Origin of the sequence: Pseudomonas sp. Marseille-Q5115, from assembly GCF_916618905.1 — a bacterium.
Lineage (GTDB): Bacteria > Pseudomonadota > Gammaproteobacteria > Pseudomonadales > Pseudomonadaceae > Aquipseudomonas > Aquipseudomonas japonica_A.
Genome location: NZ_CAKAKI010000001.1, coordinates 4,843,748 through 5,174,221 on the forward strand (window position 1 = coordinate 4,843,748; position 330,474 = coordinate 5,174,221).

301 protein-coding genes, 8 tRNA genes, 3 rRNA genes and 3 pseudogenes (1 of these 315 running past the window's edge) are annotated in these 330,474 nt (G+C 61.2%); 183 read left to right on the forward strand and 132 right to left on the reverse strand.

Annotated features, from left to right (window positions below):
* Both hisA and hisF read left to right on the forward strand, forming a co-directional pair.
* Positions 1–409, forward strand: the 3' portion of a protein-coding gene (hisA, locus tag LG385_RS22245; RefSeq protein ID WP_225775944.1) for a 1-(5-phosphoribosyl)-5-[(5-phosphoribosylamino)methylideneamino]imidazole-4-carboxamide isomerase. Its footprint begins 338 nt before the window's first position; 409 of the gene's 747 nt are visible here — the last part of the coding sequence; its start codon lies beyond the left edge, outside the window; the stop codon is at positions 407–409.
* A 106-nt stretch (positions 410–515) separates the two neighbouring features.
* Positions 516–1,286 (forward strand): imidazole glycerol phosphate synthase subunit HisF, encoded by a 771-nt coding sequence (gene hisF, locus LG385_RS22250; protein ID WP_181110954.1) that lies wholly within the window; start codon positions 516–518, stop codon positions 1,284–1,286.
* A gap of 28 nt (positions 1,287–1,314) precedes the next feature.
* On the opposite strand, the gene LG385_RS22255 is transcribed toward hisF, so the two are convergent.
* The 4 genes from LG385_RS22255 to gpmI form a co-directional block, all read right to left on the reverse strand.
* Positions 1,315–2,055, reverse strand: coding sequence for a divergent polysaccharide deacetylase family protein (locus LG385_RS22255; protein ID WP_225775945.1), 741 nt, complete (start codon positions 2,053–2,055; stop codon positions 1,315–1,317).
* 4 nt (positions 2,056–2,059) lie between these two features.
* A complete protein-coding gene (locus LG385_RS22260; RefSeq protein WP_181110952.1) occupies positions 2,060–3,382 on the reverse strand; it encodes a S41 family peptidase in 1,323 nt (440 codons plus the stop codon).
* Between the two features lie 37 nt (positions 3,383–3,419).
* Complete coding sequence (locus LG385_RS22265; protein ID WP_225775946.1) at positions 3,420–4,688, reverse strand: murein hydrolase activator EnvC family protein; 1,269 nt, start codon at positions 4,686–4,688, stop codon at positions 3,420–3,422.
* A gap of 94 nt (positions 4,689–4,782) precedes the next feature.
* Positions 4,783–6,318, reverse strand: coding sequence for a 2,3-bisphosphoglycerate-independent phosphoglycerate mutase (gene gpmI / locus LG385_RS22270; protein ID WP_225775947.1), 1,536 nt, complete (start codon positions 6,316–6,318; stop codon positions 4,783–4,785).
* Between the two features lie 192 nt (positions 6,319–6,510).
* Here gpmI and LG385_RS22275 point away from each other — a divergent pair, with 192 nt between their 5' ends.
* From LG385_RS22275 to secB, 3 genes are read left to right on the forward strand one after another with little or no spacing between them, the layout of a single operon-like run.
* A complete protein-coding gene (locus LG385_RS22275) occupies positions 6,511–6,924 on the forward strand; it encodes a rhodanese-like domain-containing protein (protein ID WP_225775948.1) in 414 nt (137 codons plus the stop codon).
* A 1-nt stretch (position 6,925) separates the two neighbouring features.
* The gene (gene grxC / locus LG385_RS22280; protein ID WP_181121664.1) at positions 6,926–7,177 is read left to right on the forward strand and encodes a glutaredoxin 3; all 252 of its coding nucleotides are present in this window, start codon (positions 6,926–6,928) and stop codon (positions 7,175–7,177) included.
* A 36-nt stretch (positions 7,178–7,213) separates the two neighbouring features.
* Entirely contained in the window at positions 7,214–7,699 is a 486-nt protein-coding gene (secB, locus tag LG385_RS22285; protein WP_181110947.1) for a protein-export chaperone SecB, read from the forward strand.
* A 132-nt stretch (positions 7,700–7,831) separates the two neighbouring features.
* Here secB and LG385_RS22290 read toward each other — a convergent pair whose 3' ends face one another.
* Complete coding sequence (locus LG385_RS22290; RefSeq protein WP_225775949.1) at positions 7,832–8,293, reverse strand: tRNA (cytidine(34)-2'-O)-methyltransferase; 462 nt, start codon at positions 8,291–8,293, stop codon at positions 7,832–7,834.
* Between LG385_RS22290 and LG385_RS22295 the strand changes: the two genes are divergently transcribed.
* Positions 8,292–8,738: a hypothetical protein gene (locus LG385_RS22295; RefSeq protein WP_181110945.1), complete on the forward strand. Its 447-nt coding sequence runs from the start codon at positions 8,292–8,294 to the stop codon at positions 8,736–8,738. The two genes, LG385_RS22290 and LG385_RS22295, sit on opposite strands and share 2 nt — an antisense overlap.
* A 451-nt stretch (positions 8,739–9,189) precedes the next feature.
* On the opposite strand, the gene ntrC is transcribed toward LG385_RS22295, so the two are convergent.
* The 6 genes from ntrC to glnA all read right to left on the reverse strand — a co-directional run bounded on the left by ntrC (position 9,190) and on the right by glnA (position 15,302).
* The gene (gene ntrC / locus LG385_RS22300) at positions 9,190–10,626 is read right to left on the reverse strand and encodes a nitrogen regulation protein NR(I) (RefSeq protein ID WP_181110944.1); all 1,437 of its coding nucleotides are present in this window, start codon (positions 10,624–10,626) and stop codon (positions 9,190–9,192) included.
* Positions 10,623–11,708 carry a nitrogen regulation protein NR(II) gene (gene glnL, locus LG385_RS22305; RefSeq protein WP_225775950.1) on the reverse strand — a complete coding sequence of 362 codons (1,086 nt, stop codon included), beginning with the start codon at positions 11,706–11,708 and terminating at the stop codon, positions 10,623–10,625. The genes ntrC and glnL overlap by 4 nt, the downstream gene beginning before the upstream one ends.
* A gap of 263 nt (positions 11,709–11,971) precedes the next feature.
* Positions 11,972–12,589 carry a DUF4124 domain-containing protein gene (locus LG385_RS22310; RefSeq protein WP_225775951.1) on the reverse strand — a complete coding sequence of 206 codons (618 nt, stop codon included), beginning with the start codon at positions 12,587–12,589 and terminating at the stop codon, positions 11,972–11,974.
* A gap of 8 nt (positions 12,590–12,597) precedes the next feature.
* Positions 12,598–13,113: a DUF4124 domain-containing protein gene (locus LG385_RS22315; RefSeq protein ID WP_225775952.1), complete on the reverse strand. Its 516-nt coding sequence runs from the start codon at positions 13,111–13,113 to the stop codon at positions 12,598–12,600.
* 66 nt (positions 13,114–13,179) lie between these two features.
* Positions 13,180–13,737 (reverse strand): chorismate mutase, encoded by a 558-nt coding sequence (locus tag LG385_RS22320; protein ID WP_225775953.1) that lies wholly within the window; start codon positions 13,735–13,737, stop codon positions 13,180–13,182.
* Between the two features lie 158 nt (positions 13,738–13,895).
* Positions 13,896–15,302 carry a glutamate--ammonia ligase gene (glnA, locus tag LG385_RS22325; RefSeq protein ID WP_181110939.1) on the reverse strand — a complete coding sequence of 469 codons (1,407 nt, stop codon included), beginning with the start codon at positions 15,300–15,302 and terminating at the stop codon, positions 13,896–13,898.
* 322 nt (positions 15,303–15,624) lie between these two features.
* On the opposite strand from glnA, the gene thiI reads away from it, so the two are divergent.
* Positions 15,625–17,079, forward strand: a complete 1,455-nt coding sequence (gene thiI, locus LG385_RS22330) for a tRNA uracil 4-sulfurtransferase ThiI (protein ID WP_225775954.1) — start codon at positions 15,625–15,627, stop codon at positions 17,077–17,079.
* A 117-nt stretch (positions 17,080–17,196) separates the two neighbouring features.
* The gene (gene typA, locus LG385_RS22335; RefSeq protein WP_225775955.1) at positions 17,197–19,005 is read left to right on the forward strand and encodes a translational GTPase TypA; all 1,809 of its coding nucleotides are present in this window, start codon (positions 17,197–17,199) and stop codon (positions 19,003–19,005) included.
* Positions 19,006–19,194: 189 nt separating this feature from the next.
* Here the strand turns inward: typA and LG385_RS22340 are convergent, their stop codons facing one another.
* From LG385_RS22340 to LG385_RS22350, 3 genes are all read right to left on the reverse strand, one after another.
* Complete coding sequence (locus tag LG385_RS22340; RefSeq protein WP_225775956.1) at positions 19,195–20,052, reverse strand: SPFH domain-containing protein; 858 nt, start codon at positions 20,050–20,052, stop codon at positions 19,195–19,197.
* Positions 20,053–20,080: 28 nt separating this feature from the next.
* The gene (locus LG385_RS22345) at positions 20,081–20,530 is read right to left on the reverse strand and encodes an NfeD family protein (protein WP_225775957.1); all 450 of its coding nucleotides are present in this window, start codon (positions 20,528–20,530) and stop codon (positions 20,081–20,083) included.
* Between the two features lie 91 nt (positions 20,531–20,621).
* Positions 20,622–21,026 carry a YkgJ family cysteine cluster protein gene (locus tag LG385_RS22350; RefSeq protein WP_225775958.1) on the reverse strand — a complete coding sequence of 135 codons (405 nt, stop codon included), beginning with the start codon at positions 21,024–21,026 and terminating at the stop codon, positions 20,622–20,624.
* 172 nt (positions 21,027–21,198) lie between these two features.
* Between LG385_RS22350 and LG385_RS22355 the strand changes: the two genes are divergently transcribed.
* Together LG385_RS22355 and LG385_RS22360 are read left to right on the forward strand one after the other, a co-directional pair.
* Positions 21,199–23,652, forward strand: a complete 2,454-nt coding sequence (locus LG385_RS22355; protein WP_225775959.1) for a glycogen/starch/alpha-glucan phosphorylase — start codon at positions 21,199–21,201, stop codon at positions 23,650–23,652.
* 236 nt (positions 23,653–23,888) lie between these two features.
* Positions 23,889–24,896, forward strand: a complete 1,008-nt coding sequence (locus LG385_RS22360; RefSeq protein WP_225775960.1) for a class 1 fructose-bisphosphatase — start codon at positions 23,889–23,891, stop codon at positions 24,894–24,896.
* 42 nt (positions 24,897–24,938) lie between these two features.
* On the opposite strand, the gene LG385_RS25815 is transcribed toward LG385_RS22360, so the two are convergent.
* Positions 24,939–25,703 (reverse strand): methyl-accepting chemotaxis protein, encoded by a 765-nt coding sequence (locus LG385_RS25815; protein WP_413247389.1) that lies wholly within the window; start codon positions 25,701–25,703, stop codon positions 24,939–24,941.
* A 90-nt stretch (positions 25,704–25,793) separates the two neighbouring features.
* Positions 25,794–26,831: pseudogene (locus tag LG385_RS25820) on the reverse strand (cache domain-containing protein); the annotation flags it as partial.
* A 215-nt stretch (positions 26,832–27,046) separates the two neighbouring features.
* Between LG385_RS25820 and LG385_RS22370 the strand changes: the two are divergent.
* Positions 27,047–27,271 (forward strand): hypothetical protein, encoded by a 225-nt coding sequence (locus LG385_RS22370; protein WP_225775962.1) that lies wholly within the window; start codon positions 27,047–27,049, stop codon positions 27,269–27,271.
* Between the two features lie 26 nt (positions 27,272–27,297).
* Positions 27,298–27,879, forward strand: coding sequence for a lipocalin family protein (locus tag LG385_RS22375; RefSeq protein ID WP_225775963.1), 582 nt, complete (start codon positions 27,298–27,300; stop codon positions 27,877–27,879).
* A gap of 4 nt (positions 27,880–27,883) precedes the next feature.
* Here the strand turns inward: LG385_RS22375 and LG385_RS22380 are convergent, their stop codons facing one another.
* The gene (locus tag LG385_RS22380) at positions 27,884–29,248 is read right to left on the reverse strand and encodes a formimidoylglutamate deiminase (protein ID WP_225775964.1); all 1,365 of its coding nucleotides are present in this window, start codon (positions 29,246–29,248) and stop codon (positions 27,884–27,886) included.
* 107 nt (positions 29,249–29,355) lie between these two features.
* On the opposite strand from LG385_RS22380, the gene hutC reads away from it, so the two are divergent.
* The 12 genes from hutC (at position 29,356) to mdoH (ending at position 43,872) form a co-directional block, all read left to right on the forward strand.
* The gene (gene hutC, locus LG385_RS22385; protein ID WP_181111282.1) at positions 29,356–30,099 is read left to right on the forward strand and encodes a histidine utilization repressor; all 744 of its coding nucleotides are present in this window, start codon (positions 29,356–29,358) and stop codon (positions 30,097–30,099) included.
* Positions 30,096–30,653 carry a HutD family protein gene (locus LG385_RS22390; RefSeq protein ID WP_225775965.1) on the forward strand — a complete coding sequence of 186 codons (558 nt, stop codon included), beginning with the start codon at positions 30,096–30,098 and terminating at the stop codon, positions 30,651–30,653. The genes hutC and LG385_RS22390 overlap by 4 nt, the downstream gene beginning before the upstream one ends.
* A 199-nt stretch (positions 30,654–30,852) precedes the next feature.
* Positions 30,853–32,520, forward strand: a complete 1,668-nt coding sequence (gene hutU, locus LG385_RS22395) for a urocanate hydratase (protein WP_225775966.1) — start codon at positions 30,853–30,855, stop codon at positions 32,518–32,520.
* A 38-nt stretch (positions 32,521–32,558) separates the two neighbouring features.
* Positions 32,559–34,019 (forward strand): purine-cytosine permease family protein, encoded by a 1,461-nt coding sequence (locus LG385_RS22400; protein WP_181110925.1) that lies wholly within the window; start codon positions 32,559–32,561, stop codon positions 34,017–34,019.
* A gap of 58 nt (positions 34,020–34,077) precedes the next feature.
* On the forward strand, positions 34,078–34,929 hold the full coding sequence (locus tag LG385_RS22405) for an ABC transporter permease (RefSeq protein WP_225775967.1): 852 nt from the start codon (positions 34,078–34,080) through the stop codon (positions 34,927–34,929).
* Positions 34,926–35,747, forward strand: a complete 822-nt coding sequence (locus LG385_RS22410; protein ID WP_225775968.1) for a quaternary amine ABC transporter ATP-binding protein — start codon at positions 34,926–34,928, stop codon at positions 35,745–35,747. Before LG385_RS22405 ends, LG385_RS22410 begins: the two co-directional genes overlap by 4 nt.
* Position 35,748: 1 nt before the next feature.
* Positions 35,749–36,969: an imidazolonepropionase gene (gene hutI, locus LG385_RS22415; RefSeq protein ID WP_225775969.1), complete on the forward strand. Its 1,221-nt coding sequence runs from the start codon at positions 35,749–35,751 to the stop codon at positions 36,967–36,969.
* The gene (hutG, locus tag LG385_RS22420; RefSeq protein WP_225775970.1) at positions 36,966–37,784 is read left to right on the forward strand and encodes an N-formylglutamate deformylase; all 819 of its coding nucleotides are present in this window, start codon (positions 36,966–36,968) and stop codon (positions 37,782–37,784) included. The genes hutI and hutG overlap by 4 nt, the downstream gene beginning before the upstream one ends.
* A 107-nt stretch (positions 37,785–37,891) precedes the next feature.
* Positions 37,892–38,863 carry a prolyl aminopeptidase gene (gene pip / locus LG385_RS22425; RefSeq protein WP_181110920.1) on the forward strand — a complete coding sequence of 324 codons (972 nt, stop codon included), beginning with the start codon at positions 37,892–37,894 and terminating at the stop codon, positions 38,861–38,863.
* A complete protein-coding gene (gene dtd / locus LG385_RS22430) occupies positions 38,860–39,297 on the forward strand; it encodes a D-aminoacyl-tRNA deacylase (protein ID WP_225775971.1) in 438 nt (145 codons plus the stop codon). The genes pip and dtd overlap by 4 nt, the downstream gene beginning before the upstream one ends.
* Positions 39,298–39,572: 275 nt before the next feature.
* A complete protein-coding gene (locus tag LG385_RS22435) occupies positions 39,573–41,312 on the forward strand; it encodes a glucan biosynthesis protein G (RefSeq protein ID WP_318781416.1) in 1,740 nt (579 codons plus the stop codon).
* Entirely contained in the window at positions 41,305–43,872 is a 2,568-nt protein-coding gene (gene mdoH / locus LG385_RS22440) for a glucans biosynthesis glucosyltransferase MdoH (RefSeq protein WP_181110918.1), read from the forward strand. The genes LG385_RS22435 and mdoH overlap by 8 nt, the downstream gene beginning before the upstream one ends.
* 137 nt (positions 43,873–44,009) lie before the next feature.
* Here the strand turns inward: mdoH and LG385_RS22445 are convergent, their stop codons facing one another.
* From LG385_RS22445 to ubiE, 9 genes are read right to left on the reverse strand one after another with little or no spacing between them, the layout of a single operon-like run.
* The gene (locus LG385_RS22445) at positions 44,010–44,717 is read right to left on the reverse strand and encodes a 16S rRNA (uracil(1498)-N(3))-methyltransferase (RefSeq protein WP_225775972.1); all 708 of its coding nucleotides are present in this window, start codon (positions 44,715–44,717) and stop codon (positions 44,010–44,012) included.
* Positions 44,714–45,502, reverse strand: a complete 789-nt coding sequence (gene tatC / locus LG385_RS22450) for a twin-arginine translocase subunit TatC (RefSeq protein ID WP_181110916.1) — start codon at positions 45,500–45,502, stop codon at positions 44,714–44,716. The genes LG385_RS22445 and tatC overlap by 4 nt, the downstream gene beginning before the upstream one ends.
* Positions 45,499–45,945 (reverse strand): Sec-independent protein translocase protein TatB, encoded by a 447-nt coding sequence (tatB, locus tag LG385_RS22455; RefSeq protein WP_225775973.1) that lies wholly within the window; start codon positions 45,943–45,945, stop codon positions 45,499–45,501. The genes tatC and tatB overlap by 4 nt, the downstream gene beginning before the upstream one ends.
* A gap of 3 nt (positions 45,946–45,948) precedes the next feature.
* Positions 45,949–46,218 carry a twin-arginine translocase TatA/TatE family subunit gene (locus tag LG385_RS22460; RefSeq protein ID WP_181110914.1) on the reverse strand — a complete coding sequence of 90 codons (270 nt, stop codon included), beginning with the start codon at positions 46,216–46,218 and terminating at the stop codon, positions 45,949–45,951.
* A 25-nt stretch (positions 46,219–46,243) separates the two neighbouring features.
* The gene (locus LG385_RS22465; RefSeq protein WP_225775974.1) at positions 46,244–46,579 is read right to left on the reverse strand and encodes a phosphoribosyl-ATP diphosphatase; all 336 of its coding nucleotides are present in this window, start codon (positions 46,577–46,579) and stop codon (positions 46,244–46,246) included.
* The gene (gene hisI / locus LG385_RS22470) at positions 46,572–46,970 is read right to left on the reverse strand and encodes a phosphoribosyl-AMP cyclohydrolase (protein WP_181110913.1); all 399 of its coding nucleotides are present in this window, start codon (positions 46,968–46,970) and stop codon (positions 46,572–46,574) included. The genes LG385_RS22465 and hisI overlap by 8 nt, the downstream gene beginning before the upstream one ends.
* A 51-nt stretch (positions 46,971–47,021) precedes the next feature.
* On the reverse strand, positions 47,022–48,632 hold the full coding sequence (gene ubiB, locus LG385_RS22475; protein WP_225775975.1) for a ubiquinone biosynthesis regulatory protein kinase UbiB: 1,611 nt from the start codon (positions 48,630–48,632) through the stop codon (positions 47,022–47,024).
* Positions 48,629–49,252 (reverse strand): SCP2 domain-containing protein, encoded by a 624-nt coding sequence (locus LG385_RS22480; RefSeq protein ID WP_225775976.1) that lies wholly within the window; start codon positions 49,250–49,252, stop codon positions 48,629–48,631. Before LG385_RS22480 ends, ubiB begins: the two co-directional genes overlap by 4 nt.
* Positions 49,252–50,022, reverse strand: a complete 771-nt coding sequence (gene ubiE, locus LG385_RS22485) for a bifunctional demethylmenaquinone methyltransferase/2-methoxy-6-polyprenyl-1,4-benzoquinol methylase UbiE (RefSeq protein WP_181110910.1) — start codon at positions 50,020–50,022, stop codon at positions 49,252–49,254. The genes LG385_RS22480 and ubiE overlap by 1 nt, the downstream gene beginning before the upstream one ends.
* Positions 50,023–50,145: 123 nt before the next feature.
* Here ubiE and LG385_RS22490 point away from each other — a divergent pair, with 123 nt between their 5' ends.
* The 3 genes from LG385_RS22490 to LG385_RS22500 all read left to right on the forward strand — a co-directional run bounded on the left by LG385_RS22490 (position 50,146) and on the right by LG385_RS22500 (position 51,765).
* Positions 50,146–50,421 (forward strand): polyhydroxyalkanoic acid system family protein, encoded by a 276-nt coding sequence (locus LG385_RS22490; protein ID WP_181110909.1) that lies wholly within the window; start codon positions 50,146–50,148, stop codon positions 50,419–50,421.
* 138 nt (positions 50,422–50,559) lie between these two features.
* Positions 50,560–50,994 carry a phasin family protein gene (locus LG385_RS22495; RefSeq protein ID WP_225775977.1) on the forward strand — a complete coding sequence of 145 codons (435 nt, stop codon included), beginning with the start codon at positions 50,560–50,562 and terminating at the stop codon, positions 50,992–50,994.
* A 9-nt stretch (positions 50,995–51,003) separates the two neighbouring features.
* The gene (locus tag LG385_RS22500; protein ID WP_225775978.1) at positions 51,004–51,765 is read left to right on the forward strand and encodes a phasin family protein; all 762 of its coding nucleotides are present in this window, start codon (positions 51,004–51,006) and stop codon (positions 51,763–51,765) included.
* A 9-nt stretch (positions 51,766–51,774) separates the two neighbouring features.
* Here LG385_RS22500 and LG385_RS22505 read toward each other — a convergent pair whose 3' ends face one another.
* The 10 genes from LG385_RS22505 to LG385_RS22550 all read right to left on the reverse strand — a co-directional run bounded on the left by LG385_RS22505 (position 51,775) and on the right by LG385_RS22550 (position 64,138).
* A complete protein-coding gene (locus LG385_RS22505) occupies positions 51,775–52,404 on the reverse strand; it encodes a TetR/AcrR family transcriptional regulator (protein ID WP_225775979.1) in 630 nt (209 codons plus the stop codon).
* A 3-nt stretch (positions 52,405–52,407) separates the two neighbouring features.
* Positions 52,408–54,093 carry a class II poly(R)-hydroxyalkanoic acid synthase gene (gene phaC, locus LG385_RS22510; RefSeq protein ID WP_225775980.1) on the reverse strand — a complete coding sequence of 562 codons (1,686 nt, stop codon included), beginning with the start codon at positions 54,091–54,093 and terminating at the stop codon, positions 52,408–52,410.
* 12 nt (positions 54,094–54,105) lie between these two features.
* Positions 54,106–54,969, reverse strand: a complete 864-nt coding sequence (phaZ, locus tag LG385_RS22515; protein WP_181110904.1) for a poly(3-hydroxyalkanoate) depolymerase — start codon at positions 54,967–54,969, stop codon at positions 54,106–54,108.
* Between the two features lie 33 nt (positions 54,970–55,002).
* Positions 55,003–56,682, reverse strand: coding sequence for a class II poly(R)-hydroxyalkanoic acid synthase (phaC, locus tag LG385_RS22520; protein ID WP_225775981.1), 1,680 nt, complete (start codon positions 56,680–56,682; stop codon positions 55,003–55,005).
* Positions 56,683–56,882: 200 nt separating this feature from the next.
* Positions 56,883–57,260, reverse strand: a complete 378-nt coding sequence (locus LG385_RS22525; protein ID WP_225775982.1) for a gamma-butyrobetaine hydroxylase-like domain-containing protein — start codon at positions 57,258–57,260, stop codon at positions 56,883–56,885.
* Positions 57,261–57,328: 68 nt separating this feature from the next.
* Complete coding sequence (gene hslU / locus LG385_RS22530; RefSeq protein WP_225776302.1) at positions 57,329–58,666, reverse strand: ATP-dependent protease ATPase subunit HslU; 1,338 nt, start codon at positions 58,664–58,666, stop codon at positions 57,329–57,331.
* Positions 58,667–58,688: 22 nt separating this feature from the next.
* The gene (gene hslV, locus LG385_RS22535) at positions 58,689–59,219 is read right to left on the reverse strand and encodes an ATP-dependent protease subunit HslV (RefSeq protein WP_181110901.1); all 531 of its coding nucleotides are present in this window, start codon (positions 59,217–59,219) and stop codon (positions 58,689–58,691) included.
* A gap of 184 nt (positions 59,220–59,403) precedes the next feature.
* Positions 59,404–60,081, reverse strand: a complete 678-nt coding sequence (locus LG385_RS22540; protein ID WP_225775983.1) for an SPOR domain-containing protein — start codon at positions 60,079–60,081, stop codon at positions 59,404–59,406.
* A gap of 1 nt (position 60,082) precedes the next feature.
* Positions 60,083–61,819, reverse strand: coding sequence for an arginine--tRNA ligase (gene argS, locus LG385_RS22545; RefSeq protein WP_225775984.1), 1,737 nt, complete (start codon positions 61,817–61,819; stop codon positions 60,083–60,085).
* Positions 61,820–61,918: 99 nt separating this feature from the next.
* Positions 61,919–64,138: a primosomal protein N' gene (locus tag LG385_RS22550; RefSeq protein WP_225775985.1), complete on the reverse strand. Its 2,220-nt coding sequence runs from the start codon at positions 64,136–64,138 to the stop codon at positions 61,919–61,921.
* A gap of 170 nt (positions 64,139–64,308) precedes the next feature.
* On the opposite strand from LG385_RS22550, the gene rpmE reads away from it, so the two are divergent.
* The 3 genes from rpmE to LG385_RS22565 all read left to right on the forward strand — a co-directional run bounded on the left by rpmE (position 64,309) and on the right by LG385_RS22565 (position 66,741).
* Positions 64,309–64,530 carry a 50S ribosomal protein L31 gene (gene rpmE, locus LG385_RS22555; protein ID WP_181110897.1) on the forward strand — a complete coding sequence of 74 codons (222 nt, stop codon included), beginning with the start codon at positions 64,309–64,311 and terminating at the stop codon, positions 64,528–64,530.
* 11 nt (positions 64,531–64,541) lie between these two features.
* Positions 64,542–65,384, forward strand: coding sequence for a thermonuclease family protein (locus tag LG385_RS22560; RefSeq protein ID WP_225775986.1), 843 nt, complete (start codon positions 64,542–64,544; stop codon positions 65,382–65,384).
* Positions 65,385–65,472: 88 nt separating this feature from the next.
* Positions 65,473–66,741, forward strand: coding sequence for a malic enzyme-like NAD(P)-binding protein (locus tag LG385_RS22565; RefSeq protein ID WP_181110895.1), 1,269 nt, complete (start codon positions 65,473–65,475; stop codon positions 66,739–66,741).
* Positions 66,742–66,870: 129 nt separating this feature from the next.
* Here LG385_RS22565 and LG385_RS22570 read toward each other — a convergent pair whose 3' ends face one another.
* Positions 66,871–69,306, reverse strand: coding sequence for a penicillin-binding protein 1A (locus LG385_RS22570; RefSeq protein ID WP_413247390.1), 2,436 nt, complete (start codon positions 69,304–69,306; stop codon positions 66,871–66,873).
* Between the two features lie 182 nt (positions 69,307–69,488).
* Here LG385_RS22570 and LG385_RS22575 point away from each other — a divergent pair, with 182 nt between their 5' ends.
* From LG385_RS22575 to LG385_RS22695, 25 genes are all read left to right on the forward strand, one after another.
* Complete coding sequence (locus tag LG385_RS22575; RefSeq protein ID WP_225775988.1) at positions 69,489–70,553, forward strand: pilus assembly protein PilM; 1,065 nt, start codon at positions 69,489–69,491, stop codon at positions 70,551–70,553.
* Entirely contained in the window at positions 70,553–71,110 is a 558-nt protein-coding gene (locus tag LG385_RS22580) for a PilN domain-containing protein (RefSeq protein ID WP_181110892.1), read from the forward strand. The genes LG385_RS22575 and LG385_RS22580 overlap by 1 nt, the downstream gene beginning before the upstream one ends.
* Positions 71,107–71,730, forward strand: coding sequence for a type 4a pilus biogenesis protein PilO (pilO, locus tag LG385_RS22585; RefSeq protein ID WP_181110891.1), 624 nt, complete (start codon positions 71,107–71,109; stop codon positions 71,728–71,730). The genes LG385_RS22580 and pilO overlap by 4 nt, the downstream gene beginning before the upstream one ends.
* A complete protein-coding gene (locus tag LG385_RS22590; RefSeq protein ID WP_181110890.1) occupies positions 71,727–72,254 on the forward strand; it encodes a pilus assembly protein PilP in 528 nt (175 codons plus the stop codon). Before pilO ends, LG385_RS22590 begins: the two co-directional genes overlap by 4 nt.
* 34 nt (positions 72,255–72,288) lie before the next feature.
* Complete coding sequence (locus LG385_RS22595; protein ID WP_225775989.1) at positions 72,289–74,406, forward strand: type IV pilus secretin PilQ; 2,118 nt, start codon at positions 72,289–72,291, stop codon at positions 74,404–74,406.
* Positions 74,407–74,410: 4 nt separating this feature from the next.
* The gene (aroK, locus tag LG385_RS22600; protein WP_181110888.1) at positions 74,411–74,929 is read left to right on the forward strand and encodes a shikimate kinase AroK; all 519 of its coding nucleotides are present in this window, start codon (positions 74,411–74,413) and stop codon (positions 74,927–74,929) included.
* Positions 74,930–74,979: 50 nt separating this feature from the next.
* Positions 74,980–76,083 (forward strand): 3-dehydroquinate synthase, encoded by a 1,104-nt coding sequence (aroB, locus tag LG385_RS22605; protein ID WP_225775990.1) that lies wholly within the window; start codon positions 74,980–74,982, stop codon positions 76,081–76,083.
* A 10-nt stretch (positions 76,084–76,093) separates the two neighbouring features.
* A complete protein-coding gene (locus tag LG385_RS22610) occupies positions 76,094–77,695 on the forward strand; it encodes an AAA family ATPase (protein WP_225775991.1) in 1,602 nt (533 codons plus the stop codon).
* 361 nt (positions 77,696–78,056) lie between these two features.
* Positions 78,057–82,505 (forward strand): glutamate synthase large subunit, encoded by a 4,449-nt coding sequence (gltB, locus tag LG385_RS22615; protein WP_225775992.1) that lies wholly within the window; start codon positions 78,057–78,059, stop codon positions 82,503–82,505.
* Positions 82,506–82,618: 113 nt separating this feature from the next.
* A complete protein-coding gene (locus LG385_RS22620) occupies positions 82,619–84,040 on the forward strand; it encodes an FAD-dependent oxidoreductase (RefSeq protein WP_181110884.1) in 1,422 nt (473 codons plus the stop codon).
* Positions 84,041–84,136: 96 nt separating this feature from the next.
* Entirely contained in the window at positions 84,137–85,201 is a 1,065-nt protein-coding gene (gene hemE, locus LG385_RS22625; protein WP_225775993.1) for a uroporphyrinogen decarboxylase, read from the forward strand.
* 135 nt (positions 85,202–85,336) lie between these two features.
* Positions 85,337–86,791 (forward strand): N-acetylglucosamine-binding protein GbpA, encoded by a 1,455-nt coding sequence (gene gbpA, locus LG385_RS22630; protein WP_225775994.1) that lies wholly within the window; start codon positions 85,337–85,339, stop codon positions 86,789–86,791.
* 58 nt (positions 86,792–86,849) lie between these two features.
* Entirely contained in the window at positions 86,850–87,359 is a 510-nt protein-coding gene (locus tag LG385_RS22635; protein ID WP_225775995.1) for a cytochrome b, read from the forward strand.
* 8 nt (positions 87,360–87,367) lie between these two features.
* The gene (locus tag LG385_RS22640) at positions 87,368–87,865 is read left to right on the forward strand and encodes a hypothetical protein (protein WP_225775996.1); all 498 of its coding nucleotides are present in this window, start codon (positions 87,368–87,370) and stop codon (positions 87,863–87,865) included.
* Complete coding sequence (gene gspD, locus LG385_RS22645; protein WP_225775997.1) at positions 87,862–89,706, forward strand: type II secretion system secretin GspD; 1,845 nt, start codon at positions 87,862–87,864, stop codon at positions 89,704–89,706. Before LG385_RS22640 ends, gspD begins: the two co-directional genes overlap by 4 nt.
* Positions 89,699–91,129, forward strand: a complete 1,431-nt coding sequence (locus LG385_RS22650; protein ID WP_225775998.1) for a GspE/PulE family protein — start codon at positions 89,699–89,701, stop codon at positions 91,127–91,129. The genes gspD and LG385_RS22650 overlap by 8 nt, the downstream gene beginning before the upstream one ends.
* The gene (locus LG385_RS22655) at positions 91,126–92,322 is read left to right on the forward strand and encodes a type II secretion system F family protein (RefSeq protein ID WP_225775999.1); all 1,197 of its coding nucleotides are present in this window, start codon (positions 91,126–91,128) and stop codon (positions 92,320–92,322) included. Before LG385_RS22650 ends, LG385_RS22655 begins: the two co-directional genes overlap by 4 nt.
* Positions 92,323–92,760: a type II secretion system major pseudopilin GspG gene (gene gspG, locus LG385_RS22660; protein WP_181110877.1), complete on the forward strand. Its 438-nt coding sequence runs from the start codon at positions 92,323–92,325 to the stop codon at positions 92,758–92,760.
* A complete protein-coding gene (locus LG385_RS22665) occupies positions 92,757–93,230 on the forward strand; it encodes a type II secretion system protein (RefSeq protein ID WP_225776000.1) in 474 nt (157 codons plus the stop codon). Before gspG ends, LG385_RS22665 begins: the two co-directional genes overlap by 4 nt.
* Positions 93,227–93,562 carry a type II secretion system minor pseudopilin GspI gene (gspI, locus tag LG385_RS22670; RefSeq protein WP_225776001.1) on the forward strand — a complete coding sequence of 112 codons (336 nt, stop codon included), beginning with the start codon at positions 93,227–93,229 and terminating at the stop codon, positions 93,560–93,562. The genes LG385_RS22665 and gspI overlap by 4 nt, the downstream gene beginning before the upstream one ends.
* A complete protein-coding gene (locus LG385_RS22675) occupies positions 93,559–94,098 on the forward strand; it encodes a type II secretion system protein GspJ (protein ID WP_225776002.1) in 540 nt (179 codons plus the stop codon). The genes gspI and LG385_RS22675 overlap by 4 nt, the downstream gene beginning before the upstream one ends.
* Before the next feature lie 14 nt (positions 94,099–94,112).
* Positions 94,113–94,931: a general secretion pathway protein GspK gene (locus LG385_RS22680; RefSeq protein ID WP_225776003.1), complete on the forward strand. Its 819-nt coding sequence runs from the start codon at positions 94,113–94,115 to the stop codon at positions 94,929–94,931.
* Complete coding sequence (locus LG385_RS22685) at positions 94,928–95,977, forward strand: hypothetical protein (protein ID WP_225776004.1); 1,050 nt, start codon at positions 94,928–94,930, stop codon at positions 95,975–95,977. Before LG385_RS22680 ends, LG385_RS22685 begins: the two co-directional genes overlap by 4 nt.
* A complete protein-coding gene (gene gspM, locus LG385_RS22690) occupies positions 95,974–96,420 on the forward strand; it encodes a type II secretion system protein GspM (RefSeq protein WP_225776005.1) in 447 nt (148 codons plus the stop codon). The genes LG385_RS22685 and gspM overlap by 4 nt, the downstream gene beginning before the upstream one ends.
* 60 nt (positions 96,421–96,480) lie before the next feature.
* Entirely contained in the window at positions 96,481–96,852 is a 372-nt protein-coding gene (locus tag LG385_RS22695; protein WP_225776006.1) for a NirD/YgiW/YdeI family stress tolerance protein, read from the forward strand.
* 27 nt (positions 96,853–96,879) lie between these two features.
* Here the strand turns inward: LG385_RS22695 and LG385_RS22700 are convergent, their stop codons facing one another.
* Positions 96,880–98,145, reverse strand: coding sequence for an MFS transporter (locus LG385_RS22700; RefSeq protein ID WP_413247343.1), 1,266 nt, complete (start codon positions 98,143–98,145; stop codon positions 96,880–96,882).
* Between the two features lie 103 nt (positions 98,146–98,248).
* Between LG385_RS22700 and LG385_RS22705 the strand changes: the two genes are divergently transcribed.
* From LG385_RS22705 to LG385_RS22715, 3 genes are all read left to right on the forward strand, one after another.
* Positions 98,249–99,136 (forward strand): LysR family transcriptional regulator, encoded by an 888-nt coding sequence (locus LG385_RS22705; protein ID WP_225776007.1) that lies wholly within the window; start codon positions 98,249–98,251, stop codon positions 99,134–99,136.
* An 87-nt stretch (positions 99,137–99,223) separates the two neighbouring features.
* The gene (locus LG385_RS22710) at positions 99,224–99,994 is read left to right on the forward strand and encodes a ParA family protein (RefSeq protein WP_181110867.1); all 771 of its coding nucleotides are present in this window, start codon (positions 99,224–99,226) and stop codon (positions 99,992–99,994) included.
* 18 nt (positions 99,995–100,012) lie between these two features.
* The gene (locus tag LG385_RS22715; RefSeq protein WP_225776008.1) at positions 100,013–100,717 is read left to right on the forward strand and encodes an aspartate/glutamate racemase family protein; all 705 of its coding nucleotides are present in this window, start codon (positions 100,013–100,015) and stop codon (positions 100,715–100,717) included.
* A 59-nt stretch (positions 100,718–100,776) separates the two neighbouring features.
* Here the strand turns inward: LG385_RS22715 and LG385_RS22720 are convergent, their stop codons facing one another.
* The 13 genes from LG385_RS22720 to LG385_RS22780 form a co-directional block, all read right to left on the reverse strand.
* Positions 100,777–101,952: an NAD(P)/FAD-dependent oxidoreductase gene (locus tag LG385_RS22720; protein ID WP_263974731.1), complete on the reverse strand. Its 1,176-nt coding sequence runs from the start codon at positions 101,950–101,952 to the stop codon at positions 100,777–100,779.
* On the reverse strand, positions 101,949–103,328 hold the full coding sequence (gene dbpA / locus LG385_RS22725; RefSeq protein WP_225776009.1) for an ATP-dependent RNA helicase DbpA: 1,380 nt from the start codon (positions 103,326–103,328) through the stop codon (positions 101,949–101,951). The genes LG385_RS22720 and dbpA overlap by 4 nt, the downstream gene beginning before the upstream one ends.
* 56 nt (positions 103,329–103,384) lie before the next feature.
* Positions 103,385–104,812 (reverse strand): multidrug transporter subunit MdtD, encoded by a 1,428-nt coding sequence (gene mdtD / locus LG385_RS22730; protein ID WP_181110864.1) that lies wholly within the window; start codon positions 104,810–104,812, stop codon positions 103,385–103,387.
* Between the two features lie 39 nt (positions 104,813–104,851).
* Entirely contained in the window at positions 104,852–106,177 is a 1,326-nt protein-coding gene (locus tag LG385_RS22735) for a metallopeptidase TldD-related protein (RefSeq protein WP_225776010.1), read from the reverse strand.
* Complete coding sequence (locus LG385_RS22740; RefSeq protein ID WP_225776305.1) at positions 106,174–107,628, reverse strand: TldD/PmbA family protein; 1,455 nt, start codon at positions 107,626–107,628, stop codon at positions 106,174–106,176. Before LG385_RS22740 ends, LG385_RS22735 begins: the two co-directional genes overlap by 4 nt.
* On the reverse strand, positions 107,625–108,320 hold the full coding sequence (locus LG385_RS22745; RefSeq protein WP_181110862.1) for an RraA family protein: 696 nt from the start codon (positions 108,318–108,320) through the stop codon (positions 107,625–107,627). The genes LG385_RS22740 and LG385_RS22745 overlap by 4 nt, the downstream gene beginning before the upstream one ends.
* 250 nt (positions 108,321–108,570) lie before the next feature.
* Positions 108,571–110,406 (reverse strand): type VI secretion system Vgr family protein, encoded by a 1,836-nt coding sequence (locus tag LG385_RS22750; protein ID WP_225776011.1) that lies wholly within the window; start codon positions 110,404–110,406, stop codon positions 108,571–108,573.
* 70 nt (positions 110,407–110,476) lie between these two features.
* On the reverse strand, positions 110,477–111,196 hold the full coding sequence (locus LG385_RS22755) for a hypothetical protein (protein ID WP_225776012.1): 720 nt from the start codon (positions 111,194–111,196) through the stop codon (positions 110,477–110,479).
* A gap of 6 nt (positions 111,197–111,202) precedes the next feature.
* Positions 111,203–112,222: a hypothetical protein gene (locus LG385_RS22760; protein WP_225776013.1), complete on the reverse strand. Its 1,020-nt coding sequence runs from the start codon at positions 112,220–112,222 to the stop codon at positions 111,203–111,205.
* Positions 112,223–112,667: 445 nt separating this feature from the next.
* Positions 112,668–114,419 (reverse strand): molecular chaperone, encoded by a 1,752-nt coding sequence (locus LG385_RS22765; RefSeq protein WP_225776014.1) that lies wholly within the window; start codon positions 114,417–114,419, stop codon positions 112,668–112,670.
* A gap of 126 nt (positions 114,420–114,545) precedes the next feature.
* Positions 114,546–115,412 (reverse strand): archaetidylserine decarboxylase, encoded by an 867-nt coding sequence (gene asd, locus LG385_RS22770; protein WP_225776015.1) that lies wholly within the window; start codon positions 115,410–115,412, stop codon positions 114,546–114,548.
* 9 nt (positions 115,413–115,421) lie between these two features.
* A complete protein-coding gene (locus LG385_RS22775; RefSeq protein ID WP_225776016.1) occupies positions 115,422–116,237 on the reverse strand; it encodes a rhodanese-like domain-containing protein in 816 nt (271 codons plus the stop codon).
* A 48-nt stretch (positions 116,238–116,285) separates the two neighbouring features.
* Positions 116,286–117,803, reverse strand: coding sequence for an HDOD domain-containing protein (locus tag LG385_RS22780; protein ID WP_225776017.1), 1,518 nt, complete (start codon positions 117,801–117,803; stop codon positions 116,286–116,288).
* 273 nt (positions 117,804–118,076) lie between these two features.
* Between LG385_RS22780 and motA the strand changes: the two genes are divergently transcribed.
* On the forward strand, positions 118,077–118,928 hold the full coding sequence (gene motA / locus LG385_RS22785) for a flagellar motor stator protein MotA (RefSeq protein ID WP_225776018.1): 852 nt from the start codon (positions 118,077–118,079) through the stop codon (positions 118,926–118,928).
* Positions 118,929–118,931: 3 nt separating this feature from the next.
* The gene (motB, locus tag LG385_RS22790) at positions 118,932–119,996 is read left to right on the forward strand and encodes a flagellar motor protein MotB (protein ID WP_225776019.1); all 1,065 of its coding nucleotides are present in this window, start codon (positions 118,932–118,934) and stop codon (positions 119,994–119,996) included.
* 55 nt (positions 119,997–120,051) lie between these two features.
* Here motB and rsgA read toward each other — a convergent pair whose 3' ends face one another.
* Positions 120,052–121,083 carry a small ribosomal subunit biogenesis GTPase RsgA gene (rsgA, locus tag LG385_RS22795; protein WP_225776020.1) on the reverse strand — a complete coding sequence of 344 codons (1,032 nt, stop codon included), beginning with the start codon at positions 121,081–121,083 and terminating at the stop codon, positions 120,052–120,054.
* Positions 121,084–121,198: 115 nt separating this feature from the next.
* On the opposite strand from rsgA, the gene orn reads away from it, so the two are divergent.
* The gene (gene orn / locus LG385_RS22800; protein WP_181110850.1) at positions 121,199–121,741 is read left to right on the forward strand and encodes an oligoribonuclease; all 543 of its coding nucleotides are present in this window, start codon (positions 121,199–121,201) and stop codon (positions 121,739–121,741) included.
* Here the strand turns inward: orn and queG are convergent.
* Positions 121,731–122,810 carry a tRNA epoxyqueuosine(34) reductase QueG gene (gene queG, locus LG385_RS22805; RefSeq protein WP_225776021.1) on the reverse strand — a complete coding sequence of 360 codons (1,080 nt, stop codon included), beginning with the start codon at positions 122,808–122,810 and terminating at the stop codon, positions 121,731–121,733. The genes orn and queG overlap by 11 nt on opposite strands.
* 65 nt (positions 122,811–122,875) lie before the next feature.
* Here queG and LG385_RS22810 point away from each other — a divergent pair, with 65 nt between their 5' ends.
* The 13 genes and pseudogenes from LG385_RS22810 (at position 122,876) to LG385_RS25830 (ending at position 137,810) form a co-directional block, all read left to right on the forward strand.
* Positions 122,876–124,375, forward strand: coding sequence for an NAD(P)H-hydrate dehydratase (locus LG385_RS22810; protein ID WP_225776022.1), 1,500 nt, complete (start codon positions 122,876–122,878; stop codon positions 124,373–124,375).
* Positions 124,363–124,827: a tRNA (adenosine(37)-N6)-threonylcarbamoyltransferase complex ATPase subunit type 1 TsaE gene (tsaE, locus tag LG385_RS22815; protein ID WP_181121561.1), complete on the forward strand. Its 465-nt coding sequence runs from the start codon at positions 124,363–124,365 to the stop codon at positions 124,825–124,827. Before LG385_RS22810 ends, tsaE begins: the two co-directional genes overlap by 13 nt.
* Before the next feature lie 22 nt (positions 124,828–124,849).
* Positions 124,850–126,262 (forward strand): N-acetylmuramoyl-L-alanine amidase, encoded by a 1,413-nt coding sequence (locus LG385_RS22820; RefSeq protein ID WP_225776023.1) that lies wholly within the window; start codon positions 124,850–124,852, stop codon positions 126,260–126,262.
* Positions 126,259–128,181 carry a DNA mismatch repair endonuclease MutL gene (mutL, locus tag LG385_RS22825; protein ID WP_225776024.1) on the forward strand — a complete coding sequence of 641 codons (1,923 nt, stop codon included), beginning with the start codon at positions 126,259–126,261 and terminating at the stop codon, positions 128,179–128,181. The genes LG385_RS22820 and mutL overlap by 4 nt, the downstream gene beginning before the upstream one ends.
* Before the next feature lies 1 nt (position 128,182).
* Positions 128,183–129,154: a tRNA (adenosine(37)-N6)-dimethylallyltransferase MiaA gene (miaA, locus tag LG385_RS22830; protein WP_225776025.1), complete on the forward strand. Its 972-nt coding sequence runs from the start codon at positions 128,183–128,185 to the stop codon at positions 129,152–129,154.
* A gap of 87 nt (positions 129,155–129,241) precedes the next feature.
* On the forward strand, positions 129,242–129,502 hold the full coding sequence (hfq, locus tag LG385_RS22835) for an RNA chaperone Hfq (RefSeq protein ID WP_181110844.1): 261 nt from the start codon (positions 129,242–129,244) through the stop codon (positions 129,500–129,502).
* A 14-nt stretch (positions 129,503–129,516) separates the two neighbouring features.
* Positions 129,517–130,818, forward strand: a complete 1,302-nt coding sequence (hflX, locus tag LG385_RS22840) for a ribosome rescue GTPase HflX (RefSeq protein WP_225776026.1) — start codon at positions 129,517–129,519, stop codon at positions 130,816–130,818.
* A 96-nt stretch (positions 130,819–130,914) separates the two neighbouring features.
* The gene (hflK, locus tag LG385_RS22845; protein ID WP_181110842.1) at positions 130,915–132,075 is read left to right on the forward strand and encodes an FtsH protease activity modulator HflK; all 1,161 of its coding nucleotides are present in this window, start codon (positions 130,915–130,917) and stop codon (positions 132,073–132,075) included.
* Entirely contained in the window at positions 132,075–132,944 is an 870-nt protein-coding gene (hflC, locus tag LG385_RS22850; RefSeq protein ID WP_181110841.1) for a protease modulator HflC, read from the forward strand. Before hflK ends, hflC begins: the two co-directional genes overlap by 1 nt.
* Before the next feature lie 261 nt (positions 132,945–133,205).
* Positions 133,206–134,393: an ATP phosphoribosyltransferase regulatory subunit gene (locus tag LG385_RS22855; RefSeq protein WP_225776027.1), complete on the forward strand. Its 1,188-nt coding sequence runs from the start codon at positions 133,206–133,208 to the stop codon at positions 134,391–134,393.
* Positions 134,394–134,445: 52 nt separating this feature from the next.
* A complete protein-coding gene (locus LG385_RS22860; RefSeq protein ID WP_181110839.1) occupies positions 134,446–135,738 on the forward strand; it encodes an adenylosuccinate synthase in 1,293 nt (430 codons plus the stop codon).
* Between the two features lie 953 nt (positions 135,739–136,691).
* Positions 136,692–136,904: pseudogene (locus LG385_RS25825) on the forward strand (methyl-accepting chemotaxis protein); the annotation flags it as partial.
* A 201-nt stretch (positions 136,905–137,105) separates the two neighbouring features.
* On the forward strand, positions 137,106–137,810 hold the full coding sequence (locus tag LG385_RS25830) for a methyl-accepting chemotaxis protein (protein WP_413247391.1): 705 nt from the start codon (positions 137,106–137,108) through the stop codon (positions 137,808–137,810).
* Between the two features lie 9 nt (positions 137,811–137,819).
* Here LG385_RS25830 and LG385_RS22870 read toward each other — a convergent pair whose 3' ends face one another.
* The 4 genes from LG385_RS22870 to LG385_RS22885 form a co-directional block, all read right to left on the reverse strand.
* Positions 137,820–139,394, reverse strand: coding sequence for an ABC transporter permease (locus tag LG385_RS22870; protein WP_225776029.1), 1,575 nt, complete (start codon positions 139,392–139,394; stop codon positions 137,820–137,822).
* Positions 139,394–140,404, reverse strand: coding sequence for an iron ABC transporter substrate-binding protein (locus LG385_RS22875; protein ID WP_225776030.1), 1,011 nt, complete (start codon positions 140,402–140,404; stop codon positions 139,394–139,396). Before LG385_RS22875 ends, LG385_RS22870 begins: the two co-directional genes overlap by 1 nt.
* 146 nt (positions 140,405–140,550) lie before the next feature.
* Positions 140,551–140,637, reverse strand: a tRNA-Leu gene (locus tag LG385_RS22880).
* Between the two features lie 182 nt (positions 140,638–140,819).
* Positions 140,820–140,906: transfer RNA gene (locus LG385_RS22885), tRNA-Leu, on the reverse strand.
* 209 nt (positions 140,907–141,115) lie between these two features.
* On the opposite strand from LG385_RS22885, the gene rnr reads away from it, so the two are divergent.
* The 12 genes from rnr (at position 141,116) to azu (ending at position 158,427) form a co-directional block, all read left to right on the forward strand.
* Positions 141,116–143,734, forward strand: coding sequence for a ribonuclease R (rnr, locus tag LG385_RS22890; protein WP_225776031.1), 2,619 nt, complete (start codon positions 141,116–141,118; stop codon positions 143,732–143,734).
* Entirely contained in the window at positions 143,731–144,474 is a 744-nt protein-coding gene (gene rlmB, locus LG385_RS22895; protein WP_225776032.1) for a 23S rRNA (guanosine(2251)-2'-O)-methyltransferase RlmB, read from the forward strand. Before rnr ends, rlmB begins: the two co-directional genes overlap by 4 nt.
* 205 nt (positions 144,475–144,679) lie before the next feature.
* On the forward strand, positions 144,680–145,105 hold the full coding sequence (gene rpsF / locus LG385_RS22900) for a 30S ribosomal protein S6 (protein ID WP_181110833.1): 426 nt from the start codon (positions 144,680–144,682) through the stop codon (positions 145,103–145,105).
* Positions 145,106–145,133: 28 nt separating this feature from the next.
* Positions 145,134–145,364: a 30S ribosomal protein S18 gene (rpsR, locus tag LG385_RS22905; RefSeq protein ID WP_040260021.1), complete on the forward strand. Its 231-nt coding sequence runs from the start codon at positions 145,134–145,136 to the stop codon at positions 145,362–145,364.
* A gap of 37 nt (positions 145,365–145,401) precedes the next feature.
* Positions 145,402–146,301, forward strand: a complete 900-nt coding sequence (locus LG385_RS22910; RefSeq protein WP_225776033.1) for a hypothetical protein — start codon at positions 145,402–145,404, stop codon at positions 146,299–146,301.
* Between the two features lie 20 nt (positions 146,302–146,321).
* Positions 146,322–146,768 carry a 50S ribosomal protein L9 gene (gene rplI, locus LG385_RS22915; RefSeq protein ID WP_181110831.1) on the forward strand — a complete coding sequence of 149 codons (447 nt, stop codon included), beginning with the start codon at positions 146,322–146,324 and terminating at the stop codon, positions 146,766–146,768.
* Between the two features lie 107 nt (positions 146,769–146,875).
* A complete protein-coding gene (dnaB, locus tag LG385_RS22920) occupies positions 146,876–148,270 on the forward strand; it encodes a replicative DNA helicase (protein ID WP_181110830.1) in 1,395 nt (464 codons plus the stop codon).
* 257 nt (positions 148,271–148,527) lie between these two features.
* The gene (locus tag LG385_RS22925; protein WP_181110829.1) at positions 148,528–150,828 is read left to right on the forward strand and encodes a YgiQ family radical SAM protein; all 2,301 of its coding nucleotides are present in this window, start codon (positions 148,528–148,530) and stop codon (positions 150,826–150,828) included.
* 242 nt (positions 150,829–151,070) lie between these two features.
* Positions 151,071–154,343 (forward strand): DUF2126 domain-containing protein, encoded by a 3,273-nt coding sequence (locus LG385_RS22930; protein WP_225776034.1) that lies wholly within the window; start codon positions 151,071–151,073, stop codon positions 154,341–154,343.
* 31 nt (positions 154,344–154,374) lie between these two features.
* Entirely contained in the window at positions 154,375–156,861 is a 2,487-nt protein-coding gene (locus LG385_RS22935; protein WP_225776035.1) for a circularly permuted type 2 ATP-grasp protein, read from the forward strand.
* Positions 156,858–157,769, forward strand: coding sequence for a transglutaminase family protein (locus tag LG385_RS22940; RefSeq protein ID WP_225776036.1), 912 nt, complete (start codon positions 156,858–156,860; stop codon positions 157,767–157,769). The genes LG385_RS22935 and LG385_RS22940 overlap by 4 nt, the downstream gene beginning before the upstream one ends.
* 208 nt (positions 157,770–157,977) lie before the next feature.
* Positions 157,978–158,427, forward strand: a complete 450-nt coding sequence (gene azu / locus LG385_RS22945; protein WP_225776037.1) for an azurin — start codon at positions 157,978–157,980, stop codon at positions 158,425–158,427.
* Positions 158,428–158,448: 21 nt separating this feature from the next.
* Here the strand turns inward: azu and pncB are convergent, their stop codons facing one another.
* Positions 158,449–159,645 (reverse strand): nicotinate phosphoribosyltransferase, encoded by a 1,197-nt coding sequence (pncB, locus tag LG385_RS22950; RefSeq protein WP_225776038.1) that lies wholly within the window; start codon positions 159,643–159,645, stop codon positions 158,449–158,451.
* 464 nt (positions 159,646–160,109) lie between these two features.
* Here pncB and LG385_RS22955 point away from each other — a divergent pair, with 464 nt between their 5' ends.
* The 6 genes from LG385_RS22955 to LG385_RS22980 all read left to right on the forward strand — a co-directional run bounded on the left by LG385_RS22955 (position 160,110) and on the right by LG385_RS22980 (position 166,436).
* Positions 160,110–161,246, forward strand: coding sequence for a branched-chain amino acid ABC transporter substrate-binding protein (locus tag LG385_RS22955; RefSeq protein ID WP_225776039.1), 1,137 nt, complete (start codon positions 160,110–160,112; stop codon positions 161,244–161,246).
* Between the two features lie 144 nt (positions 161,247–161,390).
* Positions 161,391–162,305: an ABC transporter permease subunit gene (locus LG385_RS22960; protein ID WP_181111275.1), complete on the forward strand. Its 915-nt coding sequence runs from the start codon at positions 161,391–161,393 to the stop codon at positions 162,303–162,305.
* Positions 162,306–162,307: 2 nt separating this feature from the next.
* Complete coding sequence (livM, locus tag LG385_RS22965) at positions 162,308–163,591, forward strand: high-affinity branched-chain amino acid ABC transporter permease LivM (RefSeq protein ID WP_225776040.1); 1,284 nt, start codon at positions 162,308–162,310, stop codon at positions 163,589–163,591.
* A complete protein-coding gene (locus LG385_RS22970; protein WP_181121548.1) occupies positions 163,588–164,463 on the forward strand; it encodes an ABC transporter ATP-binding protein in 876 nt (291 codons plus the stop codon). The genes livM and LG385_RS22970 overlap by 4 nt, the downstream gene beginning before the upstream one ends.
* Positions 164,460–165,176, forward strand: coding sequence for an ABC transporter ATP-binding protein (locus tag LG385_RS22975; RefSeq protein WP_225776041.1), 717 nt, complete (start codon positions 164,460–164,462; stop codon positions 165,174–165,176). The genes LG385_RS22970 and LG385_RS22975 overlap by 4 nt, the downstream gene beginning before the upstream one ends.
* 501 nt (positions 165,177–165,677) lie before the next feature.
* Positions 165,678–166,436: an SDR family oxidoreductase gene (locus LG385_RS22980; RefSeq protein WP_225776042.1), complete on the forward strand. Its 759-nt coding sequence runs from the start codon at positions 165,678–165,680 to the stop codon at positions 166,434–166,436.
* Here LG385_RS22980 and LG385_RS22985 read toward each other — a convergent pair.
* The 6 genes from LG385_RS22985 to LG385_RS23010 form a co-directional block, all read right to left on the reverse strand.
* Entirely contained in the window at positions 166,396–167,538 is a 1,143-nt protein-coding gene (locus LG385_RS22985) for an AGE family epimerase/isomerase (RefSeq protein WP_225776043.1), read from the reverse strand. The genes LG385_RS22980 and LG385_RS22985 overlap by 41 nt on opposite strands.
* Before the next feature lie 197 nt (positions 167,539–167,735).
* The gene (locus LG385_RS22990; RefSeq protein ID WP_225776044.1) at positions 167,736–168,305 is read right to left on the reverse strand and encodes a HupE/UreJ family protein; all 570 of its coding nucleotides are present in this window, start codon (positions 168,303–168,305) and stop codon (positions 167,736–167,738) included.
* Positions 168,306–168,324: 19 nt separating this feature from the next.
* Positions 168,325–168,939, reverse strand: a complete 615-nt coding sequence (ureG, locus tag LG385_RS22995) for an urease accessory protein UreG (protein ID WP_181110816.1) — start codon at positions 168,937–168,939, stop codon at positions 168,325–168,327.
* Between the two features lie 8 nt (positions 168,940–168,947).
* Entirely contained in the window at positions 168,948–169,622 is a 675-nt protein-coding gene (locus LG385_RS23000; RefSeq protein WP_225776045.1) for an urease accessory protein UreF, read from the reverse strand.
* On the reverse strand, positions 169,619–170,119 hold the full coding sequence (gene ureE, locus LG385_RS23005; protein ID WP_225776046.1) for an urease accessory protein UreE: 501 nt from the start codon (positions 170,117–170,119) through the stop codon (positions 169,619–169,621). Before ureE ends, LG385_RS23000 begins: the two co-directional genes overlap by 4 nt.
* A 230-nt stretch (positions 170,120–170,349) precedes the next feature.
* Entirely contained in the window at positions 170,350–170,778 is a 429-nt protein-coding gene (locus LG385_RS23010; protein ID WP_225776047.1) for a phage infection protein, read from the reverse strand.
* A 277-nt stretch (positions 170,779–171,055) separates the two neighbouring features.
* On the opposite strand from LG385_RS23010, the gene LG385_RS23015 reads away from it, so the two are divergent.
* Positions 171,056–173,125, forward strand: coding sequence for an AsmA family protein (locus tag LG385_RS23015; RefSeq protein ID WP_225776048.1), 2,070 nt, complete (start codon positions 171,056–171,058; stop codon positions 173,123–173,125).
* A gap of 98 nt (positions 173,126–173,223) precedes the next feature.
* Here LG385_RS23015 and LG385_RS23020 read toward each other — a convergent pair whose 3' ends face one another.
* Positions 173,224–173,757: a ferritin-like domain-containing protein gene (locus LG385_RS23020; protein WP_181110811.1), complete on the reverse strand. Its 534-nt coding sequence runs from the start codon at positions 173,755–173,757 to the stop codon at positions 173,224–173,226.
* Positions 173,758–173,886: 129 nt separating this feature from the next.
* Positions 173,887–174,228 carry an osmotically-inducible lipoprotein OsmE gene (gene osmE, locus LG385_RS23025; RefSeq protein ID WP_225776049.1) on the reverse strand — a complete coding sequence of 114 codons (342 nt, stop codon included), beginning with the start codon at positions 174,226–174,228 and terminating at the stop codon, positions 173,887–173,889.
* 177 nt (positions 174,229–174,405) lie between these two features.
* Between osmE and LG385_RS23030 the strand changes: the two genes are divergently transcribed.
* On the forward strand, positions 174,406–175,416 hold the full coding sequence (locus LG385_RS23030) for an AI-2E family transporter (protein ID WP_225776050.1): 1,011 nt from the start codon (positions 174,406–174,408) through the stop codon (positions 175,414–175,416).
* Here the strand turns inward: LG385_RS23030 and LG385_RS23035 are convergent.
* Positions 175,413–176,678 carry an Hsp70 family protein gene (locus LG385_RS23035; protein ID WP_225776051.1) on the reverse strand — a complete coding sequence of 422 codons (1,266 nt, stop codon included), beginning with the start codon at positions 176,676–176,678 and terminating at the stop codon, positions 175,413–175,415. The genes LG385_RS23030 and LG385_RS23035 overlap by 4 nt on opposite strands.
* Positions 176,679–176,887: 209 nt before the next feature.
* On the opposite strand from LG385_RS23035, the gene LG385_RS23040 reads away from it, so the two are divergent.
* On the forward strand, positions 176,888–177,826 hold the full coding sequence (locus LG385_RS23040; protein ID WP_225776052.1) for a DnaJ C-terminal domain-containing protein: 939 nt from the start codon (positions 176,888–176,890) through the stop codon (positions 177,824–177,826).
* Positions 177,827–177,958: 132 nt separating this feature from the next.
* Here the strand turns inward: LG385_RS23040 and ureC are convergent, their stop codons facing one another.
* The 18 genes and pseudogenes from ureC to cbiE form a co-directional block, all read right to left on the reverse strand.
* Positions 177,959–179,659 (reverse strand): urease subunit alpha, encoded by a 1,701-nt coding sequence (gene ureC / locus LG385_RS23045; RefSeq protein ID WP_225776053.1) that lies wholly within the window; start codon positions 179,657–179,659, stop codon positions 177,959–177,961.
* A gap of 133 nt (positions 179,660–179,792) precedes the next feature.
* Complete coding sequence (locus LG385_RS23050) at positions 179,793–180,107, reverse strand: urease subunit beta (RefSeq protein WP_181110805.1); 315 nt, start codon at positions 180,105–180,107, stop codon at positions 179,793–179,795.
* On the reverse strand, positions 180,104–180,640 hold the full coding sequence (locus LG385_RS23055) for a GNAT family N-acetyltransferase (protein WP_225776054.1): 537 nt from the start codon (positions 180,638–180,640) through the stop codon (positions 180,104–180,106). Before LG385_RS23055 ends, LG385_RS23050 begins: the two co-directional genes overlap by 4 nt.
* Positions 180,641–180,643: 3 nt before the next feature.
* Positions 180,644–181,174 carry a GNAT family N-acetyltransferase gene (locus LG385_RS23060; RefSeq protein ID WP_225776055.1) on the reverse strand — a complete coding sequence of 177 codons (531 nt, stop codon included), beginning with the start codon at positions 181,172–181,174 and terminating at the stop codon, positions 180,644–180,646.
* A gap of 8 nt (positions 181,175–181,182) precedes the next feature.
* Complete coding sequence (gene ureA / locus LG385_RS23065; RefSeq protein ID WP_181110802.1) at positions 181,183–181,485, reverse strand: urease subunit gamma; 303 nt, start codon at positions 181,483–181,485, stop codon at positions 181,183–181,185.
* 19 nt (positions 181,486–181,504) lie between these two features.
* Positions 181,505–182,344: an urease accessory protein UreD gene (locus LG385_RS23070; protein ID WP_225776056.1), complete on the reverse strand. Its 840-nt coding sequence runs from the start codon at positions 182,342–182,344 to the stop codon at positions 181,505–181,507.
* Between the two features lie 11 nt (positions 182,345–182,355).
* Positions 182,356–183,054 (reverse strand): urea ABC transporter ATP-binding subunit UrtE, encoded by a 699-nt coding sequence (gene urtE, locus LG385_RS23075; RefSeq protein ID WP_181110800.1) that lies wholly within the window; start codon positions 183,052–183,054, stop codon positions 182,356–182,358.
* A 107-nt stretch (positions 183,055–183,161) separates the two neighbouring features.
* Positions 183,162–184,022, reverse strand: a complete 861-nt coding sequence (gene urtD / locus LG385_RS23080; protein ID WP_219854608.1) for an urea ABC transporter ATP-binding protein UrtD — start codon at positions 184,020–184,022, stop codon at positions 183,162–183,164.
* The gene (urtC, locus tag LG385_RS23085; protein WP_225776057.1) at positions 184,019–185,098 is read right to left on the reverse strand and encodes an urea ABC transporter permease subunit UrtC; all 1,080 of its coding nucleotides are present in this window, start codon (positions 185,096–185,098) and stop codon (positions 184,019–184,021) included. The genes urtD and urtC overlap by 4 nt, the downstream gene beginning before the upstream one ends.
* Positions 185,098–186,660, reverse strand: coding sequence for an urea ABC transporter permease subunit UrtB (urtB, locus tag LG385_RS23090; protein WP_225776058.1), 1,563 nt, complete (start codon positions 186,658–186,660; stop codon positions 185,098–185,100). The genes urtC and urtB overlap by 1 nt, the downstream gene beginning before the upstream one ends.
* A gap of 89 nt (positions 186,661–186,749) precedes the next feature.
* The gene (gene urtA / locus LG385_RS23095) at positions 186,750–188,015 is read right to left on the reverse strand and encodes an urea ABC transporter substrate-binding protein (protein ID WP_225776059.1); all 1,266 of its coding nucleotides are present in this window, start codon (positions 188,013–188,015) and stop codon (positions 186,750–186,752) included.
* A 212-nt stretch (positions 188,016–188,227) separates the two neighbouring features.
* The gene (locus tag LG385_RS23100; RefSeq protein WP_225776060.1) at positions 188,228–189,592 is read right to left on the reverse strand and encodes a PepSY-associated TM helix domain-containing protein; all 1,365 of its coding nucleotides are present in this window, start codon (positions 189,590–189,592) and stop codon (positions 188,228–188,230) included.
* Positions 189,593–189,608: 16 nt separating this feature from the next.
* Positions 189,609–191,679, reverse strand: a pseudogene (locus LG385_RS23105) (TonB-dependent copper receptor).
* An 81-nt stretch (positions 191,680–191,760) separates the two neighbouring features.
* On the reverse strand, positions 191,761–192,174 hold the full coding sequence (locus LG385_RS23110; RefSeq protein ID WP_225776061.1) for a DUF2946 domain-containing protein: 414 nt from the start codon (positions 192,172–192,174) through the stop codon (positions 191,761–191,763).
* On the reverse strand, positions 192,174–192,668 hold the full coding sequence (locus LG385_RS23115; RefSeq protein WP_225776062.1) for a copper chaperone PCu(A)C: 495 nt from the start codon (positions 192,666–192,668) through the stop codon (positions 192,174–192,176). Before LG385_RS23115 ends, LG385_RS23110 begins: the two co-directional genes overlap by 1 nt.
* A 75-nt stretch (positions 192,669–192,743) precedes the next feature.
* Positions 192,744–193,457: a cobalt-precorrin-6A reductase gene (locus LG385_RS23120; protein ID WP_225776063.1), complete on the reverse strand. Its 714-nt coding sequence runs from the start codon at positions 193,455–193,457 to the stop codon at positions 192,744–192,746.
* Positions 193,454–194,554: a cobalt-precorrin-5B (C(1))-methyltransferase gene (locus LG385_RS23125; protein ID WP_225776064.1), complete on the reverse strand. Its 1,101-nt coding sequence runs from the start codon at positions 194,552–194,554 to the stop codon at positions 193,454–193,456. The genes LG385_RS23120 and LG385_RS23125 overlap by 4 nt, the downstream gene beginning before the upstream one ends.
* Positions 194,547–195,758 carry a precorrin-6y C5,15-methyltransferase (decarboxylating) subunit CbiE gene (cbiE, locus tag LG385_RS23130; RefSeq protein WP_225776065.1) on the reverse strand — a complete coding sequence of 404 codons (1,212 nt, stop codon included), beginning with the start codon at positions 195,756–195,758 and terminating at the stop codon, positions 194,547–194,549. Before cbiE ends, LG385_RS23125 begins: the two co-directional genes overlap by 8 nt.
* A 114-nt stretch (positions 195,759–195,872) precedes the next feature.
* Between cbiE and cobG the strand changes: the two genes are divergently transcribed.
* The 6 genes from cobG to LG385_RS23160 all read left to right on the forward strand — a co-directional run bounded on the left by cobG (position 195,873) and on the right by LG385_RS23160 (position 201,748).
* Positions 195,873–197,198, forward strand: a complete 1,326-nt coding sequence (cobG, locus tag LG385_RS23135) for a precorrin-3B synthase (protein ID WP_225776066.1) — start codon at positions 195,873–195,875, stop codon at positions 197,196–197,198.
* Positions 197,191–197,817: a precorrin-8X methylmutase gene (locus LG385_RS23140; protein ID WP_225776067.1), complete on the forward strand. Its 627-nt coding sequence runs from the start codon at positions 197,191–197,193 to the stop codon at positions 197,815–197,817. Before cobG ends, LG385_RS23140 begins: the two co-directional genes overlap by 8 nt.
* The gene (locus LG385_RS23145) at positions 197,817–198,545 is read left to right on the forward strand and encodes a precorrin-2 C(20)-methyltransferase (protein ID WP_413247344.1); all 729 of its coding nucleotides are present in this window, start codon (positions 197,817–197,819) and stop codon (positions 198,543–198,545) included. Before LG385_RS23140 ends, LG385_RS23145 begins: the two co-directional genes overlap by 1 nt.
* Complete coding sequence (cobJ, locus tag LG385_RS23150; protein WP_225776069.1) at positions 198,542–200,251, forward strand: precorrin-3B C(17)-methyltransferase; 1,710 nt, start codon at positions 198,542–198,544, stop codon at positions 200,249–200,251. The genes LG385_RS23145 and cobJ overlap by 4 nt, the downstream gene beginning before the upstream one ends.
* Before the next feature lie 78 nt (positions 200,252–200,329).
* Positions 200,330–201,034: a hypothetical protein gene (locus LG385_RS23155; RefSeq protein WP_225776070.1), complete on the forward strand. Its 705-nt coding sequence runs from the start codon at positions 200,330–200,332 to the stop codon at positions 201,032–201,034.
* A 51-nt stretch (positions 201,035–201,085) separates the two neighbouring features.
* The gene (locus LG385_RS23160) at positions 201,086–201,748 is read left to right on the forward strand and encodes a hypothetical protein (protein WP_225776071.1); all 663 of its coding nucleotides are present in this window, start codon (positions 201,086–201,088) and stop codon (positions 201,746–201,748) included.
* Here LG385_RS23160 and LG385_RS23165 read toward each other — a convergent pair.
* The 8 genes from LG385_RS23165 to prmA form a co-directional block, all read right to left on the reverse strand.
* Complete coding sequence (locus LG385_RS23165; protein WP_181118107.1) at positions 201,730–202,326, reverse strand: MarC family protein; 597 nt, start codon at positions 202,324–202,326, stop codon at positions 201,730–201,732. The genes LG385_RS23160 and LG385_RS23165 overlap by 19 nt on opposite strands.
* A gap of 49 nt (positions 202,327–202,375) precedes the next feature.
* Positions 202,376–205,183: a response regulator gene (locus tag LG385_RS23170; protein WP_318781417.1), complete on the reverse strand. Its 2,808-nt coding sequence runs from the start codon at positions 205,181–205,183 to the stop codon at positions 202,376–202,378.
* Positions 205,184–205,290: 107 nt separating this feature from the next.
* The gene (purD, locus tag LG385_RS23175) at positions 205,291–206,580 is read right to left on the reverse strand and encodes a phosphoribosylamine--glycine ligase (protein WP_225776073.1); all 1,290 of its coding nucleotides are present in this window, start codon (positions 206,578–206,580) and stop codon (positions 205,291–205,293) included.
* A 159-nt stretch (positions 206,581–206,739) separates the two neighbouring features.
* Complete coding sequence (gene purH, locus LG385_RS23180; RefSeq protein ID WP_225776074.1) at positions 206,740–208,347, reverse strand: bifunctional phosphoribosylaminoimidazolecarboxamide formyltransferase/IMP cyclohydrolase; 1,608 nt, start codon at positions 208,345–208,347, stop codon at positions 206,740–206,742.
* A gap of 72 nt (positions 208,348–208,419) precedes the next feature.
* Positions 208,420–208,740 (reverse strand): DNA-binding transcriptional regulator Fis, encoded by a 321-nt coding sequence (gene fis, locus LG385_RS23185; RefSeq protein ID WP_181118032.1) that lies wholly within the window; start codon positions 208,738–208,740, stop codon positions 208,420–208,422.
* Positions 208,737–209,750 (reverse strand): tRNA dihydrouridine synthase DusB, encoded by a 1,014-nt coding sequence (gene dusB / locus LG385_RS23190; RefSeq protein ID WP_181118035.1) that lies wholly within the window; start codon positions 209,748–209,750, stop codon positions 208,737–208,739. Before dusB ends, fis begins: the two co-directional genes overlap by 4 nt.
* A 153-nt stretch (positions 209,751–209,903) precedes the next feature.
* Positions 209,904–211,154: a DUF3426 domain-containing protein gene (locus LG385_RS23195; RefSeq protein ID WP_225776075.1), complete on the reverse strand. Its 1,251-nt coding sequence runs from the start codon at positions 211,152–211,154 to the stop codon at positions 209,904–209,906.
* Between the two features lie 53 nt (positions 211,155–211,207).
* Positions 211,208–212,089 carry a 50S ribosomal protein L11 methyltransferase gene (gene prmA / locus LG385_RS23200; RefSeq protein WP_225776076.1) on the reverse strand — a complete coding sequence of 294 codons (882 nt, stop codon included), beginning with the start codon at positions 212,087–212,089 and terminating at the stop codon, positions 211,208–211,210.
* Between the two features lie 169 nt (positions 212,090–212,258).
* On the opposite strand from prmA, the gene LG385_RS23205 reads away from it, so the two are divergent.
* Positions 212,259–216,209, forward strand: coding sequence for a dermonecrotic toxin domain-containing protein (locus tag LG385_RS23205; protein ID WP_225776077.1), 3,951 nt, complete (start codon positions 212,259–212,261; stop codon positions 216,207–216,209).
* A 45-nt stretch (positions 216,210–216,254) separates the two neighbouring features.
* On the opposite strand, the gene accC is transcribed toward LG385_RS23205, so the two are convergent.
* The 4 genes from accC to LG385_RS23225 all read right to left on the reverse strand — a co-directional run bounded on the left by accC (position 216,255) and on the right by LG385_RS23225 (position 221,988).
* A complete protein-coding gene (gene accC / locus LG385_RS23210) occupies positions 216,255–217,607 on the reverse strand; it encodes an acetyl-CoA carboxylase biotin carboxylase subunit (RefSeq protein ID WP_181118043.1) in 1,353 nt (450 codons plus the stop codon).
* A gap of 17 nt (positions 217,608–217,624) precedes the next feature.
* A complete protein-coding gene (gene accB / locus LG385_RS23215) occupies positions 217,625–218,083 on the reverse strand; it encodes an acetyl-CoA carboxylase biotin carboxyl carrier protein (RefSeq protein ID WP_181118045.1) in 459 nt (152 codons plus the stop codon).
* A 445-nt stretch (positions 218,084–218,528) separates the two neighbouring features.
* The gene (locus tag LG385_RS23220; protein ID WP_225776078.1) at positions 218,529–220,280 is read right to left on the reverse strand and encodes a protein-disulfide reductase DsbD; all 1,752 of its coding nucleotides are present in this window, start codon (positions 220,278–220,280) and stop codon (positions 218,529–218,531) included.
* Positions 220,281–220,356: 76 nt separating this feature from the next.
* Positions 220,357–221,988 carry a diguanylate cyclase gene (locus LG385_RS23225; protein ID WP_225776079.1) on the reverse strand — a complete coding sequence of 544 codons (1,632 nt, stop codon included), beginning with the start codon at positions 221,986–221,988 and terminating at the stop codon, positions 220,357–220,359.
* A 238-nt stretch (positions 221,989–222,226) separates the two neighbouring features.
* Between LG385_RS23225 and LG385_RS23230 the strand changes: the two genes are divergently transcribed.
* From LG385_RS23230 to speA, 4 genes are all read left to right on the forward strand, one after another.
* On the forward strand, positions 222,227–223,306 hold the full coding sequence (locus tag LG385_RS23230) for a DUF2333 family protein (RefSeq protein WP_225776080.1): 1,080 nt from the start codon (positions 222,227–222,229) through the stop codon (positions 223,304–223,306).
* Positions 223,303–223,854 carry an NUDIX hydrolase YfcD gene (gene yfcD / locus LG385_RS23235; protein ID WP_225776081.1) on the forward strand — a complete coding sequence of 184 codons (552 nt, stop codon included), beginning with the start codon at positions 223,303–223,305 and terminating at the stop codon, positions 223,852–223,854. Before LG385_RS23230 ends, yfcD begins: the two co-directional genes overlap by 4 nt.
* 141 nt (positions 223,855–223,995) lie before the next feature.
* On the forward strand, positions 223,996–224,367 hold the full coding sequence (locus LG385_RS23240) for a translation initiation factor Sui1 (RefSeq protein ID WP_225776082.1): 372 nt from the start codon (positions 223,996–223,998) through the stop codon (positions 224,365–224,367).
* A gap of 124 nt (positions 224,368–224,491) precedes the next feature.
* Complete coding sequence (speA, locus tag LG385_RS23245; protein ID WP_181118055.1) at positions 224,492–226,405, forward strand: arginine decarboxylase; 1,914 nt, start codon at positions 224,492–224,494, stop codon at positions 226,403–226,405.
* Here speA and LG385_RS23250 read toward each other — a convergent pair.
* From LG385_RS23250 to LG385_RS23305, 12 genes are all read right to left on the reverse strand, one after another.
* On the reverse strand, positions 226,390–227,739 hold the full coding sequence (locus LG385_RS23250) for an MATE family efflux transporter (RefSeq protein WP_225776083.1): 1,350 nt from the start codon (positions 227,737–227,739) through the stop codon (positions 226,390–226,392). The two genes, speA and LG385_RS23250, sit on opposite strands and share 16 nt — an antisense overlap.
* A gap of 72 nt (positions 227,740–227,811) precedes the next feature.
* Positions 227,812–228,105 (reverse strand): hypothetical protein, encoded by a 294-nt coding sequence (locus LG385_RS23255; RefSeq protein ID WP_181118058.1) that lies wholly within the window; start codon positions 228,103–228,105, stop codon positions 227,812–227,814.
* Between the two features lie 115 nt (positions 228,106–228,220).
* Positions 228,221–228,724 carry a prepilin peptidase gene (locus LG385_RS23260; protein WP_308812207.1) on the reverse strand — a complete coding sequence of 168 codons (504 nt, stop codon included), beginning with the start codon at positions 228,722–228,724 and terminating at the stop codon, positions 228,221–228,223.
* Between the two features lie 109 nt (positions 228,725–228,833).
* Positions 228,834–229,394 carry a DUF4136 domain-containing protein gene (locus LG385_RS23265; protein WP_225776084.1) on the reverse strand — a complete coding sequence of 187 codons (561 nt, stop codon included), beginning with the start codon at positions 229,392–229,394 and terminating at the stop codon, positions 228,834–228,836.
* 17 nt (positions 229,395–229,411) lie between these two features.
* Positions 229,412–230,032 carry a DUF4136 domain-containing protein gene (locus tag LG385_RS23270; protein WP_181118061.1) on the reverse strand — a complete coding sequence of 207 codons (621 nt, stop codon included), beginning with the start codon at positions 230,030–230,032 and terminating at the stop codon, positions 229,412–229,414.
* Positions 230,033–230,059: 27 nt separating this feature from the next.
* Positions 230,060–230,809 (reverse strand): methyltransferase domain-containing protein, encoded by a 750-nt coding sequence (locus LG385_RS23275; protein WP_225776085.1) that lies wholly within the window; start codon positions 230,807–230,809, stop codon positions 230,060–230,062.
* Positions 230,806–231,111 carry a MazG-like family protein gene (locus LG385_RS23280; RefSeq protein WP_225776086.1) on the reverse strand — a complete coding sequence of 102 codons (306 nt, stop codon included), beginning with the start codon at positions 231,109–231,111 and terminating at the stop codon, positions 230,806–230,808. Before LG385_RS23280 ends, LG385_RS23275 begins: the two co-directional genes overlap by 4 nt.
* A gap of 46 nt (positions 231,112–231,157) precedes the next feature.
* Positions 231,158–231,742: a LysE family translocator gene (locus LG385_RS23285; protein WP_225776087.1), complete on the reverse strand. Its 585-nt coding sequence runs from the start codon at positions 231,740–231,742 to the stop codon at positions 231,158–231,160.
* A gap of 76 nt (positions 231,743–231,818) precedes the next feature.
* Complete coding sequence (locus tag LG385_RS23290; protein ID WP_225776088.1) at positions 231,819–232,655, reverse strand: AraC family transcriptional regulator; 837 nt, start codon at positions 232,653–232,655, stop codon at positions 231,819–231,821.
* Between the two features lie 55 nt (positions 232,656–232,710).
* The gene (locus tag LG385_RS23295; RefSeq protein ID WP_225776089.1) at positions 232,711–233,586 is read right to left on the reverse strand and encodes a MaoC family dehydratase; all 876 of its coding nucleotides are present in this window, start codon (positions 233,584–233,586) and stop codon (positions 232,711–232,713) included.
* Positions 233,587–233,588: 2 nt separating this feature from the next.
* The gene (locus LG385_RS23300) at positions 233,589–234,941 is read right to left on the reverse strand and encodes a 3-oxoacyl-ACP reductase (protein ID WP_225776090.1); all 1,353 of its coding nucleotides are present in this window, start codon (positions 234,939–234,941) and stop codon (positions 233,589–233,591) included.
* 94 nt (positions 234,942–235,035) lie between these two features.
* The gene (locus LG385_RS23305; protein ID WP_225776091.1) at positions 235,036–236,055 is read right to left on the reverse strand and encodes a bile acid:sodium symporter family protein; all 1,020 of its coding nucleotides are present in this window, start codon (positions 236,053–236,055) and stop codon (positions 235,036–235,038) included.
* An 82-nt stretch (positions 236,056–236,137) separates the two neighbouring features.
* On the opposite strand from LG385_RS23305, the gene LG385_RS23310 reads away from it, so the two are divergent.
* Positions 236,138–236,929 carry an AraC family transcriptional regulator gene (locus LG385_RS23310; protein ID WP_225776092.1) on the forward strand — a complete coding sequence of 264 codons (792 nt, stop codon included), beginning with the start codon at positions 236,138–236,140 and terminating at the stop codon, positions 236,927–236,929.
* Positions 236,930–237,079: 150 nt separating this feature from the next.
* A complete protein-coding gene (locus LG385_RS23315; RefSeq protein WP_181118076.1) occupies positions 237,080–237,973 on the forward strand; it encodes a PA4780 family RIO1-like protein kinase in 894 nt (297 codons plus the stop codon).
* Here LG385_RS23315 and cueR read toward each other — a convergent pair.
* The 3 genes from cueR to LG385_RS23330 are packed head-to-tail and all read right to left on the reverse strand — an operon-like array spanning position 237,970 to position 241,016.
* Positions 237,970–238,374 carry a Cu(I)-responsive transcriptional regulator gene (gene cueR / locus LG385_RS23320; RefSeq protein ID WP_225776093.1) on the reverse strand — a complete coding sequence of 135 codons (405 nt, stop codon included), beginning with the start codon at positions 238,372–238,374 and terminating at the stop codon, positions 237,970–237,972. The two genes, LG385_RS23315 and cueR, sit on opposite strands and share 4 nt — an antisense overlap.
* A 1-nt stretch (position 238,375) precedes the next feature.
* On the reverse strand, positions 238,376–240,571 hold the full coding sequence (locus tag LG385_RS23325; protein WP_225776094.1) for a heavy metal translocating P-type ATPase: 2,196 nt from the start codon (positions 240,569–240,571) through the stop codon (positions 238,376–238,378).
* Positions 240,572–240,623: 52 nt separating this feature from the next.
* Positions 240,624–241,016, reverse strand: coding sequence for a hypothetical protein (locus tag LG385_RS23330; RefSeq protein WP_181118082.1), 393 nt, complete (start codon positions 241,014–241,016; stop codon positions 240,624–240,626).
* Between the two features lie 138 nt (positions 241,017–241,154).
* Here LG385_RS23330 and LG385_RS23335 point away from each other — a divergent pair, with 138 nt between their 5' ends.
* From LG385_RS23335 to LG385_RS23345, 3 genes are all read left to right on the forward strand, one after another.
* Entirely contained in the window at positions 241,155–241,364 is a 210-nt protein-coding gene (locus LG385_RS23335; RefSeq protein ID WP_225776095.1) for a heavy-metal-associated domain-containing protein, read from the forward strand.
* Between the two features lie 76 nt (positions 241,365–241,440).
* A complete protein-coding gene (locus LG385_RS23340; protein ID WP_225776096.1) occupies positions 241,441–242,625 on the forward strand; it encodes a multidrug effflux MFS transporter in 1,185 nt (394 codons plus the stop codon).
* A gap of 313 nt (positions 242,626–242,938) precedes the next feature.
* Positions 242,939–243,670 carry an ArsR/SmtB family transcription factor gene (locus LG385_RS23345; RefSeq protein WP_225776097.1) on the forward strand — a complete coding sequence of 244 codons (732 nt, stop codon included), beginning with the start codon at positions 242,939–242,941 and terminating at the stop codon, positions 243,668–243,670.
* A 2-nt stretch (positions 243,671–243,672) separates the two neighbouring features.
* Here LG385_RS23345 and LG385_RS23350 read toward each other — a convergent pair whose 3' ends face one another.
* Positions 243,673–244,623 carry an adenosine deaminase gene (locus LG385_RS23350; RefSeq protein WP_225776098.1) on the reverse strand — a complete coding sequence of 317 codons (951 nt, stop codon included), beginning with the start codon at positions 244,621–244,623 and terminating at the stop codon, positions 243,673–243,675.
* Between the two features lie 137 nt (positions 244,624–244,760).
* Between LG385_RS23350 and LG385_RS23355 the strand changes: the two genes are divergently transcribed.
* Positions 244,761–245,852 carry a calcium:proton antiporter gene (locus LG385_RS23355; RefSeq protein ID WP_225776099.1) on the forward strand — a complete coding sequence of 364 codons (1,092 nt, stop codon included), beginning with the start codon at positions 244,761–244,763 and terminating at the stop codon, positions 245,850–245,852.
* Positions 245,853–245,854: 2 nt separating this feature from the next.
* Here LG385_RS23355 and LG385_RS23360 read toward each other — a convergent pair whose 3' ends face one another.
* The 5 genes from LG385_RS23360 to LG385_RS23380 all read right to left on the reverse strand — a co-directional run bounded on the left by LG385_RS23360 (position 245,855) and on the right by LG385_RS23380 (position 250,478).
* Entirely contained in the window at positions 245,855–246,529 is a 675-nt protein-coding gene (locus LG385_RS23360) for an SDR family oxidoreductase (RefSeq protein ID WP_225776100.1), read from the reverse strand.
* A 160-nt stretch (positions 246,530–246,689) separates the two neighbouring features.
* Entirely contained in the window at positions 246,690–247,274 is a 585-nt protein-coding gene (locus LG385_RS23365) for an IMPACT family protein (RefSeq protein ID WP_225776101.1), read from the reverse strand.
* Positions 247,274–247,954: a TetR/AcrR family transcriptional regulator gene (locus LG385_RS23370; protein WP_181118098.1), complete on the reverse strand. Its 681-nt coding sequence runs from the start codon at positions 247,952–247,954 to the stop codon at positions 247,274–247,276. The genes LG385_RS23365 and LG385_RS23370 overlap by 1 nt, the downstream gene beginning before the upstream one ends.
* 69 nt (positions 247,955–248,023) lie before the next feature.
* Positions 248,024–249,421, reverse strand: a complete 1,398-nt coding sequence (locus LG385_RS23375) for a uracil-xanthine permease family protein (protein WP_225776102.1) — start codon at positions 249,419–249,421, stop codon at positions 248,024–248,026.
* Positions 249,422–249,563: 142 nt separating this feature from the next.
* The gene (locus LG385_RS23380; RefSeq protein WP_225776103.1) at positions 249,564–250,478 is read right to left on the reverse strand and encodes a LysR family transcriptional regulator; all 915 of its coding nucleotides are present in this window, start codon (positions 250,476–250,478) and stop codon (positions 249,564–249,566) included.
* A 113-nt stretch (positions 250,479–250,591) separates the two neighbouring features.
* Between LG385_RS23380 and LG385_RS23385 the strand changes: the two genes are divergently transcribed.
* From LG385_RS23385 to bfr, 57 genes are all read left to right on the forward strand, one after another.
* Positions 250,592–251,938: an aspartate aminotransferase family protein gene (locus tag LG385_RS23385; RefSeq protein ID WP_225776104.1), complete on the forward strand. Its 1,347-nt coding sequence runs from the start codon at positions 250,592–250,594 to the stop codon at positions 251,936–251,938.
* Between the two features lie 14 nt (positions 251,939–251,952).
* Positions 251,953–253,446: a CoA-acylating methylmalonate-semialdehyde dehydrogenase gene (locus LG385_RS23390; RefSeq protein WP_225776105.1), complete on the forward strand. Its 1,494-nt coding sequence runs from the start codon at positions 251,953–251,955 to the stop codon at positions 253,444–253,446.
* Between the two features lie 538 nt (positions 253,447–253,984).
* Positions 253,985–255,521: ribosomal RNA gene (locus tag LG385_RS23395) — 16S ribosomal RNA — on the forward strand.
* Between the two features lie 79 nt (positions 255,522–255,600).
* Positions 255,601–255,677: transfer RNA gene (locus tag LG385_RS23400), tRNA-Ile, on the forward strand.
* Positions 255,678–255,684: 7 nt separating this feature from the next.
* A tRNA-Ala gene (locus tag LG385_RS23405) sits at positions 255,685–255,760 on the forward strand.
* A 236-nt stretch (positions 255,761–255,996) separates the two neighbouring features.
* Positions 255,997–258,884 (forward strand): 23S ribosomal RNA (locus LG385_RS23410).
* Between the two features lie 125 nt (positions 258,885–259,009).
* Positions 259,010–259,125 (forward strand): 5S ribosomal RNA (gene rrf, locus LG385_RS23415).
* The 16S, 23S and 5S rRNA genes sit together here with 2 tRNA genes alongside, the layout of an rRNA operon.
* 177 nt (positions 259,126–259,302) lie before the next feature.
* Entirely contained in the window at positions 259,303–260,262 is a 960-nt protein-coding gene (gene birA / locus LG385_RS23420; protein WP_225776106.1) for a bifunctional biotin--[acetyl-CoA-carboxylase] ligase/biotin operon repressor BirA, read from the forward strand.
* Positions 260,252–261,001, forward strand: a complete 750-nt coding sequence (locus tag LG385_RS23425) for a pantothenate kinase (RefSeq protein WP_225776107.1) — start codon at positions 260,252–260,254, stop codon at positions 260,999–261,001. Before birA ends, LG385_RS23425 begins: the two co-directional genes overlap by 11 nt.
* A gap of 9 nt (positions 261,002–261,010) precedes the next feature.
* Positions 261,011–261,439 (forward strand): hypothetical protein, encoded by a 429-nt coding sequence (locus tag LG385_RS23430; RefSeq protein WP_225776108.1) that lies wholly within the window; start codon positions 261,011–261,013, stop codon positions 261,437–261,439.
* A 132-nt stretch (positions 261,440–261,571) separates the two neighbouring features.
* A tRNA-Tyr gene (locus tag LG385_RS23435) sits at positions 261,572–261,656 on the forward strand.
* A gap of 23 nt (positions 261,657–261,679) precedes the next feature.
* Positions 261,680–261,753, forward strand: a tRNA-Gly gene (locus LG385_RS23440).
* Between the two features lie 26 nt (positions 261,754–261,779).
* Positions 261,780–261,855: transfer RNA gene (locus LG385_RS23445), tRNA-Thr, on the forward strand.
* Positions 261,856–261,937: 82 nt separating this feature from the next.
* Entirely contained in the window at positions 261,938–263,131 is a 1,194-nt protein-coding gene (tuf, locus tag LG385_RS23450; protein ID WP_225776109.1) for an elongation factor Tu, read from the forward strand.
* Positions 263,132–263,184: 53 nt separating this feature from the next.
* Positions 263,185–263,260, forward strand: a tRNA-Trp gene (locus tag LG385_RS23455).
* A gap of 44 nt (positions 263,261–263,304) precedes the next feature.
* Positions 263,305–263,673, forward strand: coding sequence for a preprotein translocase subunit SecE (gene secE, locus LG385_RS23460; protein WP_181117551.1), 369 nt, complete (start codon positions 263,305–263,307; stop codon positions 263,671–263,673).
* A 9-nt stretch (positions 263,674–263,682) separates the two neighbouring features.
* Positions 263,683–264,216: a transcription termination/antitermination protein NusG gene (nusG, locus tag LG385_RS23465; RefSeq protein ID WP_181117550.1), complete on the forward strand. Its 534-nt coding sequence runs from the start codon at positions 263,683–263,685 to the stop codon at positions 264,214–264,216.
* Between the two features lie 115 nt (positions 264,217–264,331).
* Positions 264,332–264,763 (forward strand): 50S ribosomal protein L11, encoded by a 432-nt coding sequence (rplK, locus tag LG385_RS23470; RefSeq protein ID WP_225776110.1) that lies wholly within the window; start codon positions 264,332–264,334, stop codon positions 264,761–264,763.
* Positions 264,763–265,458, forward strand: coding sequence for a 50S ribosomal protein L1 (gene rplA / locus LG385_RS23475; RefSeq protein ID WP_181117549.1), 696 nt, complete (start codon positions 264,763–264,765; stop codon positions 265,456–265,458). Before rplK ends, rplA begins: the two co-directional genes overlap by 1 nt.
* A gap of 198 nt (positions 265,459–265,656) precedes the next feature.
* On the forward strand, positions 265,657–266,157 hold the full coding sequence (gene rplJ / locus LG385_RS23480) for a 50S ribosomal protein L10 (RefSeq protein WP_225776111.1): 501 nt from the start codon (positions 265,657–265,659) through the stop codon (positions 266,155–266,157).
* Positions 266,158–266,235: 78 nt separating this feature from the next.
* Entirely contained in the window at positions 266,236–266,598 is a 363-nt protein-coding gene (gene rplL / locus LG385_RS23485) for a 50S ribosomal protein L7/L12 (protein ID WP_181117547.1), read from the forward strand.
* 219 nt (positions 266,599–266,817) lie between these two features.
* The gene (gene rpoB, locus LG385_RS23490) at positions 266,818–270,891 is read left to right on the forward strand and encodes a DNA-directed RNA polymerase subunit beta (RefSeq protein WP_225776112.1); all 4,074 of its coding nucleotides are present in this window, start codon (positions 266,818–266,820) and stop codon (positions 270,889–270,891) included.
* Between the two features lie 63 nt (positions 270,892–270,954).
* A complete protein-coding gene (rpoC, locus tag LG385_RS23495; protein WP_181117545.1) occupies positions 270,955–275,154 on the forward strand; it encodes a DNA-directed RNA polymerase subunit beta' in 4,200 nt (1,399 codons plus the stop codon).
* A gap of 179 nt (positions 275,155–275,333) precedes the next feature.
* Positions 275,334–275,705, forward strand: coding sequence for a 30S ribosomal protein S12 (gene rpsL / locus LG385_RS23500; RefSeq protein WP_003186084.1), 372 nt, complete (start codon positions 275,334–275,336; stop codon positions 275,703–275,705).
* A 102-nt stretch (positions 275,706–275,807) separates the two neighbouring features.
* Positions 275,808–276,278, forward strand: a complete 471-nt coding sequence (gene rpsG / locus LG385_RS23505) for a 30S ribosomal protein S7 (RefSeq protein WP_040261491.1) — start codon at positions 275,808–275,810, stop codon at positions 276,276–276,278.
* A 30-nt stretch (positions 276,279–276,308) separates the two neighbouring features.
* On the forward strand, positions 276,309–278,429 hold the full coding sequence (fusA, locus tag LG385_RS23510) for an elongation factor G (RefSeq protein WP_225776113.1): 2,121 nt from the start codon (positions 276,309–276,311) through the stop codon (positions 278,427–278,429).
* 29 nt (positions 278,430–278,458) lie between these two features.
* Positions 278,459–279,652, forward strand: coding sequence for an elongation factor Tu (gene tuf / locus LG385_RS23515; protein WP_225776109.1), 1,194 nt, complete (start codon positions 278,459–278,461; stop codon positions 279,650–279,652).
* Between the two features lie 140 nt (positions 279,653–279,792).
* Entirely contained in the window at positions 279,793–280,104 is a 312-nt protein-coding gene (gene rpsJ / locus LG385_RS23520; protein WP_003186070.1) for a 30S ribosomal protein S10, read from the forward strand.
* Between the two features lie 81 nt (positions 280,105–280,185).
* A complete protein-coding gene (gene rplC / locus LG385_RS23525; protein ID WP_181122422.1) occupies positions 280,186–280,821 on the forward strand; it encodes a 50S ribosomal protein L3 in 636 nt (211 codons plus the stop codon).
* 12 nt (positions 280,822–280,833) lie between these two features.
* Complete coding sequence (rplD, locus tag LG385_RS23530; protein ID WP_181117541.1) at positions 280,834–281,436, forward strand: 50S ribosomal protein L4; 603 nt, start codon at positions 280,834–280,836, stop codon at positions 281,434–281,436.
* Positions 281,433–281,732, forward strand: coding sequence for a 50S ribosomal protein L23 (gene rplW / locus LG385_RS23535; RefSeq protein ID WP_168085197.1), 300 nt, complete (start codon positions 281,433–281,435; stop codon positions 281,730–281,732). The genes rplD and rplW overlap by 4 nt, the downstream gene beginning before the upstream one ends.
* A 14-nt stretch (positions 281,733–281,746) precedes the next feature.
* Positions 281,747–282,571: a 50S ribosomal protein L2 gene (gene rplB, locus LG385_RS23540; RefSeq protein ID WP_181117540.1), complete on the forward strand. Its 825-nt coding sequence runs from the start codon at positions 281,747–281,749 to the stop codon at positions 282,569–282,571.
* 15 nt (positions 282,572–282,586) lie between these two features.
* Positions 282,587–282,862 carry a 30S ribosomal protein S19 gene (gene rpsS, locus LG385_RS23545; protein WP_040261498.1) on the forward strand — a complete coding sequence of 92 codons (276 nt, stop codon included), beginning with the start codon at positions 282,587–282,589 and terminating at the stop codon, positions 282,860–282,862.
* An 11-nt stretch (positions 282,863–282,873) separates the two neighbouring features.
* On the forward strand, positions 282,874–283,206 hold the full coding sequence (gene rplV, locus LG385_RS23550) for a 50S ribosomal protein L22 (protein WP_168085195.1): 333 nt from the start codon (positions 282,874–282,876) through the stop codon (positions 283,204–283,206).
* 13 nt (positions 283,207–283,219) lie between these two features.
* Positions 283,220–283,906 carry a 30S ribosomal protein S3 gene (rpsC, locus tag LG385_RS23555; protein WP_168085194.1) on the forward strand — a complete coding sequence of 229 codons (687 nt, stop codon included), beginning with the start codon at positions 283,220–283,222 and terminating at the stop codon, positions 283,904–283,906.
* 12 nt (positions 283,907–283,918) lie between these two features.
* A complete protein-coding gene (gene rplP / locus LG385_RS23560) occupies positions 283,919–284,332 on the forward strand; it encodes a 50S ribosomal protein L16 (RefSeq protein WP_009397508.1) in 414 nt (137 codons plus the stop codon).
* Positions 284,332–284,523 carry a 50S ribosomal protein L29 gene (rpmC, locus tag LG385_RS23565; RefSeq protein ID WP_181117539.1) on the forward strand — a complete coding sequence of 64 codons (192 nt, stop codon included), beginning with the start codon at positions 284,332–284,334 and terminating at the stop codon, positions 284,521–284,523. The genes rplP and rpmC overlap by 1 nt, the downstream gene beginning before the upstream one ends.
* 2 nt (positions 284,524–284,525) lie before the next feature.
* A complete protein-coding gene (gene rpsQ / locus LG385_RS23570; RefSeq protein ID WP_181117538.1) occupies positions 284,526–284,792 on the forward strand; it encodes a 30S ribosomal protein S17 in 267 nt (88 codons plus the stop codon).
* A gap of 23 nt (positions 284,793–284,815) precedes the next feature.
* On the forward strand, positions 284,816–285,184 hold the full coding sequence (gene rplN, locus LG385_RS23575; RefSeq protein WP_003243907.1) for a 50S ribosomal protein L14: 369 nt from the start codon (positions 284,816–284,818) through the stop codon (positions 285,182–285,184).
* An 11-nt stretch (positions 285,185–285,195) separates the two neighbouring features.
* A complete protein-coding gene (gene rplX / locus LG385_RS23580) occupies positions 285,196–285,510 on the forward strand; it encodes a 50S ribosomal protein L24 (RefSeq protein ID WP_040261506.1) in 315 nt (104 codons plus the stop codon).
* Between the two features lie 20 nt (positions 285,511–285,530).
* On the forward strand, positions 285,531–286,070 hold the full coding sequence (gene rplE / locus LG385_RS23585) for a 50S ribosomal protein L5 (protein WP_181117537.1): 540 nt from the start codon (positions 285,531–285,533) through the stop codon (positions 286,068–286,070).
* A 13-nt stretch (positions 286,071–286,083) separates the two neighbouring features.
* A complete protein-coding gene (gene rpsN / locus LG385_RS23590) occupies positions 286,084–286,389 on the forward strand; it encodes a 30S ribosomal protein S14 (protein ID WP_181117536.1) in 306 nt (101 codons plus the stop codon).
* Between the two features lie 190 nt (positions 286,390–286,579).
* Positions 286,580–286,972 carry a 30S ribosomal protein S8 gene (rpsH, locus tag LG385_RS23595; protein ID WP_181117535.1) on the forward strand — a complete coding sequence of 131 codons (393 nt, stop codon included), beginning with the start codon at positions 286,580–286,582 and terminating at the stop codon, positions 286,970–286,972.
* Positions 286,973–286,984: 12 nt separating this feature from the next.
* Positions 286,985–287,518, forward strand: a complete 534-nt coding sequence (rplF, locus tag LG385_RS23600; RefSeq protein ID WP_181117534.1) for a 50S ribosomal protein L6 — start codon at positions 286,985–286,987, stop codon at positions 287,516–287,518.
* Between the two features lie 10 nt (positions 287,519–287,528).
* Positions 287,529–287,879: a 50S ribosomal protein L18 gene (rplR, locus tag LG385_RS23605; protein ID WP_040261511.1), complete on the forward strand. Its 351-nt coding sequence runs from the start codon at positions 287,529–287,531 to the stop codon at positions 287,877–287,879.
* A gap of 3 nt (positions 287,880–287,882) precedes the next feature.
* Complete coding sequence (gene rpsE / locus LG385_RS23610) at positions 287,883–288,383, forward strand: 30S ribosomal protein S5 (RefSeq protein ID WP_225776114.1); 501 nt, start codon at positions 287,883–287,885, stop codon at positions 288,381–288,383.
* On the forward strand, positions 288,383–288,562 hold the full coding sequence (gene rpmD, locus LG385_RS23615) for a 50S ribosomal protein L30 (RefSeq protein WP_181117532.1): 180 nt from the start codon (positions 288,383–288,385) through the stop codon (positions 288,560–288,562). The genes rpsE and rpmD overlap by 1 nt, the downstream gene beginning before the upstream one ends.
* Positions 288,563–288,565: 3 nt before the next feature.
* A complete protein-coding gene (rplO, locus tag LG385_RS23620) occupies positions 288,566–289,000 on the forward strand; it encodes a 50S ribosomal protein L15 (protein WP_040261513.1) in 435 nt (144 codons plus the stop codon).
* The gene (gene secY / locus LG385_RS23625; protein WP_181117531.1) at positions 289,001–290,335 is read left to right on the forward strand and encodes a preprotein translocase subunit SecY; all 1,335 of its coding nucleotides are present in this window, start codon (positions 289,001–289,003) and stop codon (positions 290,333–290,335) included.
* Positions 290,336–290,363: 28 nt separating this feature from the next.
* Positions 290,364–290,480 (forward strand): 50S ribosomal protein L36, encoded by a 117-nt coding sequence (rpmJ, locus tag LG385_RS23630; RefSeq protein WP_002555468.1) that lies wholly within the window; start codon positions 290,364–290,366, stop codon positions 290,478–290,480.
* A gap of 130 nt (positions 290,481–290,610) precedes the next feature.
* The gene (gene rpsM, locus LG385_RS23635) at positions 290,611–290,967 is read left to right on the forward strand and encodes a 30S ribosomal protein S13 (protein ID WP_181117530.1); all 357 of its coding nucleotides are present in this window, start codon (positions 290,611–290,613) and stop codon (positions 290,965–290,967) included.
* Between the two features lie 30 nt (positions 290,968–290,997).
* Positions 290,998–291,387: a 30S ribosomal protein S11 gene (gene rpsK / locus LG385_RS23640; RefSeq protein ID WP_002555466.1), complete on the forward strand. Its 390-nt coding sequence runs from the start codon at positions 290,998–291,000 to the stop codon at positions 291,385–291,387.
* Between the two features lie 18 nt (positions 291,388–291,405).
* Positions 291,406–292,026, forward strand: a complete 621-nt coding sequence (gene rpsD, locus LG385_RS23645; RefSeq protein WP_225776115.1) for a 30S ribosomal protein S4 — start codon at positions 291,406–291,408, stop codon at positions 292,024–292,026.
* A gap of 22 nt (positions 292,027–292,048) precedes the next feature.
* Positions 292,049–293,050, forward strand: a complete 1,002-nt coding sequence (locus LG385_RS23650; RefSeq protein WP_040261517.1) for a DNA-directed RNA polymerase subunit alpha — start codon at positions 292,049–292,051, stop codon at positions 293,048–293,050.
* Positions 293,051–293,093: 43 nt separating this feature from the next.
* On the forward strand, positions 293,094–293,480 hold the full coding sequence (gene rplQ / locus LG385_RS23655) for a 50S ribosomal protein L17 (RefSeq protein ID WP_181117528.1): 387 nt from the start codon (positions 293,094–293,096) through the stop codon (positions 293,478–293,480).
* Between the two features lie 172 nt (positions 293,481–293,652).
* Positions 293,653–295,101, forward strand: coding sequence for a catalase (locus LG385_RS23660; protein WP_225776116.1), 1,449 nt, complete (start codon positions 293,653–293,655; stop codon positions 295,099–295,101).
* A 156-nt stretch (positions 295,102–295,257) separates the two neighbouring features.
* Positions 295,258–295,728, forward strand: coding sequence for a bacterioferritin (gene bfr / locus LG385_RS23665; RefSeq protein WP_181117526.1), 471 nt, complete (start codon positions 295,258–295,260; stop codon positions 295,726–295,728).
* A gap of 60 nt (positions 295,729–295,788) precedes the next feature.
* Here the strand turns inward: bfr and uvrA are convergent, their stop codons facing one another.
* Positions 295,789–298,626, reverse strand: coding sequence for an excinuclease ABC subunit UvrA (gene uvrA / locus LG385_RS23670; protein WP_225776117.1), 2,838 nt, complete (start codon positions 298,624–298,626; stop codon positions 295,789–295,791).
* Between the two features lie 200 nt (positions 298,627–298,826).
* Between uvrA and LG385_RS23675 the strand changes: the two genes are divergently transcribed.
* Entirely contained in the window at positions 298,827–300,221 is a 1,395-nt protein-coding gene (locus LG385_RS23675) for an MFS transporter (protein ID WP_225776118.1), read from the forward strand.
* A 9-nt stretch (positions 300,222–300,230) separates the two neighbouring features.
* Positions 300,231–300,743 carry a single-stranded DNA-binding protein gene (locus tag LG385_RS23680; protein ID WP_225776119.1) on the forward strand — a complete coding sequence of 171 codons (513 nt, stop codon included), beginning with the start codon at positions 300,231–300,233 and terminating at the stop codon, positions 300,741–300,743.
* 78 nt (positions 300,744–300,821) lie between these two features.
* Here the strand turns inward: LG385_RS23680 and tssA are convergent, their stop codons facing one another.
* The 13 genes from tssA to tssB form a co-directional block, all read right to left on the reverse strand.
* A complete protein-coding gene (gene tssA / locus LG385_RS23685) occupies positions 300,822–301,895 on the reverse strand; it encodes a type VI secretion system protein TssA (protein WP_225776120.1) in 1,074 nt (357 codons plus the stop codon).
* Between the two features lie 163 nt (positions 301,896–302,058).
* Positions 302,059–302,577: a type VI secretion system tube protein Hcp gene (locus LG385_RS23690; protein ID WP_318781418.1), complete on the reverse strand. Its 519-nt coding sequence runs from the start codon at positions 302,575–302,577 to the stop codon at positions 302,059–302,061.
* A gap of 117 nt (positions 302,578–302,694) precedes the next feature.
* Complete coding sequence (locus tag LG385_RS23695) at positions 302,695–305,169, reverse strand: type VI secretion protein IcmF/TssM N-terminal domain-containing protein (protein WP_225776121.1); 2,475 nt, start codon at positions 305,167–305,169, stop codon at positions 302,695–302,697.
* A gap of 70 nt (positions 305,170–305,239) precedes the next feature.
* Positions 305,240–308,887, reverse strand: a complete 3,648-nt coding sequence (gene tssM / locus LG385_RS23700) for a type VI secretion system membrane subunit TssM (protein WP_225776122.1) — start codon at positions 308,885–308,887, stop codon at positions 305,240–305,242.
* Positions 308,888–308,906: 19 nt separating this feature from the next.
* Positions 308,907–309,620 carry a type IVB secretion system protein IcmH/DotU gene (icmH, locus tag LG385_RS23705; RefSeq protein WP_225776123.1) on the reverse strand — a complete coding sequence of 238 codons (714 nt, stop codon included), beginning with the start codon at positions 309,618–309,620 and terminating at the stop codon, positions 308,907–308,909.
* Positions 309,617–310,960, reverse strand: coding sequence for a type VI secretion system baseplate subunit TssK (tssK, locus tag LG385_RS23710; RefSeq protein WP_225776124.1), 1,344 nt, complete (start codon positions 310,958–310,960; stop codon positions 309,617–309,619). Before tssK ends, icmH begins: the two co-directional genes overlap by 4 nt.
* Positions 310,957–311,574 carry a type VI secretion system lipoprotein TssJ gene (gene tssJ, locus LG385_RS23715; RefSeq protein ID WP_413247392.1) on the reverse strand — a complete coding sequence of 206 codons (618 nt, stop codon included), beginning with the start codon at positions 311,572–311,574 and terminating at the stop codon, positions 310,957–310,959. Before tssJ ends, tssK begins: the two co-directional genes overlap by 4 nt.
* Positions 311,575–311,684: 110 nt before the next feature.
* Positions 311,685–314,258, reverse strand: coding sequence for a type VI secretion system ATPase TssH (tssH, locus tag LG385_RS23720; RefSeq protein ID WP_225776126.1), 2,574 nt, complete (start codon positions 314,256–314,258; stop codon positions 311,685–311,687).
* Entirely contained in the window at positions 314,255–315,325 is a 1,071-nt protein-coding gene (tssG, locus tag LG385_RS23725) for a type VI secretion system baseplate subunit TssG (protein WP_225776127.1), read from the reverse strand. Before tssG ends, tssH begins: the two co-directional genes overlap by 4 nt.
* Positions 315,289–317,118, reverse strand: a complete 1,830-nt coding sequence (gene tssF / locus LG385_RS23730; RefSeq protein WP_225776128.1) for a type VI secretion system baseplate subunit TssF — start codon at positions 317,116–317,118, stop codon at positions 315,289–315,291. Before tssF ends, tssG begins: the two co-directional genes overlap by 37 nt.
* Positions 317,118–317,600 carry a type VI secretion system baseplate subunit TssE gene (gene tssE / locus LG385_RS23735; protein ID WP_225776129.1) on the reverse strand — a complete coding sequence of 161 codons (483 nt, stop codon included), beginning with the start codon at positions 317,598–317,600 and terminating at the stop codon, positions 317,118–317,120. The genes tssF and tssE overlap by 1 nt, the downstream gene beginning before the upstream one ends.
* A 25-nt stretch (positions 317,601–317,625) precedes the next feature.
* Complete coding sequence (gene tssC / locus LG385_RS23740) at positions 317,626–319,110, reverse strand: type VI secretion system contractile sheath large subunit (protein WP_225776306.1); 1,485 nt, start codon at positions 319,108–319,110, stop codon at positions 317,626–317,628.
* Positions 319,111–319,130: 20 nt separating this feature from the next.
* Entirely contained in the window at positions 319,131–319,661 is a 531-nt protein-coding gene (gene tssB, locus LG385_RS23745) for a type VI secretion system contractile sheath small subunit (RefSeq protein WP_225776307.1), read from the reverse strand.
* 738 nt (positions 319,662–320,399) lie between these two features.
* Between tssB and LG385_RS23750 the strand changes: the two genes are divergently transcribed.
* From LG385_RS23750 to LG385_RS25480, 12 genes are all read left to right on the forward strand, one after another.
* A complete protein-coding gene (locus LG385_RS23750) occupies positions 320,400–320,678 on the forward strand; it encodes a hypothetical protein (RefSeq protein WP_225776130.1) in 279 nt (92 codons plus the stop codon).
* A gap of 195 nt (positions 320,679–320,873) precedes the next feature.
* Complete coding sequence (locus LG385_RS23755) at positions 320,874–321,260, forward strand: hypothetical protein (protein WP_225776131.1); 387 nt, start codon at positions 320,874–320,876, stop codon at positions 321,258–321,260.
* 35 nt (positions 321,261–321,295) lie between these two features.
* Positions 321,296–321,766 (forward strand): DcrB-related protein, encoded by a 471-nt coding sequence (locus tag LG385_RS23760; protein ID WP_225776132.1) that lies wholly within the window; start codon positions 321,296–321,298, stop codon positions 321,764–321,766.
* A gap of 4 nt (positions 321,767–321,770) precedes the next feature.
* Complete coding sequence (locus LG385_RS23765) at positions 321,771–325,961, forward strand: RHS repeat-associated core domain-containing protein (RefSeq protein ID WP_225776133.1); 4,191 nt, start codon at positions 321,771–321,773, stop codon at positions 325,959–325,961.
* A complete protein-coding gene (locus tag LG385_RS23770; protein ID WP_225776134.1) occupies positions 325,958–326,347 on the forward strand; it encodes a hypothetical protein in 390 nt (129 codons plus the stop codon). Before LG385_RS23765 ends, LG385_RS23770 begins: the two co-directional genes overlap by 4 nt.
* Positions 326,348–326,653: 306 nt before the next feature.
* Positions 326,654–326,971, forward strand: coding sequence for a hypothetical protein (locus tag LG385_RS23775; protein WP_225776135.1), 318 nt, complete (start codon positions 326,654–326,656; stop codon positions 326,969–326,971).
* 339 nt (positions 326,972–327,310) lie between these two features.
* Positions 327,311–327,571: a hypothetical protein gene (locus LG385_RS23780; protein ID WP_225776136.1), complete on the forward strand. Its 261-nt coding sequence runs from the start codon at positions 327,311–327,313 to the stop codon at positions 327,569–327,571.
* A gap of 8 nt (positions 327,572–327,579) precedes the next feature.
* Entirely contained in the window at positions 327,580–327,894 is a 315-nt protein-coding gene (locus LG385_RS23785) for a hypothetical protein (RefSeq protein ID WP_225776137.1), read from the forward strand.
* A gap of 1,001 nt (positions 327,895–328,895) precedes the next feature.
* Positions 328,896–329,291 carry an immunity 50 family protein gene (locus LG385_RS23790; protein WP_225776138.1) on the forward strand — a complete coding sequence of 132 codons (396 nt, stop codon included), beginning with the start codon at positions 328,896–328,898 and terminating at the stop codon, positions 329,289–329,291.
* A 90-nt stretch (positions 329,292–329,381) separates the two neighbouring features.
* Positions 329,382–329,783, forward strand: coding sequence for an HNH/endonuclease VII fold putative polymorphic toxin (locus LG385_RS25835; RefSeq protein ID WP_225776139.1), 402 nt, complete (start codon positions 329,382–329,384; stop codon positions 329,781–329,783).
* Positions 329,784–329,794: 11 nt separating this feature from the next.
* A complete protein-coding gene (locus LG385_RS23800) occupies positions 329,795–330,094 on the forward strand; it encodes a hypothetical protein (protein ID WP_225776140.1) in 300 nt (99 codons plus the stop codon).
* Positions 330,095–330,386: 292 nt separating this feature from the next.
* The coding region (locus tag LG385_RS25480) for an RHS domain-containing protein (protein ID WP_263974748.1) at positions 330,387–330,474 on the forward strand (88 nt) is incomplete at its 3' end.

The window sequence follows — 330,474 nt, forward strand, 5'->3', positions numbered from 1 at the left end:
CGTGGCTGAAGCCTGCAAGGCCTTCCCGGGCAAGGTGATCGTGGGCCTGGACGCAAAAGACGGTTTCGTCGCTACCGACGGTTGGGCTGAAGTGAGCACGGTGCAGGTGATCGACCTGGCCAAGCGCTTCGAAGCCGACGGCGTGTCGGCCATTGTGTACACCGACATCGCCAAGGACGGGATGATGCAGGGCTGCAACGTGCCCTTCACCGCCGCGCTGGCCGAAGCCACGCGTATCCCGGTAATCGCTTCTGGCGGCATTCATAACCTGGGCGACATCAAGGCCCTGCTGAATGCCAAGGCCCCCGGGATCATCGGCGCTATCACCGGCCGTGCCATCTATGAAGGCACGCTGGATGTGGCCGAAGCTCAAGCCTTCTGCGACCAGTTCGTGAGTGGCAAGCTGTAAGCGGCAAGCTACGAGAAAAAAAGCAGGACGCGATCCGCTGTTACTTACCGCTTGGAGCTTGAGGCTTGAAGCTCCAAGCGTGAAGCTGCCGACGAAGGAGGCCCTGATGGCCCTGGCAAAACGCATCATCCCCTGCCTGGACGTGGACAACGGCCGCGTGGTCAAGGGCGTGAAATTCGAGAACATCCGCGATGCCGGGGACCCGGTGGAAATCGCTCGCCGCTACGATGAGCAAGGCGCGGACGAGATCACTTTCCTGGACATCACCGCCAGCGTAGACGGCCGCGATACCACATTGCACACCGTCGAGCGGATGGCGAGTCAGGTGTTTATCCCGTTGACAGTGGGCGGCGGCGTTCGCACGGTGCAGGATATTCGTAACCTGCTCAATGCCGGGGCGGACAAAGTCTCCATCAACACCGCCGCGGTGTTCAATCCCGAGTTCGTGGGCGAAGCCGCTGCGCGGTTCGGGTCACAGTGCATTGTGGTGGCAATCGACGCCAAGAAGGTTTCCGGCCCTGGCGAAGAGCCTCGCTGGGAGATCTTCACCCATGGCGGCCGCAAACCTACCGGGCTCGATGCGGTTGAATGGGCGCAGAAGATGGAAGGGCTGGGCGCGGGCGAAATTCTGCTCACCAGCATGGACCAGGACGGCATGAAAAACGGCTTCGACCTGGGCGTTACCCGGGCGATCAGCGATGCGCTGGGAATCCCTGTGATTGCCAGTGGTGGCGTGGGTAACCTGCAGCACCTGGCCGATGGCATCACCCAAGGCCACGCCAGCGCTGTGCTGGCGGCGAGTATTTTCCACTTCGGCGAATACACCGTGCCCGAGGCCAAGGCGTTCATGGCAGCGCAGGGTATCTGCGTTCGTTAACCGTTTACGCCATGTTGGAAGCGGGCACCTACAGATGACGCGGTTGATTGCCCCTATGGGCAATCATCTGGCGGATGCTGATCATCTCTACCCCCCGCGCTTTCAGGCCCGGTAACGCTTGCTCCAGCAGGGTAAGCGTTTCGGGGTAGGGGTGGCCGATCACCACGGCTGAGCCTTGCTTGCGAGCCATTGCCACCGCTTTGTCCAGCTGCGCCGCGATGGCTTGCGGCGTACGCTCATCATCCAGAAATACATCCCGGGATACGCTCGCCAGCCCAATGGCCTGTGCCTGTGCGGCTGCCTGGGTTGCGACGCTGGTGCGGCTGTCTAGCAGAAACAAACGCCGTTGCTGCAGCTCGCTGGCCAACAAAGCCATGGCGCCTGGTTGCGCCGTCATTCGGCTGCCTTCGTGATTGTTCAGGCCGGCGGCGAAGGGTACGGCCTTGAATGCCGCCACAAGGCGCTCGCGCAGCTCATCGTCCGGCATGCCGGGTTGCCAGGCGAACGGGCCGCCCGCCGGGTCCATGGGCATATGCACGATTACCGTCTTGCCTGCCTTGTAAGCTTCGCGGGCGAACGTTGCGGCATGCGGGGTATCAGGCATCACAGCCAGGGTTATCGGGCCGGGAAGCGCCAGGGCCCGGGCATCCCGGGCCACATTCTGCCCAAGGTCATCGATGATCAGGCTGAGGTAGGCAGGCGCTTCACTCGCCGTGGCCACGCCTGCCCCCAAAAAAGTGAGCAGGCAGGCCAGCAACCACGTTCGCATGGCTTCAGTTGCCGCGGGTAACCTTCAGGCCCTTGAGCAGGTTCAGCGCCTGGCTGAGCTGGAAGTCGTCATCCTGCGGGCGCGCCTTCTTGTCCGCCGCGCTGCTGCCCGTAGGCCGGTCGGCGCCACCATTGCCATTACCCAGGTGGCCTTGCAGGTCCGCTTCCTTGAAGGTTTCCTGATCCTGTTCGCGGGTGATCTTCGCCCGGCGTACTTCCACGTCGGGGATGATCCCCTGGGCTTGAATGGAGCGCCCGTTGGGCGTGAAGTACAGGGCAGTGGTCAGCTTCAACGCCCGGTCGTTGTTCAGCGGCAGCACGGTTTGCACCGAGCCCTTACCGAAGCTGTCGGTGCCCATGAGCACGCCGCGCTTCTGGTCTTGCAAGGCGCCGGCCACGATCTCGGAAGCTGACGCGCTGCCGCCGTTGATCAGCACTACCAGCGGCGCGCCTTCGCTGGCGTCTGCAGGGTCGGCATTGAAGCGCAGCTCGGAGTTGGCGATGCGGCCCTTGGTGTACACGATCAGGCCGTGGGTAAGGAAGTGGTCTGCCACTTCCACCGCTGCCTGCAACACGCCACCAGGGTTATTTCGCAGGTCGAGGATCAGGCCATTGAGCTTCTTGCCGTTGTCCTTGCGCAGCTTGGCGAGCGCCTTGCCTACTTCTTCGCCCGTCTTCACCTGGAACTGGGTAATACGGATGTAACCGTAGCCGTCTTCCAACAGCTGCGCCTTCACGCTCTTCACCTGGATGATGGCGCGGGCGAGGGTTACGTCGAACGGGTTGCCGCCGTCACGCACCAGGGTAAGCGTGATTTTCTCACCCACCTTGCCACGCATCTTGTCCACGGCTTCGGTCATGGTCTGGCCACGAGTGGGTTGGCCGTTGATCTTCACGATCAGGTCGCCCGCTTCGATGCCGGCGCGGCTGGCAGGGGTGTCGTCGATGGGCGACACCACCTTGATGAAGTTGTCTTCCACACCCACTTCGATGCCCAGGCCGCCGAATTCACCGCTGGTGCTTTCCTGCAGCTCGGCGAAATCCTCGGGGCCCAGGTAGGCGGAGTGTGGGTCCAGGTTGCTCAACATGCCCTTGATCGCATTTTCCAGCAGGGTTTTGTCGTCCACCGGCTCCACATACGCGGCCTTGATACGGTCCATCACCTCAGCAAAAGTGCGTAGTTCGTCCAGCGGCAGCGGCGCCTTGCCCGGTGCGGGCGCGGTAACCGGAGACGCCGCGGGTGCCGGCGTGGGATCAGCGGCGTTCGCCAGGGGCGCGGCCATCATCAGAGCGAGGGCCAGCATGGAAAGGCGGGAGGAATGCAGCATGTCGAACAACTCCTGATCCTGTTTGACCGGTACCGCGTCAGCCGCGGCACCACTGTGCGGGGTCGGTTGCCCGGCCCTGCTGTCGAATGGCGAAATACAATGCTGGTGTGTCCTGCCCACCGCTGGTGCCGACCGTTGAAATCGCCTCACCAGCCTTGACTACATCTCCCGCACTTTTGAGTAGCGTCTGGTTATGGCCATACAGGCTGAGATAACCGTCTCCGTGGTCCAGAATGACCAGAAGCCCCGCGCCGCGCAACCAGTCGGCGAATACCACCCGGCCCCCATGCACCGCGCGTACGGCGGTACCGGCGGCTGCGCCGATCATTACACCGTCCCAGCGCGTGCGCTCATCCCCGCGTGTGTCACCAAAGCGCGCCAATAGTCGACCATCGACCGGCCATGGAAGTTTTCCCCGGGCTGCGCCGAAAGCGCCTCCGAAGGTTTCGCCGGTACTTACACGCACTTCTGGGGCCGCCTTTCGCGGCGGGGGTGGCGTGTTGCTCGCGGCCGCCGCTTCGCGTTGCCGGCGTTCTTCTTCCTGCTGAGCCAGCAGCGCCTTGCGCCGGGCCTCTTCGGCCTCACGCGCCTGGCGTGCCAGGGTTTCCTCGATGGTTGCCAGTACCTTTTGCAGGTCGGCCTGGTCCTGCTGCCGCCGTTGCAGCTTCTGGTCCCGAGCCTGGTAAACGTCGTTCAGTTTGGCCAGGGCCACCTGACGCTCCTTGCGCACCTGCTCCAGCTGGGTGCGCTGTTCATCCAGCGTGCCCTGCTGCACCAACAACTGCGCCTGTTGCATCTGGATATTCTTTTCAACGTCCGCAAGCTGGCGCAGGGTTTCGTTGAACGCCTTCAGCTGGTCCAGCCGCGCCTTGCTCAGGTAATCGTAATAGGTGAGGGTACGGGCAAACTTCTCGGGGTTCTGCTGGTTGAGCAACAGCTTGAGGTATTCCTGCCGGCCGCTTTGGTAAGCAGCCCGCGCCTGAATGCCGATCAACTTTTGTTGTTCAGTGCGCGAACTTTGAAGTTTTTTTTTCTCTGTCTCGAGCCGCTGCAGCTCGGTTTCGGTCTTCTTCAGCTGTTCCTGCAGGGCATCGACCTGCTTTTGCAGCGTGCCCATCTGTGTTTCGGTACCCCGCAGGTCCTTCTGCACGTCGGCCCTTTCCTGCTGCAACTGGCCGAGTACCTTCTTCAGCTCATTGATATCTTGCCGGGTGGCTTCAATTTGCTGCTGGGTTTGAGCGCGATCATCGGCGAAAACCGGAAGCGTCATGGCCGCAAGGGCGAGGAAGGCGAGGGCGCGAAGCATCGAGTGGGTCGTTACCGGAATAGAAAGTGGGCCTAGTATGCCCGGCGGCATCGGCAATCAAAAGGGCGCGCCATGCACGCCCTGTCCTTGATGATCAGGCGTCGACCAGAATGGAGTGGCCCGTCATTTCTTCGGGCTTTTCCATGCCCAGCAGTTGCAGCATGGTGGGCGCCACATCGGCAAGCACTCCGCCTTCGCGCACTTTCAATGGGCGCTTGCCCACGTAGATGAACGGCACCGGCTCGGTGGTATGCGCGGTGTGCGCCTGGCCGGTGGATTCGTCTTCCATCTGCTCCACGTTACCGTGGTCGGCGGTGATCAGCGCTTCCCCGCCCACTTTCTCCAGCGCGACGGCGATGCGGCCCACGCAGGTATCCAGGCACTCGACCGCTTTCACGGCCGCGTCGAAGATGCCGCTGTGGCCCACCATGTCGCCGTTGGCGTAGTTCACCACGATCACGTCGTAGCGCTGGTTCTCGATGGCGTCGACGATCTTGTCGGTCACTTCCGGCGCGCTCATTTCCGGCTGCAGGTCGTAGGTGGCGACCTTGGGCGACGGGATCAGGATGCGTTCCTCGCCTGGGAAGGGCTCTTCGCGGCCACCAGAGAAGAAGAAGGTAACGTGGGCGTACTTTTCGGTCTCGGCGATGCGCAGCTGGGTTTTGCCGTTGTTAGCCAGGTATTCGCCCAGTACGTTCTTCAGGCTGCTGGCGCCGAAGGCCGCCGGCGCGGGGATCTTCGCCGAATATTGGGTGAGGCCCACATAGCCGGCGAGCTTGGGCTGGCGCTTGCGTTCGAAGTCGGCGAAGTTGTCTTCAACGAATACCCGTGACAGCTCGCGGGCACGGTCGGCGCGGAAGTTCATGAACACAACCGCGTCGCCGTCTTCGACCTTCACCGGTTCGCCCACGGTGGTGGCCTTCACGAATTCATCGCTCTCGCCACGGGCATAAGCGGCGTCCAGCCCTTCGGAAGCGGTAGCGGCGTGATATTCGGCGGTCGCGTCCACGATCAGGTTGTAGGCAGCGCTTACGCGGTCCCAGCGGTTGTCGCGGTCCATGGCGAAGTAGCGGCCGATCAGGCTGGCGAAGCGGCCCTTGCCCAAGCGGGCGAAGGTGCTTTCCATCAGCAGCAGCGAGCTTTGCGCGCTTTTGGGTGGCGTGTCGCGGCCATCGAGGAAGGCGTGCAGGTAGATACGCTCGGCGCCACGGCGGGCGGCCAGTTCAACCATTGCCACGATGTGGTCCTGATGGCTGTGCACGCCGCCGTCGGACAGCAGGCCCATCACATGCACGGCCTTGCCTGCGCCTACCGCCTTGTCGACGGCCGCGCAAATGGTGGGGTTCTCGAAGAACTCACCATCGCGGATAGCCTTGGTTACGCGAGTGAAGTCCTGATACACCACCCGGCCGGCGCCGAGGTTCATGTGGCCTACTTCGGAGTTGCCCATCTGGCCGTCGGGCAAACCCACGTCCATGCCAGAGCCGGAAATCAGGCCATGGGCATGGTTTTGCAACAACTTGTCGAGATTCGGCTTTTTAGCGGACCAGACGGCGTTGTATTCATGGGTATCGCTATGCCCGAATCCGTCCAGGATGATCAAGACCAGAGGTTTCGGCGTGGCTGTCATGGTTCCCACTCGCGGCTGTCAGAGGATAAGGAAAGCTATCTTAGGGCAATTCACCCCGGCTTGCGTACCAGAGCGTGATCCACAGACCCCCAAGCCCCGCTCCGGTTCCGTGAAACAGGCGCCCGGTGGGCTTTGGCCGTGCCCGGCCGCTGTGTATACTGGCCGCCATTTTTCATGCTCTGGAAGCTGTCGATGGTCGCTCACTTGCTGGAATTCGCCACCAATCACTACCTGCTCGTCGGTCTTTTCCTGATTCTTCTCGCATTGCTGCTGGTACTTGAAACCAGCCGTGGCGGCCGTAGCCTCAGCCCGCGCGAGTTGACCGCCCTGGTAAACGCCGACAAGGGCGTGGTGATCGACATCCGCGCCAAGAAGGATTTTGCCGCCGGCCATATCGTCGACGCGCTGAACATTCCCCAGGACAAGCTCGTAGCGCGTGCCGCCGAGCTAGACAAGCACAAGGGCAAAACCCTGATCATCGTGGACGCCATGGGCCAGCACGCTGGCTCGGTATGCCGGGATCTTCTGAAGAGCGGCCATACCGCCGCGAAGCTGTCGGGCGGCATTTCAAGCTGGCGCGCCGACAACCTGCCACTGGTGAAGTGATATGGCTCAGATAGTCGTTTATTCCAGCGATTGGTGCCCGTACTGCACTCGGGCCAAGGCCTTGCTTGCAAAGAAGGGCGTGGCGTTCGAGGAAATCCGCGTGGACGGCCAACCTCAGCTGCGCGCCGAGATGACCAAAAAGGCCGGGCGTACGTCCGTGCCGCAAATCTGGATCGGCGACTATCACGTGGGCGGTTGCGATGACCTGTACGCCTTGGAGCGAGCGGGCAAGCTGGACCCGCTGTTGCGCTGAAAACAACCCTACCGAACGTTACAAGAAGGATCTGTCATGACTGATCAAGCTACCAACGGCGCCGCCAACGAAGAAGCTGAAGGCCCTCAATTCTCGCTGCAGCGCATTTACGTTCGCGACCTCTCCTTCGAGGCCCCGAAAAGCCCGGCGATCTTCCGTCAGCAGTGGGAACCGAGCGTTGCGCTGGACCTGAACACCCGTCAGAAGCAGCTGGACGGCGACTTCCACGAAGTTGTGCTCACCCTCTCAGTAACCGTGAAAAACGGTGAAGAAGTAGCCTTCATCGCTGAAGTTCAACAAGCCGGTATCTTCATGATCAAGGGCCTGGACGCAGGCGCCATGAGCCACACCCTCGGCGCGTTCTGCCCGAACATTCTGTTCCCGTACGCTCGGGAAACCCTGGACAGCCTGGTCACCCGCGGCTCGTTCCCTGCGCTGATGCTGGCCCCGGTCAATTTCGACGCCCTGTATGCGCAAGAGCTGCAGCGCATGCAGGAAGCCGGCGAAGCGCCTCAGGCCTGATCCCCCGGCTTGCTACGCCAAAAACGCCCTTCGGGGCGTTTTTTTTCGATTGTTCGCGGGCTTCGCCCACTCCCACTGTTGTAAGTGCAGGCTTGGATCTTGTAGCGAAGCAGGCACCGCGTAACTCAGTGGTTACCCCTCGCAAAACCCATGCTGCCGCCACGCCTCGTACACGGCAATGGCCACGGTATTGGAAAGGTTCAGGCTGCGGCTGTTGGGGCGCATGGGCAGGCGCAGGCGGCGGTCTGCGGGGAAGGTGTCGAGCACCTCAGGCGGCAGGCCTCGGCTTTCAGGGCCGAACAGGAAGGCGTCTCCGGGCTCGAACTGCACGTCGTGAAACGGCTGCGAGCCCTTGGTGGTGAAGGCGAACAGGCGCGGGTGGCCCAGGCTTTCAAGGCAGGAGGGCAGGTCCGGATAGCGCTTGAGTGGCGCATACTCGTGGTAATCCAGGCCAGCCCGGCGCAGGCGTTTGTCATCCAGCTCGAAACCCAAGGGTTCAATCAGGTGAAGGTGGCAGCCGCTGTTGGCGCAAAGCCTGATAACGTTGCCCGTATTGGGTGGTATTTCCGGTTGAAACAGGATGACGTGAAACATGCGCGGCTCCGATACGAACGACGGGCAGCATTCTAACGCCGAAGTGCTGCCGCCACGATCCTCCCTGTGGCCTCGCTTCCTGTGCTCGCTGGCACTGATCGGGCTGCTGGTAGGCTTGATGATCGGCAAATTGATGGACCCTGGGCGTCCCGCCTTCGACAAGGTAGAGCTGTTGCCCGAGGGTGAGATGAACGTATGGTTCGATCACGCCCCTCAGGTGCATGGAGAGTTGGTCGACGGCACGGTTGCCATCCTGTTCGACGCCAGTGGGCCACAGCTGCAAGGCCAGTTGGAACTGGACGGTCGCCAGGCGAAGTGGACGCTGCGCCACACCGACAAGGGCCTGCTGCTCAATATCATCGCGGCCCGACAACTGCGGGCTCAATGGGAAGGTGAGGAAGTGTCCGGTCGCTGGAGGCTGCATATCAGCCTCCGTGACGAATAAAAGAGGGAAGCCCCGGCCTGCCTGTACCAAGGTCCCCAAAAGGGGTGAGCGCTGCCGCAAGGGCCTGGCTCAGGTGTAAAGAAGGAACTCCGGCCTGCCTGTACCGAAGCCCCTGAAAGGGGCGGGGCCGCGCTATGCGTAAGCCCCGTGGTGTAAAGAGGGGAACCTTGGCCTGCCTGTACCAAAATCCCCGAAACCGTTCATATCAGTGTTATTGCAGGGCGCGTGCCAGAGTGTGTAACCCAGCGGGTTGTGAGGCCGATTCAGGCTTAACCATTTGAAATGGCTTGGTTTTTTAATCGGCTGTACGAGTGGGCCTGGATGAGCCTCCCTCGTGAACAGGTTTGCAACACTCTGCAACCGCGCCTTCGTCCGGTGCAGGCAGCACCACCGTGCACAAAACTAGGCCCAAAAAAAGCCCCGCCGAAGCGGGGCTCTTGGTCAGCGGGCATCAGGCGTCGTCGTTGTCGTCCTCTTCGCCGCCATCCACTTTCATTCCCAGTTCCTTGATCTTGCGGGTGAGGGTATTACGGCCCCAACCCAGCAGTACCGCGGCATCGCGACGTCGCCCAGCGGTGTGCTTGAGCGCCGTTTCGATCATGATCCGTTCAAAGCTCGGCACTGCACTGTCCAGCAGGTTCGACTGCCCACGCGCCAAGGCCTGGTCTGCCCATTGCCGCAGGGCTTGCTCCCAGTTGGTCACTGGCGCTGCGTCCTGGGGCAGGCTGAGCAGTTCAGGCGGCAGGTCGGAAATGTGTACCTCGCGCCCGGAAGCCATCACCGTGATCCAGCGGCAGGTGTTCTCCAGCTGGCGCACGTTACCCGGCCACGGCAGGTTTTTCAGGTACTCCTCGGTTTCCGGCTTGAGCAGCTTGGGCTCTACCGCCAGCTCTTGCGCGGCACGGCTGAGGAAGTGCCGGGCGAGGGTAGGGATGTCCTCGCGACGGTCCGACATGCGTGGGATGTGAATGCGGATAACGTTCAAGCGGTGGAACAGGTCTTCCCGGAACTTGCCCGCATGCACCAGGTTTTCCAGGTTCTGGTGAGTCGCTGCGATGATGCGCACGTCGACCTTGACCGGCGTATGGCCGCCCACGCGGTAGAACTCACCATCGGCCAACACCCTTAGCAAGCGGGTTTGGGTATCGGCAGGCATATCGCCAATTTCGTCGAGGAACAGCGTGCCGCCGTCGGCCTGTTCGAATCGGCCTCGGCGCAAGTTCGCAGCGCCGGTGAACGCACCTTTTTCGTGGCCAAACAGCTCGGATTCCATCAGGTCTTTCGGAATTGCCGCCATGTTCAAGGCAATGAAGGGGGCTGCCGCGCGGGGGCTGTGCCGATGCAGGGCATGGGCTACCAACTCCTTGCCGGTCCCGGACTCGCCGTTGATCAGCACGGTGATATTGGAGTGGCTCAAGCGCCCGATCGCCCGGAACACCTCCTGCATGGCCGGGGCTTCACCGATGATCTCCGGCGTGCGGGTAAGCGCAGGCGGCGTGTCCATCCCTTGCTGTTCTTGCGCATGCTGGTTGGCGCGCTTCACCAGCGATACCGCCTCATCCACGTCGAACGGCTTGGGCAGGTATTCGAATGCACCGCCCTGATAAGACGCCACCGCGCTGTCCAGGTCGGAATGGGCGGTCATGATGATTACCGGCAGGCGAGGGTGCTGCTCGCGAATGCGCGCGAGCAGGTCCAGGCCGCTGGCGCCCGGCATGCGGATATCGGAAATGATCACGTCGGGCTGCTGGCGGGCGAGGCGGCTCATCACGCCGTCGGCACTGTCGAAGCTCTGGGTCGTCATGCCTTCCTGTTGCAGCGCTTTTTCCAAAACCCAGCGGATGGAACGGTCGTCATCGACGATCCAGACGGTTTCACTACGGCTCATGACGAAGCAGCTCCTTGTTCCAGCGGCAGGAAGATCGAAAAAGTGGTGTGGCCAGGGTGGCTTTCACATTCGATCAGCCCCTGATGCTGGCTGATGATGTTCTGAGTAATGGCCAGCCCAAGGCCGGTGCCGTCGGGGCGCCCGCTGACCATTGGATAAAAGATCGTTTCCTGCAGTTCGTGGGGTATGCCCGGCCCGTTGTCGATGATCTCGATCTTGGCTACCAGCCTGTGACGGGTATGGCCAATGGTGAACTGGCGCATGGTGCGGGTACGCAGGGTAATGCGGCCAAGGCGCAGCTCTTTCTCCTCGCTGATGGCCTGCATGGCGTTGCGCACAATGTTCAGCACAGCCTGGATCATCTGCTCACGGTCGATCAGCACATCGGGAATGCTGGGGTCGTAGTCCCGCAGCAAGGAAATGCCGCCCTGGCTCTCGGCATCCACCAGGCTGCATACGCGCTCCAGCACTTCGTGAATATTGGTCATCGCCAGGGAAGGCAACTTGTTGGAGCCCAACATGCGGTCCACCAGGTTACGCAGCCGATCGGCCTCTTCGATGATCACATTGGTGTAGTCACGCAAGCCGTCCTCGGGAAGCTCCCGAGCCAGCAGCTGCGCCGCGCCGCGGATACCGCCGAGGGGGTTCTTGATCTCGTGTGCGAGGCCACGCACCAGCATCTTGGTGGTTTCCTGTTTCGAGAGCTGCGCTTCTTCCTTGGTAATGCGCAACAGGCGGTCCCGGGGGTGTACCTCAAGCAGCAACAACGTCTCGCCCATGCTCAGTATCGGCGTAACGGCGTAGTCCACCGTGAGGGTCTGGCCGGTCATCGCGGTAAGCATGGCCTCGCGTTTGGTAAACGGATGGGCCTGCTCCACGGCCTGGCGAAGCGAATTGAGTGCTTCTGCAGACTCTGTAAACAATTCGCTGATGAACTGGCCATGGCTGCGTTGGCCACTGATAGCCAACAACATCTCCGCCGCCGGGTTCATGTATTCGAGCCGCAGTTCAGCATTGAGAAGAATGGTGGCGGTGGTGAGGTTGTCCAGTAACAGTCGGTGCAGCGCATCGCTGATGGTCATGCGTATCCTTGACCTCTCTTGGCACGTCGCGACCCAAGGGCGCGGTCTCGGTGCGGGGCCAGGCCGTGCCTGCGCCCCACTGATGCATGCAAAATGCAAAATCCAAACCAAGCTCCGAAAAGAAGCGCACAGGCCCGGGCAGGCAGGGTTTCCCAAGGGAATCCAGATAAGGCTAGCTGGCTTTTGCGCTATTTCGGCTCACGTCATCGTGCAACGTGCATTGGATGCACTATAAGCGTGCGCGGGCCTTGGCGCGATAACAGCTAGCTTTCATCGTCATCATCATCGGCGGGCTTGTCGCTGAGCGGGCACTCCGGGCGCACACCATAGTCGGCTTCTTTGCAGGGACGCACCCGGCGTTTTTGCGAAAGGGACGTACGCAGCATATGCACCGGCTGCGCGGGGGTGCGTTCTATCACGATGCCTTGGCTGTCGAGGATTTCGCCCACCAGTTGATGAGTGCCTCGGTCTACGTTCTGCAAGGCGATAACGGGGCTGGCGCCAGGCTCGCCCGCGGGCTTGCCGTCCAGAAGCAGCCGATAGCGGTCGCCGTTCTCCAACGCCGGTTCGCTGGTGAGGGTGACGATCATTTCTCCGCTAGCGTGAGTCACGGCTGCGTCGGGAAGGGGTACAAGGATGCGGAACATTTCATAGTGGGTTACCCGCAATACCGGCACTGCCTTGGGCCGCGCCTGCTGCTGAGTGCGATTGGCGCTCGCCGGCGTGGCGGGAGACTGGTTCATGCGGTTTCCCTCGGGTACCCGCACCGCTGTGGCGCCTTTGCGAGGTTGGTCGGTATACACCCGGTTGCCTTGCGCGTCGATGTACGTATACACCTGCGCCTGGCATACCCCGGCCACGGCGAGCAATGTCCAAAACATCAGCGCTCTCATCGCGCGTTGACCCGCAGAACCGAGATGGTGACCGGTTCGCTGACTTGCACCACGTTCGCACCGTCCAGTACCTGAACCGCTAGCCGATGCTGGCCACGGTCAACGTTCACAAGCTGCAGCAGTGGAACGTTGCTGGGTGTGCCATAGGCAACCCCATCCAGCACCAGCTGGAGTAACTGCCCACCGGCCAGCCGTGGCTGAATGCTGACCCCCACGTCAAAGGTGCCGTCGTTGGCGCGTATTGCGCCGTCCGCCGGGATGCCCGTTAGCTCAAGCAGGGTATAGGCGGCGACAGGGGCGGAGGGCGGAGCGGCGGGAGCGGGGGCTTCGGTCGGTTTGGCCTTCGGGATCTGCACGCTATTGAGCGGCGGAAGGTTCATCTTCTCTGAAGGCCGGCCAGCGGGAGCGTGTTCCGAATACACCGTATTGCCATTGGCGTCGGTGGACTTGTAGATCTCGCCGAAGGCCGGAGCGCACAGGAAGGGGATCAGCAGCATAAGGGCATGGCGCATGGGGACTACTCGGCAAGGCGTCGGCGGCCTGACCAGCATAGATCAGGCCTGTTCGCCAATCACGGGTTAATGCGCGGAAGAGCACATCTCGCCGGTAGCGCGAGTGAGGGCCAGGCGGTGCAAGGCATCCCTGTTGCCGCGATCGATAGCGCTAGCGATCCACTGCGGGCAGTCCGGGCTGCTGCGGTAGGGTGTGAAGGCTGCCAGTTGTAGCAAGAGGGCTTTCTGCAGGCCGTCGAGTTGCGGACGGATCTGCCCGACCAGGTCGGGCCGCGGGCTGTTCGGGGCCTCGCCTCTCAGGCGCCAGTCCACCAGCAGGCCATACTGCACCAGCTTGTTGGCTTCGATCTGGGCTGCGAAGAACTGCTCCACGAATGCCGGCTCGAGCTTGTATTCGGGCGCCAGCACTACCGCGCCTGCGATCACCTCGCGCTCGCGGGCGCGATCTTCCACAGGCTTCTTGCTATCCCATTTGCTCAAGGCCACCTGGTCAGCAATGTTCAGGCGCTGCTCGATGCTGCTCAACAGCGAAGGCAATTCGGCGGGGGCGGGCGTGGCGGCGGCTGCAAGGCTGGCAAAGGCACAGCCGACCAGGGCCAGGCAAAATGCAGAAAGCTTAGGCATGCGAGGTTCCGTTGTTATTGATTTGGCGCTCCGTTATGCCAGTAAATCCATAGCTTCGCCAGCCGCGATCAAAGGACTGCTCCCCGGTTTTGCTTCCTGTCATTTCCGCCCATGAAAAAGGCCTCCCGAAGGAGGCCTTTTCGTTCAACCAGGCGGGATCAGACGCTGTAGTACAGGTCGTATTCCAGCGGGTGCACGAAGGTGCGAACCTTGATTTCTTCTTCGGACTTCAGCTCGATGTAGGCATCGATGAAGTCGTCAGAGAACACGCCGCCCTTGGTCAGGAAGGCGCGGCCCTTGTCCAGCTCTTCCAGGGCTTCTTTCAGGCTGCCACATACCTGTGGGATTTCCTTGGCCTCTTCAGGCGGCAGGTCGTACAGGTTTTTGTCCGCGGCATCGCCAGGGTGGATCTTGTTCTGGATACCGTCCAGGCCGGCCATCAGCAGCGCGGCGAAGGCCAGGTACGGGTTGGCAGCCGGATCCGGGAAGCGTGCTTCGATACGGCGGCCTTTCGGGCTGTTCACGTAAGGAATGCGGATGGACGCGGAGCGGTTGCGAGCCGAGTAGGCCAGCATCACCGGTGCTTCGAAACCAGGGACCAGACGCTTGTACGAGTTGGTCGACGGGTTGGTGAAGCCGTTCAGTGCCTTGCCGTGTTTGATGATGCCGCCGATGAAGTACAGGGCGGTATCGGACAGGCCGGCATAGCCTTCGCCAGCGAAGGTGTTCTTGCCATCCTTGGAGATGGACATGTGCACGTGCATACCCGAGCCGTTATCGCCATACAGCGGCTTTGGCATGAAGGTCGCGGTGCGGCCGTAGGCGTCGGCAACGTTGTGAACAACGTACTTCAGCGTTTGGGTTTCGTCGGCCTTCTTCACCAGGGTGTTGAACTTGACGCCGATTTCGTTCTGGCCGGCAGTTGCCACTTCGTGGTGGTGAACTTCAACGGTCAGGCCCATTTCTTCCAGGGCGTTGCACATTGCAGTGCGGATTTCGTGGTCGTGATCGACCGGTGGAACCGGGAAGTAGCCGCCTTTCACGCCTGGGCGGTGGCCCTTGTTGCCGCCGTCCACGTCCTGATCGGTCATCCAGGAAGCTTGTTCGGAGAAGATCTTGAACATCGAGCCGGAGATGTCGGATTTGAACTTCACTTCGTCGAAGATGAAGAATTCTGGCTCCGGGCCTACGAATACGGTGTCACCGATGCCGGTGGACTTGAGGTATTCCTCGGCGCGGTGGGCGATGGCGCGCGGGTCGCGATCGTAACCTTGCATGGTGGAAGGTTCGATGATGTCGCAGACCAGGATCAGCGTCGGCTCTTCGGTGAACGGGTCCAGCACGGCGGTTTCGTCGTCTGGCAGCAGGATCATGTCGGACGCTTCGATGCCTTTCCAGCCAGCGATGGAGGAGCCGTCGAACATCTTGCCGACTTCGAAGAAGTCATCATCCAGAGCGTCGCGAGCCGGCATGGTGACGTGCTGCTGCTTGCCTTTGGTATCAGTGAAGCGCAGATCAATCCATTTAACGTCATGATCTTTGATGAGTTGAACCGACTTCGACATGTTGTCCTCCGGGTGGATGGGGACGGACTGTGTGCGCCCCTGGATTCAGTGCTGCCGCCGCATACTCGGCCAAGGCAACCTGCCTCACAAGGGAGCAATTTGCATGCCAGTGCCCCGAGATGGGCATGGCTCGAAAAAAGCCCGTTTTTGCGGGACTTACAGGCGGCAGCCAGAAAAGCTTCGCACCTTAACGGGGCGAGGCTCGCTCAAGGCGTCCCAAAATGGTGCTTTCCGAGCTTTCGACAGATAGTTGGTCAAAGCTTGAACAATTTCCGCTATAATGCTGCCCCTTTTTTCAGCTGGGCCATTGCGCGCGCTGTTCATGAAATTGATCGTTAAAGTTTTCCCCGAGATCACCATCAAAAGCCGGCCGGTGCGCAAGCAGTTCATCCGCCAGCTGGCGAAGAACATTCGCGCGGTGGTGCGTGACCTGGACCCCGATATTGCGGTAACGGGCGTGTGGGACAACCTCGAGGTTCAAACGAAAGTCACCGACGCCAAGGTGCTCAAGGAGCTGATCGAGCGCCTGAGTTGCACACCGGGCATTACCCACTTCCTGCAGGTGGATGAATACCCCCTGGGTGACTTTGACGACATCGTGGCCAAGTGCAAGGCCCACTTCGGTCACCTGCTGCCCGGCAAGCGCTTTTCCGTGCGCTGCAAGCGCGGGGGCCGGCACGATTTCACTTCCATGGACGTTGACCGCTACGTTGGTAGCCAGTTGCGCCAGCAATGCGGCGCGGCCGGTATCGACCTCAAGCACCCTGAGGTTGTGGTGCGGATGGAAATCCGCGACAAGCGCCTGTTCGTGATCCACAACCAGCACAAGGGCATCGGCGGCTATCCATTGGGCGCGCTGGAGCAAACCCTCGTGTTGATGTCCGGCGGGTTCGATTCCACCGTGGCGGCCTATCAAATGATGCGCCGCGGGCTGATGACCCACTTCTGCTTCTTCAACCTCGGTGGCCGCGCCCACGAACTGGGTGTGATGGAAGTCGCCCATTACCTGTGGAAGAAGTACGGCAGCTCTCATCGGGTGCTGTTCATCAGCGTGCCCTTCGAAGAGGTGGTAGGCGAAATCCTTGCCAAGGTAGACGACAGCCAGATGGGCGTTATCCTCAAGCGGATGATGCTGCGTACCGCCAGCCGCATGGCCGAGCGCCTCGAAATCGACGCGCTGGTCACCGGCGAGGCGATTTCCCAGGTGTCCAGCCAAACGCTCACCAACCTGGCAGTGATCGACTCGGTTACCCCTACGCTTGTCCTGCGGCCGTTGCTTGCTACTCACAAGCAGGACATCATCGACACCGCGGTCGAGATCGGCACCGCCGATTTCGCCAAGCACATGCCAGAATACTGCGGCGTGATCTCGGTGAACCCGACTACCAGCGCGCGCGGTTATCGCATCGAGCGCGAAGAGCAGCGCTTTGACATGGCCGTGCTGGAAAGCGCCCTGGAGCGTGCGCGCCTCGTCTCGATCGATAATGTGATCGACGAGCTGGGTAAGCAGGTGGAGATCGAAGAAGTCGCCGAAGCCCTGGCCAGCCATGTAGTGCTCGACATTCGTCACCCCGATGCCCAGGAAGACGACCCATTGGCCCTGGAAGGGGTCGAAGTTCGTACGTTGCCTTTCTATGCGTTGAACAGCCGGTTCAAGGATCTCGATCCTGCCCGGCAATACCTGTTGTATTGCGACAAAGGTGTCATGAGCAGGCTGCATGCTCATCACCTGCTCAGCGAGGGGCACGCCAATGTGCGCGTTTATCGCCCGGCCTAGGAGGGGCATCGGCGGCTGGAGCCGCCACCGCCCACCCGACCGCGCGCAGTGATTGCGCGTTTTGATCGGCCGCTGCCTTGAGCCGGCCCCACCGTATTCATCATCGAGATATACCCTGTGAGAGATAAGCTTCGTAACATCGCCATCATCGCCCACGTTGACCATGGTAAAACCACCCTGGTCGACAAGCTCTTGAAGCTGTCCGGCACCCTGGACCGCAAGGAGCTGAACGACGAGCGCGTGATGGACAGCAACGACCAGGAAAAAGAGCGCGGCATTACCATTCTGGCCAAGAACACCGCCGTCAAGTGGAACGACTACGACATCAACATCGTGGACACCCCCGGCCACGCCGACTTCGGCGGTGAGGTCGAGCGCGTGATGTCCATGGTGGACTCGGTGCTGCTGCTGGTCGATGCCCAGGACGGCCCGATGCCCCAAACCCGTTTCGTGACCCAGAAGGCGTTCGCCGCTGGCCTGCGTCCGATCGTGGTCATCAACAAGGTCGACCGCCCGGGTGCAGATCCGGACAAGGTCGCCAGCCTGATGTTCGACCTGTTCGACAACCTGGGTGCCACCGAAGAGCAACTGGACTTCCCGATCGTCTACGCCAGTGCCCTGAACGGTATCGCTGGTCTGGACTACAACAACATGTCCGACAACATGGACCCGCTGTTCGAGGCCATCGTGAAACACGTGCCGGCCCCTAAGGTCGACCTCGAAGGCCCGTTCCAGATGCAGATCTCTGCACTGGACTACAACAGCTTCCTGGGCGTGATCGGCATCGGCCGCATCGCTCGCGGCCGCGTCAAGGCCAACAGCCCGGTAGTCGCCATCGACGCCGAAGGCAAGAAGCGCAACGGCCGTATCCTCAAGCTGATGGGCCACCATGGCCTGCATCGTGTTGACGTGGATACCGCTGAAGCGGGCGACATCGTGTGCATCAGCGGCATGGACCAGCTGTTCATCTCCGACACCCTGTGCGATCCACAGAACGTCGAGGCCATGAAGCCGCTGAGCGTGGACGAGCCGACCGTGAGCATGACCTTCCAGGTCAACGACTCGCCGTTCTGCGGCAAGGAAGGCAAGTTCGTTACCAGCCGCAACATCAAGGAGCGCCTGGAAAAAGAACTGCTGCACAACGTTGCCCTGCGCGTTGAAGAAACCGACAGCGCCGACAAGTTCAAGGTCTCCGGCCGTGGCGAACTGCACCTCTCGGTACTGATCGAAACCATGCGTCGCGAAGGTTTCGAACTGGCCATCTCCCGTCCGGAAGTAGTTATCAAGGAAGTGAACGGCGAGAAACAGGAACCCTACGAAAACGTCACCATCGACATCGAAGAACAGCACCAGGGTGCTGTGATGGAACAGATGGGCCTGCGTAAGGGCGACCTGACCAACATGATCCCGGACGGCAAAGGGCGTATCCGCCTGGAGTACACCATCCCGGCTCGTGGCCTGATCGGCTTCCGTAACAGCTTCCTGACCATGACCTCCGGCAGCGGTATCCTCACCGGTACTTTCGCCCACTACGGCCCGATCAAGGCCGGCGAAGTCACCAACCGCCAGAACGGCGTGCTGGTGTCCATGGCTACCGGCAAGGCGCTGACCTACTCGCTGGAAACCTTGCAGGACCGCGGCAAGCTGTTCCTCGAGCCTGGCCAGGAAATCTACGAAGGCCAACTGGCGGGCATCAACAGCCGTGACAACGACCTGGTGATCAACCCCACCAAAGGCAAGAAGCTCGACAACATGCGTGCTTCCGGCAAGGACGAAACCATCGCCCTGGTTCCGCCAATCAAGTTCACCCTTGAACAGGCTCTGGAATTCATCGCTGATGATGAGCTGGTTGAAGTGACGCCGAAGTCGATTCGCCTGCGTAAGAAAGTACTGAACGAGAACGAGCGCAAGCGCGCCTCGAAGTAAGTTCTTTGCAATGAAAAAGCCCGGCGAATGCCGGGCTTTTTCATTGGCGTATTCATTCGCGAGCTCCGCCTTCGGCTCTGCCCGCTTCCTACGAGGGCTGGGCAAGGGCACGCATAACCTGTGGGAGCCGGGCGTGCCGAAGGCGGAGCTCGCGAAGCAGGCACCGCGTATTCGGGACGATCCTGTTCGCTAGCGCTTCACCCGCCCCATCAACCCACCGATGGTGTCCTGAATATCGGCCGGCAGCACAATCGTTTTGGCATTGTTGCTGGTCGCCAGTTTTTCCATGGCACTGATGTACTTCTCGCCCAGCAGGTAAATCATCGGCCCGGTATCGCTGCCGATAGCGGCTTTCACCCGTTCGATGGCCTGGGCCGAGGCGTTGGCCAGGGTGACCTGCGCATCGCCATCGCGCTTGGCTGATTCCAGGCGGGCTTCTGCTTCCAGGATGGCTGCTGTCTTCGCGCCTTCAGCGCGGGTGACGGTTGCCTTGCGCTCCCGTTCGGCCGCGGCTTGCAGTTCCATCGCCCGCTGCATCGACTCGGACGGTTTGATGTCCTGGATTTCCACCGACCGAATGGTAATGCCCCAGTCGATGGTTTGCTCGGACATGGCCTCGCGCAGCAATGCCTTGATCTTGTCCCGGGAGGACAGGGCTTCGTCCAGGTCCATCCCGCCGATGATCGAGCGCAGGCTGGTCATGGTAAGGCTGCGCACAGCCTGGTCGTAGTCCTCGATGCCGTAGGCAGCCTTGGTAGGGTCGGTGATCTTGGCAAAGCACAGCGCATTGGCAAGCAGCACGGCATTGTCCAAGGTGATCACCTCTTGCTGCTGGATGTCGAGGATCAGGTCCTTCGTGCTCATCTTGTAGCTGACCGTATCCATATACGGGATCAGGAAGTTCAGGCCGGGCTTGAGGGTAACGCGGTAGCGGCCCAGGCGCTCGACGATCCACTCCTGCCCCTGCGGTACCAGGCGCACACCCTTGGCGATGGTGACGACAATGAACACGAGAAGAATGAAGGGAATGATAAATGCGGCGTTCATGGAACCTCCTTGCTCAAAATAAAAACGTTCAACCAGCGCTGCTCGGGCCCACGCGTACGAGGTTGCCTTCAACGGCGATTACGCGCACACGTTCCCCCGCGAGGATCTCGGTGTCGGCGACACAAGGCCATTCCTCGGCACCCATCAACGGCTTTTGAAAGCGGACCTTGCCGCGTTGAAAGGGCGTGACGGAAAAGGTAAGCAGGCCTACTTCACCCAGCGCGTCTTCGGCGGACCATTGCGGCCCCCGCTGAACCCCGGCCCGGAATACCTTGAACCAAAGCAAGGCCAGCGCTACCGAGGCGGCGCTCCACACCAGTACCTGCACCCCGACGCTGGTGGCCGGGGCCAGCCAGAGTACGAGCGCAACCAGCAGCGCGCCCAGACCGAACCAGACGATGAAGAACGACGTGACCACCAGCTCCAGCAACACGAGGGCCACGCCGGCAACCGCCCAATACCACCATTGGATATCCATAACATTCTGCCTGTGTGAACGGGGCGAAATGGTGACGCCTGCTCCGCCGTTTAGGAAGCGCTGCGTTGGGTGGATTTATTCGGGATGTTTCTCAGCGTGCAAGCGGCTTGGGTTTGTAGGCGCAATAGCCCGGGCGCGGGCCGATCTTGGGATGGTTGCGGCATGTATCAGGGCGCTTTTCGTAGATGGTGCACAAACGGCTTTTACGATCCAGGTACAGGCAATCGTCGTTGCTCATTCGCGCCAGGGTGAAGATGCCGCTCTTCTGATTGAAGCGATCGACGATGCCTTCCTTCTGCAAACGCTTGGCAACGTTCTTCGGGGGTTCGTCCTTCTCGAACTCATCCACCACGCCAATACGGATCAGGTCCTTGATACGTACCTCCACTGGGAGGGTGCAGCAGGTCGACATGCAGCCGCCACACATGTGGCTGGCGTACTTCTGCCAGGTTTCGAGGCGGTCGAGCTCGGCGGCGGCAATCAGGGCGGGTTTCATGGCGGCGTATCTACAAGAGCGGGCGCGCGATGATACCTGCACTGGCCAAAGGTTCAATCGCCGTTCGTGCCATTTCTGCCAAGAGTTTTCTCGAACCCGGCCTACCACCCCCTGTCGAACGGTCTAGGCTGATTGCACCAGCGAAGGTTTTTTTACGCATTGAGGGCTTCAAATGTCTCAGGAACCGCTTACCCGAAAAGTCAAAGTCGATGTGGACGAATTTCGTGCCGCTGTACTCGCCAAACTGACCTACGCGGTTGGCAAGGACCCGGAACATGCATTCGATCACGACTGGTTCGAGGCTATTGCGCTTGCCGCCCGGGACCATATGGTCGATCACTGGATGGACCACACCCGTCAGATTTATCGCAGTCAGCAGAAGCGCGTGTATTACCTCTCGCTCGAGTTTTTGATCGGCCGTTTGCTGGTCGACAGCTTGAGCAACATGGGCATCCTGGACGTGGCGCGCGAGGCGTTGGACGGCTTGGGCGTGGACCTCGACAAGATCCGCTTGCTCGAGCCTGACGCAGCATTGGGCAACGGCGGCCTCGGGCGCCTGGCAGCCTGCTTCATGGAGAGTATGTCTACCTTGGGCGTGGCTGCTCACGGCTATGGCATTCGTTATGAGCACGGGCTGTTCCGCCAGGCAATCATCGACGGCTGGCAACAGGAACAGACCGAGAACTGGCTGGATTTCGGTAACCCCTGGGAGTTCGAGCGGCCTGAAGTGATTTACCCGATCAGCTTTGGCGGCCATGTAGAGGCGACGGTAGAAAGCGATGGTACCGCGCGGCAGGTATGGCGCCCGGGCGAAACCGTACGGGCCGTGGCGTACGACACTCCAGTGGTCGGCTGGAAAGGTGCGAGCGTGAACACCTTGAGGCTGTGGCGTGCCCGCGCCATGGAAGAACTGCACCTGGAACGTTTCAACGCCGGCGACCACCTCGGCGCCGTAGCGGACGTGGCCCGCGCCGAAAGTATCTCTCGCGTGCTGTACCCCGCCGACAGTACAGAGGCAGGGCAGGAGCTTCGGCTGCGTCAGGAATACTTCTTCGTGTCTGCCTCGCTGCAGGACCTGATGCGTCGCCATGTGAACATGCACGGGACGGTGAATTCGCTGGGCGAGCATGCCTCCATCCAGATGAACGATACCCACCCTTCGATCGCAGTGGCCGAACTGATGCGGCTGCTGGTGGACATCCATCAGCTGAGCTGGGACGAAGCCTGGAAAGTCACCGTCGATACGCTGTCCTACACCAACCACACCTTGCTGCCAGAGGCGCTCGAAACCTGGCCTGTGGGGCTGATGGAACGCATGCTGCCCCGGCACATGCAGATCATTTACCTGATCAACGCTCAGCACATCGACGGCCTGCGCGCAAAGGGCAACGACGATGTGAACCTGCTGCGAACGGTTTCGCTCATCGAGGAAGAACACGGCCGCCGCGTGCGCATGGGCAACCTGGCCTTCCTGGGCTCGCATAGCGTGAATGGCGTGTCGGCGCTGCATACCGACCTGATGCGCAGCACGGTCTTTTCCGATCTCAACAAGCTCTACCCAGAGCGCATCAACAACAAGACCAATGGCATTACCTTCCGCCGCTGGTTGTACCAGAGCAACCCCAAGCTGACGTCGATGCTGGTAGACAAGCTCGGCGAAGCCGTACTCGACGATCCTGAAGGCAACCTCAAGCGTTTGGAGCCTTTCGCTAACGATGCACTGTTCCAGCGCCGCTTCGCCGAACAGCGGCTGCACAGCAAAGAGGCGCTGGCGCGGATCATTCAGGACCGGCTGGGCGTAGCGGTAGACCCCAAAGCGCTGTTCGACGTGCAGGTCAAGCGTATACACGAGTACAAGCGCCAGTTGCTCAACCTGCTGCATACCGTTGCGCTATACCAGGCCATTCGCGCTACCCCGGAAAAACCCTGGGTGCCACGGGTCAAGATCTTTGCCGGCAAGGCCGCAGCCAGTTATCACCAGGCCAAACTGATCATCAAGCTCGCCAACGACATTGCCCGTACCATCAACAACGACCCCACGGTACGTGGCCTGTTGAAGGTAGCGTTCCTGCCTAACTACAACGTGAGCCTGGCCGAAAGCATCATTCCGGCGGCGGACCTGTCCGAGCAGATCTCTACCGCGGGGTATGAAGCCTCCGGGACCAGCAACATGAAGTTCGGGCTCAACGGGGCGCTGACCATCGGCACCATGGACGGAGCGAACGTGGAGATGTGTGATCATGTGGGCGCAGAGCACATGTTCATCTTCGGCCTCAAGGCAGACGAAGTGGAAGCCCGCAAACACAGCGGCGATCACAGTGCCCATCAGGAAGTGGCCAATTCGCACCGGCTCAATGATGTGCTCCAGGCGATCCGCGGCGGGGTGTTCTCTCCGGATGATCCGTCACGCTACGCTGGCCTGGTGGATAGCCTGCTCAGCTACGACAACTTCCTCGTCTGCGCGGATTTCGAATCCTACTGGGCGGCGCAAATGAAAGTGGAAGAGTTGTGGCGGCACCCGAAACAATGGTGGCGCTCGGCGATCCTCAATACGTCCCGCATGGGCTGGTTCTCCTCGGACCGTACAATCCGCGAGTACGCCAAGGAAATCTGGAAGGCGTTGTAATCGACGGGCCCTTGTTCCCGGGCTGCGCCGGATGGCCGGCCTCCGAGGCCTACAGCTGATCAGCAGGAACAAGGGCCCGATGAACTCAGCCGGTTCGTCGGGGTCTGAGGGCAGTCGCGCCGATGGCGTATCAGGCTATGCACGGGACGTAGTTATATTCCGTACATAGCCCTGGTTTGCTTTCGCCCTGTAAACTGCGCGGGTTTTATCCCCCTCCCCGGAACCGGAGCTTGTCCATGTCGCCCGTTACCCTGAGTCGCTACCTGATCGAGCAGACGCGAAGCAACAACACCCCTGCCGATCTGCGCTTCCTCATCGAGGTCGTCGCCCGCGCGTGCAAGGCCATTGCCCATCAGGTACAGAAAGGCGCCCTTGGCGGGGTGCTGGGTAGCATGGGTACTGAAAACGTACAGGGCGAAGTGCAGAAGAAGCTGGACGTGCTGTCCAACGAAATCCTGCTCGAAGCCAACGAATGGGGCGGCCACCTGGCCGGCATGGCGTCCGAGGAAATGGACAATGCCTACCAGATCCCCGGCAAATACCCCAAGGGCGCCTACCTGCTGGTCTTCGACCCGCTCGACGGCTCTTCCAACATCGACGTTAACGTCTCGGTTGGCACCATCTTCTCCGTTCTGCGTTGCCCGGATCAGTACCTGAGCCAGAACGACGCTCTCAACGAGCAAGCGTTCCTGCAGCCCGGTACCCAGCAAGTTGCCGCCGGCTACGCGATCTACGGCCCGCAAACCATGCTGGTGCTCACCTTGGGTAACGGTGTGATCGGCTTTACGCTGGACCGCGAACTGGGCAGCTTCGTGCTTACCCATGAAGACATCCAGGTGCCGCAGACCACCGCGGAATTCGCCATCAACATGTCCAACCAGCGCCACTGGGAAGAGCCCGTGAAACGCTACGTGGACGAGTTGTTGACCGGCCAGGACGGCCCGCTGGGCAAGAACTACAACATGCGCTGGATCGCCTCGATGGTGGCGGACGTGCACCGTATCCTCACCCGCGGTGGCATCTTCATGTACCCGCGCGATGCGCGTGAGCCTTCCAAGCCGGGCAAGCTGCGCCTGATGTACGAAGCCAATCCCATGTCCTTCCTGATTGAACAGGCGGGTGGCGCCTCCACCGATGGCCGCCAGCGCATTCTCGATATTCAGCCAGAAGGCTTGCACCAGCGCGTGGCGGTGTTCCTCGGCTCGAAGGAAGAAGTCGAGCGCGTGACCGGTTACCACCAGTAAGCAATACGCCCGCTCCGTTCGGGGCGGGCGTTCTATCGCAGGTCAGATCCTGAAGCTGCCTACCAGTTGCTTCAGGCGGCTGACCTGGCTTTCCAGATCGCCGCAGGCGTTCAGGGTGGATTGCAAGTTCTCTACCCCCTCCTGGTTCAACAGGTTGATCTCGGTAATGTCCCGGTTGATGGCCTCCACTACAGCAGTCTGCTCTTCGGTGGCGGTCGCGACTGACTGGTTCATGCCGTCGATTTCGCCGATGCGCTGGGTCACGCTGTTCAGCCGGTCCCCGGCCTGGTTAGCCACCTCTACGCTCGCTTCGCTCTGCCGCTGGCTCTCGGTCATGATGTCTACGGCCTGCCGTGCGCCTTGCTGCAATTCCTCGATGATGGCCTGTACTTGCTGTGCGGACTCCTGAGTGCGATGCGCCAGGTTGCGTACTTCATCGGCTACCACCGCGAAGCCCCGGCCGGCTTCCCCCGCTCGGGCGGCTTCGATGGCTGCGTTCAACGCCAGCAGGTTGGTTTGCTGGGAAATGCCGCTGATCACCTCAAGGATTTGCCCGATGTTGACGGTGTTGGCATTGAGGGTTTCGATGTTCCCGCAGGAATTGCTGATGTTTGCCGACAACTGGCCAAGCGCGCCGATGGTTTTGTGCACCACTTGCTGGCCCTGATCCGCCAGGCCACGGGCTTCGCTGGAATGCTGCGAGGCGAGGGCGGCGTTCTGGGCGATTTCCTGAGCGGCAGCACCCAGTTCGTTGATGGCGGCAGCAACGCTGCCGGTTCGCCCGGCTTGCTGGTCGGAGTTCAGCATCGACGCGTTCGAGGTTTCCACCACCCGCAGCGCCACCTGGTTCACCTGAGCGGTGGCCGATGCCACTTCGCGGATGGACTCATGGATACGCTCGACGAAGCGGTTGAACGACTCGCCCAAGGTGCCGAACTCATCGCGGCCATGGATGGTAAGGCGGCGGGTAAGGTCGCCTTCGCCGGCGGCGATGTCTTGCAGCGCACGGTTCATCACATGCAACGGCGCCATCAGCACGCGGATCAGCAGGCCCAGCAAAGCAATGATGGCCACCACAGCGATAACCATGGCTACCAGGGCCGAAGCGCGGAACTCACCCAACATGGCAAGCGCCGCCGATTTGTCCAGCACCGTTGCGATGTACCAATCTGCTGAAGGCACGCCCTTGAGCCGGGTGAACGTGATGTATTGCTCTTCGTCGTCCGCCTGCACTTCTTTCAAGCCACCGCTGATGGCGGGCGCGCCCTGTGGATAAGCGTCGGCCAAGGTTTTGAGCGCAAGGCTGGCATTGGGGTGAATCAGGATCTTGCCTTGCCCACTCACAATGAATGCCAAGCCATGGCCACCGAAATTCAGCGAGTTGATGATGTCGCTTACCTGGCCCAGGTCGATATCGGCACCGGCCACGCCAAGGCGCTCGCTGCCACGCTGGACAGGGGAGGCGACAGTGACCACCAGCTTGCCCGAGGAGGCCGCGATGTAGGGCTCGGTGACGACGGTTTGCCCGGCATTGTCGGCAGCCTTGTACCAGCCTCGCGCCCGTGGGTCGTAATCTGCCGCGCGGTTGCCGGCAGGCACTGAGAACATCAAGCCGTCACGCCCACCGAAGTAGCTGAGCTGGAAGTTGGCCGGGTACACCGGCAGGCCAACGATCGCTGGCAGGCTTTGCGGGTTGCCGTCAGCCACCGAGACTTGTTGCGCCATGGACTCGACCAGCTGCATGCGGCCGGTGAGCCACGTTTGCACGTTGCTGGCGGTGAGCGCCCCCAGCTGTGCCAAGGATGTTTCGGTTTGCGCTCGCAACGTCTGGCGCTGACGGTAATCGTTGAACAGGGTGAAGCAGGCAAACGCCAGCGCCACGATCAACCCTGCAACCAGCAGGATCTTGTGGCTGAATTTCATGTTATTGCTCATTGCGAAGAGTGCTCGAAGCAGGTGCGAGGGGAGTTCGGGCGCGGATTGTACGGTGTAACCGGGTGCAAACTCAGCCCCGCACAGCGGAAATAAACTGCTTGGCGGATGAGCCCGATTGCTGGCCGCTACGCCCTGCAATACGTGCGCAGGCACCTGGCGCCCGGAACCTCTCTCCAGCCGAACCGTCCAACCCCGATCGAGTGATCAGGAACCCCATGGCAATGACTGAACAGGACTTGCCCGAGAAGATCGGGCGCGCCATCGACCGGCGTATCGCGGCCATTACCCGCGCGGCGAAGGGGCCGGAGACGGTGCTGATGACCGGCATGGCGCTAGGCTATATGGCAGCGCTGTCGGACGCTGGCGTAATCGACCCGCCGCTGCGCCTGGCGCTGGAACGCAGGGTGCAAGCGCTGGAACCGTCAGAGCTGGCAGAATAAGCCTCTATAGATCAGGAGCACTGAACATGGCTACCCCTCGGCGAAGCACCTTCTGGCCCCGCGCGGCCGGGCTATTGGCGTTGTGTGTCGGCATCGGGTTGCTGGCCGCTTGTAGCAATGCGGGAACTGGCGACGTTGCGCCAAAAACTGTCGGCAAGGTAGACCTCAAGCGTTACCAGGGTACTTGGTATGAACTGGCCCGCCTGCCCATGTTCTTCCAGCGCAAGTGCGTGCAATCCGAAGCGCACTATGCCCTCAAGCCTGACGGCAATGTGGATGTGCTCAACCGCTGCAAGGTCGCCGACGGTAGCTGGCAAGAGGCCCATGGCACCGCTACGCCACAGGTGCCGGGCGAGACCGACAAGCTGTGGGTAGTGTTCGACAACTGGTTCTCGAAACTGGCGCCAGGCCTGGCCAAGGGCGATTACTGGATCGTCGATCTGGATAATGCCTATAGCCACGTGATCGTGGGCACGCCTGACCGTAAATTCCTTTGGCTGCTGTCTCGCACGCCAACGGTGAGCGAAGACGTGAAGCAGCAACTGCTGACCCGGGCGCGCCAGCAGGGCTACGACACTTCCAGGCTTATCTGGCGCGCGGCGGACTAAGACGTCAGGCCAGCACGGCCCGTAGCGTTCGGGTAAACGCGGGCAGGCTTTGCGCCTCGCCCGGGTGCTGGCCAGCGCGCACTCGCCATTTTCCTCCCACCATCACGTCGCGCACCTGGCGGTCGCCACCGGCAAACAGCCAGCGGCCAAGCAGGGCGTCGTCGGTGGCAGTGGCGAGGTAAGGGTCTTGCGGGTCCAGCATTAGCCAGTCCGCGCGCGCGCCGGGCTCCAATCTGCCCACCGGCTGCCCCAACGCCTGGGCGCCGCCAGCGAGCGCACCCTGATACAGCGCCTGGCCGACTTGCGGCGAGCGCGGGCCGTGCAGGCGATTACGGCGTTGGTCGCGCAGGCGCTGGCCGTATTCCAGCCAGCGGAGTTCTTCCACCACACTCAGCGATACGTGGCTGTCCGAGCCAATACCCCAGTGGCCGCCGGCGGCGAAGTAGTCCACTGCCGGGAACAGGCCATCCCCCAGGTTCGCTTCGGTGGTAAGGCACAAACCTGCTACCGCGCCGCTCGCTGCCATGCGCTGAACCTCATCGGGGTTGGCATGGGTGGCGTGCACCAGGCACCAGCGCGGGTCAACAGGCACATGGTCGAACAGCCACTGCAGAGGCCGGCTGCCACTCCATGCCAGGCAATCGTCCACTTCCTTTTGCTGTTCTGCGATGTGTATGTGCACAGGCGCCGCAGTCAGGCCAGCCGCAAGCACCTGCTCGATCTGCCCGGGCGTAACGGCTCGCAACGAATGGAAACAGATGCCCAACTGCTGCTCGGGTTGCTCTGCCAATGCGGCGGCAAGCCGCTGCTGCAAGGCGAGGTAGGCTTCGGTGCTGTGGATAAAGCGGCGCTGGCCTGCGTTGGGTGCCTGGCCACCAAACCCACTATGGCTGTACAGCACCGGCAGCAGGGTAAGGCCGATACCCGCGGTGGCAGCGGCACGGCTGATGCGAAGGGCCATTTCCGCGGGGTCGCTATAAGCCGTGCCATCAGGGTTATGGTGCAGGTAATGGAACTCGGCCACCGAGGTGTAGCCGGCCTTGAGCATTTCGATGTACAGCTGCGTAGCGATGGTTTCCAGGTCGTCCGGGCTGATTTTTCCTACCAGCCGGTACATCAATTCCCGCCACGTCCAGAAGCTGTCGTTCGGGTTGCCGGCAACCTCGGCCAGCCCAGCCATCGCCCGCTGGAACGCATGGGAATGGAGGTTCGGCATGCCCGGCAGCAAGGCACCCGCAAGGCGTTCGGCGCCCTCGGCCGAGGCGTTGGCTTGCACTGCCGTGATTGTGCCCAGGGCGTTCACCTCCAGGCGTACCGCCTGTGCCCAACCGTCGGGGAGCAGGGCGCGGTGGGCGAAATAGGCAGGCATGGGAATCTCTCCGGGCTTTGGTTGTATATACATATACAGCTGTTTGCGTGCCGGGTAAACTCCGGCAAGCTATGCCCGTTTACCCTTTACAGGTGCCCCTCGTGCCCATGCCGCCCGTTGTTTCCTCTTTGGCCGACCAGCTGGGCGAAAGCCCCGCGCCCCTTTACGCGCGGGTCAAGCAGATGATCACCCAGCAGATCCAGAACGGCACCTGGCCGCCCCATTACCGTGTGCCTTCCGAAAGCGAACTGGTGAGCCAGCTCGGCTTCAGCCGCATGACTATCAACCGTGCCCTGCGTGAACTCACCGCCGAAGGCTTGCTGGTGCGTATGCAGGGCGTGGGTACCTTTGTGGCAGAGCCCAAGACCCAGTCGGCACTGTTCGAAGTGCATAACATTGCCGATGAAATCGCCGCCCGCGGGCATCGTCACCGCTGCCTGGTAGTAAAACTGGTAGAGGAAATTGCAGGTGCCACCCGGGCCGTGGCACTGGATGTACGAGAAGGGCAGCGGGTATTTCATTCCATCATCGTGCATTACGAGAACGACGTACCGGTGCAGATCGAAGACCGCTACGTGAATGCCCAGGTGGCGCCGGACTATCTTGAGCAGGACTTCACCCGCGAAACCCCCTACGCCTACCTTAACCGCGTTGCCCCGCTGACCGAAGGCGAGCACGTGGTGGAGGCGATCCTTGCCGACGAGCAATCCTGCCAGCTGTTGCAGATCGATCCGAGCGAGCCCTGCCTGTTGATCCGCCGCCGTACCTGGTCAGGCCGCGAGGCTGTGACGGCGGCCCGTTTGATCCATCCTGGCTCCCGCCATCGCCTTGAAGGGCGCTTCACCAAATGAGGCTGCTGCGCGCCGCTGACTACGTTCGAACGCCGTGGAAGAACGGCGGCGGCAGCACGCGGGAAATCTGCCGCGATCATGGCGAGGGCCTGGACGGCTTCGGCTGGCGCCTGTCCATCGCCGATATCGAGCAAGGCGGCCCGTTCTCGACCTTCGCTGGCTACGAACGTATCATCACGGTGCTGGAAGGCGAGGGCATGCGGCTGCAAGTGGATGGCGTAAGCTCGGGTGCGCTGCGGGCGTTTGAGCCGTTCGCGTTTTCCGGTGACAGCGCGGTGAGCTGCGAGCTTATCGCTGGACCGATCCGGGATTTCAACCTGATCTATTCACCGGTGCGTTTCTCTGCCCGGTTGCAATGGTTGGACAGCAACGCACCGTTGCAGCTGAATGAACCGGGCAAGACTCTTATCGTTTTTGCCGCCGGGCCACGGGCTCAGGTTGAGGTGGCGGGTAACACCGCTGTTCTCCAGCGCCACGACACGCTCGTGCTGCCTTCTTCGGCTGCTGTTCAGGTAACGGGCTACTGCTGCGTTATCGCCCTTTCGGCTCGCTGATTACCGCTGCGTTTATGTTCGCTTGAGGTGCGCGTCGCGTTGGCGCTGCGCCCTTTCGGCGCGTCTTCGATCTGCTGAAAATTATCAAACCCTTTACTAACGGGCGTTGAATAACTTGGCCTCCTGATTGCATATGCTTGTACATACAAGTAAATATGTGTGCGGACGAAACAACCGTTCCCATTCAGAGGACCACCCGATGACCACCTTCCGTGACGTAAACATCCGCGCGCCCCGTGGCACCCAACTCACCGCCAAGAGCTGGCTGACCGAAGCCCCGCTGCGCATGCTGATGAACAACCTCGACCCCGAAGTGGCCGAGAACCCCAAGGAACTGGTGGTGTACGGCGGCATTGGCCGTGCCGCGCGTAACTGGGAGTGCTACGACCGCATCGTGGAAAGCCTGACCAACCTCGAAGCCGACGAAACGCTGCTGGTGCAATCGGGCAAGCCGGTAGGGGTGTTCAAGACCCACGCCAACGCCCCGCGCGTGCTGATTGCGAACTCCAACCTGGTGCCGCATTGGGCGAATTGGGAGCACTTCAACGAACTGGATGCAAAGGGCCTGGCCATGTATGGCCAGATGACCGCAGGCAGCTGGATCTACATCGGTAGCCAAGGCATCGTGCAGGGCACCTACGAAACCTTCGTGGAAGCTGGGCGCCAGCACTATGGGGGCAACCTCACTGGCAAATGGGTGCTTACCGCAGGCCTTGGCGGCATGGGTGGCGCGCAGCCACTGGCGGCTACCCTGGCCGGCGCCTGCTCGCTGAATATCGAATGCCAGCAGAGCCGGATCGACTTCCGCCTCAAAACCCGCTACGTGGACGAGCAGGCTGATGACCTGGACGACGCGCTGGCCCGCCTCCAGCGTTACACCGGTGAAGGCCGTGCCGTGTCCATCGCGCTGTGCGGCAATGCCGCCGACATTCTGCCAGAGCTGGTACGTCGCGGTGTGCGCCCCGACATGGTCACCGACCAGACCAGCGCTCACGACCCGCTCAACGGCTACCTGCCTAAAGGCTGGACCTGGGAAACCTACCGCAGCCGCGCCCTGCAAGAGCCTGCCGTGGTGGTGAAAGCCGCGCGCCAGTCCATGGCCGAGCACGTACGCGCCATGCTGGCGTTCCAGCAGATGGGCGTTCCCACGTTCGACTATGGCAACAACATCCGCCAGATGGCCAAGGAAGAGGGCGTGGAAAATGCCTTCGACTTCCCGGGGTTCGTGCCGGCGTATATCCGCCCGCTGTTCTGCCGCGGCGTTGGCCCCTTCCGCTGGGTTGCGCTCTCGGGTGACCCGCAAGACATCTACAAGACCGACGCCAAGGTGAAGGAGCTTATCCCGGACGATGCCCACCTGCATAACTGGTTGGACATGGCCCGCGAGCGCATCAGTTTCCAAGGCCTGCCGGCGCGCATTTGCTGGGTAGGCCTGGGGCAGCGGGCGAAGCTGGGCTTGGCCTTCAACGAAATGGTGCGCAGCGGTGAGCTGTCCGCACCTGTGGTGATTGGCCGGGATCATCTGGATTCCGGCTCCGTAGCCAGCCCCAACCGGGAGACCGAAGCCATGCGCGATGGCTCCGACGCCGTTTCCGACTGGCCATTGCTCAACGCCCTGTTGAATACCGCGAGCGGCGCTACCTGGGTATCGCTGCACCACGGCGGCGGCGTAGGCATGGGCTTCTCGCAGCATTCGGGGATGGTGATCGTGTGCGACGGCACTGACGAAGCCGCCGAGCGCATCGCCCGCGTGCTGCATAACGACCCGGCCACCGGGGTAATGCGCCATGCCGACGCCGGTTACCCGATCGCCATCGAGTGCGCCCGTGAACAGGGCCTGAACCTGCCGATGATCGACCACAACTGACCACCCTCTGGAACATCCCCCAACGCTTGGAGATCTGTATGCCGGTAGATACGCGAGACCTTGCAAACACCCCGTTGATCGAACGGCGCTCCATCGACTACATACCAGACGCCGAGCGCCATGGCCGGCTGGGTAGCCAGTTCAGCCTGTGGCTGAGCGCCAACCTGCAGATCACCGCGATTGTGACCGGGGCGCTGGCAGTGGTGTTGGGGGGCGATGTGTTCTGGTCGCTGGTGGGCCTGCTGCTGGGGCAACTGCTCGGCGGCGCGGTAATGGCGTTGCACGCCGCCCAAGGCCCGCGCCTCGGGTTGCCGCAGATGATCTCCAGCCGCGTACAGTTCGGGGTATACGGGGCGGTGATCCCGTTGGTGCTGGTGTGCCTGATGTACATCGGCTTCTCGGCCAGCGGTTCGGTGCTGGCCGGGCAGGCCGTGGCGCAACTGGCGGGCCTGGCAGACTGGCAAGGTATCTGTGTGTTCGCGGTGATCATCGTGCTGTTCACGGTATTCGGCTACAGGGTGATTCACCTGGTGGGCCGAGTGGCCAGTGTGTTGGGTGTGCTGGCGTTCGCTTACCTGTTCTACGCCTTGCTGGCAGGCAACGACATCTCGGCGCTGCTGGCCAACAAACACTTTTCCCTGAGCAGCTTTTTGCTGGCGGTGTCGCTGTCGGCCTCGTGGCAGATCGCGTTCGGCCCCTATGTAGCGGACTATTCACGCTACTTGCCGCGGTCCACTTCCATGAGCGGAACGTTCTGGGCCGTGGGCCTGGGTTCGGTAATCGGCGCTCAAGCCGCCATGGTGTTCGGGGTGTTCGCCGCCGCGCTGGCCGGCAAGGGCTTCGCCCATCATGAGGTTGCCTTCATCGTCGGCCTGGGTGGCACCGGCGCGGTGGCGGCAGCGCTGTACTTCAGCATCGCGTTCGGCAAGCTCACCATCACCATCCTCAATGCCTACGGCAGCTTCATGTCGATGGCGACCATTTTTACCGGCGTGTCCGGCCAGCGGCGCATCGGCGCAACTACCCGCCTCTTGTGCATCGTGGCGATGGTGGTGATCTCTACCAGCCTGGCGCTGCTGGGCAAGGACTCCTTCCTCAAGGACTTCTCGGCCTTCATTCTCTTCCTGCTGGCGTTCTTTACTCCCTGGAGCGCCATCAACCTGGTGGACTACTACTGCATCAGCAAAGAGCGCTATGACCTGCCCGCGCTGAACGATCCGGCGGGGCGTTATGGCGCGTGGAACATTGTTGGCATCGCCGTGTACGTCCTTGGCGTGGCGGTCCAGATGCCTTTCATTTCCACACACTTCTATACCGGGCCGTTGGTGGAGCCGTTGGGAGACACCGATATTTCCTGGATCATCGGCCTGGTGCTGCCGGCGGTGGTGTACTACTGGGCGGCCCGTCGCTGGCCTCGGCCGGTGCCGGCGCAACTGGTGCTGCCGGCCGATAGCGAACCCGGCACGGGTCAAGGTTTCAGCCAGGCACGTGCGGTTTGAGCCGCTGCGCTACGTTGGGTGTCCTAGGCTGGTGATAACACCAAGATGAGCACTGCCTATGTTCCCCGACAGCCTTACGTTTTCCATCGCCGATGGGGTGAATGCCTGGGTCGACCAATTGGTCGGCCGTTATGGCGACACCCTTCGGCAGGTGTCCGATTCCTTGCTGGCCGTGTTGGTAGGGCTCGAAAGCCTGCTGCGTGCCACACCCTGGTGGTTGTTGCTGATCATCGTAGGTACGTTGGCCTGGCATGCGAGCCGCCGCTGGTACGTGGCCGGTCTCATGGTGGGGCTGCTGTTTCTGGTGGGCGCGGTGGGGCTGTGGGACAAACTGCTGCAAACCCTTGCCCTGGTGCTGGTCGCCACCGTTCTGGCTGTTCTCGCCGGGGTTCCGCTAGGGATGTTTGCCGCCCGTTCACGCCGTTTGCGCGCGGTATTGCTGCCCTTGCTCGACGTGATGCAAACGCTGCCGAGCTTCGTGTACCTGATCCCCGTGCTCATGCTGTTCGGCTTGGGCAAGGTGCCGGCAATCTTCGCCACGGTGGTGTATGCAATTGCGCCGGTGATCCGCCTCACCGACCTCGGTATACGGCAAGTGGATCGGGAGATCATGGAGGCGGCCAACGCTTTCGGTGCCAGCCCCTGGCAGCAGTTGATCGGGGTGCAATTGCCGCTGGCACTGCCCAGCATCATGGCGGGTATCAACCAGACCACCATGATGGCGCTGTCGATGGTGGTGATTGCTTCCATGATCGGCGCACGCGGGCTGGGCGAGGATGTGCTGGCGGGCATCCAGACGCTGAACGTAGGCAAGGGGCTGGAAGCCGGCCTTGCCATCGTCGCACTGGCGATCGTCATCGACCGCATCACCCAGGCGTATGGGCAGCCCCGGCGGAGGGTCGGGAAATGAGCGCGATCGAGTTGCGTCACGTGACCAAGGTGTTCGGGCGGCACTCCGAGCGCGCCCTCGCATTGCTGGATCAAGGCGCGGAAAAAAGCCGGATACTCAGCGAAACCGGCTGCGTGGTAGGCGTGGCGGATGTCTCTCTGAGCATCGAGGCCGGCGAAGTGTTCGTGATCATGGGCCTGTCCGGCTCGGGCAAGTCTACGCTGGTGCGGCACCTGAACCGATTGATCGATCCGTCCCGCGGGGAAGTGATCGTCAAGGGGGAAAACGTGCTGGGCTATGGGCCCGGCCGCTTGCGTGAGTTCCGCCGTCGCGACATCAGTATGGTGTTCCAGAGCTTCGGCCTGTTCCCCCACAAGAACGTGCTCGACAACGTGGCCTACGGGCTTCGTTTACGGGGCGATTCGCCAGGCGAAAGCCGTGAACGTGCGCGGCACTGGATCGGCCAGGTTGGGTTGGACGGCTACGCCGAACACTGGCCCGAGCAGCTGTCTGGCGGCATGCGCCAGCGCGTAGGCCTGGCCAGGGCGCTGGCCACCGATACGCCCATCCTGCTGCTGGACGAGGCCTTCAGCGCGCTGGACCCGCTGATTCGCAGCGACCTGCAGGAGCAACTGCGGGACCTTCAGGCGCGCCTGCGTAAAACCATCGTGTTCATCACCCATGACCTGGACGAAGCGCTGCGCCTGGGCGATCGGATTGCCATCCTGCGGGATGGACGGTTGGTTCAAGTCGGCGCGCCACAACACATTCTGCAGCACCCTGCCGACGAGTACGTCAGCCGATTTGTTCAGCGCCGCGTGCGCGAGATTGGAGATTGATATGCCAACCCTTTGGCACAACTGCCATGTAGCGACCCTTGCCGAGGGCCGCTATTCGATTGTCGAAGATGCCGCCATCCTCACCGACGGCGGGCTGATCCAGTGGATCGGGCCCCACACCGATGCGCCGCGTGAGGCTGCCGCCGAACTGGTCGACCTGCAAGGGCGCTGGGTAACGCCGGGCTTTGTGGATTGCCATACCCACCTCGTATACGGCGGCAATCGCAGCGGTGAGTTCGAGCAGCGCTTGCAGGGCGTGAGCTACGCCGAGATTGCCGCCAGCGGTGGCGGGATCGCCAACACCGTGCGGGCTACCAGGGCGGCCAGCGAAGAAGCGTTGTTCGACGGCGCCCGCCGCCGTCTGGCCTGCCTTCAACGGGAAGGCGTGACCACGGTGGAGATCAAGTCTGGCTACGGCCTGGACCTGGCCAGCGAGCGCAAGATGCTGCGTGTGATTCGACGCCTGGGCGCTGAGTTGCCCGTCACCACACGCGCCACTTGCCTTGCCGCCCATGCGGTGCCGGAGGAGTACAAAGGCAACGCCGAAGGCTACATCGGCTACGTGTGTAATGAGTTGCTGCCTGCGCTGGCGAGCGAGGGCCTGGTGGACGCCGTGGATGCGTTCTGCGAGTACCTGGCGTTTTCCCCGGCGCAGGTCGAGCAGGTGTTCCAGACGGCCGCGCGGCTGGGCTTGCCGGTGAAACTGCATGCCGAACAACTGTCCTCGCTGGGAGGCTCAAGCCTGGCGGCGCGATACCAGGCCCTGTCGGCGGACCACCTGGAGTTCATGACCGAGGCGGATGCCGCGGCCATGGCTGCGGCAGGCACAGTGGCTGTGTTGTTGCCGGGCGCTTTCTACTTTCTTCGGGAAACTCAATTGCCACCGATGCAGGCATTGCACGATCACGGAGTGGCGATCGCCATTTCCACCGACAGCAACCCCGGCACATCGCCCACGCTTTCGTTGCGCCTGATGATGAACATGGCCTGCACGTTGTTCCGCCTCACACCCGAGCAGGCGCTGGCCGGCGTAACCCTGCACGCCGCGCGGGCGCTGGGCCTGGGTGGCAGCCATGGCTCTCTGGAACCTGGCAAGGTCGCCGACTTCGTGGCCTGGAACATCGAGCGCCCGGCGGACCTGGCCTATTGGCTGGGCGGGGACCTGGATAAACGCATCATCCGCCATGGCGCGGAACTGACCTTCACGCAGGAGCGCAGATGAACGACACCTACACCTTCACACAGGGCAGCGTGCCGCTGCTGATCAGCGTGCCTCATGCCGGCCTACGCCTTGCGCCGGCGGTGGACCAGGGCCTGGCAGAGCCCGCGCGCAGCTTGCCGGATACCGACTGGCATATTCCGCGGCTGTACGATTTTGCCGGTGAGCTAGGGGCAAGCGTGCTGGTAGCCGAATACTCCAGGTTTGTGATCGACCTGAACCGCCCGGACGACGACAAGCCGCTCTATGCCGGTGCGACTACCGGGCTTTACCCCGACACCTTGTTCGATGGCACACCGTTGTTCCAGCCGGGCCGGGCGCCCTCTGCCGAAGAACGTGCACGTTATCTGGAGGAGGTGTGGCGCCCTTACCATCAGCGGATCGCCCAGGAGCTGGCCCGCTTGCGGGAGGTTCATGGCTATGCGTTATTGTGGGATGCGCATTCCATCTGCTCCCATGTGCCCCGGTTGTTCGACGGCAAATTGCCGGACTTCAACCTTGGCACTTTCAACAACGCCAGCTGCGCCCCGGAGCTGGCCTCGCGGCTTGAGCAGGCATGTGCCCAAGCGGCGGGCTATACACATGTGCTCAATGGCCGTTTCAAAGGAGGGCACATCACCCGCCACTATGGTGGGCCGGCGAACGACATCCACGCTGTCCAGCTGGAGCTGGGGCAGGCGACCTATATGAATGAGCAGCCGCCATTCGATTACCGCCCTGACCTGGCCGAGCCCACCCGCGCTGTGCTGCGCCGGCTGCTGGAAACCGCGCTGGCCTGGGGGCGGGAAACCTACCCGCGCACGCAGGAGCCGGCATAGCCGGCGAACCAAGGGCCAGAACAACCGCCGAAGCGTTTAGACGAGCACATACAGCCGTTTCAGGTTTATGATGGCCCACGGCTGATCAAACCCTTACGGAGCGCCAGATGCTGACCCTGTATCCGCAGATCAAACCCTATGCACGGCACGATCTCGCCGTGGATGAACCGCATGTGCTGTACGTCGACGAGAGCGGTTCCCCTGAGGGTCTGCCGGTACTGTTCATCCATGGTGGCCCGGGCGCCGGCTGTGATGCGGCAAGCCGCTGCTATTTCGATCCCAACCTGTACCGTATCGTCACCTTCGACCAGCGTGGGTGTGGCCGCTCCACGCCGCACGCCAGCCTCGAAAACAACACAACCTGGGACCTGGTGCGTGACATCGAGCGCATCCGTGAGCACCTGGGCATCGACAAGTGGGTGCTGTTCGGTGGTTCCTGGGGGTCTACCCTGGCGCTGGCCTACGCTCAAGCCCATCCGGAGCGTGTGCACGGGCTGATCCTGCGCGGCATTTTCCTGTGCCGCCCTCAGGAGTTCCAGTGGTTCTACCAGAACGGCGCCAACCGCATGTTCCCGGATTACTGGCAGGATTACCTTGCGCCTATCCCGCACGAAGAGCGCGGCGACTTGCTCAAGGCCTTCCACAAGCGCCTCACCGGCAGCGACCAGATCGCCCAGATGCATGCCGCCAAGGCCTGGTCCATCTGGGAAGGGCGCACGGCTACCCTGCGGCCCAATCCGCTGGTGGTCGACCGCTTTTCCGAGCCGCAGCGCGCGCTATCGATCGCCCGTATCGAAACCCACTATTTCATCAATAATGCCTTCCTGGAGCCGGACCAGCTCATCCGTGACGTGCACAAGATCGCTCACCTTCCGGCGGTGATCATTCACGGTCGCTATGACGTGATCTGCCCCTTGGATAACGCCTGGGAGCTGCATCAGGCCTGGCCCAACAGTGAGCTGAAGGTCATTCGGGACGCCGGCCATGCGGGCTCCGAGCCCGGCATCATCGATGCCCTCGTGCGCGCGGCCGATCAGATGGCCCGGCGCCTGCTGGACCTGCCCCTCGAAGAAGCATGAAGGGGCTGCTTCAGCGCGTGGCCAGCGCGCGGGTCGAGGTGGAGGGCGAAGTTGTCGGTGCAATCGAGCAGGGGCTGCTGGTGCTGGTCGCCGTGGAGCCGGGCGATACCACGGCGAATGCGGAAAAACTGCTGCACCGGCTGCTCAACTACCGAGTGTTCTGTGACGCAGTAGGCCGCATGAACCGCTCGCTCGCTGACGTAAGCGGCGGCCTGCTGCTGGTTTCGCAATTCACCCTGGCGGCGGACACCCGCAGCGGCCTGCGCCCGAGCTTTTCCACCGCGGCTCCGCCAGCGCTTGCACGGGAACTGTTCGACTACCTGTTGGAGCAGGCTCGGCACGCTCACCCTGAAACGCAAAGCGGCCGTTTTGGCGCCGATATGCAGGTTCATCTGGTAAATGACGGCCCGGTAACCTTCCTGCTGCAGGCTTGAAACATCTCTGCCGTATGAAATTCCCCGCCGGGGCGTGAAAAATCCAATTTTGTAGCAGAATTTCTTCCCTGCCCCTGATGCGTTGTTACGCGGCGTGCTAGATAATCGCGCGCCGGGGGGGCAGAGGTTGCATCCCCGGTTTTGTTCTAAGTTGAGTGCTGGGCCGCCGCCGTTTAGGGAATCATTAAGCCCTTTTGGAGTCGGAACAATGCTCGCCAACCCGGCAACCGCAGCTGGTCGTTGGTTCAATATCTGTTTTTCGGCGAGGGTAGCTCGTGATTGCAAGTCCGTGTAACAAACCAAGAACAACCGGCAAACGCTTGCGCCACGCCTTCATGGCAGGCTCCGCGCTGTTCTGCCTGTTTGGCGCTGGGCAGCTGTGGGCGTTCAGCCTCGACGACGTTGCCGCCAGGGCGAAGGACCTTGCCGGACAGAAATACGAAGCCCCCAAAAGCAACCTGCCTCCGCTGTTCCGCGACATGAAGTTCGCGGACTACCAGAAAATCCAGTTCCGCACCGACAAGGTGGAATGGGCTGACGAGAAGTCGCCGTTCAAGCTGTCGTTCTATCACCAGGGCATGCATTTCGACACACCGGTGAAAATCAACGAAGTGACCGCCACCACCGTCGACGAGATCAAGTACGACCCGCAGCGTTTCGACTTCGGCGACCTTCAGTTCGACCCCAAAAGCACCGAAAACCTGGGCTGGGCCGGCTTCCGGGTTCTGTACCCGCTGAACAAGTCGGACAAGCAGGACGAGGTGATGACCCTGCTGGGTGCCAGTTACTTCCGGGTGATCGGCAAAGGCCAGAATTACGGCCTCTCCGCCCGTGGCCTGGCGATCGACACCGCCTTGCCGTCGGGTGAGGAATTCCCGCGCTTCACCGAGTTCTGGGTCGAGAAGCCAAACCCCGAAGACAAGCAGCTGATCATTTATGCGCTGCTCGACTCGCCGCGCTCCACCGGCGCTTATCGCCTGGTGCTGCGCCCGGGTACCGACAGCGTGGTAGACGTGCAATCGCGCGTGTACCTGCGTGACCACGTAAGCCGCCTGGGTGTGGCTCCGCTGACCAGCATGTACCTGTTCGGCTCCAATCAGCCCTCCCGCGTGCTGAACTATCGTCGCGAGCTTCACGACTCCAATGGCCTGTCGATCCATGCCGGTAACGGCGAGTGGATCTGGCGCCCGCTGAACAACCCCAAACATCTGGGAATCAGCAGCTTCACCGTGGAAAACCCGCAAGGTTTCGGTTTGCTGCAGCGCGGGCGTGAATTCAGCCGCTACGAAGATCTGGACGACCGCTATGACCGTCGCCCAAGCGCATGGATCGAACCCCGTGGCGATTGGGGCAAGGGCACCGTGGAACTGGTAGAAATCCCTACCGCCGACGAAACCAACGACAACATCGTTGCGTTCTGGAGCCCGGAAAAGATGCCAGAGCCAGGTCAGCCGCTCGAGCATAACTACCGCATCCACTGGACTACCGACGAGTCCGAGCTGCATTCCAACGATATCGCCTGGGTCAAGCAGACCCTGCGCTCCACCGGTGATGTGAAGCAGTCCAACCTGGTTCGCCAACCCGACGGCAGCCTGGCCTTCCTGATCGATTTCGAAGGGCCGAAGCTCAAATCGTTGCTGGACGACGCTGGCGTGCGCAGCCAGGTCAGCGTAAGCGACAACGCCGACCTCGTGGAAAACAGCGTGCGCTACAACCCGGAAACCCAGGGCTGGCGCCTGACCTTGCGGATCAAGGTGAAAGACGGCAGCAAGCCGGTCGAAATGCGCGCGGCACTGGTGCAGGACATCGTGCCGGTCGATCCGCCGAAACCGGTTGCCGAAGTGAAGGCCGAAGAGCCTTCCCATGGGCACAAGAAAGGTGGCAAGCACGACAAGGCTGGCGCGCCTGCCGAGACCACGGCCGCAGCGGAGCCCGCGCCGCAACCTGCTGAACCGGTCAAGACTGAAGAAGTGTTGACTGAAACCTGGAGCTACCAGTTGCCTGCCGATGAGTAAGCCAACAGAACGACCCGAAACGCTCCCCGAGTACCTGGCGCACCTGCCATTGAGCGAGGAGCAGCGCAGTGAACTGGCGCAGAGCGGCTCCTTTGCCGAACTGCACCAGCGTCTTTCCCGGCCCGATGGGGCCGAGACGGGCGCGCATGCCTCCGTGGGGCCTCGCCTCACAATCGGCTCCGCCGCTGAACTTGAACAGCATGAGATGCTGGACGTGGATGCCGCCGGCCGGGTTCGGCTCAAGGCTACTCCGCCGATCCATCGCACTCGCATGGTGCCCGAGCCTTGGAAAACCAACATCGTGGCCCGTGGCTGGCGTCGGCTGCTGGGCAAGGGCACCCCGCCCCAGCCCACCGATGACCGCCGCGAATTGCCCAAGGCGCGTTGGCGCATGGTGGGTTCGATCCGCCGCTACATCCTGCTGGTGTTGATGCTGGGGCAAACCCTTGTCGCCGGCTATTACATGAAGGGCATCCTGCCGTATCAGGGCTGGGCCTTGGTCGATCTCGACGAAGTGGCTCATCAGCCCTTGCTGCAAACCGCGCAGCAGGTACTGCCGTATGTACTGCAAACGACCATCCTGATCCTGTTCGGCATCCTGTTCTGCTGGGTGTCGGCCGGGTTTTGGACCGCGCTCATGGGCTTCCTCGAGCTGCTGACCGGCCGGGACAAGTACCGGATCTCCGGCGCCAGCGCGGGTAACGAACCCATCGAGCCTGGGGCGCGCACCGCGCTGGTGATGCCTATCTGCAACGAAGACGTGCCCCGGGTGTTCGCCGGCCTGCGCGCTACCTTCGAATCCGTGGCCGCGACCGGCGACCTGGATCGCTTCGACTTCTTCATCCTCAGCGACACCTACAGCGGTGATATCGCGGTGGCTGAGCAGCAAGCCTGGCTGGACGTGTGCCGCGAAACCAAGGGCTTCGGCAAGATCTTCTATCGCCGGCGTCGCCGCCGCGTCAAACGCAAAAGCGGGAACCTGGACGACTTCTGCCGCCGGTGGGGCAGCGACTACCGCTATATGGTGGTCCTGGACGCCGACAGCGTAATGAGCGGCGAATGCCTGACGTCCCTGGTACGGCTGATGGAAGCTACACCGGACGCCGGTATCATCCAGACCGCGCCCAAGGCATCGGGCATGGATACCCTCTATGCGCGCCTGCAGCAGTTCGCTACCCGCGTGTATGGCCCATTGTTCACCGCCGGCCTTCACTTCTGGCAGCTGGGTGAGTCCCACTATTGGGGCCACAACGCGATCATTCGAATGAAGCCCTTCATCGAGCACTGCGCGTTGGCGCCACTGCCCGGCAAGGGTGCGTTCTCGGGCTCCATCCTGTCTCACGACTTTGTGGAAGCCGCGTTGATGCGTCGTGCTGGCTGGGGCGTATGGATCGCATACGACCTTCCAGGCAGCTATGAGGAACTGCCGCCCAACCTGCTCGACGAGCTCAAGCGCGACCGACGCTGGTGCCACGGTAACCTGATGAACTTCCGGCTGTTCCTGGTCAAGGGCATGCACCCGGTACACCGGGCGGTATTCCTCACCGGGGTCATGTCGTACCTGTCTGCGCCGCTGTGGTTCTTCTTCCTGGTGCTATCCACCGCGTTGCTGGCGGTGAACACCCTGATGGAGCCGACGTACTTCCTGGAGCCTCGGCAGCTGTACCCGCTATGGCCGCAGTGGCACCCGGACAAGGCAATTGCCCTGTTCTCGACCACTATCGTGCTGTTGTTCCTGCCCAAGCTGCTCAGCATCATCCTGATCTGGGCCAAGGGTGCGAAAGAGTACGGCGGGCGAATCAAGGTCACCTTGTCCATGCTGCTGGAAATGCTGTTCTCCATGCTGCTGGCGCCGGTGCGGATGATCTTCCACACCCGTTTCGTACTGGCCGCGTTCCTTGGCTGGGCGGCAACCTGGAACTCGCCGCAGCGCGATGACGACTCCACTCCATGGGGCGAGGCGGTCCGCCGTCATGGCCCGCAAACCTTGCTGGGCCTGGTATGGGCGTTGCTGGTCGCGGCGCTGAACCCGAGCTTCCTGTGGTGGCTGGCGCCGATTGTGGTGTCGCTGATGCTGTCGATTCCGGTGTCGGTGATTTCCAGCCGAACCAACCTCGGCTTGCGTGCCAAGGACGAGAAGATGTTCCTGATTCCGGAGGAGTACAACCCGCCGCAGGAGCTCGTGTCCACCGACGCCTATACCCATGAAAACCGCTGGCATGCGCTGCACCAGGGCTTTGTGCGGGCAGTGGTCGATCCACGTCAGAACGCGCTCGCTTGCGCGCTGGCCACGGCGCGCCATGGGCATGCCCGGCCGGTTGAGGCCATGCGTGAAACCATGGTCGGCAAGGCGCTTCAAGGCGGCCCCGATTCACTGGATGGTAATGCCCGGTTGTACCTGCTGAGCGATCCGGTTGCATTGAGCCGGCTGCACCAGCAGGTCTGGGAAACCCGTAACGAAGCGTGGCTGGCCACCTGGCGCGCTTCTGTCGCGGCAGACCCTCACGCACCCGCGCTACCGCTTCAGCCGGTATTGAACGGTACGCTGGCCAACGCCTGATCCAGTGCAACGCGAGCCCGGGAAGTTGAAATACTTCCGGGCTCCGTTGGCTGGTTCCCCGCCGATCCCATTATCGAATGTAGCAGCCCGCCTTGGCGGCGACCGGCCCGGCAGGGCCGTGGGTTGGGCACAGTGTTCTAGAACAACCTGGCCAGCAGCGCCGTTACCGCCGTTTCCACCCGCAGTATGCGCTCGCCCATCTGCACGGGCTTCAGCCCGGCCAATTTGAGCAACTCCACTTCATAGGGAATCCAGCCGCCTTCCGGGCCAATGGCCAGGGTGACAGGGCCTTCGACCGCGCGCGGGCAGGGTGGAAATTCTCCGGGGTGGGCGATCAATCCTTGGGTGCCGGTGACGATCGCGCCAAGCCGGTCCTCCACAAAGGGTTTGAAGCGCTTCTCGATGATCACTTCCGGCAGCACCGTATCCCGACCTTGCTCCAGGCCGAGCAGCAATTGCTCGCGAATAGCCTCAGGTTGCAGGAAGGGCGTTTGCCAGAAGCTTTTCTCTACCCGGTAACTGTTCACCAGGATCACCCGAGGCACGCCCAGCGTAGCAACCGTCTGGAATACACGGCGCAGCATCTTGGGCCGTGGAAGCGCCAATACCAGTGTAACGGGTAGCTTGGCGGGCGGCGGGTGGTCGAACGCTACGCGAAGTTCGGCGCAGTTCGTGTCCAGCACGTCGATATGCCCCCCGCCCATGAGGCCATCCAGGCAACCGACTCTCAACGTGTCGCCAACCTCGGCCCGATGCACTTCACGCATGTGCGTAAGGCGGCGGCCGGTCAGCCGTACGCGGCCTTCGTCGATAAAGTCCGACGGCTCCAGAAGCAACAGGTTCATGAGCGGGTAGCGGGTGGCTGATCGTTGCGATCCTGGGCCTCGGCGGCCTCTTCGCTACGTTTGCGGATCAAGGCGCCAAACAGTACGCCCACTTCAAATAGCAGCCACATCGGTACTGCCAGCAGCGTCTGGGAGAAGATATCAGGCGGTGTAAGCACCATGCCCACCACGAAGCAGGCGATGATCACGTAGGGGCGCGCCTTTTTCAGCGCTTTTACGTCCACTACACCGATCCACACCAGTAGTATCACCGCGACGGGAATTTCGAAGGCTACCCCGAACGCAAAGAACAGGGTCATCACGAAGTCGAGGTAGCTGGTGATGTCCGTCATCATGGCAACGCCGTCTGGCGTGGCCGCGGCGAAGAACTTGAACATCAGCGGGAACACCACGAAGTACGCGAAGGCCATGCCCGCATAGAACAGCAGAATGCTCGAGACCAACAGCGGGATGGCGATGCGTTTCTCGTGGCGGTAAAGCCCCGGTGCCACAAATCCCCATACCTGGTGGAGAATCAACGGTATCGCCAGGAACAGAGACACCGTCATGGTGAGCTTGAACGGCGTGAGGAACGGCGAGGCCACATCCGTGGCGATCATGGTCGCCCCCGGCGGGAGATACGCCCGCAGTGGCGCCGATACCAAGGTGTAGATCTGCTGGGCAAAGGAAAACAGCCCGGCAAACACCACGAACACAACGGCAACGCAACGAAGCAGGCGGCTGCGCAACTCGGTCAGGTGGGACACCAGCGGCATGGGCTGGTCGTCTTCGGGTATTTCGCTCATGGTGCTGGGGTTGAATCCTGTGGCGGGCGCGGAGCCGGCTGTGGCTCGGTTTTCAGCGGCTCGGCGGGCGTGGTAGCAACGTCGCTGGTGGCAGGCCCGCTACTGATCCCGGTGCGCTCTACGCTAGCTGAGGCCGGCGCCGCCGGAGGTTCGGCTTGCGCGGGCGGGTGGATCGAAGGCGAGGCCTGACTGGCCCCCTGCGGGTCGATCAGTTTGCGGGCTTCCTGCTCCAGCGAGAGGATGTGCTCGTTGTGCAACTGGCGGCGAATTTCATCCGCGCCCAATTCCCGCTCGATCTCGGTCTTGATGGAATTGAAGCTGCGCTTGAGCCGGCCAATCCACAGCCCCGCCGTACGCGCGGCGCCGGGCAGGCGCTCTGGCCCAAGCACCAGCAGGGCTACAAGCCCTACCAGCAACAGCTCGCTGAAACTGATCCCGAACATGGCTCAGTCCCTGGTTGCGTCTTTCCGCACGGGTTCGTCCACACGCGTGTGCTGGCCATCGAGCGTGGTTGGCGGCGGCGTGATCGGGGAAGTGGCCTGCGGGTGCACGGGTTGCTGCGGCTCGCTGGGCTTTTCTTCATCGTTCATGGCCTTGCGGAAGCCTTTGATAGACTCGCCCACATCGGTGCCCAGGTTTTTCAGCTTTTTGGTGCCAAATACCAGTACAACCACGATCAGAATGACGATCCAGTGTTTCCAGTCAAAGATACCCATGGGCAACTCCGTAAAAGAATGAGGTTCAGGCCGACGGCGTGCGGGCTGCTTTTTCCGCGTGGCCAGAGAGGCCGAAGCGGCGTTCGAGTTCATCCAGCACGGTTTGGGGGTGCTGGCCCAGCGCCGCGAGCATTACCAGGCTATGGAACCATAGATCCGCGGTCTCGTAGATGACATCGCTGCAGTCGCCACTGCGCTCGGCGTCCTTGGCGGCGAGGATCGTTTCCACGGACTCTTCGCCCACCTTCTCCAGAATCTTGTTCAAACCCTTGTGGTAGAGGCTGGCAACGTAGGAGCTGTCTGCCGAAGCGCCCTTGCGGGACTCCAGCACCTCGGCCACGCGAGCGAGGGTGTCATTCATGGTTGTGCCCTTGATAAATGGCGGCGGGGTCTTTGAGAACAGGTTCGACGGTATTCCACGCGCCGTTCTCGAACACCCGGTAAAAGCAGCTTTCGCGGCCGGTGTGGCAGGCGATACCGCCAAGCTGTTCGACCGCCATGACGATCACGTCGGCATCGCAGTCCAGACGAAGCTCATGCACCTTTTGTACATGGCCCGACTCCTCACCCTTGCGCCACAGGCGATTGCGCGAGCGCGACCAGTAGATGGCGCGGTTTTCCTGCGCGGTAAGGGCCAAGGCCTCGCGGTTCATCCAGGCCATCATCAACACGCGCCCGGTTCGGTGATCCTGGGCGATGGCCGGTACCAGGCCGTCGCTGTTCCAGTTGATCTCGTCCAGCCAGTCTTTCATCGTTCGCTCCACCACGTGTTTCGCTAGTGTGCCAGCCTCGCCTGCCACTGGCTATCCACGCGCTATCAGATACACCCCACAAGCCAGCATTACCCACGCCGGCCAGCCTTCGAGGCTGTTCAAGGTGCCGGCGGTGGAAGCCATCACCGCACCAGCTGCTACCAGAACGCCACCCATTACCCGGAGTGCCATCTCCTCGCGGCGCCGCCGCCAGGGTGGGGGAGGGTCCTTGCGGTGCGGCTGGGACATGCGCTCCAACAGGTCGCGGGTCATGTTGGCCAGGTGCGGCAGTTGCTCGATCTGGGCCTGCACGTTGCCGAGCACGGTCCGCGGGCTCATCCGCTCACGCATCCAGCGCTCCAGGAATGGCTGTGCGGTCGCCCACAGGTCCAGGTCCGGATACAGCTGACGGCCCAGGCCCTCGATGTTCAAGAGGGTTTTCTGCAGCAGCACCAGTTGCGGCTGCACTTCCATGTTGAAGCGGCGCGCGGTCTGGAACAGCCGCATCAAGACCTGCCCGAAGGAAATGTCTTTCAGCGGTTTTTCGAAGATAGGTTCGCACACGGTACGAATTGCGGCTTCGAACTCATTGAGCTTGGTTTCGGCCGGCACCCAGCCTGAGTCGATGTGCAGCTGGGCTACACGGCGATAATCACGCTTGAAGAAGGCAAACAGGTTGCGGGCGAGGTAGTCCTGGTCTTCCGGCGTGAGGCTGCCGACGATACCGCAGTCGATAGCGATGTAGCGCGGGTCCCACGGTGCCACCGTGCTGACGAAAATGTTGCCCGGGTGCATGTCTGCATGGAAAAAGCTGTCCCGGAACACTTGGGTGAAGAAAATCTCTACACCGCGTTCCGCCAGCAGTTTCATGTCTGTGCGCTGGTCGGCCAGGGTCGCCAGGTCGTTGACCTGAATGCCGTAGATGCGCTCCATCACCAACACTTTCGGCCGGCACCAGTCCCAGTAGATCTGGGGCACGTACAACAGGTCGGAATCTTCGAAGTTGCGCCGCAGCTGGCTGGCGTTGGCGGCCTCGCGTAGCAGGTCCAGTTCGTCGTAGATGGTTTTTTCGTAGTCGGCCACCACGTCGATCGGGTGCAGCAGGCGGGCGTCGGCGGACACGCGCTCGGCCAGGCGCGCCAGAATGAATAGCCAGGCGATGTCTTGGCTGATGATCGGGCGCAAGCCTGGCCGCACCACCTTGACCACCACTTCTTCACCGGTTTTCAGCCGCGCCGCATGCACCTGCGCCACAGAGGCCGAGGCCATGGGTTCGACGTCGAAGCGGCTGAACACGCTGGTAATCTTCATGCCCAACTGGGCTTCGATCAATTGCATCGACTGCTGCGGATCGAATGGCGGCACCCGGTCCTGGAGCAGCATCAGCTCGTCGGCGATGTCTTCGGGCAGCAGGTCACGGCGAGTGGAAAGGATTTGCCCGAACTTGATGAAGATCGGGCCCAGGTCCTGGAGCGCCAGGCGCAGGCAGGCACCCCGGCTGAGCTGGCGGTTGCTGCGCGGGAACCAGCGCCACGGCATGCCGAAACGCAGGATGCGCAGCCACCAGGGCAACGGCAGCGCGAGCAGAAGGTCATCGAGGCGGAAACGGATGGCAACGCGCAGGATGCGGAACAAACGAAGTACGGCGGCGAGCAGCTTCATGCGTTATCGCTGGCTTCAAGGGTTCGGAGCAGGCGGTCGAAACGCGCTTGCAGGCGGTCGGTGTCGAGCTTGAGTTGGTCGAGCTCGCGCAGGCGCGCCTCGGCTTCTCGCTTTCCGACCAGGGTTCGGGTTTCTTCGTTCAAGTAATCGGAGAGCGTGGCCAACATCCGGGCGCTGCCCCGTTGCGCCCATTGGGCGCGCAAACGCACATGCCCGCCCAGCAAGGCTGCCGGTACCGGGCCCAACCAGCGGGAAATCTCGTATTCCCAGTCCAGTTCCAGGCCTTGCAGTATGGCCGCCAGTTCGGTCAGCGCGGCGCTGTCGCCGCTGAGCGAAACCTCGGGTGCATGCAGTACGCGGGTTTTGTCCTTGCGCAGGGCCAATTGCATCAGCGTGCCCAGCGGGGCCTGAAGCGTGCAGTCAGGTGGCGCCTCCCAATGGCGGGCAAGGGTAAGCCCCGCAGGGCCAGGTATCAGATAGAGGCGCTGCCGCGGCTGGGCGCAGTCCACCAGGATGACCTGGCCGGCCAGGCGCCCCAGCCGTGGCAGCGCAGTGCTGTCCAGCCGCAAGGTGGCATTGAGCCCAGCCTCGATCGCAGCCAGCAGGCCATCGGTCAACATCAGGGTTTGATACCCCGGTGCAGGGCAACGATACCGGAGGTCATGTTGTGGTAAGTCACACGGTCGAAGCCGGCATCCACCATCATGGCCTTGAGGGTTTCTTGGTCGGGGTGCATGCGGATCGACTCTGCCAGGTAGCGATAGCTCTCGGCGTCGTTGGCGATCAGCTTGCCCATCAGCGGCATGAAGGCAAACGAATAGGCATCGTAGGCCTTGGACATGACCTTGCTGGTGGGCTTGGAGAACTCCAGCACCAGCAGCCGCCCACCCGGCTTGAGCACGCGCAGCATCGAGCGCAGGGCGTCTTCCTTGTGGGTCACGTTGCGCAGGCCGAAGGCGATGGTCACGCAATCGAAGTGATTGTCGGGGAAGGGCAGCTTTTCAGCGTCGGCCTGCACGAACTGCACATTGCCCGCCACGCCCAGGTCCAGCAGGCGGTCCCGCCCTACCTTGAGCATCGAGGCGTTGATGTCGGCCAATACCACTTCGCCGGTAGGGCCAACCAGCTGGGAGAACTTGCGAGTGAGGTCGCCCGTGCCGCCGGCGATGTCCAGCACCCGGTTGCCCATGCGCACGCCCGACAACTCGATGGTAAAGCGCTTCCACAGGCGGTGCATGCCACCGGAAAGCAGGTCGTTCATCACATCGTATTTGGCCGCCACCGAGTGGAACACTTCCGCGACCTTTTTCGCCTTCTGGCTTTCGGGAACGTTCTGATAGCCGAAGTGAGTGGTGGGTTCGGCATCGCTGCCTTTGCGCTGATCGTTCATATCGCTGTCACCGGAAAAATTACCGGCCATTCTAATAGGCCGGGGCTGCATTTGTCTTGGCGTATGGAACATGTCGACAACCGCGTTAATATATCGGCCATTTTTCTGCGATCGAGGTCTTTCATGAGCCATATCCGGGTAGAACGCAAGCATCAGCTGGGCAAGGAAGTCGCGAAGGAAAAAGCCGAGCGCCTTGTGGAGAAGCTGGTTTCCAAATACGACATGAGCGCCGAATGGAACGGCGACGTGGTGGAGCTCAAGCGCAGTGGCATCACGGGGCAGGTAGCGGTAGGGGACGATAACGTGGTGGTGGACCTGAAGCTGGGCATGATGTTGTCGATGATGAGCGGGATGATCGAATCCGAGATCGACCGGGCACTGGACAAGGCCCTCGCCTGAGCCCCTCCCGTTTCGCTTCTAGGAAGACCTTTCTAATTTTTGCTTCTACCCTCGGACGTGACATGCCGCCTTCCGGCGGCGTGTGTCGCGCGGCTGTGCGGTGCGCGTTTCTCCATCTTCGGAAAACGAGGGCAACTGATGGCTACCCTGACGCTGAGAAAGAAAGTGCACATTCCCACCGAGCCCGTGGAGCATGCCGGCAAAGAGGCGCAGTCCTACATGCGCAAGGTGTGGTTGGCAGGCCTGGGCGCTTATAGCCGCCTCGGCCGTGAGGGCCTGGATTATCTGCGCGAGCTGATCCGTGCCGGCGAAGACGTTGAAGCCGAAGGCAAGCAGCTGTTCGACCGCAAGTTGCGCGCCGCCAATACCCAGATCGACGAAGTGACTGATGAATTGTTCGACGCCGGCAATCGGCTGGAACATCAGGCAAGCCGTCTGGAACGGGCCTTCGACGCACGCGTGGCCGGTGCGCTTCACCGCATCGGCATTCCGTCGCGTCAGGACGTGGAACGATTGTCCGCCAAACTCGACCAATTGCAGGTGCTGGTGGAATACGCCGCCCGCAAGCAATAAGGAGCGCTCATGGCTAGCAAGAAGAAAGTAGAGAAGGAAGCCGCTTCGTGGGTTGGCGGCATCGAGAAATACTCCCGGCAAATCTGGCTGGCAGGGCTGGGGGCATACGCCAAGATCAGCACGGACGGCAACAAGCTGTTCGACAGCCTGGTGAAGGAAGGCGAAAGCGCCGAGAAGCAGGCACGTGGCGAAATGGACAAGCAGGTGGACACGGTCAAGGCCACGACCCGCTCGAAGGTGGGCGGGGTCAAAGACAAGGCCTTGGGTAAATGGGGCGAGCTCGAAGAGGCGTTCGACAAGCGGCTGAACAGCGCAATTTCCCGCCTTGGCGTGCCCAGCCGGAACGAGGTGGCCGCGCTCAACGAGAAAGTGGACCTGTTGATGCGTGAGCTGGAGCGTCTGACCGGCGCCACGGTACCGCAGGCCCAGGCGGCGCTTCAGGCGCCGGATGACCTTGCCACCAAGCCATTGGCCAGCGCCACACGCCGGGCCAACGCCAGCAAGCCATCGACAGCGAAGGCGAGCAAGCCTGCCGGCTCGGCTACCTCTACCAAAGCCGCAGCCAAAACCACGCTGAACAAGGCGAGCAAGGCGGGCGCCAAGGCAGTGGGCGAAGCGGCATCCACGGCCAAGGCAGCGACTACCGCAGAGAAAAAGCCCCGTACCCGCAAGCCCGCAGCCAAGGCGAGCGCGGCCAGCACCGCCAACTCGGCAACCCCGGCTTCGGCGCCCGCTACTGCTCCGGCGGCCGAACCCGCAACGCCTGCCTGAGCGCTTCGGTCAAGGCAGGTAGCGCCTGGCCAATGCTTCGACGTCCTCACGGGCGTCGGAGTGCAGGTGTGGGGCAATGATCATCATCGCTTGATACACCATCACGCCTACTTCCGGCTCCTGGCCCAGGATGCGCTGGTAGTCCAGGCTGCACACCAGCGTCATCGCCGTTTGATCGCTCAGGGCAGTGAGCGCGCCATTGCCTCCCGCCAGGCGGGGGTTCTCTTCAAGGCTGGCCAGCAGCGCCACAAGCGTTCGGCGCAATGCCTGGATGATCTCGCGCATGCCACGGCCCAGGCGCGGCATGCGGCGGGCCATGTTGGACAAGTCCATGAACAGGAAGCGGTACCGCGCCATGCGCTCGGCCACCAGGTGCAGAAACAGCCAATAATCTTCAGCCCCCAGCTGCGCCGCCGCGGGTGGGCGCAATAATGGCCGCAACTCCTGCTGGAACACTTCGAACAAGCCCAGGATCAACGGCTCCTTGCCGTGATAGTGGTAGTACAGGTTGCCAGGGCTGATGCCCAGCTGGCTGGCGACTTCCACGGGGGTCACGTTGGGTTCGCCGTGCTCGTTGAACAGCCCAAGCGCGCATTCGAGGATGCGCTCACGGGTTTTCGCTCCGGCTGATGGCGGCATGCCTTACTCACCCAATACGTACGTTCCAGGGGCCGCGCCCAGCGCCGGGAACTTCTCGCTGCCCACCTGGGTGATTGGCGCGCGTAGCGGGCCGCTGCGCTCTTGTACCCAGGCCAGCCAGGGTGCCCACCAGCTACCTTCGTGGCGCGTGGCGTCGTAATACCAGGCGCGCGGGTCTCCGCTGAGCTTTGGGTTTTCCAGATACCAGGCTTCGCTGGCTCGCCCCGGAGGCGCCAGCATGCCCCGCACGTGCCCACCGCTGGAAAGTACCAGCCGGTGCGTTCCGCCCAGCAGCTGGCTGGAGCGATAGATCGAATCCCAAGGGGTGATCTGGTCGTTCAGTGCGGCAACCGTGAACGTGTCCACGCCTACCAGGGATAGATCCACAGGTGTACCACACACCTCGAGTGCGCCGGGGCGCGGCAGCGGGTTGTGCTTGAACAGGTCGAGGAGGTCCCCATGCAGGGCGGCGGGCAGGCGAGTGGTGTCGTTGGCCCAGTACAGCACGTCGCTGGCCTCCGGCTCGCGGCCCAGCAGGTAGTTGTTTACCCAGTATCGCCAGATCAACTCGTTGGGGCGCGCCAGGGCAGCCCATCTGGCCAGCTCGCGGCCGTCCAGCACGCCCAGCTGATAGGAGCGGCGCTTCGCCGATTCCAGGGCTTCTTCCCCAAGGAACAAGCTGGCCGGGCCTTCCAGGTGCGCGTCCAGCAGGCTTACGAAGTAGCTGGCGCTCTGTACTCGCCCCAGTTGCCGCTTGCGCTGCAGCACGCTTTGCAGCGCGGCATTGATAAGGCCCCCGGTGCATCCGCCTACCAGGTTCACCTCGCGGCTGGCGCTTATCGTCCGGCAGGCATCCAGTGCTTCCTCCAGCGCCTGTACGTAGCGTGACAGGCCCCACTCGCGGTGGCGCGGGGTAGGGTTGCGCCAACTCACCATGAACACCTGCAGGTTATGCTTGAGCGCGTATTGCACAAAGCTGTTGGCGGGCGACAGGTCAAAGATATAAAAACGGTTGATCGGGGAGGGCACCACCAGCAGCGGGCGCTTGTGCTGCTTCTCGCTGAGCGCGCCGTACTGGATGAGTTCGAGCACCTCGTTGCGGAACACCACCGCGCCGGGTGTGGTTGCCACTTGCTTGCCCACCTCGAAGGCCTGCGGAGGCACTTGCCGAGGCAGGCCCTGGTGGTGCCTCAGGTCTGCCAGCAGGTGCCGGGCGCCCCGCAGCAGGCTCAGGCCACCGGAGTTGAACACCTCCTTGATCGCCAGGGGGTTGAGCAGGGTGTTGCTGGGCGCGATCGCGTCATCGAGCAGTGCGAAGAGAAAGCCGGCGCGGATTCTGGATTGCTCATCGAGCTGACTGTCCTGCAGCCATTCCTGCAGCCCTTGCTGGCAACTGAGGTACGCCTGCAGCCCCCGCTTGTACAAAGGGTTCAGTGCCCAGGTAGGGTCGTTGAAGCGGGTGTCGGAAGGGTCCGGCGCGAACAGCGTGTCCCCTAGCATCACACGGCCCAGCCGGCCCCCAAGCGCCAGTGCGTGGCGGCTGGCATGAAGTGGGTGTCGCAGCCCGTGGGTGGCCACGTTGCGCACGGTGTCGATCAGGTCCTTTCGCTGCAGGCCGGTGATCACACTCTGCGCGTTGATGTAGTCGGCAGACGTGGCCGGGCTGCTTTTGGCGACCTTGGTTTTCATGAGGCGCTCCGATTAGTGATCGCTGCTCGCGGTCGGCGCCGGCCGTGGATGTACCACCGCCCGCTGCCGTTCCTCTTCGAGAAACTTCATGATGATCGGGGCCACAGCACCAGCCCGGGTTACCAGGAACAAATGCCCGTCATCGATAATGTGTAGCTGTGCATTGGGAATCCGCCAGGCCAGCAGGCGCATGTTGATCAGGGGGATCAGCGGGTCGTCGTCTCCGGCCAGTACCAGGGTTGGCTGGTGAATGCGATGCAGCCAGTGGATGCTCGTCCAGCCCAGCCCGGCGAACAGTTGCCAGTAGTAGCCCAGCTTGCCGGACGAGCGCACCTTTCGCGCATGGGCCATGGCCAGGTCCGGCTCCCGGCGGAAGCTGCCTCCGTAGATTTCCGGGGCAATCCGCACGCCGTGCGAGGGCTGAATGTAGCGCCGGGGGCTTGCCATCAACCACAGCACCCGCGGCTTGCCTGGCACCATGAACGCTCCCGCCGATGTTGCCGCCAATACCAGCTTTTTGCAGCGCTCGGGAAAGTCATGGGCGAACTGCTGCGCCAGCGCGCCACCCCAGGAGACGCCGATCGCATTCACCTGCCCGTAATCCAGGTAATCGAGCATCCGCACGGCAAGCTTCGCCAGGCCGGGAAAGCGATAGGGCAGGTTAGGGGTCGAGGAGCCACCCACGCCCGGCACGTCGAAGGCGATCACTTCCAGGTCGGGGTCCAGCGCGGCCACGAAGGGAAATACCAACTCCAGGTTGGCGCCGATACCGTTGAAGATCAGCAACGGAGTAAGGTGCGGTTTGCCCGGTCGCACGGCCGTGCGGATCGCCTGGCCATTGATGTCGATGGTGCGAAATACATAAGAAAGCGGCATGCGCGCATCCTGTGTGGCGGGCGGGTGTCGGCCTCAGCGCTCGTGCACGTACGTGCCGGGCGAGGGGTGCGCGGGTGGGTACCGCTTGTTGCCGAGCTGAGCGGGCGCCTCGCGCATGTCGCCCGAGCGATTCACCAGCCACAGGCCCCAGTGCAGCCACCACGAGTCCAGGTGCTTGGTGGCGTCGTTCTGCCATGCCTTGGGCGCGGTGGGCATGTCCGGGTTGGTCATGAAACGTGCCTTCGGGTTGCCCGGCGGGTTGAGGATGCTCTGGATATGCCCGCTGCTGGAGAGCACGAATTCCACGTTTCCACCAAACAACTGCGCTGACTTGTAGCAGCTGGTCCACGGGGTAATGTGGTCATTGCTGCCCGCTACGCAGAAGAGGTCGCTGGTGACCTGCTTGAGGTCGATGGCGGTACCGCACACCTCCAATGCGCCTGGATGAATGAGCGGGTTATTGCGAAAGAGCTCGATCAGGTCGGCATGAAAAGCGGCTGGCAGGCGGGTGGTATCGTTGTTCCAGAACAGGATGTCGAATACCGGCGGCTCATTGCCCAGCAGGTAGTTGTTCACCCAGTAATTCCAGATCAGGTCGTTGGGGCGCATCCAGGCAAATACCCGCGAAAGGTCCCGCCCTTCCAGCACGCCACTCTGGTAGGAATGTCGCTTGGCGGCCTCCAGCGTCTGGTCATCTACAAACAGCGCCACGTCCGTGTCCAGGTTGGTATCCAGCACGCTCACCACCAGTGTAAGGCTGTGGACCTTGCGCTGGCCAAGCGCGGCGTAATGGCCCAGTAGCGCGGCGCAGGTGATGCCGCCCGAGCAGGCGCCCAACAGGTTCACATCTTCGCTCGCGGTTATGTCACACACCGCGTCGATGGCTTCCTTCAGTGCCTCGATGTAGGTAGACAGCCCCCATTCCCGCTGCGCCTTGGTGGGGTTGCGCCAGCTGATGATGAACGCTGGCACCTGGCTGCGGACCACAAAGCGCACCAGGCTTTTTTCAGGGCTGAGGTCGAACACGTAGAACTTGTTGATCTGCGGCGGAACGATCAGCAAAGGTCGCTGATAGACCTCACCGTCGGCCGGCTTGTAGTGGATAAGCTCTAGCACATCGTTGCTGAACACCACCGAGCCTTCGCTGGTGCCCAGGTTGCGCCCCACCTCGAACGCCCCCATGTCGACCTGGCTCGGCATACCGCCGTTTTTCACCAGGTCCTTGGCCAGGTGCCCAGCCCCGTCGAGCAAGCTTTTACCGCCGGTTTCGAACAGTCGCTTGATGGCTGCGGGGTTGGCCAACGTGTTGCTGGGCGCCATCGCCTCGGTCATCAGGTTAAGTACAAAATGTGCGCGATTGACGTCCTTTGGCTCAAGGTTGCTGGTGTCGATCCAGGCATGCAGTTCCTTGCGCCAGGCCAGGTACCCCTGCAGGTAGCGTCGGTACAGGAAGTTCTCGTTCCAGGCCGGATCAGCGAAGCGCCGGTCTCCGGGTTCCGGCGCGAGGCGGGATTTGCCCAGCATCACGTCCCGCAGCTCTGCGCCGAATTTCAGGGTGTGGGTAAGGCTGTGCAAGGGCTGGCGAGCCACCTGGCGCAGCACCATGCGTGCCGAGGAGAAGAGGTCCTTTCGGCGCAGCCCGAGTATGGGGTTTAGGCCCATGCCGGTGTCGTTGGCCTGGGCCGTAATGTCTTCGGGGTTTCTGTCGCCCATGCCCGAGGCTCCGTGTTTGCGCTGTTGCCAATGCAACCGTCGAAAGTAGCCCACAGCAATCAGAGCATCCGGTAGGCGCGATGCACGCGGCCCTGTCCACAGGGCGCACACACACTTTCGCGCCTGCAATCAGTGGTTACCTTAGTTGGGCATACAGCACAAGCAAGCCCATGACGGGCACTAGCGCAAGGTGGATTCGCTCAAGGAACGAATTTCACCACGGATTCGACCGGATCACGGGACCTGCCGGCCGAGTGCAGCGCGGCAAGGTAGTCCTCCCAGAGACTGTCGCGGCGGGTAGCCAGCTCATAGAGGTAATCCCAGGTATACAAGCCGCTGTCATGCCCGTCATCGAAGATCAGCTTGAGCGCGTACTGGCCGGCAGGCTCCACGCCGGTCAGCGCAACCGCAAGCTTGCCGTATTGAAGGATCGGCTTGCCGTGGCCTTGTACTTCGGCCGATGGAGAGTGCACCCGCAGGAATTCCGCCGGCAGGTCATAGGATTCATCCGGGCCGTACGTGAGGCTAAGAATTTTCGAAGCCTTGTGCAGCTTGATGGCGGTGGGGCGTCGGGTCATGGTGCGCGCTTCCAGAGTAACGAAAAGGGCCCCGAAGGGCACCATGAGGAGAACCGGCGACCGGTGCGTTACAGAATATAGCGCGACAGATCTTCGTTTTCCGCCAGCTCGCCAAGGTGGCTGTTTACGTACTCGGCGTTGATCCGGATAGGCTCGCCGTTCTGTGCGCCCGCAAGGTCACCCGCGCTGAAGGAAACCTCTTCCAGCAGCCGCTCGAGCAGTGTGTGCAAGCGGCGAGCACCGATGTTTTCGGTTTTCTCGTTCACCTGCCAGGCGATTTCAGCCAGGCGCTTGATGCCGTCTGCCTGGAATTCCACGCCAAGGCCTTCGGTCTTGAGCAGTTCGCGGTACTGCTCAGTCAGAGAGGCGTGGGGCTCGCTGAGGATGCGTTCGAAATCACCAGGCGTGAGGGCTTTGAGCTCCACGCGGATCGGCAAGCGGCCTTGTAACTCGGGCACCAGGTCGCTGGGCTTGCTCAGGTGGAACGCGCCCGAGGCAATGAACAGAATGTGGTCGGTTTTTACCATCCCCAGCTTGGTGTTCACCGTGCAGCCTTCGATCAACGGCAGCAGGTCGCGCTGTACGCCTTCACGGGACACGTCAGCGCCGCCGACATTGCCGCGCTTGGCAACCTTGTCGATCTCGTCGATGAACACGATACCGTTCTGCTCGACCGCCTCCAAGGCTTGGGCCTTGAGCTCTTCTTCGTTCACCAGGCGACCGGCTTCTTCGTCGCGCACCAGCTTCAGCGCCTCCTTCACCTTGAGCTTGCGCGCCTTGCGGCGGCCCTTGCCCATATTGGCGAAGAGGTTCTGCAGCTGGCTGGTCATTTCTTCCATGCCGGGTGGCGCCGAGATGTCCACGCCAACGCTTTCAGCGACTTCGATCTCGATTTCTTTGTCGTCCAGCTGGCCTTCACGCAAGCGCTTGCGGAACAACTGGCGGGTGTTGGAATCGCTGCTCGGAGCCGGATCTTCGTTGAAACCCACCCGCGCTGGCGGCAACAGGGCGTCAAGGATACGATCTTCGGCGGCGTCTTCGGCGCGGTGCTGCACCTTGATCATTTCCTGCTCGCGCAGCAGCTTCATGGCGGCGTCGGCAAGGTCACGAATGATCGACTCTACATCGCGGCCCACATAGCCCACTTCCGTGAACTTGGTGGCCTCGACCTTGATGAACGGGGCGTTGGCGAGCTTGGCCAGGCGCCGGGCGATCTCGGTTTTACCTACACCGGTAGGGCCGATCATCAGGATGTTCTTGGGGGTGACTTCAGCGCGCAGCTCGGCAGGAAGCTGCATGCGCCGCCAGCGGTTGCGCAGGGCGATGGCGACGGCGCGCTTGGCATCGTCCTGGCCGATGATATGGCGGTTGAGTTCGTGGACGATTTCGCGGGGGGTCATGGACATGGCGTTGATGGCCTCGGGCATGTCACTGCGCGAGGTCCTGCTCCTCGATGGTCAGGTGATGGTTGGTGAAAACGCAGATGTCCGCGGCGATATTGAGCGCGGATTCGGCGATTTCCCGAGCCGACAGATCGGTCTTGTTCAGCAGCGCGCGAGCGGCTGCCTGAGCGAAGGCGCCACCGGAGCCCATGGCGATCAGGCCGTCCTCGGGTTCCACCACGTCGCCGTTGCCGGTGATGATCAAGGATGCGTCCTTGTTGGCTACGGCCAGCATGGCTTCCAGGCGGCTGAGGGAGCGGTCGGTACGCCAGTCCTTCGCCAGTTCCACAGCGGCGCGCACCAGATGGCCCTGGTGTTTTTCCAGCTGTGCTTCAAAGCGTTCGAAGAGGGTGAATGCGTCGGCGGTGGCCCCGGCGAAACCCGCGATGACCTGACCGTGGTACAGGCGGCGGACCTTCTTGGCGTTGCCTTTCATCACGGTATTGCCGAGGGAAACCTGGCCATCCCCGCCCATGACGACTTTGCCATGGCGGCGGACTGAAACGATGGTGGTCAAGGGAACGTCCTCACGCTGCGGGGCGAAAATGCCCAATGCAGACAGATGTGGGGATGCCGGGGAAGGATTTCAACCGGTGCAAGCCCCAATCCCTGAATGGGGCCCTCCCGTACCTCTGTAGCAGCCGGCCTGGGCCGCGACAGGGCAGACATCGATATGCGCCCTTTCGCGGCAAACGCGCCTGTTACCGGTTTTGCCGCTGTTGCAGCAGCAGGTTATTGAAGCCACTGCCGGCGAGCATCTTTTGCGCCGCGGTGAGCTGCTCGCGGTTGCTGAACGGGCCCACCAGCACCCGGTACCAGGTTTCCTCTTTCACCGTACCCGATTCCACCTGCACGGCCTGGCCCAGCAGAATGATCTGGGCGCGAACCTTGTCGGCATCCGTTTGCTTGCGGAACGAGCCCGCCTGTAGGTAGTACTGGGTCGTCGCCGCTGGCTTGATCACGGGCGGCGCCGGTGGAGGCACCTGGCCGGAGAGCGCTGCCTGGGCCCGCGCGGTATCGATCTTCGCCGCCTCGGCCGGTGTTACCGGTTGGGCCGGTACCGGTGGCGTTTTCTCCGGCACCGCTTCCGGTGGCACGATCACCTCGGATTCGGGGAGCAGTGTGTAGAAGTCGTACTTGGGTTTGATCTTCTCCGGGCTGGGCGGAGTTTTTTCCATCTCGGCCTTTGCCGCTGCCTTTTGCTCCTCGGGCTTGACCCGTTTGACGTCGCTACGCCCCGGTTCGAGCTTCATCAGGAACACAATGAAGGCTCCCACGGACAGCCCGATGGCCAGCCACAGCCAGCCCGGTACGGGTTTTTTCGCAGGGGCCTGGTTGCGGCTGGCGCCACGCTTGGGTGCAGGTTTTTTCGCCGCCAACTTACATACGCTCCAGAGTTTCCAGGCCCAGCAGTTCCAGGCCCTGCTTGAGGGTCAGGCCAGTGAGCGCCGCCAGGCGCAGCCGGCTTTGCTGCTGTTCCGGCGTTTCGGCCGCCAGGATCGGGCAGTTTTCGTAAAAGCTGGAGAACAGGCCCGCTACATCGTAGAGGTAGCTGCACAGCACGTGAGGCGTGCCTTTTTCCGCCACGTTGTTCAACACTTCGCCGAATTGCGCCAACTTGGCGGCAAGGTCCTGCTCGTGCGGGGCCTGCAGCACAATTCGGCCTTGCGCTTCGTTGTACCCCTTGCCCAGCTTGCGGAACACACCGGCAACGCGGGTGTAGGCGTACAGCAGGTAAGGCGCGGTGTTGCCTTCGAAGTTGAGCATCAGCTCGAAGTTGAAGCTGTAGTCGCTGGTGCGGTGCTTGGAGAGGTCGGCGTATTTCACTGCGCCAATGCCTACCACCCGGGCGATGTCACGCAGGCGGCTTTCTTCCAGCTCCGGGTTCTTTTCCTTCACCAGGGCGTAGGCGCGCTGTTCGGCTTCGTCGAGCAGGTCGATCAGCTTGACGGTGCCACCGTCACGGGTTTTGAACGGGCGGCCGTCAGCGCCATTCATGGTGCCGAAGCCCATGTGCTCGGGCACCATGCCATTGGTGATGAAACCTGCGCGCCGGGCTACCTCGAACACTTGCTGGAAGTGCAGTGCCTGACGTTGATCCACGAAATAGAGGGCGCGGTCTGCCTTGAGCACGTTGCTGCGATAGCGAACGGCCGCCAGGTCGGTGGTGGCATAGAGATAGCCGCCGCCGGCCTTTTGCACGATCACCGGCAGCGGGTTGCCTTCGGCGTTCTTGAACTCGTCGAGGAACACGCACTGGGCGCCCTCGCTTTCTACCAGCAGGCCCTTGGCGCGAAGGTCTGCGACCACGCTCGGAAGGTCATCGTTGTAGGCGCTTTCACCCATCACGTCATTGGGGGTGAGGTGAACGTTCAGGCGCTCGTAGGTTTTCTGGCAATGGGACAGCGAGATCGTGTTGAAACGCTTCCACAGCTTCAGGCAATCGGGGTCGCCGGCTTGCAGCTTTACCACCAGGCTGCGCGCACGTTCGGCAAAGGCTTCGGATTCGTCGAAGCGCTTCTTCGCCGCGCGGTAGAAATTCTCCAGATCGGACAACTGGTCGCTGTCCGCCGGGTTCTCTTCGAGGTAGGCCAGCAGCATGCCGAACTGGGTGCCCCAGTCGCCCACATGGTTCTGCCGGATCACCGTGTCGCCGAGGAACTCCAGCACATTGGCCACGGCGTCGCCGATGATGGTCGATCGCAGGTGGCCAACGTGCATTTCCTTGGCCAGGTTGGGCGCCGAAAGGTCCACTACTACGCGCTGGTTGGCGCTGGCCTTGCGGATGCCCAGGCGACGATCGGCCAGGGCACTGTCGAGCCGAGCGGCCAGTGCTTCGGTGTTCTGGAAGAAGTTGATGAAACCGGGGCCGGCGATTTCAGCCTTGCTCAGCTGAGGGTCGGCAGGCAGGGCAGCGATGATCTTCTCTGCCAGGTCCCGTGGCTTCATGCCGGCAGGCTTGGCCAGCATCATCGCGATATTGCTGGCGAAGTCCCCGTGGGTCTTGTCCCGGGTGTTTTCGACCTGGATCGCGGGCGAGAGCCCGGCGGGCAGCACACCGTCCTCGACGAGGCGGGTGAGGGCGTGTTGGATCAGCAGGCGAATAGTGTCTTTCATGATCGTCTCTTGTGCCGCGAGGCGGCGGCGCAGGATGCGCGGGTGGAAAAACGGAGCATTATCCGTTCATGGGGCGGGCTTGCCAACCTTCGCGGCCATTCAATAAAGGTCGATAGGGTCTATATCAAGCGCCCAGCGCACTTGCCGGCCGCCCGGAAGCTGCTCCAGCTGCAACACCCAAAGGCTGAGCAAGCGATGCAGCGGTGCCCGAGCGCTGGCTTGCAGCAACAACTGCGAGCGATAACGCCCGGCGCGCCGCTCCATGGGAGCCGGTACCGGGCCCAGCAGCTCTACGCCGGGCACGTTCAAGGTGTCGCGCAAGCGCTCGGCCTCTACGCACGCCTGCTCAAGGAAGGCCTCAGCCTGCCCGGGTTTGTGCGCTTCGGCGCGTAGCAAGGCCAGGTGGCAAAAGGGCGGAAGCCCGGCGGCGCGGCGCTCGCTCAGGGCCTGGGTGGCAAAGGCGGCGTAGCCCTCCTCGGTAAGCTGTACCAGCAGCGGATGATCGGCCATGTGGCTCTGGATAATGGTGCGCCCCGGTTGCTCCGCCCGGCCCGCGCGGCCCGCTACTTGTACGATCAGCTGAGCCATGCGTTCGGCGGCGCGGAAATCCGCGGAAAACAGGCCGCCATCGGCATCCAGAATGGCCACCAGTGTGACGCGCGGAAAGTGGTGCCCCTTGGCGAGCATCTGGGTGCCTACGAGGATGCACGGCTCGCCGCTTTGAACCTTGCTGTACAGCTGCGCCATTGCCTCCTTGCGCGAGGTGCTGTCGCGGTCTACACGCAGCACTGGCACGTTGGGGAACAGCGTGTTGAGGCGGTCCTCGGCGCGCTCGGTGCCGGCCCCTACGGGGCGCAGGTCTACCGACTGGCACGCCGGGCACTGGCGCGGGCGCGGCGCGGCATGACCACAGTGATGGCAGCGCAGTTCGCCGGAACGCAGGTGGACGGTCATGCGCGCGTCACACAATGGGCATTCGGAGAGCCAGCTACAATCGTGGCACAACAAGGTAGGGGCGAAGCCGCGGCGGTTGAGGAACACCAATACTTGCTGGCCCTGCGCTAGCGTCTGCCCGATGGCCTGTTGCAGCGGAGGGCTCATGCCGCTGTCCAGCGGACGGCTCTTTACATCCAGGCGCAGATACCGCGGCGGCAACGCGCCGCCGGCACGTTGCTCCATGCGCAGCAGCCCGTAGCGGCCGCTGTGTGCATTGTGCAGGCTTTCCAGTGAAGGGGTGGCCGAGCCCAGCAATACCGGGATGTTGTCCTGCCGGGCGCGGACCACGGCCAGGTCGCGTGCGTGATAGCGCAGGCCTTCCTGCTGTTTATAGGAGCTGTCGTGCTCCTCGTCGACGATAATGATGCCGGGGTTGAGCATGGGCGTGAACAGGGCCGAACGGGTGCCGATGATGATATCGGCGTCGCCATCCCTGGCGGCGAGCCAGGCGTCCAGCCGCTCACGATCGTTGACCGCCGAATGCACCAGTGCGATCCGGGCATTGAAACGTTGTTCGAAGCGCTGCAGCGTTTGGGGCCCCAGGTTGATTTCAGGGATCAACACCAGTGCCTGCTTGCCGGCCCGCAGCGTTTCATGGATCAGCTGCAGGTAAACCTCGGTTTTGCCGCTGCCGGTTACACCAGCGAGCAAGAAAGCATGGAAATGCCCGAACCCCGCTTTCACCGCTTCGAAGGCGCTGCGTTGTTCGGGGTTCAGCGGTAGCTCCGGCTGGGCCAGCCAGTGCGCCTGGCGCCGGGCAGGCGCGTGGCTGCGTACTTCCACCTGAGCCAGCCCCTTGGCCAGCAGTGCGTCTAGCGCGTCCTTGGCCAGCCCCAGGCGGGGCAACAGGGAGTGAGCGACACCGTGGGGATGTTGCGCCAGCACGGTGAACGCGTCGCGCTGCCGTGGTGCCCGGCCCATTCGGGGGTCATCGCTGCGGGCTGCGGGGGTTACGCTCCAGAAACGCTCCTGCCGGGCCTCGGCAGGCTCGCCCTGGCGCAGCAGGCTCGGCAAGGCCCAGGCCAGGGTGTCCCCCAGGCTGTGCTGGTAATACTGAGCGGTCCACAGGCACAGGTTGAACATCCCGGGCGGTATAGGGGTGGTTTCGTCCAGCAGTGTGATGGCGGCCTTGAGCTTGTCCCGGGGTACATCGGTGCGGTCGCTCACTTCTACCAGAACGCCGATCATCTCGCGCCGGCCAAAGGGCACGCGCAGGCGCATGCCAGGCTGCAGGGCGGTCACGCGCAGGTTCGCCGGCGCCCGGTAATCGAACAGGCGGCGCAGCGGCGAAGGCAGGGCAAGGCGCAGGATGACGTCGGGCACGGAAGTTTCCACGGCGAATAGCGAGCAAGCGCGCAAGCCTACCACCTCGAAGTGACCATCGGTATCCGCTGCGCTTGCGTCACCGCGCGGCTCTGTTAATATGCCGCCCCCAGTACGTGCGGTATCCGGCAATGGTGCCGGGTGGCGGCGCGACAACAGAGGAATTACCCATGAAGCCTGAAATCCATCCGAAATACGAAGCTATCGAAGCTACCTGCAGCTGCGGTAACGTCATCCACACCCGTTCCACCTTGGCCAAGCCGCTGAGCCTGGACGTGTGCAACGAGTGCCACCCGTTCTACACCGGCAAGCAGAAAATGCTGGATACCGGCGGCCGTGTCGATCGCTTCAAGCAGCGCTTCGGCGTGTTCGGCGCCGCGAAAACCAACTAAGGTTCTTCGCGTTGGAAAGCCGTTTCGGCTTGTCCAGGCTGATCGAAAAGGCGTCCCTCGTGGGCGCCTTTTTATTGCCTGCGTTTTTGCCTCTGCCCGCATGGGCCGATTGCCCGGCGCCACCCGCCACGCCCTTGGCGAAGGTGGTGAACGTCGTGGATGGAGATACCCTGCGGCTCGTGGATGGCCGAAGCGTTCGCCTCATCGGCCTCAATACGCCCGAGCTCGCGGGCAAGGGACGCACCGACGAGCCCGGTGCGGTTGTGGCGCGTCGCCGGTTGCAAGCGCTGGTGGATCAGGCAGGTGGGGCGGTCGCCGTGGTGCCCGGCCGTCAGCCGCGCGATCACTACGGGCGCACGTTGGCGCATGTATACACCCCTGACGGGCGCAGTCTGGAAGCCCGCCTGCTCGAAGAAGGCCTGGGCTACCAGGTAGTGGTATTGCCCAATGACGCCTTGAGCGACTGCCATGCACGTGCCGAGCAACGCGCGCGGCAGGCCGGGATCGGCGTATGGCGGGCCTTTTCGCCACGCCCGGCGGCGTCCGTCGACCGCGGTGGGTTCGCTGTAGTCGCTGGCACAGTGCTGTCTGTCCAGCGCAACCGGGGCGGCGTGTGGATGAACCTCGATGGCGGGTTGGTCTTGCATGTCGCAAAGGCCAATGAGGAGTCGTTCGACCTGGGTGCGCTACAGGCAATGCGCGGCCAACCTGTGGAGGCACGAGGCTGGGTTACCGATCGAGGCCGCCGGTCGGGCGAAGCGGCTAACCGCGCTCGCTGGGTATTGCGGTTGACGGCTCCGGCGATGCTTCAAGCGCTGTCTTCTGCACCGAAAGTCGTAGGCGTGAACCCTTGACAGGGGTGACTGGGTAGTCTTGTCGCGACTTTCCTTTGTGCGTATCCTCGGCGATCCGAAAAGTTCAACAGTCAAGCGGAACGCCAACATGTCAGACCTGAAAACTGCCGCTCTCGAATACCATGCCCACCCCCGCCCCGGGAAACTGAGCGTCGAACTCACCAAGGCGACCGCCACCGCGCGCGACCTGTCGCTGGCCTACAGCCCAGGCGTCGCTGAGCCTGTACGTGAAATCGCCCGCGACCCGGAGCTCGCCTACAAGTACACCGGCAAGGGCAACCTGGTAGCAGTGATCTCTGACGGTACCGCCATTCTCGGCCTGGGTAACCTGGGGCCTCTGGCCTCCAAGCCGGTGATGGAAGGCAAGGGCGTTCTGTTCAAGCGCTTCGCTGGTGTGGACGTGTTCGACATCGAAGTGGACGCTGAAAGCCCGCAAGCCTTCATCGACACCGTCAAGCGTATCTCCATCACCTTCGGCGGCATCAACCTTGAAGACATCAAGGCGCCCGAGTGCTTCGAGATCGAGCGTGCACTGATCGAACAGTGCGACATTCCGGTATTCCATGATGACCAGCACGGCACCGCGATCGTGACCGCCGCTGGCATGCTGAACGCGCTGGAAATCGCCGGCAAGCAGCTCGAAGCCGCGAAAATCGTGTGCCTGGGCGCTGGCGCCGCCGCTATCTCCTGCATGAAGCTCCTGGTGAGCATGGGCGCCAAGGTCGAAAACATCTTCATGATCGACCGCGTGGGTGTGATCCATGCTGGCCGTGATGACCTGAACCAGTACAAGGCTGTGTTCGCCCACGAAACCGACAAGCGCACCCTGGCCGATGCCCTGGACGGTGCCGACGTATTCGTCGGGTTGTCCGGCCCGAACCTGCTCAGCCCTGAGGGCCTGAAGAGCATGGCGCCAAACCCGATCGTGTTCGCGTGCTCCAACCCAGATCCGGAGATTTCCCCGGAACTGGCCCACGCTACCCGCGACGACGTGATCATGGCCACTGGCCGTTCGGACTACCCGAACCAGGTAAACAATGTGCTGGGCTTCCCGTTCATCTTCCGTGGTGCACTGGACGTCCGCGCCAAGCGTATCAACGAGGAAATGAAGATCGCCGCTGCCTACGCCCTGCGCGACCTGGCCAAGCTGCCGGTGCCTCAGGACGTGTGCGATGCCTACAACGTTCCAAGCCTGAGCTTCGGCCGTGAGTACATCATTCCCAAGCCTCTGGACGTACGCTTAATCGACGTGGTGTCCGATGCCGTGGCCAAGGCCGCCATCGAAAGCGGCGTGGCTACCCTGCCGTACCCCTCGAACTACCCGCTCAAGAGCGTGGACGACGTGTTCAAGGGCTGAGCCCCGCGGTAACAAAAAACCGGCCTTGATGGCCGGTTTTTTATAGTCACGAATCCAGTGCTGAACCCTTGCAGGAGGGGGCGCAAGCACCCGAATTCAGCCTGATAAAGCTACGCGCCCGCCCAAGCGTCAGAACAGGTCCATCGGCGCTGCTTCGTCCGCTGGCAGCGGGCTGCCAGGGGCTGTGCCGTTGCCGATTTCATTGACCGACGGCGGCGTGTCTTCGCTCTTGAACAGCTCGAAGTACGCGTTCGGCGTGGAAGGCGTTGCCGCGCGGCCGCTGACGGGGTCTACCCTCAGGCTTACGATCCCTTCAGGTTCCGGCTGGGTGTGTGGAGGCTTGTCCTTGAGTGCCGCGCCCATGTATTGCATCCAGATCGGCAGCGAAACAGTGCCCCCGAACTCCTTGTGGCCAAGCGTTTCGGGTTGGTCGAAGCCCGTCCATACGGTGGTCATGTAGTCGGCGTTGTACCCCGAGAACCAGGCGTCCTTGGAATCGTTGGTGGTACCGGTCTTGCCGGCGATATCCGGGCGGTTCAACGCCAGGGCCCGTCGGCCGGTGCCTTTCTTGATCACGTCCTGCAGCATGCTGGTCAGGATATAGGTCGTGCGCCCGTCGATGATCCTTGGGGCGAATGCCGGTGCAGCGGCCGCGGGAGGCGTGGTTGCGCCTTGTACATCGTTGCCGGTCGCCGTGGTCACCGGTTCGGCGGGTGGCGCGCTGGCCTCCTGCTCGTCGGTAGGCACTACAGGCGGAGCAGCAGTGAACAGCACGTCGCCGTTACGGCTTTCGATCTTCTGGATAAGGTACGGCGTTACCTTGAAGCCACCATTGGCAAAGGCGCTCCAGCCCGTGGCGATTTCCATCGGCGTGAGCGTGGCGGTACCCAAGGCCAGCGACAGGTTGCGAGGGAGATCCTGGCGATTGAAGCCGAAGCGGGTGATGTAGTCGATGGTATGGTCCACGCCCAGGCTTTGCAGCACGCGGATAGACACCAGGTTGCGCGACTTGTACAGCGCTTCGCGCAGGCGAATCGGCCCGAGGAAGGTGTTGGTGTCGTTCTTTGGCCGCCAAACCTTGTCCACCGCCTCGTCCACGAACACGATCGGCGCGTCGTTCACCAGGCTGGCTGGGGTGTAGCCGTTGTCCAGCGCTGCGCTATAGATGAATGGCTTGAAGCTCGAACCCGGTTGCCGCTTGGCCTGCATGGCGCGGTTGTAGTTGCTTTGCTCGAAGGCAAAGCCCCCCACCAGTGCCTTGATTGCGCCGTCATGCGGGTCGAGAGAGACCAGTGCGCTCTGTGCCGTGGGTACCTGGCTGAATTTCAGGCTGCCATCCGGCAGGCGCTGTACGCGGATCAGGTCACCGATCTGCGCCACGTCCGCCGGCTGGCTGGGCGCGCGGCCCTGGCTGTTGGTGTTGATGAACGGCCGCGCCCATTTCATGGTTTCCCAGGCGACATGCTCTTCCTTGTCGTCCCGGTTCAGTACGGTAAGGCCGGCCTTGTCCACGTGGGTAACGATCACAGGCTCCAGCGTATTGAGCGTGCGCTGGCGCGCCAGCTCGGCCAGCCAGGCTTCGCGGGTCTTGCCTGGAAGCCGCGATTCAGGCCCACGGTAACCATGCCGCTGGTCATAGGTAGCCAGCCCGTCCAGCACGGCCTTGTTGGCAATTTCCTGAAGGGTGCTTGGCACCGTCGTGGTTACACGGAAGCCTTCGGTATAGGCGTCGCTGCCATAGCGGCCGACCATTTCGGCCCGTGCCATCTCGGCGATATAGGGGGCGTTCACTTCCGGCGTGGGCACGTGATAACTGGCGTTGATCGGTTCAGCCAGTGCTGCCTGGTAGCTGGCTTCGTCGATCTTGCCCAGCTTGTACATCCGCCCGAGGATCCAGTCACGCCGCTCCTTCGCCCGCGCGGCGTTAGCCAGCGGATTGAAGCGCGACGGGGCCTTGGGCAGGCCGGCGATCATCGCCATCTGCGCCAGGCTGCAGTCGCGGATGGACTTGCCGTAGTACACCTGCGCCGCCGCTTCGATGCCGTACGCGCGGTTGCCCAGGTAAATCTTGTTTACATAGAGCTCGAGGATCTCGTCCTTGGTCAGCTGACGCTCGATCTGCAACGCCAGGAGAATCTCGTTCGTCTTGCGCGAGAAACTGCGCTCGCTGCTCAGGAAGTAGTTCTTGGCCACCTGCATGGTGATCGTACTGCCGCCGGTCTGGATGTGCCCGCTACGTAGCAGCTGGCTGGCGGCGCGCACCAGGCTGGAAGGGTCTACCCCATAGTGGTTTTCGAAGTTGTCATCTTCGGCCGAAAGCAGCGCCTGGATGAAGTGAGGCGGGATGTCAGAAAACCGGATCGGCGAGCGGCGCATTTCGCCGAATTCTGCTATCAATTTGCCGTCGCTGCTGTATACCCGTAAGGGAATTTGCAACTGAACGCTTTTGAGAGCCTCCACAGAGGGCAGGCCGGGGCTAAGATACAGGTAGGCGCCGCTCAGCCCGAGCAGAAGCCCGCAGACCACAGCGAGGATGGACCAGCAGAAAAACTTGAGCAGGCGGATCAAGGCTTTCGGATTTCCAGTAAGAATAAGGGCTTGGCCGTACGGCGGGCCAAGGCAGAAAAAGCGCTCGGCATTATAAGCATTTTGTTGTGGAGCGTCATTTGCGCTTCTGTCAAGACTGCTATTAAATGCCGTTTACCATAAACGGTCCGTAAGTCTCGGATAGTGCTAGGGAATCAGTAGTGCTAGGACTCTTCAGCAAGAAAGCGAACTCGCTTCTGGGGATCGACATCAGCTCTACCTCGGTCAAGCTGCTGGAGCTTAGCCGCGTCGGCGACCGCTTCAAGGTAGAGTCGTATGCCGTCGAGCCATTGCCTGCCAACGCCGTGGTCGAGAAGAACATCGCCGAGCTCGAAGGCGTCGGCAATGCCTTGCTTCGCGTGGTGACCAAGGCGCGTACCGCTACCCGCGGAGTCGCCCTGGCCGTTTCCGGTTCCGCGGTCATCACCAAGTCCATCGAGATGGACGCGGGCATGACCGACGACGAGATGGAAAACCAGCTCAAGCTCGAAGCCGACCAATACATCCCTTATCCGCTGGAAGAAGTCGCTATCGACTTCGAAGTGCAGGGCCCCTCGGCGCGCAACCCCGAGCGGGTAGAAGTGCTTCTCGCCGCGTGCCGCAAGGAAAACGTCGAGGTACGCGAGGCCGCGCTCGCGGTGGCAGGCCTGAATGCCCGTGTGGTGGATGTCGAAGCCTATGCCCTGGAGCGCGCGTTCGGGCTGCTGTCCCCGCAGCTGCGCAATGGCGACCAGCCACTTACCGTGGCGGTGGTGGACGTGGGCGCGACCATGACCACCCTGAGCGTTATCCACAATGGGCGGATCATCTACACCCGCGAACAGTTGTTCGGTGGCCGCCAGCTCACCGAGGAAATTCAGCGTCGTTACGGGTTGAGCGTCGAGGAAGCGGGCCTTGCCAAGAAGCAGGGCGGCTTGCCGGACGACTACGTCGCCGAAGTGCTGCAGCCGTTTCGCGAGGCGGTGGTTCAGCAGGTATCGCGCTCGTTACAGTTCTTTTTTGCAGCGGGGCAGTTCAATCAGGTTGACTATATCGTGCTTGCCGGCGGCACGGCCTCCCTGGCAGGCCTGGATCAACTGATCCAGCAACGGATCGGCACGCCTACGCTGGTCGCCAACCCCTTCGCGGACATGGCGCTCAACAGCAAGGTGAATGCCGGCGCGCTGGCCAGCGATGCCCCCGCGCTGATGATCGCTTGCGGGCTGGCGCTCAGGAGCTTCGACTGATGGCACGCATCAACCTGTTGCCCTGGCGCGACCAGCAGCGCGAGGAGCGCAAGAAGCATTTCCTGATCCTGCTGGCGGCGGTGGTAGTGTTCTGCGGTGGGGTGATCTTTCTGGCAGACCAGTTCATCAAGGGCCAGATCGAGCGCCAGACAGCCCGCAATACTTACCTGCAAACCCAGAATGCCAATCTCGACCAGCGGATCAAAGCCATCAGCGACTTGAAAGCCCGGCGCAAGCAACTGCTTGCCCGGATGCGCATCATCCAGGACCTGCAAGGCAACCGACCGATCATCGGGCGGATTTTCGATCAGCTGGTACGCACTCTTCCCGATGGTGTGTATTTCTCTGACGTGAAGATGACCGGCAAGCAGATCGACATCGCTGGCGCGGCTGAATCCAACAATCGGGTATCGGACCTGATGCGCAACCTGGACGCCTCGCCCTGGCTTGAAGCGCCCACCTTGACCGAAGTAAAGGCCAAGACCGATGCCGAGACCAACCTGTTCCAGCTGTCCGTACGGCAAACCGCGCCTACGGTGGAGGAGGATGACAAATGAACATGGCAGGGTGGCTTGAAAGCCTGCGCAAGGTCGAGCTGAGCGAGCTCGATATCAACAACGTTGGCTCGTGGCCAGCGCCGGTGAAAGGCATTGCCGCTGTGTTGCTCGGGCTGCTTTTGCTGGGGCTGGGCTATTACTTTCATATCCAGGACCTGGAAGCAGACCTCGACACCCAGGTGGTGCAGGAACAGGCCCTGAGGGATCAGTACACGGCCAAGGCCTTCCAGGCGGCGAACCTGGAAGCCTACACCGCCCAGATGAAGGAAATGGAAACCTCCTTCGGCGCGATGCTCCGCCAGCTGCCCAGTGATACCGAAGTGCCCGGCCTGCTTGAGGACATAACCCGCGCTGGTTTGGGTGCCGGGCTCGAGTTCGAGGAAATCAAACTCTTGCCTGAAACGGCCCAGCAGTTCTATATCGAGCTGCCTATCCAGATCACCGTGACGGGCAACTACCATGACCTTGCCACCTTCGTCAGCGGCGTGGCCAGCCTGCCACGGATCGTTACCCTGCACGACTTCGACGTAAAGCCGGCTAGCGAAGACAACGCGTCCCAGCTGCGGATGCAGATCCTCGCCAAGACCTACCGGTATAACGACAAGGGGCTGACGCAATGAGGGCGTGGGTCAATGCAGGGATGCTTTTTGTAGTACTGGCGCTCTCCGGGTGCGGCGGTTCGGACGATTTTTCCGATATCGACGCCTTTCTCAAGGAGGTCAACGAAAAGCCCAAGGGAACAATCGAACCGATTCCCCGTTTTCAGGCATATCAGGCGTTCACGTACCAGGCGTCCGACATGCGCAGCCCGTTCCAGCCGCCCATTCGGGTGGAGCAGGCGAACCGGCAAAAAGGGTCTCGCGACATACACCCGGATCCGAACCGGGTGAAGCAGTTCCTCGAAGGCTTCAATATCGAAGACTTCGAAATGGTCGGCACCCTCGCCAACGGTTCGGGGAAATTTGCCCTCATGAAAGGCGGGGGCGGGGTGCATCGGGTGAAGGTAGGCGACTACATTGGCGAGAACGACGGAAAGATCGTTGCCATCAGCGACACAGAAGTCGATGTCGTGGAACTCGTTCCGGACGGCGAAGGCGGATGGCTGGAACGGCCACGCGCCATTCTGCTCAAGGAACCGTCCTGACGGGTTGGTCAAGCATGCTCAGTGGAACCATACAATGAACAGGATTTTCTCCGCCCTTGGCGTCGCGCTGGTCGCGTTGCTGGCGTCACCAGCCCTGCTGGCGGCCACCCTCAAGACCCTCGACGTGGCTGCGTTGCCCGGCGACCGTATCGAACTGAAGCTGTCGTTCGACAGCCCGGTTACCGCGCCGCGCGGCTATACAACCGAAGATCCGGCCCGCATCGCACTGGATTTCCCAGGGGTGGTTACCGCCGTCGCCACGCGAAGCCGTGACCTGGGTGTGGGGAATGCGCGCACCCTGGCCCTGATCGAAGCGAAGGACCGTACGCGGCTGATCGTCAACCTCGCTACCCTCGTGCCCTACAGCACCCGGGTAGAAGGCAATAATGTATTTGTGCTGATCGGCCAGGGCGCCAATGCGGTTCAGTCTTCCGCGCCCGCCGCAGGAGGCGCTGTGGCTTCGGCTCCTGCCGCTCCGGCCAATCGGGCCGCGCCGGCCGTTGCCACGCCCAGGCCCGCCGTATCTGCCCCTGCGGGCAGGGCCATCCGTAGCGTGGACTTCCAGCGGGGCCCGCTAGGTGAAGGCAATGTGGTTATCGACCTGAGCGACCCGACCATCAGCCCCGACGTAAAGGAGCAGGGCGGCCAGATCATCGTCAGCTTCGCCAGAACCGCGCTTCCCGATCCGCTGCGCTTGCGGCTGGATGTGAAAGACTTCGCCACGCCGGTGCAGTTCGTGAGCTCGACCGTTGCCGGTGACAACGCCACGGTGACCATCGAACCCTCGGGCGCTTTCGACTACTCCGCCTACCAGACCGAGAACAAGCTCACGCTGAGTGTGCGGCCGCTCACCAACGAAGACCTGCAGCGCCGCAACGCCGACCGCAACGTGTACACCGGTGAGAAGCTGTCGCTGAATTTCCAGGACATCGATGTACGGTCGGTGCTGCAGTTGATCGCCGACTTCACCAACCTCAACCTGGTTGCCAGTGACACCGTACAGGGTGGTATTACCCTGCGCCTGCAGAATGTACCGTGGGACCAGGCGCTGGATCTGGTGCTCAAGACCAAGGGCCTGGACAAGCGCAAGGTTGGCAACGTATTGCTCGTGGCACCTGCTGATGAGATCGCCGCGCGCGAACGGCAAGAACTCGAGTCCCAGAAACAGCTTCAGGAGCTGGCGCCACTGCGTCGCGACCTGATCCAGGTGAATTACGCCAAGGCCGCCGACATCGCCAAGCTGTTCCAGTCCGTTACCGGCTCGAAAGATAACGCCGATGCGCGCGGCTCCATTACCGTGGATGACCGCACCAACAGCATCATTGCCTACCAGACCCAGGACAGCCTGGACGAGCTGCGGCGCATCGTTGCCCAGCTGGACATCCCGGTGCGCCAGGTGATGATCGAGGCGCGTATCGTCGAAGCCAACGTGGGTTACGACAAGGCCTTGGGCGTGCGTTGGGGTGGTACCTCCACGGGCCATGGCAACACCACGGTGTACGGCCTGGACGACAACGGAGACGAAGCCGGTAATACCGGTAGCGATGTAGGCACCAATACGCCCTTTGTGGACATGGGTGTCGCCGATGCAACCTCCGGTATTGGCCTGGGCTTTGTGACCAATAACACCTTGATCGACCTGGAACTCAGCGCCATGGAAAGCACAGGTAATGGCGAGGTGGTCTCCCAGCCCAAGGTGGTAACGTCCGATAAAGAAACCGCCAAGATCCTCAAGGGCCAGGAAATTCCGTATCAGGAATCCAGCTCCAGCGGTGCCACCACGGTCTCCTTCAAGGAGGCGTCGCTGTCCCTCGAGGTTACGCCGCAGATCACGCCAGACAACCGCATCATCATGGAAGTGAAGGTGACCAAGGATGCCCCCGACTACCTCAACGAGGTACTGGGGGTGCCGCCGATCGACAAGAACGAGGTGAACGCCAAGGTACTGGTCAATGACGGGGAAACCATCGTTATCGGTGGTGTGTTCTCCAACAACCAGACCAAAACGACGGACAAGGTGCCATTTCTCGGCGATGTACCGTATGTTGGGCGCCTATTCCGCCGGGACGTGGTCTCGGAATCCAAATCCGAACTGCTGGTGTTCCTGACTCCCCGTATCATGAACAATCAGGCGATTGCTGTGAGTCATTGATTCTGTGCGAAATCTGATACTCGTTGGGCCGATGGGCGCGGGCAAAAGCACCATCGGCCGCTTGCTTGCCAAAGAGTTGCGTCTTCCCTTCCGGGACTCGGACAAGGAAATCGAAACACGCTGTGGCGCGAACATTCCCTGGATCTTCGATCAGGAAGGCGAAGCGGGCTTTCGTGAACGCGAACATGCCATGCTGGCCGAGCTTTGCGCCTACGACGGCGTGGTGCTGGCCACCGGAGGCGGTGCAGTGATGCGCGATGCCAATCGCGAAATCCTGCGGGCCGGAGGCCGGGTGGTGTATCTTCATGCGTCGGTGGAACAGCAGGTTGGGCGCACCGCACGGGACCGCAACCGGCCGTTGCTACGTACCGCCAACCCCGAGGCTACCCTGCGCGCCCTGCTGGCGCTGCGCGATCCGTTGTACCGGGAAATCGCCGACCTGGTTGTGGAAACGGATGAGCGCCCTCCACGGATGGTAGTGCTCGATATCCTCGAACGCCTGCGGCACCTCGCTCCACGGTGACGCGGCGGCAAACCTGACCAACGGCCCTTGGGGCCCGGATCCGCTTGACTATGCACACACTCAAGGTCGAATTGGCCGAACGTACCTACCCGATTCACATCGGTGAGAACCTGCTTGGCAATCCCGAGCTGTTGCAGCCGTACCTGGCAGGCCGTCAGGTAGCCGTGGTCACCAACGAAACCGTGGGGCCGCTGTACCTGGAGCAGCTGAGCAAGGCTCTTGAGGGGCGCTCCGTGCTCCCGGTGGTGCTGCCTGATGGTGAAGCCTATAAAAACTGGGAAACCCTGCAGACCATCTTCGACGCACTGCTGGGTGCCCGCCATGACCGACGCACCACGGTGATTGCCTTGGGTGGCGGCGTGGTAGGGGACATGGCCGGCTTTGCCGCCGCCTGTTATCAGCGGGGTGTGGACTTCATCCAAGTGCCGACCACGCTGCTGTCCCAGGTCGATTCCTCTGTGGGCGGCAAGACCGGGATCAACCACCCGCTGGGCAAGAACATGATCGGGGCGTTCTATCAGCCCAAGGCTGTGCTGATCGACACCGCCACCCTGCGCTCGCTGCCCGCTCGCGAGCTTTCCGCGGGGCTTGCGGAGGTGATCAAGTATGGGCTGATCCATGATGAGCCGTTCCTCAGCTGGCTCGAGGAGCACATGAGCGCCTTGGTGGCGGTCGATCAGGCTGCGCTGACAGAGGCGATCAGCCGCTCTTGCGCGGCCAAGGCGCTGGTAGTGAATGCGGATGAACGGGAAGCAGGCGTACGCGCCACGTTGAACCTGGGCCATACCTTCGGCCACGCCATCGAGACCCAGATGGGGTATGGTGTGTGGCTACACGGCGAGGCGGTGGCCGCAGGTACCGCCATGGCGCTGGAAATGTCCATGCGCCTGGGCTGGATCGATCAGGCCGCGCGCGACCGCGGTATCCGTCTGTTGCTTCGTGCCGGGTTACCGGTAGTGCCGCCGGCCGAAATGAGCGCGGACGATTTTCTTCGGCACATGGCCGTGGACAAGAAAGTGGTCGATGGTCGCATGCGCCTGGTGCTATTGCGCCAGCTGGGCGAAGCGGTGGTTACCGACGACTACGCACCCGAGATACTACAGGCCACGCTGACAGCGGATTACCGCGCTATCGTGGATCAGCTTCGAGGTTAACGAGAGTTCGATGACAAGTTTGCATGCCGATGAGGCCTTCCTCGGCCACTATCAACTGGAACACGATCCCTTCGCTGCTCGGGTGCCGGGATTCAAGTTCTTCCCTGCCCAGCGCAAGCCGGTACTGGGCCAACTGCATCACCTTGCGCGTTACAGCCAATTGATGCTCGTGGTTACAGGGCCCCATGGCAGTGGCAAGACCTTGCTGCGCCAGGCCCTGGTAGCCAGCACCAACAAGCAATCGGTGGTAAGCGTGGTGGTGTCCGCACGGGGCGCCGGCGATGCGGCCGGCGTGCTGGGCCAGATTGCCCAAGGCGTAGGTTGCGCCGAGGCCGGTATCGATGCGCTTCTGCACCGGGTGGTTCAGCTCGGGCTCACCGGGCAGGAAGTGTACCTGCTGGTGGACGATGCGGAACAACTTGACGAATCGGGGCTCGAAGCCCTGCTGGAATTGGCAGGCGGCGTGCCCGAAGGGCGGCCGCATGTGTTCCTCTTCGGTGAGCCTTCACTGGTATCGCTGCTGGAACAACAGGAAAGCGGGCCCGAGCGCTATCACATCATCGAGCTGCAGCCCTACACACTTGAAGAAACACGCGAATATCTGGCGCAGCGCCTGGAAGGCGCCGGCAAAGGTATCGCATTGTTCAGCAACGAGCAGATCGCGGACATTCACGAGTCATCCGGCGGCTGGCCTGGGCCTATCAACCAGGTTGCACGGGACTCGATGATCGAGGCAATGATCGCCAGTCGCTCCGCGGGTAAGCGACCATCCATAGGACTTAAAATGCCTAAGAAATACCTGTTGGCCCTCTCCGCCGTGGTAGTGATCATTGTCGCTGCCGCTGGCCTGCTGTCGGGCCACAACAAGGCGCCAGCTCCGGCGGGCGAGCAAGCGCAACTCCCCTTGGGCGAGGGGCAGCCTGGGGGCGCCCAGCCGAACCAGGACGGTAATCCCGCCATCGAGTTCGCCGGTAACTCCAAGCCGTTGCCCCTCAACGGCCAGCCTGTGATGCGTGAACCCCTGGCTTCCGCCGCGGGCGCCGAGGATGACGACGGCGCGCCTGCCGTCGACGGTAGCGCAAGCAACCAACCGCCGATGGTCACCACCAGCGCACCACCTGTGGGTGTACCGGCCGGCCCTGCGACCACTCCAGTTCCAGTGCCTTCCACTCCGGCGCCGCAGCCGGTTGAGCCGATCGCCACCAGCAAGCCTGCCCCCGCGACCAAGCCAGCGCCAGCGCCTGCGCAGCAGTTGGCCATGGCCAAACCCGCGCCGGTCAAGCCCGTTGAAAAACCAGCGGACAAACCTACCGCCAAGGCGTTGGGCTCCAGCTGGTATACCGCTCAATCCCCGGGCAGCTATGTGGTGCAAATCTTCGGCACCAGCTCGGAGAGCGCGGCGCAGTCCTATGTACGCGAGCAGGGCGGCGAGTACCGCTACTTCAAGAAAACGCTGCAGGGCAAGCCTCTATACGTAGTCACTTACGGTAGCTTTGCAAACCGTGCCGCAGCGGTTGCCGCCATCAAGAACTTGCCAGCGAAGGTCCAGGCTGGTAAACCATGGCCTAGAACTGTCGCAAGCGTCCAACAAGAGCTCGCCTCAGCCCACTGATGGCCCGGTGGCGTATCCTCGCCACCGCCTGACGTCCCCCGAGTCATCGCATAGCCCGCTGCGTATCACGCCGCGGGCTTTTGTGCCCTCCCAAAGTGCCCGCAGGCCACAAGCCCCCACCGCGCGCCAATAATTCATTGACTCAGGCAGCCCCGCTACATCATAAAGGCAGCCAAATTCGTTCGCTTTTGCGACATGTAAATACATTGGTTCGACATCAAATTTGTGGCACACGGCCCTGCTGTGTACAATGACTGCCCTTTTGCCCCCGCAAAGCTGGCGTTCGTTCGGCGTGGATGGTAAGTGGTTGAATTAAAGAGCATTTGCCTCCAAGAGAGGCAAGCCTGGTGAGAAAGTGTCTATGAAAACAGGTCTGTACCATCCCGAGGAATTCAAGGACAACTGCGGCTTCGGCCTCATTGCCCATATGACGGGCGAGCCTAGCCACAACCTGTTGCAGACGGCCATCGAGGCCTTGACCTGCATGACCCACCGCGGCGGTATCAACGCCGACGGCAAGACGGGTGACGGTTGCGGCCTGCTGATGCAGAAGCCAGACCTGTTCCTGCGAGCCATCGCCAAGGAGCATTTTGGCGCCGAATTGCCACGCCAGTACGCAGTGGGCATGGTCTTCCTGAACCAGGACGACGCCCGTGCCGAAGCCGCGCGTGAAAACATGAACCGCGAGATCCTCGCAGCTGGCCTGCAGCTGATCGGCTGGCGTCAGGTGCCCATCAATACCAGCGTACTAGGGCGCCTTGCCCTGGAGCGCCTGCCCAAGATCGAACAGGTGTTCGTGGGCGGTGAGGGCTTCACCGACCAGGAGTTCGCGATCAAGCTGTTCAGTGCCCGGCGCCGCTCGTCGGTCGCCAATGCCGAGGACACGGATCACTACATCTGTAGCTTTTCGCAGAAGACCATCATTTATAAAGGCCTGATGATGCCCGCCGACCTGGCGGCGTTTTTCCCGGACCTCAGCGATGAGCGCCTGCAAACCGCTATCTGCGTGTTCCACCAGCGCTTCTCCACCAACACCTTGCCCAAATGGCCTCTGGCGCAGCCGTTCCGGTTCCTGGCCCATAACGGTGAAATCAATACCATCACTGGTAACCGCAACTGGGCACTCGCACGGCGCACCAAGTTCGCCAACGAACTGATTCCTGACCTCGAAGAGCTCGGCCCGCTGGTAAACCGCGTTGGTTCGGACTCCTCCAGCATGGACAACATGCTCGAGTTGATGGTCACCGGCGGCATCGACCTGTTCCGTGGCGTGCGGATGCTGATTCCGCCAGCCTGGCAGAACGTCGAAACCATGGACCCCGACCTGCGGGCGTTCTATGAATACAACTCCATGCACATGGAGCCATGGGACGGCCCGGCTGGCGTGGTAATGACCGAAGGTCGCCACGCGGTGTGCCTGCTGGACCGTAACGGTCTGCGCCCGGCGCGCTGGGTGACCACGCGCAATGGCTACATCACGCTGGCTTCCGAGATCGGCGTGTGGAACTACAAGCCTGAGGACGTGATCGCCAAAGGCCGCGTTGGCCCGGGCCAGATCTTCGCCGTGGACACCGAGACCGGCCAGATCCTGGACACCAACGCCATCGACGACCGCCTCAAGTCGCGCCACCCTTACAAGCAGTGGCTGCGCCGACATGCGCTGCGTATCCAGGCGAAGATGGACGACCACGACCATGGCTCGGACTTCTACGACGCGGATCGCCTCAAGCAGTACATGAAGATGTACCAGGTCACCTTCGAAGAGCGTGATCAGGTGCTGCGCCCGCTGGGTGAGCAAGGCTACGAAGCCGTAGGTTCGATGGGCGACGATACCCCGATGGCGGTGCTGTCCCAGCGTGTGCGCACGCCTTACGACTACTTCCGCCAGCAGTTCGCGCAGGTCACCAACCCGCCGATCGACCCGCTGCGTGAAGCGATCGTGATGTCGCTGGAGATCTGCCTCGGTGCCGAGCGCAATATCTTCCAGGAATCCCCGGAGCATGCTTCGCGGGTCATTCTGAGCTCGCCGGTCATTTCGCCCGCCAAGTGGCGCGCGCTGATGAACCTGGAGCGAGATGGCTTCGGGCGCCAGTTGATCGACCTCAACTACGACGAAAGCCTTGGCCTGGAAGCGGCAATCTGCAACATCGCCGATCAGGCTGAGGAAGCCGTACGCGCGGGCAAAACCCAGATCGTGCTCAGCGACCGCGCCATCGCCCAAGGCAAGCTGCCTGCTCATGCGGCAATGGCCGTGGGCGCCGTGCATCACCGCCTGGTCGAAAAGGGCCTGCGGTGCGACAGCAACATCCTGGTTGAAACGGCTACCGCGCGTGACCCGCACCACTTCGCCGTGCTGATCGGCTTTGGCGCTTCCGCCGTGTACCCGTTCCTGGCCTACGAAGTGCTGGGCGATCTGATCCGCACCGGCGAGGTGCTGGGCGACCTGTACGAAGTTTTCAAGAACTACCGCAAAGGCATTACCAAGGGCCTGCTGAAAATCCTGTCCAAGATGGGCATTTCCACCATTGCTTCCTACCGCGGTGCGCAGTTGTTCGAAGCCATCGGCCTGGCCGATGAGGTCACCGGAATGTGCTTCCGTGGTGTGGCCAGCCGTATCAAGGGCGCGCGCTTCAGCGACCTGGAAGCGGAGCAGAAAGCGCTGGCCGGCGAAGCCTGGAGCCCGCGCAAGCCAATCCAGCAAGGCGGCCTGTTGAAATTCGTGTACGGCGGTGAATACCACGCCTACAACCCGGACGTGGTGAGCTCGCTGCAAGCTGCCGTGCAACAGGGCGACTACGCGAAATTCAAGGAATACACCGCGCTTGTCGACCAGCGCCCGGTGTCGATGCTGCGCGACCTGCTCAAGGTTCGCGAGGCCGAGCAGCCTTTGGCACTGGCTGACATCGAGCCGCTGGAAGCGATCCTCAAGCGGTTCGACTCGGCAGGCATTTCCCTCGGCGCGCTGTCGCCGGAAGCCCACGAAGCTCTGGCTGAGGCCATGAACCGCCTGGGCGCCCGCTCCAATTCCGGCGAGGGCGGCGAAGACCCGTCCCGCTACCGGACTGTTCGCAGCTCCAAGATCAAGCAAGTGGCCACTGGCCGCTTCGGTGTTACGCCGGAATACCTGGTAAACGCCGAAGTGCTGCAGATCAAGGTTGCCCAAGGCGCCAAGCCAGGCGAGGGCGGTCAGTTGCCGGGTGGCAAGGTCAACGGCCTGATCGCCAAGCTGCGCTATGCCGTACCTGGCGTGACCCTGATTTCGCCGCCGCCGCACCACGACATTTATTCGATCGAAGACCTGTCGCAGCTCATCTTCGACCTCAAGCAGGTGAACCCTGCCGCGCTGGTGTCGGTCAAGCTGGTATCGGAAGCGGGTGTGGGCACCATCGCCGCGGGTGTAGCCAAGGCCTACGCGGACCTGATCACGATCTCCGGCTACGACGGTGGCACGGGTGCATCGCCGCTCACCTCCATCAAGTACGCGGGCAGCCCGTGGGAGCTTGGCCTGGCGGAAACTCACCAGACCCTGCGCGGGAACGATCTGCGCGGCAAGGTACGGGTACAGACCGACGGTGGCCTGAAAACCGGCCTGGACGTGATCAAGGCAGCCATTCTCGGCGCCGAGAGCTTCGGCTTCGGCACCGCGCCGATGATCGCGCTGGGCTGCAAGTATCTGCGCATCTGCCACCTGAACAACTGCGCCACTGGTGTAGCCACGCAGAACGAAAAGCTGCGCAAGGACCACTACATCGGCACCGTGGACATGGTGATCAACTTCTTCACCTTCGTGGCCGAAGAAACCCGCGAGTGGTTGGCCCGCCTGGGCGTTCGCAGCCTGGGTGAGCTGATCGGGCGTACCGACCTGCTTGAAATGCTGACGGGTGAAACCGCAAAACAGGCGAACCTGGACCTCACTCCGCTGTTGGGCAGCGATCATATCCCCGCGGACAAACCGCAGTTCTGCGAGGCTGAGCGCAACCCACCGTTCGACAAGGGCCTGGTTGCCGAGAAAATGGTCGAGCTGTCGCTGGCCGGGATCGAAGCACGCACCGGTGGCGAGTACGCCATGGACCTGTGCAACTGCGACCGCTCCATTGGTGCCCGCGTCTCTGGCGAGATCGCCAAGCGTTATGGCAACCAGGGCATGGCAGACGCACCGGTGACCTTCCGCTTCAAGGGCACGGCGGGGCAAAGCTTCGGTGTATGGAACGCTGGTGGCTTGAACATGTACCTCGAAGGCGACGCCAACGACTACGTGGGCAAGGGCATGACCGGCGGCAAGCTGGTGATCGTGCCGCCAAAAGGCAGCCCGTTCAAAACCCAGGACAGCGCCATCATCGGCAATACCTGCCTGTACGGCGCCACTGGCGGCAAGCTGTTCGCCACCGGCACCGCAGGTGAGCGTTTTGCGGTGCGTAACTCCGGCGCCTACACGGTGGTGGAGGGTACCGGCGACCATTGCTGCGAATACATGACCGGTGGTTTCGTGTGCGTACTGGGCCGAACCGGCTACAACTTCGGTTCCGGCATGACCGGTGGCTTCGCTTATGTGCTCGACCAGGACAACACCTTCGTCGACCGGGTGAACCATGAACTGGTGGAAATCCAGCGTATCAGCGGTGAAGCGATGGAAGCCTATCGCAGCCATCTGGAAGGGGTGCTGGCCGAATACGTGGCTGAAACCGACAGTGAATGGGGCCGTAACCTCTGGGAAAACCTGGACGACTACCTGCGCCGCTTCTGGCTGGTCAAGCCCAAGGCCGCCAGCCTCAAGTCGCTGTTGTCCAGCACCATTGCCAACCCCCAATAACGCAGCGGCAAGCCCCAAGCATCAAGCCGCAAGCTTGGGGCGCGCCAAGGCGGAACACCGAATTTTGCTTGCAGCTTGGAGCTTATAGCTTGGAGCTGCGCCGAGAGGCGCTTATGTCAGAACGCTTGAGTAACGACTTCCAGTTCATCGATGTCGGCCGAAAGGACCCTAAAAAGGTGCTGTTGCGCCAGCGCAAGAAGGAATTCGTGGAAATCTACGAACCCCTCAAGCCGCAGCAGGCTGGCGAGCAGTCCCACCGCTGCCTGGGGTGTGGCAACCCGTATTGTGAATGGAAGTGCCCTGTGCACAACTTCATTCCCAACTGGCTGAAACTGGTGTCGGAAGGAAATATCCTCGCCGCTGCCGAACTGGCACATCAAACCAACACCCTGCCTGAAGTGTGTGGGCGTGTGTGCCCACAGGATCGCCTCTGCGAAGGTGCCTGCACTCTGAACGATGGCTTCGGCGCCGTCACCATCGGCTCGGTAGAAAAGTACATCGCCGACACAGCCTTCGCCATGGGCTGGCGCCCCGACATGTCCAAGGTGAAGCCAACCGGCAAGCGCGTGGCTATCATCGGCGCTGGCCCTGCCGGGCTGGGCTGCGCCGACGTGCTGGTACGTGGTGGCGTAACGCCGGTTGTGTTTGACCGCAACCCTGAAATCGGTGGCCTGCTGACCTTCGGCATCCCTGAGTTCAAGTTGGAAAAAACCGTGCTGAGCAATCGGCGTGAAATTTTCACCGGCATGGGGATCGAGTTCCGTCTGAACACGGAAGTGGGCAAGGACATCACCATGGAGCAGTTGCTCGCCGAGTACGATGCTGTATTCATGGGCATGGGCACCTACACCTACATGAAGGGCGGCTTCCCTGGTGAAGACCTGCCCGGCGTGCACGACGCGCTGGACTTCCTGATCGCCAACGTGAACCGCAACCTGGGCTTCGAGAAAACCCCGGAAGACTTCATCGACATGAAGGGCAAGCGGGTAGTGGTGCTGGGCGGGGGCGACACCGCCATGGACTGCAACCGCACCTCGATCCGCCAAGGCGCGAAGACCGTGACCTGCGCTTATCGCCGTGATGAAGCGAACATGCCAGGGTCGCGCCGCGAAGTGAAGAACGCCAAGGAAGAGGGTGTGAAGTTCCTCTACAACCGCCAGCCTATCGCTATTGTGGGTGAGGATCGGGTTGAAGGCGTAAAGGTTGTGGAAACCCGCTTGGGTGAGCCTGACGCACGTGGCCGGCGCAGCCCGGAGCCGATTCCAGGCTCCGAGGAAGTACTGCCGGCCGATGCCGTGGTGATCGCGTTCGGGTTCCGCCCCAGCCCCGCGTCGTGGTTCGACCAGCACGAAATCCAGCTCGACAGCCAGGGCCGGGTCATCGCCCCAGCGACCGGCGGTCAGTTCCGACACCAGACCAGCAACCCGAAGATCTTCGCTGGCGGGGACATGGTGCGGGGCTCGGACCTGGTGGTAACCGCCATTTACGAGGGTCGTACCGCCGCCGAAGGCATCATGGATTACCTCCAGCTGTAAGCGCTATCGAGGCGATTGATAAAAGGCACGGTGCAACGCCGTGCCTTTTGCCGTGGTGTCTGAGAAAATGCCCGCACTTTTTTTGCGGATGCCCTCATGACTGCCTTGAAAAACGACCGATTCCTGCGCGCCCTGCTCAAGCAACCGGTAGACGTTACCCCGGTGTGGATGATGCGCCAGGCTGGCCGCTACCTGCCGGAATACCGTGCCAGCCGCGCCAAGGCCGGCGACTTCATGAGCCTGTGCATGAACCCCGCGTTCGCCTGCGAAGTCACCCTTCAGCCGCTGGAACGCTACCCGCTGGACGCCGCCATCCTGTTCTCGGACATCCTTACCATTCCGGATGCCATGGGGCAGGGGCTGTATTTCGAAACGGGCGAAGGGCCGCGTTTTCGCAAGGTGATCGATACGGTCGCCGATATCGAAGCCCTGCCAATTCCCGATCCGCAAAAAGACCTGGGTTATGTGATGGATGCGGTGAGCACGATCCGTCGTGAACTCAACGGCCGGGTGCCGCTCATTGGCTTCTCGGGAAGCCCGTGGACCCTGGCGACCTACATGGTCGAAGGCGGCTCTTCCAAGGACTTCCGTAAAACCAAGGCCATGCTGTACGACCAGCCAGAGGCCATGCACGCCCTGCTGGGCAAGCTGGCGCAGTCGGTTACCGCCTACCTGAATGGCCAGATTCTCGCTGGCGCGCAGGCCGTGCAAATCTTCGATACCTGGGGCGGCAACCTGTCGTCCGCGGCGTACCAGACCTTCTCGCTGGCCTACATGAAGCAGATCGTCAGCGGGCTGATTCGTGAGCATGAGGGCCGCAAGGTGCCGGTCATCCTGTTCACCAAAAACGGTGGCCTGTGGCTTGAATCCATTGCGGACGCCGGCGCCGATGCGCTGGGGCTGGACTGGACGTGCGACATCGGCGAGGCACGCCGCCGGGTAGGCAACAAGGTAGCGCTTCAGGGCAACATGGACCCCAGCGTGCTCTACGCCAAGCCTGCGGCGATCCGTGCAGAGGTTGCGCGCATCCTGGCCAGCTATGGCCATGGCAGCGGGCACGTGTTCAACCTGGGCCATGGCATCACCCCGGAAGTCGATCCTGCCCACGCCGGTGCATTCATCGAAGCGGTGCACGAGCTGTCGGCGACCTATCACGGCTAAATGGTTGGCGGTATTGGCCGCAAGCGATGTATTTCAGAGAAAGTCCTAGAGAAGTCCGGAGCGCCAGGCCTTAGATTGCGCGTCCTCTGGCGGAACCGTCCGCTTGGAGCAACGTGACTTCCGAGGACTTTTTCAATGAAAGGATTTTTCAGGCCTACTTACCTGGCGATGGCCGTATGTGCCGGCCTGGTCGCTGGGCAAGCAATGGCGCACGGCTACTTGTCTTATCCGCCCTCGCGCGCTGCGCTATGCCAGCAGGGTATCAACGCCAACTGCGGGCCGGCCCGATACGAACCGCAGAGTGTCGGCGAAACGGACAAAGGTTTCCCGGCCTTCGGGCCTGCCGATGGCCAGCTTGCCAGTGGTGGCAAGTCGCTGGGCGCCGCGCTGGACGTTCAATCCGCAGGCCGTTGGAGCAAGACCGAGCTTGCCAAGCGAGATGTCACATTTGACTGGCAGTTTCTGGCCGCGCACCCCGCTACAAAGTTCGAGTACTACATTACCCGCCAAGGCTGGAACCCGAACGAGCCACTGACTCGCGCAGCGCTCGATGCGGAACCGTTCTGCAGCTTTGACACGGGCAACGAAATTCCTATCGACGGCCCTGCTGGCAGCGGCGGCCCGCTTGTGAAGAAGCACGCCTGCGCCCTGCCTGCGGACCGCTCCGGTTACCATGTCATCTATGGGATCTGGACCGTCGGTGACACCGACAATGCGTTCTATAACGTAGCCGATGTGGACATTACCGCCGAGGCCGGCCCGGCCCCCGTCGACGGCTGGGAAGGCGTTGCCAACATTCCTGCCGTCCAGGTGCTGTTGCCAGGCGACAAGGTTACCGCTCGGGCTTTCCGCAGCGGCACTGAAAGCGCTGAACACAGCGTAACGCTGGACATCCAATCGGCCGAGCAGGGCCAGCCGGCCAACTGGGCATTCGACCTCGCCACGAAAATCAATGCAACCCAGGCGCTGATTCGCGCTGGCGCTCGCAATGGTGACGGTGACATCGAGCCCGTTCGAGGTGCCAACAGCATCTACGCCAAGGCAGAGTCCGGAGTAACCAACTACCAGATGGCATTCGACCTCAAGCCAGATACCGAAGCGCGGCTCTCGTTGCAAAACCTGCAGCCGAACTACGAGCTGGTCAAAGGCCAGGCCGAGTTGGGCCTTACGGTTAGCACCAACCGCCGGCTGAACATCGAGGCCGGCCTGTATGACGCCAATCACAAGGCCGTCGGCAGCATTCGCCAGGCGGTTGAACCTGGCGACAGCGTGATCAGCCTGGATGTGCGAGGCATGCCAGGGGATTACACCCTCAATGTGATCGGCAGTACCGAAGATGGCCGCGCCAACCTGCAAGTGAGCGAGCCTGTGGAGCTCACCGGCGACGGTGCTCCGGATTACGACCAGGTGTTCCCGAGCGGGCTTGGCACCTACAAGGCCGGTACGCGTGTGCTTCAGCCCAATGACGAGCGCGTGTACGAGTGCAAGCCATTCCCTGCAGAAGGGTGGTGCAACATCTTTAACCCGAACGCTACCCAGTATGAGCCGGGCACCGGCAGCCATTGGGAAGACGCCTGGATCGCTCGCTGACAGCGACCCTTGGCAAATACCACCCCGGCGCGCTGTCGGGGTGGTCGAGGACACATCCGTGACGATCAAAACCTATTCCCGTTCGCAGAAGCTGCTGCATTGGCTTTCGGCCGTAGTGATTCTGTGGGCACTGTTCACCGGCTTTTATGTCGCGCTGGCTCCGGTCAGCTCGGAACTGAAAGGCTTGGCCGGATGGATCAACGTCTCCCTGACCACCTTGCTTATCCCTGTATTTGTGTGGCGCTGCTTCCTGGCGTGGCGTCATCGCATTGCGCCAAGCGTGCAGCCAAAGCCGTTGATGACACGTCTGGCGGGCTGGGTGCATGTAATCCTCTATTTCACGATCAGTGTGGTGCTGCTTACCGGCGTGCTCATGATGGAACGCTCCATCGTCGTGTTCGACTGGTTCACCCTGCCTCAGCCAATCAAGGATCCGGCACTTACTAGGTTCTTCCACACCCTCCACATTGCGAGCTGCGCAGTGTTGGCGGCCTTGGTGGGGCTGCACGTTGCAGCGGTAGTCAAACACTCCCTGAATGGGAAGTCAGTGCTGGGCCGTATGCTGTGAGTACAGTCATGCGCCACAAGTGGTGGGCATTGCCGGTGGTAATGGCGGCGGGCGCGGGCTGGCTTGTCTATCGCGTTTGGCAAGCGCCGTTACCGGCTACTCCACCGTTACCCTCGGTGGCCGTCAATCCCGTTTCCACGCCCGCGACACTCTCGCCTCAGGTGATCGCGAGGCTATTTGGCCTGCCTTCGAGCGCGCCGCTCGCCCAAGCGCGCACGGCGCTCAAGCTCAAGGCTTGCGTTGTAGCAGGGGAGCATTCCCGAATCCTCGTGGAGCACGCCGGCCTGGTGCAGGCATACCGCATAGGCGACAGGCTCCCGGATGGAAGCCAGGTTCGCCGGGTTAACGCCGGCCATGCTGTGCTCTGGCAGCGTGGCGAGGAAGTGGTGCTGGCTTTACGACAGGCGACTGCAAACCGCCCTTCCTTCGAAGCGGTTGATGGGCCACCGGCCACTGGCACAAGGCGCTACCTGCGTTCCGCTCTCTCTGCAGGCCCACACTCATGAAACATGCCCCACAGTTGTTATCTCTCGCGCTCGCAACGTTGTTGGTATGCACTGCCGCACCCTTACGGGCCGATACCTGGATGCTATCCATGGAAGACGCCGACGTCGTGGATGTTGCTACCGAAGTTGCAGGCATCCTGGGATTGACCGCGATCGTGGACCCAAGGGCCAAGGCCCGCCTTACGGTGCATTCGGATCAGGCTCTGGACCGCAATCAGGTGCGCGAGCTGTTTTATACCGTGCTGGAAAGCCGGGGGCTGGCCGCCGTGGAAGAAGACGGCCGCTTGCTGGTGGTTCCGGCTGCTGACGCGAAGGCGCGTGCCGCCAGCCGCACCGACCTGGGCGTAGTCACACAGGTATTGGCCCTGCATAGCGCACAGGCAGCCGACCTGGCGGCGTTGCTCAAACCGCTGGCCTCCGCGCAAGGCTACGTGGGGCCGTCGGCTTCGGCCAATGCGCTGGTCATTACCGATACCGCAGCTAATGCCAGGCGCCTGGCGCGCCTGGCTCAGGAACTGGACAACGGTGAGCAGGCCGGGCATGACGTGTTACCGCTCAAGCACGCGGACGCCAATGAGCTCGCGACGCTGCTGGAGCGAGCCACCGCTCGCAAAGGTGATGAAACCCCCCGGATAATTGCCGATCCCGCTGGCCACGCGCTGGTGCTCCTGGGCCCGCCCGCGTTACGCGAGCGGCTCAAAGGCTTGGCCCTCAGCCTCGACGTTCCCCGAAGCAGTGACAGCAACGCGGCCGTGATCCACCTGCGGCATGGCGACGCGCGACAGCTGGCCGAAGTGCTTGATCCGCTCAGCCAGCAGGCAGGGGAACCGCTCGAGGGCTTGCCACGGGACCGCGCCGGCGCAGGCCAATCAGCAACCGTACGGGCCGACGAAAGCCAGAACGCCTTGGTGATGATCGGGCCTTCCAAGGCTATTCGTACGATGCAGGCACTGGTCAGCCAACTTGATCAGCCCCGTGCGCAGGTGATGATCGAGGCCGCTATCGTCGAGATCAGTGGCGACACCAGCCAGGCACTAGGCGTGCAATGGGGGCTGCAGGGCGGCGACCTTGGGGGCTCCAGCAGCTTCCCCGGGGCAGGCATCAGCCCGATCGGTACGCTTGCCGAAGAGCTGGATCTACCTGACGGTGGCCTGCTGCGGCTAGGCAACGATCGTTTTCGGTTGCTGGTGTCGGCGTTGGCCAGCAACGTGAACAGCAACCTGCTGTCCACCCCTAGCCTGATGACCCTGGATAACCAGGAGGCGGAGATTCTGGTGGGCCAGAACGTCCCCTTCCTCACGGGCAGTTACACCACTGGCAACAGTGGCTCGGACAACCCCTTCACCACGGTAGAGCGCCGGGACGTGGGCATCAAGCTCAAGATCCGCCCTCATATCAACGACGGCGATGCCATGCGGCTGGAGATCGAACAAGAGAACTCGGAGGTCGCGCCCACCACAGACCCCGCCGTGAAGGACCTGATCACCAACAAGCGCAGTGTAAAGAGCACCATCCTGGCGCGGGATGGCCAGATCATCGTATTAGGTGGCTTGATCAAGGACAGCGTACGCCAGACCGAAAGTGGCGTACCTGGGCTCAAGCGATTGCCTTGGGTGGGCCGTTTGTTCACCTGGCGGCGTGATACTCAGGTGAAGACCAACCTGATGGTGTTCCTGCGCCCGACGGTGATGCGCGAGGCCGTGGCGCAAACGGCCTTGGCCGAGCGGCAATTGCAAAGGGCGAGGCAAACCGAAACCGAGGTGATCGACGACCCTCGTGGCCGGCGCGTCCCCCCTGAAGCGCAGGGCTTGTTCGAGGAGGCGCCGGGTTCACATGACTGAACCGTCGTTACCGCCCATGCCGTTCCGCTACGCCTCGCGCGCTGGCGTTCTGCTCGAAGGGACCGCTGCCGCGCCAGTGCTGGTATGCCGTGGCCAGCCCGGTTGGGAGGTATGTGCCGAGGTACGCCGCTGGCTCGGTCACGAGCCTTGTCTGCAACTGCTTGACGACACCACGTTCGCGCAGCGCCTGGCCCGCCATTACCAGGGCGACGAACACGACGCGCGGCATGTTGCCGAGCGCCTGAATGACGATCAGGACCTCAACCAGTTGGCGGTAGAGCTGCCGCATAACCTGGACCTGCTGGAGGATGAGGCCGAAGCGCCGGTCATTCGCCTCATCAACGCGCTGCTGGCGCAGGCGGTACGGGAACGTGCCTCGGATGTTCACCTGGACACCGAAGAAAACGCAGTGGTGGTGCGCCTGCGCGTGGATGGGCACCTTCGAGAAGTCTTGCGGGCGCGCCGTGAAGCTTCCTCTTCGCTGGTGTCCCGGCTCAAGGTGATGGCAGGGCTGGATATCGCTGAAAAGCGCGTGCCCCAGGATGGCCGGATCGCGCTGCGCCTGGCCGGGCACGATATCGACATACGCCTATCCACGCTGCCGTGCGTGCAAGGCGAGCGGGTGGTGTTGCGGTTGCTCGACAGGAACGCCGTGCCGGTCAGCCTGGAACACATCATGCCTCCGGGGCCCGGGCTTGAACGCCTGCGAGGGGTGCTGGCGCGGCCCCATGGCATCTTTCTCGTTACCGGCCCCACAGGTTCAGGAAAAACCACCAGCCTTTATGCGGCCCTGGCCAGCTTGCGGGAGCAGGCACGCAACATCCTCACCGTGGAAGACCCGGTGGAATACCACCTCCCGGGAATCGGCCAGTCGCCCGTGAATGCGGCGGCGGGCATGACCTTCGCGCGCGGGTTGCGGGCCATTCTGCGGCAAGACCCGGACGTGGTGATGGTGGGCGAAATCCGGGATCGGGAAACGGCCGAGGTGGCCATTCAGGCTTCTCTTACCGGCCACCTTGTGCTGTCGACCCTGCATACCAACAGTGCCGTAGGGGCGGTAACCCGCTTGCTCGATATGGGTGTAGATGCCTATCTGCTGGCCTCCAGCCTCACTGCGGTGCAGTCCCAGCGGCTGGTGCGGCTGTTGTGTGTCCATTGCAAGCAGCCGCACGCCAGCGGTGGGTTCGAGCCGGTAGGGTGCGAGCACTGCCGCCATGGTTATCGGGGGCGGATGGCCCTTCATGAGCTGGTGGAAATGGATTCATCGCTCATGCTGGCCATCCATGATGGCGCGAGTGAGCAACAACTCGAATCGCTGGCCCGACAGCAGGCGCCAGGCCTTGCCGCAGCGGGCTTGCAGGCAGTAGCCGACGGGCTCACCAGCCTGACCGAGGTGCGCCGCGTAGTGGAAATAGGGCCATGAACCGTTACCGCTACCGCGCCGAAGATGCACAGGGCCGTATTCAAAGGGGGCTGGAAAGCGCTGCCAGTGCTGCCGCGCTCCGGCAACAGCTGCGATCACGCGGCTGGGTACCGCGCCATATAAGCGTGGCCCGTGGCGGCCCACACGTGCAAAAGGTACGGGTAGGCAGCGCCGAGCTTGCCCTTGCCACACGCCAGCTCGCGACCTTGCTGCAAGCTACGGTGCCGTTGGCGAGCGCCCTTGAGGCCGTGACCCGCCAAATGCACGACAGCCCCACGGCCAAGGTATTGAAGGCGGTGCTGGGTGGCGTGGTAGAAGGCCGTAGCCTGGCCGCAGCCATGGCCAGCCAGCCCCGGGTATTTTCCAACCTGTATCGCGCCACCGTGGAAGCCGGTGAGCAATCGGGGCATTTGGGACAAGTGCTGGAGCAGTTGGCAGACCACCTCGAAGCGCGGCAGCTCGCTCGTCAGCGCATCCGCACTGCCCTGGTGTACCCCGCGTTATTGCTGCTGGTGAGCTCGGTGATCGTGGCGTTTCTGCTGGGCTACGTGGTGCCGGATATTCTCGCCCTGTTTACCGGGAGCGGCCAGGCATTGCCATGGCCCACACGGTGGCTGATGGGCTTTACGGAGTTCCTCAGGATCGCCTGGCCCTGGCTCGCCGTGTTCATGGCACTGCTGGCAACGGCGGGCCCGATACTGCTGCGCAAGCCCGCTCCCCGGCGGCGGCTGGACAGCCTGTTTCTGCGTGTTCCGGTACTCGGCCCCACCCTGGGGAATGCTGAAAGCGCCCGCTATATCAGCACCCTGGCGATCATGTTGGGCAGTGGCGTGCCTTTGCTGCCAGCGCTGAGAATTGCCAACGCCGTATTGGGAAACCTGGCGCTTCGAGATCGCCTCGTGGGTGTAGTGGATCGCGTGGCTGAAGGCGGTGCGCTCGCTCAGGCGCTGGCGGGCACTAAAACCATCAGCCCGCTCATGCTGCAGTTGATTGCCAGTGGGGAGCAGTCCGGCAACTTGGCCGGGATGATGCACCGTGCCGCTGACCAGCAGGAAAAACTCCTCGCCAACCGTATTGCCATGATGCTTAGCCTGTTCGAGCCTTTGATGCTGGTCGGGATGGGGCTTGTGGTCATGTTCATCGTGATGGGCGTGTTGCTCCCCATCCTCAGCCTCAACCAATTGGTAACCTGAATGCGTACATTGCAATTGCCGCGGGCGGCTCAGCGTGGCTTTACCCTCATTGAAATCATGATCGTCGTTGTCATCATCGGCGTGCTCGGCGCGCTGATCGTGCCTCAATTCATGGACCGTCCCGAGCAGGCCAAGGTCACCGCCGCACGCAGCGATCTGAAAGCCATTGCCACCGCCATCGAAATGTATCGCCTGGATAACGGCCACTACCCCAGTACCGAACAAGGGCTGGAGGCGCTGGTCACCCGCCCGCAAGGCGACCCGCCTGCGCCCAACTGGAGCCCGCGAGGCTATTTGCGTCAGCTGCCGGTAGACCCCTGGGGCAGCCAGTACCGCTACGCCGTGACGGACACAGGTTTCGAGTTGAGCTCGCTCGGCGCGGACAGGCAACCCGGCGGCACCGAAGGCGCTGCCGACCTTGAGGCCTGGGCGCCTTGAAACCGTTTGCGCAACGCGGCTTCACGCTGCTTGAGCTGCTGATCGTGATGGCTGTGATTGGAGCGGTGCTCGCCACGGCAAGCCTTGCCATGGGTCCCGATCCTCACCGCCAAGGCCGCCAGACCCTGGCTGAACTGGGCGCGCGATTGAGTACGTTGCGCGAGCAGGCGGTGTTGCTGGACAGCCAGTACGGCATTGCCTTGAACGAGGCGGGCTGGCAAGCGATGGCGCTGCGCGAAGGTGCCTGGACGGCGTTGCCTCCTACTGGCGCGTTGGGTACGGGCATGGCCTGGCAGCTCATGGTAGAAGGGCAGGCTGTGCTGCTGCCTGCAACCGGGCCTGCCAAGCCACAGCTGCTCGCGCTGGCCAGCGATGAACTGAGCAGTTTTGAGTTACACCTGCGGTGGCAGGGGCAAAGCGTCGGGGTGCTGCGCACCGATGGCGCCGGTGACCCGGAGTTGCAACCGTGAAGCGGCAGCGGGGCTTTACCCTGATGGAACTGCTGGTAGCCCTGGCGGTGTTTGCAACCCTGGCGGCGGCGGTGGTGTCCGCTGCGCAATGGAGCACCTTCAATCAGCAACGCCTGGAGGCGCGCTGGTTCGCCAGTATTGCCTTGGATAATCACCTTCAAGCCTTGAGCCTGGGGCTGGTATCGCCCCGCACCGAGGGCTTGGCGCTCACGTTTGCCGGGAACACGTGGTGGTTGCAGCAACGGCCCGAGGGCGCCGGTGGCCTGTCCATAGTGCTGCAGGAAACGCCAGGTGGCGAAGCCTTGGCTACCTGGTCGGGGTCGGCTCCGTGAGCAATAACCAGGGCGGCTTTACGTTGGTGGAACTGCTGATTGCCCTCGCATTGTTCGCCTTGCTCGGTATCGCCTGTTCAAAGCTGTTCGACCTGGCATGGCGAGCGGAACTGGGATTAACCACTCGCAGCCAGTCGCTGCGTGAACTGCAACGTACGTTTACCGCCCTGGACCACGATGCGCTGCACGCCGTCACCTGGTACCGCCCACTGTACCTGGACAGGCGCCAGCTGACCTTCGGCAGCGCGGGCTGGCGCAACCCGTTGGATCTTCCGCGCAGCGAGTTGCAGCAGGTGAGCTATCAGTTCAGTGACGGCGAACTCTGGCGGCATGCACGGGGCGATAACGGCGCGGTTACGCAACGGCGGTTGCTGAGTGGGATCAAGGCTGCCCGTTGGCAAGTGCTGGGTAAGGACAATCTGTGGCTGGATGGCTGCGAGGTGCCCTGTCGCCCTGCCGCGTTACGATTGACCGTCGAACACTCGCTATTCGGAACCGTTACCCGCCTGCTTCGCTGGCCGGGGCACGGCCGATGAGACAGCAACGGGGTATGGCGTTGCTCAGCGTGTTGTTGGTGCTCACATTGGCGTTGCTGCTGGTGGAAGGGGTTGTGCGGCAACAACGGGTAATGGTCGCCGCGACAACCATGCAGCTTGAGACAATACGGCTGCGCCAGGCGCTCCTCGAAGGGGAAGCGCGGCTGCTGGCCCAGTTGCCAAGCTGGGAAGGCTCGCGGCCTGAACCCGTGCACGTTGGCCAGCCTTGGGCGCAACCGCAGGCCTGGACTTTGAAGGACGGCATCTATCTACAGGGCGCGGTCACCGACCTGGCGGGGCGCTTCAACCTTGAATGGCTTGCGCGGCCAAGCGGGCTTGAGCAGTTCAAGCGGCTGCTGCAGGTGCTTGAGCTCCAGGCTGTTTCCTGGCCTGAAGGGCCCCTGCCTGCATGGCGCGAGCTCAGCCAGGCGCGCCTGCTAACTGGCGTGAGCCGCACATGGCTGGCGCGGCTTGCGCCTTATGCCGCATGGATGCCCGAGGCTGCGCGGATCAACGTCAATACCGTGCAAGCGCCTGTGTTGGCTAGCCTGGGCATACCGATGGACGTTGCGCGGCGCCTGGAGCGCGAGCGGCCTTCAGCGGGGTTTTCGACGGTGCAGGCCTGGCGCAACCAACCTGCCTTGCAAGGCCTGAGCGTGCAGGCCGGTGATCTGGCTGTCGGTAGCCGCTGGTTCCGCCTTGAGCTGGCAGCCCAGGCCGATCGACGCCGCCTGCGTTTGCTTGCCGATGTGGAACTGGCTGCTACCGACGGCCACCCGCGGGTGCTTCGCCGTTGGCTACGCGCAATTGAGGAAGAGGCGCCATCACCATGACAACATGGCTGTACATACTGCCCCAGACCGCCGAGGCCCTTGATACGCAGCCGTGTTGGCTGATGCAACACGCCCAAGGCGTGACTGAAACCACCCTGGGTGGCTGCGCCCGTATGCTTGAGGGCAAACCGGTGAAGGTCTTGCTGCCGATGGAGCGGTTTGGCTGGCACCTTTGTGCCCCTTGGCGGCACCGCGGCAAACCCACCACCGAGGCGATGCTGTTCGAGCTCGAGGAGCAATTGCTCCAACCCGCCGAGAGCTTGTGCGCCTGGCGTGGTCAACGGCATGCGGACAACCGTCATGAGTTGTGGATAACCGACGGGCAGGCTCATCACGCGCTGGTGGAATATCTACGCAGAGCACTGCCCACAATGGTCGGCTTGTACATTGATGCCGACTGCTGCGCTCCGTCTCAGCCCGGCGCTGTATGGATCGCGGGGCGCTGGCTGGTCGGCGGCAAGGGGCTGCCCAGGCTGGCGGCCAGCGAAGCCTGGCTGGGCGCTCTTGAACGTGACAGCGATCAGCCCATCGCTCGGCTGGAAGCGCCCGGCACCCTTTGGGCAGCACTACAGGGATCCATGGGGCTGAACCTGCTTGAAAGCCGAAACACGCGAGCACATTGGCCATGGGGGGCCACCCTCGCAATAGCCGCCTGCGCGTTTGGCCTGGTATGCGCCGCCGAGTACCGAGTGGGTTCCACGTTGATCGCCGGCAACCTGGCCTTGGCGCACAGTAACGAACAGCGCATGGCGCAGCTGTACCCGGGTCAACCGCCCGGGCCCGCGCTGCTGGCCCGGCTTTCTGGCGCCAGCGGGAACGCACGTAGCGGCGCACTACCCGCGCTTGTAGCGTTGCTGCAGCAGCTGGACGCAACCCCAGGGGTACAGGTGCTCACGATCGAACGGGGCACCGACAAGCGCTGGCGCCTGAGTGTAAGTGCGCAACGGCTGGAGGACATTCACCTTGACCGCAAGCAGTGGCGAATGCTCAAGATGACTGCCGAAAAAGGGCGCTGGCACGGTAGCCTGGAGGAGATCGGAACATGAGTGCCTGGATGCGCTGGCGGCGGCTTTCAAAGCGCGAGCGGCTGACGTTATTGCTTGCGGCCGCTTTGCTGACCTCCACGGTGCTGTGGCGCTTCGCGTGGCTACCATTGCAGTGGCGCAGCGAAGCGGCCAGGGCGGCTCAAACCGAGCTAGTGGCACTGGCCAGGCAGTTGGCGAACGCGCCGGCCCAATCAACATCCAGGCAGGCGTTCACCCCGGAGCAGCTTCATGCGTCCTTGATCGAGGCCCAGATAGACGTGAAACGCATTGATGTTTCCACGGGCCGCGCGCAGCTCTCCCTGGAAGGCGCCGCAGCTGCGTTGTGGCCGTGGCTCGAGCGCCTCGACAGCGCTGACTTGAAGCTCGACACGATCAAGCTCGCCCGGGAAGGCGACCGGCTACGGCTGATCATGGCTGTCTCTGGCCTGGCCCCGCCGGATTAAGCTTGGCTTCATCTGGTTTCACTACGCTGTGTTCATCCATACAGCGATGAGGGTTCAACGATGAAGCTGCGTTATCTTTCGATCTGCCTTCCTTTGTTGGCCGCTAGCGCCTTCAGCCACGCTGGCGGCTACACCGGCCCTAATGGCGGCGCTGCAGGTACTGCCGCTGGCGTGATCAATACCGCGCAGGCGGCGAACCAGGCCGCTGATGATGCCCGGGTAGTGCTCGAAGGCACCATCACGCACCGCCTGAAGGGCGACAACTACGAGTTCCGCGATGCAAGCGGCACCATCAAGGTAGAGATCGACGACGATCAATGGCCTACAAATGCGTCAGTCGATGACAAGCAAAAGGTACGGCTCGTCGGCGAAGTCGATGTGGACAGCGACGGCCGCGAGGTCGACGTTCACCGAGTGGAAATCGTCCAGTAACTGGGGCGTTCGACAAAAAAAACCGGCCTAGGCCGGTTTTTTGTTGCCCGGGAGTACTGGCAGGCGCGCCAGCTTCACCGCTACCGCCAGTGCCAGTACCAGCAGGGCACCAATGAACGTGCCAATCCCGTTCCAGCCCCCGTAATGCCAGGCCACGCCCCCCAGGGTGCCAGCCAGGCTCGAGCCCAAGTAATAACTGAACAGGTACAGAGAAGATGCCTGGCCCTTGGCATGGGTGGCGCGGCGGCCGATCCAGCTGCTGGCCACCGAATGCGCGCCGAAAAAGCCAAAGGTGAATACCAGCATGCCGGGAAGGATCGCGGCCAGCGACGGGAGCATGGTAAGCACCAGCCCGAACAGCATCACCGCGATGGCCACCCAGAACACCTGGCGGCGCCCGAACTTGTCTGCCAGCGCGCCGGTTTGCGCCGAGCTGTAAATGCCCGCGAGATACACAATCGAAAGCAGCCCTACCACCGCCTGGCTGAGATCGTAGGGATCGGCCAGCAAACGGTAGCCAATATAGTTGAACAACGTGACAAAGCCCCCCATCAGCAGGAAGGCTTCAAGGAACAGCCACGGCAGGCCCGCGTCACGAAAATGAATCACAAACCCGTCCAGCAGGCTACGAGGGTTGAGCGCGCGGCTGGTGAAGTTTCGCGAAGGCGGCAGCACCTTCACGAATACCACCGCGGCTGCGAAGGCCAGGCCACCGACCACGAGTGTTGCTGTGTGCCAGCTCACGTAGTCGATCAATACCCCCAGAATAAGCCGCCCGGACATCCCGCCGATGGCGTTGCCGCCGATGTACAAACCCATCGCCAGGCCGATGTGCTCTGGATGGATCTCCTCACTCAGGTAGGTCATCGCCACAGCGGCCACACCGCTGAGCGAAAGCCCCAGCAGCGCGCGCATCAGCAGAATTGCCGGCCAGCTCGGCATCAGCGCGCTGGCCATAGTGCACAGGGCCGCGCTGAACAGGGCCGTCACCATCACCGGCTTGCGGCCGATCCTGTCCGAAATTGGCCCTGTAATCAGCAACCCGACCGCGAGCATGGCCGTGGAAACGGAAAGCACCAGGCTGCTCTGCGCGGCATTGATGGAGAACTCATGGGAAAGCAGAGGCATCATCGGCTGTACGCAATACAGCAATGCAAAGGTCGCGAAGCCGCCACAAAACAACGCCAGCACCGTGCGCATGAATAGCGGCGTGCCTTTTTCGATCCAGCGTTCAGCGCCAGGGGCGGGTGAAGCGGCAACAGGGCGAACTGGCTCGGCCACAGCGGTTTTCAAGAGAGGCCTCATCAGGACAGTGCGGGATTAAAAAAGCATATAACCGGGCGAACATGACTTCCAATATATTGTTCGACCTGTTTGATATGTTCTGGATATGGTTATGGAGCTTCGCCACCTTCGTTATTTCGTTGCGGTAGCAGAGTGTCTGCACTTTGGGCGTGCTGCCGAAGCGCTGGGAATCAGCCAGCCGCCATTGAGCCAGCAGATCCAGGCGCTGGAACAGGAGCTGGGCGCGCGCCTGTTCGACCGCACCAACCGCCGGGTAGCCTTGAGCGAAGCCGGGCGCTTGTTTCTTGAGGAAGCCAGGCATGTGCTGGCGCAGGTCGACAAGGCAGCGGATGTAGCGCGTCGGGCCCAGTTAGGGGAACTCGGTGAACTAAAGATCGGCTTTACGTCGTCCGCGCCGTTCAATTCCAGTATTCCAACGGCCATTCGTGCGTTCCGCCAGGCATTCCCCGCCGTGCACCTGCACCTGCGCGAAATGAGCAGCCAGGAGGTCGCCGATGCCTTGCTCGAGAAGCGTGTGGAAGTGGGCATCATGCGGCCGCTACCTCTTGCCGACACATTGCATGCCGTTGAGCTGTTCCGAGAACCCCTCGTGGCGGTAGTCAACGCCAGCCATCCCTTGGCGACAATGCCCGGAGACGGGCTGCCCATGGCTGCGCTCGCCGAGCAGCCGTTTGTGTTCTTCCCGCGCAGCTACGGCAGCGGCCTGTACGCTCAGCTGCTGAGCCTGGCCCAAGCCGCAGGGTTCAGCCCTCACTTCGCACAGGAGGCTACCGAAACCATGACCATCATCGGGCTGGTGTCGGCGGGCCTTGGCGTGTCGGTATTGCCGGCCTCGTTCCGCTCCATACGTATCGATGGTGTGGTGTACAGGCCGTTGCTCGATGCGGCTGCGGAGTCGGCGGTATGGCTGGTGCGGCGCACCGGGCCGGGATCTGCCATGGGCGAAGCGTTTAGCCATTTGTTGCTTGGCCATCATTGACCCAAGGTAGCCTTTGCCACGCAGACCCTGTACATATCGTGGGGTGCGAGCGGTCGCACCGGATTGGAACGCAAAAAGGAGGATGCAATGCGACGTGTGGTGTTCAACCAAAAGGGCGGGGTGGGCAAGTCCAGTATTGCCTGCAACCTGGCGGCAGTCAGTGCCAGCGCCGGTTACCGGACGCTCTTGATCGACCTGGACGCCCAGGCCAACGCCACGCAGTACCTCACCGGCCTGGCCGGTGACGATGTGCCCCCTGGCATTGCCGCGTTCTTTCGCAATACCTTGGCCTCTGGGCAGTTCGGCAAGAAGAACGCCGTAGACGTGTACGAAACAGCGTTCGACAACCTTCACCTCATCACTGCGACGGCGGAACTGGCGGACCTGCAGCCCAAGCTGGAAGCCAAATTCAAGATCAACAAGCTGCGCAAGTTGCTGGACACGCTCGAGGAGGACTACGAGCGCATCTACGTGGACACGCCTCCCGCACTGAATTTCTATGCCGTGTCGGCCATGATCGCCGCCGACCGGGTATTGATCCCTTTCGATTGCGACAGCTTCTCGCGCCAGGCCTTGTATGGGCTGATAAAAGAAATCGGCGAGTTGCGCGACGAGCACAACGAAGACTTGGTGATCGAGGGCATCGTGGTTAACCAGTTCCAGCCCCGAGCGGCCTTACCGCAGAAGATGCTGGATGGCCTGGTGGCGGAAGGGCTGCCGGTATTGCCCGTATACCTGAATAGCTCAGTGCGGATGCGCGAGTCTCATGAAGCGAACAAGCCGCTGATCCACTTCGATCCTCGCCATAAACTCACCCGGCAGTTCGTAGACCTGCATGACTTGCTCGAAGAGCACTGAACCCAACGGAGCACGGCCATGAGAACCCTTGGCGTCATCGGCGGCATGAGCTGGGAATCCACCGCTACCTACTACCGGCTTCTCAACGAAGGCGTGCGCGACCGGCTCGGTGGCCTGCATTCGGCGCCTCTGCTGTTGCACTCTGTGGATTTCGCTCAGGTGGCGGCCATGCAAAAGGCCGGCGAATGGGAAGCGGCGGGGGAACTGCTGGAGCGTGCGGCACAAGGGCTGGAGCGGGCAGGCGCAACGGCGTTGTTGCTGGCCACCAACACCATGCACAAGGTCGCCGGGGCAATCGAGGCTTCGGTGGACATTCCGCTGCTGCACATCGGCGACGCGGTGGGCCAGCAATTACAGGCCCAAGGCATTGAAAGGGTGGCCTTGCTGGGCACCCGCTTCACCATGCGCGAGCCCTTCTACCGCGATCGCTTGAGCGAACGCTTCGGCCAACACGTGCTGTTGCCTACAGAAGCGGAAATGGAAGAAATTGACCGGGTCATTTTCAGCGAGCTGTGCGTTGGGGCTATCAAGCCCGAGGCGAAAGCGTTCTACCTCGCCTGCCTTGAACGCCTACAAGCCAACGGCGCGCAAGCCGCAATACTGGGATGTACCGAAATCGGCCTGCTGATTGGCCCGGACGATACGGCGCTCACGCTGGTAGACAGCACCGAAGCCCACGTGGGGATGGGGTTGGAGTGGATGGTGGGCCGGTTCGCCGGGTAGCCCCGGCTCCTACATCGGCCCTTCCGGCGGAGCCCGCGAATGGCCACCTCAATAGCGGCTCAGCACACTTCCCCAGCCGCATGCCCCGACGCCCAGGCCCATTGGAAGTTGAACCCACCCAGGTGCCCGGTCACGTCCAATACCTCCCCGATGAAATACAGCCCCGGGCTTTTCAGTGATTCCATGGTTTTGGAGGACACTTCGCGGGTGTCCACGCCGCCGAGGGTGACTTCGGCGGTGCGGTAGCCTTCGGTGCCAGCGGGCACCAGTTGCCAATCGCCCAGCTGGCTGGCAATCGCTTGCAATTGCGCCGGTGTGTATTGCTTCATCGGGCGGGATTCGAACCATTGCTCGCACAGCAATTGGGCCATCTTGCGGGTGAACAGGTCGCCAAGCACGGTGCGAAGTTCCGCATTCGGCCGCTCGGCCTGGGCCGATTCCAGCCACGCCATGGCGTCGTGATCTGGCAGCAGGTTGATTGACACCACATCACCCGGGGCCCAGAACGATGACACCTGCAGGATCGCCGGGCCACTGAGGCCACGGTGCGTGAACAGCAGGTTCTCCCGAAAGCTCTGGCCGTTGCAGCTGGCGATGCAGTCCACCGATGTGCCCGACAGCTCGGTGCACATGGCTTTGAGCTGGTCGGTAATGGTGAAGGGCACCAGCCCGGCGCGGGTTGGCAACACCTGATGGCCGAACTGGCGCGCCAACTGGTAGCCGAAGCCTGTCGCACCCAGGGTGGGAATAGACAGGCCACCGGTGGCAATCACCAGGGAGGCACAGGTAAGCGGCCCGCCGCTGGTCAGCAAGCGATACCCGCCCTCGACCGCCGCCACCTCTTGCACGCTGGTATCGAGCCGAACCTCGGCGCCGGTACGTTCGCATTCAGCCAGCAACAGGCTCAGGATGTCGCTGGCCTTGTTGTCACAGAACAGCTGCCCAAGTTTCTTTTCGTGGTAGGGCACGCCGTAGCCGGCCACCAGGCCAATGAAGTCCCACTGGGTATACCGCGCCAGCGCGGATTTGCAGAAGTGCGGGTTCTGTGAAAGGAAGTTGGCAGGCTCGGTGTACATGTTGGTGAAATTGCAGCGCCCACCGCCAGACATGAGAATCTTCTTGCCCGCCTTGTTCGCATGGTCGATTACCAGCACCTTGCGCCCACGCTCCGCGGCGGTGGCGGCACACATCAGGCCGGCGGCGCCAGCCCCGATAACGATGACATCCAACTTCACAACAGGCGCACCCGCAGCGAACGGCCTTTGATCTTGCCTTTGTTGAGGCGATCCAGGGCCTGCTTGGCAACCCCACGCTCAACGGCAACGAAGGCCTGGTAATCGAAGATGGCGATCTTACCCACCTGGGTGCCGGGGATGCCCGCGTCGCCCGTGAGCGCGCCAAGGATATCGCCAGGGCGCACCTTGTCCTTGCGCCCACCGGCGATGCACAAGGTCGCCATCGGCGGCACCAGGGGGCCGTCGCCGCGGTTTTGCAGTTCTTCCAACGGGCGCCAGTTCACCTGGGCCTTTTGCAACGCTTCGATGGCTTGCGCGCGGTGGGCTTCGGCCGGGGCAACCAGGCTTACCGCCACACCGCTCTCTCCGGCGCGCCCGGTGCGGCCGATGCGGTGGATGTGAATTTCCGGGTCCCGTGCCAGCTCAACGTTGATCACCAGGTCCAGCCCCTCGATGTCGATCCCGCGGGCGGCAACGTCGGTGGCAACCATCACGCTAGTGGAACGGTTGGCGAACAAGGCCAGCACCTGATCGCGATCGCGCTGCTCCATGTCACCGTGCAAGGCGCTGGCGCTGATGCCTTTGCTGGTCAACAGGTCGGTCACTTCCTGGCATTGCTGGCGGGTGAAGCAGAACGCCACGCAGGACTGCGGCCGGAAATGCCCCAGCACCTTGAGTACGGCATTGAGGCGCTGTTCGGCGTCAACTTCGTAAAAGCGTTGTTCGATCTTGCGGTCGTCATGCAGCGCCGCCACCTTGACCGTGCGCGGGGTGCGCATGAATCGTGCGGCCAGCGCCTCGATGCCCTTGGGGTAGGTGGCCGAGAACAGCAGTGTCTGGCGACGGCTCGGGGTTTGCTCGATGATCGCGGCGATGGCGTCCACAAAGCCCATGTCCAGCATGCGGTCCGCTTCGTCGAGCACCAGGGTGTTCAGCCCGCTGAGCACCAGGGTGCCCTTGTCCAGATGCTGCTGCACGCGGCCGGGGGTGCCCACGATGATGTGCGCGCCGTGTTCCAGCGAGCCTACCTGCGGGCCGAACGGCACGCCGCCGCACAGGGTAAGCACCTTGATGTTGTCTTCGGAGCGCGCCAGCCGGCGGATTTCCTTGGCCACCTGATCGGCCAGTTCCCGGGTAGGGCAGAGCACCAGCGCCTGGCAGCCGAAGTACCGCGGGTTGATCGGGTTGAGCAGGCCGATGCCGAACGCCGCGGTCTTGCCGCTGCCGGTGCTGGCCTGGGCAATCAGGTCGGCGCCCTCGAGGATGGCCGGCAGGCTTTGCGCCTGGATCGGTGTCATCTGCGTGTAGCCCAGCGATGCAAGGTTGGCGAGCATCGCTGGCGACAGCGGCAGGGTTTCGAAGGCGGTTGCGGTCACGGAAGCGGTCCTGCAAAAAAAATGTTGCGCAGTTTAGCAGCCCGCGGCCGATCTCCCTATGCGTCTGGGCCGGGAGGCGGACGAACAGCGCGGCGGCCGACCTCTGGTGACAGCTGAACGAAGATGGTGGCCGCAAACATCGCCATCAAGCCAATGGTGAAGAAGGTCAGATGGAAGGCACTCAGCACATCCTCTACACCGTCCTTGCCGATCGCTGATTCGAACCCGCCCAGCAGGGCGCCGGCACACGCCACGCCAAGGCTCATGGAAAGCTGCGCCACTACCGACAACAGGCTGTTGCCGCTGCTGGCTTCCTGATCGCCAAGGTCGATGAGCGTCACCGTGTTCATGGCGGTGAACTGCATGGAGTTGATCGCGCCCAGTACGCCCAGAAGCGCCAGCAACAGGGGATAAGGCGTATCGGCCGTGACCAGCCCAAGGCTTGCCAGCAAGATCCCGAGGGCAACGGTGTTGGCGGTGAGCAACGTGCGGTAGCCAAACCGCTCGATCAATGGCCGCGCCAGCGACTTGGCCACCATGGCGGCGGCTGCGAGGGGGATCATGCTCATGCCCGCCAGCGAGGGTGAGTAACCCATGCCCACTTGCAGCAGCAGCGGCACCAGGAACGGCAGCGCCCCGGAGCCCAGCCGCGCGAAGAGGTTGCCCAGGATGCCCACCGCGAAGCTGCGCGTACGGAACAGGCTGGCGGCGAACAAGGGCGCTTCGGTGTGAACGGCGCGCAGCCAGTAAGCGGCCAGGCACGCCATGCCGGCGAACAGCAGCAGCACCACGCGAAGGTGGGGCAGGTGGAGTTCGCCCAGGCCCTCCATGGCAATGGTGATCAGCACCATGGCGGCGCCGAATAGCGCGAAGCCCAACCCGTCGAACCGGGTTCGCTCGCCGCCGGGAAGCTCTGGCAGCAACTTCCGTACCGCAACGCAGCCGAGAATGCCCACCGGCAGGTTGATGAGGAAGATCCAGTGCCAGGTGAGGTACTCCACCATCCAGCCGCCCATGGTAGGGCCGATCAGCGGGCCCAGCAGCCCGGGCACGGTGATGAAGCTCAGAATGCGCACCAGCTCCGACCGCGGATAGGCCCGCAGTACCACCAGCCGGCCTACCGGGAGCAGCAACGCGCCGCCCAAGCCTTGAAGGATACGGGCGCCGACGAGCATCGGTAGCGTGGCAGACACCGCGCACAGCAGCGAACCGAAGGTGAACAGGGCGATGGCGCTCATGAACACGCGCTTGATGCCGAAGCGGTCAGCCACCCAGCCCGAAGCGGGTATCAACAGTGCAACTGTAAGCATGTAGGCAATGACCACCGACTGCATCCGCAGCGGGTCTTCAGCCAGGTCGCGTGCCATGGCGGGGAGGGCGGTATTGAGAATGGTGCCGTCGAGCGATTGCATGAAGAAGGCGATGGCCACCACCCAAGGGATCCAGCGGGCGGTGGCGGGGTCGAGCGTGGCGTGGGTAGGCATATCACCTCTTCAGTAACAGGCCGCCTCGCTCGCGGGCCCTCAGAGCGTCAACCGAAGGCGGTTGACCAGTGCGCCGGGCAAGCGGCTCGAGGCGGTGTGGCGTTGTTCATAGGTGTTGGTCGAAACGATCAGCTCGCGCTCCCGGGTAAGCGCCAGAAGCTGGCTGCCCAGAAGATCGTAGACGCTGTCATCGAAGCGCATGGTGTCTACGGGGCCTACGATCTGACCGTTCTCGACCCAGAAAGTCGCAAAGCGGGTAAGCCCGGTAAGGCGCGCTGCGGGCATGTCTGAATAATTCAGGTACCACAGGTTATTAACGTATAGCCCTTGGTCCAGAGCCTGTGGCACCTCGTTCAAGGGCAGTTCACCGGGCGCGAGGTCGAGGGCGACCGGGCCTTCGCCTGGGTCCGCGCCGTTACACGGCAAGCCGTATTCGATGGCGCTGCGGCTGCTGACGAGCCGCTCGCCCGCCACCCCGTTGGTGATCAGCGAAAGGTCATGCCGAGGGCGGCCTTCGGAACTGAACGCGGGGCTGAGCGAACCGGTTATCCGCTCGTTCAGGTTTATAGCAGCGCTCAGTGCAGCCTGGCCGCTGTACAGCTTTTGCAACGGGCTGGCCTGGCTTTCCAGTGTCTGTGCGGAAAAGCCACCCCAGGCCAGCATGCCGAGCAATTCATCCAGGGCGGCGGGCGCTAGATACGCACGATGGTCGCCGGGGTTCACGCTGACCGCCGGCAAGCCCAGGTAGCCCAGCTGTTCGCGTGCTAATGCCAATTGTTGATCGAAAGCCTCCGGGTGCCAGCCCGGCGCGGCAAGGCCGGCTTTCACTGCCTGGCCATTGCGATGAAACAGGCTCCAGTCCACATGCAGGCTGTCGGCCTGGTGCCAGCCAAAGGCGCCAGCACTGTTGGCAAAGCCTCGATAGATCGGGCCGCTGGCAAGAATGCCCACCAGGTCCAGGCCCGCGGCTTCGGTGCAGATATGCTCGACTACCTGGGCGGTATCCACTTCGGCAGCGCTTTCGGGTACCTTGCGCACCTTCCATACGGCTGTGTTGCTCGCCAGCCATGGGTCGGTGGGCAACAGTGGCAGCAATTGACGGAGCTGTTCGATAGCGCCCAATACGTTGCCGGTGTCGTGTGCGGTGCCCGCCAACGTGAGCTGAACGCTCGCCTGGCGAGTGCCGTCGTCCAGTACCAGGTTGAGCCTGGCCTGCCGTACCTGACCGGCCTGGCGAACACGTGCCTGGTTGAAGCGAACGAACTCCGAAGCCTCCGCCTCCAGCGAAAGGCTGAGGTTCTCGCCATCGCGCAGGCTGCCGAGAGCGGCCTGTGCCAGTTGCTCGAAACGCTCGACTGCAATCATTCCCGCCCACCAAATACGTCGATAGCCGAGAACAGGCAGGCGGGGGAAGCATGGCCCACGCGCACCACCTGATTAGGCTCGCCTTTGCCGCAGTTGGGTGTGCCCAACACTTCCAGCGTGCCCCGGTCGCCCACGCCTTTGAGGCTTCTCCAGAAACTGGACGAAATGCCGCGGTAATTGGGGTTTTTCACTACCGCGCCCAAACGTCCATTTTCAATCAACTGGCCCCATTGGCAGCCAAACTGAAACTTGTTGCGAGCGTCATCGATGGACCACGACCGGTTGGTTCGCATCAGAATGCCGTGCTCGACCGAACCGATCAGTGCCTCGAGCGATTGCTCGCCCGGTTCGATATTGATGTTGGCCATGCGGTCGATCGGCGCGCGGTTCCAGCTTGAAGCCCTGCTGTTGGCCAGCCCGGCCAGGCCGCTGCGTATTGAAGACAGTGGGCTGCCCAGTGGGCGCAACAAGATCCCGCCCTGGATCAGCCATACCTTGGACGCGCGCGTACCGTCATCGTCGAAGGCGTAGCTGGCCAGTTGCTCGGGCCGCTCGGGATCGAAAGTAACATTCAGCAGGGGCGAGCCATAACGCAGGCTGCCGAAGTCTTCCTGCTTTACGAAACTGGTGCCGGCATAGTTACGCTCATCGCCAAGAATGCGGTCCAGTTCCAATGGATGGCCGATCGATTCGTGAATCTGAAGTGCCATCTGGTCCGGCATCAACAGCAGGTCGCGCGGCCCTTCAGGCGTATTGGGCGCCAGCAGCAATCGGAGGGCTTCATCGGCGACGCGGGCAGCACTGCCGCCCAGGCCCAGGCGCTGCAATACGTCTAGCCCGCCCTGCTGGCCGAAGTTCTCCCGGCCGAGGGTACGGGTCTGGCTGTCATCCTCGTTTGCCGCTGTAACGCTGACACCCGGATACACAAAGCGAAACGCCTGGCGCAGCTCAGCGCCGGCGCTGTTGAAATACAGCTGCTCGACCTCGCTCACTCCCAGGCTGGTTTCCCAGTTGGCGAAGCGGGAATCGTTCGGCACCTGGCTGGCCTCGGCCTGGAGCAGCGCCAGGCAGTCCTTGATGGAAGCAAATGGCCGCTCTACTCCGGGCGCAAGGTAATCGTGTTGGCCATCGGCCATCCTCAGCGGCGCCAGATCGACGAGGCCCAAACCCGCGAGCTGGCGGGCAAGGGCTTCGGCACGCTCCAGTGCAGACTGCAGGCCAGCTTGGGAGAGATCACTAGTGGCCGCATAGGCTTCGCTGCCGCCTACGCGGGCGACCAGCATGGCGCCTTCATCGAGCGTGAGCCGGGGTGGCTCTGCCACGCCGCGCCTCACGCAAAGGTAATGATCCGCCTGCCGCACATGGCGCAATGAATACGCCTGTGCCGACGTACGCAGCGCCTTGAAGCGTTCGCGCAGCGTTGCGGTGAGGGCGAAGGCCGGGCCGCTCAGATGGGGCAACCCTTGGCTCGCAGGATGGCATCGAACCGCTTGGGGTCGAGGGTGCCGTTGGCAATGCCTTCGAGGGTGGCGCGCTCACGGGCCAGCAGGTCGTTGCAGCGCTGCACCAGTTCGGGCAACTCGGCGCGCGCCGCGGCCACCACGCCGTCACCGTCACCGATCATCAGGTCTCCCGGCATTACCAGCATGCCTGCGCAGGAAATCGGCACGTTGATTTCGCCGCCGCCGTCTGTGCTCGGGCCACGGTGCACGGCACCGATCGCATACACCGGCAGCTCGCCGGTTTGCCACTCATCCACGTCACGCAGTGCGCCGTTGATGACCACACCGGCGATGCCGGCTTTCAGTGCCATGGCGCGCATGATGCCGCCGAATACCGCGCGGGTGAGGTCGGCGCTGCCGTCGATCACCAGTACGTCGCCGGGGCGGGCCATCTGCATGGCCTTGAGGATCATCAGGTTATCGCCGGGGCGAACCCGCACGGTCAGCGCGCTGCCCAGCATGGGCTTGTTGCCGTGGAACGCCTTGAGGCCCAGCCCCCCTACGTTGCGGCCAAGGCAGTCACTGACGGCGGCGGCGGGGATCTTGCTGAATTCGGTCAGCCACTTGGGATCAAGGGGCTCGACGTTGGGGTTGATCATGTAGCCGGCTGGCCATTTGCTCGAAGATACGACATCAAACATGGGTATGAAACCTCGGCGAAACCACGGCGCTGGCCGATGCCAGCGTGACGGGGAACTCTTCTCTTGGGTGAACAAGCTTAGGCCCCGCCTTGGCTGTACCGCAAGCGGCGCGGGAATGCTGGCTTAACGATGGCTGAATCGATTAGGTGTTTGATTGCGCCGCTGGGCGTCAGGCCCGATATGTCCCTCGCAAGGCGCGACGATCCCACTCATCGCCGCTCTTAAGCATGTGACGCGCGCGGTGATCAGCCTATTTGTTGAGATGCACGGCAGTGGAGCCGTTTATGTAAACGAGAATGCCGGAGAGGTCGATCATGCCATTCTCATGCATCCTAAGCCTGCTACTGCCTACCTCCAAGGTAATGGATGTGGCCGCTGAGATCGTAACCGCTCCATTCTCGGCCGTTACGCTATACGTCCCTTCGAGCGCGGAAACGGCGATATCCCGTTTCACTGTCTCGGAATGACTGCCATCCACCTCGATACGACGGTTCCCAGCGACCCGATGATGCTCGTTTGCCTCAACTTCGGTAACCAGATCGCGCTCGGCATGAAGGCAGATTCGCTCAGCCCCTTCACGATCATCAAAACTGAGAAAACTGGCATTCGACCCGCTGCCCTTGAGCGATCGGGTCATGAACCCGCTCTTGGCCTTGTCGGCAGGGAGCTGCCATGGTGGAAGATTCACGCTGTTGTACAAACTACCGGTTATCAACGGGCGATCCGGATCTCCATCCAGAAACTCGACCACCACTTCATCACCTACGCGGGGGATACTTATATGGCCAAAGCCACCACTGGCTGCTGGCTGAGCTACACGCACCCAACATGAGCTCATGTCATCATTACGGCCGTATCGGTCCCAGTGGAACTGGATCTTTACCCTGCCGAGCTCATCGGTATAAATCTCCTCGCCCTTGGGGCCGACAATTATCGCCGTCTGAGGTCCGTTGATTGTCGGCCGTAATGTGTTCAGAGCAGGACGAAAAGGTATTTTTGATCGTACGCATTCGAACGTATTGAAATATTGCGCTTCTACCTCGTTGAGGTGGTTATTGACTCCGGTATGCTTGATGCTCATGGGCAAGAAAGTGCGATCTTCCTGGGAGCCTAGGTCGTGCTCGTAATGGCCGCTCAATTCGAACGTGTAGCCGGGTCGCAATGCGCGGCAGTCGCCCCTTCCTTCGAACGCTTTGCCGCCAAGTTCCAGCAGTTCGATCCTCCTACGAACCAATGCTTCCCCCTCGTTATAGTCTTTATGGGTGTAATGGCCCATATAGTCATACAATTCAAAGGTCGGCGCCTCGCCTTGCTCAGTTACCGTCTTCATATAGACAGGAAGGCGATTTCTCGGCTGCCGGTAGTCAAACGTCTGGGTGGTCATCGATCCTGAGTGCAGTGCCCGCGCAGCGTTCCATTCGATGATGGAGTCCAGCCGGGAAGCCCTTGAGTCCATGTCAAAAGGAACCACAGGCTGTTCCGGCAAGGATGTAAGCCTGCTGGAGTCGTCCAGGATAACCAAGGTATGGCTATCGGGATCATGCTCGAAGTAGAATAAGAACCCTTCGGATTCAAGCAGGCGTAATACGAAGTGATAGTCACTTTCCCGGTATTGAGTGATATAGCTGCGCGGCTGAAGTGGGGCAGTGATCTTGAATCTGTAATTGGCCAGCCCCTGATATTCCTGGAAGATCTCGGTGATGACATCGACGACTGTCTTGTCCTGGAAGATCCGGGAGTTATGGCGTTGCTCCAGCAGGCTTAGCCAGGAACCCATTAGTGCTGTGTAATGGCAAGTGCTGTCGCCGGTGCTGCGCTTGCCAAAGCCGGTGATGATGCCGTTTATATACCGGGTTCCGTTTTGGTCGAGCGAAATCTCAATTGTTACAGGCTGTCCCAGTACCGACTTCAACTTTATTTTTCGGTTGGGGGATATCAAGTCCAGCTTGAATCCAAAATCTTCCGATAACCCTTCTCCGCCGCTGAATGAGGCGATCATCAACTCGGCGTGTAACTTTAGCCCTGTCTTTAGCTTGAACAGCCTGTTTTCTTGGGATGTGAAGAACGGTAGGAGAGAGTTTGGCATTTATACCCCTTGGTTTTTTGAATGCAGGTTATGAAATGGAGTGCCTGATGGCTGGCCGATGGTTTCCGACCTATGACGATGGCGGGGACTTGAGGAGATTTTCAAGCCAGCGTGCGAAACGGCTTATCCACCAGCGGCGCCGTGCTTCTCGTATTTCTTCTATTTGAAAGAACGTATATCGCATCGAGGAGCTTCGCTCTTCTTTTATCAAGTCGCGAAGGCCTGCGATGAAATGGCGGCCCTGATAAATAAAGTAAAGCGTACACACCAACATTACCCCGGACATTAGTAGCCAGGCGGTGGCGCCCCCGATATTCTCAATGGCCGTTGCGCCTGCAGTGAAAGCCACAACTGACAGGATTTGGTTCATAGTGCTTGGCGGTTCCGCGTAATCGAATATAAGAGCTTTTCCATCATCACAGTAAAATGGAGATGAGGTTGTGCGCTTCATTGCAAACCATGTCGTTGCAATAGCAGTAATTAAGTATGGTGCCATCATTGAAAGATACATTGTTTCGGGCGCGGCGGCGCTTTCTTTTTGTCCGATGTAAAGCGCGAGGGTAGAAAGATAAGTTGGGATGAATAATATGCATCCTAACAACGTAAGCATGTACGTTGTATAGTTTTCGTTGCGATAGATAAGGTGTAGTGTCCAGGCGAAGTTTAGTCCGGTGACCATGATCCATAAAGTCCAATAGAACGGATTGCCCCAAGGGGCTATCAATAAAATTACCGAAATACCTATAAATATCTTTCGACAAATTATCTTCAAATTTAGTGCGTCTGGCATGAGCTATCAATCCATCAGGAGGTCGCCGAATTTCTTATCAAGTCCTAGCTCTCCTATCGCGTAGAGTGTGCCTCCACTTACTAAAGCGGTCCCCGCAATCACTAGTATAAGAGCTAGTCCGAAGCCAGCTGCGGCCGCACCTACTGCGATAGCTCCGCCTGCCGCTATCCCTGCCGCTACGGCAGCAATATTGGCCGGCTGGCTGTAAGCTGACTTTCTATAAAACTCATCAAGTGTTGCCGAGCTTTTATAATCCAGATACGCCTGCGGCCCCACTGCTAACACCACGCCCGCCGTACCGCTTGTGGTGTATTTCAATAACCCTCTCGCTCCATCTGCAGCAACCCAGGCCCGCCTGCTCAAGCCCCGCTTGGCGCCGTACACCGGAACGTTTACAACTCCCGGCACTCGATGTCGATGGGTGTAGTACACGGATTGCGCCGTTGCAGGGATTTGAAAATGCAGTGCGCCCCGTAGCCACACCAGTTTTATCTTCCCCTTGCTGATCTTCTTTGCGGACCTGGCGCCTGCCTTGCCTCGCATATCTACCCAGTTCTTGAGCCGAGCCTTCTGGTCGGGCGGCAAGTCAAGCAAATCGGACACGGTTTTGTTTTGTGCCAAAGCGAGCGACATGTTGGAGAGGTTTACTACTGTTCCTGCAATGTTTGCTGGTGAAAATAGAAGTGGACCAATCCCCTTAATGCTCTCCGCCATCTGCTGAACCCGTTGGAGTTCTTCCAGGCTTATATCAGCTGCGGCTGACATTTGCCTGAGCAGCCGCTGCAGCAGGCTCACTGATTCTTCCACCTCCCTCGCTGACATGGGCTCTTCGGATTTCAGCTGATGAATAATGAAAACGGCTGCGTTGTAGTCGCTGGTTGCGTAGAGCTCACTCATATTGGGTGCGTTGGCGAACATTCTGTTGGCGATATTCGCCGGCCATAATGGTTCGCCGGTACCCAGCAGTCCGTTCTGCCGAAGCGCGCCGCGCGGATTGGCGACCGTACAACGGGGATAGTTATCCATTCTGTAGTCAGCCCCTTCTCCGTCTGGTAAAAATGCAACTGGATGTTTTCAAGATACCAACGCCTTCGCGCCAACTCATTAAGTACCTTAATGGCACACACACCGGCAGGCCAGGCAGGCAGGTTCGCAAGAAGATACGCGCCGAGCAGGCAACGTCAACCAATGAAATGTTCGAGGTTATATAGAATCATTCAGTGACATTTCCAACTTTCCTACAGCATGCCGGTGCGAGCGCCGAAAATACTGGTTTTTGCGGAGACTGTGCCCACGCTAAACGTAAAAGTTAGAAACACTTTAGTAGGGACGAATTAAGGCTCGGCCGTGAGGCTGTGCACTGCGATAGGGAAGTTCGGAAAAGCCAGGCAACTTTTAGCCTGCCGCCCGTTCAAGTTCTTCGACTTTCCCGGCGACGAGGGATAGGGTGTTTAGCCACGCATGAGAGGCGTTACAAATCCCGCCAGAGCGAATCGAATTCATCGTCGCGCCCTGTGCCATCCGGGCTGGCCGGGCGGGCGGCGGGCTGGGCTACCTGTTCGGCGAAGCGGTACTCGAACTGGTTGAAGCTGCCGGTACTGGCAAGCCGCTTGAGCAGGCTGGCGCGGTTTTCGTCGCCATTGGTGTTAAGCACGATCTTGTGGCCTTCTTGGAAGGGCAGGCGCGGCGCAAGCAGGGTGGCGGGTATGTCGATGGCGCGGATCTCCGGCAGTACCAGGCCACGCAGGTACTCACTGTGGGGGTCGTCGCCGCGTACCAGTTGCAGCCCACAGGGCTGGGCGTGCGGGGCGATGAGCTCGATACCCATTTGTGTACCACCGTCGCGCACCTGGCGAATCCACCGCACCACGGCCACGCTCCAGCCTTGCGCGGGCGCATCCTGGATGCCCACCAATTCGCCTGCCTGCAGCTGGGAGGGTACTTCCTTGCGCCACGCCAGGCAGTAACCACCAGGGCTGTGGTTCACGATCTGCAAACTGTAGGTGGGAAACTCAGGCGCTTGCCCCTGATTGCCGACGCGCTCGGGTTCGTATTCGATTTCCTCTACCGCCGGAACCTCCATTACCGGGCCCCACACGCCTTGCTTCCCCAAGGCGTTGAACTGCGCCGAGGTGGTGCTGCCGGGCAACCCGAGCTGCTCGCCGAACGTTCGCTCGCCGCCCAAGTAATAGTGCATGGCGCTCATGCCGATGCACACCGTAAGGTTTCCGTCCCCGGGCGTACGCTGGAACGTGCGCTCGGCCACGTTCCCCCAGGCAGCCGCCACGTGTTGCAGTACATCAGTGCTGAAACCGGGTGGCACCGCGAAGCGCGCCTGGGGGCGCTGTTCGATCGGCAGCGCCAGGTATTCCTTGATGTGATGAGCGAGCAGCGCGGTATCGAGCCCGAGCAACTGGCTCAACTCCGCCTCTCCGAACAGTGCCTTGTAGCGTGGCGGGCCGTCGGTGGCGGGCGCCACGGCAAACAGGCTGCTGGCGGCGAGTGCCGGCTGCACCCGCGCGTACTGGCTCCAGCTTTCGAGCATCTCGGCCAGGCGCATGATTGCGGTCTGGCGCATCTGATTGCAGCGAGAGCTGCCCAGCAGCAGGGCGGCGACGTAGGTTTGTTCCGGTGTGAGCGCCTTGATGTTATGGGCCAGGCCGTCGGCTACCGATGTGTGTTGAACCTTGTGCTCGCACGCTACCAGGTAGAGATGATGCAGCTCGTGCCAAAGCCGCTCCGGTACCGGGCAATACAGCAGCGCGGCACGCACCAGAGGGCCATAGAGGCAATGAAGCGCCCGCTGCACGGAAATGGCCAGGGCCGTGGAGTGCTCACGGCCGGCCGAGGCCACGCGTACCACAATGATCTTGTAGCCGGCCGCGAGGTGGTTCTGCAGCGCCTGGCAGAGGTTTGCGACCTTGCGGGCGCGCTCATCCAGCACGATGGCCTGGTTGAGGAAGTGCCGTTCGAGCTGCTTGCACACGTAATACACTTCGGGCCGCAGCAGTTCCAGCAGCTGCAAACGGTTTTCGCTGGGGGTCACCAGCTGGTTGAGCTCGGCGAGGCCCTGATACAGCAGCCGCGCCGTTTCGCCGATGTTCGCCTTGGGCAGCTCGGATATCCATCGCTTGAGGTCGCGCGGGTTCGCCTCGCAGAACGTCAACGTGTTCTGCGAGGGCGTGGGCGCGCGTAGCGAAAGATGGGGGCTGGGGCGAAGCATCCAGTGATTCCTGATCATCGTGCGAAGCGTGTGCGGCTTCGGCTCGGGAACGCATGGCCGTTGGCAGGCCGTCGTTTATCGGACTTTAACAGCATCCTGATTACGTCACACCCGCCGCAAAATACATCATTGGGCCACTGCCGGCATACCTAGTACCTGGCCCATGCGTACAGGGGACACGGCTGCCAGGTGGTGGCCCCAGGTGACCTGATCCGGGCCGAACAGCATGATCACGGTGGAACCCAACTTGAAGCGCCCCATTTCCTCGCCCTTTTCCAGATGAATGGGGCCGCGCGCCGCTTCGTCGTAACGCCAGCTTTTGAGTGCGCGCTTGGGCGGGGTTACCAGGCCCGCCCACACCGTCTCGATGGAGGCCACGATCATTGCGCCCACCAGCACCATCGCCATCGGCCCACGCTCGGTATCGAACAGGCACACCACGCGTTCATTCCGGGCGAACAGCTCGGGCACGTTTTCGGCGGTGGTTTGGTTCACCGAGAAGATCCGGCCCGGCACGTAGATCATTTCGCGCAGGGTGCCGGCCAAGGGCATGTGCACCCGATGGTAGTCACGTGGCGACAGGTAGACCGTGGCGAAGCTGCCCCCCATGAATTGCGCCGCATGGGCGGGGTCGCCGCCCAGCAGCTCGAGCACGCTGTAGCTGTGCCCCTTGGCCTGGAACACCCGGCCATGTTCGATGGGGCCCATCTGGCTGATGGCGCCGTCGGCCGGGGACAGGATGGCGCCGGGGGTAGGGTCCAGCGGGCGAGCGCCAGGCTTCAGGGCCCGGGTGAAGAAGGCGTTGAAGTGCTCGTAGGCGGTAATGTCTTCAACCTGCGCTTCGCTCATGTCCACGTTGAAGCGGCGAACGAACCAGCCGGTGAAGGCGTTCTTGAGCCAGCGCGCCCGGCATTCCGCCACACAGCCAGCCAGCCTCGACAGCAGGTGGTGGGGCAGCAGGTACTGGGAAAGGATGAACAACCGATCTTTCATGGATAACCCTTAAACGTCTACAGGGGTGTCGGGGTGGTTGCCCCATTCGCCCCAGGAACCGGCATAGGCTTTCACCCGGGGATAACCGAGTGCCTTGGCGGCCAGATAGGTGAAGCCGGACCGATGGTGGGTCTGGCAGTGCGTGATGATTTCCTTGTCCGGTGTGATGCCGAGGCGTTCAAGAACCTGCGCAAGGTCCTGGCGCATACGCAAGGCGCGTGTTGCGTCCATGCCGGCGGTCCACTCGAAGTTTACCGCGCCGGGGATGTGCCCTCCGCGCGCGGCAACCACTTTCTGCCCTGAATACTCCAACGGCCCGCGCGCGTCCCAGATGGCGAGATCCGCCGCGCCCAGGCGGCTGCGCAGGTAGTCGAGCGTTGCGGTCGGCCCCTCGTCGAGGGTAAGGCTGACCTGCCCTTGGGCGGGCAAGAGTACGTCGGTGCTCAGCTCGCGGCCCTCGGCCTGCCACGCGAGCAGGCCACCATTAAGGTAGTGATAACGGCTGTGGCCGACCACGTCCAGCAGCCAGATGAACCGGCCGGCCCAGCCACCTCCTTCGTCGTCGTACACCACGTAGGTGACGTCGGGGCCGTGGCCCAGCTCGGCGAACAGTGCGTTGAGGCTGTCGATGGAGGGCAACAGGCCCGGTGCAGGCGGCTTGCCCAATTGAGTGCGCGCCGGTGCCACGAACCGTGCACCAGGAATATGCCCGGCCGCATAGCGTTCGGCGCTGGTGAGATCGACCACCACCAGCCCGGGCACATTCAGCCGCGACGCCAGGTCGGCGGGTTCGATCACCAGCCCCAGACCAGAGAAGTCAGCCATGCAAGCGTCCCCAAGAATTGACAGAAGGCCACGATTGTAGCGCAACCCTCAGCGGCTGCGGTTACTGAACACGGTCAGCGCCCGCTCGATGCATTGGGCCGTCTTGGTAAAGGCTTGCACACTGGTATCGGCCATGCGCAAGCCGCCCTGGTCGGCAAGCACCAGCATCAGCACGCGGTCTTGGCTGCTGATGGAGCGCAGCAGCAAATGCTCCCCACGAAACATCACCCGCAGGCTGGCCGGGATCAGCCGAGACAGCGAGGCATTGTTTTCCGGCGTGAGGCGTAGCTGCCCCGGCCGCTCTACCAATCGCTGCAACAGCGGCGCATGTGCAAGCACCATGCTCAGATCGGCTGCCGCCTTGGGCAGGCCGAACACCTGATGAACCCGCAGGTTGGCTTGTGCCTTGTCCACCATCAGCAGGGCAATGCGGCGCATGCCACAGGCTTCCAGCGCCTGCATGGCAACGCCGGTCAGGTGCATGGCGTTGTTGAAGGGGCTTGGTTCCTCGAGCAGGGTCTGGCAATGCTGCCGCCAGAGTGCCAGCGCTTCCTGGGATGGGCCGGGGACCGGCAGCAGGCCCGCGTGCACACGGCGTTCGTCGGGTGGCCATACCAAGGTGACCGCGGGGTGCCAAACGCCTTCGGCTGCATGGGTACGGGCGCTTTGTACGGCGAGCAGATGGGACTGCTGTTGGGTCTGCTCCAGAGGGGCCTGGGTGTACAGTGCAAGCAGTTGTTGCCAGCGTGCCACATGCGGGGTGCCCCACCCCTGTTCGCACGCCAGGGCCAGGCCATTGGCCAGCAGCACCGTATTGGCGGGCTGGTTCAGCCAGCGGTACAGCTCGGGGTTTGCATCCAGCTGATGTTGCTGGCGCAGCGGGTCCTCTTCGCGCGCGATCAGCATGGCCTTGGCCAATGAGCGGCGTTCCTGGGTAAGGGTGCGATAACCCTGGCGCACCCAGGCAGGCAGGCCCCAGTAGTCGGCGAGCGCCTTGCACAGGTCGAGCACACGTACACCAAACAGCTCGTGCTCCACCCGGGCGGCGTCTTCGCCCTTGTGGAGCACGCGCAGGTCCCACTCTTCGAACAGCTTCGGCTCGGTCACTGCCAGGGGCCACAGCGGTGCAAGAAACAGCAGGCTGCCCCAATGGATCTCCTGCCACAGCCTGGCCAGCCGAGCGGCGAAGAAGCCGCTGGCTTGCTGGGTGGCGTGCTGGCTCACCAGCTGCAACTGGCGAAGCGGCAATGGAATATCTGCGGGATCCAGCGCGGGCACGCGAGTGAGTAATTCTTCAGTGCGTTTAAGGCCGAGGCGGTTAAGCGCGATTTCGAGGCTTTCCGCAGGCTCCACCAGGCTGCCGCTGGCCTGCAGGTTGGCCTCGCGGATTACGTTCAAGGCGAGCGCCGGGCTGTTCTGCATGCATTCGGCAATGTCGCGCAGGGAGCTGCGGCTATCGCTGAGAACGGTACACACCCGCTGGTGGCTGTCCCGGGGTACTGGAATGCGGACATTGCCGAGCGTTTTCACCCATGCGTCGATGTTCTGCTGCCGGACTGCTGACATAGAAGGAATTGCTCGCTCGAACTGGTTTTTGAGATTTATACGCAAAGTGCCTGCATTCGGCCATGCTGCGTCAATACTGCCTCAACAACGATGATTCACAGTTACTCAGCCGCGCGGGCGTTTCGTTTTTTCCGCGCCTGCCCTTCGCTTGATGACTTTTCGTACAAACCTCACGAATCGTCACTATAGTCTGGCGCAGGTCTGCCGATAGGTAGAAGCAGAGATTGAGACGGCCCCGTGCCAAGTTTTCCACGTTTCGAAGTGTCCTGACCTATGGCTAAAATTATCGGCATGATCGTCGTGTTCGCGAGCGTACTCGGCGGATACGTCCTTTCCCACGGGCAAATCGCGGCCCTGATCCAGCCTTTCGAGGTGTTGATCATCGGTGGCGCCTGCCTTGGCGCTTTTTTGCAGGCCAACCCTGGCTCGATGACCATGATCGTCCTCAAGAAATCCTTGAAGATGTTCAAGTCTCGTTTCACCCACGCCTTCTACCTTGAAGTGCTGGGCCTGGTCTACGAGATCCTCAACAAAAGCCGCCGCGAAGGCATGATGGCGATTGAAAGCGACATCGAAGATGCCGCAGCCAGCCCTATCTTCGCCAAGTACCCGGCGGTACTCAACGATGCCCGCATGACCGCGTTCATCTGCGATTACCTGCGCATCATGTCCTCGGGCAACATGGCTCCCCACGAGCTTGAAGGCTTGTTCGACATGGAGCTGCTGAGCATGAAAGAAGAGCTCGAGCACCCCTCACACGCGGTGCAGGGCATTGCCGACGGTTTGCCAGGCTTCGGTATCGTGGCAGCAGTGTTGGGGATCGTGGTGACCATGGCCTCGCTCGGCGACGGTGACAAGGCCGCCATCGGTGGCCACGTGGGCGCGGCGCTGGTCGGTACCTTCCTTGGTATTCTCGCGGCGTATGGCTTCTTCGGCCCGTTGTCCTCCACCTTGGCTCACGATGCCAAGGAAGAGATGAACGTGTTCGAGGCTATCAAGGCTTCGCTGGTGGCTTCGGCTTCCGGCATGCCGCCCACCCTGGCGGTGGAATTCGGGCGCAAAGTGCTTTACCCGGCACACCGTCCGAGCTTCGCAGAGCTGGAACAAGCAGTACGCGGTCGCTAAGCCATGGAAAATAATCAGCCGATCATCGTCAAGCGGGTAAAACGCTTTGGCGGCGGGCACCACGGGGGTGCCTGGAAAATTGCCTTCGCCGACTTCGCAACCGCGATGATGGCCTTCTTCCTGGTGCTGTGGCTGTTGTCTGAAGCCACGCCCGAGCAGAAGCTCGCTATCGCTGGTTACTTCAAGGACCCGATCGGCTTTACCGAAAGCGGCTCGCCATATGTGATCGACCTTGGTGGGTCGCCACAACTGGCGCCGGACCACACGCTCAACCCGGAAACCAAGGACACGCCGCCACGGCCCGAGGCGCAGACTGACGTGAACCCAGAGCAGGCGGAGAATATCGCCGAGAAGATCGAGAAAGACCGCCTCGAGCTGTTGTTGCAAGAGCTGCAGAACAAGGTGGACGAAAACCCGCAGCTGAAGAAATTCAAGGATCAGATCCTGTTCGAGATCACTCAGGACGGCCTGCGCATCCAGATCATGGACGCGGACAACCGACCGATGTTCGACCTCGGCAGTGCGCGGCTCAAGCCCTACTTCGAAGATATCCTGCTGGCGATGGCAGACACCATCAAGGAAGTGCCGAACAAGGTCAGTATCAGTGGCCATACCGATGCCAAGCCCTACGCGGCCAGCGCGGACTTCGGCAACTGGGAGCTGTCGGCCAACCGCGCCAACGCCGCACGCCGCGCCTTGGTAACCGGTGGCTATCCGGAGCCGCAGATTGCACGAGTAGTGGGGTATGGGTCATCTGCGCTGTTTGATCGCAAGGATCCACTGAACCCGGTAAACCGTCGTATCGACATCATTGTGCTTAACAAAAAGGCACAGCGGGACATCGAAGGCGAACAGCCAGAAGGTGACCAGGCGACTCCGCCGGCCGCACCGAGCGCGCCGGCAGCAGCACCAGGTACACCTGGGGCAGCGGCACCCGTCGCTCCGCCAGCGGCAGCTGCAGTAGCTGGGCAGAACCCTACGGTTCAGCCCCGCGAACTGCGAGAGAAGCTCAACATCTTTGACAGCGGCGCGCTGAAGATGGAAGCACCGGCGGGCAAGCAGCTGTAGGTCTGTTTCGCGAGCGTAGCCCGCGAAACAGCGTCACAACGATGGGAGCGGTCGCTCAGTACCGCTCTTCAGGCAAGCTGGCGATAATAGCCCGGTAGCTGTGCATCCGCTGTGGGTGGATGCGCCCATCTTCCAACGCCAGCAACAGGGCGCAGCCGGGTTCCCGGTCGTGCTTGCAGTCGCGGAAGCGGCAGCGGCCGAGCAAGCCGGCGAACTCGATAAAGCCCGCTTCCACGTCGTCCCGGCTCACGTGCACCAGGCCGAACTCCCGGATGCCCGGCGAATCGATCAGGTCGCCCCCCAACGGGAAATGGAACAGCTTGGCCGTGGTGGTGGTGTGGGTGCCTTGCCCGGACCAGTCCGACAGCGCACCTACCCGCGCCTGAGCGTCGGGCAGCAGCGTGTTCACCAGCGAAGACTTGCCCACGCCCGATTGCCCCACGAACACACTGGTGTGCCCCTTGAGCCGCTCCTTGAGCTGCTGCATGCCATCGCCTTCATGGGCGGACACCTCCAGCAGCGGGTAGCCCAGTTGCCGGTAAGCTTCGAGCAGGTCGTTGAGCTTGCCTTCGTTGTCGGCGTTGATCAGGTCGGCCTTGTTCAACAGCAACAACGGATGAATGCCCGCGTGCTCGGCCGCTACCAGATAACGGTCGATCAGGTTTGCCTGAGGTTCGGGCGCCGGTGCGAACACGATCACGATCAGGTCGACGTTGGCGGCCACGGGCTTGAGCTGACCGCGATGGTCGGGGCGGCATAGCTCGGTGCTGCGCGGCAATTGCGCCACGATCACGCCGATCCCTTGATTGCCGGCGCGCCACACCACGCGGTCACCGGTCACCAGTGCTGGCAGGTTGGCGCGCAGGTGGCAGCGGAATACTTCGCCGACGTGTTCGCCCTGTTGCGCTTCCACTTCTACCTGCACGCCGTAGTGCGCAATGATCAGGCCGGTTTCTTCGGGCCCCAGATCGCCGCCCTCAAGCACTTCTGCCGCCTGCGATTCCCGCTTGGCAGCTCTGTCGGCGCGTTCATTCTGGATTTTATCGATGCGCCAGGCCTGGCGACGGTTCAGTTGGCGTTTGGCCATGGGATTCCTGAAAAAAGCGCCGTGGACAGGCGCGAAACAGCGGGGGATAGGTCAGGCGCAGGAGTCTAGCATGCGCCGGTAAGCTACACTTCGCAGTCTTGTCGAGGAGATTGCAATGCTTAACCCCACCAACCTGATCTGGATCGATCTGGAAATGACCGGGCTGGATCCGGACAACGACGTCATCATCGAAATGGCCACCATTGTGACCGACAGCCAGCTCAACACCTTGGCTGAAGGCCCCGTGATCGCCATTCACCACAGCGATGAAGTGTTGGCGCGCATGGACGAGTGGAACACTCGGCAACATGGCGGCTCGGGGCTGACCCAGCGCGTACGTGACAGCAAGGTATCGATGGCCGAGGCCGAGGCCCAGACCCTCGCGTTCCTTGAACAATGGGTGCCCAAGGGCAAATCCCCGATCTGTGGCAACAGCATCTGCCAGGACCGGCGCTTCCTCTACCGGCACATGCCGGCGCTGGAGGGTTACTTCCACTACCGCAACCTGGACGTGTCCACGCTCAAGATCCTGGCTGGGCTCTGGGCACCTGACGTACTTGGCAGCTTGAAGAAAGGCGGCAGCCACCTGGCATTGGACGACATTCGCGAATCCATCGCCGAACTGCAGCACTACCGCCAGCACTTCATCAAGGCGTAACCGCAACCGCCTCGCCGTGGCGGCCGAGCGCCCATTCCACATGCTCGCGTACCAGTGCCGAGGGGTGGCCCAGCCGCGCGCGCAACGCTTCCACGACCGCGATGGTAGTGGGAGCGTTGCCCAGCCCTACTGCCAGGTTGCGAAGCCAGCGCTCGTAGCCTGCGCGTCGCAGGGGCGAGCCTTCGGTATGGGATAGAAACGTTTGCTCGTCCCAGCGAAACAGCGCCGCCAGCTCTGCGTTATCCAGCCCATGGCGCGGAGTGAAATCCCCCTCGGTAGTGGGGCGGGCGAAGCGGTTCCAGGGGCACACCAATTGGCAATCGTCGCAGCCGAATACCCGGTTGCCGATCAGCGGCCGCAGCGCCTCGGGGATCGACCCCTTGTACTCGATGGTGAGATAGGAAATGCACCGCCGCGCATCCAGCTGGTACGGGCCGATGAAAGCGTTGGTCGGGCAGATGTCCAGGCATGCATGGCATTTGCCGCAATGCTCGCTGGCCTGAGGTGGGTCGGTGGGCAGCGGCAAATCCACGAACAGCTCACCTAAGAAGAAATAGCTGCCCGCCTTGCGGTTCAGCACTAGCGTGTTTTTGCCGATCCAGCCAAGGCCCGCTTGCTCGGCGATCGCTTTCTCTAGCACCGGCGCGCTGTCCACGAACGCCCGATAACCGAACGGCCCGATTACCGCGCTGATACGTTCGGCCAGTTGCTGCAGGCGTTTGCGCACAACCTTGTGGTAATCGCGGCCAAGGGCGTAGCGGGAAATGTAAGCCTTCTCGGGCTGTGCCAGGCGCTCGGCCATGCGGGTGTCGCCGGGCAGGTAATCCATTCGCACTGAAACAACCCGCAGCGTGCCAGGTACCAACTCCTCGGGCCGCCACCGCTTGCTGCCGTGGGCGGCCATATAGTCCATTTCGCCGTGGTGCCCTGCGTCCAGCCAGCGTTGCAGGTGCTGCTCGTGTTCGCCCAGGGAAAGGCCGCTGATGCCCACCTGCTGAAAGCCCAGCTCACGGCCCCAGTCCTTGATGGACGAGGCAAGTTCGGTAAGGTCAAGAACGGCGGCGGACATGAAAAGGGGAAACCAAGGCTGGGGTGGGTATAATTCTGCCAGACATCCACGCTCATGGTTGAACGATGGCACAGGCTGATAACCCTTTACCCGACGTACTGTATACCGGCGCCCAGGTGCGAGACCTCGACGCACGGCTTATCGCCGCCGGCACCCCAGGCTTGGAGCTGATGCAGCGCGCCGCCAACGCCTGCTGGCGCGCGCTACGCCTGCGCTGGCCCCACGCCGCGGAAGTTACCGTGCTGGCGGGGGCGGGCAACAACGGGGCAGATGGCTACCTGATAGCGGCCTTGGCCCGGCGAGCCGGTTGGCACGCCACTGTTATTGCGCTGGCGCCCGCTGACAAACTCACCGGTGATGCCGCTGCGGCATTCGCCGAAGCTCAAGCTGCTGGTGTGCAATGTCAGCCATGGAGCACCGGCGCCGCTTTACGAGGCGTACTGGTCGATGCGCTACTAGGCACCGGGCTGGGCCGGGAAGTGCAAGGCGTGTATGCCCAGGCCATCGAGGCGGTCAATACCAGCGGCCTGGGCGTACTGGCCGTGGATATACCGTCCGGCCTGAACGCCGATACCGGCCATGTAATGGGCACTGCGGTGCGCGCTGATCTTACGGTGACCTTCATTGCCCTCAAGCTGGGGCTGTTTACCGGCGAGGCGCCAACGCTTGTGGGTTCGTTGGTATTCGATGACCTGAACGCCGATGCTTCGATACTCGCCCAAGTGAAGCCGCAGGCCACGTTGCTCAAGCCCGGAGGCCTGCCATTGCCGGCCCCGCGGGTGGCAACCGCGCACAAGGGGCAGTTCGGCCGGGTGCTGGTAATAGGCGGCGAACGAGGAACGGGCGGCGCCGCGATCATGGCGGCCGAGTCAGCCTTGCGCACCGGTGCTGGCATGGTTTCGCTCGCCACTCGTGATGTGCATCTGGCGCCTGCATTGACCCGCTTGCCTGAAGTGATGACCGCAGCAGTCGATTCGGCCAACCAGTTGCCAGCCCTGATCAAGGCCGCCTCCGTGCTGGTGGTCGGGCCGGGGATGGGTACAGGTGCCTGGGGGCGAAGCCTGCTGTCGGTTGCAGCGTCCAGCCAAACGGCGCAGGTATGGGATGCCGATGCGCTCAACCTGCTCAGTGAAGGCGTGGTGGCGCTGCCCTCGGGCTCAGTGATCACCCCGCACCCGGGCGAGGCTGCACGCCTGCTGGGAATGAGCACGGCCGATGTGCAAGCCGATCGCCCTTCGGCGGCGCTGGCGTTGGCCCGTAAATATGGCAACGTTTGCGTGCTCAAGGGCGCAGGTAGCCTGATTGCCGACCCCGATGGCCGGCTCGCCCTGTGTGATCGCGGGCACCCTGCCATGGCCACCGCCGGTTTGGGCGATGTGCTATCGGGTGTGATCGGCGCGTTGCTGGCCCAGCATATGTCTGCCTTCGATGCGGCGTGCCTGGGTGTGTGGTTGCATGCCACCGCCGGCGAGCAGCAGGGCGCGAAAGGGCGAGGGCTGGCTGCCGTCGATCTGATTCCCGCCATCCGTCAGTTATTGGAAGAGGTTGCGCCATGCAAAGCCTGACACTATTCGTGCCTGATGAGGCAGCGATGACCGCATTGGGCGCTCGCCTCGCTCACGCTACACAAGGGCGCGGTACCGTGTTCCTCGAGGGCGACCTGGGGGCTGGCAAAACTACCCTGTCGCGAGGCATCGTCCGCGGTTTTGGGCACACCGGCGCGGTCAAAAGCCCAACCTTCACGTTGGTGGAGCCGTACGAACTAGGCGATGTGGCGCTTTATCACTTCGACCTCTACCGTCTTGCAGATCCCGAAGAGCTTGAATTCATGGGGATTCGCGACTACTTCGAGGGCAACGCACTGTGCCTGGTTGAATGGCCGGCAAAAGGTGAGGGCGTTTTGCCAAAGCCCGACCTGACCATTACCATAAGCGCCCATGAGCCCGGGCGCCGTCTTGAACTGCGCGCCGAGAGCTCGGTCGGTGAAACGTGGTTGGGCGCGCTGGCGCCTGGTTGATCAATGAAGGGGTGGGGAACATATGCGCATTCGCGCGCTGATCGCAGTCGTGGGACTTTGGCTTACGGCATTCGCGGTCGACGCTATGGCCGTCACGCAAGTCAAGAGCATGCGGTTGTGGCGAGCTCCCGATAACACCCGTCTGGTGTTCGATCTGTCAGGCCCGGTGGAACACAGTGTGTTCACACTCACGGCACCAGACCGCCTGGTGATCGACATCAATGGCGCGACCCTGGCCGGGATATTGAACGTCTCTACGGCCAACACCCCTATTGGCAGTGTGCGCTCCGCTCAGCGCACCCCGACCGACCTGCGCGTGGTGGTAGACCTCAAAAAGCCCCTCACGCCCAAAAGCTTCACCCTTGCGCCCAACCAGCAGTATGGCAATCGCCTGGTAGTGGACCTGTATGACCAAGCTTCGGATGCTGAGCCTGCCGCGCCGCCGCCCACCATCGCCACCACGCCAGCGGTGCCGGTGACGCCGGCCAAGCCGGAAATAAAGCTGGCCCCTGTGCCCAACGGAAAGCGTGACATCATCATCGCCATCGACGCAGGGCACGGCGGCGAAGACCCGGGCGCCTCCGGTTCGCGCGGCGAGCACGAGAAAGACGTGGTGCTGGCGATCGCCAAGGAACTGCAACGGCAGATCAACCAGGAGAAAGGCTTCCGGGCCGAACTCACCCGTACCGGCGACTACTTCATTCCGCTACGCGGCCGTACCGAAATCGCCCGCAAGAAGGGCGCCGACCTGTTCGTTTCGATCCATGCCGACGCCGCGCCGTCTTCGGCGGCCTACGGGGCTTCGGTGTTCGCGTTGTCCGAGCGCGGGGCCACCTCGGAAACGGCCCGCTGGCTGGCTGACAGCGAAAACCGCTCCGACTTGATTGGCGGGGCGGGCAACGTGAGCCTGGACGACAAGGACCGCATGCTGGCTGGCGTGCTGCTGGACCTGTCCATGACGGCGTCCCTCAGCTCCAGCCTGAACGTTGGGCAGAAAGTGCTGAGTAACATTGGCCGGGTAACCACCTTGCACAAGAGCCGGGTAGAGCAGGCCGCGTTCATGGTACTGAAATCCCCGGACATCCCGTCGATTCTGGTAGAAACGGGTTTCATTTCCAATTCCGGCGAATCCAGCAAGTTGCGGTCCGCCGCTCACCAGCAGGCGCTGGCACGCTCTATCCGTGCCGGAGTGAAGCAGTTCTTCGAGCAAAATCCGCCACCTGGCACCTACATCGCCTGGCTGCGGGATTCCGGCAAGCTGGCGCGCAGCGAAAGCGAGCACACCGTGCGCAGCGGCGAAACCTTACCCATGATCGCGACCCGCTATCAGGTGTCGGTCAGTGCGCTGCGCAGTGCCAATGACTTGAAAAGCGATGAGCTGAAAATCGGCCAGTTGTTGACCATTCCTTCCACCGCTGTGGCGGCTCAACCATGAACGGCGCCGCGCGTATCGAATTGCTGAGCCCTCGGCTGGCGAACCAGATCGCCGCGGGCGAAGTTGTCGAGCGGCCGGCTTCGGTCATCAAGGAGTTGTTGGAAAACAGCCTGGATTCCGGTGCGCGTCGCATCGACGTGGAAGTGGAGCAGGGCGGCGTGAAGCTGCTCAAGGTTCGCGACGACGGCTCCGGTATCGCTTCCGATGACCTTCCGTTGGCGCTGGCCCGGCATGCCACCAGCAAGATCCGCGACCTTGAAGACCTCGAGCGGGTAATGAGCCTTGGCTTTCGTGGCGAGGCCCTGGCGTCCATCAGCTCGGTAGCTCGGCTGGTGCTCACGTCGCGCACGGTCGATGCGGACCAGGCCTGGCAGGTGGAAACCGAAGGCCGTGACATGGCGCCCCGGGTGCAGCCAGCGGCGCACCCGGTTGGTACCTCGGTGGAAGTGCGCGATTTGTTCTTCAATACCCCGGCACGGCGCAAGTTTCTCAAAAGCGAGAAGACCGAATTCGATCATTTGCAGGAAGTGATCCGGCGCCTGGCCCTGGCGCGTTTCGACGTTGCCTTCCACCTGCGCCACAACGGCAAAAGCGTGCTCAGCCTGCATGAGGCCCATGACGAGGCAATGCGCGCGCGCCGCGTAGGTGCCATTTGCGGGCCAGGCTTCCTTGAGCAGGCCATGCCGATCGAGGTAGAGCGCAGCGGCTTGCGGCTGTGGGGTTGGGTAGGCTTGCCTACGTTCTCCCGCAGCCAGGCAGACATGCAGTATTTCTTCGTCAATGGTCGCGCGGTGCGGGACAAACTGGTCGCCCACGCTGTACGCCAGGCTTACCGGGACGTGCTGTTCAACGGTCGCCACCCGACCTTTGTGCTGTTCCTGGAAGTAGACCCCGCCGTGGTCGATGTGAATGTCCACCCCACCAAGCACGAAGTGCGCTTCCGTGACGGGCGCATGGTGCACGACTTCCTGTACGGCACCTTGCACCGTGCCCTCGCTGAAGTTCGGCCCGAGGATCAACTGGCGGCAGCGCCTGCGCCAACGGCGGCACTGGGTGTGGCGCGGCCCACAGGCCTGGGTGTCGGCGAATTCGGCCCCCAGGAGGAGATAGCGCTCGCCGCGCGGCCTTTGCAGTCCCAACAGCAACAGTTCCAGTCCCAGCCTCAGGTTGCTTATGGCCAGGGGAGCGGTGGTGGCTACGCCAACTACAGTGGAGGGGCCGAACGGCGCCCCGCTGTACCCCTGGCCGAGGCCGGTGGCGTGTACCGGGCGTTCTTCGCGCCCTTGGCCGAAGGCGAGCCATCCAGCCCTGGGCTGCCCGAGCAACAAGGGGAAGTGCCTCCATTGGGGTTCGCGCTGGCGCAACTCAAGGGTATCTACATCCTGGCGGAAAACGCCCACGGCCTGGTGCTGGTGGACATGCACGCCGCGCACGAGCGCATCATGTACGAGCGGCTCAAGGTGGCTATGGCCAGCGAAGGGCTGAGCGGCCAGCCCTTGCTCGTGCCCGAGTCCCTTGCGGTGAGCCAGCGCGAGGCGGATTGCGCCGAAGAGCACACCGGTTGGTTCTCCCGCCTGGGCTTCGAATTGCAGCGCCTGGGCCCCGAAACCCTCGCCATTCGGCAGATCCCGGCCCTGCTCAAGCAGGCGGAGGCGAACCGGCTGGTGGCCGACGTGCTGGCGGACCTGATGGAATACGGGACCAGTGACCGTATCCAAGCCCACCTTAACGAACTGCTGGGCACCATGGCCTGTCACGGGGCGGTACGTGCCAACCGGCGCTTGGCTGTTCCTGAAATGAACGCGCTGCTGCGGGACATGGAAACCACCGAGCGCAGCGGGCAGTGTAATCACGGCAGGCCCACCTGGACCCAGCTTGGGCTGGATGAACTCGACAAGCTCTTCCTGCGGGGCCGCTGACATGTCCAGATTGCCGCCCGCCATCTTCCTGATGGGGCCTACGGCTTCCGGTAAGACCGACCTTGCCATGGAGCTGGCGCGGGTACTGCCCTGCGACCTGATCAGCGTGGATTCGGCCCTCGTCTACAAGGGCATGGATATCGGTACGGCCAAACCTTCGAAGCAACAGCTGGCCGAATTCCCTCACCGTCTGGTGGATATTCTCGACCCTGCCCAGGCCTACTCCGCAGCGGATTTTCGCCGCGATGCGCTGGAGGCCATGGCCGAGATCACCGCGCGGGGGCGAATTCCCTTGCTGGTGGGCGGCACCATGCTCTATTTCAAGGCCTTGCTGGACGGACTCGCCGACATGCCGAGCGCCGATCCCGCCATTCGCCAGGCGCTGGAAGCTCAAGCCGAGGCCGAAGGGTTGCAGGCATTGCATGCCGAATTAAGCAAGGTGGACCCCGTCTCGGCGGCCCGGATTCATCCCAACGATCCGCAGCGGATCATCCGCGCGCTGGAAGTCTTCCATGCCGGCGGTATAAGCATGACCGACCTGCGCCTGCGGCAAATTGCTGAAAATGGCGCGCCAGGCGCGTCGGCCACGCTTCAATTACCCTATACTGTCGCCAGCCTTGCCATCGCACCGGCCGAGCGGTCGGTGTTGCATGCGCGCATTGCCCAGCGGTTCGAACAAATGCTTGAACAGGGTTTCATCGGTGAGGTCAGACAGTTGCGTAGCAGAGGAGACCTGCACGCAGGCTTGCCCTCCATCAGGGCGGTCGGGTATCGGCAGGTGTGGGATCATCTCGACGGCAGGCTATCTGCCGAGGAAATGAAAGAGCGGGGCATTATTGCAACGCGCCAGTTGGCCAAACGGCAATTCACCTGGTTGCGCGGCTGGGATGATCTGAAGTGGCTCGACAGCCTTGCTAGCGACAATCTGACGCAGTCCTTGAAATACCTTGGTTCGATCTCCATATTGAGCTGAGTCATGCGTTGCCGTCTATCCTTGGGGGAAAGCCGGTCAGCTATTATTTTTGAAGTCTATTTATTGATCCTTAAAGGAGTGCGGCACATGTCAAAAGGGCATTCGCTACAAGACCCTTACTTGAACACATTGCGTAAAGAAAAAGTGGGGGTGTCGATTTATCTGGTAAACGGCATCAAGCTGCAGGGTACTATCGAATCGTTCGACCAGTTCGTGATCCTGTTGAAGAACACTGTCAGCCAGATGGTCTACAAGCACGCAATCTCTACCGTCGTTCCCGTTCGCCCGATCCGCCTGCCAAGCGCTGGTGACGCCGAACAAGCCGACGCCGAACCCGGAAACGCCTGATATAGGAGCCTCCTTTGTTCTTTGAGCGCCACGGTGGTGGTGAACGGGCAATTCTCGTTCATCTGGATGGACAAGACCCTGAGGCGCGCGAAGACCCGCAGGAGTTTCAGGAGTTGGCAGCCTCGGCAGGTGCCGAGACAATCGCTTTCGTGAGCGTCTCGCGTCATCAGCCGACGGCCAAATACCTGATCGGTACCGGTAAGGTCGACGAACTGCGCGAGCAGGTGAAGGCGGGCGAAGTCGATCTCGTTATCTTCAATCACACCCTCACGCCCAGCCAGGAGCGTAACCTCGAGCGCGCCTTCGAATGCCGCGTACTCGACCGCACCGGGCTTATCCTTGATATCTTCGCTCAGCGCGCCCGTACCCATGAAGGCAAGCTGCAGGTCGAACTGGCCCAGCTGGAGCACATGAGCACCCGTCTTGTACGCGGGTGGACGCACCTTGAGCGGCAGAAAGGCGGGATCGGGCTACGTGGCCCGGGGGAAACCCAGCTTGAAACCGACCGTCGCCTGCTACGGGTTCGCCTGCGGCAGATCAAGGCGCGGCTGGAAAAGGTTCGCAGCCAGCGCGAACAGGCCCGCCGGGGCCGCAAGCGCGCGGATATTCCGTCAGTGTCCCTGGTGGGCTATACCAACGCCGGCAAGTCGACCCTGTTCAATGCCATTACCCAGTCCGACGTTTATGCGGCGGATCAACTGTTCGCAACGCTTGACCCTACGCTGCGCCGGCTGGAGTTGGCGGACATCGGCCCGATCGTGTTGGCCGACACCGTAGGCTTCATTCGCCACCTGCCGCACAAGCTGGTCGAGGCCTTCCGGGCCACGCTCGAAGAATCCGCCAGCTCCGACCTGCTGTTGCATGTGATCGACGCCCATGAGCCCGAGCGAATGGCGCAGGTTGAGCAAGTAATGGCTGTGCTCACCGAGATCGGCGCGCAAGGGCTGCCGATTCTCGAGGTGTATAACAAGCTTGACCTCCTGGAGGCGGTAGAACCGCACATCCAGCGTGGCGAGGACGGCAAGCCGCAACGGGTATGGGTGTCGGCGCGGGATGGCCGGGGCCTGGAGCTCGTTGGCAAGGCGATTGCCGAACTGCTCGGTGAAGACCTTTTCGTGGCAACCCTGCGGTTGCCTCAGCAGCTGGGGCGCCTCAGGGCGCAATTCTTCTCGTCTGGCGCGGTGCAGGGCGAAGCCCATGACGAGAGTGGCGCCAGTTTGCTCGATGTGCGTTTACCCCGGGTAGAGTTGAACCGGCTGGTTAGCCGGGAAGGCTTGAAACCTCTGGAATTCATCCAGGAACACACTTTGCAATAAAAGCTCTCCGCGTTGGTTTGGTCGGGAGGGCTCGCATTCTGTAGCATTGGCCGACGCGCCGCGGGTGCGTCTTAGCTTTATCTGATGGAGAGCGCTATGGCTTGGAATGAGCCGGGTGGTGGCAATTCGAATAACCAGGACCCATGGGGTGGCCGCAAGGGCGGTGATCGCAAGGGGCCACCGGACCTGGACGAAGCCTTTCGCAAGCTGCAGGAAAGCCTGAACGGCCTGTTCGGGGGCGGCAAGCGCCGCGGCGGCGAGCCGACGGGGTCGAAGGGTGGCGGGCTGGGTCTGCTGGGTATTGGCCTGGCCGTTCTGGCAGCCATCTGGTTGTACAGTGCCGTCTACGTCGTGGACGAGCAGGAGCAGGCGGTCATTCTCCGGTTTGGCAAATACTACGAAACCGTAGGGCCTGGCCTGAACATCTATTTCCCGCCGATCGATCGCAAGTTCCTCGAGAACGTCACGCGTGAGCGCGCCTACAGCAAGCAGGGCCAGATGCTGACCGAAGACGAGAACATCGTCGAGGTTCCGCTGACCGTTCAGTACAAGATCGTGAACCTGCGCGATTTCGTACTCAACGTGGACCAGCCGGAAGTCAGCCTCCAGCATGCCACCGACAGTGCATTGCGCCATGTAGTCGGTTCCACTGCGATGGACCAGGTACTTACCGAAGGCCGCGTTCAAATGGCCGGCGAAATCAAGGAGCGCCTCCAGCGGTTCCTCGATACCTATCGCACCGGTATCAGCGTGACCCAGGTGAACGTACAGAGCGCTGCCGCACCGCGTGAAGTTCAGGAAGCGTTCGACGACGTGATCCGGGCCCGTGAAGACGAACAGCGCGCCCGCAACCAGGCCGAAACCTATGCCAATGGCGTGGTGCCCGAGGCACGCGGCCAGGCGCAGCGCATCATCGAGGATGCCAATGGTTACCGGGACGAAGTGGTTTCCCGCGCCAAAGGTGAGGCCGACCGCTTCAGCAAATTGCTGGCCGAGTACCGCAAGGCGCCGGATGTAACCCGCGAGCGCCTGTACCTCGAAACCATGCAGGATGTGTACAGCAATACCAGCAAGGTGCTGGTTTCCAGCAAGGGCCAGAACAACATGCTCTACCTGCCGCTGGACAAACTGATGGAAAAAGGCCGCAGCCCGGCCCCGGCACAGCCGGCGGTCAACCCTCCCTCGGATTCCGCGGGGCGTAGCGCTGGCGACCTGCAACAGCAGCAGCGAGAGTTGCGTACCAGGGAGAGCCGCTGATGGGCAATAGATCCGTAATCGCGCTTATCGTCGGTGTAGTCGCCGTGGTGGTGCTATGGAACAGCTTCTATATCGTTTCGCAAACCGAGCGGGCAGTTCTGCTGCGCTTCGGTCGAGTGGTAGAGGCCGACGTACAGCCTGGCTTGCACATGAAGGTGCCCTACATGAACCAGGTGCGCCGTTTCGACGCGCGCCTGATGACCCTGGATGCACCTACCCAGCGCTTCCTCACGCTCGAGAAAAAAGCGGTGATGGTCGATGCCTACGCCAAATGGCGGGTGAAGGACGCCGATCGGTTCTACACCGCGACAGCGGGTATGAAGGCCACTGCGGACGAGCGCCTGGCGCGCCGGCTGGAGTCGGGCCTGCGTGACCAGTTCGGTAAACGCACCCTGCATGAAGTGGTTTCGGGTGAGCGCGATGCCCTGATGGCGGACATCACCGCTTCGCTGAACCGCATGGCGGATCAGGAGCTGGGTATCGAAGTGGTCGATGTTCGGGTCAAGTCCATCGACCTGCCCAAGGAAGTGAACCGCAGCGTGTTCGAGCGCATGAGCACCGAGCGTGAGCGCGAAGCCCGGGAGCACCGCGCCAAGGGTAACGAGCTGGCCGAAGGTATCCGCGCGGACGCCGATCGGCAGCGGCGCGTGCTGCTGGCCGAGGCATACCGTGAGTCTGAAGAGGTACGCGGTGACGGCGATGCGCAGGCTGCTTCCATCTATGCCAAGGCGTACAACCAGGACCCGGAATTCTACGGGTTCTATCGTAGCCTGCAGGCCTACCGGCAAGGCTTCTCCACCAAGGGCGATGTGCTGGTGCTCGACCCCAGCAGCGATTTCTTCCGCTACATGGAACGGGCCAAGCCGTAAGTGCCTTACAGGTTCCCGCTGGGCAGCTCGCTGCCTGGCGGGGTGATCCGCCGGCCAAACCTGTGTATCATGCGGCAGCCGGGAAATTCCCGGCTTTTTTGCGTCTGCAAGGTCCGATGGCCGTGCGGGCCCCAAGGTTTTTCGAGGACACTGCCCCGTGGCGCGGCAAGCGCTATGGTTTTCGCGCCTGCGCGGCAGTATCTGCTTCACTCAAGGGTGGGCCAGCATGAGCCCACCGCCCGGAACAAAGGGGATGGGGTAATGGCAACGGTAGACCGCTGGCTCTTGCCGGATGGTATCGAGGAAGTACTGCCACCGGAGGCCGCACGTATCGAAGTTGCGCGGCGCCAGGTACTGGATCTGTTCCAGAGCTGGGGCTACGAATTCGTCGTAACGCCGCACATCGAATACCTGGAGTCGCTGCTGGTTGGCGCTTCCCAGGACCTGGACCTGCGCACCTTCAAGGTGGTCGACCCGTTGTCGGGCCGCCAGATGGGCTTTCGCGCGGACATCACCCCTCAGGTAGCGCGCATCGACGCACACTCCCTGCGCCGCGAAGGGCCAAGCCGGCTGTGTTATGCCGGTAGCGTGCTGCACGCCAACCCTCGGGCGCTGTCCACTTCGCGCAGCCCGATCCAGCTCGGTGCGGAACTGTACGGCGACGCCAGTATCGGCAGCGACCTGGAAGTGATCAGCCTGATGCTGGCGATGCTGGAACTGTGGCAAGTGCCGGATGTGCACATGGACCTGGGCCATGTGGGTATCTACCGCGGGCTCGCCCGCGCCGCTGGCCTCTCGGGCGAGACCGAACAGCGCCTGTTCGACGCGCTGCAACGCAAGGCCACGGATGAAGTGTTCGAACTTACCGAAGGTGTGGCCGCAGGCCCCGCACGGATGCTGCGGGCGCTGGTCAATCTCTCTGGGGACCGCTCGGTACTGGGCCAGGCGCGGGAGATTCTCGGCGCCGCTCCGGCGCCGGTGCTGGCGGCACTGGATGAATTGCTGGAGTTGGCTGAACGGCTGGCCGCCCGCTTCCCGGGCCTTCCACTGTACTTCGACCTTGGCGAGTTGCGTGGCTATCACTATCACACCGGGGTTGTGTTCGCCGCGTTCGTGCCGGGTGTAGGTCAGTCAATCGCCCAGGGTGGCCGCTACGACGACTTCGGAGCCGACTTCGGCCGTGCCCGGCCGGCGACGGGTTTTTCCACCGACCTGAAAACCCTGGTTACGCTGGGGCGCGCAGAGGTCGAGTTGCCCGAGGGCGGCATCTGGATGCCCGACAGCCCGGACACCGCGCTGTGGCAAACCGTATGTGGCCTGCGCTCGCGAGGCGAGCGCGTCGTACAGGCATTACCCGGGCAGGCCACGGCGGCCGCCCGCGAGGCGGGCTGTGACCGCCAGCTCATTCTGCAGGGCGGTTGCTGGGAAGTGGCACCGCTGGTTTCCTGAGTTCACGCCGGCCGCGGTCGGCACCAAGTTTGCGCCAATGAGGACAAGTGTTATGGGTAAGAATGTCGTCGTCCTGGGCACCCAATGGGGTGATGAGGGCAAAGGCAAGATCGTCGATCTGCTCACCGAACATGCTGCCGCGGTCGTGCGTTACCAGGGTGGCCACAATGCCGGCCATACGCTGGTAATCGACGGTGAGAAGACCGTGCTGCACCTGATCCCGTCCGGCATCCTGCGTGACGGCGTGCAATGCCTGATCGGCAACGGCGTGGTCGTCGCTCCCGATGCGCTGATGCGTGAAATCATCAAGCTGGAAGAGAAGGGCGTTCCGGTGCGTGAGCGTCTGCGTATCAGCCCGGCTTGCCCGCTGATCCTGTCGTACCACGTTGCTCTGGACCAGGCGCGCGAAAAAGCGCGCGGCGAGCACAAGATCGGTACCACTGGCCGTGGTATCGGCCCTGCTTACGAAGACAAGGTTGCGCGTCGCGGCTTGCGGGTAGGCGACCTGTTCCACCGCGAGCGTTTTGCCGCCAAGCTGGGCGAGTTGCTGGATTACCACAACTTCGTACTGGTGAATTACTACAAAGAGCCTGCAATCGACTTCCAGCAAACGCTCGATGAATGCATGGGCTACGCCGAGCTGCTGCAACCGATGATGCAGGATGTCACCGCCGAGCTGCACGCGCTGCGCAAGGCCGACAAGGACATCATGTTCGAGGGCGCTCAAGGCTCGCTGCTGGACATCGACCACGGCACCTACCCCTTCGTCACCAGCTCCAACACCACTGCGGGCGGCATCGCTACCGGTTCCGGCTTCGGCCCGATGTACCTGGATTACATCCTGGGCATCACCAAGGCCTACACCACCCGTGTAGGCTCGGGTCCGTTCCCCACTGAACTGTTCGACGACGTTGGCGCCTTCCTCGCCAAGCGTGGGCACGAATTCGGCGCAACCACTGGCCGCGCCCGTCGCTGCGGCTGGTTCGACGCTGTCATTCTGCGCCGCGCTATCGAAATCAACAGCATCTCGGGCCTGTGCCTGACCAAGCTGGACGTGCTCGACGGCCTTGAAACCATCCGCATCTGCGTTGGCTACAAGAACGAAGCCGGTGCTGTCATCGATGCGCCAACCGATGCAGACAGCTACATTGGCCTGCAGCCAGTGTACGAAGACGTACCGGGCTGGAGCGAGTCCACGCTGGGTGCGAAAAGCCTGGAAGAATTGCCGGCCAATGCCCGTGCTTACATCAAGCGTGTGGAAGAGCTGGTAGGTGCGCCGATCGACATTATTTCGACGGGCCCGGACCGCAACGAAACCATCGTGCTGCGCCACCCGTTCGCGTAAGCCATTGGTGTTTAAGACAAAGGGTCCCTTATGGGGCCCTTTGTCGTTTTTGCCGCCTGCTCGGCACGGGGATTGCTGGGAAGATCCATCAGCGTGTGCGCCATTGTTTTAATGGCACTGGATCAGAGGACTTACCCGTGTCGGCCATTCTTTCGCTCTTTCGCAGCCGCTTGCTGCGCCCCGTGTTCCTTGCCCTGGGAATTGCTCTTTTGGTGCAGGTTCTGGTGGCGGTAGCACTTACTCGGAGCACAGTTGCCGCGCTGGAGACCGACCTGGGCGTTCGGCTGGGGGCAGATAGCCAGCGGCTTGGGAGTGAGCTCAACCAGGCAGGGCAGGACCTGACCAGCAGCCTGGACAAACTCTCTGCCAGCACTCGGCAGCGCTTGGCGGCGGGGCTATCCAGCCGGCTCACCGATGAGCAGAAGCAGGTTCGTGCCACCCTCGAACACAGCATCAAGGAATCGGCCAATGATATGGCCGAGCTGCTTGCCTCTGTCGCTCCCCGAGCCATGTGGGATAACGACATTCCTACCTTGTCAGAATTTGCCCGCCGAGCGCAGCGTAATCCCAACGTGTTATTCGTCATCTACGACGACGCCACCGGGCAACACCTGACCCGTTACCTGAACCGGGACAACCCCATCAACCAGGCTCTGATTGAAAAGGGGCAAGGTGAGCGGCCGCTGGAAAAGGTACTTGATGCTGCTCGTAACGACCCTTCGGTCTATTACGTTGAGGCACCCATCAGCCCGAACGGTGCGGAAATCGGCAAGGTGCGTATGGGTGTGTCCACGGCTGGGGTGGATGCCGAGCTGGCAGCGCTGGACAAGCGCTTCAACGATCTTATAGCCAGTGGTGATCAACTGGTCGCCGATAGTGTTTCCGGCGCAGCCGCCGAGAGCTCGCGGGTGTTGCGCGACCGTCTTGAAAGCGCCCAAGGCGCCGCCAAGGAAATGCAGGCCAATACTCATCATGCTGTGAGTGAGGCCGCTCAAGTGCTCCGTTGGAGAATCGGCGCAGGCCTGGCCGTGGTTGCGCTGGGTGTGTTGCTGGCACTGGCTTTGGTGCTTGGGCACAGAGTAGTGAACAAATTGCGCCTGCTGATCAGTGCACTGGATGACCTGGCTGCCGGTGAAGGCGACCTGACCAAGCGGGTAGCGCTGAACAGCAACGACGAAATTGGAGACATGGCCGGCGCGGTGAACCGTTTCGTGGCCAAGTTGCAACCCATCGTGCGCGAGGCCGGCGATGTGGCGCAACGCACTGGCCAGGAAATCGGTGCCATGACGCAACGCAATGCTGGTGCCGATGCCGCCGCCGAACGTCAGCGCGACGAAGTAGCTGCCAGCTTGCAGGCGTTGGCTCAGATGGCAGATGAGGCCCAGGCGGAAAGCATTGCGATGCAGGCCGCATTGAAACAGGTGGCTGAGATCCGCCAGGCCACGGATGCCAATACCAAGGCGTCTACGCAAGTCGGAAGCTTGATCGAGGCCCTGGCGGGGCAGGTGGAAACTGGCTCGCAAGTGATCGAGCGGCTGGCGACGCAAAGCCAGCAGATCGAGGTGGTGCTGACCGTGATCCATGGTATTGCCGAGCAGACCAACCTGCTTGCACTCAATGCCGCGATCGAAGCGGCGAGGGCAGGAGAGACTGGCCGAGGCTTTGCCGTGGTCGCTGATGAGGTTCGGGCGCTGGCGAGTAAAACCCAAAGCTCCACGGGCGATATCCAGGCGCATATTGGCGCGCTTCAGGCCGGTGCGCGCGAAGCGGTCACCGCCATTGGCCAGGCGGGCCGCCAGGCCAGCGAAGGATTGCGCGTACTGCGGGATGCGTCGAGGCTGCAGCAAACCGTCCAGACATCGGTGGAGCAAGTACATGCCGCCATCGATCTGGCCACCCGTGCCGCGCAACATCAGGCGCAGGGGGCGCAGGCGGTGAAAGGCCGGGTAGAAGTGATTCACGCCCAGGCCGAACAATCGGCGCAGGTTGTGTTGCAGACCACTGCCAGCAGCAAGGTGCTCGACCGCCTTGCCCACCAGCTGCGGGCAAGCCTTGGTCAGTTCCGCGCGTGATCCACGCCGCTAGCGGCGGCTGAGGTACATGCGGGTAGTGAGAAGGTACACCGGTAGCCCGGACACGAGGATCAGCAAGGCGGCGAAGGGCGCGGCGGCGGCGAACTCCATGTTCGACGTATGCGCCCACACCTCGGTAGCCAGGGTGGTGGTGCCCGTGGGGCTGAGCAACAGCGTTGCGGTGAGCTCTTTCATTGCGTCGAGGAACACCAGCGCGAAGGCAGCCGCCAGCGCCGGGAAGATGATAGGCAGGGTGACCTTGCAAAACGCCTTGAACGCCCCTGCGCCCAAGGTACGCGCCGCCTCTTCAAGCTGCGGGGCGGCTTTCGTCAGGGCGGTACGCACTGGCCCTTGCGCCAAGGGCAGGAACAGCAGGGCGTAGGCAATCACCAGCAACGCCGTGGTCTGGTACAACGCTGGTATGTAGTGGAGAGAGAAATACACCAGCGTTAGCGCGATCACCAGCCCGGGCAAGGCATGCAGCAGGTACGGAAGCCTTTCCGCCCAGATCGCCAGGCTGCCGCGGTACCGCACCACCAGCAGGCCCACCGGCAGCGCCAGCAACAGGGATACCGCCGCGCCCGCGAGCGACAGGCCCAGGGACGACAATAGTGCCTGGCCAATGGCAACAACCGGGAAGGCCGCCGAGCTTCCCTGGGCCAGCCAGTAGCCCAGCATCACCAGCGGCACTCCACTGCCCAGGATGGCGAGCGCGGCGCAGAAGCCTTGGCCGCAAAGCCCGGCCCACACCGGCAGCCGCACCGGTGCCGCGTGACGAGCCACGCCTTGGCCCGTGCGTACATGCCGTGCTCGCCCACGCGCCTTCAACTCCAGCCACAGGAAGCCCAGGCACAGCACCAGCAGTACGGCTGAAAGCATGGCGGCGTTGGCGTTGCTGAATTCCAGCTCGAACTGCTGGTAGATAGCGGTGGTAAAGGTGCGAACGTTCAGAATCGACAGGGCACCGAACTCGACCAACATGTGCAGCGCGATCAGAAGGCTACCGGCAAGGATGGAAGGCCAGAGCAGCGGAAGGGTGATGCTGAAGAACAGCCTGCTCCGGTTCGCCCCCAGCAGCCGGGCGGACTCTTCCAGCGAATGGTCCAGATTGCGCAACGTGGCCGCAACGGGCAGAAATACCAAGGGGTATTTGGACAGGCTCATGATGAGGACGGCACCACCCAGGCCTTCGAAGCCGGAGCTGAGGGACACCCAGGTAAAGCTCGACACGAACGAAGGCACCGCGAACGGCAGGCACAGGATCACGCCCCACGCACGCCGCCCCCACAGGTTGGTGCGTTCCAGCAGCCATGCGAGCAGGGTGCCAGCAATCGCGCACGCCACGGTAACGCCGGCCAGTAACGTAAGGGTATTGACCAGCAGGCCATAGACATAAGGCCGGAGCAGCAGGCGGGCAATATCGTGCCAGCCGGCTTCGGCGGTACGGATGGTGACATAGGCCAGCGGCAGGAGGCTCAGCCCAACGAGCAGCAATACAGGGGCGACCAGCCAGGCGGACGGTCGCTTTCCCTTGATTCCCCGGGACAGCGTAGCGGCCGGCGGAAGCTGAGCCTGGGCTGTCATCAGTTCAAGCCGACGTCACGTTGGAGGTCAAGCGCTTCTTCGGCATTGCCGATGTCAGCGGGGGTGATGTCCGGCGCTTCAAGTTCCTCGAAAGGCTTGAGCCCTTGATCGGACACCATGCCCTTGCGCAGCGGGTATTCGGCCTGCGCACGGGTGATGACCCGCTGGCCTTCCTCGCTGGTCATCCATGCCAGCAGTTGCTGGGCTTCCTTCGGGTGCTTGCTGGCCTTCACCACGGCAGCGCTGGATATGCTTACCAGGGCGCCCGGGTCCTTGTTCTTGAAATAGTACAGCTGCGACTTGAGCTCGCCTTTTTCGCGCTTTAGTGCATACCAGTAGTAGTTGTTCACCAATACTGCCGCAATTTCGCCGTTCTCGACTGCCTTGATCGCCACCATATTGTTGGCGTAGGTCTTGCCGTAGGCCTTGAGGCCTGTAAGCCATTCTTCGGCAGCCTCTTCACCCTTGAGCCGAAGCACAGCCACGGCCTGCTCCTGGAACGCTCCGCTGGTGGGAACGAAGCCGATCTTGCCGTTCCACTCCGGGCGGGCAAAGTCCATCACCGAGGCGGGCATGTCTTTTTCGGCGACCAGGCTCGGGTTGTATGCCACGACACGAACACGGGCCGTGATACCGATCCAGGTACCGTCCTTCGCGACATAGTCGGGCGGCAATGCGTCCAGCGTGCTTTTGTCGGTAACCGCCAGGAAGCCTTTTTCGCCCAGGGCATTGAGCGGGGGAGATTCCTCGCTGTAGATAACGTCGGCGGGGGAGCGGGCGCCTTCTTCCATGATCTGGCTTGCCAGCTGGTTGCTGCTGCCTTTTCGCACGTTTACATGAATGCCGGTACTGGCTTCGAACGCCTTGGCGATCGCCTCGCCCAATTCCTTGTGCTGGCCGTTGTAAAGCGTAAGGGCGGGGGCGTCGGCGGCCTGGGCAGCACCAGTGACCAGGGCCAGTGCCAAGGCTGGCACGGCGCAAAGGCGCAGGAGGGCAATTCGCATTGACATCCGAGCGTATCTCCATGGGTACAAAAGGGCGCAAGTATAAAGGAGATCGCTTCTCGAATGCGGGCGTATTTGATTGGCAAACATTTCCGATGAGCACAAAAAAACCCGCTTGTGAGCGGGTTTTTTGAAGCGCTGACGCTTGAATTTGGTGCCCAGGAGAAGACTCGAACTTCCACGGCCGTAAAGCCACCAACACCTGAAGCTGGCGTGTCTACCAATTTCACCACCTGGGCATATCGAAGACTGGCGTCGTCGATGGCGCGCACTATACGGCTGCCGATTGAGGCTGTAAACCCCTTTTTGGAAAAAATGAAGCTGCGGAATCAGGTTGGGCGTAGCGGGGGGCTGAAATGCAAAAGCCCGCTTTCGCGGGCTTTTGGAACGCGATGGACTGAGGTAGTCTCGCGTTTGAAGATGGTGCCCAGAAGAAGACTCGAACTTCCACGGCCGTAAGGCCACCAACACCTGAAGCTGGCGTGTCTACCAATTTCACCATCTGGGCAAATCGACCACTTGCGTCGTCGATGGCGCGCACTATACGGTCGCTGTATTGCAGTGTAAACCCCTGGCTGCAAAAATATTCCGGCCCAGGCGATGAGGCCTCAAAGGGGCGCCGCAAAGGCTGTGGCGCGCTATAAAGTGCTGGAATTTCCCGTTTCCACAGGGGTATGCCAAACTAACTTGCATATCACACAAGGTGAACACTCTCTAATGGCCGATTGGCAGTCCCTCGATCCCGAGGCCGCTCGTGAAGCGGAAAAATACGAAAATCCTATCCCCAGCCGTGAATTGATCCTGCACCACCTCGCCGAGCGTGGTTCTCCAGCGAGCCGCGAGCAGTTGGTCGAGGAGTTCGGCCTGGGGACCGAAGACCAGATCGAAGCCCTGCGTCGCCGCCTGCGAGCGATGGAGCGCGATGCTCAGCTTATTTATACCCGGCGCGGCACCTACGCGCCGGTCGACAAACTCGACCTGATCGCCGGGCGCGTCAGTGGCCACCGTGATGGTTTCGGCTTCCTGATCCCCGACGATGGCAGCGACGACCTCTTCCTCAGCCCGGCTCAGATGCGCCTGGTGTTCGATGGCGACCGAGCCTTGGCGCGGGTTTCCGGGCTCGACCGTCGCGGCCGACGTGAAGGCGCGCTGGTGGAAGTGGTGAGCCGTGCTCATGAAACCATCGTGGGGCGGTACTTCGAAGAAGGCGGCATTGGGTTCGTCCAGGCGGATAACCCCAAGGTACAGCAGGAAGTGCTGGTAACCCCCGGCCGCAATGGCGGCGCGCGCGTGGGCCAGTTCGTCGAGATCAAGATCACCCACTGGCCAACGGCTCGCTTCCAGCCGCAGGGCGACGTGATTGAAGTACTGGGCAACTATATGGCCCCCGGGATGGAAATCGACGTAGCCCTGCGCAGCTACGACATTCCCAATGTGTGGCCCGAGGCTGTGGAGAAAGAAGCGGCGCGGCTCAAGCCGGAAGTTGAAGACAAGCACAAGGCTAACCGTGTCGACCTGCGTCACCTGCCGTTCGTGACCATCGACGGCGAAGACGCGCGGGACTTCGACGATGCGGTCTATTGCGAGCCCACGGGCCGTATCAAGATGTTTTCCGGCGGCTGGCGGCTTTACGTGGCCATTGCCGACGTATCCAGCTATGTGAAGATCGACTCGGCGCTGGACGCCGAGGCGCAGGTGCGCGGTAACTCCGTGTACTTCCCGGAGCGGGTGATCCCGATGCTGCCCGAGGAGCTGTCCAACGGCCTCTGCTCGCTCAACCCGCACGTGGATCGCTTGGCGATGGTTTGCGAGATGACCATTTCCAAAAGCGGGCAAATGGTCGACTACAAGTTCTACGAAGCGGTTATCCATTCCCACGCGCGCCTGACCTACAACAAGGTCAGCACGATGCTCGAGCATAGCCGTACCGCGGAAGCCAAGGCGCTGCGTGGTGAATACGGCCAGGTGCTGCCTCACCTCAAGCAACTGTACGCGCTCTACCAGGTGCTTTTGGCGGGCCGTCACACCCGGGGCGCGATCGACTTCGAAACCCAGGAAACCCGTATCGTCTTTGGCGAGGATCGCAAGATCGCGGAAATCCGCCCGACCACTCGCAACGACGCCCACAAGTTGATCGAGGAATGCATGCTGGCCGCTAACGTGGCTACCGCCGAATTCCTCAAGAAACACGAAGTGCCCGCGCTGTTCCGCGTTCACGACGGCCCACCGCCGGAGCGCCTCGAGAAGCTGCAGGCCTTCCTGGGTGAGCTGGGCCTTGCCTTGCACAAAGGGAAAGAGGGGCCGACGCCCAAGGATTACCAGGCGCTGCTCGAGCGTATCAAGGATCGCCCGGACTTCCAGCTGATCCAGACCGTGATGCTTCGCTCACTGAGCCAGGCGGTCTATACCTCGGACAACAATGGCCACTTCGGCCTGAATTACCCGGCGTATACCCACTTTACCTCGCCTATTCGCCGCTATCCCGACCTGCTGGTTCACCGCGCCATCCGTAGCGTGATCCGCTCCAAGCGGGAAACGCCGCATGTGGTGCGCGCCGGAGCGGCGGCCATGCCCAAGGCGCGGATATACCCGTATGACGAGGCGGCGCTGGAACAGCTGGGCGAACAGTGCTCGATGACCGAGCGCCGTGCCGACGAAGCCACCCGAGACGTAGTGAACTGGCTCAAGTGCGAGTTCATGAAGGACCGCGTGGGCGAAGTGTTCCCCGGCATCATTACCGCGACTACTGGTTTTGGCCTGTTCGTGGCGCTTACCGACATCTATGTCGAAGGGCTGGTCCACGTCTCGGCGTTGCCGGGGGACTACTACCACTATGACCAGGTTCACCATCGCCTCACTGGCGAGCGAACCGGGCGCAGCTTCCGCTTGGGCGATACCGTGCAGGTGCGTGTGATGCGCGTAGACCTGGACGAGCGCAAGATCGACTTCGAGCTGGCCGACAAGGCCCCCGAGAAGAGCTCAGGCAGAGCCGGCAATACCGGTACCGGCGCACGTAAATCGCGCAAGGCCACCGATACCGCGCCCGCCGGCCGCTCGCGAAAGCCTGAGGCGGTCGCCGCCCCGGCTGCCGAGCCTGCGCAAGCGCCCGCTAGCCCGCGCAAGCGCAAGGCAGGGAAGGACCCAGCCGTGGACGAAGCCTATCGGGCCTCCCATGCCACGGCCAACAACGCTGAAGTACGCAAAAGCCGTGAAATGAAGAAAGCCCTGATGAGCGACGCCCGGAGCGCGCCCGCCAAGGCCGATAGCGGCAAGCCCACCAAACACCGCAAGGGGCCGTCCAAGGCTGGCTCGCGCAAGACCAAGGCAAAATCATGAGCCAGTTGGAAAAGATCTATGGCGTACATGCCGTGGAAGCGCTATTGCGCCACCACCCGCGCCGGGTCAAGCATATCTGGCTTTCCGAAGGCCGCAGTGAGCCTCGGCTGCAAGCCTTGTTGCAGCTGGCAAGCGAACACCGCGTTACGGTCGGCTCCGCTGAGCGCAGGGAGCTGGACGCCTGGGTCGAAGGCGTTCACCAAGGCGTGGTGGCTGACGTAAGCCCGAGCCAGGTATGGGGCGAGGCAATGCTCGACGAGCTGCTCGACCGCCATGAGGGGCCGCCCTTGTTGCTGGTGCTCGACGGCGTAACCGACCCGCACAACCTCGGGGCCTGCCTGCGCACCGCAGACGCCGCTGGCGCCCTTGCCGTGATCATTCCCAAGGACAAGTCCGCCACGCTTACCCCTGTGGTTCGCAAGGTTGCCTGCGGCGCGGCGGAAGTGATCCCGCTGGTGGCCGTGACCAACCTGGCGCGCAGCCTGGAAAAGCTCCAGCAGCGCGGGCTGTGGGTTGTCGGCACGGCCGGCGAAGCCGAGAAGGAAATCTACCAGCAAGACATGACCGGCCCGCTGGTATTGGTGATGGGCGCCGAAGGCAAGGGCATGCGCCGCCTTACGCGCGAACATTGTGATCATCTGGTCAAGTTGCCGATGTCGGGCAGTGTCAGCAGCCTCAACGTTTCGGTCGCAACCGGTGTGTGCCTGTTCGAGGCGGTGCGCCAGCGCCAGGGCCGTTAACGGCCCGTCTTCCCGGGCTCAGCGCCCGGGATAGTCGGCTGGTCAAATATTCGCCAATCACCTTGCGTTGCCCAGGGCCCTTCTCTACAATTGCGCCCCTTGCCCTGGCGGCAGGCTTACCAGCGCCCGCCTAGGCATGTACCAAGCACTATTCACTCCTTGTCTGACCGGTACCTCGGCAGGCTACAACCCGTAAGGAGCATTCATGCGTCATTACGAAATCATCTTCCTGGTCCACCCGGATCAGAGCGAGCAAGTCGGCGGCATGGTCGAGCGTTACACCAAGCTGATCGAAGAAGACGGTGGCAAGATTCACCGCTTGGAAGACTGGGGCCGTCGTCAACTGGCCTATGCAATCAACAACGTTCACAAGGCTCACTACGTGATGCTGAACGTCGAATGCACCGGCAAGGCCCTGGCCGAGCTGGAAGACAGCTTCCGCTACAACGATGCCGTTATCCGTAACCTTGTGATCCGTCGCGACGAAGCCGTTACCGGCCCGTCCGAAATGCTCAAGGCTGAAGAAAACCGCAGCGAGCGCCGTGAGCGTCGTGACCGTCCTGAGCAAGCTGAAAGCGCCGACGGCGACGACAGCGACAACAGCGACAACAGCGACAACGCTGACGAGTAATCCACGGATCTTTAGAGGAGCCTGTTAAATGGCACGTTTCTTCCGTCGTCGTAAATTCTGCCGCTTCACCGCAGAAAACGTTAAAGAGATCGATTACAAGGATCTCAACACCCTGAAAGCTTACGTATCTGAAACCGGCAAGATCGTTCCAAGCCGTATCACGGGTACCAAGGCTCGTTATCAGCGTCAGCTGGCTACCGCTATCAAGCGCGCCCGCTTCCTGGCCCTGCTGCCTTACACCGACAGCCACGGCCGCTGATACGGGCTTTGTCGACAAGCCGTAAAGGATAGAGCGCATGCGTGCCTTGGCTGATTTCATCATGCGGGGTCGTATGCAAGCCACCCTGGTGGTGGCTGGATGTGCGGCGTTGCCGCTGTTGTTCTGGTTGAGTGCCGCCGCAGGTTGCCTTGTGCTGCTGCGGCGGGGGCGAAGCGACGCCATTGCCGTCCTTGCCTGGGGAATACTGCCGGCGTTTGTCTGGTGGTACTTCGATGAACCTCGCACCCTAATGGTGTTGCTGGGTTCGCTGGGGCTCGCGGCGCTGCTGCGCGCGGGATGGCCCTGGAGCAAGGTGTTGCTGGCGAGTGTCGGCCTGGGTGTGGTGTATGGCGTGGTACTGGGAGCCGCCTTCGGCGAAGCCCTGAACCAGCTGGCGGTGGCCATGAACAGCCACCTGCCTGACCTGCTCGGCGACATCTACCAGCGCTTGTCGCTGGAAGAGCAAGCCCACCTGGAGGCGTTGATCGCTCCGGTACTGATCGGATTGATAGCAGCTCTGTTGCAGGCCATCAGCCTGTTGGCCCTGATACTGGGGCGCTACTGGCAGGCCGTGTTGTATAACCCCGGCGGTTTCGGGCGCGAGTTTCGCGCCACGCGAATCCCCGGTGCCGTAGCCCTCGCGCTATTGGCGTGCATGCTGGTGGGGCCGCACTTCGGTCCCAGGGTGGCGATGTTGACCCCCCTGTGCAGCGTGCCGCTGATGTTCGCGGGCTTCGCCCTGGTGCATGGGTTGGTCGTACGCGGCAAGCTCGGGCGCTTCTGGCTGGTAGGGTTGTACGTCACGTTCCTGCTGTTCATACAGCTGGCCTATCCGTTACTGGTGGCTGTGGCCATTGTCGACAGCCTGATTGATTTTCGCGGCCGCCTGGCGCCTGAAAAAGGCAACGACCAGGGCTCCGCGAACGGTGAAGGTTAAAGTTAAGAGGTTAATACCAAATGGAACTGATCCTGCTGGAAAAAATCGCCAACCTGGGCAACCTGGGCGACAAGGTAAACGTAAAGGCTGGTTACGGTCGTAACTACCTGCTGCCACAAGGCAAGGCTACTGCCGCGACCGCCGCCAACCTGGCTGCGTTCGAAGCTCGCCGTGCTGACCTGGAAAAAGCAGCTGCCGACAAGAAAGCCTCCGCTGAAAGCCGCGCCGCTCAACTGGCCGAGCTTGAAGTCACCATCACCGCAACCGCGGGCGATGAAGGCAAGCTGTTCGGTTCGATCGGTACTCACGACATCGCTGACGCACTGACCGCCTCCGGCGTTGAAGTTGCCAAGGCTGAAGTTCGTCTGCCGAACGGCACCATCCGTAACGTCGGTGAATACGACGTAGCCGTGCACCTGCACAGCGACGTTGAAGCTACCGTTCGCGTTGTGGTTGTAGCCGCCTGAGCCATTGGCTGGCCGCTCGGCCAGCCAGCGGTTTAACATGGGGCACGGCCCTGTCTTCGACAGGTCGTGCCCTTTGTTTTTTATGTACCCCTCAGATTCCGCCGGTTATGAACGAAATCTCGACGCCTGAACAATACGACCTGCAAACCGCCGCGCTCAAGGTTCCACCTCACTCCATCGAGGCCGAACAAGCTGTGCTCGGTGGCTTGATGCTGGACAACAATGCCTGGGAGCGGGTACTGGACCAGGTGTCGGATGGCGACTTCTACCGGCATGACCACCGCCTGATCTTCCGCGCGGTGGCTCGCCTGGCTGACCAGAACCTTCCATTCGATGTGGTCACGCTGCACGAGCAGCTGGACAAGGAAGGGCAGAGCAGCCAGGTCGGCGGCCTTGCTTATCTGGGCGAACTGGCCAAGAACACGCCGTCGGTCGCCAACATCAAGGCGTACGCTCAGATCGTTCGCGAGCGCGCAACCCTGCGCCAATTGATCAGCATCAGCAGCGATATCGCTGACAGTGCCTTCAATCCGCAAGGGCGGAACGCGTCCGAAATCCTCGATGAAGCCGAGCGGCAGATCTTCCAGATTGCCGAGGCACGCCCCAAGACCGGCGGCCCGGTAGGCGTGAATGATCTGTTGACCAAGGCCATCGACCGCATCGATACCCTGTTCAATACCGATCAGGCGATCACGGGCCTGTCCACCGGCTATGCCGACCTGGACGAAAAGACCAGCGGCCTGCAGCCGTCCGACCTGGTGATCGTGGCAGGGCGACCGTCCATGGGTAAAACCACGTTCGCCATGAACCTGGTAGAAAACGCGGTACTGCGCAGCGACAAGGTAGTGCTGGTGTACTCCCTCGAAATGCCAGGCGACTCGCTGATCATGCGTATGCTGTCGTCGCTGGGCCGTATCGATCAGACCAAGGTACGAACCGGCCGCCTGGACGACGACGATTGGCCACGGCTCACTTCGGCGGTGAACCTGCTCAACGACCGCAAGCTGTTCATCGACGATACAGCCGGCATCAGCCCTTCGGAGATGCGTGCACGTACGCGTCGCATCGTGCGTGAGCACGGCGAGATCGCCATGATCATGATCGACTACCTGCAGTTGATGCAGATCCCCGGCTCGAGCGGCGACAACCGTACGAACGAGATTTCGGAGATTTCCCGCTCGCTGAAGGCCCTGGCCAAGGAATTCAACTGCCCCGTGATCGCCCTGTCCCAGCTCAACCGCTCGCTGGAACAACGCCCGAACAAGCGCCCGGTGAACTCCGACCTACGGGAATCGGGAGCGATCGAGCAGGATGCTGACGTGATCATGTTCGTCTACCGTGACGAGGTGTACCACCCCGAAACCGAGCACAAGGGCATCGCCGAAATCATCATCGGCAAGCAGCGGAACGGCCCGATTGGTACCGTGCGCCTGGCGTTCATCGGGAAGTACACTCGGTTCGAGAACCTGGCGCCGGGCAGCTATCAGTTCGATGACGAATAATCGGGGAACATCCTGCGCTCGGTGATGCTGCGTTAAAAACAGGCTCGGAATGCTCATTTACAACTAGTAAACTGGAGCGCCAGCCCGGTCCGCTTCCTCGCCTGTTTTTGCCTTGCCTGACCTTCGCTCGAATATTCCCTGCAGAGCCATCGAATAGCCTATATCCGACAAAGGCCGTCGGATTTGGTCATTTTTTGTGCTATCCTCCGCGGCCGCGAATTCGCGCGGGTCCATTCGCCATAACACCGGTCATCACCATGCAAGCAGCCAAGCCATTATTCGACTATCCGAAATACTGGGCCGAATGTTTCGGGCCGGCGCCTTTCCTGCCGATGAGCCGGGAAGAAATGGACCAGCTGGGATGGGATTCCTGCGACATCATCATTGTGAGCGGTGATGCCTATGTCGATCATCCCTCGTTCGGCATGGCGATCATCGGTCGGCTGCTCGAAGCCCAGGGTTTCCGAGTGGGCATCATTGCCCAGCCGGATTGGACTTCCAAAGCCGATTTCATGAAGCTGGGCGAGCCGAACCTGTTCTTCGGCGTTGCGGCCGGCAACATGGATTCGATGATCAACCGCTACACCGCAGACAAGAAAATCCGCTCCGACGACGCGTACACCCCCGGCGGCCTTGCCGGCAAGCGGCCGGACCGCGCCAGCCTGGTGTATAGCCAGCGCTGCAAGGAAGCCTACAAGCACGTGCCTATCGTGCTGGGTGGCATCGAGGCGTCGCTGCGGCGGATCGCGCATTACGACTACTGGCAGGACAAGGTCCGCCATTCGATCCTGATCGACGCCTGTGCCGATATCCTTCTGTACGGCAACGCCGAGCGCGCCGTAGTAGAAGTGGCTCAAAGGCTGGCGGCTGGGCAGCCGATCGAAAGCATCACGGATATCCGCGGCACCGCTTTCGTGCGCCGGGATACCCCCCAGGGCTGGTACGAGGTGGACTCCACGCGTATCGACCGCCCGGGCAAGGTCGACAAGATCATCAACCCGTATGTGAACACACAGGACACCCAGGCCTGCGCCATCGAGCAGGAAAAAGGCCCGGTGGAAGATCCCACCGAAGCCAAGGTCGTGCAGATCCTCGAAAGCCCGCGCATGACCCGCGACAAGACGGTCATCCGCTTGCCGTCCTTCGAGAAGGTTCGCAACGACGCCGTGCTCTATGCCCACGCCAACCGCGTATTGCACCTGGAAACCAACCCGGGCAATGCCCGCGCGCTGGTGCAAAAGCACGGCGAAGTAGACGTGTGGTTCAACCCGCCGCCCATTCCCATGACCACCGAGGAAATGGATTACGTGTTCGGCATGCCCTACGCGCGCGTCCCGCACCCGGCGTATGGCAAGGAAAAGATCCCCGCCTACGACATGATCCGCTTCTCAGTGAACATCATGCGCGGCTGCTTCGGTGGCTGCACGTTCTGTTCCATTACCGAACACGAAGGCCGGATCATCCAGAACCGTTCCGAAGAGTCGATCATCCGCGAGATTGAAGAAATCCGCGACAAGGTGCCCGGCTTCACCGGCGTTATTTCGGACCTGGGCGGGCCGACCGCGAACATGTACCGCATCGCCTGCAAAAGCCCGGAGATCGAATCCGCGTGCCGCAAGCCTTCGTGCGTGTTCCCGGGGATCTGCCCCAACCTGAACACCGATCACTCATCGCTGATCCAGCTGTACCGTAGCGCCCGCGCCTTGCCCGGTGTGAAGAAGATCCTGATCGCCTCGGGCCTGCGCTATGACCTGGCGGTGGAATCGCCGGAGTATGTGAAGGAATTGGTCACCCACCACGTGGGCGGCTACCTGAAGATCGCCCCGGAGCACACCGAGGAAGGCCCGCTCAATCAGATGATGAAGCCGGGCATCGGGAGCTACGACCGCTTCAAGCGCATGTTCGAGAAGTACTCGAAGGAGGCGGGAAAAGAGCAGTACCTGATCCCGTATTTCATCGCCGCGCACCCTGGCACCACTGACGAAGACATGATGAACCTGGCCCTGTGGCTCAAGGGCAATGGCTTCCGCGCCGACCAGGTGCAGGCGTTCTATCCGTCACCCATGGCATCCGCTACCGCCATGTACCACTCGGGCAAGAACCCGCTGCGCAAGGTCACGTACAAGAGCCCAGGTGTGAGTATCGTGAAAAGCGAGGCCCAGCGCCGGCTGCACAAGGCCTTCCTGCGCTACCACGACCCGAAGGGCTGGCCAATGCTGCGCGAAGCCCTGGAACGCATGGGCCGTGCCGATCTGATCGGCTCGGGTAAAAACCAGTTGATCCCGGCGCACCAGCCTGACGCGGACACCTACACCAGCGCGCGGCGTAAGAACTCAACCCCTGCCGGTAGCCACAAGGTCGCCCGCGAGCAGCGTATTCTCACGCAGCACACCGGCCTGCCGCCGCGCGGTAGTGACGGCAGCAAGCCTTGGGACAAGCGGGAGGAGGCCAAGGCTGCGGCACAGGCGCGCCGCGATCAGGCTGCTCGGGCTGGCAAGGGAAATACCAGCGCCAAGGGCAAGCGCAAGCCTAGCCGGCAACCGGTGCTTCCTCGCTGATCGAAAGGCTGTCACATACAGGGAGAAGGGCCGTTCCGCTGATCCTGAGGGATCAGCGGTGGCTCCAGGCCTGCCTGCACAGCGCCTGGTTTATTAACGTAGCCCCCGTGGATAGAACAGCGGTTGGTTGAGTCCAACCAGAGCACCGCGGGCTGAGCCAGCTATGCATAACCGACAGCAGGGTTGTGCTGGCACAACTCTTGCGCTGTTTCCCTGACCGTTTGGCCTGCAGGAGGCACGCTGTGTCGATACATGTCGCGTTAAACCACATTACCGACTATCGCTACGACCGCGCGGTGGAGCTAGGGCCGCAGATAGTCCGGCTGCGCCCAGCGCCTCATAGCCGAACACGCGTTCTTTCCTATTCGCTAAAGGTTCTGCCCGAAGGCCATTTCATCAACTGGCAGCAGGACCCGCAGGGCAATTACCTGGCGCGGCTAGTGTTCCCGGAGAAAACCGAGCGGTTCAGGATCGAGGTGGACCTGGTCGCCGAAATGGCCGTGTTCAACCCGTTCGATTTTTTCCTTGAGCCCTATGCTGACGCCGTTCCGTTCAGTTATGCACCTGATGAGCGCCATGAACTGGCCCCCTATCTGGAAAAACTGCCGCTGTCGCCTCGGTTCGCTGCTTACGTCGAAAGTATCGAGCGCGAGCCCAAGCCAACCGTAGACTTTCTGGTTGCGCTGAACCAGCGCATCAGCCAGGACGTGCGCTACCTCATCCGTATGGAGCCGGGGGTGCAAACACCCGAGCAAACCCTGGAACTGGAATGCGGCTCTTGCAGGGATTCGGCCTGGCTGCTGGTACAGGTGCTGCGCAACCTCGGGATGGCGGCGCGTTTCGTGTCCGGATACCTGATTCAGCTTACCGCTGACGTGAAAGCGCTGGACGGGCCAGCCGGTACGGACGTGGATTTCACCGACCTGCACGCCTGGTGCGAAGTTTACCTGCCAGGCGCTGGCTGGATCGGCCTGGATGCCACGTCGGGTCTGTTTGCCGGGGAAGGGCATATCCCACTGGCGTGCAGCCCGGACCCCACTTCCGCTGCGCCCATCACCGGCAGGGTAGAGCCATGCGAATGTGATTTCGCGCATTCCATGTCGGTGCGCAGGATCTGGGAAGCGCCGCGCGTTACCCGGCCTTACAGCGAAGACCAATGGCAGGCCATACTCGCGCTGGGCGAGCACATCGACGCCGACCTGCTGGCGGGTGACGTGCGCCTGACCATGGGCGGCGAACCCACGTTCGTGTCTGTGGACCACCCAGACGGCGCCGAATGGAACACCGCCGCCCTCGGGCCGAACAAACGCAAGCTTGCCACTGATCTGTATCAGCGCTTGCGAGCACGCTACGCCACCGGCGGGCTGGTGCACTTCGGCCAGGGGAAATGGTACCCGGGCGAACAGTTGCCGCGATGGTCGCTGAATGCCTTCTGGCGCACGGACGGCGAGCCGATCTGGCACAACCCCCGCCTGATTGCCAATGAGCAGGAGAGCTACGCTGCCGATACCGAGTTGGCGGCGCGCTTTCTGGTACAGGTGGCCGAGCACATGGGGTTACCTGGAGACTTCGTTTTTCCAGCCTACGAAGACAGCCTTTACTACCTCTGGCGCGAGGGCACGTTGCCGACGAATCTGAGCGTCAGCGATGCTCGCCTGGCCGACCCGCTGGAGCGTGAGCGCCTGCGCAAGGTGTTTACCCAAGGCCTGGACCAAGTGGTTGGCCATGTGTTGCCGCTGGCGCGTACCGCCGCAGGTGACCGTTGGCACAGCAGCCGCTGGTACCTGCGCGACGAGCAGTGTCGCCTGTTGCCCGGCGATTCGGCTCTGGGTTATCGGCTGCCGTTGAATTCTCTGCCGTGGGTCCAGGAAAGCGATTACCCCTTCATCAACGCCCGTGACCCCAACCAGGCGTTCTCGCCCCTTGCGCTGCAGCAGCCGGCAGCGTCGGTGCAAGGCCGTTACGAAGGCAGCGCCCCCAAAGCAGGCGAATCGGCGGGCTGGATTGCCCGTACCGCATTGTGCGCCGAACCCAGAGACGGCCGGCTTCACATCTTCATGCCGCCGCTTGAGCGGCTGGAAGACTACCTTCAATTGGTAGAAGTGGTTGAGGCAGTAGCCGAAGGGTTGCGCTGCCCGCTGGTGCTGGAAGGCTACGAGCCACCGGCCGACCCGCGTCTGCAGAACCTGCGCATTACGCCCGACCCTGGCGTTATTGAAGTGAACGTTCAGCCTTCGGCGAGCTGGGCGGAGCTGGTGGATCGTACCGAATTTCTTTATGAGCAGGCGCGGCTCACCCGCCTGGCCAGCGAGAAGTTCATGATCGACGGCCGCCATACCGGTACTGGTGGTGGCAACCATTTCGTGCTTGGCGGGGCCACGCCTGCAGATTCTCCCTTCCTGCGTCGCCCAGACCTGCTGCGTAGCCTGGTGAGTTACTGGAATGATCACCCCTCGCTTTCGTACCTGTTCTCCGGGCTGTTCATCGGGCCCACGTCACAGGCCCCAAGGGTGGACGAAGCGCGCAGCGATGCCCTTTACGAGCTGGAAATCGCCTTCTCGCAAATGCCCGCCCCTGGCGAGGAGGCCGCGCCCTGGCTGGTAGACCGCCTGCTGCGCAACCTGCTGACCGACGTAACCGGCAACACCCACCGCGCCGAATTTTGTATCGACAAGCTGTATTCGCCCGACAGCGCCAGTGGCCGCCTTGGCCTGCTGGAATTGCGCGCGTTCGAAATGCCGCCCCATGCCCGCATGAGCCTGGCGCAGCAGTTGCTGTTGCGTGGGCTGGTGGCGCGGTTCTGGAAAGCACCCTATGCCCCAGAACGCCTGACTCGCTGGGGCACGGAACTGCATGACCGCTTTCTGCTTCCCCATTTTGTGGCTCAGGACTTCGCCGATGTGCTTCATGAGCTCACGCTGGCGGGCTATCCGTTCAAGGCAGAATGGTTCGCGCCGCACCTGGAGTTTCGCTTTCCCAAGGTGGGCGACTATGCGGTGGCCGGGATCGAGCTGGAACTGCGCCAGGCTCTGGAGCCTTGGCACGTGCTGGGCGAGGAGGGTGCCGCCGGGGGCACCGTGCGCTACGTGGACTCCTCGCTCGAGCGCATGCAGGTGAAAGTGACGGGCATGGCGCCGGGGCGTTATGTGCTTACCTGCAATGGCCTTCCGGTACCGCTGCGTGCCACTGGAGTCGCCGGCGAGTTCGTTGCGGGCGTGCGCTACCGTGCGTGGCAGCCGGCCAACGCATTGCACCCGAACATCGCACCCCATGCGCCCCTGGTATTCGACTTGGTCGATACCTGGATGCAGCGTTCGTTGGGCGGCTGCCAATATCATGTGGCACACCCGGGTGGGCGTAACTACGACACCTTCCCGGTCAATGGCAACGAAGCCGAAAGCCGGCGGCTGGCGCGTTTCTTCCGGGTCGGCCACACTCCCGGAACGCTTGTCGCGCCACCTGCACAGGTTAACGAAGCGTTTCCCATGACACTGGACATGCGCCGTTTCCAATGAGTCGGGCCCACTACCTGTAGCCGAGCGTTTCATGCCAGACCTGCTTGAACACTACCTGCGCACCGCGGGTAGCTATCACGAAATGCTCGACCCCGCTGGCGCGGTAAGGCCGCACTGGCGGCGCCTGCTCGACCACCTGCAACGCAGCAGCCCCGCGCAGCTGGCCCAGCGGCAGGACATGCTTAACCGGCAGATTCACGAAAACGGTGTGACCTACAACGTGTATGCCGACCCCAAGGGTGCGGACCGGCCGTGGGAGCTGGACCTGCTCCCCAACCTCATCGAGCAGGGCGAATGGCAGTACCTGGCCGCCGGCATCGCCCAGCGGGCACGCTTGCTCAACGCGGTGCTGGCGGACATCTACGGCCCGCAAACCCTGATGCAGGAGGGGTTGCTGCCGTCCGAGCTGGTGTTTGGCCATAACAATTACCTCTGGGCCTGTCAGGGTATCCGCCCGCCCGCAGATATTTTCCTTCACCTGTATGCGGTGGATCTGGCCCGCAGCCCCGATGGGCGCTGGTGGGTAACCGCAGACCGTACGCAGGCCCCCTCGGGGGCGGGCTATGCGCTGGAAAACCGCATGATCGTGTCTCGCGCATTTCCCGACCTTTACCGGGACCTGCAAGCGCGGCACTTGGCTGGCTTCTTCCGGGCACTGCAGGAAACCCTCGCCCGGCTAGCCACGGCGGGCACCGATACGCCCCTGGTGGTGGTGCTGACGCCTGGGCGCTTCAACGAAAGTTATTTCGAGCACCTCTACCTGGCCCGACAGTTGGGCTACCCGCTGGTTGAAGGCACTGACCTGACCGTGCGCGATGCCACGGTGTACCTCAAGACACTCAATGGGCTGCAGCGCGTGCACGCCATATTGCGCCGCTTGGATGACGACTTCTGCGACCCGCTTGAGCTGCGTACCGATTCCGCCCTGGGCGTGCCTGGGCTGTTGCAATCAGTACGCGAAGGCCGGGTGCTGGTAGCCAACTCACTGGGCAGCGGCGTGCTGGAGTCCCCTGGGCTGCTTGGGTTCTTGCCTGCGATCAACGAGCACCTGTTTGGCGAGAAGCTGATGTTGCCGTCCATTGCTACCTGGTGGTGCGGGGAGCCCCCGGTGATGGCGCACGCCTTGGAGCACATGGCCGAACTGGTGTTCAAGCCGGCCTTCCCGTCGCAGAGCTTTGGGCCGGTGTTCGGGCGAAACCTCGATGGAGCGCAGCGCAAAGCCTTGGGCGAGCGGATCAAGGCTCGCCCCTATGCCTATGTTGGCCAGGCCATCGCGCAGCTGTCCCAGGCGCCGGTGTGGCATGGCGACAGCCTTGGGTTGCAGCCTCGCGCGGTTGGCATGCGCATGTATGCGGTGGCGGCTGAAGAGGGCTACCGCGTGCTGCCGGGAGGGCTGACCCGGGTAGCCGCCCACGCCGACGCCGAGGTGATCGCCATGCAGCGCGGCGGCGCCAGCAAAGATACGTGGATACTTGGCGAGCCGGCGCCCAGCGCCGAGCAGTGGCGCGCACAACGGGCCCTTGGGGCGCAGGACGTGATCCGGCGAGACCCTTACTTGCCCTCTCGGGTGGTCGAAAATCTGTTCTGGTTCGGGCGCTATTCGGAGCGGTGTGACGACAGTGCCCGGTTGCTGCGGATCGTCCTCACCCGCCACGTGGAAGGGGACGACGCGCAGGCATTGCATGCTGCGGTCGCGCTGGCGCAGGCCCTGAATGTAATGCCCGATGAAAGTGAACTGGAAGCCGGGCTGCTCACGGCGCTGGTGGGCGCTGACTGGCCGTTCAGCCTGCGCAACAACCTGCAACGGCTGCAATGGGCGGCGTCGCAGGTACGCGGCAAGCTTTCGCGTGAAAACTGGCATGCATTGGTCGAATTGCAACGGGAATCGGCACGCCTGGAGCTGCTGGGCACTGACCTGGGCGAAGCCCTGGATCTGCTCAACCGTTTGGTAGTGTCACTGGCGGCACTGTCCGGCTTTGCGCTGGATGACATGACCCGCGACGAAGGCTGGCGCTTCCTGATGATCGGCCGGCGCCTCGAGCGTTTGCACTTCCTGTGCACCAGCCTGGCGGCCAGCCTGCGCAGTGGACAGGTATTCGAGCCTTCGGCGCTGGAGTGGCTGCTGGAATTGGCGAACAGTAGCATTACCTACCGCTCACGCTACCTGGCCGAAGCGCAACTGATCCCTGTGCTCGACCTATTGCTGCTTGACCCCCAGAACCCACACGCCGTGTTATTTCAGCTCCGGCAGGTGGTGCGGTCGCTACGGCGGCTGCACGATGACTTGCGCATACCACGCGATAATTCGTTTGCAACACTGATCGAGCGGCTTACGGTATTCGATCTGGGTGCCTTGGAATACTCCTTGTTCGGGGTAGGCAGCGTACGGGTGGTGCTGGGTGGGTTAGCGGATCTGCTCGATGAGGTAGGCGATGCCAGCAGCCATGTGTCCGACCGCCTTGCATTGCGCCATTTCGCTCATGTGGATGATGTCAGCCAGCAAACGGTATCGGTATGACAGGCACTTGTTATCAGGTGATGCATGACACCCACTACGCGTACGACGCCCCGGTATCGCTGGCCAAACAGCTGGCGCACTTGTGGCCGCGCCCTTGTGCGTGGCAGTTATGCCGCAATCAGTCACTTGAGGTGTCACCACTGCCTACCCAGCGGATCGACGAATACGATGTATTCGGCAACCCGCTTACCCGCCTGGCCTTTGAGCGGCCCCATGACGCGCTCACGGTCAAGGCGCGGCTGGAAGTGGAAGTGCTGCCTCGCCGGGCGCCTGACACGCGATTGTCGCCCGCCTGGGAAATGGCCCGTGACAGCTTGTGCTACAGCGGTCAGCCAATGCCACGGGATTTGCTGAAGGCGTGCCGCTTCCGCTTTGAGTCGCCCTTTATTCGATTGAAGAAGCACTTCGTCGCGTTCGCTGACAGCTGTTTCCCTCCAAACATGCCTTTGCTCGAAGGCGCTCAGGTGCTGATGGGCAAGATCTTCAACGAATTTACCTATGACGCTAACGCCACCGGCGTGGCGACCCCTTTGCTGGAAGTACTGGAGCAGCGGCGCGGGGTGTGCCAGGACTTCGCCCACCTGATGATTGCCTGCCTGCGGTCCCGGGGGTTGGCTGCGCGCTATGTCAGCGGTTATCTGCTGACCCAGCCGCCGCCTGGCAAGCCTCGGCTCATCGGCGCGGACGCCTCCCATGCCTGGGTCGCTGTATATTGCCCGGCCAATGGCTGGGTAGAGTTCGACCCCACCAACAACGTGCGGCCCGGGCTGGGCCACGTCACGCTCGCATGGGGGCGGGACTTTTCCGATGTATCCCCCCTGCGTGGGGTGATCCTGGGCGGCGGCAGCCACGACCCTGAGGTACAGGTGACCGTGACCCCCATTGAAGAAGCGCTGCCTACTGGATGATCAGTGTGGCTGACCCGCGTTGTACTCTGGCTCGGCGCCACTGGCACCACACGCGTATGCGGCAAGCAGGCTACGAAAGAAGCTGTTGAAACCCATGATGGTTCTCCTCAAGTGATGTTGAGAAGCCTACGCCCGGCAGGCAAGATGGGCACTTTGAATGTGTTCATGGGCCCGATAGACAAGCGGCCCACTGCCCTGGAGTGTATGCATGTTGCTCAAAGCCGTTTTCGCCAGTTTGCTTGGCCTGGTTGCCGTTCCCGCTCTGGCGGCGCAGTGCGAGGTAACGGTCGATTCCACCGACCAGATGACTTTCGATCAGAAGGAAATCACCGTCAGCAAAAGCTGCAAGGCCTTCAAGGTCACGCTTACCCACTCCGGCGCGCTGCCGGTGCAGGTGATGGGGCATAACTGGGTGCTCAGCAAAACGGCCGACATGCGCAACGTGGCCAGCGATGGAATGTCGGCTGGCGCCGAAGAGGGCTATCTCCAGCCGGAAGACAGCCGGGTAATCGCGCATACGCGCATGATCGGCGCGGGCGACCAGGACAGCGTCACCTTCGATGCTTCCGCTCTCGACCCCGCCGGCCAGTACAGTTTCTTCTGCACTTTCCCCGGGCATATCTCGATGATGCAAGGCACCTTGAAGCTGGTGGACTAGGTCCAGCCAAACCCCGCAGTGCTACATCACCTTGAACACATGCCGCAGGTAGGACACGAAATTCGGGTCGCGGCATTGGGTCTTGGCCGCTTCGTCGGAGATCTTCGCCACGGGCTGGCCATTGCAGCTGGTCATCTTCAGCACCATGCTCATAGGCGCCACCCCGTCGATATCGCACGTGAGGTTGGTGCCGATGCCAAAGCTCACATTGATGCGCCCGCGTAGAGCGCGATACAGGTTAAGCGCACGGGGGAGGTCCAGGCCATCTGAGAACACCAGGGTTTTGGTCATTGGGTCGATGCCCAGCTTACGGTAGTGGGTGATGGCTTTTTCGGCCCAGAGCAGCGGGTCACCCGAGTCATGGCGAAGGCCGTCGAACAGCTTGGCGAAGTACAGGTCGAAATCGCGCAGGAAGGCATCCATGGTGATGGTGTCTGTAAGAGCGATGCCTAGCAGGCCGCGGTATTCCCTGACCCAACAATCCAGCGCGGCGATCTGGCTGTCGATCAGCCGGGGGCCGAGCTGCTGGTGCGCCATTACCCATTCATGCGCCATGGTGCCCAATGGCTTGAGATCGTATTTACGCGCCAGGTACACATTGCTGGTACCTACGAAGCGTGCCGGAAATTCCGCCTTGAGCAGGCGGACTACTTCATCCTGGACGCCGAAGGAAAACCTGCGGCGTGTACCAAAATCGGCCACCTGCAGGCCTGCCAGTTCATCCACCGTGGCGTTGGCGACCAGCCAGTCGAACTTGCGGTACAGCTGATCCCGGGCTTTCTGCAGCGTCACGCCTGGATGGAGCGTGCGGTTGCGAACCTCGCTCACCATTGCCAGCAATGGCACCTCGAACAGAATCACATGCAACCACGGCCCACGCAGGCGGATGTACAACTCATCGTGCTCGATGCCCAGCTGCACATACCGCAGATTGAATCGGAACAACCCCAGGAAGCGCAGAAAATCAGGCTTCATAAAGCTGATATTTTCCAGGAAGGCGGCTTCCTCGTCGGCCAGGCTCAATTCACACAAGCGCTCCAGTTCCCACCGCAGCTCATCCAGATAAGGGCGCAGGTCCTCGCCGTTGCGGCAGCGAAACTCCCACTCCACATCTGTATTGGGGTAGTTGTGCAGCACCGCCTGCATCATGGAGAGCTTGTACAGGTCAGTGTCCAGCAGTGAGTGAATCACGCGTGGGCGGAAGGGTGAATCGATCATCAAGGGCTCCGGGTTGGCCAACACATTTCAGACAACGGTTCGGCTGAAAAGTATGGCATGCACACTTGTGCCACTTCTCGGCGCATGAGGCGGGATGTTACAGAACACAGTTTGTGCCAGCCTTCTGCGGTGGCTCCGCAGCACGGCCGGGGTGGTGCGCGATGTAGCGGGCGCGCACCGAGATTGTGCAGTTCCGTTACGCTTGTTGTTACGCCTTGGTTGCGCTGACTTGCCGGTCATGGTTGCTCTTCACGCCAGCGTCAGGTTGCCCCTTTATTGTAACGAGGTATCACTATCTTCGTGTTAGACGGTTGCACGTCCCGTTTGGTCGACCTGCAGGGAGCGCGCTTGAAACTTCAGCCTACGACTTTACGCGCATGTAAAAATTGATGGCACGCCGCTTGCTCGGAGCATGACGCTGAAGCTGTTGTGCCAACCAAAAAAACGTTCAGGAGCATCACCTCATGTCGCAGACGTTTTACAAGAAAGGCTTTCTGGCCCTGGCGGTCGCTACCGCAATGGGCGTTGCGTCGTATGCACAGGCGGACGTGAAAATCGGCGTTGCTGGCCCCATGACCGGTGCCAACGCTTCGTTCGGTGAGCAGTACATGAAGGGTGCGCAGGCTGCGGCCGATGCCATCAACGCCGCGGGGGGCGTTAACGGGGAAAAGATCGTGCTGGTGGCAGGCGATGATGCCTGCGAACCCAAGCAGGCTGTGGCCGTTGCCAACCGGCTGGTAGACCAGGACAAAGTGGTAGGCGTTGTAGGGCACTTCTGCTCGTCCAACACCATTCCAGCGTCGGAAGTGTATAGCGACGCGGGTGTTATCGCGATCACCCCTGGCTCCACCAACCCGCAGGTTACCGAGCGTGGCCTCAAGACCATGCTGCGGATGTGCGGCCGTGACGACCAGCAAGGCATCGTTGCCGGTGATTACATCGTCGACATGCTGAAGGCCAAGAAAGTCGCGGTAATCAACGACAAGGACACCTATGGCAAGGGCCTGGCCGATGCGACCTCTGCCCAGCTGAAAAAGCGCGGTGTAACGCCCGTGCTGGAAGAAGGCCTGACCCGCGGCGAGAAAGACTTCAGCGCCCTGGTCACCAAAATCCGCGGCACCGGCGCCGACGTGGTGTTCTTCGGCGGCCTGCACCCGGAAGCCGGCCCGCTGGTTCGCCAACTGCGCGAGCAGGGCCTCAAGGACGTCAGGTTCGTATCTGACGACGGCATCGTGACCGACGAGCTGGTGACTACTGCCGGCGGCGCTCAATACGTTGATGGCGTGTACATGACCTTTGGCGCAGACCCCCGCTTGCTGCCCGATTCCAAGGCTGTTGTAGACCAGTTCCGCAAGAGTGGCTACGAGCCCGAAGGCTACACCCTGTATGCCTACGCTTCGCTCCAGGCCATTGCTGCCGGCCTGAACGGCGCCAAGGCAAACGATGGCGAAAAAGCCGCTGAGTGGCTCAAGGCGCACTCGGTCAAGACCGTAATGGGCGAAAAAACCTGGGACAGCAAGGGCGACCTGAAAGTCTCCGACTACGTCGTGTACCAGTGGGGCCCGGACGGCAAGTACAAGCAACTCGAAAAACAAAAATAAGCTCCGCGCCAGGGCGAGCAGGGCAATGGCCCGCCCGCCCTGGCTGCACTTCCAACTTGCCTGCGCAACATTGCAGGCACGCGCGTTTCGGCCTGCGCCGAGGCGTGAGTGCCTGGCGCCCCAATACGTTCACGAGAGTGCATGATGGACGGTATTTTCCTGCAGCAAATGGTCAACGGGCTGACCCTGGGGTCGGTCTACGGGCTGATTGCCATCGGCTACACGATGGTTTACGGCATCATCGGCATGATCAACTTCGCCCATGGCGACGTGTATATGGTCAGCTGCTACCTCTCCGCTATCGGCTTGGCGGTACTGTCCCTCTTCGGCATCGATTCTTTCCCATTTCTGATTCTCGGCACGCTGATCTTCACGATTGTGGTGACCGGCGTGTACGGGTTCGTGATCGAGCGCGTGGCATACAAGCCTCTGCGTAACTCCACGCGGCTTGCGCCCTTGATCAGCGCCATCGGTATTTCGCTGATCCTGCAGAACTACGTGCAGATCAGCCAGGGCTCGCGCCAGCAGGGCGTACCCACCTTGCTCGAAGGCGGCTGGCGCTTCCACATAGGCAGTGGCTTTGTGCAGCTGAGCTACACCAAGGCGTTCATCATCGTGGCAGCGTTCGTCGGCATGGCGGTGCTCACCTACATCATCAAGTACACCAAGCTGGGCCGGATGTGCCGGGCCACGCAGCAAGACCGCAAGATGGCCTCTATCCTGGGCATCAACACCGACCGGGTGATTTCCTATGTATTCATCATCGGTGCAGCCATGGCCGCGCTGGCCGGTGTGCTGGTGACCATGAACTACGGCACCTTTGACTTCTATGCCGGCTTCATCATCGGGATCAAGGCGTTCACTGCGGCGGTGCTGGGCGGTATCGGCTCGTTGCCGGGCGCCATGCTGGGCGGGCTGATCCTCGGCGTGGCCGAGTCGCAATTCTCCGGGCTGGTGAACTCGGATTACAAAGACGTGTTCAGCTTCGGCCTGCTGGTGCTGATCCTGATCTTCCGTCCCCAAGGCCTGCTGGGTCGCCCACTTGTGGCGAAGGTGTGACCATGTCTTCCGCGATCAATAAACCTGTCAATCTCAAGAAAAGCCTTATCGATGCGATCGTTGCCGGCCTGCTGGCGCTGATCGTATTCGGCCCCATCGTGGGTATCGTGCTCGATGGCTATGGGTTCAACCTGCAACCGGCGCGTACCGCCGTGCTGGTCGCCGTAGTGATGGCCGGGCGCTTCCTGCTCAGCCTGTTCCTGCAAACACCCAAGGGCCTGAGCATCCTCCAAGGGTTCGAAGGCAGCGGCGGGGGCGTGCACGTGCTGGCGCCAGACTACAAATCCCGGCTGCGCTGGATCATCCCGCTGCTGATCGTGATTGCCCTGGTATTCCCGGTGTTCGCGAACAAGTACATGCTCACCGTGGTGATCCTGGGCTTGATCTACGTACTGCTCGGGCTGGGCCTGAACATCGTGGTAGGGCTGGCGGGCCTGCTGGACCTGGGCTACGTGGCGTTCTACGCGATCGGGGCCTATGGCCTGGCGCTCGGCTATCAATACCTGGGGCTTGGCTTCTGGTCGGCGTTGCCGTTGGCGGCTATTGCTGCCGCATTGGCCGGTTGCATTCTGGGCTTCCCGGTACTGCGAATGCACGGGGACTACCTGGCCATCGTGACCCTGGGCTTCGGTGAGATCATTCGCCTGGTGCTGAACAACTGGCTGGACTTCACCGGAGGCCCCAACGGCGTGCCTGTACCTTCGCCAACCATCTTTGGGCTGGAGTTCGGTCGGCGGGCAAAGGATGGCGGCATTCCGATCCATGAATACTTCGGCTTCGAATACAACCCGGATCTCAAGTTCCTGTTCATCTACGCCGTGCTGTTCCTGGTGGTGATGGCGGTGCTGTACATCAAACATCGCCTCACCCGCATGCCCGTGGGCCGTGCATGGGAAGCGCTGCGCGAGGACGAAATTGCCTGCCGCGCCATGGGCCTCAACCATGTGTTGGTGAAGCTGTCTGCGTTCACCCTTGGGGCCTCGACCGCTGGCCTGGCAGGGGTGTTCTTTGCCAGCTACCAGGGCTTCGTGAACCCTGCCTCGTTTACCTTCTTCGAGTCGGCCCTGATCCTCGCCATCGTCGTGCTCGGCGGGATGGGCTCCACGGTGGGTGTGGTGATCGCCGCGTTCGTGCTCACGGTAGCGCCAGAACTGCTGCGAAGCTTCGCCGAGTACCGGGTGCTGCTGTTCGGCATTCTCATGGTGTTGATGATGATCTGGCGACCGCGCGGGCTTATTCGCATCAGCCGCACCGGGGTAGTGCCGCGTAAAGGAGTGGCGCCATGAGCGACGATATCATTCTGTCCGTTGAACACCTGATGATGCAGTTCGGCGGTATCAAGGCGCTGAGCGACGTTAACTTGCAGGTAAAGCGCAACTCGATCTTCGCCTTGATCGGCCCCAACGGCGCTGGCAAGACCACCGTGTTCAACTGCCTCACCGGCTTTTACAAGGCCACCGGTGGGCGCATCCAGCTGAATGCGCGCTCGGGCAGCGTAGAAGTCATCAAGCTGCTGGGCGAGCCGTTCAAGGCCACGGACTTCGTGGCGCCGAACCGCTTTTTCAGCCGGCTTTACTACAAAATGTTTGGCGGTACCCATTTAGTGAACCGTGCAGGGCTGGCGCGTACTTTCCAGAACATTCGACTGTTCAAGGAAATGTCCGTGGTAGAAAACCTGCTGGTAGCCCAACACATGTGGGTCAATCGCAACATGATTGCCGGCATTCTTAATACGCCCGGTTATCGCAAGGCCGAGGAGCGGGCGCTGGAGACGGCGTTCTACTGGCTTGAAGTGGTCGACCTGGTGGACTGCGCCAACCGCCTGGCCGGTGAGCTTTCCTATGGCCAGCAGCGTCGGCTGGAAATTGCCCGGGCCATGTGCACCCGGCCTCAGGTGATTTGCCTGGACGAGCCGGCCGCCGGCCTCAACCCGCAGGAAACCGAAGCGCTGAGTGGCATGATTCGCCACCTGCGGGACCACCACGACATGACTGTGGTGCTGATCGAGCATGACATGGGCATGGTGATGAGCATTTCCGATGAAATCGTGGTGCTGGACCACGGCAACGTGATTGCCACCGGCAAACCCGAGCAGATCCGCAATGACCCCAAAGTGATCGCAGCCTACCTGGGCGCTGACGAAGAGGAACTGGTATGACCGCGCCCATCCTCGAACTGAAAGCCATCGACGTATATTACGGGCCGATCCAGGCGCTGAAGCAGGTATCCCTGCACATCGACCCGGGTGAAACGGTCAGCCTGATCGGTTCCAACGGGGCAGGAAAGTCGACCTTGCTGATGTCCATTTTCGGTCAGCCGAGAGTGGCCAGCGGGCAGATCTTCTACCAGGGCACGGACATCAGTCAGAAGTCCTCCCACTACATCGCGTCCAACGGCATCGCGCAGTCGCCGGAAGGCCGCCGGGTTTTCCCGGACATGTCCGTGGAAGAAAACCTGATGATGGGGACTATCCCCATCGGGGATAAATACGCTGGCGAAGACATGCAGCGGATGTTCGACCTGTTCCCTCGCCTGAAGGAACGCCGCAACCAGCGGGCAATGACCATGTCGGGCGGTGAGCAGCAGATGCTGGCCATCGCACGAGCCTTGATGAGCCGGCCCAAGCTGTTGCTGCTGGACGAGCCGTCGCTGGGCCTGGCGCCGATCGTGGTGAAGCAGATTTTCGCCACCCTGCGAGAGCTGGCCCAGTCCGGTATGACTATTTTCCTGGTGGAGCAGAATGCCAACCATGCGCTGAAGTTATCCGACCGGGCCTATGTGATGGTCAACGGGCAGATCCGCATGAGCGGCACTGGGAAGGAGTTGCTGGCCAACGATGACGTCAGGAACGCCTATCTGGGCGGCCATTGACAACATCGCGCAGCCTTTCACGGCCGGTCGGAAATGTGGAAAACATTTTTGAACCGGCTGTGGAATGCGACCTGAAGTCGCATTTGATGTTTACTTATCCCCAATCGTTATTAGCCCACAACTCCCGTGGACCAGCCTGTGAATAACTTGGTGGCACAACGCTATGTGCCGCGGAAATCGTGGCTTTCAGGCCTATGATCATTTTTTGATCAACAGCGTTGTGCATTAGAGCCCGTTTAAAAGTCAAGCCTTGACAGCCACCGTCCAGATCGCTAAGTAGCCTGTGGATAACTCTGTGGGAAACCCTTGGAAATACGTGCCTAGAGGCCGTGTTGCAAGACCCCGCCAGGTTGCGAATCGCTGAAAGGATTCTCCGCCGAGCGGTAATTACACCGGAAGAACCGCCGCTTTTAACGTTGTGCCGCCTCTCTGCGCCGGGCATTCTGGGCGCTGATCTCATCCATCCGACCAGCCAAGCGCTGGCGCAAGCAGGAGAACGCAATGACCTCCACTGTTTTTATCACTGGCGCGACCTCTGGTTTCGGTGAGGCCTGTGCCCGGCGCTTTGCCGAAGCCGGCTGGTCCTTGATCATCACCGGGCGGCGCGAAGACCGCCTTCAGGCGCTGGCCAAGGAACTGTCCGAAAAGGTAGAAGTATTGCCGCTGGTGGTGGACGTTCGCGACCGCAAGGCCATGGAAGCCGCTATCAACGGCCTGCCAGAGCAGTTTTCAACCCTGACCGCGCTGGTGAACAACGCAGGCTTGGCCCTTGGCGCGGATCCGGCGCCCAAGTGTGACCTTGATGATTGGGAAACCATGGTCGACACCAACATCAAGGGGCTGCTGTATACCACGCGCCTGTTGCTGCCGCGCCTGATCGCCCACGGCAAGGGCGCTGGTATCGTGAACCTCGGTTCCGTGGCAGGCAGCTATCCCTACCCCGGTAGCCATGTATACGGCGGCACCAAGGCGTTCGTGAAGCAGTTTTCGCTCAACCTGCGCTGCGATCTGCAAGGCACCGGTGTACGGGTGACCGACCTTGAGCCGGGCATGTGCGAAAGCGAATTCTCACTGGTGCGTTTCGGCGGCGACAAGGCCCGTTACGATGCCACTTACGCCGGTGCCGAGCCTATTCAGCCCCAGGATATCGCCGACACCATCTACTGGATTCTGACCCAGCCCGCGCACATCAACGTGAACCGCCTCGAAGTAATGCCGGTTACTCAGTCGTGGGCGGGCTTTGCGGTACATCGCCAGTAACCGGGCTGATGACGTTCGCCAGCGCCGCCAGGCATGTATAAAGGTGGTATGGGGTGGTGGATGGCATGTCGTGCCGGCTCACTACCCCACTGGCGTCACGGCATTCGAACCAGCCCTCGGGGCGCATGAACTGTTCACGTAGCTGCAGCAGGCCAGTCGTCAGCGTAGCGGCGCGCTGCGGCAACAAGCTCAACGCGCGCAGGTATTCGGCGTGTGCCCAGACGCGGCGGGTGCCGTCGAGCAGCGTGCCGTTCGCGGTAAGCATCGCGCATACCGCCCCCTCTTGCAGGCCCTGTTGCTCGGAGCGAACCAGCGCTTCGGCCATGTCCTTGGCGAGCGCGTGGTTCTCCAGGCGGGGTGACGAAGCGAGCAAGTAGAACCACTCGAACTGATGGCCTGGCTCATACCAGTTATCCACAGCCGAGCACGGTTTCTCCAACAACACGCCGTGACGTGCGTCGAAAAACTCCCGATGCATGGCATCACAGAGTGCGCTGAGCGCGGCGGTGGTCTGCGCGTCCGGCCGCGCGTCGAGGCTGGCCAGGAACGCTTCAGCCAGGTGCATAAGTGGGTTCTGCAACGGGCCCTGGCCAAGGTCGCTCCAGTCTCGATCCAGGCACGCTTCGTAAAGGCCATTGTTGGTAGCAAAGCGTTGTACCGCCGCCAGCGCCTGGTCCAGGCAGGCTTCGGCCTCCGGCGCTTGGCGAACGTAGTGGGCGCACGCAAAAACGACAAAGGCGTGGGTATAGAGGTCTTTGCGGGTATCCAGCGGCGCGCCTTGGGCATCGACGCTGTAGTACCAGCCGCCGTTTACCGGGTCGGCGAAGTACCGGTTGAGCGAGGTAAATAACATGGCCGCCCGTTCCCGCGCGCCAGGACGATCTCCCAGCGAGGTGAACACGAACAACTGCCGGGCGCAGGCCATGGCGCGGTAGCGTTGCGGCGGGAGTGGCTGATGACCCTCGCTCAGTGCTTCGTAAGGCAGCTCAAGGGCGCTGTTCCAGCCTGGGCCTTCCCACAACGGCACGATGGTGTCGAGGAAATGCGCCCACACCGTGGCGTAGGTTTCGGCAAGCGGGGTGTTCACGAAGGAGGCAGGCATGGACGGCTTCATGGGCGGCAAATGGGCGCCACTCTAGCAGAAAACCCGATTCGAGTTCCTGCCAGGGCAGGCCCAAATCGGTGGTTCGACACAGGCATTGCAGGAGGGGGCGTCAGCCCCCGAACTGGTGCCCGCTGCTACGCCAGGCATCCGTTCCCGGTTTCCGCCTGCGGCGCCAACCGGTCCCACAGCAGGGATCAAACCGCCAGCAGGTATCCACCGGCGATGGCGGCGCCCAGGCCGGCCAGGCGAACCAGCGGCGCGGCGGCGCGAGGCATCCAGCGAGCCAGGGCGTAGCCTGCTCCATGCAGGGCAGCGGTGGCGGCGATGAGCCCGGCGGCGTAGGTCCAGGCGCTGGCCATCGCGGGCAGTTCCAGGCCGTGAGCCATGCCATGACATACCGCAAACCCCGCAGTGGCCAGCATGGCCAGTGGCAGCGGCGGGCGAACCGCCAAGGCGACCGCCAGCCCCAGTGCCAGTACCGATGCAGCGATACCGCTTTCCAACCCCGGCAGGTTCACCCCGGCAAAGCCCAGCGCCCCACCCACCAGCATGCTGGCCAGGAACGTACAGGGCAGAGCCCAGCGGGCACGCCCCTCCTGCTGGGCCGCCCAAAGGCCGACTGCGACCATGGCAAGCAAGTGGTCCAGCCCGCCGAGCGGGTGGCTGGCGCCGGCCAGCAGGCCTTGGCCATGCCCTGGGTGGGCAAATGCGGCGGCGGGTGCCAGGAGGAGGGTAAGCGCGGCGAATAGTTGATTACGGGTCACGGTGGCTTCCTTGTGTAGTTCAAGCTGCGCTGAGCAGCCCTTGGCGTTCGATGAAGGCAATGATCGCTTCCAGCCCTTGGCCGGTTTTCTGGTTGCTGAACACGAATGGTTTTTCGCCGCGCATCTTGCGGGTATCGCGGTCCATGCTTTCCAGTGATGCGCCCACTTGGTCTGCGAGGTCGATCTTGTTGATTACCAGCAGGTCGGATTTGCAGATGCCCGGGCCGCCCTTGCGTGGCAGCTTGTCGCCGGCGGATACGTCGATCACATACAACGTGAGGTCGGACAGTTCCGGGCTGAAGGTAGCCGACAGGTTGTCTCCGCCGGACTCCACCAGAATCAGGTCCAGCCCTGGGAAGCGCCGGTTGAGCTGATCCACGGCCTCCAGATTGATGGAGGCGTCTTCGCGGATGGCCGTGTGGGGGCAGCCGCCGGTTTCAACGCCAATGATGCGCTCTGGCGCCAGCGCTTCGTTACGCACCAGGAAGTCGGCGTCTTCGCGGGTATAAATGTCGTTGGTCACCACGGCGAGGTTGTACCGCTCGCGCAACGCCAGGCAAAGCGCCAAGGTAAGGGCGGTTTTACCGGAGCCGACAGGGCCACCGATACCGACGCGCAGGGGTTGGCTGTTCATGGGTTCTCCTAGGATCGAAAAAGGCGGCTGTACTGGCGCTCATGGGCCATGCTGGCCAGGGCCAGGCCGAAGGGGGCGCTGCCGATGTCGGCGGGGTCCAGCGCGCATGTAGCGCGGTGGGCTTCTTCCAGCGCCGGCAGCAGTTCGCTGGTCAATTGCTGGGCGGCTTGCTGGCCCAGCGGCAATGTTTTCATCAGTACGGCCAGCTGGTTTTCCAGCCAGCCCCATAGCCAGGCGGCCAAGGCGTCATGCGGGGTGATGCCCCAGGCGCGCGCCGCCAGCGCCCAGCCGAGTGCCATGTGAGGCTCTTCAAGGCTGTCGAGAAACTCGCGGCCAGCGGCGTCCAGTTCCACCAGGCCAAGCAGCAGTTGGCGTAACGAATAGCCCATTTGCCGGCTTTCCAGATGCAGCTCACGGGTTTCCCGGCTGGCGCGGTACGCTTCGCAGCGCTGCCGCAGCCCGGGCCAGTCCTCGGCCTCGGCCAACGTGCAATGGGCCAATAACTGGGGGGCATCGAAGCGAGGAAGGTTGAGCTCAAGTTGGTCACGCAACCAGATGGCCGCGGTTCCCCGGCAGGTAACCCAGCCCGCTTCCACTGCCAGCTCCAGCCCTTGGGAATAGCTGTAGCCGCCAATAGGAAGCTGCGGGCTGGCCAGGCGCAGCAGTGCCCAGGCCCGGTTCACCGAGGTGAGCCGAACTGGTGCAGGCGGGGTGCATAGTTAAAACCTTCCTCGCCCTGATGCGAATGGTGATGGCCACCGCCATAGGCGCCATGTTCAGGCTGGAAGGGTGCTTCCAGCGGCTCTACCGTGGCGCCAAGTTGTTCGAGCATGGCCTTGAGCACATGGTCGTCGAGCAGGCGCAGCCAGCCATCGCCGACCTGCAGCGCAACGTGGCGGTTCCCCAGGTGGTAGGCGGCGCGAGTGAGTTCAAGCGTGTTGGCGCAGGTAACCTGCAGCAGGTGCTCGGGGCGGGCGCACACCCGCACTACACGGCCATCCTCGGCCTGCAGAAATTCACCATCACGCAGTGGTGGTTGGCCGCGCTCCAGGAAAAGGCCCACGTCTTCGCCATCTGCGGCAAAGCAGCGCAAGCGGCTTTTGCTACGTGCTTCGTAGTTGAGGTGGATCTCGGCAGCCCAGCTAGGCTGCGGCGGCGTACGGCGATGAATCACAAGCATGCGTCTATTTCCAGCAAGACCGGTATCAAGCGTAGAGCAAGGGCCTTGCCAAGCCATGCGGTTGTGGCAAACAGGGGGCATGGAGCGGGGGAGTGAGCAGAGATAGCGCGCGGGATGGTAACTTCTTGGTGCATCCTGCGGTTTTTCGCACTTCGGTGGTGCAATGGCCTTTAACGAATCAGGCCCGCTGTTGAAAGGCGGGCCGGGTATTCGTAAGTCATATGCGACACTCAGGCAGTAGCGTTAAGGCTGCGATCAGCACCATCCTGGGCAACGGTGTTCAGCGAGCGATCCGAGCCATCTTGTGCAACGGTGTTCAGCGAGCGATCCGAGCCATCTTGTGCAACGGTGTTCAGCGAGCGATCCGAACCATCCTGAGCAACGGTGTTCAGCGAGCGATCCGAACCATCCTGTGCAACGGTGTTCAGCGAGCGATCCGAACCATCCTGTGCAACGGTGTTCAGCGAGCGATCCGAGCCATCCTGTGCAACGGTGTTCAGCAAGCGGTCCGAGCCATCTTGAGCAACGCTGTAGCCATGGGTCACTACGATAGCGGCGGTGGGTTTGGCCTGGGCCGAAATGGCCTGTTCGGTAACTGGCAGTGCGAAAGCGCTTACGGTAACAAGCGAGAGGGCGGCGGCGAGGACTTGAAGTTTCATGGTGGTAGCTCCGAAAGTGGGGGTGAAAATCTGTCTACGGGGCCAATGCTACGCTGTGCTCGCCACAGCGGAAGTTGATCGTGGGAATGATAACAATCGACCGGAATGATGTTAAAAAAATCGTTATATAACAACCATTTATCGTTGTTATTGGCTTGATTTCCCCCCGGCGTAGCCGGCACGGGCCGCAGCTATCGAACCTCTACCGCCTCGTTGTAGTCACACCCTTGACCATCGTTAGCGCGCTCGAGAGAGAGGGTCGCTGTAAGGAGAACCTATGTCCCGCCCGCTTCGCATCGTCGCCTGGACCCTCGCTGTCCTGCTCGCCCTGCTTATAGCCGTTGTGGTCTTTATCGCGGTGTTCGACTGGAACCGGGTGAAGCCGACCCTCAATGAGAAGGTGTCCGCAGCCCTGCACCGACCCTTTGCCATTAATGGCAACCTGGCGGTGGAGTGGGCACGCCAGCCGGACGAAGGCGGCTGGAGGGCATGGGTGCCGTGGCCGCAGTTCATTGCCGACGACATCAGCCTGGGCAACCCGGAATGGGCGAAGGCGCCGCAGATGGCCGGCCTGAAGCGCGTAGAGTTTCGCCTGTCCCCGCTGCCGCTGATTGCGCAGCATATCGTGATCCCGCGGATCAACCTTACCGAGCCCAGCGCTGATCTGCAGCGGCTCAAGGACGGCCGGGCCAACTGGGATTTCGACCTTGGGCCAAAAGACCAAAATGCCGAGCCTTCGAGCTGGGTATTGGATATCGGCGCGATCGGCTTCGACAAGGGGCGGGTAACCCTTGATGACGCCACCTTGGCAACGCAGATGGAGGTGTTGATCGATCCATTGGGCAAACCCATTCCCTTCAAGGCACTGGCGGGCGGCAGTGAAGCAGCCAAGGCGCTGGAGAAAGAAGGCAATAGCGCGCAGGACTACGCGTTCGGGTTCAAGGCCAGCGGCCGTTATAAAGGGCTGCCGGTCAAAGGCGACGGCAAGATCGGTGGGCTGCTGGCATTGCAGGATGCCGCCCAACCGTTCCCGGTGCAGGTAGATGTAGCGGCGGGTGACACCCGAGCGGCGGCTGTTGGCACGCTGACCGACCCACGCAACCTCGGCGCGCTGGACCTTCATTTGAAGCTTTCTGGCAGCAGCCTGGGCAACCTGTACCCACTCACCGGCGTAACCCTGCCGGATTCCCCGCCTTACAGCACTGACGGCCATCTTGTGGCCCGCCTGCATGAACCCAGCGGGGCAACCTTCCGCTATGAAGGGTTCAATGGCCGGATCGGTGACAGCGACATCCATGGCGACCTCGGTTTTGCGGCCACCCAGCCCCGGCCGAAACTGACCGGCAAGCTGGTTTCCAATCAGCTGCTGTTCGCGGACCTGGCGCCGCTTATTGGCGCTGATTCCAATGAAGAACAAAAAGCCCGAGGTGGTGCCAGCCAGCAGCCCGAAGGCAAGGTATTGCCGGTGGAGGCGTTCAAGACGGACCGCTGGCGTGCGATGGATGCGGATGTGCAGTTTGCTGGCAAGCGCATCGTAAAAAGCGAGAGCTTGCCCATCACAGACCTTAACACCCACGTGGTGCTGGACGATGGGCGCCTGAGCCTCGATCCCCTGCGCTTCGGCGTGGCAGGCGGGCAATTGAACGCCCAGATAGACCTAAACGGCCGCGCCGCGCCGCTACAAGGCCAGGCCCGGCTGAGCGCCCGCGGGTTCAAGCTCAAGCAGCTGTTCCCGACCTTTGAGCCCATGCGCACCAGCTTCGGCGAGCTGAACGGCGACGCGCAGTTCTCCGGGACCGGCAACTCGGTGGCAGCATTGCTGGGTTCGTCCAACGGCAACTTGAAGATGCTGGTGAATGACGGCGCGGTAAGCCGCGACCTCATGGAAATTGCTGGGCTGAACGTAGGCAACTACGTGATGGGCAAGATTTTTGGGGACAAGGAAGTGAAGATCAACTGCGCCGCGGCGGACGTGGGCATCAAGGATGGATTGGCCAGCACCAACCTCTTCGTGTTCGATACTGAGAACGCGGTCATTTACATCGACGGCGACGCCAACTTCAAGACCGAGCGCATGGACTTCAAGGTTACCCCGGAGTCCAAGGGGTTCAGGTTGCTGTCGCTGCGTTCGCCGTTGTACGTCCGTGGCACCTTCGGCCAACCGAGCGCTGGTGTGCAAACCGTTCCGTTGCTGCTGCGTGGGGCTGGGATGGTGGCGCTGGGTGCGGTAGTCGCGCCCGCTGCCGGGTTGCTGGCCTTGGTGGCGCCAAGCGGGGAAGCACCTAACCAGTGCCGGCCGTTGCTGGAGCAGATGAAGGAAGGCAAGGTACCGCAAACGGTGCGTTGAACACCCGATTCCCGCACTGGCAGCAGCGGAGCTTGCTCGCGACCCGTCGCAAAACGGCGGTATACGTTGTCGCGGGCAAGCCCGGCTGCTACGCGGAATCAGCCAAGGTCAGCCAGGATGTCCGCCATGTCGTCGGCATGTTCTTCTTCCTGGGCCAGGATGTCTTCGAAGATGCGGCGGGTGGTTGGGTCTTTTTCACCGATGTACTGCACGATCTCGCGGTAGGCATCAATGGCGATGCGCTCGGCGACCAGGTCCTCGTAGACCATTTCCTTCAAATTGCTGCCAGCCTTGTATTCGGCGTGGGACATGGCTGAAATCTTGTCCGGATTGAATTCCGGCTCGCCGCCCAGCTGCACGATGCGCTCGGCCAGGCGGTCGGCGTGCTCGGCCTCCTGCTTGGCGTGCTCGAGGAATTCATCGGCGGCCACGCTGGCCTTCAGCCCGGTGGCCATGAAGTAGTGGCGCTTGTAGCGCAGGGTGCACACCAGCTCGGTTGCCAGGGATTCATTCAGCAGGCGGATCACTTCTTCGCGGTCAGCGGTATAACCTTCCGTTACCGCGCCGTTGTCCACGTTCTGGCGGGCGCGTTCTCGCAGGGCGACCTTGTCTGTCAGTTGCAGGTTAAGCATGGTTTCTCTCCAGGCGGTTCACGGGTAGTACCGGCTCGCTCTGTTACGCCCAGGGCGCCCGGCGAGCTCGGTTCAGATGTGAGTAGCCGCTGCGGCGAAGGTTTCACCCAGGCGTCGCAGCGGCAGGGCTCACTTGGCCTGTTCGTTCTGTTTGCGCTGCTCGCAGGTCATGAAGCCTTTGGTATCCACCAGGCCGGCGCTGCTGAAGCTTACGTAATAGGCCTGCTGATGGCCTTCACGGTTGAGGATGTAGTTGTTGCAGGTGCCATTGCTGGAGCCGGCGGTGCCTTCAACCACCGTGGAGGGCGGACCGGCGATGGTGCGCACTTGCTCCATGGTCATGCCTTTTTCCACTTGCTTGACCAGAGGCTCGTTGCGGTAGGTGACAAAGTCCACCGGGTTTTCGGGGGTGGTCTGGCAACCGGCAAGCATGGCGAGCGTGCACGCAGCGGTCAGGGTTTGCCTAAACATGGGTATCGCTCCTTCTAGGGCCGAAGTGGCTACATTTTTGGAGCTTTGTTTGTGCGCAAGAGTTCGAACTTTCAACACATCGAGCAGCGCTTGGAGTGCCGCCCCGCTTAAGGCTGGTGGTACGACGTGTTCACTGGCAGACTGCCCATCCTTCCCGCGTGGTTTGTTCGAGGCCGTATGCCCACGTTTTCTTCACGTCATGTACTGATCGCCAGTTGGGTGCTGGTTATCGGCGGGCTGCTGCTGGTGCTGCCGCTGCGCTTGCTCCCGAGCCTTCTGGCCGGCCTGCTGGTGTTCGAGCTGGTCAATATGCTCACCCCGCAGCTGCAAAGGCTTATTGCCGGCCCCCGGGCGCGGTGGGTAGCCGTCGCGTTGCTGGGAACGCTGGTGGTGAGTGCGCTGGCGTTGATTTTCTTCGGTGCCTTCAGCCTCGTGCTGCATGAGGTAGAAAACCCTGGTGCCTCGCTGGACAAGTTCATGGGCGTAGTGGACCGGGCTCGAGGCCAGTTGCCACCCGCCGTGGATGCCTATCTGCCGGCCAGCGCAGCGGAGTTCCGGGTGGCGATTGGCGCATGGCTGGGCAAGCATGTAAGCGACCTGCAGTTGATGGGCAAGGACGCGGTACACACGTTTGTAACGTTGCTGATCGGGATGGTGCTGGGCGCAATCATCGCCCTCCAGCGCGCCCCTGATCATGCCGATCGCCAGCCGTTGGCCGCCGCCCTTTATCAACGCGTCACGCTGCTGGTGCAGGCGTTTCGCAACATCGTGTTCGCGCAGCTGAAGATTTCGCTGCTCAACACCACCTTCACGGCGATTTTCCTGGCGGTGGTCCTGCCGTTGCTGGGCATCAAGCTTCCGCTGACCAAGACGCTGATCGTAATGACGTTTCTGCTGGGCCTGCTGCCGGTGATTGGCAACCTGATGTCCAACACGCTCATCACCATCGTGGGGCTTTCGCTGTCGATCTGGGTCGCGGTTGGCGCGCTGGCCTACCTGATCCTTATCCACAAGGTGGAATACTTCCTCAATGCCCGCATCGTAGGCGGGCAGATCCGTGCGAAGTCCTGGGAGCTGTTGCTGGCGATGCTGGTATTCGAGGCGGCGTTCGGGTTGCCCGGCGTGGTGGCCGGGCCGATCTATTACGCCTACCTCAAAAGCGAGCTGCGTGAGGCTGGCCTGGTCTAGCCGTAGCGCCGCCAGGCTTCGATGGCCAGCCCGCTGCCAATGCTGCCAAAGCGGTTGCCTTCCACGTGTCGTGCATTGGGCAGCATTGCCGCCACGCTGTCCCGTAGCGCCGGAATGCCGCTGGAGCCGCCAGTGAAGAACACGGTGTCAACCTGGGTTTCGGTGATGCCGGCGCGCTGGAGGGTTTCGCTCACGCTGTTGCGCACGCGCTCCAGAAGGCCCTCGATAGCGCTTTCGAACAACACCCGGGTAAGGTCCGCGCTCAACCCCGGCTCGATGCGGCTCAGGTCCAGCACCCGGTTTGGCGCTTCGGTGAGCTGGATCTTGCTCTCTTCTACTTCCATGGCCAGCCAGTGCCCGGCGCGTTGCTCGATCAGCCGGAACAGGCGGTCGATGCCCAGGGTGTCCTCGATGTCGTAACGCATGTTGCCCAGGGCGATCTGCGATTTCTGCAAATACACCGAGTTGATCGTGTGCCAGGTGGCCAGGTTCAGGTGGAAGCTGGTAGGCATCAGCGCCTGGCTTTTCATCCGGCTGCCATAGCCGAACAGCGGCATCACGCCCTGCAGGCTGAGCTGCTTGTCGAAATCCGTCCCGCCCACGTGCACACCGCCGGTGGCGAGGATGTCGCTCTGGCGTTCGGTGAGCGCGCGCCGCTCGGGTGCCAGGCGCACCAAGGAGAAGTCCGACGTACCACCGCCGATATCCACGATCATGACCAGCTCTTCGCGATCGATCCCCGACTCATAGTCGAATGCCGCAGCAATGGGCTCGTACTGGAACGACACCTCTTTGAACCCGATCTTGCGCGCGACCGCGGCCAGCGTGTCTTCTGCCTCCTGGTCGGCCACCGGGTCTTCATCCACAAAGAATACCGGTCGGCCAAGTACCACCTGGTCGAAATCGCGGCCACCGGCCTGTTCGGCACGTTGCTTGAGCTGCGTGATGAACAGGCCCAGCAGATCCTTGAACGGCAGGGCGCTGCCCAGCACGCTGGTATCATGCTTGATCAGCCGCGAGCCCAGCAGGCTTTTGAGGGAACGCATCAGGCGCCCTTCGTAACCTTCCAGGTATTCCTTCAAGGCCAGCCGGCCGTACACCGGGCGGCGCTCCTCGGCGTTGAAGAACACCACGGAGGGCAAGGTGATCTTGCCGTCTTCAAGTGGCAGCAAGGTGTCCTCGCCAGGGCGGTACCAGCCTACCGTGGAATTGGACGTACCGAAGTCGATGCCGCAGGCGCGAGCGAAGGGAGCGGAGGTCATGGAGCGGCCCTGGGGAAAAAACGGCCGCGCAGTGTATGCCACGGTTACCCGAAATCGAAGGGCAGGCGTCGGTTATTTTACTGGGCAGGCACCTTGAAAGAAGCACTCCGGCCCCCCATCTGGATGCCATTCCTGCGCGAACCTTTGCCACAGGCAACGTCTGATTGAGGACGCCCTCGCGCTTTTCAATTTTCAGGTGGTACCCACAGATGGATTTCAAAGACTACTACAAGATACTTGGAGTGGAGCCCAGCGCGGATGAGAAGACCATCAAGGCTGCCTACCGCAAGCTCGCCCGCAAGTATCACCCGGACGTCAGCAAGGAGCCCAATGCCGAGGCGCACTTCAAGGAAGCGAACGAGGCTTACGATGCGCTGAGCAGCCCGGAAAAGCGCGCCGAGTATGACGAGCTGCGCAAGTATGGCGTGCACGGCAGGCCATTCCAGGCACCGCCGGGCTACGGTGGCGGCGGTAACTTCGGCGGCGACACGGCCGATTTCTCGGAGTTTTTCAGCTCCATCTTCGGCAATCAGAGCCGCGCCGGTAATCCCTTCGGCAGCGCCCGGGGCCAATCACGCAGCAGCAGCCGGCGGGGCAAGGACGTGGAACTGGAACTGGCGTTGTTCCTTGAGGAAACCCTGGCTGGCGAGTCCAAGCAGGTCAGCTTCCGCGTGCCTCAGTACAACGCGGCCGGCCATCCTGCGGGGAGCGTTACCAAAACGCTGAACGTGAAGATCCCCGGCGGCGTGACCGACGGTGAGCGCGTGCGCCTGAAGGGGCAGGGCGGGCCCGGGCACGCGGGTGGCGAAGCCGGGGATTTGTACATCACCATTCGCTATGCCCCACACCCGCGCTTTACCCCTAAGGGTACCGACCTGGTGGTTGAGGTGCCTGTTGCGCCCTGGGAACTGGCGCTGGGCGCGAAGGTGCCGGTGCCTACGCTCACGGGCCGGATCAACTTGACCATTCGCCCCGACAGCCAGAACGGCCAGCGCCTGCGTGTGAAGGACAACGGTTTGCCCATCAAGGGTGGCGGCCGAGGCGACCTGTTCGTGCAGCTCAAGGCAGTGATGCCACCGCGCAACGAAGCCACCCGCGAGCTGTGGGAAAAACTCGCCAGCAAGGCAGGCTTCGATCCCCGGGCGTAAGGCGAGCCACAAGCGGCAAGCGGCAAGCGGCAAGCGACAAGCGACAAGCGACAAGCCCATAGCTTTTAGCTTTTAGCTTTTAGCTTTTAGCTTTTAGCTTGCAGCTTGCAGCTTGCAGCTTGCAGCTTCCGGCTAGAACAGAAAATACCGCTGGGCCATGGGCAGTTCGTCCGCCGGTTCGCACCACAGCAGCACGCCATCGGCCTTGACCTGGTAGGTCTGGGGGGCCACTTCGATGTGGGGCTGGTAGCTGTTGTGGATAAGGTCGGCCTTGGTCACGTTGCGGCACCCTTTCACCACAGCGATGGCTTTTTTCAGCCCCAACTGCTCCGGTACGCCCGCAGCTTTCGCGGCCTGGCTGATGAAGGTCAGGCTGGTGGCGTGGCGAGCGCCGGCGTAGCTGCCGAACATGGGCCGGTAGTGCACAGGCTGGGGCGTGGGAATGGAGGCGTTGGCATCGCCCATCAGGCTCGCTGCGATGGCGCCGCCCTTTAGGATCAGGGTGGGCTTGACTCCAAAGAACGCCGGGCGCCACAGCACCAGATCGGCAAACTTGCCCACTTCGATCGAGCCCACTTCGTGGCTGATACCATGGGTGATCGCCGGATTAATCGTGTACTTGGCGATGTAGCGGCGTGCCCGGAAGTTGTCGTTACGCTCACTGTCTTCGGGCAACGGCCCGCGCTGCTTGCGCATCTTGTCGGCGGTTTGCCAGGTACGGGTGATCACTTCCCCTACGCGACCCATGGCCTGGCTGTCCGAGCTGATCATGGAGAACGCGCCAAGGTCATGCAGGATGTCCTCGGCGGCGATGGTTTCCCGGCGGATACGGCTTTCCGCGAAGGCCACGTCCTCGGCGATGCTCGGGTCCAGGTGATGGCAGACCATGAGCATGTCCAGGTGCTCGTCGATGGTGTTGCGGGTAAATGGCCGGGTAGGGTTGGTGGAACTGGGCAGCACGTTCGGCAAACCACAGGCCTTGATGATGTCCGGTGCGTGCCCGCCCCCGGCGCCTTCGGTGTGGTAGGTGTGAATAGTGCGGCCCTTGAACGCGCCCAAGGTGGTTTCCACGAAGCCGGACTCGTTCAGGGTGTCGGTATGGATCGCCACCTGCACGTCGTATTGGTCGGCCACAGACAGGCAATTGTCGATGGCGGCCGGCGTGGTGCCCCAATCTTCATGCAGCTTAAGGCCAATGGCCCCAGCCTCCACCTGCTCGATCAGCGGGCCTGGCAGGCTGGCGTTGCCCTTGCCGGTAAAACCGATGTTCATGGGGAAAGCGTCCGCGGCCTGGAGCATGCGCGCCATGTGCCACGGGCCGGGGGTGCAGGTGGTGGCGTTGGTGCCAGTCGCAGGCCCCGTGCCGCCCCCAATCATGGTGGTGACGCCGCTCATCAGTGCCTCTTCGATCTGCTGCGGGCAAATGAAGTGGATATGGGTGTCGATGCCACCGGCGGTTAGGATCATGCCCTCGCCAGCGATCACTTCAGTGCTGGCGCCCAGCGCGATGGTCACCTCCGGCTGGATATCCGGGTTGCCGGCCTTGCCGATTGCGGCGATGCGGCCATTCTTCAAGCCTACATCCGCCTTGACGACGCCCCAGTGATCAAGGATCAAGGCGTTGGTGATGACCGTGTCCACTACTTCGGCCGCCAGCAACTGCCCCTGGCCCATGCCATCGCGGATCACCTTGCCGCCGCCGAACTTCACTTCTTCCCCGTAACTGGTGAAGTCTTTCTCCACTTCGATCCACAGCTCGGTGTCGGCCAGCCGTACCCGATCGCCAACGGTAGGGCCGAACATGTCGGCGTAGGCCTGTTTACTGATTTTCATCCCCAATCCCCGGATCAAGCTTCAAGCCATAAGCTTCAAGCTACAAGTAAGTCTGCGGCGCCGCTCGGGCCGCGTGAATGCTCATGTTCGCCGCGGCCGTTGCTTGCCGCTTGTAGCTTGTGGCTTGTCGCTGTCATGGGCGATCAAGATCGCCCATGACTCGCCCTGCGAAGCCATACACTCGGCGCAGACCAGCCAGTTCTACCAGCTCTACCTCACGTGACTGCCCAGGCTCGAAGCGCACCGCGGTGCCGGCCGGGATGTTCAGGCGCATGCCGCGCGCGGCGGCACGGTCGAAGGCAAGGGCATCGTTGGTTTCGAAGAAATGGAAGTGCGAGCCCACCTGGATAGGCCGGTCGCCGCTGTTGGCCACGGTAAGGCTATGGGTGCGACGGCCGACATTGAGTTCGATCTCGCCAGCGTCGATGCGGTATTCGCCTGGGATCATGCGCGAGGTCCTTGCAGGATTTTGTAGTAAAGGGAAGTAGGGCGGTACGTGCCGTCGGGCGAACAGGCGTAGTCGGGGATTTCCCCGCCGCGCTGGTAGCCCAGGCCTCGATAGAAATGTTCCGCCGTCGATCCGGTTTCAGTGTCCAGAAACAGCAGCCCACGCTGAAGCTGACGGGCACTGGTTTCCAGTTCGAGCATCAGTTGCGCGCCCAGGCCGTGCCGGCGGCTGTCGCTGCGTACCAGCAGCTTCTGTACTTCGGCACGGTTCAGCCCGTTGGGCTTCTGGCACAGCCCCAACTGCGCGGTCGCCAGCACTTGCTCGTGCTTGACCACCACCCAGAGCAGGCGGCTGCCCTGGTGGATTTCGCTGTGTACCTGGGCGAAATAGTCCGCTGCCCCAGCCGCGTCCAGGTCTTCCAGGAAACCCACGGAGGCTCCGTTGGCGACTGCATCAAGTAGCAGCTCTACCAGCCCGGGGCGGTAATGGGCGAAGCTTTCCACGGTGACGCGACGCAACTGTGCAACGTTCATGGCTTACTCCGGTCTTGAGGGCGGCGCAGCGCCAGGGGCAAGAATCAACTGCATGAAAGTCAGGTCCAGCCAGCGGCCGAATTTCACGCCCACCTGGGGCATCTGCCCGGTCACTGTGAAACCGTGCCGCTCATGCAAACGGATCGAGGCGGCGTTGCCGCTTTCGATGGCGGCGACTACCACGTGCTTGCCGCAATCCTTCGCGCGCTGGATCAGTGGGTCGAGCAGCTTTGCGCCCAGGCCCAGCCCCCGCTGCCCGTCGCGCACGTACACCGAATTTTCCACGCTGTGGCGGAAGCCGTCGAAGGGCCGCCAATCACCGAACGAGGCATAGCCGAGCACCTGTTCGGCGGCGTCCACCGCCACCAGGATCGGATACCCCTGTTGCTGGCGCAGGTCATACCAGGCTTGACGGTTCGCCAGGTCGACGAGGCTGTCGTTCCAGATGGCCGTGGTGTTGGCCACGGCGTCGTTGTAGATGTCCAGAATGCCCGGCAGATCCGTCGGGGTGGCATCGCGTATTTCGATTGTCATCGGGGCGCTCAAGCAATTGGCTGATGTACGGTCACCAGCTTGGTGCCGTCAGGGAAGGTGGCTTCTACCTGGATCTCCGGGATCATCTCGGCGATGCCTTCCATCACCTGGTCGCGGCTGAGCAGCGTGGTGCCGAAGTGCATCAGTTCGGCTACGGTTTGCCCGTCTCGGGCGCCTTCGAGCAATGCTGCGGAAATGTAGGCCATCGCTTCGGGGTAATTGAGCTTCAGGCCACGGGCCAGGCGTCGTTCGGCGACCAGGCCAGCGGTGAAGATCAGCAGCTTGTCTTTTTCGCGGGGGGTCAGGTCCATGCGGGTTCGTTACCTATGTCTATGTGGCCCAGATGCGCGGAGGTACGGCATCCCGACCGAGTAATTGGGGGCGTAGCAGTCGCCAGAGGCTGATCAGCCAGTCCCGGGCATGCAGCGCTTCACTGGCCAGGCAGCGGGCGATGACCAGCTCGGGTAGCTGGCTGAGATCACCTTGCCCGAGGCAGGGCAGTGCCCGGCACTGTTCCAGCAGCTCGGCGCTGGCCTGGCCGGTGATGATCAGGGTGGCGAACACGGGCTGGCCGCGCAAGCCGATTGGAGAAGCCAGCAGGCGATCATTGCCCACCAGTCGCTGGCGCTCATGCCAGATAAGCTCGCCGTTTCGGCGGATATCCAGCGCCGTCTGCACGTAGCCGGAGGCGAAGGCCTCGCCACTGGCGGGCCGGCCGAGTGCGACCACGTCCCAGTAGCACAGGCGAGCATCGCCTTGGAGGTTGATGCGGGTCTCCAGCTCGGCCTGTGCCCCGCTGAACACGATGGTTTCCTGAGGTAGCCATTCCAGCGTGGCGCCAGCGCTGGCGTGCAGTTCCAGGATTTGCCGGGCCGCGCTGTCGGCGCGGTACCACTTGGCGGCGCCAGGGCTGGTGAGTTGCGCCCAGGCGCTTTCACCCACATCGGCGCACACGGCCAGGCGATCTCCGCCCGCGATGCCTGCTGGCGGGTGAACGATGATGTGTTGGCACACCTGAGGCCCCTCGGGGTACAGGTGCTTCTGCACCCGCAGCGGGCCCAGGTGGCGACGGCGGACAGGCCGGGTGGCGTCGCCGTCACGCGCATAGGCAAGGTCCAGTTCGGCATGCCAGCTAGGAACGAACAAGGCAGGGTTAAAAGGTAGGTTCATGGTCGGTTCAGTCAGATGGTTACCAGGCCGCGCACACCGTCAGCTTCCATGTCGGCGCCACGCCCTTCACGAATGATCTCGCCCCGCGCCATGACCATGTAGTGGTCGGCGAGCTCGGCGGCAAAGTCATAGAATTGCTCCACCAGCAGAATGGCCATATCCCCACGCGCGGCCAGTTTACGAATGACCGCACCGATTTCCTTGATCACCGAGGGCTGAATCCCTTCGGTGGGCTCATCCAGAATCAGCAGCCGTGGCCGGCTGGCCAAGGCACGGCCGATCGCCAGCTGTTGCTGCTGCCCGCCGGACAGGTCACCGCCGCGGCGGTGCTTCATTTCGAGCAACACGGGAAACAGCTCATAGATGAAACCGGGTACTTCCTTGGCTTCACGCGCCGGGAACCGGGACAGGCCCATCAGCAGGTTTTCTTCCACCGTAAGCCGCGGGAAGATTTCCCGGCCCTGCGGCACGTAGGCGATACCGGCGTGCACCCGCTGGTGTGGCTTGAACCCGGTGATCGGCTTGCCTTCCCAGCGTACCTGCCCTTCCTTGGCCGGCAACAGGCCCATCAGGCAACGAAGCAAGGTGGTTTTGCCCACGCCGTTGCGCCCGAGCAGGCAGGTGACTTCACCCACCCGCGCCTCGAACGAAAGGCCCCGCAGGATGTGGCTGCCGCCGTAGTACTGATGAAGCGTTTCGACCTGGAGCATGTTGTTATTCCTTTGGTTCGGCACATCCTTGGTAGGAGTGAGCGAGGCTCGCGAAAATGAGCAAATCGTTCGCGAGCTCCGCCCGCTTCCTACAGGGCTCCTGGGCGTCAGCGGCCCAGGTAAACCTCGATCACCCGCTCGTGGGCCTGCACTTCTTCCAGCGAGCCTTCAGCGAGTACGCTGCCCTGGTGCAGCACGGTCACGTGGTCGGCGATGGTACCCACAAAGCCCATGTCGTGCTCCACCACCATCAGCGAGCGCTGGCCGGCCAGGGTCTTGAACAGCTCGGCGGTGAACTCGGTTTCGGCGTCGGTCATGCCCGCCACGGGTTCGTCCAGCAACAGTAGCTGCGGATCCTGCATCAGCAACATGCCGATCTCCAGGAATTGCTTCTGCCCGTGAGACAGCAATCCCGCTGGGCGCGAGGCAGAGGCGGTGAGGCGGATCGTCTCGAGAATTTCCTCGATATGGTCCCGTTGCTCACCCTTGAGCCGCGCCTTGAGGCTGGCCCACACCGACTTGTCCGCCTTCTGTGCCAACTCCAGGTTCTCGAACACGGTCAGCGCTTCGAACACGGTGGGTTTCTGGAATTTGCGGCCAATCCCCGCCTGGGCGATCTGCACTTCACTCATGCGGGTGAGGTCCAGGGTTTCACCGAACCAGGCCCCGCCGGCGGTGGGCCGGGTTTTGCCGGTTATCACATCCATCATGGTGGTTTTGCCGGCGCCGTTGGGGCCAATGATGCAGCGCAACTCACCTACGCCGATGTACAGGTTGAGGTTGTTCAGCGCCTTGAAGCCATCGAAGCTCACACTGATGTCTTCCAGGGTGAGGATAGTCCCGTGGCGGGTGTCCAGGCCGCCCGCACTGACCCCGCCCAGGCCAATGGCATCGCGGCTGGTGCCGGCGTCCTGGTTCGGGTCCAGCGCGGGTTCGAGCATGAAGTCGGGCGTAGGGGTGATTCTCATGATTCACCTCGCTTGTTCAGCAGGCCGATCACGCCTTTGGGCAGGTACAGGGTGACCACGATGAACAGCGCCCCGAGGAAGAACAGCCAGTATTCAGGAAAGGCCACTGTGAACCAGCTTTTCATGCCATTGACCAGGCCGGCCCCGAGCAGTGGCCCGATCAAGGTGCCGCGCCCACCCAGCGCCACCCATACGGCGGCTTCGATGGAATTGGTGGGCGACATTTCGCTAGGGTTGATGATCCCTACCTGTGGCACGTACAGCGCGCCGGCCAGCCCGCACAGCACGGCGCTGAGCACCCACACGAACAGTTTGAAGCCACGCGGATCGTAGCCGCAGAACATCAGGCGGTTCTCGGCGTCGCGCAGGGCGGTAAGGATCCGCCCGAACTTGCTTTTCGCCAGGCGCCAGCCCAGGAGCAGGCTGGCTAGCAACAGCGCGACCGTCAGCAGAAACAGCACCGCCCGGGTGCCTTGGGAGGTGACGGAGAACCCCAGCAAGGTACGGAAGTTGGTGAAGCCATTGTTGCCGCCAAAACCGGTTTCGTTGCGGAAGAACAGCAACATGCCAGCAAAGGTAAGGGCCTGGGTCATGATCGAAAAGTACACGCCCTTGATCCGCGAACGGAAAGCGAAAAACCCGAATACCAGTGCCAGCAGCCCCGGCGCCAGCACCACAAGGCACATGGCCCAGAGGAAGTGCTGGGTGCCGGCCCAATACCAGGGCAGCTCGGTCCACGACAGGAACGTCATGAACGCGGGTAGGCCGTCACCCGCGGCTTCGCGCATCAGGTACATGCCCATGGCATACCCGCCAAGGGCGAAGAACAAGCCGTGGCCCAGGGACAACAGGCCGGCGTAGCCCCACACCAGGTCCAGTGCGAGGGCCACAATGGCGTAGCAGAGGATCTTGCCCACCAGGGTAAGTGTGTAGGCCGACACTTGCAGGCTGTTGGTTTCAGGCAGCAACGACAACAGTGGCAATGCCAGCAAAACCAGCGCCACCACCGCGCCCACGGCAATCGATACACGAGGGCCGGCCTTGCGCGCGACGGTAACCATCAAAGGTTGATTCATCAGTCGATCACCCGCCCTTTCAGTGCGAACAGCCCTTGTGGGCGTTTCTGGATGAACAGGATGATCAGCGCCAGGATAAGGATCTTGCCCAGCACCGCGCCGATCTGTGGTTCGAGAAACTTGTTGGCAATGCCCAGGCCGAAGGCGGCGCAGATACTGCCGGCCAATTGGCCTACGCCGCCGAGCACCACCACCAGGAAGGAGTCGATGATGTAGCTCTGGCCCAGGTCAGGGCCTACGTTGCCGATCTGGCTAAGGGCTACCCCGCCCAGGCCTGCAATGCCGGAGCCCAGGCCGAAGGCGAGCATGTCTACCCGCCCGGTAGGCACACCGCAGCAGGCGGCCATGTTGCGGTTCTGGGTGACGGCGCGCACGTTCAGGCCAAGGCGGGTTTTGTTCAGCAATAGCCAGGTAAGGCCCACCACGAACAGCGAGAAGCCGATGATCACGATGCGGTTGTACGGCAACACAAGGTTAGGCAGCACCTGAATGCCGCCGGACAACCAGGCCGGGTTAGCCACTTCGACGTTCTGTGCGCCGAACACCACGCGGATGAGCTGGATCAGGATCAGGCTGATACCCCAGGTGGCCAGCAGGGTTTCCAGCGGGCGGCCATACAGGTGACGAATCACCGTACGCTCCAGCGCCATGCCGATGCAGGCAGTAACGAAGAACGCTACCGGCAAGGCCAGTAGCGGGTACCAGGCCAGCGCAGCCGGGGCATAGTGCTGGATCGCCGACTGCACCACATAGGTGGTATAGGCCCCCAGCATCAGCATCTCGCCGTGGGCCATGTTGATCACGCCCAGCAGGCCGAAGGTGATTGCCAAGCCGAGGGCGGCCAGCAGCAGGATCGAGCCCAGCGACAGGCCGCTGAACGCCTGGCCGAGCAGTTCGCCGACCATGAGCTGACGGTTCACCTGTACCAGGCTGGTCTGAGCGGCGGTGCGCACGGCGGCGTCGGGCTCCACGTCGGGCGCGAGCAATGCTTCCAAGCGCGTACGGGCGACCGGGTCGCCCGTCTCTCCAAGTAACCGAACCGCCCGCAGCCGAACGTCCGGCGAAGGGTCGGTGAGTTGAAGGTTGGCCAGCGCCAGGCCCAGCGCGGCCTTGATGCCTACGTTCTTTTCGCCTTCAAACTGATGCTGCAAAGTGCCGACCTGAGCGGGCAGGGCGCTGCGTTGCAGCTGCTGGGCAGCGGCCAGCCGCACGGCATCGTCATTGGACAGTAACTGGTGGCTGGCGAGGGTGTTGTTTACCAAGCCTCGCAAGCGGTTATTCAGTCGCAGTTTGCGCGGGTCATCGACAGGGGTGGGCACATCCACGCCAACCATCTTGCCGTCGGTTTCGATGAAGGGGTGTTTTTCGCTATCAGCGGCCAGCCGGCCTTCCTGCACTGCCTGTAACAGGGGCAGGCGGTCAGGGACGGGCTGTGCCGCCCAGGTTTCCAACAGTCGCGCTTGGCCCGAGGCATCGGCGGCAACGAAGTCACCGGCATCACTGGCGTGGGCGGCCAGCGGTAGCAGCAGGGTGAGCAGTACTATCAGTCGGTTGATGTGCATCAGGCTACTCCTCGCGCCTTGGCGGCACCTGCCGGGCGGGCAGGGCCGCGAACCCTTGGGGAACCCTTCGGGGCCATGAAGGCGGTGGATCAGTTGCTCTTCACCGGGTGGTCAGGCTTCTTGTCGTTGCCAGGGATGTACGGGCTCCACGGTTGGGCGCGGATCGGCTCCTTGGTCTGCCACACCACGTTGAACTGACCGTTGTCTTCGATTTCGCCGATCATTACCGGCTTGTGCAGGTGGTGGTTGGTCTTGTCCATGGTGAGGGTAAAGCCCGATGGCGCCTTGAAGGTCTGCCCGGCCATGGCTTCGCGCACCTTGTCCACATCAGTGGATTTGGCTTTCTCGACCGCCTGCGCCCACATATGAATGCCTACGTAGGTGGCTTCCATTGGGTCGTTGGTCACAACGGTGTCGGCGTTCGGCAGGTTGTGCGCCTTGGCGTAGGCTTTCCAGTCGGCCACGAACTTCTTGTTCACGTCGTTTTCGACGGATTCGAAGTAGTTCCAGGCGGCCAGGTTGCCCACCAGCGGCTTGGTGTCGATGCCGCGCAGTTCTTCCTCACCCACGGAGAAAGCCACCACCGGTACGTCGGTCGCTTCCAGGCCCTGGTTGGCCAGTTCCTTGTAGAACGGCACGTTGGAGTCGCCGTTGACGGTAGAGATCACAGCGGTTTTGCCACCGGCGGAGAACTTCTTGATGTTCGCCACGATGGTTTGGTAATCGCTGTGGCCAAAGGGCGTGTACACCTCTTCGATGTCTTTGTCGGCCACCCCTTTGGAGTGCAGGAAGGCGCGCAGAATCTTGTTGGTGGTGCGTGGGTACACGTAGTCGGTGCCCAGCAGGAAGAAGCGCTTGGCCGCGCCGCCGTCTTCGCTCATCAGGTACTCGACCGCCGGGATGGCCTGCTGGTTAGGTGCGGCGCCGGTGTAGAACACGTTAGGGCTCATTTCTTCACCCTCGTACTGGACGGGGTAGAACAGCAAGCCGTTGAGCTCTTCGAACACCGGGAGTACCGATTTGCGCGATACAGACGTCCAGCAGCCAAACACTACCGCTGCCTTGTCCTGGGTAAGCAACTGTCGGCCCTTTTCCGCGAACAATGGCCAGTTGGACGCCGGGTCCACCACCACTGGCTCCAGCTGCTTGCCGTTCACCCCGCCCGCCTTGTTGATCTCGTCGATGGTCATCAAGGCCATGTCTTTGAGCGAGGTTTCGGAGATGGCCATGGTTCCGGACAGCGAATGCAGAATGCCAACCTTGATGGTTTCCGCGGCCTGGACAGTCCAGGTCAAGCCCATCGCGGCAACGGAAGCCGAGAGGGTAAAAGCCTTTAGCAAACTGCGGCGCTTCATGTGCTATCTCCAGTGCTTTGGTTTTTTGGTATGGGCAGACGGCGTGCTCCTGAACGGACCATTGCAAGGGGTGTGCCGGAAGAACGGAACGGCCCGCCAACGCGGAAGTTGACGGGGTGGTCAACCCTGGCGTTGCGCCAGGGAAGGGCCTGGACAGGGCGCTGGTGCATTCGCGCGCCCTATTCTGGTGCCTGTGCAGGCGGTTTGGAGGGTTATGCCGTTTCCGGCACCTTACGCATCCACCGCAGCACGCCGTACTCAAGTACAGCGACTGCCAACAGCGAAGCGCCCACGAGCGGGAAGGCCAACCCCAGCGCAATCATCACCACCACAGCGGTTTTCCACAGGGGCAGGCCGTGACGCAGCGGTGGCACGCCCAGGCCTTTGGCTGGCCGGCGCTTCCACCACATCACCAGGCCACTCACCGACCCCAGCAGTACCATCAGGCACACCACCAGCACGATCAGCTGGTTGGCCAGCCCGAACATCTTGCCTTCGTGCAGCATCACCGCCAGCTCGGTGGCGCGAGCCAGCAGGCCGTATTGTGCGTAGCGGACATCAACCAGCACCTGGCCGGTGTACTGGTCGATGTGCAGCGTGGCATCGTTGCGCGGATCGTCGGCAAACACCGCAACGGTGTACACCCCTGTGCCGGTTTTGGGCAGGGTAATGCTGTAACCCGGATGCACGCCTGCGCGTTCGGCGGTTTCGACCACGCCCTGCAAGCCCACCTGCGGTGCGGCGGGCCCGCTGTTCGCGCCAGCATGGCCCATATGCTCGGCATGGGCGCCGCCGCTCACGGGCATCGGCGTGGTTTCCAAAGCCCAAGGTACCGTTTGCCGGGCGGCGTCGTTGAGGGTACGGGCTTTCACGTCCGACAGCGGTACCTCACTGAACATCCCTGTCGGGAAGCGATTCCACAGCTCGGCGTACTGTTTGCCCCAGATGCCTGTCCAGGTCATGCCAGTGAGCAGCATGAACAACAGCCCCAGCGAGCCCCAGAAACCGACCACCGCGTGCAGGTCCCGCCAGAATATACGGCCGCGGCTGCGCAGGCGCGGCCAGAGCGCGCCGGCAGCACCATTGCCGCGGGGCCACCAGAGGTAAAGCCCGGACACCACCAGGACGATTCCCCAGCCGGCGGCAAGCTCGACCACGGCGTCGCCTACCTTGCCCACCATCAACTCGCCGTGTAGCGCCCGCGCGATGGCCTGCAGGTTGTACAGGCCATGCTGTGTGCCCAATACCTGGCCCGTGTACGGGTTGATGAACAGGTCGAGCGTGGCGCCATTCACCTGCAGCACAAACTGGGCGCTGCTGTCCGGTGTGGCGGGCGGCAGGTACTGGTCGACGATGGCGCCAGGGTAGGTTTCCTGCACCCGGGCCAGTTGAGCGTCCGCCGAAAGCGCCTTCTCCTGCACCTCTACCTGAAGCAGGTGCGGGTACATGAGCGGGTCGAGCTGGGGTTTGAACAGGTAGATGATGCCGGTGATGGCCAGCAGGATCATCACCGGGGCCACGAGCAAGCCTGCGTAGAAATGCCAGCGCCAGGCCAGGTTATAAAAGGAAGTGCGCATGATCGTGCCTCGAAGCTCAGAAGGTCAGGTCAACTTGGGTCCAGAGCGTGCGCCCCGGTTCGCGTATGGCTTCGGTGGCATCCCCGGGGTAGCCGAAGCCCGCATTGCCCGCCAGGTTCAGGTGCTCGGCGTAGTCCTTGCCGAAGAGGTTGTCCACGCCGGCGCTGACTTTCAGATGCGAGCTCAGCCGCACGGCGCCATTGAGTGAAAACACCCCGAAACCGGGCGTGTCCCGGTAGTCCTTGCCCACCACATTGCCGTGGCCCGGGTCGGTGCGGTGCTGAGCGCTCACCACTCGCCACAGTGCGCCGGCGCTCCAGCGGTCTTGCTGGTAACTCAGGCCCAGGCGGGTATCCAGCGGCGGCATTTGCGCCAAGGGCCGGCCATCGCTGCGGTTTTCGCCCCAGGCATAGGCGACGGTCACGTCGGCTTTCCAGTGTTCATCGAGGTGCCAGGCGGCCCCTGCCTCCCCACCGGCGATACGTGCGCTCACGTTTCGGGCGGCAGACTGCCCTGCGGTGTAGTCGAACAGGATGTAATCCGTCACATGCCCCGCATAGGCCGATAGCCACGCCTCCACGTGCTCGCCCTTGTATTGGAGCCCGGTGTCCAGCTGGGTGGTTTTTTCCGGGCGGATACCGTCGAAGGCGTTGGCGCTTCCCGCTGGGCCACTGGTGGGGGAATACAATTCCCAGTAATCGGGGAAACGTTGGGTATGGCCAACACCGGCGTAGGCGGTGACAGGCAGGCCCTGCAGGTCATGTTCGAAGCGCACGAAGCCGCTGGGTAACGTGTCGCTACGGGTTTCGTTGGCCGTGGGGTTGGGGCGCAAAGCCATGCCGGAGCCCAGGGTTGCGCGGTAGTCCCTGGCCGTGGCGTGATCCATCCGGGCGCCGCCAATCCAGCGGTCGCGCTCGGTTGCATGCCAGGTCAGCTCGGTGAAGGCGCCCAGGTTATTCATCACTGCATCCCGCTCACGGGGTACGTTGGCATAGGCACCTTCGCCCATGGCAGAGCGCTTGCGGTGCTCGCTGGTTTGTCCGTCTACTCCCGTCACCAGGTCCACGGTTTGCCATTCCCAGGTGGCTTTAAGGCGACCACCCAAAGTGCGCCTGTCCACGTTGCTGGCATAGGGGCCTGCCATCATCCCGCCTGCAGGCGGGGTGCGAAGGCTGTAGTTGTCCATCACATGGTCGGCATAGTTGTAATAGAACTGCGCTTCCAGGCTTTGAAGCACTTCCCCCAGCCCGTGTTGCTCCAGGCGCAGGCCCAGGCTTTCGCGCTTGAAGCTGGCGCCGTCCATGCCGCGGCCGGCGTAACGAGCTTCTCCATCACCCTTGCCGGCGGATAACTCGACGAGGGTATCTTCGCTTGGGGTGAAGCCGAGGGCGAGGTCACCGTTCCATTTGCGCCAGCGCGAAGGAACGGTGTCCCCGTTGCCGGCCTGGTAGTCGTCGGCCTGGGCATCGTTGGCGATGAAACGGGCATACGCCTCAGCGTTGCCAGCGGCGGTGTCCAGGCGCCGCTCGAAACGGCCGTTGGAGCCCGCCAGCAGGCTTGCCTCGCCCCGGGCGCCTGGCTCGATGAAGGTTTCCGGGTCGCGCTCGAACCGCACAGTGCCGGCCGAAGCGCCAGGCCCCCACTGCACGCTCTGGGGCCCCTTGACCACCACGAGGCGGTCGTAGCTCTGGGGTGAGATATAGGCCGTGGGCGCGTCCATCCGCCCGGGCAGGCGCCCACGATCTGCCCGCCATTGGCGAGGATGTTCAGGCGCGAGCCGAACATGCCGCGCAGCACAGGGTCGCCGTTGCTGCCGCCGTTGCGAATGGCGCTGAAGCCTGGAATGGTCTTCAGGTAGTCGGCGCCGTCGGTGGCGGGGAGGGTTGGCGAGGCGCCTTCGGGTCGGTAGTGATGGTGAGGGGGGATACCGGCGCCACGGCGGTGACCACGGTGGGCGCAAGCTCCACGTCGTCCTGGCGACCGGGGAGAACTTCTTCAGCGGCCAGGGCCGTTGGGCTTGCAAGGGCGCCGATCAGCAGCGCCGCGGAGCGCGGAGCGGGGCGCAATACGAAAGAAAAGGCAGGCATGGTTTTCCCAAAGCGATGAGCAGTCAGGCACGCGCCAGGGTTGCCGTAATACGGCAGCCGGCTTTGGCGCGTGATGCGAGGTCAGGCGTAAGGGAAAGGCGGTGGCGCGCGGGTGCGTGCGCCTGGGAATACCGGTTGCAGGCCATGGCCCTGGCGGGCCTGAACAAGCAGCTGGGTGGTGTGGGCGGGGGCGGCGTCAGCCTGGAACTGCAACGTTTGAGGCAACGCCGGGCAATGGAAGAACAGGCTGCAATAGCCGCATCGCTCCCACAGCGGATGAAGTTGCTTATCGCCCGTTTGCCCGGCCTGGGCCTGGCAGTGTTCCCCGGCGTCGCTCATGACCATGCCGGCATGGGCAGGCATGCTGGTTTGCATCGAAGCATTGCCGCCATGGTTCATTGGCATGGCTTGGGATATCAACGGCCCGATGAACATCATCAGCATCGCGAAGAGGCTGATCCATGCCCCCGGGCGGCTATGAGGCTGGATGCGCATCAGCCGCCGTGCTGGTGCATGCCAGCGCCTTCAGGAGGATCGGCCAGCACCTGCACCTGGACTTCCACATCGCCGGCCTTTTCAAAATGCAGGGTCAATGGAAAACGGCCGCCATCTGCCAGTTGGCTTCGATCGCCCAAGCCCAGCAGCATCACATGGTTGCCCATGGGCGCGAAGCGTACCTGGCCCGCGGCGGGAATGATCATGCCGTCGACCTGTTGCATCTTCATCATGCCATCGGCGCCGATGTGCTCATGGAGTTGAGCTTCGGCTGCCAGTGGGGACATCACGCCGGTGAGGCGGTCGTCACTCATGCCCGTATTGCGGATAACGAAGTAAACCGCGACCGTCGGTGCGTTCGGGGGGAGCTGCTGGGACCATGGCGCAACTACCTGCAGGTCGCCAATGCGGTAATCCTCGGCGCCTGCCAGGTTGCCGAACAAGGCAAGGGCCAGCGCGAAGAAGCAGGGCAGCGAGCGCCGAAGGAAGGGCATGTGCAGCGTCCGAGGCAGGGGGGAAGATGGCCGGTATTTAGCCAGAACCCCCGGCAGAAGTAAAAAGTGGAAGTGTTACCGTATTGCTTCGATCAACGCTTCGGGGCTATGGAACTCGCGGTCCACGGCAGGCAGCTCGGGCCGGGCCAGCATCAACACCGGCAGTTGCCGCTCTCGGGCCACCTGCAGTTTGGGCTCTGTGGCCCCGCTGCCGCTGTTTTTGCTGATCAACACATCGAAGCCCCCGTGGGCGAACAGCTGGCGTTCATCGTCGAGGTGAAAGGGGCCACGGGCACCGATCACTTGGCAACGGTGGGTACCTGGGTGTGGGTCCAGGCAGCGCAGGGTCCAGTGTTGGTGAGGGGGTATCTCGTTCAAGTGCGCCAGGGGTTCCCGGCCGAGGGTGAAGAATGGCCGGTGGAAGTCATGCAAGGCAGCTGTCAGCGCCGCCCAGTCTTTCACTTCGCGCCAGTTATCACCCACTTGAGGATGCCAGCCCGGGCGGCGCAAGGCCCAGCAGGGGATACCGGCCAGCCGGGCGGCCGTTGCCGCGTTATGGCTCATCCGGGCCGCGTAGGGATGGGTGGCATCGACCAACAGGCTGATACTCTCTGCGCGGATATACGATGCCAGCCCTTCCGCGCCCCCGTAGCCGCCCACCCGCACCGCGCAGCGCAGGTCGGTAGGTACCCGGCCGATGCCCGCCAGGCTGTATACATGCTGCGGGCCCAGTTCGCGTGCCACGCGCAGGCTTTCAGTCACACCGCCCAGCAACAATACACGCATCACCAGGGGCCCCCGGCGCGGCCAACCACACCACCCTGGCGATCGATGGCAATCACTTCCACCTCCACCGTAGCCGGCACTACGCTGCGCGCGAACGCCAATGCCTGACGGCACACTTCGTCACCTAGCGGTATACCCACGGCCAACGCCTGGGCAAGGGCCTGCTGGCTGGTATTGGCACTGTGGATCTGCGCTTGCAGGTATTCGTCCGCGCCAAGGGTGGCGACCCACACGGCAAGTTTCGGCAGGTCGATCGCCGAATGGCGGCTGTGCAAGTCCATATGGCCGGCGGCGAGCTTGCTGATCTTGCCGAAGCCTCCGCACAAGCTCAGCCGGGCCACCGGTACCTTGCGCAGATGCTTGAGCACGGCGCCCACGAAGTCGCCCATTTCTATCAGGGCGATATCAGGCAAGCCATAGAGGCGGCGGATGGTGTCCTCACTGGCGTTTCCAGTGCAGGCCGCGATGTGGTCGTAGCCATTGGTATGGGCCACGTCGATGCCTTGATGTATTGAGGCGATATAGGCCGCACACGAGAACGGCCGCACGATGCCGCTGGTGCCGAGAATCGACAGCCCGCCCACGATCCCGAGGCGGGGGTTCATGGTCTTGAGGGCCAGTGCCGCGCCGTGCTCCACGCCCAACGTGACCTCAAAACCCCCGCCGTAACCGTAAGCCGCAGCAAGTTGGCCGAGGTGGGTGGTCATCATTTGTCGCGGTACAGGGTTGATCGCGGGCTCTCCAACGCCAAGCACCAGGCCTGGGCGCGTGACCGTGCCCACGCCTTCGCCGGCCTTGAACGCGACGCCCGGCGTTTCCACGAGCCGCACCTGGGCATGCACCAGTGCTCCGTGAGTCACATCAGGGTCATCACCGGCATCCTTGACGGTGCCAGCTTCTGCCGTACCCTGGGCTACGACGCGGCAGAATTCCAGCCGAAGCGTCACGATGCGCCCTTTGGGAAGCGTGACTTCCACCGCATCATTGACCGCGCCGCCCAGCAATAGCGTGGCTGCCGCCAGGCTGGTTGCGGTAGCGCAGGTGCCCGTGGTCAGCCCGCTACGCAGGGGGGCAGGTTGCTCGGCGGTTTCGTCACGCATCGGCGGCCTTGACCACGTCCAGAAGGGTGATAGGAAGCGCTTGCCGCCAGGTGTGGAAGTTGCCCAGCGGCCGCGCCTGGGCGATTTGCGTGCGCACCAGTTCGCCACCGTGAGCGGTTTGCCAGTGGAACAGCGCCATCTCGCTTTCCAGCGTAACGGCATTGGCTACCAGCCGGCCGCCGGGTTTGAGCGCGGCCCAGCAGCGGCTAAGCACACCCTCTACGGTAACGCCGCCGCCAATGAAGATCGCATCCGGCCGCGGCAGGCCTTCGAGTGCTTCGGGGGCGCGACCAGGCACCAATTGCAAACCGGGTACACCCAGCGCATCCCGATTGCGCTCGATCAGGCCTTGGCGGCTGCTGTCCGCTTCCACGGCGATGGCGCGACACGTAGGGTGGGCACGCATCCACTCGATGCCGATGGACCCGCACCCTGCGCCCACGTCCCAAAGCAACTGCTCTGGCTGTGGCGCAAGGCGGCCGAGGGTGAGCGCACGCACGTCGCGCTTGGTCAATTGGCCGTCGTGCTCGAAGGCAGTATCCGGCAGGCCACAGAGGTAGCTCAAAGGCTGCGCGCCAGGGCCCGCGACCAATTCCAGCGCGATCACGTTGAGGTCCGCCGCCGGCCGACCTTGCCACTGGTCGGCCTTGAGGCACTGACGCTGTTCGTTCGGCCCGCCGAGATGCTCGAATACGTGCATTCTGGAAGCGTCGAAACCTGCTGCGCACAGCAGCGCGCCGACTACGCTCGGGGTGTGCCCGTCGTTGCTTAGCACCAGCAAGCGCGCGCCATCGTACAGGTAGCGGTTCAGCAAGGCGGGCGGCCGAGCGACCAGCGAAACAACCTGGGTTTCAGGCAGCGACCAGCCCAGACGCGCCGCAGCCAGCGATACCGAGGACGGGGCGGGGAAGACCGTGAGGGCTTCGTCTGGCAAGGCCCGAGCGAGGCTGGTACCCACACCGTGGAACATCGGATCGCCGCTGGCCAGTACGCACATGGGTTGGCCGCGGCGCTCCAGTACCGGCGCCAGGGAAAACGGCTTTGGCCACGGTAGCCGTTCGGCGCCCAGGCAGGCGGGCAGCAAGGCGAGCTGGCGCGGCGCGCCGATGATCAGGCCGGCGCCGCGCAAGGCCTGCCGGGCTGGCTTGCCGAGGCCTGGATAGCCGTCTTCGCCAATCCCGACAATGGTCAGCCAGGGCAACATGAAGCATCCTCATGGGTAATCCGACAGGCTGGATTTTCATGCTGTCGGCCAAAGCAGGCATAATACCGCGCACTTCTGCTCAGAAGTGCCTTTTGACGATTGCCGGGTGATCTTTTGAACGAGCCATTGCCGGCCCCTACGCCTCCTGCAACGCCGCGAACTTCAGCCTGCCCCGGGCTGCTGCGTATCGTTGCCGCCCGGGACGGGGGCCTGTGTCGAATCAAGCTGCCAGGTGGTGTACTCACCGCCAGCGCAGCCCGGGCTGTGGCGCAGGCCGCGCGAAGGTACGGCAACGGCGCGGTGGATATCACTAATCGGGCGAACCTCCAGTTGCGCGGTATCGAGCCCGCCCGCCAGGTGGCGCTGATCGAGGACCTTTTGGCCGCCGGGCTGGGCCCCGCTTCACCGGCCGCCGACGACGTGCGCAATCTCATGCTCAGCCCCATGGCGGGGTTGGACCCTGACGCCGCACTGGATATTCGCCCTTTAGCCAGCGCCCTGCTGGAAACGCTGGAGCAGACCCCGCGTTATCACCAGCTGTCGCCCAAGTTCGCCATTCAACTCGATGGGGGCGAGGCCTTGGCAGAGCTGCATCATCACCATGATGTGTGGCTGTCACCTCTGTGGATCGAGGGCACGCTCCATCTGGCGCTTGGGCTGGCTGGTGAAATCGGGGGCGCCAACCCGGTGGCCGCGGTGCCGGCCGATCAAGGGTTGACCTTGCTGCTGAGCGTACTGGACCGTTTTCTCGAACTGGCGGGCCCGGCGCCCGGTCGGCTGCGGGAACTGCTGGGTACCTGCCCAGCCCAGGCCCTGTTGGACGGGTTGCCTGTTTCTTTCGCGCCGGGCACGTTACCTTCCGTCCCCAAGCGACGTGTGCCGCCGGTGCTTGGCGTGCATGCGCAGCACCAGGTCGGGCGGGTGGCAGTGGGTATCGCGCCGGTACTTGGGCGGCTAACGGCCGATGCGCTCGCTGCGCTGGCGGGCCTTACGGAAGAAATGGCCGAAGGCGAATTACGCCTCACGCCTTGGCAGGGGCTGCTGGTACCGCACGTCATGTTGGCTTCAGCGCCTCATTTGCAAGCGCAAGCACAGGCGTTGGGCTTGCTGGTCAGCGGCGCAGAACCCTTGGCTAGCCTTGTCGCCTGCACGGGGTCGGCGGGCTGCAGCCGGGCCCTGGCCGATACCAAGGGCGACGCACGGCGGCTGGCGGACCTGCTGGGCCAGGCCGTTCCCGTTCACTTGAGCGGCTGTGCCCGGTCCTGCGCGCAAGCCTCGGTGGCGCCGGCCACCCTGTTAGCCACAGGGCCAGGCTGTTACGACCTCTTTTTCCGCGACCCTTCGGCGCCAGGCTTTGGCCGGCTTCAGGGGAGCGATCTCACCTTGCAAGACGCAGCGACGCAGATCGCTGCCTGCTCACGGAGCACATTTAATGATTGATTACATTCGCGACGGCCAGGCGATTTATCGCAATTCGTTCGCCACCATTCGGGCCGAAGCGGACCTGACCCATATCCCTGCCGACCTGGAAAAACTAGCCGTGCGGGTCATCCATGCCTGCGGCATGGTGGACGTGGTGCAAGAGCTTCAGTTTTCCCCCGGGGCCGGGCTTGCAGGCCGCCGTGCCCTGGCTGCGGGGGCGCCCATCCTCTGCGATGCGCACATGGTAGCCGAGGGCGTCACGCGTACGCGGTTGCCAGCGAACAACCCGGTCATCTGCACCCTGAAGGATGAACGTGTTCCCGCGATGGCGCTTGAAGAAGGCAATACCCGCTCTGCCGTGGCGCTCGAGCTCTGGCGCCCGTGGCTGGAAGGCAGCGTGGTGGTAATCGGTAACGCCCCCACCGCGTTGTTTTATCTGCTTGAAATGCTCGACGCCGGTGCCCCCCGCCCTGCATTGATTCTTGGCTTCCCGGTGGGCTTCGTCGGGGCTGCCGAATCCAAGGCGATGCTGGCGGCGGACAGCCGTGGCGTGCCGTTCGTGGTAGTCAACGGGCGGCGCGGCGGTAGCGCCATGGCTGCCGCCGCAGTGAATGCACTCGCCACGGAGGTGGAGTGATGGCAGGTGGTCGCCTGTACGGGCTGGGTGTAGGGCCCGGAGACCCGGAGCTGATCACGGTGAAGGCGCTCCGCCTGCTGCGGGAGGCACCGGTGGTGGCTTATTTCGTGGCGAAGGGCAAGAAGGGCAACGCATTCGGCATCATCGAAAGCCATCTGCAACCCGCCCAGACACTGTTGCCGCTCGTATACCCGGTAACCACCGAAGTGCTGCCAGCGCCGCTGTCCTATGAGCAGGTGATCGCCGACTTCTACGATCAGGCCAGTGTCGAAGTGGCGGCGCACCTGGACGCCGGGCGCGACGTGGCGGTGATCTGCGAGGGCGATCCGATGTTCTATGGCTCGTACATGTACCTTCACGATCGTTTGGCCCAACGCTACTCCACCGAAGTAATCCCCGGCGTGTGCTCGATGCTTGGCGGGGCGGCGGTACTGGGCGCGCCGTTGGTGTACCGCAATCAAAGCCTGTCGGTGTTGTCCGGCGTGCTCCCGGCCGAGGAGCTCAAGCGGCGCCTGGCCGATGCTGAAGCGGCGGTGATCATGAAGCTTGGCCGTAACTTGCCCAAGGTGCGCCAGGTGCTCACCGAGCTGGGGCTGGACCGCCGTGCGCTTTACGTGGAACGCGCCACCATGGCCAACCAGAAAATCGTTCCTCTTGCCGAGGTAGATCCGATGTCATCGCCGTATTTCTCCCTGGTGGTCGTGCCCGGCGAACGGTGGCAGGGATGAGCGGCGCGCTTGCCACAGCAATCGTGGTGCTTGGCGCCTCGGCGCTCCCGGTGGCGCGCCGTATCCAGGCCGTGCTGCCGAACTCGAAAGTGCTTGGCTTGCAAGGCCGTGCACAGGCCGCTGATGTCATCTATTCGTCGTTCGGCGACACCTTGCGCGCGCTCTACCGGGACGGCACCGGGATCGTTGCGCTGTGCGCCGCGGGTATCGTGATTCGCACACTGGCCAGTGTTCTCGACGAAAAAGGCAGCGAGCCGCCCGTGCTGGCAGTCGCCGAAGATGGCAGTGCAGTGGTGCCGTTGCTGGGGGGGCTGGGCGGGGTCAATGCCCTGGCTCGGCAGATTGCCGACATGCTGGATGTGGCCCCTGCGATCACTACCAGCGGTGAGCTGCGCTTCGGCACGTGCCTGCTCGACCCGCCTGAAGGCTACGTACTGGCCGATCTGGAGCAGGGCAAGCATTTTGTTTCCGATGTACTGGCCGGCCAACACGTGCGCGTGGAGGGGGACGCCCCGTGGCTGGCGGCAATCGAACTGCCGCGGGCAAACGACGCCGCGCTAGCGATACGCATAACCCCACGCCAGGTGCAGGCGCCTGGCGACCTGGTGATTCATCCGCGCAGCGTGATTGCGCGGGTGGAAACCGCTGGTGGCGACGTAGCGGCACGGGTAACCGCAGCCACGAACGAAGCAGGGCTGGCGCCAGCAGCGCTGGCCTGCCTGCTCGCCCCTCGGGGCCTGATGGGCGCTGGGGTACTGGCCAGTGCGGCGGAAGCCTTGGGCGCCGAGCTTCGTTTTATTCCTGAAGGCGCGGCCGAAAGCGCCTTCGATCAATTGCCGTCCATCATTCAGGCGGGCGAGCAGGGGGTCACTCTGGCGATCAGCCCTTTCCCGGTCTGCGCCGATGATGTCGGCCAGCGCCGTGGGCGGCTGGCGGTGGTGGGGCTGGGGCCCGGCGAGCGGGCCTTCATGGTGCCCGCAGTACAGGAGGAGCTCGCACGGGCCGAGGACGTACTGGGGTACGAAACCTATGTGAACATGGCAGGGCCGTTCCGCCCGGATCAAGTGCTGCACCGCACCGACAACCGCGAGGAATTGCAACGCGCCCGGCACGCCCTGGAACTGGCTGCCAGCGGCCGTAATGTGGTGGTGGTGTCCTCTGGCGACCCGGGGGTATTCGCCATGGCGTCGGCGGTGCTCGAAGCGCTGGAGGCTGGGAGCGATGAAGCCTGGCATTCGGTGGACCTGGCGATCCTGCCGGGTGTTTCTGCCTGCCTGGCGACGGCGGCACTGTCGGGCGCGCCCCTGGGCCACGATTTCTGCGTGATCTCCCTCTCGGATAACCTCAAGCCGTGGTCGGTGATCGAAGAACGCCTGGATCTGGCGGGCCGGGCAGACCTGGCCATGGCCTTCTATAACCCGATCTCGCGCTCCCGGCCATGGCAGCTAGGCCAGGCACTTGACGTGGTGCGCCGGCATCGCGCACCCGACACGCCGGTAGTACTGGGGCGTGACGTAGCGCGGCCTGGCCAGCGGTTGACCGTGGTTACGCTGGGCGCCCTCACGCCAGAAATGGTGGACATGCGCACCATGGTGATTGTGGGTTCTTCCACGACCAGGACCGTTGCCCGGAGTGATGGCACGCCGTGGGTCTATACCCCACGCTGGTATCCACAGCCGATTAGCCGGGAAGGCGTTCAGCCCTGACCTGCCAGGCCTTTGAAGCTATCTTGCGCGGCGAGCCCACCGAGGGCTCCCCGCCATTCTTCAAAGGACTCGTGGATCATGACGATCAACTCTCAAGACATCAGTCTTCAACAAGCTGCCGTCATCGGCAGCAACCTGCTCGGTTTCGGTAGCGGCATGTCGGCGCAAGAGCAGGACGATGTACGCAATGCGTTCCAGCTCGCTACCCTCGTCGCCAACAAGCTCCACGACAAGGACACACAGGCACAGGCCTGGTTTGGCAAGTTCGCCAGTGTGCTCGTAGACACGGGCTGGCTGCGGCTGACGTCACGTTACGGCAAGCGCAGCGATGTTTCCCAATCCCTGAAAGTGGCCAATGTGCTTATAAGCCTGGTGCAAGGGGCGGTAGCCACAGCGACGTCCGGTACCCCGCTGGCAGCCGTGCTGGGCAAATTGGCGGGAGATGCACTGGGCAACCTGCCCAAAACGGGGGAGGCATTCAATCTGTTCGAGCGGGTCAGCAAGACGGACCGGGGCTCCATGGTGGGCGTGGCCTCCTGCTTGAAAACCCCGGACGGTGAGATTTTGCTCGCCCTGGGTGTGGTTGACCTCTCTACCGCCCGCCATGACTACGACGTGCTGTTCTTCGACTGGGACAGTAACGACGTGCAGGTGTACGAGGCTGCCGTTGTACTGAGCGTGAATGCCAGCCTTATCGCGCAGAACCGCGACAAGATCATGACCGCCCTGGGCGCGCGCGTGGAAGACAACATCCAGATCTACCTGGACCTGCTGGCCGAATGATCCCCGCCAGGCCGCTGTTTGGCCTGGCATCCTTTCAAGGACGATTTCGAGATGATCAACGATGCTTCGGTAGCCGGTTCCGGCTTATTGACCTTTGCGCCGGAAATCAGCGAGCGCGAGCGAATTTCAATCATTTACGCGTTACGTTTCGCGCAGCAGGCGGCGTGCGATTTGTACGGTGAGCAAGCGCAAGATGATTGGTTTACCTACTTCTATAACCAACTTCGGTTCATGGGCTGGGACGCTGAACCGCCCTCCAGCGTGTACAGGCCAAGCCTGGAGCGTCAGGGCATACTGGATGCTGCATTAGAGACGGTCGGCCGCGAGCAGCCGCGCTTTCATGACCTGGCGGAGGCGGGAGTGGAGGCGCTGACAGGCGATGGAGAAGGCTTGATGCTGTTCGAACGCTACGCCAGGCGCCACCAGCATGGGATGTTTCAGCTGTTGCCCTGCGCGCGAAGCCGCCTGGCCAGCGGCGTGGAGGTAGTAGACATGCTTGTGTATCACGAGGAACTGGACATGACGAAGTCAAGCCCGGGATGCTTCGTTACCTATGCTCCGATACCGCATATCCAGGCCCAGATCGGGTTGATCCGCTTTGATACGCGGGCCTTTGAAGCCACGCATTTGCCGAAGATCAAGGCGCGGTTCAACAAACCCTGGGAGGACGGTACTTACCTGCGCCTGCTGGGGAGTCAAGACGGCAACAAATAACCCCGCACGCCGGTGAAGATAATCTGTGCAGCCAGGGCGCAGACAAATAACCCCATCAGCCGGCTTACGATCTGCAAGCCTTGCTCTCCGAGCAAGGCCTCGATCCGATTGGCTACGTACAGCATTGCGCCTACGGTAAAGGCTGCCAAGGCGATGCTGACGATGGCCAGCAGCTTGTCATCCCAGTGAGGCTGACCAACGCCCATCACCAACAGTGCACCGATGGTGCCCGGGCCAACGGTGAGCGGGATGGTGAGCGGCACAATAGTCACGTCTTGCTGAACGCTGTCGGTCTGGACGGCCGATTTACCCTGCGCCATGCCCAGCGCGGAAATGAACAGCACGCTACCGGCCCCGATACGGAAGGCATCGGCCGTGATGCCAAACACCGAGAAAATAACCCGACCGAACAGATAAAGCAGCACGCTGGACACCAGCACGCCCAAGGCCACCCGCCAAGCCAGGCGCTTGCGTTCCTTGAGTGAATAGCCCCGCGATAGCCCAATGAAGCAGGACAGCACGAAGAACGGGCTATAAAGCACGAGCATCTTCAGATAAACGCTGAACAACTGATGCAGCATGGCTAACCTCGACCACAGTAGGCGCAGCTGGGCAGGGCGTGAGCTATCAACTGGGTTCAACCTCATTGCGACGGCTGTCGCGGTGGGCGACCCAGTGATCGATCAGCTCCCTCAACTGCGACATTTCCACCGGCTTTGCCATATGGCCATCCATGCCTGCCTGCCGCGCGCGCTCCTTGTGTTCACTGAGAATATGCGCGGTAAGCGCTACCACAGGAGTGCGACCTCGGTGCATACCTTGTTCCCACGCCCGCAATTGTTCGGTTGCGCTGAACCCGTCAAGTATGGGCATTTCGCAATCCATCAGCACCAGATCGTAACGGTGGCTCTTCATGGCCTTCAGCGCTTCTTCCCCGTTGCTGGCGGTGTCAGGTTGCAGGTTGAGCTTGCCCAGCATGCCGCGGATCACCTTGGTGGAAATGCTGTTGTCCTCGGCGACCAGGATCTTGAAATCCGCCGGCACGCCCGGTTGTTCCCCAGCGCGGGCAGGCCCGGGGAGAGGCGGCGGGTTGGCTTCGGCCAGGGTACGGTGAGCCAGCTCATCGGCCAGGGTGGTGCGCAAGGTGTAACCGGCCACGGGTTTGGCCAGGATCCGTTTCACGCCGGCATTGCGCGCGATGATCTTGCTGGGGGCATTGCTGATGCCGGTTAGCATGATGATCAGAATATCGTGGTTGAGGCTGGGGTCTTCCTTGATCTTCGCGGCCAGTTGCATCCCGGTCATCCCGGGCATGTTCTGATCCAGCAGCACCACGTCGAAGTAGTCCCGCAGGTGCGCCTTGGTGCGCAGCATTGCCAGGGCTTCCTTTCCGGAAGATGCCGCGCTCACGTTCAGCCCCCAGGCGCTGCACTGTTGTACCAGCACCTTGCGGCAGGTGTCGTTGTCATCTACCACCAGCACGCGGGCATCCTTGAGGCTACCGTCCAGGTCGGGCAGCGATTGCTCCAGGCGCTGAGGGTCGAGCGGGAGGGTGAGCCAGAAGGTGCTGCCTTGGTGCGCGCCGCTTTTGATGCCGAACTCACCGTTCATCAGCGTGATCAGTTGGCGCGCGATCAGCAAGCCCAGGTGGCTGCTGCCTGGCTTGTTGGTAGTAAGCAGGTCCTGACTGCGCAGCTCGGTGTTCAGTAACGCGTCGCGCTCCTCGGCCGGCAAGGGTTCGCCGCTGTCCTGCACGGCGATGCGCAAGCGTGGTTGTCCGCTGCGCTGGTCCAGCGCGGCAGCCACCAATACTTCGCCTCCCGTGGTCTTTTTCAAGGCATTGTCCAGCATGGCCAGCAGTGCCTGGCGCAGGCGCATCGGGTCGCCGCTGATCACCCTGGGTACCTGTGGCTGGGTAAAGCTGATCAGTTCCACGTTCTGTTGTTCGGCGCGGGCCCGGTAGATGCTCAGGCATTCCTCGATCAGGGCGTTCAGGTCGAACTGCACGTCATCAAGCTCGATCTGGCCAGATTCGATCTTCGAGATGTCGAGGATTTCGTTGATCAGCGTCAGCAGTTCGTTGCCTGCGCTGTGGATGGTCTGGACATAATCGCGCTGTTTTACCGAGAGCGGCGTACCGAGCAGCAGTTCGGTCATGCCCAGCACCCCATTCATGGGAGTGCGTATTTCGTGGCTGAGCTTGGCCAGGAATTCAGCCTTGGCATTGGTTTCAGCGGTACTCGCCGCCAGCTCACGGCTGGCGCTGTAGCGATCCTCGCTGATGCGCCGCAGGCGGGTGGTCAGCGCCAGGTTGAGCATGGCGCCACCACACACGGCGCACCCGAGCATGCCGAAGATCAGCCATTGAACCGGCGTACGGGTGAGGCCCAGCAGCGCGGGCAATACCACCAGGAAGCCCAGGCTGCACAGCCCCATTGCCAGGGTGAACAGGCGTGCCGGCGGGTATCCTCTGTACCAATGCCTGGCAGCGACCACCAGCATGCACACGCAGGTGACCGCTACAGCGGCGTAGGCGGTGAAATTGAGCGGCAGCGTGTTGAGAAACAGCAACAGCACGCCGGCAAGGGCAATCAGCCCGATCAGCGTTACCACCATGCGGTTGAGGCGAGGGGAGGGGCGGGCAGCAAAGAACCGCAAGGTATACATGAGCGCGCACTCAGCCCCTAGCAGCATGGCAAAGTATGCAGCAGGCGTGCGCGCCGCGCTCCAGGGCGCCATCCATGCGTTACCGAGGTTGACCAGGATCATCGCGCTGGCCAGCACCATCGCCTGGCATCCCGCCAGCCAGAGGCTGCTTGTAGATCGGGCCAGCGCATAACGGGCAAGGTTGTGAAGGATCAGCATGATCATGCTGCCCAGCAGCAGGCCGAACAGCAGCGTCTGGCCTTGATGCGCCGCAGCCTGGATGGCGGGCTCGAGGATGATGCCTGGGCGAACCTGGTGTTCTGTGACCAGGCGCAGGTAAATGTCTACCGGGGCCTGACTCATCGAAACCGGCAGCAGCAGGTCACCGCTGCGCGGCAGCGGTGAGTCGGCAAGTGCGTCGTAGCCGCTGCGAAGGTGTTGCAACTGATCGTCACCGGCGAAGGTGTAGAGGTCATAGCGCGAGAGGTCTGGTGCGAACAGGCGGATAACCTGCTCGTGCGCCGACGGCATGAGCCTGTAATGCAGCCACACGGCGCTGTGGGGGGGCGCGGCGTCGAGCTGGCGCAGGTCGATGGGGGCGAACTGGCTTTGGTAGCGATCCGAGCGTACATCGCTGATTTGCAGGCCGCTCTGGTCATCCACGAGCACGGACCAGCCGCTGCCCTGATCGCCATAAGCCGGGGTAAGGCTGGCGAACAGCAACGCAACGAGAAGCAGCAAGGCAGTCCTGAGCCGGTGCACGGGGATGTCCCTGTCCTGAATAAGCATTAGCTGAGTATAACCGTGCCGGAGCCAGACAGGTTGGCGGGGTGCCCGAATACTCGGCATGTGCCCCGAAACCGAGGTAACGGGGCACTTTTTACGGTGACAGGCGGTCAGCCTTCGCCGCGCTCCCGGGCGATGGCGCGGTAGCCGATATCGTTGCGATAGAAGCCGCCGTTCCATTCGATCTTGCGGGCCAGGGCATAGGCCTGTGCCTGTGCCTCACCTACCGTATCGCCCAGCGCGGTGGCGCATAGCACCCTGCCGCCTGCCGTCACGACGTCACCGTCGACCAGCGCAGTACCCGCATGGAACACCTTGCCGGGCAGGCTGGCCGCCACGGCCAGGCCGCTGATCACGTCGCCCTTGGCGTAGTCGCCCGGGTAGCCACCGGCTGCCAGCACCACGCCGAGGCTGGGGCGCGGGTCCCACTGGGCTTCGATCTTGTTCAACGCCTTGGCCAGCGCGGCTTCGACCAGCAGAATCAGGCTGGACTGCAGGCGCAGCATTATCGGTTGGGTTTCCGGGTCGCCGAAGCGGCAGTTGAACTCGATGACCTTGGGGTTACCCGCAGTGTCGATCATCAGCCCCGCATAGAGGAAGCCGGTGTAGGTGTTGCCTTCGTCGGCCATGCCGCGCACGGTGGGCCAGATCACCTGGTCCATCACACGCTGATGAACGTCGTCAGTCACAACCGGTGCCGGGGAGTAAGCCCCCATGCCGCCGGTGTTCGGGCCGGTATCGCCGTCACCCACGCGTTTATGGTCCTGGCTGGTCGCCATCGGCAGCACGTTCTGGCCATCGACCATCACGATAAAGCTTGCTTCCTCGCCCTCCAGGAACTCCTCGATCACCACACGCGAACCGGCGTCGCCGAAAGCGTTACCGGCCAGCATGTCGCGCACGGCCGCTTCGGCTTCTTCCAGGGTCATCGCCACGATCACGCCTTTGCCGGCAGCCAGGCCATCGGCCTTGATCACGATGGGCGCGCCTTGCTCACGCAGGTAGGCCAGCGCGGGCGCGATCTCGGTAAAGTTCTGGTAGGCGGCGGTGGGGATGTTGTGACGGGCGAGGAAGTCCTTGGTGAAGGCCTTGGAGCCTTCTAGCTGCGCGGCACCGGCGGTAGGGCCGAAGCAATCCAGGCCACGTTCGCGGAACAGGTCGACCACACCGGCCACCAGTGGCGCCTCGGGGCCGACGATGGTCAGTTGCACGTTCTGCGCGGCGAAGTCAGCCAGTTGCTCGAGCGCCAGTACGTCGATCGCCACGTTCTCGCACTTGGCTTCGGTCGCGGTACCGGCATTGCCCGGGGCCACGAATACCTTTTCAACGCGCGGATCCTGCGCGACCTTCCAGGCCAGCGCATGCTCACGCCCGCCACTGCCGATGATCAAAACCTTCATTCAAGATCTCCTTCGGAGAAAGCCGCAAGCCGTAAGCTGCAAGAAACAGCAAAAGCCGTTCAGCGCCTAACCTGACCTGCAGTAATTAAAAAAGGGAGCCGCGGCTGAAAGAGCGACGCTGCGCCCTTCCTTGCCGCTTACAGCTTGACGCTTGAAGCTTCAATGCCTGAAATGGCGCATACCGGTGAATACCATCGCAATACCGGCTTCATCGGCGGCGGCGATCACCTCGGCGTCGCGCATCGAACCGCCAGGCTGGATCACCGCGCGGATGCCTACCTTGGCGGCGTTGTCGATACCATCACGGAAGGGGAAGAACGCATCGGAGGCCATGACCGCACCTTCCACCGGCAGCCCGGCGTGTTCGGCCTTGATGGCTGCGATGCGGGCGGAGTTCACGCGGCTCATCTGGCCGGCGCCTACACCAATGGTCTGACGATTGCGGGCGTAAACGATGGCGTTGGATTTGACGAACTTGGCCACTTTCCAGGCGAAGATCAGGTCGTGGATTTCCTGCTCGGTCGGCGCCCGACGGGTGACCACTTTCAGGTCATCGGCGCTGATCATGCCGATGTCTCGGCTTTGTACCAGCAAGCCGCCGTTCACCCGCTTGAAATCCCAGCCGGAAGAACGCTCGGCTGGCCACTGACCACAGGCCAGCAGGCGCACGTTGGCTTTGGCAGCCACTACAGCGCGGGCTTCGTCGCTCACGCTTGGCGCGATGATCACTTCGACGAACTGGCGCTCGACAATCGCCTGGGCGGTGGCGGCGTCCAGTTCGCGGTTGAAGGCGATGATGCCGCCGAAAGCCGATTCGCTATCGGTAGCGTAGGCCAGCTCGTAGGCCTGACGAATGCCGCCTTCGGCGTCAGGGCAAACGGCCACCCCACAGGGGTTGGCGTGCTTGACGATCACGCAGGCCGGCTTGGTGAAGCTTTTCACGCATTCCAACGCGGCGTCTGTGTCTGCCACGTTGTTGTAGGACAGTTCCTTGCCTTGCAACTGAACCGCCGTAGCGATCCCGGCTTCGGCCGGCTTGGCCTCGACGTAGAATGCGGCACTCTGGTGCGGGTTTTCGCCGTACCGCATGCCCTGCGCCTTGATGAACTGGCTGTTGAACGTGCGTGGGAACTCGCCACGGGATTCGGTGGACAGCGTTTCGGCCTGCTGGTCGAGGGTGCCGAAATAGTTGGCGATCATGCCGTCGTAGGCCGAGGTGTGTTCGAAGGCCTTGAGCATCAGGTCGAAACGCTGAGCGTAAGTGAGGCCGCCGGCCTTCAGGCTTTCAATCACAGAGGCGTAATCGCTGGCATTGACCACGATCGCTACGTCTTTGTGGTTTTTCGCGGCGGAACGGACCATGGTTGGCCCGCCGATGTCGATGTTTTCGACGGCAGTCGCCAGGTCGCAACCTGGTTTGGCCACCGTGGCTTCGAACGGATAAAGGTTGACCGCTACCAGATCGATCGGGCGAATAGCGTGTTCGGCCATGACTGCGTCATCCATGCCGCGCCGCCCCAGAATCCCACCGTGGATCTTCGGATGCAGGGTTTTCACCCGGCCGTCCATCATCTCGGGGAAACCGGTGTAGTCCGCTACCTCGATAGCGGCCACGCCATTGTCACGCAGCAGCTTGAAGGTGCCGCCGGTGGAAAGGATTTCCACACCAAGGGCTTCGAGCTCGCGGGCAAACTCCAGGATGCCGGTCTTGTCGGACACGCTGATCAGGGCGCGGCGGATCGGCAGGCGGGTGGTCTGGTCGGTCATTTCAGTTTCCATTCAGAGCGGTTAGCAAAAAAGGCGAGCTGCATGCAGTCGCCTTTTCGGAATGTCGTTTGGTTAAAGCAGATCGTACTGCTTCAGCTTCTTGCGCAAGGTGCCCCGGTTGAGCCCTAGCATTTCGCTGGCCTTGGTCTGGTTGCCCTTGACGTAGTTCATGACGGTTTCGAGCAGAGGGGCTTCGACTTCGGACAACACGAGGTTGTAGACATCGGTGACCGACGCGCCTTCGAGGTGCGCGAAATAATTGTGCAGCGCCTTCTCGACACTCCCGCGTAGTGTCTGCCCTTCTTCGGAGGGCGTGTTGAGGTGCTGCTTGAGGTTGACGTTGTCGCTCACGGGCGTTGTTCCACTCACTAATGTCTCGGTCATCATCGTCATGCGGCCACCCCTTCTCCGTCCTCTGCAACAAGGCTCTCGTAGCGTTCGCGGAAGAATTCGCGAACGTTGGCGCACTGCGCTGCCGTATCGTCCAAACAGTTGAAGCTGGCGCGGAACTCCCTGGCGCCGGGCAGCGTTGCCAGGTACCAGCCCACGTGCTTACGGGCGATGCGAACACCCATCACATCACCATAAAACGCATGCAGCGCGGCCAGGTGATCCAGCAGAATTTGCTCTACTTCTTCGAGCTTTGGCGCCGGCAGGTATTCGCCGGTGCGCAGGTAATGCTCGACCTCCCGGAAGATCCACGGCCGACCTTGCGCGGCGCGCCCGATCAGCAGGCCGTCCGCCCCTGTGTGCCGGAGCACCTCGGCTGCCTTGGCTGGCGAGGTGATGTCGCCATTGGCAAACACCGGTATGGACACCGCCTGCTTGATGGCGGCGATGGTGTCGTACTCGGCTTCACCGGTGTACAGGTCGGCACGTGTGCGCCCGTGCACTGCCAGGGCAGCGATACCCGACTGCTCGGCGATTTTCGCCACGGTCAGGCCGTTGCGGTTGTCGCGGTCCCAGCCGGTGCGAATTTTCAAGGTGACCGGCACATCCACCGCGGCTACCACGGCTTCGAGGATGTCCGCCACCAGGGCCTCGTCGCGCAGCAGGGCAGACCCCGCCGCTTTGTTGCATACCTTTTTCGCCGGGCATCCCATGTTGATGTCGATGATCTGCGCGCCGGCCTCAACATTCGCCCGAGCGGCCGCTGCCAGCATCTGCGCGTCGCCACCGGCGATCTGCACGGAACGTGGCTCCGGGTCGCCCGCATGAACCATGCGCAGGCGGGACTTGCGGCTGTTCCACAGGGACATGTCCGCAGTGACCATTTCAGATACCACGAGGCCCGCGCCCAGCCGCCGGCATAGCTGGCGAAATGGCTGGTCGGTGACACCCGCCATCGGGGCGAGGATCAGGCCATTGCTGAGTGTGTAGGGGCCGATGCGTACCGCCGACATAGGTGTGTTACCCGTGATAAGGCCGGATTCGTACGAAGCCTGGAGTTCGAAAAAGGGATCGCATGATACCCGCTCTCGATGACCGGATAAAGGTCAAACTGGATAAAATCTGAGCAGTGACAGGCTTATACCGGACCGATCGGATAACCGGCTTCACTCCGGAGAATGGAAGGACAAACTGTAGTTCACGGCGCGCTTGCCCGGGTCGAGAATATCGAGTGCGATATGAATAGGGATCTGTGGTGGCATTTCGCTTTGCCCGGCCAGGTCCCCACTGAGGTATTCCGAGGGTTTGAACCGTCGACTGGCGATCAGTTTGTTATTGAGGTCGGCGAAGCGCAGCTCCAGCAACGGGAACGGCTGGCTGAAAGGTGCGCGGTTGTAGATGATCGCGTCCACCACCAGGGCTCCGGCGAAGGTCGGGTGGCTGCGCACTACCAGGTTGCTGCTGCGGATCAGCCTGATGTCCACGCGCGATGGAACGGTGCAACCCAGTGGCGGGCAAAGGCTCACAAACCATGGTCGGTAGGCGTCCTGGCGGGCCAGTTCGTCGAAATGGAACACCACGTACTGGCCCAGCAGCGCGAGCGCCGCCAGCAACGCCAGCCCAGCCCAGAGCAGGCGCTTGCCCAGAGAGCGGGGAGGTTTTTCCCATTGCAGCTGGAGCGGGTCGTCTTGCAGGTCCAGCAAGCGGTCGTCACGCAGCTCCGGCTCGTTGCGCTTGCCGCGGCGAGCAGGCGGGTGGTCGGCCTGATGGGGCTCATCGTCCTCATCGTAGGTAGGCATTGCCGCGTCTTCGCGTTCGGCCGTTAGCGCTTGACGTTCGCTCGAGGTCGAACGCTCCGGTTTCGATGGCCGCGCCGGTGGAGCAGGAAACTCGTCGTCATCCAGCGCCGGCTCGCGGTCCAGGCCAAGCACAGGTTCCGCTCGTGTGCCCAGAGATGGAACGCTAGCGGGTGCGGTGGCTGGCGCCGTAGCCGGTTCCTCATCCCCATGCTCGCCGAACGGCTTGCCGAACGGCTCGTCGAGCCAGTCTTCGCTCTGGTCACGCTGGGCGCTCAGCCCCGGTGCCTCGCCGTCTCCCGCTCGAGGTGTGCCGGCACGGCGCTCCAGCCGGGCCAGCTCCTGGTCCAGGTCCAGATGCTCAAGGTGCGCATTGGTGGCCTGCCACTCCGCCTGGCTCATGGGCTGGCGGGGCGCTTCGGCGGGAAGGGCAGCTACCGAGGCGGGCACGCCCGGCAAGTTGGGTTGCCCGGTGTGCTGCTCGAGCAACTGACGCGCCGCGTTGAATACCTGCTTGCACGCGCCGCAGCGCACGGCACCACGGGCCACGCTCAATTGATTGTGGCTCACCTTGAAACTGGTGTGGCAATGCGGGCACTGAGTGACGAAGCTTTCGGTCATGCGGGGATCCGGTTCGAGCGAGCAAGCATTCTAGGTTGGAAAAAACGGGGCTGCTATGCGCGGCGACGTCCGCTGATACGCACCCAGCCCTCGCGCTCTGCGATCGGGTCCAGGTCGAACATGCCGGCGTAGGCCGCAGCGACTTCCTCGCCCTGTTCGGCAAGAATCCCCGAGAGTGCCAGCAAACCGCCCGGGCGCACCCGAGACGCCAGCTCGGGCGCCAGCGAAACCAACGGGCCGGCCAAGATGTTCGCAACCAGCACGTCCGCCTCGAAGGCGGGCAGGTCCTGAGGAAGATACAGAGCGAGCTTATGCTCGGGGATGCCGTTTCGGCCGGCATTGTCCCGAGAAGCTTCCAGCGCCTGCACGTCGATATCGGTGCCTGTTGCGGATTCGGCGCCAAGCAGCAGCGCTGCGATGGCCAAGATACCCGAGCCGCAGCCGAAATCCAGCACTCGGGTGCCACTCAATTCCTGGCCATCCAACCATTCCAGGCAAAGCGCGGTGGTGGGGTGCGTGCCTGTGCCAAACGCCAGCCCTGGGTCCAGCAGCAGGTTTACCGCATCGGGCTGCGGCGCTTCGTGCCAGCTGGGCACAATCCACAGGCGCCGGCCGAAACGCATGGGCTGGAAGGCGTCCATCCAGCTGCGCTCCCAGTCCTGGTCTTCGATCACTTCGGCATGGTGTTCGGGCAGGGTGTCGCCAGTCAGCAGGCGCAGGTGCGCAAACACCGCGTCGGCGTCTGTATCGGCTTCAAACAATGCCAACAGGTGGGTATGGCTCCACAAGGGCGTGGTGTTCAGGTCTGGCTCGAAAATCGGCTGGTCTTCGGCATCCATGAAAGTAACCGACACCGCGCCGATTTCCAGCAGGGCATCTTCATAGGTTTCGGCCTGTTCTGGGCCGATGGCCAGGCGGACTTGAAGCCAGGGCATGATTGAGTTCCTTTGGGCTTGCCGCGCGACAGCGTGGCGAATAAAGCGCGCCAGTGTACTGCACCCGCCCGGCCTTGGGGTATCGGGCAGGCGGGGCCCTGCGTTATTTACCCTCATGGTGGTCGGGCCTTCCCTAAGCTTGCGACCTTTGAATCCAAGGAGGGGAACCATGGACGCGCTAAAATCCGCAACGTTGCGAACACCGCCACAGACCAGCGTCACCGAGGGCGCTGTCGAATTGATCGAGCGCCAGCGGCGGTGGGCGCAACTTCTATGTGTACGCAGTCAGGGGCTGCCATCCTTCAGCCAGATCGCGCGTGGCTTGCTGGTACAGGCGGTACGGGTACATTGCCCGCAGGGGCACGTCGATGAGGGCTTCATCGAGGAGTTGCTGCGTGTACAAGTGCGCCGCCTGCTCAGTGGCACGCCGCTGGGTACGAGGTTGCTCGAAGCAGAAGGGGAGCAGGCCGAGGACAGCCTCTACCCAGCGCTTTCCAATGAGCGCTGGCGCATTGTGGTCGAAGTGACTGAAGCTGTGGCCCCAGGGCTCCCCGATCTCTGGAAGGCAGTTATCCGAGCGCATCTGCTGGCGCCGGCGGACGAGGTAACACATGCTTCACAGTTGCTGAGCCTGATCGAAACCGCGCTTGGCGCCTGGGAAGCCGAGCTTGACGCCTTGTTCACTCGACAGCCGCCGCTGAGCGCCTGCGAGGCACTCGAGGCGCTTGCCACGGCCCATGACACGCTGGTCGATAGCCTGACCCTCAGCACTTTGCTGCCGCCGGAGGACAGCGAGCGCCTGGGCGACGCCGTGGCGAGAAACCTGCCGCACTGGCTCCGTTTTGCCAGCGCCGAGGATAAGCAGCAGCTTGAACGTCTCGCCCAGCGCTTGCGCGAGCTTGAAGCGGGCCTTGCCATGCTCGACCATGACGAGGATCGCCTGGCATGGTCGACTCAGGCCATTGCCGGGCAGCTGAGCGCCTACTATGGAGGTGCCGTGGATCCTGAGCAGATCAAGATACAAACGGTGTACTCAACCCCCTACGGCCAGGAAACGGCGATAGCCACCCTTGCGCAAGTGCTGTTCAACGGCCCTTATGCCCCTGACGACGCTATCCAGCGCAGCGTTGTGAAGCTGCCCGAGACGCTTGGGCCCGAGGCCCTGGCGGTGGACCTGAGCCCGTTGTTCGAAGCCTGTGACCCGCGTGTCGAATACAACGAAACACTGCGCACCCATTACCGGAGCGAGGACCGACGCTTGTTGGCGTACGACCATGCCGACGCTGCGCTGACGCACAGCGCGCTCGCAGCCCGGATGCAAGGGCATCTGGACGAGGCGGCCTACCAAGCGGTAGTCGCGGTGCGGGATCTGGCCCAGGACGACGGGAGCGGGCCATCGGTCCGGGAACTCGAACTGCCAGGCCTGGGGGGGTTAAGCCTGCTGGTTTTCGAAAACCCGGATGAGGCCGCCGCCAAGCCGCTGGTGTTGTACGCCCCGGGCAAGTTCGACGGCCAGGAATGGATAGCCCTGCCCAGTGTACGGGCCCTGACCCAGGAGCTGGGCGGCTGGGTGAAGGAAGAAAAGGGCCGGCTTTACTTGCTCGATCGGCTGCCGCTGCGCCAGCGGGAAGCCGCCGAGGCTTATCTGGCATCGGTTATCCTCAAGCCCATCGAATGGGCTGCCAACCGTGACCTGCGCACCAGCCCGCTGTCCTACCGGCACGCTCTCGAGCGGTTGGTCGAACTGCATCACGCCAACAAGCTGGACAGGCTTGTGCTGCAGCACGCGCCTCTCTGGTACATCGAACAGCCTTTGGGGATACGTCAGGCACTCAACAGTCTGAACGAGCGGCTTACCCTGTTGCACGGTGTAGTCGAGCATAGCGGGGCGAACCCGGAGCCTTTCGTACGTTTCGCCAAGCGTACGGTCACCCAGGCCGTGGCGCCCTATTTTACCGATTGCGGGGTCACCGCCTCGGTAGATCCGGAGACAGTGCTGTTCAGGTTCACGCCAGGTGCGGTGTTTGAGTTCGGCTATGGCGAGGCGGCGAAGGCCCAGAGCCCCAGCTTGATGGACTTGGCGGTAACTGGTTACGACGACAACTGGGGCCTGGACAATCCCCAAATGCCTGTTTACTCCTCTATTGGCCAGGACCTGGGCCAAGCCCGTGCGGCGGACCTGGCCCGGTATCTGCGCAGCGCTTACCTGGGCGACAAATACGAGGCATGGATCCGCGCTGAGTTTCTTGGGGCCCCCCAGTGGTGCCGCCAGCTATATGCCTGGCGGGCTGCCATGCTGCTGGAGCGTGACGCCCTGGCCGCGCGCCTCAAAGGCCAGTTGGACGAAGCCCAGCACGCCGCCATTGCCGCCGCGCTACCGGCCTTGCAACGGCCTGAAGGCGCGCCGGGGCTGTTGCGCCGAGTTACGCTGCGGGGCTGGGGCATTGCCGGTGTCTATTTGCTGAACCTGCCCGGTACCGAGGGGGCAGGCGCATTGGTCTATTGCCCCGAAGCGCCGGATGGCGTCGCCTTCCGGCCCTACCGGGTAGCATTCGGCGCTGGCTTGCCGACCGAGGTGCAGCTGTATTACCTGCAACGTGTTCCACTGGCTACCCAGAAGGCTGCTCGCACTCGGTTGGGAGATATCCTATGGGGCAGCGCAACGGCAGACGCTCCCGGCACAGGCGAGCCGGTGGTTGGTTTTCAGGTTGAGTATGATCACCAGGTAGAGTGCATGCTTGCCGACGTGGATCACATCACTAAAAGCCGCCGCGAAGTCATTTTCGAGCAGGTACTCAAAGGTGTGGAGCTCGCTGCCGGCCCGCTGGGGGTGATCCTCCCCCCGCTAGGGTTTGTACTCGACACGGTGTTTATCGCCATTTCGGTAAGTCGGGGTTACCAGGCCTACACGCTGGAAGATACCGAAGAGGCGATAGGCTTTTTCACCATGGCGTTCGTAGGCACGACGTTTCTGCTAGGGCCGGTGGGATGGCACTGGGGAACCCTGTTACGCAAATCACATAAGGTACGCCTGCCCACGCCGGATTACGCGGGCGTTTACCAAGGAGCGCCGGCCCGGTGGCCGGTCAGGCCGCACAGCAGTCGCTATGCCGTTTCCGGGCTCGATCCTCGCTGGGCGGTACGTACGCCCCCTTCCGGTTTGGCCGAGGTAGCCGACCAGGGCCTCACCCAAGGGCTTTACCGCGCCGCAGCCGGTGAAACGCAGCCCCGGCCGCAGTACTTCATCAAGCAGGGGGAACTGTATTTCGAGGCGGTGGTGGATGCAGACGTCGGCGTGATCAGGGTGGTGGACTCACGTCATCCCTTGAATCATTACAAGATGCCTGTGGAGCTGAGCCCTGAAGGGCGTTGGGTGTACAAGGCGGGTACGGGGCTGCCTGGTGGCAGGGCTGCCGAGCCCTTGCACCTTGGCGTGATTGCCGATGTGTCGGAGCTGTTCCCCGCCCAGGTTCCGTTCAAGCCCGATCGGGTAGCGTTAGCCGGAGAAGCCATAGGCGCCGGGTTCGACCCCGCCCGTGCAGATAATTATCTGCTAGGCCTGGAAACCAGGGGGTCGGTGGTCGCCAGCTTGTATAACCCGGTCACGCGGCGCGGCGCACTGCTGAATATCGACCATGGGATCGCCGCGCCCATAGACGAAGCGATCAACCAGGCGCTTGCTTCCCTGGGGCCCGTGAGTGCAGCGCGGCCAGTACAGGGTACCCTGATGGGAGGGGACTGGCTGGCATTGCCGGGCGACATCCTGTCCAAGGTTAATCATGTTTTGGGGCTCAATGCGGTACTGGCCAAGCCTGTGCGCTGGCTTTGGGGAGTGGAGGCGGGAGGAACAGGGGGCTTGCTGCTGGACCTCAAGGATGGCGGGTCGCTCGTGTACCGGCTGGGCAACCAATCGCGCGCGGCTTTTTATGATACCTACAGAGAGTTGCTGATCGTCGGGCAGGAGCCATTGAGGCAACGGACTGAGCGCTTCTGGTCACGGCTGCGTGAAGGGCGCTGGCAGGAGTTGGAAGACGGCAGCTACGCCAATGCCAGACAAACAGTGGCGGCGCAGGAGGGGAGGGAGGAAGCGCGCATCGTGCTGGAGTTGCTCGACGGCTGATACTAATGGGGCCCGCGTGTGCCAGTGGCGCACGCGGGCTCACGGTTACCTGGCCTTTTCTTCAGCCAGCTTGTGCTCGAGGTAGTGAATGTTCACGCCACCCTTGCAGAAGCCTTCGTCGCGGGTCAGGTCCCGGTGCAGCGGGATGTTGGTCTTGATGCCGTCCACCACGATCTCGTCCAGGGCGTTGCGCATGCGTGCCATGGCTTCGTCACGGTCTTTGCCGTAGGTGATCAGCTTGCCGATCAGCGAGTCGTAGTTCGGCGGCACAGCATAGCCACTGTACAGGTGGGAATCGACGCGAACGCCGTTGCCACCCGGGGCATGGAAGTGCTTGACCGTGCCTGGGCTTGGAATGAACGTGCGCGGATCTTCAGCGTTGATCCGGCATTCCAGCGAGTGGCCACGGATAACGACGTCGTCCTGGGTGAATGACAGCTTGTTGCCTGCGGCAATGCTGAGCATTTCCTTCACGATGTCGATGCCGGTGACCATTTCCGAAACCGGGTGCTCCACCTGAACACGGGTGTTCATTTCGATGAAGTAGAAACGGCCGTCCTCGTACAGGAACTCGAAGGTGCCAGCGCCACGGTATCCGATCTCGATACAGGCTTTTACACAGCGGGCCAGTACTTCCTCGCGCGCGGCCTCGTCGATGCCCGGTGCCGGTGCTTCTTCGAGTACCTTCTGGTGGCGGCGCTGCAGCGAGCAGTCGCGGTCACCCAGGTGCACGGCATGGCCCTGGCCGTCGGACAGTACCTGTACTTCCACGTGCCGTGGGTTGGTCAGGAACTTCTCGAGGTAGACCATCGGGTTGCCGAACGCGGTACCGGCTTCGGTACGGGTCAGCTTCGCCGACGAGATCAGGTCTTCTTCCTTGTGCACCACCCGCATGCCGCGGCCACCGCCGCCGCCTGCCGCCTTGATGATCACCGGGTAACCCACTTCGCGGCCGATCCGCAGCGCTTCGGCTTCGTCTTCCGGCAGCGGGCCGTCGGAGCCTGGCACGGTCGGTACGCCGGCACGCTTCATGGCGTCCTTGGCCGATACCTTGTCGCCCATCAGGCGAATGGTGTCAGCCTTGGGGCCGATAAAGGCGAAGCCGGATTTCTCGACTTGCTCGGCAAAGTCGGCGTTCTCCGCCAGGAACCCGTAGCCCGGGTGGATGGCGGTGGCGCCTGTGACTTCGGCGGCGGCGATGATCGCCGGGATATGCAGGTAGGACTTTGCCGCGGGCGCGGGCCCGATGCACACCGACTCGTCGGCCAGGCCCAGGTGCATCAGCTCACGGTCGGCGGTCGAGTACACCGCCACGGTCTTGATCCCCAGTTCCTTGCAGGCGCGAAGGATGCGAAGGGCGATCTCGCCGCGGTTGGCGATCAGAACTTTTTCCAACATCGGAGGCTCTCCGCGGTTCAAACGATGGTGAACAGCGGCTGGTCGAACTCAACCGGCTGCCCGTCTTCCACCAAGATGGACTCGATGACGCCACTGGTCTCGGCTTCGATGTGATTCATCATTTTCATGGCTTCGACGATGCAAAGGGTGTCGCCCTTTTTCACGGTCTGGCCCACTTCAGCGAAGTTTGGCGAAGTCGGCGATGGCTTGCGGTAGAAGGTGCCGACCATCGGCGAGCGGGCCACGGTGCCGTTGAGCTTTGGCGCGGCAGGAGCTGCTTCGGCTGCTGGGGCGGCTACCGGAGCGGCTACCGGAGCGGGAGCGGCTGCCATGGGCGGCGCGGCATAGAACTGCTGGGCAGGTGCCTTGCTGTGGCGGCTGATACGAACGGACTCTTCGCCTTCCTTGATTTCCAGCTCGTCGATGCCGGACTCTTCCAGCAGCTCGATCAGTTTCTTGACTTTACGAATATCCATGAACTTCAACTCCCGCATGGGTCAGGGGTTTTAAGGCAAAAGGGTTCAGGTGATCCTGAATGGCCTGGCAGCCCGGTCGGTTGACATCGGCACTGTTGGCCGCAAGCCCGCCCGCGAGCCATAGGCGCGCGGGAGGCGAATACGTATGTCCTTGATCGCGCATCGGTAATGGCGCATCAGAGTGTGGGATGCTCACCGGCGACGCCGCGTCACTTCTCAACATGGCGTCCACAATATCGAGGCCACGAAGCGCATCGACAGGCGTGCAGGCAATACCACCATCGACAGACCCTTTCAAAGGTTCTTCTAATCATGTGCGGGGCCGACTATGCCCAATCAGCGCCCGGCTGTCCAGTTTGCCGAAGCTGCCAGCACGATTGCCGAGAATGCCGACATTTATTTGACCACTGGGCCGAATCCGGTCATGGAGTGTGACAACGGGCCTTTATCCGGGGATGCGCGAGAGAAATTCCGCAAGATCGACTTCACCGACTATTCGGGCCGGCAGCACTTCGTTGCCCGCGGCATTGAAGAACTGGATCACAGGCGGGCCGAACAGACCGTACCGATCGAGTAGGGCACGTTGCGCCGGGTCGCTGGCGGTGATGTCAAAGCGGATTTTGCGATAACTGGCTAGCCTGGTTTGGGCTGCGGGTTGGCTCAGCACTTCCCGTTCTATCACCTTGCAGCTTATGCACCAGTCGGCGTACCAGTCCACGACCGCAGGGCTACCGGCCGCTACAGCGTCGGCCAAGGCGCGTTGAAGGTCCGATACCTGCGTAACGGTCTGCCATGTGTCCTCCTTCGTGCCCACCTGTTGTACAGGGGCGGCGCCAGCGAGGGGCCGCAGCAGATCGCCGTTGCCGGAAAACGCGCCGGCCCAGCAGGCAAGGCCATAACAGAAACACAGCAGCCCCAGCAGTTGGCGCAGTTGCGCAATTGCTCCTTTGTGAGGAACGAAGCTCAACGCGCCGAGGAACAGCCCGGTACCAACGCTGAGTATGCCGACCAGCATCAAGGTGGCTGCCCCGGGCAGCACGCGGCTGAGCATGGCGATTGCCAGGCCTAGCAGCAGTACGCCGATGGCGTTCTTCACGGTCACCAGCCACGGGCCGCTTTTGGGCAGCCAGGCCGCGCCGCCCGCGCCCACCACTACCAGCGGAGCGCCCATCCCCAGCCCGAGGACAAGCAGTTTCAAAGCCCCGCCCAGCGCGTCGCCACTGGTGCTGATATACAACAGGGCGCCTGCCAATGGAGCGGACACGCAGGGAGAAACCAGCAGGCTGGAGAGCACGCCCAGCGCTGCGGCCCCTAGCAGCGAACCGCCCTGAGCGCGGCCCGCCAGGCGGTCAAGGCGGTCGCTGAGCCCGCGTGGAAGGCGTAGCTCGAAGGCGCCGAACATGGCCAGTGCGAACGCCGCGAAGAACACGGAGAACGGCACCAGCACCCATGCGGACTGCAACCGTGCCTGAAGGTTGAGGCTGGCGCCGAACAGCCCCATCAGCGCGCCCAGCAAGGCGAAGCAGATGGCCATGGGAAGCACATAGGCCAATGACAGGCTCAGGCCGCGCAACCCTCCCACCTGCCCCCGCAACACTACTCCTGAGAGAATCGGCAGCATCGGCAATACGCAGGGTGTGAAGGTCAAACCCAGGCCGGCCAGGAAGAACAGCGCCAGTTCGCGCCAGGTCCATTGGCCGCCTGAGCGAGGGGAGGCGGCCTCGGCGGCACTATTTGCCACACCGGGAATGGCCAGCCGTTCGGTTTCAGGGGGGTAGCACAAGCCTTTGTCGGCGCAGCCCTGGTACGTCACTACCAACGTAAATGGGGCGTTGGCGCTGGCGGGGCGAGGGAGGTCGACATCCAGAATATTGTGGTAGACCTCCACGTCACCGAAATACTCGTCGTGCTTGCGCTCTCCGCTCGGCAAGCGAGGTTCGCCCAGGCTGACGGCGGGTTCGGTGTGAAACTGCAGCCTATGCCGATAGAGGTAATACCCCTCTGCCGCGACAAAGCGTAACCGGATGGCCCCGTCAGGGCCGCCTACCTGGCTGAGCTGGAAGGCTTCACGCACTGGCAGGAACTGTTCGCCACCTGTGGCAGGGCTGCCCAGTACCGCGTTTGGCCGCCCGCCAAGGAGGTCGGCATGCGCGGGCAGGGCGATCATGAACAGGAGGGCGAACAGCAACTGGCGCATGGCAGTCTCAAATCGAAAATTCGAGCGGCATGATAACCATGTGGCGATTCCTGGCCGAACCCCAGATGTTACTAAATCAGTAAATACCTGAAGCGGTATCCGCCACTACCCGGTTTCGGCCCTGCTGCTTGGCCTGATACAAGGCGGCGTCGGCACGGGACGCCAGCGAATGCCCCCGCATGCCGGCTTGCATCGTTGCCAGCCCCGCGCTGAACGTGCAGCGGATATCCTGAGGCTGGGCGGGGTACTGGATTGCGGCGAACCGTTGCCGAATATCTTCGAGCACGCCCAGCGCCGCCTGGCCCGTGGTCCCGGGCATCACAATAGCGAACTCCTCTCCGCCGTAACGGCCGATCAGGTCACTCGCGCGCAGGCGTTGCTTGAGAAACAAAGACAGGCTCTTGATCACGCGGTCACCCATCGGATGGCCATAGCAATCGTTGATGCGTTTGAAGTGGTCCAGGTCGAGCATCGCGAACGTCAAAGGCTGGCCCTCGCGCTCGGCCCGGGCGCAACTATCCTCGAGCTCGCTCAGAATATGAGTGTGGTTGTACAGCCCGGTCAGGCTGTCGCGCACCATCCGTGCCCGCAGGCTTCGAGCGCGCCCTGCGCGGTTGCGCACTACCGTCACCAGCTGGCGGGAGCGGATAGGCTTGGTGAGGAAGTCATCGCCGGCTTCGCTCATGGCATCGAGCTGCTTGTCGGTGTCGCCCTCGGCGGAGAGGTAAATGATCGGTACGCTCACGTAGCGTTCATTCTGGCGAATTGCCTGCGCCAGCTCGGTGCCTGTGCAACCCGGCATGTACATATCGAGAATGATCAGGTCAGGCTGAAAATCGGCCAGGGCCGCCATGGTGTCGAGTGGATCGGTCAGGCATCGCGTGACCATGCCGACGTTCTTCAGCATGCGCTCGGTGTGCATCACCTGGGCCCGCGAGTCGTCGATGATGAGCACCCTGAATGGCTGCCATGGGCCCTCGTTGAGCAAGGGCTCCAGGGTTTCCAGCACGTTCCAGGCTTCGAGCGGCCCACTGATGAAGGCACGGCCACCCGCCTTCACGGCGGCCAGCCGAGTGCGGGTATCCGCTGCGAGGGGGCTGTGGAAAACCAGCGGGATCGAGGGGTAGGCATCGGCCTGAAGCATCGACGCCAGTTCAAGGCCGGAGCCGGTGCCTTTGAAATCCACGTCCAGAAGGATCGCCGCCGGTGGGTATTCACGCAAGCTCGAGTGCAGGGCGGCAATACTGTCCAGCGCCTGAGCGGTGCAACCGAAGAATTCCAACTGCCGAGCCAGGCGTTGGCTCGCTTCGGCATCCTTGAGCATCAAGGCCACCGGGTGCCGCGCAGGGGGGAGTTCGGCCATGGCAGCGGGATCGTCCAGCGTGCGAAGGCCGGTGGTTGCCAGCCGCTGCATGATCTCGTTGATGCGGCCCAGTGATGGGCTGTCCAGCCTGCCACCGTCAAGCGTTACCGTTGCGAGAGCGTCCCGGGCTTCTATTGCCAGTGACAAATGCGGGCCATGTTCGTACCGTTCCGCAAAACGCTGCCAGCGGAGCACGGCATCGTCGAGCTGCACCTGAACCTGACGGGTCCATAGTTGATATTGCGAGCGCTGCCATAAATGCAGAACGTCGCGCGCCTGATGCACCACCCGCTGCGCAAAATGCAGGCGCATCGGGTGCTCGCTGGCGGGTTCTATAGGGCTCATGGACCGGTGATCGGGAAGAGTAGTGGCTCTATGCTAGCAGCGTTTTGGATCTGAAACCGTGTCGCACGTCGTAAAACCGCCGCCATTGGTCTGGCGATCTGGTGGGTGTCTTTGGTACCACGGCTTCCCTTATAGTGAGCATGCCGTGGCGTGGCCGCCCAATCGGTTGCCCGGTAGCCGGCACCATAGCGAGCCGGCGCGGTCGAATCGTTGACCCGAAAGCCTGAAGGACAGCCCGATGCTCGATTGGAAGAAACGCACCAACACGCCTGAGTCACCTGCGGCGTCCGCAGCCGGGACCCATGCCGGGCCCGCGCACAAGGGATACTGGACGAGCCTGCTGCTGAGCCGGGCGGTGATCGGGTTAGTCGCGATCTATCTTCTGGTGGCGCTGATACTGGGGATCTACTGGAGCCGCGAGCCCGACCTGTTCTCGGTGCAGCAGAACGCCCAGGACGCGATCCAGCGCGAAAACCGCCAGATGGTGGTGGGCTATACCACTGTAGAAACCCTCGAAAAGGTTGCCAGCACCCTGCTGACCAAGCCAGGCGGCTACCTCTCCAACGACCGCCTGCCGCCGGGCGTGTGGCTGGATAACATGCCCAGCTGGGAATACGGCGTACTGGTGCAGGTGCGCGACCTGAGCCGTGCCTTGCGCAAGGATTTCGCCCGCTCGCAGTCGCAATCCACCGAAGACGGCGATCTCGCCCGCGCCGAGCCGCGGTTCAACTTCGATAACAAGAGCTGGGTGCTGCCTTCGAGCGAGTCTGAGTTTCAGGAGGGGCTGAAGTCGCTGAACAATTACCAGCGCCGCCTGACCGACCCCAACCCGAACGCGTTCTTCTATGCACGTGCCGACAACCTCAATAACTGGCTGGGCGATGTATCCACGCGCCTGGGTTCACTGTCCCAGCGCTTGTCCGCCAGCGTTGGCCGAGTGAAGCTCGATACTACGGTCAAGGTCGAAACCTTCGCCCCAGGCAGCGCGCCGCAACTGGAAGAGCAGTTCGTGGAAACGCCATGGCTGCAGATCGACAATGTGTTCTACGAGGCCCGCGGTGAGGCCTGGGCACTGTCGCACCTGCTGCGCGCTATCGAAGTGGACTTCGCCGACGTGCTGGCGAAGAAAAACGCCACGGTAAGCGTGCGCCAGATCATCCGAGAGCTGGAGGCATCGCAAGAGCCGCTGTGGAGCCCTGTGGTGCTCAACGGCAGCGGCTTCGGTATTTTTGCCAACCATTCGCTGGTGATGGCGAACTACATTTCCCGCGCCAACGCTGCGGTACTCGACCTTCGTCAGCTGTTGTCCCAGGGGTGAGTACCGGCGAGCCGTATTCTCCGTCCGAAGCTGCCCATCGAGCAGCGTCGGACAGGGAGTCGATTGCCTGGGTGGATGAGCAGGATCGCCTGCTTGGCAGCTTGCCCCGGGCAGCGCTGCGTGAGCGCGGCCTGATCGGGCGTGGCACGTTCATCCTTGTATTCGACAGCCAGGGCAGGCTGTGCGCTCAGCAGCGAACCCTCAGCAAGGCGGTATACCCAGGGTACTGGGATGCCGCGGCGGGCGGCATGGTGCAGGCTGATGAAAGCTATGCGTTATCCGCCCAGCGTGAATTGGCCGAGGAGCTGGGAATTACTGACGTACCGCTACAGGAACACGGTCGGTTCTTCTTTGATGCACCGGGCAATCGCCTCTGGTGTGGGGTGTTTTCCGCCGTGTGGGATGGCCCGTTGCGGCCTCAGCCCGAGGAGATTGCGCAGGTGTGTTTCCTGAGCCCTGATGAGCTCGCGCAACGCTGCGCCAACGAGCCATGGTGCCCGGATTCACTTGAGGCGTTGCGCCGTTATTTTCCCCGATTTGCCGGTTAGCACGGGTGTGAAGAAGCCAATGTTCGCCAGATGATTCGACAGGCCGACGAATTTCTGCAATTTGCTCGGCCGCAGCCCTTAGCACGCGGCGTTTTTGCCGTTAAACTGCGCGACCTTTTCGTCCTCCCCTTGAGGATTGCCATGGCCAAGAAAGCTACCTCCTTCGCCTCCTTGGGCGGCCTTGTGTATTCGACCGATAGCGGCCGCCACTGCCCCGATTGCGGCAAGCCGGTGGACGACTGCGTGTGCAGCAAGGCCGTGATTCCCGAAGGGGATGGCATCGCCAGGGTGCGGCGCGAAAGCAAGGGGCGTGGCGGCAAAACCGTGACCACGATCACCGGCGTGCCCTTGCCGCTGGAAGCGCTCAAGGAACTGGTCAGCACCCTGAAACGCCGCTGCGGCACAGGGGGTGCCCTCAAAGACGGGATCATCGAGATCCAGGGGGATCACGTCGAGCTGCTGCTCGGCGAGCTGATCCGGCAAGGCTTCAAGGCGAAGAAGTCCGGCGGCTGAGGCCGCTTCTTTCTAAACTCGGCGCCGTGGCTGGGGTCTACCCCGGCAGGTGTCGCTACCACCTTTTTCCACTCTCCTGGCGGGTCACATACCCGCTGGGCTGGATTCATTACAGGGGACCTCGATGTCCGTACGACGCACTCGCAAAGACGATGGCAGCCAATGGACCGTTGCGGATAGCCGCGGTGTTTACGGGATCCGGCATTGGGGCGCGGGTTATTTCGCGATCAACGAAGCCGGCCGCGTGGAAGTGCGGCCCAATGGGCCCGAGAGCCCGGCCATCGACTTGTTCGAGCAAGTGCAGCAGCTGCGCAAGAGTGGGCTGTCGCTGCCATTGCTCGTGCGTTTCCCGGACATTCTCCAGCACCGTGTGCGGCAGCTGACCGGCGCCTTCGACGCCAACATCGAGCGGCTGGAATACCAGAACCGTTACACCGCGCTGTACCCGATCAAGGTGAACCAGCAGGAAGCCGTGGTGGAGAACATCATCGCCACCAAGGACGTGTCCATTGGCCTGGAAGCGGGCTCCAAGCCCGAGCTGATGGCCGTGCTGGCGCTGGCGCCCAAGGGCGGCACCATCGTGTGCAATGGTTACAAGGACCGTGAGTTCATCCGCCTGGCGCTGATCGGGCAGAAGCTCGGCCACAATGTCTTCATCGTGATCGAGAAGGAATCCGAGGTTCAGCTGGTTATCGAAGAAGCCGCTGAAGTGAAGGTAAAGCCGCAGATTGGGCTGCGCGTGCGGTTGTCTTCGCTGGCGTCGAGCAAATGGGCAGACACCGGCGGGGAGAAATCCAAGTTCGGGTTGTCCGCAGCTCAACTGATTTCGGTGGTGGAGCGCTTCCGTGAAGCGGGCCTGGAACAGGGCATTCGCTTGCTGCACTTCCATATGGGCTCGCAGATCGCCAACCTGGCCGACTATCAGCATGGCTTCAAGGAAGCGATCCGCTATTACGGCGAGCTGCGTAACCTCGGCCTGCCGGTGGACCATATCGACGTGGGCGGTGGCCTGGGCGTGGACTATGACGGTACCCATTCGCGCAATGCCAGCTCTATCAACTACGACATGGACGACTATGCCGGCGTAGTGGTGGGCATGCTCAAGGAGTTCTGCAACGCTCAGAACCTCCCGCACCCGCACATTTTCTCGGAAAGCGGCCGCTCGCTCACGGCGCACCACGCCATGCTGGTAGTGCAGGTCACCGACGTGGAGCGCCACAACGACGAAATCCCGGAGCTGCCGGACCGCGACACCCTGCCCGAAACGCTGCAGTGGCTGGCGGACCTCCTGGGCCCGACCGACCCGGAAATGGTTACCGAAATCTACTGGCGCGCTACCCACTACATCGGAGACATAGCCGCACAGTACGCCGACGGCAAGGTAACCCTGGCGCAGAAAGCCCTGGCCGAGCAGTGCTACTTCGCGGTGTGCCGCAAGCTGCACAACGCACTGAAGGCGCGCCAGCGCAGCCACCGGGCTATCCTCGACGAGCTCAACGACAAGCTCGCGGACAAGTACATCTGTAATTTCTCCGTGTTCCAGAGCTTGCCAGACACTTGGGCCATCGGCCAGGTACTGCCGATCCTGCCGTTGCAGCGGCTGGACGAAGAGCCCGTGCGGCGCGCGGTACTGCAAGATCTGACCTGCGACTCCGACGGCAAGATCAAGCAATACGTGGACGAGCAAAGCATCGAAACCAGCCTGCCGGTTCACCCGGTCGCCCGGGGCGAAGACTACCTGCTCGGGGTGTTCCTGGTGGGGGCCTACCAGGAGATCCTGGGGGACATGCACAACCTGTTCGGCGACACCGACTCGGTGAACATCTACCAGACCGCCAGCGGCAGCGTGTATCACGCGGGTATCGAAACCCATGACACCATCGAGGACATGCTGCGCTACGTGCACCTGTCGCCCGAGGAGCTGATGACGCACTACCGCGACAAGGTGGCCAGCGCGAAAATCAGCCCGCGTGAGCGTACGGTGTTCCTGGATGCGTTGCGTTTGGGGCTTACCCGTTCGTCCTACCTGGCGTCCTGAGTCACCCACCGGTTCTGGCGCGCCAGCCGCAGGGCAATGTACCCCAAGGTCATTGCCCTCAACGCCATGAAGGCCAGGAAACTCAGCCATAACCCCTGGTTGCCCCAGCCCCGGGTCAACCAGGCGATCGGCAGCGCCAGCGCAAGGCTGGCAAGCATGCCGTCGCGCATCTCCCGCGCTCGGGTAGCCCCGATGAACAGGCCATCGAGCAGGTAGCTCCATACTGCGATCAATGGAAGTACTGCCAGGTAAGGCAAGTATTCGGCGGCAGTGGCTTGTACGCCGGGAATATCCGTTTGCAGCCGAACGAACACCTCTCCGAACGCGCCGAAGAACACCACGAATACCATGCTGGCCAGCAATGACCAGCCAGCGGAGACTACCAGCGAGCGCCGCAACTCACGCCGATCCCCCGCGCCTATCGCATGCCCGCACAAGGCCTCCACGGCGTGGGCCAGCCCATCCAGCGCGTGGGCGGTGAGCAGCAAACCATTGAGCAGCAGGGCATTGGCGGCCACGGTGGCATCGCCCAGGCGAGCACCTTGTATCGTAATCAGGAAGAACACGGCCTGAAGCGCAAGGCTGCGAATGAAGATGTCGCGGTTCACGCTCAGCAGCGGGCGCCAGTTGGCCCACTGGCGCAGGCGGGCCCATGGAACCTGCCCGGCGTGGGCGCGCAGTGCCGGGCGGGCCAGTGCCAGGCCCAGCGCCAGTGCAACCCACTCCGAAATCACCGAGGCCCTGGCCGAACCGACCACGCCCCAGCCCAGCCCAAGTACGAACCACAGGTTGAGCACGATATTCAGCGCGTTTGTAAGCAGCAGCATGGCAAGTGGCGCCCGGGCGTTCTGGGTTCCCAGGAACCATCCCACGAGGGCGAAGCTCCCCAAGGCGGCAGGCAGGCCGAGCAAGCGAACGTGGAAAAACGCCAGGGTGCTGCCTTCCAGTTCGGCCGAGGGCGACATCCAGCTCAGCGCCAACCGGCTGAACGGGACCGCCAACAGCCAGAGCAACAACGAGAAACCCGCGGCCAGCATAAGCCCTTGGGCCAGCACCTGGCGTAACCCGTCGCCATCACCACGCCCGGCGGCTTGAGCGGCAAAGCCCGTGGCGCCCATGCGCAGGAAGCCGAACGCCCATGCCAGCAGGCTGAACAGGCTGGCGCCTACAGCCACAGCGCCCAATTGGTGGGCATGAGGCAGGTGGCCGATGACCGCGGTATCAACCAAAGCCACCAACGGCACGGAGAGATTGGAAAGGATCATCGGCGCCGCAAGCGCCCACACCCGGCGGTGAGTAGGGCGATGCCGCCAGTCTTGCAGGAAAGGAATCATTGTTGGACAGCCGGTGGCGGTACGCGATTGCAATACGGGGGCGCCACCATAGCCCAAAGCCGCTTGAGAGGGCTAATGGATGATCCAGCTCAACAGCCACAGGCCGAGGATCGCCCAGATGATCCCGAGCACGATCGACGCCCGCATGAAAGCTCGCACGGCGGAATAGAGCAAAATCAGGCCCAGTATCAGCGCGATGATGCTAATCAGGGAGGAGTCCATGCCGAGTGTGCGGGACAGGCCCTCGATGAAGTTTCCACCTGCATGGGCAAGGGTGCCGAAGATCCAGTCAAGGCCATCGACGATAAAGCGGATGACCGCGCCGAGCGCCTGGCCCAGCCATTCGAAAAAGCCGTCTACCTGCATGGTGTGCATCCAGTGGCCGGCGTGTGCCGGGGTTCGTGGCGTTGGTCAGCGCGCGCGCCCTGGAGGTTCCCCTGCCGCCTCGCTTTCATGCCGCTCTTGATCAATGCAACCAGGCTTACCGCACCCAGGTAAGTGCGGCGAGAAAACCCATCAGCAGAAACGGCGCCAGGGGCGGTGCGAGAGAAGCGTCGGGTGCAAGGTTTGCCAGGCGGGCGCGTAGCTTGCGGTCGAGCTGAATCCATACCCGTCGACCAAACATCAGCCAGGCCAGCCCTACCACCAGTGCCGCGCCAAGCGTACCTAGCCAGTGCAGGCGATCCGTGGCCAGCGCAAGGGTGCCCAGCAGCTTGACCTCTGCGTCGGTCAGCCGGCCAGCCCAGTACGCGGGGAGGGTAAGGGCCATGCTGAGTGCCAGGGCGAATGCACCTTCGCTCGCGCTTGCGCCCAGCCAGGTGTGGCCGGTGGAAAAGAGGTACCACAAGGCAAAGCAGCCGCCGCCAAGGGTGAGGCTGTCATCGATGTGCCGCTGGCGAAGGTGCTGTTCGGCACAAAGGGTGAACCAGATCAGTAATACCAGGCATTGCATCTGCACATTACTTCCCTTCAGCGCCACTTCCATGCCGGAACTCCCTCCGGCCGCCCGCTTTCCTTCTGCAAAGTGCAGCCCCGAAACGGCTTCGCGTCAAGGCTGCCTACCGATTATGGAGGCGATGAAGTACAGAAAGGTTTCACCGGGGTGGGTACTGTTGCAGCAACTGAGCCACAGCTTTGCGCAGGCTTTCGGCCCGCTGTGAGGGGCTGGCATTGTCGTCGGCCAGGATGCGTTCCTGGCTGGCGCGCCATACCAGTTTGCCGTCGCGGCCATCCAGCAGGTCCAGTTGCAAGGTAGCGACCTTGTAGTCCACGTTGCGGGTCTCGTTCCACCCCGGGCTCATCCATGGCCCGCCCCAGCCCGGGCCCCAGGGGCCGCCGTAACTCGTGGTTATCTGCTCGCGCCGGTTGTCCACGATCAGCCAGGCCTGAACCTTCAGGTCGGGGGAACCGCTTTGCGCCGGGCGCAGGCCGCGCTGATCAAGCTGCTCGGCCACGGCCTGGCGCAGGCGTTGCTCGGTAAGATCGCTGCGAATACGCGGGTCGTCCGGCCGATATTGCAACGCGGGCTCTTGCCAGGCCCAGCTTCGATAGGCTGCAAAGTCGCGGCTGGTATCGTAGTCGCGGTTCGGGCTGGCGCTTTGGCAACCCGAGAGCACCAAGGCCAGGGCGCCGGAAAGCAAAAGTTGAGCACGCATAGAGAACCTCCAAAGGATCAGCTTGGGGGAAAGGTCGACAGGGCTCGGCCAAGTGCGACGCGCAGGGCATCGGTACGCTGGCTTTCAGAACCCTGCGCCGACGTATCCGCAGCGGCGTTCCAGACCTCTTGCCCAGTGATGCCATCGAACAGGTGCACCCGAACGACCATCACCTGTATCTCGTAGGTACGCACGATCGGTGGCCCGCCGTAGTAGCCGTAAGGTCCATAACCTCGATAGCCGGGCCCATAACCCCCGCCGTAGCCCCCGCCATAACCATAGTCGTCCTGCACCTGCTGCAGGCGCCGTTCCTGGCGCAGCTCGACAGCCACGCGAAGGTCGGCCGGGGTGGAACGGGCAGGGCGCAGCCCTCGCTGATCAAGACCAGCACTTACCGCCTCGGCGATCTGTTCTGGCGCTGCCCAAGGTGTGCCTGCGGGCAGGCGATCGTTTACCCACGCCCAGCTGCGATAACGTGCGTAATCCCGTGGCGCGGCAGGGTAGGCGCTGGCGTCGATGGCTTGCGCGGCGAGTGGTGGCGCGGGGGGTAGCGGCAGTGAACTGGCAACGTAAGGGTTAGGCGCCTGGCAGGCGGCCAGGCCCAGGCAACACAGTAGCGCGGCAATGTGGCATCGCATGGTGGTCTCCAAGGCGATTACGCCTGTTCAGCGGGGCCTGCAAATCCAGTGAAGGTAGCGCCCCAGGCCCGCAAAGGCCGGATGGCGTCGGTATTCCAGTTCCATGCCCAACAAGTCCTCGAGGCTGGCCTTGGCTTGGAAATCCGCTGGCATGTAGTCGTAAAACACCCGTACCCCGCTACGGCTTTCGACTCGCCAGCGGGTGGCGAGTTGCGCGTCCAGCGTGCGCGGGTCCAGTGGCGTTTGTGGGGTGAGGCTTTGTTTTTCGCCAGCGAGGGTATCCTGCCGAAGTTTGCGGAAGTGCCCTTTCAACAGGTTGCGGTACACCAGCGCATCGCGGTTGTAAAACGCCAGTGACAGCCAGCCACCGGGTGCTACCCACTGCTCGAGCGCTGGAAAGATCGCGGCGGGGTCTGCCAGCCACTCGAGCACCGCGTGGCAAACCACCAGGTCATAGGGTTGGCGGGTGAGGGAGGAAAGCTCCTGCCAGGAGGCCTGAATAAACGTACCTTCCAGCCCTTCTTCAGCGAAGCGCTCTCTGGCGCCTTCCAGCATGGGGGCCGCAGGCTCGGCGAGCGTGACGTCATGCCCTTGCGCCGCCAGCCAGCTACCCATGTGACCCAGCCCCGCGCCTACGTCCAGTACGCGCAGCCGTCGCTGTGGCAGGGCTTCGAGCAGATCGGCCTGGAGCACAGCGAGCCGGATGGCGCCTTTGGCCCCGCCATATATCTTGTTGGCGAAGCGGGCAGCGAGGGCGTCGAAATGGCGATCCTTCATCGGACGAACCGCGCTTCGCTGTGCGCCAGCTTGGCCCGCACCACGTCATCCATGTCCAGCCCCAGCTCACTGCACAGCAACAGCAGGTACAGCACTACGTCACCGATCTCCTGGCCGGCGTGCGCCAACTGTTCGGGAGCGAGGGTGCGCGACTGCTCTTCGGTCAGCCATTGGAATATCTCCACCAGCTCGGCCATTTCCACGCTGGCAGCCATGGCAAGGTTTTTCGGGCTGTGAAAGGGCTTCCACTGGTTGGTGTCGCGGATGCGATGCAGGCGCTCGGTCAGTTCTTGCAGGTTCATGGGCTACTCCTAAAGGCCCATAGCTTCATCGGGCGCGAGGCAGGAATCAAGCGCGCAGCAAGGTTGCAGCCGATGAAACCACCAGCAGCACCGCCAGCGCGCGGTTCATCCAGCGCAAGCGGGCAGGGCTGCCCAGCCACCGGGCTGCGGCAACGCCCACCACTGCCCAGCTGCCAAGGCAGGGCAGCGCCACGAGGAAAAAGACCAGGCACAACTGCTCCAGCGACTGGCCATGGGCTGTGAACACGCTGATGACCGCGAGTGCCATAAGCCACGACTTGGGGTTCACCCATTGCAACAACAGGGCACCCAGCAGCCCCATTTCGCGTGGGTTCTCGGCAGCTGCGGCGCTCAACGAAACGACGGGGGCGGTGAAGATCTGCCACGCCAGCCACAGCATCCAGCACAGCCCCAGCGCTGTCATCACAGGGCGCACCCCCGGCACCAGCAACAGGGCAGTGCCGGCACCGGTGCCAGCGGCCCACACTACCATCGCCGCGCCCGCGCCAGCGCCCACAATAATGGGCACGCAGGCCCGCCAGCCGCGGCGGGCGCCGGTACTGAGCACGATCAGGTTGGTAGGGCCTGGCGTAATGGACGCAACAAATGCAAAGAGGATAAACGCGAGCATGGGCAACCCCTGCGACAGGAATGGATGCCCACAGTGTGAAAGGTGGTAAGGGGTGGGTCTTGAAGGTGCGTGCAGCCTAAAAGGGCCGGTTGGCGACGTGCTGCTGGTAAGCGCCCGGGCTGATGCCATAGGCGCGACGGAACCAGCGGCCGAGGTGGCTTTGATCGGCGAAGCCCAGCCGAGTGGCGACATCGATGGGCGCGACACCCGCAGCCAGCAGCCCACGGGCGCGGCTCAGCCGCAACTGGATAAGCCAGGCGTGCGGCGCCAGGCCATAGGTGGCCTTGAATGCTCGAGTGAGGCGGAAGCGGTCGGTGCCACACACAAGCGCGAGGGTTTCCAGGCTGATGTCTTGCTCATGGTGAGCCATCAGGTAGTCGCGTGCGCGCCTGGCCACTGCCGGCGCGCGTGGGTCGCCCTGGCAATGCCGCCGCCAGCGTACTTGCCGGGCAAGGCATTCGAGCAGGCCATCCAGGGCGGCGTCGCGCACCAGCCGTACTTCGTTCTGATGTAAGGCGTTGAAGGCAAATACCGTGGCTCGGGCGAGGGCGGGGTCATTGTGCAGTACCGCGCCAATACCGGGCATGCCGCTGCCGGGAAGGTCGCCGAACAGGCCGCCCAGTGCACGTTCGAGCCATGCCGGTTGCAGGTACAACATGCGGTAGGTGAAACCGTCCGGGCTGGGTGCATCGCCATCGTGTATGTCGCCAGGCTCCAGCATGAATACCTGCCCCGGGGTGCTGTCGTGGCGTGCGCGGCGGCTGTTGAAACGCTGCACCCCCTGCTCGGTGAACCCGATCAGGTAGGTATCGTGCCAGTGCGGGTCGTAGGCATGCGCATGCCCCTGAAAATGGGCATGCAGGGTTTCGATACCGGTATCCCGGTCCTGGGCGAGGTTGATCCAGTTGCTCATGATTGCCAAGGTAGTAGCGGCCGGCGTTCAGTAATCCACACCCGTCCACGGTTGGCTAGAAGGTTTGTGCAGCAGGCGGCGGCGCCCATTCGCCTTGCAGGTAGACGGCACCGTCCCGGCCAGCCAGCTGGAACTGCCCGCTCGAGCCTGGGGCGGTTGCGCTTAACAGGGCTTCGCCGGGGAGCGTGAGCGGCTTTTCGAACGCCACACGGATATCCAGAGGCGCTGCCGGCAGGTGCCCTTCAAGGGCGGCCAGTGCGCGAGCTTCACTCCACATGCCGGGGGCGATGGCCTGGTCGAAGCCGAACAGCCGCGCGGTCACGCCCGCAAGGTGGATCGGGTTGAGGTCGCCGGCTACGCGCGCATAGCGCAGGCCAACGTCCCTGCCCACAGGCCACTGAGTCACGGCCTCCATTGGGGTTGGGGAAGCGGGAACGAGCTCGGCTTGCGGGACGCCTTCAAGGTGCAGGTCGCGGCACAACAACAGGCTGCGTTCCTCCCACAGCATGCCCAACGCGTCGTCTATCTGGGTAACCAGCGTAAACGTCGCGCCCTGTGAGTGGGCTTGCAGTTGTTCCACGTGCACGCTTGCACACACCCGAGTCACTCCTCCCAGAGGGCGCAGGATCCGGATGTCGTTACGCAACTGCACCAGCCCGAGCAGCGGCAACGGGAAGTCCGGGTCTGTGAGCAAGGCCAGCTGCAGGCTGAACGCCAATACGTGAGGGTACGTGGGCGGTAGCAGGGCGCTGTCAGCGTAGCCGCACAGGGCGCGGTAGGCGGCCAGTTTGCGCGGGTTGGGTTCGAGCCAGGCTCGCAACCCCTGGTTGGGCAACTGCTGGCCAGTCACCTTGTTTCGGCGTAGGGCCGCACGGCTGTAGAGCGTAGCGGCAGGAGGAGGGCTATCGAGTAGTTGCCAGGAAAGGGTCATGGTCAGGCTCCCAGGAAACTTTGGCCGCACACGCGCAACACTTGGCCGTTCAATGCGGCGGCGCCGGGCTGCGCCAGCCAGGCGACGGCTTCGGCGACATCCTGCGGTTGCCCGCCCTGGCCAAGCGCGCTCATGCGCCGGCCGGCTTCGCGCAGCGCGAAGGGCATACGCTCGGTCATTTGCGTTTCGATGAAGCCCGGCGCCACGGTCGCAATACTGCCACCCCGAGCTGCTAGCGGCGCTGCCATCGCCTCGGCGAAACCGATCAGCCCGGCTTTGCTGGCGGCATAGTTGGCTTGGCCCCGGTTACCACCGATCCCTGTGACTGAGCCCAGCAGCACGATGCGCGGCGCGGCACCGAGGGCGTTGTGCTCCAGCAACGCCTGGGTCAGGCGCAGCGGGGCCTCAAGGTTGACTGCCATGACTGGGTCCCAGTATTCCGGGGTCATGTTGGCCAGCGTTTTGTCCCGGGTTACGCCGGCGTTGTGTACAACGATATCCACCCCGTCGGGAAGGGCGGCCAACAGCTCTGTGGGGGCCTCGGTGGTGGTGATGTCCAGGCACAGCGAGGTACCGCCCAGCCGCGCCGCGAGGGCCGAGAGCTCCGCCCGGGCTTGTGGAACATCCAGAAGCATCACTCTGGCGCCGTCGCGCGCCAAGGTTTCGGCAATGGCAGCGCCGATGCCCCGTGACGCGCCGGTCACCAGCGCGCGCTGCCCTTCGAGCGGCCGCGGCCATTGCCGAGTAGCCACGGGAGCGGGGCGCAGGGTGAGGACCTGGCCGCTCACGTATGCGCTTTTTGGCGAGAGGAGAAAGCGCAAGGCGCCTTCGAGCTGATCCCTGGCGCCCTCGGCTACATAAAGCAGCTGTGCGGTACCGCCCTTGCGAAGCTCCTTGGCCAGCGAGCGGCTGAAACCCTCCAAGGCGCGTTGTGTGGCCTTGGCCAAAGGTGCTTCAAGTTCGGCTATGGGGTGGCCGAGAATCACCACACGGGCACAGGATTCCAGCGAGCGCAGCAGCGGCTGGAAGAACACCATCAGTTGCTGAAGATCGGAGGGCTGGCGCAGCGCAGAGGCGTCGAAGACAACGGCCTTCAGCCGAGGCCCGCTATCGGGGGACCAACTTGGCGCGGAGGCGTCCAGTGAAGGCGAAGCGTGCACGGATTCGGCGAACCCTGCCGCCAGGCTGGCCACTTCGGTCGCCAGTGGGCCACCGCCTACCAGTAACGCGCCTTCGACCTCGCGTACCCGCTGGCTATGCCACCGCTCAAGGCGCGCCGGGCTGGGCAAGCCCACCGCGCCAACGAGGCGCCGCCCTATTTCGGAATTGGCGAAGCGGACATAGGGATCGGCCATGGTGGTTCTCCACGCTGAGGTACAGCATGGGACCGAAGCGAAGCCCCGGGCGTTCGATCCGTCAAGCGAACCCGCGCCCCGTTGGTCGAGTGTTTCAGCGAGCGGCCGCCAGCGTTGGCGGGCTCAGCCTCGCGGCCCGTTGGTTGTAGGTTTCAGCCATGATCGAGCACACCACCAGCTGCATGGGGTGGTAGATCATGATCGGCAAGAGGATCAGGCCCAACGCCGGGTGTTGCCCGAAGATCAGCGCTGCCATGGGCGCCCCGGCGGCCAACGACTTCTTGCTGGCACAGAACACGCCTGCTACCTGATCGCCATGATCGAACCCTGCCCATCGAGTGACCCGGGTTGTGAGCAGCAATACCACCGCCAGCAGCACGGCGCTGCCAAGGAACGCGGCGAGGATCACGGTACCGCTTTGCTGATCCCACAGCCCTGACAACATCGAATTGCAGAAGGCCGAGTACACCAGCAGGAGAATCACGCATTTATCCAGGATATTGGTATAGCGCTTGTGCCGTGCCAGGAAGGCGCCCACCCAGCGGCGAGCGATCTGCCCCAGCACCAGCGGGGCCAGCAGCATCAGGCTGAGGTTGAGGAGGGTAGGCCCCAGGTCAATCCCGCCTTTGCCAGTCCCGATGGCCAGGCTTACCAGCCAGGGTGTGATGAAAATGCCCAGTACGCTCGACAGGCTGGCATTGAGGATAGCCCCAGGCACGTTGCCCTTGGCGCTCCCGGTGAGTGCGACCGACGACGAAATGGTGGAGGGCAGCGCGCAGAGGTACAGGAAGCCAAGCATCAGCATGGGCGGCAGTGAATCGCCGCCGAGCTGCTTCGCAGCCAGCCACAGCAGGGGAAACACCACAAAGGTGAACCCTTGAACCATCACGTGAAGCCGCCAGTTGCGCAGGCCACGGCCAATCTGCTCGCCGGACAGGTTCGCCCCGTGGAGGAAAAACACGAGGAAGACACCCACGTTGATGACCTTGTCCAGGTGCAGTACCCCGCCGCTGCCGCCGTAGCGCGGAAAAACCCATGCCAGCACGGTAGCCAGCACCATGCCGCAGAGGAACCAGTCGGTAACGAGTTTCTTCAGATGTTTGAGCAAAGGCATAAATGACCATCGGTAAGTGACGTTGCTTACGTAGGAAGGTAACGTGAGGGCCATTAACCGTCTTGCGACAATAAGCCAGCCGATGACGCCGAACGGACACTTTGCACCACGCCCCATTCCGGACCTTGCCCAGCTCCCCCGGCCCCTCTTTGCCCGTGCGGAACAGTTGGGGGCGGGCGCCTGGACGCCACGCCACAGCCATCCCTGGGTTCAGTTCTCATACGCGATCAGCGGCGTGCTGGCGGTGCACACCGAGCAAGGCAGTTATTTTGCGCCGCCCCAATGGGGCGTGTGGATCCCCGCGGGTGTAGAGCACTGGGTTAACAACGCCGGCGAGGCCCAGATGCGCAGCCTTTACGTCGATGACAGCGTGGCGGGCGTACCGTCGGCGCGCTGCCGGGTACTTGAAGTCACGCCGTTGACGCGAGAGCTGATCAAGTCGTTTTCCTGCTATGAGCATGACTACCCGCTGGGTAACAGCGCCGAAGCCCGCCTGAGCGCGGTATTGGTCGATCAATTGCAAGGCTTGAACGAGGTGGCGTTCTCGGTACCGCTGCCCCGCCATGCCGGACTGCTGCGCCTGTGCGAAGCGCTGATTGGCCAGCCGGATGCCGCCTGCTCGCTCACGGCCTGGGCGCTGGCGTTGAACGTTTCCGAGAAAACCCTGGCACGGCTGTTTCAGCGAGAAACCGGCCTCACCTTCCGCACCTGGCGCCAGCGGGTACGGCTGCTGGCGTCCCTTGGCACGCTCGAAGCGGGAAGCAGCGTTACCCAGGCAGCGCTTGCCTGCGGCTACGAATCCACGTCGGCCTTCATTGCATCGTTCAAGGCTTTGTTCGGTTCAACACCAGGTGAGGTATTCCGGGGGAATTAGCCTGAGCCGTCCCGGTCTTGTTGCAATAAGTCGCAAAACTGGCGAGGCGTTTGCATTCGTGACGCTGCTGGGAGAGCATCCTGCGCTGCGAGGCACGATTTGCCTTCCACCCTTTTGCTGTTCGGTTAAAAAAGGACCCTTGAGCAACCGATGAAGACGCCAAAACGCCTTGAACCCTTGATCGAAGATGGCCTTGTCGATGAGGTGGTGCGCCCACTGATGAGCGGCAAGGAGGCAGCGGTGTACGTGGTGCGCTGTGGCAATGCCCTGCGCTGCGCCAAGGTCTACAAGGAAGCGAACAAACGCAGCTTCCGCCAGGCCGCCGAATACCAGGAGGGCCGCAAGACCCGCAACAGCCGGCAAGCCCGCGCCATGGCCAAGGGCAGCCGCTACGGGCGCAAGGAAACCGAAGACGCCTGGCAGAACGCTGAAGTGGCCGCGCTCTTCCGCCTGGCCGGCGCCGGTGTGCGGGTGCCCAAGCCTTACGACTTCCTGGACGGTGTGTTGTTGATGGAAATGGTGGCCGACGAGTACGGCGAAGCCGCGCCTCGGCTCAACGATGTGGAACTGGATGCCGACCAGGCCCGCGAATACCACGCGTTCATCATTCGCCAGATCGTGCTCATGCTGTGCACCGGCCTGGTTCACGGGGACCTGTCGGAGTTCAACGTGCTGCTCGGGCCAGACGGGCCGGTGATCATCGACCTGCCTCAGGCAGTGGACGCGGCGGCCAACAACCATGCCTTCAGCATGCTCGAGCGCGACGTGAACAACATGGCGCAGTATTTCGGTCGCTTTGCTCCGGAATTGAAAGCTACCCGTTATGCCAAGGAAATGTGGGCCTTGTACAAGGCGGGCACGCTACTGCCGGAAACCCCGCTGACCGGTGTGTATCGAGAAGAAGAAGTAAGCGCGGATGTACGCGCGGTAATGCGTGAGATCGAGGCGGTGAAGCGCGATGAAGCCAGGCGCCAGGCCGCGCGCGCCGAGCAGGATGCCCCTGCCGATGCCACGGAAGAACCTACGCCGCCCTGGCTTCGCTAGCCCGCGGGCGTGGTAAGGCGGTCGAGGATCGCGCATTGCGGGGCTGCATTGCCCTGACATTGGTCTGCCAGGGCCCGCAGGCTGTCGCGCAGCGCAATCAAGCTACCGATGCGCTCATCGAGCTCGTTGATATGCCGCCGCGCCACGGTTTGCACGTCGGCACTGGCACGGCCCGGGTCGCGTTTGAGCGCCAGCAGCGCGCCCACGGCGTCCAGGCTGAAGCCCAGGTCGCGCGCCCGCTTGATGAATGCCAGCGTTTCCAGGGCTTCAGGGCCATACAAGCGGTAGCCGCTGTCGCTTCGCATGGCAGCCGGGAGCAGGCCGACCTGCTCATAGTGGCGGATCATCTTTGCACTGAGCCCGCTGCGCTTCGCGGCCTGGCCGATATTGACGGGTGACATTTCAGCGCTCCTTCAGGGTGGGCGGCACCCATGTATTCAATAGCAGGGCATTGCTCACCACGCTCACGCTCGAGAGCGCCATGGCGGCGCCTGCGAATATCGGGCTGAGCAGGCCCAGGGCGGCGAGGGGAATGCCCACCAGGTTATAAGCGAAGGCCCAGAAGAGGTTTTGATGGATCTTTCGCTGAACCTTGGCAGCGATGTTCAGCGCGGCCGGTACCAGCCTGAGATCGGCCCGCGCCAGCACCACCGCGCCAGCTTGAGCCGCCACGTCTGTGGCGCCCGCCATGGCGATGCCGATTTGCGCGGCGGCCAGCGCGGGTGCGTCATTGATACCGTCGCCTACCATCGCCACGGGCCCGCTGGCCGCGAGCTCGGTCACCCGCTGGGCTTTCTGGGCAGGTAGCAGGCTGGCCTGGACGTCAGTGATGCCTACCAGGCTTGCCACCCGCGCCGCGCTTCCAGGGTTGTCGCCGGTCAGCATATGGCAGGTGATACCGTGCTGCGTAAGCGCTTCGATAGCCGCCCTGGCTTCGGGGCGCGGGGTGTCGGCGAACGCCATCGCACCGAGTACCCGCGGCTGCGGGCTCTGCTCCAGCAGCCAGGAGACGCTCATACCCTGTGCTTCCCACTCGGCAGCAGCGGTTCGCAGTGCTGGTGGGCAGGCGACATCGGGCTCAAGCAAGCGAGTGCTGCCTAATACAACTTGACGGCCGTTGACCTGGCCCGCCACGCCGCGCCCCGGCAACGCCGTGACCGTTTGTGCTTTCCCAACCTGGATACCGCTGGCCACGCAGGCACGTTGCACGGCTTGCGCCAGTGGATGCGTGCCGCCTGAAGCGAGGGCGCCGGCCAGGGCCAGTACCGAGAGGTCGCCGAGTGTCGCTGGCAGCAGGGCCGTCAGTTCGGCCTTGCCCTCGGTAAGGGTGCCGGTTTTATCGAACACTACGTGACGGATCCTGCCAGCGGTTTCGATCACGCCCACATCCCGGATAAGCAGCCCATGCCTGGCCGCCACGCCAGTGCCCGCCAGGATCGCAGCCGGCGTAGCCAGCCCAAGGGCGCACGGGCAGGCTATTACCAATACGCTCACTGCCGTCACCAGCGCATGCTCTATCGAACCCCCGATCAGGTACCAGGCGATGAATGTTGCCAGTGCCAGTAGCAGGATCGCAGGCACGAATACCCGGCTGACCCGGTCAACGAGACGCTGCACGGGCGCTTTTGCTGCCTGGGCCGTTTCTACCAGGCGAATGATCCCTTCCAGCAGTGTTTCATGCCCGGTAGCCTCCACCTCCACGACCAGCACGCCTTCGCCATTGAGTGTGCCGCTACTGACCCTGTCGCCGGTGGCTTTGCCCATAGGCAGCGCTTCGCCCGAAAGCAGAGATTCGTCTGCCGAGCTGTGGCCTTCGATCACCCTGCCGTCGGCGGCAAAGCGCTCACCGGGTTGTACTTGAAGGTGATCGCCCTTGCGCAAGCTGGCCAGCGGCACCTCGAGGGCGACGCCACCCTCCAGCCGCGTGGCCGTGGCAGGCCGCAGGGCCTCCAGTGCGCGAATGGCCCCTGCCGCACGGCGCTTGGCGCGGGCTTCCAGGTGTTTGCCCAGCAGCACGAGCGCAATCACCACTGCAGCGGTTTCAAAGTACAGGTGTGGCGCCTGGCCCAGCGTGGCCTGTGCCCAAAGAAACAGGCTGAGGGCGTAAGCAGCGCTGGTGCCCAACGCCACCAGCAGGTCCATGTTAGCGGCCCGGGCGCGTAGTGCTCGCCACGCTGCGGTATAGAATCGCGCGCCCGCCAGAAACTGCACGGGGGTGGCCAGCGCGAACTGCACCCAAGGCGGCAACATGAGCGTTACACCCAATGGCATCAACAGCATCGGTAGTACCAGGGGGATGGCGAGGGCAAATGCCAGCACAAGCTCGATGCGTTGCTGAAGCTCAAGGCGCTGCCGGGCACGTTGTTCGGCGGCCGAATCCGCTGCGATTTGCGCCTGATAGCCCGCGCGGCTGACGGCTTCAATAAGCCTGGCTGGCCCCACGCTGGCGTCCACGTGAACCCGTGCCCGCTCGCTGGCCAGGTTCACGCTGGCGCTGTGCACGCCTGTCGTTTTTTGCAATGCCCGTTCCACGCGCCCGGCGCAGCTCGAACAGGTCATGCCGTGGATCGAAAGCTCAAAGGTTGCGGGGTGCGCCATGGTTCATGCCTCCTCGGAAGCATGAAGCCTCAACCTTACCCCGCTGGCAAGGTCAAGGGGCGTAGTCGAGCGGGGCGGCTTTGAGGAACAGCCCCTCCGGGCCAGTAGCGATGCGGTACTTCCGAATGTCACCTGCCTGCAGGGTGAGTGTGGTCGATCGCTGATCGCCAACGATGCCTGGGTTACAGCCCGGAGCATTGCCCGGCAGAATCTGCAGGCGGACGACCAGCGGCCCAGGCGGCAAGTTGTAGGACACCGTCTGCTCGGGGAACAGCCGGCCGACCAGCTGGTCTTGCATGTACAGGCCGATCTCACAGGGTGTACCTACTTCAAGACGCTCTCGCGAAATGATCAATACTCCATAGCCCTGCGGCCCATCGGCGAACGCCGGCGCCAGCGGCAACAAGCCTAGCAACACAAGAAGGAAAAGGAACGGCCTGCGCATGGTAATGGCTCCTGGGCGAGAACGACCCTCCAAGCTTGGCGGAGCCCGCCATGGATTACCAGCCCGGCAGATTAACGAAAAACTTGACCTTGCCACGGGGTAAGGCGCGAGGCTTTTCTCTTTACCCAAGGAGGTTATATGCAGTATTTCAACGTTCAAGGCATGACCTGCCAGCACTGCGTAAAGGCAGTGGGCGAGGCGATTCGAGAACTGGATGCCGATGCCCGGGTAAGCGTGGACCTTGCCGCCGGCCAGGTGGCCATCGACAGTGAACTACCGGTGGAGCGCTTGCTGCGTGCTATCCAGGACAGCGGCTATGACGCCCAGCCTGCTGGTGAAGTGCGGTAGGGCGCCGGGGAGTTTTTCGGATTGTTCCGGTGAGCTCGCGCTACACTAGCGAGCTACCTATACAACCGATTGCCCCATGAACCTTCGAATCATTCTGATCCTCGGCGCGCTCAGTGCCTTCGGCCCATTGGCCATCGATTTCTATCTGCCCGGCTTTCCGGCCATGGCGGCCGCCTTCGGGACGGACGAAACCCGCATCCAGAGCACACTCGCTTCCTACTTTCTGGGGCTGTCCTTCGGCCAGTTGTTCTACGGCCCCGTCGCCGACAGGTTCGGTCGGCGGGTTCCGCTACTCGTCGGTGTAGGCGTATTTACCGTTGCGTCGCTGGGCTGTGCCTTCGCGCCTTCGCTCGAAGCACTGGTATTGCTGCGCTTCCTGCAGGCCTTGGGAGGGTGTGCAGGCATGGTGCTTTCCCGCGCCATCGTGACGGACTCCTGCGACACCATTGGCGCCGCCAAGGTGTTCTCGCAATTGATGCTGGTGATGGGGCTTGCGCCTATTCTGGCGCCAGTGCTGGGTGGCTTTCTGGTCAATACCACCGGTTGGGAATCCATCTTCCTGGCCCTTACCTTGTTCAGCGGCTGCTGCGCGGTTGCGGTGTACCTGGGGTTGCCAGAAAGCATGCCGGCCGATCGGCCGCGTTTGCCTTTGAGTGGCGCGCTGACCCAGTACGCTCGATTACTCGGTGACCTGGGCTTCGTAGGCCATGCGCTTACCGGCGGTATCGCCATGGCCGGCATGTTCGCCTATATCGCCGGGTCACCGTTTGTGGTGATCAAACTCTATGGCGTGCCGACCGAGCATTTCGGCTGGGTGTTCGGGGCCAACGCGGCGGGCTTCATTCTGGTTGCGCAAATCAATGCACGGTTGCTCAGCAGGCTCGGCCCACACGCTTTGCTCAAACGGATGGTGTGGGCCTACCTCGCCGCCGGGGTTGTGTTGCTGGCCGTGGCTGCGCTGCGGCCCGTACATCTGTGGCCTTTGCTGGTGCCCTTGTTCGCCTGTATCGCAAGCCTTGGGGCCATCCTGCCCAATGCTTCGGCGTGCGCCATGGCCGGGCAGGGCCCTCGTGCGGGGAGCGCTTCGGCCATGCTGGGCTTCCTGCAGTTCGTGATCGCCGCGGTATCGTCCACGCTGGTAGGCGCCTTGGCGGACGGCTCGGCTGTACCCATGGTGTTGGTGATCGCCACCTGTGGCGCCCTTACCGTAGTGGCGTCGCTGATGACTCAGAGAATTGTGGCGGCTCGGGCCCGGGCCTGACGCCCCGCTAGACGCAAGCTTAATCGACGGCAGATCACCGACTGGTGGCGTAGGCTTTTTTACCGGGCAGTGTCATCCGTTTCCCATCCCGGTAAGGCGACGCAAGATCAAGATGCCTTGATTCGCTGGCTGGATCATCAAAAGTCCGCTGGCAGGAAGCGCGCGCGTTCGCGCGGTGTGTACGTGAAGCACTGTGCTCGTTCGCTGCAAGCGCTTCCCTTGGCCAATTTTCCCCCTGAATGCCGTGCTTATAATGCGCTGGATTCGCTGGCGTCCCAGTGGCGGCCGGCCCTCATACAGGGAGTGAATGAACATGGAATACGTACCTCGCATCAGCCGAATTGCCACGTTACTGGCCGACCCGAAGCGAAGCGCCATGCTATGGGCCCTGATCGACGGCGCTACGCGAGGGGCCGATGAGTTGGCGAACCTGGCGGGCCTTACCCCATCTTCCGCCAGCGCGCACTTGTCCAAACTTTCCGCAGCGGGGCTGCTCAAGCGTGAAGCTCGGGGGCGCAAGCGCTTCTTTCGGCTTGCCGCGCCGGAAGTGGGCATGGCCGTAGAGGCACTGGCGTCGGTACCGGCTGTTGCTCGTGGGGCGGAACTGCCAGGCGAGAACACGCTCGTTGCCGAGCAGTTACCGGGTACCTGCGAAGCGCTGCGCAAGGCGAGGATCTGCAAGGATCATCTAGGCGGGGAAGTTGCCAGCGCGTTGTATCAGCGGTTCATCGAGGCAGGGTGGATCGACACCGCAACCGGCTCCAGCCTCACGCCAATGGGCGTAGTTGGCCTCGCCAGCAGCGGCATCTTCGTTCAGGCGTTCGCCCAGCGCGGCTGCCTGCAGGTAACTACATGCTGCGACTGGTGTAATGGGGCGCCGCATTTGAGCGGTGCCTTGGGCGCCAGCCTGTTGCAGCTATTTTTGCAGAAAGGCTGGGTTCGCAAGGCCGATGACGGCAGGGCGCTGCGGGTGACGCGGGTGGGGCAGAGCGAGTTGGCCCGCCTGGGGCAGCCGACAGCCAACCGCAGGCTGATCTCCGTGTAAGGTTATTTCACCAGGCGCGCGTCCAGGCTGTTTTGCGCCAGGCGGCGTGCCTGATCTTCGGTCATGCCCAAGTGCGTGTGCAGTGCATGGAAGTTTTCCGTTACGTAGCCACCGAAATAGGCCGGGTCGTCAGAGTTGACCGTCACTTTCACGCCCCGCTCCAGCATGTCCAGGATGTTGTGGTTCGCCATGTCATCGAAGACACAAAGCTTGATATTGGACAGCGGGCACACCGTGAGCGGGATCTGCTCGTCGATGATCCGCTGCATCAACCGCTCGTCTTCGATCGCTCGCACACCATGGTCGATGCGCTGGATATGCAGGAGGTCCAGGGCTTCCCAGATGTATTCGGGCGGGCCTTCCTCACCGGCATGGGCAACGGTAAGAAAGCCTTCCGCCCGGGCGCGGTCGAATACACGCTTGAATTTGCTGGGCGGGTGGCCTTTTTCAGAGCTGTCCAGCCCTACCGCTACGAAAGTGTCCCGGAACGGCAACGCCTGGTCGAGAGTACGTTCGGCTTCTTCTTCGCTGAGGTGGCGAAGGAAGCTCAGGATCAGCCCGCTGCTCACGCCGAGCCTGGTCTTGCCATCGCGAAGGGCAGCGTTGATGCCGTTCAGCACCACTTCGAACGGAATGCCTCGGTCTGTATGGGTTTGCGGGTCGAAAAAAGGTTCGGTGTGTACCACGTTCTGGGCCTTGCAGCGTTCCAGGTACGCCCAGGTGAGGTCGTAGAAGTCCTGTTCGGTACGCAACACGTCGGCGCCCCGATAATACAGGTCCAGAAACTCCTGCAAGTTGTTGAAGGCATAGGCCGAGCGCAGGGCGTCGACATCAGCCCAGGGCAAGGCAATGCGGTTACGTTCGGCCAGGGCAAACAGTAGCTCAGGCTCCAGGGAGCCTTCCAGGTGCATATGCAGTTCAGCCTTGGGAAGGGTGTTGAGCCAGTTGTACATAGGGAAATCTCTTGAAGTCATGACCGGGCATTTTACGCGCGTAATGCGTGGCACGCACGGTCGCGGATGTCGCGGCGAAACCATCGCGGCGGTGTAGCAGTCAGTACTACTTCCACGCCGTTAATGAAAGGACTGCCATGCTCAAGCACATCATCGAGGAAAAGTTTCTATTGCTTGCACTGGTGGCGGCGATCGTGGCGTATCCGCTCGAACCATTGATGGTGCATGGGGGCCAGGGCGTAGCCTTGCTGAGCGCCGGCCTGCTGGTGGTTGCGATCATCTGCGCTTCGCTTCGAGTGGCGCACCATGCCGAAATGCTGGCCGAGAAGGTAGGGGACCCCTACGGCACCATGATCCTTACCTTGGCGGCGGTGCTGGTGGAGGTTGTGATCCTCGCCATCATGATGAGCAACGCGCCCTCGCCAACGCTGGTGCGCGACACCATTTATTCCGCGGTAATGCTCGATATCAACGGCATTCTCGGGCTCGCGGCGCTGATGGGCGGGCTCAAGCACGGGGAACAGAGCTACAACGATGATTCCGCTCGCACTTACAGCGTGATGATCCTCACGGCGATGGGCGTGTCCATGGTGGTGCCGGAATTCATCCCGGAAGGGCGCTGGGCCTTGTATTCCGGGTTCACCATCGGCGCGATGCTCGTACTGTATAGCCTTTTCTTGCGCATGCAGGTAGGGCCGCACAGTTACTTCTTCAGCTACAACTACCCGGAAAAAAAGCGTCGCAAACCTTCCGCTGAAGCCGAAGAAGCACCCGTTCGTACCGGGTTCTCCATCGGGGTGCTGGTGTTTGGTGTTGTGGTCATCGGTGCCTTGGCCGAGGTGATGTCCAAAGCCATGGACGTTGGCCTGGAGGGCAGTGGCGCGCCGCCAGTATTGTCGGCAATACTTGTAGCGGCCATTTCCGCCGCCCCGGAGATACTGACCGCACTTCGAGCCGCCCTGGCTAACCGGATGCAATCTGTAGTGAACATTGCCCTGGGCGCATCGCTGTCCACGGTAATCCTTACGGTACCCGTGATGGAGGCGATGGCCCTCTACACCGGGCAGCCTTTCCAGATGGCCATGACGCCTGTGCAAACCGTAATGGCCTTCATCACCCTGCTGGTGTGCGCCATCAACCTGAATGACGGGGAAACCAATGCCATTGAGGGCATGACGCATTTCGTGCTGTTCGGCACCTTCGTGATGCTCTCCTTGCTAGGGCTTTAACCCTACCAGGCAAGGGTTTCGCCTTTGTAGTTGATGAAGTGAAGCCCGCCCCGCCCGGAAAACGCCTCAAGCTGCTTCACCATGCCCTGGGTGCTGGTATCCACATCGATGTCCGCCTGGGGGCCGCCCATGTCTGTTTTCACCCACCCCGGGTGCATGCACAGCACGGTAGGCCGTGGCGTGGGCAACTGGTTCACGAAGGAATTGACCATCGAATTGAGCGCAGCCTTGCTGGCCTTGTACAGCGGGACTTCGAGGGCGTCAGGGGAAGTAACGGTACCCAGCGTCGAACTCATAAACGCCAGCACACCGCTTTCGGGCCTCACGTTTGCGGCGATCCGCCGGGCCAACCTGATCGGCGAGAGCACGTTGGTAGTGAACAACGCGGCGATATCTTCAGGGGCCACTTCATCCAGTGCAGTAGTGGGCCCCATCACGCCAGCGTTCACGAAAACCACATCGAATACCTGGCCTGTCAGCTTCTCGGCAAAGGCGTCGAGGCTCGCAAGATCGTTCAGTTCAAGCTCGAGTACGGTGGCGGCATTGCCCAAGGCGACAGGTGCCTGGGCCCTTACCGTTGCCGTCACGCCCCAACCCTGCGCAACAAGGCGTTGCGCAAGGCCCAGCCCCAGCCCTCGGGAGGCGCCGATGATAAGTGCTTGCTTGGTACTGGCCATGGTAGTGATCTCCGAATAGGGGAGGGGAAAGCATACGCTCGATAAGGGTAGCCTTAGCTGATCATAAAATAACCAAAGGTTTGAAAGCCCCGGGAGCGGTGGGCTTCAGCGACCTACACAGAGTTTATCCACAGGCAGGCGCACAGTGGATGTGTACAAATCAGGCTGGGGATAAACGGATACGTCCGCGGCTCAGCTGCGCCAGGTGATCGCCTAATTCAAGTAGCCGGGCCGGAGGCGCGGCCAAGTGCAGGGATACACCGTTGGCTTCAAAGGATTCGCTCAGTACTTCGCCGCCTGCTTCTGCAACGCGCAGGCGCACAAGGGCCAACTCGCTGAAGGTGCACTCACAGGTGAAGGCAGAGCGGCTGATCAAAGGTTGTTTGATGGCCTGCTGCAGGCATTTGTTGGCGCAGCCGCCATAGGCGCGGGCCAGGCCACCGGTGCCGAGTTGAATACCCCCGTACCAGCGCGTGACCACTACCATGACTTGATCACAGCCCTGGGCTTCGATCGCGGCGAGGATGGGGCGCCCGGCGGTGCCGCCGGGCTCGCCGTCGTCGCTGCTTCTGTACTGCGTACCGATTTTCCATGCCCAGCAGTTATGGGTGGCGTCGGGGTCGCCATGGGTTCGCAGGAATACCGACGCATGCTCCGGATTTTCGATGGGGCCTGCGATCGCCAGGAAGCGGCTTTTGCGGATTTCCTCCCGGTATTCACTCACCGCTAGCAATGTGAATGACATCAGCGGGGAATACCTGCCGATGCCGGGATGGTAATACCGCAGCCGGTGAGAATGATATGGATCAGGTTATCCGCAGCCTGGTCGAAATCCACCCGAGTCAGCCGGGCCTTGCCCGTCACCCGGCAAATCTGGCTGGCGAAGTCTGCGTAGTGTTGAGTGCTGCTCCATAGCAGGAAGATCAGGTGCACGGGATCTACCGCGTGCATTTTCCCTTCTGCAATCCATTGTTCGAACACCGCCGCCCGGCCCTTGAACCATAGCTGATAGTCCTGGCTGAAATACTCACTCAGGCATTGCCCGCCACTGATGATTTCCATGGCGAAGATACGCGAAGCCTGAGGATGGCGGCGGGAAAATTCCATCTTGGCGCGTATGTAACGGATGAGCGCTTCGCCCGGGTCGTCGGCGCTGGTGAGGTTGTTGAAGGTGCTGTCCCATAGCTCGATGATATTGCTCAGTACAGCGATATAAAGGCCAAGCTTGTTAGTGAAGTAATAATGCAAGTTGGCCTTGGGAAGGTTGGCCTTGGCTGCGATCGTGTTCATGCTTGTGCCCTTGAAGCCATGCCGGGCGAATTCATCTTCCGCTGCCTTGATGATCGCTTCTTCGTTCTTTTGGCGAATGCGGCTGGGCGGTTTGCCGTCGGGCTGAGCGCTGTGGGCGGGAACATGCAGGGGCATAGGTCTTCCAGGGTTACCTGTGGGGCGTTGAGCTGCGTTGATAACGCACCCACAGGCAACAGACAAGCGTTAAAGGCGCTTTTCCACCGCAGCGGCGGCACCCGCAGGGTGAAGCGGCGCAATCGCTTCGCCTTGACGGGGCAAGATCAGGCTAAGCAACAGTGCAGTCACCCCGCCACTGGTGATGGCGGAGTCGAACAGGTTGCGCACCAATGCAGGCATATGATGCAAAAGTTCAGGCTGGGCGGCGATGCCAAGGCCTACGCCGAAAGAGGTAGCGACGATCAGCATGTTGCGCCGGTCGAGAGCGTTCTGCGCAATGATCCTTACTCCGGCCGCAGCAACGCTACCGAACATCACCAAGGTGGCCCCGCCCAGCACGGGTTTTGGAATCTGCTGCAATACAGCGCCGATGGCTGGCACCAGCCCCAGCAAGAAAAGGATCGCCCCGATGTACAGCCCCACGTACCGGCTGGCAACGCCGGTGAGTTGGATCACACCGTTGTTTTGCGCAAAGGTGGTATTGGGAAAGGCACTGAAGGTTGCCGCAATCATGCAGCTCACGCCGTCCCCAAGTACGCCGCCCTTGAGCCGGGCAACGTACGAGGGCCCTTGCAACGGCTGGCGTGAGAGCATGCAGTTGGCCGTAAGGTCGCCGACCGTCTCGATACTGCTGATCAGATAGATCAGAGCGATGGGCAGGAAGACCGTCCAGTCGAAAGCAAACCCGAAGCGGAACGGTATCGGCAGGGTCACCAGGGGCAAGGCAGGCAACGCATGAGGTACCAGCTTGCCGCTGAACCACGCCGCTATGCTGCCGGCTACCAGGCCGATGACGATCGCCGACAAACGTAGCCATGGGGATTCCGAGCGGCTGAGCAGCACCACGATCACGAGCACCAACCCACCTAGCGCCAGGTTGCCTGGCGCGCCAAAATCGGCGGCACCGAAGCCACCACCCAGGTCAGTGATGCCAACCTTGATAAGGCTGATACCGATAAGCGTGATGACAATGCCTGTTACCAAAGGCGTGAGCACTCGGCGCATTTGCCCTATGAAACGGCTGAGCACTACCTGTACCAACGAGCCGAAGAAGCAGATCCCGAAGATCATCGCCAGGATGTCCTCCGGGCTGCCTCCGCGCTGCTTGACCATGAAGCCTGCCGACAGGATTGCACCCAGGAACGCGAAACTGGTGCCTTGCAGGCAGATCATGCCAGCGCCTATGCCCCAAGGCCGGCGCGCCTGGATGAACGTTCCTACACCGGAAACCATCAGCGCCATACTGATCAGGTAGGGCAAGTGCTCACCCAGCCCAAGCGTTGAGCCGATGATCAACGGCGGCGTGATGATGCCGACGAAGCTGGCGAGCACGTGCTGCAGTGCCGCAAGCATGGCTGGCAGGGGGGCGGGCCGATCCTCGAGGTTATAGAGCAGGTCCGGGTTGACCGATTCTTCAGGTGGCATGCTGCATGGCTCCAGTGCGGGCGCGCGAGTAAGCGGCCGATGAATCCATCGTTGCAAGAACCTGTCCAACTGCTCAGTTTTTTAGCTCGGGCCTTCGCGCAGCCCCAGGCAGGCTAGGGGGTTCGCGGTTTGTGGAGGAAATCTACCGGGTAGCCGCCAGCTGCTCGAGAAAGCTTTCCAGCACCAAATGTGGGCGCCGCCCCTTTCGGGTGACCCATGAAAGGCTCAAGTCGTAGAAGCGCTGTCGAGCTTTCAACGCGCGCAGCCGCCCTTGCTGCACCCACGCTTCGGCGTAGTGATCCGGTAGGTAACCGATGTATCGGCCGGTGAGGATAAGGAACGCCATGCCCTCCCGGTCCGAGGCGCTGGCGCTGCAGTTGAGCACCTGATAGTGGGCCTGGATTTCGCCGGGCAATCGAAACGTCGGCGCAATGGCTTCCTGGCTATTGAGCCGATCGTCATCGAGGGTGGTGTCGTCGGCATAAAACAAGGGGTGGCCTACCGCGCAATAGAGTGAAGAGCGCTCACTGTACAAGGGCTGGTACTCCAACCCCGGCAGCGCGCTGGCTTGAGGCACTACCCCCACGTGAAGGCTGCCGTCCAGTACGCCTTGTTCCACCTGGCTGGGAGCGATCATGCGGATGTTGATTCGCACATCCGGCCCTCGCTCCTTGAGTTGCGCCAGGGCATGGGTAATACGCATATGCGGCAGCGTGACGAGGTTGTCGGTCAACCCGATGTTCAGCTCCCCACGCAAATGCTGGTGCAATCCATTCACTTCCGTGCGGAAGTTTTCCAGCGCGCCTAATAACTGCAGCGAGGACTGGTATACCTCACGCCCTTCTTCGGTGAGCGAGAAGCCTGCCCGGCCGCGCTGGCACAGCCGCAGCCCGATACGCTGCTCCAGGTCGCTCATTTGCTGGCTGATGGCGGAGCGGCCTATGCCCAGCACGTTCTCGGCCGCGGAAAACCCGCCGCATTCCACAACACTCCGGAAGATCCGCAACAGTCGGATATCAAAATCGCTGACCTGCGCCAGAGGCTCTCGACGGCTCATTGTTTAGTCCCGCTCAGCCTGAAGATTGGAAAAACAAGGTTTTTCGGACTTTATCCGCGTGCGAACGTAGCCGCAATCACCAACGCACGCTGCCATCCTCAAAGAGGTTTCAGATGAACATGCCAGAGAATGCACCCGCCGGGCTGGCGAGCCAGCTCAAACTGGACGCCCACTGGATGCCGTATACGGCTAACCGTAATTTCCAGCGCGACCCTCGGATGATCGTGGCGGCGCAGGGGCGTTACCTGACCGACGACCGCGGCCGCCAGATCTACGACAGCCTCTCTGGCCTGTGGACCTGCGGTGCCGGCCATACCCGCAAAGAAATTCAGGAAGCAGTTGCCCGTCAGCTAGGCGTGCTGGACTACTCGCCTGCATTCCAGTACGGCCATCCGTTGTCGTTCCAGTTGGCCGAAAAAATCATCGACCTCACCCCCGGGGACCTCAATCATGTGTTCTTCACCAACTCAGGTTCCGAGTGCGCCGATACGGCGGTGAAGATGGTGCGTGCCTACTGGCGGCTCAAAGGCCAGGCCACCAAGACCAAGCTGATCGGCCGCGCGCGTGGCTACCACGGAGTGAACATCGCCGGTACCAGCCTGGGCGGCGTGAACGGTAACCGGAAAATGTTCGGGCAGCTGATGGACGTCGATCACCTGCCTCATACCCTTCTGCCGGCCAACGCCTATACCCGCGGCCTGCCCGAGGAGGGTGGAATTGCCCTGGCTGATGACCTGCTACGGCTGATCGAACTGCACGACGCGTCCAACATCGGCGCGGTGATCGTGGAACCCATGGCGGGTTCGGCGGGGGTACTGCCGCCGCCCAAGGGCTACCTCAAGCGCCTGCGCGAAATCTGCGACCAGCACAACATCCTGCTTATCTTCGACGAGGTGATCACAGGCTTTGGCCGTACCGGCAGCCTGTTTGGCGCAACGACCTTCGATGTAACGCCAGATTTGATGTGCATCGCCAAGCAGCTCACCAATGGCGCTATCCCAATGGGTGCGGTGATCGCTCGCAGCGAGATCTATCAAACCTTCATGGCGCAGCCCACGCCTGAATACGCGGTGGAATTCCCGCACGGCTATACCTATTCCGCTCACCCCGTAGCGTGCGCTGCCGGTATTGCTGCGCTGGATTTACTGCTCAAGGAAAACCTTGTGCAAAGCGCGGCCGAGCTGGCGCCGTCATTCGAAGCGGCGATCCATGGGGTAAAGGGCGCTCGGCACATTGTGGATATTCGCAACTTCGGCCTGGCCGGTGCAATCCAGCTTACCCCGCGAGATGGGGATGCAATCGTGCGGCCGTACGAAGCGGCGATGAAACTATGGCAAAAAGGCTTCTATGTTCGTTATGGCGGCGACACCCTGCAGTTCGGCCCGACCTTTAATGCTACCGCCGAAGAAATGAACAGCCTGTTCGACGCAGTGGGCGAAGCCCTCAACCAGATCGACTGATAACGGAGCACGTAATGAGCACCATCCAACACCTGATCAATGGCGACCTGGTAAGCGCGGGTGATCGTACCGCTGACGTATTTAACCCTTCTACGGGCGAAGTCAGCGGGAAGGTATACCTGGCCGACGTGGCTACGGTCCAGCGCGCCATCGATGCTGCCAAGGCAGCATTCCCGGCCTGGCGCCGCACTCCTGCGGCCAAACGTGCCCAGGTAATGTTCCGTTTCAAGCAACTGCTTGAGCAGAATGAAAGCAAGATCGCGCAGTTGATCAGCCAGGAACACGGCAAAACCCTGGAAGATGCCGCTGGCGAGCTCAAGCGCGGTATCGAGAACGTTGAGTTCGCATGCGCCGCACCTGAACTGTTGAAGGGTGAGTACAGCCGTAACGTAGGGCCGAACATAGACGGCTGGTCCGACTTCCAGCCGCTTGGTGTAGTAGCAGGGATCACGCCATTCAACTTCCCGGCCATGGTTCCCTTGTGGATGTATCCACTGGCCATCGTGTGCGGCAACTGCTTCATCCTCAAGCCTTCGGAACGCGACCCCACGTCCACCCTGTATATCGCGCAATTGCTTCAGGAAGCAGGGCTGCCGGCCGGCGTGATGAGCGTAGTGCACGGCGACAAGGTTGCAGTGGATGCATTGATCGAAGCGCCTGAAGTGAAAGCGATCAGTTTCGTAGGCTCCACCCCGATCGCCGAGTACATCTATAAAGAAGGCGCTGCCCGTGGCAAGCGGGTACAGGCGCTGGGCGGCGCGAAGAACCACGCTGTATTGATGCCGGATGCCGACCTGGATAACGCGGTCAGCGCCTTGATGGGTGCGGCATATGGCTCCTGTGGCGAACGGTGCATGGCGATCTCAGTCGCCGTATGCGTGGGCGACCAGGTAGCAGATGCCTTGGTAGCCAGGCTGGCGCCGCAGATCCAGGAGCTGAAGATTGGCGCAGGTACCAGCTGTGGGTTGGATATGGGGCCACTGGTTACCGGCCAGCATCGGGACAAGGTCCGTGGGTATGTAGATGACGGCGTTGCGGCCGGGGCGCAGCTGGTAGTGGACGGCCGTGGGTTGAGCGTCAGCGGAAACGAAAACGGCTTCTTCCTCGGTGGGTGCCTTTTCGACCGCGTAACGCCCGACATGCGTATCTATAAAGAAGAGATCTTCGGGCCGGTGTTGTGCATCGTCCGGGTAAACAGCCTGGAAGAAGCCATGCAGCTGATCAATGATCACGAGTATGGCAACGGCACTTGCATCTTCACCCGTGACGGTGAAGCGGCGCGGCTGTTCTGTGATGAAATCGAAGTAGGCATGGTTGGTGTGAACGTGCCGCTCCCGGTGCCGGTGGCCTATCACAGCTTTGGCGGCTGGAAGCGCTCCTTGTTTGGAGACCTGCACGCCTACGGGCCGGATGGTGTCCGCTTCTATACCCGGCGCAAGGCAATCACCCAGCGGTGGCCGCAGCGCGCTAGCCATGAAGCTTCGCAGTTTGCGTTCCCTAGCCTTTAAACCTGTTAAAGAGGGTGTTCACACGGATGTAACAAATAAGTGTTGACGCCCTCTCGAAAGCCCTTATAATGCGCCCCACTTCCAGCGACAACGGAACGGCAAACTTCTTGAGAATCAACAAGTTAGCAGTTCGGGTAAGCCGGAAATGGCTTCGATCTCCGGATTGGATGCGGTGAAAAAGGGGGTTGACAGCAGGTGGTAACGCTGTAGAATTCGCCTCCCGCTTCGAGAGGTTAGCGAAGCAGTCAAGTGTTTGAAGTTGAACGAGAAATTCTGAAAACTTTCAAAATAAACGCTTGACACGATGTAAGGTTAGCGTAGAATGCGCGCCTCGGTTGAAGCGAACAGCTCAACCAACCGCTCTTTAACAAAATGAATCAAGCAATTCGTGTGGGTGCTTGTGAGTTGGACTGATTGTCACAATGATTATCAGCATCACAAGAACTCAAACGAAGAAATTCGAATTGAGTGGCTTCCTTCGGGAAGTCTTGCGATTGCTGAGCCAGGTTTAGGGTTTTCTCAAAACCCAAGCAGTATTGAACTGAAGAGTTTGATCATGGCTCAGATTGAACGCTGGCGGCAGGCCTAACACATGCAAGTCGAGCGGATGACGGGAGCTTGCTCCCGGATTCAGCGGCGGACGGGTGAGTAATGCCTAGGAATCTGCCTGGTAGTGGGGGACAACGTTTCGAAAGGAACGCTAATACCGCATACGTCCTACGGGAGAAAGTGGGGGTCCTTCGGGCCTCACGCTATCAGATGAGCCTAGGCCGGATTAGCTAGTTGGTGAGGTAAAGGCTCACCAAGGCGACGATCCGTAACTGGTCTGAGAGGATGATCAGTCACACTGGAACTGAGACACGGTCCAGACTCCTACGGGAGGCAGCAGTGGGGAATATTGGACAATGGGCGAAAGCCTGATCCAGCCATGCCGCGTGTGTGAAGAAGGTCTTCGGATTGTAAAGCACTTTAAGTTGGGAGGAAGGGCAGTAAGCGAATACCTTGCTGTTTTGACGTTACCGACAGAATAAGCACCGGCTAACTCTGTGCCAGCAGCCGCGGTAATACAGAGGGTGCAAGCGTTAATCGGAATTACTGGGCGTAAAGCGCGCGTAGGTGGTTTGTTAAGTTGAATGTGAAATCCCCGGGCTCAACCTGGGAACTGCATCCAAAACTGGCAAGCTAGAGTACGGTAGAGGGTGGTGGAATTTCCTGTGTAGCGGTGAAATGCGTAGATATAGGAAGGAACATCAGTGGCGAAGGCGACCACCTGGACTGATACTGACACTGAGGTGCGAAAGCGTGGGGAGCAAACAGGATTAGATACCCTGGTAGTCCACGCCGTAAACGATGTCAACTAGCCGTTGGGAGCCTTGAGCTCTTAGTGGCGCAGCTAACGCATTAAGTTGACCGCCTGGGGAGTACGGCCGCAAGGTTAAAACTCAAATGAATTGACGGGGGCCCGCACAAGCGGTGGAGCATGTGGTTTAATTCGAAGCAACGCGAAGAACCTTACCAGGCCTTGACATCCAATGAACTTTCCAGAGATGGATTGGTGCCTTCGGGAACATTGAGACAGGTGCTGCATGGCTGTCGTCAGCTCGTGTCGTGAGATGTTGGGTTAAGTCCCGTAACGAGCGCAACCCTTGTCCTTAGTTACCAGCACGTTAAGGTGGGCACTCTAAGGAGACTGCCGGTGACAAACCGGAGGAAGGTGGGGATGACGTCAAGTCATCATGGCCCTTACGGCCTGGGCTACACACGTGCTACAATGGTCGGTACAGAGGGTCGCCAAGCCGCGAGGTGGAGCTAATCTCACAAAACCGATCGTAGTCCGGATCGCAGTCTGCAACTCGACTGCGTGAAGTCGGAATCGCTAGTAATCGCGAATCAGAACGTCGCGGTGAATACGTTCCCGGGCCTTGTACACACCGCCCGTCACACCATGGGAGTGGGTTGCACCAGAAGTAGCTAGTCTAACCTTCGGGGGGACGGTTACCACGGTGTGATTCATGACTGGGGTGAAGTCGTAACAAGGTAGCCGTAGGGGAACCTGCGGCTGGATCACCTCCTTAATCGACGACACAGCCGCCCATAAGCACCCACACGAATTGCTTGATTCCTTGTAAAAGACGATTAGGTTCAGATCTAACTGGGTCTGTAGCTCAGTTGGTTAGAGCGCACCCCTGATAAGGGTGAGGTCGGCAGTTCGAATCTGCCCAGACCCACCAGTTGTTTGGGGCCATAGCTCAGCTGGGAGAGCGCCTGCCTTGCACGCAGGAGGTCAGCGGTTCGATCCCGCTTGGCTCCACCACCTTCATCGGTCAAAGCTTAGAAATGAGCATTCCCTCGGTTCGAGGCCTGAATGTTGATTTCTGATCTTTTTCAGAATCGTTCTTTAAAAATTTGGGTATGTGATAGAAAGATAGACTGGACAGCACTTTCACTGGTGTGTGTTCAGGCTAAGGTAAAATTTGTGAGTTGAATCGCGAATTTTCGGCGAATGTTGTCTTCACCACCGTACGATCCCGAGATTGCTTGGGGTTATATGGTCAAGTGAATAAGCGCATACGGTGGATGCCTTGGCAGTCAGAGGCGATGAAAGACGTGGTAGCCTGCGATAAGCTTCGGGGAGTCGGCAAACAGACTTTGATCCGGAGATCTCTGAATGGGGGAACCCACTCAGCACAAGCTGAGTATCTTGTACTGAATCCATAGGTGCAAGAGGCGAACCAGGGGAACTGAAACATCTAAGTACCCTGAGGAAAAGAAATCAACCGAGATTCCCTTAGTAGTGGCGAGCGAACGGGGACCAGCCCTTAAGTTGATTTGAGATTAGCGGAACGCTCTGGAAAGTGCGGCCATAGTGGGTGATAGCCCTGTACGCGAAAATCTCTTGTCAATGAAATCGAGTAGGACGGAGCACGAGAAACTTTGTCTGAACATGGGGGGACCATCCTCCAAGGCTAAATACTACTGACTGACCGATAGTGAACCAGTACCGTGAGGGAAAGGCGAAAAGAACCCCGGAGAGGGGAGTGAAATAGATCCTGAAACCGTATGCGTACAAGCAGTGGGAGCAGACTTGTTCTGTGACTGCGTACCTTTTGTATAATGGGTCAGCGACTTATATTCAGTGGCGAGCTTAACCGAATAGGGGAGGCGTAGCGAAAGCGAGTCTTAATAGGGCGTTTAGTCGCTGGGTATAGACCCGAAACCGGGCGATCTATCCATGGGCAGGTTGAAGGTTAGGTAACACTGACTGGAGGACCGAACCGACTACCGTTGAAAAGTTAGCGGATGACCTGTGGATCGGAGTGAAAGGCTAATCAAGCTCGGAGATAGCTGGTTCTCCTCGAAAGCTATTTAGGTAGCGCCTCATGTATCACTGTAGGGGGTAGAGCACTGTTTCGGCTAGGGGGTCATCCCGACTTACCAAACCGATGCAAACTCCGAATACCTACAAGTGCCGAGCATGGGAGACACACGGCGGGTGCTAACGTCCGTCGTGAAAAGGGAAACAACCCAGACCGTCAGCTAAGGTCCCAAAGTTATGGTTAAGTGGGAAACGATGTGGGAAGGCTTAGACAGCTAGGAGGTTGGCTTAGAAGCAGCCACCCTTTAAAGAAAGCGTAATAGCTCACTAGTCGAGTCGGCCTGCGCGGAAGATGTAACGGGGCTCAAACCATACACCGAAGCTACGGGTGTCACGCAAGTGACGCGGTAGAGGAGCGTTCTGTAAGCCTGTGAAGGTCAGTTGAGAAGCTGGCTGGAGGTATCAGAAGTGCGAATGCTGACATGAGTAACGACAATGCGAGTGAAAAACTCGCACGCCGAAAAACCAAGGTTTCCTGCGCAACGTTAATCGACGCAGGGTTAGTCGGTCCCTAAGGCGAGGCTGAAAAGCGTAGTCGATGGAAAACAGGTTAATATTCCTGTACTTCTGGTTACTGCGATGGAGGGACGGAGAAGGCTAGGCCAGCCTGGCGTTGGTTGTCCAGGTTTAAGGTGGTAGGCTGGGATCTTAGGTAAATCCGGGATCCCTAGGCCGAGAGCTGATGACGAGTGCCTTCGGGCATGAAGTGGTCGATGCCATGCTTCCAGGAAAAGCTTCTAAGCTTCAGGTAACCAGGAACCGTACCCCAAACCGACACAGGTGGTTGGGTAGAGAATACCAAGGCGCTTGAGAGAACTCGGGTGAAGGAACTAGGCAAAATGGCACCGTAACTTCGGGAGAAGGTGCGCCGGCGAAGGTGAAGGGCTTGCCCCGTAAGCTTTTGCCGGTCGAAGATACCAGGCCGCTGCGACTGTTTATTAAAAACACAGCACTCTGCAAACACGAAAGTGGACGTATAGGGTGTGACGCCTGCCCGGTGCCGGAAGGTTAATTGATGGGGTTAGCGCAAGCGAAGCTCTTGATCGAAGCCCCGGTAAACGGCGGCCGTAACTATAACGGTCCTAAGGTAGCGAAATTCCTTGTCGGGTAAGTTCCGACCTGCACGAATGGCGTAACGATGGCGGCGCTGTCTCCACCCGAGACTCAGTGAAATTGAAATCGCTGTGAAGATGCAGTGTATCCGCGGCTAGACGGAAAGACCCCGTGAACCTTTACTATAGCTTTGCACTGGACTTTGAGCTTGCTTGTGTAGGATAGGTGGGAGGCTATGAAGCGTGGACGCCAGTCTGCGTGGAGCCATCCTTGAAATACCACCCTGGCAACCTTGAGGTTCTAACTCAGGTCCGTTATCCGGATCGAGGACAGTGTATGGTGGGTAGTTTGGCTGGGGCGGTCTCCTCCCAAAGAGTAACGGAGGAGTACGAAGGTGCGCTCAGACCGGTCGGAAATCGGTCGTAGAGTATAAAGGCAAAAGCGCGCTTGACTGCGAGACAGACACGTCGAGCAGGTACGAAAGTAGGTCTTAGTGATCCGGTGGTTCTGTATGGAAGGGCCATCGCTCAACGGATAAAAGGTACTCCGGGGATAACAGGCTGATACCGCCCAAGAGTTCATATCGACGGCGGTGTTTGGCACCTCGATGTCGGCTCATCACATCCTGGGGCTGAAGCCGGTCCCAAGGGTATGGCTGTTCGCCATTTAAAGTGGTACGCGAGCTGGGTTTAGAACGTCGTGAGACAGTTCGGTCCCTATCTGCCGTGGACGTTTGAGATTTGAGAGGGGCTGCTCCTAGTACGAGAGGACCGGAGTGGACGAACCTCTGGTGTTCCGGTTGTCACGCCAGTGGCATTGCCGGGTAGCTATGTTCGGAAGAGATAACCGCTGAAAGCATCTAAGCGGGAAACTTGCCTCAAGATGAGATCTCACTGGAGCCTTGAGCTCCCTGAAGGGCCGTCGAAGACTACGACGTTGATAGGTGGGGTGTGTAAGCGCTGTGAGGCGTTGAGCTAACCCATACTAATTGCCCGTGAGGCTTGACCATATAACACCCAAGCAATCTGTGTAAGCACAGAGCGCGGCGGTGAAGACACACCGAAAATTGGCGACATCACAAACATCACATACCCAGATTCGCGACCACGTGCAAACGGGGCCGCTACCGAATTTCTTGACGACCATAGAGCATTGGAACCACCTGATCCCATCCCGAACTCAGCAGTGAAACGATGCATCGCCGATGGTAGTGTGGGGTTTCCCCATGTGAGAGTAGGTCATCGTCAAGATTCAAACCCAGAACCCCTGATCGCCCTGCGATCGGGGGTTTTGTCTTTTCCGGGCTAACGTTCCTGCTGTATGACGACAACTACCGGCCTAACTGTTTAATGTCCTGGGGTAGTGCTTCTATGCAACCCACTTGGGCGTCGTTATCATGCGGGCCTCATGAAGGGGTGAGCGCCTCGATGTCCAAGTTGTTAAATCTATTGCAAGACGGACGCTTCCATTCCGGACAAGATCTTGGGCACGCGCTTGGCGTGAGCCGGAGCGCTGTGTGGAAACAGCTCCAACTGCTCGAAGCAGACCTGGGCGTCACGGTGCATAAAGTACGCGGCCGCGGTTATCGCTTGGCCGCGCCTTTGTCATTGCTTGACCCCGGGCGGCTTTCGGTTGCGGTCGCGAAGCTCGGATGGGCCGTTGAAATCCATCAGGTCATTGATTCAACCAACGCGCAGGCTCTGCGTACCGTTGCAATTCCCCTTTCGCGACCCCTGCTGATATTGGCCGAACGCCAGGATGCTGGCCGAGGCCGTAGAGGCCGTACGTGGGTAAGCCCCTACGCAGCCAATCTATATTACAGCCTGGCGGTGCCACTGCAGGGCGGCATCAAGCGCCTGGATGGACTGAGCCTTGTAGCAGGGATGGCAGTTGTAGAGTGTCTCCGTGCACAAGGGCTGAGCGATGCAATGCTCAAATGGCCGAACGACGTCCTCGTACAGGGTCGCAAGATTGCCGGTATTCTGCTTGAGCTCGTTGGAGATCCCGCTGACCAGTGCCACGTGGTGCTAGGCATTGGAATCAACGTGAACATGAAGGAGTCCGAGGCGATCGATCAACAGTGGACCTCGATGTACCTTCAGACCCATAACTCCGTCGACCGTAACGCGTTGGCCATTGCATTGAGCGAGTCACTGGCGAGTTTCATCCATACGTTGGAAACGAACGGGTTTGCAACGCTTCGGGCACAATGGGAAGCACAGCATGCCTGGCAAGGTAAAAGCGTCCATCTGATCTCCGGCACGCAGACCATTACGGGTAAGGTGCTGGGCATCACTGACCAAGGATCGCTGCGTCTGGAGGTCGACGGCAGGCCAGAGGTTTTCAGTGGTGGAGAGCTCAGCTTGAGGTTACGTGATGATTCTTGAGCTCGATTGCGGAAACACCTTGATCAAATGGCGCGTGATCACGGCTTCGGGTGAACACGTCCTGGGTGGTGGAGTAGTAGGCTCTGATGAGGAGCTGCTCGTCCACCTAGATACTCATCCTGCCTTGTATCCCACGCACTGTCGCCTGGTAAGCGTGCGCTCGGAAGACGAAACCACCCGGCTCACTGACGCCCTGCAAGCGCGATTCGGCTTCCACAGCAAGATCGCTGAGCCAGCGCGCGTGCAGGCCGGCGTAACCAATGGCTATGACGATTACACGCGGCTGGGGCTTGATCGATGGGTTGCTGTGCTTGGGGCCTATGCGATCGCAGCGAAGGCATGCGTTGTAATAGATCTGGGTACGGCGGTCACTTCAGATTTTATCTGCACTCAGGGTAACCATATGGGCGGTTTCATTTGCCCTGGATTGCAGCTGATGCGCAATCAGCTTCGTACACATACACGTCGCATCCGTTACGACGATGATTCCGCCGAGAAAGCCAAAGGTACGTTGTTGCCCGGCCGTTCCACAGTCGAAGCTGTAGAGCGTGGCTGCATTCTCATGCTTCAGGGGTTCGTCAGTACCCAGTTAGAACATGCGAAAGCTTACTGGGGCGACGACTACGCGCTTTTCCTTACAGGTGGTGACGCAGCCTTGATAGGTCCAGCCTTCCCCCAGGCCCAGATCGTGCCTGATCTGGTGTTTCAAGGGTTGGCGATTGCTTGCCCATTAAGCTGAGGTGCGCGCATGCGATGGCTATTTCTTTTGCTACTTGTGCTTAACGGCTTTTACCTGATCTGGAACCTCCAGGACGCTCCGATTCGCGCGAAGGATATCGGGGCCGTCCAGAGTGGTCAGCGGGGAAGCAGCGGCATCCAGCTATTGAGTGAGGCTGGCGAAGCCCGGACGCCACAGCCGGGCGCCGGTACCAGCTGCCTGCTCGTTGGTGGATACCGTGATCAGCGCGATGTGGCAACACTTGGCAAGCGGTTGCACGACGCCGGCCTGAGCTACCAGTCATATTTCATGGATGGCGAGACTGGGCGAGAACACTGGCTGCGGCTGCCTACCGGCCAGAACACTGGTGACGACGCCAGGGTTGCCGAAGTGCTTCGGAATATCAGCGGCTTATCGCAGAAAATTATTCCTTGCGAAGGCATTGCAACGCCCGAATAGTTTGAATAGAATGGCGCCCGCTCAGCAAGGTTGGTGACTTACTGAGCACTGTCAAATTAGCTAACCTCAAGATTTTAATGAGAAAAAGCTTGACAGAAGGGACGGCAGAGTTGAAAATGCCGCCCACGTTCAGGAGGGGTTCCCGAGCGGCCAAAGGGATCAGACTGTAAATCTGACGTCTACGACTTCGAAGGTTCGAATCCTTCCCCCTCCACCAGTTTAGCGAGAGCTGCACGCTCCGCGGGTATAGTTTAGTGGTAGAACCTCAGCCTTCCAAGCTGATGATGCGGGTTCGATTCCCGCTACCCGCTCCAGATCTGCAGTTATTGCATAGTGTCACGCTCTTGTAGCTCAGTTGGTAGAGCACACCCTTGGTAAGGGTGAGGTCAGCGGTTCAAATCCGCTCAAGAGCTCCATCTTTAGAGGCAGATATGAAAATATCTGCCTTTGTTTTATAGATCATGTGTCTTGCGTAATTCTTCTGCGGGGGATGGTTAGATGGCAAAGGAAAAGTTCGAACGGAACAAGCCGCACGTCAACGTCGGCACCATTGGTCACGTTGACCACGGTAAAACCACTCTGACCGCTGCTCTGACCCGCGTCTGCTCCGAAGTATTCGGTTCGGCCAAGGTTGACTTCGACAAGATCGACAGCGCCCCGGAAGAGAAGGCTCGCGGTATCACCATCAACACCGCGCACGTCGAGTACGACTCGGCTGTTCGTCACTACGCTCACGTTGACTGCCCAGGTCACGCTGACTACGTGAAGAACATGATCACCGGTGCTGCCCAGATGGACGGCGCGATCCTGGTGTGCTCGGCCGCTGACGGCCCGATGCCTCAGACCCGCGAACACATCCTGCTGTCCCGTCAGGTTGGCGTTCCTTACATCGTTGTCTTCCTGAACAAGGCTGACATGGTGGACGACGCCGAGCTGCTGGAACTGGTTGAAATGGAAGTGCGTGACCTGCTCAGCACTTACGATTTCCCAGGCGACGACACCCCGATCATCATCGGTTCGGCGTTGATGGCCCTGAACGGCCAGGACGACAACGAGATGGGCACCACTGCCGTGAAGAAGCTGGTCGAAACCCTCGACAGCTACATTCCCGAGCCAGAGCGTGCTATCGACAAGCCGTTCCTGATGCCGATCGAAGACGTGTTCTCGATCTCCGGTCGCGGTACCGTGGTAACCGGTCGTGTTGAGCGTGGCGTCGTCAAGATCCAGGAAGAAGTCGAGATCGTTGGCCTGCGTCCAACCGTCAAGACCACCTGCACCGGCGTTGAAATGTTCCGCAAGCTGCTGGACGAAGGTCGTGCTGGCGAGAACTGCGGCGTGCTGCTGCGCGGCACCAAGCGTGACGACGTTGAGCGTGGCCAGGTACTGGTCAAGCCCGGCACCGTCAAGCCGCACACCAAGTTCACTGCAGAAGTGTACGTGCTGTCCAAGGAAGAAGGTGGTCGTCACACCCCGTTCTTCAAAGGCTACCGTCCACAGTTCTACTTCCGGACCACTGACGTGACCGGTAACTGCGAACTGCCGGAAGGCGTTGAAATGGTAATGCCAGGCGATAACATTCAGATGACTGTTACCCTGATCAAGACCATCGCGATGGAAGACGGCCTGCGTTTCGCAATCCGTGAAGGCGGTCGTACCGTTGGCGCTGGCGTTGTAGCCAAAGTCATCGAGTAAAAGCTTGTAATCTCTCCATCAGGCCGGCATAATGGCCGGCCTGATTCAGTTTTAGGTCAGTAGCTCAATTGGCAGAGCGACGGTCTCCAAAACCGTAGGTTGGGGGTTCGATTCCCTCCTGACCTGCCAGATTCACCTCGGTGGCTGGCTTTTTTTTCACAGGATTTCCCCAAATGATGCCGAAGGCCGAAGCCTCTGACACCCGTTTCGATCTGCTCAAGTGGTTGGTCGTAGTTGCTTTGGTGGTCGTGGGGGTTGTCGGTAATCAGTATTACTCGGCGTCTCCCGTCCTGTATCGCGTGCTCGCACTGGTAGTGCTGGCCGCTGTCGCTGCGTACGTCGCACTTCAAACCGCCAAGGGCAAGTCTTTCTTTGTCTTGGCCAAGGAAGCTCGCACCGAAATTCGCAAAGTCGTTTGGCCTACCCGCCAAGAGACTGCGCAGACAACCATGATTGTCGTGGCTGTCGTTCTGGTTATGGCCTTGCTGCTGTGGGGGCTTGATTCCCTCCTGGGCTGGCTTGTTTCCCTGATTGTAGGCTAAGGGTGTCCCGTGGCTAAGCGTTGGTACGTTGTGCATGCTTACTCGGGTTACGAGAAGCATGTCATGCGCTCGCTGATCGAGCGTGTGAAGCTGGCAGGCATGGAAGAAGAGTTTGGCGAGATTCTCGTCCCTACCGAAGAAGTGGTAGAGATGCGGAATGGCCAAAAGCGGAAAAGCGAACGCAAGTTCTTCCCTGGCTATGTGCTGGTACAAATGGAAATGGGCGAAGGGACTTGGCACCTTGTCAAGGATACCCCTCGTGTAATGGGTTTCATCGGCGGTACCGCTGACAAGCCAGCCCCGATCACCGACAAGGAAGCGGAAGCTATCCTGCGTCGTGTTGCGGACGGTAGCGACAAGCCGAAGCCGAAGACGTTGTTCGAGCCAGGTGAAGTCGTTCGTGTCACCGATGGGCCATTCGCAGACTTCAATGGCACTGTCGAAGAAGTTAACTACGAGAAGAGCCGGCTGCAGGTTGCAGTGCTCATTTTCGGTCGCTCCACCCCGGTGGAGCTGGAGTTCAGCCAGGTCGAAAAGGTCTGACTGGAGACGGATCCCATACCCCGCAGGCGTAAGCTGCGGGGTTTTGTCGTCACCGGGATAAAACGCAAGCAGATGGGGAGCCGAAAGGCGTCTGAACCCAAATTTGGAGTAGCTCATGGCTAAGAAAATCACGGCTTATATCAAGCTGCAAGTAAAGGCCGCTCAGGCCAACCCGAGCCCGCCCGTAGGTCCAGCACTGGGCCAGCACGGCGTGAACATCATGGAATTCTGCAAGGCCTTCAACGCCCGTACCCAAGGTATGGAGCCTGGCTTGCCGACGCCTGTGATCATCACTGTTTACAGTGACCGCAGCTTCACGTTCGAAACCAAGAGCACCCCTGCTTCGGTTCTGCTGAAGAAGGCCGCAGGCCTGACCAGCGGTTCCGCTCGCCCGAACACCGTCAAGGTCGGTACTGTCACTCGTGCTCAGCTCGAAGACATCGCCAAGGCCAAGAACGCTGATTTGACCGCTGCCAGCCTCGACGCAGCCGTGCGTACCATCGCCGGCTCCGCTCGCAGCATGGGCCTGAACGTGGAGGGTGTGTAATGGCTAAGCAAACCAAGCGTCAAAAGGCAATCGCTTCCAAGATCGAAGCAGGCAAAGCCTACAGCTTCGAAGAAGCAGCTAACCTGCTGGCCGAACTGTCCACCGTTAAGTTCAGCGAGTCGTTCGACGTCGCCGTAAACCTTGGTGTTGACCCGCGTAAATCCGACCAGGTCGTACGTAGCGCTACCGTTCTGCCGCACGGCACCGGTAAAACCGTTCGCGTCGCTGTGTTCACTCAGGGCCCGGCCGCTGAAGCCGCTCTGGCTGCTGGCGCCGACCGTGTTGGCATGGACGACCTCGCTGCCGAAATGAAAGGCGGCGATCTGAACTACGACGTCGTGATCGCATCCCCTGATGCCATGCGCGTTGTTGGTCAGTTGGGTCAGGTACTGGGTCCTCGTGGTCTGATGCCTAACCCGAAGGTCGGTACCGTGACTCCAGACGTAGCCACTGCCGTGAAAAACGCCAAGGCTGGTCAGGTTCGCTATCGCACCGACAAGAACGGCATCATCCATACCTCCGTTGGCAAGGTCGGCTTCGAAGCCGTCAAGCTGAAGGAAAACGTTGAAGCCCTGATCGCTGACCTCAAGCGTATCAAGCCGGCTTCCTCGAAAGGTATCTACGTCAAGCGCGTTACCCTGAGCACCACCATGGGCCCAGGTCTGGTCATCGACCAGAGCTCGCTGAGCGCTTAAGACACCGGAGCGGCGTGGTACACCGCGCCGCTGCTGCAAGATTGGGGTCCCTGCCTGGCGGGGGCTATCCAAGACCGTAGGCGGCGAAAGCCTTAAACCACCAGCCTACGCAGATGGTGCTCCCGATTCGCTCGCGAATCAGACACCAAAACGACATTCGGTTTCGATCGAATGAAACGGTAAAACCAGGAGAAACCCGTGGCAATTAAACTCGAAGACAAGAAGGCCATCGTCGCTGAAGTCAACGAGGCTGCCAAAGTCGCTCTGTCCGCTGTCGTGGCTGATGCCCGTGGTGTGACTGTAGGCGCAATGACCGGACTCCGTAAAGAGGCCCGCGAAGCTGGCGTTTACGTACGTGTCGTACGTAACACCCTGCTGCGCCGCGCAGTTGAAGGCACTGACTACAGTGTTCTCAACGACGCGTTCAAAGGCCCGACCCTGATTGCGTTCTCCAACGAACACCCGGGCGCTGCTGCTCGTCTGTTCAAAGAGTTCGCCAAGGGTCAGGACAAGTTCGAGATCAAGGCAGCTGCGTTCGAGGGCAAGTTCCTCGCAGCAAACGAGATCGACGTGTTGGCTTCGCTGCCGACTCGCGACGAAGCCATTGCAAGGCTGATGAGCGTGATCCAAGGCGCTACCAGCAAGCTGGCTCGTACTCTGGCGGCCATTCGCGACCAGAAAGAAGCTACCGCAGCCTAAGGCCGCAGCAGCGCTTTCGAAATCATATGTTTAATTTGATGGCTGCGTAGGCTGTCACCCCAATACAGGATCATAGTCATGTCTCTGACTAACGAACAAATCATCGAAGCAATCGGCCAGAAAACCGTTCTGGAAGTTGTTGAGCTGATCAAGGCAATGGAAGAAACCTTCGGCGTTACCGCTGCTGTTGCCGCTGCTGGCCCAGCTGCTGCTGCTGCCGTTGTTGAAGAGCAAACCGAATTCACCGTTAAACTGGTTGAAGCCGGCGAGAAGAAAGTAAACGTCATCAAGGCTGTACGTGAAGCCACCGGTCTGGGCCTGAAAGAAGCCAAGGCTGTTGTTGACGACCTGGGCGTTGTGAAAGAGAACGCTTCGAAAGAAGAAGCTGAAGCTCTGAAGAAATCCCTGGAAGAAGCAGGCGCCAAAGTCGAAGTCAAGTAACTCCGACCTTGCGTCTCCAGCCGGAGCGTCAAGCAGAAGGCTGATGGCTGGTGGCTTATGCCACCGGCCTTTTTCCGTTACTGGCAGCCGATCAGGTTGGCGCCGTAACGAGCGGTAACCGCCCCGAGGGGGTGGCGCAAACCATGGGGTTTGCAAGATTTTCTGGCTACTCCCGCCGGGAGAGGCCAAACAAGCAGGTGACCAAGCTGGGGAACGCTGATGGCTTACTCATACACTGAGAAAAAACGAATCCGCAAGGACTTTAGCAAGTTGCCGGACGTGATGGATGTGCCGTACCTCCTGGCCATCCAGCTGGATTCTTATCGTGAATTCCTGCAGGCGGGAGTGTCCAAGGACCAGTTCCGCGACGTCGGCCTGCATGCGGCCTTCAAATCGGTATTCCCGATCATCAGCTACTCCGGCAACGCTGCCCTGGAGTACGTTGGTTATCGCCTGGGCGAGCCCGCCTTCGACGTGAAGGAATGTGTGCTTCGTGGCGTTACCTTCGCGGTTCCGCTGCGGGTCAAGGTGCGCCTGATCATTTTCGACAAGGAATCGTCGAACAAAGCGATCAAAGACATCAAGGAACAAGAAGTCTACATGGGTGAAATTCCCCTGATGACTGAAAACGGTACCTTCGTTATCAACGGTACCGAGCGTGTGATCGTTTCCCAGCTGCACCGTTCGCCGGGTGTCTTCTTCGACCACGACCGTGGCAAGACGCACAGCTCTGGCAAACTGCTGTACTCCGCTCGCATCATTCCTTACCGTGGCTCCTGGCTCGACTTCGAATTCGACCCGAAGGACTGCGTGTTCGTGCGTATCGACCGTCGTCGCAAGCTGCCGGCCTCGGTACTGCTGCGTGCGCTTGGTTATACCACCGAGGAAGTGCTCGACGCGTTCTACACCACGAACATCTTCCATGTGAAAGGCGAGAAGCTCAGCCTCGAGCTCGTACCGCAGCGTCTACGCGGTGAAATCGCTTCCATGGACATCACCGACAATGACGGCAAGGTCATCGTCGAGCAGGGCCGCCGGATCACCGCGCGCCACATCAACCAGCTGGAAAAAGCCGGTATCAAGGAACTTGAAGTTCCGCTGGACTACATGATTGGCCGCACCACTGCCAAAGCCATCGTGCATCCCGCCACCGGTGAAATCCTCGCTGAGTGCAACACCGAGCTCACCACCGAAGCCCTGGTCAAGATTGCCAAGGCTCAAGTGGTTCGCATCGAAACGCTGTACACCAACGACATCGACTGCGGTCCGTTCATCTCCGATACCCTGAAAATCGACTCCACCAGCAATCAGCTGGAAGCGCTGGTCGAGATCTATCGGATGATGCGCCCAGGCGAGCCGCCGACCAAGGACGCCGCCGAAACGCTGTTCAACAACCTGTTCTTCAGTGCCGAGCGCTACGACCTCTCCGCCGTAGGCCGGATGAAGTTCAACCGTCGTATCGGTCGCACCGAGATCGAAGGTTCCGGCGTGCTGAGCAAGGACGACATCGTTGCCGTGCTCAAAACCCTGGTAGACATTCGTAACGGCAAAGGCATTGTCGACGACATCGACCACCTGGGTAACCGTCGCGTGCGTTGCGTAGGCGAAATGGCCGAAAACCAGTTCCGCGTGGGCCTGGTGCGGGTAGAGCGTGCCGTCAAGGAACGCCTGTCCATGGCCGAGAGCGAAGGCCTGATGCCTCAGGACCTGATCAACGCCAAGCCAGTAGCTGCAGCGGTCAAGGAATTCTTCGGCTCCAGCCAGCTGTCGCAGTTCATGGACCAGAACAACCCGCTTTCGGAGATCACCCACAAGCGCCGCGTTTCCGCGCTTGGCCCGGGCGGTCTGACTCGTGAGCGCGCAGGCTTCGAAGTCCGTGACGTACACCCGACCCACTACGGCCGTGTGTGCCCGATCGAGACGCCTGAAGGTCCGAACATCGGTCTGATCAACTCCTTGGCTGCGTACGCTCGCACCAACCAGTACGGCTTCCTCGAAAGCCCGTACCGTGTGGTGAACGACGGCGTTGTAACCGACGAGATCGTTTTCCTGTCCGCGATTGAAGAGGCCGATCACGTGATCGCCCAGGCTTCCGCGGCCATGAACGAAAAGAAACAGCTGATCGACGAACTAGTAGCGGTCCGCCACCTGAACGAATTCACCGTCAAGGCGCCGGAAGACGTCACCCTGATGGACGTTTCGCCGAAGCAGGTTGTTTCCGTTGCGGCATCGCTCATTCCGTTCCTCGAGCACGACGACGCCAACCGCGCGCTCATGGGTTCGAACATGCAGCGTCAGGCCGTACCGACCCTGCGTTCCGACAAGCCCCTGGTGGGCACCGGGATGGAGCGTAACGTTGCTCGCGACTCCGGCGTTTGCGTCGTGGCCCGCCGTGGCGGTGTGATCGATTCCGTCGACGCCAGCCGTATCGTGGTGCGCGTGGCAGATGATGAAGTCGAGACTGGCGAAGCCGGTGTGGACATCTACAACCTGACCAAGTACACCCGCTCCAACCAGAACACGTGCATCAACCAGCGCCCGCTGGTGAACCGTGGTGATCGGGTAGAGCGTGGCGACATCATGGCCGACGGCCCGTCCACCGACATGGGTGAACTGGCGCTGGGCCAGAACATGCGCATCGCCTTCATGGCATGGAACGGCTTCAACTTCGAAGACTCCATCTGCCTGTCCGAGCGCGTGGTTCAGGAAGACCGTTTCACCACGATCCACATTCAGGAACTCACCTGCGTGGCCCGTGATACCAAGCTTGGCCCAGAGGAAATCACCGCTGACATCCCGAACGTGGGTGAGGCAGCGCTGAACAAACTGGACGAAGCCGGTATCGTTTATGTGGGTGCCGAAGTTGGCGCCGGCGACATTCTGGTAGGCAAGGTCACGCCAAAAGGCGAAACCCAGCTCACCCCGGAAGAAAAATTGCTGCGCGCGATCTTCGGTGAGAAGGCCAGCGACGTCAAAGACACTTCCCTGCGCGTGCCGACCGGTACCAAGGGCACTGTCATCGACGTACAGGTGTTCACTCGTGACGGCGTTGAGCGCGATTCGCGCGCCCTGTCCATCGAGAAGAGCCAGCTCGACCAGATCCGCAAGGACCTCAACGAAGAGTTCCGCATCGTCGAAGGCGCGACCTTCGAGCGTCTGCGCAACGCTTTGGTAGGTCAGGTAGTTGATGGCGGTGCGGGCCTGAAGAAAGGTACCGAGCTGACCGACGATGTCCTGAACGGCCTGGAGCACGGTCAGTGGTTCAAGCTGCGCATGAACGAAGATGCACTCAACGAACAGCTGGAAAAAGCCCAGCAGTACATCGTTGATCGTCGCCGCCTGCTGGACGACAAGTTCGAAGACAAGAAGCGCAAGCTGCAACAGGGCGATGACCTGGCGCCGGGCGTACTGAAGATCGTGAAGGTTTACCTGGCAATCCGTCGCCGCATCCAGCCGGGCGACAAGATGGCCGGCCGTCACGGTAACAAGGGTGTGGTCTCGGTAATCATGCCGGTTGAAGACATGCCGCACGATGCCAACGGCACCCCGGTCGACGTGGTGCTCAACCCGTTGGGCGTACCGTCGCGTATGAACGTTGGTCAGATCCTCGAAACCCACCTGGGCCTTGCGGCCAAGGGGCTGGGCGAGAAGATCAACCGCATGCTCGAAGAGCAGCGTCAGGTTGCCGATCTGCGTGGCTTCCTGAACGAGATCTACAACGAGATCGGCGGCCGTCACGAAAGCATCGACGAGCTTTCCGACCAAGAAGTGCTGGCCCTGGCGAAAAACCTCAAGGCAGGCGTGCCGATGGCGACGCCGGTCTTCGACGGTGCCAAGGAGAGCGAGATCAAGTCGATGCTCAAGCTCGCTGACATGCCTGAAAGCGGTCAGATGCAGCTGTTCGACGGGCGCACCGGCAACAAGTTCGAGCGTCCTGTTACTGTCGGCTACATGTACATGCTGAAGCTGAACCACCTGGTGGACGACAAGATGCACGCTCGTTCCACCGGTTCCTACAGCCTCGTCACCCAGCAGCCGCTGGGTGGTAAGGCTCAGTTCGGTGGCCAGCGTTTCGGGGAGATGGAGGTGTGGGCGCTGGAAGCATACGGCGCGGCATACACTCTGCAGGAAATGCTCACCGTGAAGTCGGACGACGTGAACGGCCGTACCAAGATGTACAAGAACATCGTGGATGGCGATCACCGTATGGAGCCGGGCATGCCCGAGTCCTTCAACGTGTTGATCAAAGAGATCCGTTCGCTCGGTATCGACATCGATCTGGAAACCGAATAACACGCGACGTGAATGGGAGTGGGGGCTAACCCCCGCTTCCTGCTCCGCCAGGAGGAAAAGGCCTTGAAAGACCTGTTGAATCTGCTGAAAAACCAGGGTCAAGTCGAAGAGTTCGACGCCATCCGTATTGGTCTTGCCTCGCCTGAAATGATCCGTTCGTGGTCGTTCGGTGAAGTCAAGAAACCAGAAACCATCAACTACCGCACGTTCAAGCCAGAGCGTGACGGCCTTTTCTGCGCCAAGATCTTTGGCCCGGTCAAGGACTACGAGTGCCTGTGCGGCAAGTACAAGCGCCTGAAGCACCGCGGTGTGATCTGCGAGAAGTGCGGCGTTGAAGTCGCGCTGGCCAAGGTGCGTCGCGAGCGCATGGCTCACATCGAGCTGGCTTCGCCGGTCGCCCACATCTGGTTCCTGAAGTCGCTGCCGTCCCGTATCGGCCTGCTGATGGACATGACCCTGCGTGACATCGAGCGCGTGCTCTACTTCGAGAGCTACGTGGTGATCGATCCGGGCATGACCACCCTTGAAAAGGGTCAGCTGCTCAACGACGAGCAGTACTTCGAAGCGCTTGAAGAGTTCGGTGATGACTTTGACGCCCGTATGGGTGCCGAGGCCGTTCGCGAGCTGCTGCACGCTATTGACCTGGAGCACGAGATTGGCCGCCTGCGCGAAGAGATTCCGCAGACCAACTCCGAAACCAAGATCAAGAAGCTGTCCAAGCGCCTGAAGCTGATGGAAGCCTTCCAGGGCTCCGGCAACCTGCCGGAGTGGATGGTCCTGACCGTTTTGCCAGTACTGCCACCGGACCTGCGTCCTCTGGTTCCGCTGGATGGTGGCCGTTTCGCGACCTCCGACCTGAACGACCTGTACCGCCGCGTCATCAACCGTAACAACCGCCTGAAGCGTCTGCTGGATCTGTCTGCGCCCGATATCATCGTGCGTAACGAGAAGCGCATGCTGCAGGAAGCGGTCGATGCCCTGCTGGATAACGGCCGTCGCGGCCGTGCCATCACTGGTTCGAACAAGCGTCCTCTGAAGTCCCTGGCTGACATGATCAAGGGTAAGCAGGGTCGTTTCCGTCAGAACCTGCTCGGCAAGCGCGTGGACTACTCCGGTCGTTCGGTAATTACCGTAGGCCCGACCCTGCGCCTGCATCAGTGCGGCCTTCCCAAGAAGATGGCGCTGGAGCTGTTCAAGCCGTTCATCTTCGGCAAGCTGGAAGTGCGTGGCCTGGCCACCACCATCAAGGCTGCCAAGAAGATGGTCGAGCGCGAACTGCCAGAGGTCTGGGACGTTCTCGCTGAAGTGATTCGCGAACACCCCGTGCTGCTCAACCGTGCGCCTACCCTGCACCGTCTGGGCATCCAGGCGTTCGAGCCGGTATTGATCGAAGGCAAGGCTATCCAGCTTCACCCGCTGGTGTGTGCTGCGTACAACGCCGACTTCGACGGTGACCAGATGGCTGTGCACGTTCCGCTGACCCTCGAGGCACAGCTGGAAGCGCGCGCGCTGATGATGTCCACCAACAACATCCTGTCGCCTGCGAACGGCGAGCCGATTATCGTTCCTTCGCAGGACGTGGTTCTGGGTTTGTACTACATGACCCGCGAAGCCATCAACGCCAAGGGCGAAGGCCGTATCTTCGCTGACCTGCAGGAAGTCGACCGTGTGTTCCGCGCCGGCGAAGCCGCGCTGCACGCGAAAATCAAGGTTCGTATCACCGAAACCGTGAACGACCGTGACGGCGGCAGCGTAACCAGCACCCGTATCGTCGACACCACTGTCGGCCGTGCGCTGCTGTTCCAGGTAGTGCCTGCCGGCCTGCCGTACGAAGTCGTCAACCAGCCGATGAAGAAGAAGGCTATTTCCAAGCTGATCAACCACTGCTACCGCGTGGTGGGTCTGAAGGAAACCGTCATCTTTGCCGACCAGCTGATGTACACCGGTTTCGCATACTCGACCATTTCCGGCGTTTCGATCGGCGTTAACGACTTCGTTATCCCGGATGAGAAAGCCCGCATCATCGGTACCGCTACCGAAGAAGTGAAGGAAATCGAGAGCCAGTACGCCTCCGGCCTGGTAACCCAGGGCGAGAAGTACAACAAGGTGATCGACCTCTGGTCGAAGGCGAACGACGAAGTGTCCAAGGCGATGATGGCCAACCTTTCGAAAGAAAAGGTCATCGACCGCGAGGGCAAGGAAGTCGATCAGGAGTCCTTCAACTCCATGTACATGATGGCGGACTCGGGTGCTCGGGGTTCGGCTGCTCAGATTCGCCAGCTGGCGGGTATGCGTGGTCTGATGGCCAAGCCGGACGGCTCCATCATCGAAACGCCGATTACCGCGAACTTCCGTGAAGGCCTGAGCGTACTCCAGTACTTCATCTCCACTCACGGTGCTCGTAAGGGTCTGGCGGATACCGCCTTGAAGACCGCCAACTCCGGTTACCTGACCCGTCGTCTCGTCGACGTGGCACAAGACCTGGTAGTGACCGAAATCGACTGCGGTACCGAGCATGGCCTGCTCATGACCCCGCACATCGAAGGCGGCGACGTGGTCGAGCCGTTGGGTGAGCGCGTATTGGGCCGTGTCATCGCCCGTGACGTGTTCAAGCCTGGTACCGAGGACGTCATCGTTCCGGCCGGCAGCCTGGTGGACGAAAAGTGGGTCGAGTTCATCGAACTCAACAGCATCGACGAAGTGATCGTACGCTCGCCGATCAGCTGTGAAACCCGCTACGGCATCTGCTCCAAGTGCTACGGTCGCGATCTGGCCCGTGGTCACCTGGTGAACATCGGTGAAGCGGTCGGCGTTATCGCTGCCCAGTCCATCGGTGAGCCGGGTACCCAGCTGACCATGCGTACCTTCCACATCGGTGGTGCGGCCAGCCGGACCTCCGCTGCGGACAGCGTTCAGGTGAAGAACGGCGGTATGGTGCGCCTGCACAACCTCAAGCACGTCGAGCGTGCCGACGGCAACCTGGTTGCGGTATCCCGCTCCGGCGAGCTGGCGATCGCCGACGAGTTCGGTCGTGAGCGTGAGCGTTACAAGCTGCCTTACGGTGCGGTCATTTCCGTGAAGGAAGGCGACAAGGTCGACGCTGGCTCTATCGTGGCCAAGTGGGACCCGCACACCCACCCGATCGTTACCGAAATGAAAGGTACCGTGACCTACGTGGGCATGGAAGAAGGCATCACGATCAAGCGTCAGACCGACGAATTGACCGGCCTGACCAACATTGAAGTACTGGATGCCAAGGATCGTCCTGCCGCAGGCAAGGAAATCCGCCCGGCCGTGAAGATGGTAGGCGCGGATGGCAAGGATCTGCTGTTGCCAGGTACCGACGTACCGGCCCAGTACTTCCTGCCGGCGAACGCATTGGTAGGTGTGGCGGACGGCGTGCAAGTGGGCGTGGGTGACGTTATCGCCCGTATCCCGCAAGAAACGTCGAAAACCCGTGACATCACCGGTGGTCTGCCACGCGTGGCCGACCTGTTCGAGGCTCGTCGCCCGAAAGAGGCTTCGATCCTGGCGGAAGTCAGCGGTACCATCGCATTCGGCAAGGAAACCAAGGGCAAGCGCCGTTTGGTGATCACGCCGAACGACGGTAGCGATCCGTACGAAGAGCTGATTCCGAAGTGGCGCCACCTGAACGTCTTCGAAGGCGAACAGGTAAACCGCGGCGAAGTTATCTCGGACGGCCCAAGCGATCCGCACGATATCCTGCGTCTGTTGGGCGTAAGCGCCCTCGCGAAGTACATCGTCAACGAAATCCAGGATGTTTACCGTCTGCAAGGCGTGAAGATCAACGACAAGCACATCGAGACCATTCTGCGGCAGATGCTGCGCAAGGTAGAGATTGCCGAGTCCGGGGATTCGAGCTTCATCAAGGGCGACCAGATGGAACTCACCCATGTACTGGGCGAGAACGAGCGTCTTGCTGCAGAAGACAAGTTCATCTCGAAGTACTCGCGCGTGCTGTTGGGTATCACCAAGGCCTCGCTGTCGACCGAGTCGTTCATCTCTGCGGCATCCTTCCAGGAAACCACTCGGGTACTTACCGAGGCAGCGGTTACCGGCAAGCGCGATTACCTGCGCGGCCTGAAGGAAAACGTGGTGGTAGGTCGTCTGATCCCGGCCGGTACCGGCCTGGCTTATCACAGCGAGCGCAAGCGTCGCCGTGAAGCAGACAAGCCGCTGCGCGTAAGCGCGAGTGAAGTGGAAGCCGCATTGACGGAAGCACTGAACTCCAGCGGTAACTGACAGGGCTTGCGTGCCCCGCTTCTCCGGCTTCGGCTGGGAGGGCAGGGCACGCTTCGCCTTGACTGAGGGGCGAGGGATCTTTAGACTCTCGTACCCCTAAATTTGGCGGGGCTTTTGCCCTGCCATTTGTTTTTCAAAGTAGGGCAACAAGCGTCGAAAGACCTCAGTGGAGCTTAAAGATGGCAACGATCAACCAGCTGGTACGTCAGCCGCGCAAGCGTATCGTCGAGAAATCCGACGTACCTGCGCTGCAGAACTGCCCGCAGCGTCGTGGCGTGTGCACCCGTGTGTACACCACCACGCCGAAAAAACCCAACTCGGCACTTCGTAAGGTTTGCCGTGTACGCCTGACCAACGGTTTCGAGGTTTCCTCGTACATCGGCGGTGAAGGCCACAACCTGCAAGAGCACAGCGTCGTGCTGATCCGTGGCGGTCGTGTAAAAGACTTGCCAGGTGTGCGTTACCACACCGTTCGCGGTTCGCTTGACACCTCGGGTGTCAAGGGCCGTAACCAGGGTCGTTCCAAGTACGGTACCAAGCGTCCGAAGTAAGGATCGCTTGCCGCACTTTGCAGTCAACATTTTTATTGAGTCGATAAGAGTAAGGTCGGGCACTGTCCCGGGCTAACCTGAAGACCGTTTGAGGGCTTATCAATGCCAAGACGTCGTGTAGCAGCCAAGCGTGAAATTCTGGACGATCCGAAATACGGAAGTCAGATTCTCGCCAAATTCATGAACCACGTGATGGAAAGCGGCAAAAAAGCCGTTGCCGAGCGCATCGTTTATGGTGCTCTGGAAACGGTAAAAGCGCGCAAGAACAGCGACCCCCTGGAGATCTTCGAGAAAGCTCTCGACGCCATCGCTCCGCTGGTCGAAGTCAAGTCCCGCCGTGTAGGCGGTGCTACCTACCAGGTTCCGGTCGAAGTTCGTCCATCCCGTCGTAACGCCCTGGCCATGCGCTGGCTGGTGGACTACGCCCGCAAGCGCGGCGAGAAGTCCATGGCTCTGCGCCTGGCTGGCGAGTTGCTGGATGCTGCTGAAGGCAAAGGCGCTGCGGTCAAGAAGCGTGAAGACGTGCACCGTATGGCTGAAGCCAACAAAGCCTTCTCGCACTACCGCTTCTAATTTCAGCGTCACTCACTTTGCGAGGGCTTTATGGCTCGTACAACACCGATTAACCGCTACCGTAACATCGGTATCGTTGCTCACGTGGACGCGGGTAAAACCACGACCACCGAGCGCGTACTGTTTTACACCGGCGTGAACCACAAGATGGGCGAGGTGCATGACGGCGCCGCGACCATGGACTGGATGGTGCAGGAGCAGGAGCGTGGTATTACCATTACCTCCGCTGCGACTACCGCCTTCTGGGCTGGCTCGAACAAGCAGTTCGAAAAGCACCGCTTCAACATCATCGATACCCCCGGCCACGTTGACTTCACCATTGAAGTAGAACGTTCGCTGCGCGTACTCGACGGTGCGGTCGTAGTGTTCTGCGGCACCTCCGGTGTTGAGCCTCAGTCCGAAACCGTATGGCGCCAGGCCAACAAGTACGGCGTTCCACGTCTTGTTTACGTAAACAAGATGGACCGTGCCGGTGCGAACTTCCTGCGCGTTATTGCCCAGATCAAGCAGCGCCTGGGTCATACCCCGGTGCCGATCCAGCTTGCTATCGGCGCCGAAGATAACTTCCAGGGTCAGATCGACCTGTTGACCATGGAAGCTGTTTATTGGAACGACGACGACAAGGGCATGGCTGCACGCCGTGAGCCAATCCCTGCTGAACTGCAGGAACTGGCTGAAGAGTGGCGCGCGAATATGATCGAAGCCGCTGCCGAAGCCAACGAAGAGTTCATGAACAAGTACCTGGAAGGTGAAGAACTCACCCTCGAGGAAATCAAGGCTGGTCTGCGTCAGCGCACCATTGCCGGTGAAATCGTTCTGGCTGTTTGTGGCTCTTCCTTCAAGAACAAGGGCGTTCCCCTGGTTCTGGACGCGGTCATCGACTTCCTGCCTGCGCCTGTAGACATTCCGGCCATCAAGGGTTCCAGCCCGGATGACGAAACTGTCGAAATGGAGCGTCACGCGGACGATAACGAGCCGTTCTCGGCTCTGGCGTTCAAGATTGCGACCGACCCCTTCGTTGGTACTCTGACCTTCGCTCGCGTTTACTCCGGCGTTCTGAACTCCGGCGACGGCGTGATCAATTCCGTGAAGGGCAAGAAAGAGCGCGTGGGCCGTATGGTGCAGATGCACGCCAACACCCGCGAAGAGATCAAGGAAGTGCGCGCTGGCGACATCGCGGCCTTGATCGGCATGAAGGACGTCACCACTGGTGATACCCTCTGCGCTGCTGACAAGCCGATCATCCTCGTTCGTATGGACTTCCCGGAGCCGGTTATATCGGTAGCCGTTGAGCCCAAGACCAAGGATGACCAGGAAAAGATGGGTATCGCTCTGGGCAAGCTTGCTCAGGAAGACCCTTCGTTCCGCGTCAAGACCGACGAAGAAACCGGCCAGACCATCATTTCCGGTATGGGCGAGCTTCACCTGGACATTCTTGTCGACCGTATGCGCCGCGAGTTCAACGTCGAGGCCAACATCGGTAAGCCGCAAGTGTCCTATCGTGAGCAGATCACCAAGGACAACGTCGAGATCGAAGGCAAGTTCGTTCGCCAGTCCGGCGGTCGCGGCCAGTTCGGTCACTGCTGGGTTCGCTTCTCGAAGCCAGACGTCGATGCGAGCGGCAACATCAAGGAAGGTCTCGTGTTTGTGAACGAGGTCGTTGGTGGTGTGATTCCGAAGGAATACATCCCGGCAATCCAGAAGGGCATCGAAGAGCAGATGAAAAACGGCGTTGTTGCCGGTTATCCTCTGATCGGCCTGAAAGCAACGGTATTCGACGGTTCGTACCACGACGTCGACTCCAACGAAATGGCGTTCAAGGTCGCGGCCTCGATGGCTACCAAGCAACTGGCCCAGAAGGGCGGTGGCGAAGTGCTCGAGCCGATCATGAAAGTCGAAGTAGTGACCCCTGAGGACTACATGGGCGACGTGATGGGTGACCTGAACCGTCGTCGTGGTCTGATCCAGGGTATGGACGACACCGTCTCCGGCAAGGTAATCCGTGCCGAAGTGCCGCTGGGCGAAATGTTCGGTTATGCGACCGACGTGCGCTCCATGTCCCAGGGCCGTGCCAGCTACTCCATGGAATTCTCCAAATACGCTCCAGCGCCTTCGAATATCGTCGATGCTCTGGTTAAAAAACAAGGCTAACCAGCCCTTTAGGCAAGAGGTTCACTGTCGTGGCTAAAGAAAAATTTGAACGTAACAAACCGCACGTCAACGTTGGCACCATTGGTCACGTTGACCACGGTAAAACCACTCTGACCGCTGCTCTGACCCGCGTCTGCTCCGAAGTATTCGGTTCGGCCAAGGTTGACTTCGACAAGATCGACAGCGCCCCGGAAGAGAAGGCTCGCGGTATCACCATCAACACCGCGCACGTCGAGTACGACTCGGCTGTTCGTCACTACGCTCACGTTGACTGCCCAGGTCACGCTGACTACGTGAAGAACATGATCACCGGTGCTGCCCAGATGGACGGCGCGATCCTGGTGTGCTCGGCCGCTGACGGCCCGATGCCTCAGACCCGCGAACACATCCTGCTGTCCCGTCAGGTTGGCGTTCCTTACATCGTTGTCTTCCTGAACAAGGCTGACATGGTGGACGACGCCGAGCTGCTGGAACTGGTTGAAATGGAAGTGCGTGACCTGCTCAGCACTTACGATTTCCCAGGCGACGACACCCCGATCATCATCGGTTCGGCGTTGATGGCCCTGAACGGCCAGGACGACAACGAGATGGGCACCACTGCCGTGAAGAAGCTGGTCGAAACCCTCGACAGCTACATTCCCGAGCCAGAGCGTGCTATCGACAAGCCGTTCCTGATGCCGATCGAAGACGTGTTCTCGATCTCCGGTCGCGGTACCGTGGTAACCGGTCGTGTTGAGCGTGGCGTCGTCAAGATCCAGGAAGAAGTCGAGATCGTTGGCCTGCGTCCAACCGTCAAGACCACCTGCACCGGCGTTGAAATGTTCCGCAAGCTGCTGGACGAAGGTCGTGCTGGCGAGAACTGCGGCGTGCTGCTGCGCGGCACCAAGCGTGACGACGTTGAGCGTGGCCAGGTACTGGTCAAGCCCGGCACCGTCAAGCCGCACACCAAGTTCACTGCAGAAGTGTACGTGCTGTCCAAGGAAGAAGGTGGTCGTCACACCCCGTTCTTCAAAGGCTACCGTCCACAGTTCTACTTCCGGACCACTGACGTGACCGGTAACTGCGAACTGCCGGAAGGCGTTGAAATGGTAATGCCAGGCGATAACATTCAGATGACTGTTACCCTGATCAAGACCATCGCGATGGAAGACGGCCTGCGTTTCGCAATCCGTGAAGGCGGTCGTACCGTTGGCGCTGGCGTTGTAGCCAAAGTCATCGAGTAAGTCCCCCGTTCCAAAAGGAGCCCCCGCCTAGCGGGGGCTTTTTTATTGGGTTGACACCTGTTAGGGGCGTCTATAGAATCACGCCTCCTTTTAACGGGCGTAGTCCGTCTGTTGGGAATGAGCCTGGAGTCTGAAATCCAATGCAAAATCAGCAAATTCGTATCAGGTTGAAGGCATTTGACCATCGCCTGATCGACCAATCCACCCAGGAAATCGTGGAAACCGCGAAACGTACTGGGGCACAGGTGCGTGGTCCGATTCCACTGCCTACCCGTAAGGAGCGGTTCACTGTTCTGGTCTCCCCGCACGTCAACAAAGACGCGCGTGATCAGTACGAAATCCGCACTCATAAGCGTGTCCTGGACATCGTCCAGCCAACGGACAAAACCGTTGATGCGCTGATGAAGCTCGACCTCGCGGCAGGCGTGGAAGTACAGATCAGCCTCGGCTAAGACCCGTGTCTTGGTCGTGTAACGCTCTGAAATGGGCGGCCATAGCGGGTGAAAGCCCCGTACACTCATGAGGTTTACAACATGACTATTGGTGTAGTCGGTCGTAAGTGCGGTATGACCCGCATCTTCACCGAAGATGGTGTCTCTATTCCGGTTACGGTCATCGAGATCGAACCGAATCGCGTCACTCAGTTCAAAACCGAAGATTCCGATGGCTACCGTGCAGTGCAAGTCACTGTGGGTGAGCGTCGCGCTTCGCGCGTAACCGCTGCACAAGCTGGTCACTTCGCCAAGGCGAACGTAGCCGCTGGCCGTGGTGTCTGGGAATTCCGCCTTGAAGAAGGCGAGTACCAGGCAGGCGACCTGATCAACTCGGAACTGTTCGCAGCAGGCCAACTGGTAGACGTTACCGGTCAGTCGAAGGGTAAAGGCTTTGCCGGTACCATCAAGCGCTGGAACTTCCGTGGTCAGGACAACACCCACGGTAACTCCGTTTCCCACCGCGTTCCAGGCTCCATCGGCCAGTGCCAGACTCCTGGTCGTGTTTTCAAGGGCAAGAAAATGTCCGGTCACATGGGCGCCGAGCGCGTGACCGTGCAGTCCCTGGAAGTGGTCCGCGTTGACGCTGAACGCAACCTGCTGCTGGTCAAGGGTGCCGTTCCTGGTGCTACTGGCGGCGACGTGGTTGTGCGTCCGGCTGTTAAGGCTCGCGGTTAAGGGGAAGCTGACATGCAATTGAATGTAAATGACGCGCAAGCGATCGAAGTTTCCGAACTGACCTTTGGTGGCGAGTTCAACGAGACCCTGGTTCACCAGGCAGTTGTTGCCTACATGGCCGGTGGCCGTCAAGGCAGCAAGCAGCAGAAGACCCGTTCGGACGTGTCCGGCGGCGGCAAGCGCCCATGGCGCCAGAAGGGCACTGGTCGTGCTCGTGCCGGTACCATCCGTAGCCCGCTGTGGCGCGGCGGTGGTACTACTTTCGCTGCTCGTCCTCAGGATCACTCGCAGAAGCTCAACAAGAAGATGTATCGCGCAGCACTGCGCTCCATCCTCGCTGAGCTGGTACGCACTGATCGTCTGGTCGTGGTTCAGGACTTCGCTGTTGAAGCGCCAAAAACCAAAGAACTGCTGGGCAAGCTGAATGGCATGGGCCTGACTGACGTGCTGATCGTTTCCGAAGCCGTTGATCAGAACCTGTACCTGGCTGCTCGCAACCTGCCGCACGTCGATGTACGTGACGTTCAAGGTTCCGATCCGGTCAGTCTGATCGCCTACGACAAGGTGTTGATCACCGTGTCGGCCGTGAAGAAATTCGAGGAGCTGCTGGGATGAACCAGGAACGCGTATTTAAAGTTCTGCTTGGCCCGCACGTATCCGAGAAGGCCACCGGCCTGGCTGAGAAGAAAGGCCAGTTCGTCTTCAAGGTTGCGACCGACGCTACCAAGCTGGAAATCAAGAAGGCCGTCGAAACGTTGTTCGACGTTAAAGTGGAGCGCGTGACTACCCTGAACGTTTTGGGTAAGACCAAGCGTACCGCTCGGGGTCTGGGCAAGCGTAATGACTGGAAGAAGGCCGTTGTCGCTCTTCAGCCAGGCCAAGATCTCGATTTCAGCAGCAGTGCTGAGTAAGGAAGGGGTGCATCATGGCAATCGTTAAATGCAAACCGACTTCCCCTGGCCGCCGTTTCGTGGTCAAGGTGGTCAACCAGGAGCTGCATAAAGGCGCTCCTTACGCTCCGCTGCTCGAGAAGAAGTCGAAGTCTGGCGGTCGTAACAACAATGGCCGTATCACCACCCGTCACGTTGGCGGTGGCCACAAGCAGCATTATCGTCTGGTCGACTTCCGTCGCAACGACAAGGACGGCATCGCCGCCATTGTCGAGCGTATCGAATACGATCCGAACCGTACTGCTCACCTGGCTCTGCTGCGTTACGCCGATGGCGAACGTCGCTACATCATCGCGCCGAAAGGTGTGAGTGCTGGCGACCAGCTGATCTCTGGCGCTCTGGCTCCTATCAAGCCGGGCAACAGCCTGCAGCTGCGCAACATCCCTGTTGGTAGCACCGTTCACGGTATCGAGCTCAAGCCAGGCAAGGGTGCTCAAATCGCCCGTTCCGCTGGTGCTTCCGCTCAGCTGGTTGCTCGTGAAGGCACCTACGTGACCCTGCGTCTGCGTTCCGGTGAGATGCGTAAAGTGCTCTCCGAGTGCCGCGCGACCCTGGGTGAAGTCTCGAATTCCGAGCATAGCCTGCGTTCGCTGGGTAAAGCCGGTGCCAAACGCTGGCGTGGCGTTCGCCCAACCGTTCGTGGTGTTGCCATGAACCCGGTTGACCACCCACATGGTGGTGGTGAAGGTCGTACCTCCGGTGGTCGTCATCCGGTATCGCCATGGGGCTTCCCGACCAAGGGTGCGAAAACCCGTGGTAATAAGCGTACCGACAACATGATCGTCCGTCGTCGCAAGTAATCTGAGGATACGACAGTGCCACGTTCTCTGAAAAAAGGTCCTTTCATCGATCTTCACCTGTTGAAGAAGGTCGAAGTGGCGGCGGAAAAGAACGATCGCAAACCAGTTAAGACCTGGTCGCGCCGTTCGATGATTCTGCCGCAAATGGTAGGTTTGACCATCGCTGTACACAACGGGCGTCAACACGTTCCGGTTCTCGTGAGCGAAGACATGGTTGGCCATAAACTGGGCGAGTTCGCCGGTACCCGCACTTATCGCGGGCACGTGGCTGACAAGAAAGCCAAGCGTTAAGGGGTAAGGAAATGGAAGTAGCCGCTAAGTTGTCGGGCGCTCGCATCTCCGCCCAGAAAGCCCGCTTGGTCGCCGACCAGATTCGCGGGAAGAAGGTGGGCGAAGCGCTCAACCTGTTGGCCTTCAGCAGCAAGAAGGCCGCTGAAGTCATGAAGAAAGTCCTCGAGTCGGCCGTTGCCAACGCCGAACACAACGAAGGCGCAGACGTCGACGATCTGAAAGTGTCGACTGTTTTCGTCAACGAAGGGCGTTCGCTGAAGCGCATCATGCCGCGTGCCAAAGGCCGCGCTGATCGCATCGTCAAGCGGTCTTGCCATATCACTGTCAAGGTTGCGGACAAGTAACGGAGTCGATCAGATGGGTCAGAAAGTACATCCCGTTGGCATTCGCCTGGGAATCGTCAAGGAGCACACCTCCGTCTGGTACGCAGACGGTCGGACCTACGCAGATTATCTGCTGGCGGATCTGAAAACGCGTGAGTTCCTGCAAGACAAACTAAAAAGCGCGTCCGTAAGCCGTATCGATATCCATCGGCCGGCTCAGACCGCACGCATCACCATCCACACCGCTCGTCCCGGCATCGTGATCGGCAAGAAAGGTGAAGATGTTGAGAAGCTGCGTCAGGACCTGACCAAGCAAATGGGTGTGCCCGTGCACATCAATATCGAAGAGATCCGTAAGCCGGAGCTCGACGGTATGTTGGTTGCACAGAGCGTAGCTCAGCAGCTGGAACGCCGCGTAATGTTCCGTCGCGCCATGAAGCGCGCCGTACAGAACGCAATGCGTATTGGTGCCAAGGGCATCAAGATCCAGGTGAGCGGTCGTCTGGGCGGTGCTGAAATCGCACGTACTGAATGGTATCGCGAAGGTCGTGTGCCTCTGCACACCCTGCGTGCCGATATCGACTATGCCACCTACGAAGCTCACACCACCTACGGTGTGATTGGTGTCAAGGTTTGGATCTTCAAAGGCGAAGTAATTGGTGGTCGCCAGGAAGAGCTGAAACCTCAAGCACCTGCGCCTCGTAAAAAAGCTGCCAAGTAAGGGGTACGCCAAATGTTGCAACCAAAGCGTACAAAATTCCGCAAGCAGATGACCGGCCACAACCGTGGTCTGGCACTGCGCGGTAGCAAAGTCAGCTTCGGCGAGTTCGCCCTGAAAGCTGTTGCTCGCGGCCGCCTCACCGCCCGCCAGATCGAATCGGCACGTCGTGCCCTGACTCGTCACGTAAAACGTGGCGGCAAGATCTGGATTCGCGTGTTCCCGGACAAGCCGGTCACCAAGAAGCCTCTCGAAGTGCGGATGGGTAAAGGTAAGGGTAGCGTCGAATATTGGGTAGCCCAGATCCAGCCAGGCAAAGTCCTGTATGAGATCGAAGGTGTTTCCGAAGAGCTGGCGCGTGAGGCATTCGCCCTGGCGGCTGCAAAGCTGCCTCTCGCCACCTCCTTTGTTAAGCGGACGGTGATGTGATGCAAGCGAACGAACTTCGTGAGAAATCAGCACAGCAACTGAACGAGCAACTGCTCGGCTTGCTGCGCGACCAGTTCAATCTGCGTATGCAGAAAGCAACTGGCCAGTTGGGGCAGTCTCACCTGCTCTCGCAAGTGAAGCGTGACATCGCTCGCGTGAAAACTGTGCTCAACCAGCAGGCAGGTAAGTAATCATGGCTGAAGCCGAAAAAACCGTCCGTACGCTGACTGGCCGTGTTGTCAGCGACAAGATGGACAAAACCATCACCGTATTGATCGAGCGTCGCGTAAAGCACCCGATCTACGGCAAGTACGTCAAGCGTTCGACTAAGCTGCACGCTCACGACGAGAACAACCAGTGCCACATTGGTGACAAGGTCACCATTCGTGAAACCCGTCCGGTCGCCAAGACCAAGAACTGGGCCCTGGTTGAAATCGTTGAACGCGCTGTTGAAGTCTAAGGGCTAGGGGTCGGAGATATTTTATGATTCAGACTCAATCCATGCTCGATGTGGCCGATAACAGCGGCGCTCGTCGCGTAATGTGCATCAAGGTTCTCGGCGGTTCGCACCGTCGTTACGCCGGCATTGGCGACATCATCAAAGTGACCGTGAAGGAAGCGATTCCGCGCGGCAAGGTCAAGAAAGGCCAGGTGATGACCGCTGTTGTTGTTCGTACCCGTCACGGTGTGCGCCGCGCTGATGGTTCCATCATCCGCTTCGATGGCAACGCTGCTGTTCTTCTGAACAACAAGCAAGAGCCGATCGGCACCCGTATCTTTGGGCCAGTGACCCGTGAGCTTCGTTCCGAGAAGTTCATGAAGATCGTCTCGCTCGCCCCAGAAGTGCTGTAAGGAGATCCGACATGCAAAAGATTCGTCGTGACGACGAGATCATCGTGATCGCCGGCAAAGACAAGGGCAAGCGCGGTAAGGTGCTGAAGGTTCTCGCTGACGACCGTCTGGTCGTTGGCGGGGTCAACCTGGTCAAGCGTCATACCAAGCCGAATCCGATGGCTGGCATTCAAGGCGGTATCGTCGAGAAAGAAGCGCCTCTGCACGCTTCCAACGTTGCCATTTTCAATGGTGAAACCAACAAGGCTGACCGCGTTGGCTTCAAAGTAGAAGACGGCAAGAAAATTCGTGTCTTCAAGTCGACCCAGAAAGCGGTTGATGCTTGAACACTGCTAGGTAGAAGACAATGGCACGACTGAAAGAGATTTACCGGAAGGAAATCGCTCCCAAGCTTAAGGAAGAACTTAAGCTGGGCAACGTGATGGAAGTTCCGCGCGTTACCAAGATCACCTTGAACATGGGTCTGGGCGAAGCGATCGGCGACAAGAAAGTCATCGAGCACGCTGTTGCCGACCTGGAAAAGATCACTGGCCAGAAGCCTGTCGTCACCTACGCCCGCAAATCCATTGCAGGCTTCAAGGTGCGTGAGGGCTGGCCGATCGGCGTCAAGGTAACCCTGCGTCGCGATCGTATGTATGAATTCCTGGATCGTCTGCTGTCGATCTCCCTGCCTCGGGTTCGCGACTTCCGCGGCCTGAATGCCAAGTCCTTCGATGGCCGTGGCAACTACAGCATGGGTGTCAAAGAGCAGATCATCTTCCCGGAAATCGATTACGACAAGATCGATGCTCTTCGCGGTCTGGACATCACCCTGACCACTACCGCCCGTTCGGACGACGAAGGCCGCGCTCTGCTGCGTGCGTTCAAGTTCCCGTTCCGTAACTGATAGGAGTCGGACCATGGCTAAGACGAGCATGAAAAACCGTGAGCTGAAGCGTCAGCAAACGGTAGCCAAGTACGCCAAAAAGCGTGCTGAGCTGAAAGCGACCATCGTCAACCTGAATGCAACTCCAGAAGAGCGCTGGGCAGCCAGCGTCGCTCTGCAGAAGCAGCCACGTGACGCCAGCGCATCGCGCCTGCGCAACCGTTGCCGCCTGACCGGTCGTCCTCACGGTGTTTACCGTAAGTTCGGCCTGGCGCGTAACATGCTGCGCCAAGCTGCAATGCGTGGTGACGTACCAGGCCTGGTCAAGGCCAGCTGGTAAGTCGCAACCGCGGCGGAGTCATCCGCCGCTGGTCACGCAATACGATCAAGCCCCTTCTGGGGCTTGATTCGTTTCCGGGGTGTGACTAGAATGACCGGCTCGCCTGAGCCCGGGTATTTTCCTGGGCGATTGAGCAGGCGATTTTTGCAGCCGAAAGGCTCGTTTTTTTTGTATCAGGAGCGTCTAGCCCATGAGTATGCAGGACCCGTTAGCGGACATGCTAACTCGCATCCGTAATGCCCAGATGGCTGAAAAGTCCGTCGTCAGCATGCCTTCCTCCACGTTGAAGGTTGCGGTAGCCAAAGTTCTGAAGGACGAAGGTTACATCGCGGGTTATCAGGTCACCGGTGAAGCCAAGCCTTCGCTGTCCATCGAGCTGAAGTACTTCGAAGGCCGTCCGGTCATCGAGGAAGTCAAGCGCGTCAGCCGTCCTGGCCTGCGTCAGTACAAATCCGTTGATGATCTGCCAAAAGTTCGTGGCGGTCTCGGCGTATCCATCGTCTCCACCAACAAAGGTGTGATGACGGATCGTGCTGCGCGCGCTGCCGGTGTCGGCGGCGAAGTCCTTTGCACTGTGTTCTAAGGGGGGATAAGCATGTCTCGCGTCGCTAAGAACCCCGTCAGGCTGCCAGCCGGCGTTGAAGTTAAATTCGCTGGTCAGCAACTGTCGATCAAGGGTGCCAAGGGTACTCTCGAGCTGAACGTTCACGCTTCTGTTGAAGTAGTCGAAGAGGGTGGCGAACTGCGTTTCTCCGCTCGTAACGGCGACCAGCAGACTCGCGCAATGGCCGGCACCACTCGTGCACTGGTCAACAACATGGTGCAGGGCGTAAGCCAAGGCTTCGAGCGCAAGCTCCAGCTGGTTGGCGTAGGTTACAAGGCTCAGGCCAAGGGTGAAGTTCTGTCCCTGGCACTTGGTTTCTCGCACCCGGTTGAATATCAGCTGCCGCAAGGCGTTACCGCTGAAACTCCAAGCCAGACCGATATCGTGATCAAGGGTATCGACAAGCAGCTCGTTGGCCAGGTTGCCGCGGAAATCCGCGACTTCCGTCGTCCAGAGCCGTACAAAGGCAAGGGTGTCCGTTACGCGGATGAAGTCGTCCGCCGTAAAGAAGCCAAGAAGAAGTAGGGCCTAGCAAATGACCGACAAAAAAGTTACTCGTCTGCGTCGCGCTCGCAAGGCACGCCTGAAAATGCACGAGCTCGAAGCCGTGCGTCTGTGCGTGTATCGCTCTTCGCAGCACATTTATGCCCAGGTCATTTCGGCCGACGGCAGCAAGGTCCTGGCAAGCGCTTCGACCTTGGACAAAGAACTGCGTGATGGCGCCACCGGCAACATCGACGCCGCCACTAAGGTTGGCCAGCTGGTCGCTGAGCGTGCGAAAGCCGCCGGCGTTTCCCAAGTGGCTTTCGACCGTTCTGGCTTCAAGTACCACGGCCGCGTCAAGGCGCTGGCTGATGCTGCTCGTGAAGGCGGGCTGGAGTTCTAAGTTATGGCAAATAACGATCAAAAGCGCGACGAAGGCTACATCGAGAAGCTGGTTCAGGTTAACCGCGTTGCCAAGACCGTAAAAGGCGGTCGTATCTTCACCTTCACCGCGTTGACCGTGGTAGGTGATGGCAAGGGCCGCGTCGGCTTCGGCCGTGGCAAGTCCCGCGAAGTGCCTGCAGCTATCCAGAAAGCAATGGAAGCCGCTCGCCGCAACATGATTCAGGTAGATCTGAACGGCACCACCCTGCAGTACGCCACCAAGTCCGCCCATGGCGCGTCCAAGGTGTACATGCAGCCTGCTTCCGAAGGTACCGGCATCATCGCCGGCGGCGCAATGCGTGCCGTCCTGGAAGTTGCTGGTGTTCAGAACGTTCTGGCCAAGTGCTACGGTTCGACCAACCCGGTCAACGTCGTACATGCCACTTTCAATGGTCTGAAAGCCATGCAGTCCCCTGATTCGATCGCCGCCAAGCGCGGCAAGAGCGTCGAGGAGATTCTGTAATGTCTGCAACCTTGAAAGTTACCTTGATCAAGAGCACCGCCGGCCGCCTGCCTAACCACAAACTGTGTGTTAAAGGGCTCGGTCTGCGTCGCATCGGTCACACCGTGGAAGTCCTGGATACTCCCGAGAACCGCGGGATGATCAACAAGGCTTACTACATGCTGCGCGTCGAGGGTTAATCGATGAAACTCAATGATCTGAGTCCAGCGCCGGGTTCCCGTCGCGAGAAGCATCGTCCGGGTCGTGGTATCGGTAGCGGTCTGGGCAAAACCGGTGGCCGCGGCCACAAGGGTCAGACCTCCCGCTCCGGTGGCACCATTGCTCCTGGCTTTGAAGGCGGTCAACAGCCGCTGCACCGTCGTCTGCCGAAGTTCGGCTTTGTTTCGCTGAAAGCCATGGACCGCGCAGAAGTGCGTACGTCCGAGCTGGCCAAGGTGGAAGGCGATGTCGTCACTCTGCAATCCCTCAAGGATGCCAACGTGATCAACCAGAACGTACAGCGTGTGAAAATCATGCTGTCGGGCGAGGTTACTCGTGCGGTCACCCTCAAGGGCATCGCCGCCACCAAAGGTGCGCGTGCGGCTATCGAAGCAGCTGGCGGCAAGTTCGAGGAATAAATGGCTAAGCAAGGTGCTCTCTCAGCGCTCAGCAAAGGTGGGGGTTTGTCCGAACTCTGGGCTCGTTTGCGTTTCCTGTTCCTGGCGATCATCGTCTACAGGATCGGCGCACACATCCCGGTGCCAGGCATCAACCCTGACCGGCTGGCGGACCTGTTCCGACAGAATGAGGGGACCATTCTTAGCCTGTTCAACATGTTTTCCGGCGGCGCGCTTGAACGCATGAGCATCTTTGCATTGGGGATCATGCCGTACATCTCGGCATCGATCATCATGCAGCTGATGACCGCGATCAGCCCGCAGCTGGAGCAGTTGAAGAAGGAAGGTGAATCTGGCCGTCGCAAGATCAGCCAGTACACCCGCTACGGCACTGTCGCCCTGGCACTGGTTCAAGCTATTGGCATGTCCATTGGCCTGGCCAACCAGGGTGTCGCGTTTTCTGCAGGCTTCGGTTTCTACTTCGTGGCAGTTTCCACCTTCGTGGCGGGCGCGCTGTTCATGATGTGGCTGGGCGAGCAGATCACCGAACGCGGTGTCGGCAACGGTATCTCGATGTTGATTTTCTCGGGTATCGTGGCCGGTCTTCCGAGAGCGATCGGGCAGTCTTTCGAGTCTGCCCGCATGGGTGATATCAACATTTTTGCCCTGATTGCGATCGGTTTGCTGGCAGTAGCGATCATCGGTTTCGTGGTGTTCATCGAGCGTGGTCAGCGCCGTATTGCGGTGCACTACGCCAAGCGTCAGCAGGGCCGTAAGGTCTTTGCTGCGCAGACCAGCCACCTGCCGTTGAAGGTGAACATGGCGGGGGTAATCCCGGCCATTTTCGCGAGCAGCATTCTGCTGTTCCCGGCTTCGCTGGGTGCCTGGTTCGGTCAGTCTGAAGGTATGGGCTGGCTGCAGGACGTCTCGCAGTCGATCGCTCCTGGTCAGCCGTTGAACATCTTGCTGTTTACCGCAGGGATCATTTTCTTCTGCTTCTTCTATACAGCGTTGATGTTCAACCCGAAAGACGTAGCGGAAAACCTGAAGAAGTCCGGTGCCTTTATTCCGGGCATCCGTCCAGGCGAGCAGTCGGCACGCTACATTGATGGCGTTCTGACCCGCTTGACTATGTTCGGTGCTCTATACATGACGGCCGTGTGCCTGCTTCCCCAGTTCCTTGTGGTTGCGGCAAACGTTCCGTTCTACCTTGGCGGGACCTCGTTGCTGATTGTGGTAGTGGTTGTGATGGACTTTATGGCCCAAGTACAATCCCACCTCGTTTCGCACCAGTACGAATCCCTGATGAAGAAAGCCAACCTGAAGGGCTACGGCGGCAGCAACCTGCTGCGCTGAGTCGCCCATAAGGTTCGAGGAGTTGGTGATGAAAGTTCGTGCATCGGTGAAAAAGCTGTGCCGCAACTGCAAGATTATCCGCCGCGAAGGCGTCGTGCGGGTGATCTGCAGCGCGGAACCACGTCACAAGCAGCGCCAAGGCTGATTGTGAGCTGTGTTTAAGCCCGGCAGCTAGTGTGCTGCCGGGTTGATTAATTGTTTCTACAGCGATATCATCTCGCGCCCTATTTCTTGGCTTCCGGGGCGCAGGTAGCTGTCAATTGGAGTCCCACTGAATGGCCCGTATTGCAGGCGTTAACATTCCAGATAACAAGCATGCTGTTATCTCGCTGACCTACATCTATGGTGTTGGTCGCACCACCGCGCAAAAAATCTGCGCGGACGCCGGTGTAAACCCGGCTGCGAAGATCAAGGATCTGAGCGACGAGCAAATCGAACTGCTGCGTGGCGAAGTTGCGAAGTTCACCACCGAAGGTGACCTGCGTCGCGACATCAACATGAAGATCAAGCGCTTGATGGACCTGGGTTGCTACCGTGGCCTGCGTCATCGCCGCGGTCTGCCGGTTCGCGGTCAGCGTACCAAGACCAACGCCCGTACCCGTAAGGGCCCGCGCAAGCCGATCCGCAAGTAATCGCGCCAGCGAATCGACAGGAATATAGTCATGGCAAAACCTGCTGCTCGTCCTCGTAAAAAAGTCAAAAAGACAGTGGTTGATGGCATCGCCCACATCCACGCGTCTTTCAACAACACCATCGTGACCATTACCGACCGTCAAGGTAACGCCCTGTCCTGGGCTACCTCCGGTGGTTCGGGTTTCCGCGGTTCACGCAAGTCCACTCCGTTCGCTGCTCAGGTAGCTGCTGAACGTGCTGGGCAAGCTGCGCTGGAATATGGCCTGAAAAACCTTGACGTAAACGTCAAGGGTCCAGGTCCAGGTCGTGAGTCCGCTGTCCGTGCTTTGAACGGCTGTGGCTACAAGATCGCCAGCATCACCGACGTGACGCCAATCCCGCATAACGGGTGCCGTCCGCCGAAGAAGCGCCGCGTGTAATTCAGGAGACGATAGATAATGGCTCGTTACATTGGTCCAAAATGCAAGCTGGCTCGTCGTGAAGGCACTGACCTGTTCCTGAAAAGCGGCGTCCGCGCTCTGGAATCCAAGTGCAATATCGAAGCAGCCCCAGGTATCCACGGCCAGCGCCGTGGCCGTCAGTCCGACTACGGCACCCAGCTGCGTGAGAAACAAAAGGTTCGTCGTATCTACGGCGTACTCGAGCGTCAGTTCAGCGGCTACTACAAGCAAGCCGCCAGCCAGAAGGGCGCCACCGGCGAAAACCTTCTGCAGCTGCTCGAGTGCCGTCTGGACAACGTCGTTTACCGTATGGGCTTTGGCGCTACCCGTGCCGAGTCCCGCCAACTGGTTTCGCACAAAGCGATCTCGGTCAATGGCCAGACTGTAAACGTACCGTCCTACCAGGTTCGCGCAGGTGACGTGGTTGCAGTTCGTGAGAAGGCAAAAAACCAGCTGCGCATCGCTCAAGCCCTTGAGCTGTGTTCCCAGCGTGGCCGCGTTGAGTGGGTTGAAGTAGACACCGAGAAGAAATCCGGCACTTTCAAAAGTGTTCCGGCTCGCGGTGATCTGTCCGCCGACATCAACGAAAACCTGATCGTCGAGCTCTACTCCAAGTAAGGGCTAGAAAGTAGGTGCATCCATGCAGATTTCGGTAAATGAGTTTCTGACGCCCCGCCATATTGATGTGCAGGTCGTCAGCCCAACCCGCGCCAAGATCACGCTCGAGCCTCTCGAGCGCGGTTTCGGCCACACCCTGGGCAACGCGCTGCGTCGCATCCTGTTGTCCTCCATGCCTGGCTGTGCAGTTGTAGAAGCCGAGATCGACGGTGTACTCCATGAGTACAGCGCCATTGAAGGTGTTCAGGAAGACGTCATTGAAATCCTGCTTAACCTGAAAGGTCTGGCCATCAAGCTGCACGGTCGTGACGAAGTTACGCTGACCTTGTCCAAAAAAGGTTCGGGGGTGGTTACCGCTGCCGATATTCAGCTGGATCATGATGTCGAGATCGTGAATCCCGAGCACGTGATCGCGAACCTGGCGTCTAACGGCGCCTTGAACATGAAGCTAGTAGTAGCTCGTGGTCGCGGTTACGAGCCGGCTGACTCGCGTCAGAGCGACGATGACGAAAGCCGCAGCATTGGTCGCTTGCAGCTGGATGCTTCGTTCAGCCCGGTTCGCCGTATCGCTTACGTGGTGGAAAACGCCCGTGTCGAGCAGCGCACCAACCTGGACAAGCTGGTCATCGACCTGGAAACCAACGGTACCCTGGACCCGGAAGAAGCTATCCGTCGTGCCGCGACCATCCTGCAACAGCAGCTGGCCGCGTTCGTGGATCTGAAGGGTGACAGTGAGCCAGTCGTTATCGAGCAGGAAGACGAGATCGATCCGATCCTTCTTCGCCCGGTTGATGATCTGGAGTTGACTGTACGTTCGGCTAACTGCCTTAAGGCGGAAAACATTTACTACATTGGTGACCTGATTCAGCGCACTGAAGTAGAACTGTTGAAGACTCCGAACCTGGGCAAGAAGTCCCTGACCGAAATCAAGGACGTCTTGGCCTCCCGCGGTCTTTCCCTCGGCATGCGCCTCGATAACTGGCCGCCGGCAAGTCTTAAGAAGGACGACAAGGCTACGGCCTGATCGTCGTAATCACCGAACGTAGAGTTTCGGTAAGGAATGAACCATGCGTCATCGTAAAAGTGGTCGTCATCTGAGCCGCACCAGCGCGCACCGCAAGGCCATGTTCCAAAACATGGCGGTGTCGCTGTTCGAACACGAACTGATCAAAACCACCCTTCCAAAAGCCAAGGAACTGCGCCGGGTTGCCGAGCCGCTGATCACCCTGGCCAAGGAAGACAGCGTTGCCAACCGTCGTCTGGCTTTCGACCGTACCCGTTCGAAGTCCGCCGTAGGCAAGCTGTTCAACGACCTGGGCAAGCGCTACGCCACCCGTCCGGGCGGCTACCTGCGCATCCTCAAGTGCGGTTTCCGCGCCGGGGACAACGCGCCTATGGCCTATGTTGAGCTGGTTGACCGTCCGGTCGGCGGCGTTGTTGAAGCAGCCGAATAAGGCGCGCTTCGACTCACAGAAAACCGAGCTTAGGCTCGGTTTTTTGTTTTCTGTAGGTTAGTAAAATTCTATCAGCCAGGTCGGGTTAATAAATTGGCCCGCTTCGCTATAACTCCGGATACTTGCTGCAACCGGCCTACACCGGAACGCACGTTAGATGGAGAAGTACGAAATGAGCGATACAAAGACCCTCACCACCGCCAGTGGTGCGCCTGTTGCCGATAACCAGAATTCCCGATCCGCTGGCCCCCGTGGCCCGCTGCTGCTCGACGACTTTCACCTGGTCGAGAAGCTCGCTCATTTCAACCGCGAGAACATTCCTGAGCGCCGTGTACATGCCAAGGGCTCGGGTGCGTACGGTACCTTTACCGTAACCCGGGACATCACCCGTTACTCTTCCGCCAAATTGTTCAGCGACATCGGCAAGCAGACGCCCATTTTCCTTCGCTTCTCTACCGTGGGTGGCGAGCGTGGCTCGGCAGATACCGAACGCGACCCGCGCGGCTTTGCAGTGAAGTTCTATACCGAAGAAGGCAACTGGGACATCGTGGGTAACAACACCCCCGTATTCTTCATCCGCGACCCGCTCAAGTTCCCGGACTTTATCCACACTCAAAAGCGCCTCCCGCAGAGCAACCTGAAGAGCGCGCAAATGATGTGGGACTTCTGGTCTCACTCCCCTGAGGCCCTGCACCAGGTCACGATCCTGTTCAGTGATCGGGGCATCCCGGACGGCTACAGGCACATGCACGGCTTTGGTAGCCACACCTACAGCCTGATCAATGCCCGTGGTGAGCGGGTTTGGGTGAAGTGGCACTACAAGACGCAGCAGGGCATCAAGAACCTGCCCCCGGCCGACGCCGCACGTATCGCCGGCACTGATCCGGACTACGCACAGCGCGACCTGTTCAACGCGATCGACCGTGGAGACTATCCACGCTGGACCGTGTGCATCCAGGTAATGACGGAAGAGCAGGCTAACCAGCGAGTCGAAAACCCCTTCGACGTCACCAAGGTCTGGTCGCAGAAGGAATTCCCGCTGATTGAAGTCGGTACTCTTGAGCTCAACCGCAACCCGCTCAACTATTTTGCTGAAGTCGAGCAGGCTACCTTCGGGCCCAGCAACATGATCCCGGGCGTAGGGCTTTCGCCTGACCGGATGCTGCAGGGCCGGGTATTCGCCTATGCCGACGCCCACCGCTACCGTGTAGGCACCAACTTCCAGCAACTGCCGGTGAACGCTCCGCTGAGCCCGGTGAACAACTACCAGCGCGATGGGGCCATGCGGTTCGGAAGCAACGGCGGTCCGCTGCCTAACTACGAGCCAAACAGCTACAGCTCTGCGCCCAAGCAGGTACCGGCCTATGCCGAGCCAGCATTGGCATTGAGTGGCAGCGCGGACCGCTACGACCACCGCACCGACGGTGACTACTACAGCCAGGCGCGCGCCTTGTTCCAGCTGATGAGTGAGGACCAGAAAGCGCTGCTGATCAGCAACATCGCCGGGGCCATGCGAGGGGTCACCGAAGATGTGGTAAACCGCCAGCTGCAGCACTTCTACCAGGTTGATCCGGCCTATGGCGAAGGCATCGCGAGCGCCTTGGGCGTATCGCTGAAGTAAGTCGAAACGCGAACCGGAACCGCCCTCATTTGGGCGGTTTTCGCATCTGTATGCTACTTAATTGCTGAAAATCGCGATTTTTAGTCGCCTGCGGATCGACCCGGGCCCGGCATTGGTTCAAACTATACTTCTTTCAAACGTGACGAGATGTGGGCCATGCAAGGTCATCCAGATGTAATCGACTACCTCAATACGCTGCTGACCGGCGAACTCGCTGCCCGCGATCAGTACTTCATTCACTCGCGCATGTACGAAGACTGGGGCTTTGCCAAGCTCTACGAGCGCATCAATCACGAGATGGAGGAAGAGGCTGGCCATGCGGACGCTTTGATGCGCCGCATCCTCATGCTTGAAGGTACGCCGCGCATGCGCCCAGACGATCTTGACGTAGGCACTACCGTCCCGGAGATGCTCGAAAGCGACCTGCGCCTGGAGTACAAGGTGAGGGCCGCGCTGTGCAAAGGCATTGCCCTGTGTGAGCAACACCGCGACTACGTCAGCCGCGACATCCTCAAGGTCCAGCTCTCGGATACCGAGGAAGACCACACGTACTGGCTCGAAAAGCAGCTTGGGCTGATCAAAAGCATCGGATTGCAGAACTACCTGCAATCACAGATGGGTAACTGATAGGTTTTGGTCCGCAGGCTTCGCTCGCTCCTGCGCAGTGCGCAGGAGCAGGCGATCCCGTTACGCCTTGTCCCGCTCCAGCAGCGGCTTGAGGTACTTGCCGGTATAGGATTGCGACATCTTCGTGACCTGTTCCGGCGTGCCGCAGGCAATGATCTGCCCCCCACGCGAACCGCCCTCTGGCCCCAGATCTACCAGCCAATCCGCCGTCTTGATCACATCCAGGTTGTGCTCGATCACCACCACTGTGTTGCCGTGGTTGCGCAGTCGATGAAGCACGTCTAGCAGCTGCTGAATATCCGCGAAGTGCAGGCCCGTGGTCGGTTCGTCGAGGATGTACAGGGTTTTGCCCGTGTCACGCTTGGACAGCTCCCGCGATAGCTTCACCCTCTGGGCTTCACCACCGGACAACGTCGTGGCTGACTGCCCCAACTTGATGTACGACAGCCCCACATCCATCAGCGTTTGCAGCTTGCGTGCGAGTGCCGGTACGGCATCGAAGAATGTACGAGCTTCCTCGATAGTCATCTCGAGCACTTCGTCGATGCTCTTGCCTTTGTAGCGGATCTCGAGAGTTTCGCGGTTATAGCGCTTGCTCCTGCACACATCGCAAGGCACGTAGATGTCCGGCAGGAAGTGCATCTCCACCTTGATCAGGCCGTCGCCCTGGCACGCTTCGCAGCGGCCGCCTTTCACGTTGAACGAGAAGCGGCCCGGGCCATAGCCTCGCGCGCGCGCCTCGGGCACGCCGGCAAACAGCTCGCGGATCGGCGTGAACAGCCCGGTATAGGTCGCAGGGTTGGAGCGTGGCGTGCGGCCGATCGGGCTTTGGTCGATGTCCACCACCTTATCCAGGTGCTGCAGCCCATCAATGCTGTCGTGCGGGGCCGCTTCCAGCGTAGTGGCGCCATTGAGCGCAGTGGCGCTGAGCGGGAACAAGGTATTGTTGATCAACGTGGACTTACCCGAGCCAGACACACCCGTTACACAGGTGAGAAGGCCAATAGGGATTTCCAGGTCCACATTGCGCAGGTTATTGCCGCGCGCGCCCTTGATCGTCAGGGAGAGCTTCTTGTCACGAGGGGTGCGTTTTTCGGGATAGATGATCTTTTTGCGGCCCGACAGGTAAGCGCCTGTCAGGGAGTCCGGATGCGCCATCACTTCCTCGGGGGTGCCTTCGGCGACGATAGAGCCCCCATGTACGCCCGCGCCTGGCCCGATGTCCACCACATAGTCCGCAAGCCGAATGGCGTCTTCGTCATGTTCCACCACGATCACCGTGTTGCCGATATCCCGTAGGTGATTGAGCGTGGCAAGCAGGCGGTCGTTGTCGCGCTGGTGCAGGCCAATGGACGGCTCGTCCAGAATGTACATCACCCCCACCAGGCCGGCGCCGATCTGGCTGGCCAGCCGGATGCGCTGGGCCTCGCCGCCGGACAAGGTATCGGCGCTGCGGTCCAGCGTCAGGTAGTCCAGGCCCACGTTCACCAGGAACTGCAGGCGTTCGCGGATCTCTTTCAGAATCTTGTCGGCGATTTCACCCTTGCGCCCGGTCAGCTGCAAACCGCCGAAATAGTCCCAGGCTTCCCCGATAGGCAAACCGGTCACTGCAGGCAGTGTTTTTTCGCCTACCCACACATGGCGCGATTCCCTGCGCAGTCGGGTGCCGCGGCACTCCGGGCACGGCTGGGTGCTGAGGTACTTGGCCAGGTCCTCGCGTACGCTGGCGGATTCGGTTTCCCGGTAGCGGCGCTCCAGGTTCGGCACAATGCCTTCGAACGGGTGCGAGCGTTTGACGATATCCCCGCGGTCGTTGAGGTAGCGGAAGTCCACATTGTCGCGCCCGCTACCGTATAGCAGCAGCTTCTGCTTCTCGGCCGGCAGCTCCCCGAAGGGCTTCTCCAGGCTGAACTTGTAGTGAGCCGCCAGCGAGCCAAGCATCTGGAAGTAATAGACGTTACGCCTGTCCCAGCCACGAATGGCACCCTCACCGAGCGTAAGCTCGCCGTTCACCAGCCGCTTGGGGTCGAAGAACTGCTTCACGCCCAAGCCGTCGCAGGTAGGGCAGGCGCCAGCAGGGTTGTTGAACGAAAACAGCTTGGGCTCGAGCTCGCTGATGGCATGGCCGCACACCGGGCAGGCGAACCGCGCGGAGAAAATAATCTCTTCGCCCTTGTCGTCTTCGTCCATCGGCGCAACCAGGGCGATACCGTCCGCCAGCTTCAGCGCGGTCTCGAACGACTCAGCCAGGCGCTGTTGCAGGTCGGCACGTACCTTGAAGCGATCCACCACCACGTCGATGGTGTGCTTCTTCTGCTTGTCCAGCTTGGGCGCTTCATCCAGCTCATGCAGCTTGCCATTGATGCGTGCACGTACAAAGCCCTGGGCGCGCAGCTCTTCCAGTACGCTGAGGTGCTCGCCCTTGCGCTCGCGGATCACCGGGGCCAGCAGCATCAACCGCCGGCCCTCCGGCTCGGCCAGCACCAGGTCGACCATCTGCGACACGGTTTGCGCTTCCAGCGGGATGTCATGATCCGGGCAGCGCGGCGTACCCACACGGGCATACAGCAAACGCAGGTAGTCGTAGATCTCGGTGATGGTACCCACGGTCGAACGCGGGTTGTGGGATGTGGACTTTTGCTCGATGGAAATGGCCGGGGAAAGCCCTTCGATGGTGTCCACGTCCGGCTTTTCCATCATCGAGAGGAACTGGCGGGCGTAGGCGGACAGCGATTCCACATACCGGCGCTGGCCCTCGGCGTACAACGTATCGAACGCCAGCGACGACTTGCCGGAGCCAGAGAGGCCAGTGATAACGATCAGTTTGTCGCGGGGAAGCGTAAGGTCAATGTTTTTCAGGTTGTGGGTACGTGCCCCACGAATCAGGATCTTGTCCAAGGCGGCCTCGCTCGGCGGGCATAAACACGGAAGTATACGGGGCAGGGCAGGGAAGCAGTACTTCCCTGCGGCTTATAAGCCCAGGGGCTGGTCATGGGGGCGCTAGCCATGAAGATCCGTTCATGTGGCATAGCGTCACTCAATGTGCCGTTACACGATCGGACTGGTAGAATCTCGGCCGGTTCACACGAGGTAATTCCATGCAAGATCTCCACAGCGAACGCATGAGTGGCGGCGAAACCCGTGCTGCCGCCGGCCTGGCGCTGGTGTTCGCCTTTCGCATGCTGGGCATGTTCATGGTGCTGCCGGTACTGGCCACCTACGGGATGGACCTGCCCGGTGCCACGCTGCCGCTGATTGGCCTGGCCATCGGCGCCTACGGCCTTACCCAGGCGGTATTGCAGATTCCCTTCGGGATGGTGTCCGACCGTATCGGCCGGCTTCCGGTGATCTACGTCGGGTTGGTGATCTTCGCCATCGGCAGCGTGGTCGCAGCCCAGGCAGACACCATCTGGGGCGTGATCTTCGGGCGGGTGCTGCAAGGCGCCGGTGCGATATCGGCCGCCGTAATGGCCCTGCTGTCGGACCTCACCCGTGAGCAGCACCGCACCAAGGCCATGGCCATGATCGGCATGAGCATCGGCCTGTCGTTCGCCGTCGCCATGGTAGTAGGCCCATTGCTTACCCGCGCGTTCGGCCTCAAGGGCCTGTTCATCGCCACCGCCGTATTGGCGCTGGTGGGCATGTTGATCATCGCGTTCGTGGTGCCGCGCTCTACCCGCGTGCTGCAGCACCGGGAATCCGGCGTGGCCCGTCAGGCGCTGGGCCCTACTTTGCGCCACCCGGACCTGCTGCGCCTGGACGCGGGCATCTTCATTCTGCATGCCATCTTGATGTCCAGTTTTGTCGCGCTGCCTTTGGCCTACGTAGAGCGCGCCGGGCTGCCGAAGGAACAACACTGGTGGGTATACCTCACCGCGCTGTTCATCTCATTCTTTGCAATGGTTCCGTTCATTATCTACGGCGAAAAAAAGCGCAAGATGAAGCGTGTCCTCGTGGGGGCGATCGTGGTGCTGGCGCTGACTGAGCTGTACTTCTGGGCATTCGCGCAAAGCCTGACCGCGCTGGTGGTCGGCACCGTGGTGTTCTTTACCGCGTTCAACCTGCTGGAGGCCTCGCTGCCGTCGCTGGTGAGCAAGGTGTCGCCAGCCGGTGGAAAGGGCACTGCCATGGGGGTGTACTCCACCAGCCAGTTCCTCGGCGCGGCGCTGGGCGGGATACTCGGAGGCTGGATGTTCCAGCATGGCGGGCTGGGCGGGGTGTTCCTCGGCTGCGCCGTATTGCTCATGCTGTGGGTGGCCATTGCTGGTACTATGCGCGAACCACCCTATGTCACCAGCCTGCGCCTGCCGCTATCGCCCGAGTCGGTGAAGGATGCCGGGTTGAGCGAGCGGTTGATGGCCGCCCCCGGGGTGACAGACGCCGTGGTGGTAGCCGATGAGGCTGCCATCTACATCAAATTTGATACGAAAATTTTGGACCGCACCGCCCTGGACGCGCTGGTAAACCCGCGCCAGAGCACGTGCGGCGCCTAGGAGAACGTTATGGCCCGCGGGGTTAACAAAGTTATATTGGTCGGCACTTGCGGCCAGGATCCTGAAGTACGCTACCTGCCCAACGGCAACGCGGTGACCAACGTGAGCTTGGCCACCAGCGAGCAGTGGACCGACAAGCAGAGCGGCCAGAAGGTCGAGCGTACCGAATGGCACCGCGTGTCCCTGTTCGGTAAGGTTGCCGAAATCGCCGGTAACTACCTGCGTAAAGGCTCGCAGGTATACATCGAAGGCAAGCTGCAAACCCGCGAGTGGGAAAAAGACGGAATCAAGCGTTACACCACGGAAATCATCGTGGACATGCAAGGCACTATGCAGCTGCTGGGTGGCCGCCCGCAGGGTGACCAGCAAGGCGGTGGCGACTACAACCAAGCCCCGGCGCCTCGCCAACAGGCCCCACGCCCGCAGTCCCAGCCTCAGCAATCCCGCCCGGCGCCTCAGCAGCAGCCGGCACCACAGCCGTCGAATGACTTCGACAGCTTTGATGATGATATTCCGTTCTAAGTGTAAGCCCGCCGCACCCTCCAAACCGCAGCGTGACCCGCTGCGGTTTTTTATTGCGTTTACCTGGCGGTCCTATCGTCACCCTTGGCGAGTACCTAGTAGTTCGCGAATGTTTTCCACTACACCGTTATCCTTGATCACTTCCTGCAGCCAACCCTCCAAAGGCATATTGCCCCATTTGATTGCGCGCTCGATCAGATATGGGACGGGGCTGTGCGGCTCGGCGTGCTTGAAATATTGCGCCGCGTTTTCCAGCAGGGTAAAGGCTTCTTCGCGGTTGGTGGGGGTGGAGCGTAGGGAGGGCCGCGCTACGGCTTCGGTCTGACCTTTCGCAGGATCACAAACTGCTACCGTCGCTTCTACTCCGGAAATCGCCTCCGGTATCAGGTCCAAACCGCGTTCCTTGAGCAGGCGTTCCACAAGCTGGCCGGCGCGTTGAAGGCTTTCAGCAAGTGTGTTGAAGCGAGGGGCTTCGCTGCCGAACAGCATATCGACACAGCTTTGCAGTTGCTCACAGGCTTCCCTGCAAGCATTGATCTCCGCCGCTTTTAGCTGAAGATGTGCCGAATCGGTCAGCGCTACGGAACGCTGGAAAATATCGGCATTGATCTTGCCTTCATCGAGTGCTGCCTGCATGGCCTGCGGGTTCTGCAGAGCAAGGTTCTCTACTAGGCGGGATTCGTCATAGCGCAACAAACCGAACGCTTGCCCTTGGGTAACGGGTAATTCGCTGGCGACCAGGGCAAGCGTGTTGTTCAACCATGCCAAGCGAGCGGCCCGTTCCTCGAGGCCTCCATCCAATGGCGGGAATAGGCTTGGCCAGAAACGCTGCAATAGTTGTTGTGTCAGCTTGAGGCCGAAGGTGATGCCATCGAAATCATGGCTACGGGCCAAGGCTTCGCCCAGCCAAGCCGCCAGCATCAAGTCTTTGCTTCGCTGCACCAGGCCTTGGGTGGCCAGGGTAGTGACCAGTTCCCAATCCGAGGTCTTCAGGTCAGTTTGCCAGTCGCCTTGCGCGAGATAGTGAGGGTCCGCCCGCCGGGCTTCTTTTATTTGGTCGAGCAAATCCGAAAAGCTCAGGTCCTCGCCCGCGCCGCCTGCGATGGGTTCGATCAATTCAGCGAGGATAAATCTGTCAAGCATATCAGGCATAAGATGGTCCGCTTGAAAGAGGAACACCGTGACCACCATCAGCGGCACGGTGTTCACCTGTAGGCTGTTTCAGCAACCTACGCTAAACGCCACATGCTTCGGGGTAAGCGGAAGACGGTTCAAGTCGCCGGTCGTTACCCAAAGACGTGCACCCTCCATAGAGTCAAGCGGCCTTGCTATTAGCCTCGCGACTCCAGCCGCCAACGGTACCGCCGATAATATGGCCGGTTTGACGATTTTGCTGATAGTAAGTAGTGATGATGGAACCGAAGTTGAACGTGATCTGTTCGACAGGTAGGTCGCCGACTGCTTCATCCTCGCCGTCTTGAATGCCGCCAGCAATTGTCTTGAACGATGAAACAAGGACTTTGCTCAGCTCAATACTGAAATAGGTTTGTTTGTCTCCACCAGCACGGCACACGTTCAGCACGACGTTTTCAATGTGCACCCCGGCGCAGCAGGCTTCAAACAGCTTGGGCGATGCCTTGTCCACTACCTTGCGGATGGTGAAGTCACTCACCGCGACGCGCTGGGATGAAGCACCGCCCGAAGAGCTGGCGGTAGTCGACGTTGCTTGGGTAGCGCCGTACTCATAACCGAGCACTTCGATCCAGTCCTTGTGGTTTTTATCCAAAGCTTCCCCGGGGATACCGTCAATTTGGATGTAAGCGTCAAATGCCATTTTCTAACTTCTCCTTTGGTTGCATTCGAAAGCAGCGGACCTGATGCCCCGCGCGCTTTCCTTCACACCTTCCTGGGTTCGCCAAGAGAGGTTCTTGCCACGCCCGACCTCTTTTCATTAAGTGGGCGTTGTATACATTCCACTGGATACGTCTAGCGCGCGGACTTCGATCTCCACTCGGCGGTTCGGCTCGAGGCACTGGATCAACTGGGCGCGTGGTTGTTGCGGTTCGCAGTGCACCAACGGTTTTCCACTACCTTTGCCAACGGCAACCATTCGCTCCATAGGGACACCCTTGCCGGCCAGGTAAGTCTTGATGGTTTCCGCGCGCTGCAGGGACACCTGCAGGTTCGTATGCGGGTCACCTAACTGGTCGGCGTGGCCGGCGATGATGACCTTGTCCAGATTGGGGGTGTTGAGCAGCTTGCTGGCGATCGCACTTAATTGATTGTGACCCTGCCTTTTCAGGCTCTGGAAGTCGGCGCGGCCGAATGCGAACAAAGTGTCGGATTCCAGCGTGATCGTTTCGAGGGACCGCAGTGACTGGCTCAACAAACTGTCGATGTAGTTGCGGGCGCTCGAAATCAGGAACGCGTTGTCAACGATCCGCGGCACGTCCAGCTCACGGATCTGTTCGCTATAGAAAGCGATCTGACGGCTGGCGAATTCATAGTCAGTACGAATGTTCGCGCTGTTTCGCCTGGCGATGGCGGGGTACCAGTACTCCGGAATATGCTTATTCATGAAAGCTGGCTCCGCCTGCTCGCGCTGGGCAGGTGTCAGCATCATGTAGGTTGTCAGCATTGCCTTGCCGAACTCAGCCACCGATTGTGCCCGGTTGTCGGGCGGCAGCGCGGTGGGTTCCACGCTGTCCAGGCCAGTTATTGGGCCCACGCTTTTTGCCGTGCGTTGGTACACCTTGATGGTAGGTAACAAGGCGAGCGAGCGGCTGAGGTTATCCGCCGTCGGTTGCAGCATCACTTGCTCAAGCTGGGCGAAATAACCGTTTCGTAGCAAAACCTCTACGTTGTATCCCTGGTACAAGCCCATTCGCGATTCGAGCGGCACGCCAGCGTCGCGGTGCAGCACGTAGTAATACGCTGCCCAGGCACGCAAGCGGTCGAGTTGATGCCAACTGGTGTATTGCGCCTCTGTAGCATTGTCGTCTGTTACCGCCTGAGCGAGCTCCCCGGAGATAACCTCAAGGTTCTGTGTATTGCTCCACCATGCCCGGCCCCAAAGGCTGCAAACGATAATGGCGGCGACTATCGTGCCGGCGACCCAGGCAACCTTGCGCTTTTGTTCACTGCGATTGCAGGCATACAACCCGGCTAGGTGCCGGTCAGCGATGATGACATCACGAAACAGCCCTTCAACAAACAAGGGGCGGAGTTGGCGGGTGGCATTAGCGCTCCGAGGATCGCTGATCAGTGAGAAACGCTGAATTACCTGCTGGCTATGCGAACCCGTTTCCACAGTCTGCCCGGTTTCCAGCGCGCTGGTGAAATAAAAGCCTCGCACCAGTTCCGGCACCTGGTAGGGGTTAGCTCGCAAGAGGGCATCGACGAACGTTTCAAGGCGCGGCTTGAGTGCCGCCATCTCTAGCGGGAAACTGTAAGCAGCGGGGTCCCGGCGAGTGACTTGTACATCTTGCAGCGCCAATCTGTGGGCAGCGCTATGCCGCACATGCGCGATCAACTCGTCCATGGCCTGGCTGAATCGCACGCACCAGTCGGTGTGCTGGTATCCAAAGTGAGAGAAAGTCTTTCCCAGCGCTTTGTTGTGGGCAGTGGTCCGTTTTTCTTGGTAGAAGGATGTGAACCCGGGTATAGCGTCGCATTGAGTGAATATCAGGTAGAGAGGGAGGCGTGCCTCTAATAACCTCTGGGCTTCCTGAAGACGTTCACGCAGTTGCCTGGCGCTACGTACCTGCTCCTCTGCGCTGTCATGCAAGAGACTATGGATGCTTACCGCCATGATCACGCCATTGAGCGGTTGCCGCGGCCGCTGTTGACGCAACAGGCTCAACATGTTCCGCCATGCAGGTGCGGCATGCGGCTCGTTCATGAAGCGCCCTGCCGTGTCCAGCCAAACCCCTTCGGTGCTCAGCAGCACATTGCAGTTTCGCGTACCGCCTGCCTGTTCCCCATCGCACTCCTCATAGGGAAAGCTAAGCCCTGCCTGGGCCAGAAGCGTGCTCTTGCCTGCCCCCGGGTTTCCTATTACCAGATACCAGGGCAGTACGTCTGTGGCACCTCCACCGGCAATGCCAATGCGCCGCTCGCCACAATGCAGCAGGCGCTGACGTAGTTCATCCATCTGCGCATGGGCCTCACGGTCGCCATCAGGGGTGCCTGGGTCCTGGATATGAGGTAGCGCGCGCTCAAGAGCAGGTCGACGGCCAGCGCTTCGGTACAGCAGCACATACCCGATTGACAGCGACAAGAAAATCCCGATTCCGCTAAGCAGGCTATCGAGCGAGGCGAACCCCAAGGCACGGCCTAACCCCCATACCATGAAGGTACTAAGGAAGAAGCAGATGCCCGCAAGATAGGGCAGGTAGCGCAAACAGTAATACTTGTAGATGTTCATACAGGCTTCACACCTGGCCGGACGGCAAAGAGGGCCGGCGTGTCATGAAAAGGGCGGTTCGAATCCGGCTTCACTTGCTCGATCCCTCCGCCACGCTGAGGCTGCGCAGGTTCTTAACATTACTGAGGTCCGTCAGTTTCACCCCGCCGTAGTTGCGTACCACGAGGCTCACTGGGCCGTTAGCCGCAATCCAGCTCAAGCGCTGTCGAACGCCATCCAGGTCTGCCACGCGGGCACTGTCGGTCATACGTAGCAATCCCCAACGCCCGGGGTAATCGAACACGGTGATGCGTTCGCCGGCCAAGGTAATGGCCTCCAGCCGCGCGCCGGGCGAGGTGGTTGCTGCAGGCCAGGAAAAGCGGCTCCAGCTGGCCCTGCCGTTGCGGTAGTGCTGTACCTGGCCGTCCAGGGTAAGGAGGATGTCGGTGTAGTAAGGGGAGGGTTGCAGCATGATCTCGAAGCCGCTTTCGCGGTCCGACAGGCTGGCGATTACCTGGCCCACCGCGCTGGCGCTGTCGATATTGGAAACCAGGCCAGGGTTGACCAATGGCGCCGCCTTAGGGCTGGCAACGCCTAAGCCCTCGCCGCCCGCCAGGTTGCCGATTTCGTTGCGCTTGAAGGTAGGCAGCAGCCCTGTCTGGGGATCTACAAAACGCTGCAGGTCCTTAACCGAGGCTTCGTTGTCGCTGCCATTGGCGATCGGATATCGGTGGGCGAGTACATCGCCCCACGGTTTTGCGATCTGTTGCGCCCATGCCTTGTTGATTTGTTCGCTGGCCGGCCCGCGCACGGCTTCCCAGGCATAACGGATCGGCAAGGTGAACAAGCCTCGCAGCGCGCTGGATAACTCGCCTTGGCTGATATCCACGGTCGCCTCCACGTAATTGCGGACCGTAGTGATTTCCGATGGCTGCCCCTCAAGGGTTTCGCTGATAAGCCGTTTGCTGCTTTTGCCGACATCCTGGGAGCGATGGATATTGTTCAAACGCACCTTGAGCTTGCGCAGGGCCGCCAGGTAACGGTCCATGACCGTGCTGTCAGCGCCCTCCGCGTTTTCTGCGGTAAACAACCGGGCAATCGGTTCAAATTGCTTTGCCAGGCTGCCATCGTCCACCGCCGGCAGTGGCGAGATCGCCAGTGAGGGGGCTGCCTCCTGGGCCTCGAACAGGCCGCTGACCTTGTTCCAGAAACCGTCATTGGCAGGCAATCCAACCGGTACGGCGGGGTGGGGGACAGGGAGGTCCCATCGAGTATGTTCGTTTACTGCCGCCAGCAGGGCTTTGACGGGTGCGTTCTGCACGTCGCTGTGCAGCGATAGTCGGCTGATAGCGGTGGCCATGTCGCTGAACGGGCGCACGCTCACGCTGTTTATCAAGCGGTACCAGGCTTGGGCATAGTCACGCTTGTAGCGCGCCATGAACTCACGCACAAAATTGGCTTTGCGCACTACGTTGTCTCCAACGTCGCCGTCGAGTACCCAGTCCGTATCACTGTGAAGGTCGCTTGATACCAGCTTGATCAGCTCGGGCTTGACGAAAGTGTCCCAGCCTTGACGGGTGAACATGGCCGGAACAGGCACGCCACCGGCGAGTAGTGTTCTACCGGGGAGCGGCACCAGGTCCGCCAAGCCCAAGGCTGGGAACTGCCGGTTGGCTTCAAGCTGCAAGCGAAGGTACTCACGGTCTACCAGCGAGCCGGCAACCATCAAGCTCTTGAGGCGCTGCCGAGTTTCGTTCACCAGTTGATCATTCAGGGGCAAGCTGGGCGCTTGGCCAGCATTCATAAGTGCCAGGTAAATGGACGTGTTGGCGTGGATCGCCTGTTCGCTGAGTGGGTTCTGCTCCTTTGTCGTAAGGGCCCAGGCGGCGGGGAGCGCGGCGGCGACGAAACCTGCCTCCAGATGCGCCTGCGGTTTGGTCAGCAGCAGGTAAAGCTTCAATGCGTCATAGACACTGACCACGGCGTCTGCCTGAATGGGACCGCCTCGGTGCTCCAAGCGAGCAGCGAGTTCATTGAACTCACGCAGCTGTACTTGCAATCGCAGAACGATGGGCTCCAGCGCCTGGCGACGCAGTTGTCGCAGATAGGCCCCTCGTATTGACTCGGCAAGATCATCACTGTGGTAAGGGGCATCAGTGAGCCCTGGCTGGACGTCTTCGGCGCGGTGCTTTGCCAAGGCCGCGAACGCTGGGCGCAGGAGTTCCAACCCTTCCCCGGAAGCCAGCCGCTTCTCGCGGTCCGGAGCCAGTCGCAGGGTATCGAGTCGCAGATAGAACGCTTCCAGCCACTGACGATTGTTGGCGAAGGCCAGCCCCTGCCAAGCGATCACCGCCACACCGCTGGCCAATGCCAGACCAATGAGCGCCGGCTTCAGCCTGGGGGCACGGTTGGCGCGCCATCGGTGCAGCGCGAGGTCACGATCTGCAAAAAGCACACGGCGGAAGGTGTCGGTAATGAAGTAGCTGTGGCTGGTAGTCGGTCCGGTATCGGAGCCGGGGGACTCTGCAGCTTCGGGTGCTGCTCCCAGCGAGAACGTTTCGGCAATCCCCTCTTCATACACTGGGCGCAGTTGCTCGCTGGTTTGCAAAGCACTGGTGAAATACAGCCCGCGGACCAACAGCGGCATGGCCCGAGCGCCTGAACTGGTAAAGGGCTCGAGTAACTCTTGTAGCGCCACTGATAATTCAGCGAAGTAATTGGGAAAGTTAAGCAATGCACTGCTCACCTGCGCACCCAGGGCAGTGATCCGAGCATCCACATGGAGCTGAATATACTGCTGCAAGTTGACCAGTTCGGCGTTCAGCACTGCCTGCACATTGCGGTCCTGGAAGGCGTCCGCTTCGAATGTCATGCCTAGTGGCTTCACCCGCTGAACGCTGTCCAGCCCAGCGAACGCCTGAGCGAAGCCAGGGAGCGTGTCAGCCTTGCTTAGCATCAGGTAAATGGGTGGGCACACCTGCAAGCTGTCGGCGTAGCCCTCCACGCGGGCAACCAGCTGAGCCGCCAGCTCACGGCGCCCGGCGGTACTGGCGGTGAGTAGCTCAGGCAGGCTCACCACAAGCACAAGGCCCTTGATGGCCGCCTTGCCTCGCTGTTTTTCCAGCAGCCGTAGGAAGGCTCCAGATTCGATGGCCGATTGTTCGTCACACAGGTACCGGCTGGCGGTATCAATCATCACCGCCTCGGGGCTGAGGTACCAGTCGCAATGGGTAGTGCTGGAAGCGGCCTCCGAAAGGGATTCATGAGAGATGGCGCTATTGTGTTCCCCCATACCGTTAGCCAGGATCGCCGACAAACCCGAGCGGCTGAGCAGCGAGGTTTTGCCCGCACCGCTTCGACCAATTACCAAATACCACGGTAGTTCGCAGAGCACGTTGGAGCCTCCGCCCACAGAACGTTGGGCGCGCAACAGGGCCAAGGCGTGTTCGAGCCGGTCACGCAGGACCTGTTGGTCACGCAGGTGGCCACTGGAGACGAGCGAGCGATCCACCTGTCGTTGAAACAGGTTTTCCAGGTTATGTTCGGTGCGGATACGCCGGTATTGGCGTAGCACGATGAACAGCAGGTGTAAGGCGCTGAGGATCGCCAGTGCTTCGTAGGTATAAGGGCGCCAGGCGGGCACGCGTGCAAAGACCAGCCAGCAGGCCAACAGGCTGGCCGACCACACTAGCGCAGTGACGAACCAAAAGTTTTTCAAAAAACGGGGTAGTGTCTTCATGTCTTCCTGACTCGACGGCTCACTTACCGAACAGTTGATTGATCTGTTCGGCCAAGCGAGCAACGTCCTTGCTCAGCAGGTGCTCCAGGACCAGAAATACCGCTAGGCACACCAGGGCGATGAACGCCAGATACACCCACAGCGGCACTTCACGGCGAAGCACATGTGGTACTGGATCGGGCAGGGCCCAATCTGTCGAGAGTGTGGGAGAGGCGGGGCGATAGCGGGCAATGTCCTGACCCAAGGCATTGGCCAGGTAGCGCAGCTGGTCTTTCTCGCCAACGCTGAATTTCCCCTCGAACCCCAGCGCCAGGCAGAGGTGATATACCTCCAGCACCTCCAGGTTTTGCTGGATATCGGCCCGCAGCGCCTCGATTTTTTCGAAGAAGCCTTCACCAGCCAGGTGCACTTGGAAATAATGGAATTGCAGGGGACGGAGTTCGAAGTGGCGGCGCAACTCACTGTCCTCGGTGCGCAGCACGCTTTCGTCCAGAAATGCGCACAGCGCGTATTGCGTATCGCGAACCTGCTCGGCGCTGTAATGCGCCGCTCGGGCTTCACGCTCCATTTGGGTGAAGAATGCCTCGACACTGGCTGTGAAATCCGCGATGCAAGTCGCCTGCCGACCCTTGCGTACGATTAACGCCATGCTGATAAAGTCCTGGGTGAGGCTTTTCAAGCTGGGTTTGTCTGTTGTGGCCGTCACGGCCCCTTGCGCCACTGCTTCGGTCATTTGAGCACTGCCATCAATTCAAGCTTGAGGTTGGTCAAGGCGCTGGGTGCGTAGATCGAGACGGCTTGGGCTTCCAGCATTCGCTGGTACACCCGGCCATGAGGCTCGATGGCGAAGTAATGGTTATCCAGGCGTAATGGAATGGCGTTCGGTAGGCGCGAAGCGTGGCACAGCGAGGCACCTGGCATAGCGCTGTTGACTACTACCTCAATGTCTTCCGGAGAGCCCAGCTTGATGGCCCGCGGGACCAGTTCAAGCAAAGTGGAACCAGGCATGTCGGCATGCACGCACAAATAGAAACTTGCCTCGAGCAGGCGTGGGTCTGACAACCGCCCCTGCCAATACGAGCGCTTTGTCTGGTTCAACGGAATGACCACACACTGATCAGGAATCACGTTATCCAGCAGGCTGCGGACCATTTCGTCCAGGCGTGCGAGTGAAGCCCCCGGGTCGCGGTGGTCATAAAGCGGGATGGCACTCAGCGGCGTGCCCAGCGAGAACGTCAATAGCCCCCCAGCCAGTTCGGCCAGGAACTGGTACAACCTTTCGGGATGCAGGCGCGGATGAGCCAGGAGGTGGGCCAGGGCTGGATATGCCCGATTCACCGTATTAAGGAGCCAGAACAGGGAAACATCGCTGGCCCCGAACTCGGCGATCTGGTCCGCACGTTCGCGTCGGCGCCCGGAGAGTATTGTGCTCTTGGCCTGCAAGGCGCCGAGCAAGCGATTGCCCAGCTCCGGTAAACCAGCGTGGGCGTCGATGTGCAGTGCGGGGGGGATGAACCCCGCTTCTACGTTGAAGCCTCCTGTGCCGTTGCGGGACAGCATGGCGATCGGGCAATAGCTGTAGCCGTCCAGGTTATCGCCATCGGCCAGCATGGCAACGTTCAGGCGCAGGCTGGTGATCTCGTTTTCCAGGTCGCCTTCGTTCAGATCCGGCAAGGTATAGAACTGCTTGCGAAAACGTCGCCCCGCTTTTTGCTCGTGACCGTCTTCGAGGTAGTTGAGGCCGTAAGGCTCGCACAGCTTCAACGCCGCGTAGATCTTGAAGCCGTCACCCTTGGGCAGGCCCTTCAAGTCGCGGGCGCTTGGCAAGGGGTCGTGCCGCGGCGCGTCGAACAGACAGCCGTCGGGAAACACCAGCTTCAGTGCTTTCAACTGCAGCGACCCGGTAGCCAGCGCTTCTTCGTCGATCAGCAACCGCTGCACACCCCAATGGAAAGGCGTATGGCGTATGTTGGATTCGGCCAGCTGATGTTGGTGGAACTCATCCTGATATTGGAAATGCTGTGGCAGGAGAAACATTCCTTCGGACCACATCACGCGGCTGCGCTTGTTCATTCGATGCTTTCCAGCGGAGTTTTGGAGATAGACGTCAACGGACCTGCGGTATCTTGTAGTCCCGGTGACTTGAGGCTTTCGGCTGAGAGTTCGAGTGCCTTCGGTTTACCCAATACGTCGACGCCCCGCGTGGCCATCACTTCATTACGGTCCACCAATACCCGCATGCCGTTGCTGGAAAACAAAATGCCGTCCTTGCGCAGTGCGTTGGCGTCGAACGCAACTTTCCAGCGCTCATCCGCGTTCTCTCGGAAGAAGGCCGCTACACCCACATAGCGGGCGGTTTTGTTCAAAGGCCACCTGTCAACTTGGCCAAGACCGGGCAACACGGTCAGCTCATCGCTTTCGATCAGGCTATTGCCCAATACCTGATCCGGCGCATGCCATAAGCCGTCGGCACTGGCAGAAGCGAAGCGCTCAAGCGCCTTCAACTGGTACACGCGTAGCACTACCGATAGCGGTGCTCCAGTAGCATCCGGATTGAGCTGGTTTCCCCCGTCCGAAGTGAGCACTACCTGCTCGTTATCGGCATGGAGCATGTCGCCTGCCCAAGTGTCATTGACTTGCTTGCCTATCCGATCGCTAACCCCGCAGGCCATCAACCCACTAACCATCGTCAAGGCGCCGATGAACTTTGGGATAGCCGTGGCGTAGCCGGCCAGCCCCGCCAGCGCCTTGTTACTTGCAGTGATATCCATGACTACTTACCTATGGATGATTCGAATCAGGCCAAGTGGTAAGCGAAGTCGCCGTCGCTGCCTGGCTCGATACTCAGGTGGTGGATCGGTGCCGCCAGCGCCATGTGTTCCAGCAGTCGCTGGGCGAGGTCGGGCATTAGCGTTCCGGACAGGATGTTGTCGATGGCGCGTGCGCCGCTATCGACTTCGGTGCAACGTGCAGTGATGGCCTTTATCAGCCCCGGGCCATAGCTCAGAACGCCTTGATGATTACGGTTGAAGCGCTTCGCGATGCGCTGCATCTTCAACTCGACGATGCGTTCGAGCACGGCATCCTGAACGGGGTAATAGGGGACGACAGTCAAGCGGCCAAGAAATGGCGGCTTGAATACGTGATTGAGTTCGTTGCGCACGGCGTCCAGCAATTGAGCGGGCGTCGGGCGCTTGAGCGGATCGATGCAGGCTTGCGAGATATGCTCGGTACCCAAGTTGGAGGTGAGAAGGATAACGGTGTTTCGGAAGTTGATTTCCCGGCCTTCGCCATCATCAAGCACCCCTTTATCGAAGAGCTGGAAGAACAGCTCCAGTACGTCCGGGTGGGCTTTCTCCACTTCGTCGAGCAGCACTACGCTGTATGGCTTGCGCCGCACGGCCTCGGTCAGCACGCCGCCTTCCCCGTAACCCACGTAGCCTGGTGGGGAGCCCTTGAGGCTGGATACCATGTGCGCTTCTTGGTATTCAGACATGTTGATGGTGATGAGGTTACGTTCGCCGCCATACAGGATGTCGGCCAGCGCCAGCGCCGTCTCGGTCTTCCCTACCCCGCTGGGGCCAAGTAGCAGGAATACTCCAATGGGCTTGTTCGGATCCTCCATGCGGGCCCGAGAAATCTTGATGCGTTTGCTGATCTCTTGCAGAGCATGATCCTGCCCCAGCACGCGTTCGCCTAATAGGGCGGGCAATTGCTGAACCGTCTGGAGGTCATCGCGCAGCATCTTGCCCAGAGGAATACCGGTCCAGCCCGAGATCACTTCACCAATGATGTTGCCGTCCACCAGGGCGTGGACCAGCGGGCACTCGCCCTGCACGCTGGCCAACTCTGCCTTTACCGCTTCCAACGCTCGGGGATCACAGCGAGCTTGTGCACCAAGCGCGTTCAATTTACGTACGAGTTCAAGCTCCTGTTGCCATTGCTTTTCCAAGGCAGCGCAAGCCTGTCGTTCGCTTTGCTGCGTGGCTTCCAGGGCTAGGAGCCGCAGACCATGGTCGCTGCCCTTTGTGCTCTCCTGTTGGAGCACTGCTATTTCTGCCTCCAGATTATCCAGCCGGCGATTGCAGTCCTCCAGCGCCCAGGGTTGCGCCGCTTGGGCAAGGGCGACTCGTGCGCACGCTGTATCCAGCACGCTCACCGCTTTGTCCGGTAACTGACGCCCGGTGATATAGCGGTTCGATAAGCGAACGGCTTGCACGAGGGCTTCGTCCATGATCGTGACCTTGTGATGTTCCTGCATCTTGGTCAGTAAGCCGCGCAGCATATGCACAGCGCTATCTTCGTCAGGCTCCTCGACCTTGACCACTTGGAAACGCCGGGCAAGGGCGGCATCCTTCTCGAAGTACTTTTTGTATTCCGCCCAGGTAGTGGCGGCGATGGTGCGTAACTCGCCCCTGGCCAGTGCCGGTTTGAGCAGATTGGCAGCATCGTTCTGCCCAGCTTGGCCACCGGCTCCTATCAGGGTGTGAGCCTCATCGATAAACAGGATGATGGGGTGCAGGCTCCGCTTGGTTTCTTCGATCACGCTTTTGAGGCGGTTCTCGAATTCACCCTTCACCCCGGCACCTGCCTGGAGCAATCCCAGGTCCAGGGTATGGATGGCAACGTCCTTGAGCACAGCGGGCACTTCGCTTCTGGCGATGCGTAGCGCCAGGCCCTCAACGACGGCGGTTTTGCCGACGCCAGCTTCTCCGGTCAAAATGGGATTGTTCTGACGGCGGCGGGTCAGGATGTCGACTATTTGCCGCACCTCAAGCTCGCGCCCCAGTACAGGGTCAATCCCGCCTGCCCGGGCTCGCTCGGTGAGATTGATGGTGTACTGGTCGAGCGCTGGAGTTTTGCCGTTACCTTTAAGCGAGACGTCGGCCCCGGGTTCCTGGCTCTCCGCGCCAGCGACCATCAAGGCAGCCAGGTTTGCCCGAAGATCATCCACATTGATGTCGCTGAGCACCGGAGCCGAAGCCAGTAGTATCTGCTGCAATTGCGCATCGGACAGCACCGCAAGCAGAAGATGGGCGGTGCGGATTCGAGCCTGGCTGAATTCGATGGACGCGAGCAACCAGGCCTGTTCGATCATTCGCGTCAGCCGGGAGGATAATGCTGGCGTGCGGGTATTACCGACTTTGAAGGTGCCCAAGGTAACCAGTAACTGCGCCTGCAAGCGTTCCGGCAAGATGTCGTAACGGCGCAGTATGGCGGGAAGGTCATTGTCGTCGCGTTCGAGCAATTGCAGCAGCAGGTGCTCCACCTCCACATCGTAGTGGCGTTCGGAAAGGCACAGCGCTGCGGCGCTTTCGGTGGCGCGTCGAGCGGTGTCGTTCAGCTTGGCGAACAGGGACTTCAGGTTCACAGAGACACCCCATCGAAAGGAATGTTAAAGATGGCGCAACGGTCAGGTTCGATCGCCACCCCAGAGCGCTTGAGCCAGCCGAGCCAGCCAAGGGCAACATTGCCTTGGCGGCCGAGGCGCGCAGATGGCACCGCTTCACGCTTTAGCCGGGGGGCGAACTGGAAGTCCAGTTCCGCGCCCACATAAAAGCGGACCAGCTCCACCAGCTTGCGGTAGTCGGGCGTATTCGGTTGGAAGCGTTGGTAATCGGCCAGCGCCAACGGAGCGGTTTCGATACGCACGCAGGATTGGTAATCCCATACACGCCAGCCAGCGAGGGCGTTCTGTCCTAGTACCGCATTTCTGCGGCCAAGCTGAGTGCATTGGCTCGCGTCGAGTTTCAACCAACGGCCAGCGAAGGGCTTGACCTGGAACGGCAAGGAGAACCAGAAGCCAAGGATGGCCCTTAGATTGAGGGCGTTACGCGGCTTCTGGGTAAACATTCCTGAGAAATAGCTAAATAGCTCGCATCGCAGGGACGTGCTCTTCCCTTCGAGTTTTCGTTGCTGGGCTACCGGACTGAACCCCGCCAGGTTGAGCAAGTAGCGATCAAATGCCGAACGGCCGTCGCGCTCGTATTCGATGTGGAACTTGTATTTCTGCCAGGCTTCGTAAAACAACGAAGTCAGCCGGTGCGTGAACAGGTCGAGGAACGCATGGGCCGCGTCGTCGCGGTGCTGGATATGCCGCTCCATCAGCAATTCGGTATAAGGCCGCGGTAATACGCCGGAAGGGCCGACCAAACCCATGAACGTCACCTGCACTTCGGGCCGCGGCAGGCCTACGGAAGACGACAGAGCGTCTGGATCAAAGCGCAGGTCGCTTACTTCACTCGCAGGGAAGTTGAGCGATAAAAGCGAGCGGAACCGCAACGGGTCATCGTTCCGACGGGCTTGCGGATCAATGCGCTCCATTCGGCCGTAATGCAGGCGCAGCAAGCGCACCAGCTGAAAGAACTCAAACTGGTGCGGTTCCGCCTTGGCCTGGTCAATCAGACCAAGGGTTGATCGCCGGTTCGGGCTGGCCATTGGACCACTCTCTTTTCACGTTGCAGGGTACGTAGCGTCAACTGGGTGAAACTGTTCACGTTGCAGTACTGGCCAAAGAAACGGTCCAGCACCCTGCCGAGCAGGAACACGCCGCTACCGGTGTATTGGCTTTCATCAAAGGTTAGAGTGATGCCCACTCCACGAACGAAGCTGGGGCGTGGATGGCCGATAAGTGCCACTACGGGTTCACTGTCCACCGCCGCAATGCCATTGATCTGTTTACGAACGGCTGAAGCGTTGCGGTAGTTGTACAGCGACAACAGCTCAAGCAGCAGATCGCGGCCGTGGCTTACCAATGACATATGGTTAAGAGACAAATGGGCGACAAGACGCCAGATCAGCCCATTGCCCAGCGGTACTCGGACTGCCGAGGTGGGTTTTCGCAGGCAGCGAATGTGCGATACGACCGAGTTGAAAGGAATCTTGAAATCCCCGCCCTCGGTGCCGAATGGCAGCAGCGCGGGAAGGTCGCGATTACTGCAGGTCAGGCGCAGGCTGAGCGCATCGCTGCTGGCACTGAGCAGCTCCAGGTCCTGATCCACTACTCGAATGAACATATCGGTGCCCTCGCACCGATGTACCGTCGTCGGGCGCCTTCGAGCAACCCAGTAGCTGGTGTTCGGACCACGTTCACCACGTGGCTCGAAGAAGGAATGGCAAGTGTCGACCTGCTCCGTCTCCCCAACCCTCTTGATACGCCGCACGCGATCGATGGATACCACCTCTGCGGCACTCTGGAGACGTACATCCGGCTTCACCGGATATTCGTGCTGGGTATGAGTCAGCTTGATAGGTTCGGCCTGCTGCTGGAACAGATTGATGATGGGCGTGCAGTTGAGCTTGAAATTGTTCCGGCCCAAGTTTTGAGCGAGCCTCGCCAGACGGTCGCCGAGGTCGTATTCCGAGAAGTAACAATTGACCTCTACCCCCTTCAGTGCTTTCCCCGCCAACCTATCGAAACCACCTAAGTCGAAGAACATGAACTTGTCGGGGTATGTGAAGTATTCATGTAGAAGCCGATAACCCAGGAAAGAGCGCTCGGAGTAGTCCACCAAGCCCTCATCCAATCCGTAACCTACGGGCCTCAGGGCATCTAGAGGCAAGGCGACCTCCTGGCGGTGACCCTGATCCTCATAAGCAAGAGTGATCTTGGCCAGGTTGTTGAACAGCAGTTCGTACAACTGCTGCATCAGTGAATTTTCGCCGTCGAGAAAAAACCTCATTTGTGTTAGTGGCAACTGGCCCAGAAGCGTGTCGGATGTAGCCACAAGGCTCAGGCACAAGTGAGCAATCAGGTCGGCACTGTGCCCGTTGAACGCCGAGCGCTCCAGCTCCACGAAAGTGGCTTGGGACACGGACACTGGCCAGAGCTCAACTGCATAGCAAGTGCGAAACTTGCACACCACCTTATCTATCGGGTTGGCGTGTAATTCCGTATGTCGTTCGATTCGGTAGCCTTCGGTGACTTTCTCTACGGTGCCGAGATTTATCTGTGCGATGGAAATGGAAGGCGTGGGGCGCAGGTAATGGGGGTATAGGACCTCGAGAAATGATTCGACGATTTCCGGAAACTCGTCGTCCAGCTTTTTGTGCACCCGCGCCGATAGGAAGGAGAAGGCCTGGATCAGCCGTTCGGTGTGAGGGTCTTCACAACTATCGCCCTGGATCAACAACCGGGAGGCGATTTTCGGGTACTGGCTCGCGAACTCCTGGCCGAGAAAACGCAGGTGCGAAAGTTCTTTTTCGTAGTAGGGGAGCAGATCGTCGAGCATCAGTTGAGGTTTTGCACTTTGTATTCTTGAGTATTGACCTGTAGCACCGCATCGAAAGACACCTGCCTGGAAACGTCCTGCAGGCGCAGCACGGCGTCTACGCGGAACGTGAGCATGCGCCGGCTCGCTTGTTGCGCGAGCAATTGCACCTTCACGCTGCTGAACCGGCGGTCCCCGAGGCTGATGGCTCTCTCCAGTTGCTGCTGGATAACCAAACGATCTTGGGGATCAAGTACGCTTTTGCTGATGAAGTCTGGCATCCCGTATTCGAGGATGGTCCCAGTTAGCTGAGGAAAATTTTTCAATTCATCAGCGGCCAGGGATTGGCGCGTGTTCACCAGGATTTCGAGGTCACGCACTACGCTGGCTTTATAGTCGGCAAGCGAACACAAACGTTGTGAAGCCGTTTCGCCAGCCAGCTGGGGATTGTCGTCCAGCAGCCGATCCAGCAGGGATGGCAATAGCTTATATTGACTACTCATGGTGCCTTCCTGGCAGTGGTCATGTTCAGCCGCGGGTCGATTGCGGCAGCTCGGCTACCAACCGCAAGGATGCAGTCAACTCATCCAATTGGTAATGCGGTCGCAGGTACGTCACAGCCTTGTACACGCCTGGCTTGCCAGGGACTTCAGCCACTTCGGCACGCGCTTCGCGCAGTGGAAACTTGGCCTTGGCTTCCTGGCTGGCGGTGTCATCCAGCAGCACGTAGTTGGCCAGCCACTTATTCAAGAAGAGCTCGACATCCTTGCGCGAGGCGAAGCTGCCGACCTTGTCCCGCATAATGGCTTTCATGTAGTGGGCAATACGCGACGTAGCGAAGATGTATTGCAATTGCGCGGAAAGCCGTGCGTTCGCATTAGCAATGTCCGTGTTGTAGTGCTTCTGTTTCTGTGCCGACTGGGTGCCAAAGAACGCTGCATAGTCGGTGCCCTTGCAGTGCACCAATGGGATGAAACCCAAGTCGGAAAGCTCTTTTTCACGGCGGTCGGTAATCGCGATTTCAGTGGGGCACTTGAGCGCGATCTCGCCGTCGTCCGTCTTGAAGGCGTGAGTCGGCAAACCCTCGACCAAACCTCCGCCTTCCACCCCGCGAATGGCAACGCACCAGCCGTAACGGGAGAAGGCGCTGGTTACTCGGGTGCCCAGCGCATAGGCCGCGTTCATCCACAAGTATTTGCCGTGGTCTCGACCATCGACGCTTTCAACGAAGTTGAATTCTTCGACCGGGGTGGTCTCCGGCCCGTAGGGCAGGCGGCCGAGCACATGGGGTAGTGTCAAGCCTACATAGCGGGAGTCCTCCGAAGTGCGGAAAGACTTCCACTTGGTGTACTCGACCGTATCGAAGACCTTCGCCAAGTCCCGCGGGCCAGACATGTCTACAAACGAATCCCATCCAAATAGCTCCGGCGATGCCGCCGAGATAAAAGGCGCGTGGGCTGCGGCAGCTACATGGGAAATCTCTTCGAGGAGATACATGTCCTCTGGGCTGCGGCTGAATTCATAATCCCCCAGCAACATACCGAAGGGCGCACCACCGAACGTGCCGTATTCCTCTTCGTAAATTTTCTTGAACAGTGCACTCTGATCGAATTCGGAGGCCGATTTGAGATCACGCACCAGGTCTTTCTTCGAGGCGTTCAGCAAGTGCACCTTTAATGTGGTGCTGGTCTCGGTCTGGTCCACGAGGTACTTCATGCCTCGCCAGGAGGCTTCCAGTCGCTGGAATTCCTGTGAGTGCATGATCTCGTTCATCTGCTCGGACAGCATCGCGTCAATCTCGGCGATCCGCGCATCCAGCACCGCGATCAAATCCTTGTTGGGGGTGAGTTCGCCTTCCAGGACCTGTCCGACAAGCTCGCCAATGAGATCCCGGGTACGGCTACGCTCGGTGTCGGACCGGGCCACACGGCTTTCGGAAATAATGCTGTCCAGGAGGGACGAATTGGGCACGAACAGTTGGGCCGAGACAAAAGTTGTGTCCTGTTCGCTCATGTCTGGTTTGTCGTTCATGGTCATGCTCCTGCTGGCTCGCCATCAACGGCCGCTCTGCCGAATTCCTGGCCAAGCTCCTTGAGTTTCTCGGTGTTTTGCAGCACGTCCATCAGCAGCTCTTCCAGCTTGTCGTTGCCGCCCATCTTGTTGCGCAGGTCTGCCAGCTTGTTTCGCACTTCAAGCAATTTTCGCAAGGGCTCGACTTGCTTGACCAAATTCTGCGGCTCGAAGTCTTCCATGCGATTGAAGTTGAGCTCTACCCCTAGTTGGCTCCCATCCTTGGCCAATGTATTTTCCACCCTATAGCTCAGGCGCGGCTTGATGCCCTTTAGCACACCGTTGAAGTTGTCGCGGTCGATGTAAACGAATTTCCGGTCTTTCAACTTCGGTAATGCTTCAAGCGGCTTTCCGCAGAAATCACCCAGCACGCCCACAACGAATGGCAGCTCTTTCTTCTCCTGAGCGTCACCGATATCCACGTCGTACGTGATATGTACCCTAGGGGCACGAACACGGTTGAGCTTGTGTTGGGTACTTTCCTTCTTCGCCATCGTCATCTCCAATGCGAGCAAGTCGCTGCAAATCGTTTGCTGGTCGGTCCTGGGCGCCGAGTGGGTTAGAGCCTTCATCAGGAGCATGGCGCGCCGCCGAGCTTCCGTTCAAGTTAAGATAATTTTGGCATCCACTATCTTGTGCCTCTTGCAAGGAGGCGCATCTTTCCCTGTGAAGCGACTGATTGCAACCCCTGTCTTTTTGCCATCTTCGTTTAATAACGCTCAGCTCGCTTTGCTGAAATCCGCGAACTAAGGGCTCTGCAGCAAGATTGGCAGATCTAAAAGGCCAGGTAGAAAATTTGTAAGCAAAAGTGGCTCTGTAGGAAACGAGGAGGATTCGATGCTTAGTTTTTGGACATATCCAACATTGTTCGAAGTTGTAAAGCTTTTTGCCTAATGGTAAATAATTATTTCAAGATAGTGCATAAGGCGAATACGATCAGAGTAGGGCGCTTGCCAGCAATTACGGGCTCTTCCGTAGGCGGGCCCGGTTGCCTGCTTTAACGTGCATATGCTCGCGCGATTACTACAACTTTATCGCTGGATCCAGAATTGACTCCCTTCCAAGTGACGGTATCGTTTGTCCCTTCAAGCCAAGGGGCAGGACGCCCGGTGCCGCTTGCCCGCGACCCCGTACGAAACGGGTGCGGCAGTTCGGTCCTTCAAGTTTCAGGGAGATCAGCATGAGCCGGGCTCGTCACATCATTTTCGCCGCTCGCTCCGGGGTATGCCGCCATGGTTGACCGGAGATTTGTGTGCACCGCAGCCAACCCCTACGGCGGTGACCGTAAGCCCGGCATGCTTGGCTCTGGTTACGCACCCTTCACCAGCGACATTGGTATGCGAGCATTCCCCAGCCTGGCCCGGCTGGGCGGCTTCTATGAAGTGGACGACCCTTTCCGGTCGTCGCTCGCCACTTCCTGCCTGGCTATCCACGGCCCGCGACAGGCAATCGTGGTTGGGCGGAGAGGTGAGGAGATCTACACCGACGAGCTGGTTCGGGTGAGCGATTAACTTTCCATGATCCGTACCAGTATCTACGACCGTCTGTCCCAGCCAGCCCCTTTCGCTACGGATTCACATCCGCAGCCAGCCGTGTCACCGGAACCCGTGTCACCAAGGGTGAGCAAGCCGAGCGCAGTCGCCCTTAGCGATGCCCCGAGCATTTTCACTTTTGGAGCTTTCACGTTCGCCTTTCCCGTCGGCGCCGTGGTCAGCGAAATTGACGCCACCGTATTGGTCGGCAACGAGCCTAGCAAGATTTACATACAGCGCCAGGCCGTGCCGAAGCAGCAGTCCCTGGACGAGGTTTTCGCTGCGGCGTTGACGGGTTTGCGCCAGCGCTACCTGGGCTTGCGTGTGATTCGCGAAGGCCTGGGCAGCTTGGCGGGTAACAAGGCCCTTACCTTGGATTTCCATTTCTCTGATGGCGAGCTAGAGCGGCACGGCCGTCTGCTGGGCGCGCTTGTCCCTCTGGCCGGTCGGCAGGAACGGGAATGGTTGGGCATCCACTGCGTCTTCAACCCTCAAAACCCTTCGCTGGAAAGCTGGCTGCTGGATTTCGAGCATTTGCTTGCAGGCCTGGCGGCCTGCTGACGCCTTTTCATCCGTTCAAAAGGACAGCCCTTAACATGGACTATCACTGCCAGGAAGGAAGCTTCTCGCTGCCTGAAGGTTTTCAAGACCGTACCGTCAACATGTTCGTGCTCGGCGCCAGCGTGCCTGGGCCACTGAGCATTACTTTGTCCCGAGACACCCACCTGCAGGGCGAGGACCTGGCCGATTACCTGATGCGTCAGCTCAAACAACTCGCCGCCAAGCTGCCCGGCTACACCGTGCTGGAACAGCGCGAGGTGGTTCTTGGGGTTGCTGCACCTGTCGCCGGGCTGCAGATCGATGCCTATTACCTGAATAGCAAGCGCCCGATTCACCAGCGCCAGGCAGCGTTCTTCACCGGCTGCGGCCGGGTACTGGTGTTCGCCTGCACTTCCCAGGCAGATTTCACTGCGCAGCAGCGTTGCGAGTGGGACCAGTTGCTGGCCAGCTTCACCCTACGCGGTCTGGATCAAAACGATCCGACTGGCGCTGGCGAGCAGGAGTAGCCGGATGCTCGCAGCAGCCCGCCTCTACGACGGCATCGAACATACCGGCGCCCTGGCCGGGCTGGTCCTGGGCGCGGTGGCCGGCGTTGCGCTGGTCACTGCCGTGGCCTTCACCTTCGCCACCAGCGGCCTGGGCGGCTTTCTGATCGGCATGGCCGCCGGCGTGGCCGGGTCCAGCCTGGCGGCGGCAGGCGAGGCGCTGGGCAGCCTGTGCAGTTCGGCGGCGGGGGTCATCGAATCAGGCTCTCCGGACATATTCATCAATGGCCGGCCCGCAGCCCATGTCGAACACAGCATCGCCCTGTGCGACCAGCATCCGCCCACCGTGCAGGTGGCCGAAGGCTCCCCCACGGTGCTCGTCAACGGCAAGGCCGCGGCGCGCAAGGGCGACCGGCTCAGCTGCGGTGCGCGCATTGCCGGCGGCTCATCGAACACCTTCATCGGTGGCGGCACCCGCACCTACCTGCCGATCACCGAAGAAGTGCCCGCCTGGCTGCGCTACTCCACGGACATCCTGATGGGCATCGCCGGCGGCGCCAGCGTGGTGCGCAGCGTCTTCAAGCGGGGGTTGCAACAGGGCATCAAGGCCGCGCTGCCCTGTGCCGGGCGCTTTCTGGCCGGGGTGCTGGCCGGTGATGCACTGGTGCGCTTCGGCCTGGCCCCGCTGGCCTCCAGGGTACTGGGCGGCCAGTTCGGCCACCCGGTGGACACCACCACCGGGCGCAAGCTGCTGCCCGAGGAAACCGACTTCGTGTTGCCCGGGCTGATGCCGATCGAGTGGTCGCGTTTCTATGCCAGCGATATTGCCGCCGTTGGCGCGCTGGGCCGTGGCTGGGTGCTGCCCTGGGAACAGAGCCTGCGCCGCTGCGGGTCGTTTCTCTACCTCAGCGACAGCCAGGGCCGCAGCGTGCCCTTTGTCACCCTCGAGCCCAACCAGCGCATCTTCAACCCCCACGAACAGCTGTACCTGGTACGCACCGCGGGCGGGCACTACCTGCTGCAGACCCTGGACGATGTGTTCTTCCATTTCGGCGAGGTGCCCGACGATGACGTCCCCGTGCCGTTGCAGCGCATCGAGAACGCCCAGGGCCATTACCTGCATTTCACCCGCCATGCCGACGGCCGCCTGACCGACCTCACCGCCACTGGCGGGCAGCGGGTGCACCTGCACTACGACCACCCCCTGGGCCGGCTTACCGAGGTCAGGCGCGTCGACGGCGACCGCGCCGTGGAAACCCTGGTGCAGTACCGCTACGACGCCGCCGGGCACCTGCTCGACGTGGTCAACCGCAATGGCGACCTGGTGCGCCGCTTCGGCTATGGCGACGACGGCCGGATGATCCGCCACGACAATGGCCTGGGCTTGAGCTGCCACTACCGCTACGCGGTGCTCGGCGGCCAGCCACGGGTGGTGGAGCACTGGACCAGCGACGGCGAACGCTTCCACTTCCACTACGACCTGGCCGCGCGCACCACCACCGTCACCGACGTGCTCGGCCGACAGGCCCAGGTGCACTACGACGCCGGCCACCGCGTGGTAGCCAGCACCGACCTTGGCGGCGAGCGCTACGCCATCGACCTGGACCCCTACGGCAATCTCACCGGCCTGACCCTGCCCGACGGCAACCGCCTCACCCTGGCCTACGACGAGCACGGCCGGCTGACCGAGGAAACCGACCCGCTCGGGCGCAGCACCCGCTACCGCTACCACTTTCTCAGCACCCGGGTGCGCCAGGTCGATTACCCCGACGGCACCTGCCGGGTGGCCGACTACGACAACCAGGGCCACCTGATCGGCGAGATCGACCCCCTGGGCCAGGCCACCGAGTACCTCAACAGCCCCGACGGCCTGCCGCACACCGTGATCAATGCCCACCACCAGCGTACCCACCTGTGGTGGAACGCCCGCGCCCAGGTGGCGCGCTACCAGGACTGCTCCGGCCATGCCACCGAATACCGCTACGACGAGCGCGACCAGCTCAGCGCCATCACCGACGCGCAAGGGCACACCACCATCTTCGAGCGCAACGCCAACGGCGACGTGCTGCGCCTCCACCACCCCGACGGCAGCCACGAAACCTTTACCTACAACGTTCATGGCCAGCTGCTGAGCCACGCCAACGGCAAGGGCCAGCTCACCCGCCTGCGGTGCAACGCCCGCGGCCTGCCCATCAGCCGCCAGGCCCCCAGCGGCCAGCGCACCGAATACACCTACGACGCGGCCCAGCGCCTGAGCGCACTGATCAACGAAAACAACGCCGCCTACCGTTTCTGCTACGACGCCAGCGACCGGTTGATCGAAGAGCAGCGCATCGACCGGCTCACCCGGCGTTTTCGCTACACCCCCGGCGGCCACCTGGCCGAGCTGACCGAGATCGGCCACGGCGAGCAGGGCGAGCGCCCCGAACGCCGCACCACCTTCGAACGCGACACCCTCGGCCGGCTGCAGGCCAGGGTCACCGCCGACGCCCGCCTGGCCTACACCTACGACAGCGCCGACCGGGTGGTGGCCATCGCCCGCACGCCCACCGCCTGCGGCAAGCGCCTGGGCATGAGCGCAGAAACCCTCGATTTTGCCTACGACCCGCTCGGCCGGTTGATCCGCGAATCCAGCCCCCAGGGCACCCTCAGCTACGACTACGACGCGCTGCACAACCTCACCACCCTCGGCCTGCCCGGCGGCCAGCAGCTCAACCACCTGTATTACGGCAGCGGACACCTGCACCAGCTCAACCTCGACGGCCAGGTGATCAGCGACTTTCAAAGGGACACCCTGCACCGCGAGGTCTACCGCACCCAGGGCCGCCTCACCAGCTGCTTTGGCCATGACGCCCTGGGCCGCCGCGCCTGGCAGTTCGCCTCGACCCTGCCCGCCGACAAGCTCGCTGGCGTGCTGGGCGATGCCAGCCTCAGCCTGCTGGTCGACCACCCCTACAACCCGATCCACCGCCGCTACACCTACGACCGCGCCGGCGAGCTCACCCGCGTGCTCGATAACCTGCGCGGCGAAACCCGCTACCTCCACGATGCCCGCGGCCAGCTGCTGGGTCGTGAAACCGGGCACCCGGTGGACAGCGAAGCCTTCCGCTACGACGCCGCTGCCAACCGCCTGGACTACACCGCCCCGGTGTTCGCTCAGGTCAATGACAACCGCCTGGCCCACTGGCGCGACCAGACCTACCGCTACGACCCCTGGGGCAACCTGATCGAAAAGCGCAGCGGCCATACCCAGCTGCAGCACTTCACCTACGACTGCGAGAACCGCCTGGTCCGCGCCGACACCTGGCGCAACGGCCAGCACCACAGCAGCGGCCGCTACCAGTACGACAGCCTCGGCCGGCGCGTGGCCAAGCACAGCGAGCGCGGCGGCCACACCGCATCCACCCGCTTCCTCTGGCAAGGCCTGCGCCTGCTGCGCGAAGACACCCCGGCGGCCAGCTGCCTCTACCTGTACGAGCCCGACAGCTACGCGCCCCTGGCCCGGGTCGACCAGGCCGAAGGCGAAGCTCAGCAGGTGTACTACTTCCACACCGACGTCATCGGCACCCCGCTGGAACTGACCAACGCCGCCGGCGAGATCGTCTGGCAGGCCCGCTACCGCTGCTGGGGCGAGATCGACGCGCTCACCGTGAACACGGTGGAACAGCACCTGCGCTTCCAGGGCCAGTACTTCGATGCCGAAACCGGGCTGCACTACAATACCTTCCGGTACTACGACCCCGAGGTCGGCCGCTTCACCACGCAAGACCCGATCGGGCTGCTGGGCGGGGACAACCTCTACCAGTACGTGCCGAGCCCGGTGGGATGGGTGGATCCTTGGGGGTGGTCAGCGTGTGGGCCGAACAAGAAGACGAGTTATGAAGGTGTAAGCCGTCGGGATGCGTTTAGGCAGGCGAAAAGGGATGCGGGGATACCTAATGGCCAGAGTCCGAGTATAAGTAAGCCTTATTTAGAGGATGGCTATGGGAAGCCAATCCTGGGTAAGTATGGGTTGCCTATAGAGACGCGCCAGTATCATTATGTCAATCGAAAAGGTGAGAAGGTAATTATTCAGGAACATAGCCTCGGCCATAGCAAGGCCACGCCTTTACATGGTGCGGAGCCACATTTCAATGTTCGTCCCTGGGATAACACAAAAACCGGGGATGTTTCTGGTACGCATGGGCACTACAACTTCCCGTGGAGATATAAATGAACTTATTGGATGTTGTCCACCACAAAGAGTTTCTCGACCGGATTTTTCCCGATGGGATTTCTGAGAAGATAGTTGTCGCGCAAGTCTCAGTAGATTCATTTGGAAGTACAGAGCTTGGTATTCATGTCAGGAAAAAACCTGCTATTAATATCCCTAAGTGGGGGGAGTGGGGTGACGACTACAATACTATTGTCATAAAAGCGATTGGTGTAACGGTGAAAAGTCTGTCTGTGATCAATATCCAGGAGGCTACTTACGCCGATTTCTCTCTGGCTGAGTGTGCTGATGGCTATCTATTGAGTCAATCTAACGGCTCTTGGAGCATTGAGTTGGTATTCGAGAGTCTAATGTTCCACCGTTGTGTGGTTTACCTGGACGGAGTTTAAAATTTTTGAGAGTGCGGCCCAAGAAATATGCCGCAACTGAAATGAGAAAGCGTTAATTAGCACTTAAAATCGGAATAACGATGGAGTGTATATGTAGAGCCCGCTAGCATAAGTCTCTGAGTCAGTTTGGGGGGGGGGGCTGAAGTTAAGTACGATATTACAAAAGGAAGGGGTGGAGATCACGTAGAAACGGATGTGTCACGGAATAGATTGGAGTGGAAAAAAATCCACGTTATCACACTAAAGAATTGACAGTGTGAGGAGACGTTAATTTGCTGAATCCTAAAATAGTGAAAAGTAAATAGAATGTTAAAGGAAAATGAAGTTATTCAGTTTACCGGGGAGGAGGCTTTAGAAATTCTTTTGCAGGTTGAGTACATTCTTATTTCGCTGTGTAACATCGCTAGATATTACTATCATGGTGATCCGAATGAGGTGGTCGATAGGAGCGCTTATGAAAAAGAAACAGCTAATTTTCTTGATAAGAACTCTGTCGCAGACCGCTTGTCCCAAGTGCGCAAACTGATTTGCGAAAAATTCGATAGCGAGCTGGGAGAGGATGATATGGACGATACGGAGAGATTTCTCGAGAATTTACGCTACTGGAGTAAGCCTGGCGATTGATTATGTTCAGTCTGGGTTGCAATAAGAGGTGAGGGTTTTAGGATGATTGGCCTAATAGCGATTACTGCATTGTTTTCGAGCAATGTGTGCGAGAGAAGTAAAGATCTGGTCACCGAATCTATGCATGAGTCTGTAAAGACTCGTCAGTACCATTATGTTAATCGCAAAGGCCAAGGGATAATTATTCTGAAATTATAGCCTGCGTCACTACAGCTTTCCGTGGAGCTATAAAATAAATTATTGGAAGTATCCAGACGCTGGAATGCCCGGAATTCCTAAGCATCACGAATCAGGGCACATGCATGCAATTAATAGCTCAGGTTTGGAGAAGGTTTTCATATGGTAGGTTCGGAAAGAGTTTATGAGTTTTCTGTCCCGGATTGGAGAATGCCATTTGCTGCCGTCCCGCAAGGGGCATTTTGCATCTGTTATCAGTCAGGATTCGACTCGAATGGCTATGGTCCTTATGGCTTCAATACAGCAAATGCTAAAAAAATACTTTGCATGCTGACCGAAGGCGCGTTTTATTATGATGTCATTTCTGACGAGGTTGTTCCGGCCCAGACACTTGGGGCTGTGGGCTTCTATATTTCAATTTGAGTTTGAGTATGGAAGTGGAGATTGTGGAATACGAAAAATTACGGAAAAAGTCTATTTTGCTTCAGAGGTATGGTAAGGATGTGTTGCCCCCAGTTAGGAAGCCAAAAGTCTTGGAGGTCTTCGAGTCTGGCCATCTTGTCGTCGGCGAATCCGAGAAGGATATCTTGGGGCATATTTTTATAAGAAACAATTACGCTCCTGAAGCTGGGGCTTCGCTTATACTGTTCGGAAACAAAATAAGGGTAAGAGTAAAAGATCTTTGTGACAAATTTGGAGTGGAATACGTAGTTGTTGAAAGTATTGATAAGCTTAAAGCTTGGTGATCGTAGCAATCAGAGTTCTGCCTTTACTATCAGTGCAGCTTCTGATGTAGATAGGGTTATCGAGTGTAAGAATGATAAGTGGAGGTGGGTTATAGGCTGTATCGAAAGACACTTGTTAGTTGATTTCGGATATAAGAGCCAGTACCCGGAAATTGACTCTCCGGTTGATTTGACAGATGCTAATAAGAAGGTAATCCTGAATAGAGCATTTGTTAAGATTCAAAGCAGAGAATATCAACATCTGAGACCGGATAGCTCGAAGATCGTATTCCAGGAACATTTATAGGCGCATGTCTATGGGCCTCCCGGGACGCCAGGGAATCAAGGTCCGCATTTTAATCTGCGTGAGCTGAATATTGAAACCGGAAACTAATTTAGGAATGGGAGTGTTAAAGGGTCTTTATGAGCACTATGAATTCCCAGGGCGGTAAAATTTGGCATCGACTATTGGAGGAGGGCTCTAGATTTGTGAATGTCTTCGGTGCTAGCTTTGATAGAGAAGAGATGGAATTTGCAAAGCTAGTGGTGCATGATGAGGTGAAGGTAAGTTTCTATTTTAATATCCTACGCTTGCCAGAATTGGCGCCAGCCCGGTGGGTGGATAGAGGAAATAATGCAGCGCGATTTTCTGTGGTATTCCATAAGCCATGGAGTTTAGAGGTGAGCGGAGCCCTTAGCTGCTTCGATTGCATCCCTGTCATTGGTTTTTCAGATAAGGGTACAAGTTTTTCCGTGCAGTTTTCCGAGACTAAAATCGTATGTATAGGTCGGGATGTGAGTATAAGCGAAATACGACCCTATCTAGATGTGCGCATCAAAAAACACGCCAGATAAATACCATGGCCTACTTTCTGTATTCTGCGTATTTCTCAGTGCTAAAGCTGGGTAAAAATTTCAATAAGATTGAAGCTGAGTATGTAGCTGGTGATAGTGCTGACGATTAAGCATTGGTGGATAACTTCACAGTTCCCTACCTGCGGCCTGCTTGGTAAGGAGATAAAATGTGGTTTAAAGTATTCGAAGAAAGTAGTAAGTTCTCAGATGTTTTTGGGCTTGGTTTCATTCAGGAGCTAGTAGAGTTCGATATGTTGGTTGTTCACGATGAAATGCGTGTCAGCTTTTATTTTAGAATTTTAGGGTTGCCTGACTCCGCGCCTGTCCAATGGATAGTAGGGGGGTATAACGCGGCAGAATTCACAGTCGTCTTCCATAATCCACTGAAACTAGAAGTGAGCGGGGCGCGCAGCGGCTTTGACTGTGCTCCAGTCATGGCGGTGTCAAGTGAGGGTACGAGTTTATGTGTCGAGTCCGCCGATACCAAGATCTTTTGTATCGGAAAACATGCGAGTATAGGAGAGATACGACCCTATACCGATTCACGGATCCGTAGCGCATAAAATTACACAAAACGGAGAGCGAGAGCAGCGTATTTCCTCGCGTCAAACGCGCAGTCAGTATCTTCGAAGCCAAGAATCCCAGTTAAGCCCATGGTTATAGAAAACGATTCGGGAACTGAAACGATCTTCCATGTAACAGACTCCCGAAGTTTCTATGTGAGCTCCTATATAGTCCGTCGGGATGCCTTTAGGCAAGCAAAAAGGGATGCGGAGATACCTTATGCCCAATCAGGTCAGGTGGACCGGGTTCACCTACTAGATGGAAATGGGGAAAAGATCAAATACCCTAATGGTCAGGTAGTGACGACACGACAATATCACTATATAAACAAAAACGGGGACCGCGTAGTTATCCAAGAGCATAGCTGGGGGCACTCTAAGGCAACAGCCGGGCACGGGGCTGAGCCCCATTTTAATACGAGAGCTGCGCAGGACCTTAAGGTGCATAATTTCCCCGGAACCCATGGACACTATAATTTTCCGAGAAGCTAATGAACGATTTAATGAAATTTATCCATGGGAAGAAGTTTCTGGAAACTCTATTTCCAATGGGATTGACCGAGCCAGTAGTAATAGGTCAAATTTGCCTGAATGTTTTCGGGAATACCATAATTAGTTTGCATACTAAGCAGCAGCCCGTCGTTGAGGTGGCGAAATGGGGGGTGTGGGGTAAGGACTATAATGTGGTAGTGATAAAGCTGTTAGGTGGAGATGATGCACTTTTAGAGGCTAGGAACTGGCCCAGTAAAAACTATCTGCCGCTAGATCTTTTGATTGAAAATGACAGGTGTCAATTGGTCTAGAGTGATGGAGACAAAAAAATCAGCATTGAATTTTCAGAATTTATTTTTCAGAAGTGCGAGAAATATTTAGATGGTTGATTCAACCCTAACTTCAAGTGGCCGGTTTGTCGGGTGGTAGCTTGGTAGGCAACTAAAGGTCGCCCGCTTTGGCCCGGAAGCCCACCGATACGTTCTCTAGCGGAACTTGATCACCCACGACAGCTACATGTCCTAGGCCCGCATCGACCAAGCCGAAGGCGCCGCAGCGCAGGTCTACTACTTCCACACCGACGTCATCGGCACCCCGCTGGAACTGACCAACGCCGACGGCGAGATCGTCTGGCAGGCCCGCTACCGCTGCTGGGGCGAGATCGACGCGTTCACCGTGAACACGGTGGAAC

What these genes read in the sequence shown, in the direction of transcription:
- LG385_RS23225 (WP_225776079.1), bottom strand. Translation starts at nt 221,988, where the DNA reads ATGAGCCCTATAGAACCCGCCAGCGAGCACCCGATGCGCCTGCATTTT.
- LG385_RS23240 (WP_225776082.1), top strand. Translation starts at nt 223,996, where the DNA reads ATGGCCAAGAAAGCTACCTCCTTCGCCTCCTTGGGCGGCCTTGTGTAT.
- LG385_RS22810 (WP_225776022.1), top strand. Translation starts at nt 122,876, where the DNA reads ATGGCACAGGCTGATAACCCTTTACCCGACGTACTGTATACCGGCGCC.
- LG385_RS23100 (WP_225776060.1), bottom strand. Translation starts at nt 189,592, where the DNA reads ATGCGCACTTCCTTTTATAACCTGGCCTGGCGCTGGCATTTCTACGCA.
- argS (WP_225775984.1), bottom strand. Translation starts at nt 61,819, where the DNA reads ATGAAAGACACTATTCGCCTGCTGATCCAACACGCCCTCACCCGCCTC.
- LG385_RS22680 (WP_225776003.1), top strand. Translation starts at nt 94,113, where the DNA reads ATGGCGTTGCTCAGCGTGTTGTTGGTGCTCACATTGGCGTTGCTGCTG.
- LG385_RS23035 (WP_225776051.1), bottom strand. Translation starts at nt 176,678, where the DNA reads ATGACCTCCGCTCCCTTCGCTCGCGCCTGCGGCATCGACTTCGGTACG.
- LG385_RS23070 (WP_225776056.1), bottom strand. Translation starts at nt 182,344, where the DNA reads ATGAACCTACCTTTTAACCCTGCCTTGTTCGTTCCTAGCTGGCATGCC.
- LG385_RS23125 (WP_225776064.1), bottom strand. Translation starts at nt 194,554, where the DNA reads ATGCGTGACGAAACCGCCGAGCAACCTGCCCCCCTGCGTAGCGGGCTG.
- LG385_RS23760 (WP_225776132.1), top strand. Translation starts at nt 321,296, where the DNA reads ATGGACTATCACTGCCAGGAAGGAAGCTTCTCGCTGCCTGAAGGTTTT.
- rplR (WP_040261511.1), top strand. Translation starts at nt 287,529, where the DNA reads ATGACCGACAAAAAAGTTACTCGTCTGCGTCGCGCTCGCAAGGCACGC.
- fis (WP_181118032.1), bottom strand. Translation starts at nt 208,740, where the DNA reads ATGACGATGATGACCGAGACATTAGTGAGTGGAACAACGCCCGTGAGC.
- rpsK (WP_002555466.1), top strand. Translation starts at nt 290,998, where the DNA reads ATGGCAAAACCTGCTGCTCGTCCTCGTAAAAAAGTCAAAAAGACAGTG.
- LG385_RS22655 (WP_225775999.1), top strand. Translation starts at nt 91,126, where the DNA reads ATGAACCGTTACCGCTACCGCGCCGAAGATGCACAGGGCCGTATTCAA.
- LG385_RS23285 (WP_225776087.1), bottom strand. Translation starts at nt 231,742, where the DNA reads ATGCTCGCGTTTATCCTCTTTGCATTTGTTGCGTCCATTACGCCAGGC.
- rsgA (WP_225776020.1), bottom strand. Translation starts at nt 121,083, where the DNA reads ATGGCCAAACGCCAACTGAACCGTCGCCAGGCCTGGCGCATCGATAAA.
- hutC (WP_181111282.1), top strand. Translation starts at nt 29,356, where the DNA reads ATGCCGCCCGTTGTTTCCTCTTTGGCCGACCAGCTGGGCGAAAGCCCC.
- LG385_RS25830 (WP_413247391.1), top strand. Translation starts at nt 137,106, where the DNA reads ATGGCAGATGAGGCCCAGGCGGAAAGCATTGCGATGCAGGCCGCATTG.
- rpsR (WP_040260021.1), top strand. Translation starts at nt 145,134, where the DNA reads ATGGCACGTTTCTTCCGTCGTCGTAAATTCTGCCGCTTCACCGCAGAA.
- glnA (WP_181110939.1), bottom strand. Translation starts at nt 15,302, where the DNA reads ATGTCGAAGTCGGTTCAACTCATCAAAGATCATGACGTTAAATGGATT.
- LG385_RS22940 (WP_225776036.1), top strand. Translation starts at nt 156,858, where the DNA reads ATGACAGGCACTTGTTATCAGGTGATGCATGACACCCACTACGCGTAC.
- aroB (WP_225775990.1), top strand. Translation starts at nt 74,980, where the DNA reads ATGCACACACTCAAGGTCGAATTGGCCGAACGTACCTACCCGATTCAC.
- LG385_RS23290 (WP_225776088.1), bottom strand. Translation starts at nt 232,655, where the DNA reads ATGAGCAACTGGATCAACCTCGCCCAGGACCGGGATACCGGTATCGAA.
- LG385_RS22445 (WP_225775972.1), bottom strand. Translation starts at nt 44,717, where the DNA reads ATGAACCTGTTGCTTCTGGAGCCGTCGGACTTTATCGACGAAGGCCGC.
- LG385_RS23250 (WP_225776083.1), bottom strand. Translation starts at nt 227,739, where the DNA reads ATGATTCCTTTCCTGCAAGACTGGCGGCATCGCCCTACTCACCGCCGG.
- rpmD (WP_181117532.1), top strand. Translation starts at nt 288,383, where the DNA reads ATGTCTGCAACCTTGAAAGTTACCTTGATCAAGAGCACCGCCGGCCGC.
- rplB (WP_181117540.1), top strand. Translation starts at nt 281,747, where the DNA reads ATGGCAATCGTTAAATGCAAACCGACTTCCCCTGGCCGCCGTTTCGTG.
- LG385_RS23780 (WP_225776136.1), top strand. Translation starts at nt 327,311, where the DNA reads ATGGTAGGTTCGGAAAGAGTTTATGAGTTTTCTGTCCCGGATTGGAGA.
- gltB (WP_225775992.1), top strand. Translation starts at nt 78,057, where the DNA reads ATGAAAACAGGTCTGTACCATCCCGAGGAATTCAAGGACAACTGCGGC.
- LG385_RS22775 (WP_225776016.1), bottom strand. Translation starts at nt 116,237, where the DNA reads ATGGCTGACTTCTCTGGTCTGGGGCTGGTGATCGAACCCGCCGACCTG.
- ureA (WP_181110802.1), bottom strand. Translation starts at nt 181,485, where the DNA reads ATGGACCTGACCCCCCGCGAAAAAGACAAGCTGCTGATCTTCACCGCT.
- urtB (WP_225776058.1), bottom strand. Translation starts at nt 186,660, where the DNA reads ATGCACATCAACCGACTGATAGTACTGCTCACCCTGCTGCTACCGCTG.
- rplW (WP_168085197.1), top strand. Translation starts at nt 281,433, where the DNA reads ATGAACCAGGAACGCGTATTTAAAGTTCTGCTTGGCCCGCACGTATCC.
- LG385_RS23230 (WP_225776080.1), top strand. Translation starts at nt 222,227, where the DNA reads ATGCTCGATTGGAAGAAACGCACCAACACGCCTGAGTCACCTGCGGCG.
- LG385_RS23675 (WP_225776118.1), top strand. Translation starts at nt 298,827, where the DNA reads ATGCAAGATCTCCACAGCGAACGCATGAGTGGCGGCGAAACCCGTGCT.
- LG385_RS23360 (WP_225776100.1), bottom strand. Translation starts at nt 246,529, where the DNA reads ATGGCCAGTACCAAGCAAGCACTTATCATCGGCGCCTCCCGAGGGCTG.
- speA (WP_181118055.1), top strand. Translation starts at nt 224,492, where the DNA reads ATGTCCGTACGACGCACTCGCAAAGACGATGGCAGCCAATGGACCGTT.
- rpmJ (WP_002555468.1), top strand. Translation starts at nt 290,364, where the DNA reads ATGAAAGTTCGTGCATCGGTGAAAAAGCTGTGCCGCAACTGCAAGATT.
- cueR (WP_225776093.1), bottom strand. Translation starts at nt 238,374, where the DNA reads ATGTCACCCGTCAATATCGGCCAGGCCGCGAAGCGCAGCGGGCTCAGT.
- cbiE (WP_225776065.1), bottom strand. Translation starts at nt 195,758, where the DNA reads ATGTTGCCCTGGCTGACCATTGTCGGGATTGGCGAAGACGGCTATCCA.
- LG385_RS23650 (WP_040261517.1), top strand. Translation starts at nt 292,049, where the DNA reads ATGCAGATTTCGGTAAATGAGTTTCTGACGCCCCGCCATATTGATGTG.
- tssG (WP_225776127.1), bottom strand. Translation starts at nt 315,325, where the DNA reads ATGGCCAGCCCGAACCGGCGATCAACCCTTGGTCTGATTGACCAGGCC.
- LG385_RS22580 (WP_181110892.1), top strand. Translation starts at nt 70,553, where the DNA reads ATGGCACGCATCAACCTGTTGCCCTGGCGCGACCAGCAGCGCGAGGAG.
- LG385_RS23115 (WP_225776062.1), bottom strand. Translation starts at nt 192,668, where the DNA reads ATGCCCTTCCTTCGGCGCTCGCTGCCCTGCTTCTTCGCGCTGGCCCTT.
- LG385_RS22610 (WP_225775991.1), top strand. Translation starts at nt 76,094, where the DNA reads ATGACAAGTTTGCATGCCGATGAGGCCTTCCTCGGCCACTATCAACTG.
- LG385_RS22925 (WP_181110829.1), top strand. Translation starts at nt 148,528, where the DNA reads ATGCAAGCAGCCAAGCCATTATTCGACTATCCGAAATACTGGGCCGAA.
- LG385_RS23350 (WP_225776098.1), bottom strand. Translation starts at nt 244,623, where the DNA reads ATGTACAACTGGCTCAACACCCTTCCCAAGGCTGAACTGCATATGCAC.
- LG385_RS22320 (WP_225775953.1), bottom strand. Translation starts at nt 13,737, where the DNA reads ATGCCTAAGCTTTCTGCATTTTGCCTGGCCCTGGTCGGCTGTGCCTTT.
- LG385_RS25835 (WP_225776139.1), top strand. Translation starts at nt 329,382, where the DNA reads ATGGTTATAGAAAACGATTCGGGAACTGAAACGATCTTCCATGTAACA.
- rplI (WP_181110831.1), top strand. Translation starts at nt 146,322, where the DNA reads ATGGAACTGATCCTGCTGGAAAAAATCGCCAACCTGGGCAACCTGGGC.
- LG385_RS22290 (WP_225775949.1), bottom strand. Translation starts at nt 8,293, where the DNA reads ATGTTTCACGTCATCCTGTTTCAACCGGAAATACCACCCAATACGGGC.
- LG385_RS23430 (WP_225776108.1), top strand. Translation starts at nt 261,011, where the DNA reads ATGCGATGGCTATTTCTTTTGCTACTTGTGCTTAACGGCTTTTACCTG.
- thiI (WP_225775954.1), top strand. Translation starts at nt 15,625, where the DNA reads ATGAAATTGATCGTTAAAGTTTTCCCCGAGATCACCATCAAAAGCCGG.
- LG385_RS23335 (WP_225776095.1), top strand. Translation starts at nt 241,155, where the DNA reads ATGCAGTATTTCAACGTTCAAGGCATGACCTGCCAGCACTGCGTAAAG.
- phaC (WP_225775980.1), bottom strand. Translation starts at nt 54,093, where the DNA reads ATGAAAACCAAGGTCGCCAAAAGCAGCCCGGCCACGTCTGCCGACTAC.
- urtA (WP_225776059.1), bottom strand. Translation starts at nt 188,015, where the DNA reads ATGAAGCGCCGCAGTTTGCTAAAGGCTTTTACCCTCTCGGCTTCCGTT.
- LG385_RS23425 (WP_225776107.1), top strand. Translation starts at nt 260,252, where the DNA reads ATGATTCTTGAGCTCGATTGCGGAAACACCTTGATCAAATGGCGCGTG.
- hisF (WP_181110954.1), top strand. Translation starts at nt 516, where the DNA reads ATGGCCCTGGCAAAACGCATCATCCCCTGCCTGGACGTGGACAACGGC.
- rplA (WP_181117549.1), top strand. Translation starts at nt 264,763, where the DNA reads ATGGCTAAGCAAACCAAGCGTCAAAAGGCAATCGCTTCCAAGATCGAA.
- LG385_RS23205 (WP_225776077.1), top strand. Translation starts at nt 212,259, where the DNA reads ATGGACGCGCTAAAATCCGCAACGTTGCGAACACCGCCACAGACCAGC.
- LG385_RS22745 (WP_181110862.1), bottom strand. Translation starts at nt 108,320, where the DNA reads ATGTTTGATGTCGTATCTTCGAGCAAATGGCCAGCCGGCTACATGATC.
- rpsL (WP_003186084.1), top strand. Translation starts at nt 275,334, where the DNA reads ATGGCAACGATCAACCAGCTGGTACGTCAGCCGCGCAAGCGTATCGTC.
- LG385_RS23370 (WP_181118098.1), bottom strand. Translation starts at nt 247,954, where the DNA reads ATGCCCCTGCATGTTCCCGCCCACAGCGCTCAGCCCGACGGCAAACCG.
- livM (WP_225776040.1), top strand. Translation starts at nt 162,308, where the DNA reads ATGTCTTCCGCGATCAATAAACCTGTCAATCTCAAGAAAAGCCTTATC.
- LG385_RS22595 (WP_225775989.1), top strand. Translation starts at nt 72,289, where the DNA reads ATGAACAGGATTTTCTCCGCCCTTGGCGTCGCGCTGGTCGCGTTGCTG.
- LG385_RS22480 (WP_225775976.1), bottom strand. Translation starts at nt 49,252, where the DNA reads ATGTTGACCGATGGCCTGCTGGCTGCGATCGAGGCTGGGCTCAATGCC.
- LG385_RS22750 (WP_225776011.1), bottom strand. Translation starts at nt 110,406, where the DNA reads ATGCCAAACTCTCTCCTACCGTTCTTCACATCCCAAGAAAACAGGCTG.
- LG385_RS23355 (WP_225776099.1), top strand. Translation starts at nt 244,761, where the DNA reads ATGCTCAAGCACATCATCGAGGAAAAGTTTCTATTGCTTGCACTGGTG.
- birA (WP_225776106.1), top strand. Translation starts at nt 259,303, where the DNA reads ATGTCCAAGTTGTTAAATCTATTGCAAGACGGACGCTTCCATTCCGGA.
- tssC (WP_225776306.1), bottom strand. Translation starts at nt 319,110, where the DNA reads ATGAGCGAACAGGACACAACTTTTGTCTCGGCCCAACTGTTCGTGCCC.
- LG385_RS22640 (WP_225775996.1), top strand. Translation starts at nt 87,368, where the DNA reads ATGCGCCACAAGTGGTGGGCATTGCCGGTGGTAATGGCGGCGGGCGCG.
- LG385_RS22650 (WP_225775998.1), top strand. Translation starts at nt 89,699, where the DNA reads ATGACTGAACCGTCGTTACCGCCCATGCCGTTCCGCTACGCCTCGCGC.
- rplX (WP_040261506.1), top strand. Translation starts at nt 285,196, where the DNA reads ATGCAAAAGATTCGTCGTGACGACGAGATCATCGTGATCGCCGGCAAA.
- rplQ (WP_181117528.1), top strand. Translation starts at nt 293,094, where the DNA reads ATGCGTCATCGTAAAAGTGGTCGTCATCTGAGCCGCACCAGCGCGCAC.
- LG385_RS22405 (WP_225775967.1), top strand. Translation starts at nt 34,078, where the DNA reads ATGTTCCCCGACAGCCTTACGTTTTCCATCGCCGATGGGGTGAATGCC.
- rpsM (WP_181117530.1), top strand. Translation starts at nt 290,611, where the DNA reads ATGGCCCGTATTGCAGGCGTTAACATTCCAGATAACAAGCATGCTGTT.
- LG385_RS22760 (WP_225776013.1), bottom strand. Translation starts at nt 112,222, where the DNA reads ATGGATAACTATCCCCGTTGTACGGTCGCCAATCCGCGCGGCGCGCTT.
- LG385_RS23345 (WP_225776097.1), top strand. Translation starts at nt 242,939, where the DNA reads ATGGAATACGTACCTCGCATCAGCCGAATTGCCACGTTACTGGCCGAC.
- prmA (WP_225776076.1), bottom strand. Translation starts at nt 212,089, where the DNA reads ATGCCCTGGCTTCAAGTCCGCCTGGCCATCGGCCCAGAACAGGCCGAA.
- rplP (WP_009397508.1), top strand. Translation starts at nt 283,919, where the DNA reads ATGTTGCAACCAAAGCGTACAAAATTCCGCAAGCAGATGACCGGCCAC.
- phaZ (WP_181110904.1), bottom strand. Translation starts at nt 54,969, where the DNA reads ATGCCGCTTTCTTATGTATTTCGCACCATCGACATCAATGGCCAGGCG.
- hflC (WP_181110841.1), top strand. Translation starts at nt 132,075, where the DNA reads ATGGGCAATAGATCCGTAATCGCGCTTATCGTCGGTGTAGTCGCCGTG.
- LG385_RS23055 (WP_225776054.1), bottom strand. Translation starts at nt 180,640, where the DNA reads ATGAACGTTGCACAGTTGCGTCGCGTCACCGTGGAAAGCTTCGCCCAT.
- LG385_RS22340 (WP_225775956.1), bottom strand. Translation starts at nt 20,052, where the DNA reads ATGAACGCCGCATTTATCATTCCCTTCATTCTTCTCGTGTTCATTGTC.
- LG385_RS22980 (WP_225776042.1), top strand. Translation starts at nt 165,678, where the DNA reads ATGACCTCCACTGTTTTTATCACTGGCGCGACCTCTGGTTTCGGTGAG.
- dnaB (WP_181110830.1), top strand. Translation starts at nt 146,876, where the DNA reads ATGAACGAAATCTCGACGCCTGAACAATACGACCTGCAAACCGCCGCG.
- LG385_RS22855 (WP_225776027.1), top strand. Translation starts at nt 133,206, where the DNA reads ATGGCAACGGTAGACCGCTGGCTCTTGCCGGATGGTATCGAGGAAGTA.
- LG385_RS23775 (WP_225776135.1), top strand. Translation starts at nt 326,654, where the DNA reads ATGTTAAAGGAAAATGAAGTTATTCAGTTTACCGGGGAGGAGGCTTTA.
- accB (WP_181118045.1), bottom strand. Translation starts at nt 218,083, where the DNA reads ATGGATATTCGTAAAGTCAAGAAACTGATCGAGCTGCTGGAAGAGTCC.
- rpsD (WP_225776115.1), top strand. Translation starts at nt 291,406, where the DNA reads ATGGCTCGTTACATTGGTCCAAAATGCAAGCTGGCTCGTCGTGAAGGC.
- LG385_RS23195 (WP_225776075.1), bottom strand. Translation starts at nt 211,154, where the DNA reads ATGACCGAAAGCTTCGTCACTCAGTGCCCGCATTGCCACACCAGTTTC.
- LG385_RS22985 (WP_225776043.1), bottom strand. Translation starts at nt 167,538, where the DNA reads ATGCCTGCCTCCTTCGTGAACACCCCGCTTGCCGAAACCTACGCCACG.
- secB (WP_181110947.1), top strand. Translation starts at nt 7,214, where the DNA reads ATGACTGATCAAGCTACCAACGGCGCCGCCAACGAAGAAGCTGAAGGC.
- osmE (WP_225776049.1), bottom strand. Translation starts at nt 174,228, where the DNA reads ATGTTTAGGCAAACCCTGACCGCTGCGTGCACGCTCGCCATGCTTGCC.
- LG385_RS22370 (WP_225775962.1), top strand. Translation starts at nt 27,047, where the DNA reads ATGGCAATGACTGAACAGGACTTGCCCGAGAAGATCGGGCGCGCCATC.
- LG385_RS23260 (WP_308812207.1), bottom strand. Translation starts at nt 228,724, where the DNA reads ATGGAAGTGGCGCTGAAGGGAAGTAATGTGCAGATGCAATGCCTGGTA.
- LG385_RS22685 (WP_225776004.1), top strand. Translation starts at nt 94,928, where the DNA reads ATGACAACATGGCTGTACATACTGCCCCAGACCGCCGAGGCCCTTGAT.
- urtD (WP_219854608.1), bottom strand. Translation starts at nt 184,022, where the DNA reads ATGAGAATCACCCCTACGCCCGACTTCATGCTCGAACCCGCGCTGGAC.
- LG385_RS23110 (WP_225776061.1), bottom strand. Translation starts at nt 192,174, where the DNA reads ATGCGCATCCAGCCTCATAGCCGCCCGGGGGCATGGATCAGCCTCTTC.
- purH (WP_225776074.1), bottom strand. Translation starts at nt 208,347, where the DNA reads ATGACCGACCAGACCACCCGCCTGCCGATCCGCCGCGCCCTGATCAGC.
- LG385_RS23060 (WP_225776055.1), bottom strand. Translation starts at nt 181,174, where the DNA reads ATGACAATCGAAATACGCGATGCCACCCCGACGGATCTGCCGGGCATT.
- LG385_RS23155 (WP_225776070.1), top strand. Translation starts at nt 200,330, where the DNA reads ATGACGATCAACTCTCAAGACATCAGTCTTCAACAAGCTGCCGTCATC.
- gspM (WP_225776005.1), top strand. Translation starts at nt 95,974, where the DNA reads ATGAGTGCCTGGATGCGCTGGCGGCGGCTTTCAAAGCGCGAGCGGCTG.
- LG385_RS22955 (WP_225776039.1), top strand. Translation starts at nt 160,110, where the DNA reads ATGTCGCAGACGTTTTACAAGAAAGGCTTTCTGGCCCTGGCGGTCGCT.
- LG385_RS22255 (WP_225775945.1), bottom strand. Translation starts at nt 2,055, where the DNA reads ATGCGAACGTGGTTGCTGGCCTGCCTGCTCACTTTTTTGGGGGCAGGC.
- LG385_RS22970 (WP_181121548.1), top strand. Translation starts at nt 163,588, where the DNA reads ATGAGCGACGATATCATTCTGTCCGTTGAACACCTGATGATGCAGTTC.
- tssK (WP_225776124.1), bottom strand. Translation starts at nt 310,960, where the DNA reads ATGAACAAGCGCAGCCGCGTGATGTGGTCCGAAGGAATGTTTCTCCTG.
- LG385_RS22875 (WP_225776030.1), bottom strand. Translation starts at nt 140,404, where the DNA reads ATGTCAATGCGAATTGCCCTCCTGCGCCTTTGCGCCGTGCCAGCCTTG.
- rpsJ (WP_003186070.1), top strand. Translation starts at nt 279,793, where the DNA reads ATGCAAAATCAGCAAATTCGTATCAGGTTGAAGGCATTTGACCATCGC.
- LG385_RS22460 (WP_181110914.1), bottom strand. Translation starts at nt 46,218, where the DNA reads ATGGGTATCTTTGACTGGAAACACTGGATCGTCATTCTGATCGTGGTT.
- grxC (WP_181121664.1), top strand. Translation starts at nt 6,926, where the DNA reads ATGGCTCAGATAGTCGTTTATTCCAGCGATTGGTGCCCGTACTGCACT.
- LG385_RS22765 (WP_225776014.1), bottom strand. Translation starts at nt 114,419, where the DNA reads ATGCTTCGCCCCAGCCCCCATCTTTCGCTACGCGCGCCCACGCCCTCG.
- gbpA (WP_225775994.1), top strand. Translation starts at nt 85,337, where the DNA reads ATGAAAGGATTTTTCAGGCCTACTTACCTGGCGATGGCCGTATGTGCC.
- LG385_RS23695 (WP_225776121.1), bottom strand. Translation starts at nt 305,169, where the DNA reads ATGAACATCTACAAGTATTACTGTTTGCGCTACCTGCCCTATCTTGCG.
- tsaE (WP_181121561.1), top strand. Translation starts at nt 124,363, where the DNA reads ATGCAAAGCCTGACACTATTCGTGCCTGATGAGGCAGCGATGACCGCA.
- LG385_RS23050 (WP_181110805.1), bottom strand. Translation starts at nt 180,107, where the DNA reads ATGATCCCAGGCGAATACCGCATCGACGCTGGCGAGATCGAACTCAAT.
- LG385_RS22360 (WP_225775960.1), top strand. Translation starts at nt 23,889, where the DNA reads ATGTCGCCCGTTACCCTGAGTCGCTACCTGATCGAGCAGACGCGAAGC.
- hutI (WP_225775969.1), top strand. Translation starts at nt 35,749, where the DNA reads ATGCCAACCCTTTGGCACAACTGCCATGTAGCGACCCTTGCCGAGGGC.
- dtd (WP_225775971.1), top strand. Translation starts at nt 38,860, where the DNA reads ATGAAGGGGCTGCTTCAGCGCGTGGCCAGCGCGCGGGTCGAGGTGGAG.
- azu (WP_225776037.1), top strand. Translation starts at nt 157,978, where the DNA reads ATGTTGCTCAAAGCCGTTTTCGCCAGTTTGCTTGGCCTGGTTGCCGTT.
- LG385_RS22525 (WP_225775982.1), bottom strand. Translation starts at nt 57,260, where the DNA reads ATGACCCGACGCCCCACCGCCATCAAGCTGCACAAGGCTTCGAAAATT.
- rpmE (WP_181110897.1), top strand. Translation starts at nt 64,309, where the DNA reads ATGAAGCCTGAAATCCATCCGAAATACGAAGCTATCGAAGCTACCTGC.
- LG385_RS23140 (WP_225776067.1), top strand. Translation starts at nt 197,191, where the DNA reads ATGATTGATTACATTCGCGACGGCCAGGCGATTTATCGCAATTCGTTC.
- LG385_RS23030 (WP_225776050.1), top strand. Translation starts at nt 174,406, where the DNA reads ATGCCCACGTTTTCTTCACGTCATGTACTGATCGCCAGTTGGGTGCTG.
- LG385_RS23385 (WP_225776104.1), top strand. Translation starts at nt 250,592, where the DNA reads ATGAACATGCCAGAGAATGCACCCGCCGGGCTGGCGAGCCAGCTCAAA.
- LG385_RS22870 (WP_225776029.1), bottom strand. Translation starts at nt 139,394, where the DNA reads ATGACAGCCCAGGCTCAGCTTCCGCCGGCCGCTACGCTGTCCCGGGGA.
- rplC (WP_181122422.1), top strand. Translation starts at nt 280,186, where the DNA reads ATGACTATTGGTGTAGTCGGTCGTAAGTGCGGTATGACCCGCATCTTC.
- rpsC (WP_168085194.1), top strand. Translation starts at nt 283,220, where the DNA reads ATGGGTCAGAAAGTACATCCCGTTGGCATTCGCCTGGGAATCGTCAAG.
- LG385_RS23010 (WP_225776047.1), bottom strand. Translation starts at nt 170,778, where the DNA reads ATGAAACTTCAAGTCCTCGCCGCCGCCCTCTCGCTTGTTACCGTAAGC.
- LG385_RS23265 (WP_225776084.1), bottom strand. Translation starts at nt 229,394, where the DNA reads ATGCGTGCTCAACTTTTGCTTTCCGGCGCCCTGGCCTTGGTGCTCTCG.
- LG385_RS23040 (WP_225776052.1), top strand. Translation starts at nt 176,888, where the DNA reads ATGGATTTCAAAGACTACTACAAGATACTTGGAGTGGAGCCCAGCGCG.
- LG385_RS23340 (WP_225776096.1), top strand. Translation starts at nt 241,441, where the DNA reads ATGAACCTTCGAATCATTCTGATCCTCGGCGCGCTCAGTGCCTTCGGC.
- LG385_RS22860 (WP_181110839.1), top strand. Translation starts at nt 134,446, where the DNA reads ATGGGTAAGAATGTCGTCGTCCTGGGCACCCAATGGGGTGATGAGGGC.
- LG385_RS22410 (WP_225775968.1), top strand. Translation starts at nt 34,926, where the DNA reads ATGAGCGCGATCGAGTTGCGTCACGTGACCAAGGTGTTCGGGCGGCAC.
- hutU (WP_225775966.1), top strand. Translation starts at nt 30,853, where the DNA reads ATGACCACCTTCCGTGACGTAAACATCCGCGCGCCCCGTGGCACCCAA.
- ubiE (WP_181110910.1), bottom strand. Translation starts at nt 50,022, where the DNA reads ATGAACGATCAGCGCAAAGGCAGCGATGCCGAACCCACCACTCACTTC.
- LG385_RS22780 (WP_225776017.1), bottom strand. Translation starts at nt 117,803, where the DNA reads ATGTCAGCAGTCCGGCAGCAGAACATCGACGCATGGGTGAAAACGCTC.
- secE (WP_181117551.1), top strand. Translation starts at nt 263,305, where the DNA reads ATGATGCCGAAGGCCGAAGCCTCTGACACCCGTTTCGATCTGCTCAAG.
- LG385_RS22505 (WP_225775979.1), bottom strand. Translation starts at nt 52,404, where the DNA reads ATGCCGCCATCAGCCGGAGCGAAAACCCGTGAGCGCATCCTCGAATGC.
- tssB (WP_225776307.1), bottom strand. Translation starts at nt 319,661, where the DNA reads ATGGCGAAGAAGGAAAGTACCCAACACAAGCTCAACCGTGTTCGTGCC.
- LG385_RS22315 (WP_225775952.1), bottom strand. Translation starts at nt 13,113, where the DNA reads ATGCGCCATGCCCTTATGCTGCTGATCCCCTTCCTGTGCGCTCCGGCC.
- LG385_RS23680 (WP_225776119.1), top strand. Translation starts at nt 300,231, where the DNA reads ATGGCCCGCGGGGTTAACAAAGTTATATTGGTCGGCACTTGCGGCCAG.
- LG385_RS23770 (WP_225776134.1), top strand. Translation starts at nt 325,958, where the DNA reads ATGAACTTATTGGATGTTGTCCACCACAAAGAGTTTCTCGACCGGATT.
- LG385_RS22500 (WP_225775978.1), top strand. Translation starts at nt 51,004, where the DNA reads ATGGCTAGCAAGAAGAAAGTAGAGAAGGAAGCCGCTTCGTGGGTTGGC.
- LG385_RS22350 (WP_225775958.1), bottom strand. Translation starts at nt 21,026, where the DNA reads ATGAAACCCGCCCTGATTGCCGCCGCCGAGCTCGACCGCCTCGAAACC.
- ureG (WP_181110816.1), bottom strand. Translation starts at nt 168,939, where the DNA reads ATGAACAGCCAACCCCTGCGCGTCGGTATCGGTGGCCCTGTCGGCTCC.
- LG385_RS23305 (WP_225776091.1), bottom strand. Translation starts at nt 236,055, where the DNA reads ATGCCTTTGCTCAAACATCTGAAGAAACTCGTTACCGACTGGTTCCTC.
- LG385_RS22910 (WP_225776033.1), top strand. Translation starts at nt 145,402, where the DNA reads ATGCGTGCCTTGGCTGATTTCATCATGCGGGGTCGTATGCAAGCCACC.
- rpsE (WP_225776114.1), top strand. Translation starts at nt 287,883, where the DNA reads ATGGCAAATAACGATCAAAAGCGCGACGAAGGCTACATCGAGAAGCTG.
- gspD (WP_225775997.1), top strand. Translation starts at nt 87,862, where the DNA reads ATGAAACATGCCCCACAGTTGTTATCTCTCGCGCTCGCAACGTTGTTG.
- queG (WP_225776021.1), bottom strand. Translation starts at nt 122,810, where the DNA reads ATGTCCGCCGCCGTTCTTGACCTTACCGAACTTGCCTCGTCCATCAAG.
- LG385_RS22565 (WP_181110895.1), top strand. Translation starts at nt 65,473, where the DNA reads ATGTCAGACCTGAAAACTGCCGCTCTCGAATACCATGCCCACCCCCGC.
- icmH (WP_225776123.1), bottom strand. Translation starts at nt 309,620, where the DNA reads ATGACCGAAGCAGTGGCGCAAGGGGCCGTGACGGCCACAACAGACAAA.
- tatC (WP_181110916.1), bottom strand. Translation starts at nt 45,502, where the DNA reads ATGAGCGAAATACCCGAAGACGACCAGCCCATGCCGCTGGTGTCCCAC.
- LG385_RS22390 (WP_225775965.1), top strand. Translation starts at nt 30,096, where the DNA reads ATGAGGCTGCTGCGCGCCGCTGACTACGTTCGAACGCCGTGGAAGAAC.
- LG385_RS22265 (WP_225775946.1), bottom strand. Translation starts at nt 4,688, where the DNA reads ATGCTTCGCGCCCTCGCCTTCCTCGCCCTTGCGGCCATGACGCTTCCG.
- LG385_RS23170 (WP_318781417.1), bottom strand. Translation starts at nt 205,183, where the DNA reads ATGCTTATTCAGGACAGGGACATCCCCGTGCACCGGCTCAGGACTGCC.
- hutG (WP_225775970.1), top strand. Translation starts at nt 36,966, where the DNA reads ATGAACGACACCTACACCTTCACACAGGGCAGCGTGCCGCTGCTGATC.
- rlmB (WP_225776032.1), top strand. Translation starts at nt 143,731, where the DNA reads ATGAGCCAGTTGGAAAAGATCTATGGCGTACATGCCGTGGAAGCGCTA.
- glnL (WP_225775950.1), bottom strand. Translation starts at nt 11,708, where the DNA reads ATGACCATCAGCGATGCGCTGCACCGACTGTTACTGGACAACCTCACC.
- LG385_RS22820 (WP_225776023.1), top strand. Translation starts at nt 124,850, where the DNA reads ATGCGCATTCGCGCGCTGATCGCAGTCGTGGGACTTTGGCTTACGGCA.
- rpsN (WP_181117536.1), top strand. Translation starts at nt 286,084, where the DNA reads ATGGCTAAGACGAGCATGAAAAACCGTGAGCTGAAGCGTCAGCAAACG.
- LG385_RS23300 (WP_225776090.1), bottom strand. Translation starts at nt 234,941, where the DNA reads ATGGCCGATCCCTATGTCCGCTTCGCCAATTCCGAAATAGGGCGGCGC.
- tssJ (WP_413247392.1), bottom strand. Translation starts at nt 311,574, where the DNA reads ATGGTTAGTGGGTTGATGGCCTGCGGGGTTAGCGATCGGATAGGCAAG.
- LG385_RS23330 (WP_181118082.1), bottom strand. Translation starts at nt 241,016, where the DNA reads ATGCGCAGGCCGTTCCTTTTCCTTCTTGTGTTGCTAGGCTTGTTGCCG.
- gspG (WP_181110877.1), top strand. Translation starts at nt 92,323, where the DNA reads ATGCGTACATTGCAATTGCCGCGGGCGGCTCAGCGTGGCTTTACCCTC.
- LG385_RS23375 (WP_225776102.1), bottom strand. Translation starts at nt 249,421, where the DNA reads ATGCCACCTGAAGAATCGGTCAACCCGGACCTGCTCTATAACCTCGAG.
- LG385_RS23325 (WP_225776094.1), bottom strand. Translation starts at nt 240,571, where the DNA reads ATGGCGCACCCCGCAACCTTTGAGCTTTCGATCCACGGCATGACCTGT.
- ureE (WP_225776046.1), bottom strand. Translation starts at nt 170,119, where the DNA reads ATGCTTGTGATTCATCGCCGTACGCCGCCGCAGCCTAGCTGGGCTGCC.
- asd (WP_225776015.1), bottom strand. Translation starts at nt 115,412, where the DNA reads ATGAAAGATCGGTTGTTCATCCTTTCCCAGTACCTGCTGCCCCACCAC.
- rplE (WP_181117537.1), top strand. Translation starts at nt 285,531, where the DNA reads ATGGCACGACTGAAAGAGATTTACCGGAAGGAAATCGCTCCCAAGCTT.
- rplD (WP_181117541.1), top strand. Translation starts at nt 280,834, where the DNA reads ATGCAATTGAATGTAAATGACGCGCAAGCGATCGAAGTTTCCGAACTG.
- LG385_RS22620 (WP_181110884.1), top strand. Translation starts at nt 82,619, where the DNA reads ATGTCAGAACGCTTGAGTAACGACTTCCAGTTCATCGATGTCGGCCGA.
- tatB (WP_225775973.1), bottom strand. Translation starts at nt 45,945, where the DNA reads ATGTTCGGGATCAGTTTCAGCGAGCTGTTGCTGGTAGGGCTTGTAGCC.
- motB (WP_225776019.1), top strand. Translation starts at nt 118,932, where the DNA reads ATGGAAAATAATCAGCCGATCATCGTCAAGCGGGTAAAACGCTTTGGC.
- gpmI (WP_225775947.1), bottom strand. Translation starts at nt 6,318, where the DNA reads ATGACAGCCACGCCGAAACCTCTGGTCTTGATCATCCTGGACGGATTC.
- LG385_RS23785 (WP_225776137.1), top strand. Translation starts at nt 327,580, where the DNA reads ATGGAAGTGGAGATTGTGGAATACGAAAAATTACGGAAAAAGTCTATT.
- LG385_RS22735 (WP_225776010.1), bottom strand. Translation starts at nt 106,177, where the DNA reads ATGATTGCAGTCGAGCGTTTCGAGCAACTGGCACAGGCCGCTCTCGGC.
- LG385_RS22705 (WP_225776007.1), top strand. Translation starts at nt 98,249, where the DNA reads ATGGAGCTTCGCCACCTTCGTTATTTCGTTGCGGTAGCAGAGTGTCTG.
- rplO (WP_040261513.1), top strand. Translation starts at nt 288,566, where the DNA reads ATGAAACTCAATGATCTGAGTCCAGCGCCGGGTTCCCGTCGCGAGAAG.
- LG385_RS22310 (WP_225775951.1), bottom strand. Translation starts at nt 12,589, where the DNA reads ATGTTTTGGACATTGCTCGCCGTGGCCGGGGTATGCCAGGCGCAGGTG.
- motA (WP_225776018.1), top strand. Translation starts at nt 118,077, where the DNA reads ATGGCTAAAATTATCGGCATGATCGTCGTGTTCGCGAGCGTACTCGGC.
- mdoH (WP_181110918.1), top strand. Translation starts at nt 41,305, where the DNA reads ATGAGTAAGCCAACAGAACGACCCGAAACGCTCCCCGAGTACCTGGCG.
- LG385_RS23315 (WP_181118076.1), top strand. Translation starts at nt 237,080, where the DNA reads ATGAAGACGCCAAAACGCCTTGAACCCTTGATCGAAGATGGCCTTGTC.
- LG385_RS23270 (WP_181118061.1), bottom strand. Translation starts at nt 230,032, where the DNA reads ATGCGATGCCACATTGCCGCGCTACTGTGTTGCCTGGGCCTGGCCGCC.
- cobJ (WP_225776069.1), top strand. Translation starts at nt 198,542, where the DNA reads ATGAGCGGCGCGCTTGCCACAGCAATCGTGGTGCTTGGCGCCTCGGCG.
- LG385_RS22345 (WP_225775957.1), bottom strand. Translation starts at nt 20,530, where the DNA reads ATGGATATCCAATGGTGGTATTGGGCGGTTGCCGGCGTGGCCCTCGTG.
- hisI (WP_181110913.1), bottom strand. Translation starts at nt 46,970, where the DNA reads ATGAAAGACTGGCTGGACGAGATCAACTGGAACAGCGACGGCCTGGTA.
- LG385_RS23295 (WP_225776089.1), bottom strand. Translation starts at nt 233,586, where the DNA reads ATGACCCTTTCCTGGCAACTACTCGATAGCCCTCCTCCTGCCGCTACG.
- LG385_RS22590 (WP_181110890.1), top strand. Translation starts at nt 71,727, where the DNA reads ATGAGGGCGTGGGTCAATGCAGGGATGCTTTTTGTAGTACTGGCGCTC.
- dusB (WP_181118035.1), bottom strand. Translation starts at nt 209,750, where the DNA reads ATGTCGGCGGTACGCATCGGCCCCTACACACTCAGCAATGGCCTGATC.
- orn (WP_181110850.1), top strand. Translation starts at nt 121,199, where the DNA reads ATGCTTAACCCCACCAACCTGATCTGGATCGATCTGGAAATGACCGGG.
- LG385_RS23020 (WP_181110811.1), bottom strand. Translation starts at nt 173,757, where the DNA reads ATGCTTAACCTGCAACTGACAGACAAGGTCGCCCTGCGAGAACGCGCC.
- urtC (WP_225776057.1), bottom strand. Translation starts at nt 185,098, where the DNA reads ATGAATCAACCTTTGATGGTTACCGTCGCGCGCAAGGCCGGCCCTCGT.
- LG385_RS22465 (WP_225775974.1), bottom strand. Translation starts at nt 46,579, where the DNA reads ATGAATGACACCCTCGCTCGCGTGGCCGAGGTGCTGGAGTCCCGCAAG.
- LG385_RS23690 (WP_318781418.1), bottom strand. Translation starts at nt 302,577, where the DNA reads ATGGCATTTGACGCTTACATCCAAATTGACGGTATCCCCGGGGAAGCT.
- LG385_RS23380 (WP_225776103.1), bottom strand. Translation starts at nt 250,478, where the DNA reads ATGAGCCGTCGAGAGCCTCTGGCGCAGGTCAGCGATTTTGATATCCGA.
- LG385_RS23800 (WP_225776140.1), top strand. Translation starts at nt 329,795, where the DNA reads ATGAAATTTATCCATGGGAAGAAGTTTCTGGAAACTCTATTTCCAATG.
- LG385_RS23790 (WP_225776138.1), top strand. Translation starts at nt 328,896, where the DNA reads ATGTGGTTTAAAGTATTCGAAGAAAGTAGTAAGTTCTCAGATGTTTTT.
- pncB (WP_225776038.1), bottom strand. Translation starts at nt 159,645, where the DNA reads ATGATCGATTCACCCTTCCGCCCACGCGTGATTCACTCACTGCTGGAC.
- LG385_RS23255 (WP_181118058.1), bottom strand. Translation starts at nt 228,105, where the DNA reads ATGCAGGTAGACGGCTTTTTCGAATGGCTGGGCCAGGCGCTCGGCGCG.
- rpsF (WP_181110833.1), top strand. Translation starts at nt 144,680, where the DNA reads ATGCGTCATTACGAAATCATCTTCCTGGTCCACCCGGATCAGAGCGAG.
- hfq (WP_181110844.1), top strand. Translation starts at nt 129,242, where the DNA reads ATGTCAAAAGGGCATTCGCTACAAGACCCTTACTTGAACACATTGCGT.
- pilO (WP_181110891.1), top strand. Translation starts at nt 71,107, where the DNA reads ATGAACATGGCAGGGTGGCTTGAAAGCCTGCGCAAGGTCGAGCTGAGC.
- rplL (WP_181117547.1), top strand. Translation starts at nt 266,236, where the DNA reads ATGTCTCTGACTAACGAACAAATCATCGAAGCAATCGGCCAGAAAACC.
- urtE (WP_181110800.1), bottom strand. Translation starts at nt 183,054, where the DNA reads ATGCTCCAGGTCGAAACGCTTCATCAGTACTACGGCGGCAGCCACATC.
- purD (WP_225776073.1), bottom strand. Translation starts at nt 206,580, where the DNA reads ATGAAGGTTTTGATCATCGGCAGTGGCGGGCGTGAGCATGCGCTGGCC.
- LG385_RS23015 (WP_225776048.1), top strand. Translation starts at nt 171,056, where the DNA reads ATGTCCCGCCCGCTTCGCATCGTCGCCTGGACCCTCGCTGTCCTGCTC.
- LG385_RS23750 (WP_225776130.1), top strand. Translation starts at nt 320,400, where the DNA reads ATGGTTGACCGGAGATTTGTGTGCACCGCAGCCAACCCCTACGGCGGT.
- LG385_RS22975 (WP_225776041.1), top strand. Translation starts at nt 164,460, where the DNA reads ATGACCGCGCCCATCCTCGAACTGAAAGCCATCGACGTATATTACGGG.
- LG385_RS25815 (WP_413247389.1), bottom strand. Translation starts at nt 25,703, where the DNA reads ATGCTGAACTCCGACCAGCAAGCCGGGCGAACCGGCAGCGTTGCTGCC.
- ubiB (WP_225775975.1), bottom strand. Translation starts at nt 48,632, where the DNA reads ATGAAGCTGCTCGCCGCCGTACTTCGTTTGTTCCGCATCCTGCGCGTT.
- LG385_RS22275 (WP_225775948.1), top strand. Translation starts at nt 6,511, where the DNA reads ATGGTCGCTCACTTGCTGGAATTCGCCACCAATCACTACCTGCTCGTC.
- LG385_RS22715 (WP_225776008.1), top strand. Translation starts at nt 100,013, where the DNA reads ATGAGAACCCTTGGCGTCATCGGCGGCATGAGCTGGGAATCCACCGCT.
- LG385_RS23280 (WP_225776086.1), bottom strand. Translation starts at nt 231,111, where the DNA reads ATGAACCTGCAAGAACTGACCGAGCGCCTGCATCGCATCCGCGACACC.
- hflK (WP_181110842.1), top strand. Translation starts at nt 130,915, where the DNA reads ATGGCTTGGAATGAGCCGGGTGGTGGCAATTCGAATAACCAGGACCCA.
- LG385_RS22355 (WP_225775959.1), top strand. Translation starts at nt 21,199, where the DNA reads ATGTCTCAGGAACCGCTTACCCGAAAAGTCAAAGTCGATGTGGACGAA.
- LG385_RS22935 (WP_225776035.1), top strand. Translation starts at nt 154,375, where the DNA reads ATGCCAGACCTGCTTGAACACTACCTGCGCACCGCGGGTAGCTATCAC.
- LG385_RS23390 (WP_225776105.1), top strand. Translation starts at nt 251,953, where the DNA reads ATGAGCACCATCCAACACCTGATCAATGGCGACCTGGTAAGCGCGGGT.
- LG385_RS23660 (WP_225776116.1), top strand. Translation starts at nt 293,653, where the DNA reads ATGAGCGATACAAAGACCCTCACCACCGCCAGTGGTGCGCCTGTTGCC.
- LG385_RS23220 (WP_225776078.1), bottom strand. Translation starts at nt 220,280, where the DNA reads ATGCGCCAGTTGCTGTTCGCCCTCCTGTTCATGATCGCCCTGCCCGCG.
- tssM (WP_225776122.1), bottom strand. Translation starts at nt 308,887, where the DNA reads ATGAAGACACTACCCCGTTTTTTGAAAAACTTTTGGTTCGTCACTGCG.
- LG385_RS22495 (WP_225775977.1), top strand. Translation starts at nt 50,560, where the DNA reads ATGGCTACCCTGACGCTGAGAAAGAAAGTGCACATTCCCACCGAGCCC.
- rpsG (WP_040261491.1), top strand. Translation starts at nt 275,808, where the DNA reads ATGCCAAGACGTCGTGTAGCAGCCAAGCGTGAAATTCTGGACGATCCG.
- accC (WP_181118043.1), bottom strand. Translation starts at nt 217,607, where the DNA reads ATGTTGGAAAAAGTTCTGATCGCCAACCGCGGCGAGATCGCCCTTCGC.
- rplV (WP_168085195.1), top strand. Translation starts at nt 282,874, where the DNA reads ATGGAAGTAGCCGCTAAGTTGTCGGGCGCTCGCATCTCCGCCCAGAAA.
- LG385_RS22260 (WP_181110952.1), bottom strand. Translation starts at nt 3,382, where the DNA reads ATGCTGCATTCCTCCCGCCTTTCCATGCTGGCCCTCGCTCTGATGATG.
- miaA (WP_225776025.1), top strand. Translation starts at nt 128,183, where the DNA reads ATGTCCAGATTGCCGCCCGCCATCTTCCTGATGGGGCCTACGGCTTCC.
- LG385_RS23275 (WP_225776085.1), bottom strand. Translation starts at nt 230,809, where the DNA reads ATGAAGGATCGCCATTTCGACGCCCTCGCTGCCCGCTTCGCCAACAAG.
- rplF (WP_181117534.1), top strand. Translation starts at nt 286,985, where the DNA reads ATGTCTCGCGTCGCTAAGAACCCCGTCAGGCTGCCAGCCGGCGTTGAA.
- LG385_RS23365 (WP_225776101.1), bottom strand. Translation starts at nt 247,274, where the DNA reads ATGTCATTCACATTGCTAGCGGTGAGTGAATACCGGGAGGAAATCCGC.
- LG385_RS23310 (WP_225776092.1), top strand. Translation starts at nt 236,138, where the DNA reads ATGACGCCGAACGGACACTTTGCACCACGCCCCATTCCGGACCTTGCC.
- mutL (WP_225776024.1), top strand. Translation starts at nt 126,259, where the DNA reads ATGAACGGCGCCGCGCGTATCGAATTGCTGAGCCCTCGGCTGGCGAAC.
- rnr (WP_225776031.1), top strand. Translation starts at nt 141,116, where the DNA reads ATGGCCGATTGGCAGTCCCTCGATCCCGAGGCCGCTCGTGAAGCGGAA.
- LG385_RS22400 (WP_181110925.1), top strand. Translation starts at nt 32,559, where the DNA reads ATGCCGGTAGATACGCGAGACCTTGCAAACACCCCGTTGATCGAACGG.
- tssE (WP_225776129.1), bottom strand. Translation starts at nt 317,600, where the DNA reads ATGAGTAGTCAATATAAGCTATTGCCATCCCTGCTGGATCGGCTGCTG.
- tssF (WP_225776128.1), bottom strand. Translation starts at nt 317,118, where the DNA reads ATGCTCGACGATCTGCTCCCCTACTACGAAAAAGAACTTTCGCACCTG.
- LG385_RS22695 (WP_225776006.1), top strand. Translation starts at nt 96,481, where the DNA reads ATGAAGCTGCGTTATCTTTCGATCTGCCTTCCTTTGTTGGCCGCTAGC.
- fusA (WP_225776113.1), top strand. Translation starts at nt 276,309, where the DNA reads ATGGCTCGTACAACACCGATTAACCGCTACCGTAACATCGGTATCGTT.
- hemE (WP_225775993.1), top strand. Translation starts at nt 84,137, where the DNA reads ATGACTGCCTTGAAAAACGACCGATTCCTGCGCGCCCTGCTCAAGCAA.
- phaC (WP_225775981.1), bottom strand. Translation starts at nt 56,682, where the DNA reads ATGGGCGACAGAAACCCCGAAGACATTACGGCCCAGGCCAACGACACC.
- bfr (WP_181117526.1), top strand. Translation starts at nt 295,258, where the DNA reads ATGCAAGGTCATCCAGATGTAATCGACTACCTCAATACGCTGCTGACC.
- LG385_RS23160 (WP_225776071.1), top strand. Translation starts at nt 201,086, where the DNA reads ATGATCAACGATGCTTCGGTAGCCGGTTCCGGCTTATTGACCTTTGCG.
- LG385_RS22960 (WP_181111275.1), top strand. Translation starts at nt 161,391, where the DNA reads ATGGACGGTATTTTCCTGCAGCAAATGGTCAACGGGCTGACCCTGGGG.
- LG385_RS22755 (WP_225776012.1), bottom strand. Translation starts at nt 111,196, where the DNA reads ATGCCAGACGCACTAAATTTGAAGATAATTTGTCGAAAGATATTTATA.
- rplN (WP_003243907.1), top strand. Translation starts at nt 284,816, where the DNA reads ATGATTCAGACTCAATCCATGCTCGATGTGGCCGATAACAGCGGCGCT.
- rpmC (WP_181117539.1), top strand. Translation starts at nt 284,332, where the DNA reads ATGCAAGCGAACGAACTTCGTGAGAAATCAGCACAGCAACTGAACGAG.
- rpoB (WP_225776112.1), top strand. Translation starts at nt 266,818, where the DNA reads ATGGCTTACTCATACACTGAGAAAAAACGAATCCGCAAGGACTTTAGC.
- mdtD (WP_181110864.1), bottom strand. Translation starts at nt 104,812, where the DNA reads ATGCCTACCCACGCCACGCTCGACCCCGCCACCGCCCGCTGGATCCCT.
- LG385_RS23145 (WP_413247344.1), top strand. Translation starts at nt 197,817, where the DNA reads ATGGCAGGTGGTCGCCTGTACGGGCTGGGTGTAGGGCCCGGAGACCCG.
- rplK (WP_225776110.1), top strand. Translation starts at nt 264,332, where the DNA reads ATGGCTAAGAAAATCACGGCTTATATCAAGCTGCAAGTAAAGGCCGCT.
- rpsQ (WP_181117538.1), top strand. Translation starts at nt 284,526, where the DNA reads ATGGCTGAAGCCGAAAAAACCGTCCGTACGCTGACTGGCCGTGTTGTC.
- LG385_RS22380 (WP_225775964.1), bottom strand. Translation starts at nt 29,248, where the DNA reads ATGCCTGCCTATTTCGCCCACCGCGCCCTGCTCCCCGACGGTTGGGCA.
- pip (WP_181110920.1), top strand. Translation starts at nt 37,892, where the DNA reads ATGCTGACCCTGTATCCGCAGATCAAACCCTATGCACGGCACGATCTC.
- ntrC (WP_181110944.1), bottom strand. Translation starts at nt 10,626, where the DNA reads ATGAGCCGTAGTGAAACCGTCTGGATCGTCGATGACGACCGTTCCATC.
- tssA (WP_225776120.1), bottom strand. Translation starts at nt 301,895, where the DNA reads ATGCCTGATATGCTTGACAGATTTATCCTCGCTGAATTGATCGAACCC.
- tuf (WP_225776109.1), top strand. Translation starts at nt 261,938, where the DNA reads ATGGCAAAGGAAAAGTTCGAACGGAACAAGCCGCACGTCAACGTCGGC.
- rpsH (WP_181117535.1), top strand. Translation starts at nt 286,580, where the DNA reads ATGAGTATGCAGGACCCGTTAGCGGACATGCTAACTCGCATCCGTAAT.
- LG385_RS22490 (WP_181110909.1), top strand. Translation starts at nt 50,146, where the DNA reads ATGAGCCATATCCGGGTAGAACGCAAGCATCAGCTGGGCAAGGAAGTC.
- secY (WP_181117531.1), top strand. Translation starts at nt 289,001, where the DNA reads ATGGCTAAGCAAGGTGCTCTCTCAGCGCTCAGCAAAGGTGGGGGTTTG.
- ureC (WP_225776053.1), bottom strand. Translation starts at nt 179,659, where the DNA reads ATGAAAATCAGTAAACAGGCCTACGCCGACATGTTCGGCCCTACCGTT.
- LG385_RS22710 (WP_181110867.1), top strand. Translation starts at nt 99,224, where the DNA reads ATGCGACGTGTGGTGTTCAACCAAAAGGGCGGGGTGGGCAAGTCCAGT.
- LG385_RS23765 (WP_225776133.1), top strand. Translation starts at nt 321,771, where the DNA reads ATGCTCGCAGCAGCCCGCCTCTACGACGGCATCGAACATACCGGCGCC.
- hslU (WP_225776302.1), bottom strand. Translation starts at nt 58,666, where the DNA reads ATGTCCATGACCCCCCGCGAAATCGTCCACGAACTCAACCGCCATATC.
- LG385_RS22295 (WP_181110945.1), top strand. Translation starts at nt 8,292, where the DNA reads ATGCGCGGCTCCGATACGAACGACGGGCAGCATTCTAACGCCGAAGTG.
- LG385_RS22375 (WP_225775963.1), top strand. Translation starts at nt 27,298, where the DNA reads ATGGCTACCCCTCGGCGAAGCACCTTCTGGCCCCGCGCGGCCGGGCTA.